We start from the raw sequence: 461373 nt of genomic DNA on the forward strand, positions 1-461373 counted from the left end.
CTATGAAGACCATCGTTTATATGGTAAGGCATGCGGAGTCACCGTATACGGAAGGAACGGAAAGAACGAGGGGGCTTACTCTGGAGGGCAAGATGAATGCAGAACGAATAACGGAAATATTAACGAATGAAAGAATACATTCCATTGTCTCAAGTCCTTATGCCAGGGCTATTCTGACCTTAGAGGGTGCGGCAGCAGCGTTAGAATTAGATATTCAGATCATGGAGGATCTACGGGAAAGGCATTTTTCAGATGATATGATTGCGGATGTTGAGTTCGAGCCTGCTTGGAAGAAGATGTTTGATGACCCTGATTATGCATTGCCAGGAGGCGAGTCGAACACGGTTTGCCAGAATAGAGCAGTGGGCGTGTTGAAACGGATTTTAGAAGAATACAAGGGTAAAAAAGTGGCGATCGGCACACACGGACATGTAATGACGTTGATGATGAATTACTTTGATTCGAGTTACGGATTGGATTTTATGAATCAAACCAAGAAACCGGACATTTATCGATTACAATTTGACGAGATGGAATTAGAGAACGTGACAAGGCTATGGAGTGAATAGGGTGAAAGTGAATAGGCGTGAACGCTTGTTCATAATTTGGGTTACAGGTAAAATATAGATATGATTAAATATGGAAGGGGTTGATTCCATTGACATTACAAAACTTGTTTCATGAAAAACCAACGAAACTATGGAACGAGAGAATGGTTAAACACGGAGATGAGATTTTTACAGAAGAGAGATTACTCATGTCTGATCAAGCCCTGGATACATATTTGCACCAATTAATAGCAGTACAAGAAACGAAACATCCTGAGCATATTATGAAAGCTGTAGAAGAAGTTGTGGTTACATTTAATGAAATGAATGAGGAAAATGGCTATTTCATAGAAACGATGGAACGTGAAGAATTGGCCGATTTTATCGACAAGGCAGCAAGGTTGGCTGGATTAGACATTGAGGACGATGAAGATATTACGGAAGAATGGAGAGAGTGGTAAACGGTATAACAGTGTTTTCCAATTTTATAGATAAGGGTGATAGATGTGGAACGAGGACTCATTATATTTTTGAACGGAACATCAAGTTCGGGGAAGACGAGCATTGCGATGGAAATGAAAAATCAGGGAGACATTCCGTTCCATCATCTATCTGTAGATCAATTTCTGCATAATTATGATCAGTTTATCGACAATACATATCCAGATATGAAACCAACAAGAGAATTAGAGCACCATGTCATGACCGATATCCTGTTCGACCCCATTAATTCGTTGTACTGTGCAACCATTAAACTGTTTTCGGAAATGGGTTTGAATGTCATCGTGGATACGGTCATCAGCAATGACAAGTGGTTTAACGATTTTTATAATTTGCTTTCGGATTATCCGATATTGTTTGTAGGTGTGCATTGCTCAAAAGAAGAACTCACCAGAAGAGAGCAGAGCAGGGGAGATCGTGAGATTGGACTTGCCCATTCCCAGTTCGACTACATATACTCCTATGATGAATATGATCTGGAAGTGAATACGGAAGAACTCAGTTCAGCTGCATGTGCGGAAAAGATACTAAGTTATATGAAGTCCGAAAAGGAATACTCGGCATTTAAGAAGTTAAGCAGAAGAGAGGTGAAAACATCGTAAAAGAAATGAATTTAAGACCAAGGCTGGTAAGCTGGCGTTTTGATGATGAGGTTAGGTCGGATAACTCGGAAGAATGGAATTGGATAGAGATCACGATGGTCTTTACAGATGGTTCCAGACGATGGAGCATCTTATATACACCAGAACGTTTGCTAAATAACTTGTCTCGACCGGACATAGACCCACCAGGCCTTCATATGCAGCAACTGATTGTTGTTAGAAGCTATGTAGTGCATGACATTGAGAGAGTGCTGAACGTTTTTGATGAAGAAGATAAATTGATCGAGGCCTCAAGGGAATATCCAGAGTAGCTTCGAAATGCTGAGTTCTATATTAGATGTGTTAATACATGTTTATGTTTTATGTCTTGAAAAGAAGATTGGAAGGTTGTCTGATCTCTATGGAGTAGAGGAGGACCTTCCTTTTTGTTTTTAAAACTTTGGTGGACAAGGGGGAGAACGCTATGAATCCAGAAGATCATATTCAACACATGTTACAGGCAATCATTGAACAAACACAATCCATCATCAACGATAGTCGTAAACAATCTTTTGGATCACTGGAATATTTCCTGGGACATATTTTGGAGTATCGGGATGAACAGCAATACCTGACAGATGAGTGGCAGATCCGCACACCTCGCTGGCTGGGGGAGTATGGCAATACGCCGGAGGAAGAAGAGCTTCTTTCAAACATCTACCGACTGCAAGCCTATATTACTGAAACATTAAAAGGCGGATAAGTGATTCGCGATGTCGCATTAGTCCGGCTGAAATGTCGCAAAAGTACATGGTAACACGATACGGAGATCGTATATACTCTCTTTATGTTTCGATAATGAAAATCATTATCAGTATTATACATAAGGGGGATTCACAAATGAAACAAGGAACAAAGGGGCAAGCGGCTGGTAACAAAGCCTATGCTGCTCACAAATCACGATTATTCATGGGCTTGATGTTGGCCCTTATTCTTGTATTGACAGCTTGCGGTGCTGCAACAGGTACAGATAGCGGTAAGCAATCTGCAGCAACGCCAGCGGAGACACCTGCGAATGCAGAAACACAGACCGACGGAGCTTTTCCCGTAACGATCAAGGGTATGAAGGGTGACATCACTCTAAACGAAAAACCAAAGAAAATTGCAGTGCTGGATGTTAAATTTCTGGATCAAATGTTAGCGGTTGGCGAGAAGCCAGCAGGTAGTGTTATCGCTGGAGGTAACACCGATTTTCCAGAATACTTAGGCGATCAACCGAGTGATGTACAGGTTCTGGGTACACGGGACGAGCCTAATCTGGAAGCGATTGTTGCACTCGACCCGGATCTGATTATCATGACGGACTTCCAGGAGAAGCAGTATGAGAGTGTAAGCAAAATTGCACCTACCCTGGTACTCGATTTCTATGAAGACTGGCGTGATACGTTAGCTACAGTGGCTAAGATTACAGACAAGCAGGACGAGGCAGAGAAAGTGCGCACATCCTATGAGGAAAAAGTTGCTGGTCTGAAGGCACAGCTGACAGAGAAAATGGGAGATGAGACAGTCGCTCTGATTCGTCCGCGTAAAGAAGGTATCCGTGTCCATGGCATCGAACACCGCACAGGCGGCATTTTGTATAATGATTTGGGCTTGAACATGCCTGAACTCGTTAAAGAGATCAAGGATGATACTTCTGTTGAAATTTCCATGGAGAAAGTCCCTGATATCAAGGCAGATCGTTATTTTGTGCTGTCGGATGAGCTGTTCGCAGCAGAGGCAGAGGCTATGTTGACTAATCCCGTGTGGAAGTCCCTTGATGCTGTGAAAAATAACCACACGTATGACGTAAACTCAACACTGTGGATTGCATACTACGGACCTCTTGCGATTAATCTGATTGTAGATCAGGCATCGGAAGCCCTGCTCGGATCGAACTAATATGAACCCATATCTCTCGACAGACTTATGGAAAGAGACGGTAGAGGATCATTCGATTTTGCTTGGTGAGCCGCCTGAACATAGTGTCCGTACCATTGCTTTGAGTGAGTTGCATGACGAAATGGCGTGTCGAGAGTATATCCGCTGGTTTCAGAACTATATCGATGCGCCTGACATGAAAGTCGCAGCCTCCATGTTAGCCAAGCGGCTTGGCTATCTATGGACGACTCCGCTCGTGACCGCGATGACGTTTCATCATCAGCATGTAACCTTTCAGCTGGAGAACAGCTTTCTCTATCATCCGGCGCTCTCAGATCATGAGGGCGGCACACGATTTCCTTTTTTAGCGGTGAATGGGCTTCAGGCTGAAGGACTAACGGGAGACAGGGGAGTATGGCGGGAAAAGGTGCTCGAGGAGATGTTTGCGGTACAGCTTACACCGCTGTTAAAGACACTTGCTGCGATTGCGCCTCTTTCGATGAGTATTCTCTGGGAGAATATCATGGTACGTATCGGCCGACTATTCGCTCCTGATGAAGCCGAAACTGAGCAGGAAAGTAAGATAATTCAAGAGGACTTTTCATATCTGACGCAGGTGGCATCCGGGGAAGTGTTTGGTGAGAGGAAGAATCCGTTAACCCGCTTCACCGATTGTAAGGACAATGTGCATGTTGCCAAAAGCGAGCGAATTACCTGCTGTTTCTATTACCAGATGTCAGGTGAATATTGTCTCAAATGTCCGAAAATTGACAATGAGAAAGAATCTCAACTAAAATGACAACAGCAACAATTTTACCTATGCGATTGTCAGGAGATGAGAGAAATGCCGCTGCAAGAACAGACAAGTGGTTGGACTGATACGGCCATCAAGATGCTTGACGGGTATAGCGGTACTTTGCAGACAGGCAGCGTTCTACGCGAAACGGATTTAACTTCAAATGTCTTGCTGCTGGCATGCGGAGGGGAAGGGGAGCTTGCAATGGATGGCGAGAGTTGCCACATTGGAGCTTCTTTTGCCTGTCATGTGGTGAAGGGGGCATCCTTTACGCTGACGGCCAGATCAGAGGACATTCATTATATTATGATTATGTACAAGGCTTCTTCCATGGAGGGAGCCTCTCTTGTTATACCTTCGTATCGTAAACACCCATTGCAAACTTCGTTTGTTCAGAATCCGGTAACCCAAGCCGAATGGATTGAGAATGCGGAAAAAATCGTTGTTAAGTGGCGCCGCGGCGAAGGGCTGGAACGTTTCCATGCGAACGCGCTGCTCCAGGGCATGATCTACGAGCTGATCATGGAGTATGAGTGTGGTCAAGGCGGAGCGGAGTCCGACATGGTGGATGTGGTCGCTTCTTATATCACATCGCACTATCGCCAAAACCTGGAGCTGAAAGAACTGGCGGCCCTTGCGGGATGCAGTGTAAGACAGTTGCAGCGACGATTCAAACAAGAGAAGCAGCTGGGACCGATGGAGTACGTCATCCAGCTGCGGATGGAGAATGCATCGCGGATGTTGCATCATACGGATGCTTCCATTGGGGAAATTGCGGACAAAATGGGCTATCGCGACATGTATTATTTCAGCAGGGCATTTAAGAAATATTATGGCGTTCCCCCGCTGCGTTATCGTCTTGCTGCCGCTCCGAAAACAGATGCAGATTATGCAAATGCTTTACTGCAGAATCGCACGGCCTCTTCGTATGAATCGGCCCAAGGCCCGGTGATCTGCCATTTGCGAGGGGAGTACATTGTCACCGAATCACCACAACGTATCGCTGTACTCGATGTTCAATATGCCGATCATCTGCTTGCGCTCGGGTTGTCTCCGGCAGGAAGTGTAGGAGTAGGAAGTGCAGTGTCAACGTTCCCGCAGTATATCCGGGCAGGGCTTCAGGGTACCGAATTACTCGGAACGTATGAATATCCTGATTTGCTTGCGGTAGAACGATTGTCACCTGATCTGATTATTTGCACCGAGGTGCATGATCAGCATGTTGAACGATTAAGCCGGATCGCTCCAGTAATCATGTTTCAACGTAATGAGAGCTGGCAGACCATTCTAAGCCTGTTCGGTGAACTGACTGGCAAGCGGTCAGAGGCCAAGCGTATACTTGCGGATTATCACCGACGAACCACATTACTGTCCGAAGAACTTGCTCCAGTACTGGCAGGTAAGAGCGTCGCACTCATCCGTCCGCTGGATTCCCTGGTTCGCGTACATTCTGCCGCTCATCGTACAGGTGCTGTGCTGTACCGTGATCTGGGTCTGCCTGTTCCGTTATTTGTGGCAGACACCTCCGACACGGCGTATCATATCTCGGTTGATAGACTCCCGGCTGTACATGCCAGCCACTATTTTTTACTCAGCAATGAAATGATGCAGGAGGGCATATCCGCTACAGAGCAACGTGTCTGGAGAATGCTCGATACGAATGAGCGACAGCGAATACACTCCGTAGATGCCGCAACATGGATCGGCTGTTATGGGCCGACAGGTATTAATGGGATCGTGGATCAGATTGCGCAGGCGTTGTTGGCTTGAGATGTGGTTGCTTATCCGCCAATTCACCTTCGCAATTGTAACAATATGGGTTATCATATACGTAGTTCAGATACTAGATCGGATATATTGTTATACAAAAAATTAGATATTATATGAAATCAATTGCACGATTTATGAGGTGATTCAATGAGAAAAAAATATAGCAATATTCTTACCCGCGTTGCTTCAAGTCGTTGCACTCTTTAAGGGTAGAAGGAGAGAATGTAAATGAACAAGATAGACTCTCATCATTGCAACCTAAATATAAGGTATGACCTGCCTGATGAGGTATGGGATAAAGTTTCTAAAGTGTATGAGCGTATGCCAGGGTGGATGGGGTATACAAGTGGAATTCCATATTGGTTTGGAACTGAAGAGGATAATGTATTTATTACAGCATCCGTTGAGCCTAGTGGGTTATCCTTTTATGCGCAGATGAATAGCGAGGATTGGACTTCTTGGATAGAAGCATTTAAGTTGGAAGCGTCAAAAGTGTTAGGCTTTGATGTTGGTGAACCTGAAGATGGATATGTGTGATGAAAGAAGGAGGATAAAAAGGAAAAGTGATAAACTCTATTAGCATTGATGAACGGAATGGGACCACGTTTAATGAAGAGATCGTTATGAATCCTACATGGGCAGACAGTTTACGTTTTTTGAGAAGACTCGATGGAGATAAATATACATTAGTTTTTTTTGAGGTATCAGACACACATTCAGCATTAGTTGGAGGCGGACCGGAATATTTTGTAGTGTCTATTACAATGGATGATAATATATATACGCTTATGAACGATAAGCAAGAAAATAGTGAAATTTCTCTGGTTATTGGTGGCCAGTTAGGCAATTATTCTGATAACATTTGTATAGAATTAATGCCCATGCTTGAAGTACTAAAGTATTTTTATGAAACTGGTAAACTACACGAATCTCATCAATGGAAACAAGAATAATAATTACAGGTCAGTTAGGGTTCTCGGGCTCGTAAACACCAAATATGATGTGAAATTGTATTAAAAGAGTTGGAGTAGGTGAGCTCAGTAGTGGAGAGGAAATTCAAAAGTCATTTTTTTATATTGTTCTACTGTCAGTTCCATTTGTAGTATTAGAGAGTTTACTTTTATTAAAATATCCTAACACCGGATTAGGAGAATTATAAATTTGCCGTTAACCTTTATAGTGAATGGCGTGATTATTCTGATCTCATCTAGTTTAGTTTATTATTTGCTTAAATACACCAGATTTAGAGTTATTGGACGAGTTATTCTAGGATTAACGATATGTTTAACTCTTATCGTAACAATATGGTTGTATCCGCAGGATTCATCCAAACATATTTCAAAAATTATAGTAGAAGATATTAAGAATTTATGGAGTAAATGAGGAGTTCACTCATTCTAAGATAAGAACATCTAAGGATGAAGCCAGTCGTGAGTCTTTAAACGTAAGGTGAATTCATACATCAATTCTTAAAGAGGTGAAACTCCTGAAAGACAAAACCGAAGTGATGGCCTATTTTTGTTTATTTGGAGATGAATTCGATCCGAATCATGTAACTTCAATACTTAAAATTGAACCTACGAATACGGCTTATAAAGGAGATATAATTAACGAAAAGCTTCGAGTAAAAGAAACATCATGGACATTGGGTACAGAGTATGAAGAATCATTAGATGTAAATCACCAATTAAGAAAAGTAGTCGATACATTAAGAAACAAAGTAAAAGAGATCAATTCGATTCGGATTGAACATCAATTAAGCACGAAATTTTTCATTGTAATAAGAATAGAAGAGGGGGAAACGCCTGCTCTTTATTTCGATTCTGATTTTATTGAATTTGTTAATATGATTCATGCTGAAATTGATGTTGATTTGTATGCAAATCCATATAATGAAAAATTGGAATAAGAAATAAAGTTTTTAAAACACGCTTCGAAGGAATGGACATCAGATAACATTGTGTAGGAATAAACGAACCTTAAGGATCATCAATATCGGATAACAAAGTGTTAATGATGTGGGAGGCTCCCTTTTTGCTGTAAATGTGGTGTTTTCCCTAAAGGAGGATTTTAAAATAATGAGAAAACGGCATTCTATTGATAAAACGGAGTGGTCAGAAACAAGAGAGACCCAGTATCACAAAGACTGCAAGGATATGGTATTTGCATTTGGCGATAGACTAATTGAAGTGGATGGCACGGTGTAATATAAATTCAACATGATCGCTTAAGAGCCAGTGAAGGTTGATTAATCATTTGGTGAGTAATATTTGGAGGTAATTGAATGACGATAATTTGTCTCGAAGGTGCCAGTTCTGTAGGTAAGAGTACCACTTGTCAGCAGTTCGCTACACAATATGATGCATTTATTGTTCCAGAAACAGGGTTCCTTTTTGAAGCTCCTCAACTTGAAGGTAAGGAACTTATGATGTGGTTGCTGGAGAGACAAATCGATAGATGGTATATAGCATATGAGAAGAATCAACAACATGAGTATGTGATTTTGGATGGCGATATATTTAAGATTTGGTACAGTTGGATATATGGTTATGAGCACCTATCTTTAAATGAAACAGCGAACTTTTTTAGAGAGAAGTTATTGAAGAATGAAATAGCATTACCGGATGCTTATTTGCTATTCTGGGCAGAAGAAGATGAACTGCGCGAGCGAAAGGAGATGGATCAGACAAGATCTAGAAGAAATTTTCATAAACATCTACGCATGATTGAACCTAAAATGAGATACTTCCATTATCTTAATGAACTGGTACCAGGATATGTAGGGATTCATAAAGCAGAGACTGTAGCAGATAATGTACATCATATTGTAAAGCATAGCGAGAAATTACCGGACATAAAAAAACGAGAGATCGAGATCTTTGATAGAGTAATTGATTTTTACAAGAGTACTACTCCTTAATCTTAGTGTGGCTTTTGATATCAGATCTCAAAGCTATTCTAGCTGTGTCTTGGATAACTGACCAAATACTTCGATCAAAGAAACAGAAATATGCAAGGTGAGTTATGGGCGTAAGAAAAAAAATATAAACGTAAAATTGTTCGATCCAATCGATTATTTTATTGGTATGTTGAACCGGACATTGACGATGAAGGAATAATCAAATTACATATTGTTTCTGAGGATAAGAAGTTAATCGTCACTTATGAAGTGGGACAACACAGTATTAAGAATAAGATCCCATTCATAGTCATCATCGGAGAAGAATTCGAAGGCTGGACAACAGAATATATAGGATACAGAAGAGTGCTAACACCGAAATGGAGCGATGAGATTATCACGCCAAAATTGGAAGACTGATCAGGAATACTCGGCATTTAAGAAATGCAGTAAAAGAGAGAGAGTAGTGTTTAATAGAAGGGGAATGTTTTCTTCTCGTACCTGCCGGTTATCGATTCACTTTAAAAAGTAAATAATTCTGCACATGAATGTGTAAAAATTTACAATTCCAAAGACTTATTGATATTTTTATGATATGACTCATTATCAGTATTAATACCTAATTTAACAATGATTAATTCCTCCTATGGAAAAATAGTGAAAATAAATATAAATTTAGAATATAAACTATAAGGAGGAATATTGTTGAAAAAAATTCTTGTAAAAGGATTCCTTCTATTAACATCTATGTTAGTAGTTCTAGGAATACTTCCAGCTGGGCAACCTACAGTTAGTGCAGAGACACAATACACTACTCAACAGATATCATCGGAAGTAGAGATCAGTGTGCCTGACTCGGTCTATGGGAATGATGAAGATTTAAGTGCTATTGAGGAAATTAAGACCGATGGTTTAATTGGGCCGTTTGCAGAGATTGGACCTACATATCCAGGAACTAATGTATCGATGAGAGTTGGAGATGTGTTGTACTCTACTAAAGCAATTGGTGGTAGTTCACAAATTGTTGGTCATGTGGGTATAGTAAATTCAAATTTCAAGGTGGTACATGTAACACTGCCTGTGAACGGTGGGACTGTAGATAACATGACAAATTACATGTGGAGACACGGAGAAGGGGAAACCATAAAAGTATATAGACCCAAAAATGGCCGTGGCGTAGAAGCTGCTAAATGGGCAGTGTACAATTATAAAAAAGTTACACAATACCTTATCCAGATCGATCAATCCTTCAGTTCTCTTACTCCCAATTATTGTTCCAAATTTATGTGGCAAGCTTTTTACTATGGAGAGGGTATTGACATTACTGATAAAGGTATGACCGGTGATACTAACTTTTTTGTAACCCCCTCAGCGTTTACTAAGTCTAACCATTTTGTTTATACAACCTCTTTTAAAGCTGTACGCAACTAATTATGAAATATAGCTACACAGAAACTCTGGACTTTTTAAAAGTTAAAGAGTTTCTTTTCTTTATAGATTAAAGTTGATTTGATAGAATTAATGTAAATAATACCGTTAGGAGGTTTATATGAAAAAAACGGGAAGCATAAAAATGATTCTGAGCGGTGCTATAATTCTAATCTTATTATTAATAGTCGGTTTTTATGTATTCTTACAGTTCAAATACAATTCTCTTGAAGCAAGCCTAAAAGAACACCTTATAAATGTCGAGGGATATAAAGAAGAAGAAATTGTTAGTATAGAAGCTAAGTTGAGTTCTATGCCTAAATATCCTGTATATGTTGTATTTTCAGATGATCCAGAAACTAAATATATTTTTACGGATGGGGATGGAGAGGTTCCGAAGTGGCATCAATTAGATCCTAAGACTCCTCAGCGTTTACAAAATAGCGAAGAATGATTCATATCTCCTTCAACCTAGCCATTAATAACCTTTCTAAACGGCGACCTTTTTCCAGATTCAATTGGAAGAGGTCGCCGAGTCAGTCTTGGAACGTTTCTTGATAAATGTTCAGCGCATAAGATAGTGGAAACAGGGTGGATGAAGTCGTAGAATTTCTTTGACTAACTACGAATTCAAGAAGTCACAGCTTGTTATGACTGAAGTTGTCACACTCATGAGTTCAATATCAACTGTGTTACATAACCATGGAGAACGATTTCTCCAAGCTGATCACGGGTCGGAAGGGCAAGTAGACATAAACTGTTTACCACCACCCTCACCGAATGCTTGTGGTCCACAGGAAGGTATAGACGATCGTAATGCAGTTGAGAAGTCTGTAGATAGTTTAAAAGAGCTAGGACAAGCATTTATACAATCGGCAGATGACCGATATCAGAAGAGATATGATAGTGTAGGTGGATTTCTGGATTACTGGACATTTGGTATTCCAAGTGGACTCTTAAACGGGTATGTTGATCGAGCTGACAAAGCTTTTGAGTCGCCTCAAGACACACTGAACTGGTTGACATTCGGAGTCCATGGAACGATTAGAGAAGCCGTTTTACCTACAAATGCTTGGTCAAGTGAACATTGGGCAAGTATGCTTGGTACAGGTGGTATGGTATTAGGGGTCAGCTCTGTTTTCAAACCTAAGCTGCATATCGATACCCCTGTCAAATACGATGGCGCGGTAGATTTTAGACAGATTCTCAGTGGCGGACAACGCAATGAGCTTCCGCTGACGGATAACCAAAAGCTTGAGATAAAGAGTTACTTGAACAAGCTTGATTTCCCCGAAGAAAATACCTTAATCGCACAACCAGGTTATTATGATACCTGGAATACAGGCATGATGTACAATCGCTTGGTCATCAATACGGATGTCTTACCAGCAGCAGCCCCAGGAGTAGGGACTTTGAGTGCAAATACTCGCATTTCAATGAATGCTACACTAGCTCACGAGATCGTTGGGCATTATGAGGCTTCTATTGCGGGCAAAGCGTTCCCACTTTGTGATCTTCCTCCTGAAGTCATCAAAAGAAACTATGCTCTTGATGAGGCTCAGGCAAGTATCCGGGCAGCAAGGTTTGCTCCTGAACTCAATTCTACTGCCGATCTCAGGGTGAGAGATGTCAAAGGCGAGCTATTCATAGATCAGAGATAAGGAGGACACAGAATGGAAACTAAAATGCTGTTTGGCGTGGGGTTAGTCTTCGATACACCGGAATTCGGAACCATCGTCATGGGGGCCAATGAAGAGTTGGATGAACTACTTCCTTCAACAATCAAAGAGATGATCGGTGACCAGATTATTATCAAAAAAACGGATGGGGAGGAGCAAGTGTTTGGAGTTGTTTCTACTCAAATTAATCATTCTATAGCCGGCAAAAAGAATATCGGTATATGTTTGGGAAAAGGGATCTCCCCAGACGAAATACCTGCGGGTTCAATCGTCTACTGTTATCCATGAGGACAAATTGACAGTAGGTATACTTTGTTGAAGCTACATGGAGTGGCAGTTTTTTATTACACTGGCTGTGCCCATCTTTACTTTTAAAGATCATATATGTTCCGAAAGCATCGGAAGGTCATCTGATTCCCTTTTTGGGATGAGGATAGCCTTCCTTTTTATTTCTCAAAATTGCGGAGAAAGACATAGACTCAAACAATGGAGAGTTTCCTATGAACGACGATACTACAACGGAAGAGAAGATCACCATAACTAAAGGTTCTACTCATTCATTGCATATTCGTTGTCCTTATAACCCTGCATATATTCAGCGCATTCGCCAGATTACGGGCAGAAAGTGGGAAACCAAACAGAAAATGTGGATCATACCCTACACTATTGCGGCCATCCAGGAGTTTACGAGCCAGTTTGATCCAGATGAAGTTCAGATTACCCCGGAGCAAAGAACCGTTACAGAAGGCACTAAAGATACGAGGATATAGTCGCAAAACGATCAAAGCGTATTGTAATCAGGTCGAGCGTTTTCTAAGCAGCCTTAGCCTTAAAAATAAGGATGTCACTAGTCCCAATGTTCAGATGTATTGTTTAGGTTTGCTGGAGCGAGGAATTTCCCATTCTAGCGTGAATCAGGCCATTAGCGCGCTCCGCTTCTATTGCAAACATGTGCTCCATCATCCTACGGATATCCAGTATATTCGTCCCAAGAAGCAGACCAAGCTTCCGCAAGTGTTGTCCGAAAAGGAAGTTGCTCAATTACTTAAATCCGTAACCAACCCTAAACATAAGGCCATATTGTTTCTGACCTATTCTTCCGGGCTTCGTGCAGGTGAAGTTGTGCGTCTGCGTTGCACCGATCTGGATATTGAAAGGCAGACACTCATTGTGAGACAGGGAAAGGGTCAAAAGGATCGGAGGACGCTTCTTTTAAGTCTCGCCTGGGATATGGTGCAGAAATACATAGATGAATACAGTTCCAATCGTTGGCTGTTTCCGGGGCAATCTTCTGATCGACATCTTACTGAGCGGAGCGTACAGAAGGTTTTTGAAGAAGCTAGACAACGCGCAGGAATTGTGAAAAGGTAAGTATTCATGCGCTGAGACACTCCTTCGCCACTCATTTGCTGGAAAACGGGACAGACCTGCGCTATATTCAGGAGTTACTTGATCATACGAGTGCACGTACAATTCAGCGATATACGCATGTTAGTACGAAAAATATCCAGCGTATTCAAATCCCGCTGGATCGGATGGATTTGGGAGATTGAGTACTAGGCTACTCCTCCCTTTTTTCACCGAGTTTTTCTTCGCAAATGTCACAATATGGGTTATCATATACGTAGTTCAGCTAAAGGACAGGATGCGTGGTATTCACGAAGTACATAAATTAGATGTTATAAGAAATCGGCGTAAAGAGTAAACCCATAATTAATGCAAATACATAGGAGTAAATCTATGAATTACAAATATAGTCTATTCAACGAGGATGGCAGTTTAATTATCGGACATTGCGATAATATTGCTGGATTATTAGAAACGAACATTAGTGAAACTGCGGATGAGGATTACTACGATCTCAGTTTTATTAATTTCCATTTCAGCGCTGACTTTAAACAGATTTGCTCAAACCGAAAGTATCCCATAAGTAATTTATACATACTTATTTTAGATCATTGTGGTAATAAGATAGGTAATTATTATTTTGTATTGAATACTCAGAGAGTATTTACCTCTTCAGATTTAAAAGATGGGCGAGATGTTAATATTGCTGGTTATCTTCCAATTGCTCTTTCTATGGAAATTCTAAGACTCTGGGATCTTGGTAGAGAGTTAAAACAAAAAAATATTTGGTCTCAATTTACTAACCATCAGCGCGAGATCTGGATGGAGATAATCAGAAATCGCGATAATTGTTGTAAAATCTCCAGTAATATTCAACACATAACTAATCAAACGTATTATGTTGATGGTCGACATATCACAGATAAGATTTCTTTTTATTTTGCGCTGGGTGAATCCATCAATGGCCCTGGAGGTTATTTCGGCGGATGTCTGGACAGCTTGTCAGATTGCTTGTGCGGAGGCTTTGGTGTGAAACCACCTTTTACGATTGAAATCAATGGATTTGCTGATAAATGCGAAATAATTGAAAATATTTTAGAAGTGCTTAACGAACATAATGTTACAATCAAACTTTAAAACTAAAAATGATTTTTTGAAAGTTAATCGAAGAAGACACCGACATCTTATAACATAATATTCACGCTGCGGCTCCGATGGAGCCTTGGTCTGCTTGAAGGAATGCGGAGAAGCATTTCAGCAGACAACCCCTGTGGGGTTCATGAATACAGAAACGTTAGCTGAAATTCAAAAGTTTAAACAATATCATATACTTTCATAATGTAAATTTATTTTCAATTGAATGAGAAGCTGATTCTTTAATTAATATTTTATAAAACGATCTTTAATGAATTTTTGAATAACGAGAGGATGAATAATAATGGACAGAGATGAGTTTTTAGGAGTTGAAAAAGCAGTAGATCACTATTTGCATGATCTACTAGATGAAGAACTACCTAGAAACAAATTTATATATCACTGTAATTTAGCTTTTACAGATTTATTAATTGATAGCAAGTTGCTTTTTACAATGATGGAAAAGCATTATTTATTTTCTCTTAATTATAGTACATATATCGCACATAAAAAATTAAAAGAAGAAGATACATTTGACTTTGTATTTGATCTAAGAATGTATCGTATCGCCACGCAAACGATATTACGAGGGGTTCAGTATTCACTATTATGTGATAATTTTCCGCTTGTTCACTCTGGAAAATCAAAACTCATTAAACAAGATGATATTTTAAAATTTGAAGCAACAAATGTTCCAAGACGAAATTATAAATTTATATCAGATTATACTATAAGAAAAGCACTAAGTTACACACTTCAGCTGGCTAATGGACATCTTATTAATAGTGAAAAAGATGAAGAAAAAATTGCGATGAAACTTACAGATATATACTCAGGATTTTGGAGTGAAAATATGATTTACGAAGATTTCGAGCCTTATACTCGCTTAGACTGGGGAGGGATAACTTACTTTTTTATTCTCGCATCCATGAGAAGATTCAATAAGCTATATAAAAATGACTTTGACATTCTAAAAACAGATTCTCAAAAGATGATGATTATATTATCTCCTAATGGTAAAGCTGGACTTAGAGAATACGCAAATGGATGTTCAGATGAAGTTTACAATAAGCTTTTATACGATAATACTTATAAAGCTATTGGGCAAGACTTATATCCGAAATTGTCTATTTCTGAAGCGCCTCTGAATATTACTAAAGATGGCTATATATTTGCTAACCCTATAGTATTTTTATTTTCAAATTCAGCTGAAACAAGGTACTTAAGTAACTTAAGGAAAACAGATCGTTCTACATATTTAATAGTTAAAGATAAAATTAAAGAACGAACAATTCCGGTTATTAAAGAAATGGTGAAATATAAAATAAAAGATGTTGTCGTTATAACTAACTTTAATGTTCCAATACCAAATCAAGGTAAGCAAAAAAGAGAATGCGATATTCTACTTATCGACAAATGTGGGTTTGCAACTTATATAGAAATTAAACATTTTTATAATCCAATATCGTTTAGTGAAGTGAAATCAATAGATAAAGAATTGAATCTTTCACTAAACAAAATGGTTGACCAATTGAATGCTATATCTGAAGGGTGGGAGTACTTAAAAAATATCTATAATTTCGATATTGAATTAAGAGAGATTAGAGGTGTTATAGGATCACATCAATATACTGGGTTTGATGTTCCTATTGATGCTGAGATACCGATTGTTAGCCATACTGGAATCTTTGAATCTATTGCAGAATCAGAAAGTGTGGAAGATATCTATAAGGGTTGTAAAGAATTTGATATTTTATATCCTAATATACCTCTTCTAAATGATAATATGGTTTTTGAATATGCGAATACTAAGTTTAAAATAGATTTGGAGTATCTTGATCCTCAATATGAAATTGAATTCATTAATTCATACAAAAAACAAATCAGTGACAAAACAAAGGTAGGTGAAAGAAAAATATATTCAACTATCACTGATTTAGCAGAGGGATATATAAAATCTATGAACGAATAAGAATTGACTCACTTAAATATTATCTAGAGACCTTCTGAATATTATTAACCTCTCTCTAAATAACAAAGATTTTTTGAGGGTCACGAATAGAGACTGAAATTCAGCTAACATTCACGCTGCGGACATTCGTCCTTGGTACGGCATTCGCCGGACACCCGACATACGTCGGGTCGTGAATACAGGAACGTTAGATGAAATTACGATGCAAGTTCTTATCAAAATCAAAAACTATGAGGTGCATAATGCTAAGACTAATTACATTGGCTGATGGAAGATCGGTAGAAGTTGAATGTGTAAGCTGCGCATTGACAAGTGGTTTGATTTCTTCAACAGGTGGAGTAATTTTTGAATCAAGCAACTTTCATGTCCATCAAGATATTGCTTACCCAATTAAAGGGTTAGTTATATTAGCTTCAAAGAGGCATTTTTACTGCATGGATGAATTAACAGATGAAGAGCGATTAGAATTTATTTCGTTAATCCATAAGCTCAGAAGTGAACAAAGAAAACGATTGGGAATTGATAAGGTCTATTATTTTTATAATGAAGATACAACACATCACTTTCATTTATGGATGGTTCCTAGATATGAATGGATGTACCAATTTGGAAATTCAGTAGAATCATTAAGACCGGCATTATTACATGCAAGGAATAATATGAATGACGATGAGAATATGAAGAGTGTAGAAGAAGGGGTTAGCATGCTAAGAGAGGGCATGAGGGATTTTGTGAGTAGCTAAGGTAACCCCATCTAACACTGTTTTCACGCATCGGGCTGGCGCCCTCGGTCTGGCAGAGGAGTAATCGGGTAAGTGGATGCAACCAGACAACCCTGTGAGGCTAAGTCTTCGACCCGGCTCCCGTTGGTCGCCTTAAGCCTCTCGGGTTCGTGAACACAAGAAGGTTAGATGATATACCACAAAATAACAATGAAAAGACATGAGGTGTTTTTTTGGAAGAAATTATTATAAAAACTCCTTATTTAAGCACATTATCTGATAAAGTAAAGAACTTACTAATCAAGTTGGGGAGAGACTCGATTAGATTTGCTCCTTGGTTTTTGAATAATCAATCTATAATACTAAGTAAGCTTAGAGGAGCAAAAACCGAAGAAGATCTTTACGATGTGGTAACAGAATTAAGGTGTGCTTCTTTTTTGTTGACACTGAGTGAAGTAATTGAATTACTTTACGAACCATTACATCAACTGCATCAATCACCAGATTTTAAAGTCATTACGAAAACAGACGGTGAAGTTTATTTTGAAGTAAGAAGAATTAGAAAAAATTTATCGGAGTTTAAAAGAGATGAATTTACCGAATTATTTTGGATAAATTCTAAACAGAATATTCGTAGGAATTTTGGTTTGTCGCTCAACACAAGTGCAATAGAAGAAGCAGAACTGTTTGAAAAATTAATCAGAAATATAGACGGAATTATATATTGACTCTGTACTTTCTGAATTATCTGAAGATATAGAAGAACCAATCGAGTTGACTCTTGATGAGTTTGCAGACGGATTAGAAATATATATATCAAGTATTCCAGAAGAACGAAGAATTCATAATGAGATTAGAAAATATGGAGGACTATTTAAAACTCCATACTCAGGAAACGAAGACAGAAAATTTGGAGATATAATCTTTGAGAAAACACGTCAGTTAATAGAAGGTGAAAAAAATGTAATTTTCATTTACGCTGATAATGGAACTCATGAAGTTTATGACATGATGGATTCTATCCATTTAATTAATCAATTATTAAGAGAAGCTAATGAAGAAATCATTCAAAAAAAAGGCTATGTTTCGGTCAGGGATTTCCTTTTTAAATCTCAAAGAATCAGTGGAATATTCTTGTTAACAAGTGATCAAGAAAGGCATTACTGGAATAATACAAACTCATTACGGACAATAGATACCAAATTAATAAAAGAATTAGAAGGTAGCTCATAGGAGGTGGTACATCATATAACATCATATTCAAGCAGCCGCTCCGTTGTAGCCTTGGACTACGGGAAGGAATTCGAAGAGGGATTTCAGCAGACAGCCCCTTTGGGGTTCATGAATACAGGAACGTTATCTGAAATAACTATAAAATCAAGAAAGAGGATTGAACAACATGTGGCCGAGTATTATCGGATGGTCTTTATCTACCTTAATAGCAATTACTGGTTGGTGGATAGCTATAACCAATTTAAATAAGCAACATAGAAGAAATCTTGAACTAGATAAACAAAAGTTTGTTCGAGAAATGCAGATTAAGACTGCTGATGAAGCTATAAGCTTACTTTCGAAATCAAGAGAAAAACTAGGGGAATTGAATTTATATTTATTACTTTTGCCTGGTGATCTAAGAACAAAATATGCAACGAATTTTGAAATTCATAGTAGTCGTTGGGAAAAGCCAAATGAGCAAGTTTTAAAATTGTGGGAAAACTCCTCTAAGTCAATTCTTGAATTTACCTACTTTTTTGAATCAAGAGAAGTTGTGCTTAATAGGTTTGTTGGAATGAAGGATATATATTTAGAACAGCTAAGTGAATTAAGAGAAATTATAGGTAGTTATTCTGAATATTTAAGTTTGACTTATTACTCAAAATATTTCAATGGGATTATGCTTTCAGAAGAAGAGCTGGTAGAACTTGAGAATAGAACAAAGGAATTTAACGAACATGTTTTTACTTTTCTAAGTTATGTGCATGATTTTATAATCGAACTGCAAAATGCTTTTTTAAGTGAAACATTTGGATACTCAATTCCTGTCAGACAACCAACAGACCCTAAATATAAAGTATTAAAAGCGAAGTGAATGATATGGGGATTACTCAAGAAGAAAGTTACTTCAGATATTCACGCTGCGGACATTCGTCCTTGGCCCGGCATAACCGGACACCCGACATACGTCGGGTCGTGAATACAGGAACGTTATTAGAATTGGCGCATATTAATTATAAATTCTACACGAGGTGAATTATGTCTAAATTAACTGAAATTCTCGACCCTTCAACCACAACAGGTTCATTATTGATTGGAATTATTTCGGGGTTAATTTCTGGAGTAATATTAGGATTCTTTTCTGGTAAAAAGTACGAAGTGAATAAATTGAAAACTAAAGGTAATAACAGTCCAATTATTAATAAATCTGAAATAAAGGTGAATTCGAATGAGAAATAAACTTGAAACTAGTGGTGATCATAGTCCTATTCTAAATGATTGTAACATTACCATGTACAACCAAATGAAATACGATTCAGTAATGGCAAGAAAGAACGAAATATACATACCAATTATCGAAGAACTAATTTCTATTGACCAGAATATTTTTAAAGCCAAATTTTCAAATCGGATTGACAACAAATTCATAAAAGAAGTTATATCAAGGCAATACAAGTATAGGGTAGAAGATGCTCTATTAAACAAACTAATAAAAATAGATGGTTTTATTAGTGAATTTAATAAGATTGATATTGAAAATATCTCAGGCCATATTATTGTGGAGATGTTCACAAAAGGATTTATAGAGCTCTATGGTGATATCAATGACGGTGAAGTACCGATTTATTATGAAGGTTATATTATAGATTACGACACCGTGTATCCAGAAGAATATGAAAATATTGAATTAATAGCATTTAATAGCGAACTGTTAAAAGGGATAATTCAAGATGCAGACGATTATATAGAATATGAAAATGAATTATATAATAGATCATTAATTAACATGTTTGAATTTGCACTAGCTGCTAGGAATAAAAAATATAGCCCAAAAAGAATCCCAATTATTGATTGGGATGGGATACCTGAATATTATATTGCCTCACAATCAGATTTCAATGAACTATATAACACTCACTCATCAATAATTGCGAAAAGGTCGTTTAAACAAAAGATAAATGATCTATGTAAAGAACTAGCTAATGATGTTGATAGGATATTAAAAGAGATTTTTATTAAATATGAAAAAGAATAATGTGGTATTTTTGAAGAAGGCGCCAACATCTTATAACATTATATTCACGCGTCGGAGCCTGGCGGCTCCTCGGTCCGTGAGAAGCGAAGCGATCAGTATGAGAAGCAGATTCAGCGTGCACATCCGCACCGACTAACCGCATCGCGGCCGGCCCCTGGAGGGCGTAAGTCGGAGGGACGTCTTGAATACAGAAACGTTATATGAAATTGCGACAAATGATAAGGATGGTATTATGGACGAGCAGAAATACTTAGAAATAAATAAAGTGATTGACAAAGCTCTTGATGAGTTTTTGGAGAATAAATCCTCTAATGAAGAGGTGTTCAAAAATAGTAGTGAACGTAAGGGTTTCTATTTCTCTTTAGTAAGAGAATATGAAAAAAGTTATCAAAAGCCTCAAAAATGCATGTATCCTGGCTGTGATTCCCAAAGCATTATTTACTCACACTCCTTACAAAGAGGTGGAGGTATTCAAATTATTTCTGAGAATAGTCATGTTTACTGGCCTGTATTTGATGAGCGGTCGGGAAAAATGAGAATAGAGAAAATTGGGATCAATAAAGCCTCGACGTTCCCAGGGTTCTGTAATAAACATGAAGGTGTTTTTAGTGTATTTGAAAATAAGAAGGAAATTGAATATGAAAATGAAATAAAACTACAAATATATAGAACATTATGCAGAGAATTACAAGTTAGAAGAATTGAACTTGCAAACAATATCAAGAGAAGAGACGAATATTTAAGCTTACAAAATAAACGGTTTGCTGAAATATTATCTAAACATCTAGTTGATGTTAACTTCGATATTACTATTAAAGATATTGACATAAAAAGAGAAGACTTTAGACTTTACTATATGAATAAGGAAATTGACGAGCTTGAAGAGCGTGTCTCGTTTATAAGAAAGAAATATTATTATCCATTTTCAAAGGATATCCAAAAAGGTACAAATAACATCTTTTATAAAGCCATTAAACTGGATCATGTTGTGCCGGTATGTTTAGCTGGGGCTGGTTACATTTCATATACAAAAAGAAACAAAAAAACAAAAGCATTAATTATTATGAATGTGTTTCCTCAAGATGGAGCAACACTGATTATTCTTGCTACAGATCGGAACTCTAAGGCATTTTTGGAAAGGTATATCTCGCACTATTCCCAGAGTGCACTTATGGCATTAGATTTGATTGAAAGTTGGATGGTTCACGTAACAGATCATTGGTTCGTTAAACCTAGTATATGGGAAACACTAAGTGAAAAGAGGAGAGAAAAAATCCTTTCTGACATTCTGGATATTAGATTTGGTGTTCTTGACACATATGGCCTTTCTATTTTTGACGATATACGCAAGTATATGTTAACGATTATCGATACTGAAGATAAATGGGACAAAAATGATGAAACTACAGTCTCGTTTTTAATGAAAGAACGTGATAAATTGCGTGATGAGGAGACATATAGCATTTTTCCTACAACAGATATTTTAAAACTGAAAGGATACATGAATTCGGGATTGTAACTCAGGAAGGCCCCAACAATATATAACATCGCATTAACGCATCGGGCTAACGCCCTCGTTCGCAGATGTGGATTCGAGGAAGCTTGTGCTGCGACAACTCCCTACGGGAGTTCGTGAATGCGAGGGACGTTAGACGAAAGTGATTTTTTATAACAATTCTTATAATCGAATCAATAATTTGTTTAGAAAAGAGTTTTCTGAATCAAGTAGTCTCCTTAAGACAGATAAACATATATCAAATTTAAAATTCAGTACTTAATAAAGGAGAATATAATTGGTGAAATTACACAGAAGCAAGTTAAGGTTACTGTAAATAGAGTTCAAAAAGAAACAATACAAAAAACAATTCAGCAAGCACAAGAAATTATGGATGAACTATCTCAAAGGCTATTAAACGTTAATTATTAGGCCTATCAAACATAGAGGAACTACATACAAAATCTTAACTAGTTTAGACGATTGAGAAATATATTAGGAGGAGAAGTTGCAATGATAAATACGGAACAGAATTATTTAGCTGAAGAAATTGCTTCCAATAATGCAGTATTGTTTGTTGGTGCAGGTTTCTCATTAAATGCAGTACCTATTCATGATCATGTAGTTTCTTCCTTTAAAGATTGGACAGGTTTCATGTTACAGCTCGCAGGAAAGCTATGGGAACATGATGCCTTTAATAAAAAAGAGCTATTAAGCAAAATAGCTGGAGATTATTTATATGTAACGCAGCTCTTTATAGAACGATTTGGATATACACAGTTCTACAAGGAATTTCTCGAAGCAGTTCCTACACAGGAGTACCAACCCTCCGATCTACACAGATCGTTACTTGGATTGCCTTGGACTGAGTATGTAACTACAAATCAGGACGATCTGATTGAGAAGACTATGAAACAACTTAATGTGCCTTATCATTGTGTTGTTCAAGATTTAGATTTGTCTACATCTTTAAATAAAAAAATTATTAAAATGCACGGTACTTGGGAACGTCCAGAAAGTCTTATTTTTTCTGAAGAAGATTACCAGAATTATGAAGAAGAACATCCACTTATCGCTTTGAAAGTAAAGCAATTGTTTGCTGAGAAGACAGTTTTTTTTGTTGGCTTTAGTTTAAAAGATACTAATTTTAAGGCATTACACAGATGGATACAAAATATCCTGGGGAAACACCAAAAGAGAGCTTATGCATATATCCCAAATGCTGATGAATATATAAAAACTTATTGGCGCCAACGGAATTTAATTATCTTATCAGATGAGGTAAATGGGAATGATACAGATGAATGGAAGTATAATTACCAAGCCAAATTAACGAATAGAATTCATCAATTGAGTGATTACATAAGTATCCTTAGTGCAAGACGTAACATAGATGGGGATACAAAAAAAAATTATGAAAGAATAAAGCATCTGGTTATCAATGAAGGGCTGAGAAGGGAGCATAGAATATGGATAGAACAGTGGAGGCGAGAGTAGTACAGTACACCCAGATCGCGGAAAGCATTGTACAGCAGTGGGATTCTTTTGAAAATGAAGGATTAAATCCCCAATTTTCTTTTCACTTCTTAAGAGATATTTTTTTTATAAAAGAGATTGGATTCTCAAAATGGGAGACAGAACTACCGAGCGCTTGGTTCAATTTTATACTTAATGATAACAATGTTGATAAATCGCTACAAAGAAAACTCCTCTTTGTTTTGAAAAAGTACGTAGAAGAATTCGAGACTACAAAAATTAATTGTTCAGATGGTACAGCAATATGTTTATACCATCTTTTAAGAAAAAAAGACGAAGTTACTCCATCTTTTAAGGAACTACTTTTTGTAATGTACATTAAGAATCATTACTATAAGGATCGTGATTACCGCTTCGTGGAGCGTTTTACTTCTAAAATAATGTCTTCTGTGCAAAATGAAATATATTTAGAAGAAATCCAGCATTTAAGATTGCTTTGTTTGAAAAATATGTTTAGGTATAGTGAATTAGAATCAGAACTAAAACAATATTATTCAAATGGTCATAACCGTCCTAAGAGTCTGTTAAGATACGGAAGTTTTTATATTTTACTTGATCGTTTTGAAGAAGCAATTGATTTATATTACCAAGCAGTTAACCAGAGGGAAAATTTAGAGGTAGCTTCTCATGCCTTGTTCGTTTTACAGGAGTTGCATAGATTCTCTATTGATGAAGAACTTATGATGAAACTGGAGAAGCTTCATTTAGTTAATATTGAGGAACAATTAAAGTCACGATTTGAAGGATCATTCCAAGCTTTCGATATAAGAAATAAACTAAGTGAGTATGAGCGCGATGCAATCCAATTTATTGGAGATCATCAAAGGGCTAAAGATAAAAGAAAGCGAAAGAATCGGAGCGGATCTGACCATTATTTGAAGCATGCTTATAATGTACTAATCCAGAGTTCTAAATTAATTGAGAATATCGGACTACCGGACTTCATGATCGGTCAAAATAAAGCAATGAAAATGGTAGCAGAGTGGTTAATTATGGAAGGTGGCCTCCAGATATCACATCGTTACCTTGGTATGGGATTAAATTTCAAAGATCTTAAGTTAAATAACGATGAACTTCTTTTATATCAACAGAATCATCTCAAGTTATTCAAGTGGATGTATGGTCAACTTCATCAAATGGTAACAGTACTCGAAAATCGCTCGAGTAGAGAAGTCAACTGGTATTCTCTATTTGAACATATTACGGATGCGCTTCTCACTCAAATCGATTTGTTGTATCGGGTACTGAGTGTCGAATTAATTGAGCTTTTAGTGGATCCACTATTGCGCATTCTAAAGTTAGATATTCAAAGCTTAAATAGTTTCACTACTGAGTTTCTTGCAAAAGTAATCAATGATTTGAAGCCTGCACGAAGCGTCGAGGTATTCCAGCAATATTTAAATTTTCTTGGAGAGAACACGAATACCTTAGGTTTTTACAATGGAATAAATCAAATTCGTTTTAATGGGTGGTCGAATCAAGAACTAGAATTCTTTGATTATGGAATTTTAAAGACTATCCTTAATAGGGTCCATGATAAAAATATTTTCTCTGCTAATAGTTTCTATTACATGATTTTCAACATTCATGCTATTTCTCCGATACCACCAGAGCACTTCCAAGAAATAAAAGTACTTTTGAAACAAATATACGAAGATTTAAATGGTTATAATAAGGACCACTTATTACGTTTAATGTTCAAGTACGACATGTTCAGTGATGAAGAGGCTCGCAATGAAGTTCATAATGTAATAGAAAGATATGTGCAAGATAATATGTTACAAATCAATACATTAAACATTCTAGCCGATTTAATTCCTGTAATTCACGAAGATCAAATAGAACGAATTATCCTTAAAGCCCGTAGTCATAGAACAAATTCAAAACGAATTAATTTCTTTATTTCAGGTGCTTCAGAACAATTAGAAGAATCCTATCAAATTTTTGTCTTACGGATAGCACAGTTTAGAAAAACACCTGACATACTATTTGACGAGCATTACGGTATAGAGAAACTAAGTAGCATGACTTTCAATCTATTAAAAGAAGCACGAGAGAGTTTCGATTCAAACGTATCTCTTGTTGAAGAGATGAACAAAAGACTAAAATACGAAGTACTAAATGGAAGTAAAAAGGAACGGATAAAATCAATCGCAATTGCTAGAGGCTGGATGCGGAATGGGCAGATCATTTATGATTCTGACACAGAGCTTGCAAATGTTATTGAATCGTTTGTTTGGGATTCCTCTAATCGGGTTAAAGCCTGGAGTTTCTCTTTCTTAACAGATTACTACTCCAATGATTCAGTAAAAAATGATGAACAAATCATTAACTTATTCACAAAAATTAAAGATACTTATATTGATGAAACAGATGAAGATCTAATGATTGCTATTACATTTTTTCTTAGTAGATTCAATAAGGTACTTTCTATTGGGGAATGTAAAGATGCTTTTGAGAAATGGGTATATATCATTGAGCAGTCTTCGTATCTGTCTGTTCAAAAAGAATGGCTTGGAGCTATGACAGACAGTCCTTCAATATAAGGACACTTACAAGTAAATAGTTCAAATTAAGATAGCCTGTCTAATTTAGACTGGCTCTTTCTAATATATAAAGACTGGACGAAAGATAAAAGAAGTGATTTCCGCCTGTTTATAATGAATTACATTTGTCGAAGAGGATTAATTATTATGGACAAGTTTATCAGATTCACTATTCTTCACCAAGCAAATACCCTACAGAAATCTCCAAAGCTTTCGCTATCATCACCACTTCATAATCTTGGACTAGACGATACTGGCCCTCAAGACGGGAAAGGCTGGTCTGACTGATATCCAAACCCAATGTTTGCAATCTGGCGAGGAATTCTCGTTGTTTGATGCCCTTACTTTTACGAATAGATACGACTCGTGAGCCGATGATATTTTTGTCGCCAGGTGGTTCTTGTCTATGCTTCAATATGTACACCTCATTTCAACCAAATTGTATGAGAAATAATGGTTGTTTTAATGCGGATATCGAATTAAAATAAAATAAACCGATAATCGCATTAAAAATGGCTGCTCACGTCTAGTCTTAACAAGACCTGGCGCAGTTTAGACCCATCAGAGAGGTGGATGTATGAGCCGGTTGCTTGACTTATTGGAAGAGGAACGGCGCAAGCTTAATCAGCTTGGAGAGGCATCCTTGAAGCAAGCGATTCCGTTGTGGGACAATCCTGAGGTTCAGGAACAGAGCAGAAGGGTGGACGAACTGGTGGCACGAGTTAGTGAAATGAAGGCGAGACATGACCGAGTGATACGATGATGACTGAGGTACATAATGCGTAGGGGAGGAGAAGCTATGGACTTTCCATCGTGGTTGCAACAAGCGATTCAGGCGAGGTTAGATGAGGTGTCTGCCCAGATCGAGCATGATCCTGACCTTAGTCGTGTACGTGGGGAAACAGATGAAGCGTTCGAAGCTTTGTTTGCTAGCAAAGATGTCGAGCAGACACCTGGATATGCTGAGTGGGAGAGCCGATACATTGTCACCAAAGGGATAGAGAATGAGCAGTTGTACATGCAAGGACTGAGGGACGGCATTCAGCTCACAGTTTCCTTGCTGGGGCAGTCGATGCCGGAGGAGAACGATACGAAGGCTCAATCAAATAACGCGAACCCATAAGTCAGGGGAAGCGGCCTTAATCTCTATCTAAATAAAACCAGCCGAAGCGTATAACTTACCGCTTCGGCTGGTTTTTTAACGCTCTACTTTTCCTAAATCCCAATCTTACTTCGCACTTACCGACTTAAACCATTCATTCACTTCTTGCGTGATTTGATCTCCGCCGTTGGATTTCCAGTTGGCGACGAATTGGTCAAAGGCATCAATCGGCAGTTGGCCGTAGATGATTTTGTTGAAGGTTTCCATCTCGGACTGGCGGAGCAGGTTCCATTTGGAGACCATGGTTGGCGTTGCAGCGCCAGTAAAGTAGTTTTGTTTACGGATGTCGATCTGAGACATAACGACTTTACCTGCATACCAGTTTTCCGGTTTACGGAATTCGGCCATTTGTTTCTCGTAAGGTGTTTCAGGCTTCTCGCCGTTGGCCAGCTTCACGAGTGTTTTCATATACAGATCCGGAATACGAGCCGGGCCAGTCAGGAACGGGAATTCGTTGGAGAAGTCTTTGATCTTCTCTTTGTCACTGGTCGGTTGTCCGTCAATGATATCCCAGTCGTAACCTTTGGCGAAGCCGTATTCATACTCACTGCCCGCAGCCGGGTTAGCCAAGTTATCGAGCAGGTAGTTGTAGTACAGGAAGATGGCTTCTGGATGCTTCGCATCCTTGTTAATCATGATACTTGCGTTGACACCAGAGTTCTGCCACTTCGTACCGATCTTGCCGTCTGGGCCAGCCGGAACAGGGTAAGCTTTATATTTTGAGCCAGGTACGTTCTTCAGCAGGTCAGGTGCCGGCCAGTCGGGTACCCAGTTTGCGCCAGGCAGAATGCCCGCTTTGCCAGCGGTCCAGCTCTCAGCGGATTTGCCTTCGTCCCACAGGGCGGAGTCGGTATGGATATATCCTTTTTCCATCCATTCAGCCAGCTTGGCAAGGGCTTGTTTCGCACCCGGGTTAACGGAGCCGTACTCCAGATTGCCGTTTGCGTCTTTGTTCCATTGCTCCTCGATTGTGCCATATGCACCGAACAACCAGTCGAGTTGGCCCATCCAGGTGTTGGTGTTATTTTTCAGCGAGATCGCCAGTGGGAATACTTTGTCTGGAGACAGACCGTCCGGGTTCTCGTTTTTGAATTTGTCCATGATGTTCTCAAGGTCTGCAATGGTTTTCGGAGCTTCCAGGTTCAGCTTCTCCATCCAGTCCTCGCGGAGCCAGAGCAGCGTATCGTCGTTATCGGTGTACTCCATGATCGGCATGTTGTATTTCTTGCCGTCCTTGGTGAACGGATACCACAATTCAGGATGTGCTGCTGCGTGATCTTTCAGGGTCTGACTCGCGTACTTGTCGAACAACTCATCAATGGCGATGAATTGACCGGATTCGATCAACTGATTGGTCAATACCGCATTGGTCGGTACGGATACGAAATCAGGCAGCTTCTCGCCAGAGGCGATAGCCAGTTGAAGCTTTTGTCTGTATTGATCGTCATTGGCCGGATACCAGGTATCTTTGTGCTTCATACCCAGCGTTTCCAGCATCCAGCGATCGTGAACGTTATTTTCTTTGGTGTCCCCTTGCACGTATTTCTTCGGCATCAATACCGAACTGAATTCGATGGGTGGGTCGTATTTTCCTTTGGCAAAAGCAGCTTCTGCTTCAGCTGAACCGACGGTCGCCGGTGAATCATCTTTGGTACCATTGTCACTGGCTGTATCGCCACTGCCGCACGCAGTGATCGTGATGAGCGCGATAACCATGAGCAGTGACCACCATGTTTTGAATTTGATCATTGTTCAATCCCCCTACGATGTATGATCTTTACAAGTGTAACTGTACCAATTTGAGCGGGAGGGCATCTATATGAGTTTGTTAGTTTCGATAGGACTCTATTAGTGAATGTTCAAAAAGATCGGTTTTCAGTCATGTTATTTAATGTTGGTCTCTGTACTCCTGCGGTGTAACGCCGAATTGACGCTTGAACACTTTGATAAAATAAGCCGGGTCCATATAACCAATCTCCATGCTGATTTCATATACTTTTTTGGTGGTCGTAACGAGCTTGTGGCAGGCCCGATCCATGCGCAGGCGCGAGATATAATCACTGATGCCTTCGCCCGTTTCAATCTTATATATCTTGGACAAATGGGTCGGATGCAAATTAACATGGTCGGCCAGTACACGCAAAGAAACATCCAGATGCAGGTTTTTATCCGTAAAATCCTGAATCTTCTTCACATACTCGGAACGAATGTCCTTGATCTCGTTGGACGTGCCTTCCTTGAGTTTGCCAAGCACACTAAGCGACCATTTGCGCAGTTTACTGATGGTGGTAAAAGCTTCTCCGCTCTGCAACCACTCGATATCGTCACCCATTAAGTTGGTCAACGTCAACCTGTTACGGTGTGCGAGATTGGTGAACGAAGCCGTAATTAGAAAACCAGCCTCCATGCAATGTTCCCACGATTCCGACCATTTCTCATCCAACTCTGCACAGACGGCTAGAATTTTTTCTTCTGCGGCATCCCACTGCCCGCTCTCCAGCAGGTGAATGAAAGTAGGCGGGGTATACAGAACGTCGAGCGGGCCTTGCGCCGCCGGAGTCTCCACGTCACTGACCCGCATCACGAATTCACGTTCGTCTCCGACAATCTGCCGGAAATAAGCGGAGGCCTGCCGAAAACGATCATATAACTGATCGGGAAACGCAAACCACTCGGTGATGACGATGGAGAGGGAACCCTTTAGAAATTGCTTAACCTTGGACTGAAGCTGTACCGAAAGCTTCTCCAGTATGGTTTCTTTGCCAATGTCAGTATCGTTCTCTTTCAGTTGAAGCAGAAACACGAGATATCCATGCTCCTCCTTCACACCCCACACTTCCATAAACTCACCCATAATCTCTTCCGCCATATTGATGACCGCATATTCAAGCAAGGTTTGATCGTTGTTGTCATATTGCCCGAATTCTTCTTCCATCCGTACAAGCATTAACGCACAATCCCCGGCGTGGAAGGGCAGATCATAATTGGCAAGTTTGCGTGCCCATTCGCTGGAAGCAATTCGATGTCCCTGCAAAGCCTCAAGGAGCAGTCGACCCCGTAAATGCGGCAGATTCTCCCGAAGGGTAAACTGGGTTCGTTTCAGTGAACTGATGAGCGCCCATTCGGTGTTTAATTGATCGATGGCCTTCTGAACGGCACCCATCAATTCATCGTCTGTCGGCGGCTTCAGCAAGTAATCGACGGCCTCGAACTGGATGGCTTTTTTAGCGTAATCGAATTCGGAATGTCCCGATAAAAGGATACATTTTATTTTTTTGTCACGGATTCTGATCCGTTCGATCAGTTCAATGCCTGTCATTTCGGGCATTTGAATATCCGAGATCACAATATCGATAGGGTGGGTATCAATTAGTTGAAGTGCTTCGTGTGCCGAGTATGCTTTGTGTACCTGCTCAATCCCCAGCGTATGCCAGGGCTTGGTCATGGACAGGTTATCTACCCAGTGTGCTTCATCATCTACGATGATCATTTGCATGTTGTTTGTCTCCTTGTTGGTTGAACGCAGACATCTGTACACTTGCCACTCCGATGACAGAATAACCTTCCGATCGCTGTTACCCCCGGATTTATTGAATGAATTTTATAATGTGTAAATCTGGTGATAAAGGCGAGCACTCCGTTTCTTCAGGTTTTTTCTGTCCGCTGCGTTCACGTGTAAATGGTTCGTTCAAAATTAAATAGTCAACTTATATTATTATCGGCATTTCCTTAATCGGAATCAGTATCCTCTTTCGGTATCTCCCAGATCATCTCGGTTCGGAATCCGCCGAGTGGGGATGGGCCGAATAGAAGATAGGATTGGCTGCCGAATAGGTGCATGATTCGCTGATTCGTGTTCCATAGGCCACAGCCCATTTCCTCCTGCAGCGGTTGCTGCATTTTAAGATTCAGCGCTTCCAGCTGATCCGGGTTCAAGCCGGGTCCGTCATCATCAATGTATATTTTACAGAATCCGTTTGAGATTTCGCCAGTAATTCGAATTTCACCGGATGAATACGACTTCGCGACGCCGTGAATGACCGAATTCTCCACAATGGGTTGAAGCATTAACCGTGGTACGGACAGGGCAAGCATATCCTCAGGGATGTCGATATGATATTCAATTCTGCCGTTGCGCAGTTTCTGGATATCCAAATAGTTGACGAGCAGATTGACTTCTTCCTTCAGAGAAGATGTCTCCCGCTCCACTCGTGTCGTATAGCGATAGTAGGCACTTAGGTTATGCGCCATGGAGACGACGGCTTGCTCGTCCTTCATCTGGGCCATGTTGATGATATAGCCAAGACAGTTATATAGAAAGTGAGGATTGATCTGCGCCTGTAACTGCTTCAGCGTAGCTTCCTTGGCTCTGATTTTTTCCTGGAACACGTTCTCGATCAGGTCTTGAATCTGATGTGACATATCATTGAATCGATGGAACAAAAATGAGAATTCATTCTGATCCTTGCTATGCAGACGTACGGAATAGTCTCCGCGCTGCACGCGGCGTAAGCCTTGGATCAGCTTTTTGATCGGATATTGAATGTTTCGATATAACAGAATCGAAGCGGAAATACCCACCACAAACAGCAGAATCATAAAGAGATAGAACAGGTTCCGACTGAGCGAAATGGGTTCCAGAATCTGATAGAGTGGGACCACATCGACTAAATGCCAATCCAGATAGGCAGACTTCACCGTGCTGACCAGATACTTCTTCCCGTTCAGCTTGATGACATCTTGGGTGGTATCCTCCAGGACGTGATCATCCAGATAGCGAATGAGTTCTTCGGATAACTGCTTGTCTGCACTGCGGTTCAGAATGGGCGAATCCCCCTTGTGATAAAAGAAGGGATCACCTTGTCCACCTTCCTTGTACGTATCCAGCATGTTCTGAATGTTCTCATAACTGAAGCTGGCTTCAATCACCAGATTGCTTCCCGTCAATGTTCCCGGCTGGGCCAAGGAATCCGTAAAGAACCAGTAAAAAGATTTCATGTCCTCTTGAGATTCGGTACCATCACTGTATGTCCATTGTCCGCTCATATTTCTTTTCAGGTAATCCTCATCATACCCGGATGTTCGATTATAGTTGGCGATGACATCTTGATTTTGCTGTGAATGCACAGCATATCGGGTAGGCCATATATCGGTAACCCCGGCTTGCAGCATCAGCTTTTCCTGAATGACATATCGGGTCTGCATCTTGTCATAACGATCATTCCAAATGTTCAAGCCATTGAATGCTCTGACATTGGGATCTCTTGTAAGAATAAGACTGAAATCCATCATCTGATTAATGCGGGAATCAATCTGACTGGATAAAAACGTGAGCTGTTTCGTATTGGAGACCTGTAGTTCTTTGCTTACCACATCATACGTGACGTTGTTCGAATAGGTATACATGATAATAATGGGGATGAACAGGAGGATAATTAAGCAGTTTATTTTGGCAAACAGACTAAACCGGGATCTCGTCGTTTTTTCAAATAATGTTAAGCGCTTCCATATATTCATAAATGTCTCCTTTTAATACGTATGTGAACAACCTCTTCAGATGATATTCCTAACAAAACACTATGAAGCCTAACAATGTTATATAGTCAGACCTGAGAAATGCCTGATACTATTTATATCAGAGATCCCCATTACACACAAAAACTTTTTTTTGGGAACAGGAGCGCGCTATGGAGGCTAATATGGAAGCTAACCGGGTACCTCAAGCGGACATTGGGAGCAAGCCGAACAGAAGAACAAAAAAACGCTACAAACAACCATGGATTCTGCACTTCATGGTGTTGCCGGCGGCTATTATGGTCTTTATATTTTCATACATTCCGATGTCCGGGATTTTGATGGCATTTCAGGATTATAAACCTGCACTGGGATTTTTCGATTCCGAATGGGTCGGACTGAAGCATTTCAGATACATGTGGGAAAATGATTATTTCCTGCAAATTACGTGGAATACGCTGTTTTTTGCCTGTTCCAAGATCGTCATGAACCTGATCATTCCGTTTATCTTTGCCTTATTGCTTAACGAGGTACGGAAGATGGCGCTGAAAAGAACGATTCAAACGCTCGTGTATCTTCCACACTTTCTGTCCTGGGTTACGTTGTCAGGTATTCTGATCGACATTCTGGCCCAGACGGGTATTGTCAATCAGTTCCTGGTTTCGGTATTCGGCATCAAGCCGATCTTCTTCCTGGGGGATGGCAGCTGGTTCCGGTTCACGATTATTGCGAGTGATGTCTGGAAAGAGTTTGGTTTCAACACAATTATCTTCCTAGCGGCACTGTCCGGCATTAACCCTGCACTTTATGAAGCAGCTGAAGTGGATGGAGCGGGACGCTGGAAGCAAACGATGTATATTACCATCCCGGCACTGATTCCCATTGGGATTGTAATCGCAACGCTGGCACTGGGTAATGTGCTTAACGCCAACTTTGACCAGATCTTTAACTTATATAGTCCGTTGATTTATCAGCAAGGGGATATTATTGATACGTTTGTATATAGAGAAGGTCTGCTGAGTGGGCAGTTCAGTTTCGCTACCGCTGTGAATCTGTTCAAATCGGTCATCAGCCTGATCCTGATTGTGATCTCGTACCGACTGGCTTACCGATTCGCTGGATACCGAATTTTCTAGAAAGGAGGACGAACGAATGTATCATAAAACGATGCCTTACCGCATATTTAGCATATTCAACAATGTGTTCCTGACCATCCTTTCACTGCTCTGCTTGCTGCCTTTGTATCACTTGCTCATGGTATCACTTAGCGCATCCGCACCTGCAAATGCTGGTCTCGTCACGTTCTGGCCAATTGGATTCACACTGGAGGCGTATGCGAAGACATTTGCCAATACAAACTTCCTCTCCTCCTTATGGGTATCTGTGGAGCGGACGGTACTCGGTACTGGACTTGCGTTAATTGTTAATACGCTTGCAGCCTATGCGCTCTCCAAAGAGACACGGGTGTTCCGCGCACGTAATATCTATCTTTGGTATTTTGTCATCACGATGCTGTTCAGCGGTGGCCTCATTCCGGGGTATATCCTGATTCTGAAGCTGGGACTGATGAACACATTGCTGGCCTTGATCTTGCCGGGATTGGTTGCGGTGTTCAACATTATTCTGTTGCTGAATTTCTTCCGTACCGTTCCGAAGGATCTGGAGGAAGCTGCATTTATCGATGGCGCAGGACATTTCCAGACGTTTATCAAAATCTATCTGCCCGTCTCCGTACCCGTTATTGCAACGGTTTCACTCTTCATGATGGTTGGGCATTGGAACGCATACTTTGATGGGATTATCTACATCCGTGACGCGGAAAAGCTGCCACTTGCGACTTTCATGCAGACGATCATCGTACAGGCCGATATGTCGAAGCTTGATCCAGAAGCGGTGAAGAACCTGTCCCAACGGACGATTCGTGCTTCGCAGATCTTTATCAGTGCGCTCCCGATCTTGCTGGTGTATCCGTTCCTGCAACGGTACTTTGTAACCGGGATTGTGGTTGGGGCTGTGAAGGAGTAGTTAAATGTAGAGGTTAGAATAGGGTTGTAAAATGGAGTCACTGAACTGGGGAAGGCCAGGGAGGTGGCTTCTTTTTTGTTGTGGAATAGAAGTATATTACCTTTAATTGAATAAAATGGTACTATGAGAATTGAATTAATAGCATGAGTCTTTCGCCAAGGCCACATACTCGTTTCGCCAGCCTATATTACGAATGTACTAGATTTCGATGTGCCTGGTAAAGGGATATGGTGGGATAACGAAGCCAAAAGTGTAATTTTTGCATATGTCGAGTCTGGAAGAATGATTTTCAGGGAAGCTAGGAAGCAACCAGACACACTCAGCATTCGCTGGGTCGTTAATACAGGAACGTTAAACGATTTCGTTAAACTGGAAACATCCAGGCTCGATCTCAAATATTCGTTGAAGGGTAGGAGGATATATGGGTTCAAGAATAATGCATCTGGTAATTGCAAATAGAATTGCTGATAGCCTATCAATCAAAGATAAGATACCTTTTTTACTTGGAAGTATCGCTCCGGATGCTGTTTCATCAAAAGATTCGTCACATTTCTTTGCTGGTGAAGTACAAGATTTTTCAAGGAACGTTGACTACAAAGGCTTTATACATAAATATAGTTCGCAAGCAGAAGACTTATATGTACTTGGTTATTTTACACATTTGATTGCTGATGATATATGGTTGAAAGGTTTCAATCTGCCTTGGTTAAAAAACAGAATGGATGCAGACGCTGGATTATATAAACTGTATCATAATGATTTCAGAATATTGAATGGGAAGTTATTAGAGCATTATGGATACACAGATGAATTAAGAAGGTCGCTGAATTACACTCCTACATTACCTGAATTAGATGAAGTTAAATCAAAAGATGTCGAAAAATTCGTTCCATATGTATTGGGTGATATGGAATATGATAACGCAATATTGAATGAAAATCTTAATGTTTTTACGTTTAACCAGATCGTTGGATACTTAGAGACATCAGTCGATATGGGATTATTGAATATGAGGTATGTAAAGATAAAGTATAATTTGTAGGCTCTATTTCTGAAAAGTGGAGATCGGAACGAAGCCCGTTGCCCCTACAGCCCCAATCCTGCTATAATTTGGGTATATCAATTGCATTGGGGGTTATACCGTGGCAATATTGGCAGTGCCGGATTGCTCGTTCGCTAGAAAGGCCTTACGCAAAGCCTGAATAGGGGCGGACTTTGTGTAGGGCGCGACGAGAATGAAATCGATCGCCCTGAGAGTGTCATCAACATAACGTTTCACCCCGCAGGCTTTGCACCTTATCTTATTCGCTTTTCCTAATAAAAATAAGGGGCTGAAAGCCATGCAAACACCATTTATTCACAATCATCAATTCAATTACATTCACAAACAAGCTGATTTCCTGCTCAAAACGTTACGCTCGGTTGTGGATCGAAAAGTACTGGAAACTGTGCGCTATACAGTTGGCACGAATGCAGTGGGCATCTTTAATGAACTGACTCCGGAGCAGAAGGAACTGCTGGAGCAGTTATCGACGTATGAGACGACACATGACTTGCAGACGTATCTATACCAGCTCGAATCACATCTAATTCCGTTTCCGCAAGTATCCGCGAAGCAGATTCAGAAGCTGTTTCCCAAGGTAAAGAAGCTTAAAGTGCCGGATCTGGAATCCATCGATTACGCACGTACAACTTATCTGAGATGGACCGATATTGGTACCGATCGCTTGTTCATCGTGTATCCGTACGAAGGCAGTTTCCAAGGGATTGAGGGGCGAATTACGGCGACGAACAAGAAGGGATACTGTATGTTCTGTCATCGCCATCAGGAGCTTGGATTCTTCAACGTGAAGACCAAGAACCATACGCCGGATAACATTTCTTCCGTTGCCCAGTACGTATGTATGGATAACACGGTTTGTAACCATAGCATCACCGATACCACCATGCTGGAGAGGTTTCTTCTCTCGACAGTAAAATAAAGCAAGGCACAAAGACAGGTCGCTCTTCGGAGCGACCTTTTTTCATGTTAAAGGGTAGTTTTCTTCCTACCGTAAACGCGAGAGGTTGGCGTAATGGTTAACGTGATTTATTTTCACAAAGAAGGCTTCAAGCCATAGAAATTAAAACAGATCTTCAGACTTCATATTGGGGTTGTAATATCGTTATAGAGTCGGATTTTCGCTGGCATAGTTTAATCCCAATTGATGCGCCTGCTTCAGCAGCGTCTCGTAATGCTCAGGCTTGGCATCCAACGTTTCATATAAAAATTCAACGCTCGACTGGGACACGCCGCAGTAATCGGCAATACCGACATTGAGCAGATTGGCGATCGATTGCCCATAGTTGCGCTTATGCATCTGTTCTTCCGTCACGCCGGAAAGAGCGATCCACAATATCTGCTGATGAGGAAGTTTGTTCGCGCCATAGGCAAACCCGTTATTCATGACACGATCCACATATCCTTTCAGCATGGCTGGCAGATGCCACCACCATAGGGGAAACACGAAAGCGACAGCATCGTGCTTCTTCAAACGCTCCATTTCCGTTTCAATCTCAGGGGAGAACACCTGACGTTCTTGGGTGTAATCCGGTTCATCTGCTGCTCGCAGGACAGGGTCGAAACCTATCTCATGCAAATCCAATATCTCATAACCGTGACCAGCCTCAGCAAGACCCTGTACAAAACGATCAGCTACCTGAAAGGTCAGGGAATCTTTTCTTGAATGCGATACAACGACTAATACGTTCATAACTGAATGTCACTACCTTTCTGCATTGCTGTCTTGTAGCCATGAATCAATGGCTGATGCTATTATAAACAGGTATGAAAACATCTGGAAGTACGCACTTTGATGTTCTATAGGAAGAACGAAGTGCCATAGGAACATTAAAGTACCCTAAATCACTGCCTCGAAATGGGGCTAAAATAACGGATGAAGAGAAGGAAGGAAGAAAGTAATAAATAAAGTTAGAGGTAAGAAGAATGAAGGTACTGTTTTCGTCTCAGCGAGAGGTTAATGAAGGAGGGATACAAGTTGACGGAATATGGAAAAACGGGTTCTCCCAAAAAATATAAAGTTGGCGTGGAAGCGGCCTTGGAAGTGATGGGTGGGAAGTGGAAGCCTCTGATTATTTATCATTTGATGACAGGACGGAAACGCACGTCGGAGCTTCGACGATTGATACCGGACATTACCCAGAAGATGCTGACAACACAGCTCAGAGGTCTGGAAAAGGACGAGATTGTGCAGCGCAAGGTATATTCGGAGGTTCCTCCTAAAGTGGAATATGAGTTAACAGACTACGGCTGGGGACTCAAGCCTGCCCTGGACCATTTGTGCTATTGGGGAGAGGAGCATCTGGAGAAGGTTCACGGGGATAAGTTCAAGGTTTTGGAGGACTTCGATTCTGAAGGAAAGGGGGCGAGAAAATGAATGGTGCAGAGCACCTGAATCAGGGGGTTCCCATTCGTTGTGAAGGAGTGGCTGTAGTTCTGGTGGAAGAAGAGCCCCAATCAATACCTTGTACTGATGCTGAAGCGGGCTGGTAGCTGGAATTATTCGAAGTATGTTAATCAACCCAACGACAGAAGAGATCAATGATCTGTTCAAGATGCATCATATTAACGACGAAATCACTGAAATTCAACGTTTGTCAGGTACCACAGCTGGACGTGTTTTTCAATTGAGTATGAGTCTAAATAAGGACTATATTCTGAAATTAGATGAACCCGAACAGATTCACATTGCACAGCAGTTTTTAAACATGTATAAGAATTCTGCGTTATTGCCTGAAGTTTTGTTAACTGATCCGGATAAGACTTATTTTATTTAGACTAGACTAGACAAGACAGGAGAGATATCACAAGTTGGATAACAAAAATAGTTCGAATGCTTGGACAACCTCCGATATGCTTCACAGCGACTTACTTGCCAGTAAGGAACTTATCTATGACAAGTGTGGCTTTGTTTGCTCACAACCAGATGAAGAAGTACAAAATGCTGAATACGGGGCGTATGTATTTACGTTAAATGCTCTCAACATTCGATTTCGCGTCGCTAAAACAACCCCAACCAAGATCGGGCAATTTGTTACCCTCTGGCAGCGGAGTGAGGATGGATCGACACAGCCATATGACGGATCAAATCCAGCAGATGTGTATGTCATTAGTACGCGAACAGGCAGTCACTTTGGTCAATTCGTATTTCCGAAGCATGTATTGTTACAGCGAAATATCCTATCGGATCAAGGCAAAGGTGGCAAGCGCGCCATACGTGTATATCCGCCTTGGGACAAGCCAACAAGTAAACAGGCTCAAAAAACGCAGCAATGGCAACTGGAATACTTCATGGAAGTACCTTTTACCGAACCGTTGAACTGTGATCAAGCCCGGGTACTTTATGACACCTAACAATTAAAGTAAGTGAAACAATTGCTCAGATTCTCCAAGTTCTTTTCCTCCGAATCCCAGCTTTTCACCGATCTTTTCGACATATCTCCTCTATCCGTTATTTTTCAGTACTGAAGCGTGTGCTAGGTCCTCCATTTGTTAAAAATAGTGAACGTCAGTTCATTTAAATTTTTTGAAATTTGTGCTTGCCTTAATGCGAACATTAAGCCTTAGGATGTAAAGAACCGCCCAATTGCATCCAAAAATGAACATAAAGGAGGAGTCAGCATTATGGCTTTTTCGATAAAAGAAGCTTCGGAGCGGCTGGGTTGTCCTGCACATAAAATTCGTTATTACGAGAAGGAGGGACTGCTCCCTTACATTAGGCGGGATCAATATGGAAATCGGATGTTCGAGGAAGAACATTTGGATTGGATGAGACTAATGTCCTGTTTCCGGGCAACGGGTATGAAAGTATCTACACTGAAACATATGGTTAGTCTGGCACTGGACGGGGATTCAACCATTCCACAACGGAAAGCGATCCTTTACGAATATAAAGAGGAATTACATCGCCGCCAACTTGAAATTGCCGAAGCACTTGCAGCGGTAAATAACAAATTGACGATCTATGAAGACATAGAGACAGGAAAGCTTTCTTCAGAAAGCAAGCTGCTAGATCAAATGGAAAGCATCGGCAAAGACTAATAGTAACGGATGGAGAGATGGAGAAATGAAGCAAAGAGTGCTGGGAAATAGCGATATAGTCGTATCTTCGATTGGATTGGGAATTATGGGCATGTCTCCGGGGATGTATGGGGAAACCAATGATGAGGAGTCAATAAAGACCATCCATCACGCGTTGGAGATTGGTGTTACACTGCTAGATACAGCTGATGTGTATGGTAATGGTCATAATGAAGAACTACTGGGGAAAGCGCTGAAAGGACGTCGGGATCGGGCCATTATTGCTACCAAATTCGCGTATACCCCAAACTATGAGACGTTGAATGGTCATCCAGATTACGTGAAAAAGGCTGTAGAAACAAGTCTTCGCAGGCTGAACACCGACTATATTGATCTGTACTATCAACATAGAGTAGATCCTCAGATTCCAATTGAGGAAACTGTTGGCGCGATGGCTGACTTGGTTAAAGAGGGGAAAGTCCGCTGCCTTGGCTTGTCGGAAGCATCGGCTTCCACTTTACGCCGTGCACACGCCGTTCATCCGATTTCTGCGTTGCAGAGCGAATATTCCCTGTGGAGCCGGGATATTGAGGACGAGATTCTACCGACTGCGAGAGAATTGAATATTACACATATTGCATACAGTCCATTAAGCAGAGGGTTTATCTCAGGTGAGATACGGAAATTAGAAGATTTGGATGTTCATGATCTGCGCAGATATATGCCGAGGTTCCAAGGAGACAATTTCGCCAAAAATATAGAAGTTGTAGATAAAATCAAACAGATTGCGATGGAGAAGAGCTGCACGCCTGCACAATTGGCTTTAGCTTGGACTATGGCTAATAACGCATTGCCGATTCCGGGAACGAAACGAATCAAATATTTGGAGGAAAACGCGAACGCTGCAACAATTGAACTGACACCTGATGACTTAGCTCGTATTGAAAAGGTAAGTCCCCAAAATGAGGTGTATGGAACACGTTATATGAAAGAAATGATGACTCAGCTCAATGGGTAAATAATGTCCTTATAACTTGTTATTAGTAGTGAAGTAGTTGCTCAGTAAAATAAAAATATAGAATACAAATAGAGACTCTCCTTTAGTGGAAGTCTCTATTTGTATTGATCCCAATCGAGAGACACGAATGTTGAAAGCGCGAGTGGATTCCATAGATCATATGAAGATGCTACGATGTTTGCGAGATGGTTAAAGAGTGTAGTACCATGCGGAATGTTGATAGCGGACAGGCAGGGGAGTCGAAAAGGCAAAAAAGAAAGTATGATTTAGTGGAATATCCTGTATAATTTAGAGAACAAACATGTGCAATTCTGTAGAGAATGAAGGATCTACGATTGGAAAATAAGGTGTTCAGATTGCGATTTTGGCATTCATGGGTATCATTGTTCTGAGTAAAGCAGGATTGCTTTGGCCTCAGTGGTCTGTTTTTGCAGAGACAGCGATCTGGTTTATCGTCGCGTATTTAGTACTTGGGACGATTTTGAATCTGATTACGAGAAGTGTATGGGAACGAAGAATCTGGGCGCCCGTAACGTTGTTAATGCTGATAACGAGTATAATCATTGCCATTTTATAACATAGCGTTGAAATATTGATTACAGATTGAAAGAGGTGATTCCATTGGTAAACCCATAAACGGAGAAAAATCCATGTATTAGCTTGAATAAGCATGCGGTTTTTCTCTGCCTATGATATGAAAATACTCATATAGAGGAGAAGAATTGACATGTTAAATCAATTAAGCGATTCCATTTATTATATGTCCAACGATAATGTTAGAGAAAGACCGGTACTAGGCTTGGTGTGTGGGGAAAAACATAGTCTGGTGATCGATGGTGGAAATTCGGTTCAACATGCTAGAGACTTTATCGAGGAAATTCGATGCTTAGATGTGCCTCCCGTTCAGTATGTGGTTATTACGCATGCACATTGGGATCATTTTTTGGGAATGAATGAATTCGGTGCGACGATCATCGTTAATCGGTTAACGAATAAGCGCTTGAACGACTGGAGATCTTTTTCCTTCGATGATCAGTCACTTCGTGAGTATGTAGATGCCGATATAATCAGCGCGCATTGTATGGAAATTATACAGGCGGAGATCCCGACGAGAAAATCATTTCTACTAGATAAGCCCGGTATCGTCTTTAAAGATTCCCTCCACATTGATCTGGGGAACAAGCTCTGTATGCTGGAGAGGATTCAAAGTACGCACACGGATGATTCAACAATTGTTTATATTCCTGATGAGAAGACTATTTTTCTCGGAGATAGTCCTTATGGAACAACAACGGATAAATTGTTTCATTTTAAGCAATCCTTGCTAGACCCCATGATACGAGACATGCAGATGTATGATGCTGAGCATTTCATTCTCGGACACGAGTCTATCTGTGATCAGGAAGAGATGGATATATTCTGGAGGGAGCTTACAACCAGTTGCAGAGCGGTGACATCTACTTCCTTGGAGCAGGCGATAACATCTTTTGAAAAGGAACAGCTGCGGGAGCCTAATGGGAATGAACTCTTCTTCTTGAAAGCATTTGTTAATGATCAACTGTTACAGGCACAGAAGAAATAGATGGACAGTTCGAAAGTAACTAAATACGGTGACTTTTAGATTGGTTATGCGGTTTATAAGATCAAAGTTTCTTAAAGAGAATTTGAGCTTGGATCGAAGAGCCCTGGCATATGTGCTAGGGTTCTATTATCCGAAAGGAGAGGTAGTATTGCGAAGCAACAAATTCACACCGTATTTAAGTTTTATAGGTTTTAGTCTTCTGATCGACCTTTCCTGATTTTGAATAGAAAGATACATAACATTTAGGAGGAAAATTCAATTGAAAGCACTATCGATCATCAGCCTTATTTGGTACATACTTAATTTTTTATTAATAGCAGTTTTTTTTCTAGACGATTCACCAGAAAGTTCGGATTCCGCAGCAGGAATGGGAATCCTTGCTGTCTTATATGCTCTGCTTTTCTCCATTCTAGCCTTGATTATATCTGGCAAGAGAAAAAAGGCCCCTGTGAATGTACATGAACAACTGCTACAGTTGGGTGAATTAAAAGAGAAAAATATCATATCGGAATATGAATTCGATCAGAAGAAAGAGAAGTTACTCTCCAGATACAAGTAGTCCAGAGTGTGACAAGGTAGAGATTCATTCGATTTTATGCTCTTATGCTCATGCTAAATGCATAAATTCTCTAAACAAAAAAACAGGGCGTTCCCTTTTACGGGAATCTGCCCTGTTTTTGTTTACAACTATATTTTATACCCATCTCAATGGTTATGATGCGCGTGGGCATCTGGTGCGTCGCCTTTGACCGTACATAGCACCGAGGTATCATGCAGATGTTTCTCGGACTCCACCTGGAGCGTCACATGTTTGATTTCTTTATGCTCCAGCATATGTTCAATCTTCTGAACCAGGATCTCGGATGCATAGACATCCATCGTTCCATCTACGACAATATGAGCAGTCAGCGCGTTCAGGTTACTGGTGATGGACCAGACATGCACATCGTGTACGCCTTTGACGCCATCCACTTGTTTGATGGTCTCCACCAGCTCATTCACATCCACATTGGCCGGAGTACCTTCCATTAAGATATGCAGGGATGATTTGGTGACATAGAATCCACTACGCAATACCAGTGCCGCGACAATTACACTCGCAAGTGGATCGGCCCAACCCCAGCCAAAGAACATCATCAGCAAAGCCGCTGCAATGGCCCCAACCGATCCCAACATATCACTGATGACATGTAGATAAGCACCGCGCATATTCAGGTTTTTCTCCGTATCGCTCCCTCGCATCATAATCCAGGCCACCAGAACATTGATGAGCAGTCCAATGATACTGATGATCAACATACCTACGGTTGCGACTTCTGGCGGGTTGATAAATCGACCAATCGCTTCGTAGAAAATGTAGAGCGCGATGGCGATTAACGTGATTCCGTTTAACGTGGCTGCGAGAATCTCAAAGCGTCTGTACCCGTACGTTTTGCCTGAGTTCACCGCTTTTTCGCCAAAGGTGAACGCCAGCAAAGCGATTCCCAAAGCTATCGAATCAGACAGCATATGACCTGCATCGGAGATGAGCGCCAAACTGTTCGTGATATATCCGCCAACGGCTTCAACAATCATATAAACGGTAATAATGATGAAGGAAAACAATAGTACTTTCTTGTTGTTCGTGTGAGCATGATTGTGTCCATGGTCGTGATTGTGGTGATGTTCAGACATATGAAATCCTCTCCTTTGGAGCATTGCTCCGGTATGTAATATGCTTTTTTTATGATTAAAAGTGATCCTCGGCAATGATTAATCACTTATAAATGAATATATGAGCATTTGTTCATATGTTATGGTTTTATTATAGGCGCGCCTGATCAACGTGTCAACCAGATTTGAGAAAATATAAACAAGGCCCACGTGGCTTCACTGCATGTTCGCTGGCGATTTACGTTGCTTTTGTGCTACCATCTGTGCATGGATTAATGTCGAGGGAGTTCTCGCTATTAATAATAAAATAAAGAATATATAAGTTTAAACTAATATTTACACGAGCGATCACAATAATGTCCTGACCTTGTAGTGGCTAGTGTAAACTTATTCATTCAACTTATACAGAAGGGATGGACAACGATATGAAGCATCTGCTTCTGGCGGACGACGATGCCAATATTAGAGCACTCCTCCGGCATGTCATGACCAAGGAAGGGTATCGGGTGCATGAAGCACAGGATGGGTTGGAAGCAGTCAAGATAATGCAAGCAACGCCGATTGATCTGGCGATCCTGGATGTAATGATGCCAGGCATGGACGGACTGGAGTTATGTGATTTTATTCGCCAACATTATGACATTCCGATTATGCTGCTAACTGCACGAGATCAGCTATCGGATAAACGGGATGGGTACTTGAGAGGTACGGATGAGTATGTGACGAAGCCTTTTGAGCCCGAGGAACTGGTCTACCGGGTTAAGGCATTATTTCGCCGATACCATCGCACGTCCAGTGATATCATTCGCATGAATCGCATCGTGATTGACCGGAACAACGTGGAGGTCTCCGATGGGCAATCGATTCTCTTTTTGCCAATGAAGGAGTTCGAGCTGCTCTCCCAGCTGGCACAGTTTCCGGGTCGTTTATTCTCGCGAGATGAACTCATTCGGCTCGTCTGGGGAGCGGATTACGAAGGAGATGACCGCACCGTGGATGTGCATATCAAGCGGCTGCGTGATCGTTTTGCCGATTATGCGGATGATTTTGTCATTCAGACGGTACGGGGGATTGGTTATAAGATTGAGGTGAAAGCGCATTGAGATCACTGTACTTTCGGGTGTTCATGATTACAATCGCGGTGATTCTGGTCAGCGCCATGCTGGGTTTTCTTTTATCCAATATTTATTATCATGCGAAGTTAAAGTCTTTCAATGACGAGAAGTTAGTTAGCATTGCAACGCAAATGAAGCAGTTTGTGGAGCAGGAACCCGCTACGGTAGAGCATTACCTGAACAATGCCGCAGCGCTCGGCTACGAAATATATGTGACGGATGGAAAAGGGTATGACCAATTCTATGGCCGTGAATTCCGCCAGAAGGATCTGGACAAGCAGGCTGTAGATCAGGTATTAAGTGGTGAGATATACCACGGCGTCGCCGAGTTTCCCAGCAAACCTTTCATTACCGGGTTCTTTGATAATCAATTGAGCAATACCGTTGGTGTTCAGCTACAGATGGGCAATGCTCGTTATGCCTTATTTATGCGGCCGGATATCATTTTGCAATTTGGTGAACTACGTATCTTTTTTGCGCTGATTGGAGCATTTACGGTGGGCATTAGCATTCTGCTCTTTATAATCAGTACCCGCTATTTGGTGAATCCGATTGAACGTCTGTCCGAGGCGACCAAGCGCATTGCCCAAGGAAACTATAATCTGAAATTACGTACCACGCGGCGTGACGAGATTGGGCAGCTGGCCCGGCATTTCATGACCATGAGTCGTGAGTTGGAACGGGTAGATCAGGCGCGTCAGCAGTTTGTATCCAACGTATCACATGAAATTCAATCTCCGCTGACCTCCATTCAGGGTTTTGCCCAACTGGTAGGAGATCGGGCTCTGCCTGAACAGGAACGGGAGCACTACGCCTCTATTATTGAGGAGGAGAGTCGCCATCTCTCGTTGCTGAGTAAACAGTTGCTGCTCCTGTCCTCCCTGGAACAAGGTCATGAGGATTTGACCAAAGTGAGATTCTCTCTGCGAGATCAGTTTCGCCAAGCGGTTCAGGTGCTGCAATGGCAGCTGGAAGAAAAGGAACTGCTGTTACGAATTTCGGTGCCCGAATCCATCAAGCTATGTGGCGATGAAGTATTGCTCATGCAGGTATGGATGAATCTGCTGGGTAATGCGGTGAATCATCTTCCACAGGGGAGAAGCATCGAGATTCATGCCGAGGAGACCAACGCCCAGTGCGTGATCCATATTCAGGATACAGGGGACGGGATTGCTGCGGAGCATCTGCCTTTCCTGTTCGACCGCTTCTATCGGGTGGACCGTGCGCGTGAGCGTTCTTCTGGCGGAACCGGGCTTGGTCTTGCCATTGTGCAGAAAATTATCCGAATCCATGAGGGCACGATCGAGGTTGCCAGTTCAGCTGAAGGAACAGTCTTTACGGTGACGCTGCCCCAAATGTAATCTGTTATTCATTTTCCGTTCATTTTCGCCTCCTATACTTGGGTTATCAAGAGGGAGGTCAGAAAACATGTATTTGGCTATTAGGGAAATGAGATTTGCCAAAGGGCGGTATGCGTTAATTGCTACAATCATGGTGCTTGTTTCATTTCTGGTTTTATTTGTTACAGGTCTAGCACAGGGGCTGGCGTATGACAACGCGGCTTCGATCAAAAATATGGCAGCAACCCATTTTGTTCTGGAGCAGGATTCGAATCATCGTTTTACCCGGTCCCAGTTGGGGCAGGATGAGCTTGAACAGGCGCGCTCCGTGGTAGGTCAAGAGAACGCTGAGCCGCTGGGTGTGAAAATGACAACAGTCAGTCCAGCTGGTGACACGAAGAAGATTGATGTAACACTATTCATGGTGAACCCGGAAGGCTGGCTGGCTCCAACCGTAACGGAAGGCTCTCCAATCACGGATCTGAAAGACGGGCAGGTTGTGGTGGATCAAAAGCTGTCTGAATCCGGCGTGACCATTGGAACGGTATTGGTCGATCAAGCGTCGGGAACGGAGTGGACCGTGGGCGGATTTGTGGAAAATGAGTCCTTCAGTCACTCACCGGTTGTGTTCCTGAACGAGCAGGAATGGCTCGCTATTCAAGAAGGCTCCCGAACTTCGCAAGGAAAAGTAGACTCCAATGCGCCTGTATATAGTGCGATTGCCGTTAAAGATGAAGGCGAGAAGGTAGACAGCCTCAGTACCGCTTTGCCGAATACGGAAGTGATTACGAAGTCCGATGCGGTATCGGCCATTCCTGGGTACAAAGAAGAGCAGGGCTCGCTGCTCATGATGATTGCCTTTTTATTTGTCATCTCGGCGTTTGTGCTTGCGGTATTTTTCTACGTCATCACGATTCAGAAAACGAGTCAATTTGGCATTTTGAAAGCCATTGGAACACGGAATTCGTATCTGGCTGGCAGTGTCTCATTACAAGTATTGCTTCTGTCCGTCGGCAGTCTGGTGATTAGTGTTCTGCTGGTTCAGCTATTTGAATCCATCTTGCCAGCTTCAATGCCGTTTCAATTAGGCTTGTCCACCCTGGCACTAACCTGCGTGTTGTTCGTGATAATGTCTATGGCAGGTTCGTTATTCTCGGTGTGGAAGGTGACCAAAATTGATGCGCTTGATGCGATTGGGAGGACAGCAGCATGAGAAACCGACTGGTATTGCAGGGAATTACACAGACTTTTGAAGATGGTGGAGTCAAACGGACGATATTGGATAAGTTGGATCTTAAGGTGGCCGAAGGAGAACTCGTCGCGGTCATGGGGCCTTCCGGCTCAGGCAAAAGTACATTTCTGTCCATCGCAGGTGCACTCCTTGAACCGACGGAAGGACAGGTTCTGCTGGATGGTGCATCGATTATGGGCAAAAACAAACAGGACATATCCGATGTGCGGCTCCAGCAGCTCGGGTTTATTTTTCAAAGCGCCAATCTCATTCCGTATCTGAAAGTGGAAGAACAACTAATGGTGGTTGCCAAACTTGCCGGGACGGACAAAACCAAGGCGGCGAAGCGAGTCGATGAGCTGCTGGATACGGTAGGCTTATCGCATCGGCGTAAGGCATATGCCGAGAAGCTTTCCGGCGGGGAACGCCAGCGGGTTGCCATTGCCAGAGCATTGATGAATGATCCGGCCGTCCTGCTCGCGGACGAACCGACTGCCAGTTTGGATGCGGAACGTGGACTGGATATTGTGAGCATGATTGCACGGCTCGTGAAGGAGCAGGGCAAGAGTGCAGTCATGGTTACACATGATGAGCGGATTTTGCCGCTATGTGATCGGGTTCTCTTTTTGGAAAACGGGAAACTGGTACACCATTAGCACTCAGAGTGGATAGTGTAATCATTCTTTAGTTCAACTGAAATAACATGAGAAGGTCCATGGATTCCCGATGGGAAAAGTGGCCTTCTTTTTTCTTTTTTGATCTATAATGAGAGTTAGAACTTATAATGGAAGATTTATTTTACATAGAGAGGATCGGATAGAGAAATGAAGACTCTGGATCGGGAACACTTCCCGGCGCTCAGCACATCGATTCACTGGGGAATTGTTAAAGCGGAGTTTAGATTAAACGACATCGTGGATGAAACGCTGGTAAGCAATGTGAGTATCATCCCGTTTGTCGGGGAACAAGTGGTTGTTTTTCAGATCGATAACGGAAAATGGGAGCTGCCCGGAGGAACGTTGGAGGTAGGAGAGAAGTATATGGATGGACTGCAACGTGAAGTGATGGAGGAGCTCGGAGCCAAGTTGGTCACGTATCAGGTGTTTGGACAATTTCATTGCATGTCGAGTGCACCTGAGCCGTATAGACCGCATATTCCACATCCTCATTTTGTAAGACTTATTGGTTATGGAGAAGTTGAACTCGTGGGCCAACCGCTGAATCCGATGGATGGGGAACAGGTGATTGCTGTAGAGGTTGTGGAGATTGGTGAAGCGATCAGGAGATTTGAAGAACAGAATAGATATGATATTGCGGAAATGTACCGATTGGCCTATTTGTTGCGAGAAGAAGCAAACGGTGAGTAGCTGGAATGCGAGTGTATTCTAAATTTTTAACTATCTTAAATTCAATAAACTTCGGAGGTTATGATGATTAGAGATGAAATTAATGAGCTGCTGGATGCTCTACCGGACCACGAACTGAATGTGGTGTACTCGCGAATCGAGCTTGTGCACCGCAAATATATGTATAACAAAAATTTGGAGGACAAGGGAGTCCTTGTGACTGAATTGTGCGAGGAATCCGAAGAAATGATACAGAAATGGGATAATACATTTGCCAAGAACATCAGGAAAGAGGTAAAAGAGGCCATCTATTATAGCCAGTACAAGTGGCATATGTTCAGTTATGAGAAACAGGATTGCCTAACAGACGATGAAGCACGAGATGCTTTCAATGCCGAAGATAAAAATGAATTGTATGTCATGTACCAACACACGCCATTCATACAGGTATTTCAGAATGCGGATAAGGTCATTGCAGAAGATTTTGATTCGGAACAGGACATTTATATTTTTGACCAAGCGTTCACGTGGACGTATGTACATACCCATGAATCCAGGTGCGGACCGTATTTTTATAAAATGAAGTAACTAGGAGTAGTAAGGAGTAAATAAGTTAGTGAAGAGTTCGGAGTCAGCTTTTTAAACAAACGAATATCCCCGGAGGAGCCTTCTCATGTGTAAGAGGTCGATTAAAATATTCAGACGCACCATGCTTAGTATTCTTTTACTCGTAATAATCGCTCTGATCTTTCCAACTTGGACCCCAGGGATCAAGGGAGAGAACAGTATCAGCACGTTAGGACAGGTCGAGATCAATGGTGTTGGTCATGAGGTTATGATTCGCGGGGTAGATCGGAACAATCCTATCCTTCTTTTTGTACATGGTGGCCCGGGTTGCTCCGAGATTCCTTATGTAAGAAAGTATCAGCAGGAGCTTGAGCAACATTTTACCATTGTCCATTATGATCAACGTGGAAGTGGAAAGTCCTATCATTTCATGGAGGATTATTCGGATGTGACTTCAGATGTGCTTGTAGATGATTTGCTGGCATTAACGGATTACGTCACTGCCGAACTGGGGCAAAGAAAGGTTACGCTGGTCGGTCATTCATTTGGTACATACATAGGGACAAAAGCGGCGGCCAAAGCACCTGAAAAATTTGTTGCTTATATAGGTATTGGACAAGTAGCTGATACTGTGCAAAGTGAGTTGGACAGCTTAAACTATACGATCGCACAAGCGAAACAAGCAGACAGCACAGCGGATGTGGAAAGTCTGGAACGTCTTCGGGGTCCGATTGAGCGAGGCGAGCAGTACACACCAAGAAAGTTGGTTCGCAAATATGGCGGTGCGGCCAGACTTATTGATGACAACAGGGATTATATGCTCGGCTTCCTTCTGGGAACCGAATATAATGCGCTAGATGTGATTCGGTATTCCATGGGCGTGCAGGCTACACAAGAAATCCTCCTGAAGGAGGGGTTCACCACCCCTTTGCCAGACATTGTAGATCAGCTGGAGATACCGACTTATTTTGTTATGGGAAAGTATGATTATATGACGTCTCTGAATGCGGCAAGGGATTATTTCGATGAGCTTGAAGCACCCAAAAAAGATTTTGTTGTATTTGAAGAATCGGCTCATTACCCACAGTTCGAGGAGAAAGAACGATTTGCAGCATGGTTGATGGGGGTATTTAACTTTTGAATAAGCGAGGGATCTTGATGGGGCAACTTAATACTAAACTCATAACCAGACTTGCATTACCGGAGGAAGCTTCAACTGTGTTGGACCTATGGCAAGAGTCTGCCCGGTGGCTGAACTCCAAAGAGATCTATCAATGGCGTCCTGAGTATTTCAATTTGGAACAAGTGAATGAATTCATGACGGATGGATCTGACGTATATCTTGCTGAGATAAATCATGAAATCGTAGGGACGTATAGCTTAACGTGGTCAGATCCCCTGATTTGGGAAGAGCTCGACAACACCAATTCCGGGTACATACACCGATTCGCAGTGAATAGAGATTTTAGAGGGCAAAATATAGGGCTACTCCTACTAAAATCAGCAGAAGAGAACATTAGGCATAAAGGCAAGACCTTGATCAGGCTGGATTGCATGGCAGATAACCTGAGACTTAATCAATACTATAAGGACTATGGATTCCAATACATCCGCAGAATGAAACAAGGGAACTGGAGTGCCAGTCTGTATGAAAAAAGATGATGGTATCTCTAACGACTTCGTTAAGCTCGTAAGTGTATAAAAGGGGGATTATTCATGCTTTTATCCTATCATCCAATGAAAATAGCTGATGCAGAAAAAATCGTTACCTGGAAGTATGAAGAGGAATACGCGATGTACAGTTTCTCTGAATCCAATGAAGATATTCAAGAATTAATGAAAGGGGAGTACTTTTCAGTCCTGGATGAACTGGAGAGGGTAGTAGGATTTATTTGTTGTGGGGAATCAGCACGTGTACCGGGAGGAACCTTAATCGGACTGTATCAAGAAGAAGGATATCTGGATATAGGCCTTGGATTAGATCCAGATCTGACAGGGCAAAAGCTAGGATCGGTATTCCTTAAACAAAGTTTAGCATTCTTGCAAAACCAATTTCATAGTTCTCATTTTCGACTGGTGGTTGCCACATTCAACGAACGAGCAATTAAAGTGTATGAGCGGATAGGCTTTAAAAGAGATAAGGAGTTTTATAGCAAAGTGCATGACGAGGACATGTTATTTATCAGTATGAAACTGGAAATGCCCTGCTACTCTTTTGAAGAAATAACGGAGCAGGATTTGACTGAAGTCAGAGAAATATATAATTACTACGTTTCCAACACGACTATCTCGTTTCATACCGAAGAATTGACTCTGGAAGAAATTAAAGCATCTGTCATGAACAAAAATCCTCGTTTTAAATCGTTTGTCATTAAAGAAGAGGACGAAATTCAAGGGTATGTGCTAATTACCCAATACAAGAGCAAACAAGCCTATGACTTCTCGGGAGAAGTAACCATTTATTTGAAACCGGATATTGTAGGGAAGGGCATTGGTGGAACGGCACTGCGATTTATAGAGGATGTTGCGCGCGAGCAAGGGTTCTACACCTTGATTGCTACGGTATGCATGGAAAACACACGCAGCAAGTCTCTGTTCGAAAAGCATGGATATGAGCAATGTGCGATGTTTAAAGACGTGGGATATAAATTTGATCGCAGATTGGATATTGGTAGTTTCCAAAAGGTGTTGTAACGTATGAATCTCGTTATCTGATAAAACAGAAAGGTGCGAGCTGCATGGCAAACGATAAAGGAACATTAAGAACATGCGAACACGGGCATTCCTATTACAAAAGTAGCGATTGTCCAACCTGTCCGGTCTGTGAGAAGGAACGGAAACCGAAAGAGGGATTTCTCTCATTGCTGTCGGCACCCGCTAGACGTGCACTGGAGAATCAGGGAATTACGACGTTGCAAAAACTCTCGCAATACACAGAAAAAGAGATTCTGAAGCTGCACGGGATTGGGCCTTCTACGATCCCCAAACTTCGACAAGCACTCGAAGAAGAGGGATTATCTTTTAATAAATAACCCTCTTCACTCTTAATCTAATCTCCCTAAACCAAACCTGAAGCCAATTCCTCAACCGTCACCTGATACAACCCATTCCCATCACTAAGGAGCAAACGGTTTTGGCGAAGATCCTGTCTCGCCTGCTTGAACGGTTTATTTTGTTCATTCACGAACTCAATCTTTTGCCCTTTTGTAAGTATTCCAGGCTTCTCCATTTTCTTGAGAACAAACGTCCCGTGTTTACCATACCCGGCATCGAACAAAAAATGATACCCATCCGTACACAATCCGGAAGAGCCGGATATGTTCGGATTGATCAATGTAACCTTGGGTTGCCGGGTACCGCCGGAAACACATCCAAGCTCGAAATCCGTATAAAAATAAAACCAGATTTGGTTTTCATTCACCACATTGAGTGCATAACAATCGGCAATATCTGCTGCATGATCCTCGTACAGCTTGTTGCCATGTTCATCCCAGGCCAGAAGCCCACGCGAGCCAATGGGGTCGCTCCATCCGTAGTTACCAAACACACCTTCGTCAAAGTAACTCGTCCAGATCGTTCCTTTCTCCGTTACCTGAACGCTCTGAATGCCATCCCCAAGTAGAAACTCACGGATCGTATTTCCATTAAAATCACACACTTTGGCATTCAGATCATACCGATCATTCCCATAATGGGCGCAGCGCGCTCCGACAAGCAGCAGGTGATCATGAAGCGGCTGTACGTAATGATAATTAAATGTTTGCCCCCAAATAACAACTTCCTCTATGTGTTGATCCGTCACAATCAGAACTTTGTACGTGTGGGTTTGTTTTAATTTAGCTTGCACGAACATGTCCCGTTCCCTTTCCGGAATTTGGTTTATGAGTAGCACATAGACCCGACCATCGCCGCCCCACTGAGTGGAAACTATCTCGAAGCCTTCTGTATACACCGAAATATCTGCAAAGGGCAGAAGCTTTACCTTGGAATTGGACATAGTCTGATCATTCCTCCTTGAACGTTAGTACAGATGTGCCATCTGCACGAGTTAAGTACAGTATGCAGGAAGAATACCCTGCCGAACACGGCGTAAGTATAGCGAAGGATCTTTTTATCGACTGGAAATGGGTATCGTTTTGCTTCCTTGCATTGTATAATAAGACGGTTGTGTAAATTACACGTGGAAATGTTAATGTTAGCTCAATCTGACTATAATCACCCGTTGTGGGGTCCTCGATATGGATTCCTTACTTTATAAAGTCAGATCGAGTTCACAATACGTTTGTCAGATAAAAACATAAGCCCCGACCTAAGATGGAAGATCTATGGTCGGGGTTTGTTATAAGAGGATTCAAATAGAGGAGGAGATAAATTGAAGATTTTCTTAGTAAGACATGGGATGGATGAGGACGGATACAGAGGTGGCTGGAGTCAGCGAGGACTCATTGAGCAAGGCATTATTCAATCGGAGAGACTCGGAGATTACCTGCAACATCATTCAGAACAATATAAGATAAACACGTTAATTAGCAGTGATCTTCCGCGTGCAGTACAGACTGCAGAAGTGCTTGAAAAAAGGCTCAACATAAAAGCACATTACCTGAAAGACTGGGGAGAAATGAACAATGGAGATTTGGCTGGAATGCCAAACAAGGAAGCAGAAGTGAAATATGCAGGAGTTTATTTTAACACTCTTGGCATGGATACCCCGTTTCCAGGAGGAGAGAGTCCTCGAAATTTTTATAACAGAATATGTACATCCTTTCGGGATTTATGCAGAAGTATAGAGGAGCAGAAGATAGAATCGAATGTTCTACTGGTAACGCACGGCGGAGTAATCAACATCCTTTATTATCTCTTAGGAAACCAAGATTGGACCAATACATCGGAGTTTCATTCTATAGGCAATACCAGTGTTCATACGGTTGAAAAAGGAGTAAATGGTTGGGAGTTTAGCTGTATGAATATGATGAGTCATCTAGGTTAGAAAAGGTTGTATATAAAAACAATTTTCACAACAGTTAATTCTTTTTAGTCATAATAAAGACTGCCGACAGGTGCCGTCAGTCTTTATATTAATTATTTAACCAATTTGAAGCAGACGTACGATTTCACCGTCTATTAGTTCTTCACTCACTTTTATAAAGCCTAAAGATTCATACAACTTTCCCGCAATTGGATTGTCTGGTCGGTGTCCAATATCAAAACAAATAGTTGAGAACATGGCCTACTACGCTACAATGGAATGAAATGGAAGTCTAAGGGGGTTGCTGTTATGAGTGATAAATCTAGTGATTTGTTGCGTGGATTGAAGTCCTTGTCTGGACCTTTTCCGACTTGGGATACCGAACAGTTACCGGATCGACCGAGGGAGCTTTTTCTGGAATGGCTGAGACTGGCTATAGATTACGGTGTGAAAGAACCTCATGGGATGACGATCTCGACAGTGGACTCGAATGGTTTTCCAGATGCACGAGTATTAATCTTGAAAGACGTAGTTGACGAAGCTTTTTATTTTGCATCTGGATCGGAGAGTCGAAAAGGACAGCAGCTGGAGAACAATCCGCAGGTGGCACTGACCTTTTATTGGCCTGCGCTGGGCAGACAGATTCGAATAAGGGGGATCGCTGAGGATATGGGAGAGGAAGCGGGGGCGGCCGATTTTAGGAAAAGATCGGCAGGGGCACGCGCAGTTGCGATGACAGGAAGGCAGAGTCAGGAGCTTGAGAGCGAGGAAGAATTGGAACGTGCCATTACCGCTCAGAAGGAACGAATCAGCCGAGATTCTGATGTTATTACACCGAATTGGAGACTGTACGCCGTGAACGCACAGGAAGTTGAATTCTGGCAGGGAGACCCAGAGCGAAAGCATGTGCGAATTCAATATATTCTGCATCAAGGGCAATGGAAGTACCAGAGGTTATGGCCGTGATTTTATAAAGGGGGAATATGTGTGAGTCGTAGAACTACAGGGACACTTCTGCTGGTCATAGCGGCATTTCTGTACAGTGTTCGATATTTGAGTGCTGCCATTTTTGGTTCTGGTGTGGCTTCGTGGAATTCGGAATTGTTTCAGGAGATGCTGAATTATGTTGGAACCGCTCCGCAAAGTTGGAGTATAGCTGCTTTAATCCTGGGCTTGTTCTATTTAATATGGGCGGAATATGAAGCAACCAGCTCCAAAACCAAAGAAAGTCTCAAGCGTTTTATGAGTCATGGAATTGTAGATCAAGAAGCGGAAAGCCAGAACAAAACAGAATAAATGGATAGTGTGATTCCTTATCAATAACGGTACTAATTTGAATAAGCCGGGGAGGCATACATATGAAGTCCATTGAAAGTTATTTTGACCCATTTCCTATATTGGAAACAGAACGATTGCTCCTAAGGCCCGTTACCTATGCTGATCTGGATGAGATGTACCGTTATTGCGCGGTTCCTGCTGTATCGGAGTACACAACTTGGGACGCACATCAGAGCAAGGAGGATACCAAAGCCTTTATTGATTTTGTCATGAGTCGATATGAGGTGGATAAGCTGGGGCCATGGGGGATTGAGGATAAACAAACGAAGAAGTTGATTGGCAGCTGCAATTATTTGGAGTGCGACAGCAACAGTATGAGGGTGGAATTGGGTTACGTGTTATCCAATGAGTACTGGGGTCGTGGAATTATGACGGAAGCGGTTAGCCGAATCATTCAATTTGGATTTGAAGACATCGGGTTGGAACGAATTCAGGCCAAATGTCTGATAGGTAACATCGGTTCCGCAAAGGTCATGGAAAAGACAGGCATGAAATTCGAAGGCGTTTTACGGAAGTATATGAAAATTAAAAACGAAATGCAGGATTTGAAACTGTATGCGATGACCAGAGAAGATTTTCAATCGTTATAACCTGCTGAATGGTAATAACGTCATTTGATAAATTTGTACTCGAAGGTGGCTATGAAAATTTAATGATTTTATCCATGGTGCTCGATCAGCGAGACCGTGTGTCATTCCTGATGATTGCAGACTATGATTTTGCATATCATCCTGAGCATAGATGGACTGAAAATCAATAAAATGGCTGGGGGTTATTCTTTTCTTCACATCCCAACGTACATAATGTCATATCGGGCATCGACCGTGATCCGCTATAATCTCCAAGTTGAAAAACATGGAACAGGAATCGGGAGGTACATCGAATTGACAGCGAAAAACAGATATAAATCACTTGAACTTGAATCACCCGGTGTATATGAACTAGAAGGACTGGAGGTGGGCGTGACCTCCAATTGCAATTACAAATGCGACTATTGCTGCGCGTACAATCGGGACGATGGGCAATGCATCGGAAGTCAGGAAGTGATTCGCATCATCAGTGAGCTTCCGCGGCTCAAGCGAGTGCGTTTATCCGGGGGAGAAGTAACTCTGAAATATCAGGATTGTCTGGACATTGTGACGTATTGCGGCGCACATGGCATCGACACGCAATTAAATACCAATGCCAGCTTGCTAACGGAAGAACGAATTCATGCTTTGCGTGATGCCGGCTTGTCCAATATTCATATATCGTTCAACTATACAGATCGGGATGCATATGCTGCCTATTACCGTGTACATCCCCGCATGTATGAGCGATTGGAGCACAACATTCGTCTTTGTACCGAGGCGGGGCTGGAAACTGTGCTAGAAACGCTGCTATTTGAAGGCACCCAAGCGAACATGCAGGCCATTAGCGATAAAGTCTATGATCTGGGTGTACGCATTCATGAAATCCAGAATAGTATTGTGATGCCACATAGTCAATGGAGCCAGATTGCTTCCAAAGAATCACTCATCCACTCCGTAAACGAGCTGATTAAGTACAAGAAGGAAGATACAACGTTATATTTTACCTGTATGGATCGTTTCGCTGAACAACTGGGTTTGCGTGAACAGCCAGGTGTGTACTTCTCCAATTGTGTGGATGGAACCAAGCAGCTGCATTTGCACGGCAACGGGGATATTCTCATCTGTGAGCTATGCCATCCGGTCGTGATTGGTAATATCTATGAGGGTACGTCTTTGAGAGATATTTATATCAAACAGCCTCAAGCGTTAACGGATTATTTAGAAAAGAAGCCCTGCCCTGCATACGATGCTCTTTTTGCAGGTGAACAATCAGGCTTATAACAAACAGCTTGGTATCGTACTGCCCCCTATTGGGGTATACATATGTGGATTAAAATCCATTCATATCATTCAAATGGAAGGTTGCCTGATCTCCATAACGGAGAACAGCGTAATCTTCTTTTTTTTGCATTCCCAATGTTTCAGATTCATTTAAGCTTGCCCGCCTATGATGAGCCTTAAGAACCTAGAACTTAGATGAAGAGGTGAGTTTCACATGATGAAGATCTATCCAAAACCCAACAAGAACGATCCCAATAAAAATGCAAAACCAAGGCGCAAATGGCTGATGATCACGCTTGTTATTGTTCTGGGCCTTGGTGCCGTGGTATACAGCCTGGCAGACCGCTACTTAATCCGGCATGTACAGGTTGTTGTAGCGGATGACAATATATCTGCAACCGGCACCTCCAGTGATACTTCAACCACGGCGACTGAAGTGAATGCAACGTCAGATGACTGGAACTATTCCAGCGATGATATGCAAGTCAAGATCGACAAGGTGCAGACGGGCTCAGGCTCAGATCAGATCACGTATTACGTCGCAGATGTACAGCTAACAGATGCGAGCAGCCTGCGCTCGGCTCTGGCAGATAACAGTTTTGGCACGAATATTACCGAAAACACTTCAGAGATTGCAGCGGCCAACAATGCCATCTTTGCGATCAATGGTGACTATTACGGCTTCCGTGATGATGGGGTAATTATCCGCAATGGTACGGTATATCGGGATGATCCGGTTCGTGATGCGATGGCGCTATTCAGTGACGGTACGATGAAAACGTATAACGAGACGGAAGAATCCTCATCGGAACTGCTGGCGGAAGGCGCGACCAATACATTATCTTTTGGGCCCATTCTGATTCAGGACGGTGAGATTGTAAGTGACTTCAGCAGTGTGAAAATCGATAACAACTTTGGTAACCGGTCGATCCAGGATGCGAATCCAAGAACGGCAATCGGCATAATCGCCCCGAATCATTACGTATTTGTTGTGGTTGACGGACGACAGGATGACAGCCGTGGCATGACCTTGGCAGAGCTTGCCGATGTCATGAAAGGTCTAGGAGCAACGGAAGCCTACAATCTGGACGGCGGCGGCTCATCCACGATGTATTTCATGGGCCGGGTTGTTAATAATCCGCTGGGGAGAAATCAGGAACGCGGCGTAAGTGACATCCTTTATCTGAAAGAAGGACAATGATCATGACGATATTAATTCCATCATACGAACCGGATGTTCGTTTATTGAATCTCATTTTACAGTTGCAGACGTTTCAGTTAGGACCCATTGTCATTGTAGATGATGGCAGCGGGCCAGGTTACCGGGGGATTTTCGAGACGGCAGAAGCCTATGGGTGTACAGTCCTGACACATACAGTTAATCTGGGCAAAGGACGTGCGCTCAAGACAGGATTCCAATATATCAAGGAACATGGCCTACAGGGCGGTATCATATGCGCAGACAGTGACGGACAGCATCTGCCGCATGATATCAAACGCATCTTCGATGTACTATTGGAGCAGACTGCGCCGGGCATTGTGCTGGGAAGCCGTCGATTCAGTGGAACCATTCCAGCGCGCAGCCGTTTTGGCAACACGGTCACACGAGGCGTCTTTTCGCTCACGACAGGTACCAAAGTATATGACACACAGACAGGCCTGCGAGGTTTTCCGTACTCAATGCTGGATTGGCTGTGCCGGATTCCGGGGGAACGATTTGAATACGAAATGAACATGCTGCTGACAGCGCATAAAGAAGGGTATGAGATCACGGAGGAGTTTATTGATACGGTCTATCTGGATCATAACAAATCCTCTCATTTTCGCCCGTTGGTGGATTCATTCCGCATTTATATGCCGATTCTAATGTTCAGTACGTCTTCGGTGTTATCGGCTTTGATCGATTTTGGCTTACTGTTCGTGATCCAGTACTTCACGCATAATCTGTTCCTGTCGGTCGTTGCAGCGAGACTTTGCAGCTCCATCTTCAACTATACAATTAATCGGAAATATGTATTTTCAGCCGGGAAAACATCCAAGGTTCGTCAGTCTTTACCGAAATACTTCTCGCTGGTCATTCTCGTGCTGCTGTTAAATTACGGATTGTTGTACTTCTACAATGAAAAACTAATTATTCCGCTGATTGCAGCGAAGCTGTTAACGGAGGTGTCGATTTTTGTGTTCAGCTATTGGGCGCAGCGCAGATTTGTGTATTAACACAGAGAGAGTGAGCGCAAAGCTTGCTCTTTTTTTTCAACGCTGATGCTTTTCCGGAATTGCTTCGTTCTCTCCGCTGCTTCGTGCTAACCCCTACCTCATAAACCAAAAGAAGACATGGCCACTCAAAAGAATATCCTGCGCTTCTTGGTTAACAAAAAAAGGTCGAGAACAGGGTGAACCTACCCTTGTTCTCGACCTTTTTAAACTCAAAGGAGGACGAGCGTTACATCAGCTTCTTAATCTCATCCTTCAGGATTTCGGACTGGGTGCCGAAGATGACCTGCACTGCTCCGCCACCGAGCCTCATGACGCCGGAAGCGCCAAGCTGTTTGAGGACCTGGTCGTTGACGGCTTTGTCGTCCCTAACAACAAGTCGGAGGCGAGTGATGCAGGCGTCGATGCTCTCGATATTATCTGTTCCCCCGATCCCTGCGAGCACTTTGCCAGCCTTGGTGTCGGCAGACGCCGCTGCCACGGCGGAAGCATCAGTGGGGACATCCGCATCATAAGCGTCATCCTCGCGCCCCGGCGTTTTCAGGTTGAACTTCACAATCATGAACCGGAACAGGAAATAATAGACGACCGCGAATGCGAGTCCGACCGGGATCATGAGCAGCGGATTGGTCGACAGCTTCATGTTCACGAGGTAATCGATCAGACCTGCTGAGAAGGCGAAGCCCAGCTTAACATTCAGCAGGTACATGATCAGAGCCGCTGCTCCGGTAAGAATAGCGTGCACCACATACAGCAGAGGCGCCGCGAACATGAAGGAGAACTCGAGCGGCTCGGTAATACCCGTTAAGAACGAAGCCACCGCTGCGCCGATAAAGATCGAAGCGACCATTTTGCGCTTTTCAGGCCTGGCTGTATGAATCAAGGCAAGCGCCGCCGCCGGAAGAGCGAACATCATAATCGGGAAGAAGCCAGACATGAACATGCCTGCCGTAGGGTCTCCGTTGAAGAAGCGGGTCAGGTCGCCGTGCACGACTTCCCCGGCTGCATTGGTATAATCCCCGATCTGAAACCAGGCGATGGAGTTGAGGACATGATGCAGACCGAGCGGGATGAGCAGGCGGTTGGCGATCATGAACACCATGGAGCCAACGCCGCCAAAGCCTACAATCCAGGTGCCGAAAGCGCCGATGGCATCCTGAATCGGGCTCCAGACCATGCCGATCAGGATGGCCAATACCAGCATGGAGCCGGCGGTGACCATCGGCACAAAGCGTTTGCCGGAGAAGAAGCCGAGCCAGTCAGGAAGCTTGATATTGTGGTATTTTTTATACATATAGGCTGCAAGCAGTCCGGCAAATATCCCGCCCAATACGCCCGTATCCAGCTTGACATCGTCAGGAATATAGTCGAATACACCTGGAACGGCTCCCAGAATTCGGATCAGCACCATATAAGCGATCAGGGCGGAGAGCGCGGCGACCGCATCCCCCGCAAGTCCGATTGCCACCCCGATGGCGAAGATGAGCGCAAGGTTGCCGAAGATCGCCCCCGCTCCCTCATTCAGGAATGGAGCTACATACTGATTGAGAAATCCCCCGATCACGGGACCGAGCGGAATGTCCTTTTCATAATTAAGAAGACCGAGGCCTTGAAGAATACCTGCCGCAGGCAGGGTTGCCACAGGAAGCATCAGGGATCTTCCCAGCTTTTGCAGTGCTTTCAGCATATTGTTCTTCCTTTCTTTTTTTGATTTATGTTATTTGGGCAAGCTGACTTTCATGATAGTTCCCAAGCCTGCTTCTACGTTGCCATACTCCGGGTGTGACTCCCACGGCTGTTCTGCCGCATTCGCAACGATGACAGGGGTGATGACCGGATAACCGGCCGAAGCGATCGCATTCAGGTCAAATTCGATCAGGGTCTGACCGACAGTGACCTGATCCCCGATCTGTACTTGGGGTGTGAAGCCCTGTCCTTTCAGGCTGACAGTATTCATACCGATATGCAGCAGCAGCTGCAGTCCGGAAGCATGCTCAATCATTACGGCATGATGCGATTTGATCAGGTGCACCACAGTGCCGTCGATAGGGGCGACCAGCCTGCCCTCCTGGGGAATCACTGCAACTCCCGGTCCCATAAGTCCTTGCGCGAACGCTTCGTCAGGCACTTCTTCCAAACTGACGCAGGTTCCGGTGAGCGGGGAGGCGACGGATATTGTCTCAGATGTTTTGGCAGATTTGTTGTTTTTCCATTTCCAGATCATTGTGTGTTGTCCTTTCTGTTGTTGGTTTTGGCATGGGTTTGAAAAAGCCGGTATAAATGCATGGCGAGAAAAGCCGTTTCTTCCTCGGGTACCTCTGTACCCAAATCCTCGGCCATTACAGCGCTCAGTTTTCTGGCCAGCTGGTATTCGGACGGATACTCATTTTGCACATATTGTGCGAAGGTGGGGGCCGTCATCGGCTGCTGATACAGGCGTTCCATGGAAAAGCGCAGGTGTATCATGAGTCTTGCCTGAATAAGGCTGCCCTGCTCAAAGCGAACGCCACCCTCCTCTTCAATAATGGACTGAAGCTTGCTGATCACATTTGATACCTTAACCAGCTGTCCGACAGGAACGTGGTTTACGGAGGAGTACACATGGTATGTCAGGAACCCGGCCTCATCCTCCGGGACCTCTACGCCAAAGGCCTCTCCGATCATGGCCGCCGCTTCCGAGGCGATTTCGAATTCTTTCGGAAAACTGAGCTTTGTCTCCATAAGGAAAGGATTCAGAATCTCCATCCCGTTGCGGATCCGATATAAGGTGAACTGAATATGACTCGGAAGAGCAAGGTAGATCTTGTCATTCAGCTTGCCAGGAAACTGATCAGTGATGAGACGGATAATCCGGTCAGAGATGTCGATGACATCCGGGTCCAAGTCCTTCATCAGCTCCTGCGCCTGCCCCCACTCCTCCCGGTCCTCCAGGCGGAACCTTTTCTCAATCCGCGGATCATCGGCCTGAACGGTGCTTTCCCCCTTGAACGCAAATCCCAACCCTTTGCCGATCAGCACGTACTCCTTGGTATTCTGGTGCGACCGGGCCAGAACAATATTGCTGCCGACGACCCGCTCCACCTGCAGCATCATTCCTTTACTCACGGTTCACAGCCTCCTCGTTTCTAAAGTTAACGCTTTCATTCAGGAACGTCAAAAAGAGCCAAGAAGCGAGTATGGTCTCGTCGCTTCTTGGCTCATGCCCTCTGGGGTGGTAACACGCCAATTCATTTTATGTTTTTATGCAGAACGTTCTTCCTACATCATATAGGAGCTGATATGACACCGTCAACCATAATTTTGTCATCCGTCTTTTCGTCGTTTAATATAGGGAATGTGTAAATGAAAAGGTACCTGCCGTATTTGATGAAAAAGGAGCCATGTTCACATTCTAAGGTGGAATGTTTGTGATCCGTTGTTGAATCGTGTTCGGGTAGACCGGGCCAAATCTAACATGAATAGGAGCATGCATATGTATCTTCGAAGTGTGGAGTTACTATCCGATAAAGTGGAAAATCCAGATCAATATCCGTTTCATATACCGGCAATACAGTCATTGCAGCGATTGGAATTCAGGAATAACATTACTTTTTTTGTTGGTGAAAATGGATCAGGCAAGTCCACATTACTGGAGGGAATTGCTCACCAGTGTGGATTCAATACAGCCGGGGGAGGAAGGAATAACTTCTATGAGATGGACGCATCCGAATCTTCATTAGGGGAATATTTGCGACTGTCCTGGTTGCCGAAAATATCGAAAGGCTTCTTCATGCGCTCCGAGTCATTTTACCAATTTGCTTCGCATGTGGATGAGGTGGGTTCCCTTGAATATTATGGCGGGCGTTCGCTGCATGAACAGTCGCACGGGGAGTCTTTTCTGAATCTGTTTGTGAATCGGTTTAATTCGAAAGGGATTTATCTGCTCGATGAACCCGAAGCCGCTTTATCACCAGCCCGGCAACTATCCTTGCTGCGGATTCTTTATGATCTGTCAGATCATTCTCAATTTATAATCGCGACGCATTCACCCATTCTTCTCGGTTATCCGGGGGCAGACATATTGAATTTTGACGATAGCCGGATTCAGGAAATGGCTTATGAAGAGACGGAGCATTACCAGATTACCCGCAGTTTTCTGGAGAACCGCAAACGAATGCTGGACGAATTATTCAAGGATTAGTGAAGGAGTGACTCATGTGCGTACGATTAATCTCTCTGATCCATATATGACAGTTATCATTCAGCAGCCGAAGACCAAAGAAGAGGTTAAGAAAGTATTGCTGGGTTTAAAAAAGTGTGCAGAAGAAGATTCAGATTTCGTGGTATATACCCAGGATACTCGGAAGCAGATCATTATTGCGGGACAAGGGGAACAGCAATTGCAAGAAAGAATCGGACGTCTAAGAGATGAGTTTGGTTTGGAAATAGATGCTCTGAAACCGCAGGTTCTCTATAAGACATCGATACAAGAAACAGTTCAATCTGAAGGAAGATATGTTAGACAGACGGGAGGGATACATCAGTACGGTCACTGTTGGATCAAGCTTGAACCCAAATCAAGGGATAGCGGTTTTGAGTTTATAAATAAAATTATCGATGATTATGTTATACCTGATGAATATATTCCCCCGGTCAGGAGCGGAATCGAAGAAATGATGATCAGAGGTATATTAGGCCATTTTCCAGTGGTAGATGTAAAAGTAACGCTGTTCGATGGATCGTTTCATTCATTCGATTCGAAAGTAATGTCGTTTAAAATTGCAGCATCCTTGGCATTCCGTGATGGTTTTAAACGAGCCAACCCCGTACTTCTTGAGCCTGTAATGAAGGTATCCATGACTACTATGAAAAACCAAATTCCAGGTTACTTGGAAGTGTTACCTTCACTTAGAGCACGAAACATAAACTTTGATTCTGAAAATGGGAAGAGCATAATCTCGGCAGATATTCCTTTAAAAGAATGGTTGAGTTTCCATGAGCAATGTCATGAATTACCTGTAACAAATGATCATTATGCAATCGAGTTTGGATATTACGACGCAGTTCCAGTGCATCTTTACGAAACAATAATCCAAGAATCAAACCTAGAAGATGCGTACTATACCGATTTGTTTGGCTGGGAGAAGTGGGGCAAGGAAAACGAGGAAAGGTATTTGAACGATTTCATAGAGACATTTTGGGAGGAGGGGTGCCAAACATGAGTACCAAACTAGTATTGTTGGATCAACTGGCCGCATGTCATCATGACAAGAGCTGGTTTATGCCGCTGGACGAGATGTTATGTGATGTAACCGCTGCGCAGGCCTTATGGCTGAATGAAGAGGGGCAATCAATCTGGAGGCTGGTGAATCATCTGACTTTCTGGAATGAAACATGGTTGGATCGGTTTATCAAGGGTGAAGTGGCTTTGGACAATAGCATAAATAATGATGAAACGTTCTATGTTAACCCATCCCAGGTAAGTGAAGAAGAGTGGCAGAAGAGCATTGAACGAATTGGAGTAACATTTAGTCGCTGGATACAGGCTGTAGAGGATAGTGATGATGCAAAACTGGGGATGACCATCCCATCGTACTTCAACGCCCCATGGTGGAATGTCATATCCAATGTGTGTATTCATAATGCATATCATATTGGACAGATCATGATGTTGAGAAAGAAAGTAAGAGGAGAGATGATATGAAAATCGGTTTCCTGATTGTGGATATGCAAGAGAGTATTGTAAGGAATCAGTTGGATCAAAAAGCAATAGACCACGCTTGTGAATATATCAATCATGTTGCAGACGTGCTTCGTTCGAGCGACCATGTTGTCGTTCATGTACAAGACGTGGAAGGGATGGAAAATTCAAATTCTGAGGCGTATCGTATTATTTCTGAGGTGGATGTGGATGAGAAGGATCTGACTATTGCGAAGGAAAGTTCCAATGCATTCTGGCAGACAGATCTGGAGAAAATTTTGAAGAGCCACGGTATTGAGCTGTTGATTATCGCAGGGTTTGCCGCGGAGGAATGTGTGTTATTTACCTATAATGGTGCGATGGAACGAGGATTTAGACCGGTCATGTTGCAAAATGGGATTCTCAGTACGCATCCCGAAGCGGTGATTTCGACCTATAGGGACCGGAACGTGATTTCTTATCCTGTGGTTGGTTATCTAATCAAATAATTAAAAGCACCCATGGACGCGACGATGTCGTGTCCGGTTTTGGTTATACATAACTTTTTAAGATGGAGAGTGTACTTTACTGTTTAAATTAAACTTTACCTATATCTGTTAGGATTGAAGCGATATATTAAGGGAGGTAGGAGAAAGCCCGTTATTTAACCAATATACAAAAGCGGATTATTAATAAGGAAGAGGTGTAATGACATGAATGTTCAAATCACCAGAATCGATAACAGTCAAAAAGAATTATTTTTAAACCTGTACAACCTGTATCTATATGATCTGTCCGAATTCTCGGGGGAGGATTTGCTTGAAGAGGGAAAGTACGATCCAACGAATACCTATCTCTATCTGGAACGAGCGGAATTACATCCGTTTTTTATTCAATATGAGGGGAAGGTTATCGGATTTGTGCTGGTTTGCTCTCCTCCATATGTAGATGATGATGTAGATTATACGGTACAAGAACTGTTTCTGGTCAAAAAATATCGTGGACAGGGATTGGCGACTCAAGCGGTTAATCGGGTGTTTGCACAATTTCAGGGCAGATTCAAAGTGGAGCAACTTGCTAACAACCAATCCGCTGTTTCGTTCTGGAAAAAATACTATGAACATCATCACATTGAATATGTCGAGTCTGAATATAGCATTGAAATCGAGAATGTCGCTGGCAGCCATCGGATTCTGTCACAGTCATTTGTATATGCAAGAACGGACTAGGTTAATGTGAAGCGTGATAGGAAGGAAGATTGATTTGTTTATTATATTAGCTTCAAAAGGCATGTCTAGTTGGATTTCAGGAATATTTCAGGCAGAAGAGGTAGCTGTGCAGTACATGGAGCTAATACCAGAAGGGCTGAAGGAACATCAAAATTTGATTCATGTAGAGGACATGAAATATCCTTTTTATATTATAGAGAGTCAAGGCGACTTTCAGTTTCTGACTAAAGATGAAGTGATTGCACTTTTCAATAATACGGACGTTTCAGAAGACGAAGAAGAGGTGTTCTTCAATATCTACACGATCCATTCAGATTACAGACCGAAGAAGCCGGGCACAGACTATATGGGCATACTGCATCATGATCATGTAACTAATGATTTTATGGAGAGATACAAAGATGGAGGGACAGAAATTCTAGTCAAAAGAAGGATCTTTTAAGTGTAAAGTAACAGAACGTGTGAACTTAAAACCACTTCGCATTTACCAATACATGGGTTATGATGAATGAAAAGGGGACCTGAGAGAAACGGGGGTTTGGATAGCATGCCTATTCATAATTTTGTTATTGAAAATAAGGAGGAAATCAATGAATCTATCTACACCTCCTACTCATGGGATGCTCATGGAATTATACATAAAAACGGACTAATGGCAATAGAACATGCTGACTTGGAAGATGAGTTCATTTCATACATTCAGGATTCTCTTAACTGGCTGAATACGTGGAACCCATCTACCTGTAAAAGATGTAGTGGACTGAACAACTATGGAATAACGGTTATTGAAGAAAAAGATGCTTTGTTGAAGTTGCATCAACTGATTCGCGCATGGATTGATGTATTCAACCTTGCTCCTGATCAGATCAAACTTACAGGGGATTATTGTTTTGATGGATATGAACAGAGGGGCTATTACGAGAAACTTATGTATAACAGAGTTGAATTGATGAACGAATTAAACAAGCTTGCTAATATGGCAAAAGATGCTGAGGTAAATGGGAAATGCATTGTGCATTTTGGCATTTGATCTTCTAAAGAGATTTTCTTCTGGAACATAACTGCTGACTAAAAGGGAAGTGAACCATCAGAGAGGAGTAGGATTAATGACAAGCCGCATTGTCGTTACGGGCGGAGCTATTATTCGTGATCAAATGGGGAGAATTCTGCTGCAAAAAAGATCAGATTATGGCGACTGGGGATTACCAGGTGGTGGCATGGAACCTGGTGAGAGCATTGAAGAAACCATGATTAGAGAAGTGAAAGAAGAAACGGGTCTTGATGTGAGTTCATATGAACTGGCCTCCATCTACACAGGTGAGAGAATGAAATATACATATCCGGATGGCAACGAGGTTGTATTTGTCATGTTCCTGTTTAACGTCACCGCGGAGCTGGGTGGGAAACTTGATCATGATCAAACCACCCTTTTATTTGAAGATGAACAGAATGAATCGCTAGAGCTTGTTTTTAAAAGTCTGGATGAAATTGATATTTGCACAATCAACAAGGTACAGCAGCCTGTATTTATAGATTTGATGAATGGAGAGTCCAAGCTACTACGAGTGTAATATGCTTAAACAGCGTAGCTAAACATGAAGCGGGGTGATAATCATGGTAAAAAATTTGGAACTACTTCCCCCCTGTATTCCTGCATTTTCTGTTCAAGGTATGGAGTGGGTTGCGGGTGTGAATTTGTATATCAAACAAGATAAATATTATGAAAATATCATGATAGCAGACATTACATTTCTGGCGAAATTCTCAAATGTTACATATGAATTGCTTTTTAGATTCACTAACATTGAAAGTTTTCATTATCGGCCTGGTGGTGTTCTTGTACATATTAGTGGATTCAGTATTAATGATCTAAAAGAGCATGGGTATCATCCGATGAAATATTTCGTTGAGGACTATGAAGACGGGGTGCTGGGGTTCTATTGTGAGGATATTGAATTGATCAGTGTGCAAGAGAGTGAGCACTTGGCTTTGTAGGCGATAAATCCATATAAAATCTTCCTAAGGAAAGAGAGAGGAGCATTATTATGCCTTGGCCCATGATTCATTTTGCAATCGCGTCGGAATTATTATCTGATCCAACCCCTGAATTTATAGTGGGAAGTCTTGCACCTGACTCCATTCATGTGAGAACGAATGAAAGAGGTTGTTCCTGTACGTTGTGGACGAGCAAACACAAGACATTATAATCCGTATATTTTCGAATGCGTATAAATCTACATTCGTGGAGTTTGTTATCCCTTGGGAAGATACGTGGGATATATTTGTCTATGAGCCCAAGCTGATTTCGAATCTCATTCAACATGCATTAGATCAAGGATGGGACTGCAGCCAGAAAAATAATCGGATGAAATTCGACAACGCGACAAGCATCATAAGAGTGTTACTGGCAGAGAAAGAAGCCTGATGAAGGGCGTGGTTATATGATCTGATTCACTAAAAAAACTATATATGGAAGCAGAGGTGTCCAAAATGAAAAAACGGATTAGCCTGGCCCAATATAATGAGAAGTACAATCAAGACTTGGCTAATTTTTCGTTAAGTAATGAACAGGTCCAATTTACTGCAATGCCTGCGGAAGTGATGGAGGAGGCATTCCAAAATCCGAACAAATATCCGGTAGTGATTTTAAAGGATAAGACTCCAGTTGGTTTCTTCATATTACATAAAAATTCTGAATACGTAGAGGAAAGAGATGCTTCCCGTACAATACTGGTACGTGCGTTATCCATTACGATGGAACATCAGGGGAATGGATATGCAATGGATGCCATGAAGGCACTGCCTGAATGGGTTAAGCAGCTCGATCCAAAGATCAATGAAATTATTTTAGCTGTGAATGAGGGGAATATTGCGGCACAAAAGCTGTATCTGAAAGCAGGTTTTCTGGATACGGGAGAACGAAAAACGGGCATTCATGGTCTTCAACTGATTTTGCATTATAGAATGAGGTGACCCTGCTGCAAAGAACGGAAGAGCTATATGCTAAATATCGATCCATGGCTCAGGAAGCTATTTTACACATGAATGAAATAATTCGGCAAGATCAGGAGATGTACCTGGAGAACAGTTCGGTAACCTAATTTCAGGATGACAGTTTGAAAGAGAGACATGTAGGGCTACTCTTGAGTGAGTAGCCCTTTTTATCGTGTTTGTACGATGGAAAATCAGTATCGATGCAACAAACCTGCAATTTCGTGCAACAAAACGCAATACAGTAGGTTTGTCGTAGCTTTGCTTGTAATATGAGTTTTGAGAGGAGGGACAACAAATGAAAGTCGTTTTTGAAGAGGAACTATTAATGGAAAAAAGCATGGCCAAGGTCATAACCCATCCTGATGAGAAGTCCCATTGGGACAGTATCCAAGAAGCGATCTGCCAATCGGAAACAAAACTTGTTGTCATCAATGCCAAGAACAATCGCAATGTGCAGATCGAGTTGAGTTCGGTGGTCGCGATTGAATCAGAGGATCGGTTGTGCTGTGTACGTGTCATCACAGGCGAAAGGTATTTGCTGAACAAACGTCTGAAGTTTGTGGAAGAGGAACTGAGGTCATCCCATTTTATGAAAATCAACAATCAAACGATCATCAATACACGTTGTATTAGCGAATTTTCATCAACAGACCACGCCAGGATCCAGGTTGATCTGAACGATGGTTCCAGTTACTTTGTTAGCCGATTCTATATTAAAAACTTTAGGGGGAAATTATCATGATTAGTCAGTTGAAGCAATCATTTTTTCAAGTGTTTACGGTAACTTCGTTGTGGGTGACCTTGTTACTCACACTATTCTCTAATGGTCATTCCATTGAAATGGGTTACTTGTGGAATATTGCCGGGATTTCAGCTATTGCCGCTGTACTGTTTGGCGTATTGTACAATGCATTGTGGAACTACTTTACGATGAAACCCGTGTGGAATATCATCATTTCTTCCACTTTTAATATTGCAGGAGGCATGGCGATCGTATGGTTGTTTTCTACAGACATGTTCCTATTGATTGCTCCCTGGTTCCCTGGAATGTGGGTCTTATCCATCGTACTGCACATTATTGGTTTTTATTTCTATGCTAAAATGGATAGCAGGAAAAAAGCGGAAGAATTAAACAACATTCTGAAATAGGCAAGGGGTACGGAAATGAACGAAGAAGAGGTTTTGGAGTTGTACGGTTTAGATCCAGATACCAAACATAGAGAGCGAATCCGGGAGTTGTTGCAGCAGGAGATCGAGAATCAAGAAGCAGAGGATCATGAGTATCTCAAAACCTTATGTATTATGTTATTCTGCATCGGAAATGTAGAGGACACTGGGCTGATCTGGCAGGCAAAACGCAAGAATCAGGATACGGGCACTTATGTTGATGTGCAGCTTCTGTGTGGTGCCGGTTATGAGAAGACAGTGACTTATCTGGAGCAGAGTCACGAGGACTTAGCGGGAGAGCAGTTGAACTACCTTAGACAGTGTGAGTCATATGACTTTATTAATTTTTCCAAAGAGGAATGGGTCTCTAACTATAAACAATATTATGAACAACCTTAGTCATATCCAACATATGAGAAATGAGGTGATTATGATGACAAATGCTGATTCCATCCAGGAACAGATGCAGATGTGTCAGAAATATAATGCCGACTACGTACCCAGCGAACTACACCATAAGATTGGAATTGCCTGGAACGTCAAAGAGAAGTTGGAACCGATCCACGGCATGCGTATTCAGCCCGAGGGAGATACAACCGGATGGTATATTTGGGCGGATGAATACTCGGAGGCAGATGACTTTTTTGTACCATTACATGTAACACACATCGATGACTGGGACCCGAAAATCAAGAAGTACCTCGGACTTGCGCCTGGTTGGCGGTTTGTGATTGCAGAAGATTATGAGGATGTATGGTTTGACGAGCAGCTACTGAACAGAGCATAAGCAGAGCAGGTAATGAGTAAGTGGAACGTTGAAAGGAGCCATACAATGCCGAGTGTGCATGATAACATCATATTAAGTTACGAAGTCGATTTGGAGAACGAACGCATTAGGATGCGTACCCGTTCGAATCACTCTGAATTGTCTGAAGATACGGATATCCTTTTCTCGGATGTATTGGCACATTCGTTTGATACACCGATGCAAGGCAGCATTATTTTCGATATTGACGACGTTGGTGTAGAGCATTTTATCAACTACAACCGCGAGTTGTTGGAAAACGGGAAAGGTCAGGGCTGGCCTATTACGTATAAAACGGATGAAGAGCTGGAAAGCAAGTTGATTGAAGGGGAATATCTGTACCTGGTCATTACATCATCATATGGATTAAGTGGCTGGGTATTGGCTAAAAAGGTTGAAATGATAACGAAGATGCGGAATGAACAAGATGAAGAGTAGTTTTAGCTATGACCCGAACATGATCCGTAAATTACCAGTAGTTATGGGTCTTGTCACTTTAGTAGTCATGTTGATTATTACCAATCCAACCAGGAGTGATTTTTATACTTGGCTGGAAAGCGAGCATGGTATATATGTCTCCTACGATGTCAATGCAGAAACAACGTTTACGCAGATTACAAACGGCGAGGAAAAGAGTCTTATTTTAAGTAGCGGACATACACAACGTGTGGGGATCTTTACTACGTATGATGAGCTTTTTACGGATATTGAGGGTAATGATACCAAAATTAAAGCCATTGGTGTAATGAACATGTTCTTTAAGAGATAATAGGTTGCTGTTCAGATGTTGGGAGTAGGAAAAGACGTATTCAGACACCACGCTTTTGTATGATGCAAACATGCAGAGCAGCGTGGTTTTTGTGTTGAACAGAATTCGAAAGGAGGGGGAATTACGTTATTTGGTTCATTCGCAAATTCCACATTATGGGTTATGATGTACCTACAGAGGAAATTTAACATACATAGGAACTTTTTGGATTAGCAGTATTCCAGTAGGAGGGATAGAATGAAAGCCATTTTCCTTGATTTCTATGGGACCGTTGTTCATGAAGATGATGATATTCTTCCAGTGATTTATAAACAAGTTCAAGCGATAGCGCAGGTTGAATGCACAACGGATGAGATCGGAGCATATTGGTGGAAGGCTTTTTCAACGTTATTTCATGCAAGCCATGGAAGCCAGTTTACCACGCAAAGAATGCTGAACGTGCAGTCTCTGGCAGAAACGCTTCGCCATTTCAAATCGGATCTACAGGCTGAGTCTCTTAATCAGGAACAGTTGGCTCATTGGCGTAACCCGGGCATATTTGCCGATTCAATTCCCTTTCTTCATTCTCTTAAAATTTCTGTATATATCCTTTCCAATATCGATACTGATGACGTGGAAGCTGCAATGAAGGCGCATAACATTGAAGTGGCCGGGGTGATTACCAGCGAAGATGTTCGATCTTATAAGCCAAGGTCAGAGATGTTTGATGAAGCGATCTATAGGTATGGTTTGCAGCGATATGAGGTAATCCATATCGGGGATTCTCTGACCAGTGATGTACAAGGAGCTCAAAATGCGGGAATTCAGGCTGTCTGGTTGAATCGGAAAGGAAAACCCAAACCGCAACAGATTACTCCGGATTATGAGTGCAAGAGTCTTGCCGAGGTTGTGCATATGTTGGAGGCCTGAACATGAAAAAGTTAACTGCGTTGTCAGTATTATTTTTATTCTTAATGGCCTGTCAGGATAAAACAACGAATGAAGCTATGCAGAAACCAACGATTCCAGTGACGGAAAGCGTCACTGAAGAAACAATCAAGGATAAGGACGATGAAGCAGCAGCACCCAAAGAAGACAAAGGCACCCCTCCTGTTTACCTTGATGAAACGAACTATACAGGTGATGAACTGGAAATCGTCAAACTGATGAACGTTCGTATGCGTTATATATGGGAAGAGGATGAGAAGGGTTATATGAGCCTTTTTGATCCACAGTCGCCAGTCTCAGGCATGCCAGCTTCAAAAGTTCGCAAGGTGATCTCAATGAGCAAGATCAAGATTCGAGAGCAAAAGAAGCTCTATGAGGCACTTGTAATGGTTACTGAATTAAGAGAGAACGAGGAGGAGGCCAGCTCCAGCATGGTATTTTGGAAGAAGAAAGCGGATGGCGATGCTGCGAAGTGGATCTTTGCAGACATCGATTAACAACAATTGAATTAGATGAAGTTAGGGTGATGAAATCATGACAAGACAATTAATACTTATTGAGGGATTACCGGGTTCAGGAAAGTCGACGATTGCCAAGATGGTATCTGAAATTCTGATTGAGCAAGGCAAGAAGGTGCAACTCTTTCAGGAAGGTAATCTGGATCACCCTGCTGATTATGAGGGGGTTGCCTTTTATTCTGCGGAAGAATTCAGGTCTTTGGTGGATGCTCACGAGGCATGTATACATATATTGGAGAGCAGAGCTACAGCCCATCAGGATGGTTTTCTGATTCCTTATCGCAAAATGAAAGAAGAGTTTGGAGAGAGTTTCCCTGATCATGTGGTGCAGGAGATATTTAGCAAAGATATTTACGAACTGCCTTTTGAACAAAATGTAAAGCTGATCACCGAAAAATGGCGGAGTTTTACCGAAGGCGTGATAAGCGCGGCTGATGATTCCATCACCATATTCGAATGTTGTTTTATTCAGAATCCACTGACCATAGGTTTGGTGAAAACGAATCAATCCAGAGAAGAAAACGTTAAATATGTTTTGGACTTGGAGCGGATCGTTCAACCATTAAATCCACTACTAATCTATATTCATCAGCAGGATCTGGCACATACATTTGACAAGGCGATCCAGGAAAGACCCAAGGAATGGTCCGATGGATTCGTACAATATTACACAAATCAAGGATGGGGGCTCGCGGAAGGATATCATGGTGTTCAAGGCACGGTGAAGGTTCTTCAGGCAAGAAAAGAGTTGGAGACCGAGATTTATCAGTTGCTGAAGATAGACAAACACTGGCTGGACAATTCGGAATATAACCGCCCTGCTTGCCAGGAGGAACTGGAGAAGATTTTGAAAGGGTAAAGGGTGGATCTTTTGATAAATTCAGATAACAATAACATAACGTATGAGAAAGATAACAATAAATTCAATTTCCGTGTGGCTGGTATCGTTATACATCAGGGGAAAGTTCTCCTGCACACAACAGAACAAGATGATTTCTGGAATCTGCCTGGAGGGCGGATGGAATTCAACGAAACGACAGAAGCAGCCATTGTGCGCGAGATGTATGAAGAATTGGGTGTTTGTGTACAACCGCAGAGAGTTGCCTTTGTTAGTGAAGATTTCTTTGATTATGATGGCATGAAGTACCATGAGATTGGATTTTATTATGTCATCACATTACCCGAAGAACATAGGCTCTATGATGAATTGGAATTTAAGGGACTTGAGGATAATGGAAAATTGACATTCCGCTGGTTTTCATTTGAAGAGTTGAAAGGTATGGAGGTTTATCCAGTGTTTTTGAAAAAGGATCTGAGTAATCTGCATGATACAGAGGACATTAAGCATTACGTTCAGAAATAGGAGGAGCCTGTGGATATCATATTTATTCGTCATGGTCACGCTGAACATTTGCTTCATTATCCTCATCAGCTAAACCAGTTGCATCCGGAGCTTACCGAACAAGGAAAGAGACAGGCGACTAAATTGCGAAAGCAGATTAAAATCTTACCGGAAGACATCGTTTTGGTGAGTCCCACGAAACGAACGATAGAAACATATGTACATGAAACCTTTTCCTGAAATAGAGACTGACCGATTGTATCTTAGAGAGCTAACTTTGGAGGATCGGGAGTCTGTATTCAAGCATTTTGCTGATCCTGAAGTAACTCGATTCATGGATATTGAGCCTTGCCGTGACATAAAAGAAGCAGAAGAAATTATACAATTTCATATGGATGATTCAGGTTGCAGGTATGGTCTGTTCAACAAAGTAAATAATGATTTCCTCGGAAAAGTAGGATTTCACTGCTGGGCCAAAAGAGAACCGTCAAGCGCGGAGCTTGGATTTGATTTATCCCGTTCCTATTGGGGACAAGGTTTAATGCAAAAAGCTTTAATCGAAATCATCAAAATGGGTTGGGATGTTATGAATCTTGATTTTATTGAAGCCACAGTAGAGCAGGCCAACATTCGGTCACAGAATTTGTTAGTTAAGATGCATTTTTCAAAAGCTGATGAGTTGAAAGGTGACTTGTTCTACTACATGTTGAATAAGGAAGAGTTTATCTTGTAAGCGGTCAATATCTACACTAAGGGGGATTTTTCGTGAGATTATCGGACTATGAATATTTAGTTTTGGCTCTGGAAGAGGCAGATCAGGCGTTAATAGAAGGGACATATCCGATTGGTGCAATAATTGTGGATACGGATGGGAATGTCGTGAGCAAAGGAAGAAACCGAGTCTTCTCCGAATGTGATCCCACCGCACACGCTGAAGTCGATGCGATTCGTCAAGCAGGGCAACATTTGCTGGATGTAAGTAAGAAGCGATACACGAAGAATGACCTGACCCTCTACACCACCTGTGAACCTTGTCCCATGTGTTCATGCACCATCTTAATGTCGGGGATCAAAAAGATCGTATGGGCAGCGGATGATGAAGGGTATGGCGGGCTTAGACGTTTTAAGGAGGGCCCTCATTTTATCCATCTGTTCGACACACTTTCCTGTGTTGCAGCGCCATATCTTGATTTGGAAAATAGACAGCGGGCATTGCTTGCCCAATGGAATATTGGTAGAGGTTTGCTTAATACAGAGTGGGAGACTCCCAAACAATGAAATCCATTCCGATATCCATACTGTTAGCTAGTGCCATTTTGGGAATATCGTTTATTGTTGGCTGCCTGCTGCTATCAAATCAGGGAAGAGTCAGTGAACCGGCTCAGGCAGTGGATCAGAATATGCCGAACAATAACAAAACATTAATGACCATCCAAGAAACGGCGGAGTATCTGAGTATGACTAAAGAACAGGTGATGGACATAATCAAAGCAGAACAAGGAAGTTTCTCGGCATCGGGTTTCTTTGAAGGAAAAATGTTTCCTTTCATCAAGGTCCAAGATCAATTTTTGGTTAGTAGAATCGAGTTGGAATTGTGGGCTCAGGACGCATCTTCAAGTCATGGAAGATATATTAATGGGCAGTTGCATTAAGTAATCTGGAATTAAGGAAGGGCGGAATTCAGATGACCAAGTTGGTCTTGTTAGGTGATTTATATTTCGAATCTAACCACGAACTAAATCAGAAAATTTTGAGCTTGTTCAACTCTGATCAGCCTTCCATCGGTTATGTACCTTCGTGTTCTGACCCGGATAGAAGATATTTCGAGCATACGAGACGTTACTATAATCAACTGGGCATCGAAACGATTGATTATTATGATCTCGATTCAGAATACGAGGAAAATAGATTCAATACCATTTTTGAGACCGATGCGATTCATTTATCTGGAGGGAATACTTTTTATTTTCTAAGTTTACTACAGAAGAGAAATGCAATGGGATTACTGCGTTCCTATGTGAATAAGGGCGGCATTCTGATTGGGGTTAGCGCAGGCAGTATTTTAACTACACCAACGATTGAAATAGCTGGATATGGTGAAGATGCAGACGAGAACCATGTTGGATTTATTGACAAGCAGGCTCTGGCACTCGTTGATTTTGAATTTTCGCCACATTGGGATGGAACGGAAGAAGCTTTGGATTCATTAAGAGATTACGCACATGCCAATTCTACAACAGTTTATGCTTGCAAAGATGGTGGCGGGATCGTTATCGATGGTGAAGTGGTAGAGTCATATGGCGATGTACGTCGTATAAACTGAAAATAAGGTGGGGCTACAATGAGTGAAATCACTGTATATCATTATGATGCTTTTTCGACTGTCCCCGGTAAAGGAAATCCGGCCGGAGTTGTTTTTGACGCCGATTCGTTGAATGAGGTAGCAATGCAGCAGATTGCGCTTAAAGTTGGCTTTAATGAAACGGTTTTCGTGATGAGTTCCGACGTGGCAGACGTTAGATTACGATATTTCACACCGGGTCATGAGATTAATTTGTGCGGGCACGCCACGATGGCATCCATGTATGGGTTAAAGACCAGAGGGCTATTGGAGGACAAACAGTCGATTACCATTGAGACTAATGTAGGCATATTGCCGATTCAGTTCCAGCAGGATGGCGATATGATTAACATCGAGATGAAGCAGGATCAACCCCATTTCTTGCCATTCCAAGGTGATATAGAAAAGCTGGCAAATTCCATTAATCTAACCATGGATGATCTTGATCTATCCACACCCATCGTCTACGGAAGTACGGGGACCTGGACGTTGTTGATACCGATTCGCAAACGGATCTCTTTCCAACAAATGAAACCGGATTCTTCTCAATTTCCTGAGATATTAAATGAGAATCCGAAAGCTTCTTTGCATCCCTTTACACTGGAAACCCGCGATTCAGATGCTCTAATGCATGCCAGACATTTTTCATCGCCCTTTTCGGGTACTACTGAGGATCCGGTTACGGGAACAGCATCCGGTGTGATGGGTGCCTATTATTTGGAGTATATGAATTCTGAGATGGATCAGGTTCATTTTGTTGTGGAGCAAGGGCATGAGATTGGGAGAGATGGGAAAGTTCATGTTAGTGTGGTCAGAAATGGACAGGACATGGATGTCAGAATACGAGGAACGGCTGTTTTTGTGGAGGAAATGAAAGTGGAGTTGGATACGTAACAACGTAAATGAAGGAGCGGAGTTAGGTGGATGAACTGGCGGTACTACGTACAGTTACTCATTTGTTAAAAGAAGAATGTTCGGATTCCCTGGTGGGAATTTATTTGCACGGGTCCATGGCTATGGGGTGCTTCCATCCCAATCAAAGCGATATCGATATTCTGGTGGTATGTCGGGAGCAGCTGTCTGCTGATACCTATCGAAGGATTGCGAAGAGATTGATGCAGATAGAAGATGAAATGCACATGGTCACAGGGTTTGAACTTAGTATTATCTTGGAGTCTACGGTTACTAGTCTGACGTTTCCAACTCCATTTGAATTTCATTACTCTGCGTATCACCGGGAAAAGTATAGAACAGATGATCAATATCTTTGCGGTGGATACGAAGATCCAGATCTGGTAGCACACCTGGCCGTTATTGTTGACCGTGGAGTAGTGCTTGCTGGCAAACCTATTAAGGAGTTATTCCAGCCTGTAAAACGTGAATATATGCTGGCCTCTATTACATCTGATGTTGGTTCAGCTCTGGAAGAAATAACGGAGAATCCTGTTTACTATGTTTTGAACCTATCACGGGTTCTATTGTATGTGCAAGAGTCGGTCATATACTCCAAGCGAGAAGCAGGCGAGTGGGCATTCATTCATATTTTACCCAAGTACAAAGAAGTCATCTCACAATGTCTCGCAAAGTATAACGGAGAGCTGGAAAGCGTGAATCTGAGTGATGATATGCTTCTGGATTATGCGAAGTACATGTTGAACGAAATTAAAGGTTTGGCGGAATCTGGTTGATCCCGTTAACAAGTAACCGAACGGAGTGATGGTCATCGAACAAACCATTCGTTTAGCCCAAGAGATTGGGGAGAGAGTCATTCGAAGCGCAGGAAAGGTTGCCAAAGATCATTTTGATCAGATCATCTGTGCAGAGGAGAAGGGTATCTTTGGCGATGTTGTCACTGAAGTAGATCATGAAGCAGAGCGGATGATATGTGATGAAATTAGCATTCATTTTCCCGATCATGAGATCCATAGTGAAGAGCGGGGGCATAACGGACAGAAGAGTGACTGGCTGTGGATGATTGATCCGTTGGACGGAACAAACAACTTTGCCATCGGTCTGCCGATATTTTCCGTTTCCATTACTTTAATGTATCGTTCAGAACCCGTTCTCGGGGTTATTTACGAACCTCTGGTGGATCGTTTGTTTGTGGCATCACGTGGGAATGGAGCATCTTGTAATCTGAATCCCATGAAAGTTCAAAAGAAAGAGTATATTCATAAAGGGACTATTGGCTGGATTCAGGGGCATCAGGTGCAAAATGAGGAGAAGGCTGTTCGACTACGTCAACATCTGGATGTTCGTTTCAAACGAATGATGCGATTATGGGCTCCAACCTTACAATGGTGCATGTTAGCTAAGGGGGATATTGACGGCATTGTGCTCTACCATTCGGAAGGAGACGATTTGTATTCAGGCATATTAATGGCGAAAGAAGCAGGTGCCATTGTTATGGATTTTGAAGGTATTCCCTTTGAAGGCATGAATTCAGAGCCATATCTGATTGCCTGTCATCCGGACCATCGTGAGTATTTCCTGAGTGTCGTTCGGGAGGGAATGAACTGATGATTAGCGAGCTTAATAAGCATGAATTTTATAATCCGAAGGAGAATGATCGTGAACGAAACGTTACAGGAGCAGATTCAATTTCTAATTGAGATTGATAAATTGAAAACGATAGAACGAAAAACGAGAATTATCCATGGTGACAGACTCGAAAATGATGCGGAGCATTCCTGGCATCTGGCGATGATGGCCTTGATTTTGCAGAGCCATTCCAACAAGGAGGTGGATCTTCTCAAAGTCATTAAAATGCTTCTCGTTCATGATCTGGTTGAGATCGATGCCGGAGATACATTTGCCTACGATACGGTAGGGAATACGGATAAATATGACCGTGAGATCAGGGCAGCCCATCGCCTGTTTGGGATGTTGCCTGAGGATCAGGCTCAAGAACTGTTGAATCTATGGCTAGAATTCGAGGCAAAGGAAACCCCTGAGGCGCAGTTTGCCTCGTCCCTGGATCGGTTGCAGCCGTTGATCCACAATCATCAGAATGAGGGAGATACGTGGCAGAAATACAATATTACAAGTGAACAGGTGTTAAACAGAAATCGTGAGATTGCGAACGGCTCCGAAACATTGTGGACATACGCACAGCAGATTATCCAAAATTCTGTGGACAAGGGAATCTTGACTCAATCCAAGTCTTAGAGACATGTTGAACTTATCTGATTCAAAACGGGGGAGAATCTTTATGGGATATATCATGGAGTTGAGAAAGCTGGTGGGCTCGCGCCCTCTAATCATGGCTGGTTCATGTGTATTGGTCTTCAATGAGCAGGGCCATCTGCTATTGCAAAGACGTACAGATAGTCTGGATTGGGGGACCCTTGGCGGATCGTTGGAACCGGGAGAATCTCTGGAGGAAGCAGCAGCACGTGAATTATATGAGGAAGCTGGACTGAGGGCGGGTGCGTATAAACTCATTACCGTTTTCTCAGGTCAGGATATGTATTACAAGTATCCGCATGGAGATGAAGTGTATAATGTCATGGCTGTCTATGAAGCTACAGAGATTCAGGGTGAACCAACGGTCATGGATGATGAAGGACTGGAACTGCGTTATTTTGATCTGAGCATGCCAATCCCAGAGATTAATCCGTTCACGGAATATGTGCTGAAAAAAGCGGGATATATTAACTAAGTAAAAAGGAGGTCGTATATGACACAGGATTTTTATTGTGATGAAGTGCTTAGTGGTAATACCAAAGTGAATATCGTCATGGAAACAGACAAAGTACTGGCCTATCATCATACCCGACCATACTACAAACATCATATCGTTGTTATCCCAAAGATCCATATCCAATCGTTCATTTCACAGGAAGAAGATAATAATGATGAACTATTACTTGAGATTATGCGCGTCATCAAGAAGGTTGCTGCGGACATGGTTATCCAGACGGGTTCTTCCAAGATCGTAACTAACCTGGGCACGTACCAGGATTCGAAGCATCAACACTGGCATGTGGTAAGCGGTGAACGTATTCAATAGAATAAGTCTTACGTAAAGTCTTCCAGCCGGATGTCCGGGGGAAGATTTTTTTTTAATTTTTAAATATTAGAATTCAGACTATTAAGAATGTGAAATTGGATCGAAGAAAGTAGCGCAAGGTAAAATATGCCAAAATAGGTTGTTGAATTAATAAGTTATTATTTATATGAGAAACGAGGAGAACGGTTCTAAGCTGTAGAAATATCTCTCAACAATAGAATTATCATTTTTCTCTCAGTGTTTTATTGTTGCTCTATTGATATGATTAACTCATCATTCAACTAAAGAGAGGGTAAATGACATGGATACTTTTTTAGAGCAAATCAACGAATTACAAGAGCTTCAAAAAGATTTGGTCAGTATACATCCTTTATTCGCAGAGCATTATCCCGTGGTTGTGGCATATGAAACTTTGTTATATATCTATGATTATTCGTCCAAGACGAAGCAATATGAATGGGTAAAAACCGTTCCGGATGACCTGAACATTCCCGATGAATGCCTTGCAGCGTTCCGAGTGCATCACATGGATGGGCGGATGTGCGCAGTGGTGACGGATGCGGTGTTCAAAAATTTTGAGCAGAAAGTCTACCTCTTTCATGAGTTTGTCCATTGTTACGTAAATGAGCAGTACACCGATATGGGTGACCGTCTTGAGATCAAACGTAAGATGGAGCAAATCAAACGTGTAACATGGGAACTGGATTATGAGTTTCCTTATGACAATGAGATGGTTGTCCAGCGGATCACTTCGTTGCTGTCAGCCTTGAAGAGTAAGGATCTCTTGCAAGTGAAAGAGGCGAGAGAGGCCTTGTTTAGCTCATTGAGTGAAGAACAAGGGGAGTACTTCAACTGGCTGGAGTGGAACGAAGGTTACGCGCGATATATAGAGAATCGAATTCGGGAGAAATGGGGACTGGACATCAATCATCTTGGGGATTCAACTCCGTTTAATCGTCTTGTTTTCTATGAATGCGGGTCGGAATACATAAGCCTGCTCGTTAGCGAACAGCTGGAGCTTCATACGGATTTGGAGCAGTTATTTGAGAGGATACAAACAGAGCGAGTGCAGGCTTGAACATAGGTTATATTGATTTTCTTTTGTATGTATAGCAGATCTGCGAAAAAGGAGATGATCTCTATGCCACTGCCAATGGTTCATTTAAATGTAGCTGTTCTTTTTGAAGAATCCTTACAAGGACATGTAGAACAAGCTCCGTTCTATCTGGGGAATATCGCACCTGACTCTATACACATGCGCGAGGGCTGGACAAGAGCAGATAAGGAAAACACTCATTTCAACCCTAAGGATAAGAATGAGAGAGAATACGTTGAGCAATTAAAAGAACGTTATTCAACCTACATTCAACAACAAGCTGATGAGGGATGGAAGTGGTTCGTGCGGGGCTACTTTATGCATGTCCTGACGGACTTTTACTGGTTCCGGAGTGTTCATCCGCAATTTGTGGAGCAGGTTACCATGACAGATCAAGATTCGGGTATAAACCGGACCAAGGATGAACTTGGGCGTCTGTATTATCAGGAAACGGATCAGATTGATTTTAACCTCTACCAACAGGCGAGTTGGAGTGAAGAAGTCTGGCAGATGCTTGAGATTGCGCCTGGCTATGACGTTGCTGATCTGTTAACCGCAGAGGAGATTCTGCACTGGCGGGATCGTACGTTTTTCTTTTTTAATGAAAGTGCCAACGAACCCGGTATTGTTCCCCAGTACATTACGGATGTAAAGATAAGTGCTTTCGTGGTCGACACCGCCCAGCGTTTAAAAGTGCTGCTCCAAGGATGGGATACCGAGTTGCAGCATGCCAACATAAGCATCTAGAGCAAAATAATTACGTAGAGAGTTTACGCTCATGTGTTGAGCAGGATCGGGAGGTACATGTGCTGATGAAAAAAGCAGAGATTCTCTCAGGCCTCTTCGCCGTACTCCTTGCAGGGCTTCTCACAGGCTGCAACCATTCTGTTAGTACTAATTCTAATCCGAAAGAAGCTCTTCCTTCGCTCATTACATTAACTTGCAACCCCAACGTCACGATTGAAGCGTGTGAGGATGTGGAATTCGAAGATCCGGTTGAGATTGGAATCGTAATCGAGGCAATAAACAAAGCGGAGCGCATAGCGGGAAGTCTTGATTACGGCGTGGAGTACAAGATGGATTTAGCAGATGCAAATGGCTCCTTAACCAAGTATGATTTTTCCATAGGCAAAGATCCCAAGCAGTCAGCCCTTCTGGTTAACCTTGAGGATACCCACGTGGGATATACCATACCCATCGAGGATGCAAATCGAGTAAGGAAACTGATCCAGAGTCATACGGATTAACTAGCTATCGAAACGGAGAGACAGTCATATGAGTCACCTGATTACCATTCAACCTTTAACATCTTCGGATATGGAGGGTGCCTGCCAGGTATTCGAGACATCCATTACGAATGCATTTACACAGGAGGGACTGGGTTCCCTGCACGAAGACATACGCGATGAAATTGAACACAAAAAAGCGATGCTTCAACTTGCTTTGCATCCTGACAACAACAAGGAACCGTGTGTCTTCTTTCTGCTCGCCAAAAGGAAAGATACCGTCGTGGGCACCATTTCGTACGGGCCCTGCGGTGAGGAGATTCGAGAGTGCACAGACAACCAGCTGAACCACGTAGGGGAATTGGGTAGTCTCTACGTTCTGCCAGAGGTTCAGGGGCAGGGAATTGGCTCTGCTCTCATTCAGGCCCTGACTACTGAGCTTCAGAGGCGTGAGATTACGCAATTTTGTCTGGATAGTGGATACCGGACAGCGCAGAAGAAATGGCAGCGGAAATTCGGAGAACCGTATGCCGTGGCAAAGAACTATTGGGGTGAAGGCACGGATCATATGGTATGGTTATGTGAAGTGAAAGACTTTGCTGTAAAATAAAATGACTAAGAGATGACGACCTGTACTGAACAGGGGTCATCTCTTTTACTAAGTCATCTTTCTGCATCGATAGAGGACTATTCTTCGTACAGTAAGAAAAAGGAGTGAAGATATGCAGTACATACAGAGTACACCCGAGCAACGTTTATCGCCGGATGCCATAACCATATGGAGAATTAGTGCGATAATATCGAACGGAATAGGATTGATTGTGCTTGCAGCACTGCTGGTTCTGGATTCCGTCTTTGGATGGAGGGCGTGGATTGGCTGGTTGCTGTGGGGAGTGACTGCCATCTCAGTGCTGTATGCGGTGTGGGAGATTTTTATCCGGCCTGCATTGTTATACAAGCATTGGTATTACGATGCGAATGAGGAGTTCTTGCAATTGAAACACGGGGCCCTGAAAAAGGTACATCAGATCATTCCCATGGCCAAAGTACAATCCGTCACGACGAACCAAGGTCCCCTTTTGAGAAAATATGGTCTATATTCCGTATCGGTTGGTACGATGGGTTCAGCTCACAACATTCCGGCGTTGCCAGAAGAAGTAGCGCTTGAGTTGCGGAATCAGATTGCGTCCTATGCAAGGATTAACGAGGTGGATGAATGAACGAGCTGAAAAGACAGCACCCGTTAGCCATGCTCTGGAGTTTGTGGAAACTGGTGAAAAATTCGTTTGCATTTATCGTTTTTTTATTTATTCTTCGTCATGGCTCAGTGTCCAAGTGGACTATGTATGGCAGAATTGTGTTCTATGTGGCCATCGCGTGTAGTGTAATAGTCATTATTTGGAGCTGGTTTACGCTACGTTATACCGCAGACGAGAAGGCTTTTCAGATATACAGTGGGGTGTTCAATCGCACAAGAAGAACGATACCCTATACCAAAGTTCAAAATGTGAATCGGCATACGTCGCTGTTTCATCGTTTGTTTAGAGTCACATCCATACGTTTTGAGACGGGCATCAAAGGAGAGGATGCCGCCTTTCATTTGCAAGTCGTTTCACTTTCGGAATCGGATCGGCTTGAAAAGGTTGTAGCCGGGCATATGTCGGAAGCGAATATCGCCAGTGATGCTGTAGAACCAAACAGAGAACCAGTGACGCGAACTGAACACGTAACACTGGAAGAAGAGATTTCCTTGCCTGTAAAAGAGGAGCTTGAACGGCATGTCCATTACCAGTCCACCCGCAAGGATATATTCAAAGCTTCGTTTACCTCACTCAGCTTTCTGGTACTTATACCGATTCTGGGCTCACTCTATTCTTCGGTGAAAGATTTCTTTCCTAATGAAAAAGTAACGGAAAGTCTTGTATTAACGTGGTGGGACACCTGGTGGATTGCCGCTTTAATTATCACAGGACTCATCGTTGTTTCCATTACGCTTGGTATTGTCAGAACCTTTGTGAAGTATGGCGATTTCCAAATATCCTCTGATCGCAAGCGGATCTATATTACGAAGGGCATGTTGGAACAGACCGCATTTTCAATTCTAAAGGAACGAGTCCAGGCGGTTAAAATCACGCAGTCACCAATGAAAAGACTGCTGGGATTGGCAGAAGTGGAACTGACAACAGCAGGTGGTGTGGGAGAATCGGACCAGGAAGTTAACTCGCTCTATCCTTTTTTGCCTGTAAAGCAAGCCTACGAGATGATCTCGGAGATTTTGCCATCTTATCAGGTTACGCAGGAGATGCAAAAGCTTCCACGAAAATCATTATGGCTGCGCATGTTGATACCAAGCTGGGTGTGGATCATTGCAACTGGGTTATTGTTTTATTTCAAACCGGCGATTCTGGGGCAGAACCAGGCTTGGTGGATGATTTCCGCTATTCTGTTACTGTGGATTGGCATATGCAGAATAACTGATTTTCTCCACACACGATACGTCCTGAATCAGAACTTTATCCAATTGCGAACGGGTGCATTAACCTCAACACTATACATCTCCAAGCGGGAGAAAGTCATTGAGGTACAGATCACCCGGAATCTGCTGCAACGCTGGTTTGGAATTGCTTCAATTCAAACCGTGAATCGTGCCAAACCTGTTCTGCATCACACGCTAAATGATATTCCGCTTGAAGCCGTAGAGGAATTTCAGTTGTGGTATATGGAGCGCAGCCAGAACGTCCAGACACGTTAATGTAAAGGCAAGTGCAGGAAGGCTACTAAGTTGACTGTGCACTTGCCTCTATTATTCAAAACGATGCTTAATTGCTTAGCTTAGGAGGTGTTTGATGAATAAGAGGAAAAAATACGTAATGCTAGCGGTTCCGATCGTAATGGTTATTTTGGTACTAACCCCATTTGTATATGTCCAAGTAAACAAGCTGGTTTATGCCCATAGAGTAACTGAATATTTAATTGAGGAAAAGAAATATACCCAAGAGGACATTGAATCCGTGGAAGGCATATGGAATGTTAAGCTCCCACCTTTTTCTGCCTTAGTTAAATTCAAAGATGAACCAGATGTAGAATATATATATTTTGCACATAATGAAGTCCTTCAATTTGCTCACCGTATATCCGAAGAAGCACAAAGGAGAGAACCAAATTGAATCTGAAACATGTTGAACCAACGAATGACCGTGAGTAGGAGGTGTCCCTTGATTAAAATCGTATTTATGGATGTGGATGGTACATTACTCAGTGAGAAGGATCGAAGTCTTTCCCCAAGTACAGAGGAATCGATTCGACAATTGATTCGTAAAGGCATACAGGTTGTTCTGGTCACTGGCAGACCGTACAATTTATGCGGAGAGTTCAGGAAGCTTGGGATTGAGACCCTGATTTCGGCTAACGGTGCATTAATCAAGAGCGGTGAAGAAGTGATACATAAATCGGTGCTTTCTGCACGAATGGTCAGAGAATTCAGTGAATTTGCCGAGCTGAACGGAAGAAGTATTTCTTATTTTACAGAGTCATTTGAGACAAATGGCTTATGCACAGCGGATGTGCGTGTCACCGATGCATTGAGAGATACGCTCGGTCTGAGGGAGCATCCGTTGAAAATCAGTTCTTTGGAACAGGACGTGTATTGCATTTGTTTATATGCCGATCAAGCCGAAGCAGAGATATTCCATTCCAGATTTCCTTCATTAAAATTCGTGAGGTTTCATCCTTACGTGTCTAACGTACTGGAAGAGAACGAAGTATCCAAATCGATAGCGGCAGGAAAAGTGCTCGCCCACCTGAATATATCGAAAGAGGAAGCAATGGCCTTTGGCGATGGTGAAAATGATATTGATTTGCTAGAGTTCGTGGGTCTCGGCATTGCGATGGGAAACGGAGGAGAGCGCGTCAAACAAAGTGCCGACTATGTCACACTGCGAGCAAGTGAGGATGGCATCACACATGCGTTGAGGAAGTTTAAAATTATAGAATAAGCAAATTTTGGAGTAATAAGGATATCCTAATTATGGGTTTTCATGTAGAATTATAGAGGATGAATTAAGCCCTAAAGCATAGGGTGTGATCGAAGGGTGACTTATGAAAAAGGTTGTCATTGTAATCCTGTCTTTTGTCGTACTTATTGGTGTGTCTTCTTCAGCTTATGCCCATCCAGGCAGACTGGACAAAAATGGTGGACATAATTGTTCCGCGAAATCCAAACAAAAGGGCCTGTGCACAGGCTACCATTATCACAAAAAGAAGAAATGAAAATGAGTTTTACAAGGTAAACCCAGCCCTGGCCTGATCTATGGTTGGGTTTATGTGTTTATACTTCATGGTAGTCGCAGCTAACAGAATACAATAAACATTACGTTAGAGGTGAGTGGTATTTTGGGGTTTATTGGGATCATTTGTGTAATTATTATGACGGTCACACTTATTAGCATAGAAAGTAAAACGAAACGGTTAATTCAGGAGCAGACCGAAACCAATCGGAAACTGGAGCAACTATTGAGGAAATAACAAATTTACAGACCAGACAGGAGGACGACATGACGATGGATCATATTAAAGCGATTATTTTTGACCTGGACAATACGATTCTCAACAGAACAAGTACCTTTGAAGGCTTCAGCCAGAGCTTGATCAACACTTATTTTGCCCATCTTGAGACTACGGATGATATTCTTAAACGAATTATTGAGCTGGATGAGGACGGTTACAAGGACAAGGATGTCTTGTTCAACGAGCTGCTCCATGAACTGCCTTGGGCTAAGAATCCGCCTCATGCGGAGCTTATGGATTTCTATGGCAGAGAGTATGTGAGAAGTGCTGTTCTGATGGAGCAGGCGCAAGAAGTGGTTCAGCATCTAAGAGGAAAATATAAAACAGGTTTAATTACCAATGGTCAGACTGAGATTCAGTACGGAAAAATTGATCAACTCGGCATCCGGGATGATTTTGATCATATTATCGTTTCGGAAGAGGCTGGGGTCAAAAAACCTGATCCTCGTATTTTTCAATTGGCATTGGATCATTTCAACCTCTCTCCCGAGCAGTGTATCTACATTGGAGATCATCCTGTCAATGATGTTGAAGGAGCGGCAAACGTAGGCATGAGCACGATCTGGATGAAGGTCAATCAGCCTTGGCAGGACAGCATCACAATCCAGCCATTGCATGCTATTGAGCATCTTGGTGAATTAAAAGGCCTACTCTAAAAAGATCGTCAGATTAGACTCAAGCTACATTTAAATTACATAACAGAACAGTGAGGAAGGTGCGCATGGAGATCAGACAAATGGCTACGGCGTTTTTGAGCAATGGAACCGATATGTTGATGATGAAGAAGACAGGCAGCAAGCTGTTTGATTTTGAGTTTTGGGGTGGCATTGGCGGTCATCTGGAGCAAGGGGAATTGAATTCACCAATGACCGCCAGCTACCGGGAGATCGAAGAAGAGACGGGGTTCAAGCAAGCGGAAATTGATAATTTTCGTCTACGATATGTGCTGTTGCAGTATAGCGACGGTGAAGTTCGGCAGCAGTTTGTATATTTTGGTGAGACGACACGCCAAGGGTAGAATGGAGCATCATGCAAGATACGATATCATTTGAGTCCATAGTCTAATATTAGTCGCCTTTGCCAAGAGCTGACCTATTACTTTTGGAAAAAGCCATACTGTCAACCGAGTAGGCGACTGTTAAAAAGAGTGAGGATATTGGCTATCCCCACTCTTTTATTATTACCTCGTGTTGAATACAGTTGCTCTCTTTGGAAGGAGAAAGATAATGAGACCCAGCCTACAACATAACAGATGGTTCAAAGGATGTCTTCTGCTGCTGCCAACAGTTTTATTATTATATCTGCTGGTTCAGTTATTTCCTTACACGAGTCTACTCAGATTGATCATGTTTCCCCTGATTGTGGCGATCAATGCTGGCGTTATCTTCATAGTAGCCAAAAAATCAGAAAAGAAAGTATCCCACATGGTGAAGGGGAGAGTACGTAACACATTAATTATAGTCCTAACCCTACTGGTTACCATCGTGCTATATCCTCAGGCATCTGATCGACACATTGTCGTTCAAATCAAAGATGGAATACATGCCATAAGGCATTATGAAGATATCACACCAAAGGATCTCAAGCTCAATAAAGATCAGAGTGGCAGAATTATTGGGGATTCCAATCACATCTATGAGAAAGCAGGAAACAGGACCTTCGATCTGGTGATAATCAATGTGGAGCAAATCCCTGAGAAATTGATGGGCTTTCATAAGCTGATGTGGTGGATCATGGAGCATCATTGATCTGTATCAGAATGTGCTTTAATTTTTCCGTAAATCCTAATTCTAAACGTGAAACCTGTTCAAGCTGTAATAATTCGATCTTTCGTGCGTCTTCTCCGATTCTCAATGGCTTCCTCATAATCGCCAATCAACCTGTCGAAAATGTGATCCCACGAACGCTGCTCAGCAAGTTTCCGTCCTTCAATACCCATATTTCTTAGTTGTTCCATATGAACACCCCAGAGGCATATTTCCCGAATCAGTGCATCCACTTGGCCTGGCTCGAACAGAACACCGCTTCGATGATGTGCGACCAAGTCTTTTACACCACCACCATTCGCTGCGAGAACCGGCAATCCTGAAGCCATCGCTTCCAGCACCACATTGCCAAATGTTTCTGTTGAGGAAGGAAACACAAAGAGATCTGCCGAAGCATACATAACAGCAAGTTCCTCACCATGCAGATACCCTGTAAAGGTGACATTAGGCGGGGATTGCATACGCATTTTGGGAAGCGATGGCCCATCGCCTACAATGATCCAGTGTACACGGGATTTCATATGTTCAGGTAACTGTTGCATGGCAAGGGAGAGGGTAGCGATATCTTTTTCGGGGGCGATTCGTCCAACGTAGAGTAAAATTAGAGGAGCGGTTATATTATAGCGAGTACGGACATCGGAGCTTCGTTTATCTGGTGAATACAGGCTGCAATCGATCCCACGGGACCATAGTTTCAGACGCTGAATGCCTTTCGATTGTAATGAGTTTAAGGCCTCCTGAGAAGGTGCTAATGTTGTATCACAGGCTCGGTGGAACCATTGAATGTACTTCCAGTAGAGAGGAATGATGCTGTTTAACCTGTAGTATTCGAGGTACCGATCGAAGTGCGTATGGTAGGAGATGACATGAGGAAGCTGGTGCTTGAGCGCATATCTGAGACCGAGAAGGCCCATATTGAATGGAGTGGCGATATGCAGCAGATCTGGCTGAAAGGCTTTTAATTCTTGATGAATGGATCTCCGGTTAGGTAAGGCTATTCTACATTCCGGATAGAGGAAAAAGGGGATGTTGGTAACCGAACGGGCTGGTGCGGCGTGATTGCCTTCAATAATGGACTGCGGCGTAAGTAGCAGATGCTCAATCCCTTTGCGGTTTAACTGGTTACTTAAGCGGTGCAGCGTGCCGGCAACACCATTCGTGTCCGGAACATAGGTATCGGTGAACAAGGCCAGGCGCATCATTACCCCTCCCATGACTCTTGATGACAAGATCATAACAGCGGATCATTTTCCAGAGGTCAAGTGCAGGTTAACTTTATCCGTATTTCGTGTAAAGTGTGCGAGCAGCGTGATCTGGTGCAAACGTACATTGGATAAACTTATATAACAACTTCTGATATGATGTAAAGGCGTTTCGTGTCACTAGTTTGATAACGACTTCACATGATAACAGAGATTGAAGGGTTGTTCTGACCAAGCAGTGATCCAGTGTGAATTTTGAAATTAGAGAGAGAAATACAGGAGGCAGAGAGAGATGAACAAATTACAGGAAGAATTAAAGCAATTGTTACCCGTGGATCAGCTTGAAAGCATGTCGGGTGAAGAAGTGGTGGGGAGTGTTGCCATGGATATCTATCGTACCGAATTTGCGACCATTCGGGAATGCGGACCGGAACTTCCGCAGGTATTGCGAGATACTATTCTGATCATAGATCTGGACACAGAGCTGTCCATGAATGGCATGACTGGTTTTCTTGAAAATGCGAGTGGACAGTTTCTGGGTGAAACGACGGAAGCGATGCAGCGCATAGGCAATGACGCAGATGCAGAGATTCTGAAGAGCATACAGCATATGTTATCCGAAAGTGGTGTGACGCCTGAGCAGTTAAGAGAGAATGTAAATGCACTCTCTGAACAGGACGTAACAACGACCCTAAATACCCATGGGCAACAGATCCATGAGGTCTTGCAACAGGTAGAGTTGGAAGCAGGACATTTGAGCATGCAATCGGATAATGAAGAAGTGTTTGAATTCCTTTATCAATATGTGGATACGAACAAAGATCGCCTGAAACAGGAGATGGAGCACCTCTTCTCTAATTGAATCTAACACGCAGGAGAGTGTTACGATGATTGTGATGATTAATGGAGCATTTGGCTCGGGTAAAACCTCTGCTGCAACCAAGCTGCAGCCGCGAATTCCGAACAGCATGATCTACGATCCTGAAGAGATTGGTTACATGCTAAGAAACGTGATTGTGGATGACGTCAAGATGGAAGTGGAGAAAACGGACGATTTTCAGGATATGGAGCTGTGGAAAGTCCTTACCGTGAAAGTCGCCCGTGACATCAGGCAGAAGTATAATAAACATCTGATTATTCCGATGACCATCTACAAGTCAGAGCAGTTCGATTACATCCATCGGGGTCTGAAAGAGTTAGACGTTGACCTTTTTCATTTCACCCTGATGACATCCATAGAAACATTACATGAGAGATTGTTGAAGCGTGGGGATGAGCCTGGTGGATGGACATTTAAACAAGCGGTTAAGTGCGCCGAAGCATTCCATGGAGCACGCTTTGAAGAGTACATTCAAACGGACGACCTAACAACAGATGATGTGGTGGATTATATCATTTCCAACGTGATGTCCAATCGTAACTGAGGAGGCAAAATGATGAGTATCAACAAACGATTAGGTGTGGAATCCCTGTTGGTAACCCTGTTATTCACCTTGGGTTTTATGGCTTGGAATGTCATTCAGGGCATGTTAATGACTCTAAAATATGCACCTGAAATAATGAACAATAATTCATCCGTCACCACGTTGCAATCCAACGTTGCTTTTGGCTCTATTGTCCGTTGGGATACCACTTTCATTCTGATTGCTGCTATCGGATTTCTTTTGCTTGCTGCTGCTTATTATGGTCTTCGTTCGGGGATGAGGCGCTGGACACAGCGTTTCTGAGGTGGGTTGATATAATAAAGGAAAACAAAAAAACAGTTCTACACCAATGAAAGTTGGTAGGGGAACTGTTTTTCGTTTATTTTGGATCAACTATAAATGCTTGGAAATGACTTCTTCCAGACCTTGGGCAACCGAATGTGCACCCCGTGCAAGGTGTCTCTCGTAGAGATGCAGACGGACGAAGCTCTCATCCGTGCCCATTGCTTCCGAGAACATGCCACCGAGTCCGCGTGCACGGCGGTCGATCTGAAGCAATAGTTCAAGCGAATCTCCCATCGGATAGAACAGTACTTCCAGCTCATCCAAATAGCCGCGGAACTTGCTCGTGGGCACGAATTCAAATTCCTGTACAAAGGGAAGATTACCACCCAGCTTCGGGGCATAGTCGTTGGTCACTTCACGAAGTTTGAAACCAAGGATATCAATCGCATCAAGCACGGTGTTCATGTCTTTTGTAGGAACTACGTGTAGTCTGTCTCGGTCTGAGGGGTCCATGGCGCTTGAGATATCGAGGCCAGTTTCAACCCACACTTCTGCACGATGGAGTGTAATCGGAAGATTTTCTGGCAGGTCAAATGAGAAGGATTTTTCCAGTTTGGCTCCAGGCTGTAATATAAAACCTTCTGTGAGCAAGTATTTGGCTACAACGGCAGTTTCATTTACATTTCGATCATTGTGCTCTCGTATGTATTGGGTTTTGATCGTAAGGTAGATTCGGTCCACATTCTGTTCCACTTCTCCGCCCTCGATGTACACGGTCCCCGAGATGACCCCTCCAGGTGTAACCTCTGGTGTATGTAATTCAGTATTTACTTTGGCTGCTCCGACACCTACACTGGCTAACATTTTCTTGAAAAAAGACATTCGCTCATCCTCCACATTCTATTGGTTTATCCAAGAGAAAAATACGACTTCGACCTTAATACGGAGACTGTGAGAGAAGCGTTTCAATTTTTAACAAGCAATACATTGTGAATAAATAACTTTTTTCATAGAGAAAAAGTTAACAAGTGAAACAGGGAAATCGGATTGTCCGTGTCGAATGTTGTTTAATATGGGATTTTCTTCTGGAGGGATATCTATTGGGTATGGAATGGTATGACATGATTGGACGACGTAACGGCGGATACAAGGGCAGGTCTGTATTTACCTGGGAGGGTAATTCGGCAGAAGATGTATTCGAAGCGCGCTTGATGCAGCTGTTGCCTCAGTATAAATCCGTGCTCGATGCGGGTTGTGGACATGGTGAATTTACATTAAAAATGTCGGCCTATACCGGTCATATTACGGGTTTCGACAACTCGAAGGAACTGCTGCGTATCGCCCAGGCTGGGCTTGAAGCCAGTGACGTTGGAAATGTTGAATTTGTCTATGCCACAACCAAAACAGAGTTGCCTTTCGAAGACGAACAGTTCGATCTGATCTATGACCGCAGAGGACCTACGTCCATTATTGAACATGGGAGATTGCTGCGAAAGGGTGGCGTGATCATTGGCATTCATACCGATGTAAGCAAGGTACGGGAAAGGCTGCATACAAATCAGTATGAAGACATCGAGATTGAAGAATTCAACGAGGCTTTAATGGTTTTCCCGGATGAAAAAGAGTTCGCTATCTTTCTTTCCGATATTCCCGGAAACCCGGATTACACACGGCCTGAGTACCATGAACAGCTTCAAGTTAAGCTGAAGGAAAATCAGATGGATGGGAGACTTGCTGTGCGTGAGCACAAATATATCTGGAAGGCCGTAAGGCGTTAAAGAAAGATTATACAATTACAATTGTCTGCCTTCGAATGTATAGATCTGGAGGATGGGCAAGGACCTGAGCTGGGTTACAAGAGAACCTCTCAAGATAATAAAGGAGTACACAGAGTAATGCTAATCTATCAATGGAATGAGATTATGGTACGTTTGCTGGATGAAAAAGATGAACAGCACCTTGTTCGATGGTTGTCTGACCCAGCCGTGCTTCAATATTATGAAGGCCGTGATCGGCCGCATGATCTGAATTTGGTCAGAGAGCACTTTTATGAGCAAGACGATGTTGAGCATCGTTGTATCGTTGAACACGAAGGTAAACCTATTGGCTATATCCAGTTCTATGAACTGGAGGAGGTGGAACGAAATGAGTATGGTTATGGAGACACAGATGAAATCATCTATGGAACAGATCAGTTTATTGGAGAGGCGGATTACTGGAATCGCGGTATTGGCACACAACTGGTACAATCCATGTTGAGCTATCTGGTCAACGATAAGCAAGCCCGGAAAGTGGTCATGGACCCGCAATCCTGGAACGAGCGAGCCATATCCTGTTACGAGAAGTGTGGATTCAGGAAGATCAGACTGTTACCAGAACACGAGCTTCACGAAGGACAAATGAGAGACTGCTGGCTGATGGAGTATGCCCCATAGGCAGTGCACTGTGTATTTTAAAACATTTAACCAAGGAGGAATGATCGATGGATTTGAGATACCCGATTGGAACATTTGAACATACAGGCGAGGTTACATTAGAGCAGCGGAAGCAGTGGATTCAGGATATTGCGGAGTTGCCGGAGTGCGCCCGCGAAGCAGTCAAAGGATTGAGTGAAGAACAATTGATGTTGCCCTACCGGGAAGGTGGCTGGATGCTCAAACAGGTTATACACCATATGGCAGACAGCCATATGAATAGCATGGTTCGTTTCAAGCTGGCACTGACGGAGGATAACCCCACGATAAGACCGTATTACGAGGAACGATGGGCTGAACTGAGTGATTCGCGGGAGCTGGATATCGAGTTTTCTCTGCAAATCCTGGATGCCCTGCATCGTCGTTGGGTGGCGCTTTTAAATACATTAACAGATGTAGACTATGCCAAAACCTTTTATCACCCCGCATCCAAAGAAACGACCAGACTGGACTACAATTTGGGCGTATATGCATGGCATGGCAAACACCATGTTGCCCAGATTACCTCGCTTAGAAGCAGGTTGGAAATCTAGGGGGAAATAAATAACTTATTAAGGAGAATACATCGATGAATATACACATCAGGCTTCTGGATGAGAACGATCCGATCGTAATTTCGCAGGCATTTCAGGAGCAGGGTTGGGCGAAACCGGCAGAGCAGTACATTCAATATCTTACAGAACAGCAGAATGGTGAACGGGTGACTTTGGTAGCGGAGCTCAATGGAGTTTTTGCCGGATACGTGAATGTATTGTGGAAGTCGTACTACCCATCCTTCAGAGAAAAGGGCATTCCGGAAATCAATGATTTCAATGTGCTGATCAAATATCAGCGTCAGGGAATAGGAACGCTTTTGATGGACCGGGCAGAGGACGTTATTCTGGAGCGAACTGATACTGCCGGGATTGGTGTAGGGGTATTTTCCGATTATGGCAAAGCTCAAATTCTGTATGCCCGTCGTGGATATATACCAGATGGACAGGGCATTCACAAGCATGACCGTTATCTAAAATGGGGCGATGAAACGATCATCGATGACGATGTGGTGCTCTATCTAACGAAGAAGTTAAGCTGATCGAATCCTGAATACAAATGACTAAAACGACGTCCGGGAGATTGAGGATTTCTTTCTTCTGAAAGTCGCTCTTTGCTCCAGGATTTGGCGGTCAAGGTGGACCGGAGAGTGTAATGGATGATTGGCAGGTATACCGTGAGAAATCGATGAAAGGCGGTCTGGCTTTTACGGAGGAAAAGCTTCGCTATTTGCTTGAAGATCCATTTGAATGCGTGGAGCTGCGCCCGATGAAGGCGATGGGTCAGGATGATATATGTTTTGGCTTGCCCATCCTATGGGTGACGTTATGGAGAAAACCCAACGTGTAGTTATAGATTTAAAGGTACAGGTTTGACGTTTAAACAATATTGCACAGAGCGAGAGAAAGGCGGTTAAAATATGGGACAAAGGTATTTTATCATTACAGGTACTTCCAAAGGAATCGGTAAACAGCTTGCGGAATTGTTATTGGAAAAGGGAGATCACGTCTACGGTATTGCACGCGGAACGTCTGACTTGGAGGAAGCCTACGAGCGTTACCAGCATGTTCAGTTTGATCTGGCAGATATTCATAGCATCGACGATCTCGTCTCAGGCATATTGAAACAGATTCCTGCACAAGAAGTTGAATTCATCGGACTCATTAACAATGCTGCCATGCTTGAGCCGTTGAAGTTGATAGATCAGTGCAGTGCCGAGGAGATCAGTCTTAATCTGAATATCAGTTTGGCAGCGCCTATGATACTGACTTCATCTTTTATACAACATACCAACCACCTGACCACACGCAGAAAAATAGTCAATGTATCGTCCGGGTCAGGCAGTTATCCGGCACCTTCAATGGCATCTTACTGTACTTCCAAAGCTGGAATAAACATGTTCACCCAGTGCGTAGCGATGGAACAATCTGGGCAACCCAATCCCGTTGAAGTGATTGCATTCGATCCAGGGATGGTAGATACTGAGCTACAGGCTGTGGCAAGAGGAAAGAATGCAGAGGAATTTGCATTGTCCGAGGTATTCGGTCAGGTCTATGAAGCAGGCCAATTAAGATCACCGCAAGATGTCGCAAAACAATTAATCGAACGGATGGAAGAAATCAGTGACCCAAGCAAGGTCCCCCATACTATGGAGGGATAACAGCGATCGGAAGAATGATTCGTACCCGGAACGGTCATTTTGCTGTATGTTTATTGTTTGGTTGGCCCAAGAAGGACAGAAACGTGGTGAAAGTATATGTTTAAAATTATGCTCATTGAAGACGATGAATCGTTATTCAGTGAAATCAAAGAACGGTTATCTCAGTGGTCATATGATGTGTATGGCGTACAGGATTTTGGCAAAGTCATGCAGGAATACAGTGCCGTTCAACCACAGCTGGTGATTATTGATATCCAGCTTCCACAGTATGACGGATTTCATTGGTGCCGCATGATCCGCGCTCATTCCAATGTGCCGATTATCTTTCTTTCCTCACGGGATCATCCTACGGATATGGTTATGTCGATGCACTTGGGCGCAGATGATTTTATCCAGAAGCCCTTCCATTTCGATGTGCTGATTGCCAAAATACAGGCGACTCTTCGGAGGGTATACAACTACAATACAGAGCGGATTGAGCTGCGGACATGGCGCGGGGCGACCATTGAGTATGTGAAAAATACCCTTACCCATGACAATGAATCTGTCCTTTTGACCAAAAATGAGATGTTCATTCTGAAAGTGCTGGTTGAGCACAAAAATCAGATAGTCACCCGCGAAGACCTCATACGCAGCTTGTGGGATCATGAACATTTTGTGAGTGACAACACGCTGACGGTTAACGTTAATCGACTTCGCAAAAAGCTCGAGCCCCTAGGGTTGGATGGCTTTATCGAAACCAAGGTGGGACAGGGCTATATGGCAACAGAAGAGGCGGAAGCATGATTGGCAAATACATACGGGAAAAGCTCAGCTGGTTATTGTTGCTAATAAGCATGCAGCTCATCATTTTATTTGTGGCCTATATCGACACGTCCATTCCATTCCGTTCTGTAGCCTATATCGTCGTGCTGAATGTGGTGGTATGCATCGTTTTTATCTGGGCGAGATATCCAAGGGAGTCCCGTTTCTACAAAAGATTAACCACCTGGGATCATACGTATGATTTGGGGGATTTGGATATCGCGCAAAGCCCTTATGAACGAATTGTGCACGACGCGGTGACTACCCAGACTGAACGTTATCGGAAGGAGTCTTCGTCTCATTTCATTTTGCTGAAACAGGAGAAGGATGAGATGTTGGCCTGGATTCATGAGGTGAAGACACCCCTAACCGCGCTGCAACTGATGATTGAGCGTATGCCGGATGACAAACTTCAGGGCCAGATGACGTATGAATGGCTGCGCATTCACCAACTGCTCGATCAGCAGCTTCACCAGAAGCGTATTCCATTTATGCATAATGATTTGTTTGTCGAAGAAACGGAGCTTGAACCGATTTTGAATGGCGAAATTAGAGCCTTGAAGTCATGGTGCATCTCCAAAGGTATTGGCTTCGATGTGTCTTTGTATGTGAAAAAGGTACTGACGGACAGCAAATGGTTAGGCTTCATCCTACGGCAGTTGCTCAGCAATGCGGTGAAATATAGTCATTCCTCTGATATTGTTATTGAAAGCAGGGAGCAGGATGGGCATCTTATACTGACGATTCAGGATTATGGACGAGGCATTGAGGCCCAGGATTTACCGCGTATCTTTGATAAAGGCTTCACTTCAACGCAAGGCAGGCTGGAGGGAACGGCAACGGGAATGGGATTGTATTTGACCAGACAGGTGGCACAAACACTTCATATAGACATTAAGGTACAATCTGCTTTTGGAGAGGGCACAATCGTCAAACTGATCTTCCCGCGAAAGAATGACATGATCCACCTCGCAGGCGTGTGACAACATTGTCACATGCTTTTTGGTTTTGTTCGGTGAATCGCACGATAAATCGGAGCATCCGGCCTATGATAGAGATATAGCAAAGAGGAGTGAGTGGGATATGTGGATACTGGAAGCCAAAAAAATTCATAAAGTATACGGCAATAAACTAAATAAACAGGAAGTTCTTAAGGGGATTGATCTCGGCGTAAGTAAAGGGGAATTTGTTGGGATTATGGGACCTTCGGGTTCGGGGAAAACGACGCTGCTTAACGTTCTGTCCTCCATCGACCGGGTAAGTCAGGGCACCATTGACATTGAGGGTCAGGAGTTCACCGGCATGAAGGAGAAACAGCTTGCTGAATTCCGTAAATGTCATTTGGGTTTTATTTTTCAGGAATATAATCTGCTGGATACGCTCACGGTGAAGGAAAATGTATTGCTACCGCTCTCGATTACAAGTATCCCGAAGCATGAAGCACACCTGAAGTTTGAACAAATTGCCCGTGAACTGGGCATATATGAGCTGAAAGACAAATATCCCTCCGAGATCTCGGGTGGGCAGAAGCAGCGGACTTCAGCTGCGCGTGCGTTTGTACATGATCCAAGCATAATTTTCGCTGATGAGCCGACAGGTGCACTGGATTCCAAATCGGCTTCGGACCTGCTTGGCAAATTGAGTGATATGAACAGCAGGCATCAGGCTACGATTATTATGGTTACGCATGATCCGTTTGCTGCGAGTTATTGCAGCAGGGTGATTTTCATCCGGGACGGTCAGATCTACACCCAATTAAATAAAGGAGACGAGTCCCGGCAATCCTTCTTCAATGATATTATCAAAACTCAGGGGGTGCTGGGTGGTGTGCAGCCATGAGTCTGAACTATATCATCTTTCGCAATCTGAGGAAAAACCTGAAGAATTATTATCTTTACGTCTTTGCCCTGATCTTTAGCGTGGCACTGTATTTTTCCTTTGTAACGTTACAGTATGATCCCTCCATGGATGAGGTTGCTGAATCAACGAAAGGAGCGGCTGCGATTGGCGCATCCTCCGTGTTACTGATTGTCATTGTGGGCATTTTTCTGCTCTATGCCAATACGATTTTTATCAAGCGACGTAGTAAGGAGATTGGATTGTTTCAGCTGATCGGACTGACGAAGGGAAGAATTTTTGGCATCTTGAGTGCGGAGAATTGCATTCTCTACTTTGGTTCAATGGTAGTGGGTATTGTTATCGGGTTTCTGGGTTCCAAGCTGATATTGATGATTTTGTTCAAAATTCTTGGAGTTGAGGCCATCGCAGAGCTGTATTTTTCACCAATGGCCTTGTTGCAGACCGTGATTGTTTTTGCCGTGATGTACTTGCTCATCATGTTGATGAATTACACCTTTATCCGAGCACAGAGCATTCTATCCCTCTTTCGGGTGTCTTCTACAACAGAGCAGCAGGTACAGAAGTTATCTATAGGGCAGATTCTGATGGGCATCTTAGGTATTACTCTGATTGTGTTCGGTTACATACTGTCTGCACGGCTGTTCAGCGACGAGAAATTGGATATGCAGCAGTTAATGTACACAATGATTTTAATTCTCTTTTCGGTTATTTTGGGGACGTATCTATTCTATAAAGGCTCTGTCAGTTTTCTCTTTAATCTGGTCCGCAGAAGTAAAAAAGGTTATCTCTCTATTAACGAAGTATTATCGTTATCCTCCATCATGTTTCGCATGAAGTCGAATGCCTTGCTGCTGACCATTATTACTACCGTATCGGCACTTGCCATAGGCATGTTGTCGCTCAGTTACATTTCCTACTATTCGGCAGAGGCGCAAGCCAAAGAAAGCCTACCGGAGGATTTCTCTTTTGCTCAGGAAAATGTGAAGGATCGTTTTGTAGCCGAATTGGATCACAAACAGATTCCATATGAGGAGAAGCACAGACAGCCTCTGTATATTGAAATTGATGCACACAAGGTGATGAATGACTCCACAATGGAGGAGCCGTTGTTCAGCAGTGTAGTAAGTGACAGCATGGTAGATAACATTGATCTGAAACCAGGCGAAGTCATTTTCATGGGGTACGGCAATGTGATTCAGCAATTCTTTTCCATTCGGGATGATGGTCCCATTGTTCTGCACGGATTGAAAAAAACGATTGACCAGCAATTGATTGGAACCCTCAAACAGGGCGTGCTTCCTGTGTATTACACCAAAGGAACGCCTGTAGCGGTTGTGGATGAATCGGTTTATGCGGAGCTCACGCAGGATCTTGATCCGAAACTTCAGAAGGGGGAACCGACCGATTATTACGGTGTGCAAATTACAGATCCAGGGCAGGACGAGAATGCGTATGCCATTTTTGCAGATCTGCAATTAGAGGCCCCAAGCTTCTCTCAGATCGAATTCAGAAATAACCAGCGTACCACTATGGGCCTGATCATGTTCATTGTTGGTTTCCTGGGTCTAACCTTCCTGATTACATCGGGTTGCATTCTCTATTTTAAACAAATGAATGAGAGCGAAGAAGAGAAATCGAACTATACCATTCTGCGAAAACTTGGATTTACTCAAGGCAATCTGTTACGTGGGATTCAGTTCAAGCAGTTGTTTAATTTCGGCATCCCACTTGTCGTGGGCCTGAGCCATAGTTATTTTGCCGTGAAATCAGGCTGGTTCTTTTTCGGTACAGAACTGGTCACACCTACGGTAATCGTCATGATTGTATATACGTTGTTGTATTCAATCTTCGGCCTGTTGTCCGTATTGTATTACAAACGTGTGATTAAAGAATCATTGTAGAATCAGATAGTAAGGAACAGAGGATTACATTAAGAAAGAGTAACTGTGTGAAGAAGTACAGTTTGCTCTTTCTTTTTTTGTGAAGGCTATGTTAAATCGTGTTGCTTATCCAAATCATTTTATTGTATTTGCTATTTCAATTAATGTTTGGTGATCGTATAACGGTTCAAGATTATTATTTTTCCCTGAAACAAGAGAGTAAGTTAAACCCTCATTTCTCCAATAAATGGCGTTGACATGTTCGTCTCCTTGGTCCCACGTCTGCGAACCGTTAGCTAATTGTAGTCCTTTTTTTCCATTTGGAGGCGTATCAGCCTTGGAGTTTGTCATCATGAGAATCAAGGTCAATCCTTCATCGGTATTTTCATACGTGATTTCCACAGCATCAAATGTACCATTGGTATCTAAAACTCTTGCTGATTTTTGATCAACTTGGAACGGAACGGACGGCTGTTTCATTTCAAACGGGATCTTAGCTTTCGCATCTTCAATTGAAATCTCAACTGGAGGACTCCAATCCGATTGCTTGTTCGGTTGATGACTTTCCACTTTTTGTGAGCAGGCAAACAATAAAAGAGGTATCGTACATAGGAATAGTAATTTACTTACAGCTTTCATTTCATCACCTCGATATGAGAATAGTTAATTCTATTACGTTTCCATTAGATGGAAAGTTGCATGATCCTTCCTGTGAAGTCTGAAAGATAAAATCGCTCACATGTTTTTCCCATCATATTTGAAGCAGTAATAGTCTAAGCCTTTTGTGAAAAAAAAGGAGGATGACACGAGGGTGGAGAAATCACAACATATGGAGTGAAAAAGAGGGAGGGTTTCCATGAACCTGGCTAACAAAATCACCCTGGCGAGAATGGCATTGATTCCATTGTTTATGTTGTGTTTTATCCCGTTTCCGTCTTGGATACAGGAGTCGAGTGAGTTTATTCGTTTTTTGGATCAGCATGGCTTGGTGATAGGAGTTATTATTTTTGCAATAGCTGCAGGTACGGATAAGCTGGATGGGTATGTGGCGAGAAAATATAATCAAATCACCAATCTGGGAAAATTGCTTGATCCACTGGCAGATAAACTGTTGATTTCGGTTGCTCTGATCATGATGGTTCAGGAGAATCTGATCGGTTCATGGATTGCTGTGATCATTATTGGACGTGAAATTGTCATTACAGCGCTGCGTATGATTGCTACTGAACAGGGAATTGCTCTGGCTGCTGATCGATATGGCAAGATTAAAATGGTGCTCCAGGTGGCAGCTATCATCACTGTGTTATTGAATAATGCTCCGTTTAGTTTGCTGACTGATGTGCGGATTGATGTGATTTTATTATGGCTGGCGGCAGGAGTTACGCTGTTATCGGGATTGAACTATATCGTGGTGAACTATAAGTTGCTTCACATCGGAAGATAGGAAGAGTCAAGGGAGTTATGGTCCTCAATACAAATGTTAACCCTGCATTACTATGCAGGGTTTGTTTGTCGTTACTTCTGTTCAAAAATGTGTGGGGCATAGCCAGGGTTCCTAGTATACTTAGTGTATCTGAATGTACATACAATGAATCGGAAAACAGGCACCATGGTGCTGATTCAGGAGGATCTCAATGCAACAGGAACATAATACTGGTCTCCACGGGGACTGGCTTCAATTTATGATTTTAACAACCAAACTGGAACTTCCACCATTGCCAGCGGATACAATGGATCGTCCAAGGCTCAATGTGCATCTCGAAGAATTGTTCCAAACCAAAGTTACCTTGTTGACTGCCCCGGCGGGTTCAGGGAAATCAACACTTCTTGGCAGCTGGGTGAAAAGTGAAGCAGTACATGCGGCATGTGTCTGTCTGGATGATAAAGATCAGGACCCGCTTCAGTTTTGGCTTTACATTATTCATGCACTGGATCGAGTGAGAGAGGGGCTCTGTGGAGAAGTCCTGCCACACTTTTTGCAACGGTATCCGATAGATCCAAGTTCAGCATTAATATTATTATTGAACCGCGTTGCTCTGACCAGTCAACATACACTTCTCATTCTGGATGACTATCATGCTGTAACCCGGCCCGAGATTCATGAGCAGATGCAGTACTTTATCGAGAACCTTCCCCGCTCTATTCATCTGATACTGTCAAGTCGCACCTATCCTCCCTTCAAGCTTGAGAAGCTGCGTCTGCGAGGGGAATTGAAGCAATTAACGCTTCAGGAACTGGCGTTTACGGCAGAAGAAGGTATTGAATTTTGCCAGGAAATTATGCAATTGGATATTGCCGGGGGGGATGCGCGTGGCTGGGTACAACAGACAGAAGGCTGGGCTGCCGGATTGAAGCTGCTTGCTTTATCTCACGCATTGGGTGCAAACTCGTTGGTCGGCCCAATACATGAGATATCGTCTTCTCTGACTCATGAAGTTCAAGGACAGACGGGGCAGAGATCGATTTCGGAGTATCTGCTGGAAGAGGTGTTTCAGCGTCAGTCACCGGAAATGCAGCGGTTTCTGCTTCGAACAGCGATCACGAGAAGAATGAACAGCGGTCTATGCCAGGTATTAAGTGGTATGCAGGAAGCTCCGCAATTGTTAAGACAGCTGGAGAAGGAACATCTCTTCCTTATTCCGCTTGATCGGGAAGCGAACTGGTATCGTTATCATCACTTGTTCTCTGCATTCCTAAAGCGTGAACTGGCCCGGTATGGCACAGATCAGGTGAATGAATTGCATGTCCTTGCCGCACATTGGTATGAGCAGCAAGGATACCCCGCTGAAGCGCTGGATCATTATATTCTTGGACAGCATATGCAGGATGCAGCCAGACTGTTGGAAGAGTTGTTTGCCCATTTTATTATGGGAGAGTGGTGGACGCTCCGGCGGTACTTCGATGTTTTGCCACTGGAAATTGTGAAGGCACGTCCAAAATTATATATGTCCTACCTGTTTCTTGTTGCGCGTGAAATGCCTTATGGACAGATGGTGAAGCAGCTTGATGAACTGGAACACGTCATCCGGGTGCATCTGCAAGGTCAGCTTGAACCTGAGATTATCGGGTATTTGTTGCAAGTCGTTTGTGTGATGCGAGCCTACATGGCATATCTGAACAGAGATTTGGAGGGGCTGGCTCATTATTTGGTGTCCTACATTGATCAGGGATATCCCGACGATATTGCCTTTCAGTATATGGACTATGATCGGAGAGAAAGCATGCGTCTACGCAGCTTTCATGGCGTGAATGGCTACTTGAGGCGTGGGGAAGCTTGCTTCGCTAAGATTACAGAACGTTGGTATGCTGAACATGCCTATGTAACGTCGTATTATGGTGTCGGATATGGTGAAATTTTAATGGAACAGGATCGATTACCAGAAGCGGTATGTTATGCGGACCGAGCGCTTGAAGTGGCTTTACAGATCAAGGTAGCTGCGCTGCTCGTTCCTGCGTATGTACTCAAGGCCAGACTGGAACTTACACTGGGCAGACCGGAGGAAGGTATGAAGCTGCTTCAACAGGTTACGGGATTATTATCTGTGAAGGATATGGATTACTGGCAGCCAGCACTGGAAGCACATCAACATCGAATTTTACTTGAAATGAGTCCTGTGGAATCGGCTCAAACCATTCTGGTTAAGGCAGTAGGCGAAGATCGCATGGCCGCTGAGACCAGCTGTGATCAGACATTCCATTCCATGGTCCGTATACGTGCGATGATCGTCCTTGAACAGTACGCTCTTGCGCGAGAGGAACTAAGACGTATTCGTAAACAGGCTGAAGAACGAGACTGGCTGACTGAACAGATAGAGTGTGCCTTGCTGGAGTCAATCATGCTGCAAAAGGAAGGATTCATAGATGCTAGCGTAGCCGCGTTATCCCGTGCTCTGGTGTTGGGGGGATCGGAAGGATATATCCGTTCATTCGTTGCTGAAGGTGAGCAAATGAAGCGGTTGCTGCAGAAATATCTGTATTTAGGTCGTACGAAGGCAATACAGGATCATGGTGTAAAAATGGCGTATGTGAAGCAGTTGTTATCGGCATTCGCGAGAGATAAACGGACAAAGGGCTTCTCACCTGTAGGGAAGGCAAACCTTGATACAAAAGAAGTGGGGCTTAGCCCTATGGAGCAAAAAATATTCGGTTATATAGCTGAGGGGCTGACCAGCAAACAGATTGCTGCCGAGTTTGGTATCTCACCCGGAACCGTAAATACCCACATCCGCCGAGTGTTCGCGAAGCTGGGTGCGAATAGTCGTACGCATGCTGTACAAATTGCTGAGCAGCGGGGATTGTTATGATGAGGTGAAACCATGTCTACTCTTTTGTAGACTGTTTTCGAATGAAGGTCTCTCCTACAATAAAGGTAATCAAATAACTCTTGCGGTCTTTGATGACGTAAGGGTTATATCCATGTGGGAGGTAACGTTACGAGATGTCAACACGTGTATCCAATCCAAAAGTTTGTTCTAAAAATAGGCACCGTAAGGTCTCGCCTTATTTGGCAGCCCTTCTGTCATTATCAGTCATTGCGGTTCCCGGAACAGTGAGTGCAGCGACCGATGCAGTAAGCATTGGTGACTTGCAGCAGGCAGCACCGTGGGCCAGGCAAGCCATTGAAAAGGTTGCTGAACAACAGATGATTCTGGCGGATGCAGCAGGTAATTTTAACCCAAGTGCAACGTTAACAAGAGGGGACCTTGCGTACACATTGGCACAATTATTGGAACTGAAGGAGCTGACTTCAGATCCGCTTCCAGATCTGTTATTCAAAGACATTGAAAGTTCCGCTGAGAATGGCGCGTATATTATTACTCTCAAATTGGCCGGAATCATGAACGGTTATCCAGATGGTACATTTCGTCCAGGCGGTTTGGTGACAAGGGAAGAGCTGGCAACCACGATCATTCGGGCGCTGAAAGTTAAAGGATATGATGAAGCGTTACATCCAACCAAAGTGTTGTCATTTAAGGATACGTCCAACATTAGTGCTTGGGCTTTGCCAAGTGTACAACAGGCCGTTGAGTTGGGGATTTTGAAAGGGGAAAATGGAAACTTTGCTCCGAAGCGCTCCACTTCCAGACAGGAAATGGCTGTGATTGCATTACGCACAACCGAGCTTATTCAAGCACTTGAAGAAGCTGCAAGTCAGGGGGGCGCCAATCCGGAATCCAATTCTAATGAGCCAGGAAAGGTAACTGAGGTGCAGGGCACGACTTCAGGCGGCAATGATGCAAAGAACGGCGCAGGAAACACAAATAGTAATTCTGGGGTAACGCCAGGGAATGGAAATGGAAGCACGGGTGGAGGAAGTGGATCCACGCCTACCAATCCAACGAATCCAACGAATCCAACCAATCCAACGAATCCAACGAATCCAACGAATCCAACGAATCCTACCAATCCTTCCAACCCAGGTACGGGGAACAGGGCTCCGGTGGTGATTAGTAGCGGTTTGCCAGATCAGGAACTTACATTGGATCACGCCTCACCCGATTGGCAGGCCTCCTCTTATTTTAGTGATCCCGATGGGGATGAATTGCAGTTCAGTGTCGTAGCAGGAGATGAAACCATCGTTTCCTCCACTGTGGATGGCCAAGTGATTCGACTTGTGCCACAGGCTGCTGGAGAAACATTGCTAACGATCAAAGCGACCGATGATCAGGGCGCAAGTGTCACGGCACAACTCAAGGTTAAGGTACAGGTCAATACGATAAGCCGCCAATTCCCTGATCCGCATCTGGCTGGAGCCGTTGCTTATTGGTTGCAAAAGGATGTGGATGATCCGCTAACCAAAGATGAATTGGTGGAAGCTCTTATACAGACGAATGGTGGACTGTATGCAAGGAATGCAGGCATTTCCGATCTGACAGGAGTCGAAATATTCAAAGGGTTGAATGTTACTGAAATAGACCTGTCCGGAAACGAAATAAGCAAGGCGGATGCCTCTGGATTCGATCATTTGAAATGGCTGGATTTATCCGGTAACCAATTGTCGGAAATCAATGTTTCCGGACTGGATCAGCTGGAGTATCTGAATCTCGCGAATAATCGACTTTCTTTATTGGATGTGAACGGACTACATTCCTTGCAGGAACTTGATATGAATAGTAATGAGCTTGTTCATTTACCTGTTGGCGTTGCTGAACTGTCTGATTTGCAATACTTGAATGTAAATGACAACTCCATACGCCTGAGAGAAGAGCCTGATTTCACTTTGCATCTGACATTGCTGCAACGTTTGTCCATGTATGATTTTGATGATGCTCCCCCTGTACTGGTGGAGGCACCTGCGGGTAATATCGCTTATGTTGGTGGAGAAGAGACCGAGATCGACCTGGCATACATGTTTGAAGATGAAGATGACGAGAGTTCGACACTGGTTCTCACTGCGGATTCAGCAGATCCACAACTGGCTGAAGTCAGAATGGAAGGACAGAAGTTATACGTTAAAGCTCTTGGATTTAGCGAGACCCCGATTCAGATTTACGTGCAGGCAAGAGACATATTGGGCAAAATGGATTCAGGATATGTAGAAGTCATGCTCAAGATAAGAGAAGAATTGCTTTGAAATAACGAATTGAATAAATAGTACGTTGAACGCATCTCCCATGGAGGTGCGTTGTTTTATTTTATATGGAATCAGATCATGTTAAAATATGCAAGAAACGAATACGGCTGCGATTGACAACGTCATACGATAATCAACTGGAAAGAAGGAACACTCTCATGTTATCGATTCATAAAGCGGAGTATCAACACAAATCAACGTTGCGCAATCTGATGGAATTATACAAATATGATTTTACTGAATATGACCCGGAGGACGTCAATGAAAACGGGTTATACGAATATGTGTACCTGGACCATTATTGGACAGAAACGGGCAGACATCCTTTTTTATTCCGGGTAGAAGGACAGCTGGCTGGATTCGCACTGATTCGTGAAATCGGGAGTGAACAGGGAACAAGTATATATCAAATGGCAGAATTTTTTGTAATGAAAAAATACAGAACACTCGGAATGGGTGCGCAAGCCGCCATTCAATTGTTCAACCTTTTCCCCGGGACATGGAAAGTGGCGGAGATAGAGACGAATGAGCCTGCTCAGGCTTTCTGGCGTAAGGTTATTGCACGTTATACCCATAACCAATACCAAGAGGTTAGAGAGCCTGACTGGGAAGGTCCTATTCAGATATTTACCACGATGTAATAACGAGAAGGGGGAGAAGAGGATGTCCCAAATAAATATCAATCCAAGTACTTCAGAGGATTCGGAATATGTTCGCCAGCAACTCATTGCTTTTAATGCAGCGCATGTGAGCGAGGAATTAAAGCATCGTTACGAAGAATTGAATTTCAACATCAAAAATGAGTCGGGCGAGATTGTTGCAGGTGTGCTCAGTACACTTTGCTGGAATTGGCTGGAGGTTGACATTCTTTGGGTGGATGCAGATCAGCGGCACCAAGGCTATGGTTCCCAATTGCTATGTGAGGTTGAACGTATTGCGCGCGCGAAATCCTGTGATTTCATCCAACTGAACACATTCTCGTATCAAGCACCGGAATTTTACAAGAAGCATGGCTACCAATTGATCGCAACGATCGATAATGCACCAACCGGACACCGTCATTATTATTTTAAGAAGGACCTAACTTAAGACAGCATATGTGAAATAGGACAAAATCAGGAGGGTTATGATGGTTACCATTAAAGCAATCGAACTTGAGGATTTACCGGCGTTAAGCCAGTTATACAACGAATTGATGGGTACACCGACCAATGAACAACAGATGCAGAAGATGTTTCATTATATCCAGCAAAATGGACACTACCATGTACTCGGTGCATTTTATAACGGGGAACTGGCCGGATCGGTTATGGGCATTGAATGTATGGATCTGGCAGGTCAGTGCAATCCCTTCATGGTTGTGGAGAATGTGATTGTATCCGATCGGGTACGCAGACAGGGAATCGGTCAGAAGCTTATGCTTCAGATTGAGCATATTGCGAGAGATCTTGGATGTGAATACATGATTCTGGTGTCTGGCGATCAGCGCAAAGAAGCTCATATGTTCTATGAAAAGCTGGGCTTTAAGGATGAGAAAGTTCAGGGGTACCGGAAGCATTTTAATTGAAAAATATTTTTCCGATTTCGTGACGGAGATTAGGGGGTGTAATTAGGAAACACGTCGGCGGGGTGTTCTGGGGCGGTCGATCAGGGTAAGTAGACACGTGAAATGGAAAACAAAAAGAGAGCTGGCAGCTCTCTTTTTGTATTTATTCCTTACTTTGTTCTTTGGAACCAGATGAGGATGATCGGATATATTGCGGTGGATGAACATCGTCAATCATTAAAATGCCGTCATACTGATCGCGTGGGACAAAACTCTCAGGAATCATGCCCCAGCTGTATGCAAATCGTGGTTCGAACATCCAGGAGTTGCCTGTTTCCCTGCTCTGATATCGAAGGTCCAGGAAGCTGTAAGGCGTATTCGTAGCGGACATAATGTCCTCAACGGAACCGGGTTCTGCTGGCTCAACGGCATGAACTCCGCCGGCATTATCAGCCGTTTGACCGCTGGATGCATACAATCCAAGAACATAACTGGATTTCTTCATTTCCTCCGAAAGCATCTCACCCATTAAAGGTACTGGATAAGGAGAGCCCATTACTTCACTGTGTGCTTTACGTATATGATCGTTATGTCCCCATACGATGAACTTTTCGTTTGGATATACTTCGGTAACGAGCCACATGAGATTGTCATGCATCGCCTGATCGCGCCACGCCATTGACTCAAAAAACGACTCATATTTTCCTTCATTCATTTCAGCCATTGAACGTATCGAAAGATCGACATATTCCCTCGCTACACGAATTCGATCATTGAGGCTTCGCTCCAGCAGCATAGAAAGTTTCGGTTGATTCGGATATTTTTTTTGCAGATAAGTCTGGTTCGCTTCGGATTTGAGGGCATGAAGGACATCCTTGTATACCTTGATGATTCCATTTTTCTCAGCGTGGTAGGCTTTCAGATCCGTTCCGGCAGAGAAATTGGACAGCTTTTGTTCCGTTTGTGCGAGACGCTTGGCGAGCTCTTTATCCTTCAGCCAGTTACCGTCCAACAACGGGAATTGCAGCTGCATGTCGAAACCGGTCAGGATCAGAGGTTGTTCGGTTTGTGCGTTTGTTTTGAGATAATCGAACAAGGGCATGATTTCCTTAGACCACCAGACGCCGAAGATGGAGTTTTTCATCGTTTGTTCCGGACTTTGCTGTCCTATCATGGCATTAGCCAGGGATGTATTGGAGAGACCGCTTTCGAAGGCAAGAACGTTGTATCCCATTTCCTGATGCAAAAACTGTATCAACCGGGTTTTCGCCAGATTAAATTCGGCAACCCCATGGGAGCTTTCGCCCAGAAATACAATTCGCTTGTCATGCAGCAGTGGCTTCAGCATATTCAGATCCGAAAAGGAATCTCGCTCCTGACCTGTCTTCACAGGCTGGATGCTGTCTAGTCGATACGCATGATCTTTAGCCCATTCGTTCCATTCCACAATTTTCTCATCCGACGTTTTCGCAGATTGCACTTGGGTTACCTGACCCTGTATGGTCTCCATGGCGGATGATGCTGCAGCACCTGCATGCCCTGTTGGATAGAGTGAACTCGCTAGTATGGCTGTAGTCAGTGCAAGTACAGCACCCGTTTTTCTTTTCCTGAAATAAATCAAAATAATGCCTCCTTCATCATGTACGTGATTATAAATGATTTAGTATTGGAACCATCCGGCTTATGTCTGCTCTTCGTCCCAGAACAGGTCATTCAGTGTTCTTGAGAGTGCCTTGCATATGGCAATACATAAGCTGAGGGACGGGTTATACTTTCCCAGTTCTATGAGACCAATGGTTTGCCTCGATACACCAACGATCCGTGCCAGATCGTCCTGCGATAGATCCTTTTCTACCCGGGCGACTTTTAATCGTATATTTTTCATGCCCATTCACCCTTGTATCCTTTCTAAGAATCCCACTGATCTTTTTGTGCTGCTTTTTGACTTGCTTTGTTGGCAAAGTGATGAACTATGACATTGAATCCCGCAAAGAACGGAATATAAAGCAGCAGTGAAGTAATAAATACAAGGAAGAAAAACCACCACTTCTCATGCGCAGTCTCGGCAAACAAAACGGAACTTCTTATGCCCAGGAACAAGGCCATTGAAATACCGATAATTAGGCCCGTAATTATGTTGCGCAGGCTATAAGAAATTTTGCTCGTCTGGTCATGGACTTCAACTTCATCCGAATAAATGCCCAGCATGACGGAACGAAATCCGAAATAGATGCTTCCTGCGAGAAGGATGATCACTTCCGTCAGCATGGAGTAAGTTTCCCAACTGAGAAAGCTTTTGATCATGATGGAGATGCCGCAGATGCACATGATTAAAGTGTAAGCTTCCTTGTACACCTTGTTTTTCAGATTGACGATACGCTCATCCAGATTGCGATTTTTTTTGAACCATTTCATGAGTGACCTCTCCTTTATAAAGATTGTGTACATGTGGGAAATATTTCTTGTTCCCATGATAATATTATTTGAGTCTTTTTGCAATATATATATGTCATTTTGTTTGGTATAAAATACAACATGATAAAATTAAACTAAAATAGATGTTTTCAATTTGTAATTTATATTGCAGTTTTTTTAAAACTTATTTTGCGTAAGAATACACAAATAGAAAAGAGCTTGTATCACTTAGATACAAGCTCTTTTTGTACTAAAGTCCCTTTATTGAATTAACCCTGTGTGATCTTATATGATGTTGATATGAGATGTTTTAGATTCAATCGTATAAATTCATTTGGTATGAGAAGTTTGTCTCCAAGTGTGTTTTTAACGGTGACCGCTGTCATCTTAAATAGAAACAATGCCTGAAATATGAGAGAGCCGATAACCGCGTAATAGGGTTATCGGCTCTGTGTCTGTACGACCAACTCTTTGACATGCGTTTATCAGCACACTCTCGGTTATGTCACTTGTTGCTGGTACTTCTTGATCAAGTCCACGCCATCGTATGCCAGACTTTCCACACTTGCCGCCTTCTGCAGGATGTAATGATCAAAAAAGTTCTTCGTATAGTCTGTAACAAGATTTCGCATCTCCATAGCATCCCGTTCGCCTCTGAGTTCCTCATTCACCCTGGTAAACACGATGTCGCAGTAATCCAAATGCGCAACACGATCAACAGAGAAATAATAGGTTTCCATGCTATTGTTAGCGCCAATTATCGCATTCATATTATAGTTAGGTTCAGAAAACAGAAGCAAGAAGGGTTTCTTAAGGTCGCTGCCCTGAAGGCCGAACGCACCGCTATCCAAGCCAATCCCGCAGGCGAACCGGTCGTCGTCCCGGCAAACCATCGCCGTCGTAAGCCCTCCATACGAATGTCCGACGATGCCTATGCCGATGTCAAAGAGCAATCTGCCCTTAAAGATGGAATCCAGTTCTCCAGAGTCCAGTTTGTAAAGATAATCGGCTACATACCTTACATCTTCTGCCTGTAATTCACTATACTCTGTTACCTTGGCAAGTATCGGCAGTGTAAGCACGTTACGGCACATCTCAATGGCAGTTTCATCGTCAGGCCGCATCTGCATCTTACCAGCCAACGCCAGCATCTCCGGATCTTCAGATAACGCCATAATGGCATCCGAAAAATCCTTTGATACATTAAACAGGCGCCCATCTTTACGCTTATACATCGTGCTATTCGGATGGCCGATGCTTACCACAACATATCCCATGCTTGCCAAGTCTGTACAGATCACTGTACCCCATTCTGGAGAACCGCCCCCGCCGCAAACATAGAATAACACCGGATAGCGCTTTTCCTTCCCGGAGAGAGCAAGGTCGTCGTAACACTGGGTCTTGATATCTATTGAGAAAAAATCCTGCCCATTTAGATACGCAGTGACAAGTGGCTGTTCATTCAACATGTCGTAGACCTCAGGAAACATGTACGTTGATGTAGTCTTACCTTCGCTACTGTCGGACGGATAGTACACAAACGCTGTCAGTTCTCTTTTGGAGTGATCTGATGCCGTGTACTCCAAATCCATTTGGGTTCGACCGACAGTATAGCCGCCAATGGGTTCTGGAAATGTGTCATACGCTTTCAATTTCTTGTTCCCCCTTCATTAATAAAAGTGGTGAATGTGAAAAACATACACGGTGCTATGAGCGCTTTTCAAAACGGTGAAACGATTTCATCCTATCTTCGATTGAATCAGTTCTACTCCCTGGCTTTCTTGATATCGCTAACCATTTCAGAATATTTATGATCTTCAAGCAGCCCATGACTCATAAAGTCAGCAAAGTACTTGCTAAGCTTATGTTGCAGCGTAGAGTCCTTAATATCGAATTCCCTAAAAAACATGACTAAATTAAACTGCATGGACTCAAACATAAAAGAAATCAGGTCGTCGTCAATATCAGGTCGGAGATATCCATCAACCCTCATTCGGCGTAAAATGTCCTTGATTAAAGGGAATGATTCGCCCTTTAGCACATCCAGATATACTTTAAGCAAAGTGTTCTCAGGAATGTTTAAAAATGTTTTAGTGAGTTTGATTTCCAACTCATTCAGCGGCTCGGTCACAGTGCCATTAACATTCCCAAATAAACCTGTAAGGAAAAACAGGTAAAGGGAATCTTCATTACTGTTATTGAAATACGCAGCTCTTTTCTGGGTGACATTACGTACTAAGAGACAATAAAGGTCATCTTTGTCTTCAAAATACCGATAAAATGTTCCGGGGTGCATGGACAAACGATCCAAAACCATCTTCATCGTTATATCCTCGTAAAGATGATTAACAAAAAGATGCATAGCGTTATTCGATATTTCCTCGCGCCGTGCTTCATCTAAACGAAAGAAAGTATTTTTTGGCATAGATTCCTCCTTAATGTGAAGTGTGAACTCATTCACACCATACCGATAATCCATTCACATGTCAAGTAGATTTCCTGCCCATACGCCATAATTTCTGGTAAAATATACAAAGCGTTTTGATGAGAAAGGAGGTTTTACAGATCATGAAAATAGTGGATAACATTAAAGTCTGGGGGGAACCGCTGGAGAATGCAGTAAGCCAGGCGGTGACTTGCTCGCAGCATGGTGATGTACTGGGCGTGGCTCTAATGGCAGACCATCACAAAGGATACTCACAGCCTATCGGGGGCGTAGTCGCCTACCGGAACATGATCAGCCCCTCAGGGGTCGGTTATGATATTGCCTGCGGTAACAAGGCTGTTCGCACCAACCTGATGTGGGACGATATCCGGGACCAGATTGCTGTTATTATGGATGACATTAACTCAACCATATCCTTCGGCGTAGGACGCAACAACCCAACACCTGTGGAGCATGAACTGTTTGAGGATGCCAGCTGGAAGCTGTTTGATTCCATCGAGCCGGGATTACAGCACAAGTTGAAGACACTTGCACGCAACCAACTTGGGACGGTGGGCAGCGGCAATCATTTTGTGGATATTTTTGTGGAAGAGGCGACGGGTAAAGTATGGATTGCGAACCACTTTGGCAGCCGCGGCTTCGGCCACAAGGTTGCGAGTGGTTTTCTGAATTTGGCTGCTGGACGCAAGTTCAGTGGCAAAGCCCCGGGAGAATCGATGGATCAACCGCCGACATTGTTTGACCTCAAGAGTGAAATGGGTGATATGTATTGGGACGGGATGACCCTGGCCGGCCGATACGCGTATACTGGACGCGATTATGTCATTGATCAGGTCCTTGGAATTCTCGGAGCGAGAGCAGAGTACGCGGTTCATAATCATCATAACTTTGCCTGGAAAGAAAAGCACATGGGCGAAGATGTGGTGGTGGTCCGTAAAGGAGCAACGCCGCTGTCACCGGGCCAGCTTGGTTTTGTGGGAGGCAGCATGGGAGATATCTCGGTAATTGTGGAGGGTATCCACAGCGAGGAGAATACCGAGTCTTTCCGCAGCACCGTGCATGGGGCTGGACGGATTATGAGCCGAACCCAGGCGGCTGGCAAAATGAATTATAAGCTTCGCACACGCATGGGCGGCGAGATCAGCGAGGAACAGATGCAGACGGCGATTCGGGCCTATGGTGTGGAGCTGAGGGGTGCAGGAACGGATGAAAGTCCATTTGTGTACAAGAAGCTGCAGGACGTGTTGAATGCGCATGCCCACACCTTGAAAATCAACCATATCCTTCGCCCTGTAGGTGTCGCGATGGCTGGAGGCAATGAATTCGATCCGTATAAGGACTAATTGAAAAGAAGGTGAACCCCATGAGAAATTGTGCGATATACAGCTCCCAGTTTGACCTGGATCAGTTGTTTGAAATGATTCAATCCATATACCCTCAGGATACAATTGAGCGTAAGGAAGACAAAACCCACATTCAAGTTACACGCAAGAAGCTGTTCAGCAAAAAGACGAAAGGCTTCAATATCATGACCAGCCAGACACATCCTGAAGAATTTACTTCAATGATTCAAGGAATGCTGGGATTTCTGAGTCAGATTGAAGGAAAGAATCCTTCGCTGCAGGAAAAGGTACTGATTAAATGCGCTACACTGAATATGGTTGTTGGTATCGAGACCGAAGAAGACATTTCGGAGGAATTCTTCAATGAGTTATTGCACTTGGCAGATGCCCTCGATGCAGTCATCTTCTGGGGAAGTGGCTCCTTGCTGAACGCGCAAGGTCAGCTGCTGTTGGATGTCAATGGAGAATCCGAAGTGGAGGATTACAAAGTGACAGCTCACACCAGTTTTCTGGACGATGTCAGACCCCCGTCGGAATCTGCAACTGTGCGCAAAGAGCGGTCGGAGCGGCTTTTAACAGAGCAAGGAATCCCCTTTAATGTTCATTTGCCTGCAAGAGCGGGGGATGAGCATACAATGATCCGTAGTGTGGAAGAAGTCGCACAGCGTGCGGTAGCGCTTTGTATTGCAGCACTCAAGGGTGAGTGCCTGGGAGCGGGCGAAAGCGCGGAAGATACAGCAGCGCTGGTCCAGGAAGTGATCGACAAGTATGATGCAGCTTCATTTTTTTCGCCTTTGGAGAGAAGATTTATCGAGCAGCATGGGGCCGAGCATCAGGAGGTTATCTCCTTTTCATGGGGGTATGAAGCTTATCATGTGATGTTATGGGCGCTTGGCTACGTCAAGGAACTTGGAGCACCGGTAAATCTTTGTAATGTAGGCCAGGATGTAGGGTATTTGCAGCAATGTGACGATGTTGAAACCTTTGTAGCCGGGGCGCGGTTTCGCTCCAAAAGCGAGATTCTCGATGCAGCAGACCTAATTTACCGATACAACTGGGTGTGTGTGGACAGTCGTGTGAAGGAACAAGCACCTCCCGCGAATCTCAATGGCGGAGTGGCCTACGAACGTCACCGGGCATTGAACTGGCTGATTTGTTACCTGGATCAGGACTGGGATGATGTACGGACAGATACGTAGAATGGACTTTTAAAGTTAACTATTTTTATATAACCCAAACTCAAATACCCCCAAGCCAGGCAAACACTGGTTATGGGGGTATTTGGCGTCTCTTGATACCTTACTGTTTATCCGCTATGTCTTCCGTACTGTTCCCGAATCATAACATCAGCGAGAATCAGCTTTTTCTCTACATTACTCTCCGGATTCACAATGCGCCATAACATCTGGTCGACTGCACGTGCACCAAGCAGTTCCTTGTTTACATTAACCGTGGCGAGCACAGGGATATTGTCGTACACATTATCAAAACCGGTGACCACGCACTGATCGGGTACGCGAATTCCCATGCTCTCCAGGGCTTCAATGGTGTAAAGCGCGAAGAAGTCATTGGCACAGACAAAAACCTCAGGCAAGTTTTCCTCATTAATGACCGAAGTAAATGTCTTACGGAAATCATCCACATCCGGGCTGCTCAGTTCCGGGATCTGATTCAGATTCAATCCGTGTCCCATCAATACTGAAGTATAGGCCACCCAACGTTCATAGAAGCTGTGAGCATCACTGGTATTTCCAACAAACTGAAACCGTTTGAACCCCTTGCGCAGAAGATAGAGCATAACATCACGCATGGATGCAAAATTGTCTGTAAAAATACTGTCACTGTGAAAGACGGGATCCAGATGATCCACCATAACGACGGGAATGCCCAGACGCTTGATTTCAAGCAGAATCGGTGTCGAGATGGAACCGACCGTAATAATGCCCCGAATGGCATCCGGGTTCAGCAGCGTGAATAATTGGTCCGCAGAAGGCTCTGTCAGCGTGAGGATATTGATGCCTTTCTGATTCAGTCGGGAGGATATGCCGTTAAAGACAGGCCCCCAGTATTCGGATTCCTGATTCTGGTAACGAACGTTGGGGAACAGAACCAAAATCGTTCCGCTCCACCGCGTGTTCTGCGGGTCCTGAAGCTCATTGCTGCTATACATATCACCAGACAACATGCTGTTATCTTTGAAATATCCAAGCTTGCCAGCAGCCTTGAGAATAACGTCCCGTGTTTGTTCACTAACACCTGATTTTCCAGACAGCGCTCGTGAGACCGCAAATTTCGACAGACCTGTAAAATGTGCAATTTCCTGAATTGTTACCTTCGTCTTCATCATACCATCCTTACACTCGTAGTTCAGCCGTATTTTTACCTTGAACAATGAGAAACTGATTCTAGTATATCATGTTGTATTTCTCTTAATCTAATAACGGATGGAGAAATGAAAATGTTAGTACCCCTTACATGTAACGACGGAAAAAGACCTCGGTGATGGATTGATATCAGGAGAAAATGGTCGTTTTTTGTTTTGGTTATTATCATTTTGTTATTTATTAAAATAACAAAAGTGGCAAATTCATTTCCCGATGAAATGAGAGAGTACTCAGAATGATATTTGGATAATATGCTTAAACAATGGAGGTTTGGGTGGTATAACAGCAGTTTATCAGAAAAATTAGAAAATGTTAACAATAAAAATGTTGACGCTTACATTGTGCTATGTTAAATTTTGTTTGTCAAAACCAAACGAATAAATAACAAATGGTGGTGGTCGTTCAATTTTTTTTAGGAAGAATGAAATTCAAGAAGCTATGCTGGGCCATGATTTGTATACACATTCGGGGAGGTTGTTAAATTCATGATTAGAAAATGGAATGTTTTGCCGCTGATGTTATTGGCCGTGATGCTTTTTGTATCCGCTTGCAGCGGTGGTGGGACAGCTCAGCCGGGTACTGATGCAACAACCAATTCAGGCAACAGCACGGAGACCGCCGAGACAGACAAAGAAGGCGGAGCGGAAGAAGTGGCAGTCGATGTACCGGATTTGGGTGGACGTGTCATTAAGGTTGCGGCCTGGTGGGATCTGAAGCCTGCGGGGGAGACCGCATCGGATAAGGCTAGGCTGGATAAAATCGCTGAAGTCGAGAAGAAGTACAACGTGAAAATCGAGTTTGTGAATGTGCCGTTTGAAGAATACATGAACAAATTCACAACAACTGCGCTGGCTGGCGAACCGTTCGCAGACATCGTTCAGATGGAATACAAATCCGCACTTCCCGCCATCCTCAAAGGGCAACTGTTGCCCATCTCCGAATTTACCACAGCTGAGAACAACATCAACCAAGAGGCTAACCTGATCGCGAAATACCCTGCCATCGCGGGCAACTCCTACGCATTTGATTCTCCGACCAGCATCGGTCTGGGACTTCACTATAACCGTGACTTATTCAAGAAGCTGTCCCTGCCCGATCCTCAGGAACTTTACAACAAAGGCGAATGGAATTGGGACCAATTCCTGGAACTGGCGAAGCAGGCTACCAAAGATACGGATAACGACGGAAAAATGGACGTATACGGATTTTCCGGCTGGGCCATTGACGTGCTTCGTCACTTTACCGCAGCCAATGGCGGCACAATTGTTGATGATGAACATTCGAAAGAAGGATTATCCGATCCGAAAACGATTGAAGCTGCCGAATTTGTCAAACGCCTGTATAACGTGGAGAATGTCGTGAAAGTCAAAACAGGCGACAAGACGAATTGGGAGGAAAGCAACACGTTCAAGGATGGAGATGTGGCCTTGTTCACTGCTGCGGAATGGCAATTGGGCGATATCACCTTTGCTGCAGGAGTCGTACCGATTCCGAACGGCCCTCAGGGCAATAAGGATGTAACATACGCCAACAACGCGGCATCAGCAAAATTCATTCCCAAAGGTGTGGAAGATCCTAAAATCGTATACCAGATCTATGAAGAGACGTTCGACATCCCACAGATTGAAGAGTATCCAGGTCAGGATTACCTGGAGAGTCGGTATACCGACGAGAAGGACATCGCTATGATTCGAGAGCATATCGCGGGAACCGGACGCATCTTGCTGGATGATGCCTACGCGGGCTATCCAATCGGGGATTATGTAAATGACATTATCAAAAACAATGCTTCCGTTACGGCAACTGCCGAGAAGTACAAAGCACAGGCACAAGCGGCAGTTGATAAGCTCGGCAAACAATAACACCGGCCGTTTACAGGCAGAGGTGCCGTGTGCTTGAGATCATACACGGGCGCCTCTTTTCCTGGACCTTTGAAATAGGGTACGGCTGGCATCAGCCTTGATGAGGAGGACTCGTAGAATGGCTGGAATTCTACAACGAAAAAAATGGATCCTGCCCACAGTAATCGTATCGGCGGCAGCCTGCGTCATACTGTATTTCACCTCCGGTGCAGATGTGAAGAGTGCCGATGTTCCGCCAGGCAGTTTGCCTGCCATTGAGGTAGATGCCATCTTGCAGCAAACGAGGCAGAAGAAGGGTTATGAACAGTATCTGATTCAAGTCGGTGAGGCTTCACGGCCGGAGGCAGACATCACGATTGAAGCGGGGAACTACAGCCGAGCTGAGGGTGAAGGGGTCCATAAACTGGATCATTATGAGGGTATGGAAGGTACGGCACTTCGTACCGGAGAGACTGGAGAGGTCGATTGGATTGTCGATGTGCCGGAAAGCGGGTTGTACAACCTTTCCGTTGTCTATTTTCCCGTAGAAGGCAAGAGCTCCGCGATCGAGCGTGCATTGTACATAGACGGTGAACTTCCGTTTGCGGAAGCCGCCTATTTGCAGTTTGACCGGGTATGGGGAAATGAGAAGGGAGTCGTTGAACAGGATAACCAGGGCAATGATCTTCGCCCAAAACAAGTGGAGAAGCCCCGCTGGATAGAGGAAACATTTCAGGACTCGGACGGATACGAACAGGCTCCATTCAAGTTCTACCTGGAAAAAGGAGAGCACACGTTAACGCTGAAATCCTCCCGCGAACCCATGGTGATTCGATCGATACGGCTATTCAATGAAAAGTCAGCCGTTCCTTATGCGGATACCGCAGGGGCGCAGCAGACGGACTCTTCCGGTCAGCCTAAGGATGTGCTCATCCGAATTGAAGGGGAAGCGGCTGTTGCCAAATCATCACCTACGCTATATCCAACCAGTGAAAGATCAAGTTCAGCCGTATCTCCGTACAGCGCTTCCCAGGTTCGTATTAATACGATTGGCGGCTTTAATTGGCGACTGCCAGGACAGTGGATTGAATGGGAAGTGGATGTGCCGGAGAGTGGACTTTATCATATCGGTTTTACCGCTCAGCAAAATTTTGTCAAAGGCATCTATTCCACGCGCAAGCTGACGATTGATGGGGAAATTCCGTTTGCGGAAATGACGAAGGCGCCGTTCCGTTACCAAAGTGATTATCGCATTGATGTGCTGGGCGGTGAGGAGGCTTACAAGTTTCAGTTGGACAAAGGCAAACATGTCATTCGGCTGGAGAACAGCCTGGGCGACTTTGCCCCACTGATCCGCAATGTGGAGGATAGTTTGTACAATCTGAACTCCATGTACCGGCGAATCTTGATGATTACAGGAACCAAGCCAGACGAATTTCGCGATTACCGGGTGGAGAAGCAGATTCCGAATCTGCTGGAGGTGTTCAGCGGGGAAAGCAAACGTTTGAAGGAAGTGGCAAGGCAACTTCGTCTCCTGTCAGGCCAGTCCAGCGATCAGGAAGCGTTGATCCAAACGATGGCCCAGCAGTTGGACGAGATGATTGACAAGCCGGATACCATTCCAAGAAGGCTCGCTGCTTACAAAACGAACACTGGCGGACTTGGTACCTGGGTACAGCAGGCTCGCGAGCAACCACTTGAGATTGATGCACTCTATGTAGCTTCACTAGACAACAGCATTCCCGGGACGGGTATGGGTCCGCTGGCGAAGCTCGGTCATGAAGCAAAGACATTCTATCATTCATTCTTCATTGATTATAACCAGATCGGGAACGTAGCCACATCGGAGGATCAGCGCACGGTCACGGTCTGGATCGGCAGTGGACGGGACCAGGCGAACACGATGAAGGCGATGATCGATGAGACCTTTACGCCGGAGAGCGGCATCAACGTTAATCTGAAGCTGGTCAACATGGGGACCCTACTGCCAGCCACCTTATCGGGTGAAGGGCCGGATGTGGCGATGCAGATCGGCAATGATCTGCCTGTGAACTTTGCGATGCGCCACTCAGCTGTGGATCTGACGCAATTCAGTGACTACAGCACGGTGGAGCAGGAGTTCAGGGAAAGTGCCATCGTTCCGTACATCTATGACTCAGGTGTGTATGCCCTGCCGGAGACACAGACCTTTAATATGTTGTTTTACCGTAAAGACGTGCTTGCAGAGCTGGGGCTGGAAGTTCCTCAAACGTGGGATGATGTCGAAAGCCTACTGGCGATTCTGAGTAAAAATCATATGGAATTTGGCATGCCGGTGGTGGCCCAGGCCAATATGCAGGGCGTCAACATCCCGCCTAACTCGCAGTATGCCACGATGCTGTTACAGAACGGCGGCTCGTTCTATCGCAATGACGGCAAGGAATCGGATCTGGATTCCCGTATCGGAATTGAAACATTTAAGAAGTGGACAGAGTTGTATACCGATTACAAGCTGGAGCGGGAGTATGACTTTGCCAACCGTTTCCGGACAGGGCAGATGCCGATTGGTCTAACGGATTACACGATGTATAACCAGCTGTCTGTATTTGCACCGGAGATCCGTGGGTTATGGGGATTTGTCCCTGTTCCGGGGACCGTGCAGCCGGATGGAACTTTGAATCGGGACGTTCCGGGTGGCGGCAGCGCAGTGATGATGCTGGAGAGCGCCAAAGATCAGGAAGCCGCGTGGGAATTCATGAAATGGTGGACCAGTACACCGGTTCAGGCTGAGTTTGGCCGTGAGATGGAAGGGCTGATGGGCGCGGCTGCGCGTTATCCGACGGCCAACATCAAGGCACTGGATTCGCTACCATGGCCTGCTGAGGATTACGCCAACCTTAAGGCACAATTCGAAATGGTCAAGGGCATTCCCGAGGTGCCTGGCGGTTATTTTACCGGACGCCATCTGTTCAATGCATTTTACAAGACGGTTGTTGGCCAAGTGGAGGCCAGGGAATCCATTATGGATTACACCCAATATATTCAGGACGAGATTCGGATCAAGCGTAATGAATTTGGTCTTCCGTAAGCAGAGGGAGGGTTAACAGTGTCACAAATATCACTCCAAGACGGACAGAACAGTCCTCCTGAGAAAACGCCGGGGATGGGCCTGAAATCATGGTGGTCCTGGAAGCTCAAGGAAATGAGGGCCAGCAAACACTCCTATGTACTGCTTGCTCCTTACATGGTCCTGTTCACCATGTTCACTGTAATTCCGGTGGTCATCTCCATCATACTCAGCTTCACCTATTTTAACATGCTGGAGTTTCCGCGGTTTATCGGCTGGCAGAACTATACCCGGCTGTTTCTGGAGGATGACGTATTCCTGATTGCCATCAAAAATACATTGCTGTTTGCCATTATCACCGGACCGATCAGTTATATTGCCTGTTTTGTGTTCGCGTGGATTATTAATGAGTTAACGCCCAAATGGAGAGCATTCATGACATTGATTTTCTATGCACCATCCATTTCGGGGAATGTCTACTTTATCTGGCTGATGATTTTCTCGGGAGATCGTTACGGTATAGCCAATGGATTGCTAATCAAATGGGGATTTCTGCTGGAACCGATCCAGTGGTTGAAGACGGAAGCCTACATTATGCCGATCCTCATACTGGTGCAATTGTGGCTCAGTCTTGGCACAGGCTTTCTGGCGTTCATCGCCGGTTTGCAGACCGTAGACCGGACGTTATATGAGGCAGGTGCGGTAGACGGAATCAAAAATCGCTGGCAGGAGCTCTGGTATATCACCCTGCCTTCGATGCGCCCACAACTGATGTTCGGTGCGGTCATTCAACTCACGACCTCGTTTGCGGTGGCAGATGTCTCTATTGCGCTGGCTGGGTTCCCGAGTGTTAACTATGCAGCAGAGACCGTGGTGACCCATTTGATCGACTTTGGTACAACACGATTTGAAATGGGGTACGCGTCGGCGATAGCAACCGTGTTGTTCATGATCATGGTGGGCACCAACCTGCTGGTACAGAAACTGCTTCGAAGGGTGGGAGAATAGCTATGGCTGCAATTGCGACAGGCAAAAAGCGGGTGAACCGCTCCTTATCGGGAAGCCTCTCCCTGTTTGCCCTTCTGCTCGTATTTGGTGCCTTTATGGTGCTGCCGCTAATCTATGCGATCAATAATGCGTTCAAACCGCTGGATGAGATTTTCACCTTTCCACCAACACTATTTGTCAAAAATCCAACGTTCAGCAACTTCACCGATCTGCTGAATCTGCTGAGTGACTCGTGGGTGCCGTTCTCACGGTATATCTTCAACACGGTATTTATTACGGGCATTGGCATCGTGGGCCATGTGCTGCTCGCTTCAGCAGCGGCTTACCCGCTCGCCAAGCACAAATTTCCGGGCAAAGTGTTCATGTTTCAGGTGGTAGTGTTATCCCTGATGTTCACGCCTGCCGTAACGGCGATCCCGAACTATATGATCATGTCATGGCTCGGATGGATCGATACGTATTGGGCTGTCATTATTCCGGCGTTTGCCTATTCATTAGGTTTGTATCTGATGAAACAATTCATGGAGCAAATTCCGGATGCGCTGCTGGAGGCGGCGAAGATTGATGGTGCAAGTGAATACCGGATCTTCTGGTCCATCGTGATGCCGAACGTGAAGCCGGCCTGGCTCACCTTGATCATCCTTCTTTTTCAGATGTTATGGGGCAGTGACGGCAATGGATACATTTACAGTGAGCAGCTTAAGACATTGCACTATGCGGCGGGTCAGATCATTCAGGGTGGCATATCTCGGGCAGGTGCAGGTGCTGCGGTGGCACTTATTTTGATGAGTGTGCCTATTACGCTGTTTATTTTCTCACAGAGCCGCATCATTGAGACGATGGCGAGCTCGGGCATGAAGGAATAAGGAGGAACGATATGGCACGCACAGTGAAAAGATGGCTTGTTCTCCTGGCGGCAGTATCGCTGCTGCTGGTGAATGCCGTGCCTGCGGCAGCGTCCCCGGCGCCGTATGAGAGCTATAACTATAACTACTGGCAAGAGGCTGTTCCTTCACCGGATGCCTATCTGCCTCAGCGAACCATATCGGGCAGCGACCTGGGCATAGGTGAATTTAAAGATCCCGGTGATGTGAATGTATCTCCCTCCGGGCAGATTTATATTTTGGATAGCGGAAACAACCGACTTGTTGTGCTGGACTCGGATTATAAGCTGCTGCGGGTGGTCGAAGGATTTATGATGGACGGCAGCAAGGAGAGTTTCAATGCTCCAGGTGGATTATTCGTGGATGAAGAGGAACGAGTATACATCGCTGATACAGGGAACAGCCGCGTGGTTGTGCTGGATGCGGAAGGCAAACTGATCCATACCATTACGAAGCCGGAGTCCGATATCATCGCGACCAATGCTCAGTTCCAACCGCTGAAATTGACTGTGGATCGGGTAGGACGCTTGTATGTGGTGGCTCAGGGTGTTTACGAAGGAATAATGCAGTTTGACGAGCATGGTCAATTCATCGGATACGTCGGTACCAACAAGGTGGAACGGGACTACGGCGAATACATTTGGCGGATGCTTTCAACCAAAGCCCAACGGGCACAGATGGTTTTGTTTGTACCGACCGAGTTTTCCAATGTGGATATCGACTCCAAAGGGTTCGTGTATGCGACCAATATCGACCCCGGTTCCAACGAACCGATCAAACGGCTCAACCCATCCGGCGAGGATGTGCTGAAACGATTTGGTTATTTTGATGTCAAAGGAGATGTCAGGTTCCGCAACAACCCGGGTCCGTCCAAACTGATTGATGTGAAGGTACTGGGTAACGGTATGTACAGTGTGCTGGATGCAACGCAGAATCGGGTGTTTACTTATGATGATGAAGGTCATCTGCTCTACGTATATGGAGGCAAAGGCAATCAGGTGGGCACACTCAAAACACCAGTAGCCATGGAACAATCCGGGGATCATCAGCTGGTGCTGGATCGGGGGAAAAACAATCTGGTGATCTATGAGCCAACACGGTTCGGAGCCAGCGTGAATGAAGCGGTTGCCCTTCATTATCAGGGTGAGGATACAGAAGCTGTCCATATCTGGCAAGAAGTGCTGAAGCTGAACGCCAACTATGATATTGCCTATATCGGTATTGGCAAGTCCCTGCTGATGGAGAAGAAAAACGAGGAAGCCCTGGGTTATTTCGAACTGGGGATGGATCGCAAAAGTTACTCTGTCGCGTTCAAAAGACATCGGCGGGAGATGATGAAGGAGCATTTGGGGACCTTTCTGACGCTTGCCATCGCGCTGATTTTCATTCTGATCCTGGCCCGAGTGGCGGTTAAATGGAGACGGAGGAGGCAAATGGACCGTGAAGCAGGATTACATTAAGTTTCCGCTGCATCTCATTTTTCACCCCATCGAAGCATACTGGGATCTCAAGTCGGATAACCGGGGCCGGCTGCTTGTCGCTTTTTCGGCACTGGCGCTCACCATAATCATGATGATTTTGCAAAAGCAATACGCGGGATTTCTCGTCAATTACATCGATCCTCGCACGATTAACAGCATCATTGAGATTGCGACAGTTGCGGTGCCGTTCTTTCTTTGGTGCATGGCCAACTGGGCGGTAACCACCCTGATGGAAGGGGAAGGAAAGTTCAGGGAAATCTTTCTGGCAACAGGCTACTCGCTCATTCCGGTTATTCTGATCTATGCCCCGATGATCGTCATCAGCCGGTTCATGGTCCAGGAGGAGACTGCCTTTTATTATCTGTTTAATAGCATTGCGTTCTTCTGGTTTCTGCTGCTTCTCTTCATTGGCATGATGACGGTGCATCAATATACGGTGATCAAAACGATCATAACGATGCTGCTGACGGTGATTGTAATGGGCATTATCGTGTTCCTCGGAGCATTGGTGTTCAGCATGTTGCAGCAGTTGTATGAATTCGGTTACAACATCTATCGCGAGTTGATTTTTCGGACCTAAAGGAGGCGGCATCCGTGAACAAAAGGCAACGAATATATGCGGTGCTGGCCAGTGGTGCAGCTGTGATCCTGCTTGCAGCCGGACTGCTGTATATCAACAACAGGGGAGTACCTGCCGTGGAAGCAGCGGCTTATCTTGAAGCAACAACGGAGGCCATACCAACCGGGACGGAATCACTGCAATTCCTTTCCGATTCTTCACAGGGTGTGCCCGGTATGCAGTTGGTTGCCGAAGACCAGGGGATGGGGCTCTATTACAACGAAGAGACGACCGAAATTGCTGTTCGAGATGGAACGAGTGGACAGATCTGGTACAGCAATCCGATCGAACGTAATCAGGATGGCCTGGCTTCCGGTTATGAAAAGGAAGTTCTGTCCTCCCAGCTGAACGTGTCATTTCGGGATGCAATCGGTACACTGGAGAACTTTCCGAACTTTAGCTCCAGTATCAGCAACCAACAGTTCGCAGCGGCGAATGTGGAACAGGGAATTCGGGTTACATACACGCTCGGGGATACCTCGCTAGGTATTGATGCCCTGCCCAAACTGATCAGCAAACAGCGTCTGGAAGAGAAGGTCCTTTCGAAACTGGATGCTACAGTCGCAAGATATACGTCTGCCCGGTACTATCCAACCAAGAACAATCCGGATGTGCTGGAACGGCTCGATGGACAGATTTCAAAGCAGCTTGTGCTGAACAAGATGCTGGATGCCTTTGAGACGGCAGGGTACACCGCTGACGATCTTGCTTATGACAATCAGGAGAATGGGGTTGAAGGCGGGGGCATATCGGATAAACCAAGCTTCGTCATTCCGGTGGAATACCGGTTGGATCAAGGTTCGCTGGTGGTCACGGTGCCGCTAAGTCGGGTGAAAGAGAGCGGACCATACCGCATTCGCAATATCGATCTGCTGGCTTACTTTGGTGCGGCGGATACGAAAGGTGAAGGTTATATGTTTGTCCCCGACGGTTCAGGCAGCCTGATCTATCTGAACAACGGAAAGGTCAAGGAAGAGCAGTACGTACAGCGTGTGTATGGTGCAGATCCGAACGATAATTCGCTCGGTCGTCCTCAGGTGAGTGAATCTGCGCATATGCCTGTGTTTGGTCTGAAGAACGGTGAACATGCCTGGTTTGCCGTGATTGAAAAAGGGGATGGCATGGCCAGTATCTCTGCGGATATTGGAGGCAGGCAAAATAGTTACAACCATGTCTATGGCACGTTTTCCCTGCGGGGTGAAGATGAACTGGAGATGTATACCTCGCAAAAGATGCAGGAAATTCAGCTATTGAGCGAGGAACCTTTCCGTGGGGATATTCAGGTCCGGTACCATTTCCTTCATGGGGAAGATGCCAGTTATTCCGGCATGGCTCGGTTGTATCAGCAGCAGTTGGTGGGGGAAAGTGTACTGAAACCGCTGGAAAACGAGTCTGCCTTACCTTTTTACGTGGATGTGTTAGGTGCAGTGGACAAAAAAACTTCATTTCTGGGTGTGCCTTATCGGACCACATTGGCTATGACGACATATGAACAAGCGGCTGAAATGGCTGTGAAGCTGCAGCAGGAGGGTGTGAACCGCGTGCAGATGCGGTATCAGGGATGGTTTGGTGGTGGCTTCAGTCACGGTACACCCACCCAGGTCAAATTGGACAGTGAAGTGGGCAGTCGTTCTGAATTACAGAAGCTGTCTGAACAATTGAATCAGTCTGGAGGAGCGCTGTTCCCTGATGTGGCGTTCCAGCGTATTTATCACGATGATTGGAACTTTGCTCCATCCTCGGATGCAGCGCGATTTGTAACCAAGGAGACAGCTGAATTGTATCCATACAGTCCTGCCCTCAACCGGATGGATCGGAGCAAAGACAGTTATTACCTGCTGTCGGCCGCCAAGCTGCCGTATGTGATGAGCGAGTTTGCCGGAAAAATCAACAAGTTGGAACTCAGCGGATTATCTCTGCGTGATCTCGGGCAGGTATTGAGCTCGGATTATCGCGATAGTCGTGTCATCCACCGGGAGACCGCGAAGAACATCGTGAAGGAGCAGCTGGGCAAGCTGCAGCAAGAGTATCCAAACATGATGTTGTCATCAGCTAACGCCTATGCGTGGGGATATACACAGCATATTGTGGATGCTCCCTCAGGCTCCAGCCGGTTCAACATTACCGATGAGGAAGTCCCTTTTTATGAAATGGTCATTCATGGATATATGGACTACGCTGCTTCTCCAATGAATACGTCAGGGGATCAGGATCTGCGCAAACAGCTTCTCCGTAGTCTGGAGCTGGGCTCAGCTCCGCAGTTTCAATGGACGTATGAACCAGCGTCCAAGCTAAAGCTGACCAGTTATGATTCGGCTTATGCCACTGACTATGCATATTGGGTAGATGAGGCAGCTGAATTATACAAGGAAGCAAATGGAGTACTGGGTGAGTTGAGAAACCAGCCAATGACCGAGCATGAACGAGTTCAGGATGGTGTTGTACGTGTCACATACCGTGGCGGGACGTCTATTCTGGTGAATTACAATGATGATCCGGTAACGATCGATGGAATTACCGTTGGCGGGGCGGACTATACAGTGGAAGGAGTGAACCGATGAGAAGCCTTCGTTTGTCGCTGAAATCACGAAGAGCGCTGCTTGGACTTGCGTTTATTTCGCCATGGCTGATTGGTTTCATCTTTCTGTTCGCCACGCCGCTGCTGCAATCGATCCGGTTCAGTTTGAGCAATCTCTCGGTTGCCCCAGGAGGATATGTACTGGATTTTGTCGGGCTGAAAAATTTCAGGGATGCCATACTGGTTGATGCTACATTTAACCGGATCTTGGTGGATTCGGTCGGAGCGATGCTGCTGAATGTGCCGATGATTCTGTTCTTCAGTTTGTTTACAGCAACACTGCTTAACCAGAAATTCAAGGGCAGAACGATGGCACGTGCGATCTTCTTCCTGCCGGTTATTCTGGCCTCCAGTGCGGTGGCAGCGGCCGAGTCCGCAGGTCTGATCAATCTGATGGGGGACGCCAGTGCGATTGAATCGTCTACCGAAGGGGGAGCTTCGTTCAACGTCATTTCCATTGTGCGAATGCTGAATGATGTGGGATTGCCCATGGCATATGTCGATTACATCGTGGAAGCCATTATGCGCATTTACGATATTGTCAGCAGCTCCGGCGTACAGATTCTGATCTTCCTCGCTGCGCTGCAATCGGTACCCGGCTCGATGTATGAAGTGGCCAAAATTGAAGGCGCAACAGCCTATGAATCATTCTGGAAAATTACGTTTCCTATGGTGAGTCCATTGATTCTGACGAATGTCATCTATACCATTATTGATTCCTTTGCAGGCAGCCCGGTGACTGAGGCGATCTACCAGACCGCATTCAAAACCCAGAACTTCGGTCTGAGCTCAGCCATGTCCTGGTTATACACACTGGTCATCGGTCTGGTACTGGTTGTTGTTGGATGGGTGCTGTCACGACGGGTTCATTACAATTGAAAGCGAACGAACGTTGAAGGAGGCATAGGACTATGGCTGTGTCGGGAACGGATCGCATGGTGGTGGTTCCGAGAGAGAACTACCGCATGCAGAGGGTGCGAAACAAGACATCGGACCTCCTGTATTCCATATTCAGATATGCACTGGTTATCGGTATTTCATTTATTATTTTGTATCCGCTGGTTCTCAAAATTTCGGTTGCATTCAAGGATAAACAGGATATCTATAATCCGACCATCTATATGATTCCCCAGCATTTTACGCTGGATAATATCAAGCTTGCGGCACAGGTGATGGATTATTTGCCTTTACTGGCAAATACGCTGTTGTTCGTCACGATTACAACACTGCTCACAGCCATATCCTGTGCGTTAGCCGGATACGGCTTTGCCCGCTTTTCCTTCCCCGGAAGCAATGTGCTGTTTGTGTTGGTGATCCTCACCATTCTGGTACCGACAAGCACCCTGATGGTGCCGATGTATCTGCACTTCCGCAGCTTTGATATCCTGGGAATGGTTCATCTGTTCACGGGGCGTGAGGGGATCAACCTACTGAATACATACTGGCCGTCCATGATTACCGCGGCTACGGCAGGTGGGCTGAAGGCAGGGCTGTTCATTTATATTTTTCGGCAGTTCTTCAAGGGCATGCCCAAGGAAATTGAAGAAGCTGCGCTAATCGATGGAGCAGGCGGGTTTCGGACATTTGCCCGAATCATGCTGCCCAACGCCATTTCACCGCTAATCACGGTCATTCTCTTCTCCTTTGTCTGGCAGTACAATGATACGTTCTATTCGGCGTTATTCATGAGTGAAAGTCCACTCATCTCGCTGAAGGTGGCGTCCTTGCCAGCCCAGGCGAACCAGTTAATTCCCCAATTGATGGGTTTTGGTTCAAACTCGGGTATGAAGGCCGATCCGAACTATGTCGCCATGATCGTGGATACGGGCATTCTGCTGGCGATTGCACCGCTTATTATTTTGTATCTGTTTGTACAGCGCTATTTCGTGGAAAGTATTGAACGTTCCGGTGTTGTGGGTTAAGCGTAAATTTCTCGTGTTTTCTGAAAGACTGATAAAATATTTAAAGAAAGGCGCCTGGAATCCTTCAGAGTAAGTGGATTATTTGGGTGTTTTTCAAGTTGTTTAACTGTCATAAACAAGCAAGGTTCAGTTGTTTCTATTTCAGCTACGTGGAAAAGCTTATATTCTTCGGGTTTAGAAAACATGAAGGCCCGAGTCCTCTGAGAAGAACTTGGGCCTTGTGTTACATTTCTTTTATTTGGCAATAACTGTTATACCTGATAGGTTTAAATCACTGTAAGTAGTCCAGATAGGCTCATACACTTTATAAGTTCCAGGAGGTATAGGGCTTTGATTACTAGTTAGAGTTACAACGCCAGTATGAGTACCGGCCAAGTCGAATGTCCAGCCTTGCAGAGAATTGTCATAGGCGTAGTTAGTCAAAATGGGGCCTCCACTGTCCCCTCCCATGGAAGTATATCCTGTGGCAAGTACTTCATTATGTTTGTAACCGTACCCAGCTCCTCCCCAATAAATATCAACGTTTGAATAAGCAATTTTTCCTGAAGTGGTAGTACCGCTATTCGCTCCTCTTAAATACACTGTATCCCCAGGGGTATCACTAACATATACGCCGGTAACCATAGCCATATTTGAAGTGGATGGGTATGGAACTCTTGGACGTCCTGAATAATCAGAGTTTAATGTTATATATCCAGCATCCGAGGAAGCATTTGAACCATCCCCTGAAGATGTTGTTCGAAATGTGAAATTTCCAATAGTTGAATAGCTCCAAGTGGGTTGGTACCAAGCATTTACTGTGCCTGTTGGTTGGCAATGACCAGATGTAACTAGTACCTCTCGGTTATTTTGATTTACTCCGAAGTACCCAGCCGTACATACCGTGTGTTGATAATTATCTCCACTTACCTTTTCATAATTTCCTCCTATTTTAGATCCCATGGGGAACTGAGAACCGTAATTCGTATTATCGGTTTCAACCTTAAGTGAAGAAGCTGGTAGAGTTGTGAATTCAAGCATATCTGACTGTGTAACAAGATTAGCGACTGATTCTTCGCTTAGTTTGGCTTCTTCATCCATCGCGATGATTAGTTTATTGTTTTGTATATCGGGAATAAGCGCGCGAACGGTACCGGGCTTAACATTTTCTCTAATTGTTTTCTTTGCATTCTCAATATCTTCCCAAGAAAATTTTGTGACTTGAAATTCAATTTTATCGCTATTTTGAACCGAGTTTAGAACCTTTGTTTTTGATTGTTCTATATCTTGGGTAATCTGCACTACCACTGTTCCCTTGTCTTCAGAGTAATAATGTCCCGAAAACTTTGTGGGTTCGTTTTCTATTAATTTTTTAATTATAGGGGTATCATACTTAATTCTGTTTTTCTCCACATAATTTTTTAAAAGGGATGTAGTTTGGAGCTTTTCCTGGGAGTCGAACATTTGCAAGGGATATGGAGTTTCATTCAAATTGTTTTTCTGTGTGATTTCTGCAATGTCCCAGATAGAACCAGTTAATGTTTTCCAGTTATAATCATTATTTTCTTCTGCACTTGAAAGTCCACCCATATTGAGGCTTAGTAGAATAAACGAAACTAGAGTAACCAAACCTATTAATTTTCTAATTTTCATTTTAGCAGTCCTTTCTCTTTTGTATTAGAGCTTTCCAACAAAATTACAGACGAAGAGTTTAGTAAGTTAAAAATCCATCCCCCCCCTTAATCAGTTTGCATATCATGGAAAATTATACCATTAAATGATATGTTTGTGTTTATTTTCTGTGAATTATCTTGTAAGAAATTCCTTTTTATGATTTTTTTATTTAAATAAACTCCGATTATGAAACAAATTATGAATTATCTACGTCTTTACTAAAAGGGAGGTGAGTTAGCTTGAAAGTGTTTATTGCTCTGGTTGTTTGCCTAAGTTTGTATGGCTGCCAATCACTAGAAGAGGATAAAGCTATGATGAATGGATGGGAGGGATCACCCAAATTGGAGAAGCAAGAAGCCTCTCTTTTCTCGACTAACATCTCGGCACCAAAGAAAGTAAAGTGCAATGAAATGTTTACTGTCATAGGTGATTTTGATGTGAAGTCCAACCAAAAACTGCAAATAGTTAGCAGGGAGAAGCTGTTCACATTTCTGGTCAAAGATAGCAGTGGACGACAGATTAATTCTTCGTTTGTTACAGATGCAGGCAAAATTCGTGAAGTTTCAGGAAAGACTACCATTTCCGAGAATTTCAATTATAAGATTAAGGAGCCAGGCAGCTATGAAATATCTGCTGTTGCCGAATTTACTATAACTAAGAGCGGCAAGGCCAGCAACTACACTATTAAAACAAATACCCAAAGAATTGAAGTTATTGAAGATGAGCAATAGAAAGAGCAAACAAGCACCTTTATCTCTAAAGATTTAAGGTGCTTGTTTACTTCCTTACTTCCTTACTAGGTAGTTTGTACGTTAGAGAAGATATTAGAATTCGAAGAACGCTTTCTAAAAGTGCGAGCAGATTAGCATTGAGGGTAGAAAAATTGTTCACTACATATCCATACTCATGCCATGAGTACAGGTGACGGTTAGAATCATGGTGAAGCACCGGATCGAGTAATGTTTCGGTGTCCTTGGTTAAGCAGAAGGGAATTACGGGATGGTGAATAATCATTGGAGGTATCCGATATGACGAAAAATAAAATCAGCAGTATTTTGGTGAATGAAGCAGCAACTTCTGAGGCCAGAGAACTGATGAATTTTTTGGCAGAACGTTATGGAACAGGGGTACTGTCGGGACAGCAGGATTATGGCAACCTGAACTGGATTAATGAGAATACAGGCCGGAAGCCGGCGGTAATCGGATTCGATCTCATGGAATATTCTCCGTCAAGAACAGAACGAGGTGCGATATCCCAGGAGATTCGGGATGCGATTGCATGGCACCGGCAAGGCGGAATCGTGACTCTCTGCTGGCACTGGAATGCACCGACGAATCTGATTGACGAACCAGGCAAGGAATGGTGGCGAGGGTTCTATACGGATGCAACTACCTATGATCTTGCCTCGGCGCTGGCTCATCCCGAATCGGAAGAATATACCTTATTGATCCGGGATATGGATGCAATTGCAGTACATCTGCAAGAACTAAAGGATGCTGGGGTGCCCGTTTTATTCCGGCCGCTTCATGAAGCGGAAGGAGGCTGGTTCTGGTGGGGAGCCAAAGGACCTGAACCTGCCAAGCAGTTGTATCGTCTGCTGTATGATCGATTGGTCAACAAGTATGATCTGGGTAATCTGATCTGGATGTGGAACTCCGAAAAGCCGGAGTGGTATCCGGGTGACGATGTGGTGGACATTGTGAGTGTGGATGTGTATCCAGAAGCAGGGGATCACAGTCCACTAGCTGAACGTTATGAGAATCTGCGAACACTGGTGAATGACCGAAAAATCATTGCCCTAGCTGAGAACGGCTCCATTCCTGATCCGAAGCAAATGAAAGAGCGGGGCGTGCACTGGAGCTGGTTCTGTACCTGGACGGGAGGGTTCCTGAGGGATGGCAATCATAATACCGTGGCATATTTGAAGGAAGTATATAATAGTGAAGAAGTAATAACGCTGGATCAATTACCGAAGTGGAGTTGGAGATAGGGCTATCATTTGGACTATTACTAAACTATAAAAGCGTCAGCAAAGCATAAGGAATTATGCGAGTGCTGACGCTTTTGTATTGATCATTTTCTTTTGTAATGGGTGAGTTCTGATTAAATGAGCTACCCAGCAGCGTTTCATAGCATGGCACTGATTTTCGATATTTCCACTAATGTGGACATGAGGTACATTATAAGTAGATGTAAGAAAGTTGTTTTTGTATCTTAATAAAACTCAGGTTGTACGAATAATAGACTCGTGAATGAGTGTGTTTTTATATCGTTGAAAAAGAGGCGGGACCCGAATGACAGACCTGAACGCATATCATTATTTTGAAAAAAGTGTTGGACCATTCCGCAATCTCTCCAGTTTGTCCGAACAGGAGGCAGAATTCGTTGCGCGGCGTATCCGGCAGGAAGGCCGGAATTTTGCCAGTCAGCGTTCAGCAGATTACATGATGATTCGCAGAGCGCTTGAGCAGAAAGCGTACGATCAGTTTATCGCCAAAGGTGGGAAACCGACCAACCGTTATCCTCATTACCTGACCCTGGGTGCATGTGCGTGGTTGGAATCATGGTATACCGATCCTGATTGTGTCACGATCTCCTGGGAGGATCTGCCTCCTGATTCCGTTAGTTTTACCTACGGCGATTTGTTTCCAACGATGCGTTATTTGGATGATAAAGCTTACCGTAAGCAGGTCTACACCAAAGATGAAATTCTGGACGTTATTCAATCCTATGGATGGCCTCAGGAATGGAATCGACAGGGGGATCTCGGCCCGGAACGTTATATCGAAGTACAGGTCTGGAACGAGGGCATCATCAGACCATATCGTCAACGTTATTGACATGTGAAACGGATGAAGAAATTCAGGCGAAGCGTTCGTATTGAAGGTGGGCGTTTCCTGATGGGCACGAATGACCCCAAAGCTTTTGCCGCAGACGGGGAAGGCCCCGTCAGGGAAGTTCAGGTGAACTCCTTTTATCTGGACGCCTATACGGTAACGAATGCGGAATTCGCCCAGTTTGTACGTGGGACGGGATATCGGACTGAGGCAGCGCGGTTTGGCTGGTCTTTTGTTTTTCATCCGCTTGTTTCTCAGCAAACAGCGGCTCAAGTTCGAACCGTGGTACAACAGACGCCTTGGTGGTGGGTTGTTGAAGGTGCAGACTGAGCTCATCCCGAGGGGCCTGATTCTAATCTGAACGATCGTTCTGATCATCCATCGGTTTGTAGATTAAGACACGGGGGGCTTCACCCGAATGAGCAACCCGAACAGACCCAGTACAGCAAAGGCCAGAAACGCTGTGGTGTTGGAGAACATTTCAATGGTGTAACCTGCTATGGATGAACCCAGGAACTGCCCTGCTCCGAGAGCCAGAAAAGCAAGGCTGATCCCGATGGATGTATTCGGGTTGAATAGTCTTGTGGCCCAAACAATGAATACACTGGTCAGGAAAATATAGGTGCTGCCAAACACAATGGCTGAGATCAAGCTGGCGGCCATCGATGGAAGAAGGATAACGCCAAGTGAAAGAGACAAGAGCAGAATGCCTATCCGATAGGACCATCCGATCCCAATGCGTTCAATAATGCGACCAGCACATCCCCCGAGAATCCCCATAATCCCCATCACAATCCAGAACAGTACAGCTTCCGAATCGGAGGCCCCTTTTTCGTCCGTAAGGAAGTTTCGGGCAAAGGTCCAATAGATTGCAGAACTGATGCCTGTCAGAAGGGAAGCCATGAGCAGAGCTACACCGGGTCTGGTCGGCTTCATGCAAGCCCAGAGGGACTTGGTACAAGGCTCTGTTTTGCGTTTGGAAATAACCCGTCTATTCCACACCACAACCACCACACCGAGAACAGCGAAGAAGATGTAGGTTAAACGCCAATATTCGGTGAACAGCCAGTAGATCGGACCGGATACGATAATGCCAAAGCTGGTACCTGTGTTAATCCAGCTGTTTCCTCTGGCTTGCTGTTCAGGCGCAAGCTCAGCATAGACGGTGTTGCCCAATGCAGGAGAGGCCAAGCCCGTACTTAATCCGGCGAGAAATACGCTTAACGTAAGAACAAAGGCGTTTGGAGACAAGCCAATGCCCAATAAACCGAGCACAGCACTAACGCCAGCTATTTGAATAACGTGATAGTGCCCCATGCGATTAATAAGAAGTGGAGCACTAAGCAAGGACAGGCAGTATGCAATGTAGGTTGCGGAATTGATTGCTCCAGACTGGGCATCGTCCAGTTGCAATGCTTCCGAAATTTCTGGCATAAACAGCCCATAGCTGAATCTCCCGAATGCATAACATATAGCGATAAGTGCAATCCCTGGGAAAATTACCTTTTTCATTAAATCCACCTCTTTTTTAGATAGAACGATCATTATATTTTCTTTGAAATAAAAAAGTGAGTTGAACTACTAACTCACCCGGTCTGGGATCACTTGAAACTATTTTGCGTCATGTGAATGAGCTCCCGACATACACTATTTACATTTTCTGTCTCAGCAAGTGCGGTAGAACCCTCCAGCAGCAGGACAAATTGCAACAGAGAACGGTCATTTGCAGAGGGATCCAATTTTTTTATCAAGCTTATTACATGTTTTTTGTGCGCATGGACGGTTTGCACAATTACGTTGTCTGCATCTCCACCAAATTCTTCCTTCGCACGTAGAAATAAACATCCTCTTGACTCATGCTCCATCAACCAACGTGCATGTCCTTCCGCGAGATTAAGGAATACAGGTTGAGCCTTATTGTCCGCATACTGCTGCAGCTGTTCCAAATAGCGCTGTTCGCGCCGCCGAAGCACCTCAACAATGAGATCATCTTTGGAATCGAAGTGGTTATATAGCGTCATGATGGCAATCCCGGCATCTGTGATGATCCGTTTCAAGCCGATGGAATGAAAACCGTGGAGGTAGAACAATTCCTCAGCCACGTTCAACAGCATTTCCTTTTTGCTGCTCATAAGGATTATACTCTCCCTTCAGAATAAGATAGAACGATCATTATATTCCTAAATTATAGAAAACGGTCCCCATTGTCAAATACTGTGAACCATTCCAATTGCCATTTGGTGAGAGCTTCTAGCCATTCAGCAGGGCCAATTTTTGAGATGGAAAGAAGGAGTGATCCTGTTCTTAATATGTATTGACAGTAATATGATGTGAGGATAAGATCATATGAAACAACGTAAAACCACAATAAACAACATTAAAAACTTTTTTAGTCCATAGTGCATGGATCATCAGGGAGGAAAAAGGGTGAAACATCAGCTTACTTTTCAACAAAATGGAACCTTCAAAATAGTGCAGTTCACAGATCTGCACTGGAAAGATGGGCGGCCTGAAGATCTTCGGACCGGGCAATTAATGAAAACAGTAATTGAAGCGGAACAGCCCGATCTGGTTGTATTTACAGGCGATGTCATCTACACGGGCCCTGTCGATCCTGGCAATAAGGAATGTGAACATCCAGAGCAGGCATTCCGGGATGCCGTATCGGTGGTGGAAGAGCGTGGGATTCCGTGGGCTTTTGTGTATGGCAATCATGATACAGAGAATCGGATTACCCCCGACGGATTAATGGATGTGATTCAAGAACATGCGCATACCGTGACGGAACCTGGGCCGGGTGAGATTGCAGGATTGGGCAATTACACACTGGAGATTGCCGGAGCGGATGGCAGTCCGGCCGCAGTGTTGTATTTACTCGATTCAGGCAGCTATTCCCCGTTCGAGTCCATTCCCGGTTATGGCTGGATTCACCCCAATCAGATCCAGTGGCTGATGTCTGAATCCACACGCGTCAATCCCGGCCGCAGCCGCGGGGATAAGCTTCCAGCCTTGGCGTTTTTCCATATCCCGATTCCTGAATATCAGTCCATGTGGGACACACAGATCTGTTACGGCAGCAAGTACGAACCTGTCTGCTCCGCCCAAGTGAACTCGGGTTTGTTCTCGGCACTGCTGGAGATGGGCGATGTGATGGGGACCTTTTGCGGGCATGATCATGTGAATGATTTTCAGGGGACTTACCATGGTATTCGTCTTTGCTACGGCCGTTCAAGTGGACACAGTACATACGGGAGGGAAGCATGCTGCGCGGAGGACGGGTCATTCAATTGCAGGCGGGACAACGCAGCTTCGATACCTGGCTTCGTCTGGAAGACGGATCGGTCGTGAGGGAACAGCCAGAACATCAACCTGAGAGCGGTTTGGCACATTAGAGAATATAGAAGAGCAAGGGATTAGAGAGGAACGTTTTGATTATGATTTTACCTGTATTTCTGGTGCTCGCTTCCGGGATGGCTCACGCGGTCTGGAGCATGTTCACCAAACGCAGTTTAAACAAAAGTGTGTTCTTATGGTCCATCATGATGATTCCGACCGTAATTCTCCTGCCTGTGCTTATCGTGGAGTTGGTACGGGTACCATTATCCATGCCAGCCTATGCCCTGCTTGTGCTATCCATGGCGTTGCAAGCGTTGTATTCCTGGCTGCTGTCGCAGACGTATGAATTGGGCGACTTGTCGCAGATTTATCCGATTATGCGGGGAACGAGCACCTTGTTAGTTCCTTTGATCGGGGTTGCTTTTCTAGGGGAAACGTTATCACTGTTCGGCTGGGTCGGTATTGCCTGCATGATCGTTGGATTTACGGTACTTAGTGGTGTGGGAAGCAGAGACGGCAAATCTGGCATAGGGGTAAAAGGGGCAAAGCCGGTTCTGATGGCCTTATGTGTCGGGTTATGTACAACCAGTTATGTGTTCGTGGACAAATTGAATCTAGAGCATATCTCACCCTTGTCCTTACTTGAAGTGACGAACATCGGCTTTGTAGCCGGATTGACTCCGGCGCTGCTTGCTTCCCGCCAACTGCGTCAGGAGTGGAAGAAGAACCGGTCGACCATTATGTTGGGAGCACTGCTGAATCCGGGCTCATACTTGTTGTTTCTGTTTGCATTACAGCAGGCACCGATGGCCAGGTTGGGTCCGCTTCGGGAAGTGGGGACGGTATTTGCGGCCTTCCTCGGTATTTTGTTACTGAAAGAACAGCAAGGGAAGAAACGTATTCTCTGTTCCATCGTTATTTTTGGCGGCATATTGCTGATTGGCATGTGGGGTTAGTGGAATTCCAGTAGGCTTAATTCCTTTATTCGATCTCCTCATTCAATCCCCTCAGGGTAAATGATCTTAAGGAACATCTGTTCAGATGAGCTTAGGATTACTGCCTGAGGGGATTTGTTTATTTTATCGCAGGTACTCAAACATGATATATTGAAAACAAGCAGTTGTCGGTAAAGTAAAAGTAAGCCATGATAGCTCTACGATTAAAAGGGCAAAGTAACAAGGAGAGGCGATAAATGCTGCATGAGGACAAGTTGATCCAGGCGATTACGGAGCATGAAAAATTAATGCATGATCTGCGGCGGGTTCGCAGTCTTGATCTGCCTCAGTGTTGCATAGGTGCGGGGTATATTCGCAATTATATCTGGGATACAATTCATGGCTATTCTCTTCGTGAACTGCACAGCGATATTGATGTTGTCTACTACGATACGGAAGACAAGCGACAGGAGCGGGATCTGCTGCTGGAACAACGGCTTCGTGAGGAGACAGGCAATTCCAAGTGGTCGGTGAAAAATCAGGCGAGGATGCATCTGCGCAACGGAAATGAACCCTATCAATCCACAGAAGATGCTCTTCGATATTGGCCGGAAATCGCCACAGCCATAGGTGTGCGGTTGGATGAACAGGATCAGGTGGGCATCTGTGCCCCGCATGGGCTGGAGGATCTGTATGCGTTAATCGTGCGGCAAAGTCCTTTTTTCTCGGATGCAGACTATTATAATCAGCGTATAGAGAAGAAGTGCTGGCAACAACAGTGGCCCAAGCTTACGATCATAAGATCCTGAATGAAGGGCATGTGACGGAAGTGAAGGCCCGAGAAGGAGTGTTACTGGGTTTATGAAAAAGTTTATACAAGAAAAAGGCCTGATCCTTGATCTTATTTTCATTGCATGTTTTATGATCTTTCTGGTCTTCTGGGGCTGGAACTTCGCGGTGAAGTTTTTTGGCATGATCACTGCCGCTTTTATCGTGCTAAGGCGGATTGATTATCATAAGCATATTCTGCTGAAACGCATTCTGCTTACCGGGTTCGGAATCGTTACAGTTTCATTTGTCATTATCGAAGCGCTTGTCTTTACTCAGCTTCGTGCGAATGAACTGGAAGAAGTGGACTATGTCATTATTCTCGGGTCGGGCATCAAGGGAACAGAATTGTCATTGACCTTGAAACAAAGGCTGGATGCCAGTCTGGACTATATTCGCAGCCATCCTGATACGCCAGTGATTGTGTCCGGCGGGCAGGGGCCGGGAGAATCAATTCCCGAAGCACTTGCCATGAAAAACTACCTTGTTGATCAGGGGATTAGCCCTGCACAAGTCATTATGGAAGATCGATCGACCAGCACCCAGGAGAATATGGCTTTTTCCAAAAAAATCATTGATGCATCCGGACTGGAGCATCCCGAGATCATGATTGTCACAAGTGACTACCATATGTTCCGATCCAAGTATCTGGCGGCCAAGAACGGTTACGCCGCCGAATATGGCATATCGGCTCCTTCACCGGGTTATCTGAAACCGATCAATATGATCCGTGAGTATTTTGCAGCGGTCAAAGCGTTTATCTAATGGATAATGCGCGAATTCAGAGATGGATTGCAATTCCTGAGAGATATCGAGCCAAAAAAGGCAACGATCAACTCCTAATCGAGTGAACGTTGCCTTTTTGTTATTTCTTATCATACGTTTTGAAAATTTCAGTGATCACATTGAGATCCATAGCTATTTCATGCGGTTCATGGGTTCTCAGAATGGTAATCAGTTTCTGGATGTTAGGGCCCAGACTTTTTTCTTGCAGAGACAATCAACCTCGACAAACTGCTTGAACGAACAGAACAAGTATTGAGTGAACTATCCGTCCGAATTCTCAGTGAACCAAACTCTCCACCTATATAGATTTTTTTTGCTTCCTGAAAATATACAAGATGTTTTATTTGACTGGGACAGCTTCCGTACGCCAAAGCGGCATACTAGGAGCTGTTTTTTTTGGTAAAAAAGACCATCAATCGAAAGAATCTTGTACAATGAAGAAGTTGGGGAATCGAAACATAAATGGAGAATATATGTGGGAGGGTGTACTAGATACTAATCAAGATCATTTTATGTGAAATAGAAGAGCAGGATCAAAAAACATTTTATCCTGCTGTGGGATTCAAATGATGACCATAACGAATTTATGAGAATGAGACCCATGATCATCTGATCAGAAATAACCATCAGACTGCTTTACAACGTTTGCGGACTGGTAAAGAAGGGGTGCAACTGATTTGAAAACATACATACTATTATTTGAAGGATACGTATCATTTGAGATTATGTTAGCCTGTTATTTTATGAAAACGCAAGGAGACATCATAACGGTGGCGTTGGAAAAGGGACCGTTACAGTCATATGAGGGATTTTCAGTTAATCCCTCTGCTCTATTAAATGAGATTGATCCGTCCGAAGTGGATCTTTTCATCATTCCCGGAGGAAATGTTACGGCAGTGCTGCAACGTCCGGACTTGATGAACTTGCTCAAAGAACTTAATGAGCGTAAAACTCCCATTGCAGCGATTTGTGCAGGAACATTGTTGTTGGGCCAAGCCCAAGTATTGGAGAGCAAAACATTTACAACCAATGCTGAATCGGAGATGAGAGCAGTCACAGCACAAGGGGAATATGTGAATCAAGGTGTGGTTGTTGATGGACATATTATTACAGCCAAGGCGAATGCTTATGTGGATTTTGGAATTGAAATCGGTAAAGTTATGAATATATATTCAGGTCCTGAGGATCTGGAAGAAACGATTCAAGTGTTCAAATATTTCAATGTCAAAGCATGATATAATATACGTCATTAATAGAAGAACGATGTAGGAGTGAATGATCATTACAGCATATAGGTTACCTGCTCTCTATGAGCAAAAGAAAGTTTCAGCGCATGACATGGAAGAGATTGTCCGTCTGTTGGCACAAGCTCCATTATTATATGATGACGGACTGAGCATCCAGGTTCAGGACTTCATGGAAGGATTGGAGATTGAACTTGAGCATGAGGTGCGGCGCGCAGTAATCGAGTTGTATGAACTGGCTGTGCAAGCATGCCGCCCCTTCTCTGAGACATTTGCCTATGAGCAGCTTCAGGATGCGCTTGGACTACAGGCCGAGCTATGGCAGGAAGAAGTTCTATCGCTTGCCGAATGGATGGAATGGTTGAAGCAGATCGGTAAAGTCCAAAGAAAACTGCCGGAATACGATTTTACAGCCATGCTAGGGACTTTGCCTGAAGGGTTCATGATTCATGATTTCCATGACGAGCTCCGCTACCAGTTGGAGCAAAACCCAGCAGACGCATGGGCGATCGAAGAACGCAATCGCTTATACGCAGCATTGGGCGCGAATTAAAATCAAACCAAACGGGTGAGACGGTGTTCATTCATATATAGAATGTTTTTCTTTACCCAGTATAGGGAAATGAGGGGATACCGTGAAAAAGGTTGTGTTGGCGGGTGGAACAGGGTTTGTTGGTCAGGATTTTGCCCATAGATTCAAGGAACTTGGTTATGAGGTGCTCATTATCTCACGCCAGCCCGGTCATATTGCCTGGGAGAATCAGGATGGAATCAACCAGGCACTTGAAGGTGCAGAATTGCTGATTAACCTGGCCGGAAAATCCGTAAACTGCCGTTACACGGACGAGAACCGCAAAATCATTCTGGAATCCAGAACACGCACAACCCGCATTTTGGGCGAGTCTGTTCTGTCTTGTAGCAACCCTCCTGAACTATGGATTAATTCGAGCACGGCCACGATATACAGACATGCAGAAGATCGCCCCATGACGGAGAAAGAGGGCGAGATTGGCTCCGGGTTCTCGGTGGATGTCGCCAATGCGTGGGAAAAGGCTTTTTTTGAGTTCAGTCTGCCGTCTACACGTCAGATTGCATTACGGATTGCCATTGTGCTGGGAAAAGGCGGCGTCATGGAGCCACTCACCAATCTGGTTCGCTTTGGGCTGGGTGGATCACAAGGACCTGGAACCCAGCAGTTTAGCTGGATTCATATAGAGGATTTGTTCCGCATGGTGATCTATGTCCAGCAGCATACGCAACTGGAGGGTGTGTTTAATGCTTCCTCTCCGCATCCTGTCACGAACCGCCAGCTTATGGAGAGTCTGAGGCGGCGGATGAGAGTTCGGATTGGGCTTCCTTCACCTCGCTGGATGCTGGAATTGGGAGCGCGATTCATTCGGACCGAAACTGAACTGGTTCTCAAAAGTCGTTGGGTGATTCCTGAAAGGCTGGAACGGGAAGGATTTACGTTCAGATATGATACGCTCGATCTTGCACTAGCCGAGATATTGAAGCAGGGGAAATAGCGTGTGCTGGATTCATTAAATCAAAATAACATTAAAAAGGGATGTTCCTCGTCATACTCATGACTTATGGTACAGCCCCTTCTGCCGTATGTTCCTCCTTAAAAAAGGAATCAAATAATCTTGGGATACTGTGATCGAAAGGTTGTCCTGTCATCGGAGTGTCCGTGTAGATATTCATTAGTAGAACTTATATCGATCAGTCAGAAGAAGAGAAAGAGGTTAGTCATATGCAACTTAGAAGAGTGAGAATTGTTGGAACAGGCAAGTATTTGCCTGAACAGGAAGTAACCGACGAGGAGCTGGATCGCCGTTTGCACGTACCTGCGGGCTGGGTCAGCAAAGCAACAGGTGTGGGTGTGCGTCACTATGCTTCGGGTGCAGAGACCTCTTCATTCATGGGAGCGAGAGCTGCTGAAGCCGCACTTGCGGATGCAGGACTGACGTTTGCAGATATAGACTGTTTGGTGTGTACGAGCGGTACGAAAGAACAACCTTTACCCAGTACGGCGGTATTCATTCAGCAGGCGATGGGGGAGCAGGATTCAGGTGTACCCGCTTTTGACATGGATGCGACATGCTTAAGTTTCCTGAACGGGCTGGATGTCATTTCCTACATGGTGGATGCCGGGCGTTATAAAAGGGTGCTGCTTGTAGCTACGGAGATTGCTTCCAAAGGATTGAATTGGTCAGATAAGGAAAGTGCTGCCCTGTTTGGGGACGGAGCCGCCGCCGTCATTATTGAACGCACTGCTGAAGGGGAGTCTTCGCAGATTGTACATGCTTCCTTGAAAACGTACAGCCGCGGCGCACGATTCTCGGAAATTGCCGGTGGAGGCACTCGTCTGCATGCCTCGAATTATATGGCAGAGCAGCCGGCGCCCTACCTTTTTCATATGGATGGGCAGGCCATCTTCCGCATGGCTTCCAGATTGCTGCCAGCATTTATGGACGATATGTTGCTGGCAACCGGTAATCAGATGGAGGATTTCCAATTGGTGATTCCGCATCAGGGAAGTGCGATGGCGATGCGGCTGATCCGCAAAAAGCTGGGAATCGAAGAGGACCGTTTTATGGACATTACACGAAATCACGGCAATACGATTGCCGCTTCCATTCCGATGGGGCTGCATGAAGCGATCAAGCAGCAGCGTATTCAGCGGGGAGATCGGGTGTTAATGATCGGTACAGCCGCCGGATTGTCACTGGGAGGACTTATTTTTGACTACTAGGTTCACGAAGAATGGACATCAAGCATCCCCATCCTTTAACGTGCTGCTCACGGGTGGTCGTGCCCCGGTAACACTGGATCTGGCGCGTATGCTTCATCGTGCAGGTCACCGGGTTTACGTCGCGGAGAGTGCGGTCCGTCATTTATGCAGATTTTCCAGTGCGGTGGAGCGGTGCTTCATGGTTCCATCTCCGCGTCATGAAACAGAGAATTACTTGTTCGAGATGGAGCGTTTGGTTCAAGCCTGGCAGATCGACTTGTTGATTCCGATGTGTGAGGAAGTTTTTTATATTGCTCAAGGAGCAGCGAGGCTGGGCGATCACTGCCGTGTACTTGTCTCTTCTTTGGAGCAGCTGCACGAATTGCATCATAAATATGACTTTATCCAGCTTGCAGCGTCGCTTGGTCTTTCGGTCCCGGATACTCGTCTGATCAACAGTCGGCAGGAATGGATGGAAGTGCAGGCTGTTCTGGAAATAGAGGGGGAATGGGTATGGAAGCCCGTGTATTCCCGCTTTGCCGCCAGAGTTCGTATGCCGATATCCTCCACAGCAGACTTTGATGGAGACGCACCTGAATCTAATCAGAAGATATACGCAGGAAAAATGAAGCAGCACCGTTTACAGAATGATCCTCCTGGTGACACGGAAATATCCTTGGCTTCCCCTTGGGTTGCGCAGGCTTATGTTGCCGGGCAAATGTTATGTACATACAGCGTAGCGTACGAAGGGAATATCGTTGCACATACCACCTATGACAGCCGCTACCGAACGGGCAGCGTGGGGGCCAGTGTTTATTTCGAACATGTGGAGCATGAAGGAGTTTACAAGTGGGTAAGTCAATTTGTGCAGGCGACCGGGTTTAGCGGGCAGATTGGTTTTGATTTTATCGAAACAGAGGACGGACACTTGTATGCCATTGAATGTAATCCGAGGGCGACGAGTGGAATCCATTTATTTTACCATGGAGACGAGTTGGTGCAAGCGCTGATTGCGCCTGATAAGCTAGTGAAAGAAGGAACAGTGGTCATCCCCAAGTTGGGCAGTAAGGCGATGTTGATGCTTCCGATGCTGGGAAGTGGATTGCAGCAACTCTTGCAGCCGGGCAGCTTGCGAGCATGGATGACAGCTTGGCGAGGAACGAGGGATGTGGTGTACCTGAGACATGATGCGAAACCTTGGTTTGAGCAATTCGCGGTTGTACTGTCCGCCTGGCGGCTGGCAAGGAAACATAAACTTTCGCTGACTGAAGCTTTGACTCACGACATAGAATGGAACGGTGAACAACGATGAATAGAGCATTGGTTACAGGAGCAACCGGATGTCTGGGCAGGCATCTGGCGATACGGCTTGCGGAGCAAGGATGGGAAGTTACGGGTCTGGGACGCCAGCAACAGCACGGTGCAGAGCTTGAGTCGGCAGGCATCCGATTTTACAACGGAGATATACGGGATGAGGCGGCGGTGAATGAGGCCTGCTCGGGTCAGGATGTTGTGTTTCACTGTGCGGCATTATCGTCGCCATGGGGCAAATACCGGGATTTTTACAGCAGCAATGTGGAGGGGACACAGCATTTGGTGGACCGTTGTATGAAAGGTGGCATACAGCGCTTCATCCATATATCAACGCCAAGCATATATTTTAACTACAGTCCCCGATATGACATACATGAGAATGATCCTTTGCCCTCCAAACCGGCTAATCATTATGCAGCCACCAAGCGTCTTGCCGAGCAAGTGGTTTTGCAGGCTCATGCCAATGGACTTCCATCGATCATGATTCGTCCCAGAGCCATATTCGGCCCGTACGACCAGACGCTTTTTCCCAGAATCGTTGCAGCCAATGCCAAATCAGGCGTGCCCATGATCGGAGGCGGACAGGCTTTAATCGATCTGACTTGTGTGGGTAACGTGGTGGATGCGCTGTTGTTATGCCGGGATGTCGGGACTGAAGCGCTGGGCCGTGCCTACAATATCTCCAATGGAGATCCGAGACCGTTCCAGGATTTGGTGAGCAGGTTGTTTGGAATGCTGGAAATGCCTTTACGCCGTCGGAATATACCCTACAGAGCAGCATACGGAGCAGCCGCAGTGTTGGAACGTGTACACCGCTTGATTCCTGCGTTCGGTGAACCTCAACTGACACGGTATACCGTTGGCTCCTTATCCATCCCGCAGACGCTGGATATTACAGAAGCCCGTGAGAAGCTGGGGTACGTGCCTCGGGTGTCCATTGATGAGGGGTTAAAACAATTTGCAGACTGGTGGAGGGCTGAATCATGCTGACAACCACATCCGTAAAACTTCATCTGGGTGCAGCAGGTTACTGCACGCATCCGGAGTTTCTGACGCTGCGTGGTGGACGGTTGCGTCCGGTGGCTTTTCCGGCAGGCTTTGCCTGCATCATTCACCCTGTACATGGTCTGATTCTGCTGGACACGGGATATAGCTCCCGTTTTTTCAAGGAAACTACACACTTGCCAAACGCACTGTACCGCCATATTACCCCTGTGGTATATCGTGAAGAAGACAGTGCGGTGCATTTTCTGGCCCGTATAGGACTGAAAGCTTCGGATATCCGGTACATCATCCTCTCGCATTTTCATGGGGATCATATCGCCGGTGTGCGGGATTTCCCACAGGCGCAGCTGATCTATCTGCCAAGCGCCTATGACGCCGTGCGTTCCCTTGGCCCGATTGCAGCTGTAAAGGCAGGGTTTCTGCCCGGATTGCTGCCAGAGGACTTTGATGCCCGATCATTACCTGTTACGAAGCCGTCGGAGCGATGGATGAGAGCGGGCGAGGATTTTCCTTTTTCCGAGGTATACGACATTTTCGGTGATGGCAGTCTGCTGGGAGTTGACGTATCTGGCCATGCGGAAGGCATGATGGGCATTTTGCTCGGTACAGAGGCGCATGACTATTTTCTGTGCGCAGACGCGGTGTGGTCGAGTCGTGCTTTCCAGGAACAACGCAGACCTCATGCGCTGGCTGGAATGATTATGTCAGATCGTCTGGCTTATCGAAGGAATTTTGACAGACTGGTGCAGCTGCATCAGCATTTTCCCGCGATTCGGATTGTGCCCAGCCATTGCCGTGCGGCGTTGGATGCTTGGGGTATAGGGGCTGAGGATGTATGAGTAATACCATGCGTATTGTCTATCATTATTTACTTGCACGGGGATTGAGAAAATGGAAAACACGAGCGCAGCTTGAACGCTGGCAGGAACACCAGATCATTCGGCAAGTGGGACGGGTTCGTGAAAAGTCACCATTTTACCGGGAGTGGTGGGGTGAGGTTGATGCATCCAACTGGAGAAGCTTTCCGCTAATCGACAAAACGATCATGATGCACCATTTCGATCGACTTAATACGTTAGGCATTTCCAAGGATGAAGCGATGGCTCTCGCCGGGGAAAGCGAGGAAACGCGTAATTTCAAGCCATCCATTCAGGGCGTGACGGTAGGATTGTCCTCGGGCACATCAGGCAACCGGGGGTTGTTTCTGGTGAGTGATCGGGAACAGGATGCGTGGACAGGGACAGTGCTGGCCAAGCTTTTGCCTGGCGGACTGTGGAAGCCTGCCAAGATCGCCTTTTTCCTGCGGGCCAACAGTAATCTGTATGAATCGGTGCAGCGGGGCAAGCTGCAATTTCAATATTTTGATCTGCTGGAGCGTGTGGATGCGCTGGTTGAACGTATGGAAACATACCGACCCACCATATGGGTAGCGCCGCCCTCCATGCTGAGAATGCTGGCTGACGCCTATACGTTAGGCACATTGACCACCGTACCGGACAAAATCATTTCGGTAGCCGAAGTGCTGGACCCGCTGGATCGCAAGGTGCTCGAGCATGTTTTTGGACAAACGATTCATCAGGTGTACCAGTGTACGGAAGGATTCCTGGGTGCAACCTGTCGCTTCGGCACACTGCATTTGAATGAAGACATCGTTCATATTGAAAAAGAGTTCATTGATCCCGCGACCCGGAGGTTCGTTCCTGTGATCACGGACTTCTCCAGAACCTCACAGCCGATTATCCGGTATCGGCTAAACGACATTCTGACCGAGGCGGCGGTGCCGTGTGCCTGTGGTTCTCCGTTTACGACCATTGAGCGGATCGAAGGACGCTGTGATGACACGCTTTATTTTCCACATCGACAAACGGGTGAAGCCGTACCTGTATTTCCGGACTTTGTTACGCGTGCGGTGATTGCAGCCTCTCCGGCGATCGAACATTATCGTGTCGTACAGCGAGGTAGCGGGACGCTGGAGATATCGCTTCGGCTCAGAGGAGGAAAAGGGATGCAGCAGGTTGAGGTTGATGTGCAGCGTGAGCTGATGAAGCTGGGAGCGCGGCTGGAATGTAGCGTACCGGAGATCAGATTTGTTCCTTATACGTTTGAAGCGGGAGTAACGAAGCTGCGCAGAGTGGAGAGACAGCTTGGGTAAAGCGTAATGCTGACACTGCTGATATGCACGGCTACATCCTGTGCCGGGAGCTGCGTGTGTATGTGGGAATGCTGATGAATCCACTGAGGGAAGAGGTGAAGCAGATGGCAGAACAGAAGATACAGACAGAGGATGAACATATACGGGGCGAAACAGGATCAACAGTGAAAAGGTTGAAGGAAGTTGATCCGAACGCTCCGGTGGCGTTAATTACGGGTACTTCGAGTGGATTCGGTATGCTTACGGCGGTTACGCTGGCTAAACAAGGATATCGTGTTGTGGCAACGATGCGAGATTTGAGTCGGAATGTGGAATTAGTAAGGCTGGCGGAGCAGGAGGGTATCTCGGATCGGGTACAGGTTATTCGGCTGGATGTGACGGATGCTGATTCAGTGCAGGAGGCTGTTCAGACAGTACTTCAGAACAATGGGCGGATCGATATGCTGGTGAACAATGCAGGGTTTGCGCTTGGCGGATTTATTGAGGAAGTATCCATGGATGATTGGCGTAGGCAAATGGAAACGAATCTGTTTGGCTTGATTGCCGTTACACGTGCGGTCCTGCCTGTCATGCGTGAGCAAAAGCAGGGATTGATCATCAACTTGTCCAGCGTCAGTGGATTGTCCGGTTTCCCGGGTTATGCGCCGTATGCTGCATCCAAATTCGCCGTGGAAGGTTTCACGGAAAGTTTGCGTCATGAGATGTCTTCGTTCGGCGTCCGGGTTGTGCTCGTAGAGCCAGGTGCTTATCGTACACCCATCTGGAGTAAAGGTTTGGGCGAAATTCACAGGAGCGAACATTCTCCCTATAAAGATAAGCTGGACGCGGTTCTTCGTTATTCCCAGCATGCTGGAGAGACTGCACCCGATCCGCAGGAAGTGGCCGATCTGATTGCTCGTATTGCACGGATGCGTGCACCAAGGCTTCGTTATGCGCTGGGCAAAGGCTCGCGTTTGCTCATCATCGGCAAGCTGCTGCTTCCATGGAAATGGCTGGAGTGGATTATTGCGCGTGGATTGAAATAGAATCAGCTAAGAAACTCAATCACCAAATAAAAAAACACTGGAGGCCTTTATATGAAAATCGCTTTTGTTTTGTTTGATGGTTTAACTTTCCTTGATTTTGCAGGATTTTATGATGTGATCAATCGGTTGAATTTCTTTGAACAAACCAAAGGCACAACATGGGAAACATGTGCGATGACAGACCAGGTTACGGACGAATCGGGTTTAACGTTGAAGGTGGGCCGGGTGAAGCCTAATTTGGCGGAATATGATCTCGTTTTTGTACCTGGTGGCATGGGAACACGTAAGCTTCGATTCGATGAGGCTTTCATAGGGTGGCTTCGACAGGCTGAGAATGTTCCGCTGAAGGTGTCCGTGTGCACAGGCTCTCTGCTCATGGGGGCGGCAGGTTTTTTATCAGGTAAAAAAGCAACGACGCATCCCAATGTCTATGATTTGCTTGAGCCTTACGTAGATGAGGTTATTCAAACCCGGATTGTGAAGCACGGAAATGTAATTACAGCCGGAGGGGTAGCGACGTCGATTGATCTTGGAATCTATGTCGTAGGTTTGCTTGCAGGCCAGGAAGCCGCAGCGAATGTGAAGCTCCAGATCGATTATCCTTATGAGATGCAGGGAGTGGTTGAAGAATGAATGAAAGTCAAAAGGAGGACGTGTTCATCCTTCGCAATATACGTAGAGATGAGGCAGAACAGTATTGGCCTTTGCGGCTGGAGGCGCTGAAAAATCATCCGGAAGCCTTCGGGGCTTCATTTGAATTGTCGATTCAGCTTCCCATGAGTGAAGTCCAGGAACGTATACATAATGAAGCTGATGATTACATTCTGGGGGCTTTCACAGAAGAAGGCATTCTCGCAGGAACGATGGGATTCAAACGGGAACATGGTCTTAAGCTAAGGCACAAAGGGTACATCTGGGGAGTCTATGTTTCACCACCATATCGTGGATGTGGACTTGCTTCCCGATTGCTCCGCGAAGTGTTGGATCGGGGCAGGGAGCTGGAAGGCATAGAGCAAATCAATCTCAGTGTGGTTACCACAAACGAGTCAGCAAGGCGATTGTATGAGCAGTATGGATTTGAAACTTATGGCATTGAGCGTAATGCCCTGGTCGTTCAGGGAAAGGGCTACGATGAGGCTCATATGACGTACTTTTATGCTGAGTGTTTGAATGTGAGCGATGAGCATGTTGAAGCAGCTGGTGACATATGATGGACTCGATTCAACTTGAACTTGACGGCATTTCTTTTGAGTTAAAAGAAGCTCATTCATTCGAGTGGATTGCGCGCCTGGGTACTGTATTTCGTGTGTTTGATCAGCAGGATTCCGGCAATTTGTCCTTTGGTGTTCTGAGTCAGGACGGAGAGAGGTACTTCGTGAAATATGCTGGAGCACGCACGATCCATGCGAATAGTTCAGGGAGCCCTTCCCAAGCAATTGACAATCTGAAATCATCCGTTTCAATATATGAAGATTTGGCACATGACACATTAATTCATTTAAAAGACCATTTTGCAACGGAACATGGCTACGTCTGTGTATTCGATTGGGTGGAAGGGGAATGTCTGCATTCCCACTGGGATTATCCACCGCCAGCCAAATATGAGGACCCTCGTTCGCCGTATTATCGTTTCAGACAGCTCCCGGTAAAGACACGCATTCGGGCGATGGAGCAAATTCTGGATTTCCATATTGAAGTGCAGCAGAGAGGATATGTGGCCGTTGATTTTTACGATGGCAGTCTGATCTATGATTTTGACAAACAAACGATGAAAATATGTGATATTGATCTGTATCGAAAGGGTTCTTTCATGAATACGATGGGACGGATGTGGGGTTCATCCCGCTTTATGTCTCCTGAGGAATTTGAGTTGGGTGCGCCAATGGAAGTCACGAATGTGTTCAATATGGGAGCAATGGCTTTCTCACTGCTTGGTGGAGAGCTGGATCGTTCGTATGCCCGATGGGATGCCGGAGAAGCATTGTACCAGGTGGTTGTTCGTGCGGTTAATCCAGAACGAACTCAGCGATATGAGTCGGTTACAGAATTAAGTCATGCTTGGAAAAAAGCTGTGATGCAGGATAAATAAGCTATATTGGATCGTTGTCTGGCTCGTAAAATCCTCACGTATATTACACATTCGCAATTGCGCAATCTTCATTCGTATCTGGAAGGAATATACCGTATAATGGAAATTAATGAGGGGGTGCTTGTTAATGTGCAGATACACATGTCAGGATCGTACAAAGACCTTTATGCCTGTTCTGATCGTGATCAATTACCAAACAAACCTCCTGGCATGATTTGACTGCTTCAGGGTTAAGAAAATGGATAGGCTTGAATTTCTGCAAAGGATGATTCGGTAAATATGAAGAGCTTGTCCATCATTTCACCCATGGATATGATGAAAATACAGGCAGATACATTGTATATGATGGACGACCAGCACCGTCTCTTAAGCATTAACGAACCGGATGGCGGGCAGGCTCCAGCCTTATTTATTGGAATAACTTCTGCCGGGCAATGTTCCTATTATCATGAGCAGTTACCGTCCTTTCTGATTAAGGAACTAGGCTGTGAATCGGAGCTTCCGCTTGATATTCCAAAGTTGATTCAAAAGGTAGAGACTTTCAGACCAGTGAAGGGTGTATGGATGGGCCCGGCTTATACCTTTCCCGAGAAGTGTGACGAATGGCATCCAAATGTTCAGCTTATAGGTAATCCGTGTACCTTTCAGCTGAAAGAGCATTTTCCTGAATTAATAGAACAGCTGCATGAGAAAATGCCTGTTGCCGCTTATGTCATTGAGGATTCGGCTGTCGCTGTATGTTGTTCCGCCCGTGTATCCACACAGGGGGCTGAGGCGAGTCTGTATACGGCACCTAGTTTCAGAGGACAGGGGTATGCAGCAGAGGCGGTAAAGTGCTGGCAGGTTCATGTTAAAGAGAGCGGGCGAATTCCGATCTATAGTACATCATGGGATAATATGGCTTCGCAGACGGTTGCCCGGAAGCTGGGACTCATCCAGTTTGGGGTGGATTTCAGCATCACGACGTCGTCATAATAAGGATGGATTCATCTATGCTGAATGAAGAACGTCAATACACTGTATTGAAACCCGGAAATAAAAGTCGGTGGTGCAGCAATGATTAGGACTTTTGTAGAAAAGGACCTGCAATATGTCATTGAAGCACATATTCGTATCTATCGGGATGAGTATAATTATGATCATAGCTTTGCCGAGTTTATTGAACATGCTGTTCATTTTGCAAAAGAAACAAGGTTATATATCCATCATCTTGTGGACTAACAGGGGTAGGAGTGATTCCATGAATCGTAAACATATTGCAAGTGGCATGGTGATAGTATGTACAGCATGGACGTTGGCAGCATGCTCGAATCAGGCAGAAAGTCAGGACGTAACCTGGAAGATTGAAAGTAACCTTCAGCAAATCGTGAACGGTCCTGAGATGACTCTGACCAGTAGTAATCCAGGTGATTATATTGTTGCTAACACAGCGGCGTATGTTCAGATTCTGGATACTGGTGAAGAGGGACTGAACGTCCTGATTCAGCAGTTGGAGTCAAGCTCGAACGACGGGCTGAAGGAATGGGTCATGGCTCAGGCGAGTGTGGAACTGCTTGGAGCACACAATCCGGTGGAAAACTGGCAAAGTGGCAAAGACTGGCTCAGAGAGTATAAAATGAAAGTAGAATAAAATAACTCACCTCCAGTCATCATGAGCAGGAATGAGAGGTTCCAGGAACCCGAAAGAATACACGTATAGAGGTGAAACCCTTGAAGAAGAAAATTGCATTTTTTGACTCGGGAATCGGTGGTTTAACCGTCTTGCATAAGGCTTTGCATCAATTCCCTGAAGAACAGTTTCTGTATTATGCAGATACACTGCATGTTCCTTACGGGACCAAGTCTGCGGATGAGGTTAGAGGGCATGTTTTCGATTGTGTGGAGGCTATTGTTCAGGAAAATGTGCAAGCGATCGTGATAGCCTGTAATACAGCAACGAGTCTGGCCGTGCAGGATTTGCGTGCCAAGTACGATATCCCTGTCATCGGGATGGAACCCGCTGTGAAACCGGCAGTGGAAATGAATCGGAAAAGCGGCAAAAGAGTGCTTGTATTTGCTACAGCTCTGACCTTGAGTCAAACGAAGTATAATGAATTGGTATCCCGAGTGGATGATCATCACAGCGTGGATTCCATTCCGCTGCCTGAACTTGTGGAGTGGTGTGAACAGCTGGAATTTGACCCGCAGAAGATTGCAGCGTATTTCCGCCTGAAACTCGCTGATCTTGATCTGAATTTATACGGTACCGTTGTACTGGGCTGCACGCATTATCCGTTCTACACATCCATTCTTCGATCGGTTCTGCCCAATCATATCCAAATTATTGATGGCAGTACGGGGACGGTTAACCGCTTGAAGCAGCTTCTTGGATTGGGCAATCAGACGGGTGCGAATACAGAACAGCAAATTACATTTCTGAGTTCGTCTGGACGTGCGGAAGACCTGGAAAATATGAGCATCGCACTCCGTTATCTGGAGATACAACATTCCTTGTAAGTTAACGAGAGGAGGTGAGGTAAACGGCTATGGAGTCTGTTTATCTTATTCGTCACGCCAAAGCAACAGGACAAGAGCCGGAAGCCGGACTTACAGAAGAAGGACTTCGTCAGGCAGAGGAACTTGCTGAGAGGCTGGCAGCGCACCATATCGAATACATCGTGTCCAGTCCATGGAAAAGGGCCCTACAAACCGCTGCACCACTGGGCAGAGTCGCCCTTCGGCATATACATACGGATGAACGTCTTCAGGAGAGGGTTCTGAGTACCCTTCATCTGGATAACTGGATGGATGTGCTGAAACGTACATATACCGACGAGGATTGGACGGGAGAAGGCGGGGAGTCTACGCGCTTCGCTACAGCGCGGGGCCTTGAGGTGCTGGGGGAGCTATGGAATCGATCGGAGCGCAGTTCTGCGGTGATCACACATGGCAATATGTTATCCCTTTTGCTTCGCAGTTACGATGCATCCTTTGGATTCGAAGATTGGAAAAATCTCACCAATCCTGATGTATATGTCATGAAAAAACAGCCTGGGGATGGTACCTCTTGCAGCATTCGCCGTATATGGCCAGATTAAATTTAAAGAGAGTGCTCCAGCGACAGTGATGATCGGCTAGAACACTCTCTTCCGTTTATACAGTTATGGTCTACAATACGGCAATGATTAACACGACCCATCCAGCCAGGAACGCTACTCCGCCCAGAGGTGTGATGGCTCCCAGTTTGCGGACACCTGTTACGCTCAGTACGTACAGGCTGCCCGAGAATAGAAGAATACCGGCAAATAACAGCCATCCGGCGAGCAAAATGAGAGAAGCTTGATCCTGTCGATCAGCGAGCAGTCCAAGCAGGATGATCCCAAGTCCGTGAACCAGATGATACTGGACGCCGGTCTCATATATTTTGATCATGTCAGCAGACATTTTGCGCTTGAGTGCATGTGCACCAAAGGCGCCCAGGGCAACAGCAAGAAACATCATGATACTTCCGAGTATAACCAGGGTCTGCATGTGTCTTGTCTCCTTTTAATTGGGTATTAAGCAGTACAGTAGGCTCTCTGCCTGTTGTTACGATTACAGCTTGCGCAATCGGATACGCTGAATGGAATGATCGGCTTCCTTTTTCAAAATCAGTCGGGCTCGTCCTTTGGTTGGCAAGATGTTTTCGTGCAGGTTTTTGGCATTGATATCTTTCCAGATCTGACTTGCCATAAGTACAGCTTCTTCTTCTTCCAGATTGGCAAAACGGCTGTGGAAGAAGGAATTCTCATTCTGAAATGCTGTATTTCGCAGCAACTTGAAACGCTCAATGTACCAGTGGCGTATATGATCCTCCTCGGCATCGATATAGATGGAGAAGTCAAAAAAGTCACTGACGAGCAGCGGGGTTTCCTTCTTGACCTGGAGCACGTTAATTCCTTCAATAATGAGGATATCGGGTTGACAGATGGCCTTTTCCTCACCTGCAATGACATCGTAGGCAAGATGGGAATATACGGGAGCCATCACTTTCGGTTTGCCTGATTTGACGTCACCCATGAATTGAATAAGGGATTTGATATCATAACTTTCCGGGAATCCCTTCCGGTTCATGATGTTTTTCTCTTGCAGCACAGCATTGGGATACAGGAAACCATCTGTGGTAACCAGATCCACCTTGGGATGTCCTTTGCCTCTGGCAAGCATAGCCTGGAGCAGGCGGGCCGTTGTGCTTTTGCCTACGGCAACACTTCCCCCAATGCCAATGATGTAGGGAGCGGGGTGTGCTTCTTTTTTTATAAAAGAGGCCGTTAATCGATTCAGCTCTCGTGAAGCTCTTGCATATAAGTCAATAAAGTGGGTAAGAGGTAGATAAATATCCTCAACTTCTTGAATGGATACCTCTTCATTTAATCCCTTTAGCTGTTCCAATTCCGCTTCCGTTAGTGGAAGAGTGGTCTGATGTTCCTTCAAGTCAGCCCATTCCTTGCGGTTAAACTCGATGTAAGGAGAGTATAAATTCATGAGATCCCGCTTTCTGTATGTAATGTTATGTTGGCACAACCTTTAGTGTACCAAATTTCAGGGAACTGACAACACTTTTACCTTGATGGCACTCTTGTATATTCCCTGAAAGTTGAATGAAAAGCAACTTAAAGGAAAGTTTAAACCAATTTATGTTAAAGTCAACGTATACCATGCGGAAGGGTGACAGCAAATGATCGTATATGAGAGAGAGCATGATTTTGTTTTGACCGCGCAGCATGAGCATGGACTAGTAGCCGGAGAAATGGCTTCCCATTGGAAAACGGAGTTGCTCGCCGATGCAGCGCATCGGGAAGAGCTGATTATTGCCGCAAGAGAGCATGATCGGGGATGGATTGAACTGGATGCTGCTCCTTTCTGGAATGATTATAGTCAGACACCGTATTCGTTTCGTGATTTTCCGCTGCGTCCGCGATTTGTATTTTATCGTAAAGGCATTGAAGAAGTGCGTGAGAAAAACCTGTACGCCGGGTTGTTATGCAGCATGATGTACACGGAGTTGTTTCAGAACAATCTGGGTGCGAACGCGCATGATGATGAAGACATCAGGGAGTATCTGAACGTTGAACGGGAGCATCAGTTAAGCTGGGAACAGCAGCTTGGTGATCGTGAGGCATTGAAACAAAGGCTGAAAAGTGATGTGGAAATCATGCTTTTTTGTGACCAGCTGAGTCTGTTTCTCTGTATGGAGGAACCTGGAACACCTGCTGCACGGTATGATTTCTTTGCCGATGGACTTGGTTGTACCTTTGATGCGTGTTCAAGACATCCGATTCAGGCGGAATGGCTCTCCAACGAGAAAGTAGGGATATCCTTTGTGCCGTTTGACGAAGACTTTACCGTTACTATGCCTTACAAATCGGTACCGAAAGCGAGCATCCGCAAGTTCGGTATGCTGCAGGCATATCGCCGAGCGGAGTGGAAAGAACGCCGTGTATTGATTACAGGCATGAGCTGAAAAGTGTGCATATCCCAATGCTTCGGGACACAAGAAACAAGCATATCCAAAAAGGCGGGCTTCCGAAATTTCTGGTGTCCGTCTTTCGTATGTGTTTATATCGAAATGGATGAATTTGCAGATAGTTTGAAAAGTTAAGATGGATTCGGAATAGAGATTGAAGCAGGAAAATCTATCTTCGTACCAGAAATAAATTTCAAGGGATTAGGTTTAGATAAGGCAATTGGGAGGACAAACATGGACACTAAAACTGAGATTTTAACGATGTGTATGGTGTGGGACAAGCGTAATGATAAGGTACTATTAATGAATCGACCGGATCGTAAAGGATTTCCGGGATATATTGCTCCTGGAGGAAAGGTGGATTTTCCGGAAAGTATTGTGGATGGCGCCATAAGGGAAGTTCAAGAGGAAACAGGGCTTGTAGTGAATGAGATTACATATAAAGGACTTGATGAGTTTTGTGATCCAGAGCAAGGGTTGCGCTATATGGTATTCAACTATCTGGCTACTTCCTTTGAGGGAGAGCTGCTGAGTAATCCGCCAGAAGGCGAACTGTTTTGGATTCCTGTGAGCCAGGCTCTTGAATTGCCGATGCAGGATTGGTTTGCAGAACGTTTCCCACGATTTTTTCAAGCAGGTACGTTTGAGCGGAGTGTGATCTGGGAGAAATCAACCGGACGTACACTAAAGGAGACGTTTAAGGTGTATAACGACTCGGTTCTTGAACAGAGTAAAGTTAAATAAGTAAAACACTCCTATTGTTTATCCAATTCTATATATTTATATCCAGATATTATGATATAATGAAGTTTACTATTTTTATAGGAGGTGACTAGCTGTATGAAAATCACATTTCGTGACACGTTGGAGGGGATAGGCCCAGACCAGCTTGGCGGACGTTTTTTTGATGGTTGGCCCAATCCTCCATCTACGCCTACTTTTCTGAAATTATTGAAACAGTCTTATGCTGTTGAACTGGCTGTTGATGAGGACACAGGGAATGTAGTGGGCTTTATTCAGGCGATTTCGGACGGTGTTCTTAGTGCATACATTCCGTTATTGGAAGTGCTGCCGGAGTATCAGGGTAAGGGGATCGGAACGGACCTCATCAAGCGTATGTTCAATCGCCTTAGCGGTCTCTACATGATTGACCTCTTGTGTGATGCCGAGCTCCAGCCGTTCTACGAGAAAAAGGGTATGCATAAAGCATCTGGTATGGTGATTCGTCATTATCAAAATCAATCCGGTGCGGCGAATAGCTAATAGATTGGGAAATAGACTGTTGGATTAACATTTTGGATCAATTCGATCTAACCCGAGGTTCTGTAAAGAAAAATCTGAATGTCGACCAAACATTTGTATCAGGAAGATTGTTATTTATTTGGAGATCTAGCCATACATAGGCTTCAGCAAACGGGCAGGAATGAATATTGTACGATGAAAAGGTGGAGATTGTTGTGAAATTGTCGTTCCGAATTTTGGACTGGGAAGAAGAAAAACCTTATGAACTTTTACTGATGGCGGATCCGTCCAAAGCCATAGTTGACGAATATCTAAGTCGCGGTGTTTGTTTTATCGCTGAGTATGAAGGAGAAATGGTGGGAGAGTTTGTTTTATTGAAGACACGTCCAGAGACGGTAGAGATTGTGAATATCGCCGTACAGGAAGAATTACAAGGACAGGGCGTTGGCAAACACATGATCAAGGAAGCGATAGAAGCAGCACGCAGGCTCGGTGGTCGAACGGTAGAAATCGGGACAGGCAACTCAAGTTTTCATCAGTTGAAGCTGTATCAACGCTGCGGTTTTCGCATTATAGGGGTCGATCGGGATTTCTTTGTGAAACATTATGAAGAAGAAATTATAGAAGACGGTATTCGCTGCGTGGATATGATCCGTTTGGCACTGGACCTGGAAACCGTTGCGGAGGAGAACAAGAAGTGAAAATATCAACAGTGAGAATCATCAATCCGGCTCGGAGGCAGGGTTTACTGCATTGTTGATTGAGGGTGAAGAAACTGATTATCCGGTTATCGCTAGAGTCGGGAGACTCTTAGGAAGAGTAGGGCCACATCTTACTAATGAGAGGAAGAACCTTTAAGTGGATCGGTACACACATATGGGGGTATATGGTTTAGTCACCTGGGAGCAAAAAGTTCTGTTAGTTCATAAGGCAAGAGGAGCCTATAAGGGGAAATGGGATTTACCTGGAGGAAGGTTGGAGTTTGGTGAGAAACCGGAGTTCGCCCTACACCGTGAGTTCGAAGAGGAGACAGGCCTTTCCAATCTACAATTGGTGATTCGTTCTGCGGAGGCGAATGTACTGGAGTGGATGCACCAAGGCGAGCCGGAAGAGCTGCACCATATTGGAATTTTGTACGATGTATATTTGACAAGCGAAAGTCGGCCTTATGAGATCAAAAGGGAACCGGATGGCGAGGATTCACTGGGCGCACAATGGTTTACTATGGAAGAGGTCGGAGCGTTATCGTTGACGCCATTTGCACAGTATATGATTAACAATAGCGATGTGACAGGGTCAGCCGGTAACAGTATCGAATGAACAATTTTAATAGAGCTTATTCTGATTTTGAATTTTAGGACTGTTCAAATGGTGTTGAATCGTTTATTCTGTGATAGATAGATTACAAATTTTTCAACTGAATAGGACTGACACCTTAAAGCATAAGGCTATGAATCTGCGGATTCGTGGCCTTTTTTTGTGTTTTTACAGGTGAATTGGGTCTTTGGAAGGGGAGGTTGCATGCCTTGTCGTGATGGGGATTGCTGAAAAATAATACCAATAGCCTAGTTTTGCATGGTAGAATATTGATGATTATGACAAATTTAGGTTTTGGTTTGAAGAGTAGTATGAGTGCTGAAGAAGCAGAAGTTTGCCCCGTTACTATTAAGGTACATAGGAGAGTGAGTAGATTGAAGAAACAGATGAGATTAGCTGATAGGAAATCAAAAAGGAATGTGTTGATCGTCGGTTTGTTGACGATGGCTTTGATGGCAGGAACGCTGCTGACTACTGGAACCATGGGTCTGGTGTCTACTGTGGATGCCGCTACAAGCACGAATGAAGCGGGCACAACAGCTTCTGCGCTTACCAAGTTCAAAGATATCAAAGGGCACTGGGCGCAAGCTACAATTGTCAAAGCCTATGATAAAAATCTGATTTCCGGTTATCAGGACGGTACGTTCCGCCCCAATGCCAAAATCACCCGTGGTGAGTACGCCACGCTTCTCAGTCGTGCAACCAGCTTGGAAAAGGTACAAAGCGAAAATCCTTTTGCTGATCTCAAGGGGCACTGGTCTGAATCGGCTGTTACACAGTTGATAGGACAAGGGTTTATTAATGTTGGCGATTATCCCAAAGGATTCAATCCCAATGCTGAGTTGACACGCTACGAGATGATGAAATGGATTGCGAACGGATTGATCAAGTCGGGAACCAGTTTCCAGGATGCTTTTGACGATACCAAGGCTACATTGTTACCTACTCCTGAGGTGAATCGGGGTACGATTCGTGCGGAGCAGACTCCTTATCTTGCGCTTGTTCGTGGGACAGGCATTGTCGGTGGATTTGAGGACGGTTCATTAAAACCTGCTGATCCAACAACGCGAGCTGAAGTGTCTGCCATTTTGCTGCGTTATATGGATGTGGAAGGTACAGATGCGGGGAAATACAGTGATCTGAATGAAATGCGTGAGGTTGGCACGACGGGCACGAATTTAACGACGGTTAGTAATTATTTTTATAGTTCGGGTTCTGCTAAGATTTCAGAGTTATCAAAAGGTTACATCACCTTAACTAATAAATCTGGTGTAATGAAGATACATCGACTAATAGTCGTGGATACCACTAAGAGCACACCTAGAGGTATTTATGCCTCACTATTATTGGAAAAAAATTATGTTCCTGGTTCGTATAAAACATTTTTTGATATTTCATTCACTTCAAATTTAGAAGAGTCTAATTTATTAACGTTTAACAAGGGATTTTCCGATTCTCTTATACAATTTAATCGCTTAGATTCGAAATTGGCAAAAGAGAAGGGCTTTACAACGTTACCTATGAATTCTGGTGAGCTGATTAAAAAAGGAGTTCAAACAAGATTCTGGATTACATCAACTTTAAGAAATAAATCATGGTCTTATTTCTTGGAATCTGATACAGAGGGAGCGTTTAAAATTCAAAGGTAGACTGATTCGGGTGGTGAAAAAAATGCATGAGCAAAATAGATAAACGTTTCTTTAGTCTCATTTTAATAGCTGTGTTTGTTACTGAATTATTAATGAATTTCCTTCTTCCTATTAATATTATTAATGCTGCTACAGATCAGTATGGGCCAAAATCAATGAAAAGTCCTCAAAAAGTCACAGTCAAAGCAACACCTACTATAGGAACACCAGGAGTGTACTGGTATCAGGTCGATGACGGTCGTTTTAAAGCTGAACATTCGGGAGGCCCAACTTATGCGAGAAACGCAGGAAGTTGTTCAAGTCCATATCCTGAAGCTAAAGAAGTACCTGATAATGTAGATTTCAGTATATGGCCTGCAGAGAGTTGGCCTGACTATAATGGGAACAGAGTAAATTCATCAAACATTAGAAATATTCGAATACATGATGTTGATTACCAAGGCAGAGCAGATCAAAATTCTTATACTGGCGTTGATGATCCTACTCCACCGTTTCCTTCTACTATTGTGGCGATAAAGACTATCACTGGCGGTTATCATACTCCGACTGAAAAAAAACCATTTGCCAATGGTGGTGAGACGAATGCAGGTTGTCCCAAATACAATGTCGTTTATTACACCCCTATGGACATCATCTGGGAAGGGGATCTCGAAGAAGAAAAAGAGATTGACGTAACCCCAGATTCCACTCTAACGGTTGGACAAACCAAACAGATGGAGGCCAAAGTTAAGACGAAAAACTACGGTTCTACACAGTGGAGTGACGGCATCGACGTAAGTCGGCGTGAAGCCGAGACCACTTGGTGGTCGTCCGACCCGAGCATTGTAAGTATTGAACCCAAAACAGGAATGGTTAAGGCTGAAAAGCCGGGTACTGCTTTTGTACGAGCCATCTGGAACAACGGTACATACCTCATCTCGGATACTGCTGATATTACGGTTAAGTCCGAACCCGGACTCATTGTGAACCTCCCAAACGCCTGTAAAGGAGACACAGCTACAACGCTTCAAGCCAAAGCTATACTGACTAAGTCAGACCTTTCTGTTCATGAGCTTACCGCTCATCCCAAATTGACCTGGCAAAGCTCTAATCCAGCAGTAGCGACCATAGGTACCGATGGGAAAATGACGATCAAAGGTATCGTTGGCAGTACCACCATCACTGCGCGATTCTTGGATCCTGCCCAGCAGTTGGACGAACAAGGGATGCAGGTGCTAGAGGTGAAGGATTGCACAGGAAACGGGGGAACTGATCCAGGGAACGGGAGTGGTGTTGTGGGTTGCCCCGTGACCATCAGTCCACCTAATAAAGGAGCGTTGATCGAATCGGCTGCCATGGACCCATCCGTCCGAGGTGTGCTGAAGGCCGATGATCGGGGATCTGAGAAGTTTGATGTAACCCGCGGCATCCCGACCTCTGAAGATCTCTATGCAAATGTCATGGCTAAAGGGTACTTGTTCCAGCACCGTTGGGTGAACATGACGGGAACAGTGACTTATACAGTCAAGGTGAAAAAGAATTATCACAAAACATGGACAATCCCTGGCAGACCCTCGACGGGACCGAATGATCCAGGCACACCTCCACAACCTAAGGAACTCGACGTTCCTGTGGAAAAACCAATGCAGATCATTCGACAATATAGTTACTGGCAAATTGACAATTTGGAAGTATACAAGCTCAATCAAGCTACAATATCCAATTATGCACTTGGTGGCTACGGTGGTATAGTAACGCTGACTCCAAACGGATATACACCGCCGACCTTACAATCGGCTAATGATGATGCCGTTACCGCACATGTGAAACCTGCACCTTGCAAGGAAATCGATCTTGGAACTGAAACTGTTCCGGGTAGTTCCACTGAACCGACTACACCTATTGAAACGTCATTGTTTCAATCCAAAGCGGAAACGGAGGTCAAAGAGAACACTGTAAATAATGACAAGGTCGTGTTTAATGGCGCCACTGTGATGGATCCTGCTCCGATGGATAAGAGTGCTCCGCGACCCGGGACAATCCCGCAGCCGGGCATGATCGGTGACAGTGTGCTGTACCAAAATCGTCTAACCATTCAGAATATACTGGTCAACAAGGCGAACCAACCGACCACGGGCGAGATTGCCTATGGTTTGATTCCTGGCAACATTAAAGGTGGCCAGGATCAGAAGTTTTCTATTCAAGGGATTAATTCTGTCACGGTGCATACACCTGTCGTTAACTACGCCTGGGTGTCTGATGATCAGCCGCATAACCAGAAAACGGTGCCTGATCTGACCAGCGCGGCGCTTATTTTGGAACGACCGTTTATCGTACGTATCCCGACCTCAGGGCAGCATCTGAACGTGAACAGTTATCCGGGTTATGGCAATAGAGACTATGCCAAGTATTTTCGCATCAAGCAGATTCGTTTTCCCTTTGATGTCTATAACGCGGATAGAAGTCAGTTCATTCCAGCCAAGACCTGGGTTGACATTCCGGTCAATCAGCTGGATACCGTTTTCTATCTTCCCGTATGGGTGGATGAAGGAAACTACCGTATTGAATTTCGGAATATTGCGGAAAATGCTCCCTCGACGTTCACCGAGCAGCAGGATGCCAACACCAATCTGACCCATCATGTTGCGGCAGATACGATTCCAGTGGAGGTTATTGGGAGGTTGTATGATTTTCAAGTTACGGATATCTCCGATTATAATTGGGAGAACGTGTTTCGCCAGCAGCTCGGGAGTTTAGAGCCGACAGGGGTGAGCTACTGGACAGGACTTAATAGTATTGATGGTGATCCACGAGGGAATCTGGCACCATTCGTGTTACCTGTTCGCCAAGGCAGTCACCCTGTGCAGGGTTTCAGTAATGTTGCGGTGAAAACGGGTTACCATGTCAAATTCGACTTGAAAACAAAAGGCAATATGTTTGGCAAACAGGATGGTGTTCGAATTACACCAACGTTCTATTTTGTAAGCAAAGATGGCTCTTCCAGACAAGAAGTCGATTTATATTACCACCGCGGTCAAGAACGACTTATTCGTATAGGATCGGAACAGGATTTGGAGAAACGGTATGTTGTCCTGAACTCGAGGTTGCGCAATGTACCCGGCACGGAATTGGGGGATACAGCGCGTTATCAGTATACTTATGAACTGACAGCCGATGAACGCAACCAGAGTGCGCTCGCTGATTATATGGTTCGGTTTGTAGATCAAACCTCTCACCAGAAAACGTGGGTAGGCCGCTATGATTGGATGATCCTGCCCGCTTCCATTCGTACACTGATTGGACCAAAGACGGACATTCCTTCTGGTGTTAGTGTGGACCGAGCGAATGCGGCTATCCAGCGTTGGTACGGGGAATACAGCTTGCCTGCAGATGTTTACGTCGTGCCAAAGGGAACAAATCTCGAAACGTTCGCCGGACAAAATCAACTGGATGAAAAGGCTTCTGTATTTCTGAAGGACGGCTATATCGTGGTCAACTTTAATATGGAGACACTTCGGAATGGAAGTACAGAGGCTCCACACCTGCAATACATTTACGCTCCACTGATGAATCAGTGGCAGATGGAAGGTTTCAACGATAGTCCAGTAGACAGTCAAGGCAGAACTTGGCCCCTGAAGGATGGTGATGTGGTCTTTTACCACGCAGATCAGTCCAGCCGTAACGATTTTCAGTCTCAGGTGCCGCATTAAAAGATAGACATCAGCGCTGATTGAATCATGTAAGAGATGTAAAGACTGTCAGCCTAAATAAAACAAGTCAAAAATAAGCCGCCTGGATGCTTTTACGCATTAAAGGCGGCTGTTGGCTTATAACATTGAATTGCAATAAATACCCATTTTTTTGTTGAATATCAAGCCAAATGGTTAATATAAAACTTGACGGTTTGTTTTTTTTCATAATAGACCACAATTCTAATGAAGGGGGGTTACAAAGAGAATTCTTTTTGCACCTGAAATGCTCCAATTATTCGATTCATCTAATTTATGCATCAATTGGACTAAAAATAGGAAATGCTCCTGAGCGCAAAAGTTTATAGAATAGATATTAGAACACGGACTTCAATGGATAACGTTGAGGAAGGTGTAACCTTCGAACGGATAAGGACAGTATTCGACATCTGTGCGACGGTATATATAATCATCGTATAACTATGATTTTGAAAACGCAGACAAACCTTGACGGGAGCGTCGGAACAACGTTACTACCACCAACAGCACGATTATTGGACTTCATGAAAAATTTAGCTTAAAATGTTGAACGAACGCAAATTACGGCTTAGTCAATGATTTCCGTCAAAAACTTATGACTAAATCAAGACGGAGGGAACGTCGATGACGATCGAGGAAGGCAACAAGAAACCCTGGGAAAGTTACTATGGCCCCAATATGGGATACGTACAGGAACAATATGAATTATATTCCCAAGATCCAGGTGCAGTGACACCGGCTTATCGGGAATTATTTGAACAATGGGGTGCTCCGCCGATGTCTGGCAAGGATGCACATACAGCCTCGTATTCTGGCAACGCCCAAAAGGCTTCCGGAAGCGTGGATATTCAATTATTACAGAAAGCGGTTACAGCAGGGAAACTGGTTATGAATATTCGTACCTATGGTCATCTTGCAGCCGATATTGATCCACTAGGAATCAGTGAAGATTCAGATACTTCTTTGCTCGAACCGAAGCATTTTGAATTAAATGAAGAGGATTTGAAAGCCCTGCCCGCTTCCCTGATCTGGGAGGGTGCAGATGGACAGACTGTGACAGGATTGGATGCCATCCAGCGCCTGCGGCAAATATATACGGGTCCTATCGCTTATGAATTCAGCCATGTGCATGAAGTTCATGAGCGGGAGTGGCTGAACCGCCGTGCAGAATCTCGTACTTCACCGGCACCGCTTAATCCGGAGGAGCGTAAGGCTTTGCTGGAACGTTTGGTTGAAGTTGAGCAATTTGAAGATTTCCTTCACAAAACATTTGTTGGACAAAAACGCTTCTCCATTGAAGGTAACGACGTTTTAGTCCCTATGCTGGATGAAGCCGTCCGAATTATGGCACACGCAGGTTCGAGTCATATTTTGATGGGGATGGCTCACCGTGGTCGATTGAACGTACTTGCTCATGTACTGGGCAAGCCGTACAGCAAAATTTTCTCTGAATTCCATCATTCTCCGAACAAGGATTTGGTTCCTTCCGAAGGGTCAACAGGAATCAATTACGGTTGGACGGGGGATGTCAAATATCATCTCGGTGCAAACCGTTATGTAAAAGACGGTGAAACAGTGCAAGCGCGTCTTACCCTTGCCAATAACCCGAGTCACCTGGAATATGTCAACCCAGTTGTACAGGGCTTTGCACGTGCAGCCCAGGATGATCGCCGTGATCCGGGGTATCCGAAGCAGGATGTAACCAAAGCGGCAACTATTCTGATGCATGGTGATGCGGCCTTCCCTGGGGAAGGTATTGTAGCCGAAACGCTCAATTTCAAAGCTTTGCCTGGTTACCAAAATGGCGGCACGATTCATATTATCGTGAACAACCGTCTTGGATTCACCACAGACAGCAGCGATTCACGCTCAACGTACTATGCGAGTGACCTTGCCAAAGGATATGAGATCCCTATTGTGCATGTCAATGCAGACAACCCGGATGCATGTATTGCGGCCATTCGTATGGCAGCAGAATACCGTAACCTGTTCAAAAAGGACTTCCTGATTGACCTGATCGGTTACCGTCGTTATGGTCATAACGAAACGGATGATCCGGAGACAACACAGCCGACAGTGTATGACAAAGTAAAAGCTCATCCAACGGTTAGCCACTTGTATCAGGATCATCTGAAAGAGGAATCTGTAATCGACGATGCTTCCATCAACAGCATTCGTGAGGCTGTGACGAACCGCCTAAAAGAAGCATATGAGCAGATGAAGAACAATGAAGTACATGAATATTATCAACGTCAAATTAGCGAGCCAGAAGCAGTTTCAGTTATTCCAACTGCGGTACCATTGGAAAATCTGCGGGCAATTAACGCAGACTTGCTGAAATGGCCAGAGAATTTTAATGTGTATCCGAAGTTGCAGCGCATTTTGCAGCGCAGAAGCACGTCTCTGAATGAAGGTGAGAAAGTAGACTGGAGTCTTGCAGAGACGCTTGCTTTCGCTACTATTCTTGCGGATGGCAAACCGATCCGGATCAGTGGACAGGATGCAGAACGTGCAACGTTTGCCCATCGGAATCTGGTGTTGCATGATTCCGAGAATGGAGAGAAATTCTGCCCACTGCATCATCTGCCGCAGGCAAGAGCATCCTTTGCCATCTACAATAGTCCGTTGTCTGAGGAGTCTGTAGTTGGTTTCGAATACGGATATAACGTATATTCACCAGATACGCTCGTCATCTGGGAAGCTCAATTCGGAGATTTTGCCAACTGTGCACAGGTTATTTTTGACCAGTTCGTGTCTGCGGGCCGTGCCAAATGGTCTCAGAAATCCAGTCTGGTCATGTTGCTTCCGCATGCGAACGAAGGTCAGGGACCTGAGCATACAAGTGCTCGACTGGAACGTTTCCTACAGCTTTGTGCAGAAGATAATATGACCGTTGCGAACTTGACGAGTGCATCGCAGTATTTCCATCTGCTGCGTCGTCAGGCTTCCTTGACCGAAACAGAGGATGCCCGTCCGCTGGTTATGATGTCGCCGAAAAGTCTCATTCGTAATCCACGTGTTGCTTCACCTGCTACAGAATTCAGCGAAGGCAAGTTTGAACCGGTGCTGGAGCAAGCAGGATTGGGCACGAAACCGGATCGCGTAGAGCGCATTATTTTGTGCAGTGGTAAAATCGCCATCGATCTGGAAGATGCTTTTGAGAAAGACAAAGCGGATTGGTCCTGGTTACACATTATTCGTGTTGAACAGCTGTATCCGTTCCCGGCGGAAGAAATCAAGCGCGTACTCGCACGTTTCAGCAAGCTGAAAGAGCTGGTGTGGGTTCAGGAAGAAAACAAAAACATGGGTGCCTGGACATACATGGAGCCACGTCTTCGTGAGATCGCGCCAGAAGGCACAACCGTTAAATACGAAGGTCGCCCGGAACATGCGAGTCCTTCCAGCGGTTATCAACTGGTGCATGGCATGGAACAGCAGCAGATTATTACAGCAGCGTTGAAGCAAACGACGAAAAATAATATTCCACTGGGGAGGTAACAGCTGTGAGTGAAATTAAAGTACCTGCAATGGGTGAGTCGATAACGGAAGGAACTGTATCCAGATGGATGGTCAAAGAAGGAGAAACCGTAAATCAGGGTGATGTTCTTCTGGAGCTTGAAACGGATAAAGTAAATATTGAGATCAGTGCTGAAGAGAGCGGTGTGCTTGAGAAAATTATTCGCCAGGAAGGCGAAACTGTAGTGATCGGTGAAACGATCGGAACAATTTCGGCTGGAGCAGGAGGAGGAAGCGGCACGCCCGCTTCCCAACCAGCGGCGACTGAACAGAAACAAGCATCTGCTCCTGCACCGGAAGCTCCAACACCGCCACCAGCACCCGTTGCTGTAGCACCTGACTCTTCGGATAGCAGCTCGAAGACAGCTTCACCGTCTGCACGCAAACTTGCACGTGAGCGTGGTATTGAGTTGGATCAGGTACAAAGCAAGGATCCGATTGGACGTGTGTATCAGGATGATGTGAAGACTCACAGTACTCAGGCAACCGCTCCTTCAGCGCCTCCTGCTAAAGCTCCTGCGGCAGCACCGAGTGCTCCGGCAGCTGGGAGTTCCACGTATACCAAACCGGTGGAGCGTCAGCGCATGTCCCGCCGTCGTGCTACCATTGCGAAACGCCTGGTAGAAGCGCAGCAGACCGCAGCCATGTTGACTACTTTTAACGAAGTGGATATGACGGCAATTATGGATGTTCGTAAACGCCGTAAGGACAAGTTCAAAGAGAAACATGAAATCAATCTTGGCTTTATGTCCTTCTTCACCAAAGCGGTTGTCGGCGCACTGAAAAAGTTTCCGACCATCAACGCGGAGATTGATGGCGAAGATGTAGTACTCAAGAAGTACTATGATATCGGTATCGCCGTATCTGCCAAAGAAGGGCTTGTCGTACCGGTTGTACGGGATGCCGACCGTCTGGGCTTCGCTGAGATTGAGAAGAGCATTGCGGACCTGGCGTCCAAAGCTCGTTCCAACACGCTGGCGTTGTCTGATCTGCAAGGAGGAACGTTCACCATTACCAATGGTGGAACATTTGGTTCCCTGTTGTCGACGCCAATTTTGAATACACCTCAAGTGGGTATTCTGGGTATGCACAAAATCCAGCTTCGTCCAGTAGCGATTGATGCAGAGCGGATGGAGAACCGTCCAATGATGTATATCGCCCTGTCTTACGATCACCGCATTATCGATGGAAGCGAAGCAGTACGTTTCCTCGTGACGGTGAAAGAATTGCTTGAAGATCCAGAGTCTTTGCTGATCGAAGGGTAATCCATAACGAGTAACACTTAATTGCCATCTTATAAATATCAAATAAAAGCCTCTGAACATGGTACACAGCACAAGCTGCTAACCTGTTCAGAGGCTTTTATTCATTATTGTATCCTTGCTCGCTTCGCATCATACGGATTCGGCAGATTCGGCATTTGTCATGGAATGACGGGCATTAAGGTCAGGCATATGCCTTTCCAGCCATTCCACGACGTGCCCCGCAACTTCTGTCCGATTCGTCTCATGCAGCATTTCGTGGCGCCCGCCCGGATAGAGGCGGTATTCAATATCTTCAAGCTGAAGCTCCCGATATTGGGAGACCAGGTTGAGGACTCCTTTTCCGTGAAGACCAACCGGGTCCTGTTCACCTGAAAAAAGATATACAGGTTTATCCTTGGGAATACGTTTCATATTGCGTGGCATGTGAATTTCGAGCAGCAGTTTGAAAAAGTCATGGAAAAACCCTGCGGAGCAGACGGCTCCGCATAGAGGGTCATCGATAAACCGTTTGACCTCCTCGGGGTCCCGAGATAGCCAATCAAAGGGTGTTTTTGCCGGACGGAAGGAGCGGTTGAATCCGCCGAATACGAGTGCATTGAGCAGCATACTTGGATGCGCAGCCCCTTGAATGCCACACTGCAAGAAGGCAAGTCTCTCACCAATATGGAGTAGACCGCGTTTGCCATTGGTACCGGACAAAATAAATGCATGATAGCGCTCATGGCCGGCGTACATTAGATGCTGCACCAAAAACGACCCCATACTGTGTCCCATCAGAAAGAGAGACACATCCGGGTTTTCTTTGGCGGCAACCTCCCCCAGATTCATCATGTCACTCGCCATCCAGCGGAAGGCATCCTCGCCTGCATTGCCCAACATATCCGGATTTTCTGCCGTTTTGCCATGACCACGATGATCATTGGCGTATACCGCGTAACCGTGCCTGGTGAGATATTCGGCAAATTCGGAATACCGGGCAGCGGTCTCACTCATGCCATGTGCAATCTGGATCACACCCTTAATGTTACATTCCGGATCGGGAAGCCAGCGGTACACATGAATACGGGTACCATCATTGCCAATCAGGCCAAAGGTAGATTCCTGCATCTCATGTAATCCTCCTTCACAGGTCACATTAAAGCCATTACTGAGAACCAATAGTTAGAGAACTATTAAATGATTAAGGCAAATAAGAGCGAAGAACCGTAGTATTGCCATCCAGCGCATAGGAGCCCAGATTGGCAGGCAATAAGTAGCATTGTCCAGCTTTCAATTCAATACTCTCTGATTCAGCATTGTCCCACTCCAGCGTCCCGCTACCTTCACAGACCACAAGAATGGTGAAGCTTTCTGCACTGGTGGAGAGCTCCCAGCGGTTCGTAACGATCCCTTTTTCCACAACAAAATAAGGACATTCGGCAAGCTTCAGCCATTCACCTGGTGTCGCATTATTGGTTTTCATTGTTGTGGCGCCTGCACCCTCATAAGCGGTTACATTCAAAGAATCCTCAACATGCAGCTCGCGTGGTTTGCCATCCAGACCTGGACGATTGTAATCGTAAATCCGGTACGTTGTATCCGAGTTTTGCTGAATCTCAGCGACGACCACACCTGCACAGAGAGCATGTACGGTTCCAGCAGGAATAAAGAACGTATCGCCTGCTTCCACAGGAACTTGACGAAGAGTATCCATGACGGTACCATTCTCCAAAGCTTCCTTCAGTACTGCGCGATCAACGCCTTCGTTCAAGCCGTAGATGATGTGCGCTCCTGGTTTGGCATCCAGCACGTACCACATTTCCGTTTTGCCGAGCTCGCCAGGAGGAAGAGCTTCGTAATCATCCGTTGGATGCACCTGTACGGACAGATCATCGTTACAGTCGAGCAATTTAATCAGAAGCGGGAAACGTCCGCCTTTTTCCGAAACACCTTTGGTTCCGAGCCATGCTGTGCCGAGCTGTTCACGAACTTCATCAAGTCCTTTGCCAGCAAGTGCTCCATTTAATACCTTCGTTGTCCCATTGGGATGATCTGCAATCATCCAACCTTCACCAATATGTCCTTCAGGGGGCGTCAGACCGAATTGCTCCAGTGCGCGACCTCCCCATACACGTTCTTTAAACTCTGGCTGAAATTGCAGTGGATATGGCGTAGACATTCCTAATCTCTCCTCTAGTATATGAAATGGTGGATCGCTTTAATCAGTCATAACCGCGTGGCGGCATGAATGTAACAGGGTGAATACGGTTGCACATCGTTATGTAGTACACAAATCGCATAAATGGAACACAAGTTTCTCAGCTACGATTGTGTTTAGTTTATTGTATTTGTGTACTAAAGGAAATTATTTTTTCTCAATACCAATCAGAAAAGGGGAAGCTTCTCGCTGCAATTGGCGGTACATTACTACTTGTGCTTGCTCTACAGGCAGAGCAGACGCCCACTCCAAAACCGCTTCCGCCTCCTGAGACCCTCCTTTATGGCCCGGGTAAAGGACAACGGTAATAATGCCGCGCGGCTTAAGCAAGCCCAGTGCAGCCTCGAGTGCAGCAAGGGTACTATCGGTAAGAGTAATAATGGAGGCGTCGGCACCTTCCGAAGGCAGGTAGCCGAGGTTAAACATTACAGCCCCAACAGCATTTTGCCATGACTCCGGAACGGCTTCAGCCATTCGATCGTGGCTTAATTGAAGCAGGGAGATGGAGCCCATTTTGGTGCTGTCCTCTTCTTGTTTGCGAATTCGGGCTTGTGCCAATGTCAAGGCCTCGCTCTGAATATCGAAACCAATGACTTGACCTCGTTTACCCACCTTTTGTGCCAGAAACAGGGTATCCGCCCCTGTACCAACCGTTGCATCAATGGCCAGATCTCCGGGCTGCAACCTCGAAGAAATCCATTGATGGGCACAGCTTAGAACCGAAAGAAAGCCCATCTTATGCTCCCCTCCAGTATTTACCTTGCCATGAATCCCGCTGGCGCAGCTCTCGATCAATAGCATTCAGCACTTCCCATTTTTTCATGGACCACATCGGACCAATGAGTAGATCACGCGGGGCATCCCCTGTAAGGCGATGTACAATCATTTCCGGCGGCAGCATTTCCAGCGTATCAACGATTAGCTTAATATACTCGTCTTGTTCCAGGAAACGAAGAAGTCCGGCTTCGTACTGCTTCACCATCGGCGTTTTGCGCATCAGGTGCAGCAGGTGAATTTTGATTCCCTGTACATCCATGTGGGCTACGGCCCGTCCGGTATCCAGCATCATTTCATGAGTTTCCTGCGGCAGTCCGTAAATGATGTGTGTACACACACGGATATTCCGTTCGCGCAGCTTAGCGACGGCTTCCTCATAACATTGGGTATCGTGTGCACGGTTAATTAGAGTTGACGTGGACTCGTGAATCGTTTGCAGGCCCATCTCAACCCAGAGGTACGTGCGTTCATTCAATTCGGCCAAGTAATCAACGACGTCATCCGGTAAACAGTCAGGGCGAGTGGCTATGGACAAACCGACGACCCCAGGCTGCTTCAAAATTTCTTCAAAGTATTCACGCAGTTCTTCAACGGGAGCGTACGTGTTGGTATAGGCTTGAAAGTAGCCGATGTAATGGGCTGAAGGCCACTTCAGATGTTGTTTATCCCGGATCGTATTGAATTGGGTTACCAAATCATCACGTCTGCTACCAGCGAAATCACCGGATCCACGAGCGCTGCAGAACGTGCAGCCACCCTTGGCAATGGACCCATCACGGTTAGGGCAGGTAAATCCGGCATCCAGCATGACTTTGAAGACTTTATTGTTAAATTCGTCTCTCATTTCGTAATTCCATGTATGGAATCGTTTATCTCCCCATAAAAGAGGAGGTTGTAGTGAAGGTGCATTCATCTTAAGGGTACTCCTTTGGCTACCTATTGACTTGCTTTTTATTTTATCGAAATCGATGCTTCATGAACTTTTACCATTGTATCAAAAAACTCAAAAAAAGGGGAATCTCGTTGCAAAAATAGGCCGTAGAATCGTGGTTTTATCCTTGCTATAGTTTACACATTATGTTATATTTAAACCAACGTCAGACACCATCCAATGGGTACTATTCATCATAGCATTTGAATCAATGTTGACGTCATGGACCATACTATACCGTGAGGTGATATGAATGAATTCCCAAGTTAAAAACAATGATCTTCATCATGTTTCTGTAGAACTGACGGCAGAAGAAGCTCTCGCTTTGACAGGTGTTCGTTTCAATGGCAATCCGAAAGTGAAAGCGGCTGCAAGACAAAAAGTTCGCGATGCTTTCGAAAAGACATTTGATTTTTCACACCAAGATAAGGTAGACTATGAACTATTAAAGTAGTTGGACCCCAATTCCAAATAAATCGAAGAGGGAATCTTTGAGATTTGCCCCAAAGTGGCAGATCCGAAGATTCCTTTTTCATTGCTCTTTACAATTCGCCGGTTCTTCGGCAAAATGATTCTGAGACAAGTATGGATAAACGGAGGAATAAGATGCGTTTACGTGGCAGAAAAGGGATTCGTGAAAATTTGGAGCAACAAGTCGATCTCGTTGTTCTTGATCCCAAACAGTATAAAGGAAAATGGTCTGAACAATTTGGTAATGACCATCCGATCTTTGTGGAATTTGGTATGGGTAAAGGTCAATTTATCAGCCAAATGAGTTATAAATATCCGGAATATAATTTTATCGGCATCGATATGTATGATGAACTGGTGCGTCGTGCCAGCGAGAAGGCTCGGAAAGCATGGAGTCAGGCGGAAGTGGACACACCTCCCAACCTGAAGTTGGCCTTGGCCAATATTGAACAGATCGAGGACGTATTTGAAGAGGCGGAATTGGAACGAATTTATCTGAACTTCAGCGATCCTTGGCCTAAAGCCAAACATGCACGCCGTCGTTTGACGCATCCACGCTTCCTGAAGAAATATACGGAACTGCTTAACAAAAAAGGACAGATCCATTTCAAAACAGACTCGGAGACATTATTCGATTTCTCACTTAACGCCATTGCTGACTTTGGTCTGCAAATGACCAATCTGTCCCTGAATCTGCACCGCGATGGATTGAACGAAGAACATGTCATGACAGAGTATGAACAGAAATTCATGGGCAAAGGCATGAACATTCACCGGGTTGAGGTGATCGTTGGTGAAGATGCGCTGCGCGAGTACCAACAGATCCGTTTGGACAAGTATAAAGTCCGGGAAGCTGCGAACGAGTCTGACGAGGAACAAGAGTAATTGGATTTAAAAAGCGTTACAAGAGCTGGCACCAGACTCTTGTAACGCTTTTTGCTGTTTGCAATTCATAACTCACGTTTTTTCATAACCCGTTCGCAATTGTTATTTCCCTCTGCTAAAGCTCCGAATGCAGCTCTTTGCGGCGATAATCGTTCGGAGTAACCCCATTGAACTTCTTAAACATGCGATAGAAATAAGAACTGTTAGTGAATCCTGTTTGTTCCGCAATATCAGCAACAGATCTATCCGTCTCCATAAGCAAATGCTGGGCTTTGGCTATGCGCGTCTCGTTGATGACATCCGTGAGTCCCTTTAACGTTAATTGTTTGTAGAGCCTGCTGACGTAAATGGGTGACATGGCTAGTTCATCGGCAATTGAAGTCAGGCAGAGGTTGGTGTCTGCATAGTCCCGTTCAATAATACAGTTGATTTTGCGAATTAACTCTTCGTGTTTGAGAGTTCGTTTTTCCTCTACTTTGGATCCAAGCTCGTCGAACATCCGGTAGAAGTGTGCGTGAACTTCATTGAGATCCTCGGCATCATGTATTGGCAGCATTGAATTGTCGGAGATGGAATCGATCGTAAGCTGGTTGTTCTTTTTGAGTGTATTACGTACATGATTCAACGTCATGGTCAGATGGGATAAGGCCAGCTGGAATACAGTAAACGGATATACCGCCGTTTCCCCGACGATATCTGCGTAAACCTGTTTGGCTTCGGCTGTTTTGCCAGTCATCAGGCAATCAATCAGCTGCCGCTCTTTTCCAACAGGGAAAGCATACTCTTTTGTTTGATACGCCATGATGTCCGAGGTATAGATCAGGCATCCAGGGCCCAGAAACAAACGATGAAGCGAAGCTTCTGCTGAGCGTGTATAAGCGGCAATACTGTTTTCCAGTGATTCTTCGGCTGGACCGATCGTAAAGGAAATGGAGCATTTCAGATGCGTCATCACGGCAGTCTGCATCAATCGCAGCAGTTCCTCAATAGAGACATTTCCGTGACTGGCATCCTCTTGGATCTTATCATTGAAGATAAAAGTGATCAGATCTCCGCCCATATCTACAGCTTCTGTATGGTAGTAAGAGCCGGCCGTTTCTGCACAAATGTTCATCATGGCATATTTCACAAGCTGAGTCTCATCCCGATAGGTCTCGCTGAAATCGGCAAAATGATCAATGCGGAGCAGCACCAATCTGGATATGCGATGCGCGTCGATAGACGAGCCATAGAATTTCATCCGCTCCTCCAGCATGCGTCCAGTTACGGTTTCCCGACCTTGCAGAGCCCCGCGCAGGAAGTCCTGTCGCAATAAATGCAAGCTTCCGCGACGCTCTGCCTCCATAACACGCATACGGCCAATGACTTTATCAATCGGATGATACAACTTTCGGGATACCAGGTAGGATAAGAGTAGTCCGGCAAGTAGTAGTCCAAGGCAAAATAAAACGGTATGTGTTCGCATATTTCGAATATCTGCGGTAATCAGGTCATAAGGCGTGATTCGCACATAGCGCCATCCAAGGTTGTCAGGGGAGGTATAGGTAATCAATGACTTTTCTCCATCCACCGTTGCAGAAAAATAAGCAGACTGCCCTGTATTTTGAAGGATCGGTTGCATAAACGGTTCATTGGAAAGGTCTTTCATTAGAGAACGATTGTTAAACTCGGATAATAATTGTCCTTTTTCATTGATAATAAATGCGTTGCCTGGCTGATCGGCTGAATTCATATTAGGACTGAGCCAATCGTCCTTTATGTTTACGATGACTGCATAGTTCAGTTTGGCGTTGTCGTTGATTGTATCGTAACAGAGATACGTGTAGCTGCTGACTTCGGTCGCTTCTGTGGAACCAACCTGATATGTACGAGGAATCGGCACAAAAGGTTTGTACTCATGAAATCGCTCAAGGATACTTGTTATCCCCTGATCGTCAATTTCCGTCATGGATTGCTGTCCATTGCGCACTTCATTGGAACTGATGAAGAAATCATTACTTTTGGAGTTATATACATAGATGGATTCGATAAATGGAAGGGACATCCGGTAGTTATCAAGCTGTCTCATCGCAGAAGTAACTTCATAGATACTCGGTTTGGAATAGAGCAGAAGGGATGAGATGGTATAGTCCTGATAAATCTGATAAGACAATGATTTGGCGGTTTCGGTCATCTTGGAGACTTCCCGACTGGTCTGGGTAAGACTGTTCATATCTGTGCGATAGACCTGGCGGAGAGCAATACGATTATAGTTGACATACAAAATGCTGGCTGCCACAAGCAATGTAGCAACGGTGCTGATAATAACCCCAATCCAAATCCGTGTAAACACCTTCTGACTGTCCGCTGAACGTTTACGCATGACCTGTCCTCCCCAAGCCTCCCTGTTTTGGATGAGCAAAGTATAACTTCATAGCCAAGTATCGGGCTTCATATATGGCTGTGGCGAATCACGGATGATATCTTGAATTATATATTATGTATGCGTTTACATCAATGATGGACAGGGAGAATATACCCGATTTCCTTGGCTAAAGTTCAACTTTCGCTTTATTGTTCACTACGTTTAGGTTATGTACGATTTCAAGATTTGTGAACACGCTGCTGTTCATTTCAGTGTTTGTTGATTTTGTTCATATTGAAATGTGCAGAATCGTTCATGAACTGATCGAATGATTCAGTATCCGATAGGTTCGAGGGCATCTACAATAAAAACAGAGCTTCACTGCGCAATGCACCGCAAGAAATTCGGGAGGGATCGAGCCATGCTCAAAGAATTGAACAAAAACAAAATCATGTTCCTGATGCTGCTGCCAACACTGATCTTTTTTCTGATTAACTCGTATTTTCCGATGGTGGGCATTTACTATGCATTTACCCGTTATGATTTTGAAGGAGGGCTGTTCGGAAGTCCTTTCGTGGGCCTGGAAAATTTCAAGTTTCTATGGCAATCGGGAATGCTGCTGAAGCTCACTACCAACACTGTGGGCTATAATCTGGCCTTCATTATATTAGGCAACGGGCTGGCGATCTTCTGTGCCATTATGCTTAGTGAAATCAGGGGCAGATTATTCAAAAAAATTACGCAATCGGTGATGTTCTTACCGTATTTTATCTCGTTTGTACTCTTAAGTGTAATCGCTTACAACATGTTCAACTATGAATCCGGTTTTGTGAACACAGTACTCAAACGTTTCGAGGCAGGTCCAGTCGACATCTACAATACACCCTGGATTTGGGTATTCCTGATCATTATTTTTTACCTTTGGAAAAATCTTGGGTATAGCATGGTCATCTACCTTGCAGCCATCACAGGCATAAGCGATGAGTATTACGAAGCCGCCCGGATTGACGGGGCCAACATCTTTCAGCGAATTTGGTACATTACCGTCCCCATGCTGAAACCGACATTTGTCATCCTGTTGTTGTTCTCGCTCGGTAGCATTATGAAAGGTCAGTTTGATCTCTTTTACCAACTTATTGGAAATAACGGCGTTCTGTATAACGCTACAGATATCATCGATACGTATGTGTATCGTTCCTTGAAAGTAACGTTTGATATCGGAATGGCTACTGCCGCAGGTTTATACCAGTCGCTGTTTGGCTTTATTTTGATCATGACAGTCAACTACATTATTCGCAAAGTGAATGAGGACTACGCTTTGTTCTAAAATGTCCGCAGGGCAGAAAGGAGATCAACTATGCATACTCGTGCCAGAGATTCGGAGTTTACCCTACTGTTTCAAATGATTGCTTACAGCGTCATTGTCATTCTTTCCATTATATGTTTACTTCCGTTTCTGCTCATTCTATCCGGTTCGTTCAGCAGCAACGAATCGATTGTGAGAGATGGATACCATCTTTTTCCGACGGATTTTTCCCTGGAAGGTTACAAGATGGTGTTCAAGTTCCCGACCCAGGTGCTCAAAGCCTATGGCGTAACGGTTTTTACAACCGTGGTGGGTACTGCCCTTGGATTGTTTCTTATTACGATGGCGGGATTCGTGCTGCAGCGCAAAGATTTCAAGTATCGCAACACCTTTTCGTTCTTTATCTACTTCACAACGTTGTTTGGCGGGGGATTGGTACCTTGGTACATTATGCTGGCAAATTACTTCAATCTCACGGATACGTACACCGTGTTGATTTTTCCGGGATTGATGACACCTTTCCTCATTATTTTGATGAAAAATTTCATTCGTTCAGCCGTTCCAGAAGAACTGATTGAATCTGCCAAGATTGACGGGGCGAATGATTTTCGCATGTATTGCAGTATTGTACTGAAACTGGCGATGCCTGGCATCGCGACCGTAGGTTTGTTTCTTGCACTGGGTTACTGGAATGACTGGTTTACCTCATCACTCTTCATTAACGATCCGGATATGTACCAACTGCAATTTTATTTGTACAACACGATGAATACGATTACCTTCATTGACCAGATGGCCATAGGCACCGGTATAACGCTAAGCCAGGATGTACCTACCGAATCCACCAAAATGGCAATGGCGATCGTGGTGACTGGACCCATTTTGTTCCTGTATCCATTTGTGCAGCGTTATTTTGTCAAAGGACTTACGATTGGAGCGGTAAAAGGTTAGAACGTGAACGCGCTGTGAACGAAGGGCTGCCGGAAGGTTTGCTTCCCGTCTGAACCACGGCGAATCAACGCTAACATATAAGGTCTACACAAAAAGGGAGGATGCGTATGCGTAACAAAACAATTCGGCACCTGTCTCTGGTATTTGCCCTGATGCTGTTCGCCGGGATACTCGCCGCATGTAATAACGGTTCGGGGGGATCGGCGCAAGGAAGCGAGCAGGGGAGTTCTTCTGGGAATAAAGGTGAGAAGGTAACACTGCAATTTTACATGCTTGGTGATGCACCTAAAGATCTGCCCGTAATTGAATCCGAGATCAACAAATTGGCTGAGGCGGATCTGAATGTGAACGTGAAATTCAACTACACTTCCTGGACCGACTGGGATCAAAAATACAAACTGCTGCTGTCCTCCGGCCAGCCGATTGATCTGATCTTTACTGCGGATTGGACGTTCTACCAGTCATATGCGAAAAAGGGAGCATTCCTGCCGCTGGATGAGATTCTGCCCAAAGCTGCGCCAGCGCTAAAATCCCATGTACCTGAAGACATGTGGAATGCGGTCAAAATCAATGACAAAATCTATACCGTGCCATCCACCTGGATAGAGTATGTGACAGAAGGAATTGCGTACCGTGAAGATCTGCGCGAAAAGTATAATCTTCCTAAACCCGAATCGGTGGAGACGCTTGAAGCTTATCTGGAAGGGATTAAAGCCAATGAACCGAGTATGACTCCAATCGCGGATAGCAATGCGAACCATACCCACGGTATTCGTCAATTGACATCCAAGCTGGTGAATACGGCCGGTCAGCTCCCTTATGGGCTGGATATCATGTATGATACACCTTCAAGTATAACTTCCTATTGGGGTTCTGCGCAGCATCTGGAAGACCTGAAAACGTACAAGCGTTGGATGGATAAAGGCTTTTTCCCGAAAAACGTGCTGAATGTAAAAGATACCTCCAACTCATTGCTGCAAAATGGAAAATCAGCAGTTGTTCTGTCAGGAGAGAATCCCAATAAGTTTAATGCTGATGTAATCAAGGTGCAGTCCACGCATCCGGATTGGAAGCTGGGTTATTTCCCTTACCCGAATGCGAAAGGGTTTGCACAGCCGGTTCATCCAATACACAACGGTTTCGCTATCCCGCGGAGCAGTAAAAACCCGGAGAAAGCGTTGGCATTCTACGAGAAACTCGTTACAGACAAACGTTATAACTGGCTCACCGAGTACGGTGTGGAAGGTAAAAATTTTGAAGTGCAAGATGGCTATTACAAAATGGTGGGAGACGCTCAAACCAACGGATTCCCGCGTGAAGGCATGAATGGTTGGGCTTGGCGTAATCCAGACTTCATGCTCTATGACAAAACCTTCGATGATGTGCTGACCATGTTTGAAGAGCTGGACAAAATCAAAAAGCCGGATATCTTCACAGGTTTTGCTGAGGACTGGACCCCGTATCAGGCCGAAAAGGCAGCACTTGAACAGGTTGAAAAACAATATCTGTATCCGCTTAATGTAGGTTTGGTGGAAGACGTGGAAGCGGGATTAAACACATTTATGGAGAAAGCCAAACAGGCAGGTCTGGAAAAAATTCAGACGGAGTACACCAAACAGTGGCAGGAGTATTTGAAGTCGGCGGGCATTCAATAGTTTGTACTTTCTTTCATATTTTTATATCAAAAAAAGGTGCCTTCATTTATTCGAAGGCACCTTCACTATATGGATGAGAGCTTGTTTGAAGCCGTTAAGGTCTGGCTTGGTCAGTAGGGTAGGGACGCAGGTCCAGCAGGTCGATAATACTCTGTGCACTCTGCATGGGATAATACTTGGCGATCTGCGCCAAGTGGCGTTTACGTTTACGAACGATATCGGGGTAGTTATGGAGAAGTTTATTCATCCATTTTACAACCACGTCAAGTGACGTAATGGACTCACCCAAACCCCTTGAGGTGAAATAATGGACATTCTCTTCTTCCTGACCCGGTATGGGATTGTGGAACAACATGGGTATACCTTTTGCCAAACCTTCACTGCACGTCATTCCGCCTGGTTTGGTGATCAGGAGATCGGATACTTCCATTAATTTGTCTACTTCATTGGTATAACCGATAATATGAATGTTTTCTTTCTGGTACAACGGGTTTTGTTCCATGCTGATTCGACTTTTGTCGTTGCGACCAAGGCAGAAAATAATCTGTACATCCTCATGCCAGCGTATCAGTAATTGGTTCACTACCTCATCACTGAGCATGCCCCAGCCTCCGCCCATGACAAGCACCGTAGGCATGTTTTTTAATTTGAACTTACTGCGAATCTCATCCCGTCGGGGATGTTCCCAAAAATTAGGGTGGATCGGAATGCCGGTCACCCTAATCTTATCAATAGACACACCCCTCAGCATTAATTTGGACTTTACCTCATCGGTTGAGACAAGATACAAGTCCACCTCAGGGCTGATCCAAGTCCCATGCGCGTCATAATCGGTGATGACTGTACAAAGCGGAACTTGTACGCCCAGGCGCTTCAACCTGGATATAATCGCGCTGGGGATGGGATGGGTGCACACAATAGCATTCGGACGAAGCTGACGCACAACACTGCGTGTATGGGTGTAAAACAACTTGTGCAATGCGAGTGTGGTCAGCCGATTCAAAGATTTTTTATATTGATGCTTGTATACATACCCGATAAGCTTGGGCTGGTTAATGACTGTTTTTTTGTATGCGGTTATAATGAGTGGCGCCATTCTGGGATTTAGAAAGCTTCCCAGCTCAAGCACTCTGGTTTGCACATCCGGTGACAGTTTCCGCAGACTGCTGGAAAGTGCATAAGCGGCTTGGGTATGACCAGCGCCAAAGCCTTCAGATAATAGTAATACTCTTTTTTTCTCCACGCTTGCTTCACCTGTTCCTGCTAGGTTTTCCTTAGTCTAACATATCCACATTATGTCCATAAAGCAACTGTTGCAAGTGCGACTAAAGTACCGATTGTCGCCCCGGCGAGTACGTCTGAGGGATAGTGTAATCCCAAGTAAATTCGAGAAAATCCGACAATTAAGGCAACAGGCAGTAGCATCAGTAACAAGAATGGCTCCATGGCCATAAACGGAACCGTAACCGAGAATATGGCGGTAGTATGCCCTGAAGGGAACGAATGGTCCGTCAGGGGGTTACGGAACGTGATTGTATCCGGTAAGGCAAGGTAAGGACGGATACGCGGATACAGTTTTTTGGCGATGGCTACGGGAATATGACTCACCGCAAGCGCGATGCAAGCCTGCAGCCCTGTTGTATTCCAAGGGGCGGGAGCCAGCAGCCAAATGAGCAAGGATACTGCAATAGAAGACGTTGCTCCGCCCAGATGAGTGAAATAATACAGCCAAAAGTTCATAAATCGATTATGAAGGCGACCATTAATCCACATAAATACATTTCGATCATACTCTTGAAACTTTACGAATAAACGGCTCATAGTGGCCTCCTGCCAGTAAGGCCGCCCAAGTTGGCGGCAGTATTTCCGGTAAATTGCTGTGTCCGGTTTAGTCCTGATTAGTATATAACCGTTTTTCGTAAACTTGAGGTTATTTCAGGTATATGTTTATCATATTTTTAAATGTTGTCCTTTTCAAGAAGAACACATGTGAAGAAAGTAAATTTCATGTTAAAGAGTGGATAAACACCCAACTTAACTTTTTGACTCGGACGAGCCAAAAAAGATACAATGATTCAACATGGCTGAAATGAGGTAAAAAAATGTGAGTTTTAAATTAAACTTTTTGTGGTCTGTTTACGTTATTTAATATAGAGCCTCTGTTAATCTGTATCAGCCTGGAGAAAAAAGCAGGGACTTTAGAAATAAAAATCAAGTAAACGGCTGAAAATAAGATATAACAGGCATGAATGCGAGGTTGCAGTATCACAAACTGCCAATTCAGCGTTTAAAGTTCACATTTCTGCTTCAGGAAGTGGAATTGCGGTTTTGACAAATGGCTGAAAAGCATACAAAATCGATAAAGCAGCCAAATGGCAATAACCATGCTTGAAACATTGCCTCAAATATTTGCGTAGTAAACCAAAGAACAGGGTCATATTCTGCAGATCACAAATAAAAATAAAGATGCAGAATCAGGAAGAGAAATGTCTTAAAGTAATCTGGGTTTGAAAAAAAGGGGGTAACAGAGAACGATGTTGGACGCTATATTCGTCACGTTGCAGGTCATTCTGGCACTGCTAGCCGTGTACCAATTCACGTTTTCGCTGTTCGGTCTGATTAAGAAAAAGAAAAAAAACCATTATCCGGCGACAAAGTCATTCGCTGTACTCGTCGCAGCACACAATGAGGAACAAGTCATTGGTGCCTTGATGGAGAACTTGAAACAACTTGATTATCCGGAAGATCTGTACGATGTGTTTGTCATTTGCGACAACTGTACCGATGGAACGGCTCAAATTGTAAGACAGCATGGACTGAATGCTTGTGTACGTACCAATGCCGATCTGAGGGGTAAAGGGTACGCGATAGAATGGATGCTGAAGTACCTGTGGAAATTGCCACGTCAATACGACGCAGTTGTTATGTTTGACGCGGATAACTTGGTTGACCGTAACTTCTTGCTTGAGATGAACGATGACTTATGCAATGGTTCACGTGTTATCCAAGGATACATTGATACGAAAAATCCGGAGGACTCCTGGATTACTGCGGCATACGGTGTATCTTATTGGTACATCAACCGTTTGTGGCAGTTGTCCCGTCATAACCTGAATATGGCGAATTTCCTTGGAGGTACTGGAATGTGCTTCGAGACCAACCTGCTCAAGGAAATTGGTTGGGGCGCGACAAGTCTGGTTGAAGATTTGGAGTTTACGATGCGCAGTGTTCAGCGTAATGTATATCCTGTTTTTAACTATGATGCCAAAGTATTTGATGAGAAACCGTTAACCTTTAAAGCTTCCGCAAGACAACGTCTTCGCTGGATGCAAGGCCACTTTACGGTCGCGCGTAGATATTTCTTCCCGCTGCTATGGCAAAGTATCAAAGAAAGAAGCTTGGTGAAGTTTGACCTTGCTGTGTATGGCGCAAATGTGTACGTTGTTTTGCTTACGTTTCTGATGACAGCTGCCCTGTGGGTGGATACAGCGATATTCAGTGGTCCGCATATCGCAAACATATACGGGTACTTCCCGCTCTGGGTAGGATTTGTAGCGATTGGACTGAATATCCTGACATTTTTGTTGTCCATGGCTCTGGAGAAGGTTACGTTTGCCAAAGTATATCTGTACCTGATCCTGTTCCCAATTTACCTGCTCTCTTGGTATCCAATTACGTTCTATGCGTTCTTTACGCAGAACAACAAACAATGGAGCCATACCCAACATACACGTGTTGTACGTTTGGATGAGGTGCAGAGCAAGCAGGGATAACTAATACTGAGCTTGTTGTCCAATAAAATATTGTGGAAGTGTTGACAATGTTTTTGCAGGATGTTATAGTATTCAAGTGCGTTAAATGAATAGCTGTGGAATCACAAGTAGAAGTCCGACTTCTCACCTGATCAACTCATGTTGACTGGTCAACGATCCCAATAATTTATGAAGTTGTATACTCATGAAGAATTGTGTTGATTACAGGGATGTCGGTAGCTTAACCGGCATCCCTTTTTTTTTTGTGTAACAGGATATTCAAAATGACCTGGAGGTGGACGGTTATTAGTAAAGATCACATGATTAATGATGAGATTCGGGCGAAGGAAGTACGCCTTGTCGGAGCTGAAGGGGAACAAATTGGGATCACGCCGATTCGGGAAGCACTTCAAATGGCGATTGACCTGAACTTGGACCTGGTCAATGTGGCACCACAGGCTAAACCGCCGGTATGCCGCATTATGGACTATGGCAAATTCCGCTATGAGCAACAAAAGAAAGACAAAGAAGCCCGTAAGAACCAGAAAATTGTTGACATTAAAGAAGTATGGTTCCGTTCCAATATTGAGGAGCATGATTATCAAACGAAGCTTCGGAATGTAGTTAAGTTTTTGAAAGAAGGCGACAAGGTGAAATGTTCCGTTCGTTACCGCGGACGTGAAATTGCGCATGCCGCCATTGGTCAACGGATTTTGGAACGCGTTAAAGTGGAAGTTGCAGAACTTTGCACTGTTGAACGCCAACCGAAATTGGAAGGCCGCAGTATGATCATGATTCTGGCTCCTAAAGCCTGATAACATTGGAGGAGGAAACACAAAATGCCTAAAATGAAAACACACAGCAGTTTGAAAGGACGCTTCAAAATTACCGGTTCCGGTAAAGTCCTGCGTTACAAAGCTCACAAAAACCACTTGCTTTCCCACAAATCAAAACGTGCTAAGCGCGTTCTGAACGGTAACCCAGTTATGGCTGCCGGGGACGTAAGACGTTTGAAACAAGGTCTGGCTAACTTGAAATAGTAAATCCGTATGGGGGATCGGCTTAGGTCGTACACATACTACGGATACATTTAATATTTATTGGGAGGTTCTTTAATATGGCAAGAGTAAAAGGCGGTTTTGTAGTACGTCGTCGTCATAAAAAGGTTTTGAAACTGGCAAGAGGTTATTTCGGTTCCAAACACCGTATTTTTAAAACAGCTAACGAGCAAGTAATGAAATCCCTGGTTTACGCATACCGTGACCGTCGCAACACGAAACGTAACTTCCGCAGACTGTGGATCGTTCGTATCAATGCTGCAGCACGTATGAATGGTTTGTCTTACAACAAACTGATCCATGGTTTGAAACTTGCTGGTGTAGACATGAACCGCAAAATGTTGGCTGATCTGGCCGTTAATGACATCAATGCGTTCAACTCTTTGGCTACTGTAGCTAAAGGCAAAATCAACGCTTAAAACTGTTTATGCAAGCCGCCGTACCTATATGGCGGCTTTTTTTACGGCTTGAAGAGATCTGTAAAAGAGATATCCGGTATTTGAACGAATAGGCTGCTGCCTGTAAGGGCACTATGGGAAGTATATGATGAGTGAATAACAGACTGTCTAAATACATAAAATACGAACGGTGAAATAATGCAAATAAAAACGGAGGATTTCCACTTCTCACCAGAAGACATGGTAAGTTTTTGTTATGTAACATTACATCGTTGTAACGTTAGTGTGTTAAACCATTAAAATATTAAGCGCTTTCAACAAAAAAAGAACAAAAATAAGTGATAATTGGTGATGAAACATCTGGATTTTACCACGGGTTGAATGTATAATCACCTCTAGTAGGCTAGTCCTAAACTTCTCTCTTCATGTCATAATGTTCGGTTTTTCGACAGGTGATCCGATTGTTTAGGAATAAGAATGCGCTTTTAATGTCGAAGAAACCATACATTCCGCATAAAAGCCATATTATCGATCTGTTGATCCGTTCTGTTTTGGCCTGAACAGGAAGTAGGTATATATCATTAAGGGGGAACAGAGAAATGAAAAAGATGCTCAGCTTGTCTTTGGTCATGTTGCTGGCAGTATCGGTTATGCTCGCAGGTTGCGGTAGCAAACCGAAAGAGGAAACAAATGCCGGAGGAACTGCAGGTGGCGAAAACACTGAAGCTAAATCCGATTTGAAAATCGGGATGGTTACAGACGTAGGTGGGGTTAACGACAAATCGTTTAACCAATCTGCTTGGGAAGCTCTGCAAGCAACTGAAACTGAAACAGGTGTAGCTGTTAAATACCTGCAAAGTAAATCCGATGAAGAGTACATTCCTAACCTGAACGAGTTCGTTAAAGGTGGATATGACCTCACTTGGGGTATCGGTTTCCAATTGGCTGATGCAATCAAGACTGTAGCTGAACAAAATCCTGATTCTAAACTCGCGATCATCGACAGTGTTGTTGATGCTCCTAACGTTAAATCGGTAACATTTGCTGAAGAAGAAGGTTCTTTCCTGGTGGGTGTTGTAGCTGGTCTGACAACGAAATCGAACAAAATAGGCTTTGTTGGCGGTATGGAAAGCCCACTGATCAAAAAGTTTGAAGTAGGCTTCAGAGAAGGGGTAAAAGCGGTTAATCCTAATGCTGAGTTCATTTCTAACTACACAGGTGCATTTGATAAACCTGATCTGGGTAAAGCAGCAGCGGCAACACTCTATAACAAAGGTGTAGATATCATTTTCCACGCTTCCGGTGCTACAGGTAATGGTGTGTTCATCGAAGCAGGTGCTCGTAAGAAACAAGGTCAAGACGTTTGGGTTATCGGTGTAGATAAAGACCAATCTCTGGAGTTTGGCGACGATGTAACACTGACTTCGATGATCAAAAAAGTTGACGAAGCTGTTAAACGTGTAAACCAAGAAATTATCGATGGAACATTCAAAGGCGGAGCTGAAAACCTGACTTTGAAAGAAAACGGTGTAGGTATCGCTGATACTTCTACGAAAAACGTTCCTGCTGATGTACTTGCCAAAGTGGACGAGTACAAAGAAAAAATCATCAACGGCGAAATCAAAATTCCTACAGAATAATCTGATTCTGCCTGTATAAATGAATAATCATCGAGGCCGGTCTTGACCGGCCTTATGATTGTCAGGACAGGAAAATTTGCTCAAGTCATCATAACAATTGTACAGCTTTGCAGTGGTGCTAGGAGATAACTCATAGCAAAAGAAAGAGGACTTCGTATCAACGCTCCGGTAGGAGCTTCTCTTAAGATTATGGAATGCAGAAGTTTCCAGTGAAACTGAAGGATTCGATCATCCTAAGAAAAAGTACCGCTAAAAATGCGGTCATCTTCCTTGAATAAACGTCGATAGACGTTTTTCTTACGTTTGCGGAACCACACTATATCAGGTATAAGGGTGATTACATGGGTGCAGCAACCCCCGTCGTTGAGTTAAAACAAATCACGAAGCGTTTTCCAGGCATTGTTGCCAACGACGCTATCAGCCTTCAGCTTCGTAAAGGCGAGATCCATGCTCTACTGGGCGAAAACGGCGCTGGTAAGTCAACGTTGATGAACATTGTATTTGGTCTCTATCAGCCGGATGAAGGTTCCATTGAAGTGAATGGCAAGCCAGTCATCATCGACAGCCCTAATAAAGCAATCGATCTTGGCATCGGCATGGTGCATCAGCACTTTAAGCTTGTTCAGCCGTTCACGGTAACAGAGAACATTATTTTGGGATCCGAACCAAGGAAAGGTCTCAACATTAATTATAAAAAAGCAGCTGCTGAAGTGCAGCGACTGTCTGAATTGTATGGACTCAAGGTTAACCCGCATGCCAAAATTCACGATATCTCCGTCGGTATGCAACAACGTGTGGAAATTGTGAAGACTTTGTATCGTGGTGCGGACATTCTTATTTTTGACGAGCCTACAGCGGTATTGACTCCTCAGGAAATTAAAGAACTGATGGTGATCATGAAGAAGCTGGTAGCCGAAGGCAAGTCCATTATTCTAATCACACACAAACTGAAAGAGATCATGGAGATTTCCGATACAGTGACGATTATTCGTCGTGGTAAAGTGATTGATTCGGTTACAACGTCCGAGACGAATCCAAACGAACTCGCCGAAAAAATGGTTGGCCGCAATGTCACTTTTAAAGTGGACAAAAAGCCGGCTACACCAGGAAACAATGTCTTGGAAGTCAGCAAATTGACTACCAAGAATAAAGAAGGTATTTCGGTTCTGAACGAACTCAATCTGAATGTTCGTGCAGGAGAGATTGTGGGGATCGCAGGTGTTGACGGTAACGGGCAAAGTGAACTGATTGAAGCTCTTACTGGACTCCGTAAAGTGGATAGCGGTTCGATCCTTCTTGAAGGTAAAGAGCTGTCCAACCATTCTCCACGTCATATTTCGGAGTCAGGGGTAGCCCACATTCCGGAAGACCGACACAAACACGGACTTGTTCTAGATTTTTCAGTGAGCGAAAATATCGTGCTGGAATCATATTATAAAGCGCCTTATACTCGTAAAGGATTCCTTAACTTCGATGCCATCAAAAAGCAGGCGAAGCGGCTTGTCGAGACATTTGATGTGCGTACGCCAAGCATCGAGACAAAGGCCCGTTCTTTGTCGGGGGGGAACCAGCAGAAGGCCATTATCGCACGTGAGGTTGATAAAAATCCTGAACTGCTTATTGCTGCCCAACCAACTCGTGGTCTGGACGTAGGGGCTATTGAGTTTGTTCAGAAACAGTTGATTGCACAACGTGATCAGGGTAAAGCGGTCTTGCTGATCTCATTCGAGCTGGATGAAATTATCAACGTATCTGACCGAATTGCAGTCATTTATGAAGGACAGATTGTGGGCGAGGTGCTGCCGGAAGAAACCAATGACAGGGAGCTCGGCTTGATGATGGCGGGCAGCACCCAAAAGAGAGGTACTGAACATGAGTAATGTATTGAAATGGTTTACCCGTGATTCATTTATTTTACCTGTTGTAGCCATCATTATGGGTCTGATCCTCGGCGGCATTGTCATGCTGATCGGTGGATACAACCCCATTGAAGCTTATAGTGCGTTGTTTACGAAAGTTTTCGGAGACATGTACAACTTTGGTGAAGCTGTTCGTGAGATGACACCGCTCATCATGACTGGACTTGCTTTTGCATTTGCGTCACGTGCAGGGCTGTTTAATATCGGAGGAGAAGGACAGTTTCTCGTCGGCATGACAGCGGCCACCTTTGTTGGGGTAAAGTTTGCAGGTCTGCCGATCTACATTCATGCTCCGCTGGCTTTGATCGCCGGTGCGGTATTTGGTGGTCTGTGGGCAGCTATTGCCGGCTACCTGAAAGCAGCACGTGGGGTTAACGAAGTTATCAGTAGTATCATGCTGAACTGGATTGGTCTTTATCTGGCGAACCTGATCGTACGTCAATTCCTGCTTTTAAAAGGTGAAAATCGTTCGGTCGATATCAGTGATACGGCTTCGATTAGTCTGACATGGTTGTCCGAACTGATGGGTAACTCCCGTGTGCATATGGGAACATTAATTGCCCTTGTTATGGCGGTGCTCTTTTATATTTATATGTGGAAAACCAAACAGGGATACGAGATTCGAGCTGTAGGATATAACCCGAATGCGGCAGAGTATGCAGGTATGCATGTTAATCGCAATATCGTAAAAGCGATGTTTATCAGTGGTATGCTCGCAGGTCTTGGTGGTGCGTTCCAGGTGCTCGGGGTGTTCCAGTATCAGACTGTTATGTCGGGTTCACCAGGAACAGGGTTTGACGGCATCGCCGTTGCTCTAATTGGTTTAAATCATCCGTTTGGAGTGTTGCTGGGCGCATTGCTGTTCGGTACGCTCACATATGGATCTGCGGGAATGAGCTTTGCTGCAGATGTACCGCCCGAGATTATTCGGATTGTTATCGGTTCGATTATCTTCTTCATTGCGGCACAAGGCATCGTGCGCTGGGTACTTAAACCGTTCTATTCCAAGCGCAAGAAAGAGAAGGTGTTGTAGATGGACTTGTTGACAATTGGGCAAATTATCAATACGACGCTTGTCTTTGCCACGGCATTGATTTTTGCATCCTTGGGCGGGATTTTTTCGGAAAAATCAGGTGTGACCAACCTTGGACTTGAAGGTTTCATGGTATTTGGTGCCTTTGCTGCAGGGATTGCTGCGCATTATGCACAAGAAGCTGGCATGGGAGGGACGACATCTGCCTGGATGGGGATTTTGTTCGCAGTTGTGCTGGGGGTCGTTGTGTCGCTGATCCATGCGGTTGCCTCGATTACGTTTAAGGCTGACCAAATTATCAGTGGTATCGTCATTAACTTCCTGGCAGCAGGAAGTACACTTTATTTGGTAAAGCTCCTGTTTGAAGGATCAGGAGATTCACCTTTGGTACAAGGGTTTAGCAAGTTTGATGTACCACTGTTAAAAGATATACCGTTGCTTGGTGAAGCTTTCTTCAAGAACGTGTATCCAACAACTTATCTGGCCATTCTGTTTGTCTTCCTGACGTATTACATCATGTACAAAACTCCATTCGGTCTTCGTCTTCGCTCGGTTGGTGAACATCCAAGTGCTGCGGATACTGTTGGTGTTAAAGTACGTCGTTACCGTTATATTGCGGTCATGATCAGTGGTGCACTGGCTGCCATTGGTGGAGCTGCAATCACACTGACTACAACAGGCACATTCTCCCATAATACCGTTTCTGGTCAAGGTTATATTGCAATTGCGGCCATGATCTTCGGTAAATGGAATCCGATTGGTGCTTTTGGCGCGGCTGTATTCTTTGGTTTCTCACAAGCCATCCGAAACTATGTACAATTGTTTGAATGGTCTCAAAGTATTCCCCAGGAAATTATTTATATGCTGCCTTACCTGCTCACCATCATTGTGCTTGTCGCGGCTGTTGGACGTTCTTCTGCTCCTTCTGCACTCGGTGAACCATATGATCCAGGGAAAAGGTAACGACATAATTATGATTTCCCATATAATGCTTTACTTAAAAAGGTTCGCCTCGTGCGAATCTTTTTTTTTGTTTAAAAAAGAAAAATATCAGAATACTAGCGTTCTTAACTGTTAAAGAGAAAGACCCATATTTTCATTTAGGGACAAAGAAACAGGCGAAGCCAACCATGGACGAATACACTGTTCTGAACGATCCGAGGAGGAGGGGAAAGTATGAAACAACATGTTACGCGTGATGAAGCGATAAAATTAATAGGCAAAAATATTGTCGCGATCAAAAAAGACGGTACGCGGGTGACTGGGAGACTGTTAAAAGTATCCGGCAATAAACTGGTACTGAAACGTGCTGTTGGCAAAAAAGTGCGAACCAAAGCGATTTTGCCACTGGTATTATTTGATTTACTCGCCGTCGCTACGCTGCCTTATGCTTACGGCCCTGGTCCTGGGTTCGGCCCTGGTGGTCCTGGATATGGCCCCGGGTATGGCCCCGGACCCAAACCGGGCCCAGGATATGGCCCTGGATTTGGTGGTGGATTTGGGCCAGGTCCTGGATATGGACCCTACGGACCACGGCCACCAGGATTTTTCTAGGCCGCTTTACAGCCTTTTTTCCAACTCATAACAGCGGCTTAACATAATGTATCTAATTGTTATATATCCGTTTTTTTGGTAAAATCGAAGTCCCTTTGCATTGCCTTCATCCACCATAACTTTGGATCTTTTGCAGCCTCGAGATACAGCGAAGTGTTCGGCTTGGTGCAGCAAAGTCTGTCCGTATCGCTTTCGTTGTTCTTTGGTGGTAACAGCCATCATATCCACATACAGCAGTTCACCATGCATGAGAAAATGAATGAATGCAACAGCTTCTTTGTCTGGCTCCGGTGAGACAACAAAGGTCATGCCCCTGTTCATTCGCAGGGGTATTTCTTTACGTATTTTGTTGATTTCAATTTCACTCATATGAGATAGAGGAACAAGTTGAGAGTCAATCAGCCTCATTATGGCGGCATCATCCAACTTGGATTTGCGTTGCCGAATCACCATGGGAACCCTCCTTTCAGGACCAGTCGTGCTGCTCGTATATCCTATGCTTGAGAGAAGTTAAAAGGTGACTGAATGAAGCGCGGGAATGAGGGAAACGTTAAAGGCTGGAGATGGAGGTTTAGGGACGTTCTGAATTTTTATACAAAAGGGGTATTGACTTATCGGTTAGAGGAATCATATAATGTTCCTAACATTTAACGAGAATATTTCATCGGCTATGAAGAGGACGAAGTTTTAAGGGCTCTTTTGATCAGAGAGTGGCTGGAATTGCTGAAACCACCACCATTACCCCTTATATACGAGCTCACCTCGGAGCTGTTTTCCTGAAAAGCATTGGATGTCACTCCAATTTGGTTATTAGGGAAAATCGTATGTCTGCGTTACAGACAACAGGTATGGAGAACGGCTATGTCGTTTGATCTATCGTTTTTTGTACCTGGTAAGGTCCGTTATTGCGAAATTTCGGACAAAGTTGGGTGGTACCACGGAAGCAACAACCTTTCGTCCCTCGCAAGCATGAACTTGTTTGCAGGGATGGAAGGTTTTTTTTGTAACTTTAAATGTCAGAATGATGTAAATTCCGAGAGGAGGATGACTAATGGGAGCTCAAATTCCAGAAGTACGATCGACAGATGAATTACGTGAAAAATGGATGAAGCCGGAGGTCATTAGCGGTTCCGAAATTCTGCTGAGAAGCTTGTTGCTGGAAGGTGTAGAGTGCGTTTTTGGTTACCCGGGCGGTGCAGTGTTGTACATTTACGATGCAATGTATGGTTTCGAGGACTTCAAGCATGTGTTAACCCGTCACGAACAAGGTGCCATTCATGCAGCTGATGGATATGCACGGGCTAGTGGAAAAGTCGGTGTCTGTATCGCTACCTCCGGACCAGGAGCAACCAATCTGGTTACCGGTATTGCAACGGCGTATATGGATTCTGTCCCACTCGTAGTGATTACGGGAAATGTTATTTCCAGCTTGATCGGGTCGGATGCTTTCCAGGAAGCAGACATTACCGGAATCACGATGCCAATCACCAAGCACAGTTATCTGGTAAAAGACGTGAAGGATCTGCCGCGTGTCATTCATGAGGCATTCCATATTGCCAATACGGGCCGTAAAGGTCCAGTACTGATCGATATTCCGAAGGATGTATCGGCTAACAAAACGTTGTTTGAACCGATGACTGAACCTGTTACATTGAGAGGGTATAACCCGCGGACTGTACCGAATAAACTTCAGGTAGATCGACTGGCTCAAGCGATTCAGGAAGCAGAACGTCCTATGATTCTGGCAGGCGGTGGCGTGGTTTACTCCGGTGGACATGAAGAACTGTTCGAGTTTGTGGAGAAGACAGGTATTCCAATCACGACAACACTTCTTGGACTTGGAGCTTTCCCAAGTGGTCATGAATTGTGGACCGGGATGCCGGGTATGCACGGAACATACACTTCCAATCAGGCGATTCAAAAAGCCGATTTGCTGATCAACATCGGAGCGCGTTTCGATGATCGGGTAACAGGTAAGCTGGACGGGTTCGCTCCACATGCCAAAATTGTTCATATCGATATTGATCCGGCTGAAATTGGCAAAAACATTGCAACGGACATTCCGATCGTTGGTGATGTGAAGACGGTGCTCGAAATAGCGAACAAGGAAGTGCAGCGTGCAGAGCGTGCAGATGCTTGGAGAGACCAGATCAAGCAGTGGAAACAAGAAAAACCTTACAGCTACACGGATTCAGATGAGGTGCTGAAACCACAGTGGGTTGTTGAAATGCTGAATGATACAACCAAAGGTGAAGCAATTGTAACTACAGACGTTGGACAGCATCAAATGTGGGCAGCACAATATTACAAATTCAATCAGCCACGTTCATGGGTAACCTCCGGTGGACTCGGCACAATGGGCTTTGGATTCCCTTCTGCAATCGGTGCTCAAATGGCTAACCCGGACAGGCTTGTTATTTCCATTAACGGTGACGGCGGCATGCAGATGTGTTCTCAAGAACTCGCGATTTGTGCCATCAACAACATTCCGGTAAAAATTGTTATTATCAACAATCAGGTGCTTGGAATGGTGCGTCAGTGGCAAGAGATCATCTATGAGAACCGTTACAGCCATATCGATCTGGCAGGAAGTCCTGATTTTGTGAAACTGGCTGAAGCCTATGGAGTAAAAGGTTTGCGTGCAACCAACAAGGAAGAAGCCGAACGTGCTTGGCAAGAGGCTCTGGATACACCGGGACCAGTCGTTGTTGAATTCGTAGTACGCAAGGAAGAAAACGTGTATCCAATGGTTCCGCAAGGAGCGACAATCGATCAAATGCTGATGGGGGATGCTGAAGAATGATAAGACATACGATTTCGATATTGGTCAACGATCAGCCAGGCGTCCTTCAGCGGGTATCGGGGTTGTTCGGTCGACGGGGATTCAACATTGAGAGTATAACGGTAGGTCAATCCGAGGAACCGGGCTTGTCAAGAATGGTTATTGTGACGATTGGTGATGACAAAACGCTGGAACAGATCGAAAAGCAGTTGTACAAAATCATCGATGTCATCAAAGTGGTTGATTTCAGCCTGAAACCGATGGTCGCCCGTGAACTTGCGTTGATCAAGGTGAAGGCTGAGCCTTCAGAACGTCCTGAGATTCTTGGTGTAGTAGAAACTTTCCGTGCATCGGTTGTGGATGTTGGCCCCGGAAGTCTCATTGTACAGGTGGTCGGGGATACGGATAAAATTGATGCGATGATCGAATTGCTTAAGCCATACGGCATTCGTGAACTGTCACGTACAGGAGTAACTGCATTGGTGCGAGGCAACGTTTAAACAGAGATATTGAAAAAAAAGCATGGTTTGATGCTTATCAACGGAACGACAAAGGTATGTTAGCAGCATTAAGCTGAGAAATACCGTTAATCTTAAATGAAGTGCCAGTCCCGTATTAGCTGCAATTCAACATTTTAGCGATGTAACGCTTGACAATACAGCCACACCCCCGCATTAATGGGCGGGTGTCTGAACGGATCGGATCAGACCAGAAACGCTGAGGCAAGAAAGCGATCGGTCCCTTGAGACACCCGCTCATTAATGAAGGGTTCTTTACAATACAAAGGAGGACTTATAAACATGCCAGTAACTACTTATTATGAACAGGATGCAGAGCTTAGCGTATTGAAAGGAAAAACGATCGCGGTCATCGGTTATGGTAGCCAGGGTCATGCCCAAGCCCAAAACCTGCGCGACAGCGGATTGAACGTAGTCATCGGACTTCGTGAAGGTAAATCTTTTGACACTGCAAAAAATGACGGATTTGAAGTTCTGTCCCCGGCTGAAGCAACTAGCCGTGCAGACGTGGTTCAAATTTTGCTGCCTGACGAAACACAAGCTTCTGTATACAAAAATGAAATCGAACCAAACCTGAAAAAAGGCGCTGCATTGCTCTTCTCTCACGGTTTCAACGTTCATTTCGGTCAAATCGTTGCTCCAAAAGACAGCGATGTATTGCTGGTAGCTCCTAAGTCCCCTGGCCACATGGTACGTCGTACCTACGTGGAAGGTTTCGGTGTACCGGGCCTGATCGCAATTGAGCAAGATGCAACAGGTAAAGCAAAAGATATCGGTTTGGCATACGCAAAAGGTATCGGTTGCACACGTGCAGGCGTGATTGAAACTTCCTTCCGCGAAGAAACAGAAACAGATCTGTTCGGTGAGCAAGCTGTTCTGTGTGGCGGTGTAAGTGCCCTGGTGAAAGCTGGATTCGAAACGTTGACAGAAGCGGGTTATGCTCCTGAAATGGCATACTTCGAGTGTCTGCACGAATTGAAACTGATCGTTGACCTGATGTATGAAGGTGGACTTGCAAGCATGCGTGATTCCATCAGTAACACTGCTGAGTACGGTGACTATGTAACTGGACCACGCGTGGTAACTGAAGATACGAAGAAAGCAATGAAAGAAGTCCTGACAGATATCCAACAAGGTAAATTTGCACGTGACTTCATCCTGGAAAACCAATCCGGCCGTGCATTCCTGACAGCAACTCGTCGCAACGAAGCTGAACACCCAATCGAAGTGGTTGGCGGACAATTGCGTGAAATGATGCACTGGATCAAGAAGTAGGTAACAACTTTAAGTTAGTCAAGTAAACTTACAGCTTTAACCGGGAATAGCGGCCGTGCATATGCGTGTGCCGCTATTGCTGGTTTAGAAGAAATCCATACATTACAAGTCTAGGAGGTGCGAGGCGTGCGTAAAATCTATGTATTTGATACAACGCTGCGTGATGGAGAGCAATCCCCAGGAGTCAATCTGAACACTCGTGAAAAGGTGGAAATTGCCCACCAGCTCGAGCGGCTTGGTATTGACCGGATGGAAGCCGGTTTTCCGGCGGCATCTCCAGGCGATCTGGCGGCAGTCAATGCAGTTGCCAAAGCGGTCAAAAACGTTACCGTTATTGGCTTGTCCCGCTCCAGAGAGCAGGATATTGATGCGGTAAAAGAGGCGCTGAAGGGCGCTCAGGACCCGTGTATTCATATCTTTTTGGCAACTTCACCCATTCATCGTCAGCACAAATTGCGCATGGACAAAGGCCAGGTTCTGGATACGGCTCGTTCCGCGATTCGTTATGCGAAGAAAACTTTTTCGAAGATTGAATTCTCCCTGGAGGATGCAGGTCGTACAGAATATGATTTTCTCGTAGAGATGGTGAATATGGCTGTGGAAGAAGGCGCGGCTGTTGTGAATATCCCGGATACGGTTGGATATCTGAGCCCATACGAGTACGGTAATATTTTCAAACATTTGAAGGAAAACGTACATGGCATTGAAAAAGTACAGCTGAGTGCACATTGCCATAATGACCTGGGAATGGCTACTGCCAACACTCTCGCAGCGATCCTGAATGGAGCCGATCAAATTGAGGGAACCATTAACGGAATCGGTGAACGTGCGGGTAATACCGCTATTGAAGAGATTGCCATGGCACTGGAGACACGTCAGGAATTTTTCCAGGCGAAAACTTCGCTGCAACTTTCTGAGATTGCGCGGACCAGTCGTCTTGTCAGTCGTTTGACGGGGATGGTTGTGCCTGGCAATAAAGCGATAGTGGGTGCGAATGCGTTTGCACACGAATCAGGCATTCACCAGGACGGCATGCTGAAAGAGAAAACAACCTACGAGATTATGACGCCAGAGACCATCGGTCTGAAGGAAAGCAAGCTCGTATTGGGTAAACACTCGGGACGTCATGCCTTCCGTGAGCGCTTGATTGAGCTCGGTTACGAATTGGAAGATGAAGCATTGAACCGTGCTTTTGCCCAATTCAAAGATCTGGCTGATAAGAAAAAAGAAGTGACAGATGAGGATTTGCTGGCGGTCATCGAAGAGAAATTACAGGATGCACCTGAGGTGTTCAAACTGGAATCCATCTTTGTGACCTATGGTGATGAATCCATTCCAACGGCTAAAGTTCGTATTGCTACACTTGATGGTAATACAGTGGAACAAAAAGCAGAAGGAAATGGATCAGTAGATGCCATCTATAATGCGATTGACCAAGTAAGCGGGGAAGAGGTAACGCTATCCGACTACTCGATCAAATCGGTTACGCATGGTAAGGATGCGTTGGGTGAGGTTCACGTCGTACTTACTCAAAATCAAATTTCCGTTCAGGGACGCGGCGTAAGCACAGATATTTTGGGTGCCAGTGCACGTGCTTATGTGGATGGATTGAATAAATTAATTGAAAAACGCAAGACGTATACGAATCGAGTTAATGTCAACCTGTAACACCCATTTGCAGCAAGCATAATTCTTCATTGGACTGTGTTGATGCTGAATGGAGATGGTGAGATGGAGTTCACCAACCCTTCTTTGCATTGCAGTTCGGTGAGGTACATAAAAAGTCTGACCCTCAAATCTTGAGAGTCAGACTTTTTTGCGGTTACTTGATATAAATAAACGGAAAATCAATATAGACCATTAAAACGGGATAATCTGTTAGTCTGTATAAATTCACCAAGCATATGCGTTCGGAGCTTGTCCTCCCGGACCCGGGAAGATTTCATCCAGACGATTGAGGACCGCTTCATCCAACGTGACATCCAGACATTTAAGCGCAGTTTCAAACTGTTCCAGCGTACGCGGTCCAATAATCGGAGCGGTAACTGCCGGGTTGGCAGCAACCCAGGCCAAAGCGATGGTATCTTGCGGTTCACCGAGTTCGCGGCAAAGTGCTGCGAATTGTTCCAACTGAGTTTGATGGGACTCGATCCGCTCAGCAATGCCACCACTGCGTGTACCTTCCAGTTTCTGGAGTGCATTACGTCCCAATAATCCACCATCCAGTGGGCTCCAAGGAATAACACCAAGGCCCAGCTCTTTCGCTGCGGGCAATACTTCGAGTTCAGGCAAACGGCAGTTGAGGCTGTACTTATGCTGCTCGGATACCAGGCCAAGGAAATGGCGGTTTTTGGCTTCACTTTGCGCAACAGCAATCTGCCAACCAGCAAAGTTACTCGAACCTACGTAACCAATTTTGCCTTGATGCACAGCGTTCTCGAACGCGCCCCAGAGCTCGTCCCATGAGATAGCGGGATCCACATGGTGCATCTGGTACAGTTCAATATGATCGGTTTGCAGACGGCGGAGGGAACCCTCCAGATGGCGTCTTATTTTGTAGGCGGAAAGACCTGCATCGTTGTTTGGGCCATCGGTATCGTCGTGCATTGAGCCATAGACTTTGGTCGCGAGTACGACTTTTTCACGTCTACCGCCGCCCTGTTTAAACCATCGTCCAATGATTTCCTCAGTGAGACCCGAATTTTCGCCCCAGCCGTAAATGTTAGCGGTATCAAAAAAATTAACACCAGCATCGAGTGCTGCATCCATGATACGGAATGCTTCCTTTTCGTCAGTAGCAGGACCAAAGTTCATCGTGCCAAGGCAGATCCGGCTGACTTTAAGACCTGATTTTCCCAAGTACGTGTATTGCATGATTGCAATCCCTCCTGAGTTACCTGAATTTGTCTTCAGGCTTCATTTTAACCCAGTCAGAGGTACAGAACAACCAATCTAATTCGGCTTATAGGTAAAAACTATTAAAGTCATAGATTGTATATCTTGGTCAAATCACCTTCGAATATGATACAAAAGAGAGAGTTAAAAATGACACGTAAATTATTGAAGTGAATAACCGAATGAAAGCATAGAAGGAGTGGACAACCCATGGCAGACGTAAAAAAAATTGCAGTAATTGCAGGCGACGGAATTGGTCCTGAAGTTGTGGCTGAGGCAGAGAAAGTTCTCAAGCGTACGGAGGACGTGTTCGGGTACCGTTTTGAAACAGAACATGCGCTATTTGGTGGAATCGCGATTGATGAGAAAGGTACACCCCTTCCTGAGGAAACACTGACGGTATGTAAAAGTGCAGATGCGGTCCTTCTTGGAGCCGTTGGTGGTCCAAAATGGGACAATAACAGCAAGGAGCTTCGTCCGGAAACAGGCTTGCTAGGTATTCGCAAAGCGCTCGGTTTGTTCTCCAACCTTCGTCCGGCTGTTGTATTTGATTGCCTGAAGGATGCTTCAACCTTGAAGCCAGAAGTGCTTGAAGGTACGGATCTGATGGTGGTACGGGAGTTGACCGGCGGCATCTACTTCGGAGAGAAGTTCAGACGTGAAAGTGCACAGGGCGAAGAAGCCGTGGATACTTGTGCATATAATGTAACAGAAGTGGAGCGCATCGTTCGTCAAGCATTCGAAATTGCTCAAGGACGTCGCAAAAAACTGGCTTCGGTTGACAAAGCCAACGTATTGGAAACCTCCCGTCTCTGGCGTGAAGTCGTTAACCGGGTAGCACCGGATTATCCGGATGTTGAATTGGAACATGTGCTTGTGGACAACTGTGCAATGCAATTGCTGCGCCGTCCATCGAGCTTTGACGTAATCGTGACGGAAAATATGTTCGGAGATATCTTGAGTGATGAAGCAGCGATGCTGACAGGCTCCATCGGTATGTTGGCATCTGCATCACTCGGAGAAGGCAGTTTCGGTCTCTATGAGCCAGTACACGGTTCAGCGCCGGATATTGCAGGTCAAGGCTTGGCGAATCCAATCGCAACGATCCTGTCTTTGGCGCTCATGTTCCGCACAACCTTTGGTTATGCGGAAGGTGCGGATGCTATTGAGGCGGCTGTATCTGATGTATTGAATGCAGGACATCGTACGAGCGACATCGCTGTGGACAAGAGCAAAGCGATTAGCACAACGGAAATGGGCGATTTGATTGTCGCAGCAATTCGTAAACAGGCGTAATATGGCATCATGACAAGACAGCCCTTTAATTTCCGCGAGGAATGATAAAGGGCTGTTCCTTTATGATTTTTGCCACGAAAAGTCCTTATTTATAATCATTATAAAAAAACAACGATTATAATCTTGACTTTGAGAAGTGCGGATGATAACATTTTACTTGTACTTGTTATCAAGTAACAAACCCATTTTAATTACAGGAAAAACGTTCACGTTTTTCTTGATGATGAGCATTCAACTCGAGTGCTTACATAATCCCAAAGGAGGAATTGTTAGTTATGGCAGAACGTTTGGTTGGTAGACCCGCACCGGATTTTGCAATGGAAACAGTATCGGGAGATGGACAAGACTTTGGTTCCGTAAAACTGTCCGATTATCGTGGCAAATGGCTCGTATTTTTCTTTTATCCTTTGGACTTCACTTTTGTGTGCCCAACAGAAATCACAGCTTTGAGTGATGCTTCGGAGCAATTCAAAGCTTTGGATACAGAAATTCTTGGCGTAAGCGTTGACTCCGTACACAGTCACAAAGCTTGGATCAACACACCAAAAGACAGCAATGGCTTGGGCCAACTGAACTTCCCGCTGGCTTCTGACATCACAAAACAAGTAGCTAAAGATTATGGCGTTCTGATTGAAGAAGAAGGCGTTGCACTGCGCGGCTTGTTCATCATCGATCCAGAAGGCGAATTGAAATACCAAGTGGTTAACCACAACGATGTAGGCCGTAGTGTTGAAGAAACACTTCGTGTGCTGCAAGCACTGCAATCCGGCGGATTGTGTGCAATGAACTGGAAACCAGGCGACAGCAATCTGTAAGCCTGATTGAACTTGAACGTTATGGTTCAAGCCCTCATCCCTTTTGGGATTGAGGGCTTTTTGCACCCTTTTGTCAGAATATAAGCCCTTAAGGAAGAAAAGTGTTTAAATAGGGATATAAACGTGGTAATGGTGTATTAGAAGTAAGCCCTCATTTTATTCTTTGGAAAGAGGAATCGAAGGGCTTGAAGGCGAATAGGGTATGGAAACCCGGGAATGATTCCGGTGCTCTGCAATTATAATTAGTACATGAATGTGATACACTATGGAACTATTCCTTTTCTCGGAAGTGCTTAAAGTGTACGGGCTTGCATGTCCAATAAAAAGTCCCGGCACGTTATAAGGAGGGTGAACAAAAATGAGTTACTGTTGTGGGGCAAGTATGGTGGGAACAAAGGGCACGCTGAAGCATTACCGCACCCAGGTTCATAATGTTCCCCTGCTGTTTTGTCCGGTATGTCACCGGGTGGAAGTGCATTATAAAGTGGAGAATGAATATGAAATTCTGGCCGAATATGCGCATGGAGATGGTGCATCGGAGATTGATTTCCAAGATTATGTGACAGAAGATGAAGATGCGATTTTTGAAAATTGCGTGAATCGCGAAAGCGAGGAAGGGATGGTCATTGTACAGCGTCAGATCGACATGTCTCTGGATCTACTCCGGCTTGCCAAGGAAATGAAGGATGAGAAGTGGGAAAGTGAACTTAAGCGCCGATTAGCTGTGATGAGTCAGCGGCGACTCAAAATCCAGCATAACAAGAGTGGATTATAGATTGATTGAAGAATTTAAAATTTAAAACTATACGAACGAAGCTGATTCGCAATCGAGCGAAAAGGCTTCGTTTTTGTTGTGTGGGGAAACTAATTCGCGGTTTTTTTTAAAATAATTTCCATTCGACACTTTCTCCGATTGACTCTCTTCTATAAACTTGTCTATGATAAAAACAGACTTGCAAAAGAGGCGGAGCAAAATTGTTCGTGTTTGGGAATAGGAGAAGGTTAGAATGGAACAGACGTATATTGTTTTCCGGAAGAACTGTTGGTTACCGGGAATAAACCAGCTTGGGTTCCGGACATGCCATCCATATTTTCGGCTCAGCCCCCTAACGAAAGGGCACCGGTAATGAAAAATAAATCGGCCCTTCCTGTTTCTGTGATGATATGATGTCCGAATGGCAAGTTTATCATTTACGTGAAAAGGAGGAACCTGACATGATTAGTGAATTTCAGGATACAGTGCCTCGACCAACGAATGGATTCCCGCCTATACATCTGGATAACAACAAGTATGAGAATGTCCTGGAACATCTGGATAGCGGTATTATGTTGTTTGACAGTCACGGTGTATTGACGTTTATTAACGTTCAGATGGCAAAATTGTTGGAGCTTCCAAGAAGTCTGTTGAGCGGCTGCACCCTGATGCAAATGCTGCATCATCCACAGATGAGCCGATTCAAGAAAAAGAAAATTTTACGTATCTATCGGGAGACTATCTTCCATCGTAAGCGCTATCATGAGCTGATTGATGAGTATGGCAGGCATTGGCTGGTTACAGTAACGTATGGGGATCAGATGGATGGAGACTTTCTGTTCAGTGTAAAGGATGTCTCCGATTATAAACAAATTGAGCAGACTGCTTATCAAAATGACAAACTTGCAATGTTGGGGCGGATTTCGGCATCAATTGCCCATGAGATTCGCAATCCTTTGACGGCTATTCGCGGATTTATCCAGTTGCTTCGGCCTCATTTGCTTCAATTGGGAAAAGACGAGTACGCTCGAATCATACTGACGGAGATTGACAGGGCGAACGATATTATCTACGAATTTCTGAATTCCTCCAAGCCGTCAGCCCCTCAGAAGACCATTATATCTGTTAACTCTTTGCTCAAAGAGGTGGTCTTGCTGACAGAAAGCGAAGGGTTAATGAAGGGATGCGAGATCATCTTAGATGAAGCAGAAGTCCCGTTAAATGTGTCTATTGATGTCAAACAAATTAAGCAGGTTATTTTGAATATGGTGAAAAATGCGATGGATGCCATTGAGGATGTCGGAGAAGAACATGCAGGTCTGATTCGAGTCTCTATGGAAACCGAGAACAAGTATGTGCAGATTTCGATAGCTGACAATGGGCAGGGGATGGACCACAATACGCTTGTACGACTATTTGATCCATTCTTTACCACCAAAGAGAGCGGTACGGGGCTGGGACTTTCCGTGAGTTACCGGATTATCAAAAATCATGGAGGTACCATCTCTGTGGATAGCAAAAAGGGAGAGGGCACCCGTTTCATGATCATGCTCCCTCTGGTGTAAAGACAAGAGCAATGCAACAGGAATTGGCTAACCGCCTGTTCCTGTTGTTTTTTATTGGAACGATTAGGGTTATAGTTAGAATGAATGCGAATACATAAGCTCTATTTACGGGAGGATGGACTGATATGGATATCCAGGGAATGAAACAAATGAACAAACAGCTAATGAACCATGTGGGAACGGTCATCGTGGGGAAAGACCATACGATTGAGTTAGTGATGACAGCTATCATTGCTTCAGGGCATGTCCTGCTGGAGGATGTGCCCGGTACGGGGAAAACCATGTTGGCAAAATCAGTAGCTTCTTCGCTGGACTGCACCTTTCAGCGTATTCAGTTCACACCGGATCTGTTGCCGTCCGACTTGACGGGGATTCATTTCTTCAATCAAAAAGATGGTGATTTTGAATTCAGACCTGGCCCTCTCTTCGCCAACCTCGTCCTTGCAGACGAAATAAACCGGGCTACACCGCGTACTCAATCCAGCTTGCTGGAGTGCATGGAAGAGCGCCAGATCAGTATTGATGGTTCCACAAGGCAACTGGAGCGTCCATTTATCGTCATTGCTACACAAAACCCGATAGATAATCAGGGGACTTTCCCGTTACCCGAAGCACAAATGGATCGTTTCATGATGAAGATCCGAATGGGTTACCCAAACAGTGAAGAGAGTGTAGAAATTTTGAGACGTACGGTAGCACGTCGTTCTGTTGACGATCTGTCCGCTATCATTAGTCGTGAGCAATTGCTTGAGGCACAGAGTACGTATACATCGGTCCAAATCGACGAAGATCTGTTGCGATATATTATCCGTCTGACAGAAGCTACCAGACAACATTCCGAGTTGTCACTAGGCGTAAGTCCACGAGGAGCTCAGGCGTTGCTCAAGGCAAGTCAGGCCTGGGCTGCTTTACATGGCAGAGATTTCGTTCTGCCTGATGATATTAAAATATTGGCGGAGCCCGTGCTAGCCCATCGACTTGTATTCCGTAACCGGGTAAGGCAGCAAGAGGGCTTGGCGGAACGCATCATTCAGGAGCTTCTAACCCAGACAGACGTGCCAACCGAGAATCTTGCTGCAGGCAACGGGCGATAGCTTATGGCATTATTATGGCTTGTCATTGTTGGTGTCATTATGATTGGCGTACAAGGCATATGGTTCGGCCGTCCCGCCTTATACAAGCTCAAGTACACTAGACAATTCAGCAAGATACGTTGTTACGCCGGAGATGAGCTGGAGATGGTAGAGACGATTTCGAATGAAAAACGAGTCTCGGTTCCCTGGCTCAGACTTGAAGCCATGATGCCCGTCTCCTTTGTTTTTCGATCCGGTTCAGGCATGGATATCAGCCAGGGAGATATCTACCAGAATCATAAAAGCATCTTCACGTTGAAACCGTTTACTCGTATTACGCGCAAGCATCCTTTTGTATGCAGCAGACGTGGAATTTATACGTTAAACACCGTGACAATGACTGGAGGGGATCTGTTTGGCCTTTGGCGCGTAACGAAGGCGCTCCCCGTTCATCTGAACATGATTGTGTATCCTTCACTTGTTCATCCTGAAGATCTGCCTGCAATTTATCAGGTATGGCAGGGTGAGGTTGAAGTCTCCCGTTGGATTGTTGAAGATCCCTTTCTCATTCTTGGAGTTCGTCCATATGGTGCGGGCGACCCCATGAACCGTATACATTGGAAAGCTAGTGCTCGTACGGGTGAACTGCAGGTATACAAGCAGGGATGGACTGCGGACCCCCAATCCTGGATTGTGGTCAACATTCAGGAGTCTGCAGACATGTGGAGTGTAGTTACCCGTCCCGAGACGATCGAACGGGCACTCCGTTATGCTGCCACTGCAGTAGTGGATGCGATAGGGAGAGGCTTGCCTGCAGGATTTGCTCATAATGGTTATCGTGTGAGTGGAGGGCAGGATCCATTGCGGATTGAGCCGGATTACGGCAGTCCTCATCTGGAGAGGTTACTGGAAGCTATGGCGGAGACGGAGTTAAAATGCATGGTTCCCATGGAACAATTCCTGAGCGATGAAGTACAACGTAATGAAGAAGCGCAGCAGGCTCGCAGTTATCTCTTAATAACGTCCTATGTATCTCCAGCCATGGAACATGAAATTGCTCGTTTGCATGAACAGGGCCATCGTGTGACCGTACTCCCGGTAGAGGGTGGGAAAAGCGATTCAAAGGCGGTGAGTGCATGAGTGATTCCAAGAGTTCCAAGGAAAGTTTGATTTTATCCATATTGGCAGTTCTATTGATCGGTGTGTACCTCTATCCATTTCTGACGCTTACTTCACTGTATACAGCAGGACATTTGCCTTACACATTAATAGGTATCTTTGTTGTGGCTGGCTCGTTAGGTCAGTGGGTACAGCACAGATTACCAGTTATCAGCGAAAAAAACACATTTATTCGATGGGGCGCTGCGCTGATTATGGGACTGTTGATCTCATTGATTATCGCATTAGTATTGGGGCTTCCTTTACCTGATTTGCTGACAGCAGCGGTGTGGGGAGTGATTTCAGCCTATGTTGGATTGAATTTCCAACCTGTCTTCCGTTCCATTTTGATTTGGCGCTTGCAGATTTTTGGTGTGCTCACTGCGATTGTATGGAGTGGGGCGGCTAACAGCCTTGAATTCATGCAACCTCTTCAGGCGTATGCAGGAACCGTATATGCAGCGGGGGTCATCAGTTTTGCTGGTTGGTTGGTAGGTCAATACAGTGTACAGTTGGACCGGGCGATATTGAATGATGGTCAAAGAAGGATTGTGCTGCGTGAGTTTGCCCGGGCGAATCATCAGCGTTTGGTATGGATGCTGATTGTCATCGCAGGAATTGGCGCTTTCCCCAGTCTTGTTGCCTGGTTAGGTCCATTGCGTGACCGTCTCCTTGCCTGGATCAGAGGTTTACTGGGTTCGAGCTCCAATCAGGATGTTCCGATTACGCCCACAGCTCCCAATGAACCACCGTTGCTACCTGAAGGGATGGAGGCATCAGGGGAGCCCTCTGTTTTCTGGGATATCCTGGGTTGGATAGTTATGGGGGCTGTTGCAGTAGTTGTTCTGTGGCTTATCCTGCGGTTGGGGCAGAAGGCCATAAACAAACTTATGGATCGTTTCAAAGGGATGCTGCAACCCGGTCAGAAGAAGATAGAACCCCGTACAGAGTATGTGGATATCAGTGAAACGTTAGAGGCACCGGCGAGAACGCGGAAATCCTGGTTCCGCAAGAAGGAGTCGCTGCCTTCAAAGGATGCTGAACGTGTTCGATATTACTATCGGAAGTGGATCGACAGAGCTGCAGCCCGGGGAGTGGATATACAGAGTGCACATACGCCACTGGAGGCTGCGGAGGCCATTGTTCAGCATGGAGTCAGAGAAGATGATCAGAAGCTCTCTGCAATGCTGCCGGATAGTTATAATGCTGTTCGCTACGGGAAGAAAACCCCGGACGATTCCGAGATGAGTGAGATTGATCGGATATGGAAATCTTATCGAAGTAAATAAGTCGGGAATCCCTTTACTTTTCTTGTTGCGTTCAAGTATCATGAGAGGAATACACAAGTTGGTCAGAAAAGGAGCAGAGACATTAATGAAGACAAATCATTGCAAAATAGTAGATTGTACAATCCGTGATGGCGGGCTGGTAAATAATTGGGACTTTAGCGTGGACTTTGTTCAGCAGCTGTATGCTGGTTTGAATGAAGCCGGCGTTGATTATATGGAAATTGGATATAAAAATTCGCCGAAGCTCTTGAAGGGAGCGGAAGAGGCGGGACCATGGCGTTTTCTGAATGATGATTTCCTGCGCAAGGTTATTCCTCAGAAAGGAAACACCAAATTGTCTGCATTGGTTGATGTCGGTCGTGTAGATGAGAATGATATTCTGCCACGCAGCGAGAGCATGCTGGATCTGATCCGTGTAGCCTGTTACAGCAAAGATGTGGACAAGGCACTCGCTCTGGTTCAAACGTTCCATGACCGTGGGTATGAAACAACACTGAATATTATGGCACTGTCCAATGTAATGGAGAATGAACTGCTGGAAGCTTTTGAACTGATCAAGGAAAGTGCTGTGGATGTTGTATACATAGTGGACTCCTATGGTAGTCTGGATCATAATGACGTGAAATACCTGGTAGAGAAGTTCAAGACTCATTTGCCGAACAAACGTCTTGGTGTTCATACACACAATAACATGCAACTGGCATTCTCCAATACACTGATCGCGGCTGAGCTTGGTGTTGAACTGCTTGATGCTTCCGTATATGGAATGGGCCGTGCTGCCGGGAACTGTCCGACTGAACTGCTAGTTGCCCACTTGAAAGGCACGAAATACAATTTGCGTCCGGTGCTTGGTGTATTGGAGCAATTGATGGTCCCGCTCAGAGAAAAAGAAGAGTGGGGTTACATTCTGCCTTACATGATTACAGGTACGTTGGATGAGCATCCTCGTTCGGCAATGGCACTGCGTTCGTCAGAAGATAAAGATAAAGTTGTCGATTTTTTTGATAAACTGACAACACCAGAAGTGAATTTCGATAAATAAAATAGGCTAAAATTCAGTTGTAAACTAAAGAAACATGGAGTCCTATTGGGAATCCATGTTTTTTTAGTTCTAAATGCCTTATTTTTCGGCGTTTATATGAATATATATTCCTAGGAGTACATATTTTTTAGTTCACGTCTGCGGAATTAAATGTTATTATGTACCAGATAGCATGTTTGTGCATGTGAATTGAACGTTGGTAGATATGAAAATGTCGAATCTTGTAACAATAGATATTTTTATAGTTAAGGTATTTCAGGATAGGTGATCCCGGGAAGGAAAAACACGGCATGAAGGCTAATCAGCAAGATCAGAGAAAAATAGGTGGGGTCGCTATAGGCGGCTTAATGTGTTTCCTCGCAAGTCAATGGTTTCGTTCCTCTACAAGCTCTGATCTGATCATATCGGGTTACCCGGTTCTGACACTCTTGGGTGGATTCGCTGCGACAGCGGCCTGTATCGGCATTTACAATCAAAGCTGGTTATTCCAGACCCAAAGGCAGACCCTGCGAAGGGTCATGATGACTACGTTGTTTTTATTAATTGGTTTGTTTGAATTGGTTCACATCGTATCTTTTGCCGAAGAAATGCCGAGTGGTGCCATGACCGAGTCCGATTTCTCGCTGAAAATGATGACGCTTGGATCTCTGGTTTGTGCAGCGGGTTTGCTGTTCATTTATACGGTCAAAGAAAAGGAAATTGCGTTACCACGCAAATTTTTGCTGTTTAGCGGAACGCTGGGAATTTTTGTTATGTTATACATATTGGCTATTCAGGAATGGGCTGTGCTGCCAAACTTAATGTCGGGTGATGCAATTAGCGGGATGTTTACCCGGATTCATTTTCTGGTGGGCATCCTGTATGGCGTTACTGCTGCCGTGTTATTCGTTCACTGGAAAAAGAACAGAGAGGGAGATTTGCCTTCCATCCTTTGCGCTATTCTGTGTTTTTTCTATGGCGAATGTTACTTTGTTTCCGCAACGCAGATTAATGATATCAATCTCTTATGGGGTCTGTTCAGCGACTGTTTGGCTTATTTCTTTATCCAGAAGGGTCTATATTCATCTGTAGTGGATACGCCTTTCCTCAAGCAGCAGGTAGCTGAAGCAAAAATGAACTTTATTGCTCATCATGATGATGTGACAGGCCTGCCGAATCGCCGTCGCCTATCTCAACGACTCAAAGTGATGATGGACGAGGCTGTGGTGGAGGAGCAGCTTGTCGGCGTACTGGTACTGAACATTAACCGATTCAAAACGATTAATGATTCACTGGGTCAACAAGCAGCTAACCGTGTACTTCGTCAGGTAGGACAGCGTCTGAAGCATTCTTCGCTCCCCGGAGAGGAAGTGTTCGGACTGGGAAGAGATGAATTCGTTCTGACAATGACAGATTTCTGCATAACAGATACGGCGTTACGGCGGACAAGATCCATTTTGCAACTATTCGAAAAACCTGTAACAGTAGATGGAAACGAATATCATCTCACGCTGGGTATTGGCATGGCGATATTCCCGCACGACGGAGACTCACCGGAGGAGATCATTCAGAATGCGGATACGGCATTGCATCATGCCAAAGATCAGGGAGTGGAGCTCAACCGGTATGCGCACGCGATGCAGATGAAAGCCCAGGAACGGTTGCAGCTTGAGAATGATCTGCGTAAAGCGTTGGATCGGGGACAGTTCTATCTGGTGTATCAGCCGCAGGTTAATTTGGCAAGTGGCTTGATTGTAGGTATGGAGGCTTTGGTACGCTGGCAGCACCCGCTCAGAGGAGCGGTATCCCCTGCTGAATTTATTCCTCTCGCTGAGGAAAGTGGGCTGATTGTTCCTCTAGGAGAATGGGTGTTGCGAGAGGCATGTACACAGAACAAACGGTGGCAGGAAGCGGGTTACCGCAAGCTGTGTGTATCCGTTAACCTGTCTATGAGACAATTCAGGCATTCCCACCTGCTGGATAACATTAGCGGTATCCTCAAGGAAACAGGATTGGAGCCAGTGTGGCTCGAACTTGAGATAACGGAAAGCATGACGTTTGATAAGGACCGAGCCTTTGAACAGTTGCGGAAAATCAAGGAGATTGGTGTTCATATCAGTATTGATGATTTTGGAACAGGGTACAGCTCCCTTCATTATCTGAAAGATCTGCCAATTGATCGACTCAAGATCGACCGTTCCTTTGTCAATGAAGTCATGGAGGATAGTAACAATGCAGCGATTGTGTCGACCATCACATCCATGGCGCATCACTTGCATTTGAAAGTAACAGCTGAGGGTGTGGAAAATGAGGACCAGCTGTCATTTCTTCGTAATCAGCATTGTCACGAGGCTCAGGGGTACTTTTTCAGCAAGCCGATTACAGCAGCGGATTTCGAGGAGAAGTTTTTGAGTGATGTAGATAAACCCACAGGATAGGATGGGCAGAGGCGTAGGACGCTTCTGTCTTTTTTGTTTTGAAAGTTAGGTTGGAAGTGGAAAAAAAGTTGCAAGCCTTGGATGTTCATGGTATATTAGTTTTGTGAAATTCGTGTTAATGTTCCTCGAAACTTAACGGGACGTAGCTCAGCTTGGTAGAGCACCTGGTTTGGGACCAGGGGGTCGCATGTTCAAATCGTGTCGTCCCGATCGTCATTCGTGCGGGTGTAGTTCAATGGTAGAACTTTAGCCTTCCAAGCTAATAGCGTGGGTTCGATTCCCATCACCCGCTTAACTCATGCAACATCCGAAACCCTTGTGAATACAAGGGTTTTATTTTTTTTGGAGGTATATGTACCACAATCGTAATGGATGAAATGTTGATTCCAAATGGCCCATAATAATCGGCTATACATCTGCCAAGCCATATCGCTGAAACCAATTCAAAACCTTTGCTTTTTCCCCATCATCTGGTACAATAACGAAGAAATCGATACTACACATGAATGAGAGGTAACCATACGTCCCATGAAGTAAAACACATGAATTGAACCCCAGTAACTGCAGAGAGTGTATTGACGCAGTCAGCCAGAGCGGCTGAGCAATGAGGGGATTCGTGTGTCTAAATTCAGCTATGGGATCAGGTATGGAGACAGGCAGGCTGTTCTGGCTTAGCTCGTGTGTACCCTTTTAAGGGTTCTTTGTTCATACCGAGGGGTATCTTATGCTTGTTTTTTGACGCTTTATTCAATCCTGAATTGCCAGACCGCCGGCTGATGCCAGCGGTTTTTTTATTTTGAATTGCAGGAAGGATGAGGCCTCATGATGACAATGGTACGCCTACATGAAGTATCAAAAGAGTGGAACGGAAATGAGTTGTTCGCAGGATTGAATCTGGAAATAAATGAAGGCGAGCGGCTCGCCATTCTGGGTCGTAACGGGTGTGGCAAGACTACCTTATTACGCATCATTCTTGGAGAAGAAGAGGGTGGTGGACGCATCGAACGCCACGTTCCGCAGCAGGAGTGGGGGTTCATGCGCCAGCGCTCCATGATCGAACCCGACATCAATGTGCTGGATGCCGTCCGTCAGGAAAGTGGACAGATCTACCAGGTGAAGCGTGACCTGGAAGAACTGGAACAACGTATGGGCGAGGGTGAAGCGGCAGATGAGAAGTCATTACTGGCAGCATACACAATAGCAATGGAACAATATGAGCAATTGAACGGGTATATGTGGGAGACGGAGGTAGAGAAGGTACTGACACGTCTGGGGTTAACGTCGGAACATTGGAGTCGGCCGTATCATTCTTTGAGTGGTGGGCAAAAAACAAAGGCTCGTCTCGCAGGATTGCTGGTCAGTAAACCGAAATTTCTTATTCTGGATGAACCGACGAATCATCTGGATGAAGAGAGCATGCGCTGGCTTGAGGAATGGCTATCCACCTATGCCGGAACCTTGTTGTTTGTCTCTCATGACCGGACCTTTATTGATCAGGTAGCAACGGGCGTCGTCGAGTTCAGCCCGGATGCCCTGACCAAATATAAGGGCGGCTATACAGATTATAAGGGCCACAAGGAACGCGAATGGCGTGAGCAGGAAGCGACCTATCGCAAGCAGGAACTGGAGCGGAAAGCGCTCGAAGAGACGATCCGCAATTACCAGCAGTGGTTTCATCAGGCTCATAATTCAGCGACCGATGTGGAGGTCAAAATCACTCAGAGCTTCTATAAAGCCAAGGCCAACAAGAATATTTCCCGCTACCATGCCAAACAGAAACAACTGGAGCGCCTGGAGAAAGAACGGGTGGATAAACCTCGTGAAGCTGCCAAATTAAACATGGAACTGCAGGTAAATACACTGGCTGCCCGTCAGCTCCTTGCATTGGAAGACGTTAGCTTTGCTTATCCAGGAAGCTCGACATTGCTTCACAATATCCGGATTGCGGTCGAACGTGGAGATCGTCTTGCCGTACGTGGTCCGAATGGTACAGGCAAGACGACACTGCTCAAACTGATGATTGGAGAGCTGCAACCATCCCAGGGCAAAGTGACACGCCATCCGCAGCTGAAGATCGGTTATTTTTCGCAAGAGCTTGAGGGGTTACCGGAAAGTGAGACACTTCTGGACAGTTTGCTCCGTCTTCCATCCATGACCCAAAGTGCTGCACGTACCATTCTGGGATGCTTTTTATTCTCAAGAGATGATGTGTTCAAGCGTATTGGGGATTTGAGTATGGGAGAGAAGTGCAGAGTTGCATTCCTGCGGTTGTATTTCGGGGGATCTAACGTGCTGGTATTGGATGAACCGACGAATTATCTGGATATTGACACGCAGGAAGTGATGGAGAATATATTGAAGCAGGCATCCGGTGCGCTGGTGCTCGTATCCCATGACCGTATGCTGACCAAAGTACTCGCCAATCGCTTGCTTGATCTGGAGCCGGGCGGGAAGGCTACGCTGTTCGAAGGTGGAGTGGAGGATTGGGAGCAATCCACCAAACTGCGAGAGTCCGCCCTTGAGGTTCGGGAATCAGATGATGAACGGCTCCGGCTTGAAATGCGGTTGTCCGAGTTGTTATCTCCCATGAACAGTGCGGGTAAGGATGTATCAACAAAGCCTGATGATGCAGTCAAACGGGCGGCTGAGGTTGCCGAGGTTCGTGAAATTCAGCGTCGTTTGAACCAGTTGCATGAACTGCGAAAACAAAAGTAATGGATGGATGAGGCAAAATCATCTCATTTTTGGGCATAACGTTTAATCACGCAGCTTTACAGCTTGCTATTTCGAGTGATTTTGCATATAATAATGGACGATCATCAGTAAATTTGAAGGTTTTTCTAACATGCAAACGTGATGATGGAGACAAGTAAGCAGTGCCTCTGGACAGGGAGGAAACGCCGTAGATTGAGAGCGTTTCTGTAGAACTAGGCTGCTGAAATTCACTCCGGAGCGGTTCCCTGAACCATATCTTGCGATTCATCGCTGGAGTTAGTAGGGGCTGACGGTTAACGGTCGTTATCCCGTATAGAGTGAGGCAAACATGTTGCAGGCCGGAAGGGCCGGGCAGCACTGAATGTCTAACAAGGGTGGTACCACGGTCTTTTCGTCCCTTCAGGGGAGAGAAGGCCTTTTTTTGTTGCAATAAACCACATAAAGGGGGCATTTACACATGAAAGAACGTTTGGAGGCATTAAAGATCGAAGCGCTGGAACAACTGTCTGTCGTGAAGGATCCACAGACGCTGAGTGATCTGCGTGTAAAGTATTTGGGGAAGAAGGGTGCATTGACCGAGATATTGCGCGGTATGGGTGCGCTTAGTGCAGAGGAACGTCCGGTGATTGGCCAGGTGGCCAATGATGTTCGCGGCGCGATTGAAGAAGTGATTGACAGCAAGCAGGAGCAGTTCCAAAAGGAAGAGACGGCGAAACGTCTACAATCCGAGAAGATTGATGTGACCCTGCCGGGACGTCGCGGACGTCAGGGCGGACTGCATCCATTGACCAAAGTGGTACAGGAAATCGAAGATATTTTCATTGGTATGGGATACCGGGTAGCGGAAGGCCCTGAGGTTGAAATGGATTATTACAACTTCGAAGCACTGAATCTGCCGAAGAACCACCCGGCACGTGATATGCAGGATTCCTTCTATGTAACAGAAGACCTGTTGATGCGCACACATACGTCACCGGTTCAGGTTCGTACCATGCAAAGCATGAAAGGCGATGTGCCTGTTAAAGTCATCTGCCCGGGTAAAGTATACCGTCGTGACGATGATGATGCGACGCATTCGTTCCAGTTCAATCAGGTTGAGGGTCTGGTCATTAGCGAGAATATTCGCATGAGCGACTTGAAGGGAACTTTGCTGCAATTCGTACGCGAAATGTTCGGTGCACATACCGAAATCCGTCTCCGTCCAAGCTTCTTCCCGTTCACTGAGCCAAGTGCGGAAGTGGATGTCACTTGCGTACAATGCGGTGGCAGTGGTTGCCGGGTATGTAAACAGACGGGCTGGCTTGAGATCTTAGGCGGCGGTATGGTTCACCCGAAAGTGCTCGAGATGGGCGGTTATGATCCGGCGAAATACAGTGGGTTTGCATTCGGAATGGGCGTAGAGCGTATTGCCATGCTGAAATATGGCATTGATGACATTCGTCATTTCTACAACAGTGATATGGCGTTCCTGAAACAATTCGGACGACTGTAATTACCGAAGTAGCATACTGGGCGAACGCCCTTCATTTGCAACACCAATTTATAGATTAGGAAGTGAACGTCCATGAGAGTATCGACAGATTGGCTGTCTGATTATATCGCGCTGGAAGGCGTAGAGCCGCAAGAGCTGGCTGAGAAAATGACCCGTGCGGGTATTGAGATTGATGTAGTGGAGAACCGGAACCAGGGTGTGAACAACGTGGTTGTCGGTTACGTGAAGAGCAAGGAGAAGCACCCTGACGCTGACAAGCTGAATGTATGTGTGATTGATGCCGGTCAGGAAGAAGATCTGCAAATCGTGTGTGGTGCGAAAAATGTGGATGCCGGTCAAAAGGTAGTCGTTGCCCTGGTCGGAGCAAAGCTCCCTGGTGGACTCGATATCAAAAAAGCCAAGCTGCGGGGCGTCGTATCCCTTGGCATGATCTGCTCTGCGAAAGAACTGGGCATGAACGACAAGTTGCTGCCGAAGGACCAGCAGGAAGGCATTCTCGTTCTGCCAGAACAGACGGAGATTGGCACGCCAATCAGTCAGGTTCTTGGTCTTGATGATTATGTGCTTGAACTGGACCTGACGCCAAATCGTTCCGACTGTCTCAGTATGCGTGGAGCGGCTTATGAAGTTGGTGCCATCCTGGGTCGTGAAGTGAAGCTGCCTGATCCAAAAGAGCAATTGGTGGAAATCAGTGATGCGGCTGCGAATCATATTTCGGTTGAGATTACCGCTACGGAACAATGCAGTCACTATGCGGCCCGTTATGTAACGGGAATTAAGCTTGGAGCTTCCCCGCAATGGATGCAAAACCGCTTGATGGCCGCTGGTATCCGTCCGATCAATAACATCGTGGATATTACGAACTATGTCATGCTGGAATACGGTCAGCCGCTGCATGCTTTTGATGCAGATAAGCTGGAGAAGGGTCATATTGAAGTCCGGATGGCCAAGGAAGGCGAAACGATCGTGACGCTGGATAGCCAGGAACGTAAACTGGAGCCGCATATGCTGCTTATTACGGATGGCGTGAAACCGGTAGCCATCGCGGGTGTTATGGGTGGCGAGAATTCCGAGGTAACGGAAACTACAGTGAATCTGTTGCTGGAATCCGCCAAGTTCGATGGCGGAACCGTTCGGAAAACGTCGCGCCAACTGGGGCTGCGTTCCGAAGCAAGCATGCGTTTTGAGAAGGAAGTCGATCCGGCTGCTGTCATTACGGCGTTGAACCGTGCGGCTGAATTGATTCAGCGTTATGCAGAAGGCGAAGTTCACCAAGGGATTGTGGAAGCGGGAACAGAGGCTGCGGATAAACGTGTTGTGCAGCTGTCGCTGGATAAACTGAATCGTTATCTGGGAACCGATTTGTCTCTGCTTGAAGTGAAAACCATTTTCGCTCGTTTGCACTTTGCGTGTGGTGATGCGCAGCAGGGTCTGCTTGATGTAGAAGTGTCAAGCCGCAGAGGGGATATTACACTTGATGTGGATCTGTTTGAAGAGATTGCACGTTTGTACGGATATGACAATATTCCAACCACATTGATCGAAGGGCCGACAACACCAGGTGCTTACACACCATCCCAGGCAATGCGACGTACCATTCGTGGTCTGTTTGCAGGCAGCGGCTGGCAGGAAATGATCAGTTATTCGTTCGTTCACCCGGACAACGTATCTTTGTTCCCCGCTTTGACAGAAGGCAGTCAAGCGGTGAAGCTGGCTATGCCAATGAGTGAGGATCGAAGTGTGCTCCGCAAGAGCATTTTACCGCAAATGCTGGATGCAGCAGTGTACAATATGAATCGCAAGGCAGATTCACTGGCTGTGTTCGAAGTGGGCAGTGTGTTTTTCACCGAAGAAGAGAAACTGACCAAACAGCCACACGAGATTCCAGTGTTGAGCTTGTTGCTTACGGGAAATCGTGCATCTCAGCAGTGGAATGTGGGAGCAGAAAAAGTGGACTTCTTCGATCTGAAAGGTGCACTTGAGAACCTCTTCGCCTACGTGGGTCTGGAGCAACGTATTCGTCTGGTGGCGAACAGCCCTGAAGGATTCCACCCGGGACGTTCTGCATCTGTTTATTTGGAAGCAAAAGACGGCGGTGAAGGCAAATTGATCGGTACGATGGGTCAATTGCATCCTGAGCTGCAACAGCAATATGATCTGAACGACGTGTACCTCGCCGAGATTGGACTTGAAGCGATCTATAGCGAAGCGGATGCGGACATCCGTTATCGTGAACTTCCACGTTTCCCGGCGGTTGAGCGGGATGTTGCCGTGGTTGTTAGCAAAGATATCGAAGCAGGAGATATGCTGCGTGCCATTCGTGAATCGGCGGGTGAGCTGCTGCAAACGGTACAGGTATTTGATGTGTTCACAGGCAGCAAGCTGGGTGATGACAAGAAGAGTGTAGCAATGTCTCTCGTTTATCGCAATCGTGAACGGACTTTGACAGATGAAGAAATTACCGAGGTTCATGCTCGTGTGGTTGCTCGTCTGGAAGAGCAATTCGGAGCCGAATTGCGTAAATAGAACATAAGTCAATTTTTTGAACAAAGATTAGCAGGAATTGCTTGAAGTCACATCGAATCCTTAGCATTAGAGGATCGATGTGACTTTTTTTGTTAAACAGCTTAGAATCAACATACAGACTTGAAGGAGGGCACAACTGTGACTACACCTGATCGTACACGCGTCACCGTAGAGATCTACGGGACTTCCTATAAACTGGTTGGCAGCAGTGCCGACTATATGAAACAAGTAGCTAACCTGGTGGATGAGCGAATGAGCGCTATCTCCAAACATCATTCCCGACTGGATACTCCTCGTATTGCGGTGCTGGCAGCTGTACATATGGCTGAGCAGTCTCTTCAGACTCAGGAAATTCGGAATGAGCTGAAAATGCTGACCGGTGAACGTACCGAACTGAGAAATGAGTTAAATCGGCTGATAGCCATACAAAATGAACATCAGCAGGAATTGGAACGCCGAGACCAAGCTCTGGCTGAAGCAACCAAGCTGAAGAATGAGGCGGAACAGGCCTTTGCAAAGCTTCAGAAGGACCAACAAGCAGAGGTAGCAAAGCTCAAGGCATTACTTGAACAGGAACGAGCTCAGGCAGCAGATCGTGAGCAGAAGCTTCAGGCTCAAGCTGCGGCTCAATTGAAAGCAGCGGAAGAGAAGGGGCAGGCCCGTCTGAAAGAAGCGGAAGAAAAAGCAGCAAATCAACTCAAGAATGCCCAGGCTCAGGCGGCGACCCAGCTGAAGGAAGCGCAGACTCGTTTAGCAACTGAGCTACAGCAGACCCAGGCCAAAGCGATTGCACAATACAAGGAATTGCAGGATAAGACGGCAGCACAACTGAAAGAAGCAGAAGCTCGGGCTGTGGCAGAACGTCAAAAAATTGAGGTTCAGGCTGCAGAGCAGGTACAAGCGGCGAAGGAACAAGCTGAAGCTGCAATTTTGTCTGAATTGGAACAAGCTGAGGTCCAATTGCAAAAAGTTCAGGAAGATGCCCAGCTTCGATATCGTGAACTTCAGTCCGAGATGGAACAGCGTATCCAGCAGGCAGAACAATCTGCTGCAAAGCAAGTTCAAGAACTGACTGACAAGGCAAAGGAAGAACAGACTTTACTGCTGCAGCAAGCGGAGCAGAAGCGACTGGCTGAGATCGAAGAGCTGAATGCAACGTTCAAGGAATCATCCGAACAGGCGGAATTGGAATGGATGGAAAAAGAAGCAGCTTATGAAGAGCAGATTAAACAAATCAATGAAGCGGCTCGGACTCAGGCGGCCGAAGTCGCTGTAACAACGGAGGCTTTGCTGCAAGAGGAACGTAGCAAGCTGAAGCAGCAGTTGGAAGAAGAGCGTAAACGGGCGGAGTCGCGCCTGAAAGATATCGAAGGTCAATTCGTTGAAGCCCGGAAGCAACTCAAGAATGCTCAAGAGGTGATTGCCGATCAAGAACAACAGCTGCTGAACGAGCGAAGCCAAACGGAGACGTTACGCAATGAACAAGCCATACACAAGCAGGAGCAGGATGTTCAGCTTCGTCGAATTACGGAGCTTGAGCAGCAATTGGAACAATTGATAGCAGACAGTGCCCAGTTGCAGGAACAGCTTCGTAACACAGAAGCTGATGTCCAACAGTCCCGGGAAGCGCAGCAGCAATGGAAGCAACAGTATAACGAGACCGTTGAGCGTGAGACTTCTCTGACTGCACAACTGCGCAAAGTACAGGATCAGCACGCCCATCTTGAACAGGAGATCACAAAACTCCGTGAAGCCGAAGTGAAATCCGAGGATGAGCAGCGCAGATTGCACAAAGTGCTTGAACAGGCCCATGCAGCAGTTCGCATATTGCAAAATGAGATCAGTACACTTACCCAAAGTGAGGAATCTTGGAAAGCGCAGGCGGAACAACGTCTGATTGAGATCGGTGAATTGGAAACTCAGGTACTTGAAGCTGCAGAGCAAAATGAGACACTGGAATTGGGAGTGCAGTCCCTTCACGATGAATTGTCTGTGGTTAAAGAAGAGGCTCGTCATGCTGGTGAAGAAACCGAACGTTATATCGCGCGAGCAAGCCTCCTGGAGCAAGAACGAGAAGAACTTAACCATGAAATGAATGAAGTCCGTGCAGAGCTGGACAAGCTGCAGGAAAGTTATAAACAAATCCGTAAGGATTACAGCGATGCACTTCAACGTGAAGAGGACTATAATCGCAAACTGAATGAAATGAGTGAAGAAAAGGAAGAGATTGTACGTGCGCTTGAAGAATCCAGACAGAATGCCAATCAGCTGTCTGAACGGATTAGTGAACAAGGCAGCTTGCTGACTCAAACAGAGGAAGAAGCACTAGAGTGGCAAATCAAGCATGAAGAATTATCTGCCAAACAGGCAGAGCTCTCCTCTCGCCTGCAAGAGCTGACTGCCCGGGAAGTTGAGCTGATTTCCAGAGTGGAACAGGCAGAACAACATGCGGAACAACAAGATCAGGTTTGGCAACGTCGTGCAGATGAATGGGCGGCTCAGGAGCAATCATGGCAGGAACGCTGGGCAGCGCTGGAGAATGAATTGAATCTTTGGCAGAAAGAAAGTGCTGCCAGTGTGGAGAAGGTTGAAGAGCTGGAAAACGAGCGACAGCAGCTTGCACAGCAGCGTAATGAAGCGATCGAAGAAAAGCAGACGATGGAACATGAATTGCTGGAGATCGGTGAGCGGTATGAACTTGCGGCCCATCAGTTGCGTTTACTGCAAGTTGAACGTGAGATGGAGCAGGAGAAGGCGGAGCAGCTGAATACGGATTATCGCCAGTTGCGGGATGAATATACGAAATTGCAGACGGAATATAACGAATGGATTGAATTGATTGAGCAGGATCAGACCTAGCCTGATGATGATGTCATGACTCGAATCCTGCACAGCGCACTCGTGTACAATTTGTTATAATGAAGAAAGAGCTCCCGTCGTTACGGGGGCTCCTTGTCTTGAACACTATTCGTCAACAATAATTTTGGAGATCATACTGCTATGACCACTTCCACAAAAGACGGAACAGGACATTTCGAATTCTCCTGCTTTGTCGGGAGTAATCACTTTGGAACTGTTCTTGGTATCCAGCCGAAGGTTCAGCTCGGGCACAAGAACGCCATGGTTTCCGTTTGTATTTTCATAAACAATCTTAACCGGGACGCCTTTTTTCAAGTGGTATTCAGGCTGGTCGAATTCATAGTTGCTCGCTTTGATGACCAGTTCTTCGCTTGCTGTAACACCCGAATCGGATTCGCCGTTTGATTCTGCGGATTGGCCAGTTCCTCCACATGCAGCAAGGACCAGGATCAACATACAGGCTGCAAGCCATGCTATGCCTCTCTTCATCATGTGCCTCCTTAAAAAGCGTGATATGGATAAAATTTGAATGATTTCTCCAGCCATCATACCGCAAATTGAGGATGCCTGTACACGTTGCCTATGTCGTTTTTTTGAACTTCACATATGCTTGACAAAAAAAACCTCATCAGGCATTTAAGCCATCAGAGGTTTAGGGGAAGCTGGCACAGGATATCGGGGGCTAAATAGGTACAGTGGAGTCTATGCGTGATCTTTAGACCTTCTTCCGGCATCAAAAGGCGTAGAAACCGGAATGAAGAGATCAATGATCCCAATGACCAATGCAGCCAGAACAGCACCAAGCAGACTGACATGCACATGATCTACAACATATTGTCCAATCCAGATTACCAGTGCACTGACGATGAAGCCGACAATACCACGGCCAAAAGGATTTATCCTTTTACCGAAGATGCCTTCAATGATCCAACCGAGAAGGGCGATAACCAGAGCAAGCATCAGAGCACTCCAGAAACCGCCAACGGCGAATCCGGGCACGATCCAGCTGACAACCATCAACACAATTGCGGCGATGATAAATCGCACGACATGTCCCAGAAAATTCATGGTGTTTACCTCCTTTTATTCAGATGGGATTGGGCAGTGGAATCCTGTTAAACGGAGAGGTTGCACAATCCTGACACTTGTAGTTTGCGGCGGCAAGTCCCAAGTTATGTGTGGAAGGATTCGTTAAATAGCGCAAGGGAGTTTCTTTCGTTATAATACAGTTATAGTTTGGAAGGAGTTGTACACTTGGACACGAAAATTTTACACACATTGGAATATCGCAAAATTTTAAATACATTGCAAAGCTTTGCCCAGACTACGATGGGTAAAAAGAAAGCGGATCAACTGGAGCCGATCAGTGAACTGGAAGAAGTGAAGAGACTTCTGCAGCAGACGGATGAAGCCTTTAGGTTTGACCGTCTGAAAGGGTCTCCATCTTTTGGGGGAATTGTAGATATTACCGCTTCCGTCAAACGAGCAGAAATTGGAGGCACGTTGAATCCGCATGAACTTTTGGGGATTTCCAATACTACCTTTGCTGCACGTCGGTTGAAACGCCAGATTGCTGCGCTTCATGACGATGAAAAAGTGGAATCGCTGTTCTATATCAGTGATCAAATATCCGAGCAAAAGACACTTGAAGATGCGATTCGCAATTGTATTGACGATAATGCTGAAGTTTCTGACAGCGCGAGTGTAACGCTGGCGCAGATTCGTCGTGAGCTTCGCGGTGGTGAGGCACGCATTCGCGAGAAGCTGGATTCAATGATTCGTTCTTCTACAGTATCCAAAATGTTACAGGATCAAATCATTACCATTCGTGGCGATCGGTTTGTTATTCCTGTAAAGGCGGAATATCGTTCCTATTTCGGTGGGATTGTGCACGATCAATCCGGTTCGGGTGCAACCCTGTTTATAGAGCCGGAATCCATCGTCGCCATGAACAACAAATTGCGCGAGACCCGGATCCGGGAAGAACGCGAAATTGAAGTGATTTTGCAGAAATTGACGGCTCTTGTCAGTGAACAGGTGGAGTGGCTGTTGTATGATGTCGACCTGTTGGGATCACTTGATTTCATTTTTGCGAAAGCACGCCTTGCACGGGAACTGAAGGCCACATTGCCACGGATGAATGACCGGGGATTCCTTAAGATTAAAAAGGGACGTCATCCGCTGATTTCCATCGAAAATGTGGTGCCTACCGATATTGAACTGGGCAATGAATATACGTCTATCATCGTGACGGGTCCCAATACGGGAGGAAAGACCGTCACGCTCAAAACGATTGGATTGCTGAGCCTCATGGCGATGTCAGGGTTGTTCGTTCCAGCCGAGGATGGCAGCCAACTGTGTGTATTTGATGCGATCTATGCGGATATTGGTGATGAGCAGAGCATTGAACAGAATCTGAGTACGTTTTCCAGCCATATGACGAACATTATTCGGATATTGAAAAATATGACTACCAAAAGCTTGGTCCTCCTTGATGAGGTGGGGGCGGGTACGGACCCGGCCGAAGGCTCTGCACTGGCCATTTCCATTTTGGAGCACATGCACCAGACTGGATGCCGGATGGTAGCTACAACACATTACAGTGAATTGAAAGCTTACGCCTATGAGCGTAAAGGTGTTATTAATGCGAGTATGGAATTTGACGTAAACACACTGAGCCCAACCTATCGGCTTCTTGTCGGTGTGCCTGGGCGGAGTAATGCGTTTGCAATTGCCGAACGATTGGGTTTGCCGGGATACATTCTCAATTATGCGCGTGGTGAAGTGAAGGAAGAAGACCAGCGGGTTGAGCATATGATTGCTTCTCTCGAAGAGAACCGGCTTACGGCTGAGCAGGAACGTGAGCGCGCGGAACTTCTGCGCCAGGATATGGAGAAATTGCGCAGCAGGCATCAAGCGGAACTGGAGAAGCTGGAGCAGCAGCGTGACCGTCGCATAGAAAAAGCAGAAGAAGATGCCCGTTCCATTGTGGACAAGGCGAGAGCAGAGGCTGAGAAGATTATAGCGGATCTTCGCCAGCTTGCCATGGAAGAAGGGGCCTCCGTTAAAGAGCACAAGCTTATAGCTGCTCGGAAACAACTGGATGAAGCCGAACCGGAAAAACGTAAAAAAACGGTTAAGCGCAATGCAACTGCAACCAAGACTCGTGCAATCGGGCCGGGCGATGAAGTTCTCGTTTATAGTTTGAATCAAAAAGGTCACGTAGTCGAGATGTCAGGCACCAAAGAAGCGATAGTACAGTTGGGGATTATGAAAATGAAGGTGTCCCTGAATGATCTTGAATTGCAGCAGTCTGCACCAGCAGAATCCAAACCGAAGCAGAAACCGGTAACGGGCGTGAAACGAACCCGTGATGACAATGTGAAGAGCGAACTGGATCTGCGGGGAACGAATCTGGAAGAAGCCCTGATGGAAACGGATCGTTTTATCGATGAAGCTTTCCTGGCTAATCTGGGTCAGGTTTATATTATTCATGGTAAGGGAACGGGAATTTTACGTTCCGGTATTCAGGATTACCTTCGTAAGCATAGACATATAAAAAGTTACCGGCTGGGCAATTACGGAGAAGGCGGAAACGGTGTAACCGTCGCAGAATTGGAATAGCCCGACCATGAATCAAAGATATCCAGCTGCCTAATCGATTGAGGCAGCTGAATGGGGAAGGGGAACGGTGAGTGAAGGGGACGATTGACCAATTGCTGTCCCATCCCTTGGGGATGGTGCTCGGATTTTTCTCCGTAGCGATTATGGAATTGCTAGTATTTCTCGCTTGCTTCGAACTGGTGACCAAATACAAATGCTGGCATGAGATCAAGAAGGGAAACGTGGCTGTAGCCATGGCTACAGGAGGCAAGATCTTCGGAATCTGTAATGTGCTTCATTTCTGCATCCAGGCCAAATCTTCGGTATATGAAGCCATGACGTGGTCAATTGTAGGATTTGTCCTTCTGCTCATTGCCTATTTTTTATTCGAATTTCTAACACCGGTGTTCTCCATTGACAAGGAGATTGAAGCGGATAACCGGGCTGTTGGATTGATATCCATGATTATTTCCGTCTCGTTGTCATTTGTTATTGGCGCGAGCATCATGTAGGGGGACCGTTGATGAAAATTTTGATACGGATTCTGTTTGCTGCATCCATTGTTTTTTTTGCGATTGGCATCATTTATGTTATGAACACATGATATTAGGAGAGAAAGGTTGATTTAATAATGGAAACAACAGTATGCCCATGGTGCCAAACCGAAATTGTATGGGACGAGGAACTCGGTCCAGAAGAAGAATGCCCTTATTGTCACAATGAACTTAAGGGATATCGTACCTTAAATATCAATATCGGTGATGAAGAGACTGACGATTCCGAGGAAGACATCTATGATGTCGATGATGTAACGGACGATGAACAAACTACGGATCTTGCCGCCCTGTGGGGGAACGAAGTAGAGCTAAAATTGCCTGAGCTTCGTACATTACAGAAGTATGCAGATGAGGGTAATGATCTGATTCAATATGAAGAAGGTGTGGAGAAACAGCTTGATCTGCAAGAAGAAGTGCCAGAATGTCCGCATTGCCGTGAATTTATGATTCTCACAGGTACACAGAAGGCAACGAAGGATAACTTCAATCCTGTTGCTAATGCCGTCTCTGGTGCGAACTCGTTGCTGGATGCACCTTTCTCTGTACAAATGTATGTATGTTCGGGATGTTTCCAGATCCAATATAACCTCTCTGAAGATGATCGTCTCCGCCTGATTCAAAATCTTAGTGTACGGAAATAAAGATTATAATGTGGTTTGAAAATATAAAATTCCGGAAAATTCATCATGTTTTCCTTCTCCTTGGGGTACGTTAACCCTGAGACCTGCCTGTGAAGTACTAGCTTCATGTGGAAATAGGAGGGAGAGCAGATGAAGATTTCTCTAGGCCGACAATCCATTCTGCTACTAGGCGTGAATGGATTGTTTGTGTTAGCTGGAGCTTTGTCAGGGACGTTTCTGAATGTATATCTGTGGAAAAGCCGTCCGGATTATGCCATGCTTGGGTGGTTTACGGTAAGCCAGCAACTTGCACTGGGGCTCACCTTTTGGCTCGCGGGAAAATGGGTCAAGGAACATAATAAAATGAGCGCGTTACGCTTGGGAACCGCCTTGTCGGGCATATTTTACATGCTTGTGTTATGGGCAGGGCCCAAAGCAGTTGACTGGATTTGGCCCCTGGGAATTTTGCTCGGATGTGCGCTTGGATTGTTCTGGATAGCGTTCAACGTCGTGTACTTTGAAGTGACGGATCGGGAGAACAGGGACTTGTTCAATGGTTGGGTGGGCCTCTTGGGTTCCATGACAGGCATTATTGGCCCATGGTTCTCTGGTTTTGTTATTTCCCGTATGGCAGATAACTCAGGGTATCGCCTTATCTTTACAGTGTCGCTGGTGATCTATGTGATTGCTGTGGTGTTCAGCTTTTTTCTGAAAAAGAGAAAGGTCAGTGGCACCTACCGATGGTCCGAACCATGGCGACAGTTAGCGGCGAAGGATAGTGCTTGGAGGCCCGTAGGTGTGGGACTGTGTGCACAAGGTGCACGTGAAGGAGTCTTTGCCTTTCTGATCGCCCTGCTCGTCTATGTTGCTACAGAGCAGGAGTATAAGCTTGGTCAGTTTTCTTTGATCACTTCAGCGGTAGCACTGGTGAGCTACTGGGCAGCAGGCAAATGGTTTCAGCCACAATATAGATCCAAAGGGATGTTTATTGGAGCATTATTGTTATTCGTGGTATTGATTCCACTGTTATGGAAAGTCAGTTACGGTACGCTTTTAATTATGGGAATCGGGTCTGCTTTGTCGATGCCATTGTATATGCTGCCCATGATATCCGCAGGATTCGACTTGATGGGGACAAGTGGTGAAAATGTGGAGAAAAGAGTCGAACTTGTCGTATTAAGGGAGCTGTGTTTGATGGTTGGTCGTTTACTGGGCCTTGCTTTATTTATCATCACAGTCATGAATGGTCCTTCATTACAAACGTTAACTTGGCTTATAGTGTCTTTGGGATCTTTCCCGCTAATCGGTTGGATTTTCATGCGCAAAATACTTGTGCAAACACAGCATGCAAAACGGTCTGAGCCATGATAAAAAGGGTACAGTGCAGAAGTGGAATTTCTGTATTGTACCCTTTATTTGGAACCGTATTTTTGGTTTCAGACAGGAGAGGGTTTACTCGTTCTGGTTAAGGAGAAAAGTTCCAGATCCTTACTCTCGTTACCTGCTATAGCGTTTGTCAGAAGGGAAGCAGCAATCATGCTGTATACGGTACCATTACCACCATATCCCTCCAGGAAGTAGGAATGCGGGTATTTCGGATGTGGCCCAATATACGGAAGACCGTCATGTGTATCACCAAAAGTTGCTTCCCAAGCATAATCAATTTCGAGATTTGACAGTGGAAAATACTCCGCTACTTTCTTCAACAGAGCTTGTCCTCTGTTCAGGGCTCGAATAGCTCGCTGGTCTTCACGAGGGGTTTCTTCATCAAGACCTCCGGCAATAATCCTGCCATCCGGCGTTGTCCTCATGTATAGATAAGGACGAGACGTTTCCCAAATCAAGCTTTGCTCGTACCAACTGCTTAGATCCTTCACTGGTTTGGTCGCAATTGCATAAGTACTCTGTAGATAGGCGCCGCGGTCATTTTTGATTTCCTGCGTTTCATAACCTACGGAGAAAATTACTTTATTAGCTCTGATAGTACCAGTGGAGGTATAACAGACTACGCCATCTTCCATAAAGTCACAGTGTGTCATTTCAGTCTGTTCGAATATGCGAGCGCCCTTTTGTACAGACGAATGAAGAAGAGAATGGACCAATCGGTAAGGATTGACTTCAGCATCCCCGTATGTATATAAAGCTGCTGCACGGCTAAATGGGAAATGACTCTCAATCTTCTGCCGATTCCACAGCTCTACGTCGAATCCATATCGTCTTAGGGTATTGTATTCCTCTTCCAGCTTGATCACATCGTCTTCTGTGCTGGCACAATATAGACTCGTGCGAGGGACAAAACATGGATCTATCTCAAGTTTGGACACGATTTCCGTTAACTGCAACATCGCATAGCGGCACAATTCATAAAATCTCACCCCTTGTTGTTCACCAAAAGTATTAATGCATGAGGTAAGTGTTTTGTCATTGGTATACTGAAGCAATCCCGCGTTAGCCAAGCTGCTCCCAGTTCCTACTTTTCTTTTGTCAATGACAATCGTGTTTATTCCTCTCTCTGTCAAGAGTTTGGCGGAGAGCGCTCCACCCATACCCCCTCCGATAATCAAGGTATCACAGGAGAGATTTGTTTCGAGAACGGGATAACTCGAATTCGATTGTAATGTGGTTGGCCAGAATGGATTGCCATTAATAAGTTCCATAGGATTCACCTCGGTTGGAATGGAATTGATGAGTATACTTTTACAGGACAAGGTTACAATAAATTCGCATAAACTTTTGATTAAGGAGGATAAAAAGCACATGCAGAACAATCAAATGCAAGCGCTGAGTCCGAAAGAATTGAACTATATAGCGGATTCAATTTCCAATGAAGAACTGCTAATCAAGCAGTGTGCAGCAACAGCTTCCATCACACATAACCCGCAGATCCAACAGGCACTGAATCATTACGCTCGTTCTCATGAACAGCACCTCAACACACTTGTTAACGCTCTGCAGCAGCATCAATCTATTGCACCGACACAATCACAGTAATTGAAGCTTAAACTAACGTATTGGAGGGAACCGTGTGTATTCTCAATCTTTATCAACTAACGGATCTTTTATGCAGGAGCAGGATTTATTAAAGTCGATTCTTGCAGATTTAAGACGAACGGCGCGTGAGTATACGACAGCCACAACTGAATCTTCCTGTCCGAATATACGCCGGATGTTCACAGATTTGACCAATGATACGCTTCGTCTGCAAGGTGAGTTGTTCAGTGTGATGCAGCAGAACAATATGTATTCGGCAGGATCAAAGGCGCTAAGACAGGATGTGGACAAGCAGATTCAATCTGCTCAACAGACTCAACAGAAATGCCAGCAATTCATTCAGGAAAAGAATACGCAGTCCAGTCCCTACAGTCAGGCCCCCAATGTGCCACAGCATCAAGCGAATTACGGTAACCCTTATTACATGTAGCCTTTGTAATTATGGTTTGAAGCAGGCGACTGTTACAGACCATACCACCGCTTGCCCGAATTCAGGGCGAGCGGTTTTTGTCTTTGCATGATCGTTGAATTCATGTAATATAAGTATTAATTCATTTTCAGGAACCTGGATGACGCTGGAGGGAAAGACATGAAGGATTTGAACGATCTGCAATTAAAAGTTCTGGATTTGTTGAAGGAAGACGCGAGAAGGACTCCCGCACTGCTGTCGACGCTGCTGGGGGAGTCGGAAGATAAGATCAAGAATGCTGTGGCACAGCTTGAACAGGATCACGTTATTGTGAAATACGCAACCGTCGTGAACTGGAGCAAGATCGATGATGAGAAAGTAACGGCCTTGATTGAAGTACAAATAACGCCAGAGCGTGGTCGTGGGTTTGAAGGAATTGCTGAACGTATCTATCTGTATCCGCAAGTGAAATCGGTATATCTCATGTCAGGCGCATATGATTTGCTCGTCGAAGTAGAAGGTGGCAATCTGCGTGAAGTCGCTAATTTTGTATCGGAGAAATTGTCTCCGATTGACTCTGTGCTCTCAACCAAAACGAATTTTATTCTTAAAAAATATAAGCAGGACGGGATTATCTTTGAGGACCATCAGGAAGACAACCGTCTCATGATCTCGCCGTAAAGGAAGATGCGTCATGATAGTGAATGAACAGACAACAGGAAACAACAAGAAAATGACTTCGTATCTGGCTCCTTTGGTTCAACAGATACCGCCATCTGGCATACGCAAGTTTTTTGATCTGGTCGGTGACAACAAGGACATCATCACACTGGGTGTAGGTGAACCGGACTTTGTAACCCCATGGCATATGCGTGAAGCGTGTGTATACTCACTCGAAAGAGGCATGACCAGTTACACATCCAATGCCGGAATGCCGAAACTAAGGGAAGCCATTAGTGATTATCTGGACACGCAGTTTGATACCAAATATGATCCCAAAGATGAGATTATTGTTACCGTTGGTGGCAGTGAGGCCATTGATCTAGCCTTGCGTGCATTAATCGTACCTGGAGACGAAATTTTGATTCCGGAGCCTTCGTATGTAGCTTATTCACCAATCGCTTCGATTGGTGGAGGTATACCGGTTGGTGTAGAAACCTATGCGAAGGATCAGTTTAAACTGACTGCCGAAGCGCTGGAAGCAGGGATTACGCCGAAGTCCAAGGTCGTTATTCTTTGTTATCCAAGTAATCCGACAGGTGCCATCATGACCTATGAAGAATGGCTGCCTATTGCGGAAGTAATCAAAAAACATGACCTGATCGTCATTGCGGATGAGATTTATGCGGAGTTAACGTATACGCAAAAGCATGTTAGCTTTGCTTCGATTCCGGATATGAAGGAACGGACTATTTTGGTCAGCGGGTTTTCCAAGGCTTTTGCAATGACCGGCTGGCGGATCGGGTATATGTGCGGACATCCCGAACTGATTGCAGCCATGCTCAAGATTCATCAGTATACCGTGATGTGTGCACCTGCCATGGGACAGGTGGCAGCACTTGAAGCATTGACGAATGGTTTGGGTGAGAAGGACAGAATGGTCGAATCCTACAACCAGCGCAGACGTCTGATTGTGCAGGGTTTTCGGGATATTGGATTGGACTGTCATGAACCGCAGGGCGCATTTTATGCATTTCCGAGTATTCAGAAGACAGGGCTGAGTTCCGATCTGTTTGCTGAACGCTTGTTAACGGAAAATAAAGTGGCTGCCGTGCCTGGTAATGTATTTGGTCCCCAAGGTGAAGGCTTTCTTCGCTGTTCTTATGCGACATCTGTGACCCAGCTGAATGAGGCTTTGGAACGAATCGGAAGCTTTGTTTACAAATTGCAAAAAGAGGGTTAATAGGAAGTGCAAGCTTGAAAAGATGTGAACGTTCTTCAAATTAGAAAAAAATAACTTTCTTTTACAAAATATTGTGATATAATTTCAATTTGAAATAAGTTTTTCTTGTATTTGGAAACTAATTTTTCCAAGGAGGGGTTGGCTTTGTTTTGTGTTGAATATGATTTACCGACTAATCGTGGGCATTATTTGGCAGAAGGCGATCATGGCGACCGATGGTCGGTGAAACCGGATCACGCATCTTTGCATAACGTTTCCTTGGAAGATGAGATCCATATGCTACGCCGCAAGATGGAACAGATATTTCTTGAAGAGAAATCATTTACATCCGATATTGTAATTGAAATCAGCAGTTTGCTGGATTTGAAGATTAATGAATACATGAAAGCTAATCCAATTAAAGGGAAATGATGTTTTCCGTTATATCGAAACGTTACGCTTACTGACTGGAAGAAGACCCTGAGGGGTCTTTTTTTTTTGATCAGTGGAATTTCCTTAATCCAGGGTTATTTTTTTGCGTGGAACAATTGTGATATATTGTACATAGGAGATTAAAGGGGGAACTGGAATGAAGAGATTTTGGGGGCTTACCGCAATCATTTCTATGATTATTTTGCTCGCAGGCTGTGGCGGTAAGGATGGTTTTACCATTTTTATTATTGACAACCAAGGAAATCCATCTGTGATCTCGGAACAGTTGCAAGCTAATTTGCAGCAGAAGTTGGGCGAGGCGCCTAAAGTAGAGGTTATCACCAGTGCGATGTATGATGTTCAGAAAATTATGGTCGAGTATGCGGCAGGAGGGCATGACATTTTTATTTTGCCTGAGACGGATATGAAGCAATACGGAAGCAATGGATCCAATGTTCCGCTGGATGACACGTTTGATCCGAAGAAGTATGAACGTGGCGTGTTTGACGGTGGGGTACTGGTTGAGAAAGGTGAGGGAGATGAAGGTTCAGATATCAAAAAAGAATCACATCTCTATGGCATTCCGCTGGAAGACATGCAAATGTTCAAGGATGTAGATTATGCCGCCCAAAATCTGTTTGCTACCATTCCGGTGTCAGCCGCCAATGTCGAAGAATCCAAGAAAGTGCTGAAGGCGCTGACAGAATAAATGCACCATAGTCGGGTTACTGAAGGAGGGGAGCGGATTGCTGATTACGGTCACAGGCGGCATAGGCAGTGGTAAAACCCGATTTGCGCTTGGTTACGCAGCCCGGATCAGCCGGGAGGGCATCTATTTATCCACTGGTGATCATGATCCCGTGATTCCCGAATTACCATCCGCTCATTATCGTGCCATTCAGGCTGGGAACGGCCAGCACCTGACGGAGGTGCTTCACCAGATCAATCGGGAATCCAATCTCTTCCTGGCAGATAAACGCATTGTCATTGTAGATAGTCTGACAGCGTGGATGGCGGCAGGTTTCAGGGCAAGTGATGACCTAGATCATCAGCGTCTTGAGACACAGTTATTGCTGGACGCTCTGTTGTCTTATCAGGGTAAGTTATTGGTTATCACGAATGAAATGCATGGTTCTCTGTATCCTTCTGAGGAAGAACGAATCTTTGCAGCAAGAATGGCATCGGTTAATCGTGCGCTGCAGAAACATTCGGAACAGATGTACATACTGGTCTCAGGCTTGGCTGTAGACCTCAAGGCTCAGAAGATGCGATATGAAGATTGGTAGTGTTTAAAGGATGGACGAGCTTAAAGAAGCCTCCTAACCACAAAAATCGTGGTAGGAGGCTTTATCTTATAAGGGTAATATGTGACAATCTCTTTATTTTCGAGTTTTACTTCGTCTGACCCACCAGATTATACAGCCAAAAACAATAATCGCCAGTAATATATATACGACCAGAGAGTATACGTCCATAAAGTGCAGGATACTCTCCCATGATGCACCGAGTGCCGCTCCAACGGAGACAAGGATAATATTCCAGGCGAGCGTACCAATGGTTGTGAAAAGAAGGAATAAGCCAAATTTCATGTTGGACATGCCAGCAGGAATGGAGATTAGGCTTCGAACAAGCGGTACCATGCGACAGAATAGTACGGTCCACATTCCATATTTGTCAAACCATGCGTCAACACGGTGAATATCTTCTTTTTTGATCCGCAGAATATGACCCCAACGTTCAACAATCTTCTCCAGTCGATTGACGTCAATCAGTAATCCGATCCCGTATAATATGACAGCACCAAGGACAGAACCAATAGTAGCTGCAACAATAACACCGGGAAGGGTTAGGCTGGTATAGGTGGTCATGAAGCCGCCAAAAGGTAAAATGATTTCGGAGGGGATGGGGGGGAATACGTTTTCCAGAGCAATAATGAGTGCAATGCCTATGTAGCCGTATTGTTCCATGAAATCGGTTATCCAGTTTTGCATAATCGTCTCCTCTACTTTTGGTTTGCAAGGATTTGTCGTATACTCGGCAGAGTACACCAATTCATATATACGTGTGAAACTATCACTGGTTTCTGAAAAATAAGATGCGAATGATATTAACAATAGGAGGGGCTAGAATGGGTATATACACACGAACAGGTGACGAGGGACAGACATCGGTCATCGGGGGACGGGTTATCAAAGATGATGATCGAGTAGAAGCGTACGGTACAATTGATGAGCTGAACTGTTTTGTTGGACAAGCCATCAGTTTTATAGATCAAGCGAATGGGGAATTTGAAGATCTGCGTGAACATTTGCTTGAAATTCAGCAGGAATTGTTCGATTGCGGGTCCGATCTCGCCTTTGTGAGAATCAGCGAAACCAAATATAAAGTACGAGATGACATGGTTACCCGGCTGGAGCAATGGATTGATCAATATGATGCGGAGAATCCGAGAGTGGAACGGTTTATTTTGCCTGGGGGGAGTTTACTCTCGTCCACCTTGCATGTCTGCCGTACAGTATGTCGCCGTGCTGAACGCCGCGCTGTAACATTGGGGCAACATACGGATATCAACCCTTCCGTGCGGCGTTACCTGAATCGTCTGTCGGATTATTTCTTCGTTGTTGCACGGACCGCCAATGCGAGACAACAGGTGGCGGACATTGAGTATGTGCGGAGCAAAAAAGTATTCCGCCGCCAAGATAAAGAATGAGCGGTTATTATTCACCGCTTGCCTACACAGTTACCGAACATGAAGATGGCTGGCTGCTGAAGACTGTGCTTCAACGCCGTCTCCAGGTTTCGCGCAAGCTTCTGTCGAGAATCAAACTCACAGAGCAGGGAGTTATGCTTAATGGAGAACGTGTATATATTAGCGTCAAAGTATCCGCAGGAGACGTTGTTGAAGTTCGAATGGAGCAGGAAGAGTCGGATGATATTTTGCCTGAACCGATTCCCTTTTCGATACTGTATGAAGACGAGCACTTGCTGATTGTGAACAAGGATTCTGGAATCATTGTACATCCAACACATGGACACTATACAGGTACCCTTGCGAATGGGGTTGTCCATTATTGGAAGTCCAAAGGCGAACGATTCCGGTTTCGGCCGATACACCGACTGGATCAGGAAACCTCTGGTGTGCTGGCCATTGCGAAAAATCCGTACGTTCATCAGCATGTCTCTGAACAGATGATCGCAGGAACAGTGGATAAACAATATATTGCCTTTGTGCATGGTTGTCCTGCTCATATAGATGGCGCCATAGATGGCCCGATTGATCGTGACCCCGAGGAGCCGCATCGTCGAATCGTAACACCTGACGGATATGCAGCCAGAACGTTATATACAACTGTCACCCGCTGGGCAGAAGGTAGCGCTAGTGCGGTAAATCTGAAGTTGGAAAGTGGCAGAACCCATCAGATCCGTGTACACATGACATCGATCGGTTGCCCGTTAATTGGCGATCGGATGTACAAGACTTTTCCCATACATGAGATCGATGAGCAAACTCTGGCTATTCGGAAAGAACGAGACACTTGGATTGATCGTCAGGCATTACATGCATGTGAGCTGGCGTTTGACCATCCTGTTTTACAGAAACGAATGACATTCCACGCGCCTTTGCCAGCAGATATGGCTGCACTGGAGGCACGTTTGGATACTGAGGCAGCTCCAAGAGAAACGTTTTAAAATGCTGTCAAGCAGCCTGCGATTTGCGCATGCAGTACCTTAGTGCAAGGTCCCCTGCTATATATCAACGTTAGTTAATCCCTTGTGAGGGATGCAAAGTGTACCCGAACAAAACGCCGTAGGCTAATAGGTTTTAAAGGTTATAAGCTTTTAAGGTTTTAAGGTAAGGTTTCAAGCTTTTAAGGTTTTATGGTTTTTGATCCTAAAATGATATAGGCGAATGAATATTTTTCTTATTCGAAAGAAGGTTTAAAGTTACATTGCGATGGTATCGGTTTGGAGCGACTTTTGGATTTGCGAAGCAAACCAAGGGAAGCGAGAAAGCGAAACCGGAGCAACACGACACCGGAGCAAATTTAGGGAGGACTAGTAACGATGAGTAATCTGAAAGTATATCAATATGCCAAATGCGGCACCTGCCGCAAAGCGGTAAAATGGCTTGAAGCTCAGGGACATGAGTTGGAGTTAATTCCTGTTTTTGATACTCCCCCGACCGAAACGGAATTAACCGACTTGATTCAGAAGAGCGGACTTGAAGTGAAAAAGTTCTTCAATACGAGTGGAGAAGTGTACAAGGAGCAGCAATTGAAAGACAAGCTGCCGGGGTTGTCCGTAGAAGAGCAGATTCGTTTGCTGGCTTCCAATGGTCGACTGATCAAGCGTCCAATCGTTACGGATGGGGAAAAAGTGACTGTCGGATTCAAGGAAGATACGTATGAGAAAGAATGGAACAACGCTTAAATCGGAGGTAATTGGTGCAGTTTACCATTTCTTTGATTATTTAAATGAATCAAGCTTGAAGAAGGCTCTGAATGTTCAAAATTCAGGGCTTTTTTGGCTGGTCGATGGTTGGCGGAACTATGCTATAATGATAGAATTAGTTCGATATTTTATTTGCTATATACAGGACAGGAGAGAATAATTTCAAGTGAATCAACGTAATGAACCTACTTTGTTGCTGGTAGACGGTATGGCGGTGTTGTTCCGTGCGTTTTATGCGACATCTGCAAGCGGATATATCAGACGTACAAAGGCAGGAGTGCCTACCAATGCAGTATACGGATTTATCCGTTATTTCTGGGATGCGGTTCAGACCTTTGGGCCAAGTCATGTCGTATGCTGCTGGGATATGGGAGGCAAGACGTTTCGCGGTGAAGAATATGCAGCTTATAAGGGGAACCGTCCGGAAGCTCCGAATGATCTGATTCCCCAATTTGCTCTGATTCGCGAAGTGATGGATAGTTTGGGCATTCCGAATATTGGCGCTCAAGGATACGAAGCCGATGATTGCATCGGTACACTTGCTAAATATTATACGGAGCAGACGGACATGAATGTGATGGTACTTACGGGTGACCACGATATGCTGCAACTCATTGATGACCGTACCAGCATTATTATTATGAAAAAAGGTCATGGCAATTATATGGTGTACACGCCTGAATCCCTAATGACGGAGAAACAGCTGACGCCTCGTCAAGTGATCGACATGAAGGGTCTGATGGGTGATGCCAGTGACAATTATCCCGGAGTACGGGGCATTGGTGAGAAAACGGCTCTGAAGCTTGTTCAGGAGTATGGCTCCATTGAAGGAATTCTGGACAATATGGACAAGCTTACCCCTTCGGTACGTAACAAAATTGAGAATGATCTCGACATGCTTCATCTGTCACGCAAACTGGCAGAGATTCACTGTGCTGTTCCAGTCGCCTGTGAACTGGATGTATGTGAATTGCGGCTTGATCCGGATATGGTGATGGACAAGTTCGAACAACTTGAGATGAAGAGCCTGGGCTCTTGGATGGGAGTGGCAATAGGGTGAGCAGTATGCAGACAAAACGGACGGGCAAGAAGTGGTGGACAGGGGCTATGGCCCTCGTCCTGGCTTTGCCTGTAATCTTTTCGGGAGCGGTAAGTGCTCCACAGACAGCGGATGCCAAAGCGGCAATTAGCACCAAAGTACAGAACGTAAAAGCAGCAGGACGCAGTTTTACGGTGCAGACGGTCAGTATTCCAAAGGGTACACCAGTTACCGTAGGATTGGCGAAGAAGCAAGTTGGTCAGACCGCAACTTTACCTTCAATTGTTAAGGCTTATGGCGCACAAGCGGCTATTAACGGAGCATTTTTTGAAGCCTATAACGGAGCACCTGATCCATACGGCATGTTGATAGCAAATGGCAAGGTTATACATATTGGAAGATACGGAACAACGATTGGATTTAAGGAAGATGGATCAGTCATGATGGATTCGCTTCAAGTGAGCCTGACGGGGAAGGTAACAGACACGCAAGGTAAGTCCCGCAGCTGGTATGCGACCTTTATCAATCGAACCCCTTCTGCAAATGCGAGCATTACGATGCTGTATACACCCGAGCGAGGCTCCACGGTTGGGTTCAAAGGAGGAACCGCGGTTGTGATGGAGAAAGGGATTGTCACGAAGAAAGTGCCTAACACCAATGTAGCCATTCCGAAGAATGGCTCGGTGCTGGTCTTCACGGGTAATCAGAAATCTTCTTCGGACCGCTTTACTGTAGGTTCAACCGTAGAAATGAACTACAAATACACCAATGCAGCAGGCAAGGAGATTCCTTGGGGAGATGTAGTCACTGCTGTGGGAGCAGGGCCGCGTCTGGTGAAAGACGGCAAAGTTGCCGTGAGCCCAGCGAGTGAGGGATTCAAGGATACCAAAATCCTGAATGCCTCCGGCGCAAGAAGTGGTATTGCCATTATGGCCGATGGTTCGGTTATGCTGGCTACTGTTTCCGGAGCGACGATCAAGGAATGGGCAGCGGTCATGCAGAAGCTCGGAGCCGAACAGGCGATGAATCTGGATGGGGGTGCATCTTCGGGCATGTATGCTGGAGGTAAGATGCTTACGTCCCCAGGCCGTTTGTTAAGTAATACGCTTGTTTTTGGTGGCTCTGTTCGTTAAAAGAAAGCTATTATGGGAGGTTGGGTCAGATGACACTCACACATAACCGGAAGCCAGATGAAAGCAAAACGGCTGTATTAGCCGTAAACGTGGGCAAACCCCAGGCATTGCCTGGCCAGAAGCGTGAAGTGATGAGCGGCATTGTGAAACATCCCGTATCTGGCCCGGTCTTCCTGTCATTTACCGGAATGACAGGGGATGCCCAGGCAGACCTGGAGCATCATGGTGGGCCGGATAAGGCGGTTTGTGTATACGATTACAGTCGTTATGCGGCGCTCGAAGAACTGATGAATCGCAAGCTCGACTGGGGAGCCTGCGGGGAAAATCTGACGGTTGAAGGCTGTAGGGAAGATGAAGTCCGAATTGGCGATGTGTACGAGTTAGGGGAAGCGACCGTACAGGTCAGCCAGCCAAGACAGCCCTGTTTCAAGCTTGGTGCAAGGTATGACTACAAGGAGCTTCCTGTTTATTTTCAGGATAGTGGACATACCGGATTTTATTTTCGGGTACTGCAAGAAGGCGAGGTAGCTCCATCTGCGGTATTCAGACGAATCAGCACCGATCCTGCATCGCTGACCATTCTGGATGCCAATCGAATTATGCATCAGGGAAAACAGGACTCCATGGGTATGCGTACTTTACTGGCCATCCCAACGCTCTCCGACAGCTGGAAGCAGACCTTATTGAAGCGTCTGACCAAGCTTGAAAGTGAGCAGCAGGGTTAAGCCAAGGGGTTGTTCAGAAAAACCGATGGGAATTCCATTTTAATTTTAAACTGACTTGGGAGTGTGACTAACATGACGATTTTAGGCGCAATTGAAGCTGGAGGCACCAAATTTGTATGTGGAATCGGTACGGAAAAAGGGGAAGTGCTTGAACGCGTAAGTTTTCCTACGACGACACCGGAAGAGACAATGGCTCAGGTGATTGCATTTTTTGAGGGTAAAGGAATTGAAGCGTTAGGTGTGGGTTCGTTTGGTCCGATTGATCCCATTGAAGGAAGTCCGACCTATGGCTACATCACGACAACACCCAAACCGCATTGGGGTCAGTACAATATGATTGGCAAGCTTAAGGAACACTTTGATGTACCGATGACGTTTGATACGGATGTGAATGGAGCTGCACTCGGGGAAGCGACTTGGGGCGCTGCACAGGGACTGGAGAGCTGTCTGTATATCACTGTTGGAACGGGCATTGGTGCAGGAGCTGTTGTAGGTGGCAAAATGGTTCATGGATTGTCACATCCAGAGATGGGACATATCATTGTGCGCAGACATCCTGAGGATACATATGAAGGATTCTGTCCGTATCATGGAGACTGTCTGGAAGGGCTGGCGGCAGGTCCCGCCATCAACAAACGTTGGGAGCAACCAGCGTACGAACTGCCTGCTGATCACAAGGCCTGGGAGATGGAAGCTCATTACCTGGCGCATGCCCTGATGAATTATGTATTGATTCTCACTCCGCAGAAAATTGTAATGGGCGGTGGTGTGATGAAGCAGGAGCACCTGTTCCCGATGGTTCGTAGCAAATTGCAGGAATTGCTCGCTGGTTATGTTCAGCATCCGGCACTTCAATCCGACATTGACCAGTATGTCGTTTCTCCAGGACTTGGTGATAATGCGGGGCTGTGTGGTTCGCTTGCACTGGCCAAGTTGGCATTGAACAAGTAAAAGGATTTACAATCTAATGGTTGACGAATTTTTCCATTGTGGTAATATATGAGCAACAGCATAGCACGGTTAATGAGGAAGCACCTCTCTTGCATGGATTTTGCAGGAGAGGTGTTTTTTGTGCTGTCTTGAAACAGCATGATCAGACTTTGCGAAGCTGAACTTTTGAAGGAGGGACAGAAATGGAAGTCATTTTTATGAACAGATTATCTCGAATTTCAGGTATGGATGAAGAGCAGGCCCAGTTATGGATTGGTGAAGAGGAAGGATCATGGCACCTGGGTTGGAGTCGCTATGAGGAAGGTGACCGAGAGGATGTGATCTGGTACGAAGGCAGTTCATGGGATGAGTTACTACATGTATACCGTCATCAGCTAGCCATACAGATGAAAGAAGGATACCGTCCATTGCTCCAGGGTCTGTTCCATGAGAATGAAGACCCGAAATCACGCAGTTATAGTGGTCAGCGTCTTCAATGTTACAGTGAATTGGTTAACAATGAGGAGTTGTATACGGATCTCTGTACTTGGCGCAGGAAGAGAGCAGCATCAGACCGGAAAGCCCCGTATTTTATTGCAACGAACCGTCTGTTGCGCATGATAAGTGCATTTGTACCGCAAACCATGGATGAGTTGATGCAGCTGCCTGGTGTGGGCGAGAGCAAAGCTTCCGAGTACGGGGCAGAATGGCTTGAACTGACAAACGGCTTGGAACGTTCCACATCTTTTCCGTTGGACTGGGTGTATACAGCTCTGAAGGAACAAGATTATGAGAACTGGCTGTACAAGCAGAGAGAGCAGAAATACAAGCAGGAGCTCGACCGATTTACCACACGCAAGCAGGTGCTTGAAGGCATGAGGGAAGGACATACGCTGGAGGAAATCGTGAATCGTTCCGGATTGTCCCGGCGGGAGCTGATTGAATTGCTGGAAACATTGGATCTGGAGGGGTATGATACAGACTGCCTGCTGGATGCAGAGCTGGCCGTAATGCCTGAACAGGAACAAGAGGCGGTATGGAGCGCCTACGAAGAGCTGGGAGATACGTTTCTGAAGCCCGTGTTACATAAAGTGTATGGAGAAGAGAAGCCCGGCGGAGGCAGTCTGGAGCAGGTCTATGAAAGGTTGCGCATGATTCGAATTCGTTTCCGTCGCCACACAGAGACGGAGCAGCATGCGGGCTAGAGTAGGGAGAATGGGGTAATCAGTAGGTCTAATCGTACTAAAATACAATAAATAAAAAAGACGAGGCACTACTCCGAATGGAGGGCTTCGTCTTTTCAGCTTTGGTCTGTTCTGTGGCAGTTTAAATCCAGTCTTTCTTGCGGAAAATAAAGAACATGCTCAGACCCAGAGTAACCATTAATCCGATGACAACAAAATAACTATACTTCCAGTGCAGCTCAGGCATGTTGTCGAAGTTCATTCCATAAATACCGGTAATGACCGTCAGTGGCATGAAGACTGTGGTAATCGCGGTAAACACGCGCATGATTTCATTCGCACGGTTGGCAATACTTGATTGGTAAGCTTCGCGCAAGTTGCCCATCAGGTCGCGATACGTCTCAAAGGTTTCGGATATTTTCACAGCATTCTCATAAATGTCACTGAAGTATTTTTGCAGCTGATCATCGATGAGACGCAGGTCTTTTTTGTTTAGGGTGTTAATGACCTCTTTCTGAGGTCCCAGCACTTTCTTGAGCCACAAAATCTCACTGCGCAGCCCGATAATCTCATTCAAATGAGACTTTTTGGTGTGCATCAGGATATCTTCCTCAAGCTTCTCAATCCGTGCTTCAATCCGGTCACCGACTGTGAAATAATTATCAACAATCAAGTCCACGAGGAGGTACAGCAGCCGATCCGGGGTGCTGATTTCCTGTTCCCATAGTATCGGTTTCAATGTCCGTAATTCACTGACTTTTTGTTTCGTAACACTGATAATAAAATGTCTTCCAAGGAACAGGTTGACGGCACGCAAAAAAATCTCTTCATCATCGAAACGAATGCTATTAATGACAATAAAATAATGGCTCTCATAAATTTCAATCTTCGGACGTTGTTCTTCGTCACTCAAGCAGTCTTCCACTGCCAGATCATGCATTAAGAACAGCGGTTGAAGTACCGCCAAATCGTCTACGTCCGCATCAATCCAGTAAAATCCCTCCGCTGGTGGAGTCAGCGCCTGCTGAATGTCATCCACCGGGATAAATACACCGTTGTTTACCAACCGGATTTTCATTGTTTATCTACTCCTTCTGCACCCGCCAAGCTGGCGGATTTTTATCAATTTGGGCGCAAAAAAGAAGAGATCAGCCGGTCGGCAGCGGAGCCTGGAGATCAGGACTGCGTTCGCTCTATATACAAACGGAAGTAACGTCCCGCTGCCGGCATGCTGATGTCAATTCTCTATGCAGTTTGTAGGAACTCGGCTGCCAGTCGGGCCTCGGGTCGCCATCCATTGAATATGTCACCTCTCACATAAGGGTTTATAACACTTGTTTAGTATACCGCTGGTACAGGGTGCTTTCAAGCGCAAAAATGTGTCGATTTCGCGCCCTGGAGCAGTGTATGACAACGGAAGTTGATCGGTTCCGGGTCCAGAGGTGAAGACTATGAACTACATCTTGACGTGAGTGGATTAATGTTTTAAAGTAGACGGTGAACCATTTTAAATTACAATTGAATACAGCGAAATCTTATCAAGAGTAGGTGGAGGGACTGGCCCGATGAAACCCGGCAACCGGCGGTATATCCGTACGGTGCTAATTCTTGCAGCGACCAAGTGTCCATGTGGCACTGTTGTAACTGAGAGATGAGAGAGGCGCATATCTATTTACATATGACCTTTCTCGGAATCCGAGGAAGGTCTTTGTTTTATATGCCCCGACTTCTCAGCAGTGATTTTCGCTACGGAACTTGAGCTTGTCACTTGATGTAATGGCATCCAGCGCCTGAAAGCAAGCTCATGGCAGCCCATGCTGCATCTATCTATGCACAAGGAGGAGTTTGAACCAACATGCCGATCAAAATACCAGACACCCTGCCAGCCAAGGAAGTGCTCGCAGGAGAAAACATCTTTGTCATGGACGAAACATCTGCTTATAAGCAAGATATTCGTCCGCTCCGTATCGCTATATTAAACCTGATGCCTACAAAGGAAACGACAGAAACGCAATTGCTTCGTCTAGTCGGAAACACACCCATTCAGGTGGACATCGTTCTGGTGCATCCGAAATCTCATACATCCAAGAATACATCACAGGAATATTTGGACCTGTTCTACAAAACCTTTGACGAGATCGAACATCGCCGTTTTGACGGCATGATCATTACAGGTGCTCCTGTAGAGCAAATGGACTTCGAAGACGTGAACTATTGGAAGGAAATCCAGGAGATCTTCGAATGGACCAAAACCAATGTAACTTCGACCATGCATATCTGTTGGGCTTCCCAAGCGGGTTTATACCATCATTTTGGTGTTCCGAAAGTTCCACTGGATGAGAAATGCTTTGGCGTATTCTCACATACGATCAACAAATCCAATGTGCAGTTGCTGCGCGGATTCGATGAAGTATTTAACGTTCCGCATTCTCGTCACACGGAAGTGCGCCGTGAAGATATTGAAAAGAATGATAACCTCGAAATTTTGGTTGAATCCGAGGAAGCTGGCATTTTTCTGGTCGCCACCAAAGACGGCAAGCAGATTTTTGTAACCGGACATGCCGAGTATGATCCGCTTTCATTGAAATGGGAATATGACCGGGATGCAGCCAAGGGAATGAATGTGGCTCTTCCTAAACATTATTTTCCGAATGATGACCCTTCCCGTGTCCCTCCCGCAACTTGGCGGGCACATGCAAACTTATTATTCTCTAATTGGCTCAATTACTATGTATATCAAGAGACGCCTTACGATATTGGACCGCAAATCTAATCGAGATCCCAGGAGGATGCAGCAATGGAAGATAACAAGTTAAAAATTGAAAGCCGATTGGCTCAAATTGGGTCCATCAATGAACCGGTGACGGGTGCCATTAATTTTCCAATCTATCAATCCACTGCGTTTCGCCACCCGAAGCTTGGACAGAGTACAGGTTTTGATTATATTCGTACGACGAATCCAACCCGTAAAGTGCTGGAAGAAGCAGCGGCAGCGCTGGAATCCGGTGATGCTGGTTTTGCATGTAGCTCCGGCATGGCAGCGTTGCAAACGATTTTTGCCCTATTTGGGCAAGGAGATCATCTGATTGTATCACTGGACCTCTATGGTGGAACGTATCGTTTGCTTGAACGCATTTTATCCCGCTTCGGGGTAACGGCTAGTTATGTGGATACCAATGACCTTGAGGCTATGGAAAGTATTCGTCAGCCGAATACCAAAGCCGTATTTGTTGAGACACCGACTAATCCGCTGATGATGATTACAGATCTGGAAGCCGTTAGTTCCTGGGCAAAGAGCCACAACCTGCTGACCATTGTAGATAATACACTACTGACGCCGTTCTTCCAGCGTCCAATTGAACTCGGCGCCGATATCATCATCCATAGTGCTACGAAGTATCTGGGTGGTCATAACGATGTACTTGCGGGATTAATTATTACAAAGGGGGAAGAATTGTCAGCAGAAATGGCATTTCTGCACAATTCCATCGGAGCAGTGTTGTCTCCAAGCGACTCCTATCAGCTGATGAAAGGCATGAAGACACTCGCTCTGCGTATGGAACGCCATGAGTATAATGCCTTGACGATTGCCAAGTACCTGTTGGAACATCCAGCTGTTGATGAAGTGTACCACCCAGGTCTGTCGGATCACCCCGGATTTGAAGTACAGAATAAACAGTCCAGCGGGAACACTGGCATTTTCTCCTTCAAAGTAAAGGATGCTCGTTATGTTGAACCTTTGCTGCGTCATATCAAGCTGATCGCTTTTGCCGAGAGTCTTGGTGGAGTCGAGTCATTGATGACCTATCCTGCGGTACAGACCCATGCCGATATTCCGATTGAAATTCGCGATGCTGTAGGTGTGGATGACCGTCTGTTGCGCTTTTCTGTAGGGATTGAGCATGCCGATGATCTGATTGCAGATCTGGGCAATGCACTGTCAGCTGCACAACAGGAGATTGAAGGAGGAGTTCATCATGAGTGAACAAAATAACCATTCCAATAATCAGGAACGAAATGTTCATTCGGACCTGAAGTTCGAAACCAAGCTGCTGCATTTCGGTGACGAAATCGATAAAACCACAGGGGCTTCCAGCGTGCCGATCTATCAAGCCTCCACATTCCATCATTTTGATATATTTAATCCGCCTCAACATGATTATAGCCGTTCGGGCAATCCGACTCGTCAGGCTCTGGAGGATTACATCACATTGCTTGAAGGCGGAGCACGTGGATTCGCTTATTCCTCAGGTATGGCTGCGATCTCCAGTGTGTTCATGATGTTCTCGGCAGGAGATCACATGATTGTAACGGAAGACGTTTATGGTGGCACATACCGCTTGTTAACGTCCATTCTCAGCCGGATGCAGATTGAAACGACATTTATAGATATGACCGATATAGATGAAGTAAAAGCAGCAATTAAGCCGAATACCAAGGCTGTTTATATGGAAACTCCATCCAACCCAACATTGCGAATTACGGATATCGCGGCCGTAACTTCCTGGGCGAAGGAACATGAGTTAATCTCGATTCTGGATAACACCTTTATGACACCTTATTACCAACGCCCGATTGAGCTTGGAGTGGATATTGTTGTACATAGTGCCACCAAGTTTCTTGGCGGACACAGTGATGTGCTGGCGGGGTTGGCTGTTGCCCGGACAGACTCCTTGGGAATACAATTGAAACAATTGCAGAATGGGCTTGGAACGGTCCTTGGTGCTCAGGAATCCTGGCTGCTGATGCGTGGAATGAAAACCTTGGGCGCACGTATGGCACATAGTGAACAGAGCACAGCCAAGCTGGCAGCATGGCTTAGCGGACGCAGTGATATTACGGCTGTATTCTATCCCGGGCTGCTGGATCATCCAGGTCGTGAAGCTCATGAGCGTCAGTCGAGTGGTTACGGAGCTGTAGTTTCATTTGACGTTGGTTCGGGTGATCGGGCTAAGAAAGTACTTAACCGGGTGAAACTGCCAATTGTTGCCGTAAGCCTCGGGGCAGTGGAGAGTATTCTCTCGTACCCGGCGATGATGTCCCATGCGGCAATGCCGGCTGAGGTTCGTCGTGATCGTGGAATAACGGACGGATTGCTGCGCTTCTCCGTTGGCTTGGAAGACATTGATGATCTGATTGCTGATCTGGATCAGGCACTTCAGGAATCGTAGAATCAGAGCGTGATGAACCACCGTGTTTAAGTATGCTGAAGAAAGATTGAAATCATAAGGATATGTAAAAATTTTTACTTGTTTTTAAAGCACCTATTCATAAGGTGCTTTTTTTCACATGTAACCTGTGTTACGATATGGGAAGTACAGAAATACGATGTTGCCACCAAAACTTTCATCGATATGAACAAGTTGGGACGGATCGTGATACTATTTTCTCTTCATGAGGGAGGCTTTTTACGATGAGTACGGTAGACCGTATCTTAGATAAAGCCCTTCGGGGCGAACGTTTGGATTTGGAAGACACGATTCAGCTATTTGAATCAAATGAAGTAGACAAAATCGGGGCCGCCGCCAATGTGATTGTAAAACGCATGCATCCCGAACCATACAGAACATTTGTCATTGGGCGTAACGTCAACTACACGAACGTGTGTGATGTGTACTGCCGTTTTTGTGCTTTCTATCGCAGACCGGGTTCTGAAGAAGGGTATGTACTTCCCGATGAACTCATTTTCCAGAAAATTCAGGAAACAGAAGATGTGAACGGTACGGAAATTCTGATGCAGGGTGGAACGAATCCGAACCTGCCGTTTAGCTATTACACTGATTTGCTCAAAGCAATCAAAGAGCGTTTCCCTAATATTACGATGCACTCTTTCTCCCCGGCTGAGATTATGAAAATGGTTGAAGTGTCCGATGGCCTTACTTTGGAAGAGGTTGTACGTGCAATCCACGAAGCGGGACTGGATTCCTTGCCAGGTGGTGGTGCCGAAATTCTGGATGACCGCACACGTCGCAAAATCAGTCGTCTGAAAGGTTCATGGCGCGACTGGATGGACGTTATGCAGACAGCACATCGGATCGGCATGAATACAACGGCAACGATGGTTATCGGTCTTGGTGAAACGATGGAAGAACGCGCACTGCACTTGCTTCGTGTACGTGAAGCTCAAGACGAGTGCATCGCGAACAAATACGATTCCGAAGGATTCCTGGCGTTCATCCCTTGGACATTCCAACCGGATAATACGAACCTGAAACTGGAGCGTCAGACACCGGAAGAGTATCTGAAAACGGTAGCGATTAGCCGACTGGTACTCGATAATATCAAGAACATTCAATCCTCCTGGGTTACGATGGGACCTGAGATTGGCAAGAAATCACTCGAATTTGGCTGCAATGACTTTGGTAGCACCATGATCGAAGAGAACGTGGTATCTGCTGCAGGTGCGACGTATAAAGTCAACATTGAATCGATTCTCCGGTTGATTCGGGAATCGGGCTACATTCCGGCACAGCGGAACACCAAATATGACATCCTGCGGATGTTTGATGAAGAGAACGCTGTTCATGAAGATTTTGTTATGCAGAACTAATTGTAATTATAAAACGATGTAATTCAATCCGATCCATTGAATCCATGCGATCTCACTTAATAGATTATGGATCTGAAGTCCGCTGGTTACTCCTTAATGGGGAAATCGGCGGGCTTTTTCATTTCGCATTTTCCCATCGTTGATACCAAGGTCATCAAACAGTACATATTACGCATTTGGCGATATTTTATATAGAAATTGAACTGTTACAATAAAAGGGCACTTGAGTAAGCAGACATGCTGGGAAGGGGCAATTTGATGAAAACAAGAGTACTTGGAAAGACGGGACTGAAAGTACCTGCATTAAGCTTTGGAGCTTCCTCACTGGGTTCCGTTTTTCGCGATATTGACCGGGGTGAGGGTATTCGTACAGTTCATGCTGCGGTTGATGCAGGGATGAATTATATAGATGTTTCGCCCTATTATGGATTAACAAAAGCCGAAGTTGTGCTTGGAGAAGCCCTTCGCAGTTTGCCGCGCAGCTCGTTTACGCTATCAACCAAGGCTGGGCGATATGGAGAGAATACGTTTGATTTTTCACGTAAGCGGATTCATGAAAGTGTACAGGAAAGCCTGAACCGCCTGCACACGGATTATATCGACATCCTGTTCCTGCATGACATTGAGTTTGTTCCGGCCGAAATCATTATTGAAGAAGCCTTCCCAACCTTAACCCGCCTGAAAGAGCAGGGGGTAATTCGCCATGCGGGCATATGTGGATTGCCATTACCTTTATTCGAGAAAGTCCTACCACAGGTCGATGCCGACGCCATCATTTCTTATTGCCATTATGCTTTGAATGATACTTCTCTGCTCTCGTTGCTTCCTCTTTTGGAAAAGAAAGATATTGGCCTGGTGAATGCTTCGCCTCTTTCTATGGGCCTATTAAGCACCAGAGGAACTCCTGCCTGGCATCCGGCAGATGATCGCGTGAAGCAGGTCTGCTTGCAAGCCGCCCGGTACTGTATGGAACAAGGCAGTGATATTGCGAAGCTTGCCGTGCAGTTTGCGACAGCCAATGAACGGATTCCAACGACACTGGTCAGCAGTGCAAGCGAGCATAATATCCGCAACAATGCAGCCTGGTTGGAAGAACCACTGGATCAGGAACTTCTATCCGAGGTACTGCGTATTTTGGCTCCAATTCATAATGTGAGCTGGGCCAGCGGCCGACCTGAATACAACATCGAACATAACATGAAGCCAAAAGTATCAACAGAGGGGGAACAGGAATGAGAGCTGTTGTATGTGAAGAAATCAATCGTTTGGTACTCCGGGAGATGGATGAGCCCGAAAGAGCTGAGAATCAGGCATTGGTCTCCATCCGGCGGATCGGCATCTGTGGAACTGACTTGCATGCTTATAAGGGCAATCAGCCATTTTTCACCTATCCTCGTGTACTGGGCCATGAGCTAGCAGGGGTTATTGAAGAAATCGGACCCAATGAAGCGGGCCTGAAGCCGGGAGATCAGGTGAGTATTATTCCATATTTGCATTGTGGTCATTGTATCGCTTGCCGATCTGGGAAAACGAATTGTTGTGTATCCATGCAGGTCATGGGCGTTCATGTGGACGGCGGCATGAGGGAGAGGATTGTTGTGCCTGTCTCCCATCTGATCCGGGCAGAAGGACTTACACTGGATGAAACTGCGATGGTGGAACCGCTCAGTATTGGTGCCCATGCGGTCAGAAGAGCAGCGATACGGCCTGGTGAACAGGTTGTGGTAATTGGGGCTGGACCCATTGGTCTTGGCGTGATGGCAATTGCCAAACAGGCCGGGGCTCAGGTCATTGCCATTGATCGGAATATGGACAGGCTGGAACGAAGCCGCTCCTGGGCGGGAGTGGACTTCTTGGTTCAGGCCAATGAGCAAGCCGTACAGCAAGTAGCCGAAATTACGAATGGGGACTATGCAACCACTGTTTTTGATGCAACAGGAAATGCACATTCGATGAATGAAGCCATCCAGTACGTGGCCCATAGCGGTCAATTAATTTTTGTTGGGCTGGTCAAAGCCGATATTTCCTTTCATGATCCTGAGTTTCACAAGCGGGAGATGAGTATTTTGGGCAGTAGAAATGCAACCCGAGAGGATTTCGAGCAGGTCATGTCGATCTTGCGGGAGAAGAAATGGAGCATGGATGATTACATTACACATCGGGCGAGTTTTGACCAACTTCCTGATTCTATCGACGTATGGTTAAGCCCGGATTCACATGTGGTGAAAGCGATAGTCGAGTTATAAGATATAAGATATAAGGAAAGCGGCAATTAACCAAAAAAACTCTCTTTGATCCTCAATGAATGCTTCACATTCAGAGGAATCAGAGAGAGTTTTTGTTGGCCTAGCTTATAAGAATCCAGAATCATTTCTCCGGGTTCGTTACAATGCCTGCATGCGGATCAATATGGCGCACAATGGATTTGAGCCAGATCATTTCGAGGAAATGAATCTCATAGTAGAGTGCTCCCGGAACGTGTTGGATCCATCCTTCGGTCACAGCAGGGTATCCTGAATTGGTTGGAGAATCAAATGTTCCAGGTTCACGGCGCAGCCGTTTGCGGACAGCTTTTTCAACTTGGGCGCTTTGTGTGGTTAAGATACATATTTTGCGCTTGGCTGTGAACCCGCGAAAAGCAATATACACCATTTCATAAGCAATGAGATAGGCGATTACTGAATACATCGCTTGATCCCAACCAAAGACAACACCGGCAGCGGTTAGAATTAACAAGTTGACCAGCATGATTATTTTTTCGATAAGCATCCGTTTTCCGCTAAACACACGTTCAGGTGGACGGGAAGACGGATCACCGATTTCCAGCGTATCCAGTGTCCCACCATACCGCACGACTAGACCGATTCCTAGACCGAGACATAATCCGCCAAACATGGCGGCAGCCAGCGGGTGCTCGACTAGCGGGGGCATGGGATGAAGCACAATGGCACCAATCGAAAAGACAACCAAACCCAGAACAGTGACCAGTACGAATTTCTTTTGCACGAGTCGGTAGGAGAGAAAAATAAACGGAACGTTAAACAAAAACAGGAACAAACCAATCCTCATTTCGGTCCAGTGAGCGAACAACGAGGAGATACCCGTAATGCCCCCAATAATGATCTTATTGGGATGTAAAAACAATTCAAGTCCCACGGAGGCCAGAATTCCACCCGCAATCACAAATAATAAATTCAACATGCGACGGGTAGATGACCATCTGGTCTTGGCGGCCTGTGGCACCGGATTAGCCGATATCAGAGGTGCTTTCATAGGTCATCCTCCTTAGTGCGGCTTTCGAGCCATTCTCCCTGGGTTAATCACAGAAAGATCGGCGGTAGAGCCGCGAGTACGAACGTTGTCTGTTCTGAACAGACAGGGGTTACCCTTCTTTCTGAAGTACCTTCGGCTCTTCTTTCTTTTTCCGAGGATCTTTAAACTTAAATATTTTATCCAATAATCTAAACACGTGTTTGGATTCTTTCGTTAATAACGGTCCAAGGATGGCCAGAATGAGCACATATAATGCGGCAAACGGCTGCAACAGCGGCAGAAGTCCTCCGGCTTTACCCATGTTGGCCATAATGATGGAGAATTCACCACGTGACACAATGGTCAAACCGATATTGGCTGATGCTTTCGGTGATAAACCTGCACTGCGTCCAGCGAGCATGCCTGCAAGGAAATTCCCGAATAGTGTGAGCACAACTGCGATCAACGCAAGCCATACGGCTTCGCCACCAAGAGATAGGGGATCGATGGACAGTCCAAAGCTGAAGAAGAAGACCGCGCCGAAGAAATCACGGAATGGCAAAATCAAATGTTCAATCCGTTTTGCATGCTCCGTCTCGGCCAGAACCAAACCAACAAGCAAGGCCCCAATCGCTTCTGCGACATGAATGGTTTCAGAGAATCCGGCAACGAGGAACAATGCACCGAAAATCACAAGGGAGAACAACTCATTGGAGCGAATCTTAAGAACTTTGTTGAGCAACGGTGTCGCTTTACGTCCAAGGATAATGACAACGAGCATGAATCCAAGCGCGATGAGTGCCGATACAATGACGCCTCCGATGGAAGATGAATCACTGAGCACAAGTCCAGACAAGATGGAGATATATACTGCGAGAAACACATCTTCAAACATGATAATACCCAAAATCATTTCCGTTTCCGGATTGGCTGTTCGTTTGAGATCAACGAGTACTTTGGCGACGATGGCACTGGATGAAATCGTTGTAATACCGGCGATGACCAGAGCTTCTGCAGCAGGGAAACCGGAAGCAAATCCGAAAATCAATCCCAACGTAAAGTTAATCCCAATATAAATGGAGCCGCCGACGGCAATGGATTTACCCGATTTGATCAGACGACCAACCGAGAATTCCAGGCCGAGATAAAAGAGAAGGAACAGGATACCGATGCGGCCCATAAATTCAATAAACGGCTGACTTTCGATGAAGCGGAAATCCAGATGCCAGATCTTCATGGCATGTGGTCCAACGGCCATCCCGATCAAGATGTAAAATGGAACGACCGAAAATCTCAGTTTTGCGGATAAGAGTCCGGCCGCTGCAATGAGCACAAGCGCCAGACCCACTTCGAATATCAAATGATCCATCGACTCACCCCCTTCCGGTCAGGAGGAGGGATTTGAATAGCTTTTGCTGATTGCGTTCGCCAACAGCTACTACCGTGGATTCTGCACTAATCACGACCTCCGGACCGGGACTGATATGTTTTTTGTGATTCTTCTCTACAACGGCAATAACCGTTGCCCCTGAGTTTTGACGAACATCCAGTTCACCAATCGATTTACCGATACATCCGTAGGATGGCTCGATTTTGTACCATTCGATAATGAGGTCATCAAACGTTACTTCAATATTTTCAAGCTGCTTTGGTTTATAGGTCAATCCACCAACAATGGCAGCAATCTGTCTTGCTTCATAGTCATCAAGCGTAATCATGGAGATGCTTTGGTCCGGATCTTCGTATTCAAAATGATACATTTCCCGGCGGCCATCATCGTGAATAATGACAATAATTTTATCTCCACTGCTCGTTTCAATCTGAAATTTCTTGCCGATTCCCGGCAAATCTGTTTCGCGTACATCCATGGATAGTATGCCTCCTTAAATTGAAAGGCTGCCACAGAAGACAGGCTTATTTCCCGAAAATAGAATGATCTGCTGCTCTAAGGAACATTAAATGATGCGGGCAAACAGAGCCAGGTGCTCCTGACACACAGCCTAGTGTTTGGAATTTTTGCTGAAAATGGGTATAACAAAATAATGGTTATCGACTAGGTGTTATTTTATGAAAATGGGTTGATATCTTACATTAGCTAAAAGGGTTATAAGTTATGCACAAGCACACCGTCTTTCAGATAGAGGTGTCTCCATGCAAAGCAACCTACAAATACGGTATAACGGCTAGATCAAAGCGTTTACGTATTTTGGTGCTGAAGGGGTGGGAGATACATACATGCTGGTGAATTTGATGGGTAGCAGAAATAATCTGCGTTTAAACAGACAAATCAACGGTTTAAAGGGCAGACGCGGTGTAGGAATTCGCAGCATTAGCAACAAAGCGAGCACAAGAAAGACAGGTTTGTTATGCGTAACCGCAATCAACTTCGACATGACTTGTGGGTATTTGCGAATGGCAGGTTTCTGCTGAGACTCCAATGTGTGGACAAGCACTTCCTTGTTGGAAGTCGTCTCAACGGTTATCTCCACAGCGGATTCCGACTGCATCGGAATAGGGAAGGACAACGCTTGAAATACGCACAAAATGATAATAAACGCGTAACGGAGTATTCTTGGTTGTTGTCTCATTTTGGCTTCCCCCCTTTCCGTGAAACATACTGTTATAAAAATAATAACACATTTTTGGCTTAACTCCAAACGGATTGATAATATACTGAGAAATCATGACACGCTTTCCATCAATCCGCTTCGTATATCCCAATCGGCCTTGCCATATACTTTGAACAGAAGGAAAGGAGTGATTCTTATGGAACTGTTCGCCGTATGGACCGAGGTATCGGGGCAAGAGGAAGCGGATCAATTTTATCGTTGTGTGAAGGAAAAAACCAAAGGTTTACATATAAGCAAAAGAGGATTTCGGCTCACCTTCAAACATAATGATGGAAGAGCGACCTGGGTCTGCAGGGGGAATGAGAATCACGCAGACTTCCAGCAGTGGCTTCCTCAAATCAGTGACTTGCTCGCGATGGGGCTTGCAGATTTCATCATGGATACGCGTGAACGGCATATGGTGGAAGATATGATTTCCAAAGCTTGCTCGGTAATGGATGAACAAGAGGTTGAAAAAGTCAATCGAATATGCATGCCTCTGTTAATCAATGGTGATTTGGACCAGCCAGGACTTCGGGAGCGTCGCCGCGCTGCTTTGGCAACAGGTCTGAAGCAGGATTTGGAGGATGTTCATTTTTTTCAATTGGAAGGTATCCTTAATTTCCGGATTCGGCAATACAAGCAGGAACTTCATGAACTGGTGGAATACGCGCTGGACGAATTCTGGATGGATCGCCAATACGAAGAATTTATGGGGCTGCTCAAATATTTTGTGTTCTTTCAGGAAGCCAAGGTACCGCTTGTGCATCTGGTACACAAAGGTTTGCATGAATTTCAGGTATTTGATGCTGAACTTCGAGCGCTGCCTGTACAAAAAGATGAACAGGTCGTCGTGGAAATGCCCGGACTTGAATTGGAAATGGATATTGAAGATATGATTGTAAGTACGTTGATCTCCATCTCACCCGAGAAAGTCATGCTGCACACCAAAACACCCGACCTGCCAGTCATTTCTACCATCCGTCAGATCTTTGAAGACAAGGTACAATTATGTCATCATTGTCCGGAGTGTGAAGTATTACGCTCAGGATTGCTGACAAGTCTTGACGCAAGTGATCTCGGCAATTATAATAACTGTTGATAATCAAAAGCGTTGACAAAGACAAGAACCATTCGCAAGGTCGGTGCAGAGAGAGGGAACTAGGCTGAAATTTCCTCCGGTTGCCACGCTTGGTTTACCCCTTTGTAGCTGCTGTTTTGAAAGCGGGATTTGTAAGTTACCTCATCAATTCGTGGTAATGATCCGTGAGTAAGGATATGCCGGGTCATGCCCGTTACCGTCATGCCAATGAGGGCTGTACTTCTGAGTTTGGATGAAGCAGCTGAAGTAGGGTGGAACCACGAGTATATAACACTCGTCCCTTTGCCGGGACGGGTGTTTTTTGCGTTTCTTTCCATAATGGCAGGAATTGCAATAGATAATCCAGTCCATCCATAGAATGGATTCAGGTTACATTTACAGGAGGAATGAGACAAATGGCAGTTAATATTAAATTACCGGATGGTTCGGTTCGTGAGTATGCCGACGGAAGCAGCATTGAAGATGTGGCCGCTTCGATCAGCAGCGGACTGCGCAAAAATGCCGTAGCCGGCAAACTGGATGGAATCGTAGTGGACTTGTCCACCACTTTGCATGAAGGAGCATTGGTTGAGATCGTAACCCTGGATTCATCAGAAGGCCTGGAAGTGATGCGTCACAGTACAGCTCACTTGATGGCTCAAGCGGTGAAGCGTTTATACGGGAACAAAGAGGTACACCTCGGTGTTGGCCCAGTCATTGAAGATGGTTTTTACTATGATATGGATCTGGAACAACCGCTCAATCCCGAAGATCTGCAAAAGATCGAGAAGGAAATGGAACGTATTGTTAATGAAAACTTGCCAATTGTACGTAAGGAAGTTAGCCGCGCGGAAGCGATCAACATTTTCGAAGAAGTGGGCGATCCTTACAAGCTGGAATTAATTCGTGACTTGCCGGAAGACAGTGTGATCACCATTTATGAGCAAGGCGAATTTTTCGACTTGTGCCGTGGACCACACGTACCATCCACCAGCAAAATCAAAGTATTCAAATTGATGAATGTTGCGGGTGCTTACTGGCGCGGAGATAGCAAAAACAAAATGCTGCAACGAATTTACGGTACGGCTTTTGTGAAAAAAGCACAGCTGGATGAACATTTACATTTCCTTGAAGAAGCTCGTAAACGGGATCACCGTAAACTCGGCAAAGAGCTGGAAATCTTTACGTTCTCCCAATTGGTTGGACAAGGGTTGCCGATCTGGTTGCCAAACGGTGCCAAACTACGCCGGACGTTGGAACGCTATATTGTGGATCTGGAAGAAAGCTTGGGATACCAGCATGTATACACACCGGTTCTGGGTAATGTGGAATTGTACAAAACATCCGGACACTGGGAACATTACCAGGAAGACATGTTCCCGAAAATGGTCATGGACAACGAGGAGCTTGTTCTTCGTCCAATGAACTGTCCGCACCATATGATGGTGTACAAATCCAGTATGCATAGCTACCGCGATCTGCCAATTCGGATTGCCGAACTGGGTATGATGCACCGTTATGAAATGTCGGGCGCGTTGACAGGTCTGCACCGTGTACGGGCAATGACGCTGAACGACTCTCACATTTTCGCACGCCCGGATCAGATCAAGGAAGAGTTTGCTCGTGTTATTGAGCTGATTCAAACGGTTTATAAAGATTTTGGCATTCACGAATATCGTTTCCGTCTGTCCTATCGCGATCCTAAAGATACCGAAAAATATTTCCAGAATGACGAGATGTGGGAAATGTCCCAGCGTATGCTGCGTGAAGTTGTGGAAGAACTGGATCTGCCATTCTATGAAGCAGAAGGCGAAGCGGCGTTCTATGGTCCGAAGCTGGATGTACAGATCAAAACAGCATTGGGTAAAGAAGAGACATTATCAACCGTTCAACTGGATTTCCTTTTGCCAGAACGATTTGAACTGGAATATGTAGGAGATGACGGACAGAAGCATCGTCCAGTCGTTATTCACCGTGGTGTAATCAGTACGATGGAACGTTTCACTGCTTTCTTGCTGGAGAACTTTGCAGGGGCTCTGCCATTGTGGCTGTCTCCTGTGCAGGCGAAGGTTATCCCGGTATCCGGTAACTTCGATGACTATGCCCGTGAAGTGGAAGCGAAGCTGAAACGTGCGGGAATCTCAGCTGAAGCTGATCTGCGTAATGAGAAGCTCGGATATAAAATCCGTGAGGCACAGCTTGAAAAAATGCCATATATGTTCGTTGTTGGTGAAAATGAGCGGAATGCTCAGGGCGTATCTGTACGGAAACGCGGAGAAGGCGATCTCGGCATGAAACCTGTAGACGAAATTGTAGCCCAACTGAAAGAAGAGATTACATCCCGTCTGGTGTAACTCAATATTGTGTTTTCTAAATAAGAAACCCGTCTGAACCCAATGATTAATTTCTTGGTGTTTAGACGGGTTTTTGTTATTTTTGGGTTTTCGAACGTGCTGGCTCATTAGCCCCCTCAAGGGTAGGGTAGAGTATAGAATTTTTTCATTTTGGAAAACCTTTGCAGTAAGGGGGAGGTTCTATAATGAAAAAGCAATTCTTAATTCAAAAGAATAACGTACGATTCACCATTGCTTGCTGTGTGTTGCTTATTGGAATAGCTATGGGCTCCAATCTGGCAGAAGCGTATACCTTTGAAGAGGAAAATGAAGTCCTGTATGTGGAGAGTCGCGACAACGAAACTTCAGGTGAACGTGAAGGCCACCATCCAGATAAGGCAGTCTATGCATACAGTGATCAGGCTCAACTAACAACCATGGTCTATATGGCTTTATTGTGGTCTCCGCAGCCCATTGTCATTCCACGACCGCAATTTCCAGAAAGGCAGATCGGAAATGACCCGTCCATGCCAGTGCTCGCACCGCGTACAGAACAGGTATTGGACACACATAAGGTGACGGCGACTGGATACACGGCAGGTGTGGAATCAACCGGAAAGGGGCCTAAACATCCACAATACGGAATTACGTATTCAGGTGTAAAGGTACGGCGCGATAAAGAAACCGTCTCAACGATTGCAGCTGATCCAAAGCTGTTTCCCATGGGCTCCATTTTATATATTCCAGGCTACGGATACGGAATCGTTGCAGACACGGGCTCGGCCATCAAGGGCAATAAGATTGATCTCTATTTCCCAACAACAAAACAAGTGTACAAGGAGTGGGGCAAAAAGGATGTCGAAGTACAGGTAATCAAACAAGGTGCTGGAAAATGCACTGAAAAGATGCTGGAAGAGCTATCGGAAGCCATCGACGTGTATAAATCGGTACCGGATTCCTGGTTGGACAAGGCGATTTAATTTGGAAGGTTACACCTGAATAACTAAAGTGCTCTCTTCACATAATACTGACTGGGGACGAACCCCGCGATGCAGCAATGCACCGTAAATATGAAGAGAGAGGTGATCGTTGTGGCTAAGAAATCCCAAGGATTCCAAACACCAAACGAGAAGTATAATGCGGAGTTTGGGCAAGAAAATGTAGCAAACAAAGTAAAACAATCCGAGCAAAACAAAGTACAGGAAAATTTCCAAACACCTGATGAAAAATTCAATGCCGAGTTCGGTGTAGAAAACACTGGTCAAACAGGCCAAACAGGCCGAGCAGGAAAATTCCAAAAATAAATAATGATGCAGGCACCCTGGAGCAGCAGCTCCGGGGTGTTTTTATTTATATATTTTTTACATAAAAATCCTTCCGGATCGGTCTCAAGACTGAGAACGATTCCATCTGCCGCCGCTGTTAACCAACCATTATCTGATGTAAACTGAGTACAGAATAAAGACGAAGGAGACATGAGCGATGAAACGATCTACACGGGACCGCTGGTGGGTTGGCATTCCTCTTATTGCGATTGGTGCAATCATTTTGTTCAGACAATTGGGATATGACATTGATATAGGATACGTGTTCAGAACATATTGGCCGTTGTTCTTAATTTGGTGGGGTGTAAAAGGGATGACTGAAATTCGTCGTCATGGCGGTTATGCTTTTATCGGACCAGCTATTGTATTGGCAATCGGGGGGTATTTTTTGGCACGAAATCTAGGCTGGATTGATTATTCCATGGGTGAGTTCATTCGTTATCTCATTCCGGTGATGTTAATTGGTGGTGGATTCTTTGTTCTGGTTGGACCACGACGCCGTGATCGCAAGCACCATGAACAAATGCAGCCACCTCCACCCGAGCAGCCTTATAAGCCGCTGTCCCCTGAGGATCTGGAGATGCCATCTTCGTTTGATGAGCAATTCGAAAAAACATTTGGTAAACCGAAACAGGAGCCGAAGAACGATTCACATGGTTCAGCTTATAAAGGTAAGGAAGATCAGACATCTTATGGACACCAACACAAGCAGAAGTATGACGCTTACGGATCAAGCAAAAATGGCTACGGAAAATATGATGACGATGACATGTATGATGATGCCAACTATAATGGCGGCGGCGGGCATACGTTGAACAAATCATCATTTATCGGTGATTTGTATATGGGACAGGAAGTGTTTTCGCTGAAACCCATGAACATCTCGGCATTTATTGGCGATACCGTGATAGATTTGACGAAAGCACAGATTCCTTATGGCGAGACGAAGATTAACATCTCTTCTTTTATTGGGGATGTAAAAGTGTTTGTACCGGAGGATATGGATCTGGGTGTGACGGTGACGACGAACTCCTTCATTGGAGATATGTCGTTGTTGAACCAGAAACGCGGCGGTTTCCTGAGCAGCGCGCAGGCTGAAACTTCACACTACCGTGAAGCGGGCAAAAAAGTACGGATTATCGTCAGTGTGTTTATCGGAGATGTTAAAGTGAATAAGGTGGGTTAACGCATGATACGAACGATTCTCAAGGCCAATAAGTGGGAACTGATGATGTATTTTTCGCTGACCGGGCTCATTGCCTTGGGCGGATTCTATCTCCTGTACGGGGAGGTGCTGATGGGAACCGGGCGCCAGCGCGCCTGGACCTATGTTGCGGTTGTTGTACTGGCTACTGTGATTACCGGGTATATTGCTGCTCTGCGCCTTCAGCGGAAAATCGATCTTCTGGATCTCAATATGCTGAAAGTGTCCAAAGGCAATCTCTCGGTTCGCCTGCCTGAAACAGATGACGCCTCATTTGGCCGGGTATATCAGGAATTCAATGTCATGATGGATTCGATTGAGAAAAAAATGAGACTGCTTCAGCGGCTCGGTGAGCAGGAAGTTATAGAAAAGGAACAGGCATCAGAACGTGCCGCACTTGAAGAGCGGAAACGCATGGCAAGAGACTTGCATGACACCGTAAGTCAGCAGCTGTTTGCCATGCACATGTCGGCTTCTTCCTTACCACGCTTGCTGGAGATGAATCCGGAGCATGGCAGCAAGGTACTCGATCAATTAATTCAGATGTCTCATATTGCTCAGCGGCAGATGCGAGGACTTATTGCCCAGCTTCGTCCAGTGGAACTGGAGGGTCGGGATCTGGCCGAAGCGTTGGACAGATGGTTTCCGGATTATTGCAGACAGAACGGATTGAAAGGCGTCAAAGAGCTGGAACTGGATGGCGGAATCTCGGATGCCATCGAGCACCAGCTGTTTCTTGTTATTCAGGAGGCTGTTGCTAATGTGGTCAAACATGCAGAGGCTGGACTGGTCAGCCTGTCCATACGTGAAAGTGAACATCAAATTAGCATGAGCATCAGCGATGATGGTCAAGGTTTTTTGCAGCAAGCGGAACGTGCGGGTTCATATGGATTATCAACGATGCGTGAACGGGCAGAGAAGCTTGGGGGTCAGGTTCAGATTATATCGAAGCCGGGAGCGGGAACGACGGTGCGAGTATTCATCCCGAAATTTCCGAGTGAACCAGAGGGGGAAATGGAATGAGCGGAAAAGTGAATGTAATGATTGTGGATGATCATGACATGGTGCGGATGGGTTTGAAAACATATCTTATGCTGGAGCCCACATTTCATGTGATGGGGGAAGCAAGCAACGGGCAGGAGGCACTGGATCGACTGTGCAAGCTGGACAAAAGTGAACTGCCTGACCTGATCCTGATGGATCTGATGATGCCTGTGATGAATGGGGCGGAAGCGACACAAGCGATTATGACCGAATTTCCGGGAATGAAAATTGTGATGCTGACCAGTTTTCTGGAGGATGACCTGGTGGTCCAGGCCATCGAAGCAGGTGCGGTCAGTTATGTGTTGAAGACGGTATCTGCTGAAGAACTGATCTATGCTCTGCAGGGAGCATACCGAGGCATGCCTGTGATGACAGGCGATGTATCGCAGGCATTGACGCGTGGCATCAGACAGCGTACAGCGAGAGAGAATGAGTCAGGCCTGACGGAACGGGAAAAGGAAGTACTCCTGTTAATTGCTGAGGGGAAAACCAACAAGGACATCGGGGAAGAACTACATATTAGTATTAAAACGGTTAAGACTCATGTAAGCAATCTGCTGATGAAATGTGAAATGGACGATCGCACACAGCTGGCCATATACGCTCATCGTCAGGGTTGGGTGAAAAATAAGGGTTAGAATGCGGATTTGGCGGGGAAAATGATCTATAATAGCGTGCTTTTATCTCCTTTTTAATTGTTTTTAAGGTACGGTTAAGGTTTAAAGTACAAAATAAGGACAGTTAAAGAATATCTCTTGCGAATAAGAGATTGGGAGGTAGAGAGGCATGGACGAACGTAATTACAGAGCGAACCGTCAAGACGAGGAAAATGATACAAAACAAGCGGAGAATCGCAATTCATCGGGGACGGACGATTCCTCCTATTATTATTCTTATGGACCTTTTCAGTCCGTGAATCAGGAAGATACAGCAAGCTACAATGGAGAACATAATCAACGTGAAGAAGGAAATGTACAGATTACAAGACCGGATCCTGTGAAGCCAGTACCTACTTACTACAGCAACGAATCATCTGAACAGGGTAACCCGTCAGCCAGAGGTGGCGGAAATGGTTCAGGCAACGGAGGAGATCAAGGCAACGGCGGCAAGAATAACGGCAATTGGAACTACAATAATCGTCGGCCGCGTTCTTCCGTAAGATCGCTGCTGTTTTCTTTCATCGCCGGTATGCTGGTTATTACTGTGTTGATGTATACAGCTGATCGAACAAACATGTTTACACCGCAGGAAGCTCTGACGAGTGCTGAGAATCAAAGCTCTGCTCAGGAATCAACGTCCACGAACACGGGCGGTGGCAATAATGTGACTGCATCGCTGTTGCCTACCGGTAAAGAGGATGTTTCATCCGTGGTAACGAGTACAAGTCCTGCTGTCGTCAAAATAGAAACACTTGCCAAACAGTCATCACGTAGCAGCAGTCAAGGTGGTTCTACGATGAGTGATCCATTGTACCAATACTTTTTTGGTAATGGAAGCAATGGCGGAACAGATAACTACCAGGGCCAAAATCAGCAACAGCAACAAAGCAGCAACCAATTGGTTCCGCTTGGCATTGGTTCCGGATTTATTTTTGACAAAGAAGGCTACATCCTGACGAACCAGCACGTGGTTCAAGGGGCAGATGTCATTCAGGTTACGCTGGAGAACAACAGTAAACCGTATGAAGCGAAATTGCTGGGAAGCAGTTTTGATCTCGACCTTGCCGTATTGAAAATTGAGAAAAACAGCGGCGACGATAATTTCCCTGTCGCTCCACTGGGTGATTCCAACAGCACACAAGTCGGGGAATGGCTTGTTGCGATTGGTAACCCGGAAGGATTTGAGCACACCGTTACCGCAGGTGTCTTGAGTGCCAAAGAACGTACCATTAGCATTCCGGATGAAGAAACAGGCAAAACGCGTGAATACAGTCACTTGCTGCAAACAGATGCATCCATTAACCCTGGTAACTCGGGGGGACCATTGCTTAATCTGAATGGGGAAGTTATCGGTATGAACGTAGCGGTGAGCGCAGATGCTCAAGGGATTGGATTTGCCATTCCATCGAGCGTGATCTCGGATGCGGTGAAATATTTGAAACAAAACAAAGAAGTTCCCAAAGAGCCAGTACCATTTATCGGCGCATCGTTGATGGCCCTCACACCTGAAGTGGCTAAACAAATGGGAACGGATATTACCGAAGGTTCCGTTGTTGCGAGCACGATCTATCAATCTCCTGCGTATCAGGCAGATCTGCGCGCCTATGACATCATTACAGGTGCCAATGGCACGGCATACAGTACAAGTCAGGATCTGATTGATTTTATTAAGAAACAGAAAATTGGCAGTGAAGTGACACTGAATGTTGTACGTGACGGTAAAAAAATGGATGTCAAAATCAAAATCGGCAACAAAAACGATTATGATACAACTCAAACGACAGGTCAACAACAGCAGCAACCATAATACAAGTTAAATAGGTATGGGAATAAGCTACAGGAGAGCGGAAGGGTTCGAAGGCCCTTCCGCTTTTTTGCATAGCATAGAGGTATATGAAATGTTAGGTGGTTCTATCATGGAACCGGGTATTTGGAGAAGATGCAGATTGCGCTTTTGCCTGTTACAATAGGAATAAAACGTTAGGGATAAAGGAGAAAGACCATGCGCTCAACTATAATGATTGTTGATGATGATGAGAAAATTGTGTCCATGCTTCGTCGGGGGCTGGCATTTGAAGGATATGAGGTACAGACGGCATCTAATGGTGCCGAGGGTCTTAGTAAACTAATGGATAAGGAACCCGATGTGGTTATTCTCGACGTGATGATGCCACAAATTGACGGGTTTGAAGTATGCCGCAGACTTAGAGAAGCAGGGAGCAAAGTTCCTGTGCTGATGTTGACAGCCAAAGATGAAGTTCAGAGCCGGGTAACAGGACTTGATACAGGTGCAGATGATTATCTGGTGAAGCCGTTTGCACTTGAAGAATTGTTGGCCCGTGTCCGTGCATTGCTTCGTCGTAAAGCCGATATCGCGGATACGCCGGATAATCGTCTTATGTATGAGGATATTATTCTGGATAATGATTCCCGTGAGGTGTTGCGTGATGGTCAGCGTCTGGAACTGACTGCCAAGGAGTTCGAATTGCTGAACCTGTTCATGCAGAATCCCAAACGTGTGCTGTCCCGTGATCTGATCATGGACAAAATCTGGGGATATGATTACAGTGGTGAATCCAATGTGCTCGAAGTATATATTGCCATGCTCAGACAAAAAACCGAAGAATACGGCGGCAAACGTTTGATCCAGACCATCCGGGGAGCCGGCTATATTTTGAGAGGTGACTCCTGACATGTCCATTCGGTTAAGATTAACCGCGTGGTACTCAGGCATCTTGGCAGCCGTGCTTATTTTTTGGGGCGTTGTGATTTACACTTTTGTCTATTTTAATACGTATCAAGAAGTGGAACAGCAACTGAAAGATAAAAGTGAGAGAATTACGAATCAAATTGGTGTCAACCCTCTTTCACAGTCGTTGGATCTTGATCCTTTTACCGAGAGCCAGCTTCAGGAAGCCCAGATATACATCCAATTGTGGGATTACCAAAGCAGATCAGGCAAAATATCAGGAAATATGGAGAAGCTTCAAATTCAATTTCCTGTGGTGAAATCCAATGAGATTCAGAAAGCGCGTGGAATATCCAAGATCTATGTAAACGGAACTCCTTTTCTGGTTAATCAGCAGCCCTTGTCTTTGCAAGGAACCAATGAGATAAGGGGGCTCCTTCAAGTTGGAACCAATGTGAGCTCCCAGGAACGCTTGCTGGAGGCTTTGCGCAATATTCTCGTTTTTGGCTGGTTAGTGGCGATGGCACTTGCGATTACTTCGGGCCTTATTCTGGCTCGCAAATCCATGCGCCCGCTCGTCAACGTTATTGATGCGGCGAATCAGATTCAGTCCGGGGATGATCTTAGTGTGCGTATACAATACACGGGTCCTACGGATGAGATTGGACGTCTGATTGAAACCGTGAACAATATGCTTGAGCGAACAGAGCTTTCCTTCCGCGGATTGGAGGAGACCAACAAAGCCCAGCGCCGATTTGTATCCGATGCCTCACATGAGCTGCGCACACCGCTGACCACAATTCGTGGGAATGTCGACTTCCTGAAGAAGCTTTGGGATCAGGAAAGCACGGACCGACCGAATCTGGATGAAGAAACGGTTAAACAGATGTCTCTCGAGGCGATAGAGGATATGGCGGATGAAGGCAAACGCATGAGTAGGTTAATCAGTGATATGCTGTCCTTGGCCAGAGCGGATACAGGACAGAAAATCGAACTGAATCCGATTCCATTGCAAATTCTGGTGCAGGAAGTGGCTCGCAGAGCCCAATTCCTTGATCACCAGGCAGACTGGCGTCCAGGTGATCTTTCGATCCTGAATGGCATATATGTGAACGGAAGTAAAGATTACCTGCAACAGATGCTGTTCATTTTTGTCGAGAATGCTTTCAAGTATACACCGGAGGGCTCAGTAACACTCGATGCGATATTGTACAAAGGCCAGGTCGGACTGCGAATCAGTGATACGGGAATTGGAATGGATCGGGACGAGGTGCCGTTTATTTTCGATCGGTTCTATCGTGCAGATGAATCCCGTGGAGCCACACCGGGCATAGGCCTGGGACTCTCGATCGCCAAATGGATCATCGAGGAGCATCATGGATCGGTTGAGGTTGTAACCCGACGTGGAGAAGGAACCACCTTTATTATCTGGTTGCCGGTTGTCTTTGCTCCGCCTATCGAATAAGGGTATAATAGACTGGACTGCAATTACATCGGCAACCTTGCCGAGAAAGAAAGCGGGTGGCAACCAAGTGGAAGTATTGCGAATTTCGCCGCGAGGATATTGTTACGGAGTTGTGGATGCCATGGTGCTTGCGCGCCAGGCGGCACGCAATCTGGATCTACCACGGCCTATTTATATATTGGGTATGATTGTGCATAACCAACATGTGACGGATTCATTTGAAGATGAGGGTATTATTACTCTGGATGGACCGAACCGGATTGATATTTTGCGTCAGGTGGAGAGCGGAACAGTGATCTTTACGGCCCATGGTGTATCTCCGGAAGTGCGCAAGATGGCACGTGATAAAGGGCTGACGACAGTGGATGCTACATGTCCGGATGTAACCAAGACCCATGACCTGATTCGGGAGAAGACGGCTGAAGGATATGACATTATCTATATTGGAAAAAAGAATCATCCAGAGCCTGAGGGTGCTATAGGCGTTGCACCCGATCATGTTCATCTGATCGAGAAGGAAGAGGAGATCGATGGACTAAGCGTACCACCCGGCAAAATCCTGATTACAAATCAGACAACGATGAGCCAATGGGACATTAAACACATTATGAGCCGTCTTCTGGAGAAGTACCCAGGCGCAGAAATTCATAATGAAATATGTCTGGCTACCCAAGTTCGTCAGGAAGCTGTCGCTGAACAGGCAGGACAGGCGGATTTGGTCATCGTTGTAGGTGATCCTCGCAGCAACAACTCCAACCGTCTTGCACAAGTGTCGGAGGAGATTGCCGGGGTTACGGCATATCGTGTATCTGATGTGGCGGAGATCCAGCAGGAATGGCTGAAAGGTGTGAATAAAGTGGCGGTTACGTCAGGAGCTTCAACACCAACACCAATCACGAAGGAAGTCATCCTGTATCTGGAGCAGTATGAACATGATAAGCCGGAAACATGGGAAATCAAGCGTACAGTGAATATGAGCAAGTTGCTTCCTCCTGTGAGGGAGAAGACGCGTACGACCTAAAAAAGAAATAATAGTATAAGCTTTTTGCATAAATCCGAAGAGTGTCTTCCGATCAGCAACATATAGATCGATATCCTATTCGTTTATATCTCTTGTATCCGTGAGAGAGAGGAAATCGAATTAAGAAAAATGGCTGATTATATGAACCCTGCCGTACAGAACCGAGATCCGGTGCTGACTGCAGGGTTCTTTTTTTTAGAAGGACAGGAGTTGGCTTGACGGAAAAGGGGGAATATGTTATATTTACTTTAGCGGATAAAAGCTTAAAAGCGAACAAGCGTTTAAGCGTAGAAGAGTTTAAAATGTGAATCGGACGCGCAATGAATATTCAATGTGCTCTCATACAAGGAAGGGTGGATATAATTATGATCGTTATTGCAGGTAAAGCTACGCCGGAGGAACATATTCAGGATATCGTCGCTACAATTGAGAAAGAAGGACTTCAGGTTCATATCTCTCGTGGAGAAGATCGGACCATCATTGGTTTGATTGGCAAAGTTGAGCCGAAAATGGCTGAACACCTGCGTCAAATGAAGGGTGTGGAGAATGTCGTCAAGATTTCTAAGTCCTACAAATTGGCAAGCCGCGACTTCCATCCGGAAGATACCGTGATTTCCATCAAAGGGGTAGACATCGGCGGCAAAGAACTTGTGATTATGGGTGGACCTTGTGCAGTTGAATCGGCAGCACAGATTGATGAAATTGCCGGACTAGTTAAAGCTGCTGGAGCACAAGTGCTGCGCGGTGGCGCATTTAAGCCGCGTACAGGTCCTTATAGTTTCCAAGGCACAGGTGTAGAGGGATTGATCATGATGGCAGAAGCAGGCAAGAAGCATGATCTGCTGACCATCACAGAAGTTATGACACCTGAATATGTGGATATCTGTGCCGAGTACGCAGACATTTTGCAAGTAGGCACACGTAACATGCAGAACTTTGATCTGCTGCGCAAATTGGGCGAGTGCGGCAAACCGGTATTGCTGAAACGTGGGTTCAGTGCAACTTATGATGAACTGTTGAATGCGGCTGAATACATTCTTGCAGGTGGCAATCCAAATGTTATGCTGTGTGAGCGTGGTATTCGTACATTCGAATCCTACACACGGAATACGCTCGATCTGTCGGCTATCCCTGTCCTGCAGTCTCTGAGCCATCTGCCAGTCATTTCGGACCCGAGCCATGGTACTGGACGCCGTGAACTGGTAGAACCGATGACAAAGGCTTCTGTTGCTGCTGGTGCCAACGGCCTGATTATTGAAATGCACACAGACCCTGATAACTCGATGACAGGAGATGGGGTGCAATCACTGTTCCCTGACCAATTTGCCAACCTGCTTCAGGATCTGGAGAAATTGGCACCGATCGTGGGTAAATCGTTCAATACGGCTAAACAACCGGCTGCGTTTTTCCCGGCTCGAGTGGGCGTATAATTTGTTACAATAGTGTGAGACTTATAATGATCCGGGCATTGGCCACGGCTTCGTTCAGTGAGAATGGAGCCAGGGCCAATGTCCGGTTTTTTATATGATTTAGGTCATTTGGATCATTGAACGTATTTATTAATCATAGGTGATAAGAAACATTTATGATGTGATGTTTTTTCCATAATTTAGGACGATTTCACACTCACTTTACCGCATTAAACCAGTTAAATATCATATTTTAACGTTGTTAAGTGAAATATACAGGTTTATAAAATGTGAGCATAGCTTACATACTCGCAAAAAATACCTAACATAAGTATTGACGATGTCATGTTTCAGAATTTATAATGACGACAGAAAAAAATTCGAATATGGACATTTTCTTAGCGGGGTTGTTTAATGTTCGGAATATTTGGGAGGACGAATACATGTCGGTTGAAAACGTATTGAAAGCAATTCAAGAGAACAACATCGAGTGGGTAGATTTTCGTTTTGTAGATTTAGCCGGTCGTGCGCATCACATTTCGTTACCAGCTTCGGCAGTTGACGCAGACACTTTTGTCAATGGAGTAGCCTTTGATGGTTCTTCTATTCAAGGTTTCCGCGGAATCGAAGAGTCCGATATGGTTATGATTCCAGATCCTGAATCGACTTATGTCGATCCGTTCACAGCACACCCTACACTGAACGTTATGTGTGATATCTTCACTCCGGATGGCGAGCGTTATGAGCGTGACCCGCGCGGTATTGCTGTTAAGGCGGAAGCGTTCCTGAAAGAAAGCGGAGTAGGTACAACGGCATTTTTCGCACCTGAATCCGAATTCTTTATCTTTGACGATGTACGTTATGAGAGTGGCACGAACAGCTCTTCCTATTTCGTAGATTCCGAAGAAGCTTCATGGAACACAAACCGTAAGGAAGACGGCGGTAACCTGGGCTTCAAAGTACGCACAAAAGGCGGCTATGTTCCTGTAGCTCCAGTGGATACACAACAAGATATCCGCAGCGAAATGTGTCGTATTCTGGAAGAAGCCGGCCTTTCCATCGAACGTCACCACCACGAAGTGGCGACAGCAGGCCAAGCCGAGATCAACTTCCGTTTTGATACGTTGAAGAAAACAGCAGATAACCTGCTTGTATACAAATACATCGTGCACAACACTGCACGTCAATATGGTAAAGTAGCAACATTCATGCCGAAACCACTGTTTGGTGACAACGGTAGCGGAATGCACGTTCACCAATCCATCTTCGATGGCGATTCCCCATTGTTCTATGACAAAGCGGGATATGCGAACCTGAGCGAAATGGCTCTGCACTACATCGGGGGAATTCTGTACCACGCACCAGCCCTGATTGCTTTGACTAACCCTAGTACGAACTCATTCAAACGTCTTGTACCTGGTTATGAAGCACCGGTTAACCTGGTTTACTCCAAAGGTAACCGTTCAGCAGCAGTACGTATTCCTGTTGCAGCTGTTACACCGAAAGGATGTCGTATCGAGTTCCGTACACCGGACTCCACAGCTAACCCTTACCTGGCATTCTCTGCAATGCTGATGGCGGGTCTGGATGGTATCAAACGCAAAATCAATCCAACTGAGCTTGGATATGGTCCTCTGGATAAAAACATCTATGATTTGTCTGATGCAGATAAAGAAAACATCCGCAGTGTACCAGCATCCCTGGAAGAAGCGCTTGATGCTCTGGCAGCGGACAACGAGTTCTTGACTGAAGGTGACGTATTCACGAAAGAATTCATCGATAACTATATCAACCTCAAACGTGACGAAGCGAAAGCAGTAGCGATCCGCATTCATCCACATGAGTACAGCCTTTACTTCGACTGCTAATCGGTCGGGGTCGGAACAGAACGATCTGTTCCAACTCAAAGCCTCCGGGACTCGCTCTCGGAGGCTTTTCCTTGAAGTAAACAATGCAGTGCATTAACTTTGCAGGGTGATAAAGGAATTTGATAACCCGAATTCACAGCTTCAGTGCATATTGCCCTTGAAGCAGATAGGGAATACTGATATTATAGCCATAATATTCACTTTGTAGAGCATTTTGCATAAATCCATAGAGCGACTTCCAATAAGTAAGATATAGATCGAAATGATTCAATTCGTCTATACGCTGGTTGGATCAGGATGCTTCTTCCTGTCCAGCTCTTATACCCGTGAGCGATTCTAATCGAATTATGCAAAATGCTGTTCATATGTCAGCTACGGATGGAAAGGGCGGGGGATTTTGTGACAAAGAGAGCGTATAATTTTAATGCAGGACCTGCGGCGTTGCCACTTGAGGTACTGGAGCGTGCTCAGGCAGAATTTGTTGATTTTCGTAACACAGGTATGTCGATTATGGAGATGTCTCACCGTGGTGCGGTGTACGAATCTGTACATAATGAAGCTCAGGAGCGCTTGTTGTCGCTGCTAGGCAATCCGAAAGGATATAAGGTTCTCTTCCTGCAGGGTGGAGCGAGCACTCAGTTCGCTATGTTGCCGATGAACCTGCTCGGGGAAGGGCAGACAGCCAGTTACGTCATGACAGGCAGCTGGGCCAAGAAGGCGTTGTCTGAAGCGAAGCTTATCGGGGAAACACATGTCGCTGCATCTTCCGAAGCGGATAAATACATGAAATTGCCGGATGTGTCGAATCTTAGTTTGCCGGAACGCACAGCTTATGTTCATTTGACTTCTAATGAAACGATTGAAGGAACGCAATTCAAGTCATTCCCGGATACCGGTTCGGTGCCGCTTATTGCGGATATGTCGAGTGACATATTCTGTAAACCGTTTGATCTGAATCAATTCGGCATGATCTATGCAGGTGCACAGAAGAACCTTGGCCCATCTGGGATTACCGTCGTTATTGCCCGCGAAGAGCTGGTAAGCGAATCACCAAAAACAATTCCAACGATGATGCGTTACAGCACACATACGGAAAACAATTCTCTATATAATACACCGCCGTCTTTCTCCGTATATATGGTGAATGAGGTTCTAAAATGGATTGAAGAACAGGGTGGACTCACCGGGATAGAGCAAAAAAACACGAAAAAAGCAGAATTGCTCTATAATGCCATTGATTCCTCCGGGGACTTCTACCGTGGTTGTGTAGACCCGGCTGATCGTTCCCTGATGAATGTGACCTTCCGCCTGGCTTCCGAAGAATTGGAGAAACAGTTCATCAAGGCTTCAGAGCAAGAAGGGTTTGTGGGCCTGAAAGGACATCGCAGTGTGGGTGGCCTTCGAGCTTCCATTTACAATGCAGCGCCATATGAGAGTGTTAAGGCACTTACGGACTTCATGAGCCACTTCCAGAAGACAAATGGATAATTAGCCTGGCAGCGAGTTGTGAATTCAAGCACTCACACTTGTGCCTCACCAGAGCCTTCCACATTGACGTGTGGAGGGCTTTTCTTTAAGATTAGAGAATTGTCGCTTACATGAAATGAAAAGGAGATTGAACACAGATGGCTTTGCATATCGTTCTGGTTGAACCGGAGATTCCGGCAAATACAGGCAATATTTCTCGTACTTGTGCGGCTACCGGCACGCATTTGCATCTCGTGCGTCCACTTGGATTCCGTACGGATGACGCCACACTGAAACGGGCGGGTCTGGATTACTGGGATGCCGTTCATATTGAATATCATGATTCGTTTGCCGAGGTTCAGGAACAATACCCTGAAGGACGTTTTTTCTACGCAACCACGAAAGCGAAAAATCTTTATAGCGATTTCGAATTTCAAGATGGAGATTTCTTGGTCTTTGGTAAAGAAACAAAAGGCTTGCCGCCCGAATTAATAGCTGCGAACCCGGAAACTTGTATGAAAATGCCAATGACAGGCGATGTCAGATCGTTGAATTTGTCAAACTCAGCAGCAATCATTGTATATGAGGCGCTGCGTCAACTGGATTTCCCTGGCCTGGATTAAGCCGTTTAAGGCGTTTGAATAACGGTTAGAATTCGCTAAAAAAACATTTTTCAAAAAAAAGGACAAAAAATGTTTATTTCCAGCAGGATTCGACAAAATCTTGGCGAATTAATAAACATAGTACAAATGTACCTAGAAATTTAGAGTAAGATAGGAGAGGTGTGCCGTAGCTATGAAGCCAGCTGGAGTCGTTCGCAAAGTTGACCAATTGGGTAGGATCGTATTGCCTAAATCTTTGCGTAAAAGGTATCAAATGAATGAGGGAGATCCTGTAGAGATCTTAGTACAAGGGGACCATATCATTCTGGAGAGATACCGTCCAAAATGTATTTTCTGCGGATCGATGGAAGAAGTCAATGAGTTCAAAGAGCGTTACATATGCGCACAATGTTTAGATGAAATGACCCAGCTTCCACAGCACGGGTAAGTAAAAAAAGTATCATGATCTCTTAGGTCATGATACTTTTTTTGTGTGGAAAAAATATATTCCATCCATTTCTATCTGGCGGAATGAAGTGAACGAGATTTAACTATTCGTGTCATATTCCATCACCCAATATTTTCCTCCGGGGTTACCTTCTTCAATGACTTTTTTCCAACCCTGTCGTTCGTAAAAACCAATTGCTTTATGATTGTCGGATACACATTTCAATCGAATGGGCTGCTGCATGAGTGAAATCGACGCATCAAGTAAGCGCGAACCTGTGCCCCCGCCCATAAAACCGGGATGGATAAACAGAAGGTGGATAAAATTATCAGGAAGGTACAGCGAAGCGAAACCGAGGAGCTGTCCATCTTCCTGTTCAGCCACGATAATATGCTCATCCACGGTATCTGCGTCAAAATCTTGAAGGGACATGTCCTCTGGAGTTGTCCAGTGAAAACGGGCGCGACGCGACTCCAGATAAATGGTTCTTAACTCCGGGTAATCTGTAACAACTGCTGTTCGAATATTCAAATATTCCCCTCCAAAATAGGTAATATATCTGACCATATATGGTCAAGAATGGCTTGCATATTTTGTTCATCACTATTGACGGCAACAACGGACTTCAGGGCGGGCAGAACAACGCATAGTTGACCATTGGCGCCATCAGCACGGTAAGCGTTATGGGAACATCTCCAGAATTGATATCCATAACCTTGTCCCCAATCACCGGCTCCCGGTGTAGGGATCTGCTGTGCCGTCGCCAATCGAATCCATTCCGCCGGAATGAGCTGTTTGCCGTTCCAATGGCCCTCCTGAAGCAACAATTGACCGAATCTGCCTAATTCCTCGTTGGTGAGCTCCAAGCCCGCACAGCCCAATGTAATGCCCAAGGGAGAGGTCTCCCACTCTACATTCGAAATACCCAGTGGCACGAATAGCCGGGGAATCAGATAGTCCTTAACGGTTTGACCAGAGGCAGCCTGAAACATGGCGGAGATCATAAACGTATCTGCACTGCTGTATGTAAACGTTTCACCAGGGACTCTGTTCAAAGGGAGGGACATGTAATATTTGGCCCAATCTTTCTCAGGAAGTGTGGCCCGCTCTTCTGCCCATAACACAGGGACATCATGCCCTGATGACATCCGCAGCAAATCATACAGGGTAAGGTCCTCAGGAGGGAAGGCGGTTAAATGGGAAGCAGGTGTTGGTGATGTGAAGTAGTCACCGAGCCTGGATTCAAGGGTAAGTATGCCCTCATCCAAAGCCAATCCAATCGCCATACAGGTAAACGATTTGCTGACAGAATGCTGTAAGCGGCGCATATCTGTGGTGTGATCCCACGCTCCGATTGTAATCCCTTTCTGCAATACACGAACAGAATATACGTTTAACTGCTGTTCATTAATATGATGAACAAAAGAATCTATAATACTCGACATCGTAACATCCTTTCTGAAAAAAAGAAGAATTTTAACTATTGGTGAAACGTTTCCGTAATCTGGATCGAAAATTAGAAATTATGTTAGTACAAACTAGCTTCAATGTCAATGGAGATCTGCAAACGGTTACTTAAAGGATATTATTTGACTTTAAAAGTGCCTTTTGACGCAAATTTTATCACGAAAAATCAGTTTTTTGAGAAAAAAGCGCGAAATTTGTAAAAAGGTTATTGACAGGGTTTGCCCTTCGGGATTATGATTTATTCGAAACGATTCGAAGAAATCGCTTCCACGTAAAAAGCGTTGTAATCAAGTCCATGTAAACCAACGTTGGCTATGTTTTGAAACGATTCGAGAAAATCGTTTCGATAACCAAGTGAAATACGGGGGAATCACAGTGGGTTGCAACAAAAAGGCAGAACAACAGAAGCTTACAGACAGCAGCCGACGATGAAAGGGGTTACTTATGGCGCATATAACGATCGAAACCGGATCGCCTACATTATGCATGAATACAAGCATACATGTAGTGTCCAGTGACTCCGGAGACACTTCAGGCGGTACGCTATATTTGCTGCATGGGGCAGGCGATAATGCAAGTACGTGGCAACGTTTGACTACAATTGAAATGTACGCTGAGCAATATGGCTGTACCATCATTATGCCGGAAGCGAACCGAAGCTATTACACCGATATGGAATACGGCCTGAATTACTTCCATTACATCACTCAGGAGCTGCCTGAATTCTGCAGGCGTCAGCTCAATCTCAATACAGACCCGGCCAAGACTTACGTCGCCGGTCTATCCATGGGTGGGTACGGTGCATTGAAATGTGCACTGACATTTCCCGAGAGGTACCGCAAGGTGGTCTCTTTATCAGGTGTGACTGATATTCAGACCCGGCTTCATGATCCGGGAATGCCCTCAGGCATGATCAAGGAAATGAAAGCGGTTTTTGGAGAACGGTTACAGGTGAAACCCGATCAGGACCTGTACGCACTGTCTGCCAAGCTGTTGGAGCAAGGTGGAACTTTACCGGATGTTCTGTGTTGTTGCGGTGACATCGATCCCTTTGTGGATATGAATCGCAAATTCGCGGAATACATGCAGGAAACGAACTTTGAATTTCGGTATGTGGAGACGCCGGGTACCCATGAATGGAGATTTTGGGAGCAACACTTGAGAACCATGTTTGATTTTCTGTATAACGACAAGACCAAAGTAGAGTGAGGAGATGCAATTTGAAACCTGCAGCCGAAGGACCTAGCAAAAAGCTGAAGGGAAACTTGAAAGGCAATTCGCTCTGGAGTGAAATCTGGAAGCACAGAATGACTTACACCCTTCTTGTTCCGGGGCTCGTCTGGCTAATCCTGTTTGCCTACATGCCAATGGGAGGCCTGTCTCTTGCGTTTAAAGACTACAAGGCGAACCTGGGAATTTGGGGAAGCCCATGGAGCGGATTTGAGAATTTCAAATACGTTTTCCGTGACCCAACCTTTATCGACGCAGTATGGCGGACGCTGTACATCAACATTCTGAAACTGATTATTCAGTTCCCGTTCCCTATCATTCTAGCCCTGCTGCTGAATGAGTTGCGGATGCGCAGAGGGAAAAAGTGGTTCCAAACGGTTCTTACGTTCCCGCACTTCCTGTCATGGATCATCGTATCCGGGGTAGTTATCAATGTTCTGGCGTATGACGGACTGGTGAACAGTGCACTCGGATTACTCGGATTGCCAACCATTAACTTCCTGGGCTCCGAGTCCAACTTTGTACCCATGCTGCTGTTGACGGATATTTGGAAATCAAGTGGATGGGGTGCGATTATCTTCCTGGCTGCCATTTCTGGTATCGATCAGGATCAGTATGAATCAGCACAGATTGACGGAGCATCCCGTATGCAGCAGATGTTCCGCATCACATTGCCAAACATTCTTCCTACAATCACCGTCATGTTTATCCTGTCGGTCGGTGGATTGATGTCTTCCGGTTTCGACCAGATCTTCAACTTGGCGAATGCCGCAACCAAAAATGTATCGGAAGTATTGGATGTATACATCTATCGGATTACGTTCCAGTCTTCAACGGACTTCTCATTCTCGACAGCGGTCAGCTTGTTCCGTTCCCTCGTGAATATGGTCTTGCTGCTTCTCGCAGACAGATTTGCCAAGTGGCTTGGCGGAGACGGTTTGTTCCGATAAGAGAGGAGGAAAATTGAAATGAGCAAGAAAGCTAGCAAAAAGCCGAGAATTGGTACAGAAAGAATGACATTTCTCGATTACATTATCTTCGCCATATTACTTGTGCTTGCCCTGATGATTCTGATTCCGTTCTGGAATGTCATCATGATCTCGTTCGCAACACAAAAAGAATATGCTGCCAATCCATTTTTGATGTTCCCTAAAGAGTTCACTCTGGATTCCTATAGAGCACTGTTTGCTAACGGAACGATTCTGTCGGGATACAAAAACACCATTATTTTGCTCGTCATCGGCTTGCCACTCAGTTTGTTCCTGACAACAAGCATGGCGTACGGTCTTAGCCGCAGCAACTTCCCGTTCAAGAAATTTCTCTTTTTCCTGGTACTGTTCACCATGATTTTCAATGGTGGTATTGTACCGCTGTACCTGGTCATGAAATCACTTCACCTTACAGGTACGCTGTGGTCCGTTATCCTGGCGGGAAGCTTCAGTGCTTTCAATATGATTCTGATGATGAACTACTTTTATACCTTGCCTGAATCGCTGATGGAATCCGCGAGACTGGATGGTGCAGGAGAGTGGAGAATTCTGTTCTCGGTTGTCCTTCCGCTGGCTACACCAATTATGGCTACGATTACGTTGTTCTACGGCGTGGCGTACTGGAACAGTTGGTACGATGCGATGATATTCCTGCGAAAAGCGGATCAGTTGCCGCTGCAGAATGTATTGCGGGCGATTATTGTCACATCCCAGACAAACGCATCCAATGCTTCGAGCGTAGATGCAACCCAAGTGAGCAATTTCTCAATGGGTATGAAGATGGCGGCAGTATTTGTCACCATGGTACCAATTATGTGTTTCTTCCCAATGCTGCAAAAACACTTTGCCAAAGGGGTATTAACAGGGGCTATCAAGACCTGATTATACGCATAGGATTTTGACTTGAAATTCTACTAAAAAACATGGGGGTAAAAGCATGAAAACGAACAAAAAGTTGTCAGTAAGAGCTCTCTTTGCCATCACGCTTAGTGTAGTTATGCTGATGGTGACCGCTTGTTCCAGCCAAGGTGCTTCAGGTGGTAACGAAAAAGATGCAGAGGGAAATTACAAAGACAACCTGACCATCTCTGTAGCTAACCTGACCGAAATCAAAAACGGGAATCTGGATAATGATTTCCACAAGTTCTGGACTGACAAGTTCAATGTAACATGGGATTACAACTATATCGATTGGGATTCATGGGGCGAGAAGCTTCGTCTGTGGATCAACTCTGGCGACTTGCCGGATGTAGCAGTATGGAACTACGTGCATGGTGATGCCATGAACAGTATTGATCAAGGCCTGTTCTACAAATTCCCGGATGACTGGAAAGAACGCTGGCCTAACGTGGCAGCAGCCTACAAGTTAACCGGTCTTGGAGACAAACTGGAAGAACTGACGGGCGGAACATACGTCCTGCCAAGACCAATCTATTTTGAGAACAAACCAGCTGACCCATTGACGAACCAAATTGGTGTCATTGCGCTTCGTAAAGACTGGGCTGAAGCGGTTGGTTTTGAACTGAAAGATGCTTATACAACATCCGAATTGAATGAATATGCTGAGCTTGTGAAAGAAAAAGATCCAGGCAAAGTGGGCAACAAACTTGTACCTCTGTCCTATAATGCGGCAGATGCGATGACAAACATGATTATGCCGAACAGTGTGCATGCCATGACCGATTCTCCGTTCTACAAAGGTGAAGATGGCCAGTTCCACTGGGGACCAGCAGATCCTGAGACGCTGACAGGACTGAAATTGATGCAAAAAGCCTACAAGGATGGTTTGCTGAATCCTGAGTTCTACACATGGAAAAACAATGAAGGTCAAAACAACTTCAAAGTAACAGGAACAGCTGCAGTAACAAGTCTGGGCGGACTGGCTTCGTACAGACAAGGTCTGGATTCCGATATGAGAAAGAATCTGGGTGTAGATAGTGATGAACTGGTACACACAGCAATTGTATTGGGCGATGACGGGAAATACCGTAACATGGAGCAAGCAAACTTCTGGTCTGCATTGATCTTCAATCCGAACATCAGTGACGAGAAATTCGAACGCATCATGGATCTGATCGACTACTCGACTACCAAAGAAGGACAACTGCTGATCAACATGGGCTTCGAAGGAAAAGATTGGAAATATGACGAAAACAATGAACTCGTTAGCTTGCTGCCAGAAGGTACTGTCCTGGAAGACAAATACCCGGCACGCTTCGAAGGTCTGTATCTTCTGGGTGACGACTTCAGTGTAGTAAATCCTGCAATCAAAAAGGATTATCGTGATAGAGCTGTGAAGCTGTTCCAGGAAAAAGCAAAACTCGGAACAGAAGGTCAATCCCTCGCAGCATACGACTGGGATGTCAACCTGTACGATTCCAAAGCTAAAAGTCAGGCTTCGTTCGACTACCAGAATGAGTATGCCAACCTGATCCTCAAAAGTGGAGATCTGGAAGCGAACTGGAAAGAATGGGTAAACAGCAAAATGTCCCTGGTTCAACCTTATCTGGATGAACTGAACAAAGAATTCAAGTAATCATTCAGTAGTTAGCAAGATGGGATAGGACAGATGTATTCTGTCGACCCCATCCATTCGAACCCGGTGCGCGGTCTCTCCCCGAACGCAGCCGGGTTCTTTTTTTCAACAACATGCAGTGGAGGATAATGTCTATGAATAACGAGCAGTTGCTAGATTTGGTGAAACAGATGACTTTGGAGGAAAAAACAGCTCAGCTTCTCCAATTAACTGCCAATTTTTATGAAGGAACGAATGTCGAAGGTCAGATTACAGGGCCGATGGAAGAGATGGGAATCACGGAGCAGTCCGTGGATGCCAGTGGCTCCATTCTGGGTTTGTCCGGTGCACAGGCCATCATTGATGTGCAACAAGCCTATATGAAGAAAAGCCGTCTTGGCATTCCGCTTTTGTTCATGGCTGACGTCGTGCATGGTTTTAAAACGATTTTCCCGATCCCGCTGGCGATTGGTTGTTCATGGGATACCGAGCTGGCTGAGAAAAGCGCTGAGATAGCAGCACGCGAATCTGCAGTATCTGGTCTTCATGTCACTTTTGCACCGATGGTCGATCTCGTTCGTGATCCGCGCTGGGGCCGGGTAATGGAGACAACAGGCGAAGATCCGTATTTGAACAGTCTGTTCTCTGCGGCATTTGTACGTGGATATCAGGGTGACCGTTTGAAGGATGAGCCGGATCGTCTTGCAGCTTGTGTCAAACACTTTGCAGCCTATGGGGCAGCAGAAGGTGGTCGTGACTACAACACGGTCGACATGTCTGAGCGTAATTTGCGTGAGTACTATTTACCGGCTTACAAGGCAGCACTGGATGCAGGTGTCGAAATGGTCATGGCTTCTTTCAATACGGTAGATGGTATTCCGGCGAGCGGAAATGAGAAACTGATGCGTGACATTTTGCGTGACGAGTGGGGCTTTGATGGTGTATTGATCTCGGATTGGGCTTCCATTCGCGAGATGATTGCTCATGGTGCAGCTGAAGATGACCGCGAAGCGGCATATCGCGCCATTCGTGCAGGCGTGGACATCGAGATGATGACACCTTGTTATGTTCATCATTTGCCGGAGTTGATCAAGAACGGAGAAGTGGAAGAAACGCTCATTGATGAAGCTGTACTGCGTATTCTGCAGCTGAAAGAAAAGCTGGGGTTGTTCGACAATCCACTTCGTGCAGCTGATCCGGAGCGTGAGCGCGAGATTGTGTTCTCAAAAGAACATCGTCAGGTATCGTATGAGCTTGCAACTAAATCCGCTGTATTGTTGAAAAACGATAATGACGTTCTTCCGCTGAAGCCAGAAGCCAATGTAGCGTTAATTGGACCTTTTGCCCAAAGTGAAGACATTCTCGGATGGTGGTCTTGTGAAGGTGTCAAAGAGGATGCCGTTAAGCTCGGAACGGCTTTGAAGGAACGTCTAACTGCCGGGAAGGTTCATATGGCTCAAGGCAGCAACGTTCACAACATCACGGCTGAACAGATTGCTGAAGCGCTTGAAGTAGCAAGCAAAGCTGATCTGATTGTACTTGCCCTTGGTGAAGATTCCGAAATGAGTGGTGAAGGTGGCTCGCGTACGGATATTCGTTTGCCGGCAGCCCAACTGGAATTGGTTAAACAGCTCAAAGCAGCGGGTAAACCCATGGCCAGCGTGATTTTCAACGGTCGCCCTCTGGACTTGCATGGTGTATTTGAAGAATCCGATGCTGTACTTGAAGCATGGTTCCCTGGCAGTGAAGGTGGAGCAGCTATCGCGGATGTGCTCATAGGTGTCGTGAATCCATCTGCGCGTCTGACGATGTCCTTCCCACAATCTGTAGGTCAGATACCGGTATATTACAATCATTTCAATACAGGACGTCCGCTGAATCCGCAAAAGACCGAAGAGCGTTATGTATCCAAATACATTGATAGTCCGAATGATCCGCTGCTTCCGTTTGGCTACGGCTTGTCATACACCTCGTTTGAGTACGGTGATCTGAAAGTTTCGAGCCATGAAATGACTGCTGACCAGCCTTTGACGATCCAGGTGGATGTAACCAATACAGGTGAGCGTGCAGGCGTGGAAACGGTTCAGTTGTACGTTCGTGATGTATCCGGTGAAGTTGTGCGTCCGATGCGTGAGCTGAAAGGGTACGTGAAGCTGGCACTCGCGCCGGGTGAAAGTGGTACGGCTACATTTACGTTAAACGAAGAGCAGCTTCGTTATCATCATTCTGATTTGAGTCACCGCAGTGACAAGGGAACATTCCACCTTTTCGTAGGGCCGAATAGCCGCGATACATTGGAAAGTACCTTCAAGCTGGTGTAATTGGACACGGCTCATACAGATGAATGAAGGAGGATATGAATAGAAATATGAAGACCATGAATCAATCTCAAATCAACGTGCAATCCGGTGAACTGTGCTTTACGTTCTGGGAAAGCGGTGATTTGTTCAAAGCAGTAAGCGGAACAACAATGATTAATCAGTGGATGGCTAGTCCGGTGGACGGCTCCATGAACAATCTGTACTTGCGTTTTCACAGTGAATCCGGTATCCGATTTGTTCCGATGCTTGGCCTTCACTCCGACAGTCAGATGAGCACCGATGGCAGTCGTATGGTGTGGACAGGTACCGCTGAGGGTGTAGGCTATGAAGTCGTTTTTGCTCCGACAGCACAAGGTGTATGGTTCTGGGATGTAACGGTAAACGGTAATGGAGAAGAGGTCGACGTAGTCTATGGTCAGGATGTCGGCAATGCCGATCCTGGTGCAGTACGCAGCAATGAGGCTTACTTGTCGCAATACATCGACCATGCCGTATTTGAGGATGAGAAGCTGGGATATATCGTAGTTTCACGGCAGAATCAGCCGCAGGGCGGGACTTTTCCTTATCTTCAACAGGGTTCATTAACCCGCGCAGCAGGTTATTCCACAGATGGATTTCAGTTTTTTGGTTTGAGTTACAAGGAAACGAATGTGCCTGAAAGTCTGGGTAAACCGACACTGGCGAATGAAGTATACCAGTATGAATTTGCATACACAGCCCTTCAGTCCGAGAAAGTGGTTCTGAGTGGCGAAGCCCGTTTTGTGTTCTATGGACTCTTTCAGGCCAATCATGCGGAAGCAGTGAAGGAACTGCAGTACCAGGATGTTGTCCAACAGGCCTGGGACGAGTACGAAGCGAATGCAAGCGCAGCACAAACAGCATCCGACGTATTCCCCAAGGTATCTCTCCATCCGGTAATGGGTGAGCCTTTGCTTACTTTATCGATGACCGAAGAAGAGGTGAATTCTCTTTTTCCAGCTTCGAAGAGACATCAGGAAGAGCGCACTGATGGTGAATTACTGGCGTTCTTTACAGATACGTATGAGCATATTGTGCTCAAGGAAAAGGAAATGCGCGTGGAACGTCCTCATGGACACATTCTGATGAGCGGCAACAATGTGAAGATGGGACAGAACGTGATCACGACATCTTCCTATATGTATGGCATTTTTAATTCCCATGTGGTTGTGGGTAATACGAACTTCAATAAAATGATGAGCAATGCACGCAGTGCGCTCAACATACCCAAAACATCCGGTCAGCGGATCTATGTCGAGGTTGAGGGAATCTTCCGACTGCTCACGATGCCTTCCCTGTTCGAAATGGGCTTTAACTATGTTCGCTGGTATTACAAGACAGCTGAGGATACGCTGATCATCACGAATTATACAACGTTGGATACGCCTGAAGTACATCTTCATGTGAAGTCGGAAAAAGGAATAGCCTATCGATATCTGATCACCAATCAGATTACGATGAATGTGAATGAATATGAACTGCAGGTTCATGTTACGGAGCAGAATGGCGAGCTGAGCTTCAAGGCAGATCGCAGATCCCTTAGTGCCGAAGTATATCCGAATCTGGAGTATCGCATGCGGGTAAGCGGTGCGGAAGTGAAGGTTGGCGATGAGACAGAACTGGCCAGTGGAGTAAACGCAGGCGACGCATCACTGACTACGTTACGGCTGGACAGCAGCGCTGAATGGACATTGACCATTCAGGGTCTGTTGGAAGGTGGACAGCCAGCATCATCGACACGCAGCTTTGAAGAGGAAGTGGCTGCCTATCGTTCCTTCTATGCAGAAGTGATGAATGGGTTCCATTTGTCCCAGCCTCAGAAGCAAGGAGCAGACGAACTGTTCAAAGTCAATGCTCTTGCATGGTGGTACACCCACAATATGCTGGTGCATTACTCTGTTCCACACGGATTGGAGCAATATGGCGGAGCTGCCTGGGGAACACGGGATGTTTGCCAGGGGCCAGTCGAATACTTTATGGCTACACAAAGGTATGAGCAGGTCCGCGACATTCTGAAGACGGTGTACTCCCATCAGTATGAGGATGATGGTAACTGGCCGCAATGGTTCATGTTTGATCGTTATTTCAAGGTTCAGCAGGAAGAAAGCCATGGTGACATTGTTGTTTGGCCTCTTAAAGTACTAAGTGACTATCTGATTGCCACCAAGGATTATTCCATTCTGAATGAAGAAGTACCATATACCGTCAAACATGGTTTTGACTTTACGGATAAGACTGCCAGCGTGCTTGAACATGCCCAGAAAGAACTGGAGTATATCCAGAGCCATTTCCTGCATGATACATTCCTCTCTTCCTACGGCGACGGTGACTGGGACGATACTTTACAGCCTGCCAATGCCCAATTGAAGCAATATATGGTCAGCAGCTGGACTGTGGCACTCACGTATCAAACGTTGAAGCAGCTATCCAGAGCACTTGCGCCTGTGAAACCGGAGCTTTCATCCGAATTGGGCGACATGGCAACGGGTGTGAAAAGGGATTTCAGCAAGTTCATGCTGGATACGGATGTGATTCCAGGCTTTGTATATATGGAAGATCCGGCACAAGCGAAGCGCATGCTTCATCCGGATGACAGCGAGACAGGTATTCAATATCGCTTGCTCCCTATGACACGAAGCATGATCGCGGAGTTGCTGGAACCAGAGCAAGCCCAATCCCATTTTGAACTGATCAAAGACAAGCTGTACTGCCCGGATGGCGTCAGATTGATGAATCGGCCAGCACAGTATGATGGCGGTGTAAGCACCCATTTCAAACGTGCGGAGCAGGCATCCAATTTCGGGCGTGAAGTGGGCTTGCAATACGTCCATGCTCACATCCGCTATGTTGAAGCTATGGCAAAGCTGGGCTACCCGGATGAGGTGTGGAATGGTCTGAGCATCATTAATCCGGTGGGCATACAGGAAGCTGTACTTAATGCTGATCTGCGGCAGAGCAATGCTTATTTCAGCAGTTCTGACGGCAAGTTCAACAACCGCTATGAAGCACAGGAGCAATTCGATAAACTCCGCACCGGAGAGGTACAGGTAAAGGGTGGCTGGAGAATCTATTCCAGTGGACCGGGAATTTATATGAATCAGCTCATTTCGAACGCACTTGGCATTCGCCAGGAAGAGGAAGATTTGGTTCTGGACCCTGTGCTGCCTGTCAGCCTGGATGGAATACATTTTGATTTCCAGTTTGCCGGTAAGAAAGTGACCTTTGTTTATCATCTCACCGGACAATCTGTGCAGCGTGTGATACTGAATGGCCATGAGTTGGAGACAACAAGATTGCAACAACCTTATCGCCTTGGCGGACTGCGTATCTCGCGTTCGATTCTTGAACAGAGCCTGAGCGAGAACAACGTGATTGAAATGTACAGTTAATCCTGTGGATTTTAACCCGTTTTTTGAATCATGAATAATTAAGATGTCAGGTCCTTCGATTTTGAAGGGCCTGATGAACATAACAGGGGAGCGAAGAATGTGGTCAGTATCAAGGATATCGCCAAACAGGCGGGAGTTTCGATCTCTACCGTGTCGTATGCGCTGAATGGCAGCAACAAAGTGACAGATGAGACCAGCTCCAAAATTTTGGCTATCGCCAAAGAGCTGAACTATGTTCCTAATGCGGCTGCCAGAACATTGAAAAAGAGAGAATCCAAAATTTTGGGTGTATTTCTGACGGATTTTAGCGGTGATGTATACGGAGACTTGCTTAGTGGCATGAAGTCTGTATGTAATGCGCAAGGGTATGATCTGATCGTCTGCAGCGGGACACAATCTCATCGGATGCTTCCAGAGCGGATGATTGATGGTGCCGTTATTCTCGATCATACATTTGCGAGCAAGGAACTATTGCAATATGCGGACAGAGGACACAAGATCGTCGTTCTGGACCGGGAACTGGATCATCCAAACATTAACCAGGTGTTACTGGACAATAAGGCCGGAGCTACACTTGCAATGGAGCATCTCATTGAAAAGGGGCACACGAAGATCTATGTTGTGACAGGTCCGGAAGGTTCCTTTGACTCGGCTCAGCGGTTGAAGGCTGTGAGGCAGGTATCGGAGCGGGAAGCAAATGTGGAATGGATTGAGATTACGGGAGATTTTGAGAAGAGTGGCGGAGAACGGGCAGCCGAGCGCATCATTCAGGAATATACGCAGCCGGTTGGTGTATTCTGCCTGAATGACGAGATGGCGATTGGCATGTGTGATCGTCTCGCTGGCAGTGAGTTAACTATTGGTCAGGAGATTAATATTATTGGATTTGATAATATCGAACTTAGCAAATATGTGCAGCCAAGATTGGTCACCATCGATTATTCCAAAAGAAAATGGGGGGCACTCGCAGCTGAACAATTAATTAAGATTATTGCTGGAGAGCCCGTCGATCATGAACGCATCTATGTAACTTTAGTAGAAGGTGGCTCAGTGAATCGTCAGCTCCAGGAGGGCCTTGTGCAAACGCAAAGCGAAAAGGCGGTCAGCTATTGACTAGGCGTCCCATGTTTTATCCTGTGGATGAGGGGTCAAAAGACGACTGTACAGCAAGAGACAAGGCTTAGAAGAATTGCAACATTCTTTTAAGCCTTGTCTCTTATTATTTGATCCGTACAAAAGTATGAAAAAACCTCTCCAAAGGAGAGGCTTGGCTCTAAAGGCCTTTTGTTTTGTCATTGTTGTAGGATGAAGTGAGAATGCCTGTAATGAAGAGAGTCAATACGATAGCAATAATCCAAAATGTCAGTGAAAATGACATACATGGCACCTCCTGTACAATCTCATTTACTTCTATTATAACCATTATAGGAAGAAAAGGAATGCTTCACATGATCATTTGTAAAATAAAAAGTGGGTAGGCACCGGTCTAAGGCTTCCATCCGAAGGATTATTCACAACCCGGTTGTTCACGATCAGTGAGGATGATCCCCCGCCATCCAGATTATAGGCGTCGACTACGCCCAGCTTGTACAACCGGCCTTGCAGCTCTTCGAGGGTGGCACCTGAACTGCCGGCTTCGTTGTAGCCGTCAACCACGATGATCAGCAATTGATCATCTTTGTAGTTGCCGATAACCGTACGTGGAGCCCGCTTGGGTGACACTTTCCATTTGTCCGGGATCGCAGTCTTCTGTCCGTTCTGCAACAGCACGGGCACAAATGTGGCTCCGAACTGCGGTTGCAGGCGATCGAGGGAACTTTTGTCAAAAAATTTGCCGCCTACCAGTTTGCCTGCATGATCAAGACCTACAAAAAATAAATCCTTAAAGCTGGCCTGAAAACCGGTCACATACTTGCCGTCCATCACAGTTGTACTCAGCGGGTATCGTTTGCCTCCGCTGTCGGCGAAACCACCTGCATTAATGCCGGCAATGGCCCCATTGCGCTTCACCGCCTGCATGGTAGTCTCAGAACGGCCAAGCTCGCTGTCTAGAGCCATCTTCATGGCGGTAGGGTCTTTCAGCTTGATTTTCATGGCATAGCCCTTATAGGAGCCTGGGTTGACTCTGTAAAGTTCAATCGTAAGGCGATCACTGTTTATCCGTTCAAACGGAACGCCCAATTTGGATGAGATCCGTTGATTATAGATCGTTTCCGGACGAGCTGCCTGAACCTTTGCCTTCTGTACAAGGGTAGACATCGTGCTTGTTGTCTGATTGTACAGTTGTGTTGTTCTTTTAATAGAAGAAGAAGTTTGAACCGCAGCTTCTTTTGCCCCTGCAAGCTCCTGGCTAATCGCCTGGGTCTGGGAGGTAACCGTCTCCTCAGCCAGACCGGATTCGATGAAGTCTGCAGGTTCAAGCGGTGGACGTATCAGCAGCAGGCATAACATCAGTCCAACAAAAGGAGCAAGTGCAAGCATAAATAAACGATTAACCTGTTTTACCGGTGTAATCATTTGAGCAGATCCATCTTTTTCTGGAGTGTTTCCAGTTGTTTTTTGACTTCGCTCAGCTGGGTATACAATTTGTTGCTATTGTCGGTTTTATCGTTTGCATTATCCTTGGTAAAAGTCAGCAATTCATTAAAGGACTGCACCTGTCCCTGCAGGTCCGATATTTCCTGAGATATCGTTGTTAGCTGCTTTTCGTAGTCGGCTTTGAGCGTTGCAATCTGCTGCTGATTATGGGTCTGAAGCTGAGTTATCATCTGTTGCTGGAGGTGGTTACTATAATAGTAGGCTCCAAGTACTCCAAGTGCAATGAGAACGATCCACATTACCAGAAACAGCTTGACTGAAGATCCGGCCTTGCCTTTGGCGCTCCGGGTGTGATGGATGTCAGAAGGTGGGGCAGAAGGTTTCATATCATCACTCCTGGTCATTTATTGGTACAAAAAATTTTCCAGTCCTCATTCTATCATGCCACTATTGATTACGCAAAAATGAAATTCTTTAAAGAATAGGATAAAAAGAGATTGCATCGGAAGGAAGTCCTAGGATACAATTTCTTATAGATGCAATAAGTAGGAACTTTGGGCAAGTTTTTCGACTTTTTTAGATAGAAATGCAGGAAAATTATACTATTTTTTGATCTTTTCTTGTTAGAAAAGGCAAAAGTCCTGATGTTGCGACTGCGAAACACAGTAGAAATAGAGCTGTTTTTACGGCTTTCTCGTCTGAACTTCTATTTTTCGACATAATACGACTCTTGCTTCTTCTATACACGGACTGTCGCAGGGGGAGTAGCATCATCATGGCTTAGGGTAGAAAAGGAATTTGTCCAATACATAACAGGGGGAAGAACAATGAAAAAAGTATGGCAGGTGGTCATCGTAGATATCCACCCCACCAGCATGCTGGGTACGAAATTAATTTTGGAAGAACAGCAGGATCTGTTAGTCCGGGGGATGACTTCGACCGGGTCGGAAGGCCTTGAGCTGGTGAACATTCACCAGCCTGATCTGATTCTGATGGATTATCGGCTTCCTGAGGGCCAAGCGGATCAGTATATTGCACAGATGAAAAATCTGTCGGCCCATAGCCACATCATTATTCTGACGGACGAAGACAATGTAAAGTTATTTCGTCATCTGATCAGCCTTGGTGCAAGTGGTATGCTGTCCAAACAGGCTTCCCCTAGCCAGCTGATCCATCTGATCTCTGGACTGCGTGAGGGATGTGTTTCCATTCCTTTATCCTGGTTAGCCAGTCCCGAATGGGCCCAGCCTGTCGAATCTCCGGCAGAAGAGCTTATTGTTGAATTAACCGAAACGGAAACTTTTATTATGGAAAGAATTGTACAAGGCGTAACCTATGATAAAATAGCCAGTGAGATTAACGTTAGCAGACGTTCGATTGATAATTACCTGCGTAAAATTTATGTGAAGCTGGATGTAAGCAGCAGGGCACAGGCCATTGAACGTTACGCTTTATATGCGAGGCAGACCAAAACCGTATCCTGACGAGCTTGGTTCCATGGATTCCTATGTACAATGACTCGTCACGTGTTCAGTCAGGTCATATTCAGTGCTGAACCGGAATAGGTTGTAGGGGCTGCGGACTGCGAGCATAGTTCGAATAGGGATGAAAGGGGAACGGACCGATGAAATATTTCTTCGCCTCCCGTACAAACAGGCTTTTGTCATCACCGCTGAGGGATATTCGTGAAATGTCTGGCCGGGATTATTTCATTTCGCTGGCAGAAGAACTGCCTGCGGAGGAGCTATTTCCATTCAAACTTCTGGAAGAAGCAGCGGTCTCTGTATTTAGTTCTGGTCCTTCTGCGTTACAGTATGGTGAGCCGGCAGGGTACAGCCCCCTGAGAGAGTGGCTCGACAAAGACTGGAATGCACGCAAGGGCATACGGACGGTTCCAGATCAAATTCTATTGACAACAGGTACTCAGCAGGCTATCGATCTGGTGATGCGATTGTTGCTTGAGCCTGGAGATTCCGTACTGGTTGAGCATCCGACCTCTCCTGGTTGTCTTGAGGTTCTGGAAATGCAGGGTGCCAAAATTGTACCAGTGACAGGTGATGGCGACGGTATTTTGCCTGACCTCTTGGAGCATCACATGCAGCAGGTGAGACCGAAGCTGCTTTTTGCCGCACCCAGCTTTTCCAATCCGACAGGTGTGCTGTGGAGCATGGAGCGTCGTGAGGCAGTGTTGGATCTATGCTCGCGGTATGGCGTGCTGCTTGTGGAGGATGATTCCTATGGCGAACTTCACTTCGATGGTCTGGAGCCGGGGGAATTCTATCGGAGATATCCATCCCTCTTTGCACTGGATACAGCGGATCAGGGTGGACATGTTCTCTATATTGGTTCATTTAGCAAAACCGTAGCACCCGCCCTGCGTACGGGTTGGGCTGCCGGACATCCTGTGCTGATTCAAGCCATGGCTTCAGTGAAACGGATAGCAGATGGGCAATCCAGTCCGATGAATCAGCGATTGTTATATCAACTGCTGGCCCATTCTCCTTTTAAATGGAGTGATCACCTGTCCATGCTGAATCGGGAGTATAAGACCAGACTCAAACTTATGCTCGAATTGTTGAAACGTCCGGGCTGGAAGGGGTGCCAGTACAGCATTCCTGAAGGAGGAATGTATCTGTGGATACAGCTGCCGGATGGATTGGACAGCGGGGCGCTGCTCAAGGCAGCTCTGTTAAAGGGGGTATCCTTTCTTCCAGGTTCCCTCTGCTCTACAGGGGCACAGGATCATCGGTACATCCGTTTGAACTTCAGCCATCCCGGTCGGGATGAGTTGTTACTGGGCATGAATCTGATCAGTGAGTCCATTACCGAGTTTACAGCCCGGAGCTAGAATGCTTTTAGGATGAGAAAGATTGAATTCAATTAACGCCTGGAACTTTGATTAGCGGAAGGTCCAGGCATTGGATTAGGATCAAAGATGTTGCCCCCCAAAGTAATTACGTTATTGCATCCACTAACATTTTTATATATAATATGTATTAATGAGTTGTTGTTTTCTTTATATAAGCTGCATTCATTGCAAGTTCAGGAGAAGCACTCATATATTTTAACTAACGGGGGAACGAACATGTCTAATATTTTATTTGTAAAAGCTAACGACCGTCCTGCTGATCAAGCAGTCAGCGTACAATTGTACGATGCATTTCTGAACGCATATAAAGAGTCCCACCCAGGTGACACTGTTACCGAACTGGATCTCTACAATACAGATCTTCCTTACTACGGCAACACTGTAATTACTGGTGGGTACAAAGCAGCTAACGGCATCGAAGCAACGCCAGAAGAGCAAAAAGCGGCTGCACTGGCTGCACAATTGCAAGATCAATTTTTGGCAGCAGACAAAGTGGTATTTGCATTCCCACTGTGGAACTTCACTGTTCCGGCACCACTGGTGAACTACATTTCCTACCTGAGCCAAGCTGGAAAAATGTTTAAATACACTGCTGAAGGCCCTGTAGGTCTTGTTGGCAACAAAAAAGTGGCATTGCTTAATGCGCGTGGTAGTGTTTACTCCGTAGAGCCTATGGCATCTGCAGAAATGTCCGTGAGATATGTAACGAACGTACTGAACTTCTGGGGTATCCAAAACCCTGAACTGGTTATCGTTGAAGGCCACAACGCTTCACCTGACCGTTCCCAAGAAATCGTGGCAGCAGGTCTGAAATTGGCTTCCGAAGTAGCAGCAAGCTTCTAATAGCAATTATATATAGAAATGCAAAAAGCCTGTTATTTCCTTTAGGAGATAACAGGCTTTTTTTTTATTTCATTTTTGCTTCAAGCTCACTGGCTCAGACATTCCTTTTTGGGAGCAGGTACGGCTCCGCTATTTCCGCAATATGCTGTAGTCTATCGTCATCAACGTGAATCAGGGAAATGTCTATTTCCGGTTCATTTATACGCTGCTCAATCATATCATTATCCTCAAGCATGTGAGCATGCTCGGTCAGTGCCTGCACACCTTTGATTGTCAGCACATATCGTCCGCGGGATAGCCGCTCGAACCAGCCATAATAATTTTTTTGCAGAATGGCCGCAGCGGACCCCACACTTGTCTGCTTGGCGAGAGAAGCCGGGGAAGATTCACCCTGAGCGCGGAGGGCAGAAGCAATACGTAATGCCTTTTCCCTGTATGCAGTGACCAACTGCCTGCGTGTGCTTCCTCCTGTATTATAATCACCACTCCGCTCGTCGAATTCACGCAGCAGTCGTTGTCTCCGGATTCCGCCCTTGCGGACTCCGCTGCTGCTACCAGACAGAGGAGTTTGGGCAGCAGGTTCGCACAGCACATCAATCAGGGGGGCTTTGGTTTTGTAAAAGGTAACGGTTAGGAGTCCCAGACCGAGCTGTCTGCACAATGCCGTCAATTCGCCCCAGCGCTGGTTGACCGCCCCGCGTTTACTGCGATTCCGCTCCACAGCCAGATAAACGAAGGGACTGAGCTTCAGGCGCTGCATTCCTTGTAGCAGCAGAGACAGATTAAATGTTTTTTTCATCTCCACAATGAGTGGTTCATTCTGATCCGATTTGACCCCGACCAGGTCACAATGTTTGACTTCAGCCTTCACGTTGTAACCGCGTCGTTCGAAAAAAGCCTTTACAGGCGAATATAACTCGGTTTCGTACTGCACCGCCATCGTTTCTGCTCCTTCCTTGAAGCGGCCCGTCTTGGGCCATGTTTTGTCCCGTTTTCTGAATTTAGAACCTTCATTATATCATATCCGTTCTTTTTTTTCTGAGGGCATAAGATGTCTGATAGAACAGGGAAAGCCTCAAATTAAGACATTGGGATTGAAAAAAAGAGGTCAACTTATCCGATTTGCCGCATAGGTATGTAATACACTTTTCACAACAATACAAGTTGTTTGGACAGAGGGTGGCGGGACTAATCCGAACCGCAGATTGGTATTCAAGCAGGAGCCGTAATTCTATTGATTTCTTCATACCATTCGGAATGGTTGACAATCACACTAAAGGAGCCATGGGAGGTACCAAGCATGAATATTTTTGAACGCGTTGCGGAACATCGGGCAGAAAGTGACCGTTTGACATGGAACGGAACATTTGAAGATTATATTGCGCTGCTGAGAGAGGACCCGACTCCGGCAATGACGGCTCACGCTCGAGTGTACCAGATGATCGAATCGTTTGGTGTAGAAGAAGTAGGTGGGCACAAACGATACAAGTTTTTTGAACAGGAGATTTTTGGGCTGGATCGGTCCATTGAAAAGCTGGTTGAAGAGTATTTCCATTCGGCCGCTCGTCGTCTGGATGTGCGCAAACGGATTTTGCTGCTTATGGGGCCGGTCAGTGGAGGGAAGTCTACATTAGTGACGTTGCTCAAACGCGGACTTGAACAGTTCTCCCGTACAGAGAAGGGGGCCGTGTATGCCATTGAAGGCTGCCCAATGCATGAGGAGCCACTCCATCTGATTCCACTGGAGCTTCGCCCTGAAGTGGAGAAGGAAATTGGTGTACGCATTGAGGGTAATCTTTGCCCATCTTGCCAGATGCGGCTTCGCACCGAATACGGCGGGGACATTAGCCGGGTGAAGGTGGAACGGGTCTTGATTTCCGAAGATAACCGGGTGGGAATTGGAACATTCAGTCCATCCGATCCGAAATCCCAGGATATTGCTGATTTGACGGGCAGTATCGACTTTTCGACCATCACTGAATTTGGTTCCGAGTCTGATCCGCGTGCCTATCGTTTTGACGGGGAGTTAAACAAGGCTAATCGCGGATTGATGGAATTCCAGGAGATGCTCAAATGTGATGAAAAATTCCTCTGGAATTTGCTGTCACTGACCCAGGAAGGCAATTTCAAGGCAGGACGATTCGCATTAATCAGTGCGGATGAGATGATTGTGGCACATACGAATGAATCCGAGTACAAGTCGTTTATATCGAACAAAAAGAATGAAGCGCTGCAATCCCGGATGATTGTCATGCCCATTCCATACAACTTGAAGGTCTCCGAGGAAGAAAAGATTTACAGCAAGCTCATTCAACAAAGTGATATGAAGCATGTCCATATTGCACCGCATGCCCTGCGGACTGCAGCCATTTTCTCCATACTTACTCGCTTGAAAGAAACGAAGAAACAAGGTATGGATCTGGTTAAGAAAATGCGGATGTATGACGGTGAAGAAGTTGAAGGGTACAAAGAAGCCGATTTGCGTGAGATGCAAAATGAATATTTGGATGAAGGCATGTCGGGCATTGACCCGCGTTATGTCATCAACCGGATATCCAGTGCTTTGATTAAGCAAAATCTTCAGTGCATTAACGCGCTGGATATTCTCCGGGCAATCAAGGATGGTCTGGACCAGCATGCTTCCATTACAAAAGAGGAACGTGAGCGTTATCTGAACTTTATTGCTTTGGCACGTAAAGAATATGATGAACTGGCGAAGAAGGAAGTACAAAAAGCATTTGTCTACTCGTTTGAAGAGTCGGCCAGAACGCTGTTCGAAAATTACCTGGATAACATTGAGGCCTTCTGCAATTGGTCCAAAATCCGTGATCCGTTGACGGATGAGGAGATGGACCCGGATGAACGCTTAATGCGTTCGATCGAGGAGCAGATCGGTATTTCCGAAAACGCCAAAAAGGCGTTCAGGGAAGAAATATTGATCCGCATCTCGGCTTATTCCCGCAAGGAGCGCAAATTCGAATACAGCAGCCATGACCGCTTGCGTGAAGCGATAGAGAAGAAGCTGTTCGCTGACTTAAAGGACATTGTGAAGATTACAACCTCAACCAAGACACCTGATGCGACCCAGCTGAAACGAATGAATGAAGTGATAAAACGGTTAATTGAAGAACATGGATACACCGCTGCCAGCGCAAATGAATTGCTTCGTTACGTGGGCAGTTTGTTGAATCGCTGATCTGCATCGAACCATTCCGGATCAGGCTCCTGATGCCTGCTGTGAGGCTCCTTCACAGCAGGATGGGGGGCCTTTTTATATACATTCACATACCAAATCTCACCATAAAACTGACAAAGAAGGTCAATTTCATGACAAATTAGTTCGAATGGTATATGTAAAATTAGGCCATTTAGTCTATAATCGATACAGATATTTACAATTTGAACTTTTTTGTGGTTATTAAGGAGCTGACAGAACTAGTTATGAGTATTGCGTTGGCAAGACAGAAACAACTTGATTATATTGGACTAACCGCCGGGGATTTGCAACTTCTCGCAGATCATCGGCCTGCTTTTGTGAAAGTCGTTGACGAAGTAGTGGACCATTTCTACAATCATGTGGGGAATTATCCGGATTTGGTCGATCTAATTGCCCGTTTCTCTACCATTGACCGTCTGAAAGAAACCCAGAAGCTATACTGGCTATCCATGACCGATGGTGTGGTTGATGATGCATATATCGATCAGCGCATCGCGATTGGACTGGTTCATTCCCGCATTGGATTGTCCGAGGATTATTATCTGGGCACCTATATGGTGTACCTTGATATTGCGACAAGCATATTCCAGCAGGTTATTCCTGAAGGCTGGCATCTGGTTATCCAGGCGCTTAGTAAAATGTTTAACCTCGATTCACAGCTCGTATTGGAAGCTTACGAGAAGAAAGAAAAGGAGAAATTAAATCAATTCGCTGAAGATCAGCAGCATACCTTGCAGGCGATCACACAGATCACCCAGCAGCTGACGGGCATGATTAGTGAATTGAATGAAAATGCTCAGGCGATCTCAGATGTGGCCAGGGAAACGGCAGCCTCTCAGGATCAGGCAAATGGATTGTTGGACGAACTGACCAAGGAGATTCATCAGATTGGCAAAATGGGTGAGATCATTCGCGAAATTTCGGATCAGAGTCATCTGGTGGGCTTAAATGCCGCCATTGAAGCTGCACATGCAGGAGAATTCGGCCGGGGTTTCGAGGTGGTTGCAAGTGAGGTGCGCAAGCTTGCCTCCAGCTCCCGAGAGGCCCAAGGAAAAATTCAGACGAATCTGGCACAGATTATGAAGAAACTGGGCAGTGTTCAGCAGGAAGCCAAGCACACTGCCTCGGGGGCAAGACGTCAGGCTTCCCGCTCAGAAGAGCTTGCTGTTTTTGCTACCACTATGGAGAAACTGGCACTTGATCTAAGGAAATTGGATCATCAAGAATAGCCGGTAACACTGGCTGGAACCCTGTGATACCGTTTCTGGCTGTTTTAAGCTATAATGGGTAGACAAACCTGCCGATGTTATAGTGAATGCAGCCGGAGACAGGGGATTTGAAAGAGGTTGAGGTGATCAGGTGGCTTCTATCCATGATGTGGCCAAAGAGGCGGGCGTATCTGTTGCAACCGTTTCCAAAGTGCTGAACGATTATCCCGATGTAAGTGACAAAACTCGCAAAAAAGTCAATATAGCCATCGAACTATTGAAATATCAACCGAATGTGGTTGCACGTGGACTTGTGAAACGCCGTTCTTGGACGGTAGGTGTATTGCTGACAGTTCCTTTTACCAATCCGTTTGTATCGGAGCTGCTTGAAGGAATCAAAACAGCACTGGAGAACAGCGGATACGATCTTGTTCGCTTATCTACACGTTTTGATGATCCCGCCTATTCGTTTATCAAACATTGCCGCAGCCGAAATGTGGATGGCGTTGTTGTTTTCGGGGAAGGAAGAGACAATAAGAGTATTCAGGAATTGGTTACTGCGGAGATTCCGACGATGTTTATTGATACCGACTTGTTTGGCAAGCGGGCAGGATACATAACGACGGATAATGCAAATGCGATTGCCATGAGCGTCAAACATTTGCATGAGCTGGGTCACCAAAAAATCGCCTATATTTCAGGAACACTTGGGCCTGCCGTAGCGAATCTTCGACTGGATGGATATCGGGAAGGACTACGTGAATGCGGCATTCCGTATTCAACCGTGTATCTGGAGGTCTGTGACTACTCCTTCGATGGCGGCAGTAAGGCAGCTCGCCGATTGCTTGCATTGAAGGAACAGCCCACAGGGATTGTCTGTGCTTCAGATATGTCCGCTTTCGGAGCGATCCATGAAATTGAGAAACATGGGTTGCGGGTGCCTGAGGATGTCTCCGTTGTCGGATTTGATAACACGTACTATGCTGAAGTGTTCAAACCAGGCTTAACCACGATTAATCAAAATATTCATTCTATCGGGATCAAATCGATTGAATACCTGATTGCCATGATTGAGAATCCTTCATATTCGCCTCCGGTCATTACGGAGCCATCCAATCTGGTGATCCGTCAAACGACTGCACCTGCGAAAGTGTAAAGATGATGACACGAAGCACAGCTAACAGGCTGTGCTTTTTGGCGTTATGGATCCGCCCTAATCGTTTGTGAGTTTCAACGAAACCTGATCCATTCAGCTAAGAGGAAAAGCTGTTGACTTTTTGCCACATTCCAACTAACAATAAATACCATAAATGATATTTTGTAACCGCTTACTTTGGGTGGTCGAATTTAAGGAAGTATTGTAGTCCATTCAATCAAGGGGGTTGATCTAATGCATCAGGTGCTTTTGGTGGATGACGAAGTGTACGCACGCAAGGGTCTTAGGAAGTTGATTCGCTGGGAAGCATGCGGATTCGAGGTCATTGGTGAGGCCGATGATGGGGATGAGGCTTACGAGCAGATTGAACGGTTACAACCTGACGTCGTCATTACCGATATTCGAATGCCGGAGACGGATGGTCTAGAATTGATTCGGCGGACTAGCCTGGATGGAGATCAAAATGGAATAAATGGGAAAATGCCCTATTTTATCATTGTGAGTGGATATAATGATTTTACTTATGCACAACAGGCAGTGAGGTACGGTGTACAGGACTATATTTTGAAACCGATTGATGAGGTTGAACTTGAGGCGACCTTGTGTAGATTGTCAGCAGTGCTGAAGCAACATAAATCTGCGGAGCAGGAGAAGCGGGAGCGGCAATACATGCGGTGTCTGGAACAGCTGATGTACGGAGAGGCTGATTCTTCTGTTGCTGAACAGTGGTTGGAACTGACGGATACTCATTCGGGGGATATGCTGGCATATCTGCTGTTTGAGCACAACCCGCGATTATGTTCTGATGTATCGGAAATCACATATACGGGAGAAGAAGACGTGGCCCAGCTCGGGCATTACGAGAGCTTTCAACAGATTGTGCAGGCAGTTCTCAAGCGGATGTATCCGCAAGATACGCCAATGCATCTGAAGCAGCATGGTGAGCGTGTTGGAGTCCTGCTTACAGGCAAACATCTGCGTACCGATGCGAATAATCTGCGTAAAACGGTAGAGAAAATACAGTTCAGCTTCACTGAAATGGAAAATACTCGAGTATGCATCTATGCAGGGGCCACCTGTCAAGATCCTCTGCTCATTGGACATGCCTATCAGACGGCTTTAAAGGCAATTGCCTACAAGTTCATTACAGAGGACGATGGGGTCGTGCTCTTTGATGAAGTACAGCATGCTCAGGTGCAATGGATGCATACGGATCATGAAAAGCAGCAGCAGTTGCTGAGATTGATGGAAGAGCAGCAGATGGAGGCCATGGAAGTGACGCTGGGTGACTGGTTCACCGAATTGCGGGCTTCCTGTTATGCTCCGGCAGCTGTGACGTCTGCTGTACACCAACTGGTCTCTGCGGTGGTATCCATTCTGAAATCGGTTCAGGCCGACGTGAAAACAATGACTACGCTTCAACCTGTTCTGGACTGGCAATCCGAGCGGGGAAGGCTGGCGGATGCACTCCAATTGCTGAATTGTTTTATGGAGGAAGCAGCCCGACGGCTGGCTGAACAGCGTCAGCAGATTCAGAAGGGGAGCATGCCCAAGATCAAAAGTTACATTGAGGAAAACTACAGCAAGAATATAAGCCTGAAGAGTATTGCCTCCGAATTTTATATGAATCCGGTGTATCTGGGGCAACGCTTTCGCAAGGTTTATGGCATGTATTTCAATGATTTTTTGCTTCAGCTTCGCATAGAAGAAGCCAAAAGGCTTCTAAGGCAGACGGATTTGCGGGTATATGAGGTGGCAGAGCGGGTAGGATTCGGGAGCAGTGATTATTTTGCTACTCAATTCGAGAAAACAGAGGCTTCCTCGCCTACGGAATATCGGAACCGTTTGATGGGCGAGGGGTAGGTGATACGGCCGTGAAACGGAATTTTCTCAGCAATATCCGTCTGCGGGACAAAATGTTGATTCTATATGTCTTTTTTGTACTCGTACCGGTCATTTTCAGTAATGTTATTTTCTATCAGGTGACGACGGCGAACGTCAAATCACAACGCATGTCTGATTTGTCCAAGGCCATGGAACAGGTGCGTACCAATTTTACCGGTGAAATTCGCAATGCGGTCGATATCTCATCCAGCCTGTACACGGATATCCTGTTGACTGAAATGCTCGACACGGAGTATGCCCATCCGATCCAATATGTTGAAGCCTATGCCCTGTATCTCCGCAAGATTCTGAATACGTACCATTCCGGTTTTCATTCGATTCAGGGCCTGACCATCTATGTCGATAATACAACAGTGTTGCCCTCCGGGGGAGTTGAGTTTCTGGACGAGAAGGTAAGGCGATCCGAGGCTTACAGGCAGCTGACCATCGGTCCGCAATTTTCCCCCATTTTTATGCGATGGAGTCCTGGAGGAACTCAGCAGACCTTCAGCATACTCCGCAAGCTGGACTATTATGCTGCAAATCCGGGATGGAAGGAGAAATTCGTTCGGCTGGACCTGAAAACGTCAACGATCCGCCAAATTTTCACGAATATCACCATTCCAGGGCGGCTGTTTCTGGTCAACTCAGCAGACACAGTGGACTACACGACCGATTCGGATGTGCCATGGACAAGTCAGACTGTTGCGTACAGCGACATCAGGAGTCAACTGGGGAAACATGAATTTGAGCTGGTCTATCCACTATCTGGGGAACTGACGGGATGGAAAATCGTTGGTTTATTTGATGAAACCGAAATTTACAGAGAACTGAGGCAACCGCTTCATCTGGTCATTTTGCTGGCTTGTTTGAATATTATTCTGCCAACCTTGATTATTATTTGGACGACACGCAACATCCATGTGAGGCTTGCACGCGTGCTTGAGCATATGAAAAAAGTGAAACTTCAACGATTTGAGCCTATTAGACAGCCAGAAACGTCGGATGAGATTGGTCAGCTAACGGCCGAGTTTAATCGCATGACAATGACCATTCACCGTTTGATCAATGATGTGTATGTAGCGGATATTCAACATAAAAATCTGGAGTTGCAGCGGCGTCATGCCCAGTTAAATGCGTTGCAAAGTCAGATTAATCCACATTTTCTGTTCAATGCGCTGGAGACCATCCGCATGCGAAGCCTGATGAAGGATGAGGATGAGACAGCAAGAATTATCCAGTATATGGCCAAAATTTTTCGGAACGCCCTGACCTGGAATCGTGACAGGGTTAGCGTAAAGGAAGAGCTGGAGTATGTGACCTGTTTTATCGAGATACAGAAATATCGGTTCGGACACAAGATGGATTATTCCATTGAACTGGACCCGGAAGCGGGTCAATGTTTCATTCCCAAGATGACACTATTGCCATTTGTCGAGAACGCCAGCATTCATGGCATTGAACCTCTCAAGGAGGGGGGAGAGATAAGGCTTCGCATTAAACGTACAGAGAAGCAACTCATCTGTGTTGTGGAAGATACGGGAGCAGGCATGACGGAGGAAAAGAGAAACCAGCTGCTTGCTTATGTGCAAACAGAAGATTCCATGGGGGATCGTGTGGGAGTACAAAATGTGATTTATCGGTTGAAATTGATCTATGATAACCGTTTCCACATCCGATTCGACAGTACCCTTGGTAAAGGGACACGGGTGGAGATCGTTATACCGTTGGAGGAGCCTGGAATGGAATAGAACCTCTAAAGTTTTTGGAGCAAGATCTATAGTTTAACGGGTAAACAAAGTTTGCTGGCAATCGTATAATGAAAGTGCTTACAATTTTCCGGTCATTACGTCTATCCAATCCTGCACAACCATCTTGTAAAGGGCTGACACATGACGGAGTAAAGGTTAGTCTAACAAACAACCAAGGAGGAGATCGGATGCATATGAGAAAATGGTGGAGTTTGGGGTTGGCTGCTGTACTGCTCTTCAGTCTGTTGCCGGGTTTAGGTACAGGAGGGGCACGTGCTCAGGCAGCTGCGGACGTTAAAACAGGAGAGGGTGATCAAGCGCTGTTTGAGGCCCAGTTTGAAGACGGTATATTGGGAAAATGGCGTGCACGCGCGAGTGAGAAGCTCGAAATTGTGACAGGAGTGGGTCACGACAGTACACGAAGTCTGAGAACCTCATCTCGTACCGAAACATTCCATGGACCCTTAATTGAGGTGCTGGACCATGTACAGAAGGGCAGCACGGTTCATATTTCATTTTGGGCCATGTACGATGAGGGGCCTGACAGTCAGGTCATTAACGGCTCATTGGAGAAAGAATACAATAAAGACGCTTCGAGTCTTGAATATGCCACGTTTGCCTCCGCTACCCTGAACAAAGGACAATGGAAAAAAATCGAGGCCGATGTGGTCATCCCTGGGGAGAATAGCGGCATCACCGGATTCCGGATGTATGCAGAGACCCCATGGAAGAAGTCAGAGGAAGTGACGCCGGCAGATACGATTTCTTTTTACATCGATGATGTTCTGATTACGGTGGCCGAGAAAATTGAAATTGAGCCGAATATTCCGAACCTGGTCGATATCGTGGGACAAAATTATGCGCTGGGGGCTGCAATCGACCAGTCTGCACTGGACCCGGAAGACCAGCATTCCCGGTTGTTGACAAAGCATTTTAACAGTATTACGGCAGGCAATTTTATGAAAATGGATGCGATGCAACCTCAGGAAGGACAGTTTGTCTGGTCAGAAGCGGATCGGCTGGTGAATTTTGCCGAAGCCAATGACATGGAGATCAGAGGTCATACGCTGTTATGGCATAGTCAGGTACCGGATTGGTTCTTTACTGATCCGAATGATGCATCGAAACCTGCCACGCGGGAACAGTTGCTTGCGCGGATGAAAACCCATATTCAGACCATCGTGACCCGGTACAAAGGAAAGGTTCATACATGGGATGTCGTTAATGAAGTCATCTCGGACGGAGGCGGCTTGCGTAATCAGGCAAGTGGTTCCAAGTGGAGAGACATCATTGGGGATGTGGACGGTGATGGAGATGACAGTGATTACATTGAGCTGGCTTTCCGATATGCCCGCGAGGCTGATCCGGATGCCGTACTGGTGATTAATGACTATGGATTGGAGGGCAGTGCAAGCAAGCTGAATGATATGGTGAAGCTTGTAGAGAAACTGCTGGCTAAAGGCACACCGATTGACGCGGTTGGATTCCAGATGCATGTGTCCATGTACGGACCGGATGTGAAGCTGATTCGCGAGGCTTTTAACAAAGTTGCCGCTCTTGGTGTGAATGTACAGGTTACAGAGCTGGACGTTTCGATCTATTCAAATTCTTCCGAGCAGGAGATGCCCGTTACGGATGAATTAATGCTGCAGCAGGCCTATCGTTATCGTGAATTATTTGACCTGTTCGATGAGTTGGGAAAACGTGGAGTAATGGACAGTGTTACAGTCTGGGGACTTGCAGATGATGGTACATGGCTTGACAACCATCCAGTCAAAGGACGCAAAGATGCACCGTTGCTGTTTGATCGAAAGCTGAAAGCGAAACCGGCTTATTGGGCATTGGTGGACCCTGCCACCCTTCCAATCTACCGTAATGAATGGACAGCGCTTAAAGCCAGCCCTTCTTTCCCGGATCGCAAAGGACAGGAAGATGTTCTCTGGGGCGCTGTGAAAGGGATTGATATTAATCATCTCGCAGAGGGTACATCAGAAGTTACCGGTGAAGCTAGAATGCTGTGGGATACCAAAAAGATGAATTTGCGAGTGGAAGTGAAGGATACCACACATCGCAAAGGTGATCAGGTGCAGGTGTTCCTTGCGGAAGACACAAAAGATACAGGCGCTGCAGCCTCTGGAGATGTTTCACTTGCCGAGAAGAAACATCCATCGCCTGCGAATGGTCAGTATACGTTCAAACGTGAGGGCAGCAAAGGCAAGGATAAGAATGTATACAGCGTACAGGAGACAAAAACGGGTTATGTCGTATATGCATCACTGCCTTTATCAGTCGCTTTACTTACCGAAGGACAGGTACTGTCCCTGGATTACCGAATTACGGATGAGTATGCTGCTGGACAGACAGCGACCATTGTTTGGAATGATATTTCCAACCAGCAGCCCGATAAACCCGTCAATCGGGGGAAATTGAAGCTGGGTTCTGACTTGAAGCAAACCAAGGTCACATATGGCAAACCCGTAGTAGATGCGAAAAAGGAAGGCATCTGGAAGAAGGCAGCGTCAGTTAAGACCGATGTCTGGGTGATTGGGGATTCTGGCGCAACGGCAACTGCTCAGTTGTTATGGGATGAGAATTATCTGTATGTATTTGCAGATGTCAAAGATCCGTTATTGAGTAAAGTGAGCAAAAATGCACATGAGCAGGACTCTGTCGAAATGTTTATCGACCCCAACCACAATCAGACCACCTATTATCAGGAGGATGACGCGCAGTACCGGGTTAACTTTGATAATGAATCTTCCTTTGGAGGAAATGCCTTGAAGGAGCAATTCAAGTCGGCTACCCGACTGACAAGTGGAGGATACGTTATCGAGGCGGCGATTCCTTTGGATCATGTCCCTTCAGGTAAGAATCCATGGATTGGATTTGACCTGCAGGTGAACAACGATCATGCCGGGAATGGTCAACGGAGCAGTGTATCGATCTGGAGTGATCGATCAGGCAACTCCTATCAAAATACATCTGGCTTTGGCAATTTGTTCCTGGTTCAAAAATAGGTGACTCAAAAGTGAATTTTGAAAGGAATTTGTTCATATATAATACCCGGTTTTCTGGGAAAAAGTGTTGATTTTAAATGCCGGGACGTTTAGACTATATACATCTATAATAACGGGTTTCTGATGTATGACTCCGGCTTTATATAAGTCAGTGGTCACAAGACAAATGATGCGGAGGGAGTGCCTGTCATCCGGACAGCGCACTCGCTTCTTTTTTACATTTTTGCTTACATACGAGGCATTTCCCGGTTGAAAGGACAGAATGAGTGGAGCACCTACATGGAACGTACAACTTGGAACTGGTTTTTTTATCTTACATTATTGCAACGCTTGCTTCTTATGCAGCACTTGACCTAGCAGGCCGGTTGAGTCTGGCGAATGGCATGTCCCGGAATGTGTGGCTTACTTGCGGGGCAGTCTCCATGGGTTTGGGGATATGGTCCATGCATTTTGTGGGCATGTTGGCTTTTGTTCTTCCCATGCATGTGTCCTATTCCACTGATGAGGTCGTTCTATCCGTTCTGCTTGCAATCATCGCATCTGGTGTAGCGTTAAATATTGCAGGTCAACAATCGGGGAAGATAAGCAAGCTCCTGATTGCGGGATTGCTCATGACTGCAGGCATAAGCAGTATGCATTATGTGGGAATGGCTGCCATGTCCATTCCGATTACGTATGAGCCAGGCATAGTGATGTTGTCTATTCTGATTGCAGCGTTGGCTTCATTTGCTGCTTTGTGGCTCATGTTTTACTTTCGGCAGCGTCAGTCACGATATACATGGATATACAAGATGGGTAGTGGACTCATTATGGGTCTGGGAATTTCGGGAATGCATTATACGGGAATGTCGGCCGCTCAATTTCATAGTGCACATGGCACAATGGCAGGTTCGATCATGCAGATTGAACCGTCCATACTGGCGTATCTGATCGCAGCAGGCACCTTTATAGCATTGGGATTGACCTTGTTCGGTATATTTATTAATCAGCGCCTGTCTCAGAAAGACCGGCGTATTCGTGAAAATGAACAGTGGTATCAGGCTCTGTACGACAACCATTCGGATGCTATCATTTCGGTGGACAAGCAGGGTGCTGTCAAGGGAATTAATGCTGCTGTCACACGAATTACAGGCTACCAGGAGAAAGAGGTTATTCATCGTTCGATCGATGAGATTACACAGCATGTGGAAATATATTGGACAAGTGAAACGCATGGTGTGTTATGGGATGATGATAGCCGCGACCAGCAGCATTTTATGGGGAAGATGAAAAATGTCCAGGGTAATGATCTTGATCTGAGTATTACCGTTGTACCCGTACTAATCGATGGCAAACATCAGGGCAGCCACATTCTGATTAAAGATGTAACCGAGGAGAAGCAGGCTCAGGAAAGCATACGTCACCAGGCTCTGCACGATCCGCTCACGGGATTGCCGAACCGTCGCAAACTGGACGAGGTATTGGAAGAAACAATTCATGCTTCCGCGGTAACAGGTAGCTCATTTGCTGTTATGGTAATGGATATCGACCGCTTCAAAATGATTAATGACTCATTGGGGCATTCCGTAGGTGATTTGTTCCTAAGAGAAGTGAGTGGCAGAATTATGAGTGCCATACAGGAATCCGGTCCCCAAGCTGAAGATAATGTCATGCTTGCTCGTATGGGAGGCGACGAGTTCACATTGGTTGTAACCAATGAGCAAGGATCGGAGGAACGGGTAGCTGAGCTTGCGAAACAGATTGTCGGAGCCATTCAGTTGCCCTATCGTTTAAAGGAAAATGATTTTTACGTTACAGCCAGTATTGGAATGGCCATGTATCCTGTTCATGGAACAGAACCAGACGCTCTGATGAAACATGCGGATTCTGCCATGTATGAAGTCAAGAAAAACGGTAAAAACGGTTATCAGTTCTATACCGCCCAACTGAATTCAGAATTATATGAACGAATTGAACTGGAGGGTTATTTGCGTAAAGCACTGGAACGGGATGAGATGGTCCTGTACTACCAGCCCCAGATTCGGACAGAAGACAGCCAGATGATCGGTGTAGAGGCGTTGATACGCTGGAATCATCCACTTAAGGGTGTTCTGGCTCCGAATGTGTTCATTCCGATTGCAGAAGAGACCGGCATGATTTACGAAATCGGGAATTGGACGCTGCGGGAAGCATGCCGACAGATGAAACTTTGGCACGCCAGTGGGGGACCATTGATTCCGGTATCGGTTAACTTGTCCAGCCAGCAGTTTCATCAGTCGAACCTGGTGGAGCAGGTCAAAAATGCACTCGCGGAGACGGGACTTGATGCCACTTATCTGGAACTGGAGATTACCGAGAGTATGATGATGGACGCATCCGTATCTACGAGTATTCTAAATGAGCTTACAGCACTCGGGGTCAAAATCAGCCTGGATGATTTCGGGACGGGGTACAGCTCGCTGAGTTATTTGAAGCATTTCCCCATTCACAAGCTGAAGATTGACCGTTCATTCGTGACAGACATTACCGATAGTCGGAGTGATCAGGCCATTGTGGCGACAATCATATCGATGGCTCAGCATTTGAAGATGGACGTGATTGCCGAAGGGATCGAAACCAAAGGACAGCTCGATATTCTAATGCAAAATGATTGCCGCGAAATCCAGGGATATTATTTCAGTCGTCCATTGCCAGCCCATGAAGTGGAACATGACTTTTTCGTGCCGCTGCGCCTGCAGGGAACGCCAACCCTTCTCTAATACATCTCTATATGCCAAGCGGCAAGTCCCCGCCAATGCCAGGGACTTGCCGCTTTTTTTGTGTTCTTATAATGATGAGGTGATGTCCGTAAGGAGGCGTTGGCGTAGTAAGGATGATTATAAAAATTTGCGATGGTGCTTCTTGCCATCATATGTGAACCAGATCGGTTTATCTTCGACCCTTGTTTCCACATGGACGGTACGCCCCCAAAGGCGATACAGATAGGGAAGGGTCCGTTCCATATATTTCAGATCCAGCTCGATGCCTTCATATTGATGTTTGAGCACGAGTTCTCCTGTCCGCAGATAGTCGGCATCCTGAACGACCAGATATGGAGAACCACCGTTGATGCGTGAAAATACAAGTTGATCCCGTATGTTTTCCCAGGACTTGTCGGTAATTTTCCAGTCCGGGCCTTTTTTCTCGAATACATATAGGTCGAGGTCTTCGGTTAATTGTTTGGTCATGTAATTGCGGATAAACGAGGTATCGGAATCGAATTCGCGCACCTCGAACATTTTGGCACGACCTTGGCCTGGTATGCGGCCCCAACGTTCCTGTTCCTCCCGGGAGGGGTTATCCCAACGACGTTCAATATCCTCGAAAATTTTCAGTCCCAAATAATAGGGATTCAGACTTTGCTTGGATGGCTGCACGACGGAGGAGTTCAGTTTGGCGAATTCAATCGTATCCTCACTGTTCAGATCGAGTTCGCGTATAATGCGTTGATGCCAGTAGGAGGCCCAGCCTTCATTCATGATCTTGGTTTCCATCTGTGGCCAGAAGTATAACATTTCCTCACGCATCATGCTCATAATATCCCGCTGCCAATCCGTTAACACTTCGGAAAATTCCTGAATAAACCACATGACGTCTTTTTCCGGTTCAGGCGGGAAGTGATGCACCTGAATTCCTTCTGCAGGTGTTTCTTCGGTCCGTACATCATCCAGTGACCACAGATCATCATAGGGTCCATCCGGTCTTGGTGCTTTCTCCCCGCGCTGTTCCCGCATTTTCATCTCCATATAACGTTGTTTGTCCAAATGGCGGGGTTTAATCAGTTGGGGATCGACATGTTCCTGAATGGCGATGACCGCATCGATGAACGCTTCAACGGCCTCTGTTCCATATTCCATCTCATAGTTACTGATCCGATCAGCGGTGGCCGCCATGCTTTCGACCATATTGCGATTGGATTTGGAAAACCGGGCATTGTTTTTGAAAAAATCACAGTGCGCGAGCACGTGTGCGACAATCAGTTTGTTCTGGATCAGCGAGTTGCCATCCAGCAGGAAGGCGTAACAAGGATTCGAATTAATGACAAGCTCATAGATTTTACTGAGTCCAAAATCATATTGCATTTTCATTTTATGAAAAGTTTTCCCGAAGCTCCAGTGACTGAACCGGGTTGGCATCCCGTAAGCCCCAAAGGTGTAAATAATGTCTGCCGGGCATATTTCATAACGCATTGGATAATAATCGAGGCCAAATCCATCGGCAATCTCCATAATTTCAGCAATGGCGTATTCAAGATCGCGGATTTCATCTGTCATCCTACGCTGCCTCCTTCGCGTTTTTGGAAAAAGCTGCGCAAAGCTTTGTACACTTCGCCTTTTTCTTTGATCACATAATACATGAACTGGTCGATCTTGATATGGCGATAGGCGGACATCAGTGTACTGCTGCGATTGTACTGGTTCACCTCGCCATATCCAAACATGTTGCTGCGCTTCATTAACTCACCAATCAGTTTGACACACCGCTCATTATCCGAGGTCAGGTTATCCCCGTCGGAGAAGTGGAAAGGGTAAATGTTGTAGCTGGAAGGGGGATAACGACTGTCAATAATATCCAATGCTTTCATATATACAGAGGAGCAGATGGTACCCCCACTTTCGCCGCGAGTGAAAAATTCCTCTTCAGTCACTTCTTTGGCCTCGGTATGATGTGCGAGGAAAACAATCTCGACTTTTTCATACTGGCGGCGCAGGAAACGGGTCATCCAGAAGAAAAAGCTGCGGGCGCAATATTTTTCAAAAGAACCCATGGACCCGGAAGTGTCCATCATGGCGATGATGACCGCATTGGACTGAGGAATGATTTTGTCTTCCCACGTCTTGTAACGCAGATCATCCGGACTGATATGGTGAATGCCTGGATTGCCTGTTGTAGCATTGCGACGCAAATTCTCCAGAATGGTACGTTTCTTGTCAATATTGGACTGCATGCCTTTTTTGCGGATATCGTTGAAAACAACAGTATGTGTCTCGATCTGATCCTTGTCTTTTTGTTTCAGATCCGGAAGTTCCAGTTCGGAGAAAAGCATATCTTCCAATTCCTCGATACTCACCTCGGCTTCGACGATGTCATGCCCAGGCTGGTCTCCGGCCTTTTCACCTTTTCCTGGTTTCTGTGAAGCGGGATCACGTCCGATGACATCTCCGACCTGACTGTCACCATCTCCTTGACCCACATGTTTTTGCTTTTGGTAATTATACACAAAACGGTACTCATCCAGACTGCGGATTGGTACCTTAATGATTTGTTTTCCATCAGACATAATGATGTTCTCTTCGGTAATCAGATCAGGCAGATTCTGTTTGATGACATCTTTAACCTTTTGCTGATGGCGTTGCTGGTCCTGGTACCCTTTGCGGTGAAGCGACCAATCTTCCCGAGATACGACGAACGAGTAAGGCTGGTGTGAATTTGACATATAGGCACCCCCCATTGATTACGCGGCACAGTTTGGCCTGTCGGTAATTAAGTATATTCACGGGCGGGGACGATATGTGATGCATGCGTAGATAAAATGATACAATTACACGAGTTTCCCTTTTGGAGCCATCTGAATTGTAGAGATAGTCGTGAACTTTTTACAGAAATAATGAACAAGTGTGACGATCTTCCTTTACAATAGGGACAGGCATTCACTCTGACATCCTTCGGAAGGATGTGTGCAAAAGGAAGGATACCATTTGGATAATCGGGCAGTTAAGGCATGGATTATGTATGATTGGGCCAACTCGGCCTATGCGACGACAGTTCTTGCGGCCGTTCTTCCCGTCTTCTATGCTTCAGTGGCCGCCGCCACCCTGGATGCAGATACTGCCGCATCGTATCTGGCGTATACACATTCCATTGGCATGTTATGCGTAGCGCTGTTAACACCCTTGCTGGGAACTTTAGCAGATTTATCGGGACGCAAGGGCGACTTTTTGCGAGTGTTCTCCATCATTGGCATCATCGCTACGCTCGGGTTCAGCTTTATCGGAGAGGGCGACTATATACTGGCTTCTGCTCTGCTGGTCATTTCAACGATCGGTTTTGCGGGGGGCAATACCTTCTACGATGCGATGCTGCCTGATCTGGTATCCCCCGACCGAAGGGACTTGATCTCATCCAAAGGGTATGCCTATGGTTATATGGGGGGCGGGTTGCTGCTTGCAGTCAATCTGCTGATGATTCAACAGCCCGGTTGGTTTGGAATGGGCAGTACACTTGCCGGAACAAGACTTGCCTTTATCTCTGTCGCGCTGTGGTGGCTGGTGTTCTCCATTCCTATATTTCGCCATGCTGAGCGTCGGCCTGCTGCACCGGATATGCCCGGTTCGTGGAAAGGATCTGCGAGGGTGGGCATGCGCAGACTTCGCCAAACCTTTAGTCAGATCCGGCGTTTTCCCCAATTGATGCGTATGTTGGTCGCTTTCTGGTTTTTTAACGACGGAATCAATACGATTATCCTGATGGCAACGATCTATGGCACAAGCATTGGGATTGGGACCGCCGATCTGATGTTAGCTTTACTGCTTACCCAGTTTATCGGTTACCCTTGCACGTTGATGATGGGTGCATGGGCACAACGTTCGGGAGCGAAGCGAATATTAATGGTGAGCTTGTCCATCTACATATGCATCGTGATCTTGGGCTATTTTATGACGGATGCCATTCATTTCTATCTGCTTGCCGGACTGGTAGGTGTAGTACAGGGCATAAGTCAATCGACAGCTCGTTCCCTGTTCAGTAATCTGATGCCTGCCGGCAGAACAGGAGAGTATTTTGGGTTCGTCAATATTACCGGGAAATTTTCTTCCATTTTTGGACCGTTTGTATTTGGGTGGGTAGGTCAAATCACAGGTTCAACCCGGTGGGGCCTTCTGTCTCTAATTTTCTTTTTCGTTGCAGGAATTGCAGTATTGTTGACCGTCAAGGTTCAGCAGGGAATGTCCGATGCTACTCAGGCAGATCAGGCAGATGACGAGGATCGGAAGCATCGTATTTCATCAAAAGGCTCAGAAGTAAGTTCAATTGGATAAGTGGTTAACACAGAGGTGCAGCTAATGTTCCTCATTAATAATAGAAGCTCCGTGGGCCTGTTAAGTACAAACAGTTCTCGGGGCTTTTTCCTGTTTATGCAACTGTCATAAATCGAAAGAGCAATCGAATATGGTTATAGTGCTGAAACGACAGAGAGCCGAATAGAGTATAAAGAAAAATATTATGAAAAGGTGAAAATAAAAGATTGACATGATACATTTTGTATCATAGAGTAAAACTATGAATACATATCGTATCTAGAAGTTGTCGAAAGTATATAATCCATTTCAACTAATATATAGCTTAATCAAGTGTCACGCTTATTTTAATTTTCAGAGGAGAGGCTGCCATTGGTAGATGTTCAAGGTAACGGACTTGTCTTTTTACTCTGTGTACCTCGTAGTGGAAGTTCGCTATCCACCGTGATGCTACAAAATCACAGCCGGATTTTTGCTACACAGGAAATGTGGTTTCTGATGAATCTTGTAGATTTGCAAAAGGCTGATTCCCGCCCCTATGGCGGAAGCGCGATCATCCGTCAATTTTACAGCGCTATGGTATCTGACGAAGGTTTTGAGAAGGCCTGCCGAAGCTTTGCTCTTGAAATTTATAACGGATTTCTGGAAGGAAGCGGTGCTGACTTCATCGTAGATAAATCTCCTCGTTACTATTATATGTTGGAGTGGTTGGATCGCCTGTTTCCCCAATCCAAGCGTATTCATCTCCAGCGTAATCCCCTTGCCATAGCTGCATCCTACAAAAAGGTAAATCGTCATACAGGAGAAGGGTTTGAACTGATTCATAGTTTGCAGAGTCCGAATCTCAATATGAAAGCAGTCGATCTCACGCTGGGTTTGCTTCGATTGAATGATTATTTTGCAGAAAAACATGAGCATGCCTATGAAATGCAGTATGAACAGCTTGTCTCCAGCCCTCAGGAAGAAATGGAGAAACTGTGCGGATTTCTTGGCATCGGATATGAACAAGGTATAGAGCAATATGGACAGTTTCTGGATAGTGCAAAATCCAACATGTTTTACAGTATGGGGGTCGGTGATCCGTTCCTGTCTTCACATCAGGAAGCACATAAAGGTTCTGTTAACAACTGGAAAAACATACTTAATTCACAGGAAGTTGAGATGTACTGCCGCATAGTCGGTGCAGACCTGTTCCATCGGTTGGGATACAGTGAACAGTTAGAAGAGGCAGAGCAATGGACCGGTGTCCGTTACGAAGCGAGCCCGGATCAGGATGTCATACATCGGCTCACCCGTCAATTGTCTGAAGCAACCGGATGTCATTGGCAGGAAGGTTACCGGATAAAACCTATAGACGTCATAGGGAACGAGCATCCTGGAAACAGGAATGATCGAACAACGATTGAACCGGAAGTACCGGACCCGACACTGGCAGCACTGGCAACGATCAGGCAGCTGGAAGCTGCATTGCGGGCAGCTGATAATCGGCTGGAGCGAGGGTACAATGAGCGGGAACGATTGAAAGTACAGCTGGCATCTGCTCACAGCAAGATTCAGCGTATCAAATCCTGGATACCGTTCGGTCACCAGATCAGCGCCTGGGCTTCACAGCGCAAGATACTCCGGGGAGGAAAGTCATGAGCGCGATAGCAGGTATTGTTCATACCGATGGTCAGCAAGCGTTATGGGAGGACAGTTGGCGGCTGTACGCCAGTCTGGGACACGTTCCGGCAGATACAACGGGCGTGTGGAAGGGGAATGAAGCCTTCTTGAGTTGTCACGCCCAGTGGATTACACCGGAGTCGGTCAGCGAGCAATTGCCTTTGTATGATGAGGTAAGCGGTCTGTCGATCACGGCCGATGCCATTCTTGATAATCGGGAACAGCTGGCAGATCAAATGTCCATATCCAGCATTGAATTGGCGGGATTGTCGGATAGTGAGCTGATATTAAGAGCCTATCAACGATGGGATGAAAATCTGGCTGACAAACTGCTTGGCGATTTCGCCTTTGCGATCTGGGACGATCGTAAGCGCAGGCTCTTTGCTGCCAGAGATATTACAGGCATGAGATCCTTCTATTTTCGACATGATGGTCCGCGGTTTGCCTTCTGTACATTAATGAAGCCGCTGCTGCAGCTGGAAGGCGTACATAAAGAATTGGATGAGACCTGGTTATCCGAATTTCTCGCCATCCCTGACATGCATGATTCCGCGGATATTCATTCGACTGTCTATCGGGGAGTGAGCCAGCTTCCTCCTGCACATACGCTTAGCTTCAGAGATGGAAGGCTAGAACAGAAACAATACCATCGTTGGGATGAAGTGGAGCCGTTAAGGCTTAAGTCCGATGGAGAGTATGTGGAGGCTTTCCGTGAGGTATTTGGTCAAGCTGTCGGATCGCGTTTGCGGACGCATAGACAGGTATCTGCGGCGTTAAGTGGGGGACTGGACTCTGGAGCCGTTGTCGGATTTGCCTCAGGAACCTTGCGAAGCCAAGGGAAGAGGTTAAATGCGTACAGTTACGTTCCAGTAGCTGATTTTACGGATTATACGTCAAAAACACTGTTAGCGGATGAACGCCCGTTTATCCAATCCACGGTTAATCATGTCGGTAATATTACAGAGAACTATCTTGATTTTGAAGGAAGAAGCCCTCTTAGTGAAGTGGATACCTGGCTTGATATTATGGAAATGCCCTATAAGTACTTTGAAAACTCATTCTGGATTCGCGGTTTCTATGAAAAAGCAAGCCAGCAGGATGTTGGTGTTCTATTGACTGGAGCACGTGGTAACTTCACCGTTTCCTGGGGACCTGCATTGGACTATTATGCCAGTTTGCTGAAAAGCGGACGCTGGTTCCGGTGGCTTCGAGAAATGCAACAATACAGTGAGCGTACCGGGATGAAATTCTCGCGTATTGCTAAAATTACGGGACGAAAAGCGTATCCGGAATGGTTTAAATCGATGTCCAAAGGGGCTGCGCAGGCCGCATCTGTGCAATTAATCCACCCGGATTTTGCAAGGCGGACGGGTGTATTGGAACGGCTCAAATCAATTATCGTGTTACAGGGCGGTGCTCAGGCAGATGCGCTCAAAGTGCGAGCAGAGAAGTTCAACAATCTGGCCATTGCAAACAAAAATGGCGCAGTAGCTACCAAATGCTCTCTTCGTTATCGAGCATGGGAGCGAGACCCTACCAGTGATGCGAGAGTGATTCGCTTCTGTCTGTCCGTGCCGATAGAACAATATGTTAATCAGGGGACGGACCGCTCCTTAATTCGTCGGGCTACCTCACCCGAGCTGCCTGACAAAGTAAGATTAAATCAGCGAGTACGCGGAGTCCAGCCTGCAGATTGGTTACATCGCATGATTCCGAACTGGAATGCCTTTACGGATGAATTGCGCACGTTATGTTCTGACAGCCGGGTCGCTGGCATATTGAACACAGAGCGTATCCAATCGGCACTGTCCAAATTTCCTAATCCCCGGCCTGAGCTTGCTTCCCACCCGGACTTGCGTTTGATGATGCATAGCCTGATCGTATATCGATTCATACAAAAGTTTTGATCTTGCCAGTGGATGATTGATGTGAACTGAAGTAAAGGTTCATTATTTCATTGACTCATGAAGGGAGGTGAATACAATGCAAACGCAAAAGAAAGAATGGCAAGCACCAGCACTGGAAGTGTTGGAAGTGAACCAAACCATGGCGGGAACAGGATACAGACAAATTGACTGGATAACTGTTCACGATGCTGACCTTTACGATCCGTCTACTTCCTAAGTTATTAAGCTTTAACCTGTGCCATTATACTTAAAGGGCGGAAAGGCAACAAATCCATCTTTTCGCCTCCGCCCTTATATTTGAGCAAGATGAATATAAGGGCTTTTTTATTTACATGAAGAATTGCAAAGGAGGAGTCATTCATTGTTGCCTGTGCAGTATGAAGCTTATGGCTTGCGTTGGCTGAGCCAATTTCCATTGCCCGAACTCCAAATCGTGCAGGGAAGTACAGAATCAGATGCTGCCACTGTTGATGTACACATCCAGATAGCTGATTTAACATCACGTTGGAACGAGTGGGACGTGGGGAAAGACAACTTTGTAGCCCGGGATGGAAGTCTTTTTTTTCGAATTGAGGATATCGGTCTTTTTTTTATGGAACAGGGAAATAGAATCATAGTATCTCCTGAACCGGGAGCTGACAATAAAAAGGTACGATTATTTATTCTGGGCACATGTATGGCCGTCATTATGATGCAACGCAGCATTTTGCCTCTACATGGAAGCGCAGTAGTGATTGATGGCTGGGCATATGCATTTGTAGGACATTCCGGTGCAGGCAAATCCACATTGTCCGCAGCACTTGCTTCGCGTGGTTATCCGCTCTTGACGGATGATGTTGTGGCACTGACGTGGGATGCAGGCGGTAGAGCGATTGTATCGCCCGGGTATCCGCAGCAAAAGTTGTGGCAGCCCAGCCTGGACGGATTCGGCATGAAGGAACAGGATTATGCAACCGTGCATGCGGAGATTACGAAATACGCGATTCCGGTCCAGCACTATTTTCATGATAGATCTGTTCCGCTTGCTGCTGTATTTGAGCTTGATCCAAAGCCTGAGGACGTACAAATACCCGTTCAATTGATGGAAGTTGCCGGATTGGAACGCTTGCATATGCTTTGTTCTCATACCTTCCGTAGTGGGCTTGTCTCCAGACAAGGTCTGGCGCAGTGGTTATTTGAGACGGTTTCACGTTTGTCCGCAAGTATCGAAGTCTTCAGAATCACGAGATCAGGACCTGATTTTACTGCATTTGAGATGGCAGACCGGATTATCGATCATGTACGTAAAGGAGTGTATACAGGACAATGACAACAACTAAACCAATGAATGGCGAAGATCGTGTAATGCGCAAGGAAGGCAACCTGGTCAGTGATATGGGCGGAGAGAAAGTCATGATGAGCATTCATACCGGAAAGTACTATAACCTGGGCAGCACCGGTGGACGCATCTGGGATCTGTTGAGTGAGGAGCAAACTTTGGCTGAGTTGGTAGAGGTGTTAGCCTCTGAATATGATATTGAACCAGCAGTTTGCCAGGATCAGGTTGTTCAATTTCTTGAGCATCTGACGCAAGAAGGTTTAATTGAAGTTACCCGCGGAGAATAGAGTCATGTTACGTAAAATAAAAGCTTATTTCTCGTTGCCACGTGAAATTCGTGGATTGGTGTGGGAGGCTTACATCCATCTTGGATGGGCACGAATCCTGAAGGCGATGCCCTTTGCCAAGATTGCTCCAGGTTTGGGTACACCAATGTACGAAACGCCGATGAGTGGACTTCAAAGAAATGAAGTGAAGACGATACGAAATATTTCCAAAGCCATACTGGTAGCCAGCAAATACACATTATGGGAAAGCCGTTGTCTGGTGATGGCTATTGCTGCGATGAAGATGCTGGAACGTCGTAAAATTGACAGTACTCTATATATGGGAACTGCACGGAATGAAACTGGACAAATGATGGCTCATGCCTGGCTGCGAAGTGGGAAATTGATCGTGACCGGAGCTGATACTATGGACCAATATACGGTTGTCGGCGTGTTTGGCAAGCGGTGTCCTGAGAAGGGATCTGGGGAGATTGTCTATGACACATGAACGTGAATACTATACAACCAATTTTCCGCAGGAGCTTAAGTTAATATTGAGCATAATTAGAGGTGAACTCACAGATCTAGCCTCTGAGGATGTCAAAACGCGACTGCAGGCAACAGACTGGCAGCTCTTTTTGCGGCTTGTCTATCATCATCGACTGTACTCTGTTCTCTATCTGAAAATAAAAGATTGGAATTCAGCGATCATTCCCGCTTTTGTTGTGGAAATCCTGAGGCATCAATATACGGCGAATACATTCCGCATGTTACATCTGACTGCCGAGATGGAGCAGGTTTGTGGTGCATTCCGCGAACGAGGCATTCGCAATATTACGCTCAAAGGACCTGCACTGGCTCATGATCTATACGGGGATATCTCATTGCGGACATCGAAAGATCTGGATATTCTCATTCCTTTTAATGACGTGGAGTCCGCTGAAGAGATCCTTGAATCACTTGGTTATGAATCGAAGGAAGGCAAACGAACACCCACTGTATCCAGCTGGAAATGGCGGGAACATCACATTTGTTACAAACATCCGGTCAAAAGAACCCAAGTAGAGATTCATTGGCGGCTTAACCCGGATTCCGGAAGGGAAACCGATTTTGAAGTATTGTGGAAACGAAGCCGATTCAGTACCTATACCCAAACGCCTGTCCGTATGCTGGAAAGAGAAGATCTGTGGGCATACTTGGTGACGCATGGCGCAAGACATGGATGGTTCAGGCTGCGCTGGTTACTGGACATTGATCAGATGATTCGCAGCATGCCCCTGGACGTGAACAAAGTGGAACAGCGCCTGAAAGCAGAAGGACGGTTACCCATCGGTTCACAGGCTCTTCGTCTTGCCTCGGTATTGCTGAACACCCCTCTGGATGCCAATGATCTTGCTTTGTTGTCTTCTCACGAACGTGCGGGAGAGAAATTAGCCAGACGCGGCGTATTGTTCATGAATGAGATGATTGAAAGTCCGGCCGATGTGAAGAGTTATCGTTCCTATTTGTTTGCACTGCGCAGCACAAGGCAGAAACTCTTTTTCTTTATAGAACGGTTATATCCAAGTACCTGGGATGTAGATCAATTGCCGCTTCCACGTTCATTGCATTTTCTGTATTTTCCGTTACGTCCGTTTCTCTGGTTCTGGCGGCGAATAAAAAGGAACACGATGACGGAGAGGGGACAAGGATAACGCATGATTTCGGAACTTCAATTTTTTATGCGGAAGCTGCATCGGGTAACGGGTCCAGTGTTATATTGGAACCTTCTAGGCATGATCTGCATCAGTCTTATGGAGGGAATCGGCATTTATATGCTCGTTCCAATGTTAAGTCTCATTGGTGTTTTTGAGATGGGTTCTACAAGTTTGCACTTACCCTGGGTTTCAGAACTATTACATCGTTTTCCCGAAAACGGTAGACTGTTGTTAGTGCTGCTGACCTTTGTAGTCATTGTCTCCGGACAGGCGTGGCTTCAACGCCTTCAGACAATTCGAAACACTCGGATCCAGCAGCAATTTGTTCGAACGTTACGCATGGAAACCTACCGAGCCATCATTATGGCGCAGTGGTCTTTTTTTCTCCAAAAACGAAAATCCGACTTTAATCATATATTAACAACCGAGCTTGCACGAGTTAGTCAGGGAACAAACATTTTGCTGCAAATGGCGGCTTCCTTGATCTTCACAGGCATTCAAATTGGTCTGGCTTTCTGGTTGTCTGCCAAGTTAACCACTCTTGTACTGGTCTGCGGGTTGGTATTGTTTATTTTCCTGAGAAAGTTTGTGAGACGGGCAAAACAAATCGGGGATCAGACGTCCGAATATTCCCAAAGTTACTATAATGGCATTACCGAGCACTTTAACGGTATCAAGGATATCAAAAGTAACATGCTCGAAAAATCACATATTAGCTGGTTTGAGCGAATTTGTGGGCGGATTGAACGTAACGTGATACAGTTCAGCCAGTTAAACAGTGGTACACAGCTGATTCACCGGGTATCGGCTGCTGTCATTATTGCCGCTTTTATCTACTTATCCCTGCATGTGCTCGCTGTTCCTCCGGCAAGTTTGTTGCTCATTATCCTTATTTTTTCCCGATTGTGGCCACGATTTACGTCCATTCAATCCAATCTGGAGTATATGAGTTCCATGTTGCCCGCGTTTCGGATTGTGAGGCAGCTGCAAATGGAGACTGAGAAAAGCCGTGAAATTGGTGGTATTGCCGCTGCTTCTGGTGAAATAAAGGATCAGGACTTGACGGTACCTGATTCTCGTACATTCAGAAATAAGGCTAATAGAGAGTTGAATGGACAGGATGAGGCTCGCCCATTTAAACCGCTGGTTCTTAAGGAATCTATTGAGTGCCAACGTGTCAATTATCGATACGAAGGCAGTGAAACCTATTCGTTGCGCGAAGTATATGCATCCATCCCTGCGAAAGGCATGACAGCCATTGTAGGTAAGTCCGGTGCCGGAAAGAGTACGATGATCGATCTGATTATGGGACTTGTTCGTCCAGAGAGTGGACAGATTTTAATTGATGGGGTGCCTTTGACTGAAGATAGATTGCTTGCCTGGAGAAGTTCAATCGGTTATGTCTCTCAAGATCCCTTTCTGTTTCATACAAGCATACGTGAAAATTTGCGCCTGGTGGATCCGGATGCCAGTGAAGAGCAGATGTGGCAGGCATTACAGTTTTCTTCCTCTGCAACGTTTGTCCGCAAGCTGCCACAAGGACTGGATACCATGATTGGTGATCGGGGAATCCGGCTATCTGGAGGGGAACGTCAGCGTTTGGTGCTTGCCCGTGCCATGCTTCGAAATCCTTCTGTACTCGTATTGGATGAAGCGACGAGTGCCCTGGACAGTGAGAACGAACAGCACATCCAGGAGGCCTTGGAGCGTCTGAAAGGGCAAGTAACCATTATTGTCATAGCCCATCGACTCTCAACCATTCGTACAGCCGACTGGGTGATTGTTCTGGATGAAGGGCGGGTTATTCAACAAGGGGAATATCAGCAGTTGGCCACAGATCCGGTAGGAACCTTCAGCAAACTGTTGAATATGCAGGCGGAGGTAGTAGGGCAGTAAAACATCACCGTTAATCCGGGATTGTAAACTGCATTGCACCAATGAAAAAGGCGCACCATTGAGGCTGCGCCTTTTATGTCTCTTTTTAGTAACAGGGATCCATATTCTTAACCAACGATTTAATGAACCATTTCATTACTGACAGGATTCGTTAGTTTAAGGGCCCCGATCCGTTCCAGATGCTGCACGATTTCATGTACAGCTTCATCAATGGACAACTTCTCGGTATCGATGATAAGTGAAGGGTCCTCCGGAATGTCATAGGGAGCAGATATTCCTGTGAAATGCGGAATGTCACCGCTGCGGGCTTTTTTGTAAAGACCTTTTGGATCCCGCCGCTCACACTCTTCAATGGAGCAACGAACATAGATTTCAATGAAATCATCCGCTTCAAAGAGTTGTTTAACCATCTCCCGATCCTGTGCATGAGGTGAGATAAAGGCAGAAAGAACAAATAACCCGGCATCCACCATCAACTTGGATACTTCACCGATCCGGCGCAGATTTTCTTGCCGATCCTCTGCTGTGAAGCCAAGATCCCGATTCAGTCCATGTCGTACGTTATCCCCATCAAGGACATAACCATGAACTCCTTTTTCGTACAGGTACTGCTCCAGAGCAAATGCCAGAGAGGATTTTCCTGCACCAGATAACCCGGTGAACCATAACGCACGACTTCGATGTCCGTTATGGTTCTCCCGATCCTGTCTGTTTAAGCTGGATTGCTGCCAGGTAATGTTACGTTCTTCCTTCGACATGGATACCCGCCTCTTCCTACTCATATTATGTATAATATTTTAACATATTTACAATATTATAGCACCTTGTGATTTTGAAGAATTTTAGCGTGAGTCATCGACATTTCGGGTATAGATGTAGTACATACATAGCAGGAGGAAGACCAACATGAACGATAACATACACAACATACAGGTTTATTTCCAGTGCGCGGATTGCGATGAGGACATCCGGGCGAGCTTTGCTGAAGAGCAAGTGAGTGCGGTTCGTTGCTCCGGATGTGGCAGGGCATATACATTGATGAAGCCTACCATTGGTGATGAGATCTTGCTGGATTGGGAGCAGGAAGCCTTGTACCATAAACTGCGGGCAGATCGATCTGAACACGATAACCATAACATGTCTGCCCTGATTATTAAGGTTATTGAACTGCTTACCTGGCGTGATAGCGGAGACGGGCAGACCCGAGCCATTGAAATGGTTAGAGAGTGGCTCGCTTCCAGCGGGAAACCACAGACATTACTTGAATTGTTTCATCATCCTGAACGAGACCATAAGCGGTTTTAAATGAATAAATAGGGAGTGGGCGCCCACGGTTCTTGATGTGGATTGATTTGTGTTTCAAAATTACATACATTAGCTGTTCCTGTGGCATATTATCTGAAGGTGTTCGTGATGGAAACGACAAACCGAAATTTTCAGGAACAGGAGCGGATAAGCCATGAAGCGAATGGTTCTTTACATGTTGCTGGCGATATTGACTTTCGGTATATTACCAGCACAGACTGAAGCATCGCCAATAAACGGAGCGTATCACTTTGGCTTCAAAAAAAGTCAAAACGGCCAGTTGCCTTCCATTGACCAGGAAGGGTTTAAACAGATTTTACAAAATAATGATGCCATCTTCCTGGGGGATACAAAACAGAAAGAATTGTACCTTACGTTTGATAACGGTTATGAGAACGGGTTTACCCCGGCCATTCTGGATGTTCTGCGTGACAAGAAAGTACCAGCTGCTTTTTTTGTTACCGGACATTATCTGAAGGATCAGCCCGAACTGGTAAAACGAATGGCAGCAGAAGGGCATATTGTCGGTAACCATTCCTGGAGTCATCCCGATATGACCCGGGTATCCAATGAGAAATTGAGAACGGAGCTTGATCAGGTTCGGTCAGAGGTCAATCGGTTGACGGGTCAGCAAGCGACTTTTTTGCGGCCACCACGCGGAATTTTCAATAACCGTACGCTCGCGGAGAGCCACGCCCAGGGTTATGTCAATGTATTCTGGTCCGTTGCCTATAAAGACTGGGATACCAAAGTGCAAAAAGGGGCAGACTACGCGCGTCAGCAAGTTTTGAAACAGCTGCATCCGGGTGCAGTCATCCTGCTTCATTCTGTGTCGAAAGACAATACGGAGGCTCTGGGCTCCATTATTGATGAGGCTCGCAAACAAGGATATGCGTTCAAAAACTTGAATGATCTAAAAACAAAAAGTTACTAATGTTCTGTTAAAAATATAAAAAAGGGTATCCTGGGCTTTTGTAGCCCGGGATGCCCTTTTGCAGGTTTCTTGCATGTACAGAAAGTGTCATTCAGAAACTTAGGGGAAACTTGCTGTGTTCTTGAGAAACGTATTTTATAGTAGAGTGTTATAAATGATACCGATGGTTTTGGGACCACAGTGACTGCATATTACGCAACCGGCTGTAGTTAACTCCACCCGTGCTCCTGTATGCTCCTGCAGTGACTTCTGTAAACCAAGCGCATCTTCCTCTGCCATGGTATGGACGACAATAACGAGATCGGGATCGATTTGCTCCTTGTGGCTAAGTGTGTTTAGGAGCATTTGTTCGAGTGCTTTTTCACGTTTGCCACGGACTTTGTACGCAGGTGACATTTTGCCATCAGCTACCCGAATGACCGGCCTTATTTTCAGCAGGCTGCCAATGAGGTTTTGCATACCAGAGCAGCGTCCGCCCTTGTGCAGATACTCCAGTGTGTCGATGACAAATTCAGTTCGGACATTTGGTTTAATCGCTTCAACGAGATGGGTGATCTCCCTGAGACTCTGTCCTTTTTCTGCTGCATGTACAGCTTTCATTACCATCAAAGCAATTCCGGAAGACAGATTCAGAGAATCCACGACAGAAATGCGGCCTTCCGGAAATTCAGAACTGGCCAATCTTGCATTTTGGTAAGTTGACGAAAGTTCAGAAGACAAGCTGATATATAAAATATCAAGTCCTTGTTCTATGTAAGGTTGAAATGCTGTCATGAAATCAGCAGGTGAAGGTGCTGCCGTTTTGGGAAGACGCCCATCCCTGCTTACACGTTCATAGAGCTGCTCTGGCTTGATTTCAGCACCGTCCTTCAGTGATTCCTCACCAAACACGACATATAAAGGGATGATACCAATATCGTGCTGCTGGATCCATGCTGGGGCCAGATCACTTGTGCTGTCCGTGAAAATTTTGATTCGTGACATGTCATTCTCCTTTGGATACGAAAATTTGTATAAGCTTTTATATCATGTAGATGCCTGCAATAACAAGTCCTGCAAAGGCCAGAATCATGATCCCACTAAGCATCGTTCCGATAATGGCAAAGACCTTCTTCCGGTTTTTCAAAACAAGACCGATCACGCCTAGTATGAGTCCGGCCAGGTTAAGCACGAGACATACAAGAATGGAGAGTGAAGCCAGAACGACTGCTGGATGCAGCGCAATTTCTTCCACCTGAATCGGTGTGGTTACAACGCCAATGGCGTTGTTTATAGCCAATGTGGCAATAAAGATAGTTAATATGTAGCCAATGATCGAAACCAATCCAATCACAAAGCTTGCAATGCCAGGGCCGGAATGCTTCAGTTGATCCAAGGAACGATCTTCCGGAGTGGGTGGATAAGGCGTAAAGGAATGGTTGGGATCAGAATGATCCGGGCCCGAGCCCGAGGGATAAGAATTATTGTTATTCTGGTTATGATGATTATCCATAAATGTTTTTCCCCCCCTTAATCGTCGTTATGAATGTAATTAACCCAATCGGGATGTTGTGATTCTCATCAGAGAATGAAGACACACCTTTTTACTTTTCCATAATTATCGATAAAAATCAAGGTTTTACGCCAGTTTTCACCGAATTCGTAGAAAAAATGAACTGAGTATATATAAGCTGACATATGCTTGCTCTCACACACGGAAGCTCGCTGGTAAACACGGCAAGGATTCGCTAAAATAATAGTGAGAGATTGAATTGAGGGAGAGAAGCACATGCAACGGAAATGGATGATGTTTGGTGCGGTACTGACAATGCTGTCTGTCGCTATAGGTGCATTTGGTGCACATATGCTCAAGGATAAAATTGGAGCAGATGCCATAGCAGTGTATGAAACTGGAGTACAGTATCACATGATACATGCAATCGCACTGCTCATTATTGGTCTGACCGCCGGTCAGCTGGGACCGTCCGCCAAGCTTAAATGGGCAGCGCGCCTACTGTTCGTCGGAATTATCATCTTCTCGGGCAGTCTGTATGTACTGAGTATTTCAGGTATTAAAACGTTGGGAGCAATCACACCAATCGGCGGGGTAGCCTTTATTGTCGGATGGTTGTTATTGGCAATGGACGTATGGCAACGGGGCAAAGATCGCTCCTGATCATCTCCAATGCCTATGTACCTGTAGAATTTGTAAATGTGCCAGTTAGTTGTTACAAGAATGAGCATCAGAAAAAGCAACTTGCGTGGGAAATGTGTGAAATTCCCTCGTAAGTTGCTTTTAGATTAAATGCTCATTTAGAGAAACTCATCAATTTCATTGGTTCGGAACGAATATACTTGTTTTTCGTCCACATGGTAGACGCTCACAATACTGTTTTCCCGATCAAAATTCAAAATGCGACAGGGAATGCTCTGATGTTTGCCGTTCTTGTTGTTCACAACAATCCGCGTAAGCCGGTTCTCTTTGATAAGGGTATCAATCCACACGTCGAATGAATTTCCGCTGGTAGTGTTGAGTGCTTCAAGTGAAGTTGTTTTCTGGGAAGCAGGTGTTTCTGTCTGGTTCTGCGGTGCGACTGGATCAGTTGAAGCCGTCGCTTGTGTTGGAGAAGACGTCTTCTGTTCTTCAGTGGCTTGTGATTTTTTTCGTCCTTTATGAAGTGAGGCAAAGGCGTCCTTCTTGGACTGGAGTGTCACTTCGATAATTTTGCCAAGCTCTATGCCCGATTGAATCCGAAAGTCTGCAATTTGTTCCTCTTTGTTAATGAACTCCAACAGGGACTGCAGTGCCAATGCATTCGAGCGGCTCTTAATAAGAATATCGACATTAAATAAAAAGCCGATTTCTTCTTTGTTGGATATGGTTTCTTTCATTCATCCCAGCCCCGTTAAAAGATATGTCAGCTTATAAAACGCTTCAATACACTATATCATTAAAATGCCAATAATCATAGTGCTGGAGACATAGAAAATGGATTGCCGAATCGGTGACTTGAAGCAAAATATAAGCATTTCCTTCCATTTTCCGCAGGTGTCCACACGACAATCTGGAATGAGGCATACAATTATCGTGACCTGTGAAAGAGGAGGTGTATCGGGGAATTATGGTGACGATGGAGCCGATTGTGGTTGGAGAGCATGTCTTGGTCGGGGTAGAAGTGAAGCTGCCCAAAACGACATTACTGACGATTAATACATCCAAAGGATATATCATGTGCGGAGCACTGGATGTGGGATTACTTAATGAGAAGCTTGGGGATCGCAAAATTATTGCAGCTCGGGCGGTTGGCGTGCGCACATTGGAACAGCTGCTGCATGCACCTATGGAGTCGGTAACAACAGAAGCCGAAGCGATGGGTATTACAGTTGGCATGACGGGTGTAGAAGCATTACTCAAGATGATCTAATCCTTGAATAATTGATGATGAAAAGGGCTCTCCCATTGGGAAGCCCTATTTAACTTTCATTACATAAAATGAAATCTAACCATACAAACGTACTTCACCCTTGAGTACTTTTGCTTTCGCAAATTAAGCTTCATCCTTGGCGAACAAGGCAGCCAGATTCTCTTGGAAAGGAGCTCGAACGACCCCTTTTTCCGTAATAATGGCCGTTACATATTCATTAGGAGTGACGTCAAATGCCGGGTTGAATACTTTCACACCTTGCGGAGCAGTACGTTTGCCAAATCCTTCGGTTACTTCTTCCGCAGCACGTTCCTCAATCGGAATGAGATCTCCGGATGGCGTAGACAAATCAATGGTTGACAGTGGGCTGGCTACATAGAACGGGATGTTGTGCGCTTTGGCAAGGACCGCTACGCTGTATGTTCCGATTTTGTTAGCTACATCCCCATTGGCTGCGACGCGGTCTGTACCGACGATAACGGCCTGAATCCAGCCTTTGGACATGACCATGCCTGCCATGTTGTCACAGATCAGAGTGACGTCAATGCCGGCTTGCTGGAGTTCGAAGGCCGTAAGGCGTGCGCCCTGAAGAACAGGACGCGTTTCGTCTGCAAAAACTTTAAGGTTGATGCCGCGCTCATGAGCGAGGTACATCGGTGCAGTCGCCGTTCCGTATTTCGCCGTTGCAAGTCCGCCTGCATTACAGTGCGTAAGCACACCCATTCCGTCTGTGAAAAAAGGAAGAGCGTTTTCACCAATCAAGCGGCAAACCTCTTCGTCTTCTTTTTGAATCAAGAGAGCTTCCGCTTCAAGAGCGGCAGTGCTTTCTTCGATGCTAGTACTGGATTCAGCGAGGTCACTTGCTTTTTGCATCATGCGATCCAGCGCCCAGAATAGGTTCACTGCTGTGGGACGGGAAGTGGCAAGATGAGCACAGGTGGATTTTACATGATCCAACCAGCCTGGTATGGAAAGTCCGTCATATGACTTGGCACCTAGTACGACGCCGAAAGCAGCAGCAATTCCGATGGCGGGAGCGCCACGTACTTTCATGGAGTGGATGGATTCCCAAACTTCCTCGGGCGTATACAGTTTCAGCATCAGAATCGTTTCAGGCAGCAGACGCTGGTCAAGCATTTCGAGCTTGTCCTTTTTCCATATAAGGGAGGACAGAGGCTGATGTTCAGGGGTTGTCATGGATGTTCCTCCGTTCCTAGAGTTAAGCTTTATGAGTTCTTTAAATTAGACTTTGATGGTAGTAACCGCAGTAGCTACAGTATCGAGAAGTTCACCAATCGTATTCAGATTGCGATTACGCTTGATAAGTGCTTTACCGATCGCCAGCGCTTTGCGCTGAGCACGTTCACGTTCTGTTGCATCTTCAATCGTATCAATATCTGCGACATGCGCGAGTCCGACAATACGGCGAACCATTTTGGCGCCAGCAAAGCCAGCAGAATCTCTGAATAATTGTTGTACATAAAGGTCTTCGTACCCAGGCGCTTTAGCCATAGGATCAACCAGGTCGGAAGTCCACAGACCACGGAAGCGGGATTCGAATTCAGTCCATACGTCACGAACCATATCCAGCAAAATCGTTTCCCGCTCACGAAGAGCCGTCTGATCCTGAATGCGACCTGGCAAGGAAGCGTAATGGAGAAGTAGGTTAGCAAGCACAGCGCCTACATCGAATCCCATCGGGCCATAGTAGGCAAATTCGGGATCGATCACCTTTGTGGATTTAGGAGTAACAAAAATACTGCCGGTATGCAGATCACCATGAAGCAGAGCTTGACCGTGAGTTAGAAATTTCTCGCGCAGCAAGGCGACTTGAAGATGGAGTTCCCCATCCGTGCGAAGTGCTTCAGCTTCGTCTTCAATGGAAGCCTCATAATTATTTTTCTCCGCAATTCGATAGGGTTCATCAAAGATCAAATCTTCGGTTATTTTACATTGATCCGGGTTAATAAATCTTCCTTGTTTTTCCTTTTTTAGTTGCTGATTCATGCCAAGGTCTGATGTGAAAAATAACGTTCTTGCCATGAACTCCCCAATATGTTGTGCAAAAAGAGGATAGGTCTCACCATCAATAAGACCTTTGCGCATAATCACATGATCGCTCAAATCTTCCATCACAGTTAACGCAAGATCGTCATCATAATGGTATACTTCAGGCACCATTCCCGGACATAGACGATACTCCTCCTGTAGGATTTCCCGTTCGATTCTGGCACGTACCAGAGACAGAGGCCAAGATTCTCCGACCACTTTCGCATAAGGAAGCGCCTGTTTGATAATGATACTTTTATCGGAGTTCTGATCCGTGATATGGAAGACCAAATTCAGATTGCCGTCGCCAATCTCACGACATGCGAGATTTGCATCTGCCGCAAATGGACCCGGTAATGTTTTGGCCAGTTCGATTGCTTCCTGGGGGGTTAAAGGGTGATATTGGGACAAAGGATGCCACCTCCATATATATGAAGAAACAGGAATACCCACTTCTTTGCTTGGTATATGTCAGTATATCGGAAATAGTTGTGGAATTGTACCCTTTTTTTGAGACAGTCTATACGGGACTTGTTTCGAACATCCGGTGTACGGGTAAAAACAAATAGGCCGGACGGTTGACAGAAATACCGCCGACAAGGCTCTCCACCATCAGGTGGTGCCGAAATGTTAAATCTCTGTCATTTACAGCAGGATAACCTGCTTATAGTGAATGTCAGACTAATTTATAATAAAAGGATGGGATTAAGATGGCTACAAAAAACAAAACAGATCAAGCAAAATCGGTGGAACAAGTACTTAATCGTCAGGTAGCAAACCTGAACGTCCTGTATGTTAAAATCCATAACTATCACTGGTATGTAAAAGGACCTAACTTTTTCACACTGCACGTGAAATTCGAAGAATTCTACAATGAAGTGACTGTACAAATGGATGAGATCGCTGAGCGTATTCTTACCCTCAAAGGCAGCCCTGCGGCTACAATGAAAGAGTATCTTGAATTGTCATCCATTCAGGAAGCAGCAGGTGGCGAAGACGCAAAAACAATGGTGCAGAATCTGATCGAGGACTTTGCTACATTGTCGAATGAGTATCAGGAGGGTATTGAAGTAGCAGAAGCTGCGGAAGACCAACCAACATCCGATATGCTAACAGGCTTCAAAGCTGATCTTGAGAAACATATGTGGATGCTTCGCTCTTTCCTGGGCTAATACCAGCTTTACCAGCCGTTTAGTTCGTCGCCTTGCAAATATAGATTTGCTATTATCCCTTTCACATTGTCAGGATATCGTCAAGCGTCTATACTGCTGACAAGACTGATTTCGGGAGGATAACTTTATGATAGGCACAACGATACCGGCATTAAAAGAATGGGCCTCCGCAATCCGTGCATTGGAAACGGGTCGCCAGATTATGGTGATGCGCAAAGGCGGGATTGTGGAGGAAACCAAACGTTTTGAGTTGAAAAGTCCAGCGTTCTACCTGTATCCGACTTATGAACATCAGCGTAAAGAACTGATAAAGTCTTCTGATCATTCCTTTGTTGAGGAATCACTGGCCGAATGGGTGCCTGAAGCTTCGACGATCCGACTCACAGCATATGCGGAAGTGATACAGGATTTGGAGATCAGAGATCAGGAGATGCTGGATCGACTTCTTGACTTTCATATGTGGACCGCGGATTTTGCTGAAGACCGCCTAAAGTGGAAACGCAAAGATCCACTCCACGTATTGATACTCCGAGTGTACCGTTTGAAGGAACCGATGGAGATTCCCGTATTATCTGAATACAACGGATGCCGTTCCTGGATTTCCATTCCGAATGGTCCGGTGCCGCGCGAAATGACGCCGGTGGTGGACGTTGCGGATTTTGACGAACAGGTACAGAAGATTAACGAGACGCTCAAAATGTAATGTTATTTATCGAAAGGACTTGTCCATGATATGGATAGGTCCTTTTTCGGTGGAGAGGAGCAGATTTGATAAAAGATTGAATCCCTGTGATTTTTCTCACTGTCTATTTATGACGAAGAAGTTTTGTCATTTGATTCAATCTGGCTTTTATTATAGAATCAGATAGAATAATGTTTCCTGTAAGGGACAAGAGTTCTTAGGAAATGACTTGATAATCATTGAGAATCAGTTTAGAATTATTCTAAAGTGATTCTTGCTTTGGAGATTGGAGTACAGGAGAAATTCAGGGGAAGCCCTGTTCAGATATTAATAGGTGCTTTTTCGTTTTCGACAGTAAACATCAATTTAATCAATGGAGGGAAACAATACACATGGCTACGAATTTCGTCATTGAAGGTCTGAAAGCGACGATCGAAGGTAAGGAAATCCTGAAAGGCATTAACCTGGAAATGAAAGGTGGAGAAATCCACGCAATCATGGGTCCGAACGGAACTGGTAAATCAACACTGGCTTCTGCACTGATGGGGCACCCTAAATATGAAGTAACAGAAGGTACGATTACACTTGACGGTGAAGATGTACTGGATATGGCTGTCGACGAGCGTGCTCGTGCAGGTCTGTTCCTGGCTATGCAATACCCGAGTGAAATTGCTGGCGTAACGAATTCCGACTTCCTGCGTAGTGCAATCAACGCACGTCGTGGTGAAGGCAACGAGATCTCCCTGATCAAGTTCATTCGCCAAATGGAAGGTAAAATGAAAGAACTGGACATGAATCCTGAATTTGCTCACCGTTACCTGAATGAAGGTTTCTCCGGTGGTGAGAAAAAACGGAACGAGATTCTGCAAATGATGCTGCTGGATCCAAAAATTGTAGTACTCGATGAAATCGACTCCGGTCTGGATATCGATGCACTGAAAATCGTCGCCAACGGTGTAAACGCAATGAAGAGCGAAGATCGCGGATTCCTCATCATCACTCACTACCAACGCCTGTTGAACTATATTACTCCTGACTATGTACACGTAATGATGCAAGGCCGTATTGTGAAGTCTGGCGGACCTGAGTTGGCTCACCGTCTGGAAGCTGAAGGATATGACTGGGTTAAGGAAGAGCTGGGAATCACAGACGAAACTGTAGGCCAAGAAGCGTAAAGACAAAACGGAGGAGGATAATCAATGACAACACAAACAATTCTTCCGGTTGAATCTGAAGCGCTTCGCGCCTTGTCGGAAAGCAACAATGAACCCGGCTGGTTGACCGAGCAGCGGCTCGAAGCCCTAAAGCTTGCAAGTGGGCTTGCGCTTCCAAAACTGGAAAAACAAAAAATCGAACGCTGGAATGTCAGCGAGTACGGCACATACAAAACTAACGAAGCCATTGCTTCCCTTGAGGAAGTACCAGCTTCCATAAAAGATCTGGTTCAAGACCAAGCCGAAGGCAGTCTGGTTATCCAGCGTAATTCCGGTACAGTATATTCCAAGTTGTCTGCAGATCTTGCAGCAAAAGGAGTTATCTTCACGGATTTGGCTACAGCCGTTCGCGAACATAGCGATTTGGTGAAACCATATCTGAATACGGCTGTAAAAGCAGATGAGCATTCTCTTGCAGCTCTGCATGCAGCCCTATGGAACGGCGGGGTATTCCTCTATGTTCCGAAAAACGTAGAGATTGAAGTTCCGCTGCAAGCGGTACTGCTCACAGATGATGCTACTGCAACATTTGCACCGCACGTGCTTGTAGTTGCTGAGTCCAACAGTTCCGTTACTTATGTGGATAACTATGTATCTGGCGAACTGTCTTCACCTGTGTTCCATAACGGTGTTGTGGAAGTATTCGTAAAAGCTGGTGCCAAAGTCCGTTTCGCTTCAGTTCACCAATTGAGCACAAATGTTACTGACGTTTCTTTCCGCCGTGCAGTGGTGGAGAACGACGGTTCGATCGAGTGGATCGTTGGTGAGATGAACTATGGTGATACTGCAAGCAACACGATGACGGTTCTTAAAGGGAACGGCTCAAGCTCCGATTCCAAAGTGATCGCAGTAGGTTCCGGTTCCCAAAAACTGAACTACACAACAGAAGCTCGTCACTTTGGTAAAAACACGCCAAGTCAGATGATTACACGTGCAGTTATGCGTGAAGAGGCTTCTGCAATCATTAACGGAATCACGAAGATTGAGAAAGGTGCTACCAAAGCGGATGGACAGCAAACAGAGAAAGTACTGATGCTGAGCCCGAAAGCACGTGGAGACGCCAACCCAATCCTTCTCATTGATGAAGATGATGTAACAGCAGGTCACGCGGCTTCTGTAGGTCAAGTCAATGTGGAGCAAATTCATTACTTGATGTCGCGCGGGATTAACCGTACGGATGCGGAACGCCTGATCATTTACGGCTTCCTGGCTCCGGTGGTGGCGGATATTCCTCTGGAAGCACTGCGTACCCAATTGCAGTCTCTCATCGAACGGAAACTGGGACAATGAACCCGGCTATCCGCGAGCAGTTCCCGATCCTCCACCAGGAAATCAACGGACACCCGCTCGTATACCTAGATAACGCAGCGACTTCCCAGAAGCCGCTGGCTGTAATCGAAGCGATTAAACATTATTATGAATATGAGAACTCCAATGTGCATCGTGGTGTTCATACGCTCGGAAGCCGTGCAACGGATGCTTATGAAGGCGCACGTGAGAAGGTTGCCAAGTTTATCAACGCGCGGCGCACACAGGAGATTATTTTCACCCGTGGGACAACGACCGCTCTGAATTTGGTGGCTTCGTCCTACGGACGCGCAGTTTGCAAAGAAGGCGACGAAATTGTTATTACGCAGATGGAACACCATAGCAACTTGATTCCATGGCAGCAGGTTGCCAAGGAAACAGGTGCTACATTGAAATATATCCCGCTTCAGCCGGATGGAAACATTGATTTGGCTGACGTGGAAAAGACGATTACGAACCATACCAAAATTGTAGCAATCGCGTATGTATCCAATGTTATGGGTGTTGTTCATCCGGTAAAACAAATCGCTGAAATTGCACACCGCAATGGCGCTGTCATCGTTGTGGATGGCGCACAGAGCACACCGCATATGAAGGTGGATGTGCAGGATCTGGACTGTGATTTCTACGCATTATCCGGCCATAAGATGTGCGGACCAACCGGGATCGGTGCACTTTACGGCAAAAAGGCGCTGCTGGAGTCCATGGAGCCGGTTGAGTTCGGCGGTGAAATGATTGATGAGGTTGGTCTCTACGATTCCAATTGGAAAGAGCTTCCCTGGAAGTTCGAAGGTGGAACCCCGATTATCGCAGGAGCGGTTGGATTGGGTGCTGCTATCGATTTCCTGGAGCAGATTGGCATGGATGAGATCGCTCATCATGAAAGTGTGCTGGCAGCTTATGCAACGCAGCGTATGGCCGAGATTGACGGACTGACCATTTATGGACCAGCCAAGCGTCATATCGGAGTGGTTACATTTAACCTCGGTGATGTACACCCGCATGATGTGGCAACCGTGCTGGATGCGAGTGGCGTAGCCATTCGTGCCGGACACCATTGCTGTCAACCGCTGATGCGCTGGCTGGAAGTCAGTTCAACAGCTCGTGCCAGTTTCTATCTATATAATAACGAACAAGACGTGGACCGGCTTGTCAGCGCCTTAATCCAGACAAAGGAGTATTTTGGCGATGCAACTTGATGATCTGTACCGGCGTGTCATAATGGACCACTACAAAAATCCGCGCAACCGCGGAACGTTTGATAATGAAGCTGTCACGGTGAATTTGAATAATCCAACGTGCGGCGACCGGATTTCACTGCAACTTTTGCTGAAGGACGGAATCGTTCAGGAAGCCAAGTATACGGGTGAAGGTTGTTCCATCAGCATGTCCTCGGCATCGATGATGACTGAGGCAGTCAAAGGCAAAACGATGGATCAGGCACTCGATATGGCTAACCGTTTTTCCTCACTGATGAAAGGGGAAGAAGTCGATTTCGACGATTATGAAGATCTCGAAGCCCTATCCGGTGTGAACAAGTTCCCTGCCCGCATTAAATGTGCCACATTGGCCTGGAATGCATTACGCAAAGGAATTGACGAAGAGGACAAAGTACAATAACGATAGGGAGGTAGAGCAAGATGGCTAAAAAAGCACCAGAAATGGAAGAGTATAAATATGGTTTTCGCGACGAACACAAATCCATCTTTCAAACCGGTAAAGGTCTGACTGCAGAAGTCGTTACGGAGATTTCCAAAATCAAGAACGAACCGGAATGGATGTTGGAATTCCGTTTGAAATCCCTGAAGCAATTCGAAAAGATGCCGATGCCAAAATGGGGCGGAGATCTTGACGGATTGGATTTCAACGATATTCAGTACTATGTTCGTCCTTCTGAAAAACAAGGGAAGACATGGGAAGAGGTACCTTCTGAAATCAAGGAAACTTTTGATAAACTGGGTATCCCTGAAGCGGAGCAAAAATTCCTCGCAGGTGTATCGGCTCAGTATGAGTCCGAGGTTGTATACCACAACATGCAAAAAGAATTGGAAGATCAGGGCGTAATCTTCATGGATACGGATACTGCACTTAGAGAGCATCCGGAAATCCTGCGTGAATATTTCGCAACCGTTATTCCACCAGCAGATAACAAATTCGCTGCATTGAATAGTGCCGTTTGGTCCGGAGGAAGCTTCATCTACGTACCTAAAGGTGTAAAATGTGAAGTGCCTCTGCAAGCTTATTTCCGGATTAACTCCGAAAATATGGGGCAATTCGAGCGTACACTCATCATTGCGGACGAAGACAGTTTCGTTCACTATGTAGAGGGCTGTACAGCTCCAATCTACAGCACGAACTCACTGCACAGTGCGGTCGTTGAGATCATCTGTAAGAAAAATGCTCGTGTTCGTTACACGACAATCCAAAACTGGGCGCCAAACATTTACAACCTGGTTACTAAACGTGCGGTTGCTGAAGAAAATGCAACGATGGAATGGGTCGATGGCAACATCGGTTCCAAACTGACGATGAAATATCCAGCAGTTGTACTGAAAGGTCGCGGAGCTAAAGGTTCGGTACTGTCCATCGCTGTAGCTGGTAAAAATCAGCATCAGGATGCAGGTGCGAAAATGATTCACTTGGCTCCAGATACAACATCAACAATTGTATCCAAGTCGATCAGTAAACATGGTGGTAAAGTAACCTACCGTGGTCTGGCTTCCTTTGGTCGCCAAGCGGAGGGCGCGAAATCCAATATCAAATGTGATACGCTCATTCTGGATAATGAGTCCACATCCGATACGATTCCTTACAATGAAATCATGAATGATAACATCATGCTGGAGCATGAAGCTACCGTATCCAAAGTGTCCGAGGATCAACTCTTCTACCTGATGAGCCGCGGTCTGACCGATGCAGAAGCAACACAGATGATCATCATGGGCTTCATTGAACCGTTCACGAAAGAACTGCCGATGGAATATGCGGTAGAGATGAACAGATTGATCAAATTCGAGATGGAGGGCTCCATCGGTTAATCCGACTGTCATAGCCCGTTTCGGAAACGTAGATTCTGATTACGCAGCTTCTATGCCCAATCCGTTTCACGTAATCTTATACAGAGTCAAAAAAAGATCGAGGGAGTTAGTCCCCTCGATCTTTTTTTATGATCATTAACTCCCATGTCACTCCGGCTGGAAGGTGCCATTTTGAACGGTTGGTTGAAAGGAGGAATAAAGGTAAACTTTACAGAACATTTGGTTTTAGCGTAACTGCACCGTATAGAAGAGATTGGAGAGGCCAGAGGTTTCCCTTGCGATTCTGGGCAGTGCTTTTTAGTAATAAAATATGATCAAAAGCACAAACTATTTACTAGACTTGCGCATCTAATGATAGAAAAGGATGTGAATGTATGAGCTTAAATCCATTTGAAGGCTACCGCATTACCAGTTCATTCGGCTATCGTATTCATCCTATTTCTGGCGGGCAGACGTTCCATCGCGGCGTTGATCTGGTCACAGAGCCATGGAATGGCCCTGTACATGCTTTTATGGACGGAACTGTACGTTTTGCTGCGGAAGGTGCTACGGGCTCAGGATTCGGCGGTTATGGGCTTACCGTTGCAGTACAGGATTACAGGGGCTACTTGCATTGTTATGCTCACCTTTCCCGAATTGCAGTGCAAGTTGGACAGCAGGTGAGGCAAGGGCAGCTCCTTGGCAACCAGGGCAGCACAGGCGAAAGTACCGGTCCGCATGTGCATTATGAGGTACGCATATCCAGCACCCCTTCGTATGGATATACGGCGAGTGAGAACGGCGTTGTTGATCCAGGAAACTATTTGCAAAAAGAATATAATTCAGCTGATGGAGAAACGAAGGAGATGCTTATGACAGCGGACGAGAAGAAGCGCTTTACCGCGATGGAAAAGACACTGGAAGTCCAATCAGCATGGATTCAGCAGCAGAAAAAGACTTCCAATATGGCTTGCCCGCCTTGGGCAGAGGAAGCATACCATTACTACCAGTCGTTTATGATGAACGATACAGGTAGTTATGATTTTTGGAGAATACTTGTCATTATGTACCGCAAGGAAAAGGGAATTGAGGTCTCACCCCAATCGGAAAGCTAACTAACGGATCAGGAGTAACCACTTCACTATGCTTCAATCCAGGCAGACAACCATTTATTGAATGTTGCCGATTCGCCCGGTTCATCGAAACTGCCAACGTCATATGTTAGGGTATACCTGATGAAGAGGAGGCAATCACATGAGCGAAGTAGGATATGGCTGTGGGGGCAACGTAGGCGGTGTAGGTGGATACAATATGTTCACAAGCACTGGCGCGATCTTGGTACTGTTCATTCTGTTGGTTATCATCACGAAAGCATTCTGCGTGTAATCCTGCATGTTCGAATGGGAAGATACAAAAGGGAAGCCTTAACGGCCAATGTCATTAAGATAAGGCACAGACCCAAAAATGAATAACAAGAGCAGGTCATCCAAAAGATGGCCTGCTTTTTTTTGCGTAAAAAAACTTGACAAGTTGTTAGAAATGTGTAGCGAAGCCCCTTGAAACAAAGAGGAGGTTACGCCAATGAATTCGTACGCAATTTCGCTAAAAGACAAGTTGACATCCCTCATACGAGAAATGTCTCTCGCGCCCGCACCTTATGTTAGAAACGCGGAAAACGATTTTACCCGAAAGAAAAAGTTGCCTTTTGAAACGGTAATGCATCTTCTCATCTCTATGGGAGGCAACAGCCTGTACAAGGAGCTTCTGGAATCCCAAGGCTATGATGTGAACACCGCAACCACTTCTGCTTTTGTCCAGCAGCGGAATAAAATTCTGCCGTCTGCTGTGGAGTTCTTGTTTCACCAATTTACGCAATCCTACACGGATATCAAGGACTACCGCGGGTATCGGTTACTTGCCGTTGACGGTTCGGATTTGCATATCGCTACGGACTCGTCAGACACGGATACCTACTTTCAAAATGCGCCTGGGACGAAAGGCTACAACCTGTTGCACTTGAACGCTGCCTATGACTTATGCAACCGACTATATGTAGATGCGGTCGTCCAGCCGCGAAGATTGTGCAACGAGGGAAGGGCGCTCGCCACGATGGTGGATCGTTCTCCCATTCAGGGAAAAACCATTGTCATTGCTGACCGGGGCTATGAAAGCTACAACAATTTCGCACATTTGGAACGCAAGGGGTGGAGCTATGTCATTCGGGTAAAGGATCTGAATTCAAAGGGGATTCTTTCAGGCTTACACTTGCCTTCTGGGGGAGAATTTGATACGAACGTGCATCTGACACTTACCAAAAAGCAAACCAAAGAGATTAAGGCTCAGCCTGAGAAGTATAAGTTCGTCCCATCCACCTCTACCTTTGATTTTTTGGATCTGCAGGAGAATCTGTATTACCCGATTTTCTTTCGGGTTGTTCGTTTTGTACTGCCAACGGGCGATTATGAAACCGTCATTACAAATCTTTCAGCCGATGATTTTCCGCCGGATGCACTGAAATCTATTTATCACCTGCGCTGGGGCATTGAAACTTCTTTCAGGGCACTAAAATACACTGTGGGTCTGACCAATTTTCACGCCAAAAAGCAAGAGTCCATCGTCCAAGAGATATTCGCAAGAATGATCCTGTACAATTTTGCTGAAATGGTGACCTCGCACGTCATCATTTCGCAAATGGATAAACAGCACCTATACCAAGTAAACTTTACGGTTGCTGTTCATGTGTGTAGGTACTTTCTGCGCTCAAGGGACGAAGAACCCCCGCCTGATGTTGAAGCACTGATTCGCAAGAACATATTGCCCATTCGACCCCATCGACCAGGACAGGAGAATAAGCGAAAAATCCGCTGGAAATCAGTCGTTAGCTTCGTATACAGAGTAGCATAATTAGTGCCATATGAACATTTTTTAAGCGGACATTCCTTCCGCTTTGTTTGCTGTATCATTTTTTCGTACTTGGACAAAAAAGTAACGGCACAGGACTTTTCCCATGCCGTTTCAATTTTATTTTTTTATTCTCATTTTTGTCTTTAAGCTAAACTTAATGACATTGCCTTAACGGCTCCCCTTTTTTCTGTGCATCCAAACGCATATTGTTCCTGGTGTTGACTTGCTCTGACGAATACTTCGCATAACCGTGCAGCTCATGCTACTGTACATAAATTTCAACGATAGCGATGTCTCTTTCCTTCGCTAGATCAATAAAGGCTGTAGAAGTCTGTACGAGTGGTCGGAAGTAATCCGCAGGATTGTTCATCACAATCAGGCCGGTTTCGCCAGTAGTAAGCAGAATCCGTTTGCCGATAAAATTGGGCAGCATATGTTTGATGAGTTCCTGAGTAGCTTCACCGTTCAGTTGACCGAAGCTGAGGCTGTACAACTCACACAGAACGGAGATTAGCTCCTGTTTGGTCTGATATACCCGGTTGGTTGTCATGGCACTGTAAACGTCTGCTACGGCTGTTATGCGGGCATAGGGATGAATCTCGTCTCCTTTGAGTCCATGAGGATAACCGCTTCCATCTTCTCGCTCATGATGCTGGAGCGCGACTGTGGCAAGAAGTTCATTCTGAGTGGATTCCTTAATAATATCGTACCCGTAGAATGTATGTTTCTTCATCTCTTCGAACTCTTCCGGGGTCAATTTACCCGGTTTATGTAATATTTCATGAGGAATCTTGGACTTGCCAATATCATGAAGATATCCTGCTTTCGCCACATTGAGACACTCTTCAGGATTGTAGCCCATCCAACCAGCAATATAAAAAGCGAGCATGCCGACCTGTAGGGAATGGTTGTAGGTATAATCATTGTCCCCGTCAAGCATTAGCAGCAAGGAGACAACATCCTTTTGTTTTTCAAGCTGTTCCGTTAGGGTTATCAAAATCTCATCGACCTGAGTCTCATCAATAAAACCTTTCTCAATCGCTTGTTGAAACAGAGATTCGGTACCTTTGATCGTATCGTTAAACAAGGTCGTTAACAAACGGGTTTGATCGGAAGGTAAGGTTTGTGCATCAGAGTGTAGGTCGGTTGTTGTATGCTCTACATCTGCGTAATCAATCCCGTGCTGCAGCAGCTTGGAAATATCATCGTCGCTGAGCGTGGAACCTTTCATCAGCATGTGGAGACCCGAACGGTTGTACACATCATTTTTTAACAGGTCGCCAGGTTTAAGATCAGTAACATGCACTCTCACGTATAAACCACCTTTTCCTCGACTAATATCGACACATAGAATTATAATAACAAGAAAAAAATGGGTTGACAACGACTTATTTACTAATTTCATCACTGCTTCAAGAGGTTTAATGACTAATTATTTAGTTGTCCATGGGGTTCCAGGGTCCTAGCTGATGACCTTTCCATTCGGAGCCATCTTCCCATATTTCTTTTTTCCAGATGGGGACAGTCTGTTTGAGTCGTTCAATTGCATAGCGGCTTGCATCATAACAGTCATTGCGATGAGGTGAAGATACCGCGATCACGACGCTGATCTCTGCCACGTCCACCTTGCCAATTCGATGGCTGATCGCACAACGCACGCCTGGCCAGCGTTCGGAGATCTCACTGCCAATCGTCGCCATCTGTGAAAGCGCCATAGGAACGTAGGCCTCGTATTCCAGATAGACGGTCCGTTGTTCCCCGGTCATTTCACGGGTAGTGCCTACAAACGTAAGGGCCGCTCCATGGTTTGCAGTGATGACGAGCGCGGTGGTTGCTTCAACGGACAACGGGGACTGGGTGATAAGAAATAATCCGTCATCGGTTCGGTGCTCAGGATAAGAAGACTCATGTTCATGATCAGTCGAATCAGTGCCATCTCCTCCAGACACAGGAGGAATTAAGGCAATTTCGTCCTGGGCCTTGATAATAATATCGGCAGGAGCATACTGCTGATTTACTGCCAAAAAGGAAACACGTATTAAAGCAGCCGCTTCAGGATGAGCGACACTCAGATTTTCTTTTAACTGTGCTGGTGTCGGATCAGTCCCCGGGTACTCATATTCAAGCAGGGATGTGCCCAGTCGTTCAGCAATTCCTGCAAATAGTTGAATGGTCAATTTCATGCGAATAGCTCACCTCTTTTTCATCTCTAAACCCTTTAAATATATCATAACGACACGGAAAATGTTATGCTTATCCATTAGAGGAATGTACGTTAAGAAGAGGATAAGGAGGAGGCGGTGTGATGAGTACCATGAAGACACAAACGTTAACAATTCTGCATACGAATGACATCCATAGTCATTTTGGCACCATGAGCTCCATCGCCGCCATGATCGGACAGGAGAGGGGACAGGCCGAGGATGTTCTGGTACTCGATATCGGGGACCATATGGACCGGATGGCGGTTGAGACGGAGGGGACTCTAGGGGCGGCCAATGTAGATGTGCTCAATCTGACCGGATATGATGCCGTAACGATTGGCAACAACGAAGGACTGACCTTCACATCAGAGCAGCTGTCGCAATCTTATGCGGGTCTGCTGTGTCCAGTGGTATGTGGAAATGTTGTAGAGCAGGCGACGGGCCTGCCACCTGTCTGGATGAAATCATCTGTTATTGTGGAAAAGGGTGCATTTCGTATCGGTTTGCTTGGAGCCACAGCGCCCTTTGCGGCTTTTTATGAGTTGCTGGGATGGAATGTATTGGATCCAGTGGAGACATTGCGTGAGCAAGTGGAAGCCTTGCGCCCTCAAGTGGATGTACTGGTTGTTTTATCACATTTGGGGCTTTCAACCGATCAAAGAATGGCTGAACAGATCCCTGGCATAGATGTCATCCTGGGCGGACACACACATCATGTTCTGGAAGAACCATTGGTTATTGGGCAAACAGTCCTTGGAGCAGCAGGCAAGTTTGGCCAGTGGCTCGGTAAAGTGGTATTGGAGCGGGATTATAGAACAAATGAACTCCGACTGGTGAGCAGTGGCTGTGTTCCTGTTCAGAACATGATGCTTGAAGAACAGGTTTCACTGGCTATAGCCACACATCGAACCGAAGCCGTACGTTCACTTGGTCAGACAGCTGTTATTACGGACAGAACCCTAACCATAGATTACGATCGAGAATCTCCGTTTGCTTCATTGCTTGCCCAAGCGGTTCGCCAGTTTACGGGCGCACAGGTGTCGCTTGTTAATGCCGGGCAACTTCTTGGAAATCTACCCGAGGGAGATATTACAAAAGGAATGTTACATTCCCTATGTCCATCTCCAATTAATGCCTGTACAATATGTTTGAATGGAAGTCAAATTCGTGAAGCACTGGAACAGTCCCTGTTGCCAGAGTTTTCACGTAAACCCATTATCGGATTTGGATTTCGCGGAGAGATTCTTGGAACATTATGCATGGATGGGATGGAGGTTGAATATCGTCCGCATTTGCCTGCGTATGAGAAGATTGGTGCTATATATATAGGTGGCAAACGGGTTCATGATGAAGATGAATACGTTGTGGGGACTCTCGACATGTTTACGTTTAACGTGGGTTATCCTTCACTTGCACTTGGAACCGGCACTTCTTATCGTCTACCGGAATTCATACGTGATCTGCTTGAAATAGAACTGAAAAGACCAGGGGCGCTGGATGATAGTCTGCGATCCCGCTGGCATGCAAAATAACAAGTACTTGCCTTCTGCTGAAGCGGCGGCTAGTGGAAATTACATCTACGGAGCGGGAGAGGATAGGCTGTGCGTTTAGTACATATAAACTTATTGCAGCCTGGCATGAAGCTGGGGAAACGAATTTATAGTGAAGAGGGTCTGGTTCTGCTCAGTGAGGGAGTGGAGCTGACCAGCCGGTTAATTGGACGTTTGAAGGATTTGGGAATCGGATATGTATATGTCAATGATGCAGCCACGGAAGATATTATTATTCCGGATATGCTTCGGGAAGAGACCAGGCGCAAAGCATTGGTTGAGATCAAACAGCAGTTTCAGAACATGTCGGGTCTAAAAACCAAAAGTCGAATTCCGCACTTTGGTAAAGCACTCAGTGGAGTAATGAATACAATTTTGGAGGACATCGGCAGTCAGAAGGAAGCCATGATTATGCTGATGGACATGAATTCCAGTGATTTTGACTTGTATAATCACTCTCTCAATGTATGTGTGTATACGCTGGTTCTTGGTGTGGCATCGGGCTATACTCGGCAGCAGTTAATGGAGATTGGATTAGGAGCTCTGCTGCATGATATCGGTAAAACGCAGATCGCTCCAGAGATTTTGCAAAAGCCTGCCCGATTGAGCGATGAGGAATTTAAAATCATACAGCAGCATACTACATATGGACATCGTATTCTCAAAGATGAACCGGGTATACCGCTCCTTGCTGCACACTGTGCATTACAGCATCATGAACGAATTGATGGCAGCGGGTATCCATTTGGTTTGAAAGACAATGAAATTCATGAGTATGCCAAATGGCTGGCTCTTGCTGATTCGTATGATGCGATGACGACCAATCGGGTATATAAACAAGCCCTTTTGCCACATCAGGCAGTGGAAGTATTATATACGGGTTCAGGCACACTGTATGAACAGTGGATGTTGGAGAAGTTCCGAGACTGTGTAGCTATCTACCCTCTTGGCCTTTCTGTCACATTGAGTACGGGAGAGATCGGGGTGGTTGCGGACATTCATTCACGTATTCCACAGCGTCCGCGCATTCGTGTTCTGAAGGATGCTGACGGCCAGATGCTAAGTGCACCTTATGAGATCGATTTGTCTACAGCCCTGTCTATTATGATTACAGGGGTTGAAGGTGTCGAAGACTTACCGCCAGCGCAAGCAAGCACTGAATTTTTTGATGGCTGACGTCTATCTGAACTTAAGTCAGCGCTCATATCGTAATCTGCGGGTCAGTTAAAGCTCGCAGATTACGGGGGCGTTCTTTGTCATGTAATGGACAGAGCATGTTCATGCCAGAGCACAGGCAATTGTGCTATGATTAAAGATAACTCCAAAAAAGATATTGACGGAGTATGATGTAAAAAAAACTTTTTAGGTTAATAAAAGGAATAAGGTGAAGAACAATGACCATGCTAAACTCAGGATCGGTACAGCCGATGCCTTTATCGCCGACTAATGATCCTTGGGATCCGATCGGCTCTTTGCGTACATATGGACGCCATGTGCTGACCAGTGTAGAAATGACCGTGACGCATCTGTGTAATATGCGCTGTGAGCATTGTGCGGTAGGAGATATGCTAACGATGCGCGAAGCGCCTGCACTTCCCTTGCCTTTGATGTTGAAAAGGCTGGACGAGGTAGAGCATCTTCAGACGATCAGTCTGACTGGTGGGGAGCCGAGTTTCAGCCAAAAGACTGTGGACGAGATGATCATTCCACTGCTCAAATACGCCAAGTCACGGGGGATTCGTTCCCAGATCAACTCAAATCTGACGCTGGATCTCCATCGTTACGAGCAATTGTTGCCCTATCTGGACGTGATGCATATCTCATTCAACTATCTGAATGCCGATGATTTCCACCAAGTGGGGTTTGCCAACAGTGGCAGACCGGTAAAACGTGAAGTTGCGGTGAAGATGTACGAGAAAATGATTGAAAACTCCCGCAAACTCAGTGAAGCAGGGATGTTTATCTCAGCGGAGACCATGATTAACTTCCGAACCCATGACAAGCTTGAGGGCATACATCAATTGATTCGGGAGATGGGTTGTGTCCGTCATGAAGTACATCCGATGTATAATTCGAACTTTGCTTCTGCGCTGCCCGTGCTATCTCTGGATCACATGAGAGCAGCAATTCATCGTCTGCTGGATGTGCGTGACAAAGACATGTGGATGCTGTTTGGTACACTCCCGTTCTTCGCATGCAGTGCAGCCGATCAGGACCGAGAACTGATCAATCGCTTGTATAACGAGCCGAATGTGACCGTTCGTAACGATCCTGACGGTCGTAACCGGGTCAACGTTAACATGTTTACAGGTAACGTGTATGTGACCGATTTTGCGGATATCCCTGCGTTTGGCAACATTCGTGACCGGAAGTTGGATGATGTGTTCCATGAGTGGTCGGCGGAACATCCTCTGAATCAGACCGTGAACTGTCATTGTGATGCTGCTTCCTGCTGCGGACCGAATCTGCTGGTGGCAGATATGTATTACAAAGGTGTGGATTTCAAATCGAGAAAAGCAATCACACGTTGATATTCCAGGTGTATTCCTGAAATAGATCAAAAAGGGGAGTTTCGACTTGGGTATTCATACCGAATTTCATCTCGGGCAGTTGGTATTTAATCTAGTCTGTGTGTTTTTGCTCGTATTTTTGAACGGCGTATTTGTCGCAGCGGAATTTTCCCTGGTTAAAGTAAGACAGACTCGCCTGACTCAATTGCAGAGTGAAGGGAATAAGTTGGCTGGTTATGCACTGAAGGTGAATGGGAAGTTGGATGCTTATTTGTCGGCAACCCAGTTCGGGATCACGCTAACATCGCTGGGTCTTGGTTGGCTTGGTGAGCCGGCCATTTCCGAACTGCTCGTGGAGCCGTTGATGTTCAAACTTGGTGTGGCGGATACGGGGCTTATATCCACGGTATCGGTCATCATTGGTTTCTGTATCATTACGTTTCTGCACATTGTGTTAGGCGAACTTGCGCCCAAATCTCTGGCGATTCAAAAAACAGACGGAGTGGCCTTGTTACTGTCGGCACCGCTGCTGTTATTTTATAAAATCTTCTTCCCGTTCATCTGGGTATTAAATGCGTCGGCCAATGCGTTGCTTCGATTGGCAGGTATTGAACCAGCCAGCGAGGGAGAGGCCCATTCGGAAGATGAACTTCGTATTTTGATGAAGCAGAGCGCCAAAAGTGGGGTTATTGATAAGGACGAAATCAAACTGATGGACAATATCTTTGATTTCTCGGACATGCTGGCACGTGAAATTATGCTGCCGCGTACGGACATGGACTGTCTGTATACTCACATGTCTCTGGAAGAAAATCTAAAAATCATTAACGCAACGAAGCATTCACGTTATCCAGTGGCGGTAGAGGATAAGGATGAGATTATCGGGTTTATCCATATAACCGATCTGCTGCTGGCCGAACCGGAGCAACAACATGATCTCGCTGCACTTGTTCGTCCGATCCTGAACGTCCCTGAATCCATGGAGATCAGTCATGTGCTGCGTCTCATGCAGAAGAAACATTCGCAGATGACGCTGGTGGTTGACGAGTATGGCGGAACAGCGGGTTTGCTGACTGCTGAAGAGATTCTGGAAGAGATTGTTGGCGATTTGTATGATGAGTTTGAAGATGAGCGCCCCCATATGGAGCGCAGTGGAGAGGCATTTTCCATTGATGGCCGTTCCCTGATTGAAGAGGTCCATGAATGGACCGGAGCGATCATCAAGGATGAAGAAGTTGATACGATTGGTGGCTGGCTGTTCAAGGAGCTTGAGGGCAGTCCGGCTAAAGGCAAAACACGGGAACAGAACGGATATGTCTTTGAAGTGGAGGAATCAACTCGTCTCCGGATTACCCGAGTGAAGGTGTACAAGCGACCTGTGCCCGAACACGACGAGATTAATGCCGGAGAACAGGAGCAACATTCCGATCAGGATGAGCAGGATCGTCATTCGGACTAGGGATTCTTGGAGTATACATGGCTTAATTTGCCGCGATAGAACAGAGTGACCTTCGGAGACGCCCAGTGGGGTGGGTGAGCCGAGGGTCTTTTTTTTGCGTTAAGCTGAATTTGGGATTAACTTGGGAGATCCCGACATATGGTTATAGAGACGGAAAATGAATGCTTTTAATACTTGCGATGTGCATGAACCAAATCCGTGAAGAAGGAGGTGCTGTTTTGTGAAAGATCCACAGCTTCGTGCTTATGCTCCTTTTATAGGGCCGTTTGATCCTTGTCCACCGAAAGAGATTCGAACGTATCTGGTTCCTCCGCAATTATTTATCCCTTTTCAGCCGATGGGCTGGCCGCAGTACAGTCCGGCAGAAGCCTTAAGAATCGGAACGTTGTGGCCTGCTTTGTACAGTCCATATACACCTGCGAGATCTAAGGGAAGGAAGGTGGAAGCGGATGGAACCTGAAACACCAAAAGTCTGTGATGCAAAATACTATGAGCTGTTGGAGGAACTCCAGGCCTTGGATTTTGTATTGGTTGAGCTGAACCTGTATCTGGACACCCATCCGGGTGACTATCAGAGCATTGAGCAGTATAACAAATTCAGCCAGGAGCGCATGAGAGTGGCGCATGAGTTTCAGCAATTGTACGGACCGCTGATGAACTTTGGTCACGCGTTCTCCAAATATCCTTGGGAGTGGTCCCAGACACCATGGCCTTGGCAAGTGTGAGTAACAGCCCTGAGCTTCCTTGCAAGCTATCCTGACGGGAGCTCGGGGAAACGTAAGCAGGTTGATTTAAATTCTAAAGGGGGGCGTCTGTATGTGGGTGTATGAGAAAAAACTGCAATATCCCGTTCGGGTTAGCAAATGTGATCCTCACATGGCAAAATTGCTGGCGGAACAATATGGGGGTGCAGATGGGGAACTGGCGGCTGCCCTGCGGTATTTGAACCAGCGGTATACGATTCCTGACAAGATTATCGGGCTATTGAATGATATCGGTACGGAGGAATTTGCACACCTTGAGATGATTGCCACGATGATCTACAAGCTAACAAAGGATGCCTCGGTGGAACAGCTGGAAGAAGCGGGACTTGGGCCGAACTATGCACAGCGCGATTCTGCCCTGTTTTATACGAATTCTTCGGGTGTGCCTTTCACCGCAACTTATATTCAAGCGAAGGGAGATCCGATTGTATATTGAGGCATAACAAATCATTTCCAAACAATCTCAATTTGTTCTCCGTTTGTTATAGTGACTTGTTCTATAATTTGGCGTATTGCCTGCTTAGCTTTTAATCTATCTGCTCCTAATATGTCAGGCAGCATTAAGGCAGCATTTTTTTGGACAGTTTCTGCTTCATACTTTTTGGACAAAAGTTGTGAGATACGTTTGTTCAGACTATCACGATCCGCTTCAACCCTCATTCGAGCCGCTTTCAAATCCTCCGCAGAGATCAAATCATTTTCAAAAGCCTCGATTTGTTTTTGCATTTTATTTCCGACTTTACTTAATTGTGATTTCAAATCTTTAATTTCATCTATTGCAGAAGCTCTAGGTGAGATATTAATATTCAATTCTTTTGTTGAAGCAGCCACCAGTTCACGAATCTGTTCGATAATTAATGTTTCTAGATCTTCTCTGTGAACCGCATGATGCTTGCAACCATAACCAAGCTGGTAAGAGCCACAAATATAGCGATAGTAAGTATAATCGTTATATTTCCTTTTGACTCTGGCTGTACTTCCTTTCATATTTCTCTCGCAATGGCCACATTTAGCAAGCCCTGTGAGAAGATATGTTTCATTATCCGCGTGTTTTCTAGCTCTCGATCTTGAACGTAAGATTTCCTGAACTTTTTCAAATTGTTCAATTGGGATTATCGGACTGTGATTTCCTTCTTTAACGATCCATTCCGATTCATCTCTAAAAGTTGTTTTAGAATCTTTTGTACTTCTCTTGTTGTATATCATTGTTCCTGTTAAAGCCTGATTTGTAATCAATCGTTTAACATTTATTTGGTCAAACATCTTGTTTCTTTTAGTAGTAATACCTCTATCATTTAATTTTTTGGCTATCATGCGATATCCATCACCCTGTTCAGCAAGTTCGAACATATATCTAACATTTTTTGCTTCTTCTTCATTAATAACATACTTTTTATCTATTACATCATAGCCGTAACAGGGTCCGACTATTGCTCGATCAGTATTTTTAGCTAGTGATATCATGTTGTCCTTAACGCGCTCAGAAGTACGCTCACGTTCAAACTCAGCAAACGTCCCTAACAATTGAAGTGTCATTCTCCCTACTGCGGTAGATGTATCAAAACTCTCGGATGCGGAAACATAACTGCAATTATACTGAGTTAATAATTTTACTGTTTGAAGTAGATCAAGCAGGTTTCTGCACAATCTATCTAATTTCGATGTAAGTACAATTTGGAGTTTACCCTCAGTAACATCATCCAATAATTTTTTTATTGCTGGCCGTCTAAGATCCTTGGCACTATAACCATCATCGATATAAAATGTTGGTTCACTCCAGCCCATCGCCACGCAGTATGCTTTAAGTCTTTCTTGTTGCTCGTTAAGAGAATTCCCCTTGTCTGCTTGTTCGTCAGTTGATACACGAATATAAGCGGCGACATTACTCATCGAGTTAATCCTCCTTAGTATTTGATTAAATTCATTTTAAGTTTTCCTATAATGACTATCTCCGCTGGTGGTGCAAATATGGGGGGATAGTTTGGGTTCTCTGATTGAAGAACCATCTGTTCACCATTCCTAAATACTCTTTTCAGAACCGCCTCATCATTCACAAGAACAGCAGCTATTTCTCCGTTCTCTACATCGGGTTGTTTTCTAATCAACAACATATCTCCCTCATTTATTCTTACACCACTCATACTGTCTCCTTTAGCGTGTAAAAATAAATGTTCCCCGCCACTCACCCATTCTTTAGGCACCGGCTCATAGTCTGAAATATCTTCAAAAGCTAAAACGCCGTTTCCGCAGCTTATTTTTCCTACAACCGGAATATAAGAAAATGATTCAGGATCAATTCGAGGCAAATCCACTTCCATATTGTCGTCTATAAGATAATCCAGGCTACATTCGAAAAAACTTGCAAGTTTAGCTAATGTAGATCGTTTAGTATTTTCAGTTCCCTTTTTGTACATTCCGTCAATTGTTGTATAAGGAATATCTGCTTTTTTAGAAAGTTCATTTTTACTATGTATCCCTTTTTTCTTCATCAACAAATCAATTTTCTCAAGCATGTCCACAGCAAAGTGACCTCCGTTTCTCTTACTTCATATAAGCATCATTATAGAGGAAAAATATTTCCGTTGCAACGTAATATTTTGACGAAAAGTGTTGACTAATTACTTCATGGGGTATAATATTTGCCTTAGTTACCCTGCAACGTAAATCGAGAGGGGGTGATTACGTTGTTCCCTAATTTGCAGGCTGAGATTGTACGAAATGGATTTGTTAAGAAAAGCATAGCTGAGAGCATTGGAGTCTCCCCGAGATCATTGACCAACAAGCTTAATGGTCGAACAGAGTTCACACGCTCGGAGATGATTACTATTCGTGAAGAATACTTTCCTAACGCTAGTGCAAATTATCTTTTTTCATTTGGAGAAGATCAGCCCCGAAAAAAAACAAGAAGTCGAATGGTCAAGTCGGACAAACCGTCTTGAATAGTATGAACTAAGGGGGAGAGATGGTGAACAAAAAGGAAAAACGTCCGAAGTTACAAGTTATTGGTCATTACAGAATGATTGATGGGATCAAGGTAAAAATTGATCCCTTTAAAACAGATTTGCCTGATCGTTGCAAACTCATTGTTTCCGAGATTGTAACTGGTCAAACCTGTTCTTTGGTAAAAGTCATGTAATGAATTAACGACTCAGCTTTTTCAGAGTCGTTTCAGTGGACAAGCTTTCCCCGATTAATAAATGCAACGATGTACTGGAACTTTGAGCAACACTGTGATGGAACTATGAAGAAAATCTTCTGAAAGGAGAATCCAAATGAAATTTCAGAATGCATTGAATAACTGGTGTGCATATGTCCATTTGCAGGGATTGATTCAGTTTCGCAATAGCGGAACGATTCTTGAAGCGGCAAAGGATTGGTTGGATAAAGAGATTGATGATTTGAAGGAAGAACTAAATGGGGGTGCTAATCATGATTCCAGAACATTTGCTGGCTGATAAAAACTGGCGCGGGATGCTATACATCTTAACCAATAGCGAAAATCTCACACGAGCTGTTTCTCCACATATTGACTTGGAAGAATGTTCAGTTGATTTCCCAGCATTAAAACGAATTTCAAAACCATGGTCCAATGCAGAAAAATTCTTATTAAATCTAGCGATGCACTTGTTCAGCGAACAGAACAAAGTGAACTTGTCAGATATGGATTTGCTAGATGCTTACAACAAAGAAATTGCCTTAAAAGCGATTCGACTGCGATTTGGTTAGGGGTGTTTCGATGAAAGAAGGCATAAAAAAAGAAATCATCCGGGTTAGGAGCCGGACGATTTCGGTGGTTAAAAAAATATTCGAGATCAGTATAACACAAAAATAGCGCTCTGATAAGGGGGTGCTTACATGATTGTACTCAAAGGGGATACCGTCAAGCTCAAAACGGGCGAGGTTGGCGATGTTACGGAGATATGGGGAAAGGCTAGAACCTCCATACGCTTGGAAACGAATGCAGGTACCGTTCTAACCTTTGAAACGGAAGTAGAGAAAGTCATCAATCGTCCTAAAAAATCACCACGTGAGAGGAGGTGATACATATGCAAGTGGACATTAACAATCTGGCAGGCGGAGCGATGGCAGAGCGGATCAACCGTGAGCTGAACAAAGTAGCGGAGAACGTATTGGACCCGAACACGAAGGCTGAGGCCGTTCGTACGGTAACCATTTCTATCAAGATTAAGCCGAATGAAGCACGTCAAATCGGTCAAACCGATATTGAGGTCAAATCGTCATTGGCTCCAGCGAAAGGTGTTCCAACTCAGTTTGTCTTTGACTTCGACCGTGAAGGAAATGCGGTGCTGAAAGAACTGAATCTGAGCAACGACAGAGACCAGATGGCACTGAATGATGCGGGTGACGTGGTTGACGGAACTGGGACAAGCCCTAGCGGTAAAGTCGTAGGGATGTTCAAGTGATCTATGAAAATTGAATAGCGGAGGACATGACATGATTAAAGAAGCAATTGACAAAATTTTGGGCTTGGCTGGTATTCACACTGAGCAGATCGGTGAGCAAGTCTTCACTAATTCCGATTTACGCCGTGTTCATGAAGCAACCACAGAAACATTGAAGGTTCGTAACTTGGGCGGGATTGTGGATTACATCACCAGCAACTTTGATGGAAAGTTCCCCTTCATCGTTCATATCCAATCACCAACACATGTGAGCGTTGTGACGGGATACAATCGCGATTTACAGCGGAATTTGATTATTGAAGCGAATGCTTTGTTACCGGACATCAATTTCGGATCATATTACAACATCGAGAGTTTCAACATCCTGCTTCAAAGCTGCTTTGTTCAGACGAACACAAGAGACGCATTACTGTCTATTGTCGGCAATGTCAAAGACGAACAGGTTACGAGCTTTGGTGATGATGGGGTTAGTCAACAGGTTACAGCTAAGACTGGGGTAGCCACGGTGGAAAATGTGAAGCTTCCGAATCCTGTACACCTCAAGCCTTTCCGTACATTCGTGGAGATTGAACAGCCTGAGAGCGCATTTGTCTTCCGTATGAAGGATGGCCCATCCGCTGCACTATTTGAGGCAGACGGTGGAGAGTGGAAACTTCGTGCTATTGCTGAAATTAAGGTATACCTGGACGAGCGTCTTGAAGATTTTATCAATGATGACAAGGTAGTTATCATCGGCTAGTTTTTCATACCACATACCGGGAGGCTCAGCCTTCCGGTTATTCATAGGAGTGATGAACGTGATACAGCAAGCATTGCAAAAGCTTCAGCAAGAAATGTCAGCCAAATCAAAAGACGCATATGTTCAGCATGTCGGTTCCTTTCTGACTGGATATGTTCGGAATCATCCAGAACATGCGGCGTTTGTATTGACGGATGGAAAAACCATTATTGGCAGTTTGAACGCAATGAAGGAAGAAGCCAAAAAGAAACAGTCCAATGGTGTGGGTGTTCTCAGTGATCAGCAAGGCTTTGAAATTGTTCTCAAGTATTTCGGAGTTCCGAGCAAACAAGAGCAGGTTGTTGCGGCTCCAGTTGAACTTAAAGCTTCATTAGATGACTTACTGTGAGGTGATTAGATGAATCAGAAAGAAAAGGACATGACACACTTTCCGTCTAAGCGATCCGAAAAATTAGAGAAATATGTAATAGATGAACTATTGAAGCACAGCAGATACATTTTCATTCAGCGTGTTTCCAGAGTCCAGTATGGATACTGCACACACTGTAACTCCCGCTTTCGGACTTCTGGAGATTTAAAACATAACGGCAAGAGTGAATGTCCAAATTGCAAGTCAGATTGCAGAGTTAAAAATCATGGTATGAGCCGTAAATATTTGCGTGATCATGGAACGGTCGTTTTCTATGAGAAATCACAAGTCAATCCCGATTCAGCCATCATCGCACAGGTATTCAGAGTCTATCGTGATTACTCAGGAGATTACACGAAGGTCCAGACTGAATATGTGATTGTTGCTAAGTATCTTTTCGAATCAGGCAATCCAGGAAGAGCTACTATGTATGAACGTTGGGGAGGATGGCAGAAAGCCAATTCAGTTCATTCAATAGAATCTTATCCCCACTGCCCCATTGAAAGCATTAAAGAAGCTGTCACTGGTACACCGTTCTATTACAGCACTTGGGATCAGCATGAACAACCTCAAAGGGATTACGTTAAGTTTTTTGCTCTTTATAGCAAATACCCGGTTATCGAGATTTTAACGAAACTGGGATTCAAATACTTTGTAGGCGCTAAATTGTTTGATGGGAAAACGTACAGTTGCATCAATTGGAGAGCGAAACAACTTCATGATGTGTTGCGGCTAAGTAAACAAGATTTCCAGCTAGTTCATAAAGAACAAAAGTTAAACCCAATGCAATTGCGTTTGTTTCAACTGTCACGTAAAGATAGTGCACCTCCAACAATTCAGGAGATTCAAAACTTTTTCACGGATTCAGTTGGCGATGTCATGAATGAACTGAATGTAGTTCTTAAATATTCCACTTTACGTAAGGCAATGAACTACATGCAAAAGCAAGTTCAAATCTGTGACACATATAAAACATATTTTGGGTTACTCATTGCTTGGCGAGATTACATCCGAGATTGTGAAACGCTTGAAATGGACTTGTCTCATAGCCTTATTCTATTTCCAAAAAACTTGCACGAGGAACATCAGAGGACGATGAAACTTGTGAAAACTACATCTGATGAACGATCACGAGCCAAAATGTTAAAACGGGCTGAAACCCTTCAAAAGTATAAGTTCGAAGACCAAGAGTTTGTCGTGATCCCGGCTGAGACAACAGAAGAATTGATTGAGGAAGGAAAAAGGCTGGAACATTGTGTTGCCCGTTATGCTGATAGACACGCTGAAGGAAAAACAACAATTCTCTTTGTTCGTAGGAAAAACAACCCCAACTCACCCTACTACACGATTGAATTACAAAAGAATGCAATCAAACAGGCACGAGGATTTAAAAATGCTTCTATGACACCCGATGTGCAAAAGTTTGTTCAACAATTCGAAAATACCAAACTCAAAAGAAAAAGGAAGGAAGTTGCTGCTATATGACAACTCGTAAGAAAAAAGAAGAGGCTCCAACTACAGTTGTTCCAGTTACAGAGACATCAGTATCAAACCGTACAGTGGATATTATCGCTGCTGAGATTCGCAGTATTGATCAGCAGGCCCGGCAGTATGTTTTGCAGTCCGCGATTGAGATTGGTCAGAGATTGACAGAAGCGAAGGAACTGGTTGGTCATGGTGAATGGGGAACATGGTTGAAAGAACATGTGAATTACAGTCAGTCTTCAGCTAATAACTTTATGAAAATCTCTGTTGAATATGCTAATTCTCAAACGCTTGGTAATTTGTCCTATAGTCAGGCGGTTGCTCTGCTATCTGTCCCAACTGAAGAGCGAGAATCCTTTGTGGAGGATAACAACGCTGCTGAAATGTCGGCTCGTGAGCTTCAGGCGGCCATCAAGGAACGGAAGGAAGCGGAACGACTACTTGCAGAGGAACAGGAGCGTGCGAAGGTAGCTGAAGCTGCACGTATAGAGGAAGAACGGCAACGCGAAGTTCTTCGCGGAGAGTATCAGAAATTGCTTGAAGAACGCCAGAAGCTAGAGAATGAGTTGGCCGTTGCTCAAGAGGAAGCAAAGAAGCCAGGTAAAGCAACCAGCACAGATGCTAAGACGAAAACAGAGCTTCGCAAGGCTGAAAAGTCCCTTTCTGAATCTCAGCAACGTGTGGCTGCAATGGAAGCTGAAATGAAGGCGAAAGAAGACGAACTGAATGCCAAGGTTGACGCAGCCATCAAGGAACGTGAACAGGAGCTGGCAGAACAAGCCCGGAAGCGTGAAGAAGAATCGGCAAAACAAGTCGCTGAACTGCAAGAGCAGTTGCGCAAAAACAACAATACGGCTGCGATCAAGGTCAAAGTACACTTTGAATCGCTTCTCAGTAATTTTAATAGTTTGATAGGTTCTGTTTCCGAGTTAGACAACGAGGATCAGAAGAAAGCCATTTCAGAGCGTATAGCACAGTTATGTGACGATATGAAGTCAAAGCTGTGATGTAGCATGTTCTTCTTTTTCTTTGATCAGTTCAAACGTGGAAAGGTCTGCCGTGTAAACAGCGGACGTGATGCAGGGAAAAGAGTAGTCATACATGAGATTAACGAGGACATGCTGTGGTGCTATGAAAATAAGCCTGTCACATATCGGATAAACAGCAGGGGTTTGAGAGTAATTCAATTTGATCCGGCGTGTGCACTCACGCCTTACTCCCCTAAATATCTTGAAATAACAAATGAGATCCCCGTCCAGACGGATGGATGGGGCGCTTCATATCGCAATTCTCGGTTATGGCTGTAATCTATTGAATCAGAATATAGGACGGTGCACATATGGAAACGCCTAAAGGATACGATATCTATCGCTTATTAGATGGAACTGAGGTGTTACGTTCTCCAGAAGATCGAGTGTTGTTCCATCGTACCAGCAATACAAGAATGCCTCTTACGGTTGACGCAGACGTGATTATTGATGAGGTGCTTGATACGTTAGATGAAACCAATCGGCAAATCGAAGTATTGTCCGATTCCCTTAACCGGATTGAAGAGTTGTTGACAGATGACTTATCTCTAAATGCGCAAGCAATCAATGCAATTATAGGAACCACAAGACGGGATATAGAGGAACACCGCTATGGTCGAAATATCGTCTAAAGCACAGGCTATCATTGAACATGCGCTTAATCCACTCATTCGTAAAGGTTGCCGGATTGAGCGCTTGGCAATGATCGTTTGTCCCGATTCTTCCATCGCACAGATGAATACAGTTCATACCAAGTACGGGCTGTTACGAATTGAGCCGAACATATTCCTTCCCTTGGGAAAGTCATACATCATTGAAGACTCTTGGCGTAAGCACAGAGGATTTGCCTGGGTAACTGGGTACAAGCAACGAAGAGGTGAATGAAATGAATTACATCGCAGAAATGACAGCCTTCACAGATTGGCTCGAAACAAATCCATTGGAGCCATCCGCACAGACTTTGTGGTTTCACCTTTTGGTGATTGCAAATAAGAGCGGATGTCCAGAGTGGTTTACAGTAGCCAATATAACACTGATGGCCAAGGTAGGTATTTCTGAAAAATCGCTTAGCAAACATCGGAATGCTCTCATCCAAAAAGGACGACTCATATATAAGAATCAAGGAAAACAGCAAGCCGGAAAATATCAATTGGTTCATCTTACCGGAAATATTACGGTAAAAGATACCGTAAAAAGGGATGTAAAAGATACGGTAAAAAGTGGGGTAAAAGGTTCAGGATTATTAAAAGATTTTAATTCTTCTACTTCTACATCTTCTGATCATGGCGAATACGAATCTTTTTATGCAGCTCACTTACGAGTGTTTGGAGTTGAATGTAATCCATTCCAAGCGCAACAGCTTATCGATTCGATTGAGATGTACAGCATGAGCGAAGAGGTTGTTGTACGAGCTGTAGAACGTGCAGCCATTTCGTCTAAAGGCTACAACTTCAAACTGATTCTCAAAATATTAGACGATTATTACAAAGGTGGTGTCCGCACCTTGGATCAGGCCATTGCCATAGATCGTGAGTTTGATAACCGCAAGAATAAAACGACAACTAAGCCCGATACCAAGGCACGAAGCTTTGCTGAGATGGCGGAAGGGATGGAAAATGAAAATCAGTGAAGTTGGCAAGCTATTCGACAAAATCATAGAGTTTTATCCAGCCTTTACAGGGACTGCTTCGAAACTCCAGAGCTGGCATGAGACCCTAACCGATATCCCTTTTGAACTGGCACAAACTAATCTCAAGAAATACGTTGCTGATCCAGAGAACAAGTATCCGCCGCACCCCGGAGCACTGGCAAAGAAGCCTATTGTGACTGAAAGCGACCGTTACCACACAGGGTTAAAGATGTCTGGACAAAGGATACTTGCGACAAATGAAAATCTTAGTATGGGTGCAGTTGGACCGACAGAAGAACAGCGCAGAAAGGTACGTGATTTGCTTGAAAAAAAATGAACTTGAGTTGCCACATAGTCTGGAAGCTGAGCAATCTGTTCTCGGTGCAATTTTGATTGATCCAAACGCCTTTCTGAATGTGGCAGATACCTTAACTGTCGAACATTTTTACGCTAATCAACACGTGGTCACTTATTCAGCAATGAAAGAGTTATCCGAACTGGGAATAAGCATAGATTTGGTGTCCTTGATGGCAAAGCTTCAGGACAATCAACAACTGGATACGGCAGGCGGTGTAAGCTACCTTGCAAGGATGGCAAAGAGCGTACCGACAGCAGCCAATATCACACACTATGCTGAAATTATGCATGACAGATACTTGCACCGGACAACAATTCTTTCACTGGAAGAACAGCTTCGCAACGCATGGAAATCAGATAACGGCATGATGGCCTTGGCAAGTGTACAAACGGCTGCATCGAACCTATCTGACAAAGCCGTTAAGGGTAGAGAGTTTCGAACAGCTCGCGAAGTGTTCCTTTCTGCATTCGACATCATGGAGCAACGTTACGCTAATTCAGGCGATGAGGTAACGGGCATTCGTTCCGGGTATGTTGATCTGGATCGGATGACATCGGGTTTTCAGAACAGTGATCTGATTATTGTTGCAGCTCGTCCTTCCGTGGGTAAAACTGCTTTTGCATTGAACATTGCCCAGTTTGTCGCACTCAAGGGACAGAAGAAAGTGGCGGTTTTCTCGCTTGAGATGTCAGCCGAACAACTTGCGTTAAGAATGATCAGTGCCGAGGGCCATATTGAAGCTAATCGGATACGTACAGGATTCCTACGTGGAGATGATTGGGAAAATGCTACTAACGTAATTTCAACATTAGGCGAATCGCATCTTTTCATTGATGATTCAGCAGCTCTTACAGCTCAGGGGATCATTAACAAATGCCGGAGACTCAAACAGAAATTCGGATTGGATATGATCATGATTGATTATCTCCAACTGATCAGTGGAGAGAAGGGTAAGGAAAACCGTCAACAGGAAGTAACGGATATTTCCCGGAAGTTGAAGCAATTGGCCCGGGAGCTACATATTCCTGTAATCGCATTATCACAACTTAACCGAGCGGTTGAGCAGCGGCAGGATAAACGGCCAATGATGTCCGATCTACGGGAATCAGGAGCTATTGAGCAGGACGCGGATATTGTTGCTTTCCTGCACCGAGAGGATTATTACGATGCGGAGACCGAGAAGAAAAACATTATTGAGATCATCATAGCCAAACAGCGTAACGGTCCAGTGGGAACGGTCGAACTGGTATTTATGAAAGACTACAATAAATTTGCTAATTATGAACGCATGCAGACACCGCGATTAAATAATGATCAACAAGCAGTTCCAGACATGTACAGACAGGGGTGATCAAATGGAGCCATATAGTAGAAGGAACACAATTGACTTGGGAAGAACAACACCAAAAAGTTGCCGACAAGCAAGAAGAATTGCAAAGCGGCTTTACGATCGTGCTGATGCAGATGATAAGAAGATTATTTCTAAAATCATTAGTGAGTGTGAGTTCGTAGAAGAGTGGCTCTCCACCGGAAGAAGGCCAGGTAACAAACGTGGTGTTGAACGCTTGGCAGCATATCAACGTGAAGTACTTGTTGATCCGCTCAAAATGCAAGCCTACGTAAGCAATTCGAAGGCAGGCAGCCCAAGCAACTTGACGGATTGGCAAAGGTTCCAAATTAGCGATGCCCTTTCAAGGCTGAGTGATCGTGAACGAGAATGTTACGTACTGGCTCACGGCGAATGTTATTCTCACAGCGCAATCGCCGACATGCTATATATAAGTAAAGATTCCGTTTCGGAATACATTGACCGTGCACAAAGAAAAATTTCAAAAGATTTGGAGAGTAGCTTATTTTTGATTCAATAACCGCTTAAAGTGGATTTTTTTGTCCCACGAATGCCACCTATAGGTAAGAACTATAATAAAGGAGTTGTTTATAGTTTGGAAGAATCGCACGAACGGGCATCGACAATCGATGTCCTTTTTGCTGTATCAAGCAGGAGGTAATCCCATGGCGATCAAAGCAGTGAAGCGTCCTCCACCTATACCAGTGAAATCGGAACTTCAGCCAGAGCAATGTCGTGGATGCGTATGGGGAACATGGACAGGAAATGTGCAGTTATGTTTGACACCTAAATGCAGGAAGTAGTTCAACTGTGGTGGCGGAATAGGTAGACGCTATATATGGTAGGGTGAAGTGCAGACCATAGAAGAAAGCTTCTCGTGCACACCAATGCAAGGTGCAAATCCTTGCCCACAATATCTTATATGAAAGGATTGATAGTGTGAGTAAAACAGGATTGAATATCACGTTGTTTACATCGAAAGATGAATTGGTCAACGCCAAAGCTGGAGGTAGTACACTGGTAGCTTCAAAGACGAAGACCAAGGATGCAGACTTTCAGATTATTGTTTCAATTGATGCGTGTGATCTGCTTGAGAATGAGGTTCGCGTTAATCTTACTTTGCTTAAAGCAAGTGTGGAAGAAGCCGCACAAGAGTTTGGTGCAGCTATGGGCAATGAGATTAATAGGGTTCTCAGTCAGATTGAGTAGGGAGGTTGCGTTATGGACTACTATATTCAGACAGAGCCGCTTGTGTTGCCTATGGCGCAACCAGTGCTACCGATGAAGCATCAAGTTCTGAATCGTAAGCCGCTGCGCGCAGTGGCAAGGAGTAGTTGTTAATCTGAACGTAATCCCAAACGTTTGGGATTTTGTGAGGTGGTGAGATGAAGTATGTTCAACCGATCAGAGATAAAGAAATCATTGAAGATATCAAAATGAAATTGCTTAGGAAGGAGAATCCCGAGACTACATTCTTTTTGTCATTGGGATTAATGTTGGCTTCCGAATATCGGACATACTTCCGCTGCGTGTTCGCGATCTGAAGAAACCGTTGCTATACATTACAGAGAAGAAGACGCGCAAGCAAAAGGTTTACGAAATGAATCATGCGGTTAGGCGTGATCTGTTGCGTTTGATCGGGGATCGACCGGACAATGAATTCTTGATCAAAAGCAGGGAAGGATTAACAAACCTTTGGGTCGTTCAATGACATATAAGATCATGAGGGAAATCACTAAGGATTACGGTCTTGAGGGATTGGGAACCACACGCTTAGGAAGACATATGGATACCATTACTATAAAGAAACTAAGGATGTGGCAGAGTTGCAGGAGATATTTAACCACTCTGACCCGAACGTGACATTGCGATATATCGGTATTACGCAAGACACAATCAACCTCTCGACGAGACGGTTCAGATTATGAGTTACCCATAAAATGAAGGTGTGGAACTGGGAAATGATCGAAGCCGGAAAGCCTTGGTGCATAAGGGTTTGTTGGTTCTCAACGAGTTACCCACAATTTAAGATAAGGGTAATTCACTTTTATACAGAAAATGAATAAAATCATGGTTTCAGAAGCAGAGAATCATTAGGTTTTAGCAGAAAGATTGCCTTAGTGATGCGGCGTTTCGGCTGAAAACTAATAATAAAATACAACGAATATTTATGCATGGAGGGATTATGAGCGGATCGTTCTATAAATCCACCAAGTGGAAACGGAAGCGGGCGGTTATTTTACGTAGGGATGAATACATGTGCCGACAGAGCAAAAGGTACGGTAAGACCGAACCGGCTACCACGGTACATCACATCTACCCATTCGAGTTTTACCCAGAGCTGGCGCTGGTTGAATGGAATTTAATCTCGCTATCTGATGCGCAACACAATGCCATGCACGACAGGACGACCCATGAGCTGACAGAGCTTGGTCTTGCTTGGCAAGAGCGAGTTCGGAAGCAGTTCGAAGAATGGCAAGGAAAGGGAAATTAATATTTTCGAGATATCCCCCCTCCCTTACGGGATTTATTCCGGCCCCCTAGGGACCGGGCAGGGGAGCCTTTTCCAATAGAGCGGGTCTCCAAAAGTTTTTTGGGAGGTGAGGACGTGGCGGAGGCAACCGAGAAAGAAAAGATCAAACGGAAGACCGTTGCCGAAATGAAGAAGCTCGGCGTGTACAAAAAGAGTATGGTCGGGTGATTGAAATTTATGCGGAGTTGGTTGCGCAGTACGATAAGCTCAATCGCGACTTTGAGGAAGGTGGATATAAGTTCGAAGTGATCACCGCCCAAGGGGGAGCGAAGAAGGCACCAATTGTCGCCACACTGGAAACGCTGCGCAAAGACATTCTGACTTACTCGGATCGGCTTTGTCTTAATCCGAAGTCGATTGAGACAGTGACAACGGATAATAAGAAAGGTAAATCAAAACTGGCAGGAGTGCTGGGTGGTCGGAAGTGATCCAACACGCCAATTACGATGTTGTAATGGAATATGCCAGTAGTATAACGGATCGGCGTAAGATTGCTTGCAAGGAATTGATTCAGGGGCGGAAAGGTTCTTTCGTGATCTGGACAACCCGGACTATGACTTTGACCCGGAAGATGCCGAATTTGTCATTGATATTATTGAAAGCACTTTTGTTCATGCTCAAGGCGAGATGTTGGATGGTACACCACTTCGCGGCATGCCGTTCTTGCTGGAACCATTCCATAAGTTCATGGTGTACAACCTTCTTGGCTTCTTCAAGAAAGGGACCAAAATCCGGCGTTACACAGAAGCCTTCATCTATATACCGCGTAAGAACATTAAAACCAGCTTTGCGGCTGGTCTAGCGTGGGCGCTTGGTCTGCTGAATCGCCGAAGCGGTAGTAAGGTGTACATTGTTGCGGCGGCCTTGAAGCAATCCTTGGAAAGCTTCAACTTCATCAATTTCAACCTGGACGCGATGGGTGAGAAGGATAACTTTCGCGTCATTGATAATAATCAGGAACATAGCATTCAGGGAGAATTTGAAGATGGGTCATTGTATATTCAGGCACTGGCAGCAAACCCGGACCGTCAGGACTCCTTGAACTGTAATATTGCCATTGCGGATGAGATCCACGCCTATAAGTCGCCCAAGCAATACAACATCATCAAGGAAGCCATGAAGGCATACACCAACAAATTGATGATCGGTATTACAACAGCAGGCGACAACATGACAAGCTTTTGCTATCAACGTCTCCAGTATTGCAAGAAGATACTGGATGGTACGGTGAAAGATGAGGCTTATTTCGTGTTTATCTCGAAAGCGGACAAGATCCGGAAACGGGGAAGTCGATTACACGAATCCGATCATCCACCAAATGGCGAATCCAGCTTACGGGGTTTCCATTCGTCCTGAAGACATTTTGAACGATGCTCTACAGGCACAGAATGATCCCCAGCAGCGGAAGGACTTCTTTGCTAAGTCACTGAACATATACACGGCAGCCCTGAAGGCGTATTTCAATATCGATGAGTTCAAGTCATCGAACCGTAAATATAAGTGGACACTGGAAGAATTGGCTAAATTGCCGATTGAATGGTACGGCGGGCGGACTTGTCCAAACTCCATGACTTAACAGCCTCGGCGCTCTATGGAACGTATGGTGATGTGGATATCATTATTACCCATGCGTGGTTCCCGATTGTGGCGGCTACAAAGAAAGCCGAGGATGACAATATTCCGCTGTTCGGATGGAAGGATGATGGATGGCTGATATGTAACAGTCCGGTGGTCAATCATGCCGATGTTGTTAACTGGTTTATTCAAATGAAGAAGACGGGATTTAACATTAAGCAAGTCGGATTTGACCGTAAGTTTAGCCGTGAGTTCTTTGCAGGCATGCGTAAGGCAGGATTCAAGATGATTGACGAACCGCAATACTTCTGGCGCAAGTCGCAAGTTTCCGGCGAATTGAAATGCGGGCGAAGGAAGGCAAGCTGTATTACTTGGTTCAGATGCATTTGAGTATTGCGTGCAGAACGTTCGGGCCATCGAAAAGACCGATGACATGATTCAATATGAGAAGGTTGAAGATAATCAGCGATCGACTTATTCGATGCCGCTGTTTTTGCGTGCGTCCGGCAGCTTGAGAATTTTGAAACGGCTGGTACGGCTAAGGGCTGGCTGAAAGGGGTGGAAGAGCTGAGTAAAAAGAAGAGAGGCCGCAGCGCAAGCCAGAACCGAGCCGATTCAAAATCGAGTGTAGGTTGGTTTATGACAACCGAAGCACACGACATGTTGTGTGTGCCGGGATATACCAGATTGTCCGATAACCCGGAAGTGAAGATGGCCGTTCATAAGATTTCAGAGCTGATCAGCACCATGACCATCCACCTGATGCAGAACACAGATAACGGTGATGTTCGGATCAGGAATGGACTGGCACGAAAAATAGACGTTGACCCGTACAGTCTGATGACGCGCAAGACATGGATGTACAACATTGTCAGTACCTTACTGTTGCATGGAGATGGTAACAGTGTTGTTTATCCGAAAATGAGGGCGGGTCTGATTGATGAGCTGATTCCCTTTAAGCCATCAAGCGTGAGTTTTCAAGACACGGATAAAGGCTATTTGATTCGATATCAAGGTCAGGCGTACGACCATGATGAAGTGCTTCATTTTGTAATCAATCCTGACCCGGAACGACCGTGGATCGGAACTGGGTATAGGGCAGTGCTGAAGGACATTATTCACAACCTCAAACAGGCTACAGCCACGAAGAAGGGTTTCATGAGTGGGAAGTATATGCCAAGCCTGATTGTGAAGGTGGACGCGAATACAGCAGAGTTGTCCAGTGAAGAGGGACGCAACGATGTGTACAATATGTACCTTGAACGCTCCGAAGCAGGACAACCATGGATTATCCCGGCCGACATGATTGAAGTGGAGCAGGTTAAGCCATTGTCCTTAAACGATATTGCGATTAATGAATCGGTTCAACTGGATAAGCGAACGGTGGCGGGCATTCTTGATGTGCCAGCCTTTTTTGTTGGTGTCGGTGATTTCCGCAAGGATGAATATAACGCCTTTGTGAATACGCGGATTCAGCCTTTGGCGATGGGAATCGTACAGGAATTGACCCGGAAGCTGGTTTTTGCACCGGATATGTATTTCAAGTTCAATCCGCGTAGCCTTTACGCCTATGACCTTAAAGAACTGGCAGATGTCGGGAGCAATCTTTTTGTTCGAAGTCTCATGCTGGGAAATGAGGTTCGGGATTGGATCGGTTTGTCGCCGCTTGAGGGTCTAAATGAACGGATCATCCTTGAAAACTACATTCCAGCCGGAATGATCGGGAACAGAAAAAGCTGAACCAAGGGGGAGGTGAGGAAGATGGATAGGACAGTGAAAGTTACCCGCAGCCTGACAACCAAACTCGAAACACGTGAAGCGGATGACCAGTCTTTGGTGATTGAAGGCTATTTTGCAGTGTTCAACCGGGAAACAGAGCTTTGGCAAGGCGCTTTCGAAGAGATTGCGTCTGAAGCGTTCGAACGCACCCTTAGTAATGATATCCGGGCGCTGGCGAATCACGAAACCATGTTTGTTCTTGGCCGGAATAAGGCGGGAACGCTGGAACTGAAAACGGACAGTCATGGTCTTTGGGGTAGAGTCAAGATCAACCCGGATGATTCGGACGCGATGAACCTGTATGCGAGGGTTAAGCGAGGCGATGTAGATCAATGTTCTTTCGGTTTCAACATTTTGCGAGAGGAAACAGATTGGCGGGATGACGGCACGGTGAAATGGACCATTCGCGAGATTGATCTACATGAGGTGAGCGTTGTCACGTTCCCGGCCTACGCTGATACAGGGGTGCAGGCAAGGAAGGATGAGGTTGCGCAGCATCGTGACCGTCAAATGCAACAACGGAAACATCAACTAAAGGGGAGGCTGATTAAATAATGGCACTGAGACAAATTATGCTTGCAAAAAAGATTAAACAGCGGAAGGCAGACTTGGAAGGCTATCTGGAACAGGAACGCGGACTCATTACTCGGTCTGAAGAACTGGAGCGAGCGATTGAAGAAGCTACTACCGAAGAGGAAATCAATACAGTGGAAGAAAGTATTGAGGCACTTGAGCAGGAGAAGGAAGAGGTTGCTTCCAAGAAAGGCACACTTGAAGATGAAATTACACAAATGGAATCTGAACTGGAAGAGTTGAACAGTAAAGAGCCTACCAATACGCCCGGAAATGGCGGAGAGCAAAGACAACAAATGCAACAACCACAAATCGTAGGGGGCGAAACAAGAATGAGCAAAAGAGCAAACTTTGGTATGACTCGGGAGCAACGTACAGCGTATGTGCAACGGGCCGAGGTAAAAGAATTCTATGAACGCGTTCGTAGCCTGATGGCTGAGAAACGTGCAGTTAATGGTGCGGAGCTGACCATTCCTGATACGGTGCTAGAGCTGCTTCGTGACAATCTGGATGGGTTCTCAAAATTGGTCAAGTATGTTCGACTTCGCCCATTGAAAGGAACAGCACGTCAAACGATTGCTGGTGAAATCCCGGAAGCAATCTGGACGGAAGCTTGCGGGAAGCTCAATGAATTGTCCTTTGATTTCTCTCAGATTGAGATTGATGGATACAAGGTTGGCGGTTTTATTCCGGTTTGCAAAGCTACATTGGAAGATTCGGATATTAACCTTGCAAATGAAGTAGAGTACATGCTTGGCGAAGCGATCGGATATGCGCTGGACAAGGCGATTGTATACGGCACTGGCGTGAAAATGCCGCTCGGTTTCGTTACACGTCTGGCTGATGCAACACCTGATTATGGCCCTGATGTATCGACCACTAACATCAAAAAGTTGCCAGTGGCTACGGGAGTTGAACTGTTTAAGTCTGTGCTGAAAACACTTGCGAATGCGAAAAGCCGTAGAGCGAGAAACGGGCTTGTGTTGGTCATGAATGAGATGACTTGGAACAGCTTGGTTCTTCCTGAATCCCTTTCCGTTAATGCTGCGGGTACGATTGTGGCGGCTAATGGGGGCACGTTCCCTGTTGTAGGTGCAAAAGTTGAATTCCTTGATTTTGTTCCGGTAGGCGACATTGCAGGCGGATATCTTGAGAAGTATCTGTTGTCTGAGCGTCAAGGCGGTTTCTTTGGTGCATCCGAGCATGTGCGTTGGATCGAGGATGAAGTCGTGTTTAAGGGCACGGCACGCTATGACGGGAAACCTGTACGTCCTGATTCATTCATTCTCTTTAACATCCAGAACGCGGAGCCGACAAAAAGTGTTGCATTCGCACCTGATAAGGCTAATGAAGCAACTGAAACTCCAGACGGAGCCTAAACACGAAAGGGTGATCTAAATGCCTTACATCGTCATTAAGGATTTCAAGGATTTAGAAGATAAAAATCACATTTACCGTGCCGGGGATAAGTATCCTCGGTCTGGCCGTGGGAAAAAGGAACGCTTAGAAGAATTGTTGAGTTCGGACAATCTTCGCGGCGAACCATTAATTGAGGAAGTAGGCGATTGATATGGATATCGCCCTGATTGTTGGATTAATCAAGGAACGTTTGGCTATTCGTGCAAACGTGCGGGACAACTACATTACGGCCATCGCTAATTCGGTGGTCACGGAACTGGAGGATGAGAAGGGGTTGACGCTGGATGCGGACAACGCCAATCACCTCCAGTTTTGCGTAGATTATGCCGCGTGGCGCTACCAGAGCAGGGACACCGAGGGTTCAATGCCGAGACACCTTCAATTCAGGCTCCATAACCTGATTCTGCATGCACGGAGGAAGAACACATGAGAGGTGACCACGAACTCATCTTAATCAAGCCCGGTGGCCGTACAAAAGATAACATCGGGAATGAGATCGTCATTGATCCTGTGGAAACGCCAGTGCTTTGTGATCTTCGTTCGGTGGGGCGCAATGAATTTTATAGCGCAGCTACCGCCGGGATGGCACCGGAAATCGTCTTTGTCATGCATCCATATGAATACAGCGGCGAGCAGCTAGTCACGTTTGAAGGCGTTCGATATCAAGTCATTCGGACATATTCAGAGCATGACGAGGAAGTCGAGCTAGTATGTGGGAAGGTGAAGGGCAAATGACAACCATTAACCAACTGGCGCAGGAAATCGTGAGGGCTGTCAAGGCATATACAGATGATGTCTCTGACGCGATAGAAACGCGTGTTGATGAAGTTGCGGAACTGGTTCGTGCTGATGTTGAAGCCAATGCACCTAAGAGGACAGGGAAGTATGCCAAAGGATTCAAGGTGACCAAACAGGGAAGTAGTGGAAAGGCCAAGCGAGTGGTTTGGAATAAGAAAAAATCCAGAATCGTTCATTTGAATGAATTCGGATATGCGAAGCGGGGCGGCGGCAGAGTTGCAGGCCGTCCACATTTGCGTCCTGCCTATGATCGTCATGCCGCGAATCTACCGGACGATATTAAACGAATCATCAGGAACGGGGGATAGACGGGGATGCAGCAAGCCGAATTATATCAACTGCTTGAATCCATCGGATTACCCTTAGCCTATGGCGAGTTCAAGTCTACGCCTGAATTACCCGCTCCTGATCCGCCGTTCATCGTCTATCAATTTGCCTATTCGGGCGACTTGATGGCGGACAACCGGAACTATCTGAAGATTTCCAATTTTCAGATCGAGCTATACACCGACATCAAGGATTTGGTGGCTGAAGGGCTTGTGGAAGATGTCCTTGAAGTGGCTGAATTACCATATTCGAAAACCGAAATTACGCTTGATAGCGAAGCGATGTATCAAATCATTTATGAAATACAACTCATTGGAGGGTGACGACAAATGTCAGAAAACAAAGTTACGTTTGGTCTGGACAAGGTACACATTGCATTCTTTGATAAAGATGCTACAACCGGACAACCAGCATGGGAAACGCCAATTCCGATTCCAGGTGCTGTGCGCTGGACACCTGAAGCGCAAGGGGAGACAACCACGTTTTATGCTGACAACATGGCATATTTCCTTGTGACAAGTAACAACGGTTATACCGGAGAACTGGAGATGGCAAACATTCCAGATGAGATCAAAGCCCGGATGTTTGGCTGGAAGATTGATGACAATGGTATGTTGGTCGAAATCGCAGACGGTATGCCTGAGAAATTTGCTTTGCTGGGCCAAGTGAAAGGCGACAAGCGTGATAGACGCTTCGTGCACTACGATTGCCAAGCAGCTCGTACAGCGAAGGAGAATACCACTAAAGGGGAGTCAACAGAAATTGTGGGCGAAACCTTGACAATGACAACTTCGCCAATTGAGATCAATGATAATGTCATCGTTAAAGGTGATATGGAATTGAACGCAACGAATGCAACTGAGTTCAATTCCTTCTTCTCCAAAGTCTACACGCCGACATTCACACCTGCGGCTTAACTTCTCAAAGATTTGGAATCCCGTCCGGTGAGATTGGACGGGATTCAGCCATATTTAAATGAATGGAGACGATAGGCATGAAAGAACTTCAATTTGGAGAAAAGAAAGTACCAATCACTGCATCAGCCCCGGCACTACTTTACTATAGACAGGAATTTGGAGCTGATTTAATTGGCGATATGACAAAGATGATTAGCGACTATGATACAGGTGGAGATCAAGAAGAAAACCCAGAAGTCAACCCTGTAGCTACCACATCCGATGCTCTTGCACTGGGTAATATTAACTTCTTGTCTTTCCTGCAACTGGCTTGGGCTATGGCGAAGGCGTATCAGTACGGAAAACCCTTCCCTAAATTTGAAACGTGGCTGAATGATTATGGTGAAGATATCGATTTCTCGGATGAGGGATTCATTATCGATATTGTGGAGGAAGCCACGACAGGCTTTTTTCGTCAAAATCAGGGAGTCAAAGGAGCATTCGCAGGCCGTAGAAAATGATTCTCGTTTAGAGATAGATATGTTGGCGATTGGCAAGCGAATCGGCTTGAGCATGCAGGAAATGAGCGAAATGACCTGTTCTGATTTAATTGATCTTGCTCGAAGCTTCACAGGGAAGGAAGAGCAGAAGAAAGGGCCGCGAGAAGCTACACAAGCGGACATTGATGCCTTTTATGGGCGTTAGGAGTGTACACATGTTACCAATGACATGCAGTGATGGGTGCGGTCAGGATTTCGTGCTGATCAGCCATGGAAAAGAACAGGTGTTGCCGGGTGTGGACAGGGTTGGTTTTTCCTGTCCGCATTGCGGCAAGGTTTATACAGCGTATTATTCAAATCGCAAAGTGGAGAAACTCCACGCTGAGCTTGCTGAACTGCAACAGCGTCCGGCAAAGGGCGGTTTAACCCGTAGACAGGTGGAGGGGATCATTGTTCGAATCAAAAACACTAAAAAGAAACTTGCCGCTGAAATGGGGCGGCTACGAATTCAGGTAGAGGGAGATTCCCAAACGTCTGGGAATTTATAAAAGAGCATCATGAATGTGTGGTGAAGCATAATGGAAAAAGTGAAGTGTCCGCATTGCGGGCATTTGCTCTTTAAGGCGCGTTTTGCTGATCTGGAGATCAAGTGTTTGCGGTGCAAAAAAATAGTTGAAGTCAAAATGAAGGAACAGAGCGAGCCGCACACCAAGTAGCGAGCCATGCCTGCCTGATACAAAGGGTAGGTGGGCCGTGTGGCGGAAACGATTAAGGGGATCAACGTTGTCATTGGTGCGGAAACAACGGGGCTTAGCAAAGCCTTATCTGATGTCAACAAAAAATCAAGGGATATCCAATCCGAGCTAAGACAGGTTGAAAAGCTGTTGAAGTTAGATCCGGGGAATACGGAGCTGCTTGCACAGAAACAAAAACTTCTTGCTAATTCGGTGAGCAATACGCAGGAAAAACTAAGCCGCTTACGCCAAGTACAAGAACAAGTGAATCAGCAGTTTGCCCGTGGCGACATCACCGAAGGACAGTACAGAGCATTCCAGCGCGAGGTTCAAAAGACGGAGCAGGAGCTGCGCGGACTGAACAACCGTTTGGATGAGACAACCGAAGAAATTGGAGATCAAGGCAAAAAGGTTAGTAAGCTGGGTCAAGATTACAAAGATGCTTTTGAGCAAGCGAAGCAATCGATGGGTAACAGCTTCGACCAAATGAAGAAAGTCGGCGCGGGGGTCACGGCGTTTGGCACGGGCTTAGCAGCCGGGCTAGGCGTTGCTGTGAAAAGCGCAGCAGACTTTGAACAAGGCATGGCGAATGCCTATTCGGTTATGGACCCGGCAGAGGTAAGTAAGTTCAAGGCCGAACTGGAACAGCTCGCGATCACCATGGGCGCGCAGACGAAGTACAGCGCGACCGAGGCAGCCCAAGGTATCGAAGAACTGATCAAAGCTGGTGTCAAGGTACAAGATGTCATGAGCGGCGGTCTTTCTGGTGCGTTGTCGTTAGCAACGGCTGGAGAATTGGAGCTGGCAGATGCTGCCGAGATTGCTTCTACAGCGCTCAACGCCTTCAAATCCGATTCGCTTTCCGTCCAAGATGCGGCCGATATTTTTGGCCGGGGCAGCGAACGCTTCAGCAACCAGCGTAAGCGAACTAAAATTCGGATTGTCCCAATCGGCTTCTGTTGCCGCTTCAGTGGGCTTGTCCTTTAAAGATACAGCAACGGCGTTGGCGGCATTTGCGCAAAATGGCTTGAAGGGGTCTGATGCGGGTACATCCCTCAAAACCATGCTTATGCGGCTTCAGCCAACCACGGCAGACGCTTATGCCACATTCAAGGATTTGGGCCTTTTGACGTTGGACACCGGGAAAGCTATGGAGTATCTTTCGAAACAAGGTATCAAACCTGCTGAAATGAGCATTGACGGTATAACCCAAGCTTTAGCAACTTATATGGCCCGAGCAGACGGGGCCAAGACAGTAACAGGGAAGTATTTTAAGCAAGCGAAGGAAATGGCCGAGGCAAACGGCTGGGTGTATTCGTCATTCTACGATGCGAATGGTTCCCTGAAAGATATGTCTGAAATTGCTGGACTCTTAAACGAAAAGATGTCCGGTCTGAATGACATGCAGCGACAAGCGGCCATGAATACGATGTTCGGATCAGATGCGATCCGCGCGGGTAACATCCTGTATAAAGAGGGTGCCGAGGGGATCGATGCTATGGCGGCGGCCATGGATAAGATCGATGCCCAAATGGTTGCCGCGCAGAAGCTGGATACCCTTAAAGGTGCGCTTGAAGAAATGCGAGGGGCCATGGAGACAGCGCAGATTACTATTGGTAATGCGCTAATTCCAGCCCTGCGGAGAATTGTTTCCACGGTGCAAGTCGTTATCGATATGTTCAACAAGGTACCGGAGGGTACGAAATCATTTATTGCGGTGCTTGGGGCCATCACGGCAGCCTTGGCACTTATTGCGGGGCCACTTCTAATTCTGATTGGATTCATGCCGCAGATTGCGGCGGGGCTGACGATGCTTACACCGATGTTCACGGCACTTTGGACGGCCATCACGGGTCCAATCGGTATTGTTGTCGCAGCCATCGCCGCTGTCGCTGTCGGACTGACATATTTGTACAAGACTAACGAAACGGTAAGAGACGCACTTAACGCAGCTTGGCAAGCCATCAAATCGGCAGCCGAAGCTGTTTTTGGTGCGCTCAAGTCGTTTTGGGCCACGTGGGGCGGAGAGATCACCGGACTATTTAACACACTTTGGAACGGTATCAAGCTAGTCTTTAATACGGTATTTAAAGCCATATCTGAAGTTGTGAAATCCATCTTTGCCGGGATTAAATCATTCTGGGCCACGTGGGGCAATGATATTACAGCTTTCTTCAAGGCATATTGGGCAGGCTTGTCTTTAATCTTCAACACAGTGATTAAAGCCATTTTGGATTTTGTGCGGGTTGCCTTCAATGATATTAAATCCTTCTGGGATAAATGGGGATCAACGATCACGGCTGCATTCAAAGGTGTCTTCGAAATCTTGAAGACGCTATTCAGCGCGACCTTCACTGTGATATTCACGGTTATTAAGACTGTGTTCAACAACATCAAGGCGTTTTGGGATACATGGGGCGCGACAATCACCACCTTGTTCCGTACGGTGTTCAACGTAATCAAATCGGTCTTCACCGGAGTATGGAATGCGATTAAGATCATCGTGGAAACCGTCATCGGTGTGATATCCGGCATTATCAAAACATGGCTGGCCATCTTCAAAGGTGATTGGGCAGGGGCGTGGAACGCAGCCAAAGGTGTAACTGAAACTGTCTGGAAGGGTATCACAGGAATCTTCAAAAATGCATTCGCTACGATGAAAGATGTCGGTAAGAATATCATCCAAGGTCTGGTACAGGGTATCGGCAATATGAAAGACGTGGTTGTTCAAAAGGCCAAAGAGATTTCGGAAGCCATTGGTGGATTCTTCAAGAAATTCTTTGACATCCACTCGCCATCACGACTTACAACCGGATACGGGGAAAACATCGGTCAAGGTTTGGCAAACGGTATTAGCAATAAGACCAAGACAGCGGAAAAGGCAGCTAAGGAGACGGCCACCAAGGTAAACAAGGCGTTCAAGGATGCATTTGCTACCGCTCAGTACAACTTCAAAATGGGCAATCTAGACACTGCCGGTTATGTGGCGGCCTTGCAGAAGGTAAAGGATCAATACGCCAAAACATCAGCACAAGTCCAGAAAGTGACGCTTGAGATTAAGAAAGCCCACGAGCAGCAGACCAAATCGGCTGAGAAGGCGGCGAAGGATTCCTTTGCAGCATCGAAGGCGTACATTGATGCCAGAGCTTCTACGGGCAAGGTTACATTGGAACAAGAATTGGCGATGTGGGAAAAAGTTCAGGCTAAGTACAAAGCCGGAACTGCGCAGCATATCGCGGCCGAGAAGGAAGCCTATAAGATCAAGCAGGAACTGGCAAAAGCAAGCTTCCAGTCTTCGAAGGATTATATTGAAAAGGCGGCAGCCGCAAACGAAATGTCTCTTACTCAGCAGTTATCTGCTTGGGAGCGGGTGCAGGCCAGATATAAAGCCGGATCAGATGAAGCGAAGGCAGCGGAAGAGGCAGCGGGCAAAGTCAAACTGGAGATATACAACCAGCTCACCCAAGCCAGTGAAGATTTCCTTGCAAAAACCAAAGAAGTGAATGCGAATGTCGCCGCTGAAGAATTGCGTCTTAACGGCGTCTACGAACAGGCGGTAGAGCAGCGAGCCAAGGCGATCAACGATTTTGCGGGATTGTTCGACGAAGTGGTTGCCAAGTCCGAGACATCCGGCCAGCAGCTACTGGATAACCTTCGTGGTCAAGTGGACTATCTAGCTACGTGGGCATCTAATATTGAAACGCTGGCCGCGCGAGGCATTGACAAGGGTCTGTTGGAAGAATTGCGGCAAATGGGTCCTAAGGCTGCACCTGAACTGGCAGCGTTGAACACGTTGACGGACGAACAACTTGCAGAGTACACCGGACTTTGGCAAACCAAGTCGGCAGAGTCCCGAGCCATTGCGGTGCAGGAGCTGACCGGATTACGCGAAGATACAGACAAGCAGATTACTCAGCTTCGCGTGGATGCTGCCACTCAATTGGATGGACTCAAGGCTGATTTTGATGCCAAGGTGAAAGCGATCCGGGTCGGTACCACGAACCAGTTTAATGCGATGAAATCCGACTTGCCGAACATCGGTAAGCAAGCGATGCAGGGATTGCTTGATGGACTGTCTTCCATGCAAGGTGCGGTGCAGGCGAAAGCCAAGGCAATTGCCGACTCTGTACGTACCACCATGCAGAAGGCGCTGGATATTCATTCGCCGTCTCGTGAAATGGCATGGATCGGGGAGATGGCCGGGAAAGGGCTTGTGCAAGGTATGGCAAGCATGATGACCAACGTTCAGCGTCAGGCGCGGGAAATGGCCGAAGCGGTTCAACCGTCTGTTGGTTCATCTTCTGGCGGCGGCGCTGATTCCGATTCTATAAGTTTGAACATGGAAGGGCTGTTTTCGGGTGCTGTCTTCAGTGTGCGGAGTGACGAAGACATCCGATCCTTAGCGAAGGAACTTGCACTTGAAATGTTCGCACTCACACAGCAGGCTACGCGAGGTACAGGAGGTGCACGATGAGTAATGAAATGATATGGCTCGGCGGTAAGTCCAATATAGAATTGGGCTTCGAGGTGCGTGGCACGTCTCGCCGTCCGGGTTTACCGGATACCGTGGACCGGACGCTGAACATCCCCGGACGCAATGGATCATACAATTTCGGCGCAGATATCGGGGCGAGAACGTTCGCATACGATTGTGCCATGATTACCAAGGACTATATGGCTCTGCAACAGTCTGTTATGGGGTTGGCTGCTCATTTAGTGGACAGCTACGGAAAACCTCGCAAGCTCGAACTGAGACAGCGAGAGAGGCCGAATCAGGCTTTTTCCGTGCAACTGACAGGCGCTTTTGATCCTGACCGGATTATGGGCTTAGGGATGTTTTCTCTGTCCCTAATCGCTCATGATCCGTTCGCCTATGGGCGCGAAGAAATATCAGAAACAACCATAACGACATCGCCACATCTGGAGAATGTCTTCAGTGGTGGTAATGTCCGAACAGCACCACTTATTATCCTGACCAATCAGGGTACAAATGTTATTCGAAAATTTCGCATCGCCAATGAGTATCAAATTGAATAGGAGGGGTTATTTTGGCTGAGGTATTGTTATCCAAATCTATCTATTGGAAGAAAGCATCGATTAATGCAGCGTTGCGAGGCATTAGTTTCACTGCTCCACCTAAAGTATATATTGCACTTTACACATCTAACCCTACAGATGCCGATACGGGCCAAGAGGTGACAGGCGGGGGTATTCGCGTCAACAAGTGATATTCGGGGAACCCGTGGTCACAGACCGGAGAGCAGGGGTTCAGAATACTGCTGATGTATCATTTCCAATCGCTACAGCAGACCAAGGCATGGTGACACACATTGGAATCCGGGACGCGCCGACAGGAGGTAATTTGTTGTATCACGGAGCCGTGAAAACGCCGAGAACGGTATTGATCAATGATCTAATACGTTTCTTGGTTGGGCAACTTAAGATAGACGAAGGGTAGGTGGCAATATGAAAAAGATGTATCCAGCAGTTGTAAACTCTCCTAAAACGGAGCTTACGGATTTAATTACAGAGTCACAGACAGATATAACTGTCGCTGATATTGAAGTCCTTTTGACAGGTGAAGGGATTGCCACAATTGGAAACGGGGACGCCGCAGAAACCATTTTGTATACATCCGTTGACGGAAACACATTGATTGGGTGTGTTCGGGGATTCCAAGGCGTTGCCAGAGCATGGACAGCAGGAACGAGGGTTGCTCGTAATTTTGCCGCTGCGGATTGGGACGCGGCTCGCGAAAATATATTGGAACTAGCTGATAGACTGGATACTCCCGAGCGTGCATCCATTACACTCCAACCCAGACTACATGTTGTCAGTGCTAATCAGGACGCAGCGTTTAAGCTGGCGGGGCTACAAGGCCGGACAGTGCTTAACTACCAAAGTCAGGTGGGTATATTTGGGGTGCTTAACCCGTATGTGATCCGGTATGGGGCTAACCTATTGCCACCGTTTTACGAATGGGAAACGGGCATTCAACCTGGCGATAACATATCCATTGATAATCCACACAAAGTAACGATTAACGCCACGACAGTCGGTGGTAGCTACGTTAGATATTATGTTCCCGTCATTCCTTCGCAACAATATATTGTGTCCGTTTCATCTCAAGGAGCAAACGCAAGCATGTACTGTTACTTTTGCGGTGAAGACAAAACAAGAATTGACGGCGTGAGAATTAATTTTGGAGTAATAACTCCAATCCAAGGAACGATTTATTTGGAAGTCGTCCTTAATACACTGGATTCGAATTACGCCAAGATTACAGGTACTGCAATATTTACAGAAGCTTCGATGATAATCGGAAACACAGCAAAGCCATTCAAACCACGTGAAGACTCCATGTTTGCCCTGCAAACAGAGCTACATGCTAATCCAGACACTGGCGCTAACCCAGACAGCGTATTTGAGCGTGATGGGCAGTATTTCAAACTGGCGAAGTGGCGTAAGGTTGTATTGGATGGTAGTAGAACATGGGGAATTGGCGAGGCTGGTGGTTCTGCTGGACTCAAACAAGTTAAAGCGGCAGGTCTAGCACTGAACGCAGTAGCTGGGAGCGGAATTGTCACGAAATTTGATGGTAAGTTATTGCCCCAAGGAAGCACGGGCAACACGCCCGATACTAACGCAGTCACTTCAGCAGGGGATGTATACATGTCTATTCCAAGTGCCGACAGTGGATGGGGAGACTCATATACACCGACATTAGAAGAGATTAAGGCGTATTTCATGGGATGGAAGATGTACGATGTAAATACCAATCCTGATGGAAGTGGTGTTTATAACAGAACTGATGGAGTGGGGAAATGGTTCGTTCCAGTCGATCGATCTTCTGGCGGTGTCAACGCACTTCCGACAACGAAGGTTCTTACGGTTGCGCCATACCAACTCCTATACCAGCTTGCAACTCCTGTCGTGGAACCGATCACGTCTGAGGGGCAATTGACGTTCTTTGAGGGAGATAATCAGGTGGAGGTAGGAACAGGGATTGTGTTGCGTGAATCGACAAAGCCTGCGCTGTCCTCTCTCTACAATACGTATGAGATCAATTCCGTCAACACGGTAGGGACAGTAGCCCCAAACCCGTTAAAGCATAAGGCGAAGCAAGTGGTGACAATTTACAAAAATAATCGTCAAGATAAGTGGTCGAGGATATCCGATACAAATAGCAACGGGGTTGAACGTGCATTTTTAAATGCACCTTTGTTTGATCCATCAGCAGCCTACAGTGTCACATACCTGATGCTGGACAAGTATCCGGTTGCCGACTTCACCGGGACGTATGCCGAGAATGAAAAGGCTCTGCTGCTGGATGCCGTTAAATCCATTCAGGAGAACACGACACGGATATCGGTGCTGGAGTCGAAAAAGGCGGAGAAGGATGCTCCTGCATGGATTGCGCCGACACTGCTTAATGGATGGGTGATTTACAACGATACTCTGCCAGTTGGATACTACAAAGACAGTAACGGGATTGTGCGTTTCAAGGGGATGGTTAAAAGCGGTGCGCTTAACTCTATACTCCTGAAATTGCCACCAGGCTATCGACCAAAGAATATGAGTATGCAGTTTGTAGCCCACTCATCTGATGGTAGCGGACAGGTATTGGGGCGGATCATCGTTAACGCTAACGGTGACGTGCAGCCTTATGGTGGAAGCACAACGCTATACTCTCTCGATTCAATTTCATTTTTGTCCGAACAGTAAAGGAGGGATCACATGAAAGCCGTACCTAAAGTAAATACAGACGGCCTCTATATGGAGGACGAGTTGGTGGACGATGCCTTTTCCGGTGTCGTCCCTTTTTATGTCGAACCGGAGCCAGTGGTATTTAATCCTGATGCGCCTGAACAGCCTGCGGAGCCTGATGTACAAGAAGAGGACGAGGAAGAAGTAGAGAGGGAAATTGCGGGGTATATCGTAGGCGTGCCGGTTCCTGCTGGACTGTTCCGGCCAAGGTTTGATATAGCGGCTTGGGAAGCATACCAAGACGCCATAAAGGATGGTCCACAGGAAAAATTTCCTGACCTGTGGGTGGAGGGATTAAGTCAAGCTGAGATTGACGAATTGACCAAGCCGCGGCCTGCGGAACCATCTGAAACGGATATGCTCGGACAGCAATTGAGCATCATGAAGCTTCAAGCCATGCAACAATCTTCCACAGTAAATGCGCTTGGACAAGAACTTGCCATTTCAAAGTTAAACAGTATGCAACAACAACAAATGATTGGCAACTTAGGCGCTGAACTCGCTGCGACAAAATTGGAACTAATTAATCTTAAAGGAGCTGATTTGGTATGACGTTTTGGTCTATGGCATTCAAGTGGAAATGGGTAACTGCTGAAGCACTTAAAGGTGCGGTTAAGACGGAGGCTAATCCTTTCGGGGAAATTACTCCTGACGAATACGAAGAAATTACCAATGTCAAATACGAGGTATAAGGCAGAAGGAGGCGGCGGTCTTGTTCGGTGGAGAATTCAACGAAATAGCATTTAACAATGCAGGCGGCGAAAATATTATCGATATGGCCGCTGCTATGTCAGGTGGAGCACAACTCTATTCTCGCAGAATTGAGGGTGATGAGAATGTGGCAGGGTTTAACCTTGTCGCGTTCAACTCGCCTGATCAAAGTACGGCAACGGAATACGAGTTGCAATACGCTATGGAGATGACGTTTAGTGCCGAGATGTGCGGTGAGGCTCAAATGCAAAGTGATTTTGTGCGAGAATACGTCTTTGAGGCTACACAAATGTCCGGCGAATCCAGTATGACGGCAGATTTCATACGTGAAATGAAGCTCTCATCAGGAATGTCCGGCGAAGCTCAATTTCAGGCGAATGCGTCGAGGTATCACGTTGACTACATTGAGTTCGAGGGTACATTTGATCCGGGTGACAGGATTGTAATTGATTCAAAGAATCTTAAGTTTACGCAGAATGGGCAAAACGTTTTATTCAAAATGAACGGCGATTTCTTCGACTTAAATCTAGGGAACAATATTCTGACTTGGACAGATTCAGAAACAGTTCGATCCGTTTTGATGCGCATCACATTCCAAGATCGGTTTGTATAGGAGGGCTTATGAGAAGACCAGCGTATGTAACGGTATATGACTTGCAAATGCGCAAGGTGGCGTATCTGGAGAATGCTTTCGATGTGAGCTATGAAGCTCCAATGAATGCGATCTGGACGGCCAGCTTCAGCTTGCCAGCAAATGATGAGAAAAACATGGAATGCCAACCGCTGTACTTTGTGGAGATATTCGATGGAGATGAACGTTTGGAATTGTTCCGAATCCTGAAACCAACAACTAAGCGTGGATCTGATGGGCCGTTCATTTCATATGAGTGTGAGCATGTTTTGGGCACGTTGTTGGATGATGTACTGTTCTTGTACCACACAGTTGGAAACCTGGGCGTGTATACGCGTGATGTTCTCCAATACATTTTGTCCAAACAAACCGTAAAACGGTGGCAGCTTGGCACGATCGAGTTTGATAGACAGTTCGAATATAACTGGGAAAACGATAATTTACTTGGTGCATTGTTCTCGGTTCCGAATCCGTTTCCTGACGAATACATGTGGGCATTTGACACAACCACCTATCCGTGGCGGCTCAATCTAATCAAGCCATCCGAGCAAGAAGAACTCTATATTCGGTACGGGGTAAACTTGCAGGGCATCACACGCGTTGTGGACGCGTCTAAGGTGTCTACAAGAATTTTCGGCCTTGGTTATGGTGAGGGTGTCAATCAGCTCACATTCGCCGATTTGAACGGCGGAAAGCCTTATATAGATGCCGAACCAGCGCTCATTCAGAAATACGGGATTGTGCAGACGATTTTCGTTGATCGGCGCTTTGAGTATCCAGAAACGTTGCTTGCTCGGTGCCAAACATTAATGGAAGAGTTGAAAGTGCCAAGTGTGCATTATACCGTGGACGCTGCTGAGATTTATGCACTTACGAATGACCCAATCGACAGGTTCAAATCCGGCGCGATGGTCCGGGTGCAGGATCAGGAATTAGGCGTTGATATCAAAGCACGAGTGGTCAAGGTGGGCAAAGGTGATGTGCTGGGACAACCCGGAGCGGTGACGCTAGAGATTGCCAACAAATCGCAGGATATCGCAGGCAGTATTGCGGAACTGCGGAACCGGATGCATATCAGTGAGGTGTATGCCCAAGGCGCTACCAACTACGATAGTCACGATTTCGCAGATAACTGCGATCCAACACATCCGGCTGTACTGCGGTTCTGGCTTCCGGCAGAGACGGCCAGAGTGAACAAGGTTGCCCTGTCGTTCCGAGTAGAACCATTCAGGGGATATAGCCGAGCTATCGAATCAGCACCTTCGGTTTCATCGGGTCCGAGCACCAGAAATACAACAGCAGCAGGAGGAGCAACAACTCCAACAACTTCGACTAAGGCGACATCGGTTGAATCAGCTTCAACGTCTGATAATTGGAGGATATTTGCAATAGACGTTATGCAGGCAGTCAACATGGGCGGTGCACATAACCACGGAATAGCTTCAGGAACAAAATTAATGAAAGAGGATGGAACGTCAGTGACCTTTGTTGAATCTGGGGCGCATACCCACAATCTAACAGCCGATCATAGCCACTCAGTCACAATTCCAGCGCACAATCACACAGTTACTATTCCTGAACATACACACCAGATGGACCACACGCATACGATTCCAGGACACACACATGAAATTGAATTTGGCATATGGGAAGGACCGACTCCTTCGGAGGTCCAAGTTAGAGTGGATGGAAAACTAATTTCGGGAGTAGGGTCTTCAGGTGAGGAAATCGACATCGTTCCTTACTTATCCAAAGATAACAGCGGGCGAATAAATCGTGGTGATTATCACGAAATAACAATAACCCCAGTTGATTCACTGGGGAGGGTTGTTGCGTCAGTCTTCACACAAATATTTGCACAAAGTAGAGGCGGAGGTGATTACTGAACGCCTAATAACTTCAAAGTGTCATCACCAAAGTATAATTCGTTCTGATCAATTTTGAGTGTGGCTGTCTCAGTTTCGTTTTTGACAGTTTTCACTCCTTCCTTTTGATCATACATTGAGAGAGGGAAAACTATTTCCTTGTCATTAAGGGACACAGTAGTGACATCCGAAATATTAATGCTGATTCCATACTTGGACACTGCCTCTTTAGCGGGAACCCACTCTGTGACGGTCGCGGTTGGTTGCAAAGTATCATCACCTTTCGAATTAATATTGATTTGTTTGTTCTTAGAATCGTACTTAACTTCTGCATCAAGTAGACTTGCCACTTCGCGTACTGGTAAATATGTTACACCTTCACTGACGATAGGGGCATTCTTCAGGCTGGCCTGTTCGTTATTCACTACGACTTTAAAATTTGAGATGACGGCTTGGATTGTGGATGGAGCAGCGGCAGCAAGTGTTGCCGATCCAATCATCATACCAATACCGAGAGTAACAACTGTTTTCACTAAAGTTTTTTTCAAGGGGTACAGCTCCTTTTTATATAGATTATACCATTTATAACGGATAACTCTGGCAAAAGTTTTATAGGACTCTAAATAAAGGGGGTGCCCACCATGCTTGTATAAGTGAATAAATTGAATGCTCCCGGAGTGGTCGGGGGCTATTTGTAATTAAATAAATAGAGAGAAGAGGAAGCGGGATGAGCGAGGGGATAACTAATGTCATTAAAATGGTATCCGCAGTCATGGGGGCTGGCACGGGATACCTCTTTGGAGGATGGGATATGTTGATACATTTACTTTTGATTTTAGTAGTTGTTGATTGGTTAACAGGATGGGCAGCAGCTTGGATTAAACACGAGCTACGTAGCCGAGTCGGGTTTGAAGGGATTGCACGAAAGGCAGCCATCTTCGCGATCGTGACGATTTCTCATTATATAGATTTAGCTTGGGGAGATACCGGATACATTCAAGACGCGGTAGTCTTCTTCTACATTGCAAATGAGTTATTGTCTGTTATTGAAAATGCTGGGCGAATGGGGTTACCAATGCCGGATGCACTTCGTAACGCCGTGAAAATATTTGAATCTAAATCTTCGATTCCGGTCAATCCGAACCTACCAGATTCACCACAGGATGATACTACTCAAAAACCAGCAGTTTAACAAATATGAGAGGATGATGAATATGAAAACAGTATGGATAGATGCAGGGCATGGGGGAAAGGACCCTGGGGCTGTCGCAAACGGCATTCAGGAAAAAGACATTGCATTAAAGGTGTCGCTTGGAATTAAACAACGTCTAGAGGCGGTCTATGAGGACGTGCAAGTGTTGCTCTCCAGATCTACGGATGTATTCTTAGAGCTTCGTGACCGGACAAGCAAAGCCAATGCTGCTGGTGCTGATCTTCTTGTTTCCATTCATTGCAACGCTGGTGGTGGCAAGGGCGGCTTTGAGACGTTCCGTTATACAAAAGCTTCTCAGGGTAGCATTAAGTTACAGGAGGCACTACACAAAGCCATTATAAGCAAGCTCGGTGGCATTGACCGTGGGCAGAAGGCCGAGAACCTTCATATGGTCCGTGAAAGTAAGATGCCAGCGGTCTTGACAGAAAACTTGTTTGTAGACGTGGGTGCTAATGCGGATCAGCTCAAGCAAGCAAGTGTAATAGATGCAATTATTGATGGACACGTTCAGGGAATTGCAAGCTATCTAGGACTAGTTAAAAAGGTGAAGGAGGAGAAACCAGTGGCACAGGAGAGAGATATTAACGTTCCTAGTAAATGGGCGGAGACAACTTGGAAAGAGGTGACAGAGAAGGGTTACTTCGACGGTAAACGTCCGGGTGCTACAGTAACACGCGAAGAGTTGGGCGCTGTTGTCAGTCGATTACTTAAAAAGGTTGAGTCATAAATTCATAATCCCAAACGTTTGGGATTACTCAAAAAGGCCGCTGCTGGTTCATAATGGCAGCGGCCTTTTTTTGTTTTGCTATTGATTAGATTATATATGTTCACATATAATACAAACATACGTTCCTATTCGGAGGGGATTTTATGACAAGTAAGTTGAATGATAATGGAATTTTTGAAGGTAGCCGGATGATTTTGCCGGAACATCGGGAAGCATATGTCTCCCATATGCAAGAACTCAATCGTCGCGAGAAGCCAATCTTGGATGAACAGGAATGGCAATTGATCGGTCAGGCTTTAATGGAATCATACCAGGAGCGTGTGTCAGTCACACTGACTATATTTGACCCCTTTGACGACACAAGTATGCGGGGGGTTGTTGAGTCCATTGATCAGCAAAGAAAAGAGATCAAGTTTGTACGTGGAGAAGAAGATTATAGTTTTATTAGTTTTAAAAATATAGTAGCCGCTTCCATTTAGCGAAATGAAAACCGCAGGAGGATATCCAGCGGTTTTTTTTATTCAGCCGAAAATCATCCCAAACGCCTGCGTTGTTCCTTCCATTTTCGTTGTATTATTTGAGTGTATTCGACACTCAAAGAAATAATCATAAGAACAAAAGTTCTGAATATTTTGTTTTATTGCACTAGACCATGTGACTGAACGTTGTTTCAAGATGTGAAACGTTGTAAAGTTTTACCTTTAGTTCGTTCGACACATTATGACACAAATTGTCATGGGTAAAAGGTATTATTTACATATAAATACGGGAACTATTAGTTCCCTTTTAGCCCGAGGGAGGGCGGCACGCCGCACCTACTCACCTATGTGGAGTTCGTATAAATCCTTGAGATTCAGGCCGAAAACAATATGAGCAGCGTAGATATCTTCAGGTTGCATGACCCTTGTTCCAGCACAAAAATGAGATATCATCCTTTTGGATCGTCCAACTCGACGTCCATACTCCGCTTGGCTCAATCCCAATTCATTTATACGCTCCAGAAGTAAGCACCTCCCACGGGAGACTTTCACTTTGGTAGCTCCTTTATGCATATTTCATTGGAAATTATAGCATTCCGTACGCATAAGGTAAACCAGACAGCAATGAGACACAACAAGGGGAGAGTGATTTAATTGAAGGGGAAATTGGTATACGTTGTAAAAGACAATAGCATGAATGGTGATAGAATCATTACAGGGGATACAATTCTTATTGACACAGATATTTCAAGCGGGGATGCTACAAATGGAATATTTCTTGTTGAAATCAACGGGGAGAGGTTAATAAGAAGAATTGAATTCTTGGACGAGAAGTACCGACTATATACATCAAACCCCGAATATGTTGATTCAGTTCATAAAGACTTGAATATTATCGGGAAAATATCCTCTAATGTTGTGCGGTTTTAGTTTTACCTCAATATACAATGGGTGATCCGATTGTATATTGAGGCATAACAAATCATTTCCAAACAATCTCAATTTGTTCTCCGTTTGTTATAGTGACTTGTTCTATAATTTGGCGTATTGCCTGCTTAGCTTTTAATCTATCTGCTCCTAATATGTCAGGCAGCATTAAGGCAGCATTTTTTTGGACAGTTTCTGCTTCATACTTTTTGGACAAAAGTTGTGAGATACGTTTGTTCAGACTATCACGATCCGCTTCAACCCTCATTCGAGCCGCTTTCAAATCCTCCGCAGAGATCAAATCATTTTCAAAAGCCTCGATTTGTTTTTGCATTTTATTTCCGACTTTACTTAATTGTGATTTCAAATCTTTAATTTCATCTATTGCAGAAGCTCTAGGTGAGATATTAATATTCAATTCTTTTGTTGAAGCAGCCACCAGTTCACGAATCTGTTCGATAATTAATGTTTCTAGATCTTCTCTGTGAACCGCATGATGCTTGCAACCATAACCAAGCTGGTAAGAGCCACAAATATAGCGATAGTAAGTATAATCGTTATATTTCCTTTTGACTCTGGCTGTACTTCCTTTCATATTTCTCTCGCAATGGCCACATTTAGCAAGCCCTGTGAGAAGATATGTTTCATTATCCGCGTGTTTTCTAGCTCTCGATCTTGAACGTAAGATTTCCTGAACTTTTTCAAATTGTTCAATTGGGATTATCGGACTGTGATTTCCTTCTTTAACGATCCATTCCGATTCATCTCTAAAAGTTGTTTTAGAATCTTTTGTACTTCTCTTGTTGTATATCATTGTTCCTGTTAAAGCCTGATTTGTAATCAATCGTTTAACATTTATTTGGTCAAACATCTTGTTTCTTTTAGTAGTAATACCTCTATCATTTAATTTTTTGGCTATCATGCGATATCCATCACCCTGTTCAGCAAGTTCGAACATATATCTAACATTTTTTGCTTCTTCTTCATTAATAACATACTTTTTATCTATTACATCATAGCCGTAACAGGGTCCGACTATTGCTCGATCAGTATTTTTAGCTAGTGATATCATGTTGTCCTTAACGCGCTCAGAAGTACGCTCACGTTCAAACTCAGCAAACGTCCCTAACAATTGAAGTGTCATTCTCCCTACTGCGGTAGATGTATCAAAACTCTCGGATGCGGAAACATAACTGCAATTATACTGAGTTAATAATTTTACTGTTTGAAGTAGATCAAGCAGGTTTCTGCACAATCTATCTAATTTCGATGTAAGTACAATTTGGAGTTTACCCTCAGTAACATCATCCAATAATTTTTTTATTGCTGGCCGTCTAAGATCCTTGGCACTATAACCATCATCGATATAAAATGTTGGTTCACTCCAGCCCATCGCCACGCAGTATGCTTTAAGTCTTTCTTGTTGCTCGTTAAGAGAATTCCCCTTGTCTGCTTGTTCGTCAGTTGATACACGAATATAAGCGGCGACATTACTCATCGAGTTAATCCTCCTTAGTATTTGATTAAATTCATTTTAAGTTTTCCTATAATGACTATCTCCGCTGGTGGTGCAAATATGGGGGATAGTTTGGGTTCTCTGATTGAAGAACCATCTGTTCACCATTCCTAAATACTCTTTTCAGAACCGCCTCATCATTCACAAGAACAGCAGCTATTTCTCCGTTCTCTACATCGGGTTGTTTTCTAATCAACAACATATCTCCCTCATTTATTCTTACACCACTCATACTGTCTCCTTTAGCGTGTAAAAATAAATGTTCCCCGCCACTCACCCATTCTTTAGGCACCGGCTCATAGTCTGAAATATCTTCAAAAGCTAAAACGCCGTTTCCGCAGCTTATTTTTCCTACAACCGGAATATAAGAAAATGATTCAGGATCAATTCGAGGCAAATCCACTTCCATATTGTCGTCTATAAGATAATCCAGGCTACATTCGAAAAAACTTGCAAGTTTAGCTAATGTAGATCGTTTAGTATTTTCAGTTCCCTTTTTGTACATTCCGTCAATTGTTGTATAAGGAATATCTGCTTTTTTAGAAAGTTCATTTTTACTATGTATCCCTTTTTTCTTCATCAACAAATCAATTTTCTCAAGCATGTCCACAGCAAAGTGACCTCCGTTTCTCTTACTTCATATAAGCATCATTATAGAGGAAAAATATTTCCGTTGCAACGTAATATTTTGACGAAAAGTGTTGACTAATTACTTCATGGGGTATAATATTTGCCTTAGTTACCCTGCAACGTAAATCGAGAGGGGGTGATTACGTTGTTCCCTAATTTGCAGGCTGAGATTGTACGAAATGGATTTGTTAAGAAAAGCATAGCTGAGAGCATTGGAGTCTCCCCGAGATCATTGACCAACAAGCTTAATGGTCGAACAGAGTTCACACGCTCGGAGATGATTACTATTCGTGAAGAATACTTTCCTAACGCTAGTGCAAATTATCTTTTTTCATTTGGAGAAGATCAGCCCCGAAAAAAAACAAGAAGTCGAATGGTCAAGTCGGACAAACCGTCTTGAATAGTATGAACTAAGGGGGGAGAGATGGTGAACAAAAAGGAAAAACGTCCGAAGTTACAAGTTATTGGTCATTACAGAATGATTGATGGGATCAAGGTAAAAATTGATCCCTTTAAAACAGATTTGCCTGATCGTTGCAAACTCATTGTTTCCGAGATTGTAACTGGTCAAACCTGTTCTTTGGTAAAAGTCATGTAATGAATTAACGACTCAGCTTTTTCAGAGTCGTTTCAGTGGACAAGCTTTCCCCGATTAATAAATGCAACGATGTACTGGAACTTTGAGCAACACTGTGATGGAACTATGAAGAAAATCTTCTGAAAGGAGAATCCAAATGAAATTTCAGAATGCATTGAATAACTGGTGTGCATATGTCCATTTGCAGGGATTGATTCAGTTTCGCAATAGCGGAACGATTCTTGAAGCGGCAAAGGATTGGTTGGATAAAGAGATTGATGATTTGAAGGAAGAACTAAATGGGGGTGCTAATCATGATTCCAGAACATTTGCTGGCTGATAAAAACTGGCGCGGGATGCTATACATCTTAACCAATAGCGAAAATCTCACACGAGCTGTTTCTCCACATATTGACTTGGAAGAATGTTCAGTTGATTTCCCAGCATTAAAACGAATTTCAAAACCATGGTCCAATGCAGAAAAATTCTTATTAAATCTAGCGATGCACTTGTTCAGCGAACAGAACAAAGTGAACTTGTCAGATATGGATTTGCTAGATGCTTACAACAAAGAAATTGCCTTAAAAGCGATTCGACTGCGATTTGGTTAGGGGTGTTTCGATGAAAGAAGGCATAAAAAAAGAAATCATCCGGGTTAGGAGCCGGACGATTTCGGTGGTTAAAAAAATATTCGAGATCAGTATAACACAAAAATAGCGCTCTGATAAGGGGGTGCTTACATGATTGTACTCAAAGGGGATACCGTCAAGCTCAAAACGGGCGAGGTTGGCGATGTTACGGAGATATGGGGAAAGGCTAGAACCTCCATACGCTTGGAAACGAATGCAGGTACCGTTCTAACCTTTGAAACGGAAGTAGAGAAAGTCATCAATCGTCCTAAAAAATCACCACGTGAGAGGAGGTGATACATATGCAAGTGGACATTAACAATCTGGCAGGCGGAGCGATGGCAGAGCGGATCAACCGTGAGCTGAACAAAGTAGCGGAGAACGTATTGGACCCGAACACGAAGGCTGAGGCCGTTCGTACGGTAACCATTTCTATCAAGATTAAGCCGAATGAAGCACGTCAAATCGGTCAAACCGATATTGAGGTCAAATCGTCATTGGCTCCAGCGAAAGGTGTTCCAACTCAGTTTGTCTTTGACTTCGACCGTGAAGGAAATGCGGTGCTGAAAGAACTGAATCTGAGCAACGACAGAGACCAGATGGCACTGAATGATGCGGGTGACGTGGTTGACGGAACTGGGACAAGCCCTAGCGGTAAAGTCGTAGGGATGTTCAAGTGATCTATGAAAATTGAATAGCGGAGGACATGACATGATTAAAGAAGCAATTGACAAAATTTTGGGCTTGGCTGGTATTCACACTGAGCAGATCGGTGAGCAAGTCTTCACTAATTCCGATTTACGCCGTGTTCATGAAGCAACCACAGAAACATTGAAGGTTCGTAACTTGGGCGGGATTGTGGATTACATCACCAGCAACTTTGATGGAAAGTTCCCCTTCATCGTTCATATCCAATCACCAACACATGTGAGCGTTGTGACGGGATACAATCGCGATTTACAGCGGAATTTGATTATTGAAGCGAATGCTTTGTTACCGGACATCAATTTCGGATCATATTACAACATCGAGAGTTTCAACATCCTGCTTCAAAGCTGCTTTGTTCAGACGAACACAAGAGACGCATTACTGTCTATTGTCGGCAATGTCAAAGACGAACAGGTTACGAGCTTTGGTGATGATGGGGTTAGTCAACAGGTTACAGCTAAGACTGGGGTAGCCACGGTGGAAAATGTGAAGCTTCCGAATCCTGTACACCTCAAGCCTTTCCGTACATTCGTGGAGATTGAACAGCCTGAGAGCGCATTTGTCTTCCGTATGAAGGATGGCCCATCCGCTGCACTATTTGAGGCAGACGGTGGAGAGTGGAAACTTCGTGCTATTGCTGAAATTAAGGTATACCTGGACGAGCGTCTTGAAGATTTTATCAATGATGACAAGGTAGTTATCATCGGCTAGTTTTTCATACCACATACCGGGAGGCTCAGCCTTCCGGTTATTCATAGGAGTGATGAACGTGATACAGCAAGCATTGCAAAAGCTTCAGCAAGAAATGTCAGCCAAATCAAAAGACGCATATGTTCAGCATGTCGGTTCCTTTCTGACTGGATATGTTCGGAATCATCCAGAACATGCGGCGTTTGTATTGACGGATGGAAAAACCATTATTGGCAGTTTGAACGCAATGAAGGAAGAAGCCAAAAAGAAACAGTCCAATGGTGTGGGTGTTCTCAGTGATCAGCAAGGCTTTGAAATTGTTCTCAAGTATTTCGGAGTTCCGAGCAAACAAGAGCAGGTTGTTGCGGCTCCAGTTGAACTTAAAGCTTCATTAGATGACTTACTGTGAGGTGATTAGATGAATCAGAAAGAAAAGGACATGACACACTTTCCGTCTAAGCGATCCGAAAAATTAGAGAAATATGTAATAGATGAACTATTGAAGCACAGCAGATACATTTTCATTCAGCGTGTTTCCAGAGTCCAGTATGGATACTGCACACACTGTAACTCCCGCTTTCGGACTTCTGGAGATTTAAAACATAACGGCAAGAGTGAATGTCCAAATTGCAAGTCAGATTGCAGAGTTAAAAATCATGGTATGAGCCGTAAATATTTGCGTGATCATGGAACGGTCGTTTTCTATGAGAAATCACAAGTCAATCCCGATTCAGCCATCATCGCACAGGTATTCAGAGTCTATCGTGATTACTCAGGAGATTACACGAAGGTCCAGACTGAATATGTGATTGTTGCTAAGTATCTTTTCGAATCAGGCAATCCAGGAAGAGCTACTATGTATGAACGTTGGGGAGGATGGCAGAAAGCCAATTCAGTTCATTCAATAGAATCTTATCCCCACTGCCCCATTGAAAGCATTAAAGAAGCTGTCACTGGTACACCGTTCTATTACAGCACTTGGGATCAGCATGAACAACCTCAAAGGGATTACGTTAAGTTTTTTGCTCTTTATAGCAAATACCCGGTTATCGAGATTTTAACGAAACTGGGATTCAAATACTTTGTAGGCGCTAAATTGTTTGATGGGAAAACGTACAGTTGCATCAATTGGAGAGCGAAACAACTTCATGATGTGTTGCGGCTAAGTAAACAAGATTTCCAGCTAGTTCATAAAGAACAAAAGTTAAACCCAATGCAATTGCGTTTGTTTCAACTGTCACGTAAAGATAGTGCACCTCCAACAATTCAGGAGATTCAAAACTTTTTCACGGATTCAGTTGGCGATGTCATGAATGAACTGAATGTAGTTCTTAAATATTCCACTTTACGTAAGGCAATGAACTACATGCAAAAGCAAGTTCAAATCTGTGACACATATAAAACATATTTTGGGTTACTCATTGCTTGGCGAGATTACATCCGAGATTGTGAAACGCTTGAAATGGACTTGTCTCATAGCCTTATTCTATTTCCAAAAAACTTGCACGAGGAACATCAGAGGACGATGAAACTTGTGAAAACTACATCTGATGAACGATCACGAGCCAAAATGTTAAAACGGGCTGAAACCCTTCAAAAGTATAAGTTCGAAGACCAAGAGTTTGTCGTGATCCCGGCTGAGACAACAGAAGAATTGATTGAGGAAGGAAAAAGGCTGGAACATTGTGTTGCCCGTTATGCTGATAGACACGCTGAAGGAAAAACAACAATTCTCTTTGTTCGTAGGAAAAACAACCCCAACTCACCCTACTACACGATTGAATTACAAAAGAATGCAATCAAACAGGCACGAGGATTTAAAAATGCTTCTATGACACCCGATGTGCAAAAGTTTGTTCAACAATTCGAAAATACCAAACTCAAAAGAAAAAGGAAGGAAGTTGCTGCTATATGACAACTCGTAAGAAAAAAGAAGAGGCTCCAACTACAGTTGTTCCAGTTACAGAGACATCAGTATCAAACCGTACAGTGGATATTATCGCTGCTGAGATTCGCAGTATTGATCAGCAGGCCCGGCAGTATGTTTTGCAGTCCGCGATTGAGATTGGTCAGAGATTGACAGAAGCGAAGGAACTGGTTGGTCATGGTGAATGGGGAACATGGTTGAAAGAACATGTGAATTACAGTCAGTCTTCAGCTAATAACTTTATGAAAATCTCTGTTGAATATGCTAATTCTCAAACGCTTGGTAATTTGTCCTATAGTCAGGCGGTTGCTCTGCTATCTGTCCCAACTGAAGAGCGAGAATCCTTTGTGGAGGATAACAACGCTGCTGAAATGTCGGCTCGTGAGCTTCAGGCGGCCATCAAGGAACGGAAGGAAGCGGAACGACTACTTGCAGAGGAACAGGAGCGTGCGAAGGTAGCTGAAGCTGCACGTATAGAGGAAGAACGGCAACGCGAAGTTCTTCGCGGAGAGTATCAGAAATTGCTTGAAGAACGCCAGAAGCTAGAGAATGAGTTGGCCGTTGCTCAAGAGGAAGCAAAGAAGCCAGGTAAAGCAACCAGCACAGATGCTAAGACGAAAACAGAGCTTCGCAAGGCTGAAAAGTCCCTTTCTGAATCTCAGCAACGTGTGGCTGCAATGGAAGCTGAAATGAAGGCGAAAGAAGACGAACTGAATGCCAAGGTTGACGCAGCCATCAAGGAACGTGAACAGGAGCTGGCAGAACAAGCCCGGAAGCGTGAAGAAGAATCGGCAAAACAAGTCGCTGAACTGCAAGAGCAGTTGCGCAAAAACAACAATACGGCTGCGATCAAGGTCAAAGTACACTTTGAATCGCTTCTCAGTAATTTTAATAGTTTGATAGGTTCTGTTTCCGAGTTAGACAACGAGGATCAGAAGAAAGCCATTTCAGAGCGTATAGCACAGTTATGTGACGATATGAAGTCAAAGCTGTGATGTAGCATGTTCTTCTTTTTCTTTGATCAGTTCAAACGTGGAAAGGTCTGCCGTGTAAACAGCGGACGTGATGCAGGGAAAAGAGTAGTCATACATGAGATTAACGAGGACATGCTGTGGTGCTATGAAAATAAGCCTGTCACATATCGGATAAACAGCAGGGGTTTGAGAGTAATTCAATTTGATCCGGCGTGTGCACTCACGCCTTACTCCCCTAAATATCTTGAAATAACAAATGAGATCCCCGTCCAGACGGATGGATGGGGCGCTTCATATCGCAATTCTCGGTTATGGCTGTAATCTATTGAATCAGAATATAGGACGGTGCACATATGGAAACGCCTAAAGGATACGATATCTATCGCTTATTAGATGGAACTGAGGTGTTACGTTCTCCAGAAGATCGAGTGTTGTTCCATCGTACCAGCAATACAAGAATGCCTCTTACGGTTGACGCAGACGTGATTATTGATGAGGTGCTTGATACGTTAGATGAAACCAATCGGCAAATCGAAGTATTGTCCGATTCCCTTAACCGGATTGAAGAGTTGTTGACAGATGACTTATCTCTAAATGCGCAAGCAATCAATGCAATTATAGGAACCACAAGACGGGATATAGAGGAACACCGCTATGGTCGAAATATCGTCTAAAGCACAGGCTATCATTGAACATGCGCTTAATCCACTCATTCGTAAAGGTTGCCGGATTGAGCGCTTGGCAATGATCGTTTGTCCCGATTCTTCCATCGCACAGATGAATACAGTTCATACCAAGTACGGGCTGTTACGAATTGAGCCGAACATATTCCTTCCCTTGGGAAAGTCATACATCATTGAAGACTCTTGGCGTAAGCACAGAGGATTTGCCTGGGTAACTGGGTACAAGCAACGAAGAGGTGAATGAAATGAATTACATCGCAGAAATGACAGCCTTCACAGATTGGCTCGAAACAAATCCATTGGAGCCATCCGCACAGACTTTGTGGTTTCACCTTTTGGTGATTGCAAATAAGAGCGGATGTCCAGAGTGGTTTACAGTAGCCAATATAACACTGATGGCCAAGGTAGGTATTTCTGAAAAATCGCTTAGCAAACATCGGAATGCTCTCATCCAAAAAGGACGACTCATATATAAGAATCAAGGAAAACAGCAAGCCGGAAAATATCAATTGGTTCATCTTACCGGAAATATTACGGTAAAAGATACCGTAAAAAGGGATGTAAAAGATACGGTAAAAAGTGGGGTAAAAGGTTCAGGATTATTAAAAGATTTTAATTCTTCTACTTCTACATCTTCTGATCATGGCGAATACGAATCTTTTTATGCAGCTCACTTACGAGTGTTTGGAGTTGAATGTAATCCATTCCAAGCGCAACAGCTTATCGATTCGATTGAGATGTACAGCATGAGCGAAGAGGTTGTTGTACGAGCTGTAGAACGTGCAGCCATTTCGTCTAAAGGCTACAACTTCAAACTGATTCTCAAAATATTAGACGATTATTACAAAGGTGGTGTCCGCACCTTGGATCAGGCCATTGCCATAGATCGTGAGTTTGATAACCGCAAGAATAAAACGACAACTAAGCCCGATACCAAGGCACGAAGCTTTGCTGAGATGGCGGAAGGGATGGAAAATGAAAATCAGTGAAGTTGGCAAGCTATTCGACAAAATCATAGAGTTTTATCCAGCCTTTACAGGGACTGCTTCGAAACTCCAGAGCTGGCATGAGACCCTAACCGATATCCCTTTTGAACTGGCACAAACTAATCTCAAGAAATACGTTGCTGATCCAGAGAACAAGTATCCGCCGCACCCCGGAGCACTGGCAAAGAAGCCTATTGTGACTGAAAGCGACCGTTACCACACAGGGTTAAAGATGTCTGGACAAAGGATACTTGCGACAAATGAAAATCTTAGTATGGGTGCAGTTGGACCGACAGAAGAACAGCGCAGAAAGGTACGTGATTTGCTTGAAAAAAAATGAACTTGAGTTGCCACATAGTCTGGAAGCTGAGCAATCTGTTCTCGGTGCAATTTTGATTGATCCAAACGCCTTTCTGAATGTGGCAGATACCTTAACTGTCGAACATTTTTACGCTAATCAACACGTGGTCACTTATTCAGCAATGAAAGAGTTATCCGAACTGGGAATAAGCATAGATTTGGTGTCCTTGATGGCAAAGCTTCAGGACAATCAACAACTGGATACGGCAGGCGGTGTAAGCTACCTTGCAAGGATGGCAAAGAGCGTACCGACAGCAGCCAATATCACACACTATGCTGAAATTATGCATGACAGATACTTGCACCGGACAACAATTCTTTCACTGGAAGAACAGCTTCGCAACGCATGGAAATCAGATAACGGCATGATGGCCTTGGCAAGTGTACAAACGGCTGCATCGAACCTATCTGACAAAGCCGTTAAGGGTAGAGAGTTTCGAACAGCTCGCGAAGTGTTCCTTTCTGCATTCGACATCATGGAGCAACGTTACGCTAATTCAGGCGATGAGGTAACGGGCATTCGTTCCGGGTATGTTGATCTGGATCGGATGACATCGGGTTTTCAGAACAGTGATCTGATTATTGTTGCAGCTCGTCCTTCCGTGGGTAAAACTGCTTTTGCATTGAACATTGCCCAGTTTGTCGCACTCAAGGGACAGAAGAAAGTGGCGGTTTTCTCGCTTGAGATGTCAGCCGAACAACTTGCGTTAAGAATGATCAGTGCCGAGGGCCATATTGAAGCTAATCGGATACGTACAGGATTCCTACGTGGAGATGATTGGGAAAATGCTACTAACGTAATTTCAACATTAGGCGAATCGCATCTTTTCATTGATGATTCAGCAGCTCTTACAGCTCAGGGGATCATTAACAAATGCCGGAGACTCAAACAGAAATTCGGATTGGATATGATCATGATTGATTATCTCCAACTGATCAGTGGAGAGAAGGGTAAGGAAAACCGTCAACAGGAAGTAACGGATATTTCCCGGAAGTTGAAGCAATTGGCCCGGGAGCTACATATTCCTGTAATCGCATTATCACAACTTAACCGAGCGGTTGAGCAGCGGCAGGATAAACGGCCAATGATGTCCGATCTACGGGAATCAGGAGCTATTGAGCAGGACGCGGATATTGTTGCTTTCCTGCACCGAGAGGATTATTACGATGCGGAGACCGAGAAGAAAAACATTATTGAGATCATCATAGCCAAACAGCGTAACGGTCCAGTGGGAACGGTCGAACTGGTATTTATGAAAGACTACAATAAATTTGCTAATTATGAACGCATGCAGACACCGCGATTAAATAATGATCAACAAGCAGTTCCAGACATGTACAGACAGGGGTGATCAAATGGAGCCATATAGTAGAAGGAACACAATTGACTTGGGAAGAACAACACCAAAAAGTTGCCGACAAGCAAGAAGAATTGCAAAGCGGCTTTACGATCGTGCTGATGCAGATGATAAGAAGATTATTTCTAAAATCATTAGTGAGTGTGAGTTCGTAGAAGAGTGGCTCTCCACCGGAAGAAGGCCAGGTAACAAACGTGGTGTTGAACGCTTGGCAGCATATCAACGTGAAGTACTTGTTGATCCGCTCAAAATGCAAGCCTACGTAAGCAATTCGAAGGCAGGCAGCCCAAGCAACTTGACGGATTGGCAAAGGTTCCAAATTAGCGATGCCCTTTCAAGGCTGAGTGATCGTGAACGAGAATGTTACGTACTGGCTCACGGCGAATGTTATTCTCACAGCGCAATCGCCGACATGCTATATATAAGTAAAGATTCCGTTTCGGAATACATTGACCGTGCACAAAGAAAAATTTCAAAAGATTTGGAGAGTAGCTTATTTTTGATTCAATAACCGCTTAAAGTGGATTTTTTTGTCCCACGAATGCCACCTATAGGTAAGAACTATAATAAAGGAGTTGTTTATAGTTTGGAAGAATCGCACGAACGGGCATCGACAATCGATGTCCTTTTTGCTGTATCAAGCAGGAGGTAATCCCATGGCGATCAAAGCAGTGAAGCGTCCTCCACCTATACCAGTGAAATCGGAACTTCAGCCAGAGCAATGTCGTGGATGCGTATGGGGAACATGGACAGGAAATGTGCAGTTATGTTTGACACCTAAATGCAGGAAGTAGTTCAACTGTGGTGGCGGAATAGGTAGACGCTATATATGGTAGGGTGAAGTGCAGACCATAGAAGAAAGCTTCTCGTGCACACCAATGCAAGGTGCAAATCCTTGCCCACAATATCTTATATGAAAGGATTGATAGTGTGAGTAAAACAGGATTGAATATCACGTTGTTTACATCGAAAGATGAATTGGTCAACGCCAAAGCTGGAGGTAGTACACTGGTAGCTTCAAAGACGAAGACCAAGGATGCAGACTTTCAGATTATTGTTTCAATTGATGCGTGTGATCTGCTTGAGAATGAGGTTCGCGTTAATCTTACTTTGCTTAAAGCAAGTGTGGAAGAAGCCGCACAAGAGTTTGGTGCAGCTATGGGCAATGAGATTAATAGGGTTCTCAGTCAGATTGAGTAGGGAGGTTGCGTTATGGACTACTATATTCAGACAGAGCCGCTTGTGTTGCCTATGGCGCAACCAGTGCTACCGATGAAGCATCAAGTTCTGAATCGTAAGCCGCTGCGCGCAGTGGCAAGGAGTAGTTGTTAATCTGAACGTAATCCCAAACGTTTGGGATTTTGTGAGGTGGTGAGATGAAGTATGTTCAACCGATCAGAGATAAAGAAATCATTGAAGATATCAAAATGAAATTGCTTAGGAAGGAGAATCCCCGAGACTACATTCTTTTTGTCATTGGGATTAATGTTGGCTTCCGAATATCGGACATACTTCCGCTGCGTGTTCGCGATCTGAAGAAACCGTTGCTATACATTACAGAGAAGAAGACGCGCAAGCAAAAGGTTTACGAAATGAATCATGCGGTTAGGCGTGATCTGTTGCGTTTGATCGGGGATCGACCGGACAATGAATTCTTGATCAAAAGCAGGGAAGGGATTAACAAACCTTTGGGTCGTTCAATGACATATAAGATCATGAGGGAAATCACTAAGGATTACGGTCTTGAGGGGATTGGGAACCACACGCTTAGGAAGACATATGGATACCATTACTATAAAGAAACTAAGGATGTGGCAGAGTTGCAGGAGATATTTAACCACTCTGACCCGAACGTGACATTGCGATATATCGGTATTACGCAAGACACAATCAACCTCTCGACGAGACGGTTCAGATTATGAGTTACCCATAAAATGAAGGTGTGGAACTGGGAAATGATCGAAGCCGGAAAGCCTTGGTGCATAAGGGTTTGTTGGTTCTCAACGAGTTACCCACAATTTAAGATAAGGGTAATTCACTTTTATACAGAAAATGAATAAAATCATGGTTTCAGAAGCAGAGAATCATTAGGTTTTAGCAGAAAGATTGCCTTAGTGATGCGGCGTTTCGGCTGAAAACTAATAATAAAATACAACGAATATTTATGCATGGAGGGATTATGAGCGGATCGTTCTATAAATCCACCAAGTGGAAACGGAAGCGGGCGGTTATTTTACGTAGGGATGAATACATGTGCCGACAGAGCAAAAGGTACGGTAAGACCGAACCGGCTACCACGGTACATCACATCTACCCATTCGAGTTTTACCCAGAGCTGGCGCTGGTTGAATGGAATTTAATCTCGCTATCTGATGCGCAACACAATGCCATGCACGACAGGACGACCCATGAGCTGACAGAGCTTGGTCTTGCTTGGCAAGAGCGAGTTCGGAAGCAGTTCGAAGAATGGCAAGGAAAGGGAAATTAATATTTTCGAGATATCCCCCCTCCCTTACGGGATTTATTCCGGCCCCCTAGGGACCGGGCAGGGGAGCCTTTTCCAATAGAGCGGGTCTCCAAAAGTTTTTTTGGGGAGGTGAGGACGTGGCGGAGGCAACCGAGAAAGAAAAGATCAAACGGAAGACCGTTGCCGAAATGAAGAAGCTCGGCGTGTACAAAAAAGAGTATGGTCGGGTGATTGAAATTTATGCGGAGTTGGTTGCGCAGTACGATAAGCTCAATCGCGACTTTGAGGAAGGTGGATATAAGTTCGAAGTGATCACCGCCCAAGGGGGAGCGAAGAAGGCACCAATTGTCGCCACACTGGAAACGCTGCGCAAAGACATTCTGACTTACTCGGATCGGCTTTGTCTTAATCCGAAGTCGATTGAGACAGTGACAACGGATAATAAGAAAGGTAAATCAAAACTGGCAGGAGTGCTGGGTGGTCGGAAGTGATCCAACACGCCAATTACGATGTTGTAATGGAATATGCCAGTAGTATAACGGATCGGCGTAAGATTGCTTGCAAGGAATTGATTCAGGGGGCGGAAAGGTTCTTTCGTGATCTGGACAACCCGGACTATGACTTTGACCCGGAAGATGCCGAATTTGTCATTGATATTATTGAAAGCACTTTTGTTCATGCTCAAGGCGAGATGTTGGATGGTACACCACTTCGCGGCATGCCGTTCTTGCTGGAACCATTCCATAAGTTCATGGTGTACAACCTTCTTGGCTTCTTCAAGAAAGGGACCAAAATCCGGCGTTACACAGAAGCCTTCATCTATATACCGCGTAAGAACATTAAAACCAGCTTTGCGGCTGGTCTAGCGTGGGCGCTTGGTCTGCTGAATCGCCGAAGCGGTAGTAAGGTGTACATTGTTGCGGCGGCCTTGAAGCAATCCTTGGAAAGCTTCAACTTCATCAATTTCAACCTGGACGCGATGGGTGAGAAGGATAACTTTCGCGTCATTGATAATAATCAGGAACATAGCATTCAGGGAGAATTTGAAGATGGGTCATTGTATATTCAGGCACTGGCAGCAAACCCGGACCGTCAGGACTCCTTGAACTGTAATATTGCCATTGCGGATGAGATCCACGCCTATAAGTCGCCCAAGCAATACAACATCATCAAGGAAGCCATGAAGGCATACACCAACAAATTGATGATCGGTATTACAACAGCAGGCGACAACATGACAAGCTTTTGCTATCAACGTCTCCAGTATTGCAAGAAGATACTGGATGGTACGGTGAAAGATGAGGCTTATTTCGTGTTTATCTCGAAAGCGGACCAAGATCCGGAAACGGGGGAAGTCGATTACACGAATCCGATCATCCACCAAATGGCGAATCCAGCTTACGGGGTTTCCATTCGTCCTGAAGACATTTTGAACGATGCTCTACAGGCACAGAATGATCCCCAGCAGCGGAAGGACTTCTTTGCTAAGTCACTGAACATATACACGGCAGCCCTGAAGGCGTATTTCAATATCGATGAGTTCAAGTCATCGAACCGTAAATATAAGTGGACACTGGAAGAATTGGCTAAATTGCCGATTGAATGGTACGGCGGGGCGGACTTGTCCAAACTCCATGACTTAACAGCCTCGGCGCTCTATGGAACGTATGGTGATGTGGATATCATTATTACCCATGCGTGGTTCCCGATTGTGGCGGCTACAAAGAAAGCCGAGGATGACAATATTCCGCTGTTCGGATGGAAGGATGATGGATGGCTGGATATGTGTAACAGTCCGGTGGTCAATCATGCCGATGTTGTTAACTGGTTTATTCAAATGAAGAAGACGGGATTTAACATTAAGCAAGTCGGATTTGACCGTAAGTTTAGCCGTGAGTTCTTTGCAGGCATGCGTAAGGCAGGATTCAAGATGATTGACGAACCGCAATACTTCTGGCGCAAGTCGCAAGGTTTCCGGCGAATTGAAATGCGGGCGAAGGAAGGCAAGCTGTATTACCTTGGTTCAGATGCATTTGAGTATTGCGTGCAGAACGTTCGGGCCATCGAAAAGACCGATGACATGATTCAATATGAGAAGGTTGAAGATAATCAGCGGATCGACTTATTCGATGCCGCTGTTTTTGCGTGCGTCCGGCAGCTTGAGAATTTTGAAACGGCTGGTACGGCTAAGGGCTGGCTGAAAGGGGGTGGAAGAGCTGAGTAAAAAGAAGAGAGGCCGCAGCGCAAGCCAGAACCGAGCCGATTCAAAATCGAGTGTAGGTTGGTTTATGACAACCGAAGCACACGACATGTTGTGTGTGCCGGGATATACCAGATTGTCCGATAACCCGGAAGTGAAGATGGCCGTTCATAAGATTTCAGAGCTGATCAGCACCATGACCATCCACCTGATGCAGAACACAGATAACGGTGATGTTCGGATCAGGAATGGACTGGCACGAAAAATAGACGTTGACCCGTACAGTCTGATGACGCGCAAGACATGGATGTACAACATTGTCAGTACCTTACTGTTGCATGGAGATGGTAACAGTGTTGTTTATCCGAAAATGAGGGCGGGTCTGATTGATGAGCTGATTCCCTTTAAGCCATCAAGCGTGAGTTTTCAAGACACGGATAAAGGCTATTTGATTCGATATCAAGGTCAGGCGTACGACCATGATGAAGTGCTTCATTTTGTAATCAATCCTGACCCGGAACGACCGTGGATCGGAACTGGGTATAGGGCAGTGCTGAAGGACATTATTCACAACCTCAAACAGGCTACAGCCACGAAGAAGGGTTTCATGAGTGGGAAGTATATGCCAAGCCTGATTGTGAAGGTGGACGCGAATACAGCAGAGTTGTCCAGTGAAGAGGGACGCAACGATGTGTACAATATGTACCTTGAACGCTCCGAAGCAGGACAACCATGGATTATCCCGGCCGACATGATTGAAGTGGAGCAGGTTAAGCCATTGTCCTTAAACGATATTGCGATTAATGAATCGGTTCAACTGGATAAGCGAACGGTGGCGGGCATTCTTGATGTGCCAGCCTTTTTTGTTGGTGTCGGTGATTTCCGCAAGGATGAATATAACGCCTTTGTGAATACGCGGATTCAGCCTTTGGCGATGGGAATCGTACAGGAATTGACCCGGAAGCTGGTTTTTGCACCGGATATGTATTTCAAGTTCAATCCGCGTAGCCTTTACGCCTATGACCTTAAAGAACTGGCAGATGTCGGGAGCAATCTTTTTGTTCGAAGTCTCATGCTGGGAAATGAGGTTCGGGATTGGATCGGTTTGTCGCCGCTTGAGGGTCTAAATGAACGGATCATCCTTGAAAACTACATTCCAGCCGGAATGATCGGGGAACAGAAAAAGCTGAACCAAGGGGGAGGTGAGGAAGATGGATAGGACAGTGAAAGTTACCCGCAGCCTGACAACCAAACTCGAAACACGTGAAGCGGATGACCAGTCTTTGGTGATTGAAGGCTATTTTGCAGTGTTCAACCGGGAAACAGAGCTTTGGCAAGGCGCTTTCGAAGAGATTGCGTCTGAAGCGTTCGAACGCACCCTTAGTAATGATATCCGGGCGCTGGCGAATCACGAAACCATGTTTGTTCTTGGCCGGAATAAGGCGGGAACGCTGGAACTGAAAACGGACAGTCATGGTCTTTGGGGTAGAGTCAAGATCAACCCGGATGATTCGGACGCGATGAACCTGTATGCGAGGGTTAAGCGAGGCGATGTAGATCAATGTTCTTTCGGTTTCAACATTTTGCGAGAGGAAACAGATTGGCGGGATGACGGCACGGTGAAATGGACCATTCGCGAGATTGATCTACATGAGGTGAGCGTTGTCACGTTCCCGGCCTACGCTGATACAGGGGTGCAGGCAAGGAAGGATGAGGTTGCGCAGCATCGTGACCGTCAAATGCAACAACGGAAACATCAACTAAAGGGGAGGCTGATTAAATAATGGCACTGAGACAAATTATGCTTGCAAAAAAGATTAAACAGCGGAAGGCAGACTTGGAAGGCTATCTGGAACAGGAACGCGGACTCATTACTCGGTCTGAAGAACTGGAGCGAGCGATTGAAGAAGCTACTACCGAAGAGGAAATCAATACAGTGGAAGAAAGTATTGAGGCACTTGAGCAGGAGAAGGAAGAGGTTGCTTCCAAGAAAGGCACACTTGAAGATGAAATTACACAAATGGAATCTGAACTGGAAGAGTTGAACAGTAAAGAGCCTACCAATACGCCCGGAAATGGCGGAGAGCAAAGACAACAAATGCAACAACCACAAATCGTAGGGGGCGAAACAAGAATGAGCAAAAGAGCAAACTTTGGTATGACTCGGGAGCAACGTACAGCGTATGTGCAACGGGCCGAGGTAAAAGAATTCTATGAACGCGTTCGTAGCCTGATGGCTGAGAAACGTGCAGTTAATGGTGCGGAGCTGACCATTCCTGATACGGTGCTAGAGCTGCTTCGTGACAATCTGGATGGGTTCTCAAAATTGGTCAAGTATGTTCGACTTCGCCCATTGAAAGGAACAGCACGTCAAACGATTGCTGGTGAAATCCCGGAAGCAATCTGGACGGAAGCTTGCGGGAAGCTCAATGAATTGTCCTTTGATTTCTCTCAGATTGAGATTGATGGATACAAGGTTGGCGGTTTTATTCCGGTTTGCAAAGCTACATTGGAAGATTCGGATATTAACCTTGCAAATGAAGTAGAGTACATGCTTGGCGAAGCGATCGGATATGCGCTGGACAAGGCGATTGTATACGGCACTGGCGTGAAAATGCCGCTCGGTTTCGTTACACGTCTGGCTGATGCAACACCTGATTATGGCCCTGATGTATCGACCACTAACATCAAAAAGTTGCCAGTGGCTACGGGAGTTGAACTGTTTAAGTCTGTGCTGAAAACACTTGCGAATGCGAAAAGCCGTAGAGCGAGAAACGGGCTTGTGTTGGTCATGAATGAGATGACTTGGAACAGCTTGGTTCTTCCTGAATCCCTTTCCGTTAATGCTGCGGGTACGATTGTGGCGGCTAATGGGGGCACGTTCCCTGTTGTAGGTGCAAAAGTTGAATTCCTTGATTTTGTTCCGGTAGGCGACATTGCAGGCGGATATCTTGAGAAGTATCTGTTGTCTGAGCGTCAAGGCGGTTTCTTTGGTGCATCCGAGCATGTGCGTTGGATCGAGGATGAAGTCGTGTTTAAGGGCACGGCACGCTATGACGGGAAACCTGTACGTCCTGATTCATTCATTCTCTTTAACATCCAGAACGCGGAGCCGACAAAAAGTGTTGCATTCGCACCTGATAAGGCTAATGAAGCAACTGAAACTCCAGACGGAGCCTAAACACGAAAGGGTGATCTAAATGCCTTACATCGTCATTAAGGATTTCAAGGATTTAGAAGATAAAAATCACATTTACCGTGCCGGGGATAAGTATCCTCGGTCTGGCCGTGGGAAAAAGGAACGCTTAGAAGAATTGTTGAGTTCGGACAATCTTCGCGGCGAACCATTAATTGAGGAAGTAGGCGATTGATATGGATATCGCCCTGATTGTTGGATTAATCAAGGAACGTTTGGCTATTCGTGCAAACGTGCGGGACAACTACATTACGGCCATCGCTAATTCGGTGGTCACGGAACTGGAGGATGAGAAGGGGTTGACGCTGGATGCGGACAACGCCAATCACCTCCAGTTTTGCGTAGATTATGCCGCGTGGCGCTACCAGAGCAGGGACACCGAGGGTTCAATGCCGAGACACCTTCAATTCAGGCTCCATAACCTGATTCTGCATGCACGGAGGAAGAACACATGAGAGGTGACCACGAACTCATCTTAATCAAGCCCGGTGGCCGTACAAAAGATAACATCGGGAATGAGATCGTCATTGATCCTGTGGAAACGCCAGTGCTTTGTGATCTTCGTTCGGTGGGGCGCAATGAATTTTATAGCGCAGCTACCGCCGGGATGGCACCGGAAATCGTCTTTGTCATGCATCCATATGAATACAGCGGCGAGCAGCTAGTCACGTTTGAAGGCGTTCGATATCAAGTCATTCGGACATATTCAGAGCATGACGAGGAAGTCGAGCTAGTATGTGGGAAGGTGAAGGGCAAATGACAACCATTAACCAACTGGCGCAGGAAATCGTGAGGGCTGTCAAGGCATATACAGATGATGTCTCTGACGCGATAGAAACGCGTGTTGATGAAGTTGCGGAACTGGTTCGTGCTGATGTTGAAGCCAATGCACCTAAGAGGACAGGGAAGTATGCCAAAGGATTCAAGGTGACCAAACAGGGAAGTAGTGGAAAGGCCAAGCGAGTGGTTTGGAATAAGAAAAAATCCAGAATCGTTCATTTGAATGAATTCGGATATGCGAAGCGGGGCGGCGGCAGAGTTGCAGGCCGTCCACATTTGCGTCCTGCCTATGATCGTCATGCCGCGAATCTACCGGACGATATTAAACGAATCATCAGGAACGGGGGATAGACGGGGATGCAGCAAGCCGAATTATATCAACTGCTTGAATCCATCGGATTACCCTTAGCCTATGGCGAGTTCAAGTCTACGCCTGAATTACCCGCTCCTGATCCGCCGTTCATCGTCTATCAATTTGCCTATTCGGGCGACTTGATGGCGGACAACCGGAACTATCTGAAGATTTCCAATTTTCAGATCGAGCTATACACCGACATCAAGGATTTGGTGGCTGAAGGGCTTGTGGAAGATGTCCTTGAAGTGGCTGAATTACCATATTCGAAAACCGAAATTACGCTTGATAGCGAAGCGATGTATCAAATCATTTATGAAATACAACTCATTGGAGGGTGACGACAAATGTCAGAAAACAAAGTTACGTTTGGTCTGGACAAGGTACACATTGCATTCTTTGATAAAGATGCTACAACCGGACAACCAGCATGGGAAACGCCAATTCCGATTCCAGGTGCTGTGCGCTGGACACCTGAAGCGCAAGGGGAGACAACCACGTTTTATGCTGACAACATGGCATATTTCCTTGTGACAAGTAACAACGGTTATACCGGAGAACTGGAGATGGCAAACATTCCAGATGAGATCAAAGCCCGGATGTTTGGCTGGAAGATTGATGACAATGGTATGTTGGTCGAAATCGCAGACGGTATGCCTGAGAAATTTGCTTTGCTGGGCCAAGTGAAAGGCGACAAGCGTGATAGACGCTTCGTGCACTACGATTGCCAAGCAGCTCGTACAGCGAAGGAGAATACCACTAAAGGGGAGTCAACAGAAATTGTGGGCGAAACCTTGACAATGACAACTTCGCCAATTGAGATCAATGATAATGTCATCGTTAAAGGTGATATGGAATTGAACGCAACGAATGCAACTGAGTTCAATTCCTTCTTCTCCAAAGTCTACACGCCGACATTCACACCTGCGGCTTAACTTCTCAAAGATTTGGAATCCCGTCCGGTGAGATTGGACGGGATTCAGCCATATTTAAATGAATGGAGACGATAGGCATGAAAGAACTTCAATTTGGAGAAAAGAAAGTACCAATCACTGCATCAGCCCCGGCACTACTTTACTATAGACAGGAATTTGGAGCTGATTTAATTGGCGATATGACAAAGATGATTAGCGACTATGATACAGGTGGAGATCAAGAAGAAAACCCAGAAGTCAACCCTGTAGCTACCACATCCGATGCTCTTGCACTGGGTAATATTAACTTCTTGTCTTTCCTGCAACTGGCTTGGGCTATGGCGAAGGCGTATCAGTACGGAAAACCCTTCCCTAAATTTGAAACGTGGCTGAATGATTATGGTGAAGATATCGATTTCTCGGATGAGGGATTCATTATCGATATTGTGGAGGAAGCCACGACAGGCTTTTTTCGTCAAAATCAGGGAGTCAAAGGAGCATTCGCAGGCCGTAGAAAATGATTCTCGTTTAGAGATAGATATGTTGGCGATTGGCAAGCGAATCGGCTTGAGCATGCAGGAAATGAGCGAAATGACCTGTTCTGATTTAATTGATCTTGCTCGAAGCTTCACAGGGAAGGAAGAGCAGAAGAAAGGGCCGCGAGAAGCTACACAAGCGGACATTGATGCCTTTTATGGGCGTTAGGAGTGTACACATGTTACCAATGACATGCAGTGATGGGTGCGGTCAGGATTTCGTGCTGATCAGCCATGGAAAAGAACAGGTGTTGCCGGGTGTGGACAGGGTTGGTTTTTCCTGTCCGCATTGCGGCAAGGTTTATACAGCGTATTATTCAAATCGCAAAGTGGAGAAACTCCACGCTGAGCTTGCTGAACTGCAACAGCGTCCGGCAAAGGGCGGTTTAACCCGTAGACAGGTGGAGGGGATCATTGTTCGAATCAAAAACACTAAAAAGAAACTTGCCGCTGAAATGGGGCGGCTACGAATTCAGGTAGAGGGAGATTCCCAAACGTCTGGGAATTTATAAAAGAGCATCATGAATGTGTGGTGAAGCATAATGGAAAAAGTGAAGTGTCCGCATTGCGGGCATTTGCTCTTTAAGGCGCGTTTTGCTGATCTGGAGATCAAGTGTTTGCGGTGCAAAAAAATAGTTGAAGTCAAAATGAAGGAACAGAGCGAGCCGCACACCAAGTAGCGAGCCATGCCTGCCTGATACAAAGGGTAGGTGGGCCGTGTGGCGGAAACGATTAAGGGGATCAACGTTGTCATTGGTGCGGAAACAACGGGGCTTAGCAAAGCCTTATCTGATGTCAACAAAAAATCAAGGGATATCCAATCCGAGCTAAGACAGGTTGAAAAGCTGTTGAAGTTAGATCCGGGGAATACGGAGCTGCTTGCACAGAAACAAAAACTTCTTGCTAATTCGGTGAGCAATACGCAGGAAAAACTAAGCCGCTTACGCCAAGTACAAGAACAAGTGAATCAGCAGTTTGCCCGTGGCGACATCACCGAAGGACAGTACAGAGCATTCCAGCGCGAGGTTCAAAAGACGGAGCAGGAGCTGCGCGGACTGAACAACCGTTTGGATGAGACAACCGAAGAAATTGGAGATCAAGGCAAAAAGGTTAGTAAGCTGGGTCAAGATTACAAAGATGCTTTTGAGCAAGCGAAGCAATCGATGGGTAACAGCTTCGACCAAATGAAGAAAGTCGGCGCGGGGGTCACGGCGTTTGGCACGGGCTTAGCAGCCGGGCTAGGCGTTGCTGTGAAAAGCGCAGCAGACTTTGAACAAGGCATGGCGAATGCCTATTCGGTTATGGACCCGGCAGAGGTAAGTAAGTTCAAGGCCGAACTGGAACAGCTCGCGATCACCATGGGCGCGCAGACGAAGTACAGCGCGACCGAGGCAGCCCAAGGTATCGAAGAACTGATCAAAGCTGGTGTCAAGGTACAAGATGTCATGAGCGGCGGTCTTTCTGGTGCGTTGTCGTTAGCAACGGCTGGAGAATTGGAGCTGGCAGATGCTGCCGAGATTGCTTCTACAGCGCTCAACGCCTTCAAATCCGATTCGCTTTCCGTCCAAGATGCGGCCGATATTTTGGCCGGGGCAGCGAACGCTTCAGCAACCAGCGTAAGCGAACTAAAATTCGGATTGTCCCAATCGGCTTCTGTTGCCGCTTCAGTGGGCTTGTCCTTTAAAGATACAGCAACGGCGTTGGCGGCATTTGCGCAAAATGGCTTGAAGGGGTCTGATGCGGGTACATCCCTCAAAACCATGCTTATGCGGCTTCAGCCAACCACGGCAGACGCTTATGCCACATTCAAGGATTTGGGCCTTTTGACGTTGGACACCGGGAAAGCTATGGAGTATCTTTCGAAACAAGGTATCAAACCTGCTGAAATGAGCATTGACGGTATAACCCAAGCTTTAGCAACTTATATGGCCCGAGCAGACGGGGCCAAGACAGTAACAGGGAAGTATTTTAAGCAAGCGAAGGAAATGGCCGAGGCAAACGGCTGGGTGTATTCGTCATTCTACGATGCGAATGGTTCCCTGAAAGATATGTCTGAAATTGCTGGACTCTTAAACGAAAAGATGTCCGGTCTGAATGACATGCAGCGACAAGCGGCCATGAATACGATGTTCGGATCAGATGCGATCCGCGCGGGTAACATCCTGTATAAAGAGGGTGCCGAGGGGATCGATGCTATGGCGGCGGCCATGGATAAGATCGATGCCCAAATGGTTGCCGCGCAGAAGCTGGATACCCTTAAAGGTGCGCTTGAAGAAATGCGAGGGGCCATGGAGACAGCGCAGATTACTATTGGTAATGCGCTAATTCCAGCCCTGCGGAGAATTGTTTCCACGGTGCAAGTCGTTATCGATATGTTCAACAAGGTACCGGAGGGTACGAAATCATTTATTGCGGTGCTTGGGGCCATCACGGCAGCCTTGGCACTTATTGCGGGGCCACTTCTAATTCTGATTGGATTCATGCCGCAGATTGCGGCGGGGCTGACGATGCTTACACCGATGTTCACGGCACTTTGGACGGCCATCACGGGTCCAATCGGTATTGTTGTCGCAGCCATCGCCGCTGTCGCTGTCGGACTGACATATTTGTACAAGACTAACGAAACGGTAAGAGACGCACTTAACGCAGCTTGGCAAGCCATCAAATCGGCAGCCGAAGCTGTTTTTGGTGCGCTCAAGTCGTTTTGGGCCACGTGGGGCGGAGAGATCACCGGACTATTTAACACACTTTGGAACGGTATCAAGCTAGTCTTTAATACGGTATTTAAAGCCATATCTGAAGTTGTGAAATCCATCTTTGCCGGGATTAAATCATTCTGGGCCACGTGGGGCAATGATATTACAGCTTTCTTCAAGGCATATTGGGCAGGCTTGTCTTTAATCTTCAACACAGTGATTAAAGCCATTTTGGATTTTGTGCGGGTTGCCTTCAATGATATTAAATCCTTCTGGGATAAATGGGGATCAACGATCACGGCTGCATTCAAAGGTGTCTTCGAAATCTTGAAGACGCTATTCAGCGCGACCTTCACTGTGATATTCACGGTTATTAAGACTGTGTTCAACAACATCAAGGCGTTTTGGGATACATGGGGCGCGACAATCACCACCTTGTTCCGTACGGTGTTCAACGTAATCAAATCGGTCTTCACCGGAGTATGGAATGCGATTAAGATCATCGTGGAAACCGTCATCGGTGTGATATCCGGCATTATCAAAACATGGCTGGCCATCTTCAAAGGTGATTGGGCAGGGGCGTGGAACGCAGCCAAAGGTGTAACTGAAACTGTCTGGAAGGGTATCACAGGAATCTTCAAAAATGCATTCGCTACGATGAAAGATGTCGGTAAGAATATCATCCAAGGTCTGGTACAGGGTATCGGCAATATGAAAGACGTGGTTGTTCAAAAGGCCAAAGAGATTTCGGAAGCCATTGGTGGATTCTTCAAGAAATTCTTTGACATCCACTCGCCATCACGACTTACAACCGGATACGGGGAAAACATCGGTCAAGGTTTGGCAAACGGTATTAGCAATAAGACCAAGACAGCGGAAAAGGCAGCTAAGGAGACGGCCACCAAGGTAAACAAGGCGTTCAAGGATGCATTTGCTACCGCTCAGTACAACTTCAAAATGGGCAATCTAGACACTGCCGGTTATGTGGCGGCCTTGCAGAAGGTAAAGGATCAATACGCCAAAACATCAGCACAAGTCCAGAAAGTGACGCTTGAGATTAAGAAAGCCCACGAGCAGCAGACCAAATCGGCTGAGAAGGCGGCGAAGGATTCCTTTGCAGCATCGAAGGCGTACATTGATGCCAGAGCTTCTACGGGCAAGGTTACATTGGAACAAGAATTGGCGATGTGGGAAAAAGTTCAGGCTAAGTACAAAGCCGGAACTGCGCAGCATATCGCGGCCGAGAAGGAAGCCTATAAGATCAAGCAGGAACTGGCAAAAGCAAGCTTCCAGTCTTCGAAGGATTATATTGAAAAGGCGGCAGCCGCAAACGAAATGTCTCTTACTCAGCAGTTATCTGCTTGGGAGCGGGTGCAGGCCAGATATAAAGCCGGATCAGATGAAGCGAAGGCAGCGGAAGAGGCAGCGGGCAAAGTCAAACTGGAGATATACAACCAGCTCACCCAAGCCAGTGAAGATTTCCTTGCAAAAACCAAAGAAGTGAATGCGAATGTCGCCGCTGAAGAATTGCGTCTTAACGGCGTCTACGAACAGGCGGTAGAGCAGCGAGCCAAGGCGATCAACGATTTTGCGGGATTGTTCGACGAAGTGGTTGCCAAGTCCGAGACATCCGGCCAGCAGCTACTGGATAACCTTCGTGGTCAAGTGGACTATCTAGCTACGTGGGCATCTAATATTGAAACGCTGGCCGCGCGAGGCATTGACAAGGGTCTGTTGGAAGAATTGCGGCAAATGGGTCCTAAGGCTGCACCTGAACTGGCAGCGTTGAACACGTTGACGGACGAACAACTTGCAGAGTACACCGGACTTTGGCAAACCAAGTCGGCAGAGTCCCGAGCCATTGCGGTGCAGGAGCTGACCGGATTACGCGAAGATACAGACAAGCAGATTACTCAGCTTCGCGTGGATGCTGCCACTCAATTGGATGGACTCAAGGCTGATTTTGATGCCAAGGTGAAAGCGATCCGGGTCGGTACCACGAACCAGTTTAATGCGATGAAATCCGACTTGCCGAACATCGGTAAGCAAGCGATGCAGGGATTGCTTGATGGACTGTCTTCCATGCAAGGTGCGGTGCAGGCGAAAGCCAAGGCAATTGCCGACTCTGTACGTACCACCATGCAGAAGGCGCTGGATATTCATTCGCCGTCTCGTGAAATGGCATGGATCGGGGAGATGGCCGGGAAAGGGCTTGTGCAAGGTATGGCAAGCATGATGACCAACGTTCAGCGTCAGGCGCGGGAAATGGCCGAAGCGGTTCAACCGTCTGTTGGTTCATCTTCTGGCGGCGGCGCTGATTCCGATTCTATAAGTTTGAACATGGAAGGGCTGTTTTCGGGTGCTGTCTTCAGTGTGCGGAGTGACGAAGACATCCGATCCTTAGCGAAGGAACTTGCACTTGAAATGTTCGCACTCACACAGCAGGCTACGCGAGGTACAGGAGGTGCACGATGAGTAATGAAATGATATGGCTCGGCGGTAAGTCCAATATAGAATTGGGCTTCGAGGTGCGTGGCACGTCTCGCCGTCCGGGTTTACCGGATACCGTGGACCGGACGCTGAACATCCCCGGACGCAATGGATCATACAATTTCGGCGCAGATATCGGGGCGAGAACGTTCGCATACGATTGTGCCATGATTACCAAGGACTATATGGCTCTGCAACAGTCTGTTATGGGGTTGGCTGCTCATTTAGTGGACAGCTACGGAAAACCTCGCAAGCTCGAACTGAGACAGCGAGAGAGGCCGAATCAGGCTTTTTCCGTGCAACTGACAGGCGCTTTTGATCCTGACCGGATTATGGGCTTAGGGATGTTTTCTCTGTCCCTAATCGCTCATGATCCGTTCGCCTATGGGCGCGAAGAAATATCAGAAACAACCATAACGACATCGCCACATCTGGAGAATGTCTTCAGTGGTGGTAATGTCCGAACAGCACCACTTATTATCCTGACCAATCAGGGTACAAATGTTATTCGAAAATTTCGCATCGCCAATGAGTATCAAATTGAATAGGAGGGGTTATTTTGGCTGAGGTATTGTTATCCAAATCTATCTATTGGAAGAAAGCATCGATTAATGCAGCGTTGCGAGGCATTAGTTTCACTGCTCCACCTAAAGTATATATTGCACTTTACACATCTAACCCTACAGATGCCGATACGGGCCAAGAGGTGACAGGCGGGGGGTATTCGCGTCAACAAGTGATATTCGGGGAACCCGTGGTCACAGACCGGAGAGCAGGGGTTCAGAATACTGCTGATGTATCATTTCCAATCGCTACAGCAGACCAAGGCATGGTGACACACATTGGAATCCGGGACGCGCCGACAGGAGGTAATTTGTTGTATCACGGAGCCGTGAAAACGCCGAGAACGGTATTGATCAATGATCTAATACGTTTCTTGGTTGGGCAACTTAAGATAGACGAAGGGTAGGTGGCAATATGAAAAAGATGTATCCAGCAGTTGTAAACTCTCCTAAAACGGAGCTTACGGATTTAATTACAGAGTCACAGACAGATATAACTGTCGCTGATATTGAAGTCCTTTTGACAGGTGAAGGGATTGCCACAATTGGAAACGGGGACGCCGCAGAAACCATTTTGTATACATCCGTTGACGGAAACACATTGATTGGGTGTGTTCGGGGATTCCAAGGCGTTGCCAGAGCATGGACAGCAGGAACGAGGGTTGCTCGTAATTTTGCCGCTGCGGATTGGGACGCGGCTCGCGAAAATATATTGGAACTAGCTGATAGACTGGATACTCCCGAGCGTGCATCCATTACACTCCAACCCAGACTACATGTTGTCAGTGCTAATCAGGACGCAGCGTTTAAGCTGGCGGGGCTACAAGGCCGGACAGTGCTTAACTACCAAAGTCAGGTGGGTATATTTGGGGTGCTTAACCCGTATGTGATCCGGTATGGGGCTAACCTATTGCCACCGTTTTACGAATGGGAAACGGGCATTCAACCTGGCGATAACATATCCATTGATAATCCACACAAAGTAACGATTAACGCCACGACAGTCGGTGGTAGCTACGTTAGATATTATGTTCCCGTCATTCCTTCGCAACAATATATTGTGTCCGTTTCATCTCAAGGAGCAAACGCAAGCATGTACTGTTACTTTTGCGGTGAAGACAAAACAAGAATTGACGGCGTGAGAATTAATTTTGGAGTAATAACTCCAATCCAAGGAACGATTTATTTGGAAGTCGTCCTTAATACACTGGATTCGAATTACGCCAAGATTACAGGTACTGCAATATTTACAGAAGCTTCGATGATAATCGGAAACACAGCAAAGCCATTCAAACCACGTGAAGACTCCATGTTTGCCCTGCAAACAGAGCTACATGCTAATCCAGACACTGGCGCTAACCCAGACAGCGTATTTGAGCGTGATGGGCAGTATTTCAAACTGGCGAAGTGGCGTAAGGTTGTATTGGATGGTAGTAGAACATGGGGAATTGGCGAGGCTGGTGGTTCTGCTGGACTCAAACAAGTTAAAGCGGCAGGTCTAGCACTGAACGCAGTAGCTGGGAGCGGAATTGTCACGAAATTTGATGGTAAGTTATTGCCCCAAGGAAGCACGGGCAACACGCCCGATACTAACGCAGTCACTTCAGCAGGGGATGTATACATGTCTATTCCAAGTGCCGACAGTGGATGGGGAGACTCATATACACCGACATTAGAAGAGATTAAGGCGTATTTCATGGGATGGAAGATGTACGATGTAAATACCAATCCTGATGGAAGTGGTGTTTATAACAGAACTGATGGAGTGGGGAAATGGTTCGTTCCAGTCGATCGATCTTCTGGCGGTGTCAACGCACTTCCGACAACGAAGGTTCTTACGGTTGCGCCATACCAACTCCTATACCAGCTTGCAACTCCTGTCGTGGAACCGATCACGTCTGAGGGGCAATTGACGTTCTTTGAGGGAGATAATCAGGTGGAGGTAGGAACAGGGATTGTGTTGCGTGAATCGACAAAGCCTGCGCTGTCCTCTCTCTACAATACGTATGAGATCAATTCCGTCAACACGGTAGGGACAGTAGCCCCAAACCCGTTAAAGCATAAGGCGAAGCAAGTGGTGACAATTTACAAAAATAATCGTCAAGATAAGTGGTCGAGGATATCCGATACAAATAGCAACGGGGTTGAACGTGCATTTTTAAATGCACCTTTGTTTGATCCATCAGCAGCCTACAGTGTCACATACCTGATGCTGGACAAGTATCCGGTTGCCGACTTCACCGGGACGTATGCCGAGAATGAAAAGGCTCTGCTGCTGGATGCCGTTAAATCCATTCAGGAGAACACGACACGGATATCGGTGCTGGAGTCGAAAAAGGCGGAGAAGGATGCTCCTGCATGGATTGCGCCGACACTGCTTAATGGATGGGTGATTTACAACGATACTCTGCCAGTTGGATACTACAAAGACAGTAACGGGATTGTGCGTTTCAAGGGGATGGTTAAAAGCGGTGCGCTTAACTCTATACTCCTGAAATTGCCACCAGGCTATCGACCAAAGAATATGAGTATGCAGTTTGTAGCCCACTCATCTGATGGTAGCGGACAGGTATTGGGGCGGATCATCGTTAACGCTAACGGTGACGTGCAGCCTTATGGTGGAAGCACAACGCTATACTCTCTCGATTCAATTTCATTTTTGTCCGAACAGTAAAGGAGGGATCACATGAAAGCCGTACCTAAAGTAAATACAGACGGCCTCTATATGGAGGACGAGTTGGTGGACGATGCCTTTTCCGGTGTCGTCCCTTTTTATGTCGAACCGGAGCCAGTGGTATTTAATCCTGATGCGCCTGAACAGCCTGCGGAGCCTGATGTACAAGAAGAGGACGAGGAAGAAGTAGAGAGGGAAATTGCGGGGTATATCGTAGGCGTGCCGGTTCCTGCTGGACTGTTCCGGCCAAGGTTTGATATAGCGGCTTGGGAAGCATACCAAGACGCCATAAAGGATGGTCCACAGGAAAAATTTCCTGACCTGTGGGTGGAGGGATTAAGTCAAGCTGAGATTGACGAATTGACCAAGCCGCGGCCTGCGGAACCATCTGAAACGGATATGCTCGGACAGCAATTGAGCATCATGAAGCTTCAAGCCATGCAACAATCTTCCACAGTAAATGCGCTTGGACAAGAACTTGCCATTTCAAAGTTAAACAGTATGCAACAACAACAAATGATTGGCAACTTAGGCGCTGAACTCGCTGCGACAAAATTGGAACTAATTAATCTTAAAGGAGCTGATTTGGTATGACGTTTTGGTCTATGGCATTCAAGTGGAAATGGGTAACTGCTGAAGCACTTAAAGGTGCGGTTAAGACGGAGGCTAATCCTTTCGGGGAAATTACTCCTGACGAATACGAAGAAATTACCAATGTCAAATACGAGGTATAAGGCAGAAGGAGGCGGCGGTCTTGTTCGGTGGAGAATTCAACGAAATAGCATTTAACAATGCAGGCGGCGAAAATATTATCGATATGGCCGCTGCTATGTCAGGTGGAGCACAACTCTATTCTCGCAGAATTGAGGGTGATGAGAATGTGGCAGGGTTTAACCTTGTCGCGTTCAACTCGCCTGATCAAAGTACGGCAACGGAATACGAGTTGCAATACGCTATGGAGATGACGTTTAGTGCCGAGATGTGCGGTGAGGCTCAAATGCAAAGTGATTTTGTGCGAGAATACGTCTTTGAGGCTACACAAATGTCCGGCGAATCCAGTATGACGGCAGATTTCATACGTGAAATGAAGCTCTCATCAGGAATGTCCGGCGAAGCTCAATTTCAGGCGAATGCGTCGAGGTATCACGTTGACTACATTGAGTTCGAGGGTACATTTGATCCGGGTGACAGGATTGTAATTGATTCAAAGAATCTTAAGTTTACGCAGAATGGGCAAAACGTTTTATTCAAAATGAACGGCGATTTCTTCGACTTAAATCTAGGGAACAATATTCTGACTTGGACAGATTCAGAAACAGTTCGATCCGTTTTGATGCGCATCACATTCCAAGATCGGTTTGTATAGGAGGGCTTATGAGAAGACCAGCGTATGTAACGGTATATGACTTGCAAATGCGCAAGGTGGCGTATCTGGAGAATGCTTTCGATGTGAGCTATGAAGCTCCAATGAATGCGATCTGGACGGCCAGCTTCAGCTTGCCAGCAAATGATGAGAAAAACATGGAATGCCAACCGCTGTACTTTGTGGAGATATTCGATGGAGATGAACGTTTGGAATTGTTCCGAATCCTGAAACCAACAACTAAGCGTGGATCTGATGGGCCGTTCATTTCATATGAGTGTGAGCATGTTTTGGGCACGTTGTTGGATGATGTACTGTTCTTGTACCACACAGTTGGAAACCTGGGCGTGTATACGCGTGATGTTCTCCAATACATTTTGTCCAAACAAACCGTAAAACGGTGGCAGCTTGGCACGATCGAGTTTGATAGACAGTTCGAATATAACTGGGAAAACGATAATTTACTTGGTGCATTGTTCTCGGTTCCGAATCCGTTTCCTGACGAATACATGTGGGCATTTGACACAACCACCTATCCGTGGCGGCTCAATCTAATCAAGCCATCCGAGCAAGAAGAACTCTATATTCGGTACGGGGTAAACTTGCAGGGCATCACACGCGTTGTGGACGCGTCTAAGGTGTCTACAAGAATTTTCGGCCTTGGTTATGGTGAGGGTGTCAATCAGCTCACATTCGCCGATTTGAACGGCGGAAAGCCTTATATAGATGCCGAACCAGCGCTCATTCAGAAATACGGGATTGTGCAGACGATTTTCGTTGATCGGCGCTTTGAGTATCCAGAAACGTTGCTTGCTCGGTGCCAAACATTAATGGAAGAGTTGAAAGTGCCAAGTGTGCATTATACCGTGGACGCTGCTGAGATTTATGCACTTACGAATGACCCAATCGACAGGTTCAAATCCGGCGCGATGGTCCGGGTGCAGGATCAGGAATTAGGCGTTGATATCAAAGCACGAGTGGTCAAGGTGGGCAAAGGTGATGTGCTGGGACAACCCGGAGCGGTGACGCTAGAGATTGCCAACAAATCGCAGGATATCGCAGGCAGTATTGCGGAACTGCGGAACCGGATGCATATCAGTGAGGTGTATGCCCAAGGCGCTACCAACTACGATAGTCACGATTTCGCAGATAACTGCGATCCAACACATCCGGCTGTACTGCGGTTCTGGCTTCCGGCAGAGACGGCCAGAGTGAACAAGGTTGCCCTGTCGTTCCGAGTAGAACCATTCAGGGGATATAGCCGAGCTATCGAATCAGCACCTTCGGTTTCATCGGGTCCGAGCACCAGAAATACAACAGCAGCAGGAGGAGCAACAACTCCAACAACTTCGACTAAGGCGACATCGGTTGAATCAGCTTCAACGTCTGATAATTGGAGGATATTTGCAATAGACGTTATGCAGGCAGTCAACATGGGCGGTGCACATAACCACGGAATAGCTTCAGGAACAAAATTAATGAAAGAGGATGGAACGTCAGTGACCTTTGTTGAATCTGGGGCGCATACCCACAATCTAACAGCCGATCATAGCCACTCAGTCACAATTCCAGCGCACAATCACACAGTTACTATTCCTGAACATACACACCAGATGGACCACACGCATACGATTCCAGGACACACACATGAAATTGAATTTGGCATATGGGAAGGACCGACTCCTTCGGAGGTCCAAGTTAGAGTGGATGGAAAACTAATTTCGGGAGTAGGGTCTTCAGGTGAGGAAATCGACATCGTTCCTTACTTATCCAAAGATAACAGCGGGCGAATAAATCGTGGTGATTATCACGAAATAACAATAACCCCAGTTGATTCACTGGGGAGGGTTGTTGCGTCAGTCTTCACACAAATATTTGCACAAAGTAGAGGCGGAGGTGATTACTGAACGCCTAATAACTTCAAAGTGTCATCACCAAAGTATAATTCGTTCTGATCAATTTTGAGTGTGGCTGTCTCAGTTTCGTTTTTGACAGTTTTCACTCCTTCCTTTTGATCATACATTGAGAGAGGGAAAACTATTTCCTTGTCATTAAGGGACACAGTAGTGACATCCGAAATATTAATGCTGATTCCATACTTGGACACTGCCTCTTTAGCGGGAACCCACTCTGTGACGGTCGCGGTTGGTTGCAAAGTATCATCACCTTTCGAATTAATATTGATTTGTTTGTTCTTAGAATCGTACTTAACTTCTGCATCAAGTAGACTTGCCACTTCGCGTACTGGTAAATATGTTACACCTTCACTGACGATAGGGGCATTCTTCAGGCTGGCCTGTTCGTTATTCACTACGACTTTAAAATTTGAGATGACGGCTTGGATTGTGGATGGAGCAGCGGCAGCAAGTGTTGCCGATCCAATCATCATACCAATACCGAGAGTAACAACTGTTTTCACTAAAGTTTTTTTCAAGGGGTACAGCTCCTTTTTATATAGATTATACCATTTATAACGGATAACTCTGGCAAAAGTTTTATAGGACTCTAAATAAAGGGGGTGCCCACCATGCTTGTATAAGTGAATAAATTGAATGCTCCCGGAGTGGTCGGGGGCTATTTGTAATTAAATAAATAGAGAGAAGAGGAAGCGGGATGAGCGAGGGGATAACTAATGTCATTAAAATGGTATCCGCAGTCATGGGGGCTGGCACGGGATACCTCTTTGGAGGATGGGATATGTTGATACATTTACTTTTGATTTTAGTAGTTGTTGATTGGTTAACAGGATGGGCAGCAGCTTGGATTAAACACGAGCTACGTAGCCGAGTCGGGTTTGAAGGGATTGCACGAAAGGCAGCCATCTTCGCGATCGTGACGATTTCTCATTATATAGATTTAGCTTGGGGAGATACCGGATACATTCAAGACGCGGTAGTCTTCTTCTACATTGCAAATGAGTTATTGTCTGTTATTGAAAATGCTGGGCGAATGGGGTTACCAATGCCGGATGCACTTCGTAACGCCGTGAAAATATTTGAATCTAAATCTTCGATTCCGGTCAATCCGAACCTACCAGATTCACCACAGGATGATACTACTCAAAAACCAGCAGTTTAACAAATATGAGAGGATGATGAATATGAAAACAGTATGGATAGATGCAGGGCATGGGGGAAAGGACCCTGGGGCTGTCGCAAACGGCATTCAGGAAAAAGACATTGCATTAAAGGTGTCGCTTGGAATTAAACAACGTCTAGAGGCGGTCTATGAGGACGTGCAAGTGTTGCTCTCCAGATCTACGGATGTATTCTTAGAGCTTCGTGACCGGACAAGCAAAGCCAATGCTGCTGGTGCTGATCTTCTTGTTTCCATTCATTGCAACGCTGGTGGTGGCAAGGGCGGCTTTGAGACGTTCCGTTATACAAAAGCTTCTCAGGGTAGCATTAAGTTACAGGAGGCACTACACAAAGCCATTATAAGCAAGCTCGGTGGCATTGACCGTGGGCAGAAGGCCGAGAACCTTCATATGGTCCGTGAAAGTAAGATGCCAGCGGTCTTGACAGAAAACTTGTTTGTAGACGTGGGTGCTAATGCGGATCAGCTCAAGCAAGCAAGTGTAATAGATGCAATTATTGATGGACACGTTCAGGGAATTGCAAGCTATCTAGGACTAGTTAAAAAGGTGAAGGAGGAGAAACCAGTGGCACAGGAGAGAGATATTAACGTTCCTAGTAAATGGGCGGAGACAACTTGGAAAGAGGTGACAGAGAAGGGTTACTTCGACGGTAAACGTCCGGGTGCTACAGTAACACGCGAAGAGTTGGGCGCTGTTGTCAGTCGATTACTTAAAAAGGTTGAGTCATAAATTCATAATCCCAAACGTTTGGGATTACTCAAAAAGGCCGCTGCTGGTTCATAATGGCAGCGGCCTTTTTTTGTTTTGCTATTGATTAGATTATATATGTTCACATATAATACAAACATACGTTCCTATTCGGAGGGGATTTTATGACAAGTAAGTTGAATGATAATGGAATTTTTGAAGGTAGCCGGATGATTTTGCCGGAACATCGGGAAGCATATGTCTCCCATATGCAAGAACTCAATCGTCGCGAGAAGCCAATCTTGGATGAACAGGAATGGCAATTGATCGGTCAGGCTTTAATGGAATCATACCAGGAGCGTGTGTCAGTCACACTGACTATATTTGACCCCTTTGACGACACAAGTATGCGGGGGGTTGTTGAGTCCATTGATCAGCAAAGAAAAGAGATCAAGTTTGTACGTGGAGAAGAAGATTATAGTTTTATTAGTTTTAAAAATATAGTAGCCGCTTCCATTTAGCGAAATGAAAACCGCAGGAGGATATCCAGCGGTTTTTTTTATTCAGCCGAAAATCATCCCAAACGCCTGCGTTGTTCCTTCCATTTTCGTTGTATTATTTGAGTGTATTCGACACTCAAAGAAATAATCATAAGAACAAAAGTTCTGAATATTTTGTTTTATTGCACTAGACCATGTGACTGAACGTTGTTTCAAGATGTGAAACGTTGTAAAGTTTTACCTTTAGTTCGTTCGACACATTATGACACAAATTGTCATGGGTAAAAGGTATTATTTACATATAAATACGGGAACTATTAGTTCCCTTTTAGCCCGAGGGAGGGCGGCACGCCGCACCTACTCACCTATGTGGAGTTCGTATAAATCCTTGAGATTCAGGCCGAAAACAATATGAGCAGCGTAGATATCTTCAGGTTGCATGACCCTTGTTCCAGCACAAAAATGAGATATCATCCTTTTGGATCGTCCAACTCGACGTCCATACTCCGCTTGGCTCAATCCCAATTCATTTATACGCTCCAGAAGTAAGCACCTCCCACGGGAGACTTTCACTTTGGTAGCTCCTTTATGCATATTTCATTGGAAATTATAGCATTCCGTACGCATAAGGTAAACCAGACAGCAATGAGACACAACAAGGGGAGAGTGATTTAATTGAAGGGGAAATTGGTATACGTTGTAAAAGACAATAGCATGAATGGTGATAGAATCATTACAGGGGATACAATTCTTATTGACACAGATATTTCAAGCGGGGATGCTACAAATGGAATATTTCTTGTTGAAATCAACGGGGAGAGGTTAATAAGAAGAATTGAATTCTTGGACGAGAAGTACCGACTATATACATCAAACCCCGAATATGTTGATTCAGTTCATAAAGACTTGAATATTATCGGGAAAATATCCTCTAATGTTGTGCGGTTTTAGTTTTACCTCAATATACAATGGGTGATCCCATTGCGGATCTGTACGAGGATATTGCAGCGGAAGAGAAGGCCAGAGCTACATATCAGTGGTTAATCGATCTGACGGATGACGTTGATCTTCAGGATAGTCTCAAGTTTCTGCGGGAACGGGAGATTGTGCATTCCTTGCGTTTCCGGGAGGCAGTAGAGATTCTGAAGGATGATCGGGAGACGAAGAAAATTTTCTGAAAAGGACCACAAATCATCCTTATTGCCGTTCTCTGCCTAGAGGGCGGTTTTTGTTATGGATCTGTTTTATTATTGTGAAAGTCACCATTCCAGAGTATTACAAAAAAAGCAGGACAATCCTTTTTGGGTACAAAAGGTCTGCCCTGCTTCTTTGAATTCGGTGTATCATGCTCTCAGTATTCAACAACCATGGCAACATTTTGCCACCCAGCTCCAACAGTCCAGAACAGCACTTTATCACCGCGCTGAATTTGGCCGGATGTAATGGCTCGATGTAATGCAATAAACGGACTGCTGGTTGAGGTGTACCCGAACTCGTCTCCGATGTAAACGGCAATATCTTCAGCAATGCCAATATTTTCGGATACTGCACGAATATTACCGATAGATAATTGGGAGAAACAAGCGGCTTTGATCTCGTTTGCTTCAATTTCGTTGCGACTTAGCAGCGTGAGAATCGATTCAGAGGCTGCACCTACACAGATGGAATCATCAAACGGTATAAACTTTACATGGAAGGCACCTGCGTCAACGCCGGTTTGGCCCAGTTTTGCAAGACCTTGTGCCGGGAAGAGTGAATTGCCATACACACAGGTATCGGTCTGATAGATCGAGTCAATAAAACCGACAGCCTGCTCGTCCCGCTCAACAATGACAGCTGCTGCTGCATCCCCGAAGTTGGCAAAGTATACAGGATCGTCTGGACTGGCATGCGGAGCTACGTAATCCGAGCCGATAATTAAAGCACGACGAATTCTGGGATTACCCAGCATCTGGCGGCTCACCTGTTCAAAGGCTGCGGTCATACCCGCGCAGTTGGCATTGCTATCAATACAGATCGTATGGGATGCCCCGTTAATTAGGCGATGAATCATCAAGGAATTCGTAGGAAAGATGTATTCGGGCGTTTGACTTGCATAAGCAATCAAATCGATATCGGAACCGGTGAGTCCGGTCTTTTCGAGAAGATTACTGGCGGCCTCAAAGGCCATGCTTAGTGAATTTTCATCATCGTTGTCAATTTTGTAACGTGTATCACGTCCAAGTGCCTTTAATAATCCCCGAATATCTGCACCTCTCGCATCAAAATGTTCAATGTAGAAGTCATTGCCCACCTTGTTGGATGGATGATAGATATCGATATCTACTATACGAATTCCAGCCATCTTCATTCTCCTCCTGAGCGGATGGGTGAACCCTCAGCTTGTCCGCCTGGTATATTAGGTTGTAACCGTGGAGATGATCTCAAGGTTGTCCAGTCCGACAGACCGTCCAAGACGAGACAGCTGCATTTTCAGGATGGCATTATTCTCAAGCGTCAACACCACTTTTTTGTATTCGTCTTTTTTAAACATCTGCAGGCAGCCCTCGAGAAGAGGCACAATTTCCGGAGCAGTTACATTTAACCTTTTGCAATCAATATTCAACGCATACTCTTTGGTGTTAATCGGAGCAATCGTATCCTGATATGCCGATATGGAACGCAAACCGTCTTCTTGAGAGAAAGAGCCCTCCAGTTCAATGTTTAGCACCTTGTTCGGAACGTCAGTCTTCAGTATAAAACTTCCCATGATTGTTCTCTCTCCTTTAAATGAGTTAAGGCTATCCTGCTAACCGAGATCCAGGCCATAAGGCCCCTGCTGCTGCTTCTAGATGTAGCCGGAGTCGGAGGATAATTTAACCATATTATAAAGGTAGGGATGTAATAAGATCAATAAAAAAGTCGAATTGTGTATAAAAATGTAGAAGAGTGAATTATTGGATTTCTTCAAGTGTAGCAAGCAATATATTAAAAGCACTGATGATGCGGGGAGCCCCTACACACGGTGCCAGATGTAGCAGAATTCCCTTGAGCTGATCCACAGTTACGCCAACGCTAAGTGCCATCGTGTAATGAACTCCTAATTGTTCATATTGTCCCTGTGTGATCAATGAAGAGATTATCGCGACTTCTTTCCACTGATCCGTAATAGTTGTTCGCTGAAAAATATCCCCGTAAGCTGTTCCCATAATAAACTCGGCGAGCTCAGGAAACTGATCCTTTATCGGTGCCAGTGCTTTCGCCCCATATTCACCGGAAAGCTTTGCAAAACGCTCCAATCCTTGAGTCACTTGTTCACTCATGCTATATTCCTCCTAATTCAAAGTCACGGTACGGTGAGCCGTGGGTGGAATCTCGTCACGATCGGTAAGAAGCTCAATCACAGTAACCTGGTTTAGCTGCTGCGCGGTCTGAAGAGCAGAGGCGAATTCATCCCTTGTTTCCGCCCGAAAAGCAACAGCGCCGAGGGACTCGGCAAACTTTGCCGCATCCACGGGAACCTCGTATAAGGTGCCATCGATTCGACCTGTTGTTTTCTCCATGCCTTTCAGTGCCATATCCAGCTGCTTATTATTCACGACAATGAAGATGACGGCCAGATTGTTGCATACTGCGGTGTTAATCTCGGTTCCAAGCATCATGAAGCATCCGTCACCTGTAATGCATACAATGGTTTCTTCCGGTGCAGCAGTCTTGGCCCCTATAGCCATGCCGATGGCATTGCCCATGCAGGCAAAATAGGCATCAAACACAAAGCTGCCGGGTTTCTTAACCTTATATCGTTGCACTGCGTGAAAACCATGGCTGCCATCATCGACAAATAGCTTATGATCATATGGAAGCAGCTCACTCATTTCTTCCAGCACAGAAGCCAGAGACAGGTTCGGCAGATCCGGTAGAGGAACGGTGTAATCGACCGTTGTCTTTTCTCTTGGAACAACAGGTTGTTCTGTCAGTGTACCGAGCCAAAACTGCAGGTTGTCCTTCAAGTCGCCGGTGATATGTAAGGTTTGAGCGTTAAGTATTTTACCAACGAATGTTGGATCAGCGTCGAATTGAATTAGATGTGCAGGATGATTTTCGGGCTTCAAATTACAAATTGTCATATCACTCAGACGTGAACCGAGTACGATATAGAGATCACTTTGATTCAGTAGTTCATCTGCATGAGGGAAGCCGCCAACACCGCAAGGCCCATGATAAAGGGGATGATTCCAGGCAATAGCACCTTTTCCTCCAGGAGAAGTGATGACAGGAATATTGAAATGTTCGGCAAAATGAAGTAGTTCATCATGGGCTCTGGCGCGACTGACGCCTTTGCCTGCAATAATTAAAGGATGACTGGACTGTTGAAGTAAGGGGAGGATACGAGTCAGATTGGATACGCTGATCAGGGGCTCTGGCTCCGGAATTACGACCCTGAAGTCAGCGAGCTGTTCAGTTTGTACATCAAACGGAAGACAGAGATGGACCGGACCTTTGTTGGGACCGAGTGCAATGGAAAGGGCGTGATTCAATATGTTGCTGAAATGATCACCGCGCTCCACCAGTTTGCTGAATAGCGTGGCGGGACGGAACATTTCCGCCAGATCGGCCAAGTAGGAGGAGGAGTCCTGACATTGCGGAATTCCCAATTCCTGAATGGATTGATGACCCGTAATAAACAAAACGGGCAAGTTGTTAGCCTTGGCATGGGCTGCCGCGGTGAGCAAGTTGGTTCCGCCCGGACCAGAAGTAGCGAAGGCTACACCCAGCTTCCCTGTTTGAAGGGCATAGCCTGATGCGGCAAAGCCTGAACTGGATTCATGGCGACCTGGAATGAATTCCAAACCGTAATCAACCATTTTCAGGACAGCAGGACATATAGATTTTCCGATAATACCAAAGACATGTGTAACGCCTAAATTACGCAGAGTTTCTGCCAAATAGTCCGCAACTGTTCTCAAGCGGGACACCTCGCTTCACAAAATAGGTTTTTGGACCCACAGGTCAAGTTCCATTTTTGGAGTGTATGTCATTGTCTAAGGTTGTAAAAGGAAATAAATCCTTGTTAATAGGAAGAGTAGCTTTTTTTGTGGTTTTTTGTCAACCGCTTTTATGAGCACAAGTTCCTGATTCTTAGGTTGGAAACGCTTAATGTGCTGTCCCATATGAGAAAATAAATTGGTTATATATTCCTGATACATATTTCCTATAAAAATTATTTATGGAATAAAATGTAAAATAGTGAAGATTATGAGGATGTTTCTTATGCTCAGATTCGAATAAAATCCTATACATATCCTTTTCGTTTTCGTGCAAGGATTGGCAATAGTAAGCTTTCTGATATACTGAATTCGATGGGAGTGAATTGAATGACAACGTTAAAAATGGCCGTAATTGGTCTGGGCAAAATGGGAATACATATGATACATCAGGCAACAGAGGCAGAACTATCCGAAAAAGTAGAGATTGTAGCGGTGTGCGATTCCAGCGAGGAACAATTGACATCGCTTGCTTCCTCTCATCCTGAGACGAAGATGTATACGGATTTTAAGCAACTGCTCGACACACATCCGGTTGATCTGCTGTACATTGCGGTTCCGCCTAAATATCATTATCCCGTCGTTATGGAGGCACTGGAGCGCAAGATTCATGTATTCTGTGAGAAGCCACTGGCAAACAGTGTTGAGGAAGCTAAAGCAATGCTGGAGGCAGCCGAGAAGGTCGGTGTAATACACGCAATCCATTTCTCTATGCCGCATGAACCATCTGTAGTGAAACTGCAAGAGTTGATTCAGCAGAAATCGATTGGCGAGATTCGCAAAATCGATCTGATCCTGCAATTCCCCGTGTGGCCTCGAACGTGGCAGCAAAATGCCTGGATTAGCAGTCGGGAACAGGGCGGATTTATTCTTGAAGTGGGAATCCACTGGATTCATATGATCCAAAATGTGTTTGGTCCTATTCGCGTGATTAACAGTCTGGTTCAATTTCCTCAAAATACAGGTGAATGTGAACATGAAGTTCAGGCTGCGATGGAACTGGAGGATGGAACCCGAATCCAGTTAGAGGGGATTGCTCATTTTGCAGGTGAAGAGCGTGTATCCATGGTGGTTTACGGTACAGAAGGGACGATTGCCTTGGAAAATTGGGATCAACTATGGAGTGGACGCACCGGAGAGTCGCTTGCTCCCGTGGAAGTAGAGGAATCCTTAAGTCAGCTGCCTGTACTCAAACACGTTATTGCCCGTATTCAAGGTCAACCTGCCAAAATATACGATTTTAACGATGGATATCATGCACAGATTGTCCTTGAAGCGCTGCGTAATCCGGAGCAATCATGATTGCATGAAGGTATATAACGTTTGTGTACGTTGTATGACGTTGACGATACAGATGTTTTACATTGCGCGGTTTACACTGCCAAACGTTTATGTTTATCATGGAAGGGGAACGATCCCAATACATATCCCAATCCGAAAGGAACATTGGACATGACAAAAGAGACGGTATTACGTAAACCGGAAGCAATGATTTTTGATATGGATGGTACTTTGTTTCAGACGGAAACTCTGTTGTTGCCAGCCTATCATCAGCTGTTTGATACATTGCGGGCGGAAGGGCATTATGAAGGGGAGACACCTCCTGAAGAACGAATGCTGGGAAGCCTGGGAATGTTGCTAGAAGATATATGGAAAGTAGTTATGCCGGAAGCTTCAGTTGCGGCCCATCGACGTGCAGACGAATTGCTGCTTCAGTTGGAGATTGAAGGGTTGGATGGGGGAAGCTCTCTCCTGTACCCTCAAGTCAAAGAGACGCTGGAAGCGTTGAAAGAACAGGGCGTGCGGTTGTTTGTCGCCAGCAACGGGCTTGAGGACTATGTTAAAGGCGTGGCCTTTGCCCATGAGATCATGCCGCTCTTTGAAGGCGTGTATAGTGCAGGACAGTACAAGACCCCTTCCAAAGTTAACTTGGTTCAGATTCTGCTTGAGAAGCATCGGATTCAGGATGCATGGATGGTCGGGGATCGCTCTTCTGATGTGGAGGCAGGCAAAATGAACAACCAGACCGTCATTGGCTGTGCCTATGCAGGGTTCGGACGGGATGAAGAACTTGAAGGATCAGATGTACTAATCTCTGATTTTACGGAACTGCTTCGTTTGTATCGGGAAGCGGAGTAGGAAATAAACGCAATGGATTTGTATATTCGCAAAAACGAAGGGAAATCAGAAAAAACGTCTACTCCAGCTCCCGAATGGGCTTGGAGTGGACGTTTTTTGGCTGCATGGGCATTTTCAATGATGTTGGAATCTTGGACCTGACTGTTTTATATTTGGATTCGAACAGCCCGGTGCTCCCCTTGATCACACAGAATGAGTTCTTCGGAAGGCACCCCGTGCTTCTTGGTCACAAATTCCAGTTGAATTTGGAGCTCAACAATCCAGCCGTATCCATAAGGAAAATACTCATTAGATGTCAGTATGGCAGGGGTGAAGGCTTCATCCAGCATCTGCTTACGAACGAGCTTCTCGGTATATGAAATTTCTCTTCTTTTGATCGCAAATTCATTCCTCCTTGTATCGTTTAATGAGTATTACTGATTAGTTCATTAAACAATTAAGATAACTAACATATCAAGGCGAGAAAAAGCAACGAGAGCCGTCACTTCAACTCAGCTTCGATTATTTTTTGCAGTTTTAACATGGTACGTCTTAAAGCTTCCAAATCCCCGGGATCCAGTTGTGAGTAAAATCGGGAAAAAATAAAGAGATAGCGAAGAGGTGCCTTCAGCTATGCTGAGAGCACCTCGTATTTCAAGAAAGTCTGTTACTTTAATTTGTTTTTTCTGGTCCTTTTGAGGGTGGCAGATTTACCTCTTACGCGTTTGACAGGTTTGGTTACCTTTACTCCGCGAGGGGGGCGATTCGTATTTGGATGGTTGCGGTACACCCACAAGGCGTACTCCAGTGGTTGGGTAATCGCCTTGGAGTAGGTATCTTGCTCACCAATGCGTGCAAACACCTCACGAGCAGGTTTTGGATTCACTTCCAGCAAATAGATACGTCCATTCTTGTCTATCGCCAGATCCAGAGCCAATTCACACAAGGCTCCATAGGTGTTTTCCAGAAATGTGGCAACGTCAATCCCGAATTTCTCTGCAGTGGCATTGATTTCAACCCGTTCCTCCTCATCGGTAATCCACTGTTTCAACAATTTGTGCATCGCAACGGCCTGACCGCCGCCATGCAGATTGGAAGTAACACTTTTCTCTGCACCCATCCGTCCTGCACATCCAGTCAACTCCCACTGTCCTTCACCATTTTTCTGAACCAGCATCCGATAGTCATGAACACGGCCATTTGGAAGCTGAAGCTGAATACCTTCCTGAACAAGGTATTTATCTTTCATATTCCAATGCTGGAGTAGTGAGCCAAGGCGTGACAGATGGACTTTGCGCGGGGTAATGATCCGGCGTTTTTGGTCTCGTCCTTGCACTAAAACTGTGTTGGCCTCGCTACCGCTGCGTTCGATACGGAGAATACCCCGTCCTCCCGTTCCATTAATGGGTTTCAGATAGATGAGCGAAGAGGATTTCAGCATTCGATTCACATCGGACATATCCTGAAACAGAACGGTATCTGGCAGATGCTCACGAAAGGCTGATTTTGCAGAGAGCGTCTGATGAATCGTCCATTTATTACGTAGTGGACGGTTGAGAAAGAGCAAGTGACCATACTTTTGCCGAAAGGCAAGCAGTTGCTGAAATCTGCGATTGCGCTGTATACGGCAGCGGTCGAAGATGATATCCGGGAATGAACGCCATTCCCGGGACCAGCCTTTTTCCGAATGAAAGACCATTGCCTCAATCTGTTTGCCCCCTGAATGTACATCGGCAGGTGTGAACACATAAACATCGAGTCCCCGCTTGCGCCCTTCAAGGATCATTCTGCGGTATATACTCCGTTCTTCCAGAGCGCGATGTTCATTTAAGTACAACGTCATAATGCCCAGAACAGGTGAGGACACAAACAATCACCTTCTTTAGCTGTTATTCCTGTTCATCATCGTTTGGACTGACGGGCAAGGTAGGCGCTGTACTGAAAAATGCGTTCCAGAGATCTGCGTCGAATCTGTGGTTCATCAAATTTCATCGGCTTCGAGTTCGCTTCAAAAAACCAGATCTCCCCAAGATCGTCAATACCGAGGTCCATGGACATCTCGCCAAGGGTATGACCTGCGCCTCGTTCGACTTGTCTCGCAATCAGCAATGAAGTGGATTTCACACGTTTCATCAATGAATCCGACATTTCTTCCCCAAACAGCTCCGTGAGCAGCTTTTCCGGGTCCTCCACCGTACCTCCGCGCGGAACGTGGGTGGTAATGCTCCGAGAGCCGGCGAGACGGGCGCCAACGCCGGTTACACTCCACTGACCCTTGCCGTTTTTCTGAACGAGTACCCGCAGATCGAATGGGCGCTTGTGTGATGAAGCCAGTTCAATACCCTGTTGCATGATATAAGGTGTGTGTCCGGTCTCCTTGCGAATCCGGGCCCATAACTTGGCGAGTGTAGTTGTTTTGTATGTGGTACTCTTGCGGGTGCTTTGTATTTTAAGTCGGTAAGGCAAGCGTTCTTTTTCCTGGAATTTCAGCATCATGATGCCTTTACCGGCCTTCCCGCTCTCGGGTTTCAGATACAGGTAGGGATGTGATCTAAGCACCGTACCCAGAGCGGAGGCTGTTCGCATTCGGCGAGTATAGGGAATCAGTTGCTGGGTGGATTTGGATTTCTTAAGCCATTCGAACAGATTCCATTTATTAAAGAAAAAAGGGTTATACAGTTCGATGCCGGAGTTCATGCATTCTTCAATCTTGCGCTGTACTGAAGGTTTGCGTTCGTCTTCCCGGTTGGGAATTCGATTGTAGAGCACATGGGGAAGAGGGAAGGACTGTGAAGTCCATTTCCCGCTTCCATTGTTGTACGTGTATCCTTTCACAGTGGGGCCGCTCACGTTCAAATCACGTACAGTCACGACGTACACCACATATCCCATAGTTTCGCCCGTCTGCACTATATCCAGGAAGTTCTGATGGTTTCCTCTGAACATTCGTCGGTCATCATGCATGGTCAGGATAGCAATAACGGGTCTGAAATCATCCTGCAGGCCCATCAAATGCCGTCTTTCTTCCGGAATTTGCTCAAATACAGGCAATGTTCCAGGATGTGCTCCACCGATGATTTTCCTTCCAGCCGCAGCGAAGGGTGACGGAAAATGGAGCGGCCGGGTTTGGCGTTCGCTTCGAACATCCATACATGTTCCTCCTGATCAATGCCCAGATCAAAGCCAATCTCACCAATCAGATGCTGGTGCTGGGTTTCAATCGCCTGGGCCAGTGTTATTGCGACAGATTTGGCATGCTGAAGCACTTCTCCGGAGCGGTCACCAAAGTTGCGCTTGAGAGCCTGCTCAGGTGTCATCAGGGAACCGCCGTTTTTGATATGAGTGGTTACACTGCCGCGACCAGCTTTTTTGGCGCCGATACCAACGACGACCCATTGATTGTTGCCATTTTTGTGCATGTGAAAACGAAAATCAATGGGGCATTCATCAATCTCGATCAACCGGATACCTTGTTGAACAACGTAACCGCGAAGCTGTTTCCCATGTCTGCCTTGGAGCATGCGCATCAGGCTGTTAAATGAGCCGAAGCGCAGAAGTGCGTTACCGGTTTTTTTGCGATATCGGGCAAAATATCCACGTTTGGGCGAGTAGGTCAATCGGTAGATGCCATTGCCCAGACTGCCCGCTGTAGGCTTATAGTAAACAAACTGATGGCGTTCGAGCATCTCTCTCATCTGTTCCACCGTCGGATTGGTGATGGACTCAGGAATATATTTTCCAGCTGCCGGGTCGTTCTCCAGCAAAGTGTAGATATCTGATTTGTTAAAGAAACTCCAGTTAAAGAAAGGGATTTTACGCCGAATGAATCGCTCCCTCAGTTGGTTGATCGCTGGTGAGAAGTCGGAGCGGCGGCTGGGCAATCGATTGTACACGACATCTGGCAGAGGTACTGTTTTCCGACTGAAACTTCCACTGTCGTTAAGGAAAAAACCGGATACTGTTTCATTCTGCCAGTTAATATCTCGTGGGGTAAACGCATAAATATAGGATTTGTGACTGCCTTCACGGAGCAGCTGTTTAATGAAACCCGTACGGGAGCCAAAAGGGCTGGTCCCCGTAGCAGGTCCGTCAGACAATACGCCAATCAATGGACCCAGTTGAACTTCATCATTCTGAAGATTGCGAAGGTAGATGCTGCCTCTTTTGGGAACGTTCATCAGATTACGTATGCCTGAGGCGAGATAGAGATGTTTACCTGCTTTTTTGATTGGTTTGATGGTTGCGGGTACCCGGTCACGTCCAAACCGCAGATGTATCGTTTTTTTGCCGGATAGATTTAGGCTTTTCATTAATGCGTTGGATACATAAACCACTTTATCCGGCTGCTTTGTGAAATGCAGTTTGCAAAAGGTCAAACTCATGATTTATCCTCCTATCCTGAAAAGATCCTTTGTTCCATGGCAAGCAGGGCGATGCGGCCTCAGCCGCCGTGAATCGGGATGGGTTTCAGGCCAGCTGTGCTGGATGTATTCGGCATTTTCAGTGGACGTATCACGTCCGTTAGAACATGTTGTTGCAGCAAATAACGGGCATAGGCCAGCGGCCGGGTGTAGGTAAGAGCATGCACACGTCGATCACCTGCTTCTGCAAATGAGGAGCGGCCCGGTCTTGAATTCACTTCAAGCAGCCAGAGTCGTCCCTGGACATCTGCTCCGAAATCAAGCCCCAATTCGGCCAGTCTGCCAAAGTGGCTTTCCAACAGGGTGGGGATGAGGGCTGCAGCATGCCTGATCTTCTCCAGCAGAGCGTTGGTATGAATGCTTCCGTAGCGTTCCGACAGATAAGGAAGCGCAGGGTGAGCTTTTCCCCCTCCATGCAAATTGGAAGTGAGTGAACCTGTGGGTCCTTCCCGTACCATACATCCGGTTAGAGACCATCGTCCGTGCCCATTTTTTTGCACCAAGGCCCTGATGTCAAACGGTCGTCCATGATGACTTAGCTCCAGATACGGCTGCACAATCATCTTTTTTTCGGCCTTCTGTAAATCCAACCAGACTGATACGTCCTGAGGACGATCAAATGTACGGTGAATTCGTTCGTTGCGTGTATTTCTTCCCTCTATGATCCAGGAGGAATGATGGTCTCCGCGATAGAGGCGAAAGGTATCTTTACCATGAGTGCCCGACACAGGTTTGAAGAAAATGCCTTTGGGCCATTCCTCCAGCCAGCGTTGCCACAAGGTATTGGATTGAAGCATTGTCGTGGGTGCAAGAAGCGCACGAAGTCTGTCATCACCAGACAAGATGCGGTGCACTTTCCATTTACCAGGCAAGGAAGCAGACCAGTAACGGCGAGGATGTCTACCGTCGGAAGGAACAAGTTGCTGAAGTTGTTGTCTGAATTTTCTTGGGAGCGACTGCAGACAGCGGTCCATCAACAGGTCTACTACAGGAAGAGGCACCATATCCCATTGTCCTCTAATGTATGCATAACCCTGTTTCAGCGGGGATACATGAGGATCATTCGGTACGGCCAGCACGATGATCTTCAGGCCGTATCGATAACTTGCCAGACTGAGACGACGACAGAAGAGTTCATCCGCGAAAGGAGGCGAGCCTTCTGTTGCCCGAACCAGGATGGCTACTGTTTTTGTCTGAGCTTGCGGGAACATCGTTCTGCACCTCCTTTAAATGGGTGACTCTTCAGAATCCAGCCAGGTAGGTGGAGTATTCTAGCATCGCCTTGACCGAAGGTCTGATTTTGCTCTCGCTGAGCGGTGTATTATCGTTCTTGGATGGCTTGGAATTGACTTCGAGCAGCCAGACTTTACCCGAAGTATCCAAGGCCAGGTCGATGCCGAGTTCACCAAAATGGGCGGGGATAGCTCCCTCAATACCTTTGGCGATATCCAGCGCAGCTGTATGCAGACTTGGATAAGCCGCAGCTTTGGCTGCACCGGACAACTGAGTTTTGGCTACAGCTTCCTTGACAGTACTGAGACTTCCACCCCTTGCCAGATTGGATACGTAATGGCTGCCCCCTGCAATACGTGCGACGATGGAGGTAACACTCCATTTGCCCGTACGGTTTTTTTGCACAAGTGCACGGAAATCTACGGGTCTGCCGCTATTATCGATAAGAGTCAGACCCTGTTGGATCTGGTAACGCGTCGTTTTCATTTTCCCTGACAGACTGGCATACAGTTTATCCAGAGAGGTATACGTTTGTTTGCGGGTACCTCCAACGCCAGTGGCGAGGGTGAGGAAGCTTCCATCGCTTTGACGGGAGACCCGGATTATCCCCTTCCCAAGTGACCCACGAACCGGCTTGAGAAACACAACCGGATATCGGTTACACATCGTTTTGAGTGTAGCCGAAGCTTTGAGCAAATGGGATTCGGGAAGGACTCTCTTCAGCGACGATATGGACTTTAGGGCATCGAATACTTCGTTTTTGTCCAGAAATTTTTCGTTGAAGGTTTGTGTGCCGTACAGCGATTTTACTTCTTTCATGAAATGCTGTACGCTAGGTTTGTTCTCAAGCTTACGGGACGTCAGCCGGTTATTGACGACGTCTGCTATAGGCAGAACGGTCTTTTTCCAGCCGTCATCATACATCCAGCCTTTCATATAACCCGTTACCGCTCCAATATCCTCCGGTGTGAAAAAGGATACATAGGCGCCCTGCTTACGACAGGCATGCACCAGTTCTTGACAGAACATCGTGATGGAGCCAAAGGGCCGATCGGTCTGATCGGGATAATCCTGGCTGATCATTACACTGATGTAGGGTCCCAGGCGAAGCGTACGGCTGGCTGAACGATAGGATACGCGCAGGACCGAACGAGGAACAAGGCCGGTCTTGCTGGCGACCGTCTGATTAATGCGCAGCCCGTCATACCGTGGTACCGGAATGACTGTGACTTCACGGCGGAAAGAGCCGAATTGTAGCTGAAGCGGCCTTCCCGAAGGGATTTTAAGCGCCTTGAGTACCCCTTCGCCCAGCATGATGACGTCGTCCTGCAGGATGCCCGAGCCGGTAACCTGAATCGTTACTTTTTTAGTGGACATCACGGATCTCCTTCCGGGCGGCAACTTGATGTCTGATCTTGAAGTTGAACGGCATCTAAACATGGCATGTGCTTCATCATATGAGGACATATAACCCTTGGTGATTGACCCATTTGGATTAAATGCATTAATTGCTGGCAGGTGATAAGTAGCCTGTTCCCGCCAGCTTTGTTTGATGGAACGAAAATGCGTGTATTAACACGGGTGAACGTCGCGCTGAGAATTTAATGAATGATAAAAATGACAACCCAATTTCGAGGAGGAATAATAGTGAACATTTATGACAAAGCAAATGACTTGGCGAAAGCCCTGAGAGAAAGCAGTGAGGTGGAAGAAATTACTTCTGCAATGAAGCTGATCGAAGTGGACCCGGAAGCAAAGGCGATGCTGGATAACTTTCGCGATCAACAGATGGAACTGCAGCAACGTATGATGAGCGGGGATATGCCTGCTCCGGATGAGATGGAGAAAATGGAAAAATTATTTGAAGTACTGAGTTTGAACCTGAACATTCGTCGTCTGTTCGATGCTGAACGTCGTCTAAGTGTCATTATCGAAGACGTGAACAAAATTATTGCAGATAGCCTGGGTCATCTGTATGGTGGCGCTGAAGCTTAAACACCTGTCCCGATTATTTACCTGAACCTTTCATATTACCGCATTTTCGTTCATAGACTAGACATATAGAGTCGATCAAGAACGAAGGAGCTGTGAATGGTGAAAAGGTTGAAAAAGGCAAAACATGTGATCTATCTGCTTATTGCGCTGTCTATGCTGATTATCGCACTGCCGCGAATTTCGTTCGCTGGTGGAATGGACTGGGTTAATATTTTTGGCATCGTCTGGGTGCTGTTCTCATTATTGATCGTTGGTGCACATCTTCATTTTATTCTAGGTGTGGATGAAGAGAAGAAGCGTGCACTGGAAGCTGTTCGACGGGCAAAGCTCCGGCAATGGGAGATGAAACTGCTGGACAAGCAGGAGCAAAGCAAGTCTGTATAAGGTTTGGATCACATGCGACATGGTGATAGAGATGGTTCTACCTGTCTAAGTAAGGCCGGATTCCCTTTTGTATGAAAGGGGCCGGTCTTTTTTAGTACCCTTAATTCGCTGTTCCGATTATTTGATCCATTTAGCGCGGTTCTTTAGGAGAAAGGTGCGAGGGATGGGGTTATTTTCCCAAGGCCGTGATATAATAGATACAGAATAGTACAGATGCATCTTCGGGGGTGGTACAGATGGACGGTCAGGAAGAAAACGTGACGAAGCATGAACAGTTACTTCAACATATTGAACAACTGAAGGTAGGCAGCAAAATTTCGGTACGCGGACTGGCACGGGAGCTGGGGGTAAGTGAAGGTACAGCCTATCGTGCGGTAAAAGAGGCAGAGAACTTTGGGCTGGTCGTGACCAAAGAACGAATTGGAACGGTACGGATCGAGAAAAGACCCCGCGGCATGACAGAGCAGTTGACTTTTGCCGATGTGGTAACCATCGTCGAAGGCCATGTGCTTGGCGGAAGTGACGGACTCGCCAAACCGCTTCACAAATATGTGATCGGTGCGATGAAAGAGGAGGCGATGGCACGTTACATTGACGCGGGAAGCCTGCTCATTGTTGGAAACCGGGATAATGCGCATTCCCTTGCGCTTGAACAGGGTGCAGGCGTGTTAATCACAGGTGGCTTCGGTACAAGCCGTGAAGTGAGATTGATGGCGGATGAACTCGGGCTGCCCATCATTTCTTCCAGACATGATACATTTACGGTGGCTTCAATGATCAACAGGGCAATCTTCGATCGGCTGATTAAGAAAAAAATTATGCTGGTTGAGGATATTATCGGGCAGAAGCCTCGTCTGCAGGTGCTAAAGGTCACCAGTTCGGCTGCAGATTTTCATATGCTTGTTTCGGAGACGGGAGAACATCGTTTCCCGGTGGTGGATGAATGGAACCGGGTAATTGGCATTGTCAGTCTGAAAGATGTCAGTGAATTAAAAGAAGATCAGAGTATTGAGAAGTGTGTTGTACGCCGCCCGATTACGGCTTCGCTGCAAACCTCTCTGGCCTCGGCTGCCCAGATCATGACGTGGGAGGGCATTGATTTCCTGCCCATTGTGGATCGGAACCGTAAACTGATTGCATCCGTTACACGCAAGGAAGTGTTGCAGGCAATGCGCGATGCACAGAAGCAGCCACAGCTCGGAGAAACGTTTGACCATCTGATCTGGAACGGCTTCGCTGAGGAGCGCGGAGAGCATAACGAATTGTTTTTCCATGGATTCATCATTCCGCAGATGGCGACAGATCTTGGCACCATCTCGGAAGGAGTTCTGTTGAATGTGATGACACAGGCGGGACGGCGTGCTGCCTGGGATGTTACAGGGAACGACCATGTGGTGGATAATGTGACAACATATTTTGTTCGTCCCGTGCAGATTGAAGATCAGATTCTGGTTCGTCCCATTATTCTGGAGACGAGTCGTCGAACTTGCAAAATGGATATTGTCATTACCCGTGACGGGAATGTGGTATGCAAAGCGGTGATGACGCTGCAATCCATTGACCATGCCTAGAACATGGGTAATCTGGGTTCGAAGAAAAGGATGAGTTCAGAAAAAAGAGAGTACCCTCTGATCGATACCGTCACTCTACCCCGAAATGGACGAGGGTCAGGCTTGTTCGATAGATGAGGAATACTCTCTTTTTGGGGTGAAAGGAAACCTGTAGAAGCGTCTCAGGCAGATTGACCGGATGTCTTCTCGGTTCCATCACCCGCATGAAGCTGAAGCCGGGCATAATAACTGCGGTTACGTATACCGGCGAACAGGTTATACGCTCCCATAATTAGAAATAGCGCTTCCACAACCACGGATAGGGTCGAACCGGTAAAGACGAACATCAGGATAAGGGCAAGAATAATCAACATGCCGCCCATCCAGATATTGGTCCATGAACGATAGAGGCCTACGGCGATGGGATCCGTTGTCCTGCGCGAACGAATGCTGTTCAGGGCTGAGAAGACCATGGCAAGGGCAAAGATGGCGATCAGGGCATATTTGAGTACATCGATGAACACGAAGACGCAGCTCCTTTTCTGGAAAGCATTTACTGCCTTTATTGTACCATGCAGGCAGAGGGCAAGGGCAGTTTTTTTCCGGGGCTGTTATCCATTTCCTAAGCCGGAACGTGCATCCGAATCTGTACCCAAACTTGCAGCACACCTTCCATCACCAGCATCGTTTTTACCTGGACGGTATATTCCTTTTCCCTGACCGTATACACTTTCTGGTTCAGCATAATCCGCGTCATTTTGCTGTACTCGTCGATATTGAAGACATCGCGGCCCCGGAGAACCTCAAGCTCATCCCCCAGTTTCTGCAACATTACTTTCAGGGAGGCCTCGTCCGGGCCTTTGTCAGAATCTTCTGCACGGACCTTGATTTCCTTGATGACGGTTTGGCGTTTACTATATTTTTTCAGCGTTTTAATATCCTCCTCATTCTGATGCAGCTGAAGCTGCAACTCCTGATTGTTGAGCCACAATTCGTTGTAGCTCAGGTGAAATACACCGTTGTACACGACACAACCGGCGATCATTCCCAGAACAAAAACAGCAGTCATGCGCATAAGCGGGCGGTAACGTGAAAAAGGCGGGATTCTCATGGGCGCTGTCCCGGAGTCATGCTAACCCCGCCCTCCGCCACAGACCCATTTCACCAGCTCGGTACCCATGTGGGCGCCCATAAAAGCGGATATCAGGTACAGAATTTGTTTGACCGCAGGTGACAGATTTCCGTCCAGCACGTTGCTTTCGATCACCCGCATCGGATCGATTGTGCCGCCGACGGCCGCTGCGAGCGCCCAAATTTTAATTTTCCCGGCGACATCAAGCATTGTCTGTGTCGGAGGCTGGAGAGAGACCACCGCTCCTATACCTCCAATCATCGCGCCGCCCAGCACGATCCCAAACGCAATGAAGAAATCAAGAATGGCTTTGGACAAAAATGTGCTCATCCGGCAACACCCCTTTCAGACCCAGCAGCACACCTCCTGTCTACGGTCCGTAACAGGGGGAGCGGCTTGTACTTCTATTGTATGGGCGTGCCCCCAAACGTTATGATAAAATAGAATAATAAAGCATTCTTTCTTTATAAGATGAATCCATATTTTTATTCATTTATAGATATAAGAGCATTCTGCAATATGCGGATAGAACATAGATAGTGCAGCAACTGATCACAAGCTTGGTGCTGTATTTATCCACGGCGAAAGGGAGAAAAAAACATGAGTTCTTTTGTGCATTTGCACGTTCACAGTGAATATAGCTTGCTGGACGGCGCTGCGCGTATACCGGATCTCGTGAATAAGGCCGCAGATCTTGGAATGACTACGCTCGCGCTGACCGACCACGGTGTGATGTATGGCGCTATTCCCTTTTATAAAGCATGTATGGAGCGAGGCATCAAGCCGATCATCGGGTGTGAGGCTTATATGACTGCCGGGTCTCGCAAGGAACGGGGAAGCCGCAAGGATCAACCGATCCATCATCTGATTTTGCTGGCCAAAAATATGACGGGTTATCGCAATCTGATGAAACTGTGCTCGATAGGACATTTGGAAGGCTTCCATTACAAACCGCGTATTGACATGGAGAGTCTGGCTGCCCATCACGAGGGTATCATCTGTCTAAGTGCTTGTCTGGGCGGCGAGGTTCCCCAGCATCTGCTGCATGGACGAGAGGAAGAGGCCAAGCGTGCGGCGCTTCGTTACAAAAATATTTTTGGTGCCGATTTCTATCTGGAGCTGCAGGATCACGGGCTCTCAGAGCAAAAAAGAGTCAACCCACAGTTGATTCGTCTGGCAGCAGAGCTGAATATTCCACTAGTGGCGACCAATGATGCTCACTATCTGTCCGAAGAGGACGCCGAGCTTCAGGATGTGTTGATCTGCATCGGAACAGGGAAAACGGTAGATGATGAGAATCGGCTGCGCATCGGAACCAATCAGCTCTATCTCAAGAGTGGACAGGAGATGGCGCGGTTGTTCCCCCATGTGCCTGAGGCCCTGGAGAACACGGTCCGCATCGCGGAGTCTTGTGAATTGCAGCTGGAATTTGGCAAATCGATTTTGCCGGAGTACAGACCGCTTCCTGAAGGGAAAAGTCCTTCTGGATATCTGCGTCAGCTGTGTGAAGAAGGAATGGAAGAGCGCTATGCCGATTCATCACGTTGGACGGACACGGAGCTTAGAGCCGAACTAGAACAGCGACTGGATTATGAGCTTCGGGTTATCGACAGTATGGGATTCTCGGATTATTTCCTGATTGTATGGGATTTTATCGCCTATGCCCACAGGCAGGGGATTGTTACCGGTCCAGGACGGGGGTCCTCGGCGGGAAGTCTCGTGGCCTATACCTTACGTATTACGGATGTTGATCCCATGAAGTATAACCTGCTCTTCGAGCGGTTTCTGAATCCGGAACGGATCTCCATGCCGGATATCGATATTGACTTCAGCGATGAACGACGGGATGAAGTTATTGACTATGTAGCACAAAAATATGGCAAAGCCCATGTGGCCCAGATCATTACCTTTGGTACGATGGCTGCTCGTGCAGCGGTTCGGGACGTCGGACGTGCATTGAATGTGCCTTACGGCGAGGTGGACAAGGCAGCGAAGCTGATTCCTGCACAGCTTGGGATTAACATTCAGCGGGCGATGGAAGCCATACCTGAACTGAAGGCTCTGTATGAGACCAAGCCGAAAACACGTGAATTGCTCGATATGGCCATGAAGGTGGAGGGCATGCCTCGCCATGCTTCCACACATGCGGCGGGGGTTGTCATCTCCCGTGATCCGCTGACGGATGCCGTTCCGCTTCAAGAGGGCAGTGAGGGAACAGCCTTAACACAATATTCCATGGAAAACCTGGAGTCCATTGGATTGCTCAAAATGGACTTTCTTGGTCTGCGAACCCTCTCGATTATTGAACGTTGTCTGCGCTGGATTGGCGAAAACGGTGAAATTCCTGATTTTCGCCATATTCCGGACGATGATGCACTGACGTACGAGATGCTTGGCCGAGGCGACACCATGGGCATCTTCCAACTGGAATCCGCGGGGGTGCGCCGCGTCCTGAAGGAGCTAAAGCCAAGTGTATTTGAAGATGTAATCTCCGTAGTGGCCTTGTATCGTCCAGGGCCGATGGAATTTATATCCAAATACATTCAGGGCAAGCATGGGCAGATCGAAGTGGATTACCCTCACGCGGATCTGGAGTCCATCCTAAGGGATACGTACGGCATCATTGTATATCAGGAACAGATTATGCAGATTGCTTCCCGGATGGCGGGTTTCTCTCTCGGCGAAGCAGACTTGCTCCGCAGAGCGGTTTCCAAGAAGAAACGGGAAGTGCTGGATCTCGAACGTGGACATTTTGTTCAGGGCAGCCTTAAGCAAGGATATAGCGAAGCGGAGGCAGACCTGGTCTATGACATGATCGTTAAGTTTGCCAACTACGGTTTCCCGCGTGCCCATGCCGCTGCGTACGGCGTGCTGGCTTTCCAGACGGCTTATCTGAAAGCCCATTATCCCGTTCATTTTATGGCCTCCATGTTAACAGCCGTGATGGGCAGTCACCGGAAAGTAGCGGAGTACGTGGTAGAATGCCGACGAATGGACATTGATGTACTTCCTCCGGATGTGAATGAGAGCGGCATTCTGTTCACGCCTGTTCTTGCATCATCATCCAGCCGCACGGGAGACGCTCAGTCGGTTGAATCCAATGGACCAGCGGGAGAACAGGGTGAGGGCGGTAACGGAGGAAATCCCTTAAAAGAACAGTTTGAGCCCGATGATCGTCATTATTCCGGACAAGTGGAGTACGGCGAAGCACCTCTACCGGATGATCCCGGTCCTGCCCCCGAAGAAGATGGTGGTGCATATGAATGGCAGGCAGCAACGCCTATGCCAGAGCAGTCCGATGATCGGATTAATTCGGGCGTGGTGACGGTTTCCACAGCAGAACGTCTGCATGGGACTGGGGGAGAGGAGTCCTCGCACGCTGTACAGCGTGGAATGTCTGCTGTACAAGAGCCGGATGGTTTGTCGAATCAGAATTCGGATCCAGACAAAGCAACCGGGGCCATCCGATTCGGGCTGGCTGCGGTGAAAAATGTCGGGACCCAGGCGATGGAAAGCATCATGATCGTTCGGCAGGAACGACCATTCGACAGTTTGCTCGATTTTTGTCGGCGTGTCGATTTGCGTGTATGCAACAAACGAGTGATTGAATCGCTGATTCAAGCGGGGGCGTTTGACACCTTGCCAGGGCACCGGGCCCAATTGCTGGCGATGCTGGATGAGACTGTGGAAGCGGCGCTGAAATGGCGGAAAGAGCGTGAGGATCTGCAGATTCAATTATTTGATTTTGTCGAGACGCCGAACTGGGAGATTGAATATCCCGAAATTCCGCCATATTCCGCAGGTCAGCAGTTAGAACTTGAGCGTGAGCTGTTAGGCTTGTATCTCTCTGGTCATCCATTGGATGATTATGAGGATGTGCTCGAATCCAGCGGGGCCGACCGGATTATGGAACTGACAGAAGCGGCTGACGATACGATGGCCGTCGCAGCCGGGATGGTGGTGTCTGTGAAGTCGATTACGACGAAACAGGGCAAGGCTATGGCGTTCATGGAGCTGGAAGACCAGATTGAACGCTGTGAAGTGGTTCTCTTTCCCGAAGTATGGCGGCGCAGCCAGCAGCATGTCGGGAAAGGTGAACTGCTCGTCGTGCGTGCCAAAGTGCAGCAGCAGGACGAAGGGTTTAAGCTGCTGGCTGAGGAAGTGGCGCCGCTGACACCGGCGGCACTGGAACAGCAGCTGCGCAGCCGAGAGCGGCGCGGCAAGCCCGGCAGCGGCAGTGCTTCGCGCCCGGCGGCTCCGCCACGGCAGGCGGCTGGCGCGGGAGCCGGAGCACAGCGCAGCAGCGCAGGCGTGAGTGCTGGAGCTGCACGCAGCAGCGGAAGCCAAGGCCCGGCAGCGACGCACAGCGCTGCGGGTGGACCTGGGGCGGCCAATGCCAATGGGGCCGCTTCCGTGGCTCGCCAGGCCGGTGAGACTGCTGGCGGTACGGAGCAGAGCCGTGGGGCGCGGGCGGTAGAGCAGCGGGTATTCGTGAAGATCACCCCGCAGGCGGAGAAGCAGGAGCTTCTTGCCCGTCTGAAGCAGTTGCTTCAAGAACATCCAGGTCCTGTGGCGACGGTGCTCTTCTATGAGCAGCAACAGAAGCTGCTCGCATTGAGTGATGCCTACCGGATTAAACCTTCGCCTTCATTGTTCTCCGAGATGGAGAAGATGCTGGGAGAGGGCACGGTCAAAATAAAATAATAGGCTGTCACGTAAGTGAGTGTTTTCTTGCCTCAAAGCGCTAACGAATCTATCGCGCCTTAAAAGGCGGATGATTGGTTAATACAAATTGTAATGAACTTCAGTGACGTTATTCCGGTACAAAACTGCGTAACAGCCTATAGAACGACGAAATAACATTTCTGTGATTCGTTAAACCGCAGATGAATGGTGATGGGAGCAAATAGCACGCACTTGATTCGTTAGAACCGAATTGAATAATACTAAAAAGAGGTCGCGGGCATTGCTCATGACTTTGTGACACGCTCATATTCCCAATGATAAAACCTGTTCGGTCAATTTGCCGAGCAGGTTTTTGTATTTCTTTTACCAATTGCACCCTGTATGCAGGCGAAAGAGATCGTGAACACAAGCAGGTCATATGTGAATATTTTTACATAATTTACAGGATAAGCGGGCTGCCAAAATGAATGGGCCTTCCTCACTTTTTATGAACATTTTGCGAGTTTGCTGCATACACTTGAGAACACCGTAGGACCTGAGGGTCCTCCGGGGAGCGATGCGGGAGGTCGAGATATGTCATATGAAATCGTAGAAGCCATGCTGACCCGGCGGGGTGTACAGATTGATGCAATCGCGGAAATTGTATATCGTCTGCAAAAAGGGTACCACCCGGAATTGACTATGGATGATTGTGTTACGAGCGTAAAATCGGTACTGCAAAAACGCGAGGTGCAATATACGCTGTATACAGGCATAGCCCTTGACGAACTTGCGGAAAAACGCCTTTTGCCGCAGCCTTTGCAGGCCATCATGGAGGCGGATGAATCCCTGTATGGAGTGGACGAGACTCTTGCGCTTGGCATTACCCATGTATATGGCATGATCGGTTTAACCAGCTTTGGTTATCTGGATAAAGAAAAGATGGGTGTCATTCACGATCTCAACGAGGCAGGACCGGCCATACATGTTTTTCTGGACGACCTGGTTGCCGGGCTCGCCGCGGCTGCTTCTGCCCGAATTGCGCACAAAAATATTAAAGCTAAAAAATATCCATCGGATATCTGATTCCCTCAACGTCTTTTTTTATTATTTTCAGTCTGTTGAATTGTTCAATTGAAGGTCATCAAGGGCGGCTGCAGCTGCCCTGAGGGGCCGTGATTCCTTTTTAAGAGAGGAAAACCCAAGAATATTGTATCAACCGTATCGGTTATCCTCATGGGACAAATGTCCCTTTAGATCCCGATTTCTCCCCCAAGGTCCCGAACCCTTCCTTGCAGAAAAAAAGTGAGGTATGTTATCATTAGTCCAATATACGGGCTCTGAACATTAGCTTAGGGGGCGGACATGGCATGTGGACGGTGATTTACATTGCACCGACAGCAAAGGTTGCGGACAAGATCAAGACCAAGCTTTCGGAAGAAGGTTTTCTGGTACAGACCCGTCCCATCAGTTTATCCAAGCAGCAATTTGAGATTCGCGTCCCTTCAGGGGAATTGGAAGAGGTTCAGGAAGTGCTGAATTCGATTTTGCATTCCTGATTCCTTCGATAGACGTGCCTTGGCAGAGGAAGAATTACCATCGGTACATAGGGACTGACCGCGTAAGCGGAAAGAGGAATCGACTTGCATGTTTTGTATACTGCTGTCCTTCCTTCTTTTTTTGTTAGGACAAGGACCGACTAGGTTGCTCCCAGAGACCCTACCAAGACAGATTATTCAAGCATCGGCGCAACAATCTTTCGGTTATTGCAGGTAACATCAATCGTGCTGACAGAAGCCGCTGATCTTTGCCTTATACCGGCGGATTTTTTTGTTGTGAATGCTGGACAAGGCCCATGGCAGCACGTATGGGGCGTAAGCGGTTTACCGCAGCGCGCGGGTGAAGTTGCTTTTGGCAACGGACTGCAGGTTGCGACCATCAAATCAACGGCTGGAGAGGTGTAGTTGTGTTCAAAGATATATTCCAAAAAAAACGGAAGTACGCTACCATACCTTCCGAACGTGCGCTTCGTGGCGAAGGTCAGGAAGCTGGAGAACGTCCAAAACGTGAAATACCCGAAGGGCTTATGAATAAGTGCAGCAAATGCGGCACGATTCAATATAGCAAGGAATTGGAAAAAAATCTGAAAGTATGTCCAGCCTGCGGCTATCACATGCGTCTGAACGCAATGGAACGCCTTGCCATGGTTCTGGATGAACAAGGGTTTGTGGAGCATGATGCTGATATGATATCGGTTGATCCGCTTGGCTTCCCTGGATACAGCAATAAACTGGAACAACAGCGCCTGAAGTCAGGACTGAAGGAAGCAGTGATTACAGGCGAGGGAACGATTGAAGGTCTGCCTGTCGTTGTCGCAGTCATGAGTTTCGACTTCTTCACGGGTAGCATGGGTTCGGTTGTAGGGGAGAAAATCACTCGTGCGATCGAGCTTGCGACGGAGAAACGCTTGCCTTTGATTATTTTTTCTACATCTGGCGGTGCCCGAATGCAAGAAAGTATTCTTAGTCTGATGCAAATGGCGAAAACTAGCGCGGCTCTTTCCCGTTTGGATGAACAGGGTGGGTTATATATTTCGGTCATCACTGATCCGACAACAGGTGGAGTCTCAGCCAGTTTTGCGAGTCTCGGTGATATCAATATCGCTGAACCGGGAGCCGTATTTGGCTTTGCCGGCAGAATTGTCATTGAGCAAACGATCCGTCAGAAATTGCCTGATGATTTTCAGACGGCAGAATTTAATATGCAGCACGGCCAGCTGGACTTGGTGGTCCACCGTAAGGAACTTCGAACCACCCTTGGCAAGCTTCTGGATATGCATAGTGAAAAAGGAGGGGTCTGAATGGCGGGTGAGTTGCCATATGAAGCGCCTCTGGTTGAGATGCGCAAAAAGATCGAAGAGCTTGTACAGTTTGGACAGGAAAAAGGCATCGACTTTACGGACGAGATTGCCCGCCTGGAAGAACGTTATCATAGACTGGAAGAAGAGATTTACACAGGTATAACAGCCGCACAGAAAATGCATCTGGCGCGGCATCAGCAGCGTCCGACGGCACTGGATCTGATCCAGCTAATATTTACGGATTTCATTGAGTTGCACGGCGACCGCATGTTCGGAGACGATCTGGCGGTGGTTGGCGGACTTGCGAAGCTGAACGGTAAGACAGTAACGGTCATCGGCCAACAGCGGGGGAAAGATACGAAGGATAATATCGCCCGCTTTTTTGGGAGCGCTCATCCGGAAGGTTTCCGGAAAGGGCTGCGTCTCATGAAGCAAGCGAACAAATTTGGTCGCCCAATTATTACATTTATTGATACTAAAGGGGCGTATCCGGGTAATACTGCTGAAGAGAGAGGTCAATCGGAAGCTATTGCCCGTAACTTGCTGGAAATGGCGAAGCTCTCGGTGCCAGTTATTGTTGTGGTCATCGGCGAAGGAGGAAGCGGTGGTGCCCTTGCCATGGCTGTGGGTAATCGTGTGTTGATGCTGGAGCATGCGATCTACTCCGCGATCTCTCCGAACGGGGCTGCATCGATTCTATGGAAAGATGCAACCAAGGCAGATCAGGCGGCTGAAGCAATGAAAATAACGGCGAAAGACCTTCTGGAGATGGAGGTCATCGAAGAGATCATCCCTGAGCCACGTGGTGGTGCTCATCGGGATTATGAAGCATCTGCGGCAGCCATCAGCGAAGCTCTGGCTCGTCATCTCGATGAGATGAAGGGCTGGAGTGCAGACCAATTGAAACAGGATCGGTATGAGAAATTCCGTAAAATTGGATCTGTCACTTTTGAACCTGTGGTGCCGATTGAAGTCCCTCAAGTGCCTGTAGAAGTCGATACGGGGAGTAATTTGTCGGGAAATGCTGAATGATGTGACGAATCTCCTATACAAATGAGCAAAAGTATAGTAAATTTAATAGTTGGAAAAAGAAAAAGAGATATAAGATAGACCTTTAAAATCGGAGGAAACCCAAAATGCGCAAAACGAAGATTGTATGTACGATTGGTCCATCCAGTGAATCACTGGAGAATACCAAAAAATTGATTATGGCCGGTATGAATGTGGCCCGTCTGAACTTCTCCCACGGTGATTTCGATGAGCACGGCGGACGGATCAAAGCGATTCGCCAAGCATGCGAAGAGCTGAACAAGACAGTAGCGATCCTGCTGGACACCAAAGGACCGGAAATTCGGACAGGTAAACTTGAAGTTGAACCCATTGAATTGGTTCAGGACGAGTACATCACTTTGACAACAGAAGAAATTCTGGGCACCAAAGAACGTCTCTCCATTACGTATACCGATCTTCCGAATGATGTTGAACCGGGATCTACAATTCTGATCGACGACGGTCTGATCGGACTGACTGTGGTGGAAGTGCAAGGCACCGAGATCAAATGCCGTATCGTTAACGGTGGTTCGATCAAAAGCAAAAAAGGTGTTAACGTTCCGGGCGTTGCCATTTCTCTGCCGGGTATCACTGAAAAAGATGCCAATGATATCGTATTCGGTATCGAGCAAGGCGTCGATTTCATCGCGGCTTCTTTTGTTCGTAAAGCAAGTGACGTTCTTGAGATTCGTGAATTGCTTGAGAAACACAATGCCGGACATATTCAAATCATCTCCAAAATTGAGAACCAACAAGGTGTGGACAACCTGGATGAAATCCTTGAAGTATCCGATGGCCTGATGGTTGCTCGTGGAGACCTGGGTGTAGAGATTCCTGCGGAAGAAGTACCATTGGTACAAAAACGCATGATCGAAAAATGTAACGTTGCAGGCAAACCGGTTATCACCGCTACACAAATGCTGGATTCCATGCAGCGCAACCCGCGTCCAACTCGTGCGGAAGCAAGTGACGTAGCCAATGCGATCTTCGACGGTACAGATGCGATCATGTTGTCTGGTGAGACAGCTGCGGGTAAATACCCTGTTGAATCCGTTCTGACGATGTCCCGTATTGCCGAAAAAGCAGAATCCGCTCTGCCTTACCAAGAGCTGTATCTGAAACAACGTGTTGCTCAACAAACAACAGTTACTGAAGCAATCAGCCAATCTGTTGCCCTGTCAGCTCAAGATCTGAACGCTAAAGCGATCATTACTTCGACTGAATCCGGTCATACAGCACGCATGATTTCTAAATATCGTCCAGAATCTCCAATCATCGCGGTGACAACGGAAGACAGAACTTCCCGTCGTCTTTGCTTGGCTTGGGGTGTAACACCAGTCAAAGGAAGACTTGTTGATTCCACTGACGCTTTGTTTGAAAATGCAATTGAAGGCGGCGTGAAATCCGGACTTGTAAAAGAAGGAGACCTGGTTGTCATTACAGCAGGTGTACCTTTGGGTCGTTCCGGTTCCACGAACCTGATCAAAGTAAGCCAAATTCCAAACAACGCGTAATAGCGTTTGGATGAGAAGCAACAGGAATGAAGCAATGGGGCGTTTGCGTCCCGTTGCTTTTTTTCCATCTTTATGACACTTTATAGCCGTTACATACGTACTGATTGGTATATCGAAGGAGGCCGGTAACATGCAACAACAAAGCAATGGCAGCTGGTACACGGCATGCCTTCGCGTGCGTTATCAAGAGAGCGACCAGATGGGTGTGGTCTATCACGCCAATTATTTGAATTGGTTTGAAATCGGTCGAACCGAGATGATTCGCCAAATGGGGTATACCTATCGTAAAATGGAGGAACAGGGGTTACTGCTTCCGGTAACCGGACTGGATGTGAAGTATCATAAACCTGCCCGGTATGATGATGACATCATCATTTTCACCCGAATTGCTGCATTTAGTGGTCTGAGATTGAACTATGAGTATGACATTAGGCGCATGACTGCAGACCTTGTTGAGCAGATGGGTATCGGAGAGCGGGTATGGTCATCCGAAGAGTCCCTTCCTGGTGAACGATTGGTAACAGGCTCTACCCAGCATGTATGGGTTAATGGGGACTGGAAGCCGGTCAGGCTGGATAAGACAGCTTCTGAGCTCTACAGCGCGCTTGAGAAAGTGTGGCTTTCAGGAAAGGGGTAAACGTAATGCGAAGATGGATGTGGGCTTTGCTATTAATCATTCCGGTGATTGAACTATTTGGTTTTATCCTTATGAGTGACTGGATCGGAGCCGGAAAAACACTGCTTCTTATGATTCTCACGTCCTTGATTGGTATAGCAATGTTGCAATTTGAAGGGCGCAAAGTTCTCATTGATGCCAAATCCGAGATGGAGCGCGGTAAGGTGCCTGGAAGAAAAATGGTGGATGGGCTTTTCATTTTTGTCGGAGGTTTCTTGCTGCTGATTCCGGGATTCATCACAGATCTGATCGGTTTTACACTGTTGTTTCCGTTAACACGTTCAGTGTATCGTCTATTCTTCCTGGGCTGGCTGGAGAAAAAAATGAGAAATGGTAGTATCAAGTTTTATCGCGGTCCAAAACGATAAGATATATCAGAATCAGTTAAAGAGAGGCACCGACCACCAGATTCAGTCTGATGAGCGGTGCCTTTTTTAATCTTGATTATATGTGCATGACAGAAAACAGAAATCATGCATGCTTCACCGAATATCATCGGACGCGGCCGTTAATAATGTATGTTCTAAGATCACGAAACACATTTGCGCGATTGAATGCATCAAGGATAACAAGGCTGACAGGTCCGATGATCAGACCGAGCACACCGAACAGCTTCAATCCGACAAACATGCCAACCAGAGTGGCTAGTGGGTCCAGGCCGACACTGCTGGCAAGTACTTTGGGTTCAATGATCTGCCGGGCAATCAGTACGATGAGATATACAACGCTGATGCCAATCCCCAGGTACAGATCACCGTTCATAAATAGGTATGCCGCCCAAGGAACCATGACGAGACCAACGCCGAGATAGGGTAGCAGATCCACGAGGCCAATAAGCAAAGCAATCGTGAAGGCAGACTTCACCTGTAAAATAAGCAATCCAATCATGACAAAGAGTGCAGTGATAGAGATCATGATCAACTGAGCCCGTGCATAGCCGAACAACGCTTTTTTCAGATCGTTCCATATGTCACTTATCGGCTTACGAATGGATGAAGGTACCCATCCTGATACGGTAACGCTGTGCCGAGCCCAGCTTTTGCTTATAAAGAACGTCGACAGAAGGACAACGATTAATACCGCTCCCATATTAGGGAGGGAAGTGAGCAGGTTCAGGATCATGTTGAAAAATCCAGTGACCAGGTCTGTTACTGCTGTACCTACCGTTTCGGTTGTTTTGCTAATATTGCTGTTAATGGTTTCCTGATAATTCGGATTTTCCTTGTAAAATTCATTGATCTGTCCAATCAAACTCTGAATCGTATCATTCTGAGTCCAGCGGACGAACGTTGCCTTGATCTCATCGACATGAAGATCAAAGCTTGTCGTCAAGGAAATGACTTCTTTCACCATGCGGGTTACAGCAGCGGACAACACGACAACAATGGCTCCGCAATATACGATCAGTGAAAAGGTTACGGCCAACCACCGCGGGAATCGGGCCTTATGCTGAAGCAAATTTACCAACGGATTCATTGCATAGGCGATAATCCATGCGATGACGAAGGGATATAACAGCGGAAGCAGCAAGTATATAGCAACGGCAATCAGAAGGGTAGCAACAATCACCCATATGCCGCGTAATAAGCGTTTCATAATGATTCTATCCAAGCATCAACTCTCCTTAATCCTTTTCAAGCCTGCCCAAGAAAGAAGCAAACAGGCTATCTAGTTAATATAGAGCAAATACAGTGATTTGAAACGCAAGGATGTCATCGGATAATCTCGATTCTTTTGCCTAGAGTATGCCTCATGTGGATAAAATATAGCAATAGAAACTTGATTAATAGCACGGAATTGTATAAAAAGAATAAAATGTAAACCCTGTTCTTGTAAAGGTTTTCAAAAATGCTTTATCGGTCTGATAAAGAAGTTTGATGTGCGAATGACCTTGCTTCATGTTCACATAAACGACAAAATCCAGTATGATGAGATAAGAAAATGCCGATTGACAGATATGAAAACCGGACATTGTGATCTTTATTCATTTTAAAATGTAAATGGTTACAAAAGAAGGACGAGTGCGTTGAACATGTTGATGGCACTCTGGATGGGTTCTTGATTTCGTTTATTAAAGGAGAGATGTAATATGACAGCTACCAAAGGTCTGGAAGGCATCGTTGCAACAACCTCTTCGATCAGCTCTATTGTAGACGGTGTGCTCACATACCGTGGTTACGATATTGATGATCTGGCTGAAAACGCAAGCTTTGAAGAAGTGGCCTATTTGCTTTGGTTTGGTAAATTGCCGACTACGGATGAACTGAAATCCCTTCGGAAAAGCCTGAGCGATTACGCGCCGATTCCGAGCGAGTTGATTGCACAAATCCAATTGTATCCGAAAAACATGAGTACCATGGCAGCACTGCGTTCAGCAGTATCCGCACTGGCTCTGTATGATGAACAGGCTGATGAAATGACAGCAGAAGCGAATGAAAACAAAGCAGTTAAGCTGCAAGCGCAGCTGCCAACGATTGTTGCAGCCATAGCCCGTATCCGTCAGGGCAAAGAACCTGTGACTCCAAAAGAAGGCGCTTCCATCGCGGAAAACTTTTTATATATGATGACGGGTGAAGAACCATCCGAGACGGCTGTTAAAGCTCTTGATCAGGCTCTGGTCCTTCATGCGGATCATGAGTTGAATGCTTCTACATTTGCAGCCCGTGTAACGGTAGCCACATTATCTGACATCTATTCCGGTGTAACTTCAGCTATTGGCGCATTGAAGGGGCCATTGCATGGTGGCGCAAACGAAGCCGTTATGAAGATGTTGAATGAGATTGGTACACCTGATCGTCTGGAGGCAGCTATTCAGGAAAAGTTGAATAACCGTGAGAAGATCATGGGCTTTGGACACCGTGTATACAAAAATGGAGACCCGCGTGCGAAACATCTGCAAAAGATGTCCAAGGAACTGGGAGAAATGAACAACGATACACGCCTGTACGAAATGTCAGTGAAGATCGAAGAACTGGTGACAGGACAAAAAGGTCTGAAACCAAATGTAGATTTCTATTCCGCTTCCGTATATACCCAATTGGGTATTGAAGAGGTACTGTTCACACCGATCTTTGCGATTAGTCGGGTATCAGGTTGGACCGCTCATATTCTGGAACAACTTGCAGATAACCGTATTATTCGTCCGCGTGCCGAGTATACAGGTCCAACAGATCAAAAGTACGTTTCGATTGAACTTCGCTAATGGCATCAAAACCAGTATAATAAATAAGGACGGGGGGAAGGGATAAACCTGCTGGCTAATAAACGTGCCACACGTTCACACCCCTTTCTCCCTATAAGACAAGCGGTATGTTATCATACTGCATATACGAATCCAAGGAGGAATTATACTAATGAAATTAGAAAAATTTGCTCATCCAACTGAAGGCGAAAAAATTCAAATTGATAACGGTACACTGCAAGTACCTAATAACCCGATCATTCCATTTATCGAAGGTGACGGTACAGGTCGTGATATCTGGAAAGCTTCCAAGCGTGTATTGGATGCAGCTGTTGAAAAAGCATACGATGGCAACAAAAAAATCGCATGGTACGAGGTGTTTGCTGGCGAGAAAGCATTCAATACATACGGGGAGTGGCTGCCAAACGACACACTTGAAGCCATTCGCGAGTATATCGTAGCGATTAAAGGACCACTGACTACGCCAATCGGCGGCGGAATTCGTTCCCTTAACGTGGCACTGCGTCAAGAACTTGACTTGTACACTTGCTTGCGTCCTGTACGTTACTTCGATGGTGTACCTTCTCCGGTTAAACGTCCTGAGCTGGTAGATATGGTCATTTTCCGTGAGAACACGGAAGATATCTATGCAGGTATCGAGTATGCAGAAGGTACCGAAGAAGTGAAAAAAGTGATCCAGTTCCTGCAACAGGAGATGGGTGCAAACAAAATCCGTTTCCCTGAAACTTCCGGTATTGGTATCAAACCGGTTTCCTCTGAAGGTTCCAAACGTCTGGTACGCGCAGCAGTGCAATATGCCATCGACCACAACCGTAAGAGCGTTACATTGGTACACAAAGGCAATATCATGAAATTTACGGAAGGTGCCTTCAAAAACTGGGGTTATGAAGTTGCTGAAGAAGAGTTCGCTGACAAAGTGTTCACTTGGGCACAATACGATATCATCAAGGAAAAAGACGGTACGGATGCAGCAAATGCAGCTCAAAAAGCAGCTGAAGATGCTGGCAAAATCATCGTGAAAGATGCAATTGCCGATATCGCTCTGCAACAAGTACTGACTCGTCCAGGCGAGTTCGATGTAATCGCAACGTTGAACCTGAACGGTGACTATCTGTCCGATGCACTTGCTGCACAAGTTGGTGGAATTGGTATCGCTCCAGGAGCGAACATCAACTATGTAACAGGACATGCCATCTTTGAAGCTACACACGGTACTGCACCAAAATATGCGGACAAAGACGTCGTGAACCCTGGTTCTGTTATTCTGTCCGGTGTTATGTTGCTTGAGCACTTGGGATGGCAAGAAGCAGCTAACCTGATCTACAAAGGTATGGAAACATCCATTAACAATAAAACTGTTACCTATGACTTTGCACGTCTGATGGACGGCGCTACTGAAGTGAAATGTTCTGAATTTGCTGATCAAATCATTAAAAACCTGTAAGGGGAGATGTGAATCGTGACTATTCAGCGCAAAAAAATCACAGTAGTCGGCGCCGGATTTACCGGAGCTACAACCGCTTTAATGCTTGCCCAGAAAGAACTCGGGGATGTTATTCTGGTTGATATTCCACAATTGGAAAACCCGACTAAAGGTAAAGCGCTCGACATGATGGAAGCGAGTCCTGTTCAGGGCTTCGACAGCAATATCGTCGGTACTTCCAACTACGAGGATACTGCAGGTTCAGAGATTGTTATCATTACAGCAGGTATTGCTCGCAAACCGGGTATGAGCCGTGATGATCTGGTCAATACGAACGCAGGAATCGTGAAGTCGGTTTGTGAAAATGTGAAAAAATATTGCCCTGATTCCATTGTCATTATTCTAAGCAACCCGGTAGATGCAATGACATATGCAGCTTATCAGACGCTTGGTTTCCCTAAAAACCGCGTAATCGGTCAGTCCGGTGTCCTGGATACGGCACGTTATTGCACATTCATTGCACAAGAGCTGAATGTATCGGTTGAAGATGTCCGGGGATTCGTTCTTGGCGGTCACGGAGACGATATGGTACCACTCGTTCGTTATTCCAGCGTTGGTGGTATTCCAATTGATACTCTTATCTCGGCAGAGCGCATTGAATCCATCGTACAACGCACACGTGTTGGCGGCGGTGAGATCGTAAACCTGCTTGGAAACGGCAGCGCATATTATGCACCTGCAGCTTCATTGGTGCAAATGACCGAAGCTATTTTGAAAGACAAAAAACGAATTATTCCGGTTATTGCTTACCTTGAAGGGGAATATGGCTACAATGACTTGTTCCTTGGTGTGCCAACCATTCTGGGTGGTAACGGAATCGAAAAAATCTTTGAACTGGAACTGACTGCTGAAGAAAAAGCGGGACTCGACAAATCTGCGGATTCGGTTCGTAACGTCATTTCAGTAGTAAATATCTAAGTTTGAAAACTTTTTGAACAGCAACAAAGCGAAAACCTTCGGAAACTCCGGAGGTTTTCTTTTCTTTGGATAAGTTCCCCAGTATAATGGGATGTGATGTATAACACACTGAACTGAAATTTTTGAGGAGGATGGAAATTTTGACAATGATTATGTACCTGCTTCATATTATTGGAGCGCTGGCCATGGGATTCTACCTGATCTTGCCATTCGTGGTTGGCAAAATCCGTACCCTGAGTGCTGCAGCCCAAGAAGGAGCATTTGCGTCGCTCCGTTCATTGAACCGTATCGCGCAGTATGGACTTGTGATTCAGCTTCTTACGGGTGGTTACTTAATGACCAAGGGTGAGTATTCCTATCTGTGGATGGGCGTAGTAGTCGTTCTGTTGCTTGCTATTGCGGCAATTGGTGGTATTATGGGTAAACCGCTGCGTCTGGCAGCAGAGGCTGTGAAGAGCAACCGTGATGTTAGTCCGGAGCAAAGCAAGATTCGTACATTCAGTACACTGCTTGCCGTGTTCCTGCTCATCATGGTATACCTGATGGTAAATAACCAGGTTATCTAGAAATCCCTCGCACGTTTATCTGAGGGCTAAGCTAAAGCGTTTGCACAGCAGGTGCGGGGACAAGCTAGATGAGGAACAAATCGGATACGTACACAAAATAGACAGCCCAGAGGCTGTCTATTTTGTGTACGCTCAGTTTGAAGGCAGTTTGCCAATCAGCAGCACGAGGTAAAGGGTGGAGTCAGCAACATATAGGGCTAGAATAGTTATATGCTGTAAGTTGCTTAACTCAAGCTGAGCGCATGGGCGAAAACGGTGTTTCTCCCGTTACGCTTGGACTCGTAAAGGGCTGTATCGGCATCGCGCAGCAAGGACTCCAATGAATCTGAACCTCCATTGTATTGTGCGACCCCGAAGCTAGAAGTTAGTGGAATACGAATGTCTTGTACATCCAGCGGATTGTGGAGCAGTGCAACGCGCAATTTCTCGGCAAGCTGCTCGCCATCCTTAAGCGTTGCATGGGGCACAGCTATTACGAACTCCTCTCCCCCATAACGAGCGAACAGCATCTCCGGACTGAGATAACGATTACACACAGAGACCACATGAATGATGGCCTGGTCGCCCACATCATGTCCGTAGGTGTCGTTAATCCTTTTGAAATAATCAATGTCAAATAAAATAAAGGCCGCGGGCCGCAAGTTAAGCTGGGCTTCACTCAAAATTTCCCGGCCTTTGTGCAAAAATTGTGTCCGGTTGTATATTTTGGTGAGGCCATCGAAATAAGCCATTTGTTTCAGTTGTTCTTGCAGGAAACGCTGCTCGGTAATATCAATCAGCATAATCAGAGTGCCGACGGTCTGTCCATCCTTGTTATAAACATAAGATGTTCTGACTTGGTAACAGACCGTTTCGCCTTTCAACTGCCAGTACAAATCCTTTTGCAGACCTTCTCGATCATATTCCACGGGGAAAGGCCCTCCGCCCAGCGAATGCCAAATATCGTTCAGATGCTGGCCCACCATGCTTAATCCAAGCTCTGGCAGCATATCACGCAAAGACTTATTATAATCGACGAGCCGATGGGAGCTATCCAGCACGATAACACCTTCACGCATGCTTTCAAAGATATGATCCTTGGCAATAGGCACGATGGTTAGAAGACGAGAAGACAGGATAGCCCATATGTACATTGCAGATGTAAGACACATGAGAACCGGGACGGGGTCCATTCCATTAGGAGTCAGACCTAGCAAATAGACAAAAGCAGCTACCATCGGAATGATCTGTGAGGTAATCAGTGTGAGTAGTTGTCGACGATACATTTTTTTGGTGTGTTTCCACTGTTTAATGAGAATCAGGCAGGCACATAACAGACAGGAAAAGGTGAAAGCTCCGTGAACCACGTACCATTGCCCAATGGTAATATCCATCAGAGGCACGGCACTGTTTTCTCTCAGCCATACCCTTTTATAGAAAAGGTGATGAAAGTCATTGGTTGCCACCATGATCAAGGTAATGGAAGGAACCACAAAAAGTGCGGCAGTTGCTTTTTTGGATAACGTTTTGCCAGTGTACTGTATCATGAGCATCAAACCAAGGGAGGCAGAGAAAGGCATCCCGATGTATTCCACAACCGTCCAGAATTTCATTTGCTCCAGTGTGCTGCTGGCGAGCTCGATCGCGTATCCAAATGTGTAAATAGATAGTGCTGCTGTATAAAGAATAAATATTTTCGAACTGGGGATCTCGGTTCTTCTAAAATACGTATATAAACATAGAAAAACATTCAGCACAGCTGAAGTGGTAACAAGTGTTATGTAAGAATTAATGTGCGATTCCATGGGTTAGGTCTCCATATTCATTCAGAATATTTGTTGAGTTGAAATGCTTGGTAACGATAAATTCAAACGAAGGAAATCAGACTTATTGTTACGGTATACTGTCCATTGTACATCAGCCTAAACGGCATAGGAATATAATTCAGGTACTGAAACAGTCTATTTTCGAAAAAAAATCGAATTTATTATAGTATCTAATTTTTGTTTGATCTTCCAGGGAGAGTGGTAAGTAAGTATCGAGAAAACAGACAGCAAATTTGGAAGACAGTCGGATTTAGGAATAATCTGTACTGTTCATGCCATCCTACAGAATGAGACTGGAACAGAAAACATTTTGAGAGGAGAAATGCCAGATGTCAACGGATACACAAAACAAAAAGACGATGCCACCCCAACAACAGAATCAGCGTCCTGGGATTGAATCGGAGATGCACCCCAAGCCGGAGTTTGAGAAACCTGAATATAAAGCAGCCGGCAAATTGCTGGATAAGGTTGCATTGATTACGGGTGGAGACAGTGGAATTGGACGTGCTGTTGCCGTTACGTATGCAAAAGAGGGTGCCGATGTAGCGATTGTATACCTGAGTGAACATCAGGATGCAGAAGAGACGAAGCGCCAGGTTGAACAGGAAGGACGCAAATGCATACTGATTGCCGGAGACATTGGTGATGTCGCATTTGCCAAGAAATCGGTACAGCAGACGGTGGATCAACTGGGCAAGCTGGATATTGTCGTGAACAATGCAGCAGAGCAGCATCCACAGCAGCAGATAGAAGATATTACGCCAGAACAGCTGGAACGTACGTTCCGCACAAATATCTTTGGCATGTTTTATATTACACAGGCTGCCCTGCCACATCTTAAGAAAGGCAGTACGATCATCAATACGACGTCCATCACCGCATATCGCGGTAATCCAACGTTGATCGATTATTCCTCGACGAAAGGAGCAATCACTTCATTTACGCGCTCCTTGTCGATGAACGTGGTTGAGAAGGGCATTCGTGTGAATGCCGTTGCTCCAGGGCCGATATGGACACCGCTCATACCATCCACGTTTGATGAGAAAAAGGTGAGTGAATTTGGCGCTACTCAGCCGATGAAACGTCCAGGTCAACCGGATGAATTGGCTCCGGCTTACGTATATCTCGCTTCTGATGATTCGTCCTACGTGAGTGGACAGGTCATGCATATCAATGGCGGCGAAGTGGTTAACGGATAGTATTTAACACAATGAAAATATGTTGAGCGAGTTGATAAAGACGTTTCGTTTCCAGATTGCTGGACGGAGCGTCTTTGTGATTTATCCAATTCAATCGTCCGTTTACAAAAGTCAGGATCCAAATTGATATTTACATGATATTTTATTAGTACGACTGCCCAAGCTGCATGGTATTCATCATTGTCACCTGAATGGAAACGGCATGATCCCTGTAGAATCTGTGATATGATATGTGGAATATGATATATATCTATCGGGAGGTTTCACATGACAAAGATTAGCAAAGAGAATGCAGCACATTACATATGGGGCGGGAAGTGTGATGGTTGGCATCTCGTTCAAAACGAAACCTTGAGCATTATTCATGAAAGAATGCCTGCAGGAACGACTGAAACTCGGCATTATCATTCCATAAGCCGTCAGTTTTTTTTCGTCCTCCGCGGTGATCGAACAGAGCTGAATACGTAAATATTATTATAACAAAGGAAGATATAAATGAGACCGTTCCGAATTCGCCTTGCCATCATCATGATGGTGCTGATCGGTATCTCCGTCATAGTAGCGGGTTATACGATGGGCAGAGTGTTTAAGACTACCCACATTAATGCACTGGAGCAAACGATGGTGCGTGAGATCAATTTGCTGAAAGCCACATTCCCGTTTCATGATGCAACCGATCCGACGAATGCAGAGACACAGAAATATTACTCGGACCGGGCTGTTGAGTTGGATCGGCTGACGGATTCACGGGTAACCTTTATTAACAAAGATGGAACGGTCATTGGCGATTCGGAGAGCGATCCCAATACGATGGATAATCACTTGAACCGTCAGGAGATTAAAGAAGCCGGTGAGCAAAATTATGGTCATTCCATTCGTTATAGTGAAACATTGGGGCAGGACATGCTGTATGTGGCGCTTCCTGTGAATTCGGATCAAAGCGACATGATCGAGTTAACCAATGGAAAATTTGACGGGTACATCAGGCTGTCCATGAGCCTTGAGGCTGTGGATCAAGGTCTTCAGCAGGGCTGGATTTTGATGTTTTTCACCTTGGGACTTCTGTTCCTGATTGTAGCACTGGTCAGTTATAGGGTTGCACGAGGATTAACGTCACCCATTGAACATATTACGAAGGTGGCACATCGGATCACCAAGCTGGATTATGATGCGAGAGTGGATGTAACTCGAAATGACGAGATTGGCCAACTGGGACTTGCTATTAATGGAATGGCAGACAGCCTTCAGATGCAGCTGAAAACGATCAGGGATAATGAAGCACTACTGCAAAGTGTCCTGGCCAATATGACAGGCGGAATTGTCATGATTGATGCAGGCCAATCCATTGCGCTGGTCAACCGGGAAGCGGAGCGTATGCTTGGCATTCAGGCAGACCGGGTGACTGGCAAGCCGTATATTGAATTGAAGCGGCATTATGAGCTGACCCGAACCATTGAAGAAAGTGTTGCCATGCGGGAGCCCATGCACGAAGAAGTAAGTGTATTCAACCCGGTGGAAAAATTGATTCGTATTGACGGGGTACCCATGTCAGAAGATGATGGTGCGTATCGGGGCATGCTATTCCTCCTCCAGGACGTAACAGCGATCCGCAGTCTGGAGACGATGCGCAGTGAGTTCGTAGCTAATGTATCTCATGAACTGAAGACTCCTGTGGCTGCAGTCAAAGGTTTTGCTGAAACACTTCTTAGTGGCGGGGTTCAGGATAAAGAAACAGAGCGTTCATTTTTACAGATCATATACGATGAGGGTGACAGGCTGAATCGATTAATTGGTGATATTCTGGAGTTGTCCAAAATTGAATCCAAACGTGCTCCGCTTCAGTGTTCACCTGTGCATGTGCATTCGTTCTTCGAGATGGTTCTGGGTACACTGTCCAAGGTGGCGGAGAAGAAAGATATTCGTCTGGAGATGAATGTTCCCGAGGAATTATATATTGAAGCTGACGAGGATAAGATGAAGCAAATTTTTATTAATTTGTTATCCAACGGCATTAACTATACCCCTGAGGGTGGACGGGTAAAATTACAAGTGATGGTTGAACATAACGAGGACACAGAACAGGTTGTATTTGCAGTTTCGGACACGGGGATTGGCATTCCAAAGAAAGATTTGCCGCGAATTTTTGAGCGTTTCTATCGGGTGGACAAAGGCAGATCCCGTAACTCGGGAGGTACCGGACTTGGACTTTCGATCGTTAAGCATCTCGTTGAGTTGCATCATGGCAAGCTGTCTGTTGAGAGTGAACTTGGCATGGGAACAACGTTCCGTGTTATTCTTCCATTCATTCAGGATGAGGAAATCTAGTGCGATGGAAGTGAAATGTAAAAAGGAATGCATTGCTTTACACAGCGTTAACAATTAAGTGCTATGATAGACAAAGTGTTGTGGCAACAGACAACCTATGAGGAGAGAAGGGGTATCATGGCGCAGCGTTTGCTCGTTATTGAAGATGAACCAACATTATCAAGATTGCTTACGTACAACCTGACACAAGAGGGATATGATGTTATTGCTGAAGATCATGGATCTGCGGGATATGACAGGGCTTTGTCCCAAGAATTTGATCTGATTTTGCTGGATCTGATGCTTCCAGGAATGAATGGTCTGGACATTCTGAACAAGTTACGAATTCAGGGTGTCAGCACACCCGTTATTATTTTGACAGCCAAAAATGGTGAAGCCGAGGTTGTACAAGGTCTGAAATCAGGTGCTGATGATTATATCACCAAGCCGTTTGGTGTATCCGAATTGCTCGCCAGAGTGGATGCGGTGTTAAGACGTTATTCGAATGGTGAAGATCTGCCACAACCCGAGGACAAAGACGGTTCCCGGATTATACTGGGGGAACTGGAGATTTATCCATTGAAATATGAAGTTACACTGGGTGGACAATCCATTAGTTTACGTCCCAAGGAGTTTGAAGTTCTGCTCTATCTTGCCAAGAAACCCGGTGTTGTACTCACACGGGATGATCTGATGAATGCGGTCTGGGGCTTCGATTATATCGGAGGTCAACGAACGGTGGACGTTCACGTCAGTTCATTACGGAAGAAGCTGGAGCTGGACCCGGAATCGGTTCATATCGATTCCATTCGCGGTGTAGGTTATAAATTGGTTGTGAAAAGAAAAACTCCCCATCATTCAAGCTAACAATGATAGGGGAGTTTTATTTTTACATTCTGTTAACATAAAGAATTATTTTCCTTAACGTATAAGGAGTAGGATGAAGCTGTCTGAGTGATACTTTGGACCTACATATCC

At 45.5% G+C, this 461373-nt stretch carries 478 protein-coding genes, 2 tRNA genes, 7 pseudogenes and 1 riboswitch; of the genes and pseudogenes, 408 read left to right on the forward strand and 79 right to left on the reverse strand.

From position 1 onward, the window contains the following. Positions 1-2: 2 nt before the first annotated feature. The 32 genes and pseudogenes from JNUCC31_RS23015 to JNUCC31_RS23150 all read left to right on the forward strand — a co-directional run bounded on the left by JNUCC31_RS23015 (position 3) and on the right by JNUCC31_RS23150 (position 26124). Positions 3-569, forward strand: coding sequence for a histidine phosphatase family protein (locus JNUCC31_RS23015; protein ID WP_192265096.1), 567 nt, complete (start codon positions 3-5; stop codon positions 567-569). 89 nt (positions 570-658) lie between these two features. After that, a complete protein-coding gene (locus JNUCC31_RS23020; protein WP_192265098.1) occupies positions 659-1009 on the forward strand; it encodes a hypothetical protein in 351 nt (116 codons plus the stop codon). Positions 1010-1054: 45 nt separating this feature from the next. Beyond that, complete coding sequence (locus tag JNUCC31_RS23025; RefSeq protein WP_192265100.1) at positions 1055-1651, forward strand: chloramphenicol phosphotransferase CPT family protein; 597 nt, start codon at positions 1055-1057, stop codon at positions 1649-1651. Between the two features lie 5 nt (positions 1652-1656). Then, the gene (locus JNUCC31_RS33505) at positions 1657-1962 is read left to right on the forward strand and encodes a hypothetical protein (protein ID WP_228469198.1); all 306 of its coding nucleotides are present in this window, start codon (positions 1657-1659) and stop codon (positions 1960-1962) included. A gap of 152 nt (positions 1963-2114) precedes the next feature. Further along, the gene (locus JNUCC31_RS23030) at positions 2115-2393 is read left to right on the forward strand and encodes a hypothetical protein (protein ID WP_192265103.1); all 279 of its coding nucleotides are present in this window, start codon (positions 2115-2117) and stop codon (positions 2391-2393) included. A gap of 137 nt (positions 2394-2530) precedes the next feature. Next, a complete protein-coding gene (locus tag JNUCC31_RS23035; RefSeq protein WP_192265105.1) occupies positions 2531-3571 on the forward strand; it encodes an ABC transporter substrate-binding protein in 1041 nt (346 codons plus the stop codon). 1 nt (position 3572) lies between these two features. Further along, positions 3573-4349, forward strand: a complete 777-nt coding sequence (locus JNUCC31_RS23040; RefSeq protein ID WP_192265107.1) for an IucA/IucC family C-terminal-domain containing protein — start codon at positions 3573-3575, stop codon at positions 4347-4349. A 45-nt stretch (positions 4350-4394) separates the two neighbouring features. Next, positions 4395-6116: a helix-turn-helix domain-containing protein gene (locus tag JNUCC31_RS23045; RefSeq protein ID WP_192265109.1), complete on the forward strand. Its 1722-nt coding sequence runs from the start codon at positions 4395-4397 to the stop codon at positions 6114-6116. Positions 6117-6344: 228 nt separating this feature from the next. Continuing rightward, positions 6345-6653, forward strand: coding sequence for a hypothetical protein (locus tag JNUCC31_RS23050; RefSeq protein WP_192265111.1), 309 nt, complete (start codon positions 6345-6347; stop codon positions 6651-6653). An 86-nt stretch (positions 6654-6739) separates the two neighbouring features. Further along, positions 6740-7069, forward strand: a complete 330-nt coding sequence (locus tag JNUCC31_RS23055; protein ID WP_192265113.1) for an Imm1 family immunity protein — start codon at positions 6740-6742, stop codon at positions 7067-7069. A 524-nt stretch (positions 7070-7593) separates the two neighbouring features. Continuing rightward, on the forward strand, positions 7594-8025 hold the full coding sequence (locus tag JNUCC31_RS23060) for a DUF4279 domain-containing protein (protein ID WP_228469199.1): 432 nt from the start codon (positions 7594-7596) through the stop codon (positions 8023-8025). 169 nt (positions 8026-8194) lie between these two features. Beyond that, on the forward strand, positions 8195-8323 hold the full coding sequence (locus JNUCC31_RS33880) for a hypothetical protein (RefSeq protein ID WP_267132484.1): 129 nt from the start codon (positions 8195-8197) through the stop codon (positions 8321-8323). Between the two features lie 77 nt (positions 8324-8400). After that, complete coding sequence (locus JNUCC31_RS23065) at positions 8401-9036, forward strand: P-loop NTPase family protein (RefSeq protein ID WP_192265115.1); 636 nt, start codon at positions 8401-8403, stop codon at positions 9034-9036. 684 nt (positions 9037-9720) lie between these two features. Further along, positions 9721-10446: a hypothetical protein gene (locus JNUCC31_RS23070; RefSeq protein WP_192265118.1), complete on the forward strand. Its 726-nt coding sequence runs from the start codon at positions 9721-9723 to the stop codon at positions 10444-10446. Between the two features lie 118 nt (positions 10447-10564). Then, positions 10565-10897, forward strand: a complete 333-nt coding sequence (locus JNUCC31_RS23075) for a DUF3139 domain-containing protein (protein WP_192265119.1) — start codon at positions 10565-10567, stop codon at positions 10895-10897. Positions 10898-11057: 160 nt separating this feature from the next. Beyond that, entirely contained in the window at positions 11058-12104 is a 1047-nt protein-coding gene (locus JNUCC31_RS23080) for a WXG100 family type VII secretion target (RefSeq protein ID WP_228469200.1), read from the forward strand. A 12-nt stretch (positions 12105-12116) separates the two neighbouring features. After that, complete coding sequence (locus tag JNUCC31_RS23085; protein ID WP_228469201.1) at positions 12117-12410, forward strand: hypothetical protein; 294 nt, start codon at positions 12117-12119, stop codon at positions 12408-12410. A 212-nt stretch (positions 12411-12622) separates the two neighbouring features. Beyond that, the gene (locus tag JNUCC31_RS23090) at positions 12623-12892 is read left to right on the forward strand and encodes a hypothetical protein (RefSeq protein WP_143781252.1); all 270 of its coding nucleotides are present in this window, start codon (positions 12623-12625) and stop codon (positions 12890-12892) included. Then, positions 12828-13028 (forward strand): annotated as a pseudogene (locus tag JNUCC31_RS33955) (phage integrase N-terminal SAM-like domain-containing protein); the annotation flags it as partial. The gene JNUCC31_RS23090 and the pseudogene JNUCC31_RS33955, both read left to right, overlap by 65 nt. Positions 13029-13031: 3 nt before the next feature. Continuing rightward, a complete protein-coding gene (locus JNUCC31_RS33960) occupies positions 13032-13493 on the forward strand; it encodes a tyrosine-type recombinase/integrase (RefSeq protein WP_323374396.1) in 462 nt (153 codons plus the stop codon). Between the two features lie 35 nt (positions 13494-13528). Continuing rightward, complete coding sequence (locus JNUCC31_RS33965) at positions 13529-13675, forward strand: tyrosine-type recombinase/integrase (protein ID WP_323374339.1); 147 nt, start codon at positions 13529-13531, stop codon at positions 13673-13675. Positions 13676-13862: 187 nt separating this feature from the next. Next, positions 13863-14606 carry a barstar family protein gene (locus JNUCC31_RS23100; protein WP_192265121.1) on the forward strand — a complete coding sequence of 248 codons (744 nt, stop codon included), beginning with the start codon at positions 13863-13865 and terminating at the stop codon, positions 14604-14606. Positions 14607-14907: 301 nt separating this feature from the next. Continuing rightward, a complete protein-coding gene (locus JNUCC31_RS23105) occupies positions 14908-16575 on the forward strand; it encodes a hypothetical protein (protein WP_192265122.1) in 1668 nt (555 codons plus the stop codon). Positions 16576-16817: 242 nt separating this feature from the next. Continuing rightward, positions 16818-17318, forward strand: coding sequence for an HIT family protein (locus tag JNUCC31_RS23110; RefSeq protein ID WP_192265123.1), 501 nt, complete (start codon positions 16818-16820; stop codon positions 17316-17318). Positions 17319-17530: 212 nt separating this feature from the next. Next, entirely contained in the window at positions 17531-18025 is a 495-nt protein-coding gene (locus JNUCC31_RS23115) for a hypothetical protein (protein ID WP_192265124.1), read from the forward strand. 46 nt (positions 18026-18071) lie between these two features. After that, positions 18072-18530, forward strand: a complete 459-nt coding sequence (locus tag JNUCC31_RS23120) for a hypothetical protein (RefSeq protein WP_192265126.1) — start codon at positions 18072-18074, stop codon at positions 18528-18530. 166 nt (positions 18531-18696) lie between these two features. Then, positions 18697-19386 (forward strand): hypothetical protein, encoded by a 690-nt coding sequence (locus JNUCC31_RS23125; protein WP_192265127.1) that lies wholly within the window; start codon positions 18697-18699, stop codon positions 19384-19386. A 164-nt stretch (positions 19387-19550) separates the two neighbouring features. Continuing rightward, a complete protein-coding gene (locus JNUCC31_RS23130) occupies positions 19551-19751 on the forward strand; it encodes a YneF family protein (protein ID WP_192265128.1) in 201 nt (66 codons plus the stop codon). Then, positions 19741-20547 (forward strand): hypothetical protein, encoded by an 807-nt coding sequence (locus JNUCC31_RS23135; RefSeq protein ID WP_192265129.1) that lies wholly within the window; start codon positions 19741-19743, stop codon positions 20545-20547. The genes JNUCC31_RS23130 and JNUCC31_RS23135 overlap by 11 nt, the downstream gene beginning before the upstream one ends. 181 nt (positions 20548-20728) lie before the next feature. After that, positions 20729-22066 carry a hypothetical protein gene (locus tag JNUCC31_RS23140; RefSeq protein WP_192265130.1) on the forward strand — a complete coding sequence of 446 codons (1338 nt, stop codon included), beginning with the start codon at positions 20729-20731 and terminating at the stop codon, positions 22064-22066. A 489-nt stretch (positions 22067-22555) separates the two neighbouring features. Then, entirely contained in the window at positions 22556-23539 is a 984-nt protein-coding gene (locus JNUCC31_RS23145; protein WP_192265131.1) for an SIR2 family NAD-dependent protein deacylase, read from the forward strand. Next, on the forward strand, positions 23512-26124 hold the full coding sequence (locus JNUCC31_RS23150) for a tetratricopeptide repeat protein (RefSeq protein WP_192265132.1): 2613 nt from the start codon (positions 23512-23514) through the stop codon (positions 26122-26124). Before JNUCC31_RS23145 ends, JNUCC31_RS23150 begins: the two co-directional genes overlap by 28 nt. A gap of 169 nt (positions 26125-26293) precedes the next feature. Here JNUCC31_RS23150 and JNUCC31_RS23155 read toward each other — a convergent pair whose 3' ends face one another. Beyond that, positions 26294-26548: a helix-turn-helix domain-containing protein gene (locus tag JNUCC31_RS23155; RefSeq protein WP_228469202.1), complete on the reverse strand. Its 255-nt coding sequence runs from the start codon at positions 26546-26548 to the stop codon at positions 26294-26296. A 153-nt stretch (positions 26549-26701) separates the two neighbouring features. On the opposite strand from JNUCC31_RS23155, the gene JNUCC31_RS23160 reads away from it, so the two are divergent. Continuing rightward, entirely contained in the window at positions 26702-26887 is a 186-nt protein-coding gene (locus JNUCC31_RS23160) for an aspartyl-phosphate phosphatase Spo0E family protein (RefSeq protein ID WP_192265137.1), read from the forward strand. A gap of 36 nt (positions 26888-26923) precedes the next feature. Continuing rightward, complete coding sequence (locus JNUCC31_RS23165) at positions 26924-27247, forward strand: hypothetical protein (RefSeq protein WP_192265139.1); 324 nt, start codon at positions 26924-26926, stop codon at positions 27245-27247. Positions 27248-27352: 105 nt separating this feature from the next. Here JNUCC31_RS23165 and JNUCC31_RS23170 read toward each other — a convergent pair whose 3' ends face one another. From JNUCC31_RS23170 to JNUCC31_RS23180, 3 genes are all read right to left on the reverse strand, one after another. Continuing rightward, on the reverse strand, positions 27353-29035 hold the full coding sequence (locus JNUCC31_RS23170) for a type 2 periplasmic-binding domain-containing protein (RefSeq protein WP_192265141.1): 1683 nt from the start codon (positions 29033-29035) through the stop codon (positions 27353-27355). Positions 29036-29174: 139 nt separating this feature from the next. Further along, positions 29175-30782 (reverse strand): response regulator transcription factor, encoded by a 1608-nt coding sequence (locus JNUCC31_RS23175; RefSeq protein ID WP_192265143.1) that lies wholly within the window; start codon positions 30780-30782, stop codon positions 29175-29177. Between the two features lie 233 nt (positions 30783-31015). Further along, positions 31016-32803, reverse strand: a complete 1788-nt coding sequence (locus JNUCC31_RS23180) for a sensor histidine kinase (RefSeq protein ID WP_192265144.1) — start codon at positions 32801-32803, stop codon at positions 31016-31018. Between the two features lie 275 nt (positions 32804-33078). Here JNUCC31_RS23180 and JNUCC31_RS23185 point away from each other — a divergent pair, with 275 nt between their 5' ends. The 4 genes from JNUCC31_RS23185 (at position 33079) to JNUCC31_RS23200 (ending at position 36807) form a co-directional block, all read left to right on the forward strand. Further along, positions 33079-33936 (forward strand): ABC transporter permease, encoded by an 858-nt coding sequence (locus JNUCC31_RS23185; protein WP_177185780.1) that lies wholly within the window; start codon positions 33079-33081, stop codon positions 33934-33936. A 16-nt stretch (positions 33937-33952) separates the two neighbouring features. Beyond that, positions 33953-34825 (forward strand): carbohydrate ABC transporter permease, encoded by an 873-nt coding sequence (locus tag JNUCC31_RS23190; protein WP_192265145.1) that lies wholly within the window; start codon positions 33953-33955, stop codon positions 34823-34825. A gap of 421 nt (positions 34826-35246) precedes the next feature. Beyond that, on the forward strand, positions 35247-35867 hold the full coding sequence (locus tag JNUCC31_RS23195) for a zinc dependent phospholipase C family protein (protein WP_192265146.1): 621 nt from the start codon (positions 35247-35249) through the stop codon (positions 35865-35867). A 298-nt stretch (positions 35868-36165) separates the two neighbouring features. Then, positions 36166-36807 (forward strand): FusB/FusC family EF-G-binding protein, encoded by a 642-nt coding sequence (locus JNUCC31_RS23200; protein ID WP_192265147.1) that lies wholly within the window; start codon positions 36166-36168, stop codon positions 36805-36807. Positions 36808-36990: 183 nt separating this feature from the next. Here the strand turns inward: JNUCC31_RS23200 and JNUCC31_RS23205 are convergent, their stop codons facing one another. Continuing rightward, positions 36991-37578, reverse strand: coding sequence for an NAD(P)H oxidoreductase (locus tag JNUCC31_RS23205; protein ID WP_192265148.1), 588 nt, complete (start codon positions 37576-37578; stop codon positions 36991-36993). Between the two features lie 354 nt (positions 37579-37932). Between JNUCC31_RS23205 and JNUCC31_RS23210 the strand changes: the two genes are divergently transcribed. The 8 genes from JNUCC31_RS23210 to JNUCC31_RS23245 all read left to right on the forward strand — a co-directional run bounded on the left by JNUCC31_RS23210 (position 37933) and on the right by JNUCC31_RS23245 (position 43064). Further along, complete coding sequence (locus JNUCC31_RS23210; protein WP_192273264.1) at positions 37933-38262, forward strand: winged helix-turn-helix transcriptional regulator; 330 nt, start codon at positions 37933-37935, stop codon at positions 38260-38262. A 133-nt stretch (positions 38263-38395) separates the two neighbouring features. Continuing rightward, positions 38396-38662 (forward strand): hypothetical protein, encoded by a 267-nt coding sequence (locus tag JNUCC31_RS23215; RefSeq protein ID WP_192265149.1) that lies wholly within the window; start codon positions 38396-38398, stop codon positions 38660-38662. Between the two features lie 34 nt (positions 38663-38696). Beyond that, positions 38697-39239 (forward strand): MepB family protein, encoded by a 543-nt coding sequence (locus JNUCC31_RS23220; protein ID WP_228469203.1) that lies wholly within the window; start codon positions 38697-38699, stop codon positions 39237-39239. A 270-nt stretch (positions 39240-39509) separates the two neighbouring features. Then, positions 39510-39926: a MerR family transcriptional regulator gene (locus tag JNUCC31_RS23225; protein ID WP_192265151.1), complete on the forward strand. Its 417-nt coding sequence runs from the start codon at positions 39510-39512 to the stop codon at positions 39924-39926. A 25-nt stretch (positions 39927-39951) separates the two neighbouring features. Further along, positions 39952-40923: an aldo/keto reductase gene (locus JNUCC31_RS23230; protein ID WP_192265153.1), complete on the forward strand. Its 972-nt coding sequence runs from the start codon at positions 39952-39954 to the stop codon at positions 40921-40923. A gap of 373 nt (positions 40924-41296) precedes the next feature. Continuing rightward, the gene (locus JNUCC31_RS23235; protein ID WP_192265155.1) at positions 41297-41500 is read left to right on the forward strand and encodes a hypothetical protein; all 204 of its coding nucleotides are present in this window, start codon (positions 41297-41299) and stop codon (positions 41498-41500) included. Between the two features lie 150 nt (positions 41501-41650). Beyond that, complete coding sequence (locus tag JNUCC31_RS23240; protein ID WP_192265157.1) at positions 41651-42505, forward strand: MBL fold metallo-hydrolase; 855 nt, start codon at positions 41651-41653, stop codon at positions 42503-42505. 259 nt (positions 42506-42764) lie between these two features. Next, positions 42765-43064, forward strand: a complete 300-nt coding sequence (locus tag JNUCC31_RS23245; protein WP_192265159.1) for an SHOCT domain-containing protein — start codon at positions 42765-42767, stop codon at positions 43062-43064. A gap of 146 nt (positions 43065-43210) precedes the next feature. Here the strand turns inward: JNUCC31_RS23245 and JNUCC31_RS23250 are convergent, their stop codons facing one another. Beyond that, complete coding sequence (locus JNUCC31_RS23250; protein WP_192265161.1) at positions 43211-44179, reverse strand: cation diffusion facilitator family transporter; 969 nt, start codon at positions 44177-44179, stop codon at positions 43211-43213. 404 nt (positions 44180-44583) lie between these two features. Here JNUCC31_RS23250 and JNUCC31_RS23255 point away from each other — a divergent pair, with 404 nt between their 5' ends. The 10 genes from JNUCC31_RS23255 to JNUCC31_RS23305 all read left to right on the forward strand — a co-directional run bounded on the left by JNUCC31_RS23255 (position 44584) and on the right by JNUCC31_RS23305 (position 52789). Further along, positions 44584-45261: a response regulator transcription factor gene (locus tag JNUCC31_RS23255; protein WP_192265164.1), complete on the forward strand. Its 678-nt coding sequence runs from the start codon at positions 44584-44586 to the stop codon at positions 45259-45261. Further along, a complete protein-coding gene (locus JNUCC31_RS23260) occupies positions 45258-46634 on the forward strand; it encodes a sensor histidine kinase (protein ID WP_192265166.1) in 1377 nt (458 codons plus the stop codon). The genes JNUCC31_RS23255 and JNUCC31_RS23260 overlap by 4 nt, the downstream gene beginning before the upstream one ends. Before the next feature lie 67 nt (positions 46635-46701). Continuing rightward, the gene (locus tag JNUCC31_RS23265; RefSeq protein WP_192265168.1) at positions 46702-47826 is read left to right on the forward strand and encodes an ABC transporter permease; all 1125 of its coding nucleotides are present in this window, start codon (positions 46702-46704) and stop codon (positions 47824-47826) included. Continuing rightward, positions 47823-48500 (forward strand): ABC transporter ATP-binding protein, encoded by a 678-nt coding sequence (locus tag JNUCC31_RS23270; RefSeq protein WP_192265170.1) that lies wholly within the window; start codon positions 47823-47825, stop codon positions 48498-48500. The genes JNUCC31_RS23265 and JNUCC31_RS23270 overlap by 4 nt, the downstream gene beginning before the upstream one ends. Positions 48501-48668: 168 nt before the next feature. Then, a complete protein-coding gene (locus tag JNUCC31_RS23275) occupies positions 48669-49211 on the forward strand; it encodes an NUDIX hydrolase (protein WP_192265172.1) in 543 nt (180 codons plus the stop codon). A gap of 60 nt (positions 49212-49271) precedes the next feature. Beyond that, a complete protein-coding gene (locus JNUCC31_RS23280; RefSeq protein WP_228469204.1) occupies positions 49272-49778 on the forward strand; it encodes a DUF4275 family protein in 507 nt (168 codons plus the stop codon). A gap of 85 nt (positions 49779-49863) precedes the next feature. Beyond that, a complete protein-coding gene (locus JNUCC31_RS23285) occupies positions 49864-50898 on the forward strand; it encodes an alpha/beta fold hydrolase (RefSeq protein ID WP_192265174.1) in 1035 nt (344 codons plus the stop codon). A 77-nt stretch (positions 50899-50975) separates the two neighbouring features. After that, positions 50976-51419: a GNAT family N-acetyltransferase gene (locus JNUCC31_RS23290; RefSeq protein ID WP_228469205.1), complete on the forward strand. Its 444-nt coding sequence runs from the start codon at positions 50976-50978 to the stop codon at positions 51417-51419. A gap of 54 nt (positions 51420-51473) precedes the next feature. Then, positions 51474-52451, forward strand: coding sequence for a GNAT family N-acetyltransferase (locus JNUCC31_RS33510; protein ID WP_228469206.1), 978 nt, complete (start codon positions 51474-51476; stop codon positions 52449-52451). A gap of 44 nt (positions 52452-52495) precedes the next feature. Beyond that, positions 52496-52789: an RNA polymerase alpha subunit C-terminal domain-containing protein gene (locus JNUCC31_RS23305; RefSeq protein WP_192265176.1), complete on the forward strand. Its 294-nt coding sequence runs from the start codon at positions 52496-52498 to the stop codon at positions 52787-52789. Between the two features lie 26 nt (positions 52790-52815). On the opposite strand, the gene JNUCC31_RS23310 is transcribed toward JNUCC31_RS23305, so the two are convergent. After that, complete coding sequence (locus JNUCC31_RS23310; protein ID WP_192265178.1) at positions 52816-53754, reverse strand: hypothetical protein; 939 nt, start codon at positions 53752-53754, stop codon at positions 52816-52818. 227 nt (positions 53755-53981) lie between these two features. On the opposite strand from JNUCC31_RS23310, the gene JNUCC31_RS34150 reads away from it, so the two are divergent. The 8 genes from JNUCC31_RS34150 to JNUCC31_RS23350 all read left to right on the forward strand — a co-directional run bounded on the left by JNUCC31_RS34150 (position 53982) and on the right by JNUCC31_RS23350 (position 60131). Further along, on the forward strand, positions 53982-54050 hold the full coding sequence (locus tag JNUCC31_RS34150) for a DUF2569 family protein (protein WP_192273269.1): 69 nt from the start codon (positions 53982-53984) through the stop codon (positions 54048-54050). Positions 54051-54129: 79 nt separating this feature from the next. Then, positions 54130-54744 carry a histidine phosphatase family protein gene (locus tag JNUCC31_RS23320; RefSeq protein WP_192265180.1) on the forward strand — a complete coding sequence of 205 codons (615 nt, stop codon included), beginning with the start codon at positions 54130-54132 and terminating at the stop codon, positions 54742-54744. A 288-nt stretch (positions 54745-55032) separates the two neighbouring features. Continuing rightward, positions 55033-55689 (forward strand): pyridoxine/pyridoxamine 5'-phosphate oxidase, encoded by a 657-nt coding sequence (locus JNUCC31_RS23325; RefSeq protein ID WP_192265182.1) that lies wholly within the window; start codon positions 55033-55035, stop codon positions 55687-55689. A 21-nt stretch (positions 55690-55710) separates the two neighbouring features. After that, complete coding sequence (locus tag JNUCC31_RS23330) at positions 55711-56019, forward strand: hypothetical protein (RefSeq protein WP_192265184.1); 309 nt, start codon at positions 55711-55713, stop codon at positions 56017-56019. 62 nt (positions 56020-56081) lie between these two features. Next, positions 56082-56651, forward strand: coding sequence for a GNAT family N-acetyltransferase (locus JNUCC31_RS23335; RefSeq protein ID WP_192265186.1), 570 nt, complete (start codon positions 56082-56084; stop codon positions 56649-56651). Positions 56652-56945: 294 nt separating this feature from the next. Further along, on the forward strand, positions 56946-57914 hold the full coding sequence (locus tag JNUCC31_RS23340; RefSeq protein ID WP_192265188.1) for a radical SAM protein: 969 nt from the start codon (positions 56946-56948) through the stop codon (positions 57912-57914). Between the two features lie 214 nt (positions 57915-58128). Continuing rightward, positions 58129-59115, forward strand: coding sequence for a phosphodiester glycosidase family protein (locus JNUCC31_RS23345; RefSeq protein WP_192265190.1), 987 nt, complete (start codon positions 58129-58131; stop codon positions 59113-59115). 2 nt (positions 59116-59117) lie between these two features. Next, the gene (locus tag JNUCC31_RS23350; RefSeq protein ID WP_192265191.1) at positions 59118-60131 is read left to right on the forward strand and encodes a bifunctional glycosyltransferase family 2/GtrA family protein; all 1014 of its coding nucleotides are present in this window, start codon (positions 59118-59120) and stop codon (positions 60129-60131) included. Between the two features lie 226 nt (positions 60132-60357). On the opposite strand, the gene JNUCC31_RS23355 is transcribed toward JNUCC31_RS23350, so the two are convergent. Genes JNUCC31_RS23355 through JNUCC31_RS23365 form a run of 3 tightly spaced genes read right to left on the reverse strand, consistent with a single transcriptional unit; the run spans position 60358 to position 63233 of the window. Continuing rightward, the gene (locus JNUCC31_RS23355; RefSeq protein WP_192265192.1) at positions 60358-61815 is read right to left on the reverse strand and encodes a PTS transporter subunit EIIC; all 1458 of its coding nucleotides are present in this window, start codon (positions 61813-61815) and stop codon (positions 60358-60360) included. A gap of 30 nt (positions 61816-61845) precedes the next feature. Continuing rightward, a complete protein-coding gene (locus JNUCC31_RS23360; RefSeq protein ID WP_192265193.1) occupies positions 61846-62352 on the reverse strand; it encodes a PTS sugar transporter subunit IIA in 507 nt (168 codons plus the stop codon). Further along, on the reverse strand, positions 62349-63233 hold the full coding sequence (locus tag JNUCC31_RS23365) for a PRD domain-containing protein (protein WP_228469207.1): 885 nt from the start codon (positions 63231-63233) through the stop codon (positions 62349-62351). The genes JNUCC31_RS23360 and JNUCC31_RS23365 overlap by 4 nt, the downstream gene beginning before the upstream one ends. A gap of 367 nt (positions 63234-63600) precedes the next feature. On the opposite strand from JNUCC31_RS23365, the gene JNUCC31_RS23370 reads away from it, so the two are divergent. The 43 genes from JNUCC31_RS23370 to JNUCC31_RS23580 all read left to right on the forward strand — a co-directional run bounded on the left by JNUCC31_RS23370 (position 63601) and on the right by JNUCC31_RS23580 (position 90527). Further along, entirely contained in the window at positions 63601-64308 is a 708-nt protein-coding gene (locus JNUCC31_RS23370) for an AAA family ATPase (RefSeq protein ID WP_192265194.1), read from the forward strand. Positions 64309-64324: 16 nt separating this feature from the next. After that, a complete protein-coding gene (locus JNUCC31_RS23375) occupies positions 64325-65329 on the forward strand; it encodes a translation factor GTPase family protein (protein WP_192265195.1) in 1005 nt (334 codons plus the stop codon). Beyond that, positions 65326-65811, forward strand: a complete 486-nt coding sequence (locus tag JNUCC31_RS23380; RefSeq protein ID WP_192265197.1) for a DinB family protein — start codon at positions 65326-65328, stop codon at positions 65809-65811. Before JNUCC31_RS23375 ends, JNUCC31_RS23380 begins: the two co-directional genes overlap by 4 nt. Then, entirely contained in the window at positions 65808-66296 is a 489-nt protein-coding gene (locus tag JNUCC31_RS23385) for a cysteine hydrolase family protein (protein WP_192265199.1), read from the forward strand. Before JNUCC31_RS23380 ends, JNUCC31_RS23385 begins: the two co-directional genes overlap by 4 nt. Before the next feature lie 204 nt (positions 66297-66500). Next, positions 66501-67016: a GNAT family N-acetyltransferase gene (locus tag JNUCC31_RS23390; RefSeq protein ID WP_192265200.1), complete on the forward strand. Its 516-nt coding sequence runs from the start codon at positions 66501-66503 to the stop codon at positions 67014-67016. Between the two features lie 61 nt (positions 67017-67077). Continuing rightward, the gene (locus JNUCC31_RS23395; protein ID WP_228469208.1) at positions 67078-67458 is read left to right on the forward strand and encodes a hypothetical protein; all 381 of its coding nucleotides are present in this window, start codon (positions 67078-67080) and stop codon (positions 67456-67458) included. A gap of 105 nt (positions 67459-67563) precedes the next feature. Then, positions 67564-68046, forward strand: a complete 483-nt coding sequence (locus JNUCC31_RS23400) for a hypothetical protein (RefSeq protein WP_192265202.1) — start codon at positions 67564-67566, stop codon at positions 68044-68046. A gap of 76 nt (positions 68047-68122) precedes the next feature. Continuing rightward, positions 68123-68587: an NUDIX domain-containing protein gene (locus JNUCC31_RS23405; RefSeq protein ID WP_192265203.1), complete on the forward strand. Its 465-nt coding sequence runs from the start codon at positions 68123-68125 to the stop codon at positions 68585-68587. Between the two features lie 43 nt (positions 68588-68630). After that, complete coding sequence (locus JNUCC31_RS23410) at positions 68631-69011, forward strand: hypothetical protein (protein ID WP_192265204.1); 381 nt, start codon at positions 68631-68633, stop codon at positions 69009-69011. A 474-nt stretch (positions 69012-69485) separates the two neighbouring features. After that, positions 69486-69989, forward strand: coding sequence for a GNAT family N-acetyltransferase (locus JNUCC31_RS23415; RefSeq protein ID WP_228469209.1), 504 nt, complete (start codon positions 69486-69488; stop codon positions 69987-69989). Positions 69990-70305: 316 nt separating this feature from the next. Next, positions 70306-70752: a LytTR family DNA-binding domain-containing protein gene (locus JNUCC31_RS23420; RefSeq protein WP_192265207.1), complete on the forward strand. Its 447-nt coding sequence runs from the start codon at positions 70306-70308 to the stop codon at positions 70750-70752. Then, a complete protein-coding gene (locus JNUCC31_RS23425; protein ID WP_192265210.1) occupies positions 70749-71159 on the forward strand; it encodes a hypothetical protein in 411 nt (136 codons plus the stop codon). The genes JNUCC31_RS23420 and JNUCC31_RS23425 overlap by 4 nt, the downstream gene beginning before the upstream one ends. Before the next feature lie 15 nt (positions 71160-71174). Further along, on the forward strand, positions 71175-71576 hold the full coding sequence (locus tag JNUCC31_RS23430) for a hypothetical protein (protein WP_192265212.1): 402 nt from the start codon (positions 71175-71177) through the stop codon (positions 71574-71576). A 31-nt stretch (positions 71577-71607) separates the two neighbouring features. After that, a complete protein-coding gene (locus JNUCC31_RS23435) occupies positions 71608-71964 on the forward strand; it encodes an immunity protein Imm33 domain-containing protein (protein WP_228469210.1) in 357 nt (118 codons plus the stop codon). 12 nt (positions 71965-71976) lie between these two features. Then, positions 71977-72420, forward strand: a complete 444-nt coding sequence (locus JNUCC31_RS23440; RefSeq protein ID WP_228469211.1) for a hypothetical protein — start codon at positions 71977-71979, stop codon at positions 72418-72420. Next, positions 72401-72751, forward strand: a complete 351-nt coding sequence (locus tag JNUCC31_RS23445; RefSeq protein WP_192265216.1) for a hypothetical protein — start codon at positions 72401-72403, stop codon at positions 72749-72751. Before JNUCC31_RS23440 ends, JNUCC31_RS23445 begins: the two co-directional genes overlap by 20 nt. A gap of 237 nt (positions 72752-72988) precedes the next feature. After that, entirely contained in the window at positions 72989-73660 is a 672-nt protein-coding gene (locus tag JNUCC31_RS23450; protein ID WP_192265218.1) for an HAD family hydrolase, read from the forward strand. Positions 73661-73662: 2 nt separating this feature from the next. Next, on the forward strand, positions 73663-74175 hold the full coding sequence (locus JNUCC31_RS23455) for a hypothetical protein (RefSeq protein ID WP_192265220.1): 513 nt from the start codon (positions 73663-73665) through the stop codon (positions 74173-74175). Between the two features lie 37 nt (positions 74176-74212). Further along, entirely contained in the window at positions 74213-75055 is an 843-nt protein-coding gene (locus JNUCC31_RS23460) for an adenylyl-sulfate kinase (RefSeq protein WP_192265222.1), read from the forward strand. A gap of 3 nt (positions 75056-75058) precedes the next feature. Beyond that, complete coding sequence (locus JNUCC31_RS23465) at positions 75059-75559, forward strand: NUDIX hydrolase (RefSeq protein ID WP_228469212.1); 501 nt, start codon at positions 75059-75061, stop codon at positions 75557-75559. Between the two features lie 9 nt (positions 75560-75568). Continuing rightward, positions 75569-75778 (forward strand): histidine phosphatase family protein, encoded by a 210-nt coding sequence (locus JNUCC31_RS23470; protein ID WP_192265226.1) that lies wholly within the window; start codon positions 75569-75571, stop codon positions 75776-75778. Continuing rightward, positions 75762-76271: a GNAT family N-acetyltransferase gene (locus JNUCC31_RS23475; protein WP_192265228.1), complete on the forward strand. Its 510-nt coding sequence runs from the start codon at positions 75762-75764 to the stop codon at positions 76269-76271. The genes JNUCC31_RS23470 and JNUCC31_RS23475 overlap by 17 nt, the downstream gene beginning before the upstream one ends. Positions 76272-76303: 32 nt before the next feature. Continuing rightward, positions 76304-76816: a nucleoside deaminase gene (locus tag JNUCC31_RS23480; RefSeq protein ID WP_192265230.1), complete on the forward strand. Its 513-nt coding sequence runs from the start codon at positions 76304-76306 to the stop codon at positions 76814-76816. Then, complete coding sequence (locus JNUCC31_RS23485) at positions 76813-77190, forward strand: MerR family transcriptional regulator (protein WP_192265231.1); 378 nt, start codon at positions 76813-76815, stop codon at positions 77188-77190. Before JNUCC31_RS23480 ends, JNUCC31_RS23485 begins: the two co-directional genes overlap by 4 nt. 32 nt (positions 77191-77222) lie before the next feature. After that, the gene (locus tag JNUCC31_RS23490; RefSeq protein ID WP_192265232.1) at positions 77223-77861 is read left to right on the forward strand and encodes a Type 1 glutamine amidotransferase-like domain-containing protein; all 639 of its coding nucleotides are present in this window, start codon (positions 77223-77225) and stop codon (positions 77859-77861) included. Between the two features lie 18 nt (positions 77862-77879). After that, positions 77880-78773 carry a PhzF family phenazine biosynthesis protein gene (locus JNUCC31_RS23495; protein ID WP_192265233.1) on the forward strand — a complete coding sequence of 298 codons (894 nt, stop codon included), beginning with the start codon at positions 77880-77882 and terminating at the stop codon, positions 78771-78773. 26 nt (positions 78774-78799) lie between these two features. After that, positions 78800-79567: an aminoglycoside adenylyltransferase domain-containing protein gene (locus JNUCC31_RS23500; RefSeq protein WP_192265234.1), complete on the forward strand. Its 768-nt coding sequence runs from the start codon at positions 78800-78802 to the stop codon at positions 79565-79567. A gap of 34 nt (positions 79568-79601) precedes the next feature. Further along, positions 79602-80399, forward strand: a complete 798-nt coding sequence (locus tag JNUCC31_RS23505; RefSeq protein WP_416234459.1) for an inositol monophosphatase family protein — start codon at positions 79602-79604, stop codon at positions 80397-80399. A 45-nt stretch (positions 80400-80444) separates the two neighbouring features. Further along, entirely contained in the window at positions 80445-81047 is a 603-nt protein-coding gene (locus JNUCC31_RS23510) for an HD domain-containing protein (protein WP_192265236.1), read from the forward strand. A gap of 43 nt (positions 81048-81090) precedes the next feature. After that, positions 81091-81540: an NUDIX hydrolase gene (locus JNUCC31_RS23515; protein ID WP_090894908.1), complete on the forward strand. Its 450-nt coding sequence runs from the start codon at positions 81091-81093 to the stop codon at positions 81538-81540. An 18-nt stretch (positions 81541-81558) separates the two neighbouring features. Further along, positions 81559-81891 carry an HIT domain-containing protein gene (locus JNUCC31_RS23520; protein ID WP_192265237.1) on the forward strand — a complete coding sequence of 111 codons (333 nt, stop codon included), beginning with the start codon at positions 81559-81561 and terminating at the stop codon, positions 81889-81891. Positions 81892-82192: 301 nt separating this feature from the next. After that, positions 82193-82969, forward strand: a complete 777-nt coding sequence (locus tag JNUCC31_RS23525) for a hypothetical protein (RefSeq protein ID WP_192265239.1) — start codon at positions 82193-82195, stop codon at positions 82967-82969. Positions 82970-83032: 63 nt separating this feature from the next. Beyond that, positions 83033-83734 carry a hypothetical protein gene (locus JNUCC31_RS23530; protein ID WP_192265240.1) on the forward strand — a complete coding sequence of 234 codons (702 nt, stop codon included), beginning with the start codon at positions 83033-83035 and terminating at the stop codon, positions 83732-83734. A gap of 65 nt (positions 83735-83799) precedes the next feature. After that, the gene (locus tag JNUCC31_RS23535) at positions 83800-84234 is read left to right on the forward strand and encodes a hypothetical protein (RefSeq protein ID WP_192265241.1); all 435 of its coding nucleotides are present in this window, start codon (positions 83800-83802) and stop codon (positions 84232-84234) included. Positions 84235-84262: 28 nt separating this feature from the next. Beyond that, a complete protein-coding gene (locus tag JNUCC31_RS23540) occupies positions 84263-84823 on the forward strand; it encodes a GNAT family N-acetyltransferase (protein WP_192265242.1) in 561 nt (186 codons plus the stop codon). 112 nt (positions 84824-84935) lie between these two features. Further along, the gene (locus JNUCC31_RS23545) at positions 84936-85433 is read left to right on the forward strand and encodes a PH domain-containing protein (protein ID WP_192265245.1); all 498 of its coding nucleotides are present in this window, start codon (positions 84936-84938) and stop codon (positions 85431-85433) included. After that, the gene (locus JNUCC31_RS23550) at positions 85430-86965 is read left to right on the forward strand and encodes a PH domain-containing protein (protein ID WP_192265248.1); all 1536 of its coding nucleotides are present in this window, start codon (positions 85430-85432) and stop codon (positions 86963-86965) included. The genes JNUCC31_RS23545 and JNUCC31_RS23550 overlap by 4 nt, the downstream gene beginning before the upstream one ends. Before the next feature lie 94 nt (positions 86966-87059). Next, a complete protein-coding gene (locus tag JNUCC31_RS23555) occupies positions 87060-87380 on the forward strand; it encodes a DUF3139 domain-containing protein (RefSeq protein WP_228469214.1) in 321 nt (106 codons plus the stop codon). Between the two features lie 48 nt (positions 87381-87428). After that, a complete protein-coding gene (locus tag JNUCC31_RS23560; protein ID WP_192265250.1) occupies positions 87429-88208 on the forward strand; it encodes a Cof-type HAD-IIB family hydrolase in 780 nt (259 codons plus the stop codon). A 103-nt stretch (positions 88209-88311) separates the two neighbouring features. Beyond that, positions 88312-88482 (forward strand): YHYH domain-containing protein, encoded by a 171-nt coding sequence (locus tag JNUCC31_RS23565; RefSeq protein ID WP_094030628.1) that lies wholly within the window; start codon positions 88312-88314, stop codon positions 88480-88482. A 284-nt stretch (positions 88483-88766) separates the two neighbouring features. Continuing rightward, on the forward strand, positions 88767-89435 hold the full coding sequence (locus tag JNUCC31_RS23570; RefSeq protein WP_228469215.1) for an HAD family hydrolase: 669 nt from the start codon (positions 88767-88769) through the stop codon (positions 89433-89435). Between the two features lie 65 nt (positions 89436-89500). Continuing rightward, a complete protein-coding gene (locus JNUCC31_RS23575; protein WP_228469216.1) occupies positions 89501-89797 on the forward strand; it encodes an NUDIX domain-containing protein in 297 nt (98 codons plus the stop codon). Positions 89798-90005: 208 nt separating this feature from the next. After that, positions 90006-90527: a hypothetical protein gene (locus JNUCC31_RS23580; protein ID WP_192265253.1), complete on the forward strand. Its 522-nt coding sequence runs from the start codon at positions 90006-90008 to the stop codon at positions 90525-90527. A 59-nt stretch (positions 90528-90586) separates the two neighbouring features. On the opposite strand, the gene JNUCC31_RS23585 is transcribed toward JNUCC31_RS23580, so the two are convergent. After that, entirely contained in the window at positions 90587-91747 is a 1161-nt protein-coding gene (locus tag JNUCC31_RS23585) for a glycosyltransferase family 4 protein (protein ID WP_228469217.1), read from the reverse strand. Between the two features lie 292 nt (positions 91748-92039). Here JNUCC31_RS23585 and JNUCC31_RS23590 point away from each other — a divergent pair, with 292 nt between their 5' ends. Genes JNUCC31_RS23590 through JNUCC31_RS23600 form a run of 3 tightly spaced genes read left to right on the forward strand, consistent with a single transcriptional unit; the run spans position 92040 to position 93474 of the window. Beyond that, positions 92040-92609: a DMP19 family protein gene (locus JNUCC31_RS23590; RefSeq protein WP_192265255.1), complete on the forward strand. Its 570-nt coding sequence runs from the start codon at positions 92040-92042 to the stop codon at positions 92607-92609. Between the two features lie 25 nt (positions 92610-92634). Continuing rightward, positions 92635-93171, forward strand: coding sequence for an AAA family ATPase (locus JNUCC31_RS23595; RefSeq protein WP_192265257.1), 537 nt, complete (start codon positions 92635-92637; stop codon positions 93169-93171). 9 nt (positions 93172-93180) lie between these two features. Continuing rightward, a complete protein-coding gene (locus tag JNUCC31_RS23600) occupies positions 93181-93474 on the forward strand; it encodes a hypothetical protein (protein ID WP_192265259.1) in 294 nt (97 codons plus the stop codon). 90 nt (positions 93475-93564) lie between these two features. On the opposite strand, the gene JNUCC31_RS23605 is transcribed toward JNUCC31_RS23600, so the two are convergent. Continuing rightward, positions 93565-94338, reverse strand: a complete 774-nt coding sequence (locus JNUCC31_RS23605) for a sporulation protein (protein WP_192265261.1) — start codon at positions 94336-94338, stop codon at positions 93565-93567. Positions 94339-94562: 224 nt separating this feature from the next. On the opposite strand from JNUCC31_RS23605, the gene JNUCC31_RS23610 reads away from it, so the two are divergent. The 10 genes from JNUCC31_RS23610 to JNUCC31_RS23655 all read left to right on the forward strand — a co-directional run bounded on the left by JNUCC31_RS23610 (position 94563) and on the right by JNUCC31_RS23655 (position 102689). Further along, positions 94563-95234, forward strand: a complete 672-nt coding sequence (locus JNUCC31_RS23610; protein ID WP_228469774.1) for a class I SAM-dependent methyltransferase — start codon at positions 94563-94565, stop codon at positions 95232-95234. A gap of 117 nt (positions 95235-95351) precedes the next feature. Beyond that, positions 95352-95891 carry a GNAT family N-acetyltransferase gene (locus tag JNUCC31_RS23615; RefSeq protein ID WP_192265266.1) on the forward strand — a complete coding sequence of 180 codons (540 nt, stop codon included), beginning with the start codon at positions 95352-95354 and terminating at the stop codon, positions 95889-95891. 47 nt (positions 95892-95938) lie between these two features. Continuing rightward, complete coding sequence (locus tag JNUCC31_RS23620) at positions 95939-96463, forward strand: YfiT family bacillithiol transferase (RefSeq protein WP_192265267.1); 525 nt, start codon at positions 95939-95941, stop codon at positions 96461-96463. Between the two features lie 35 nt (positions 96464-96498). After that, a complete protein-coding gene (locus JNUCC31_RS23625) occupies positions 96499-97005 on the forward strand; it encodes a GNAT family N-acetyltransferase (protein ID WP_192265268.1) in 507 nt (168 codons plus the stop codon). A gap of 113 nt (positions 97006-97118) precedes the next feature. Continuing rightward, positions 97119-97313, forward strand: coding sequence for a hypothetical protein (locus JNUCC31_RS23630; protein ID WP_192265269.1), 195 nt, complete (start codon positions 97119-97121; stop codon positions 97311-97313). A 70-nt stretch (positions 97314-97383) separates the two neighbouring features. Then, positions 97384-98124 carry an SDR family NAD(P)-dependent oxidoreductase gene (locus JNUCC31_RS23635; RefSeq protein WP_192265270.1) on the forward strand — a complete coding sequence of 247 codons (741 nt, stop codon included), beginning with the start codon at positions 97384-97386 and terminating at the stop codon, positions 98122-98124. A gap of 96 nt (positions 98125-98220) precedes the next feature. Beyond that, positions 98221-98910, forward strand: coding sequence for a response regulator transcription factor (locus JNUCC31_RS23640; protein WP_192265271.1), 690 nt, complete (start codon positions 98221-98223; stop codon positions 98908-98910). Further along, the gene (locus JNUCC31_RS23645; protein ID WP_192265272.1) at positions 98907-99911 is read left to right on the forward strand and encodes a sensor histidine kinase; all 1005 of its coding nucleotides are present in this window, start codon (positions 98907-98909) and stop codon (positions 99909-99911) included. Before JNUCC31_RS23640 ends, JNUCC31_RS23645 begins: the two co-directional genes overlap by 4 nt. Positions 99912-100011: 100 nt before the next feature. Beyond that, a complete protein-coding gene (locus tag JNUCC31_RS23650) occupies positions 100012-100767 on the forward strand; it encodes an ABC transporter ATP-binding protein (RefSeq protein WP_192265273.1) in 756 nt (251 codons plus the stop codon). Continuing rightward, the gene (locus JNUCC31_RS23655) at positions 100764-102689 is read left to right on the forward strand and encodes an ABC transporter permease (RefSeq protein ID WP_192265274.1); all 1926 of its coding nucleotides are present in this window, start codon (positions 100764-100766) and stop codon (positions 102687-102689) included. The genes JNUCC31_RS23650 and JNUCC31_RS23655 overlap by 4 nt, the downstream gene beginning before the upstream one ends. Positions 102690-102803: 114 nt before the next feature. Here the strand turns inward: JNUCC31_RS23655 and JNUCC31_RS23660 are convergent, their stop codons facing one another. Beyond that, positions 102804-103307: a hypothetical protein gene (locus tag JNUCC31_RS23660; protein WP_192265276.1), complete on the reverse strand. Its 504-nt coding sequence runs from the start codon at positions 103305-103307 to the stop codon at positions 102804-102806. Positions 103308-103524: 217 nt separating this feature from the next. On the opposite strand from JNUCC31_RS23660, the gene pgsA reads away from it, so the two are divergent. The 6 genes from pgsA to JNUCC31_RS23690 all read left to right on the forward strand — a co-directional run bounded on the left by pgsA (position 103525) and on the right by JNUCC31_RS23690 (position 110809). After that, positions 103525-104112: a CDP-diacylglycerol--glycerol-3-phosphate 3-phosphatidyltransferase gene (gene pgsA / locus JNUCC31_RS23665; protein WP_192265278.1), complete on the forward strand. Its 588-nt coding sequence runs from the start codon at positions 103525-103527 to the stop codon at positions 104110-104112. Between the two features lie 190 nt (positions 104113-104302). Further along, positions 104303-106972, forward strand: coding sequence for a winged helix-turn-helix domain-containing protein (locus JNUCC31_RS23670; protein ID WP_192265280.1), 2670 nt, complete (start codon positions 104303-104305; stop codon positions 106970-106972). A gap of 134 nt (positions 106973-107106) precedes the next feature. Beyond that, the gene (locus JNUCC31_RS23675; protein WP_192265282.1) at positions 107107-109242 is read left to right on the forward strand and encodes an S-layer homology domain-containing protein; all 2136 of its coding nucleotides are present in this window, start codon (positions 107107-107109) and stop codon (positions 109240-109242) included. 158 nt (positions 109243-109400) lie between these two features. Beyond that, positions 109401-109883: a GNAT family N-acetyltransferase gene (locus JNUCC31_RS23680; RefSeq protein WP_192265284.1), complete on the forward strand. Its 483-nt coding sequence runs from the start codon at positions 109401-109403 to the stop codon at positions 109881-109883. A 22-nt stretch (positions 109884-109905) separates the two neighbouring features. Further along, positions 109906-110331, forward strand: coding sequence for a GNAT family N-acetyltransferase (locus JNUCC31_RS23685; RefSeq protein WP_192265287.1), 426 nt, complete (start codon positions 109906-109908; stop codon positions 110329-110331). Positions 110332-110368: 37 nt separating this feature from the next. Then, on the forward strand, positions 110369-110809 hold the full coding sequence (locus JNUCC31_RS23690; protein ID WP_228469218.1) for a GNAT family N-acetyltransferase: 441 nt from the start codon (positions 110369-110371) through the stop codon (positions 110807-110809). Between the two features lie 142 nt (positions 110810-110951). Here JNUCC31_RS23690 and JNUCC31_RS23695 read toward each other — a convergent pair whose 3' ends face one another. The 5 genes from JNUCC31_RS23695 to JNUCC31_RS23715 form a co-directional block, all read right to left on the reverse strand. Then, positions 110952-112409 (reverse strand): erythromycin esterase family protein, encoded by a 1458-nt coding sequence (locus tag JNUCC31_RS23695; RefSeq protein WP_228469219.1) that lies wholly within the window; start codon positions 112407-112409, stop codon positions 110952-110954. A gap of 60 nt (positions 112410-112469) precedes the next feature. Next, the gene (locus JNUCC31_RS23700; RefSeq protein WP_175399435.1) at positions 112470-112673 is read right to left on the reverse strand and encodes a helix-turn-helix transcriptional regulator; all 204 of its coding nucleotides are present in this window, start codon (positions 112671-112673) and stop codon (positions 112470-112472) included. A gap of 23 nt (positions 112674-112696) precedes the next feature. Further along, entirely contained in the window at positions 112697-113203 is a 507-nt protein-coding gene (locus JNUCC31_RS23705) for a DUF6773 family protein (protein ID WP_192265289.1), read from the reverse strand. Between the two features lie 500 nt (positions 113204-113703). After that, the gene (locus JNUCC31_RS23710) at positions 113704-114855 is read right to left on the reverse strand and encodes an alpha/beta hydrolase (RefSeq protein WP_192265291.1); all 1152 of its coding nucleotides are present in this window, start codon (positions 114853-114855) and stop codon (positions 113704-113706) included. Positions 114856-114968: 113 nt separating this feature from the next. Beyond that, complete coding sequence (locus JNUCC31_RS23715) at positions 114969-115628, reverse strand: TetR/AcrR family transcriptional regulator (protein WP_192265293.1); 660 nt, start codon at positions 115626-115628, stop codon at positions 114969-114971. 143 nt (positions 115629-115771) lie between these two features. Here JNUCC31_RS23715 and JNUCC31_RS23720 point away from each other — a divergent pair, with 143 nt between their 5' ends. Together JNUCC31_RS23720 and JNUCC31_RS23725 are read left to right on the forward strand one after the other, a co-directional pair. After that, the gene (locus tag JNUCC31_RS23720; protein ID WP_192265295.1) at positions 115772-116992 is read left to right on the forward strand and encodes an RtcB family protein; all 1221 of its coding nucleotides are present in this window, start codon (positions 115772-115774) and stop codon (positions 116990-116992) included. Between the two features lie 20 nt (positions 116993-117012). Next, positions 117013-118191, forward strand: coding sequence for a DUF4272 domain-containing protein (locus JNUCC31_RS23725; protein WP_192265305.1), 1179 nt, complete (start codon positions 117013-117015; stop codon positions 118189-118191). A 107-nt stretch (positions 118192-118298) separates the two neighbouring features. On the opposite strand, the gene JNUCC31_RS23730 is transcribed toward JNUCC31_RS23725, so the two are convergent. Continuing rightward, entirely contained in the window at positions 118299-119339 is a 1041-nt protein-coding gene (locus tag JNUCC31_RS23730; protein ID WP_228469220.1) for a LacI family DNA-binding transcriptional regulator, read from the reverse strand. Positions 119340-119861: 522 nt separating this feature from the next. On the opposite strand from JNUCC31_RS23730, the gene JNUCC31_RS23735 reads away from it, so the two are divergent. The 9 genes from JNUCC31_RS23735 (at position 119862) to JNUCC31_RS23775 (ending at position 132755) form a co-directional block, all read left to right on the forward strand. Continuing rightward, a complete protein-coding gene (locus tag JNUCC31_RS23735) occupies positions 119862-121238 on the forward strand; it encodes an ABC transporter substrate-binding protein (RefSeq protein ID WP_416234326.1) in 1377 nt (458 codons plus the stop codon). Positions 121239-121356: 118 nt separating this feature from the next. Then, positions 121357-124284 carry an extracellular solute-binding protein gene (locus JNUCC31_RS23740; protein ID WP_192265308.1) on the forward strand — a complete coding sequence of 976 codons (2928 nt, stop codon included), beginning with the start codon at positions 121357-121359 and terminating at the stop codon, positions 124282-124284. 75 nt (positions 124285-124359) lie between these two features. Further along, entirely contained in the window at positions 124360-125271 is a 912-nt protein-coding gene (locus tag JNUCC31_RS23745) for a carbohydrate ABC transporter permease (RefSeq protein ID WP_192273287.1), read from the forward strand. A gap of 2 nt (positions 125272-125273) precedes the next feature. Then, on the forward strand, positions 125274-126137 hold the full coding sequence (locus tag JNUCC31_RS23750; RefSeq protein WP_192265310.1) for a carbohydrate ABC transporter permease: 864 nt from the start codon (positions 125274-125276) through the stop codon (positions 126135-126137). Positions 126138-126148: 11 nt separating this feature from the next. Beyond that, the gene (locus tag JNUCC31_RS23755) at positions 126149-127615 is read left to right on the forward strand and encodes an NHL repeat-containing protein (protein WP_192265312.1); all 1467 of its coding nucleotides are present in this window, start codon (positions 126149-126151) and stop codon (positions 127613-127615) included. Beyond that, the gene (locus JNUCC31_RS23760; RefSeq protein ID WP_192265314.1) at positions 127596-128216 is read left to right on the forward strand and encodes a YIP1 family protein; all 621 of its coding nucleotides are present in this window, start codon (positions 127596-127598) and stop codon (positions 128214-128216) included. The genes JNUCC31_RS23755 and JNUCC31_RS23760 overlap by 20 nt, the downstream gene beginning before the upstream one ends. 14 nt (positions 128217-128230) lie before the next feature. Further along, a complete protein-coding gene (locus JNUCC31_RS23765) occupies positions 128231-130816 on the forward strand; it encodes a DUF5696 domain-containing protein (protein ID WP_192265316.1) in 2586 nt (861 codons plus the stop codon). Beyond that, positions 130813-131712 carry a carbohydrate ABC transporter permease gene (locus JNUCC31_RS23770; protein ID WP_192265318.1) on the forward strand — a complete coding sequence of 300 codons (900 nt, stop codon included), beginning with the start codon at positions 130813-130815 and terminating at the stop codon, positions 131710-131712. Before JNUCC31_RS23765 ends, JNUCC31_RS23770 begins: the two co-directional genes overlap by 4 nt. Positions 131713-131744: 32 nt before the next feature. After that, complete coding sequence (locus tag JNUCC31_RS23775; protein WP_192265321.1) at positions 131745-132755, forward strand: carbohydrate ABC transporter permease; 1011 nt, start codon at positions 131745-131747, stop codon at positions 132753-132755. 234 nt (positions 132756-132989) lie between these two features. Here the strand turns inward: JNUCC31_RS23775 and JNUCC31_RS23780 are convergent, their stop codons facing one another. Continuing rightward, entirely contained in the window at positions 132990-134387 is a 1398-nt protein-coding gene (locus JNUCC31_RS23780; RefSeq protein WP_192265323.1) for a chymotrypsin family serine protease, read from the reverse strand. A 260-nt stretch (positions 134388-134647) separates the two neighbouring features. Between JNUCC31_RS23780 and JNUCC31_RS23785 the strand changes: the two genes are divergently transcribed. From JNUCC31_RS23785 to JNUCC31_RS23800, 4 genes are all read left to right on the forward strand, one after another. Further along, on the forward strand, positions 134648-135139 hold the full coding sequence (locus tag JNUCC31_RS23785) for a hypothetical protein (RefSeq protein ID WP_192265325.1): 492 nt from the start codon (positions 134648-134650) through the stop codon (positions 135137-135139). A 297-nt stretch (positions 135140-135436) separates the two neighbouring features. Further along, positions 135437-136399, forward strand: coding sequence for a glycosyl hydrolase (locus tag JNUCC31_RS23790; protein WP_192265327.1), 963 nt, complete (start codon positions 135437-135439; stop codon positions 136397-136399). A 304-nt stretch (positions 136400-136703) separates the two neighbouring features. After that, positions 136704-137249 carry a hypothetical protein gene (locus tag JNUCC31_RS23795; RefSeq protein ID WP_192265328.1) on the forward strand — a complete coding sequence of 182 codons (546 nt, stop codon included), beginning with the start codon at positions 136704-136706 and terminating at the stop codon, positions 137247-137249. A gap of 12 nt (positions 137250-137261) precedes the next feature. Further along, positions 137262-137576, forward strand: a complete 315-nt coding sequence (locus JNUCC31_RS23800) for an SUMF1/EgtB/PvdO family nonheme iron enzyme (RefSeq protein WP_192265330.1) — start codon at positions 137262-137264, stop codon at positions 137574-137576. Between the two features lie 63 nt (positions 137577-137639). Here JNUCC31_RS23800 and JNUCC31_RS23805 read toward each other — a convergent pair whose 3' ends face one another. Both JNUCC31_RS23805 and JNUCC31_RS23810 read right to left on the reverse strand, forming a co-directional pair. Then, on the reverse strand, positions 137640-138758 hold the full coding sequence (locus tag JNUCC31_RS23805; protein ID WP_192265331.1) for an MFS transporter: 1119 nt from the start codon (positions 138756-138758) through the stop codon (positions 137640-137642). A gap of 89 nt (positions 138759-138847) precedes the next feature. Then, on the reverse strand, positions 138848-139378 hold the full coding sequence (locus JNUCC31_RS23810; RefSeq protein WP_192265332.1) for a TetR/AcrR family transcriptional regulator: 531 nt from the start codon (positions 139376-139378) through the stop codon (positions 138848-138850). A 295-nt stretch (positions 139379-139673) separates the two neighbouring features. On the opposite strand from JNUCC31_RS23810, the gene JNUCC31_RS23815 reads away from it, so the two are divergent. The 21 genes from JNUCC31_RS23815 (at position 139674) to JNUCC31_RS23915 (ending at position 157771) form a co-directional block, all read left to right on the forward strand. Then, a complete protein-coding gene (locus tag JNUCC31_RS23815) occupies positions 139674-140594 on the forward strand; it encodes a metallophosphoesterase family protein (protein WP_323374340.1) in 921 nt (306 codons plus the stop codon). 86 nt (positions 140595-140680) lie between these two features. Further along, complete coding sequence (locus tag JNUCC31_RS23820; RefSeq protein WP_228469775.1) at positions 140681-141538, forward strand: DMT family transporter; 858 nt, start codon at positions 140681-140683, stop codon at positions 141536-141538. Positions 141539-141774: 236 nt separating this feature from the next. Next, a complete protein-coding gene (locus tag JNUCC31_RS23825) occupies positions 141775-142326 on the forward strand; it encodes a nucleotidyltransferase family protein (RefSeq protein ID WP_323374341.1) in 552 nt (183 codons plus the stop codon). A 52-nt stretch (positions 142327-142378) separates the two neighbouring features. Then, positions 142379-143110, forward strand: a complete 732-nt coding sequence (locus JNUCC31_RS23830) for a YdcF family protein (RefSeq protein ID WP_192265333.1) — start codon at positions 142379-142381, stop codon at positions 143108-143110. A gap of 698 nt (positions 143111-143808) precedes the next feature. Beyond that, complete coding sequence (locus tag JNUCC31_RS23835) at positions 143809-144366, forward strand: DJ-1/PfpI family protein (RefSeq protein WP_192265334.1); 558 nt, start codon at positions 143809-143811, stop codon at positions 144364-144366. Between the two features lie 40 nt (positions 144367-144406). Further along, complete coding sequence (locus tag JNUCC31_RS23840) at positions 144407-144928, forward strand: hypothetical protein (protein ID WP_192265335.1); 522 nt, start codon at positions 144407-144409, stop codon at positions 144926-144928. Between the two features lie 82 nt (positions 144929-145010). Beyond that, positions 145011-145901, forward strand: a complete 891-nt coding sequence (locus tag JNUCC31_RS23845) for a TIGR01777 family oxidoreductase (protein ID WP_192265336.1) — start codon at positions 145011-145013, stop codon at positions 145899-145901. Positions 145902-146128: 227 nt separating this feature from the next. Further along, a complete protein-coding gene (locus JNUCC31_RS23850; protein WP_192265338.1) occupies positions 146129-147130 on the forward strand; it encodes a beta-ketoacyl-ACP synthase III in 1002 nt (333 codons plus the stop codon). Then, positions 147120-148421, forward strand: a complete 1302-nt coding sequence (locus JNUCC31_RS23855; RefSeq protein ID WP_228469221.1) for an ATP-grasp domain-containing protein — start codon at positions 147120-147122, stop codon at positions 148419-148421. Before JNUCC31_RS23850 ends, JNUCC31_RS23855 begins: the two co-directional genes overlap by 11 nt. Beyond that, a complete protein-coding gene (locus tag JNUCC31_RS23860) occupies positions 148418-149413 on the forward strand; it encodes an NAD-dependent epimerase/dehydratase family protein (protein ID WP_192265341.1) in 996 nt (331 codons plus the stop codon). The genes JNUCC31_RS23855 and JNUCC31_RS23860 overlap by 4 nt, the downstream gene beginning before the upstream one ends. Continuing rightward, entirely contained in the window at positions 149407-150267 is an 861-nt protein-coding gene (locus tag JNUCC31_RS23865) for an MBL fold metallo-hydrolase (protein ID WP_192265342.1), read from the forward strand. The genes JNUCC31_RS23860 and JNUCC31_RS23865 overlap by 7 nt, the downstream gene beginning before the upstream one ends. Continuing rightward, a complete protein-coding gene (locus tag JNUCC31_RS23870; RefSeq protein WP_192265345.1) occupies positions 150264-151580 on the forward strand; it encodes a F390 synthetase-related protein in 1317 nt (438 codons plus the stop codon). Before JNUCC31_RS23865 ends, JNUCC31_RS23870 begins: the two co-directional genes overlap by 4 nt. A gap of 23 nt (positions 151581-151603) precedes the next feature. Further along, positions 151604-152605, forward strand: a complete 1002-nt coding sequence (locus tag JNUCC31_RS23875; protein WP_228469222.1) for an SDR family oxidoreductase — start codon at positions 151604-151606, stop codon at positions 152603-152605. A gap of 51 nt (positions 152606-152656) precedes the next feature. Continuing rightward, positions 152657-153238 carry a DJ-1/PfpI family protein gene (locus JNUCC31_RS23880; RefSeq protein ID WP_192265347.1) on the forward strand — a complete coding sequence of 194 codons (582 nt, stop codon included), beginning with the start codon at positions 152657-152659 and terminating at the stop codon, positions 153236-153238. Beyond that, positions 153235-153816 (forward strand): GNAT family N-acetyltransferase, encoded by a 582-nt coding sequence (locus JNUCC31_RS23885; RefSeq protein WP_192265350.1) that lies wholly within the window; start codon positions 153235-153237, stop codon positions 153814-153816. The genes JNUCC31_RS23880 and JNUCC31_RS23885 overlap by 4 nt, the downstream gene beginning before the upstream one ends. Continuing rightward, positions 153813-154694 (forward strand): serine/threonine-protein kinase, encoded by an 882-nt coding sequence (locus JNUCC31_RS23890; RefSeq protein ID WP_192265352.1) that lies wholly within the window; start codon positions 153813-153815, stop codon positions 154692-154694. Before JNUCC31_RS23885 ends, JNUCC31_RS23890 begins: the two co-directional genes overlap by 4 nt. A 306-nt stretch (positions 154695-155000) precedes the next feature. Further along, a complete protein-coding gene (locus tag JNUCC31_RS23895) occupies positions 155001-155669 on the forward strand; it encodes a GNAT family N-acetyltransferase (protein ID WP_228469223.1) in 669 nt (222 codons plus the stop codon). An 81-nt stretch (positions 155670-155750) separates the two neighbouring features. Next, complete coding sequence (locus tag JNUCC31_RS23900; RefSeq protein ID WP_192265356.1) at positions 155751-155915, forward strand: hypothetical protein; 165 nt, start codon at positions 155751-155753, stop codon at positions 155913-155915. Between the two features lie 19 nt (positions 155916-155934). Then, complete coding sequence (locus JNUCC31_RS23905; RefSeq protein WP_192265358.1) at positions 155935-156324, forward strand: hypothetical protein; 390 nt, start codon at positions 155935-155937, stop codon at positions 156322-156324. 80 nt (positions 156325-156404) lie between these two features. Further along, entirely contained in the window at positions 156405-157190 is a 786-nt protein-coding gene (gene murI / locus JNUCC31_RS23910; RefSeq protein ID WP_192265361.1) for a glutamate racemase, read from the forward strand. Positions 157191-157219: 29 nt separating this feature from the next. Continuing rightward, positions 157220-157771 carry a histidine phosphatase family protein gene (locus tag JNUCC31_RS23915; RefSeq protein ID WP_192265362.1) on the forward strand — a complete coding sequence of 184 codons (552 nt, stop codon included), beginning with the start codon at positions 157220-157222 and terminating at the stop codon, positions 157769-157771. Between the two features lie 70 nt (positions 157772-157841). On the opposite strand, the gene JNUCC31_RS23920 is transcribed toward JNUCC31_RS23915, so the two are convergent. Next, positions 157842-158204, reverse strand: a complete 363-nt coding sequence (locus tag JNUCC31_RS23920; RefSeq protein ID WP_192265363.1) for a DUF423 domain-containing protein — start codon at positions 158202-158204, stop codon at positions 157842-157844. 63 nt (positions 158205-158267) lie between these two features. Continuing rightward, positions 158268-159197, reverse strand: a complete 930-nt coding sequence (coaA, locus tag JNUCC31_RS23925; RefSeq protein ID WP_192265364.1) for a type I pantothenate kinase — start codon at positions 159195-159197, stop codon at positions 158268-158270. A 193-nt stretch (positions 159198-159390) separates the two neighbouring features. Between coaA and JNUCC31_RS23930 the strand changes: the two genes are divergently transcribed. From JNUCC31_RS23930 to odhB, 9 genes are all read left to right on the forward strand, one after another. Next, positions 159391-160176, forward strand: a complete 786-nt coding sequence (locus JNUCC31_RS23930; protein WP_192265365.1) for a DUF3891 family protein — start codon at positions 159391-159393, stop codon at positions 160174-160176. Positions 160177-160413: 237 nt separating this feature from the next. Then, entirely contained in the window at positions 160414-160923 is a 510-nt protein-coding gene (locus JNUCC31_RS23935; RefSeq protein ID WP_192265366.1) for an 8-oxo-dGTP diphosphatase, read from the forward strand. 96 nt (positions 160924-161019) lie between these two features. Then, positions 161020-161442, forward strand: a complete 423-nt coding sequence (locus tag JNUCC31_RS23940) for a GNAT family N-acetyltransferase (protein ID WP_323374342.1) — start codon at positions 161020-161022, stop codon at positions 161440-161442. A 182-nt stretch (positions 161443-161624) separates the two neighbouring features. Further along, complete coding sequence (locus JNUCC31_RS23945) at positions 161625-162122, forward strand: GNAT family N-acetyltransferase (RefSeq protein ID WP_323374343.1); 498 nt, start codon at positions 161625-161627, stop codon at positions 162120-162122. Positions 162123-162279: 157 nt separating this feature from the next. Then, positions 162280-162741, forward strand: a complete 462-nt coding sequence (locus JNUCC31_RS23950) for an NUDIX domain-containing protein (RefSeq protein WP_192265368.1) — start codon at positions 162280-162282, stop codon at positions 162739-162741. Positions 162742-162962: 221 nt separating this feature from the next. Next, positions 162963-164387 (forward strand): S-layer homology domain-containing protein, encoded by a 1425-nt coding sequence (locus tag JNUCC31_RS23955; RefSeq protein ID WP_228469224.1) that lies wholly within the window; start codon positions 162963-162965, stop codon positions 164385-164387. Positions 164388-164479: 92 nt separating this feature from the next. Then, complete coding sequence (locus tag JNUCC31_RS23960; RefSeq protein WP_488656260.1) at positions 164480-168076, forward strand: DUF5704 domain-containing protein; 3597 nt, start codon at positions 164480-164482, stop codon at positions 168074-168076. 642 nt (positions 168077-168718) lie between these two features. Next, entirely contained in the window at positions 168719-171592 is a 2874-nt protein-coding gene (locus tag JNUCC31_RS23965) for a 2-oxoglutarate dehydrogenase E1 component (RefSeq protein ID WP_192265374.1), read from the forward strand. 5 nt (positions 171593-171597) lie between these two features. Next, positions 171598-172875, forward strand: coding sequence for a 2-oxoglutarate dehydrogenase complex dihydrolipoyllysine-residue succinyltransferase (odhB, locus tag JNUCC31_RS23970; RefSeq protein WP_192265376.1), 1278 nt, complete (start codon positions 171598-171600; stop codon positions 172873-172875). A gap of 129 nt (positions 172876-173004) precedes the next feature. Here odhB and JNUCC31_RS23975 read toward each other — a convergent pair whose 3' ends face one another. The 4 genes from JNUCC31_RS23975 to mnmL all read right to left on the reverse strand — a co-directional run bounded on the left by JNUCC31_RS23975 (position 173005) and on the right by mnmL (position 176762). After that, positions 173005-173982, reverse strand: a complete 978-nt coding sequence (locus JNUCC31_RS23975; protein ID WP_192265378.1) for an alpha/beta fold hydrolase — start codon at positions 173980-173982, stop codon at positions 173005-173007. 73 nt (positions 173983-174055) lie between these two features. Continuing rightward, positions 174056-175033: a type I phosphomannose isomerase catalytic subunit gene (locus JNUCC31_RS23980; protein ID WP_192265380.1), complete on the reverse strand. Its 978-nt coding sequence runs from the start codon at positions 175031-175033 to the stop codon at positions 174056-174058. Positions 175034-175219: 186 nt separating this feature from the next. Next, positions 175220-175807 (reverse strand): tRNA 5-(aminomethyl)-2-thiouridylate-methyltransferase MnmM, encoded by a 588-nt coding sequence (mnmM, locus tag JNUCC31_RS23985; RefSeq protein ID WP_192265382.1) that lies wholly within the window; start codon positions 175805-175807, stop codon positions 175220-175222. A 1-nt stretch (position 175808) separates the two neighbouring features. Further along, on the reverse strand, positions 175809-176762 hold the full coding sequence (gene mnmL / locus JNUCC31_RS23990) for a tRNA modification radical SAM protein MnmL/YtqA (RefSeq protein WP_192265384.1): 954 nt from the start codon (positions 176760-176762) through the stop codon (positions 175809-175811). 271 nt (positions 176763-177033) lie between these two features. Between mnmL and JNUCC31_RS23995 the strand changes: the two genes are divergently transcribed. Together JNUCC31_RS23995 and trmB are read left to right on the forward strand one after the other, a co-directional pair. Further along, entirely contained in the window at positions 177034-177234 is a 201-nt protein-coding gene (locus JNUCC31_RS23995; protein WP_062320234.1) for a hypothetical protein, read from the forward strand. Between the two features lie 152 nt (positions 177235-177386). Then, on the forward strand, positions 177387-178136 hold the full coding sequence (gene trmB / locus JNUCC31_RS24000; RefSeq protein WP_192265385.1) for a tRNA (guanosine(46)-N7)-methyltransferase TrmB: 750 nt from the start codon (positions 177387-177389) through the stop codon (positions 178134-178136). A 115-nt stretch (positions 178137-178251) separates the two neighbouring features. Here trmB and JNUCC31_RS24005 read toward each other — a convergent pair whose 3' ends face one another. Continuing rightward, positions 178252-180498, reverse strand: a complete 2247-nt coding sequence (locus JNUCC31_RS24005) for an AraC family transcriptional regulator (protein WP_192265386.1) — start codon at positions 180496-180498, stop codon at positions 178252-178254. Between the two features lie 403 nt (positions 180499-180901). On the opposite strand from JNUCC31_RS24005, the gene JNUCC31_RS24010 reads away from it, so the two are divergent. The 3 genes from JNUCC31_RS24010 (at position 180902) to JNUCC31_RS24020 (ending at position 184392) form a co-directional block, all read left to right on the forward strand. Beyond that, positions 180902-181807 (forward strand): ABC transporter permease, encoded by a 906-nt coding sequence (locus JNUCC31_RS24010; RefSeq protein ID WP_017689672.1) that lies wholly within the window; start codon positions 180902-180904, stop codon positions 181805-181807. Positions 181808-181837: 30 nt separating this feature from the next. Then, positions 181838-182737, forward strand: a complete 900-nt coding sequence (locus JNUCC31_RS24015) for a carbohydrate ABC transporter permease (RefSeq protein WP_192265388.1) — start codon at positions 181838-181840, stop codon at positions 182735-182737. A gap of 101 nt (positions 182738-182838) precedes the next feature. Beyond that, on the forward strand, positions 182839-184392 hold the full coding sequence (locus JNUCC31_RS24020) for an ABC transporter substrate-binding protein (protein ID WP_416234327.1): 1554 nt from the start codon (positions 182839-182841) through the stop codon (positions 184390-184392). Positions 184393-184486: 94 nt separating this feature from the next. Here the strand turns inward: JNUCC31_RS24020 and JNUCC31_RS24025 are convergent, their stop codons facing one another. After that, the gene (locus JNUCC31_RS24025; RefSeq protein ID WP_192265408.1) at positions 184487-185635 is read right to left on the reverse strand and encodes an MGDG synthase family glycosyltransferase; all 1149 of its coding nucleotides are present in this window, start codon (positions 185633-185635) and stop codon (positions 184487-184489) included. Positions 185636-185685: 50 nt separating this feature from the next. Continuing rightward, entirely contained in the window at positions 185686-186213 is a 528-nt protein-coding gene (locus JNUCC31_RS24030) for a phosphatase PAP2 family protein (RefSeq protein WP_192265410.1), read from the reverse strand. Positions 186214-186926: 713 nt separating this feature from the next. On the opposite strand from JNUCC31_RS24030, the gene JNUCC31_RS24035 reads away from it, so the two are divergent. The 9 genes from JNUCC31_RS24035 to JNUCC31_RS24075 all read left to right on the forward strand — a co-directional run bounded on the left by JNUCC31_RS24035 (position 186927) and on the right by JNUCC31_RS24075 (position 195746). Then, positions 186927-188165, forward strand: coding sequence for a glycosyltransferase family 2 protein (locus JNUCC31_RS24035; protein ID WP_062320219.1), 1239 nt, complete (start codon positions 186927-186929; stop codon positions 188163-188165). 299 nt (positions 188166-188464) lie between these two features. Then, positions 188465-188959 carry a translation initiation factor IF-3 gene (gene infC, locus JNUCC31_RS24040; RefSeq protein WP_192273298.1) on the forward strand — a complete coding sequence of 165 codons (495 nt, stop codon included), beginning with the start codon at positions 188465-188467 and terminating at the stop codon, positions 188957-188959. A gap of 24 nt (positions 188960-188983) precedes the next feature. Then, positions 188984-189184 carry a 50S ribosomal protein L35 gene (rpmI, locus tag JNUCC31_RS24045; RefSeq protein WP_062320217.1) on the forward strand — a complete coding sequence of 67 codons (201 nt, stop codon included), beginning with the start codon at positions 188984-188986 and terminating at the stop codon, positions 189182-189184. A 77-nt stretch (positions 189185-189261) separates the two neighbouring features. Then, entirely contained in the window at positions 189262-189621 is a 360-nt protein-coding gene (gene rplT, locus JNUCC31_RS24050) for a 50S ribosomal protein L20 (RefSeq protein WP_017689664.1), read from the forward strand. A 578-nt stretch (positions 189622-190199) separates the two neighbouring features. Then, positions 190200-191240, forward strand: coding sequence for a BMP family lipoprotein (locus JNUCC31_RS24055; RefSeq protein ID WP_192265411.1), 1041 nt, complete (start codon positions 190200-190202; stop codon positions 191238-191240). 341 nt (positions 191241-191581) lie between these two features. Next, positions 191582-193120: an ABC transporter ATP-binding protein gene (locus tag JNUCC31_RS24060; protein ID WP_192265413.1), complete on the forward strand. Its 1539-nt coding sequence runs from the start codon at positions 191582-191584 to the stop codon at positions 193118-193120. After that, complete coding sequence (locus JNUCC31_RS24065; RefSeq protein ID WP_192265428.1) at positions 193113-194192, forward strand: ABC transporter permease; 1080 nt, start codon at positions 193113-193115, stop codon at positions 194190-194192. The genes JNUCC31_RS24060 and JNUCC31_RS24065 overlap by 8 nt, the downstream gene beginning before the upstream one ends. Then, entirely contained in the window at positions 194193-195155 is a 963-nt protein-coding gene (locus JNUCC31_RS24070; RefSeq protein ID WP_053780423.1) for an ABC transporter permease, read from the forward strand. A 213-nt stretch (positions 195156-195368) separates the two neighbouring features. Continuing rightward, positions 195369-195746 (forward strand): hypothetical protein, encoded by a 378-nt coding sequence (locus JNUCC31_RS24075; RefSeq protein WP_192265430.1) that lies wholly within the window; start codon positions 195369-195371, stop codon positions 195744-195746. Positions 195747-195752: 6 nt separating this feature from the next. Here the strand turns inward: JNUCC31_RS24075 and JNUCC31_RS24080 are convergent, their stop codons facing one another. Further along, positions 195753-196196 carry a GNAT family N-acetyltransferase gene (locus JNUCC31_RS24080; protein ID WP_192273300.1) on the reverse strand — a complete coding sequence of 148 codons (444 nt, stop codon included), beginning with the start codon at positions 196194-196196 and terminating at the stop codon, positions 195753-195755. 601 nt (positions 196197-196797) lie between these two features. Here JNUCC31_RS24080 and ilvB point away from each other — a divergent pair. The 4 genes from ilvB (at position 196798) to JNUCC31_RS24100 (ending at position 201989) form a co-directional block, all read left to right on the forward strand. Next, entirely contained in the window at positions 196798-198549 is a 1752-nt protein-coding gene (gene ilvB / locus JNUCC31_RS24085; RefSeq protein ID WP_192265437.1) for a biosynthetic-type acetolactate synthase large subunit, read from the forward strand. Then, a complete protein-coding gene (ilvN, locus tag JNUCC31_RS24090) occupies positions 198546-199028 on the forward strand; it encodes an acetolactate synthase small subunit (protein ID WP_076289931.1) in 483 nt (160 codons plus the stop codon). Before ilvB ends, ilvN begins: the two co-directional genes overlap by 4 nt. 300 nt (positions 199029-199328) lie before the next feature. After that, a complete protein-coding gene (ilvC, locus tag JNUCC31_RS24095; protein WP_024628318.1) occupies positions 199329-200321 on the forward strand; it encodes a ketol-acid reductoisomerase in 993 nt (330 codons plus the stop codon). A gap of 126 nt (positions 200322-200447) precedes the next feature. Next, entirely contained in the window at positions 200448-201989 is a 1542-nt protein-coding gene (locus JNUCC31_RS24100; protein ID WP_192265439.1) for a 2-isopropylmalate synthase, read from the forward strand. Between the two features lie 225 nt (positions 201990-202214). Here JNUCC31_RS24100 and JNUCC31_RS24105 read toward each other — a convergent pair whose 3' ends face one another. Further along, the gene (locus JNUCC31_RS24105; protein ID WP_192265442.1) at positions 202215-203195 is read right to left on the reverse strand and encodes an aldo/keto reductase; all 981 of its coding nucleotides are present in this window, start codon (positions 203193-203195) and stop codon (positions 202215-202217) included. 231 nt (positions 203196-203426) lie between these two features. On the opposite strand from JNUCC31_RS24105, the gene leuB reads away from it, so the two are divergent. The 15 genes from leuB (at position 203427) to JNUCC31_RS24180 (ending at position 224217) form a co-directional block, all read left to right on the forward strand. After that, positions 203427-204512, forward strand: a complete 1086-nt coding sequence (leuB, locus tag JNUCC31_RS24110; RefSeq protein ID WP_192265444.1) for a 3-isopropylmalate dehydrogenase — start codon at positions 203427-203429, stop codon at positions 204510-204512. 275 nt (positions 204513-204787) lie between these two features. Further along, on the forward strand, positions 204788-205327 hold the full coding sequence (locus JNUCC31_RS24115; protein WP_062320195.1) for a peroxiredoxin: 540 nt from the start codon (positions 204788-204790) through the stop codon (positions 205325-205327). Positions 205328-205685: 358 nt separating this feature from the next. Further along, the gene (locus tag JNUCC31_RS24120; protein WP_062320193.1) at positions 205686-206102 is read left to right on the forward strand and encodes a hypothetical protein; all 417 of its coding nucleotides are present in this window, start codon (positions 205686-205688) and stop codon (positions 206100-206102) included. A 440-nt stretch (positions 206103-206542) separates the two neighbouring features. Further along, a complete protein-coding gene (locus tag JNUCC31_RS24125) occupies positions 206543-207646 on the forward strand; it encodes a PAS domain-containing sensor histidine kinase (protein ID WP_192265452.1) in 1104 nt (367 codons plus the stop codon). A gap of 125 nt (positions 207647-207771) precedes the next feature. After that, on the forward strand, positions 207772-208740 hold the full coding sequence (locus tag JNUCC31_RS24130) for an AAA family ATPase (protein WP_192265454.1): 969 nt from the start codon (positions 207772-207774) through the stop codon (positions 208738-208740). A 3-nt stretch (positions 208741-208743) separates the two neighbouring features. After that, on the forward strand, positions 208744-209859 hold the full coding sequence (locus JNUCC31_RS24135) for a DUF58 domain-containing protein (RefSeq protein ID WP_192265457.1): 1116 nt from the start codon (positions 208744-208746) through the stop codon (positions 209857-209859). Then, positions 209856-211166, forward strand: coding sequence for a DUF4129 domain-containing protein (locus JNUCC31_RS24140; RefSeq protein WP_192265459.1), 1311 nt, complete (start codon positions 209856-209858; stop codon positions 211164-211166). The genes JNUCC31_RS24135 and JNUCC31_RS24140 overlap by 4 nt, the downstream gene beginning before the upstream one ends. An 85-nt stretch (positions 211167-211251) precedes the next feature. Next, complete coding sequence (locus JNUCC31_RS24145) at positions 211252-212208, forward strand: aldolase catalytic domain-containing protein (RefSeq protein WP_192265461.1); 957 nt, start codon at positions 211252-211254, stop codon at positions 212206-212208. A gap of 290 nt (positions 212209-212498) precedes the next feature. Continuing rightward, complete coding sequence (locus JNUCC31_RS24150) at positions 212499-214625, forward strand: putative bifunctional diguanylate cyclase/phosphodiesterase (RefSeq protein ID WP_192265471.1); 2127 nt, start codon at positions 212499-212501, stop codon at positions 214623-214625. A gap of 136 nt (positions 214626-214761) precedes the next feature. After that, positions 214762-214835: transfer RNA gene (locus JNUCC31_RS24155), tRNA-Pro, on the forward strand. 11 nt (positions 214836-214846) lie between these two features. Then, positions 214847-214917, forward strand: a tRNA-Gly gene (locus JNUCC31_RS24160). A 530-nt stretch (positions 214918-215447) separates the two neighbouring features. Further along, positions 215448-217340 carry a ribosomal protection-like ABC-F family protein gene (gene abc-f / locus JNUCC31_RS24165; RefSeq protein WP_192265474.1) on the forward strand — a complete coding sequence of 631 codons (1893 nt, stop codon included), beginning with the start codon at positions 215448-215450 and terminating at the stop codon, positions 217338-217340. A 457-nt stretch (positions 217341-217797) separates the two neighbouring features. Next, positions 217798-218832: a phenylalanine--tRNA ligase subunit alpha gene (gene pheS, locus JNUCC31_RS24170; protein ID WP_192265476.1), complete on the forward strand. Its 1035-nt coding sequence runs from the start codon at positions 217798-217800 to the stop codon at positions 218830-218832. Positions 218833-218904: 72 nt separating this feature from the next. Beyond that, positions 218905-221358, forward strand: a complete 2454-nt coding sequence (gene pheT, locus JNUCC31_RS24175) for a phenylalanine--tRNA ligase subunit beta (protein ID WP_192265478.1) — start codon at positions 218905-218907, stop codon at positions 221356-221358. Between the two features lie 138 nt (positions 221359-221496). Next, positions 221497-224217, forward strand: a complete 2721-nt coding sequence (locus tag JNUCC31_RS24180) for a cell division protein ZapA (protein ID WP_192265479.1) — start codon at positions 221497-221499, stop codon at positions 224215-224217. A gap of 105 nt (positions 224218-224322) precedes the next feature. Here the strand turns inward: JNUCC31_RS24180 and JNUCC31_RS24185 are convergent, their stop codons facing one another. Beyond that, positions 224323-224709 carry a cupredoxin domain-containing protein gene (locus JNUCC31_RS24185; RefSeq protein WP_416234328.1) on the reverse strand — a complete coding sequence of 129 codons (387 nt, stop codon included), beginning with the start codon at positions 224707-224709 and terminating at the stop codon, positions 224323-224325. Positions 224710-224919: 210 nt separating this feature from the next. Continuing rightward, on the reverse strand, positions 224920-225285 hold the full coding sequence (locus tag JNUCC31_RS24190; protein WP_192265480.1) for a phage holin family protein: 366 nt from the start codon (positions 225283-225285) through the stop codon (positions 224920-224922). Between the two features lie 186 nt (positions 225286-225471). On the opposite strand from JNUCC31_RS24190, the gene JNUCC31_RS24195 reads away from it, so the two are divergent. The 4 genes from JNUCC31_RS24195 (at position 225472) to JNUCC31_RS24210 (ending at position 230365) form a co-directional block, all read left to right on the forward strand. After that, positions 225472-227841: an endonuclease MutS2 gene (locus JNUCC31_RS24195; protein ID WP_192265481.1), complete on the forward strand. Its 2370-nt coding sequence runs from the start codon at positions 225472-225474 to the stop codon at positions 227839-227841. Between the two features lie 71 nt (positions 227842-227912). After that, positions 227913-228332 carry a DUF350 domain-containing protein gene (locus JNUCC31_RS24200; RefSeq protein ID WP_228469226.1) on the forward strand — a complete coding sequence of 140 codons (420 nt, stop codon included), beginning with the start codon at positions 227913-227915 and terminating at the stop codon, positions 228330-228332. A 119-nt stretch (positions 228333-228451) separates the two neighbouring features. Beyond that, positions 228452-229018, forward strand: a complete 567-nt coding sequence (locus JNUCC31_RS24205) for a hypothetical protein (RefSeq protein WP_192265482.1) — start codon at positions 228452-228454, stop codon at positions 229016-229018. A 129-nt stretch (positions 229019-229147) separates the two neighbouring features. Then, positions 229148-230365 (forward strand): MFS transporter, encoded by a 1218-nt coding sequence (locus JNUCC31_RS24210; protein WP_192265483.1) that lies wholly within the window; start codon positions 229148-229150, stop codon positions 230363-230365. 68 nt (positions 230366-230433) lie between these two features. On the opposite strand, the gene JNUCC31_RS24215 is transcribed toward JNUCC31_RS24210, so the two are convergent. Next, entirely contained in the window at positions 230434-231654 is a 1221-nt protein-coding gene (locus JNUCC31_RS24215) for an NAD(P)/FAD-dependent oxidoreductase (protein WP_192265484.1), read from the reverse strand. 100 nt (positions 231655-231754) lie between these two features. On the opposite strand from JNUCC31_RS24215, the gene JNUCC31_RS24220 reads away from it, so the two are divergent. The 7 genes from JNUCC31_RS24220 (at position 231755) to JNUCC31_RS24250 (ending at position 235997) form a co-directional block, all read left to right on the forward strand. After that, the gene (locus JNUCC31_RS24220; RefSeq protein WP_192265486.1) at positions 231755-231988 is read left to right on the forward strand and encodes a hypothetical protein; all 234 of its coding nucleotides are present in this window, start codon (positions 231755-231757) and stop codon (positions 231986-231988) included. 34 nt (positions 231989-232022) lie between these two features. Then, positions 232023-232418: a spore coat protein gene (locus tag JNUCC31_RS24225; protein WP_192265488.1), complete on the forward strand. Its 396-nt coding sequence runs from the start codon at positions 232023-232025 to the stop codon at positions 232416-232418. Positions 232419-232577: 159 nt separating this feature from the next. Beyond that, a complete protein-coding gene (locus JNUCC31_RS24230) occupies positions 232578-233078 on the forward strand; it encodes an Lrp/AsnC family transcriptional regulator (protein ID WP_024628343.1) in 501 nt (166 codons plus the stop codon). Positions 233079-233091: 13 nt separating this feature from the next. Then, positions 233092-234300: an aminotransferase class I/II-fold pyridoxal phosphate-dependent enzyme gene (locus JNUCC31_RS24235; RefSeq protein WP_192265490.1), complete on the forward strand. Its 1209-nt coding sequence runs from the start codon at positions 233092-233094 to the stop codon at positions 234298-234300. A gap of 189 nt (positions 234301-234489) precedes the next feature. After that, positions 234490-234711, forward strand: a complete 222-nt coding sequence (locus tag JNUCC31_RS24240; RefSeq protein ID WP_323374397.1) for an aspartyl-phosphate phosphatase Spo0E family protein — start codon at positions 234490-234492, stop codon at positions 234709-234711. Positions 234712-234868: 157 nt separating this feature from the next. Beyond that, a complete protein-coding gene (locus JNUCC31_RS24245; protein WP_192265492.1) occupies positions 234869-235420 on the forward strand; it encodes a type 2 periplasmic-binding domain-containing protein in 552 nt (183 codons plus the stop codon). A 37-nt stretch (positions 235421-235457) separates the two neighbouring features. Further along, positions 235458-235997, forward strand: coding sequence for a bifunctional adenosylcobinamide kinase/adenosylcobinamide-phosphate guanylyltransferase (locus JNUCC31_RS24250; RefSeq protein ID WP_192265494.1), 540 nt, complete (start codon positions 235458-235460; stop codon positions 235995-235997). A gap of 93 nt (positions 235998-236090) precedes the next feature. Here JNUCC31_RS24250 and JNUCC31_RS24255 read toward each other — a convergent pair whose 3' ends face one another. Further along, complete coding sequence (locus tag JNUCC31_RS24255) at positions 236091-236702, reverse strand: DedA family protein (protein ID WP_192265497.1); 612 nt, start codon at positions 236700-236702, stop codon at positions 236091-236093. Between the two features lie 137 nt (positions 236703-236839). Here JNUCC31_RS24255 and JNUCC31_RS24260 point away from each other — a divergent pair, with 137 nt between their 5' ends. The 8 genes from JNUCC31_RS24260 (at position 236840) to JNUCC31_RS24295 (ending at position 244195) form a co-directional block, all read left to right on the forward strand. After that, a complete protein-coding gene (locus JNUCC31_RS24260) occupies positions 236840-237421 on the forward strand; it encodes a cob(I)yrinic acid a,c-diamide adenosyltransferase (RefSeq protein ID WP_192265499.1) in 582 nt (193 codons plus the stop codon). Next, positions 237418-238401 carry an RluA family pseudouridine synthase gene (locus JNUCC31_RS24265; protein WP_192265501.1) on the forward strand — a complete coding sequence of 328 codons (984 nt, stop codon included), beginning with the start codon at positions 237418-237420 and terminating at the stop codon, positions 238399-238401. The genes JNUCC31_RS24260 and JNUCC31_RS24265 overlap by 4 nt, the downstream gene beginning before the upstream one ends. 375 nt (positions 238402-238776) lie before the next feature. Next, on the forward strand, positions 238777-239142 hold the full coding sequence (locus tag JNUCC31_RS24270; RefSeq protein ID WP_192265503.1) for an arsenate reductase family protein: 366 nt from the start codon (positions 238777-238779) through the stop codon (positions 239140-239142). Between the two features lie 187 nt (positions 239143-239329). Further along, positions 239330-240223: a 5'-3' exonuclease gene (locus tag JNUCC31_RS24275; protein ID WP_192265505.1), complete on the forward strand. Its 894-nt coding sequence runs from the start codon at positions 239330-239332 to the stop codon at positions 240221-240223. Positions 240224-240228: 5 nt separating this feature from the next. Next, a complete protein-coding gene (locus JNUCC31_RS24280) occupies positions 240229-241335 on the forward strand; it encodes a phosphodiester glycosidase family protein (RefSeq protein WP_323374398.1) in 1107 nt (368 codons plus the stop codon). 29 nt (positions 241336-241364) lie between these two features. Next, positions 241365-242060 carry an MOSC domain-containing protein gene (locus tag JNUCC31_RS24285; protein WP_192265509.1) on the forward strand — a complete coding sequence of 232 codons (696 nt, stop codon included), beginning with the start codon at positions 241365-241367 and terminating at the stop codon, positions 242058-242060. A gap of 72 nt (positions 242061-242132) precedes the next feature. After that, complete coding sequence (locus tag JNUCC31_RS24290) at positions 242133-243011, forward strand: ROK family protein (protein ID WP_192265511.1); 879 nt, start codon at positions 242133-242135, stop codon at positions 243009-243011. 182 nt (positions 243012-243193) lie between these two features. Next, positions 243194-244195 (forward strand): HRDC domain-containing protein, encoded by a 1002-nt coding sequence (locus JNUCC31_RS24295; protein ID WP_192265513.1) that lies wholly within the window; start codon positions 243194-243196, stop codon positions 244193-244195. A 121-nt stretch (positions 244196-244316) separates the two neighbouring features. Here the strand turns inward: JNUCC31_RS24295 and corA are convergent, their stop codons facing one another. Next, positions 244317-245252: a magnesium/cobalt transporter CorA gene (corA, locus tag JNUCC31_RS24300; protein WP_192265516.1), complete on the reverse strand. Its 936-nt coding sequence runs from the start codon at positions 245250-245252 to the stop codon at positions 244317-244319. A 454-nt stretch (positions 245253-245706) separates the two neighbouring features. Further along, positions 245707-245832, forward strand: a riboswitch (SAM riboswitch). A 197-nt stretch (positions 245833-246029) separates the two neighbouring features. On the opposite strand from corA, the gene metA reads away from it, so the two are divergent. The 6 genes from metA (at position 246030) to JNUCC31_RS24330 (ending at position 252970) form a co-directional block, all read left to right on the forward strand. Continuing rightward, entirely contained in the window at positions 246030-246947 is a 918-nt protein-coding gene (gene metA / locus JNUCC31_RS24305) for a homoserine O-acetyltransferase MetA (protein WP_192265518.1), read from the forward strand. 24 nt (positions 246948-246971) lie between these two features. Beyond that, a complete protein-coding gene (locus JNUCC31_RS24310; RefSeq protein WP_192265520.1) occupies positions 246972-248159 on the forward strand; it encodes an aminotransferase class I/II-fold pyridoxal phosphate-dependent enzyme in 1188 nt (395 codons plus the stop codon). Beyond that, entirely contained in the window at positions 248152-249345 is a 1194-nt protein-coding gene (locus JNUCC31_RS24315) for a trans-sulfuration enzyme family protein (protein WP_192265522.1), read from the forward strand. Before JNUCC31_RS24310 ends, JNUCC31_RS24315 begins: the two co-directional genes overlap by 8 nt. 242 nt (positions 249346-249587) lie before the next feature. Then, a complete protein-coding gene (mqnC, locus tag JNUCC31_RS24320; protein ID WP_192265525.1) occupies positions 249588-250724 on the forward strand; it encodes a cyclic dehypoxanthinyl futalosine synthase in 1137 nt (378 codons plus the stop codon). A 258-nt stretch (positions 250725-250982) separates the two neighbouring features. Further along, entirely contained in the window at positions 250983-251960 is a 978-nt protein-coding gene (locus JNUCC31_RS24325) for an aldo/keto reductase (protein ID WP_192265527.1), read from the forward strand. Next, positions 251957-252970, forward strand: coding sequence for a zinc-binding alcohol dehydrogenase family protein (locus tag JNUCC31_RS24330; protein ID WP_192265529.1), 1014 nt, complete (start codon positions 251957-251959; stop codon positions 252968-252970). The genes JNUCC31_RS24325 and JNUCC31_RS24330 overlap by 4 nt, the downstream gene beginning before the upstream one ends. A 121-nt stretch (positions 252971-253091) precedes the next feature. On the opposite strand, the gene JNUCC31_RS24335 is transcribed toward JNUCC31_RS24330, so the two are convergent. The 4 genes from JNUCC31_RS24335 to JNUCC31_RS24350 form a co-directional block, all read right to left on the reverse strand. After that, on the reverse strand, positions 253092-253997 hold the full coding sequence (locus JNUCC31_RS24335) for a YitT family protein (RefSeq protein WP_192265531.1): 906 nt from the start codon (positions 253995-253997) through the stop codon (positions 253092-253094). 109 nt (positions 253998-254106) lie between these two features. Further along, a complete protein-coding gene (locus JNUCC31_RS24340) occupies positions 254107-255345 on the reverse strand; it encodes a cation:proton antiporter (RefSeq protein ID WP_192265533.1) in 1239 nt (412 codons plus the stop codon). 4 nt (positions 255346-255349) lie between these two features. Beyond that, a complete protein-coding gene (locus tag JNUCC31_RS24345; protein ID WP_192265535.1) occupies positions 255350-255844 on the reverse strand; it encodes a cation:proton antiporter regulatory subunit in 495 nt (164 codons plus the stop codon). A gap of 315 nt (positions 255845-256159) precedes the next feature. Beyond that, positions 256160-256564, reverse strand: coding sequence for a hypothetical protein (locus tag JNUCC31_RS24350; protein ID WP_192265537.1), 405 nt, complete (start codon positions 256562-256564; stop codon positions 256160-256162). 178 nt (positions 256565-256742) lie between these two features. On the opposite strand from JNUCC31_RS24350, the gene JNUCC31_RS24355 reads away from it, so the two are divergent. After that, positions 256743-257687 carry a putative sporulation protein YtxC gene (locus JNUCC31_RS24355; RefSeq protein WP_192265539.1) on the forward strand — a complete coding sequence of 315 codons (945 nt, stop codon included), beginning with the start codon at positions 256743-256745 and terminating at the stop codon, positions 257685-257687. Between the two features lie 59 nt (positions 257688-257746). On the opposite strand, the gene JNUCC31_RS33515 is transcribed toward JNUCC31_RS24355, so the two are convergent. Next, complete coding sequence (locus tag JNUCC31_RS33515) at positions 257747-258004, reverse strand: hypothetical protein (RefSeq protein WP_228469227.1); 258 nt, start codon at positions 258002-258004, stop codon at positions 257747-257749. 78 nt (positions 258005-258082) lie between these two features. Here JNUCC31_RS33515 and thrS point away from each other — a divergent pair, with 78 nt between their 5' ends. From thrS to JNUCC31_RS24430, 15 genes are all read left to right on the forward strand, one after another. Continuing rightward, on the forward strand, positions 258083-260020 hold the full coding sequence (gene thrS / locus JNUCC31_RS24360; RefSeq protein WP_192265541.1) for a threonine--tRNA ligase: 1938 nt from the start codon (positions 258083-258085) through the stop codon (positions 260018-260020). 185 nt (positions 260021-260205) lie between these two features. Then, positions 260206-260979 carry a 3D domain-containing protein gene (locus JNUCC31_RS33970; protein WP_323374344.1) on the forward strand — a complete coding sequence of 258 codons (774 nt, stop codon included), beginning with the start codon at positions 260206-260208 and terminating at the stop codon, positions 260977-260979. 111 nt (positions 260980-261090) lie between these two features. After that, positions 261091-261303, forward strand: a complete 213-nt coding sequence (locus JNUCC31_RS24370; RefSeq protein ID WP_192265543.1) for a hypothetical protein — start codon at positions 261091-261093, stop codon at positions 261301-261303. A gap of 178 nt (positions 261304-261481) precedes the next feature. Further along, positions 261482-262510: a cell wall-active antibiotics response protein LiaF gene (gene liaF, locus JNUCC31_RS24375; RefSeq protein ID WP_192265546.1), complete on the forward strand. Its 1029-nt coding sequence runs from the start codon at positions 261482-261484 to the stop codon at positions 262508-262510. Between the two features lie 3 nt (positions 262511-262513). Further along, a complete protein-coding gene (locus JNUCC31_RS24380; RefSeq protein ID WP_192265548.1) occupies positions 262514-263551 on the forward strand; it encodes a sensor histidine kinase in 1038 nt (345 codons plus the stop codon). Continuing rightward, positions 263548-264210, forward strand: a complete 663-nt coding sequence (locus JNUCC31_RS24385; protein WP_192265551.1) for a response regulator — start codon at positions 263548-263550, stop codon at positions 264208-264210. The genes JNUCC31_RS24380 and JNUCC31_RS24385 overlap by 4 nt, the downstream gene beginning before the upstream one ends. A 148-nt stretch (positions 264211-264358) precedes the next feature. Further along, positions 264359-266038: a S1C family serine protease gene (locus tag JNUCC31_RS24390; RefSeq protein WP_192265553.1), complete on the forward strand. Its 1680-nt coding sequence runs from the start codon at positions 264359-264361 to the stop codon at positions 266036-266038. A gap of 195 nt (positions 266039-266233) precedes the next feature. Beyond that, complete coding sequence (locus JNUCC31_RS24395) at positions 266234-266923, forward strand: response regulator transcription factor (protein ID WP_192265556.1); 690 nt, start codon at positions 266234-266236, stop codon at positions 266921-266923. Position 266924: 1 nt separating this feature from the next. Beyond that, positions 266925-268385, forward strand: a complete 1461-nt coding sequence (locus tag JNUCC31_RS24400; protein ID WP_192265558.1) for a sensor histidine kinase — start codon at positions 266925-266927, stop codon at positions 268383-268385. Positions 268386-268452: 67 nt separating this feature from the next. Further along, the gene (locus tag JNUCC31_RS24405) at positions 268453-269406 is read left to right on the forward strand and encodes a 4-hydroxy-3-methylbut-2-enyl diphosphate reductase (protein ID WP_192265560.1); all 954 of its coding nucleotides are present in this window, start codon (positions 268453-268455) and stop codon (positions 269404-269406) included. A gap of 365 nt (positions 269407-269771) precedes the next feature. Beyond that, on the forward strand, positions 269772-270836 hold the full coding sequence (gene aroF / locus JNUCC31_RS24410; protein ID WP_192265562.1) for a 3-deoxy-7-phosphoheptulonate synthase: 1065 nt from the start codon (positions 269772-269774) through the stop codon (positions 270834-270836). 422 nt (positions 270837-271258) lie between these two features. Beyond that, on the forward strand, positions 271259-272683 hold the full coding sequence (gene glnA / locus JNUCC31_RS24415; protein ID WP_192265564.1) for a type I glutamate--ammonia ligase: 1425 nt from the start codon (positions 271259-271261) through the stop codon (positions 272681-272683). A gap of 399 nt (positions 272684-273082) precedes the next feature. Next, positions 273083-274171 carry a 3-phosphoserine/phosphohydroxythreonine transaminase gene (serC, locus tag JNUCC31_RS24420; RefSeq protein ID WP_192265566.1) on the forward strand — a complete coding sequence of 363 codons (1089 nt, stop codon included), beginning with the start codon at positions 273083-273085 and terminating at the stop codon, positions 274169-274171. Positions 274172-274308: 137 nt separating this feature from the next. Continuing rightward, positions 274309-274773 carry a tRNA (uridine(34)/cytosine(34)/5-carboxymethylaminomethyluridine(34)-2'-O)-methyltransferase TrmL gene (gene trmL / locus JNUCC31_RS24425; RefSeq protein ID WP_192265568.1) on the forward strand — a complete coding sequence of 155 codons (465 nt, stop codon included), beginning with the start codon at positions 274309-274311 and terminating at the stop codon, positions 274771-274773. A gap of 172 nt (positions 274774-274945) precedes the next feature. Next, positions 274946-275200, forward strand: a complete 255-nt coding sequence (locus JNUCC31_RS24430; protein WP_024629045.1) for an AbrB/MazE/SpoVT family DNA-binding domain-containing protein — start codon at positions 274946-274948, stop codon at positions 275198-275200. A gap of 99 nt (positions 275201-275299) precedes the next feature. Here the strand turns inward: JNUCC31_RS24430 and JNUCC31_RS24435 are convergent, their stop codons facing one another. Together JNUCC31_RS24435 and JNUCC31_RS24440 are read right to left on the reverse strand one after the other, a co-directional pair. Continuing rightward, positions 275300-275731 carry a GNAT family N-acetyltransferase gene (locus JNUCC31_RS24435; protein WP_192265571.1) on the reverse strand — a complete coding sequence of 144 codons (432 nt, stop codon included), beginning with the start codon at positions 275729-275731 and terminating at the stop codon, positions 275300-275302. After that, complete coding sequence (locus JNUCC31_RS24440; protein ID WP_192265573.1) at positions 275728-276645, reverse strand: serine hydrolase domain-containing protein; 918 nt, start codon at positions 276643-276645, stop codon at positions 275728-275730. The genes JNUCC31_RS24435 and JNUCC31_RS24440 overlap by 4 nt, the downstream gene beginning before the upstream one ends. 466 nt (positions 276646-277111) lie before the next feature. Between JNUCC31_RS24440 and JNUCC31_RS24445 the strand changes: the two genes are divergently transcribed. The 7 genes from JNUCC31_RS24445 (at position 277112) to JNUCC31_RS24475 (ending at position 288242) form a co-directional block, all read left to right on the forward strand. Then, positions 277112-277876 carry an alpha/beta hydrolase gene (locus tag JNUCC31_RS24445; protein ID WP_192265575.1) on the forward strand — a complete coding sequence of 255 codons (765 nt, stop codon included), beginning with the start codon at positions 277112-277114 and terminating at the stop codon, positions 277874-277876. Positions 277877-277887: 11 nt separating this feature from the next. Continuing rightward, complete coding sequence (locus JNUCC31_RS24450) at positions 277888-278847, forward strand: ABC transporter permease (RefSeq protein WP_192265577.1); 960 nt, start codon at positions 277888-277890, stop codon at positions 278845-278847. Positions 278848-278865: 18 nt separating this feature from the next. Continuing rightward, positions 278866-279768, forward strand: coding sequence for a carbohydrate ABC transporter permease (locus tag JNUCC31_RS24455; protein WP_192265579.1), 903 nt, complete (start codon positions 278866-278868; stop codon positions 279766-279768). Positions 279769-279823: 55 nt separating this feature from the next. Further along, the gene (locus JNUCC31_RS24460) at positions 279824-281422 is read left to right on the forward strand and encodes a type 2 periplasmic-binding domain-containing protein (protein WP_192265581.1); all 1599 of its coding nucleotides are present in this window, start codon (positions 279824-279826) and stop codon (positions 281420-281422) included. A gap of 134 nt (positions 281423-281556) precedes the next feature. Continuing rightward, positions 281557-283722 carry a beta-glucosidase BglX gene (gene bglX / locus JNUCC31_RS24465; protein ID WP_192265584.1) on the forward strand — a complete coding sequence of 722 codons (2166 nt, stop codon included), beginning with the start codon at positions 281557-281559 and terminating at the stop codon, positions 283720-283722. A gap of 47 nt (positions 283723-283769) precedes the next feature. After that, positions 283770-287129, forward strand: a complete 3360-nt coding sequence (locus JNUCC31_RS24470; protein WP_192265586.1) for a GH36-type glycosyl hydrolase domain-containing protein — start codon at positions 283770-283772, stop codon at positions 287127-287129. A 99-nt stretch (positions 287130-287228) separates the two neighbouring features. Next, on the forward strand, positions 287229-288242 hold the full coding sequence (locus JNUCC31_RS24475; RefSeq protein WP_192265589.1) for a LacI family DNA-binding transcriptional regulator: 1014 nt from the start codon (positions 287229-287231) through the stop codon (positions 288240-288242). Positions 288243-288581: 339 nt separating this feature from the next. On the opposite strand, the gene JNUCC31_RS24480 is transcribed toward JNUCC31_RS24475, so the two are convergent. Both JNUCC31_RS24480 and JNUCC31_RS24485 read right to left on the reverse strand, forming a co-directional pair. Continuing rightward, positions 288582-289646 (reverse strand): phosphodiester glycosidase family protein, encoded by a 1065-nt coding sequence (locus tag JNUCC31_RS24480; protein ID WP_192265591.1) that lies wholly within the window; start codon positions 289644-289646, stop codon positions 288582-288584. Beyond that, positions 289643-290053, reverse strand: coding sequence for a uroporphyrinogen-III C-methyltransferase (locus JNUCC31_RS24485; protein ID WP_192265594.1), 411 nt, complete (start codon positions 290051-290053; stop codon positions 289643-289645). Before JNUCC31_RS24485 ends, JNUCC31_RS24480 begins: the two co-directional genes overlap by 4 nt. A gap of 441 nt (positions 290054-290494) precedes the next feature. On the opposite strand from JNUCC31_RS24485, the gene JNUCC31_RS24490 reads away from it, so the two are divergent. The 3 genes from JNUCC31_RS24490 to JNUCC31_RS24500 all read left to right on the forward strand — a co-directional run bounded on the left by JNUCC31_RS24490 (position 290495) and on the right by JNUCC31_RS24500 (position 293379). Next, positions 290495-291151, forward strand: coding sequence for a response regulator transcription factor (locus JNUCC31_RS24490; protein WP_192265596.1), 657 nt, complete (start codon positions 290495-290497; stop codon positions 291149-291151). Positions 291152-291291: 140 nt separating this feature from the next. Beyond that, a complete protein-coding gene (locus JNUCC31_RS24495; protein ID WP_192265599.1) occupies positions 291292-292515 on the forward strand; it encodes an aminotransferase-like domain-containing protein in 1224 nt (407 codons plus the stop codon). Positions 292516-292752: 237 nt separating this feature from the next. After that, positions 292753-293379: an FMN-dependent NADH-azoreductase gene (locus JNUCC31_RS24500; RefSeq protein ID WP_192265601.1), complete on the forward strand. Its 627-nt coding sequence runs from the start codon at positions 292753-292755 to the stop codon at positions 293377-293379. Between the two features lie 94 nt (positions 293380-293473). Here JNUCC31_RS24500 and JNUCC31_RS24505 read toward each other — a convergent pair whose 3' ends face one another. After that, complete coding sequence (locus tag JNUCC31_RS24505) at positions 293474-294319, reverse strand: DUF2161 domain-containing phosphodiesterase (RefSeq protein ID WP_192265602.1); 846 nt, start codon at positions 294317-294319, stop codon at positions 293474-293476. Positions 294320-294679: 360 nt separating this feature from the next. Here JNUCC31_RS24505 and JNUCC31_RS24510 point away from each other — a divergent pair, with 360 nt between their 5' ends. The 7 genes from JNUCC31_RS24510 to JNUCC31_RS24540 all read left to right on the forward strand — a co-directional run bounded on the left by JNUCC31_RS24510 (position 294680) and on the right by JNUCC31_RS24540 (position 308350). Further along, complete coding sequence (locus JNUCC31_RS24510) at positions 294680-296575, forward strand: PrkA family serine protein kinase (RefSeq protein ID WP_192265603.1); 1896 nt, start codon at positions 294680-294682, stop codon at positions 296573-296575. Positions 296576-296820: 245 nt separating this feature from the next. Next, complete coding sequence (locus tag JNUCC31_RS33975; protein WP_192265604.1) at positions 296821-297825, forward strand: globin-coupled sensor protein; 1005 nt, start codon at positions 296821-296823, stop codon at positions 297823-297825. A 130-nt stretch (positions 297826-297955) separates the two neighbouring features. Continuing rightward, positions 297956-298960, forward strand: a complete 1005-nt coding sequence (locus tag JNUCC31_RS24520; RefSeq protein ID WP_192265605.1) for a LacI family DNA-binding transcriptional regulator — start codon at positions 297956-297958, stop codon at positions 298958-298960. Positions 298961-299194: 234 nt separating this feature from the next. Then, positions 299195-300823, forward strand: coding sequence for a response regulator transcription factor (locus JNUCC31_RS24525; protein ID WP_192265606.1), 1629 nt, complete (start codon positions 299195-299197; stop codon positions 300821-300823). An 11-nt stretch (positions 300824-300834) separates the two neighbouring features. Beyond that, positions 300835-302595: a sensor histidine kinase gene (locus tag JNUCC31_RS24530; protein WP_323374345.1), complete on the forward strand. Its 1761-nt coding sequence runs from the start codon at positions 300835-300837 to the stop codon at positions 302593-302595. A gap of 188 nt (positions 302596-302783) precedes the next feature. Then, entirely contained in the window at positions 302784-305612 is a 2829-nt protein-coding gene (locus tag JNUCC31_RS24535; RefSeq protein ID WP_192265607.1) for an endo-1,4-beta-xylanase, read from the forward strand. A gap of 293 nt (positions 305613-305905) precedes the next feature. After that, positions 305906-308350: an EAL domain-containing protein gene (locus tag JNUCC31_RS24540; RefSeq protein WP_323374346.1), complete on the forward strand. Its 2445-nt coding sequence runs from the start codon at positions 305906-305908 to the stop codon at positions 308348-308350. Positions 308351-308467: 117 nt separating this feature from the next. Here JNUCC31_RS24540 and JNUCC31_RS24545 read toward each other — a convergent pair whose 3' ends face one another. Together JNUCC31_RS24545 and yhbH are read right to left on the reverse strand one after the other, a co-directional pair. Further along, positions 308468-309904, reverse strand: coding sequence for a SpoVR family protein (locus tag JNUCC31_RS24545; protein WP_192265610.1), 1437 nt, complete (start codon positions 309902-309904; stop codon positions 308468-308470). Beyond that, positions 309901-311067 (reverse strand): sporulation protein YhbH, encoded by a 1167-nt coding sequence (gene yhbH, locus JNUCC31_RS24550; protein WP_062320039.1) that lies wholly within the window; start codon positions 311065-311067, stop codon positions 309901-309903. The genes JNUCC31_RS24545 and yhbH overlap by 4 nt, the downstream gene beginning before the upstream one ends. A gap of 262 nt (positions 311068-311329) precedes the next feature. Here yhbH and JNUCC31_RS24555 point away from each other — a divergent pair, with 262 nt between their 5' ends. The 9 genes from JNUCC31_RS24555 to JNUCC31_RS24595 all read left to right on the forward strand — a co-directional run bounded on the left by JNUCC31_RS24555 (position 311330) and on the right by JNUCC31_RS24595 (position 321392). Next, positions 311330-312667, forward strand: coding sequence for an MFS transporter (locus JNUCC31_RS24555; protein WP_192265612.1), 1338 nt, complete (start codon positions 311330-311332; stop codon positions 312665-312667). Positions 312668-313018: 351 nt separating this feature from the next. Further along, the gene (locus tag JNUCC31_RS24560) at positions 313019-314287 is read left to right on the forward strand and encodes a sulfotransferase family protein (protein ID WP_192265614.1); all 1269 of its coding nucleotides are present in this window, start codon (positions 313019-313021) and stop codon (positions 314285-314287) included. Further along, positions 314284-316215, forward strand: coding sequence for an asparagine synthase-related protein (locus JNUCC31_RS24565; RefSeq protein WP_192265616.1), 1932 nt, complete (start codon positions 314284-314286; stop codon positions 316213-316215). The genes JNUCC31_RS24560 and JNUCC31_RS24565 overlap by 4 nt, the downstream gene beginning before the upstream one ends. A gap of 76 nt (positions 316216-316291) precedes the next feature. Next, positions 316292-316432, forward strand: a complete 141-nt coding sequence (locus JNUCC31_RS24570) for a paeninodin family lasso peptide (RefSeq protein WP_192265618.1) — start codon at positions 316292-316294, stop codon at positions 316430-316432. Between the two features lie 144 nt (positions 316433-316576). Then, positions 316577-317524: an aldolase gene (locus tag JNUCC31_RS24575; protein ID WP_192265620.1), complete on the forward strand. Its 948-nt coding sequence runs from the start codon at positions 316577-316579 to the stop codon at positions 317522-317524. After that, positions 317521-317820: a lasso peptide biosynthesis PqqD family chaperone gene (locus tag JNUCC31_RS24580; RefSeq protein ID WP_192265622.1), complete on the forward strand. Its 300-nt coding sequence runs from the start codon at positions 317521-317523 to the stop codon at positions 317818-317820. The genes JNUCC31_RS24575 and JNUCC31_RS24580 overlap by 4 nt, the downstream gene beginning before the upstream one ends. Before the next feature lie 4 nt (positions 317821-317824). Continuing rightward, positions 317825-318307, forward strand: coding sequence for a lasso peptide biosynthesis B2 protein (locus tag JNUCC31_RS24585; protein WP_062320027.1), 483 nt, complete (start codon positions 317825-317827; stop codon positions 318305-318307). A gap of 46 nt (positions 318308-318353) precedes the next feature. Then, positions 318354-319493, forward strand: coding sequence for a nucleotidyltransferase domain-containing protein (locus JNUCC31_RS24590; RefSeq protein WP_192265624.1), 1140 nt, complete (start codon positions 318354-318356; stop codon positions 319491-319493). A gap of 3 nt (positions 319494-319496) precedes the next feature. After that, the gene (locus JNUCC31_RS24595; protein WP_228469228.1) at positions 319497-321392 is read left to right on the forward strand and encodes an ABC transporter ATP-binding protein; all 1896 of its coding nucleotides are present in this window, start codon (positions 319497-319499) and stop codon (positions 321390-321392) included. A gap of 119 nt (positions 321393-321511) precedes the next feature. Here JNUCC31_RS24595 and cysC read toward each other — a convergent pair whose 3' ends face one another. Further along, positions 321512-322150 carry an adenylyl-sulfate kinase gene (cysC, locus tag JNUCC31_RS24600; protein ID WP_192265627.1) on the reverse strand — a complete coding sequence of 213 codons (639 nt, stop codon included), beginning with the start codon at positions 322148-322150 and terminating at the stop codon, positions 321512-321514. A 148-nt stretch (positions 322151-322298) separates the two neighbouring features. Between cysC and JNUCC31_RS24605 the strand changes: the two genes are divergently transcribed. Continuing rightward, a complete protein-coding gene (locus JNUCC31_RS24605) occupies positions 322299-322697 on the forward strand; it encodes a hypothetical protein (RefSeq protein WP_192265629.1) in 399 nt (132 codons plus the stop codon). A gap of 154 nt (positions 322698-322851) precedes the next feature. Next, on the forward strand, positions 322852-323631 hold the full coding sequence (gene pdaA / locus JNUCC31_RS24610) for a delta-lactam-biosynthetic de-N-acetylase (RefSeq protein ID WP_192265632.1): 780 nt from the start codon (positions 322852-322854) through the stop codon (positions 323629-323631). A 135-nt stretch (positions 323632-323766) separates the two neighbouring features. Here pdaA and JNUCC31_RS24615 read toward each other — a convergent pair whose 3' ends face one another. Together JNUCC31_RS24615 and JNUCC31_RS24620 are read right to left on the reverse strand one after the other, a co-directional pair. Further along, positions 323767-324615: a DegV family protein gene (locus JNUCC31_RS24615; RefSeq protein ID WP_192265634.1), complete on the reverse strand. Its 849-nt coding sequence runs from the start codon at positions 324613-324615 to the stop codon at positions 323767-323769. A 37-nt stretch (positions 324616-324652) separates the two neighbouring features. Further along, positions 324653-325123 carry a hypothetical protein gene (locus JNUCC31_RS24620; protein WP_192265636.1) on the reverse strand — a complete coding sequence of 157 codons (471 nt, stop codon included), beginning with the start codon at positions 325121-325123 and terminating at the stop codon, positions 324653-324655. A gap of 276 nt (positions 325124-325399) precedes the next feature. Here JNUCC31_RS24620 and JNUCC31_RS24625 point away from each other — a divergent pair, with 276 nt between their 5' ends. Beyond that, positions 325400-325786, forward strand: coding sequence for a DUF423 domain-containing protein (locus JNUCC31_RS24625; RefSeq protein WP_192265638.1), 387 nt, complete (start codon positions 325400-325402; stop codon positions 325784-325786). A gap of 137 nt (positions 325787-325923) precedes the next feature. On the opposite strand, the gene JNUCC31_RS24630 is transcribed toward JNUCC31_RS24625, so the two are convergent. After that, positions 325924-326502, reverse strand: a complete 579-nt coding sequence (locus tag JNUCC31_RS24630; RefSeq protein WP_192265640.1) for a hypothetical protein — start codon at positions 326500-326502, stop codon at positions 325924-325926. Between the two features lie 230 nt (positions 326503-326732). On the opposite strand from JNUCC31_RS24630, the gene JNUCC31_RS24635 reads away from it, so the two are divergent. Further along, complete coding sequence (locus JNUCC31_RS24635; RefSeq protein WP_017689545.1) at positions 326733-327035, forward strand: YunC family protein; 303 nt, start codon at positions 326733-326735, stop codon at positions 327033-327035. A 123-nt stretch (positions 327036-327158) separates the two neighbouring features. Here the strand turns inward: JNUCC31_RS24635 and mtnA are convergent, their stop codons facing one another. Continuing rightward, the gene (mtnA, locus tag JNUCC31_RS24640; RefSeq protein ID WP_192265642.1) at positions 327159-328232 is read right to left on the reverse strand and encodes an S-methyl-5-thioribose-1-phosphate isomerase; all 1074 of its coding nucleotides are present in this window, start codon (positions 328230-328232) and stop codon (positions 327159-327161) included. Positions 328233-328277: 45 nt separating this feature from the next. Further along, positions 328278-329495 (reverse strand): S-methyl-5-thioribose kinase, encoded by a 1218-nt coding sequence (mtnK, locus tag JNUCC31_RS24645; protein WP_192265645.1) that lies wholly within the window; start codon positions 329493-329495, stop codon positions 328278-328280. Positions 329496-329794: 299 nt separating this feature from the next. On the opposite strand from mtnK, the gene JNUCC31_RS24650 reads away from it, so the two are divergent. The 10 genes from JNUCC31_RS24650 to JNUCC31_RS24690 all read left to right on the forward strand — a co-directional run bounded on the left by JNUCC31_RS24650 (position 329795) and on the right by JNUCC31_RS24690 (position 339381). After that, positions 329795-330256 (forward strand): Dps family protein, encoded by a 462-nt coding sequence (locus tag JNUCC31_RS24650; protein WP_095359041.1) that lies wholly within the window; start codon positions 329795-329797, stop codon positions 330254-330256. A 127-nt stretch (positions 330257-330383) separates the two neighbouring features. Further along, complete coding sequence (locus JNUCC31_RS24655) at positions 330384-330959, forward strand: DUF1802 family protein (RefSeq protein ID WP_192265647.1); 576 nt, start codon at positions 330384-330386, stop codon at positions 330957-330959. A 371-nt stretch (positions 330960-331330) separates the two neighbouring features. Then, the gene (gene sufC / locus JNUCC31_RS24660) at positions 331331-332113 is read left to right on the forward strand and encodes a Fe-S cluster assembly ATPase SufC (protein ID WP_090895331.1); all 783 of its coding nucleotides are present in this window, start codon (positions 331331-331333) and stop codon (positions 332111-332113) included. Positions 332114-332137: 24 nt separating this feature from the next. Further along, positions 332138-333442: a Fe-S cluster assembly protein SufD gene (gene sufD / locus JNUCC31_RS24665; protein ID WP_192265649.1), complete on the forward strand. Its 1305-nt coding sequence runs from the start codon at positions 332138-332140 to the stop codon at positions 333440-333442. After that, positions 333439-334659 (forward strand): cysteine desulfurase, encoded by a 1221-nt coding sequence (locus JNUCC31_RS24670; protein WP_192265652.1) that lies wholly within the window; start codon positions 333439-333441, stop codon positions 334657-334659. Before sufD ends, JNUCC31_RS24670 begins: the two co-directional genes overlap by 4 nt. Next, positions 334649-335080, forward strand: a complete 432-nt coding sequence (gene sufU / locus JNUCC31_RS24675; protein ID WP_192265654.1) for a Fe-S cluster assembly sulfur transfer protein SufU — start codon at positions 334649-334651, stop codon at positions 335078-335080. Before JNUCC31_RS24670 ends, sufU begins: the two co-directional genes overlap by 11 nt. Before the next feature lie 20 nt (positions 335081-335100). Then, on the forward strand, positions 335101-336498 hold the full coding sequence (gene sufB / locus JNUCC31_RS24680) for a Fe-S cluster assembly protein SufB (RefSeq protein WP_062319997.1): 1398 nt from the start codon (positions 335101-335103) through the stop codon (positions 336496-336498). A gap of 374 nt (positions 336499-336872) precedes the next feature. Next, complete coding sequence (locus tag JNUCC31_RS33980; RefSeq protein WP_192265656.1) at positions 336873-337592, forward strand: M23 family metallopeptidase; 720 nt, start codon at positions 336873-336875, stop codon at positions 337590-337592. 139 nt (positions 337593-337731) lie between these two features. Further along, entirely contained in the window at positions 337732-337863 is a 132-nt protein-coding gene (locus JNUCC31_RS33535) for a YjcZ family sporulation protein (protein ID WP_228469229.1), read from the forward strand. 195 nt (positions 337864-338058) lie between these two features. Continuing rightward, the gene (locus tag JNUCC31_RS24690; protein ID WP_192265659.1) at positions 338059-339381 is read left to right on the forward strand and encodes an IS4 family transposase; all 1323 of its coding nucleotides are present in this window, start codon (positions 338059-338061) and stop codon (positions 339379-339381) included. A 262-nt stretch (positions 339382-339643) separates the two neighbouring features. On the opposite strand, the gene JNUCC31_RS24695 is transcribed toward JNUCC31_RS24690, so the two are convergent. Both JNUCC31_RS24695 and JNUCC31_RS24700 read right to left on the reverse strand, forming a co-directional pair. After that, positions 339644-340693 carry an HD-GYP domain-containing protein gene (locus JNUCC31_RS24695; RefSeq protein WP_192265661.1) on the reverse strand — a complete coding sequence of 350 codons (1050 nt, stop codon included), beginning with the start codon at positions 340691-340693 and terminating at the stop codon, positions 339644-339646. A gap of 124 nt (positions 340694-340817) precedes the next feature. Then, positions 340818-341564 (reverse strand): molybdenum cofactor biosynthesis protein, encoded by a 747-nt coding sequence (locus JNUCC31_RS24700; RefSeq protein WP_192265662.1) that lies wholly within the window; start codon positions 341562-341564, stop codon positions 340818-340820. Between the two features lie 122 nt (positions 341565-341686). Between JNUCC31_RS24700 and JNUCC31_RS24705 the strand changes: the two genes are divergently transcribed. The 7 genes and pseudogenes from JNUCC31_RS24705 to JNUCC31_RS24735 all read left to right on the forward strand — a co-directional run. Then, positions 341687-343117, forward strand: a complete 1431-nt coding sequence (locus tag JNUCC31_RS24705) for a bifunctional metallophosphatase/5'-nucleotidase (RefSeq protein WP_192265663.1) — start codon at positions 341687-341689, stop codon at positions 343115-343117. 69 nt (positions 343118-343186) lie between these two features. Next, positions 343187-344311 carry an HD-GYP domain-containing protein gene (locus JNUCC31_RS24710; RefSeq protein ID WP_192265664.1) on the forward strand — a complete coding sequence of 375 codons (1125 nt, stop codon included), beginning with the start codon at positions 343187-343189 and terminating at the stop codon, positions 344309-344311. A gap of 218 nt (positions 344312-344529) precedes the next feature. After that, positions 344530-345666, forward strand: coding sequence for a radical SAM/CxCxxxxC motif protein YfkAB (yfkAB, locus tag JNUCC31_RS24715; RefSeq protein ID WP_192265665.1), 1137 nt, complete (start codon positions 344530-344532; stop codon positions 345664-345666). Positions 345667-345718: 52 nt separating this feature from the next. Further along, complete coding sequence (locus tag JNUCC31_RS24720) at positions 345719-347104, forward strand: hemolysin family protein (RefSeq protein ID WP_416234460.1); 1386 nt, start codon at positions 345719-345721, stop codon at positions 347102-347104. Between the two features lie 220 nt (positions 347105-347324). Next, positions 347325-347564 carry a spore coat associated protein CotJA gene (locus JNUCC31_RS24725; RefSeq protein ID WP_192265667.1) on the forward strand — a complete coding sequence of 80 codons (240 nt, stop codon included), beginning with the start codon at positions 347325-347327 and terminating at the stop codon, positions 347562-347564. Further along, positions 347554-347829, forward strand: coding sequence for a spore coat protein CotJB (locus JNUCC31_RS24730; protein WP_062319980.1), 276 nt, complete (start codon positions 347554-347556; stop codon positions 347827-347829). Before JNUCC31_RS24725 ends, JNUCC31_RS24730 begins: the two co-directional genes overlap by 11 nt. Before the next feature lie 91 nt (positions 347830-347920). Continuing rightward, positions 347921-348295: pseudogene (locus JNUCC31_RS24735) on the forward strand (manganese catalase family protein); the annotation flags it as partial. Positions 348296-348315: 20 nt separating this feature from the next. On the opposite strand, the gene JNUCC31_RS24740 reads toward JNUCC31_RS24735, so the two are convergent. Next, on the reverse strand, positions 348316-349758 hold the full coding sequence (locus JNUCC31_RS24740; protein WP_192265668.1) for a recombinase family protein: 1443 nt from the start codon (positions 349756-349758) through the stop codon (positions 348316-348318). 14 nt (positions 349759-349772) lie between these two features. Further along, a complete protein-coding gene (locus JNUCC31_RS24745) occupies positions 349773-350381 on the reverse strand; it encodes a LexA family protein (protein ID WP_228469779.1) in 609 nt (202 codons plus the stop codon). A 449-nt stretch (positions 350382-350830) separates the two neighbouring features. Here JNUCC31_RS24745 and JNUCC31_RS24750 point away from each other — a divergent pair, with 449 nt between their 5' ends. The 43 genes and pseudogenes from JNUCC31_RS24750 to JNUCC31_RS24950 all read left to right on the forward strand — a co-directional run bounded on the left by JNUCC31_RS24750 (position 350831) and on the right by JNUCC31_RS24950 (position 381418). Then, the gene (locus JNUCC31_RS24750; protein ID WP_192265670.1) at positions 350831-351004 is read left to right on the forward strand and encodes a hypothetical protein; all 174 of its coding nucleotides are present in this window, start codon (positions 350831-350833) and stop codon (positions 351002-351004) included. Between the two features lie 136 nt (positions 351005-351140). Beyond that, the gene (locus JNUCC31_RS24755) at positions 351141-351323 is read left to right on the forward strand and encodes a hypothetical protein (protein WP_192265672.1); all 183 of its coding nucleotides are present in this window, start codon (positions 351141-351143) and stop codon (positions 351321-351323) included. Further along, positions 351298-351594, forward strand: a complete 297-nt coding sequence (locus JNUCC31_RS24760) for a hypothetical protein (protein WP_192265674.1) — start codon at positions 351298-351300, stop codon at positions 351592-351594. Before JNUCC31_RS24755 ends, JNUCC31_RS24760 begins: the two co-directional genes overlap by 26 nt. A 129-nt stretch (positions 351595-351723) precedes the next feature. Next, positions 351724-351909, forward strand: a complete 186-nt coding sequence (locus JNUCC31_RS24765) for a hypothetical protein (protein ID WP_192265675.1) — start codon at positions 351724-351726, stop codon at positions 351907-351909. 5 nt (positions 351910-351914) lie between these two features. Then, on the forward strand, positions 351915-352292 hold the full coding sequence (locus JNUCC31_RS24770; protein ID WP_192265676.1) for a replication terminator protein: 378 nt from the start codon (positions 351915-351917) through the stop codon (positions 352290-352292). A gap of 31 nt (positions 352293-352323) precedes the next feature. Then, positions 352324-353031 carry a hypothetical protein gene (locus tag JNUCC31_RS24775; RefSeq protein ID WP_192265677.1) on the forward strand — a complete coding sequence of 236 codons (708 nt, stop codon included), beginning with the start codon at positions 352324-352326 and terminating at the stop codon, positions 353029-353031. Between the two features lie 58 nt (positions 353032-353089). Continuing rightward, positions 353090-353419 (forward strand): hypothetical protein, encoded by a 330-nt coding sequence (locus JNUCC31_RS24780; protein ID WP_192265678.1) that lies wholly within the window; start codon positions 353090-353092, stop codon positions 353417-353419. A gap of 252 nt (positions 353420-353671) precedes the next feature. Continuing rightward, positions 353672-354925 (forward strand): PcfJ domain-containing protein, encoded by a 1254-nt coding sequence (locus tag JNUCC31_RS24785; RefSeq protein WP_228469230.1) that lies wholly within the window; start codon positions 353672-353674, stop codon positions 354923-354925. After that, positions 354922-355932 (forward strand): DUF3102 domain-containing protein, encoded by a 1011-nt coding sequence (locus JNUCC31_RS24790; protein WP_192265680.1) that lies wholly within the window; start codon positions 354922-354924, stop codon positions 355930-355932. Before JNUCC31_RS24785 ends, JNUCC31_RS24790 begins: the two co-directional genes overlap by 4 nt. Positions 355933-355938: 6 nt before the next feature. Continuing rightward, a complete protein-coding gene (locus JNUCC31_RS34215) occupies positions 355939-356232 on the forward strand; it encodes a hypothetical protein (protein ID WP_488656251.1) in 294 nt (97 codons plus the stop codon). 32 nt (positions 356233-356264) lie between these two features. After that, positions 356265-356585, forward strand: coding sequence for a hypothetical protein (locus tag JNUCC31_RS24795; protein ID WP_192265682.1), 321 nt, complete (start codon positions 356265-356267; stop codon positions 356583-356585). Next, the gene (locus tag JNUCC31_RS24800; protein ID WP_192265684.1) at positions 356566-356838 is read left to right on the forward strand and encodes a hypothetical protein; all 273 of its coding nucleotides are present in this window, start codon (positions 356566-356568) and stop codon (positions 356836-356838) included. The genes JNUCC31_RS24795 and JNUCC31_RS24800 overlap by 20 nt, the downstream gene beginning before the upstream one ends. A gap of 1 nt (position 356839) precedes the next feature. Then, positions 356840-357583, forward strand: a complete 744-nt coding sequence (locus JNUCC31_RS24805; RefSeq protein ID WP_192265686.1) for a DnaD domain protein — start codon at positions 356840-356842, stop codon at positions 357581-357583. Then, on the forward strand, positions 357570-357920 hold the full coding sequence (locus tag JNUCC31_RS24810; RefSeq protein WP_192265688.1) for a replicative helicase loader/inhibitor: 351 nt from the start codon (positions 357570-357572) through the stop codon (positions 357918-357920). The genes JNUCC31_RS24805 and JNUCC31_RS24810 overlap by 14 nt, the downstream gene beginning before the upstream one ends. Further along, complete coding sequence (dnaB, locus tag JNUCC31_RS24815; protein ID WP_228469231.1) at positions 357907-359292, forward strand: replicative DNA helicase; 1386 nt, start codon at positions 357907-357909, stop codon at positions 359290-359292. The genes JNUCC31_RS24810 and dnaB (JNUCC31_RS24815) overlap by 14 nt, the downstream gene beginning before the upstream one ends. Before the next feature lie 37 nt (positions 359293-359329). Next, entirely contained in the window at positions 359330-359809 is a 480-nt protein-coding gene (locus JNUCC31_RS24820; protein ID WP_228469232.1) for a sigma factor-like helix-turn-helix DNA-binding protein, read from the forward strand. Positions 359810-360243: 434 nt separating this feature from the next. Beyond that, positions 360244-360498, forward strand: coding sequence for a hypothetical protein (locus JNUCC31_RS24825; RefSeq protein ID WP_228469233.1), 255 nt, complete (start codon positions 360244-360246; stop codon positions 360496-360498). Between the two features lie 176 nt (positions 360499-360674). After that, positions 360675-361217: pseudogene (locus JNUCC31_RS24830) on the forward strand (tyrosine-type recombinase/integrase). A 257-nt stretch (positions 361218-361474) separates the two neighbouring features. Further along, on the forward strand, positions 361475-361783 hold the full coding sequence (locus tag JNUCC31_RS24835) for an HNH endonuclease (protein ID WP_192265696.1): 309 nt from the start codon (positions 361475-361477) through the stop codon (positions 361781-361783). A gap of 203 nt (positions 361784-361986) precedes the next feature. After that, positions 361987-362250 (forward strand): P27 family phage terminase small subunit, encoded by a 264-nt coding sequence (locus JNUCC31_RS24840; RefSeq protein ID WP_228469234.1) that lies wholly within the window; start codon positions 361987-361989, stop codon positions 362248-362250. Positions 362251-362276: 26 nt separating this feature from the next. Then, positions 362277-363955 (forward strand): annotated as a pseudogene (locus JNUCC31_RS24845) (terminase large subunit); the annotation flags it as partial. After that, positions 363956-365137, forward strand: coding sequence for a phage portal protein (locus JNUCC31_RS24850; protein WP_228469780.1), 1182 nt, complete (start codon positions 363956-363958; stop codon positions 365135-365137). Positions 365138-365158: 21 nt separating this feature from the next. Further along, the gene (locus tag JNUCC31_RS24855; RefSeq protein ID WP_192265697.1) at positions 365159-365731 is read left to right on the forward strand and encodes an HK97 family phage prohead protease; all 573 of its coding nucleotides are present in this window, start codon (positions 365159-365161) and stop codon (positions 365729-365731) included. Further along, complete coding sequence (locus JNUCC31_RS24860) at positions 365731-367128, forward strand: phage major capsid protein (RefSeq protein ID WP_192265698.1); 1398 nt, start codon at positions 365731-365733, stop codon at positions 367126-367128. The genes JNUCC31_RS24855 and JNUCC31_RS24860 overlap by 1 nt, the downstream gene beginning before the upstream one ends. A gap of 19 nt (positions 367129-367147) precedes the next feature. Further along, complete coding sequence (locus JNUCC31_RS24865; RefSeq protein WP_192265699.1) at positions 367148-367318, forward strand: hypothetical protein; 171 nt, start codon at positions 367148-367150, stop codon at positions 367316-367318. Position 367319: 1 nt separating this feature from the next. Next, positions 367320-367598, forward strand: coding sequence for a hypothetical protein (locus tag JNUCC31_RS24870; protein ID WP_192265700.1), 279 nt, complete (start codon positions 367320-367322; stop codon positions 367596-367598). Beyond that, the gene (locus tag JNUCC31_RS24875; protein ID WP_192265701.1) at positions 367595-367903 is read left to right on the forward strand and encodes a phage head closure protein; all 309 of its coding nucleotides are present in this window, start codon (positions 367595-367597) and stop codon (positions 367901-367903) included. The genes JNUCC31_RS24870 and JNUCC31_RS24875 overlap by 4 nt, the downstream gene beginning before the upstream one ends. Beyond that, positions 367900-368274, forward strand: coding sequence for an HK97 gp10 family phage protein (locus tag JNUCC31_RS24880; protein WP_192265703.1), 375 nt, complete (start codon positions 367900-367902; stop codon positions 368272-368274). The genes JNUCC31_RS24875 and JNUCC31_RS24880 overlap by 4 nt, the downstream gene beginning before the upstream one ends. Before the next feature lie 6 nt (positions 368275-368280). Then, positions 368281-368616, forward strand: coding sequence for a hypothetical protein (locus JNUCC31_RS24885; protein ID WP_192265705.1), 336 nt, complete (start codon positions 368281-368283; stop codon positions 368614-368616). Between the two features lie 6 nt (positions 368617-368622). Continuing rightward, positions 368623-369210: a major tail protein gene (locus tag JNUCC31_RS24890; RefSeq protein ID WP_192265707.1), complete on the forward strand. Its 588-nt coding sequence runs from the start codon at positions 368623-368625 to the stop codon at positions 369208-369210. A gap of 77 nt (positions 369211-369287) precedes the next feature. Then, complete coding sequence (locus tag JNUCC31_RS24895) at positions 369288-369710, forward strand: hypothetical protein (RefSeq protein WP_192265709.1); 423 nt, start codon at positions 369288-369290, stop codon at positions 369708-369710. 19 nt (positions 369711-369729) lie between these two features. Beyond that, positions 369730-369894 carry a hypothetical protein gene (locus JNUCC31_RS24900; RefSeq protein WP_192273550.1) on the forward strand — a complete coding sequence of 55 codons (165 nt, stop codon included), beginning with the start codon at positions 369730-369732 and terminating at the stop codon, positions 369892-369894. Between the two features lie 10 nt (positions 369895-369904). After that, positions 369905-370237 carry a hypothetical protein gene (locus JNUCC31_RS24905; protein ID WP_192265711.1) on the forward strand — a complete coding sequence of 111 codons (333 nt, stop codon included), beginning with the start codon at positions 369905-369907 and terminating at the stop codon, positions 370235-370237. A gap of 30 nt (positions 370238-370267) precedes the next feature. Continuing rightward, entirely contained in the window at positions 370268-370405 is a 138-nt protein-coding gene (locus tag JNUCC31_RS34155; RefSeq protein WP_192265714.1) for a Com family DNA-binding transcriptional regulator, read from the forward strand. 39 nt (positions 370406-370444) lie between these two features. Next, complete coding sequence (locus JNUCC31_RS33885) at positions 370445-371410, forward strand: phage tail tape measure protein (protein WP_267132485.1); 966 nt, start codon at positions 370445-370447, stop codon at positions 371408-371410. After that, positions 371295-374897, forward strand: coding sequence for a phage tail tape measure protein (locus JNUCC31_RS24915; RefSeq protein WP_267132486.1), 3603 nt, complete (start codon positions 371295-371297; stop codon positions 374895-374897). The genes JNUCC31_RS33885 and JNUCC31_RS24915 overlap by 116 nt, the downstream gene beginning before the upstream one ends. After that, positions 374894-375460 carry a phage tail domain-containing protein gene (locus JNUCC31_RS24920; protein ID WP_192265718.1) on the forward strand — a complete coding sequence of 189 codons (567 nt, stop codon included), beginning with the start codon at positions 374894-374896 and terminating at the stop codon, positions 375458-375460. The genes JNUCC31_RS24915 and JNUCC31_RS24920 overlap by 4 nt, the downstream gene beginning before the upstream one ends. Positions 375461-375471: 11 nt before the next feature. Next, positions 375472-375881 (forward strand): annotated as a pseudogene (locus tag JNUCC31_RS34160) (phage tail fiber protein). 8 nt (positions 375882-375889) lie between these two features. Beyond that, entirely contained in the window at positions 375890-378148 is a 2259-nt protein-coding gene (locus JNUCC31_RS24930; RefSeq protein WP_192265720.1) for a hypothetical protein, read from the forward strand. A 12-nt stretch (positions 378149-378160) separates the two neighbouring features. Continuing rightward, positions 378161-378742: a hypothetical protein gene (locus tag JNUCC31_RS24935; protein WP_192265723.1), complete on the forward strand. Its 582-nt coding sequence runs from the start codon at positions 378161-378163 to the stop codon at positions 378740-378742. Beyond that, complete coding sequence (locus tag JNUCC31_RS24940) at positions 378739-378882, forward strand: XkdX family protein (protein WP_192265725.1); 144 nt, start codon at positions 378739-378741, stop codon at positions 378880-378882. Before JNUCC31_RS24935 ends, JNUCC31_RS24940 begins: the two co-directional genes overlap by 4 nt. A gap of 20 nt (positions 378883-378902) precedes the next feature. Further along, complete coding sequence (locus JNUCC31_RS24945) at positions 378903-379514, forward strand: phage distal tail protein (RefSeq protein WP_192265727.1); 612 nt, start codon at positions 378903-378905, stop codon at positions 379512-379514. A gap of 8 nt (positions 379515-379522) precedes the next feature. Beyond that, positions 379523-381418, forward strand: coding sequence for a phage tail protein (locus JNUCC31_RS24950; protein ID WP_192265730.1), 1896 nt, complete (start codon positions 379523-379525; stop codon positions 381416-381418). Here the strand turns inward: JNUCC31_RS24950 and JNUCC31_RS24955 are convergent. Next, on the reverse strand, positions 381412-381945 hold the full coding sequence (locus JNUCC31_RS24955; RefSeq protein ID WP_192265732.1) for a stalk domain-containing protein: 534 nt from the start codon (positions 381943-381945) through the stop codon (positions 381412-381414). The genes JNUCC31_RS24950 and JNUCC31_RS24955 overlap by 7 nt on opposite strands. Positions 381946-382124: 179 nt before the next feature. Here JNUCC31_RS24955 and JNUCC31_RS24960 point away from each other — a divergent pair, with 179 nt between their 5' ends. The 4 genes from JNUCC31_RS24960 (at position 382125) to JNUCC31_RS24975 (ending at position 384746) form a co-directional block, all read left to right on the forward strand. Then, on the forward strand, positions 382125-382589 hold the full coding sequence (locus JNUCC31_RS24960) for a phage holin family protein (protein WP_192265735.1): 465 nt from the start codon (positions 382125-382127) through the stop codon (positions 382587-382589). A gap of 22 nt (positions 382590-382611) precedes the next feature. Continuing rightward, positions 382612-383337 carry an N-acetylmuramoyl-L-alanine amidase gene (locus JNUCC31_RS24965; RefSeq protein ID WP_192265737.1) on the forward strand — a complete coding sequence of 242 codons (726 nt, stop codon included), beginning with the start codon at positions 382612-382614 and terminating at the stop codon, positions 383335-383337. A 143-nt stretch (positions 383338-383480) separates the two neighbouring features. Further along, complete coding sequence (locus JNUCC31_RS24970; protein ID WP_192265740.1) at positions 383481-383816, forward strand: YolD-like family protein; 336 nt, start codon at positions 383481-383483, stop codon at positions 383814-383816. Between the two features lie 654 nt (positions 383817-384470). Next, positions 384471-384746 (forward strand): S24 family peptidase, encoded by a 276-nt coding sequence (locus JNUCC31_RS24975; RefSeq protein WP_192265742.1) that lies wholly within the window; start codon positions 384471-384473, stop codon positions 384744-384746. Between the two features lie 52 nt (positions 384747-384798). On the opposite strand, the gene JNUCC31_RS24980 is transcribed toward JNUCC31_RS24975, so the two are convergent. Together JNUCC31_RS24980 and JNUCC31_RS24985 are read right to left on the reverse strand one after the other, a co-directional pair. Beyond that, on the reverse strand, positions 384799-386241 hold the full coding sequence (locus JNUCC31_RS24980) for a recombinase family protein (RefSeq protein WP_192265668.1): 1443 nt from the start codon (positions 386239-386241) through the stop codon (positions 384799-384801). Between the two features lie 55 nt (positions 386242-386296). Continuing rightward, positions 386297-386863, reverse strand: coding sequence for a LexA family protein (locus JNUCC31_RS24985; RefSeq protein WP_228469781.1), 567 nt, complete (start codon positions 386861-386863; stop codon positions 386297-386299). Positions 386864-387313: 450 nt separating this feature from the next. Here JNUCC31_RS24985 and JNUCC31_RS24990 point away from each other — a divergent pair, with 450 nt between their 5' ends. From JNUCC31_RS24990 to JNUCC31_RS25190, 42 genes are all read left to right on the forward strand, one after another. Further along, complete coding sequence (locus JNUCC31_RS24990) at positions 387314-387487, forward strand: hypothetical protein (protein WP_192265670.1); 174 nt, start codon at positions 387314-387316, stop codon at positions 387485-387487. 136 nt (positions 387488-387623) lie between these two features. Further along, on the forward strand, positions 387624-387806 hold the full coding sequence (locus tag JNUCC31_RS24995; RefSeq protein WP_192265672.1) for a hypothetical protein: 183 nt from the start codon (positions 387624-387626) through the stop codon (positions 387804-387806). Then, complete coding sequence (locus tag JNUCC31_RS25000) at positions 387781-388077, forward strand: hypothetical protein (RefSeq protein WP_192265674.1); 297 nt, start codon at positions 387781-387783, stop codon at positions 388075-388077. Before JNUCC31_RS24995 ends, JNUCC31_RS25000 begins: the two co-directional genes overlap by 26 nt. 129 nt (positions 388078-388206) lie before the next feature. Then, positions 388207-388392 carry a hypothetical protein gene (locus JNUCC31_RS25005; protein WP_192265675.1) on the forward strand — a complete coding sequence of 62 codons (186 nt, stop codon included), beginning with the start codon at positions 388207-388209 and terminating at the stop codon, positions 388390-388392. Positions 388393-388397: 5 nt separating this feature from the next. Beyond that, positions 388398-388775: a replication terminator protein gene (locus JNUCC31_RS25010; protein WP_192265676.1), complete on the forward strand. Its 378-nt coding sequence runs from the start codon at positions 388398-388400 to the stop codon at positions 388773-388775. A 31-nt stretch (positions 388776-388806) separates the two neighbouring features. Further along, complete coding sequence (locus JNUCC31_RS25015) at positions 388807-389514, forward strand: hypothetical protein (RefSeq protein WP_192265677.1); 708 nt, start codon at positions 388807-388809, stop codon at positions 389512-389514. 58 nt (positions 389515-389572) lie between these two features. After that, on the forward strand, positions 389573-389902 hold the full coding sequence (locus JNUCC31_RS25020) for a hypothetical protein (RefSeq protein WP_192265678.1): 330 nt from the start codon (positions 389573-389575) through the stop codon (positions 389900-389902). 252 nt (positions 389903-390154) lie between these two features. Beyond that, a complete protein-coding gene (locus JNUCC31_RS25025) occupies positions 390155-391408 on the forward strand; it encodes a PcfJ domain-containing protein (RefSeq protein WP_228469230.1) in 1254 nt (417 codons plus the stop codon). Continuing rightward, entirely contained in the window at positions 391405-392415 is a 1011-nt protein-coding gene (locus tag JNUCC31_RS25030) for a DUF3102 domain-containing protein (RefSeq protein ID WP_192265680.1), read from the forward strand. Before JNUCC31_RS25025 ends, JNUCC31_RS25030 begins: the two co-directional genes overlap by 4 nt. A 6-nt stretch (positions 392416-392421) precedes the next feature. Then, a complete protein-coding gene (locus JNUCC31_RS34220; RefSeq protein ID WP_488656251.1) occupies positions 392422-392715 on the forward strand; it encodes a hypothetical protein in 294 nt (97 codons plus the stop codon). 32 nt (positions 392716-392747) lie between these two features. Then, complete coding sequence (locus tag JNUCC31_RS25035) at positions 392748-393068, forward strand: hypothetical protein (RefSeq protein WP_192265682.1); 321 nt, start codon at positions 392748-392750, stop codon at positions 393066-393068. Further along, entirely contained in the window at positions 393049-393321 is a 273-nt protein-coding gene (locus tag JNUCC31_RS25040) for a hypothetical protein (RefSeq protein WP_192265684.1), read from the forward strand. Before JNUCC31_RS25035 ends, JNUCC31_RS25040 begins: the two co-directional genes overlap by 20 nt. A 1-nt stretch (position 393322) precedes the next feature. Then, entirely contained in the window at positions 393323-394066 is a 744-nt protein-coding gene (locus JNUCC31_RS25045; protein ID WP_192265686.1) for a DnaD domain protein, read from the forward strand. Further along, complete coding sequence (locus JNUCC31_RS25050; RefSeq protein WP_192265688.1) at positions 394053-394403, forward strand: replicative helicase loader/inhibitor; 351 nt, start codon at positions 394053-394055, stop codon at positions 394401-394403. The genes JNUCC31_RS25045 and JNUCC31_RS25050 overlap by 14 nt, the downstream gene beginning before the upstream one ends. Further along, complete coding sequence (gene dnaB / locus JNUCC31_RS25055) at positions 394390-395775, forward strand: replicative DNA helicase (RefSeq protein ID WP_228469231.1); 1386 nt, start codon at positions 394390-394392, stop codon at positions 395773-395775. The genes JNUCC31_RS25050 and dnaB (JNUCC31_RS25055) overlap by 14 nt, the downstream gene beginning before the upstream one ends. A 37-nt stretch (positions 395776-395812) precedes the next feature. After that, on the forward strand, positions 395813-396292 hold the full coding sequence (locus JNUCC31_RS25060) for a sigma factor-like helix-turn-helix DNA-binding protein (protein WP_228469232.1): 480 nt from the start codon (positions 395813-395815) through the stop codon (positions 396290-396292). Positions 396293-396726: 434 nt separating this feature from the next. Further along, the gene (locus JNUCC31_RS25065) at positions 396727-396981 is read left to right on the forward strand and encodes a hypothetical protein (protein WP_228469233.1); all 255 of its coding nucleotides are present in this window, start codon (positions 396727-396729) and stop codon (positions 396979-396981) included. A gap of 176 nt (positions 396982-397157) precedes the next feature. Beyond that, complete coding sequence (locus JNUCC31_RS25070; protein WP_192265745.1) at positions 397158-397703, forward strand: tyrosine-type recombinase/integrase; 546 nt, start codon at positions 397158-397160, stop codon at positions 397701-397703. Between the two features lie 257 nt (positions 397704-397960). Then, positions 397961-398269: an HNH endonuclease gene (locus JNUCC31_RS25075; protein ID WP_192265696.1), complete on the forward strand. Its 309-nt coding sequence runs from the start codon at positions 397961-397963 to the stop codon at positions 398267-398269. 116 nt (positions 398270-398385) lie between these two features. Further along, positions 398386-398739, forward strand: a complete 354-nt coding sequence (locus JNUCC31_RS25080) for a P27 family phage terminase small subunit (RefSeq protein WP_228469237.1) — start codon at positions 398386-398388, stop codon at positions 398737-398739. A gap of 26 nt (positions 398740-398765) precedes the next feature. Continuing rightward, complete coding sequence (locus JNUCC31_RS25085; RefSeq protein ID WP_192273317.1) at positions 398766-400472, forward strand: terminase large subunit; 1707 nt, start codon at positions 398766-398768, stop codon at positions 400470-400472. Beyond that, the gene (locus JNUCC31_RS25090; protein ID WP_228469238.1) at positions 400456-401667 is read left to right on the forward strand and encodes a phage portal protein; all 1212 of its coding nucleotides are present in this window, start codon (positions 400456-400458) and stop codon (positions 401665-401667) included. The genes JNUCC31_RS25085 and JNUCC31_RS25090 overlap by 17 nt, the downstream gene beginning before the upstream one ends. After that, entirely contained in the window at positions 401660-402232 is a 573-nt protein-coding gene (locus tag JNUCC31_RS25095; protein ID WP_192265697.1) for an HK97 family phage prohead protease, read from the forward strand. Before JNUCC31_RS25090 ends, JNUCC31_RS25095 begins: the two co-directional genes overlap by 8 nt. Then, positions 402232-403629: a phage major capsid protein gene (locus JNUCC31_RS25100; protein WP_192265698.1), complete on the forward strand. Its 1398-nt coding sequence runs from the start codon at positions 402232-402234 to the stop codon at positions 403627-403629. The genes JNUCC31_RS25095 and JNUCC31_RS25100 overlap by 1 nt, the downstream gene beginning before the upstream one ends. A 19-nt stretch (positions 403630-403648) precedes the next feature. Next, positions 403649-403819, forward strand: a complete 171-nt coding sequence (locus tag JNUCC31_RS25105; protein WP_192265699.1) for a hypothetical protein — start codon at positions 403649-403651, stop codon at positions 403817-403819. A 1-nt stretch (position 403820) separates the two neighbouring features. Then, on the forward strand, positions 403821-404099 hold the full coding sequence (locus tag JNUCC31_RS25110) for a hypothetical protein (protein WP_192265700.1): 279 nt from the start codon (positions 403821-403823) through the stop codon (positions 404097-404099). Then, positions 404096-404404, forward strand: a complete 309-nt coding sequence (locus JNUCC31_RS25115) for a phage head closure protein (RefSeq protein WP_192265701.1) — start codon at positions 404096-404098, stop codon at positions 404402-404404. The genes JNUCC31_RS25110 and JNUCC31_RS25115 overlap by 4 nt, the downstream gene beginning before the upstream one ends. Next, complete coding sequence (locus JNUCC31_RS25120; RefSeq protein WP_192265703.1) at positions 404401-404775, forward strand: HK97 gp10 family phage protein; 375 nt, start codon at positions 404401-404403, stop codon at positions 404773-404775. The genes JNUCC31_RS25115 and JNUCC31_RS25120 overlap by 4 nt, the downstream gene beginning before the upstream one ends. 6 nt (positions 404776-404781) lie before the next feature. Beyond that, entirely contained in the window at positions 404782-405117 is a 336-nt protein-coding gene (locus tag JNUCC31_RS25125; protein ID WP_192265705.1) for a hypothetical protein, read from the forward strand. A 6-nt stretch (positions 405118-405123) separates the two neighbouring features. Next, positions 405124-405711 (forward strand): major tail protein, encoded by a 588-nt coding sequence (locus JNUCC31_RS25130; protein ID WP_192265707.1) that lies wholly within the window; start codon positions 405124-405126, stop codon positions 405709-405711. Between the two features lie 77 nt (positions 405712-405788). Beyond that, positions 405789-406211, forward strand: coding sequence for a hypothetical protein (locus JNUCC31_RS25135; RefSeq protein WP_192265709.1), 423 nt, complete (start codon positions 405789-405791; stop codon positions 406209-406211). A gap of 19 nt (positions 406212-406230) precedes the next feature. Then, complete coding sequence (locus JNUCC31_RS25140; protein WP_192273550.1) at positions 406231-406395, forward strand: hypothetical protein; 165 nt, start codon at positions 406231-406233, stop codon at positions 406393-406395. A 10-nt stretch (positions 406396-406405) separates the two neighbouring features. Then, entirely contained in the window at positions 406406-406738 is a 333-nt protein-coding gene (locus JNUCC31_RS25145) for a hypothetical protein (protein ID WP_192265711.1), read from the forward strand. Between the two features lie 30 nt (positions 406739-406768). Next, on the forward strand, positions 406769-406906 hold the full coding sequence (locus tag JNUCC31_RS34165; RefSeq protein ID WP_192265714.1) for a Com family DNA-binding transcriptional regulator: 138 nt from the start codon (positions 406769-406771) through the stop codon (positions 406904-406906). A 39-nt stretch (positions 406907-406945) separates the two neighbouring features. Next, positions 406946-411397: a phage tail tape measure protein gene (locus tag JNUCC31_RS25155; RefSeq protein ID WP_192265748.1), complete on the forward strand. Its 4452-nt coding sequence runs from the start codon at positions 406946-406948 to the stop codon at positions 411395-411397. Continuing rightward, the gene (locus JNUCC31_RS25160; RefSeq protein WP_192265718.1) at positions 411394-411960 is read left to right on the forward strand and encodes a phage tail domain-containing protein; all 567 of its coding nucleotides are present in this window, start codon (positions 411394-411396) and stop codon (positions 411958-411960) included. Before JNUCC31_RS25155 ends, JNUCC31_RS25160 begins: the two co-directional genes overlap by 4 nt. A gap of 11 nt (positions 411961-411971) precedes the next feature. Beyond that, a complete protein-coding gene (locus JNUCC31_RS25165; protein ID WP_192265749.1) occupies positions 411972-412382 on the forward strand; it encodes a phage tail fiber protein in 411 nt (136 codons plus the stop codon). An 8-nt stretch (positions 412383-412390) separates the two neighbouring features. Continuing rightward, the gene (locus JNUCC31_RS25170) at positions 412391-414649 is read left to right on the forward strand and encodes a hypothetical protein (RefSeq protein ID WP_192265720.1); all 2259 of its coding nucleotides are present in this window, start codon (positions 412391-412393) and stop codon (positions 414647-414649) included. Between the two features lie 12 nt (positions 414650-414661). Continuing rightward, the gene (locus tag JNUCC31_RS25175; RefSeq protein WP_192265723.1) at positions 414662-415243 is read left to right on the forward strand and encodes a hypothetical protein; all 582 of its coding nucleotides are present in this window, start codon (positions 414662-414664) and stop codon (positions 415241-415243) included. Continuing rightward, positions 415240-415383 carry an XkdX family protein gene (locus tag JNUCC31_RS25180; protein ID WP_192265725.1) on the forward strand — a complete coding sequence of 48 codons (144 nt, stop codon included), beginning with the start codon at positions 415240-415242 and terminating at the stop codon, positions 415381-415383. Before JNUCC31_RS25175 ends, JNUCC31_RS25180 begins: the two co-directional genes overlap by 4 nt. 20 nt (positions 415384-415403) lie before the next feature. Beyond that, entirely contained in the window at positions 415404-416015 is a 612-nt protein-coding gene (locus JNUCC31_RS25185) for a phage distal tail protein (RefSeq protein WP_192265727.1), read from the forward strand. A gap of 8 nt (positions 416016-416023) precedes the next feature. Continuing rightward, positions 416024-417919 carry a phage tail protein gene (locus tag JNUCC31_RS25190; RefSeq protein ID WP_192265730.1) on the forward strand — a complete coding sequence of 632 codons (1896 nt, stop codon included), beginning with the start codon at positions 416024-416026 and terminating at the stop codon, positions 417917-417919. Here JNUCC31_RS25190 and JNUCC31_RS25195 read toward each other — a convergent pair. Next, positions 417913-418446: a stalk domain-containing protein gene (locus JNUCC31_RS25195; RefSeq protein WP_192265732.1), complete on the reverse strand. Its 534-nt coding sequence runs from the start codon at positions 418444-418446 to the stop codon at positions 417913-417915. The two genes, JNUCC31_RS25190 and JNUCC31_RS25195, sit on opposite strands and share 7 nt — an antisense overlap. Positions 418447-418625: 179 nt before the next feature. Here JNUCC31_RS25195 and JNUCC31_RS25200 point away from each other — a divergent pair, with 179 nt between their 5' ends. From JNUCC31_RS25200 to JNUCC31_RS25220, 5 genes and pseudogenes are all read left to right on the forward strand, one after another. Beyond that, positions 418626-419090 carry a phage holin family protein gene (locus JNUCC31_RS25200; protein WP_192265735.1) on the forward strand — a complete coding sequence of 155 codons (465 nt, stop codon included), beginning with the start codon at positions 418626-418628 and terminating at the stop codon, positions 419088-419090. 22 nt (positions 419091-419112) lie between these two features. After that, the gene (locus JNUCC31_RS25205; RefSeq protein ID WP_192265737.1) at positions 419113-419838 is read left to right on the forward strand and encodes an N-acetylmuramoyl-L-alanine amidase; all 726 of its coding nucleotides are present in this window, start codon (positions 419113-419115) and stop codon (positions 419836-419838) included. Between the two features lie 143 nt (positions 419839-419981). Next, positions 419982-420317, forward strand: coding sequence for a YolD-like family protein (locus tag JNUCC31_RS25210; RefSeq protein ID WP_192265740.1), 336 nt, complete (start codon positions 419982-419984; stop codon positions 420315-420317). Between the two features lie 654 nt (positions 420318-420971). Further along, positions 420972-421247: a S24 family peptidase gene (locus tag JNUCC31_RS25215; RefSeq protein ID WP_192265742.1), complete on the forward strand. Its 276-nt coding sequence runs from the start codon at positions 420972-420974 to the stop codon at positions 421245-421247. 20 nt (positions 421248-421267) lie between these two features. Continuing rightward, positions 421268-421474 (forward strand): annotated as a pseudogene (locus JNUCC31_RS25220) (manganese catalase family protein); the annotation flags it as partial. A 173-nt stretch (positions 421475-421647) separates the two neighbouring features. Here the strand turns inward: JNUCC31_RS25220 and JNUCC31_RS25225 are convergent. The 4 genes from JNUCC31_RS25225 to JNUCC31_RS25240 form a co-directional block, all read right to left on the reverse strand. Next, positions 421648-422640, reverse strand: coding sequence for a 3-oxoacyl-[acyl-carrier-protein] synthase III C-terminal domain-containing protein (locus JNUCC31_RS25225; RefSeq protein ID WP_192265750.1), 993 nt, complete (start codon positions 422638-422640; stop codon positions 421648-421650). Positions 422641-422694: 54 nt separating this feature from the next. Then, positions 422695-423045, reverse strand: coding sequence for a hypothetical protein (locus JNUCC31_RS25230; RefSeq protein WP_062319974.1), 351 nt, complete (start codon positions 423043-423045; stop codon positions 422695-422697). Positions 423046-423229: 184 nt separating this feature from the next. After that, a complete protein-coding gene (locus JNUCC31_RS25235) occupies positions 423230-423598 on the reverse strand; it encodes a carboxymuconolactone decarboxylase family protein (RefSeq protein WP_192265751.1) in 369 nt (122 codons plus the stop codon). Between the two features lie 12 nt (positions 423599-423610). Next, entirely contained in the window at positions 423611-425251 is a 1641-nt protein-coding gene (locus JNUCC31_RS25240; protein ID WP_228469239.1) for a thiamine pyrophosphate-binding protein, read from the reverse strand. A 399-nt stretch (positions 425252-425650) separates the two neighbouring features. Here JNUCC31_RS25240 and JNUCC31_RS25245 point away from each other — a divergent pair, with 399 nt between their 5' ends. Both JNUCC31_RS25245 and JNUCC31_RS25250 read left to right on the forward strand, forming a co-directional pair. Beyond that, entirely contained in the window at positions 425651-426622 is a 972-nt protein-coding gene (locus JNUCC31_RS25245; RefSeq protein WP_192265755.1) for a Gfo/Idh/MocA family protein, read from the forward strand. A 150-nt stretch (positions 426623-426772) separates the two neighbouring features. Next, on the forward strand, positions 426773-427459 hold the full coding sequence (locus JNUCC31_RS25250; RefSeq protein ID WP_192265757.1) for an HAD hydrolase-like protein: 687 nt from the start codon (positions 426773-426775) through the stop codon (positions 427457-427459). A gap of 146 nt (positions 427460-427605) precedes the next feature. Here the strand turns inward: JNUCC31_RS25250 and JNUCC31_RS33550 are convergent, their stop codons facing one another. The 6 genes from JNUCC31_RS33550 to JNUCC31_RS25275 form a co-directional block, all read right to left on the reverse strand. Further along, positions 427606-427788, reverse strand: a complete 183-nt coding sequence (locus tag JNUCC31_RS33550; protein WP_228469240.1) for a hypothetical protein — start codon at positions 427786-427788, stop codon at positions 427606-427608. Positions 427789-428105: 317 nt separating this feature from the next. Then, entirely contained in the window at positions 428106-429305 is a 1200-nt protein-coding gene (locus JNUCC31_RS25255; protein ID WP_228469241.1) for a YheC/YheD family endospore coat-associated protein, read from the reverse strand. Positions 429306-429340: 35 nt separating this feature from the next. Further along, positions 429341-430447: a YheC/YheD family endospore coat-associated protein gene (locus tag JNUCC31_RS25260; RefSeq protein WP_192273319.1), complete on the reverse strand. Its 1107-nt coding sequence runs from the start codon at positions 430445-430447 to the stop codon at positions 429341-429343. After that, positions 430447-431820, reverse strand: a complete 1374-nt coding sequence (locus tag JNUCC31_RS25265; RefSeq protein ID WP_192265759.1) for a YheC/YheD family endospore coat-associated protein — start codon at positions 431818-431820, stop codon at positions 430447-430449. The genes JNUCC31_RS25260 and JNUCC31_RS25265 overlap by 1 nt, the downstream gene beginning before the upstream one ends. Before the next feature lie 59 nt (positions 431821-431879). After that, positions 431880-433070: a YheC/YheD family endospore coat-associated protein gene (locus JNUCC31_RS25270; RefSeq protein WP_192265761.1), complete on the reverse strand. Its 1191-nt coding sequence runs from the start codon at positions 433068-433070 to the stop codon at positions 431880-431882. Between the two features lie 31 nt (positions 433071-433101). Next, on the reverse strand, positions 433102-434469 hold the full coding sequence (locus JNUCC31_RS25275; RefSeq protein ID WP_192265764.1) for a YheC/YheD family endospore coat-associated protein: 1368 nt from the start codon (positions 434467-434469) through the stop codon (positions 433102-433104). Positions 434470-434739: 270 nt separating this feature from the next. On the opposite strand from JNUCC31_RS25275, the gene JNUCC31_RS25280 reads away from it, so the two are divergent. From JNUCC31_RS25280 to JNUCC31_RS25290, 3 genes are all read left to right on the forward strand, one after another. After that, positions 434740-435087, forward strand: a complete 348-nt coding sequence (locus JNUCC31_RS25280; protein ID WP_024629123.1) for a YlbF/YmcA family competence regulator — start codon at positions 434740-434742, stop codon at positions 435085-435087. Between the two features lie 96 nt (positions 435088-435183). Beyond that, positions 435184-435471: a hypothetical protein gene (locus tag JNUCC31_RS25285; RefSeq protein WP_416234329.1), complete on the forward strand. Its 288-nt coding sequence runs from the start codon at positions 435184-435186 to the stop codon at positions 435469-435471. A 236-nt stretch (positions 435472-435707) separates the two neighbouring features. Beyond that, positions 435708-437042, forward strand: a complete 1335-nt coding sequence (locus tag JNUCC31_RS25290) for a DRTGG domain-containing protein (RefSeq protein ID WP_192265767.1) — start codon at positions 435708-435710, stop codon at positions 437040-437042. Positions 437043-437203: 161 nt separating this feature from the next. On the opposite strand, the gene JNUCC31_RS25295 is transcribed toward JNUCC31_RS25290, so the two are convergent. The 3 genes from JNUCC31_RS25295 to JNUCC31_RS25305 form a co-directional block, all read right to left on the reverse strand. After that, entirely contained in the window at positions 437204-437545 is a 342-nt protein-coding gene (locus tag JNUCC31_RS25295) for a YtpI family protein (RefSeq protein WP_192265769.1), read from the reverse strand. Positions 437546-437643: 98 nt separating this feature from the next. After that, positions 437644-438132 carry a sporulation membrane protein YtrI gene (locus JNUCC31_RS25300; RefSeq protein WP_063564310.1) on the reverse strand — a complete coding sequence of 163 codons (489 nt, stop codon included), beginning with the start codon at positions 438130-438132 and terminating at the stop codon, positions 437644-437646. A gap of 21 nt (positions 438133-438153) precedes the next feature. Then, entirely contained in the window at positions 438154-438483 is a 330-nt protein-coding gene (locus JNUCC31_RS25305) for a YtrH family sporulation protein (RefSeq protein ID WP_024629128.1), read from the reverse strand. 270 nt (positions 438484-438753) lie between these two features. Here JNUCC31_RS25305 and JNUCC31_RS33555 point away from each other — a divergent pair, with 270 nt between their 5' ends. From JNUCC31_RS33555 to JNUCC31_RS25355, 9 genes are all read left to right on the forward strand, one after another. Further along, positions 438754-442857, forward strand: coding sequence for a DNA polymerase III subunit alpha (locus JNUCC31_RS33555; RefSeq protein ID WP_228469242.1), 4104 nt, complete (start codon positions 438754-438756; stop codon positions 442855-442857). A gap of 555 nt (positions 442858-443412) precedes the next feature. Further along, positions 443413-443904, forward strand: coding sequence for a phosphatidylglycerophosphatase A family protein (locus JNUCC31_RS25320; RefSeq protein ID WP_192265771.1), 492 nt, complete (start codon positions 443413-443415; stop codon positions 443902-443904). A gap of 284 nt (positions 443905-444188) precedes the next feature. Continuing rightward, positions 444189-444377 carry a hypothetical protein gene (locus JNUCC31_RS25325; RefSeq protein ID WP_017689496.1) on the forward strand — a complete coding sequence of 63 codons (189 nt, stop codon included), beginning with the start codon at positions 444189-444191 and terminating at the stop codon, positions 444375-444377. A gap of 225 nt (positions 444378-444602) precedes the next feature. Next, the gene (locus tag JNUCC31_RS25330; protein WP_192265774.1) at positions 444603-444782 is read left to right on the forward strand and encodes a hypothetical protein; all 180 of its coding nucleotides are present in this window, start codon (positions 444603-444605) and stop codon (positions 444780-444782) included. A gap of 2 nt (positions 444783-444784) precedes the next feature. Continuing rightward, the gene (gene accD / locus JNUCC31_RS25335; RefSeq protein ID WP_192265776.1) at positions 444785-445678 is read left to right on the forward strand and encodes an acetyl-CoA carboxylase, carboxyltransferase subunit beta; all 894 of its coding nucleotides are present in this window, start codon (positions 444785-444787) and stop codon (positions 445676-445678) included. Then, entirely contained in the window at positions 445679-446710 is a 1032-nt protein-coding gene (locus tag JNUCC31_RS25340; protein ID WP_192265778.1) for an acetyl-CoA carboxylase carboxyltransferase subunit alpha, read from the forward strand. It abuts the gene before it with no gap. Between the two features lie 104 nt (positions 446711-446814). Continuing rightward, entirely contained in the window at positions 446815-448242 is a 1428-nt protein-coding gene (gene pyk, locus JNUCC31_RS25345; RefSeq protein ID WP_192265780.1) for a pyruvate kinase, read from the forward strand. A 130-nt stretch (positions 448243-448372) separates the two neighbouring features. Continuing rightward, positions 448373-448879, forward strand: a complete 507-nt coding sequence (locus JNUCC31_RS25350) for an acyl-CoA thioesterase (protein ID WP_192265783.1) — start codon at positions 448373-448375, stop codon at positions 448877-448879. 5 nt (positions 448880-448884) lie between these two features. Next, a complete protein-coding gene (locus JNUCC31_RS25355; RefSeq protein ID WP_062329578.1) occupies positions 448885-449286 on the forward strand; it encodes an FxsA family protein in 402 nt (133 codons plus the stop codon). Between the two features lie 124 nt (positions 449287-449410). Here JNUCC31_RS25355 and ytvI read toward each other — a convergent pair whose 3' ends face one another. Further along, positions 449411-450529, reverse strand: a complete 1119-nt coding sequence (gene ytvI, locus JNUCC31_RS25360; protein WP_192265786.1) for a sporulation integral membrane protein YtvI — start codon at positions 450527-450529, stop codon at positions 449411-449413. Between the two features lie 478 nt (positions 450530-451007). Between ytvI and citZ the strand changes: the two genes are divergently transcribed. The 4 genes from citZ (at position 451008) to JNUCC31_RS25380 (ending at position 455087) form a co-directional block, all read left to right on the forward strand. After that, entirely contained in the window at positions 451008-452120 is a 1113-nt protein-coding gene (gene citZ / locus JNUCC31_RS25365; RefSeq protein ID WP_192265788.1) for a citrate synthase, read from the forward strand. Between the two features lie 151 nt (positions 452121-452271). Beyond that, complete coding sequence (gene icd, locus JNUCC31_RS25370) at positions 452272-453564, forward strand: NADP-dependent isocitrate dehydrogenase (RefSeq protein ID WP_192265790.1); 1293 nt, start codon at positions 452272-452274, stop codon at positions 453562-453564. Between the two features lie 15 nt (positions 453565-453579). After that, a complete protein-coding gene (mdh, locus tag JNUCC31_RS25375) occupies positions 453580-454521 on the forward strand; it encodes a malate dehydrogenase (protein WP_192265792.1) in 942 nt (313 codons plus the stop codon). A gap of 140 nt (positions 454522-454661) precedes the next feature. Beyond that, positions 454662-455087, forward strand: coding sequence for a hypothetical protein (locus tag JNUCC31_RS25380; RefSeq protein WP_192265794.1), 426 nt, complete (start codon positions 454662-454664; stop codon positions 455085-455087). 224 nt (positions 455088-455311) lie between these two features. Here JNUCC31_RS25380 and JNUCC31_RS25385 read toward each other — a convergent pair whose 3' ends face one another. Continuing rightward, a complete protein-coding gene (locus JNUCC31_RS25385) occupies positions 455312-456871 on the reverse strand; it encodes a histidine kinase N-terminal 7TM domain-containing diguanylate cyclase (RefSeq protein WP_192265796.1) in 1560 nt (519 codons plus the stop codon). A gap of 350 nt (positions 456872-457221) precedes the next feature. Between JNUCC31_RS25385 and JNUCC31_RS25390 the strand changes: the two genes are divergently transcribed. The 4 genes and pseudogenes from JNUCC31_RS25390 (at position 457222) to JNUCC31_RS25405 (ending at position 461262) form a co-directional block, all read left to right on the forward strand. Continuing rightward, complete coding sequence (locus tag JNUCC31_RS25390; RefSeq protein ID WP_192265799.1) at positions 457222-458091, forward strand: SDR family oxidoreductase; 870 nt, start codon at positions 457222-457224, stop codon at positions 458089-458091. A gap of 267 nt (positions 458092-458358) precedes the next feature. Next, positions 458359-458535: pseudogene (locus JNUCC31_RS25395) on the forward strand (cupin domain-containing protein); the annotation flags it as partial. Between the two features lie 51 nt (positions 458536-458586). Continuing rightward, positions 458587-460416, forward strand: a complete 1830-nt coding sequence (gene pnpS / locus JNUCC31_RS25400; protein ID WP_192265802.1) for a two-component system histidine kinase PnpS — start codon at positions 458587-458589, stop codon at positions 460414-460416. Positions 460417-460533: 117 nt separating this feature from the next. Continuing rightward, entirely contained in the window at positions 460534-461262 is a 729-nt protein-coding gene (locus JNUCC31_RS25405; protein WP_192265804.1) for a response regulator transcription factor, read from the forward strand. Positions 461263-461373 lie beyond the last annotated feature (111 nt).

The sequence above is a fragment of the Paenibacillus sp. JNUCC-31 genome, assembly GCF_014844075.1.
Taxonomy (GTDB): domain Bacteria; phylum Bacillota; class Bacilli; order Paenibacillales; family Paenibacillaceae; genus Paenibacillus.

Excerpts from the sequence above, each read along its gene's own strand:
- JNUCC31_RS24755 (WP_192265672.1), top strand. The coding sequence starts at position 351,141 with ATGAAATTTCAGAATGCATTGAATAACTGGTGTGCATATGTCCATTTG.
- JNUCC31_RS23150 (WP_192265132.1), top strand. The coding sequence starts at position 23,512 with ATGGATAGAACAGTGGAGGCGAGAGTAGTACAGTACACCCAGATCGCG.
- ilvN (WP_076289931.1), top strand. The coding sequence starts at position 198,546 with ATGATAAGACATACGATTTCGATATTGGTCAACGATCAGCCAGGCGTC.
- JNUCC31_RS25015 (WP_192265677.1), top strand. The coding sequence starts at position 388,807 with ATGATTAAAGAAGCAATTGACAAAATTTTGGGCTTGGCTGGTATTCAC.
- leuB (WP_192265444.1), top strand. The coding sequence starts at position 203,427 with ATGGCAGACGTAAAAAAAATTGCAGTAATTGCAGGCGACGGAATTGGT.
- JNUCC31_RS25355 (WP_062329578.1), top strand. The coding sequence starts at position 448,885 with ATGCGAAGATGGATGTGGGCTTTGCTATTAATCATTCCGGTGATTGAA.
- JNUCC31_RS24950 (WP_192265730.1), top strand. The coding sequence starts at position 379,523 with ATGAGAAGACCAGCGTATGTAACGGTATATGACTTGCAAATGCGCAAG.
- cysC (WP_192265627.1), bottom strand. The coding sequence starts at position 322,150 with ATGTCGAAGGAAGAACGTAACATTACCTGGCAGCAATCCAGCTTAAAC.
- JNUCC31_RS23210 (WP_192273264.1), top strand. The coding sequence starts at position 37,933 with ATGGGTGGGAAGTGGAAGCCTCTGATTATTTATCATTTGATGACAGGA.
- JNUCC31_RS23335 (WP_192265186.1), top strand. The coding sequence starts at position 56,082 with ATGAAGTCCATTGAAAGTTATTTTGACCCATTTCCTATATTGGAAACA.
- JNUCC31_RS24795 (WP_192265682.1), top strand. The coding sequence starts at position 356,265 with ATGGAAACGCCTAAAGGATACGATATCTATCGCTTATTAGATGGAACT.
- JNUCC31_RS25085 (WP_192273317.1), top strand. The coding sequence starts at position 398,766 with ATGGAATATGCCAGTAGTATAACGGATCGGCGTAAGATTGCTTGCAAG.
- JNUCC31_RS24210 (WP_192265483.1), top strand. The coding sequence starts at position 229,148 with ATGAAGATTTCTCTAGGCCGACAATCCATTCTGCTACTAGGCGTGAAT.
- JNUCC31_RS25115 (WP_192265701.1), top strand. The coding sequence starts at position 404,096 with ATGAGAGGTGACCACGAACTCATCTTAATCAAGCCCGGTGGCCGTACA.
- JNUCC31_RS25100 (WP_192265698.1), top strand. The coding sequence starts at position 402,232 with ATGGCACTGAGACAAATTATGCTTGCAAAAAAGATTAAACAGCGGAAG.
- JNUCC31_RS24145 (WP_192265461.1), top strand. The coding sequence starts at position 211,252 with ATGAAGACAAATCATTGCAAAATAGTAGATTGTACAATCCGTGATGGC.
- JNUCC31_RS23255 (WP_192265164.1), top strand. The coding sequence starts at position 44,584 with ATGAAGCATCTGCTTCTGGCGGACGACGATGCCAATATTAGAGCACTC.
- JNUCC31_RS24255 (WP_192265497.1), bottom strand. The coding sequence starts at position 236,702 with ATGCAAAACTGGATAACCGATTTCATGGAACAATACGGCTACATAGGC.
- JNUCC31_RS23040 (WP_192265107.1), top strand. The coding sequence starts at position 3,573 with ATGAACCCATATCTCTCGACAGACTTATGGAAAGAGACGGTAGAGGAT.
- JNUCC31_RS25045 (WP_192265686.1), top strand. The coding sequence starts at position 393,323 with ATGAATTACATCGCAGAAATGACAGCCTTCACAGATTGGCTCGAAACA.
- JNUCC31_RS23745 (WP_192273287.1), top strand. The coding sequence starts at position 124,360 with ATGGGCCTGAAATCATGGTGGTCCTGGAAGCTCAAGGAAATGAGGGCC.
- JNUCC31_RS24905 (WP_192265711.1), top strand. The coding sequence starts at position 369,905 with ATGTTACCAATGACATGCAGTGATGGGTGCGGTCAGGATTTCGTGCTG.
- JNUCC31_RS23430 (WP_192265212.1), top strand. The coding sequence starts at position 71,175 with ATGAACGAAGAAGAGGTTTTGGAGTTGTACGGTTTAGATCCAGATACC.
- JNUCC31_RS23285 (WP_192265174.1), top strand. The coding sequence starts at position 49,864 with ATGTGTAAGAGGTCGATTAAAATATTCAGACGCACCATGCTTAGTATT.
- JNUCC31_RS23800 (WP_192265330.1), top strand. The coding sequence starts at position 137,262 with ATGAAGAAATTCAGGCGAAGCGTTCGTATTGAAGGTGGGCGTTTCCTG.
- JNUCC31_RS25145 (WP_192265711.1), top strand. The coding sequence starts at position 406,406 with ATGTTACCAATGACATGCAGTGATGGGTGCGGTCAGGATTTCGTGCTG.
- JNUCC31_RS25105 (WP_192265699.1), top strand. The coding sequence starts at position 403,649 with ATGCCTTACATCGTCATTAAGGATTTCAAGGATTTAGAAGATAAAAAT.
- JNUCC31_RS24880 (WP_192265703.1), top strand. The coding sequence starts at position 367,900 with ATGACAACCATTAACCAACTGGCGCAGGAAATCGTGAGGGCTGTCAAG.
- ilvC (WP_024628318.1), top strand. The coding sequence starts at position 199,329 with ATGCCAGTAACTACTTATTATGAACAGGATGCAGAGCTTAGCGTATTG.
- JNUCC31_RS24115 (WP_062320195.1), top strand. The coding sequence starts at position 204,788 with ATGGCAGAACGTTTGGTTGGTAGACCCGCACCGGATTTTGCAATGGAA.
- JNUCC31_RS25160 (WP_192265718.1), top strand. The coding sequence starts at position 411,394 with ATGAGTAATGAAATGATATGGCTCGGCGGTAAGTCCAATATAGAATTG.
- JNUCC31_RS33535 (WP_228469229.1), top strand. The coding sequence starts at position 337,732 with ATGAGCGAAGTAGGATATGGCTGTGGGGGCAACGTAGGCGGTGTAGGT.
- JNUCC31_RS23980 (WP_192265380.1), bottom strand. The coding sequence starts at position 175,033 with ATGTCTACGCCATATCCACTGCAATTTCAGCCAGAGTTTAAAGAACGT.
- JNUCC31_RS23595 (WP_192265257.1), top strand. The coding sequence starts at position 92,635 with ATGATTGTGATGATTAATGGAGCATTTGGCTCGGGTAAAACCTCTGCT.
- JNUCC31_RS24380 (WP_192265548.1), top strand. The coding sequence starts at position 262,514 with ATGATACGAACGATTCTCAAGGCCAATAAGTGGGAACTGATGATGTAT.
- JNUCC31_RS23805 (WP_192265331.1), bottom strand. The coding sequence starts at position 138,758 with ATGAAAAAGGTAATTTTCCCAGGGATTGCACTTATCGCTATATGTTAT.
- JNUCC31_RS23790 (WP_192265327.1), top strand. The coding sequence starts at position 135,437 with ATGACGAAAAATAAAATCAGCAGTATTTTGGTGAATGAAGCAGCAACT.
- JNUCC31_RS23660 (WP_192265276.1), bottom strand. The coding sequence starts at position 103,307 with ATGAAAGCTGTAAGTAAATTACTATTCCTATGTACGATACCTCTTTTA.
- yfkAB (WP_192265665.1), top strand. The coding sequence starts at position 344,530 with ATGACCATGCTAAACTCAGGATCGGTACAGCCGATGCCTTTATCGCCG.
- pyk (WP_192265780.1), top strand. The coding sequence starts at position 446,815 with ATGCGCAAAACGAAGATTGTATGTACGATTGGTCCATCCAGTGAATCA.
- trmB (WP_192265385.1), top strand. The coding sequence starts at position 177,387 with ATGCGTTTACGTGGCAGAAAAGGGATTCGTGAAAATTTGGAGCAACAA.
- JNUCC31_RS23165 (WP_192265139.1), top strand. The coding sequence starts at position 26,924 with ATGGACTTTCCATCGTGGTTGCAACAAGCGATTCAGGCGAGGTTAGAT.
- JNUCC31_RS24770 (WP_192265676.1), top strand. The coding sequence starts at position 351,915 with ATGCAAGTGGACATTAACAATCTGGCAGGCGGAGCGATGGCAGAGCGG.
- JNUCC31_RS23590 (WP_192265255.1), top strand. The coding sequence starts at position 92,040 with ATGAACAAATTACAGGAAGAATTAAAGCAATTGTTACCCGTGGATCAG.
- abc-f (WP_192265474.1), top strand. The coding sequence starts at position 215,448 with ATGATGACAATGGTACGCCTACATGAAGTATCAAAAGAGTGGAACGGA.
- JNUCC31_RS24400 (WP_192265558.1), top strand. The coding sequence starts at position 266,925 with ATGTCCATTCGGTTAAGATTAACCGCGTGGTACTCAGGCATCTTGGCA.
- JNUCC31_RS23770 (WP_192265318.1), top strand. The coding sequence starts at position 130,813 with ATGAGAAGCCTTCGTTTGTCGCTGAAATCACGAAGAGCGCTGCTTGGA.
- JNUCC31_RS24070 (WP_053780423.1), top strand. The coding sequence starts at position 194,193 with ATGGACTTGTTGACAATTGGGCAAATTATCAATACGACGCTTGTCTTT.
- JNUCC31_RS24035 (WP_062320219.1), top strand. The coding sequence starts at position 186,927 with ATGTTGGACGCTATATTCGTCACGTTGCAGGTCATTCTGGCACTGCTA.
- JNUCC31_RS25120 (WP_192265703.1), top strand. The coding sequence starts at position 404,401 with ATGACAACCATTAACCAACTGGCGCAGGAAATCGTGAGGGCTGTCAAG.
- sufU (WP_192265654.1), top strand. The coding sequence starts at position 334,649 with ATGCAACTTGATGATCTGTACCGGCGTGTCATAATGGACCACTACAAA.
- JNUCC31_RS34215 (WP_488656251.1), top strand. The coding sequence starts at position 355,939 with ATGTTCTTCTTTTTCTTTGATCAGTTCAAACGTGGAAAGGTCTGCCGT.
- JNUCC31_RS25010 (WP_192265676.1), top strand. The coding sequence starts at position 388,398 with ATGCAAGTGGACATTAACAATCTGGCAGGCGGAGCGATGGCAGAGCGG.
- JNUCC31_RS23810 (WP_192265332.1), bottom strand. The coding sequence starts at position 139,378 with ATGAGCAGCAAAAAGGAAATGCTGTTGAACGTGGCTGAGGAATTGTTC.
- JNUCC31_RS24310 (WP_192265520.1), top strand. The coding sequence starts at position 246,972 with ATGGAAGATAACAAGTTAAAAATTGAAAGCCGATTGGCTCAAATTGGG.
- JNUCC31_RS23840 (WP_192265335.1), top strand. The coding sequence starts at position 144,407 with ATGATCATTACAGCATATAGGTTACCTGCTCTCTATGAGCAAAAGAAA.
- JNUCC31_RS23740 (WP_192265308.1), top strand. The coding sequence starts at position 121,357 with ATGGCTGGAATTCTACAACGAAAAAAATGGATCCTGCCCACAGTAATC.
- JNUCC31_RS24385 (WP_192265551.1), top strand. The coding sequence starts at position 263,548 with ATGAGCGGAAAAGTGAATGTAATGATTGTGGATGATCATGACATGGTG.
- JNUCC31_RS24345 (WP_192265535.1), bottom strand. The coding sequence starts at position 255,844 with ATGGATGTACGCGAAACAGATTTGCCGGGAATCGGCAAGAAATTTCAG.
- JNUCC31_RS23655 (WP_192265274.1), top strand. The coding sequence starts at position 100,764 with ATGAGTCTGAACTATATCATCTTTCGCAATCTGAGGAAAAACCTGAAG.
- JNUCC31_RS33515 (WP_228469227.1), bottom strand. The coding sequence starts at position 258,004 with ATGGAAAGAAACGCAAAAAACACCCGTCCCGGCAAAGGGACGAGTGTT.
- JNUCC31_RS25270 (WP_192265761.1), bottom strand. The coding sequence starts at position 433,070 with ATGTTCCCGCAAGCTCAGACAAAAACAGTAGCCATCCTGGTTCGGGCA.
- JNUCC31_RS23620 (WP_192265267.1), top strand. The coding sequence starts at position 95,939 with ATGGATTTGAGATACCCGATTGGAACATTTGAACATACAGGCGAGGTT.
- JNUCC31_RS24505 (WP_192265602.1), bottom strand. The coding sequence starts at position 294,319 with ATGGCGGTGCAGTACGAAACCGAGTTATATTCGCCTGTAAAGGCTTTT.
- JNUCC31_RS23065 (WP_192265115.1), top strand. The coding sequence starts at position 8,401 with ATGACGATAATTTGTCTCGAAGGTGCCAGTTCTGTAGGTAAGAGTACC.
- JNUCC31_RS24105 (WP_192265442.1), bottom strand. The coding sequence starts at position 203,195 with ATGCAATACACGTACTTGGGAAAATCAGGTCTTAAAGTCAGCCGGATC.
- JNUCC31_RS24150 (WP_192265471.1), top strand. The coding sequence starts at position 212,499 with ATGAAGGCTAATCAGCAAGATCAGAGAAAAATAGGTGGGGTCGCTATA.
- JNUCC31_RS23545 (WP_192265245.1), top strand. The coding sequence starts at position 84,936 with ATGCAGTACATACAGAGTACACCCGAGCAACGTTTATCGCCGGATGCC.
- JNUCC31_RS23580 (WP_192265253.1), top strand. The coding sequence starts at position 90,006 with ATGAGACCCAGCCTACAACATAACAGATGGTTCAAAGGATGTCTTCTG.
- JNUCC31_RS24355 (WP_192265539.1), top strand. The coding sequence starts at position 256,743 with ATGGAACTGTTCGCCGTATGGACCGAGGTATCGGGGCAAGAGGAAGCG.
- JNUCC31_RS23940 (WP_323374342.1), top strand. The coding sequence starts at position 161,020 with ATGAAAATCACATTTCGTGACACGTTGGAGGGGATAGGCCCAGACCAG.
- JNUCC31_RS23030 (WP_192265103.1), top strand. The coding sequence starts at position 2,115 with ATGAATCCAGAAGATCATATTCAACACATGTTACAGGCAATCATTGAA.
- JNUCC31_RS23725 (WP_192265305.1), top strand. The coding sequence starts at position 117,013 with ATGAGAAATTGTGCGATATACAGCTCCCAGTTTGACCTGGATCAGTTG.
- JNUCC31_RS23530 (WP_192265240.1), top strand. The coding sequence starts at position 83,033 with ATGCCACTGCCAATGGTTCATTTAAATGTAGCTGTTCTTTTTGAAGAA.
- mtnA (WP_192265642.1), bottom strand. The coding sequence starts at position 328,232 with ATGACAACCCCTGAACATCAGCCTCTGTCCTCCCTTATATGGAAAAAG.
- liaF (WP_192265546.1), top strand. The coding sequence starts at position 261,482 with ATGAAACGATCTACACGGGACCGCTGGTGGGTTGGCATTCCTCTTATT.
- JNUCC31_RS23625 (WP_192265268.1), top strand. The coding sequence starts at position 96,499 with ATGAATATACACATCAGGCTTCTGGATGAGAACGATCCGATCGTAATT.
- JNUCC31_RS23350 (WP_192265191.1), top strand. The coding sequence starts at position 59,118 with ATGACGATATTAATTCCATCATACGAACCGGATGTTCGTTTATTGAAT.
- JNUCC31_RS23435 (WP_228469210.1), top strand. The coding sequence starts at position 71,608 with ATGATGACAAATGCTGATTCCATCCAGGAACAGATGCAGATGTGTCAG.
- bglX (WP_192265584.1), top strand. The coding sequence starts at position 281,557 with ATGAATAACGAGCAGTTGCTAGATTTGGTGAAACAGATGACTTTGGAG.
- JNUCC31_RS23400 (WP_192265202.1), top strand. The coding sequence starts at position 67,564 with ATGCCTATTCATAATTTTGTTATTGAAAATAAGGAGGAAATCAATGAA.
- JNUCC31_RS24185 (WP_416234328.1), bottom strand. The coding sequence starts at position 224,709 with ATGATGAAGAGAGGCATAGCATGGCTTGCAGCCTGTATGTTGATCCTG.
- JNUCC31_RS23075 (WP_192265119.1), top strand. The coding sequence starts at position 10,565 with ATGAAAAAAACGGGAAGCATAAAAATGATTCTGAGCGGTGCTATAATT.
- JNUCC31_RS24075 (WP_192265430.1), top strand. The coding sequence starts at position 195,369 with ATGAAACAACATGTTACGCGTGATGAAGCGATAAAATTAATAGGCAAA.
- JNUCC31_RS23460 (WP_192265222.1), top strand. The coding sequence starts at position 74,213 with ATGACAAGACAATTAATACTTATTGAGGGATTACCGGGTTCAGGAAAG.
- JNUCC31_RS33980 (WP_192265656.1), top strand. The coding sequence starts at position 336,873 with ATGAGCTTAAATCCATTTGAAGGCTACCGCATTACCAGTTCATTCGGC.
- JNUCC31_RS24570 (WP_192265618.1), top strand. The coding sequence starts at position 316,292 with ATGCAAACGCAAAAGAAAGAATGGCAAGCACCAGCACTGGAAGTGTTG.
- JNUCC31_RS25110 (WP_192265700.1), top strand. The coding sequence starts at position 403,821 with ATGGATATCGCCCTGATTGTTGGATTAATCAAGGAACGTTTGGCTATT.
- JNUCC31_RS24060 (WP_192265413.1), top strand. The coding sequence starts at position 191,582 with ATGGGTGCAGCAACCCCCGTCGTTGAGTTAAAACAAATCACGAAGCGT.
- JNUCC31_RS24510 (WP_192265603.1), top strand. The coding sequence starts at position 294,680 with ATGAATATTTTTGAACGCGTTGCGGAACATCGGGCAGAAAGTGACCGT.
- JNUCC31_RS23575 (WP_228469216.1), top strand. The coding sequence starts at position 89,501 with ATGGAGATCAGACAAATGGCTACGGCGTTTTTGAGCAATGGAACCGAT.
- JNUCC31_RS25290 (WP_192265767.1), top strand. The coding sequence starts at position 435,708 with ATGGACGGTCAGGAAGAAAACGTGACGAAGCATGAACAGTTACTTCAA.
- JNUCC31_RS25230 (WP_062319974.1), bottom strand. The coding sequence starts at position 423,045 with ATGGGAAGTTTTATACTGAAGACTGACGTTCCGAACAAGGTGCTAAAC.
- JNUCC31_RS23645 (WP_192265272.1), top strand. The coding sequence starts at position 98,907 with ATGATTGGCAAATACATACGGGAAAAGCTCAGCTGGTTATTGTTGCTA.
- JNUCC31_RS23490 (WP_192265232.1), top strand. The coding sequence starts at position 77,223 with ATGACCAAGTTGGTCTTGTTAGGTGATTTATATTTCGAATCTAACCAC.
- JNUCC31_RS24480 (WP_192265591.1), bottom strand. The coding sequence starts at position 289,646 with ATGATTACACCGGTAAAACAGGTTAATCGTTTATTTATGCTTGCACTT.
- JNUCC31_RS23100 (WP_192265121.1), top strand. The coding sequence starts at position 13,863 with ATGAATTACAAATATAGTCTATTCAACGAGGATGGCAGTTTAATTATC.
- JNUCC31_RS24330 (WP_192265529.1), top strand. The coding sequence starts at position 251,957 with ATGAGAGCTGTTGTATGTGAAGAAATCAATCGTTTGGTACTCCGGGAG.
- JNUCC31_RS24055 (WP_192265411.1), top strand. The coding sequence starts at position 190,200 with ATGAAAAAGATGCTCAGCTTGTCTTTGGTCATGTTGCTGGCAGTATCG.
- JNUCC31_RS23920 (WP_192265363.1), bottom strand. The coding sequence starts at position 158,204 with ATGCAGACCCTGGTTATACTCGGAAGTATCATGATGTTTCTTGCTGTT.
- JNUCC31_RS23600 (WP_192265259.1), top strand. The coding sequence starts at position 93,181 with ATGATGAGTATCAACAAACGATTAGGTGTGGAATCCCTGTTGGTAACC.
- JNUCC31_RS24630 (WP_192265640.1), bottom strand. The coding sequence starts at position 326,502 with ATGAAAGAAACCATATCCAACAAAGAAGAAATCGGCTTTTTATTTAAT.
- JNUCC31_RS24005 (WP_192265386.1), bottom strand. The coding sequence starts at position 180,498 with ATGCGTAAACGTTCAGCGGACAGTCAGAAGGTGTTTACACGGATTTGG.
- JNUCC31_RS25385 (WP_192265796.1), bottom strand. The coding sequence starts at position 456,871 with ATGGAATCGCACATTAATTCTTACATAACACTTGTTACCACTTCAGCT.
- JNUCC31_RS25030 (WP_192265680.1), top strand. The coding sequence starts at position 391,405 with ATGACAACTCGTAAGAAAAAAGAAGAGGCTCCAACTACAGTTGTTCCA.
- thrS (WP_192265541.1), top strand. The coding sequence starts at position 258,083 with ATGGCAGTTAATATTAAATTACCGGATGGTTCGGTTCGTGAGTATGCC.
- JNUCC31_RS23215 (WP_192265149.1), top strand. The coding sequence starts at position 38,396 with ATGTTAATCAACCCAACGACAGAAGAGATCAATGATCTGTTCAAGATG.
- JNUCC31_RS24615 (WP_192265634.1), bottom strand. The coding sequence starts at position 324,615 with ATGTCACGAATCAAAATTTTCACGGACAGCACAAGTGATCTGGCCCCA.
- JNUCC31_RS23270 (WP_192265170.1), top strand. The coding sequence starts at position 47,823 with ATGAGAAACCGACTGGTATTGCAGGGAATTACACAGACTTTTGAAGAT.
- JNUCC31_RS23380 (WP_192265197.1), top strand. The coding sequence starts at position 65,326 with ATGAGTACCAAACTAGTATTGTTGGATCAACTGGCCGCATGTCATCAT.
- JNUCC31_RS25070 (WP_192265745.1), top strand. The coding sequence starts at position 397,158 with ATGAAGTATGTTCAACCGATCAGAGATAAAGAAATCATTGAAGATATC.
- JNUCC31_RS23345 (WP_192265190.1), top strand. The coding sequence starts at position 58,129 with ATGATGAAGATCTATCCAAAACCCAACAAGAACGATCCCAATAAAAAT.
- JNUCC31_RS23905 (WP_192265358.1), top strand. The coding sequence starts at position 155,935 with ATGAATCGTAAACATATTGCAAGTGGCATGGTGATAGTATGTACAGCA.
- JNUCC31_RS24120 (WP_062320193.1), top strand. The coding sequence starts at position 205,686 with ATGAGTTACTGTTGTGGGGCAAGTATGGTGGGAACAAAGGGCACGCTG.
- JNUCC31_RS25340 (WP_192265778.1), top strand. The coding sequence starts at position 445,679 with ATGGCGGGTGAGTTGCCATATGAAGCGCCTCTGGTTGAGATGCGCAAA.
- JNUCC31_RS24245 (WP_192265492.1), top strand. The coding sequence starts at position 234,869 with ATGAAGAGATTTTGGGGGCTTACCGCAATCATTTCTATGATTATTTTG.
- JNUCC31_RS25325 (WP_017689496.1), top strand. The coding sequence starts at position 444,189 with ATGTGGACGGTGATTTACATTGCACCGACAGCAAAGGTTGCGGACAAG.
- JNUCC31_RS23420 (WP_192265207.1), top strand. The coding sequence starts at position 70,306 with ATGAAAGTCGTTTTTGAAGAGGAACTATTAATGGAAAAAAGCATGGCC.
- JNUCC31_RS24445 (WP_192265575.1), top strand. The coding sequence starts at position 277,112 with ATGGCGCATATAACGATCGAAACCGGATCGCCTACATTATGCATGAAT.
- JNUCC31_RS23730 (WP_228469220.1), bottom strand. The coding sequence starts at position 119,339 with ATGATGAAGACGAAGGTAACAATTCAGGAAATTGCACATTTTACAGGT.
- citZ (WP_192265788.1), top strand. The coding sequence starts at position 451,008 with ATGACAGCTACCAAAGGTCTGGAAGGCATCGTTGCAACAACCTCTTCG.
- JNUCC31_RS24460 (WP_192265581.1), top strand. The coding sequence starts at position 279,824 with ATGAAAACGAACAAAAAGTTGTCAGTAAGAGCTCTCTTTGCCATCACG.
- JNUCC31_RS24580 (WP_192265622.1), top strand. The coding sequence starts at position 317,521 with ATGACAACAACTAAACCAATGAATGGCGAAGATCGTGTAATGCGCAAG.
- JNUCC31_RS23280 (WP_228469204.1), top strand. The coding sequence starts at position 49,272 with ATGATGATTAGAGATGAAATTAATGAGCTGCTGGATGCTCTACCGGAC.
- JNUCC31_RS23820 (WP_228469775.1), top strand. The coding sequence starts at position 140,681 with ATGATTTTACCTGTATTTCTGGTGCTCGCTTCCGGGATGGCTCACGCG.
- JNUCC31_RS24235 (WP_192265490.1), top strand. The coding sequence starts at position 233,092 with ATGATAGTGAATGAACAGACAACAGGAAACAACAAGAAAATGACTTCG.
- trmL (WP_192265568.1), top strand. The coding sequence starts at position 274,309 with ATGGCTTTGCATATCGTTCTGGTTGAACCGGAGATTCCGGCAAATACA.
- JNUCC31_RS23160 (WP_192265137.1), top strand. The coding sequence starts at position 26,702 with ATGAGCCGGTTGCTTGACTTATTGGAAGAGGAACGGCGCAAGCTTAAT.
- JNUCC31_RS24230 (WP_024628343.1), top strand. The coding sequence starts at position 232,578 with ATGAAGGATTTGAACGATCTGCAATTAAAAGTTCTGGATTTGTTGAAG.
- JNUCC31_RS24750 (WP_192265670.1), top strand. The coding sequence starts at position 350,831 with ATGGTGAACAAAAAGGAAAAACGTCCGAAGTTACAAGTTATTGGTCAT.
- JNUCC31_RS24020 (WP_416234327.1), top strand. The coding sequence starts at position 182,839 with ATGCGTATGCGTAACAAAACAATTCGGCACCTGTCTCTGGTATTTGCC.
- JNUCC31_RS24985 (WP_228469781.1), bottom strand. The coding sequence starts at position 386,863 with ATGCTTGAGAAAATTGATTTGTTGATGAAGAAAAAAGGGATACATAGT.
- JNUCC31_RS25205 (WP_192265737.1), top strand. The coding sequence starts at position 419,113 with ATGAAAACAGTATGGATAGATGCAGGGCATGGGGGAAAGGACCCTGGG.
- JNUCC31_RS23175 (WP_192265143.1), bottom strand. The coding sequence starts at position 30,782 with ATGCAAATGATCATCGTAGATGATGAAGCACACTGGGTAGATAACCTG.
- JNUCC31_RS23425 (WP_192265210.1), top strand. The coding sequence starts at position 70,749 with ATGATTAGTCAGTTGAAGCAATCATTTTTTCAAGTGTTTACGGTAACT.
- JNUCC31_RS23410 (WP_192265204.1), top strand. The coding sequence starts at position 68,631 with ATGGTAAAAAATTTGGAACTACTTCCCCCCTGTATTCCTGCATTTTCT.
- JNUCC31_RS25000 (WP_192265674.1), top strand. The coding sequence starts at position 387,781 with ATGATTCCAGAACATTTGCTGGCTGATAAAAACTGGCGCGGGATGCTA.
- JNUCC31_RS24635 (WP_017689545.1), top strand. The coding sequence starts at position 326,733 with ATGGTGACGATGGAGCCGATTGTGGTTGGAGAGCATGTCTTGGTCGGG.
- JNUCC31_RS24140 (WP_192265459.1), top strand. The coding sequence starts at position 209,856 with ATGAGTGATTCCAAGAGTTCCAAGGAAAGTTTGATTTTATCCATATTG.
- JNUCC31_RS23890 (WP_192265352.1), top strand. The coding sequence starts at position 153,813 with ATGATGGACTCGATTCAACTTGAACTTGACGGCATTTCTTTTGAGTTA.
- coaA (WP_192265364.1), bottom strand. The coding sequence starts at position 159,197 with ATGAATTTATACTCTCCTTACATCGAGTTTAACCGCAAGGAATGGGCT.
- JNUCC31_RS24470 (WP_192265586.1), top strand. The coding sequence starts at position 283,770 with ATGAAGACCATGAATCAATCTCAAATCAACGTGCAATCCGGTGAACTG.
- JNUCC31_RS23525 (WP_192265239.1), top strand. The coding sequence starts at position 82,193 with ATGGATACTTTTTTAGAGCAAATCAACGAATTACAAGAGCTTCAAAAA.
- JNUCC31_RS23585 (WP_228469217.1), bottom strand. The coding sequence starts at position 91,747 with ATGATGCGCCTGGCCTTGTTCACCGATACCTATGTTCCGGACACGAAT.
- JNUCC31_RS23555 (WP_228469214.1), top strand. The coding sequence starts at position 87,060 with ATGAATAAGAGGAAAAAATACGTAATGCTAGCGGTTCCGATCGTAATG.
- JNUCC31_RS25275 (WP_192265764.1), bottom strand. The coding sequence starts at position 434,469 with ATGTCCACTAAAAAAGTAACGATTCAGGTTACCGGCTCGGGCATCCTG.
- JNUCC31_RS24650 (WP_095359041.1), top strand. The coding sequence starts at position 329,795 with ATGGCTACAAAAAACAAAACAGATCAAGCAAAATCGGTGGAACAAGTA.
- JNUCC31_RS23795 (WP_192265328.1), top strand. The coding sequence starts at position 136,704 with ATGACAGACCTGAACGCATATCATTATTTTGAAAAAAGTGTTGGACCA.
- JNUCC31_RS34165 (WP_192265714.1), top strand. The coding sequence starts at position 406,769 with ATGGAAAAAGTGAAGTGTCCGCATTGCGGGCATTTGCTCTTTAAGGCG.
- JNUCC31_RS23045 (WP_192265109.1), top strand. The coding sequence starts at position 4,395 with ATGCCGCTGCAAGAACAGACAAGTGGTTGGACTGATACGGCCATCAAG.
- JNUCC31_RS23230 (WP_192265153.1), top strand. The coding sequence starts at position 39,952 with ATGAAGCAAAGAGTGCTGGGAAATAGCGATATAGTCGTATCTTCGATT.
- JNUCC31_RS33505 (WP_228469198.1), top strand. The coding sequence starts at position 1,657 with ATGAATTTAAGACCAAGGCTGGTAAGCTGGCGTTTTGATGATGAGGTT.
- JNUCC31_RS25245 (WP_192265755.1), top strand. The coding sequence starts at position 425,651 with ATGACAACGTTAAAAATGGCCGTAATTGGTCTGGGCAAAATGGGAATA.
- JNUCC31_RS33510 (WP_228469206.1), top strand. The coding sequence starts at position 51,474 with ATGCTTTTATCCTATCATCCAATGAAAATAGCTGATGCAGAAAAAATC.
- JNUCC31_RS23935 (WP_192265366.1), top strand. The coding sequence starts at position 160,414 with ATGGACACTAAAACTGAGATTTTAACGATGTGTATGGTGTGGGACAAG.
- JNUCC31_RS24125 (WP_192265452.1), top strand. The coding sequence starts at position 206,543 with ATGATTAGTGAATTTCAGGATACAGTGCCTCGACCAACGAATGGATTC.
- JNUCC31_RS24270 (WP_192265503.1), top strand. The coding sequence starts at position 238,777 with ATGAGTAATCTGAAAGTATATCAATATGCCAAATGCGGCACCTGCCGC.
- ilvB (WP_192265437.1), top strand. The coding sequence starts at position 196,798 with ATGGGAGCTCAAATTCCAGAAGTACGATCGACAGATGAATTACGTGAA.
- JNUCC31_RS25250 (WP_192265757.1), top strand. The coding sequence starts at position 426,773 with ATGACAAAAGAGACGGTATTACGTAAACCGGAAGCAATGATTTTTGAT.
- JNUCC31_RS23860 (WP_192265341.1), top strand. The coding sequence starts at position 148,418 with ATGAATAGAGCATTGGTTACAGGAGCAACCGGATGTCTGGGCAGGCAT.
- JNUCC31_RS23415 (WP_228469209.1), top strand. The coding sequence starts at position 69,486 with ATGGAAGCAGAGGTGTCCAAAATGAAAAAACGGATTAGCCTGGCCCAA.
- JNUCC31_RS24865 (WP_192265699.1), top strand. The coding sequence starts at position 367,148 with ATGCCTTACATCGTCATTAAGGATTTCAAGGATTTAGAAGATAAAAAT.
- JNUCC31_RS25140 (WP_192273550.1), top strand. The coding sequence starts at position 406,231 with ATGTTGGCGATTGGCAAGCGAATCGGCTTGAGCATGCAGGAAATGAGC.
- JNUCC31_RS24215 (WP_192265484.1), bottom strand. The coding sequence starts at position 231,654 with ATGGAACTTATTAATGGCAATCCATTCTGGCCAACCACATTACAATCG.
- yhbH (WP_062320039.1), bottom strand. The coding sequence starts at position 311,067 with ATGTCAAATTCACACCAGCCTTACTCGTTCGTCGTATCTCGGGAAGAT.
- JNUCC31_RS24130 (WP_192265454.1), top strand. The coding sequence starts at position 207,772 with ATGGATATCCAGGGAATGAAACAAATGAACAAACAGCTAATGAACCAT.
- JNUCC31_RS25200 (WP_192265735.1), top strand. The coding sequence starts at position 418,626 with ATGAGCGAGGGGATAACTAATGTCATTAAAATGGTATCCGCAGTCATG.
- JNUCC31_RS23700 (WP_175399435.1), bottom strand. The coding sequence starts at position 112,673 with ATGAAAAATATACGATTAAAAGTCGCCCGGGTAGAAAAGGATCTATCG.
- JNUCC31_RS24785 (WP_228469230.1), top strand. The coding sequence starts at position 353,672 with ATGAGCCGTAAATATTTGCGTGATCATGGAACGGTCGTTTTCTATGAG.
- JNUCC31_RS23145 (WP_192265131.1), top strand. The coding sequence starts at position 22,556 with ATGATAAATACGGAACAGAATTATTTAGCTGAAGAAATTGCTTCCAAT.
- rplT (WP_017689664.1), top strand. The coding sequence starts at position 189,262 with ATGGCAAGAGTAAAAGGCGGTTTTGTAGTACGTCGTCGTCATAAAAAG.
- JNUCC31_RS24990 (WP_192265670.1), top strand. The coding sequence starts at position 387,314 with ATGGTGAACAAAAAGGAAAAACGTCCGAAGTTACAAGTTATTGGTCAT.
- JNUCC31_RS23180 (WP_192265144.1), bottom strand. The coding sequence starts at position 32,803 with ATGAATATATGGAAGCGCTTAACATTATTTGAAAAAACGACGAGATCC.
- JNUCC31_RS23900 (WP_192265356.1), top strand. The coding sequence starts at position 155,751 with ATGATTAGGACTTTTGTAGAAAAGGACCTGCAATATGTCATTGAAGCA.
- JNUCC31_RS23235 (WP_192265155.1), top strand. The coding sequence starts at position 41,297 with ATGGGTATCATTGTTCTGAGTAAAGCAGGATTGCTTTGGCCTCAGTGG.
- JNUCC31_RS24605 (WP_192265629.1), top strand. The coding sequence starts at position 322,299 with ATGAACGATAACATACACAACATACAGGTTTATTTCCAGTGCGCGGAT.
- JNUCC31_RS23185 (WP_177185780.1), top strand. The coding sequence starts at position 33,079 with ATGGTGTTGCCGGCGGCTATTATGGTCTTTATATTTTCATACATTCCG.
- JNUCC31_RS24625 (WP_192265638.1), top strand. The coding sequence starts at position 325,400 with ATGCAACGGAAATGGATGATGTTTGGTGCGGTACTGACAATGCTGTCT.
- JNUCC31_RS25190 (WP_192265730.1), top strand. The coding sequence starts at position 416,024 with ATGAGAAGACCAGCGTATGTAACGGTATATGACTTGCAAATGCGCAAG.
- JNUCC31_RS24800 (WP_192265684.1), top strand. The coding sequence starts at position 356,566 with ATGGTCGAAATATCGTCTAAAGCACAGGCTATCATTGAACATGCGCTT.
- JNUCC31_RS23360 (WP_192265193.1), bottom strand. The coding sequence starts at position 62,352 with ATGATCTGGAAATGGAAAAACAACAAATCTGCCAAAACATCTGAGACA.
- JNUCC31_RS34220 (WP_488656251.1), top strand. The coding sequence starts at position 392,422 with ATGTTCTTCTTTTTCTTTGATCAGTTCAAACGTGGAAAGGTCTGCCGT.
- JNUCC31_RS24440 (WP_192265573.1), bottom strand. The coding sequence starts at position 276,645 with ATGTCGAGTATTATAGATTCTTTTGTTCATCATATTAATGAACAGCAG.
- JNUCC31_RS23825 (WP_323374341.1), top strand. The coding sequence starts at position 141,775 with ATGCTGCATGAGGACAAGTTGATCCAGGCGATTACGGAGCATGAAAAA.
- JNUCC31_RS24895 (WP_192265709.1), top strand. The coding sequence starts at position 369,288 with ATGAAAGAACTTCAATTTGGAGAAAAGAAAGTACCAATCACTGCATCA.
- JNUCC31_RS24900 (WP_192273550.1), top strand. The coding sequence starts at position 369,730 with ATGTTGGCGATTGGCAAGCGAATCGGCTTGAGCATGCAGGAAATGAGC.
- JNUCC31_RS24860 (WP_192265698.1), top strand. The coding sequence starts at position 365,731 with ATGGCACTGAGACAAATTATGCTTGCAAAAAAGATTAAACAGCGGAAG.
- JNUCC31_RS23200 (WP_192265147.1), top strand. The coding sequence starts at position 36,166 with ATGCAAACACCATTTATTCACAATCATCAATTCAATTACATTCACAAA.
- JNUCC31_RS25005 (WP_192265675.1), top strand. The coding sequence starts at position 388,207 with ATGATTGTACTCAAAGGGGATACCGTCAAGCTCAAAACGGGCGAGGTT.
- JNUCC31_RS23650 (WP_192265273.1), top strand. The coding sequence starts at position 100,012 with ATGTGGATACTGGAAGCCAAAAAAATTCATAAAGTATACGGCAATAAA.
- JNUCC31_RS24010 (WP_017689672.1), top strand. The coding sequence starts at position 180,902 with ATGCTCAAAGAATTGAACAAAAACAAAATCATGTTCCTGATGCTGCTG.
- JNUCC31_RS23370 (WP_192265194.1), top strand. The coding sequence starts at position 63,601 with ATGTATCTTCGAAGTGTGGAGTTACTATCCGATAAAGTGGAAAATCCA.
- JNUCC31_RS24810 (WP_192265688.1), top strand. The coding sequence starts at position 357,570 with ATGAAAATCAGTGAAGTTGGCAAGCTATTCGACAAAATCATAGAGTTT.
- JNUCC31_RS23135 (WP_192265129.1), top strand. The coding sequence starts at position 19,741 with ATGAGAAATAAACTTGAAACTAGTGGTGATCATAGTCCTATTCTAAAT.
- JNUCC31_RS23705 (WP_192265289.1), bottom strand. The coding sequence starts at position 113,203 with ATGAAATGGTTCAAAAAAAATCGCAATCTGGATGAGCGTATCGTCAAT.
- JNUCC31_RS25390 (WP_192265799.1), top strand. The coding sequence starts at position 457,222 with ATGTCAACGGATACACAAAACAAAAAGACGATGCCACCCCAACAACAG.
- JNUCC31_RS23775 (WP_192265321.1), top strand. The coding sequence starts at position 131,745 with ATGGCTGTGTCGGGAACGGATCGCATGGTGGTGGTTCCGAGAGAGAAC.
- JNUCC31_RS25225 (WP_192265750.1), bottom strand. The coding sequence starts at position 422,640 with ATGGCTGGAATTCGTATAGTAGATATCGATATCTATCATCCATCCAAC.
- JNUCC31_RS24805 (WP_192265686.1), top strand. The coding sequence starts at position 356,840 with ATGAATTACATCGCAGAAATGACAGCCTTCACAGATTGGCTCGAAACA.
- JNUCC31_RS24490 (WP_192265596.1), top strand. The coding sequence starts at position 290,495 with ATGAAAAAAGTATGGCAGGTGGTCATCGTAGATATCCACCCCACCAGC.
- JNUCC31_RS23090 (WP_143781252.1), top strand. The coding sequence starts at position 12,623 with ATGAACGACGATACTACAACGGAAGAGAAGATCACCATAACTAAAGGT.
- JNUCC31_RS25130 (WP_192265707.1), top strand. The coding sequence starts at position 405,124 with ATGTCAGAAAACAAAGTTACGTTTGGTCTGGACAAGGTACACATTGCA.
- JNUCC31_RS23385 (WP_192265199.1), top strand. The coding sequence starts at position 65,808 with ATGAAAATCGGTTTCCTGATTGTGGATATGCAAGAGAGTATTGTAAGG.
- JNUCC31_RS25300 (WP_063564310.1), bottom strand. The coding sequence starts at position 438,132 with ATGAGAATCCCGCCTTTTTCACGTTACCGCCCGCTTATGCGCATGACT.
- JNUCC31_RS24970 (WP_192265740.1), top strand. The coding sequence starts at position 383,481 with ATGACAAGTAAGTTGAATGATAATGGAATTTTTGAAGGTAGCCGGATG.
- JNUCC31_RS23455 (WP_192265220.1), top strand. The coding sequence starts at position 73,663 with ATGAAAAAGTTAACTGCGTTGTCAGTATTATTTTTATTCTTAATGGCC.
- JNUCC31_RS24190 (WP_192265480.1), bottom strand. The coding sequence starts at position 225,285 with ATGAATTTTCTGGGACATGTCGTGCGATTTATCATCGCCGCAATTGTG.
- JNUCC31_RS23895 (WP_228469223.1), top strand. The coding sequence starts at position 155,001 with ATGGATATGATGAAAATACAGGCAGATACATTGTATATGATGGACGAC.
- JNUCC31_RS23055 (WP_192265113.1), top strand. The coding sequence starts at position 6,740 with ATGAATCCTACATGGGCAGACAGTTTACGTTTTTTGAGAAGACTCGAT.
- JNUCC31_RS23195 (WP_192265146.1), top strand. The coding sequence starts at position 35,247 with ATGGGTTCAAGAATAATGCATCTGGTAATTGCAAATAGAATTGCTGAT.
- JNUCC31_RS24455 (WP_192265579.1), top strand. The coding sequence starts at position 278,866 with ATGAGCAAGAAAGCTAGCAAAAAGCCGAGAATTGGTACAGAAAGAATG.
- JNUCC31_RS23325 (WP_192265182.1), top strand. The coding sequence starts at position 55,033 with ATGAGTGATAAATCTAGTGATTTGTTGCGTGGATTGAAGTCCTTGTCT.
- JNUCC31_RS23675 (WP_192265282.1), top strand. The coding sequence starts at position 107,107 with ATGTCAACACGTGTATCCAATCCAAAAGTTTGTTCTAAAAATAGGCAC.
- JNUCC31_RS23550 (WP_192265248.1), top strand. The coding sequence starts at position 85,430 with ATGAACGAGCTGAAAAGACAGCACCCGTTAGCCATGCTCTGGAGTTTG.
- pheS (WP_192265476.1), top strand. The coding sequence starts at position 217,798 with ATGAAAGAACGTTTGGAGGCATTAAAGATCGAAGCGCTGGAACAACTG.
- JNUCC31_RS23445 (WP_192265216.1), top strand. The coding sequence starts at position 72,401 with ATGAACAAGATGAAGAGTAGTTTTAGCTATGACCCGAACATGATCCGT.
- pnpS (WP_192265802.1), top strand. The coding sequence starts at position 458,587 with ATGAGACCGTTCCGAATTCGCCTTGCCATCATCATGATGGTGCTGATC.
- JNUCC31_RS24620 (WP_192265636.1), bottom strand. The coding sequence starts at position 325,123 with ATGGATAATCATCATAACCAGAATAACAATAATTCTTATCCCTCGGGC.
- JNUCC31_RS23355 (WP_192265192.1), bottom strand. The coding sequence starts at position 61,815 with ATGCTGAAAGCACTGCAAAAGCTGGGAAGATCCCTGATGCTTCCTGTG.
- JNUCC31_RS23850 (WP_192265338.1), top strand. The coding sequence starts at position 146,129 with ATGCAACTTAGAAGAGTGAGAATTGTTGGAACAGGCAAGTATTTGCCT.
- JNUCC31_RS24315 (WP_192265522.1), top strand. The coding sequence starts at position 248,152 with ATGAGTGAACAAAATAACCATTCCAATAATCAGGAACGAAATGTTCAT.
- JNUCC31_RS24285 (WP_192265509.1), top strand. The coding sequence starts at position 241,365 with ATGACACTCACACATAACCGGAAGCCAGATGAAAGCAAAACGGCTGTA.
- JNUCC31_RS24920 (WP_192265718.1), top strand. The coding sequence starts at position 374,894 with ATGAGTAATGAAATGATATGGCTCGGCGGTAAGTCCAATATAGAATTG.
- icd (WP_192265790.1), top strand. The coding sequence starts at position 452,272 with ATGAAATTAGAAAAATTTGCTCATCCAACTGAAGGCGAAAAAATTCAA.
- JNUCC31_RS24700 (WP_192265662.1), bottom strand. The coding sequence starts at position 341,564 with ATGAAATTGACCATTCAACTATTTGCAGGAATTGCTGAACGACTGGGC.
- glnA (WP_192265564.1), top strand. The coding sequence starts at position 271,259 with ATGTCGGTTGAAAACGTATTGAAAGCAATTCAAGAGAACAACATCGAG.
- JNUCC31_RS24525 (WP_192265606.1), top strand. The coding sequence starts at position 299,195 with ATGCATCAGGTGCTTTTGGTGGATGACGAAGTGTACGCACGCAAGGGT.
- JNUCC31_RS24565 (WP_192265616.1), top strand. The coding sequence starts at position 314,284 with ATGAGCGCGATAGCAGGTATTGTTCATACCGATGGTCAGCAAGCGTTA.
- JNUCC31_RS24545 (WP_192265610.1), bottom strand. The coding sequence starts at position 309,904 with ATGACAGATGAAATCCGCGATCTTGAATACGCCATTGCTGAAATTATG.
- JNUCC31_RS23885 (WP_192265350.1), top strand. The coding sequence starts at position 153,235 with ATGAATGAAAGTCAAAAGGAGGACGTGTTCATCCTTCGCAATATACGT.
- aroF (WP_192265562.1), top strand. The coding sequence starts at position 269,772 with ATGATCGTTATTGCAGGTAAAGCTACGCCGGAGGAACATATTCAGGAT.
- JNUCC31_RS24280 (WP_323374398.1), top strand. The coding sequence starts at position 240,229 with ATGCAGACAAAACGGACGGGCAAGAAGTGGTGGACAGGGGCTATGGCC.
- JNUCC31_RS24775 (WP_192265677.1), top strand. The coding sequence starts at position 352,324 with ATGATTAAAGAAGCAATTGACAAAATTTTGGGCTTGGCTGGTATTCAC.
- JNUCC31_RS23540 (WP_192265242.1), top strand. The coding sequence starts at position 84,263 with ATGAGTCACCTGATTACCATTCAACCTTTAACATCTTCGGATATGGAG.
- JNUCC31_RS24935 (WP_192265723.1), top strand. The coding sequence starts at position 378,161 with ATGAAAGCCGTACCTAAAGTAAATACAGACGGCCTCTATATGGAGGAC.
- JNUCC31_RS25135 (WP_192265709.1), top strand. The coding sequence starts at position 405,789 with ATGAAAGAACTTCAATTTGGAGAAAAGAAAGTACCAATCACTGCATCA.
- JNUCC31_RS23880 (WP_192265347.1), top strand. The coding sequence starts at position 152,657 with ATGAAAATCGCTTTTGTTTTGTTTGATGGTTTAACTTTCCTTGATTTT.
- JNUCC31_RS25035 (WP_192265682.1), top strand. The coding sequence starts at position 392,748 with ATGGAAACGCCTAAAGGATACGATATCTATCGCTTATTAGATGGAACT.
- JNUCC31_RS24335 (WP_192265531.1), bottom strand. The coding sequence starts at position 253,997 with ATGAAAGCACCTCTGATATCGGCTAATCCGGTGCCACAGGCCGCCAAG.
- JNUCC31_RS23050 (WP_192265111.1), top strand. The coding sequence starts at position 6,345 with ATGAACAAGATAGACTCTCATCATTGCAACCTAAATATAAGGTATGAC.
- JNUCC31_RS24430 (WP_024629045.1), top strand. The coding sequence starts at position 274,946 with ATGAAGCCAGCTGGAGTCGTTCGCAAAGTTGACCAATTGGGTAGGATC.
- JNUCC31_RS23735 (WP_416234326.1), top strand. The coding sequence starts at position 119,862 with ATGATTAGAAAATGGAATGTTTTGCCGCTGATGTTATTGGCCGTGATG.
- JNUCC31_RS23205 (WP_192265148.1), bottom strand. The coding sequence starts at position 37,578 with ATGAACGTATTAGTCGTTGTATCGCATTCAAGAAAAGATTCCCTGACC.
- JNUCC31_RS23975 (WP_192265378.1), bottom strand. The coding sequence starts at position 173,982 with ATGCAGGAATCTACCTTTGGCCTGATTGGCAATGATGGTACCCGTATT.
- JNUCC31_RS23305 (WP_192265176.1), top strand. The coding sequence starts at position 52,496 with ATGGCAAACGATAAAGGAACATTAAGAACATGCGAACACGGGCATTCC.
- JNUCC31_RS24965 (WP_192265737.1), top strand. The coding sequence starts at position 382,612 with ATGAAAACAGTATGGATAGATGCAGGGCATGGGGGAAAGGACCCTGGG.
- JNUCC31_RS23565 (WP_094030628.1), top strand. The coding sequence starts at position 88,312 with ATGAAAAAGGTTGTCATTGTAATCCTGTCTTTTGTCGTACTTATTGGT.
- JNUCC31_RS23520 (WP_192265237.1), top strand. The coding sequence starts at position 81,559 with ATGACACAGGATTTTTATTGTGATGAAGTGCTTAGTGGTAATACCAAA.
- JNUCC31_RS25180 (WP_192265725.1), top strand. The coding sequence starts at position 415,240 with ATGACGTTTTGGTCTATGGCATTCAAGTGGAAATGGGTAACTGCTGAA.
- JNUCC31_RS23475 (WP_192265228.1), top strand. The coding sequence starts at position 75,762 with ATGAAACCTTTTCCTGAAATAGAGACTGACCGATTGTATCTTAGAGAG.
- JNUCC31_RS33975 (WP_192265604.1), top strand. The coding sequence starts at position 296,821 with ATGAGTATTGCGTTGGCAAGACAGAAACAACTTGATTATATTGGACTA.
- JNUCC31_RS23635 (WP_192265270.1), top strand. The coding sequence starts at position 97,384 with ATGGGACAAAGGTATTTTATCATTACAGGTACTTCCAAAGGAATCGGT.
- JNUCC31_RS23615 (WP_192265266.1), top strand. The coding sequence starts at position 95,352 with ATGCTAATCTATCAATGGAATGAGATTATGGTACGTTTGCTGGATGAA.
- infC (WP_192273298.1), top strand. The coding sequence starts at position 188,465 with ATGATTAATGATGAGATTCGGGCGAAGGAAGTACGCCTTGTCGGAGCT.
- JNUCC31_RS23485 (WP_192265231.1), top strand. The coding sequence starts at position 76,813 with ATGAAATCCATTCCGATATCCATACTGTTAGCTAGTGCCATTTTGGGA.
- JNUCC31_RS23405 (WP_192265203.1), top strand. The coding sequence starts at position 68,123 with ATGACAAGCCGCATTGTCGTTACGGGCGGAGCTATTATTCGTGATCAA.
- JNUCC31_RS23390 (WP_192265200.1), top strand. The coding sequence starts at position 66,501 with ATGAATGTTCAAATCACCAGAATCGATAACAGTCAAAAAGAATTATTT.
- JNUCC31_RS33550 (WP_228469240.1), bottom strand. The coding sequence starts at position 427,788 with ATGCTGGATGAAGCCTTCACCCCTGCCATACTGACATCTAATGAGTAT.
- JNUCC31_RS23780 (WP_192265323.1), bottom strand. The coding sequence starts at position 134,387 with ATGAAAATTAGAAAATTAATAGGTTTGGTTACTCTAGTTTCGTTTATT.
- pgsA (WP_192265278.1), top strand. The coding sequence starts at position 103,525 with ATGAACCTGGCTAACAAAATCACCCTGGCGAGAATGGCATTGATTCCA.
- rpmI (WP_062320217.1), top strand. The coding sequence starts at position 188,984 with ATGCCTAAAATGAAAACACACAGCAGTTTGAAAGGACGCTTCAAAATT.
- JNUCC31_RS23395 (WP_228469208.1), top strand. The coding sequence starts at position 67,078 with ATGTCTAGTTGGATTTCAGGAATATTTCAGGCAGAAGAGGTAGCTGTG.
- JNUCC31_RS23720 (WP_192265295.1), top strand. The coding sequence starts at position 115,772 with ATGAAAATAGTGGATAACATTAAAGTCTGGGGGGAACCGCTGGAGAAT.
- JNUCC31_RS24030 (WP_192265410.1), bottom strand. The coding sequence starts at position 186,213 with ATGAGCCGTTTATTCGTAAAGTTTCAAGAGTATGATCGAAATGTATTT.
- JNUCC31_RS24870 (WP_192265700.1), top strand. The coding sequence starts at position 367,320 with ATGGATATCGCCCTGATTGTTGGATTAATCAAGGAACGTTTGGCTATT.
- JNUCC31_RS24745 (WP_228469779.1), bottom strand. The coding sequence starts at position 350,381 with ATGCTTGAGAAAATTGATTTGTTGATGAAGAAAAAAGGGATACATAGT.
- JNUCC31_RS23440 (WP_228469211.1), top strand. The coding sequence starts at position 71,977 with ATGAGTAAGTGGAACGTTGAAAGGAGCCATACAATGCCGAGTGTGCAT.
- JNUCC31_RS23690 (WP_228469218.1), top strand. The coding sequence starts at position 110,369 with ATGATGGTTACCATTAAAGCAATCGAACTTGAGGATTTACCGGCGTTA.
- JNUCC31_RS23035 (WP_192265105.1), top strand. The coding sequence starts at position 2,531 with ATGAAACAAGGAACAAAGGGGCAAGCGGCTGGTAACAAAGCCTATGCT.
- JNUCC31_RS24790 (WP_192265680.1), top strand. The coding sequence starts at position 354,922 with ATGACAACTCGTAAGAAAAAAGAAGAGGCTCCAACTACAGTTGTTCCA.
- JNUCC31_RS24265 (WP_192265501.1), top strand. The coding sequence starts at position 237,418 with ATGAGCGGTTATTATTCACCGCTTGCCTACACAGTTACCGAACATGAA.
- pheT (WP_192265478.1), top strand. The coding sequence starts at position 218,905 with ATGAGAGTATCGACAGATTGGCTGTCTGATTATATCGCGCTGGAAGGC.
- JNUCC31_RS25125 (WP_192265705.1), top strand. The coding sequence starts at position 404,782 with ATGCAGCAAGCCGAATTATATCAACTGCTTGAATCCATCGGATTACCC.
- JNUCC31_RS24855 (WP_192265697.1), top strand. The coding sequence starts at position 365,159 with ATGGATAGGACAGTGAAAGTTACCCGCAGCCTGACAACCAAACTCGAA.
- corA (WP_192265516.1), bottom strand. The coding sequence starts at position 245,252 with ATGAAAATCCGGTTGGTAAACAACGGTGTATTTATCCCGGTGGATGAC.
- JNUCC31_RS24205 (WP_192265482.1), top strand. The coding sequence starts at position 228,452 with ATGGAAACAACAGTATGCCCATGGTGCCAAACCGAAATTGTATGGGAC.
- JNUCC31_RS23265 (WP_192265168.1), top strand. The coding sequence starts at position 46,702 with ATGTATTTGGCTATTAGGGAAATGAGATTTGCCAAAGGGCGGTATGCG.
- JNUCC31_RS23870 (WP_192265345.1), top strand. The coding sequence starts at position 150,264 with ATGAGTAATACCATGCGTATTGTCTATCATTATTTACTTGCACGGGGA.
- JNUCC31_RS25210 (WP_192265740.1), top strand. The coding sequence starts at position 419,982 with ATGACAAGTAAGTTGAATGATAATGGAATTTTTGAAGGTAGCCGGATG.
- JNUCC31_RS24765 (WP_192265675.1), top strand. The coding sequence starts at position 351,724 with ATGATTGTACTCAAAGGGGATACCGTCAAGCTCAAAACGGGCGAGGTT.
- JNUCC31_RS23670 (WP_192265280.1), top strand. The coding sequence starts at position 104,303 with ATGCAACAGGAACATAATACTGGTCTCCACGGGGACTGGCTTCAATTT.
- mnmM (WP_192265382.1), bottom strand. The coding sequence starts at position 175,807 with ATGGGCTTTCTTTCGGTTCTAAGCTGTGCCCATCAATGGATTTCTTCG.
- JNUCC31_RS24390 (WP_192265553.1), top strand. The coding sequence starts at position 264,359 with ATGGACGAACGTAATTACAGAGCGAACCGTCAAGACGAGGAAAATGAT.
- JNUCC31_RS24135 (WP_192265457.1), top strand. The coding sequence starts at position 208,744 with ATGGCATTATTATGGCTTGTCATTGTTGGTGTCATTATGATTGGCGTA.
- JNUCC31_RS25265 (WP_192265759.1), bottom strand. The coding sequence starts at position 431,820 with ATGAGTTTGACCTTTTGCAAACTGCATTTCACAAAGCAGCCGGATAAA.
- JNUCC31_RS24485 (WP_192265594.1), bottom strand. The coding sequence starts at position 290,053 with ATGAAACCTTCTGCCCCACCTTCTGACATCCATCACACCCGGAGCGCC.
- JNUCC31_RS25170 (WP_192265720.1), top strand. The coding sequence starts at position 412,391 with ATGAAAAAGATGTATCCAGCAGTTGTAAACTCTCCTAAAACGGAGCTT.
- JNUCC31_RS23965 (WP_192265374.1), top strand. The coding sequence starts at position 168,719 with ATGACGATCGAGGAAGGCAACAAGAAACCCTGGGAAAGTTACTATGGC.
- JNUCC31_RS24995 (WP_192265672.1), top strand. The coding sequence starts at position 387,624 with ATGAAATTTCAGAATGCATTGAATAACTGGTGTGCATATGTCCATTTG.
- JNUCC31_RS24915 (WP_267132486.1), top strand. The coding sequence starts at position 371,295 with ATGCGGCCGATATTTTTGGCCGGGGCAGCGAACGCTTCAGCAACCAGC.
- JNUCC31_RS24960 (WP_192265735.1), top strand. The coding sequence starts at position 382,125 with ATGAGCGAGGGGATAACTAATGTCATTAAAATGGTATCCGCAGTCATG.
- JNUCC31_RS34155 (WP_192265714.1), top strand. The coding sequence starts at position 370,268 with ATGGAAAAAGTGAAGTGTCCGCATTGCGGGCATTTGCTCTTTAAGGCG.
- JNUCC31_RS33970 (WP_323374344.1), top strand. The coding sequence starts at position 260,206 with ATGAAAAAGCAATTCTTAATTCAAAAGAATAACGTACGATTCACCATT.
- JNUCC31_RS24015 (WP_192265388.1), top strand. The coding sequence starts at position 181,838 with ATGCATACTCGTGCCAGAGATTCGGAGTTTACCCTACTGTTTCAAATG.
- JNUCC31_RS24295 (WP_192265513.1), top strand. The coding sequence starts at position 243,194 with ATGGAAGTCATTTTTATGAACAGATTATCTCGAATTTCAGGTATGGAT.
- JNUCC31_RS23830 (WP_192265333.1), top strand. The coding sequence starts at position 142,379 with ATGAAAAAGTTTATACAAGAAAAAGGCCTGATCCTTGATCTTATTTTC.
- JNUCC31_RS24340 (WP_192265533.1), bottom strand. The coding sequence starts at position 255,345 with ATGGATCATTTGATATTCGAAGTGGGTCTGGCGCTTGTGCTCATTGCA.
- JNUCC31_RS24585 (WP_062320027.1), top strand. The coding sequence starts at position 317,825 with ATGTTACGTAAAATAAAAGCTTATTTCTCGTTGCCACGTGAAATTCGT.
- sufC (WP_090895331.1), top strand. The coding sequence starts at position 331,331 with ATGGCTACGAATTTCGTCATTGAAGGTCTGAAAGCGACGATCGAAGGT.
- JNUCC31_RS25175 (WP_192265723.1), top strand. The coding sequence starts at position 414,662 with ATGAAAGCCGTACCTAAAGTAAATACAGACGGCCTCTATATGGAGGAC.
- JNUCC31_RS24325 (WP_192265527.1), top strand. The coding sequence starts at position 250,983 with ATGAAAACAAGAGTACTTGGAAAGACGGGACTGAAAGTACCTGCATTA.
- JNUCC31_RS23605 (WP_192265261.1), bottom strand. The coding sequence starts at position 94,338 with ATGTCTTTTTTCAAGAAAATGTTAGCCAGTGTAGGTGTCGGAGCAGCC.
- JNUCC31_RS23535 (WP_192265241.1), top strand. The coding sequence starts at position 83,800 with ATGAAAAAAGCAGAGATTCTCTCAGGCCTCTTCGCCGTACTCCTTGCA.
- JNUCC31_RS23960 (WP_488656260.1), top strand. The coding sequence starts at position 164,480 with ATGAATTTCCTTCTTCCTATTAATATTATTAATGCTGCTACAGATCAG.
- JNUCC31_RS23450 (WP_192265218.1), top strand. The coding sequence starts at position 72,989 with ATGAAAGCCATTTTCCTTGATTTCTATGGGACCGTTGTTCATGAAGAT.
- JNUCC31_RS25350 (WP_192265783.1), top strand. The coding sequence starts at position 448,373 with ATGCAACAACAAAGCAATGGCAGCTGGTACACGGCATGCCTTCGCGTG.
- JNUCC31_RS24835 (WP_192265696.1), top strand. The coding sequence starts at position 361,475 with ATGAGCGGATCGTTCTATAAATCCACCAAGTGGAAACGGAAGCGGGCG.
- JNUCC31_RS24065 (WP_192265428.1), top strand. The coding sequence starts at position 193,113 with ATGAGTAATGTATTGAAATGGTTTACCCGTGATTCATTTATTTTACCT.
- JNUCC31_RS24500 (WP_192265601.1), top strand. The coding sequence starts at position 292,753 with ATGTCTAATATTTTATTTGTAAAAGCTAACGACCGTCCTGCTGATCAA.
- JNUCC31_RS24940 (WP_192265725.1), top strand. The coding sequence starts at position 378,739 with ATGACGTTTTGGTCTATGGCATTCAAGTGGAAATGGGTAACTGCTGAA.
- JNUCC31_RS23680 (WP_192265284.1), top strand. The coding sequence starts at position 109,401 with ATGTTATCGATTCATAAAGCGGAGTATCAACACAAATCAACGTTGCGC.
- JNUCC31_RS23275 (WP_192265172.1), top strand. The coding sequence starts at position 48,669 with ATGAAGACTCTGGATCGGGAACACTTCCCGGCGCTCAGCACATCGATT.
- JNUCC31_RS23240 (WP_192265157.1), top strand. The coding sequence starts at position 41,651 with ATGTTAAATCAATTAAGCGATTCCATTTATTATATGTCCAACGATAAT.
- JNUCC31_RS25235 (WP_192265751.1), bottom strand. The coding sequence starts at position 423,598 with ATGAGTGAACAAGTGACTCAAGGATTGGAGCGTTTTGCAAAGCTTTCC.
- metA (WP_192265518.1), top strand. The coding sequence starts at position 246,030 with ATGCCGATCAAAATACCAGACACCCTGCCAGCCAAGGAAGTGCTCGCA.
- JNUCC31_RS24760 (WP_192265674.1), top strand. The coding sequence starts at position 351,298 with ATGATTCCAGAACATTTGCTGGCTGATAAAAACTGGCGCGGGATGCTA.
- mqnC (WP_192265525.1), top strand. The coding sequence starts at position 249,588 with ATGAGTACGGTAGACCGTATCTTAGATAAAGCCCTTCGGGGCGAACGT.
- JNUCC31_RS25320 (WP_192265771.1), top strand. The coding sequence starts at position 443,413 with ATGTCATATGAAATCGTAGAAGCCATGCTGACCCGGCGGGGTGTACAG.
- JNUCC31_RS24350 (WP_192265537.1), bottom strand. The coding sequence starts at position 256,564 with ATGAGACAACAACCAAGAATACTCCGTTACGCGTTTATTATCATTTTG.
- mnmL (WP_192265384.1), bottom strand. The coding sequence starts at position 176,762 with ATGAATGCACCTTCACTACAACCTCCTCTTTTATGGGGAGATAAACGA.
- JNUCC31_RS24395 (WP_192265556.1), top strand. The coding sequence starts at position 266,234 with ATGCGCTCAACTATAATGATTGTTGATGATGATGAGAAAATTGTGTCC.
- JNUCC31_RS23105 (WP_192265122.1), top strand. The coding sequence starts at position 14,908 with ATGGACAGAGATGAGTTTTTAGGAGTTGAAAAAGCAGTAGATCACTAT.
- JNUCC31_RS24290 (WP_192265511.1), top strand. The coding sequence starts at position 242,133 with ATGACGATTTTAGGCGCAATTGAAGCTGGAGGCACCAAATTTGTATGT.
- JNUCC31_RS23915 (WP_192265362.1), top strand. The coding sequence starts at position 157,220 with ATGGAGTCTGTTTATCTTATTCGTCACGCCAAAGCAACAGGACAAGAG.
- JNUCC31_RS24875 (WP_192265701.1), top strand. The coding sequence starts at position 367,595 with ATGAGAGGTGACCACGAACTCATCTTAATCAAGCCCGGTGGCCGTACA.
- JNUCC31_RS23630 (WP_192265269.1), top strand. The coding sequence starts at position 97,119 with ATGGATGATTGGCAGGTATACCGTGAGAAATCGATGAAAGGCGGTCTG.
- JNUCC31_RS24885 (WP_192265705.1), top strand. The coding sequence starts at position 368,281 with ATGCAGCAAGCCGAATTATATCAACTGCTTGAATCCATCGGATTACCC.
- JNUCC31_RS24705 (WP_192265663.1), top strand. The coding sequence starts at position 341,687 with ATGAGTACCATGAAGACACAAACGTTAACAATTCTGCATACGAATGAC.
- JNUCC31_RS23125 (WP_192265127.1), top strand. The coding sequence starts at position 18,697 with ATGTGGCCGAGTATTATCGGATGGTCTTTATCTACCTTAATAGCAATT.
- JNUCC31_RS23715 (WP_192265293.1), bottom strand. The coding sequence starts at position 115,628 with ATGCCAAAAAATACTTTCTTTCGTTTAGATGAAGCACGGCGCGAGGAA.
- JNUCC31_RS23755 (WP_192265312.1), top strand. The coding sequence starts at position 126,149 with ATGGCACGCACAGTGAAAAGATGGCTTGTTCTCCTGGCGGCAGTATCG.
- JNUCC31_RS25025 (WP_228469230.1), top strand. The coding sequence starts at position 390,155 with ATGAGCCGTAAATATTTGCGTGATCATGGAACGGTCGTTTTCTATGAG.
- JNUCC31_RS24980 (WP_192265668.1), bottom strand. The coding sequence starts at position 386,241 with ATGAGTAATGTCGCCGCTTATATTCGTGTATCAACTGACGAACAAGCA.
- JNUCC31_RS33555 (WP_228469242.1), top strand. The coding sequence starts at position 438,754 with ATGAGTTCTTTTGTGCATTTGCACGTTCACAGTGAATATAGCTTGCTG.
- JNUCC31_RS25260 (WP_192273319.1), bottom strand. The coding sequence starts at position 430,447 with ATGGGCCTGCAGGATGATTTCAGACCCGTTATTGCTATCCTGACCATG.
- JNUCC31_RS23685 (WP_192265287.1), top strand. The coding sequence starts at position 109,906 with ATGTCCCAAATAAATATCAATCCAAGTACTTCAGAGGATTCGGAATAT.
- JNUCC31_RS23750 (WP_192265310.1), top strand. The coding sequence starts at position 125,274 with ATGGCTGCAATTGCGACAGGCAAAAAGCGGGTGAACCGCTCCTTATCG.
- JNUCC31_RS24595 (WP_228469228.1), top strand. The coding sequence starts at position 319,497 with ATGATTTCGGAACTTCAATTTTTTATGCGGAAGCTGCATCGGGTAACG.
- JNUCC31_RS24670 (WP_192265652.1), top strand. The coding sequence starts at position 333,439 with ATGAACCCGGCTATCCGCGAGCAGTTCCCGATCCTCCACCAGGAAATC.
- JNUCC31_RS25040 (WP_192265684.1), top strand. The coding sequence starts at position 393,049 with ATGGTCGAAATATCGTCTAAAGCACAGGCTATCATTGAACATGCGCTT.
- JNUCC31_RS23250 (WP_192265161.1), bottom strand. The coding sequence starts at position 44,179 with ATGTCTGAACATCACCACAATCACGACCATGGACACAATCATGCTCAC.
- JNUCC31_RS33880 (WP_267132484.1), top strand. The coding sequence starts at position 8,195 with ATGAGAAAACGGCATTCTATTGATAAAACGGAGTGGTCAGAAACAAGA.
- JNUCC31_RS23225 (WP_192265151.1), top strand. The coding sequence starts at position 39,510 with ATGGCTTTTTCGATAAAAGAAGCTTCGGAGCGGCTGGGTTGTCCTGCA.
- JNUCC31_RS24535 (WP_192265607.1), top strand. The coding sequence starts at position 302,784 with ATGCATATGAGAAAATGGTGGAGTTTGGGGTTGGCTGCTGTACTGCTC.
- JNUCC31_RS23570 (WP_228469215.1), top strand. The coding sequence starts at position 88,767 with ATGACGATGGATCATATTAAAGCGATTATTTTTGACCTGGACAATACG.
- JNUCC31_RS23015 (WP_192265096.1), top strand. The coding sequence starts at position 3 with ATGAAGACCATCGTTTATATGGTAAGGCATGCGGAGTCACCGTATACG.
- JNUCC31_RS24890 (WP_192265707.1), top strand. The coding sequence starts at position 368,623 with ATGTCAGAAAACAAAGTTACGTTTGGTCTGGACAAGGTACACATTGCA.
- JNUCC31_RS24260 (WP_192265499.1), top strand. The coding sequence starts at position 236,840 with ATGGGTATATACACACGAACAGGTGACGAGGGACAGACATCGGTCATC.
- JNUCC31_RS24220 (WP_192265486.1), top strand. The coding sequence starts at position 231,755 with ATGCAGAACAATCAAATGCAAGCGCTGAGTCCGAAAGAATTGAACTAT.
- JNUCC31_RS25075 (WP_192265696.1), top strand. The coding sequence starts at position 397,961 with ATGAGCGGATCGTTCTATAAATCCACCAAGTGGAAACGGAAGCGGGCG.
- JNUCC31_RS25050 (WP_192265688.1), top strand. The coding sequence starts at position 394,053 with ATGAAAATCAGTGAAGTTGGCAAGCTATTCGACAAAATCATAGAGTTT.
- JNUCC31_RS23190 (WP_192265145.1), top strand. The coding sequence starts at position 33,953 with ATGTATCATAAAACGATGCCTTACCGCATATTTAGCATATTCAACAAT.
- JNUCC31_RS23110 (WP_192265123.1), top strand. The coding sequence starts at position 16,818 with ATGCTAAGACTAATTACATTGGCTGATGGAAGATCGGTAGAAGTTGAA.
- sufD (WP_192265649.1), top strand. The coding sequence starts at position 332,138 with ATGACAACACAAACAATTCTTCCGGTTGAATCTGAAGCGCTTCGCGCC.
- JNUCC31_RS25305 (WP_024629128.1), bottom strand. The coding sequence starts at position 438,483 with ATGAGCACATTTTTGTCCAAAGCCATTCTTGATTTCTTCATTGCGTTT.
- JNUCC31_RS24655 (WP_192265647.1), top strand. The coding sequence starts at position 330,384 with ATGATAGGCACAACGATACCGGCATTAAAAGAATGGGCCTCCGCAATC.
- JNUCC31_RS24690 (WP_192265659.1), top strand. The coding sequence starts at position 338,059 with ATGAATTCGTACGCAATTTCGCTAAAAGACAAGTTGACATCCCTCATA.
- JNUCC31_RS23995 (WP_062320234.1), top strand. The coding sequence starts at position 177,034 with ATGAATTCCCAAGTTAAAAACAATGATCTTCATCATGTTTCTGTAGAA.
- sufB (WP_062319997.1), top strand. The coding sequence starts at position 335,101 with ATGGCTAAAAAAGCACCAGAAATGGAAGAGTATAAATATGGTTTTCGC.
- JNUCC31_RS25285 (WP_416234329.1), top strand. The coding sequence starts at position 435,184 with ATGGTGAAAAGGTTGAAAAAGGCAAAACATGTGATCTATCTGCTTATT.
- JNUCC31_RS23170 (WP_192265141.1), bottom strand. The coding sequence starts at position 29,035 with ATGATCAAATTCAAAACATGGTGGTCACTGCTCATGGTTATCGCGCTC.
- pdaA (WP_192265632.1), top strand. The coding sequence starts at position 322,852 with ATGAAGCGAATGGTTCTTTACATGTTGCTGGCGATATTGACTTTCGGT.
- JNUCC31_RS23640 (WP_192265271.1), top strand. The coding sequence starts at position 98,221 with ATGTTTAAAATTATGCTCATTGAAGACGATGAATCGTTATTCAGTGAA.
- JNUCC31_RS25095 (WP_192265697.1), top strand. The coding sequence starts at position 401,660 with ATGGATAGGACAGTGAAAGTTACCCGCAGCCTGACAACCAAACTCGAA.
- JNUCC31_RS23930 (WP_192265365.1), top strand. The coding sequence starts at position 159,391 with ATGATCGTATATGAGAGAGAGCATGATTTTGTTTTGACCGCGCAGCAT.
- JNUCC31_RS23515 (WP_090894908.1), top strand. The coding sequence starts at position 81,091 with ATGGGATATATCATGGAGTTGAGAAAGCTGGTGGGCTCGCGCCCTCTA.
- JNUCC31_RS23495 (WP_192265233.1), top strand. The coding sequence starts at position 77,880 with ATGAGTGAAATCACTGTATATCATTATGATGCTTTTTCGACTGTCCCC.
- JNUCC31_RS23310 (WP_192265178.1), bottom strand. The coding sequence starts at position 53,754 with ATGTCCAATTCCAAGGTAAAGCTTCTGCCCTTTGCAGATATTTCGGTG.
- JNUCC31_RS24730 (WP_062319980.1), top strand. The coding sequence starts at position 347,554 with ATGGAACCTGAAACACCAAAAGTCTGTGATGCAAAATACTATGAGCTG.
- JNUCC31_RS23610 (WP_228469774.1), top strand. The coding sequence starts at position 94,563 with ATGGAATGGTATGACATGATTGGACGACGTAACGGCGGATACAAGGGC.
- JNUCC31_RS24740 (WP_192265668.1), bottom strand. The coding sequence starts at position 349,758 with ATGAGTAATGTCGCCGCTTATATTCGTGTATCAACTGACGAACAAGCA.
- JNUCC31_RS23510 (WP_192265236.1), top strand. The coding sequence starts at position 80,445 with ATGATCGTGAACGAAACGTTACAGGAGCAGATTCAATTTCTAATTGAG.
- JNUCC31_RS24495 (WP_192265599.1), top strand. The coding sequence starts at position 291,292 with ATGAAATATTTCTTCGCCTCCCGTACAAACAGGCTTTTGTCATCACCG.
- JNUCC31_RS23875 (WP_228469222.1), top strand. The coding sequence starts at position 151,604 with ATGCACGGCTACATCCTGTGCCGGGAGCTGCGTGTGTATGTGGGAATG.
- JNUCC31_RS23130 (WP_192265128.1), top strand. The coding sequence starts at position 19,551 with ATGTCTAAATTAACTGAAATTCTCGACCCTTCAACCACAACAGGTTCA.
- JNUCC31_RS23085 (WP_228469201.1), top strand. The coding sequence starts at position 12,117 with ATGGAAACTAAAATGCTGTTTGGCGTGGGGTTAGTCTTCGATACACCG.
- JNUCC31_RS25405 (WP_192265804.1), top strand. The coding sequence starts at position 460,534 with ATGGCGCAGCGTTTGCTCGTTATTGAAGATGAACCAACATTATCAAGA.
- JNUCC31_RS24930 (WP_192265720.1), top strand. The coding sequence starts at position 375,890 with ATGAAAAAGATGTATCCAGCAGTTGTAAACTCTCCTAAAACGGAGCTT.
- JNUCC31_RS23865 (WP_192265342.1), top strand. The coding sequence starts at position 149,407 with ATGCTGACAACCACATCCGTAAAACTTCATCTGGGTGCAGCAGGTTAC.